This window comes from Murdochiella massiliensis, assembly GCF_900059565.1.
In the GTDB taxonomy this organism is placed as follows: Bacteria; Bacillota; Clostridia; order Tissierellales; family Peptoniphilaceae; genus Murdochiella; species Murdochiella massiliensis.
Genome location: NZ_FIZW01000002.1, coordinates 57,672 through 519,044, shown reverse-complemented (window position 1 = coordinate 519,044; position 461,373 = coordinate 57,672). Strand labels below are relative to the sequence as shown.

Genomic DNA, 461,373 nt, shown 5'->3' with positions numbered 1-461,373 from the left:
GAACATTTTTCAGGTCGATGGTCACCGAAGAAAAAACAACCTCGACATCACCGCCGGAAAACGAATCCGAACGAAATACGCGATGTGCATCGGAGAAAAGGAAGCGATCGTTAAGCATATCGCGTTCTTCATAGCCGAAACTCGCTTTTCCTCGGACGTCATCATCCGAGAAGGTATTTTCGGTGTGGACCGCCTTTTTCTGCGCGAAATGGTTGAGAATAAGACGAAGACCAAGAAGAACCAGGCCGATGCCGATCAGAATGAGTAGAATACTTCCTCGGAACAGATGCAAATGATAGGCTTGCAGGAGTGTACCGAGTATGATCAAAAATAGGGGAAAGCTACGCTGATGCTTATTGGTCAGCAGACGCAGGATTCCGTAAACGATGAGGAGAATCGGCCAGTAGAGTCCGAACAGCGCAAAAAAATTTTCACCAAGCAGTTGGGTCAAGACCATAAGTCCGCCGATACTGAACAATAAAATACCGACAATCATAATTGTCCTTTCTACGTGATGTTTCCTGAAGGAGACAAGAAACGCCTTACCACGATGTGCGATGAACATTTGCGTATTAGAATAGAGATTGGATTTGTCGGCAATGTGAAGGCATAAGAGATGTGACGCTAAAGATCGACAGGAAACGGGGAAAGCCCCGGGGGCGAGCGATAGCCGCCATGAGAGTACAGGAGGAAAGTATGTCCCAAATTAACGTACGATTTGCACCGAGCCCCACCGGCTATCTACATATCGGAGGGCTTCGCACCGCTTTGTTCAATTACCTTTACGCTCGCCATCACGGCGGCCGTTTTATTCTTCGTATCGAGGATACCGACCGCACGCGCTTCGTTCCCGATGCGTTGGAAAATTTATTGCGGGTGTTGCGCTGGGCGGGGCTGGACAATGACGAAGGTCCATTCCTTGACGGTGACCATATTTCCGAAAAAGGAGAACACGGTCCTTATATTCAATCGCATCGTCATGATCAGGGACTGTACCGTCGCTATGCGGAGCAACTGATCGCACAGGGACAGGCCTATTACTGTTTCTGCTCCAAAGAGCGTTTGGATGCGGTTCGTGACGCCATGAAGGAAAAAGGGGAAACACCGCGCTACGACGGACATTGCCGCGACCTTTCCCCGGAAGAAGTACAAAAGCACCTGGACGCGGGCGAAGAATACGTCATTCGTATGAAACTTCCGCGCAATCGGGACATCACTTTTCATGATGCCATCAAGGGGGACATCACCTTCAATACGGATGAATTGGATGATCAGGTGCTGATCAAATCCGATGGCTATCCAACCTATCATTTCGCGGTGGTATTGGATGACCATTTGATGGGGGTGACGCACATTGTTCGCGGAGAAGAATGGATTTCCTCCACGCCGAAGCATGTTCTGTTGTATCAGAATTTCGGATGGGAAGAACCAACATATGTGCATTTGCCGACGGTGCTTGGGGAAGACCACAAGAAACTCTCCAAACGAAACGGTGATGCGGCAGTCGAACAGTATATTGCAAAGGGGTATCTGCCGGAGGCGCTCATTAATTACATTGCGCTGTTGGGATGGTCGCCGAAAGGCAACGAGGAAATTCTTTCCCGTGAGGAACTCATTCAGGAATTCGACTTTGACCGCATTTCATCAACAGGTGGCATTTTCGACGTGAAAAAGCTCAACTGGATGAATAGTGAGTACATCAAGGCCATGCCTGTGGAAGAGGTGGTAGAGGCTATGCGGCCTTTCCTGGAAGAAGCGGGATTTATCGATGAGAACACGGACGCGGAAAAGCTGCGTCGGGTTGCGGCGTTGTATCAGAACCGCGTGGACTATTTCGAGCAATTTCCGGATCTGACAAAGCATCTCTTTGTGACGGCGGAGGATTTGGTTTACGAAGAGGAGGCGAAAGCCGTTCTTTCGACTCCGGAGGCGCAGAATCTGGTTACTCGTTTTGCGGAGAAGGTGCGCGCGCAATCGAGCATGACGGAAGAATTTGCGAACAGCGTGGTCAAGGCCATCCAAACCGAGACCGGAATCAAGGGGAAAAACCTGTGGTTTCCGATTCGTGCGGCGGTCGTTGGCGCCACCTCCGGACCGGATTTTGGCCAAACGCTTCTCATTTTAGGGCGTGATGAAGTGCTTGCGCGTCTGGAACGGACGCTTGCAGGAAAGGAAAACGCATGAAAATTTACAATACGCTGACGAGACGAAAAGAGGAATTCGTTCCTCTGGAAAAGGGCAAGGTGCGCATGTATGTCTGCGGGCCGACCGTCTATGATTTTATTCATATCGGAAACGCCCGACCGCTCGTTGTTTTTGATACCTTACATCGATTTTTGCGCTGGCAAGGCTTTGACGTCCGTTATGTGGTCAATTTTACGGACATCGACGACAAGATCATCAATCGGGCAAATGATGAAGGCGTGCCTTTTACGGACATTACCGCCAAATATATCGCCGCCTTTATGGATCAGGCGAAGCAACTCAATTTACTCGAGGAAGAAACCATTCATCCGCGTGCTACGGAGATGATAGAAGCCATCATTGCCTTTGTGCAGGGGCTCATCGACAAGGGAGCCGCTTATGATGCCGAGGATGCCGTATATTTCGATGTTTCCAAAGCCAAAGATTATGGTAAACTTTCCGGCAAAAAAATTGAGGACCTTGTGGCCGGGGCGCGTATTCGTGTGAATGAAGCCAAGCGGGATCCGTTGGATTTTGCTTTGTGGAAAAAACAGAAAGACAGCAATGAACCGGCATGGTCCAGCCCCTGGGGACCGGGACGTCCGGGCTGGCATATCGAGTGCTCCACGATGTCCAAGACGTTATTGGGCGAAACCATCGACATTCATGCCGGCGGTAGCGATCTGGAATTTCCGCATCATGAAAATGAAATTGCACAAACCGAAACGCTGACGGATCATCCTTTTGCACGTTATTGGATGCACAATGAGATGATTACCGTATCCGCTGCGGACGGGGCGCATGAAAAAATGTCCAAATCCAAGGGAAACTTTTTCATGCTTAAGGATATTGCCGAAACCTATGACCTCATTTTGGTGCGACTGTGGTTGCTTTCGGCACATTACCGCTCGCCCATCAACTTTTCGCGTGAAGTCATGGAAGCCACGAAAAACGGCTATGAGCGCCTGATGAACGGGAAACACAATTTAGAGCGGCTGCTTGCTCACAATGTGGAAGCAGAGCTGACAGAAGCGGAGCGAAAGCTCCTCGCAGCGGTAATTGAAGAAGAAGATGCCTTTACGAATGCCTTGGCGGATGATCTCAACACGGCGGATGCGCTAACTGCCATTTACGAGATTGTCCGGATGGCGAACAGTACGCTGAATGAAAAAAGCGCGAAGGGGACGGTGGAAAGAGTCTACCGGAAGTTGCTTGAACTATTGGACGTGCTCGGCATTGCGGATCACAGCGCAAATGATGCCTTGGACGAAGAGGTGGAACGAAAGATCGCTGAACGGGAAGAAGCGCGAAAGGCAAAAGACTTTGCCAGAGCGGATGCGATTCGCGATGAACTTGCCGCAAAAGGCATTTTATTGAAGGATACACGTACGGGCGTGACATGGACGAGGGAATAGAGGAACTATGAGCGATTATATTTTTGGCCGCAATGCGGTATTGGAACATTTAAAAAGCGGCAATGAGGCTGAAAAGCTGTACGTCCAGAAGGGAAAACTGCAGGGCGTTGTACATCGCATCATTGCCATGGCCAAGGACGCCAAACTTCCGGTTATTGAAGTGGATCAGAACAAACTGGATCGCATGACGGAAGGCGGCAATCACCAGGGGGTTGCGCTTCTGGCAACAGATTTTGCTTATGCGGATGTGGAGGAGATTTTACAGTCGGCTAAGGATGCGGGCCATGCGCCCTTTGTAATCCTGCTGGATGAACTGACCGATCCGCATAATGTGGGCGCCATCATCCGCAGTGCCGCCTGTTTCGGAGCGGACGGGGTGCTTTTGCCGAAGCGCCGTGCGGCGACGGTGACGTCCATCGTGCAGAAAGTCGCTTCCGGTGCGACCAACTATGTGAAGATTGCCAAGATCAATAACGTGAATCAAACCATTGAGGAACTCAAAAAGGCGAACCTTTGGGTATACGGTGCGGCGGCGGAAGCCAAGCAGACAATATGGCAAACCGATTTTTCCGGCGGCGTGTGTTTGGTGATCGGCAACGAAGGAAAGGGGCTCAGCGAATTGACGCGCAAAAAATGCGATGTGCTGGTATCCATTCCAATGGTCGGCCCCATGGACAGTTTGAACGCTTCCTGTGCAGCAACGGTGCTCATGGCGGAAGTGCTGCGCGGTCGTGCGCAGGACAGTTCGCAGGGTGAGCGGGCATGAGTGCGTTGCTGACGGCGGATCCTCTGGTGGAGGAGCGCCCGTTTACGATCCCATTTCATGATCCGGTGCACATCCGTCTGGCGATTCATGCTCGTGGTGAAGCTTGCACGACGCCGGATGCCTATTATTTGGTACTCATCGGCTTATTTAAGTTGCTCCGTGATCTTTCCGTACTATCGTTTCGTCACAGCCTCGAAAAGGACGGATTGGTGTTTTCGCTTTCCGTGCGCGAAAGTCGTAGTGTGGTGCGAAGCTATTTGTCGGAAACGAAAAAATTTCACGTTCTCGGCGACGCCTGGGATCTTGTGCTGATTGACGGTGCGCGAGTATCAACGGTGGCGGGGGATGGGCACCTGACGCCTCCTCTTTCGAAGGAAATGCTGAGTGCGTTGGCCTCAGCGCATCGTGGCATGGGTTCACGTCCGCTGCGCTTTTCCCGCTATTTTCTATCGTCCGCCTTGTTACCGTATACGCGTCGTCATACCTATGGCTGTGCACATATGGACGCCGAGGACAGTCGCGGAAAGGTAAACTTTTATCATGTGATCCAGGGGCTGGAATTGCTGCAGCGCAGCTTTTCGAGCCTTGACTTTTCCAACATTTCCTCTGCCCATGAACTGCATATTGTCGCCGATCCGCTGGCAAAAGCGCTACAACAAATCGGCCGGACACCCGACTTTTTTGCGGAAACGCTGTTTCCTGCGCTGCTTTTAGCTTGTCTTTATGAACAGAAGTTTCCGCTTTCCGCCATGGAAGAGGCCCTCACGCGGTTGTTACCGGTATCGGCGGATAGTGCGCATGGTCGTCGTCTGTTATTCTTGCGGGATCTTCTTGCTTCGCAACCGGATGCTCTTTCCGACCCGGATGCGTTTAGTCTCTTTTTGCTGGCACGAATAGACGATGAAAGCACAAAACGGGAGATAAGCGAGGAGCAGTATCGCGAAGTGCAGCAGTTGGCTGATTTAGCCTATCGCGAACAGGGCGTTGATGCCGACCAGCTTAATGCTCTGTTCTTCGTCAATCATCTGGTTACTGAAGGCGTTCAGGCGGCAATCGTACTCTTTTCCATATTGTCATTTATGCAGGAAGAAGAACAGGCCTGACGGTACGGCGAATTCGTGGTCTGCTCACAATAAAAATCCTCCTCCATGAGGACATGGAGGAGGATCATTTTTTACATGAGCGTTTCTACTGACGGTCATCTTCCTCGGCAAAGCGTCTTACGATCTCAATGATGAGCTTGACCGCTTTTTCCATCCATCCGACGACGGCAAACTCATACGGACCATGGAAATTCATACCGCCGACGAAGAGATTGGGTGTAGGCAGCCCCATAAACGACAGTTGCGCGCCGTCGGTTCCGCCGCGGGTCACCTCCACTTTTGCCGGAATGTCCAAGGCGTCCATAGAAGCAAGGGCAATATCGACCAGTTCCGGATGCGCATCAATCACTTCGCGCATATTGTAATAGGAATCTTCGATCGTTAACACAATGCGTTCGCCGTAACGCTCGTTCAAATAAGAAACGATTTGACGCAACAGTTCTTTTTTCTCTTCAAACTTCGTTTTATCATGATCACGAATAATGTATTCCATTTCCGCATGAGCCAAATTGCCATTCAGTGCCTCCAGCATGAAAAATCCGTCGCGACCCTCTGTGTGTTCCGGACGCATGTGGGCAGGCAGCATGGCATTCAATTCCATCGCCACCAGCAACGCATTGATCATGATGTCTTTTGCCGACCCGGGATGGATACTTTCGCCGTCAATCACAATCTTTGCGGAGGCCGCATTGAAGGTTTCCGCACTGAATTCGCCGAGCACACCGCCGTCCATGGTATAGGCGACATCCGCCCCGAAGGCTTGGACATCAAAGTGATGCGGGCCTCGACCAATTTCTTCATCCGGGGTAAATCCGATGCGAATTTTGCCATGCGGAATTTCCGGATGGGCAAGAAGATATTCCATGGCACAAAGAATTTCGGCAATACCCGCCTTATCATCCGCACCAAGAAGGGTGGAGCCGTCCGTAACGAGTAGTTCTTCTCCCGCCAGCGAAGGCAGAAGCGGACAGATCTCTTTTGTCAGTGTACGGCCATTCCCAAGCGGGATTGGGTTGCCATCCGCTTTTACGATGCGCGTATTCTTTGCACCGCCGCGGAAATCCGGCGCGGTGTCCATGTGGGAAAGAAAGCCGATCGTCGGCACGCTGTTCTCCCGTTCCGCCGGCAATGTGGACGGCAAGGTGCCGAAGAGATATCCGTTCTCGTCCAGTGTGACCTCTGTGAGCCCCATGTCTTCCATTTCCTGTTTCAGCATCCGCGCCAACACCCATTGTCCTTCCGTGCTGGGACAACTTTCCGAGTTCGCATCCGATTGGGTATCCAACGCCGCATAACGCTTTAGTTTTTCGACCACTGGTTCCATCTTATTCTCCTCTTTTTCCAAAATTGTTTTCACCCGTTTTTTTCCAACCCGCTTTCACTCGTCTATTTTTAAACTGTTCTCATTCGTTTTTTCAAACCGCTTTCACTTGTTTTTATTTAGACCGTTTCACTCGTTTTTTTCCAAATTGTTTTTACACGTTCTGGGTCTGCTGAAAAGGCCTTTTTTACATAGGAACAAACGGGACGAACCCGAATCTCCTGTTGCTTAGCCTCATCAATGAGCGCTTCCACAAGTTTTCTCGCTAATCCTTGGCCCCCATAAGCTTCGTCTACAACGGTATGCTCCGCAATCCAATCCCCATTGTCTTCGACATCGTAAGACAGGTAGCCGATTTCTTTTTCTCCATCGTAAAGAACGAAACGATGGTCATTTTCTTTTTTCCGTATTTCCATGCTTCACCTTACCTTTCTGTCGGCTTGGTTATACCCAATAAGATCCGGTTTGTGCAAGGCGCTCGGTGGTGAGGAGAGGGGGCCTGTTAATGGACAGATTATAGTCATAGCCAGGATGTGTGGGCCTGTTAAAGGACAGATTATAGCTTTTGATAGGGTTCGCATCCCTGGCAGACAGAAAACTTTGGTTACTGCCAGGGTGCTCCACCCCTGACAAATGATATATTTCGGCTTTCATCAGGGCTTGCCATCCCTGGTAAACGACAGATTTTCGCTTTAGCCAGGGGATGTCGTCCCTGGTAAACTATAGATTTTCGCTTTAGCCAGGGGATGTCGTCCCTGGTAAACGACAGATTTTCGCTTTACTCAGGGCTTGTCGTCCCTGGTAAACGACGGATTTTCGCTTTAGCCAGGGGATGTCGTCCCTGGCAAACAGCAAATTTCGTCCTCCGCCAGGGTCAGTGCTCATGATAAACGGCAAATTTTGGCTTTTGTCAGGGTTTGCGTCCCTGGCAAACAGCAAATTTCAACCTCTGTCGGGGTTAGTGCCCCTGGTATACAGCAAACTTTGGTCACCGCCAGGGTGTGCCGCCCCTGGCAAATGATAGATTTTAGCTTCAACCAGGGTTGATCGTCCCTGACAAACGACAGATTTCGGCTTCCGTCAGGGTTTGCTGACCCTGACAAACGACAGATTTCGGCTTCCGTCAGGGTTTGCTGACCCTGACAAACGACAGATTTCGGCTTCCGTCAGGGTCAGCAAATCCTGGCAAACAGCAAATTTCGCCTTCCGCCAGGGCTGTCGCCCCTGACAAACAGCAAATTTCGACCTTTATCAGGGTTCGTCGATCCTGGCAACCGATAGACTTTGCCCGTAGTCAGGACACGCCGCGCCTTCGCACACATTTTGCATCCTATCCTTGACAGTTATTAACTGTGCATATACAATATAAACACACAACGTTGTAGGAGGAAAAAGTGAATATTCAGATCAAGAATGCAAGTAATGAACCAATTTACCTGCAGATCAAAAAGCAAATAAAAGACGCCATTATCAGTGGAGAGTTGGAGGAAGATGCGCAGCTTCCTTCTATTCGCTTTCTGGCGAAGGAGCTTCGCGTGAGCGTCATTACGACTAAGCGAGCCTATGATGAACTGGAACGGGAGGGGTTTATGCACTCGGTACAGGGAAAAGGCAGTTTTGTCGCAGCGCAAAATCGGGCGTTGATGAAAGAAAAATTGTTGCGAAAAATGGAAGCTTGTTTTGAGGAAGCATTGCACTATGCGGATCTTGCCGATGTTTCCCGAGAGGAAGTCCATGAATTGTTGCGCTTAGTGGAGGAAGACCATGACGGAAGCGATTTGTCTTCAGAACGTGGAAAAGAAATTTGAAGGATTTCATTTTGGACCGATCACCTTTTCCGTACCTAAAGGATGTATCGTCGGTTATATTGGGGAAAACGGTGCGGGGAAGAGCACAACGATCAAATTGTTATTGGGGATGATCCGTCCGGATGCCGGGGAAATCCGTCTTTTGGGCCGAGAAACGGCGCAGATGCGAGAGGAAGATAAACAGAAGATCGGCTGTGTCTTTGATGATCTCTATCTTCCCGGCGAAATGACGTTAAAAAATGCGGAAGTTTTTCATCGTGCCCTGTATGGGAAGGGGTGGGAAAAAGATACGTTTTATGCGCTGGTTAAGCGGTTTCATCTGCCGGAGAATCGTACCATTCGCCAATATTCGCGCGGTATGCGTATGCAGCTCGGCATGGCGCTTGCACTTTCCCACGGGGCGGAACTGCTTCTCTTGGACGAGGCGACGAGTGGTTTGGATCCGGTGATTCGCGATGATGTCCTGGATCTATTATTGGACTTTATCCAACAGGACGACCATACGGTGCTCATTTCCTCGCACATTCTTTCGGATATTGAAAAAGTGGCGGATTACATTGCCTTCATTCACGAGGGAAAATTGTTGTTCCTGGAAGCAAAGGATGATCTGGAGGAGCGTTACGGCGTCGTAACGGTGAGCATAGATCAATTGGCTGGCCTTGATCCGGCGGCCATTGTGGGCAAGCGCGTACATGCCTTCGGTGCAGATGTGTTGATCAAGAGACAAATGGTGCCAAAGGATATGGATGTGGAAAAAGCAAGTATTGAGGACATTATGGTGTACTGGATTAAGGGGGCGAGGTCATGAAGGCGTTGCTATATAAAGATTTTCTCACGGTAAAAAGAGGGCTGCTTCTCGTATCCTTTCTTGTCGCTATCATTGGTGCCTATTCGTTCATCGAGAAGAAACTGTTGGTGTTTCCCATGGTCTTTGTGCTCCTTCCCATGATTCTCATCGGCATGCTCTTCGGCAACGACCGCCTAAATAAAATGGACGCCTATCTGGTCCCTACGCCGATTTCTCGAAAAATAGTCGTATTCAGCCGTTATGCATTCGTCTGGATCATTGCCGGCATTGGTGCCCTTGTATCGATTGTTCTCGCGTTCTTTGCGCCGGAGCAGATGTTGTCGTTGCCGTGGCATTTAATCGTATCGGCACTGCTTTTCCTAATCACGGTTATTACGGCGATTCAACTGCCCCTGATGTATCGCTTTGATGAGGACAAAGCGCGCATTGTCTTTGTGATCCTCTATTTTCTGCTCTTCGCTTTCTTTTCCTGGGCAGGCCCGAAAATCAAACCTTTTGCGTTATCGGAACGTCTGGCATCCGTTCCCATCACTTGGATCAGCCTGGGACTCTTTTTGTTGACCCTGCTATGCAATGCGCTTTCTTTCGGCCTCTCTTATCGGATTTACGATCATCAAGAATTTTAACGATTCCGTGTAGGAAAATCGCAATGAGCAGGCGGATTGCCCCCGAACAAAAAGAAAAACAAAATTCGCACTCTGAATCAATGAAAAAACAGGAGAAACGAATGAGCGCTCAACAGAACATTATTGCCTATTTGAAAGAACGTTATGATCCGCTTACCATAGCCGTATACGGGTCCTATGCAGAGGGAACAAATGATCAACACAGTGATTATGACTGCCTGTTGATTGTCAAAAGCAAAGATAGGCCGCACGATGATACGGTCGTCGACGGCGTGCTACTGGATTGCTTTCTCTACAGTGAACAAGAGGTCAGGCAAGAAAATGTCGAGACTTTTGTGCCGTTATATGAGGCGAAGTTGGTCTATGACACTGGTATTGGACAAGCACTTCAGTCCAAGGTTCGAAACTATGTACAATCCCATACCGCACATCGTCCTGAAGAAAAGCACTTTCTTGTTTCTTGGATCAAGAAAACCATGAAGCGAATGGAAAAGTCGGATGAGGAAGGTTACTTTCGAGCCATTGCGTTTCTTGCCGAGAGCATGGAAGACTATTGTTTTCTGCGCGATCGGTTCTATTTCGGCAGCAAAAAGACAATTCGTTATCTCCAAGAAGAGGATGAACAGGGGTTTCTTCTTTTTCGGAAAGCCATTACGATTCGCTCGAATGAAGCCATTAGGGGATGGGCAAAATACATTTTGAATGTATAAAAAAAGATGAGAAGGAGTCATCGTGCGGATGATGGGCAAGTAGAAAAGCTTGCACCTTTCCCTTTAATCATGGCGTTACGGTGAGCCACCTTCATCACAGCACATGGTCCTCCTTAACCATCATGCTATCGCGGATCCCTTATATCGTGGCATTATCACGGAGGGACGATAAATCATGGACGAGGTGTTGACAAGCTTGCTCTTCTTGACTAAAATAACCATGCTACGCAAATGACGCTATGGACGCAAGCGCTGTCTTAGCTCAGCAGGTAGAGCGCAGCCATGGTAAGGCTGAGGTCACCGGTTCAATCCCGGTAGACAGCTTTCTATGCACGCAAGCCCTTGCGTGCAGTGACTACCCTTAGCTCAGTTGGTAGAGCACCTGACTCTTAATCAGGGTGTCCAGGGTTCGAGTCCCTGAGGGTGGATAATGAAGAGAACCGCTTGAAATCAATGGTTTCAGGCGGTTTTTGCTTTATATCATTCGTCGCATTTTCAGATGAAGCAGGTCGAAGTGGATTTTTTATGACACCAAGAAAAAGAAAAGAATAATCCGAGATGCCATGACCGGAATCTATCGATGAAGTGGATGAAGAATTCACACATAGCTACAACAAAATGAGTCGACCTGTTGTATTGCAGTTACTGGAAAAATATTTGGACAAAAAATTTTTATCTTTTGAAATCGCCAAGAAGCAGATAAATATTTAGAAGAAGTATAGGTGTAAAACGTTGACTTCTGAGGACGCCAAAGTGGAAGCCGATTTTCGAGCCGGATGCGTCGACAATGGGGCTTGTCGGGGATGCGGTCATTAAGATCAATCAAGCGATTCCTGGACACTTCGACAAGGACAATGTGCAGGAATTGACGGGGATAAGGGGGAACAATAATGCATGACATTGTTATGGAATTAATGCAAGAGCTTTCGGAAGAGATTGAAAGAAAAAGTAAAAGTAGAAGTTCTTCCGGACGGAAAAATGTATTTCAATATTGCCGACCGCTACGACCATACCTTTCAGGACAGCGATGCGCTAGAGCCCACTTACGATGTGGACGAACGCATAAGGAACCGGAACTTGGATATAAACCGTCGATCTTGGAACAGATCTGGGTCTTCAAGGACGAGGAACAAAAGGAACCAAAGAAAAGCAAGACACAGGAACAGGAAAGGTAAACAGCGGTGCGGCCTTCGGGTCTCACCGTATTATTTTGTGGTCTTAAAACTCGCAGATAGTATGTCTAATTTGATTGCGACACTCATTTCTCGCAGGTATAATAGGAGCAGAGAGACGAGGAGGCATTATGGCTGTTTCATACGCAAAATACAGAAAGCTTCTGAAAGAAATAGATATGAGCGCATCCCGATTAGGCCGTAAGGCCGATATTGCGCCAAATACGATGACGCGCTTGCAGAAGGACGAAGTGGTTTCGTTGGACGTACTGGGAAGGCTCTGCAAGGTATTGAACTGCAACTTTGGGGATCTGGTGGACTACGTGCCGGATAAGGAGTGAAGCATCACAGATGACATCTCGTATTGATATTAACGAACAACAGATTTACGAAATGCATCCGGATTTGCTGCGGGTTTTATTAAAAGATCGCACGACTGATCGGACAATCATCTGGGGCACAGATAATTATCTTTCTTATGGCCAGGAATACGGTGAGCGTTACCCCATGCATATCGATCAGATCACAGGCGCTCATGCCGGCATTATTCGCCCCCGAGTAGAGAAAAGCCACGAGAAAAAAGGTGCAAGAACGAAAGAAATGGCCGAAGTCTTTACGCCATCTTGGATTTGTAATGCACAGAACAATCTGGTTGATCAGGCATGGTTTGGACGAGCAAATGTGTTCAACCGGGAACTTGAACATGGCTGGGAAACCGTGCAGGACAAGATCGTGTTCCCTGAGGATGACCGAAAAAAGACTTGGCAGGCGTATGTCGACGAAAGGCGTCTTGAGATTACTTGTGGCGAAGCGCCCTATCTCGTCAGTCGTTATGACACTGTGAGTGGTGAAGCCATTGCAATCGGCAATCGGATTGGCCTCTTAGATCGAAAGTTGCGAATCGTCAAAGAAAACACGAGTACGGAAAAAGATTGGATGAAGTGGGCTAAAAGAGCGATTCAGGCAACGTATGGCTTTGAATATCAGGGAGACAGCCTTCTTTTAGCACGAGAGAATGTTCTGTTCACTTACTGCGACTATATGGAAGATGCCCTCTGTCGTGCTCCCTCCGTTCATGAGCTGATGAGAATTGCGACGATCATTTCATGGAACCTTTGGCAGATGGACGGCCTGACATTGACCATACCTTACCAGGTACCCGATGAACCGCATCAGCAACTGACCATATTCGATCAGCTGAATGGTTTTCCAGAAAAGCCCAAAGCAAATTGCCGAATCAAAGATTGGCGTTCAAAAACCATCCTTGAATTCAGTGAGTTAATGGAAAAGGATAAGGCATGATAGAGAATATCGAAATTCTTGATAATCTGATCGTCGGAAGAGTAGCGCCTCATATCTACGCTTTCTCAACGAATACGGTTCCAAACTATCTAAAAGTGGGCGATACCTATCGCCCTGTTTCCACACGCCTTCATGAATGGAGACAGTATTTCCCTGACCTGACCAAGGATTTCGACGGAGAGGCCAGTGTCAGCGAGGACGTCTATTTTCGCGATTTTGCAGTGCATCAGTTTCTTGAACAGGACTTGAAAAAGGTGCGGCTTCTTCCAACAGACTTAAGTGGCGAAGTTTACTACAGCAAAGAATTCTTCAAGGAAACGAAGCCGGACGACGTCCAACAAGCGATCGATGACATTAAAGAGTCTTATGAGAACAACGACGGCAAATATGCGTTCTATGATGCCTCACGTCGCTTGCCGGAAGAGTATCACTATGTTCGCGGGCCTGTTTGGCCGTTAAGACCGAATCAGCAAGCAGCTGTAGAGGCGTTTCGTAACGCGATCAACGCTGGCCGCCGAAATCTCCTGATGTATGCCGTGATGCGGTTCGGGAAGACTTTTACCTCCCTGTGCTGTGCCGTAGAAATGGACGCACGTCTTGTGTTGGTCGTCTCTGCCAAGGCAGATGTGGCCGAGGAATGGAAAAAGACGGTAGAGACAGCGGGCAATTTTAAGGATTATGAATTTTTCGACAGCAGTTCTCTCAGCAGAGATGAGCACATTCTGGCAAAAACGCTGAGCGAAGGAAAACGGGGCGTCATCTTTCTTACTTTGCAGGATTTGCAAGGCGAGCAGGTCAAAGAAAAACACAAAGAGATATTCGAGCACAACCTGGATATGGTAATCGTTGATGAGACCCATTTCGGAGCGCGTGCCGCATCGTATGGCAAGATATTGAGCAACATTGACCCGGATCTCAATAAGGATGTAGATGATGATTCCGTCAGCCTTGATGATGCGGATGTCGTGCTCAAGCAGCTTCATGCAAATGTGCAGCTCCACCTTTCTGGAACGCCCTACAGGATTCTCATGGGCAGTGAGTTTGAGCCGGAGGACATCATCGCGTTCGTGCAGTTCACCGATATTGTGCGGGAACAAAAGGACTGGGATGAAAAGCATCTTGCTGATGATAATACGAATGAATGGGATAACCCCTATTTCGGCTTCCCAGAAATGATTCGTTTCGCTTTCCACCCAAATGCTTCTTCCATGAAGAAAATGGAGGAACTCAGCAAACAGGGTGTCAAGGCGACCATGTCGGCTTTATTCAAGCCCCTGTCTACGAAGAAAGATGCAAAAACGAACGGGCACAAAAAATTCCGTTTTGAGAAAGAAATCCTTGATCTGCTGCGCGTGATTGACGGCACGCAGGAAGACGAAAACCTCCTGGGCTTTCTGGATTATGACAAACTCAAAGAAGGCAAAATGTGTCGTCACCTGGTTATGATTCTGCCTTACCGGGCTTCTTGTGATGCCCTGGAATCATTGATTGATCGCTACCATAATGAATTTAAGAATCTCGGGAGCTACCGGATTATCAATATTTCCGGAGTGGACGGAACAAAGACCTATAAGCATCCGGCAGATGTGAAGCGGATCATCCGTGAATGTGAAGAGCAGGATCAGAAAACAATGACCTTGACGGTGAATCGTATGCTCACGGGCAGTACCGTCGAACAATGGGATACGATGCTCTACTTCAAAGACACGGCTTCACCACAGGAATACGATCAGTCTATTTTCCGTCTGCAAAATCAATACACACGGGAGCTACGCGATGCGGATGGTCATGTCATCAAAGAAAATATGAAGCCGCAGACCTTGCTGGTGGACTTTGATCCTATGCGTCTGTTCAGAATGCAAGAGCAGAAGGCTCTAATCTATAACGCTAACGTTGATAAGGGTGGTAATGCAAAGCTGAAGCAACGGATTGAGGATGAACTTCGCATATCACCCGTCGTGCTTTTGAACCACGGCAAAATTCATCAGATTGAAGCGACGGATATTATGGAGGAGATTAGTGCCTACCATAACAATCGCAGTGTGAATGATGAGGTCGTCGACATTCCAGTGGATATGGGATTGTTGGATGATCCTCATTTCAAAGCACTCATCGACCGACAAGGTGAGTTTGGCTCGAAGACGGGCATGACGCTTTCTCCAGCCAAAGGGGAAGGCGAAGATCTGGAAATCCCTGAAGATAGAAACGCTGATAAACCTGACCAGACGCTAGGCACAGGCGACGATGACGACGAACCTCCGGTCACTCCGCCAGTAGACAAGAAAGAAGAACAAAGTCTTGAGAAAAAGATTCAGACCTTCTATCAGCGCATTCTTTTCTATGCTTTCCTTACACCGGATCAGGTCAGTTCTGTGCAAGATATCGTGGATCACATGGATGAAGATCCCAATCCGCGAATTGCGAAGAATCTTTCCTTGAACCGTTCCATGCTGGAAGCTCTATTGCGTGAAATGAATCCGTTCTTCCTCAGTAAACTGGATTATAAAGTTCAGAACATTTCAACGCTCGCACACGATGTCACGTTGACGCCGCTGGTCAGAGCCAAGACCTCGCTCGCCAAGTTCAGCCGCATGTCGGAATCGGAAGTCATCACGCCGGAGAAAGTCAGTCAAGATATGGTCGCTCTGCTTCCAGAAGCGGGCATACGGGCGATTCTGGAGGAACGCCAGAATTTCTTCGATATAGGAGGAAAAGCTGGAGAGTATCCACTGGCGCTCTTTGTTCGGCTCACAGAAGAATTGGGATATTCGCCGGAGTCCATTCAAGATCGAATTTACTCGATCCCAACGTCTCCAATTGCCTATGAGTTTACGCGCAAGTTCTATGAAACACTGGGCTTGAACACGAAAAATATCGCGCGGGCGTTTAATGCGTATGACCTGTTAAACGTGAAAGACGACCATGATGATGTGGACTATGAGAAGGTCGCTTTGCTGATAACACAAAACAAGCCATTTGAGGCTATAACCATGCAAGACATTGTAGTCGAAGGAGAGAAAACAGTGGAATTTGGAGCAGTCGTTGGGAATCCGCCGTATCAAGAAAGTGATGGAGGGTATGCAGCCAGTTCCATGCCGGTGTACCAGCATTTTGTAGAAATCTCGAAAAACTGTCATCCTAACTGGATATCTTTAATCATACCTGCCCGTTGGTATATTGGAGGCCGAGGACTGGACAGCTTTAGGATATCTATGTTGGCAGACAAACATATTTCTTATCTAATAGACTATCCACACGATAAAGATGTATTCCCTTCAGTAGATGTGGCTGGTGGAGTTTGCTATTTCTTATGGGGTAAGGAGCATCAAGGAGATTGCGTAGTCATTAATAATAGTAACGGAGAAGTATCTCGTACTACCCGCTCCTTAAATGAGTTTCCGACTTTTATCAGAGACAATCGTGCTGTAGAAGTTGTCAGAAAGGTACAATTAAGGCACCGTGGTGGATATATGGATGAAGTAGTATATCCTTCTCGTCCTTTTGGCTTGCGGACTTATTATCAACCGAAATCTGACGGCATTCCATGCCAATTTATTCAACGAATTGGAAAGCGCTTTGCTGACCCTCAAGATGTCAAAGATGAGAATCATATTCTTGATAAATGGAAATTTTTGGTTCCTAAGGCACCCATAGCAGGTCAAACGGATTTTACTAAACAAATAGGGTTCTATTACAGTGGAAATACATTCATTGCAGAACCAGATTGCTGCTGTACTGAATCTTTTTTGGTCGCATTTGCGGCGGATACAGAACAAGAAGTACTAAATTTTAAGAGCTATCTCTTTACAAGAATAGTACGCTTTTTGCTATTACAAAGTGTAATCAGTCAAGATGTCGTTGCGGATAAATGGAAATTTGTTCCAAACCTGCAACAGTACAATCAGCAATATTCAGATGAGCTACTAATGAAGCTCTGGGGAATTACTGCGCCTGAAATGGCATACATTCAAGAGCGAATAAAAGAAGTGGAATAATATTATAAGACAAGCAAGGAGGACTTATGGCTGATAAGACATTCAAAATACAGATTCCATCAGATGTAGATGGGTATTGCCTATTACAATGTCCTTCCTGTGGAGAAAAGTTTATGTTGAAGGTTGAAGATAAGGCGCAGCTGGAAATATGGTGTCCCTCTTGTGGCCTTGTTCACGAGCACTATATTACCGATGAAGAAAAAGAAGTCGTCGATCGTCTGATTAACAACTTTGTAGCAGACAGCTTGAACGATTTTTCAGACCAGCTGGAGCGGATGTTTCGTAGTAACAAGGTGATCAAGTTTAAGAAAGACAAACCGATTGAAAAGGATCCAGTGGAACCGATCATGCCAGAGGTTGGAGATTTCAAAGAGCATCTTTATAAATGCTGCAATAAGAGCGCCAAAATTGACTCTGTTCGCGAAATCACTGGTGGGTATTGCCCGTTTTGCGGAGGACTTGTAGATGGAAATTAAAAAGACGGAATTGCGGAAAATTAGTCGGGAATTTAGACGATTAGCTTCGGAAGTAATCAATGCTCACTTTCGGGAGCAAAAGCAGTTCCTGATCGAATTTATGGATTTTATCAACAGGACGCCTTTGCTTAAGGAGTATATCGACAGTGTGAAGAAGCCACTAAACGATATAGCTCAAAATGTGAAAGCTGTTTCTGAATCCTATGGGCATCAGGCTTTAGATTTGGGAACAAATACACTGGATAGGATAAATATTATCTATCAGGCATTTGAGTGTATTATTCAGGAGCCATCAATCGAACCATATCAACTTGGCTGGTTTTATGCTGCCTCGAAGCACTATCAAGATATGGCTCAAGCATTCGGAGATCGTTTGGTTTATCCGTTCGTTTCCGGGATAGATAGTTACATAGCAGATATTTCTACTGACATGGGGCTCGATAATGAATCCACCTTTAACATTACAATTAATGGGGGTCAGGTTAATATTGCTAACAATAGTTCGATTATCAATGCCCGCCAAGAGGGAGCATCTTTTGATCAGGTGCGTGCCCTTATTCAAGAAATTAAGCAAGATGTAGGCCAGCTTCCTGAGAATCAAGATAAAGCAGATATGTTAGCAACGATTGATGTAATTGATGGTCAGATTCTTGAAAAGCAGCCAAACAAATCCATTTTGAAAACTATGCTTGAAAAGTTGGTTACTCTTTCAAATGGCGTCAGCGCATCAGTTACAATTATCGAAGGAATTAAAAAGATCGGTTCAATGCTCGGTATATTGCTTTGATTCAGAGAAGATTCTTTTAATACAACATACCATCGTACAGCTCTTTCACCTCTCTATCCGCTTCTCAATCCCATCCGCGTAGTTCCGGCGGTAGCGAGCCAGTTCGTCAAAATGCGCCTTGTTATCCTCATAGCGGGACATCAGGGCGCTCTTTTTTTGCGCCAGATCGTCGAGCTTTCTGAGGATTTCTTTGGTGTCCGGCAGGCCATCGTATCGTTCCAGAATGGCTTTGGCCGCAGCCGTGTAGACGGCTAGTTCGCTGCGGTATTCTTCGGCGAATTGCTGGTCTTTCGGGTTGGTCTTATGGTACTTGTAGATGGCCCTGAATTGTTGGACGGTATGGGCGTTTTCAATATCGGAAGACAAGGCAGTCATTTCCTGTTCCAGTACGCGAATCTGCTCTTGTAGGGACTGCCTTTCGGCTGCGGTTTTGTCCAGCAGGGCGTCCAGCTGGGCAAGCGAATGAATCCCCTGATCTCGCAGAGCGACCACAGATTCCGCCAGTGTTTTCAGGTTGTGTTTTGTGATCCAGTTGGCGTAGGCCGGACTGTTTTTCGCCTTCTCATTTTTGCTCACATTGATGATTCTGCCGATCGGCTTCTTCACGGCAAAGGTTGGCTTTTCGAGCTCCTTTTGAAGGCGCTCTTTGATGCGCCCCTCGGTGTAATCTTCCCCGATCGTCTTGGCACGGGTGAATCGCTCCTTGTCCTTGTGCCGAAAGGCAATGTGTTTTCCATGCTTGATTTCATATCCGGCAGATGCCTTTTTGGTGAGAAAGTCGTCCCAGCTTTTGGCTGTCTTGATCGTCCGGTCGATGTCAAATTGCAGTCGGCTTTTCCAAGATTTTCCGCGCTTGGCCTGCTCATATTCGTACCAACTCTTGCCGTTCGTCTTGTACTTCCGGCGATAGGCTTCGTAGAACTCGTCGATCACAGAGAGGTTGTTTTCTTTGCAGAGCGTGTCGCTGATCGTACGAATCCGGTGATAGCTTCGCTTATTGGACTGATAGCATTTGCCGGTCTCTTTGTTGACGTTGTTGAAGATGATGTGGTTGTGAATGTGGTCTTTGTCCACGTGTGTGGCCAGCACAAATTCGTATTCTCCTTTGAGCACCTTTTCGCAGAGTGTAAGGCCGATTTCGTGCGCTTTTTCCGGCGTGGTTTCGCCTGGCAGAAAGGACTGAATCAGATGCCTTGCAAACACATCGCCGTGAACATGGGCGTCTTCCCGTGTCTTCAAAAACTGAATCGAGGCGCACGAAGCCAGGCAGTCATGGGTGCTGATGAAGATTTTTTTCATCGGTCTTGTGACTGTCCGTAATGTAGTCGATGGCGAAGTTCAAGGTGCTCTTAATTGGATGAATTTTCGTGATGGCCATGGTCTACTTCCTCAAGGTTTACTTTCTGTTGGCGGACGAGCAGGGAATGAATATGTAACACTTCCCGGCCGATGGAATCGATCTGTGCCTGAATGGCTCGGATGGATTCCGGCGCGATTTCGTCTGCCGAATTGGCCTTCTTTGCGATCTGATTGACGTTGCTTGCGATGTTAGCCATGCGTCCTTCAATCTTCCGAAACGGCTCCAGATCGACCACATAAATGTCTTTTTCCAGCACGCACTTGCGGATAAAAAGGCTCATGTTTCTGCACCTGGCGAGCTTCCTTTTGTGCCAGAAGGCGTTTTTCTCTTCATCGGTCAGTCGGATGATCTGTTGATTGTTTCGTGTTCTGTTTTCCATTGTTCTTGTCTCCTTTCGATGTTATGTCAGGGTCTTAGGGGCGTCCCCTAACAGGTTCAAATGGATAAAAAAAGAAGCAGGACTCCAAGGAGGCTGCTTCATCCATTTGCGTCTTTGGCTATTCAAAGACTGTGCTTGCTACAAAAGTGTTCCTACAAAAGTGTTCTTTGCGCGTCAGCGTTAAGCGAGGGTTTGAGTTGTTTTTCTGTTTTTACCGCGCCTCTGGCGCATTGTCAGGGTCGTCCGAACTTAAAAAAGGAAAATCAGATGGCCGTGGTGAACCGTCGTCGTTGTAGAGCGAAGAAAGCTTCCAACCTACTGTTCGAGCCAATTTATTAAGAATTGGTTCAATGGCAGAAGGATAGACTTCGTTAACTGAGTATTTGACGAACAGACTCTTAACTATATTAGGAGAAATTGGGTTTGATAAAAAGCCAAAGTCTTTATCTATTATTGCTTTTTTCCCGTTCGTATTCAGAAGGGTACACGATATAAAATACGCGTCGCCCAATCCCAAATCGGCCAAAGTTGAACAATACGAATAAATCTTTGAGGCAATTATTTTTTCAATGTCACGCCAGAAATAGATACAACCTGTTTCCATGTTTGAAACTTTATAGTTCATTAGGTGAAAATCATACGACTCGATGCTCCCATTAGAAAATAGTTGAATATACGAAATAATTGACGGCTCATCTTGTAACCCGCGGTTGTATTTCATCACTCCGTCGGCGTTATATAGAGCCTTATCAACGGACTCTGTTCCCTCAGGTATTAGTGGCAATAGCGCAGAACTTTTTTTGGCTCTTTCCAAGTCAATGGAAGCTTCCTCCGATAAGGCATTTTCTGGAAAGATATGGATTACAAGAGCAGTCTGATCCATCATGGACTCATCAATTTCGCCCGAAAGAATCATTGCTAATCTTTCATCCCGAAAGGATAGGATTCTTTTCTGTAGACGATCAGAATCCACAAACGCTTGCTTAAGATCGTTGTACCGCATCGGAGTGATGGTATTCCCGTTTCGCTTACAGAATTCATCACGGCTACCATTGTCAAAGGCGTGTGGGCCAAGAGCGCTCCGCGGAATTTTAACCACAATACAATTCTTATCTTTAACAACAAGATGCTCTAGTTTTATTCCATAAAGCACCGGAATAGTCCGATTTGCAATTGTATTGCGGAACGACGCTTCCCATTCTTCGAACAACTCTTCTGTGACTTGCGTGTCGACGATGTCGGAGGGATTGTGATTATCATCTTCACAAATTCCCAACACAATGGTTCCACCGAAAGTGTTTGCAAAGGCACAGATTTCTTTTAAGAACTTATCAGACTCTTTTTGTGGAAGACTTGAGAATTTACCACCGTTAAAAACGTAGGCTTTGAACTCTAAGCGTTCCGACTCCCGCTCTTTTCGTTCAAGAATATCTTCAATGAAGTTTCGCATCAATTCACCTCCAATACGTGCGAATACCTGAACCGTGATCTCTTCTGAAAGTTTCGTGCCTCAACAGCCTCATGAAACAGACAAAAGATCAGCAGTCTGGCTACGGAGTTGATTTTATCGCTGTCAGTGCCTCCGCTTTTGCCATCGGACTGGACGTCGATCAAGCCGAGACCGACCATCTCAGGAATAAGCTCATCTTTGCTTTTAATCTCTTTTTCAAAGATTTCCTGCAAGGCGTCTTTCTGAATCGTAAAGATGTCGGAAAAGCTGAGTTTCGGGGCTTCTGTACGGGACTCATCCAAGTTATAGCCTGCGTACTCGTAGGTCATCTCAGCTTCGTCTTCCTGTATCATTTTTGTCTTAGCTACAAAGCCTCTCATTATGTTTTCTCATATCCGGCTTCAGCACTCGCTCCAGTCTTCTAAGGTTGGGTTCGTGGCTCTTCAGAAAATCACCTTGCGGACGTTCGACGCTGATCCGAGTGACATCCAACTTTTTCAGTTTTACCATGTCTGAGATTTTCAGATTCAGCAGATTGCCATTCACACCAGCTCTGCGGCCATCTCCATATCGCTATGTCCGAAGCGCAAGACGTGTAGTACGTCGTCATCAGAAATCAGCAGGTGGCAGGCAAAGATGTTGGCTTCCAGTTCAAGACGGTTGGTGGGATTAAAGACTTTGTTCTCCTGAAACGGGGCAGCATTTTTGTACTTCAATCGGTGTAGCTGATCATGACCTAGCTCATGAGCCAGAATCGTTTTTTTTCTGACGTCAAACGTCTTCGGACAGAAAGATAAAGCGATTGCGTTTGATCACGCTATACATGCTGAGCAGGTGTTTCGCGCCGATCAGCGGCCTGTTTCGTCTTCCAGTAGGCTTCAGTGATTGTAGCAAAGGCAGCATCACGGTCTTCATCTGACAGGGTGCCACCGGCAAACATGGCCGCGATGCCTTCGGTCAAGGCTTGAATCTTATTCATCTCCCGGTTGCCATAGCGGCCCTGTACCCGGGAAAGAAAATGATCAGTGTCTTCCAGCAAATAGTTGTAATCCACTTTCATCACGTCGGCGATCTTTTTATAGACTTTGACTGACTTGGGATAGCGCTGACCGCTTTCATACATGGAGAGTGTCCGCGTGGAAACGCCAATCTCTATAGCAAAGTTCTCTTGACGGATTTTATTGTCCTTGCGGTACTTTCGGATCTTTTCACCGAAGTTCATAGCTTCCTCCTTGTCCCAATCATTCCGATTGTAAAAACAATCGGAACATTACGTCTTAAAATGCCGTTTTCGATTCGGTATAATCTTCAAAATCGGAACTGAACTGCGTATATTTCAATATATCAGAAGCGGAGAAATCTTAATGTGCAGAAAAGGGATAATACGGATTGAGAATAAGCCGAACCATGAAAGAGATCGAGTGAATGTACGGAGAGCGGGGAATCGCATCGCCCGACGATTGAGAAGGCGCAGGCATTTCTTAGAATTTATAGACAAGTGGTGTGGGCCGACTGGACAAGATTCTCAAAAGCCCTGTTTATACAGGAAAGTTCGTGCAGGGCGTTTGCCAGAAGAACCTCGGCAAAGGCTAGAAGCAGTGCAGAATGGCTTCGGAAGATTACATCGTGACGGAAGGTGCGCAAGAAGTACTCCTCTCGCAGGAGGTTTTTGATGCCGTGCAGCGTCAGCGTAAGCAAAACCGTGCCACGAGTTCATTCGGTCGTCTCTCAAAAGGCTTCATGAAGGATCACGAAAATCGCTACGAAGGCCTGCTTTTCGATGTATGCACCGGCATAAAGATGCTCCGCTTTGTACCTTGGAGAAAAGGAGCCCATTTTCGCGATTTCCGAAATTAGGCTCCCTTTTTGCCTTTGCACGCACCGCAACTTGCCCTATATCGGCCACACAGTGAAACAAACCAACTCTTTGCATCGCCATCCGGCAAGCTTTTTTTTGTGGTCACTTTTCGCTAAAATCGGGTATAGAACGTGCAGGTTAATGTAAAGGGGAAGGAGGAAAAATGGCGAAAGAAGCGATTCAACAGATATTGGCTGCCGAAGAAGAAGCAGCGCGCCTTGTCGCGGAAGCGAAAAATCAAGCAAAAGTCATGCTTGATGAAGGACGTGGTGCGTATCGTGAGGAAGCCGAAACGATTATTGCCGAGGCCAAGGAGCAGGCCGCTTCTCTCAAAAAGAAGTATGAACAGGAGGCAAGGGCTGCTGCGGCAGAAACGGCGGAGCAGAAAAATGCACGTGTCGAAAAAATTCGCCAGCAGGATGCTGCCTGGGTTGATCGCATGGCTGACCGGATGGTAGAAGAGGTGTTGCGTTATGGCCATCGTTAAAATGTCTGCATTCCAGCTTACCTTTTTTGCTTCGGAAAGAGACGCTTTGTTGCAACGTCTGCAAACGTTTGACAAGGTACATATCGTTGAACAGGGCGATCCGACGGTTGAAGGTATTCATGCCCTGTCCTTAGCGAAAGAGCATAATACCCTGCAGAGTCAGATTTCTCGCCTTGAGGAAGCCATAGAAACTTTGCGCGCCTACGTTCCCGTACCGACACACTGGACGGAAAAGCTTGGCAATGCTCTTCCTCAAGCAACGGCAAATGTGGATTTTCCTGTCGACGATGTGATCGATGAAATTCACGACGAAAAGGAAACCATGCATCGCGCTATCGAGAAAATCAAAGCTAATGCTGAAAAGAAGCAGGAGCTTTCCCATTGGGCGGCGTTGGACGTTTCCAAAGAGGAGCTGTCTGCTATGCGCAGTATCCAAGCGATGGTAGGCACCATTCCTCAACGGTGGGCGGATGATGTGCGAAAATTTATTTCTGCCGAAGCGAAGGGAACGACCGTTGAATTTCTGGATGCGGACGCCAAGGTATACTATGTACTCGTTCTTACCAACGGAAAGGACGAGGGATTGGGCACCGTTCTGCGCGATGCGAGCTTCCAGCCGTTTCCGCTCGAAGAAGGCGGTACGATCGCAGAGCAACTGCAAGCGCTGGATAAAGATACCATGGCGCAGGAAAAGACCATCGCAGACGGCAAAGTGCATCTGAAACGCCTCTGCGAAAAATGGTTGACGTCTCTGGAAGTGGTATATGAAGAAAAAGCAGAGCAATTTGCGCTTTTGAATGCGGAAGATCGCCTGCTGTATTCCAGAAGACTCAGCTTTATGAAAGGCTATGTTCCGACAGAAGAGGTGAATTCCTTTAAGGAGGCGGTCGCCGGAGATATGGATCCGGCACGCTATTTGCTGGATATTACACCGGCGGATGTCAACGACCCGGATGTGCCCATTCTTCTAGAGAACAATGCCATTGCAAAACCATTTGAAAATATCGTCAAAACGTATTCGTTGCCGCTCTATAAAGAGATGGATCCCACCGGGCTGATCACGCCTTGGTACATTCTCTTTTTCAGTATCATGCTTGGTGACTTGGGCTATGGAGCGTTGCTTTTCCTCGGAACGACCCTCGCCTTGCACTTTTTCGATTGGAAGCCCAATACGGAGATGTCGCTGCGTTTCTTTCAGGTGTTAAGCGTACCGACGATGATCGTTGGTCTATGCTTCGGATCGCTTTTCGGCGGACTGATTCCCATTCCGGCGTTGGTGCTGGATCCGATGAAGGACTTTATGACCATGATCGTTGCATCCGTTGCGCTCGGCTTTGTCCATTTGATGGTCGGTCTCGGATTAAAAGGTGTACAGCTGATGCGAGAAGGAAATCCCAAGGGAGTCGTCTATGACGTGTTTTCATGGATGTTTATTCTCGTCGGTTTATTGATGGTCGCGCTCACGACGATTCTGAACGGGAATCCGCTCTTTAAAACGGTCGGGTTTGTCATGGCCATTGTCGGTGCTGTATTGGTGTTGCTATTTTCCGCACGAGACGAAAAAGGCGTCGGTCGCTTTACCTGGGGACTTTATAATCTCTATGGCGCAACGAGTTATATCGGTGATCTGGTCAGCTATACGCGTCTTACCGCGATTATGCTTGCAGGTGCGTACATCGGCTATGCGATGAATATGATTGGAGGAATGCTCACCGGGCTCGGCGTTCCGGGCTTTGTGCTTGCCGCCCTCATCATTGTGGGCGCCCACCTGTTCAATCTGTTCTTGAGCTCGCTGTCGTCGTATGTCCATGCGATGCGCCTGATTTATGTGGAATTTTTTGGAAAGTTTTTTGAAGGGGGAGGCAAGCCGTTCCGCGGGTTGCGTCCTGAGCCGAAATATGTTGACTTGCAGTCGCCGCGTGAGCGTTAATCCACGGCAAAGACAAAAATGGAGGAGGATGAAATGACGGAGTTTTTCTTACAAAACGGAGGAATGATTTTTAGCTTTCTGGGCATTGCCATTGCGGTGATTTTTTCCGGAGCCGGGTCGGCCAAAGGTGTCGGCCATGTCGGTGAAGCGGCGGCGGCGGTTGTTATCGACGAACCGGAGAAATTCGGTAAATCCATGGTTCTACAGCTTCTTCCGGGAACGCAGGGCCTTTATGGCTTTGTTATCGGCTTGGTGGTTTTGCTTCTGGGCGTTTCGCAGGGCATGAGCCTGGAAAAGGGATTGCATCTTCTGTTTGCGTGTATGCCGGTCGGTTTTGTTGGCTATTTTTCGGCCATTGCCCAGGGCAATGTTGCGTATGCGGGCATTGAAATTCTGGCGAAAAATGACGAACAGTTCACCAAGGGCATTGTTTACGCCGTCATGGTTGAAACTTATGCGATTTTGGCCTTTATCATCTCGCTGATTTTAGTGTTGCAGGCGTGATTTCTCCACAAAGAAAGGAGGAAGACATGGCCCAACTGGAACAATTGATCGAACAAATTCGCAGCGATGCGAACGAACAGAAAACCGAGCTGTTTGATGCGGCAAGGGAGCAGGTGCAGGAAGAAAAAGAACGTGCGTTGAAGAAGGCTCGCCTTGAGGCGGAGGATATTCTTGCCCATGCCGAACGCGAAAAAGCGGCGATTGTTGATCGCGTTCAGGCGGAAGAAGAACGTGACGAACGTAATGCGCAGCTGTGTGCCAAGCAGGAACTCGTGCAAAAAGTGTTTGCTCTTGCGGAAGAAAAGCTTCTGCATTTAGAACCTACACAGTTGCAGGAAGCACTTGATGTGTATCTTGCTGCACATCCCTTGGCCGAAGATGCGGTTTTGGAATTGCCAAAAGAAAGCACCCTTCAAGCGCCTCCGGGTGTAAAGGTGGAAAGATCCGATAGCTTCATGAGCGGCTTTCGCGTTCGTCGCGCAGGGATGCGCGAAAACTTCGATTACATCGAGATCCTGCAGTATATGCGGCATGATCTGGAGCAGGAGGTCATTCGCGCGATGGCGGAAGGAGAGGAATGATGGATAATCAAGCCTTTGCTTCCATGCGCGTTCATATGGCTGAAAAGGCGCTGATCACACCCGGGCAATGGGACCGTATGCGGGAAGCGCCGGACTACGCCGCCGCGATACAAGTATTGAAAGAAACCCGTTATGGAGCACTATTTGCGGAAGGCGAGTTTCCCGTGCTTTCCGAGGTGCTCAAAATCGAATTGCAGAAACAGGCCGACTTCATCTTTGATCTCGTGCGAGAGCCGGAACTCAGACGTTTGCTGTTTCTTCGCTACGATTACCACAATCTGAAGATTCTGGTCAAAGCGTCGACCGAACCGGATCGTTTTCTGTCGTTGTTGTTTCCCTTCGGCACCTTGTTTCTTCCGCAGATCAAGAAGCAAATTGCCGAGAAGAAAACTTTTGGCGTAGCCACTTTGGCGGAACGGACGGCGGTCGAGGCCGCTAAGGTCTGGGCGGAAACGGGAGATGCGCAGGAGGTGGATTTCCTGCTGGATCGTGCCTATTTTACGGAATTGCATGCGTTGAGTAAGAAAAGTAAAAGCCCATTCTTTATTCGTTATGCGCGGGAGATGACGGATTTTACCAATCTGCTTTCCTTTTTCCGCGCTCGTGTACAACAACAACCCAAATCGTTTCTGACGCACGTTTTTTTACCCGGAGGCACCATTCGTGTCGAAGATCTGCTGTCGCCGAAAGTATCCTCGCCCGTGGTGGAAGACGGATCCAATGCCTTAAGTGGCGTGGATCGGGAAAAACTTTGTGCCATGTTGCATCGTGCCGGTGCGTCAAATGCTACCGTAAACGCTTGGGAAGCCTTTGCGCAAACAGGAGATATGAATGAAGTGGAGAGGGTGCGCGATCACGTATCGCTCCTTTTGGCGGTCGAAGGCGGAAGAAAAGAATCCGGCTTGGCGCTACTCTTTTCCTATCTGGTGCGCGTGCGAACGGAAATACAGGATGTGAATATCGTTCTGGGCGCAAAGCGTATCGGCTTACCCGCGGACAAAATCGCGATATATATGCGTATGATAACGGCGGGAACGCAAGGGGAAAGGAGCCGTCATGCATAAAGTAGCGGTGATTGGCGATCGCCATTCGGTACTGGCCTTTGAGGCACTCGGTTTAGAGGTATTTACACCGACTGAAGATCATGAAATTCGCAATACCATTGAACGTCTTGCCCGCAACGACTACGCGGTCATCTTTATGACGGAGGAATTGGCCGAACGCGCGGAGGAGACGCTTTCGCACTATCAAAATGCGGCCGTTCCGGCCATTATTATGATTCCGAACAGCAGCGGCTCAAAGGGCATCAGCATGCGTGAAATTTCCGCTAATGTGGAAAAAGCCGTGGGCATGAATATCTTTTAGACGGGAGGGCACATTGAAAGAAGGAACAATCATTAAGGTATCCGGACCGCTGGTTGAGGCCGGCGGAATGGAAGACGCCAACATTCAGGATGTGGTGGAAGTCTCCGATAAAGGACTGATTGGCGAAATCATCGAGATGAAGGGCGATGTCGCCTTTATCCAGGTTTATGAAGAGACCACAGGCATCGGGCCGGGAGAGCCTGTTACCTCGTTGGGTGCGCCGCTTAGTGTTGAATTGGGACCGGGGCTGGTCGGTCAGATCTACGACGGTATCCAGCGTCCGCTCGATGATTTGGCAGAAAAAGCGGGCGACTTTTTGGAGCGCGGTGTTTCCGCGCCGGCTATTTCGCATGAGAAGAAATGGGATTTCGTTGCAACCGCACAAGTTGGCGATACAGTTTCGGCGGGAGATATTTTGGGCACTGTACAGGAAACGGAAGTGCTGCAACATAAAATTATGGTTTCCCCTAAACTGAAGGGAAAAATTACCTCGTTGACTTCCGGCGCCTATACGGTAAAAGACGTCATCGGCAAGCTGGAAGACGAAAACGGAGAGGTGCATGAACTGCATCTTTCCCAGACTTGGCCGGTTCGTCAGGCACGCCCGGTGTCTCGAAAGATGGATCCGACGGTACCGCTGGTCACCGGACAGCGCGTCATCGATACATTCTTTCCTGTAGCGAAAGGCGGAACGGCCGCCATTCCGGGACCGTTCGGCTCCGGCAAAACGGTTATTCAGCATCAGCTGGCCAAGTGGGCGGATGCCGAGGTTATCGTCTATGTCGGCTGCGGTGAACGTGGAAACGAAATGACCGACGTCTTGAATGAATTTCCGGAAATTATTGACCCGAACACGGGGAAGAGCCTGATGCAGAAGGTCATTCTGATTGCGAACACTTCCAATATGCCGGTTGCGGCACGCGAAGCGTCCATTTACACCGGCATGACGATTGCGGAATACTATCGCGATATGGGCTATTCTGTGGCACTGATGGCCGACTCCACGTCACGTTGGGCGGAGGCTCTTCGTGAAATGTCCGGTCGTCTGGAAGAGATGCCCGGCGATGAAGGCTATCCCGCTTATTTAGCGTCGCGCATTGCGAGTTTCTATGAGCGTACCGGGATCGTGAAATGTCTCGGCAGCGATGAACGTGAAGGATCTCTTACCGCCATCGGCGCGGTCTCTCCTCCGGGCGGCGACCTCTCCGAGCCGGTTACCCAGTCGACCTTGCGCATAGTCAAGGTGTTCTGGGGGCTGGATTACGACTTGTCCTATGCACGCCATTTCCCGGCCATCAACTGGCTGAAGAGTTATTCTCTCTATCAGGAAAAAATGGATGATTATTTCTGTGAAGCGGTGCATCCGCAATTTGCAGCACACCGCCAGCAAGCTATGGCGCTTCTCACGGAAGAACAGAGTTTGCAGGAAATCGTACGTCTGGTCGGGAAAGATGCTCTTTCACCGGTCGATCAGCTGAAACTCTTCACGGCAAAATCGCTGCGTGAAGATTTTTTGCAGCAAAATGCCTTTGATGATGTGGATACGTACTGTTCGGCGCAAAAGCAGTTTACTATGTTGACGATGATTCTTGCTTTCCATGAGAAAGCGAAGGAAGCGCTGGAACATGGCGTATATCTGCGTGAAATTGAAAGTATGCCGATTCGTCAGCGCATCGTTCGCATGCGTCAAATTCCCGAAGACAAGTTGGACGAAATGGATTCCCTCCGTCAGGAGATGACAGCGGCGTTCCAAACGCTGATGCAGGAGCAGGAGGTCGTCAATGATTAAGGATTATCAAACCGTTCGCGAAATTTCCGGCCCGATCATGCTGGTAACCGGCGTGGAGGGCGTGAAATACGAGGAACTGGTCGAAGTGCAGCTCCAGGATGGGACAAGTCGACGCGGAAAAGTACTGGAAGTCAGCGAAAAAGCGACGCTGGTGCAGCTTTTTGAAGGTTCTGCCGGCATTAACATGCGCGATACTTCGGTACGCTTTTTGGGGCATCCACAGGAAATCGGCGTATCCACCGATATGATCGGCCGTATCTTTAACGGCATGGGCGAGCCTATTGATGACGGCCCCAAGCTGCTGCCGGAAAAACGACTGGACATCAACGGCTCCGCCATCAATCCATATTCGCGCCTGTATCCGTCCGAATTCATTCAAACCGGCGTTTCGGCTATTGACGGCCTGAACACATTGGTTCGCGGACAGAAATTGCCGATTTTCTCCGGCAACGGACTTCCGCACAATCAATTGGCTGCGCAAATTGCCCGCCAGGCGACGGTGCGCGGTACGGATGAAAAATTTGCGGTCGTTTTTGCCGCCATGGGCATCACGTTTGAAGAAGCGCAGTTTTTCATTAAAGATTTTCAGAAGACGGGCGCCATTAACCGTGCGGTACTGTTCATGAATTTGGCAGACGATCCGACGATTGAGCGTATTTCGACACCGCGTATCGCGTTGACCGCAGCGGAATATCTCGCTTTTGAACAGGGAATGCACGTCTTGGTCATTATGACGGACATGACCAACTATGCCGAAGCGTTGCGTGAAGTCTCGGCTGCACGAAAAGAAGTGCCGGGACGCCGCGGCTTCCCGGGCTATCTCTACACCGACCTTTCACAGTTATATGAGCGCGCCGGAAGAATTAAAGGACGCGAAGGCTCCATCACGCAGCTTCCGATTCTGTCCATGCCGGAGGACGATATTACCCATCCGATTCCGGATTTGACGGGCTACATCACCGAAGGGCAGATCATTTTGAACCGCAGTCTCTATAACCGCGGCATCTTCCCGCCGATTGATATTCTCCCTTCGCTTTCGCGTTTGAAGGATAAGGGAATCGGCGAAGGAAAGACCCGAAAAGACCACGCGGCCACAATGAACCAGATTTACGCTGCCGTCGCGCGCGGACGCAATGCCAAGGAACTTTCCACCATCCTCGGTGAGGCGGCTTTGTCCGATGCAGATATCGCTTTTGCCCATTTCTCGGATGCCTTTGATGCGGAATATGTCAATCAGGGCTTTACCACCAACCGCACGATTGAAGAAACGCTGGACCTGGGCTGGAAATTGTTGCGCATGTTGCCGCGTGAAGAGCTCAAACGCATCAAGGATGACATGATTAACGAACACTTCGGTCCGGGGGGAACCGGTGCCGAAACGGATGCCGTTTCGCGCGTGGCGATGATGAAGCAGCAGCAATTCTATCAGGAACAGACCACACATGAAGAAAATCGCGGAAAGGGACAGGAGGAAGCGCAATGACGCGCCTGAATGTCAATCCAACGCGCATGGTGATGACAGGGCTTAAAGAGCGCCTGAAAACTGCTGAGCGCGGCCATAAATTGCTTAAAGATAAGCAAGACGAACTGATGCGACGTTTTATCGCGCTGGCGAAAGAAAACCGTACGTTGCGTGAAGAGGTGGAGAAGGAATTGCAAGAAGCGTTTCGCGCCTTCTCCATGGCCAGTGCCGTGATGTCCGATCCGATGCTGGAAAATGCACTGTTAAGCTCCAAACAGCGCATGGGGGTGGATGTGCGCGTGGAAAATATTATGAGCGTGCGTATTCCTGCGTTTTCCTTTACGCGTACCGGCGTCGAAGAGGGAAAAGAAGCAAATATCTATCCTTATGGCTTCGCACAGACTTCGGTTGAACTGGACGTGGCATTGAAAAAGCTCAACGATGTTACGGACCGCCTGTTGGAACTGGCCAAACTGGAGAAAAGCTGTCAGCTGATGGCGAAGGAGATCGAATCCACCAGGCGGCGCGTGAATGCATTGGAGTACCGGACGATTCCTGATCTGGAAGAGACCATCACTTACATTCGTATGAAATTGGAAGAAGAGGATCGTGCGACGATTACCCGCCTGTTAAAGATCAAAGATCTTATTTCTCAGGCGCGGGAAGAAGGCCGCCAGGATATCGAGGTGCTTTTGCAAACCAATCAGTAATGTGCATCGACGAGAAAAGGCAATTCCACCTTCACGCACCCTTCACAATTCCATGATATAGTATGGGCGGTTCGGCAGAGAAAGATCTGTCCGAGTCGGAAAGGACGAAAGATGAGAATTGCCTGTATCGGCGATGTGCACTATACTTCCATGTTTTTGCACGGATCGGCCAAACGAAATTTGAATCGACAATTTTATACGCGTTTTTTTCGTACATTTTTTTCCGTCGACGCGGATCGCTACGTTTGCCTTGGAGATCTTACGCACTTTGGTACAAAACGGCAATTGCGTGAAATTTTTTCGATTATCAACGAGACAAAACGGGAAGACCAGCGTTTTGAACCGGTCATCGGCAACCACGACATCCTTTTTGGCGGAAAAGAAACTTTCCGGGCCATCAGCGGTTTACGTTGGCTTTATCGTGCAGATGATCAGGAAGATGTGCGCCTGCTGTATTTGGATACCGCACGCGTTGCGGCATTTCGCAAAAATTCATCCTACATGGGCATAGAACAGTCCCGTTGGATTTGTGACCAGCTTCTCAGCGCCGGGTCAAAACCGGTCGTGGTGTTTGCCCATCATCCATGCAACCATGTTCGCATGACCGACAGCCAAGGTCGTTATCTCACGCATATGTCGCTGGATGATGTGCTTGAACTCAAGAGCGGTACGGCGATTTATATCAACGGCCACAAGCATCGTGACCACTATCATGTGGACAAGAACTGGGCATTTTTGCAATTCAGTGATATTTTGGATGAGCCTGTGATTCGCGTTTTAGAGTTGGACGAAGGAAACTTGAGCATGGAATCCGTGCCCATTACCGATCCGGAAATGCTGCATTCCGCAAAAGTGATTATTCGCTCGGTAGGTACGTTTATGCGCAAGAAGAACAATCAACAATTTGCCGAGGTGGAGGATTTAACTCTCCAACAAAACGAGGATGAAAGCAGTTTTGAACTCGACTTTTCTCCGCGTCCTGCCGCAAGAGCATAGCGCTGTGAGGAGACGAAAACAAGTCGCGCGTCGGCGCGATTTTTTTCAAGCGATGAGAAAACGTTATCCAATTGATAAAGGAGAGAGAATGAAATCGACAGAAGTTCAAGAAAGACAGCAGGGCAGAAAAATGGACCCATTGGCGGCGCAGCACAACCATCGCACGATTCGCCAGTTTACCGATGAACCCATAGACAAAATGCAAATTGAGGAAATTAAGGCGGTGGCCGATCGCACAGCGAGCTCCATGGGATTACAAATGGCCTCCGTGCTTCGGATAACCGACAAATCGATACGAACCGTTTTTGGCGAAGTCACAGGACAACCCTATGTTGCCGATGCACCGGAGCTTTGGGTCTTCGTCGCAGATCTTCATCGCAATGCGACCATTGTGGAACAAAAAACGGGAAAGAAGCCCGTCATCGGCATGGGAAAATTCATGTCGGCCTATGCGGATGCTCTGCTTATGGCACAAAATGTCATAAACGCTGTGGAAGCGCTTGGTCTTGGCGGAGCTTTTATCGGCAGTATTGCGAATGATCTTTCGCGTATTCAACAGGCGCTTCACTTGCCGGACGGCACCTATGCCGCTATTGCGGTGATTTTTGGCCATCCGGATCAGATGCCGCAGCAAAAACCGCGGATGCCGAAAAATATGCGCTTTTTCGAAAACACCTATCCGACAGATGATGCTCATCTTGGTGAGTTGGACGCCTATGATGAACAAATGCAGGCCTATACGGATCTTCGTCATCCGGAAAAGACGCTTCCCTCCTTCACGGATCAAGCCATCCGAAGTTTATCCGGTGCGGAAGACGGTCGTGACGCGCTCCTGTCGTTTTTATCCTGCTCGGGATTTCAGGTTCGTTTGGAAGACGATGAATTTTCAAAAGCATAGGGAAGGAAAGCACCGCGAATACGGAAGTGATGCGTAGAACAAAGGAGATTATCGTGAAAATACCTCTTTTTTCTTATATTGATGAAGCAATCGAACTCAAGCATTCGTTGCGTTTTGAGATTGAGGAAGCACAGCAGGCGATTGACTCATTTTTTACGCAGAGTTTCGGACACCTGGACAGCTTTGTGAATTACACCTCGCGCGTGAAGGCGGATGACAGCTTAAAAGAAAAAATTATTCGTCAGAATTTGTTATATACGGTTTCGGCGGAGCAGCTTTTCGGGCATATTTCCGATTTGATCGGCAGTCGCATCGAATGTCGCTTCATTCGAGATGAAGAGCAGATTTACCGTATGTTGTTCAAGCTTTTTCCCACAAAACGATCCGACGGATTTTATCAATGCGATCGTGATCCGCGTATTGAATTGCGTTTAGATGAACCGCAGCCAAAGAACCAAAAAAACGGCTATCGCTCCTACCGTGTCGACGGTCATTTTCTGGGCAAACATGTTCTTAATTTCGAACTGCAAATTAAGAGCATCGTCAATGTTTTTTGGAATGAAATTGATCATAAGATCTTGTACAAAAATTATAATTATGTGCTGACGGAAAAGTTTGTGCATGACATTATGGACTCGATCATGGGGGATTTGGTCATCATTGATCGGCAAATGGAGATGCTTTACGATCAGCTGGGAACGCTTGATTCGCCGGACCAGTTTCAGGCGCGCGATCAGCTGAAAACCATGATCGGTCGCCTGGTGCAGGATGCCTATCTTCTTCCCTTGCGGGAACAGTATCATGTCAGCTTTGATTTTCGCCTGGCGATTGATCTGATTACCGACTTCCTTTTTGCACGGGTGGAATACGAATCACGCGAACAGTATGCGACGGAGTTTTTGCGCATCATGGATGATGCCTTCAGCGGACAGCGCGTATTGGAGCTTTTCGGTGAACGCATTACGTTTGATCCGCCGATTCATTACCATGATCGCATGACTGCCTCGTTCGGCAAACGACTGGAGAAGATTGCAAATGAAGACATCCTTTGGAATTTGTTGGTACACATTCTTTTTGATTTAAACACCCATGTGAAACCGCGTGAGCTCTTCCGCACTTTTGTGGATTATCTTTATTTTCGTGTGATTAACGCAATTCGCGAAGCCTACCGTGAAGAGGGGAGAAATGTGGAAAAAGCGGAAGAATTGATTGATGCCATGACGGAGGGCTATTTGCAACATGCAACGATGGCTCGATTGCTTCCACAGGATTTTATTCGTGCCGGTACCGCTTCACTTAAGCGTAACGTTTCCGTCACCCTGCGTACAGAAGATCCGAACGACAAAGAGGCCATCCTGGCGCATTTTCGGCGCTTTTATCCGTTGCGTGCGTTGGAAACGAGAGAAGATGAGGAAGAACATGAGAACGGTGATTAAAAATGCAACCGTCGTCACGATGAACGATGCAGGAGATATCTTACGTGAGGCCGATGTTGTGATCGAAGACGGACGAGTTACGGCACTTTATTCGTCCATTACCGGTGACAAAGCGTATCCGTCGGTCGAGCAACGGAGAAAGGATATTTCCGCGGACATTCAGATCGATGCGGAAGGAGACGTGCTCCTTCCGGGATTGATCAATGCCCATACGCATTTGGCCATGAGCCTTTTTCGCAATTACGGCAATGATGTGGCCTTAAAAGAATGGCTTGAGGACTATATCTGGCCGCTCGAGGCGCTTATGACGCGTGACGAGATTGTTGCCGGAGCAAAGCTGAGTATTCTGGAGATGTTGCGTGGCGGAACCACGACGTTTGCGGATATGTATATGGAGGAAGATGCCATTGCCGAGGCAGTGACAGAGATGGGGATTCGCGCTTTGCTGTGTCCCGCCTTCACGGATGGCAGCATCGCTACACGGCCGGAAGAAGTGAAACGCCTTGCGGTGTACCAAAAGCCGGAAGGACGTATACAAATGCGTCTCGCTCCGCACGCGGTATACACCTGCTCACCGGAGACGTTACATAAAGTTAAAGCCTTGGGAGACGAGTGGGGCATTGGCTTTCACCTTCATCTTGCAGAGACGCGTGAAGAAGATGAACAGTGCCGAAAAACCTATGGTATGTCGCCGACGATGCTGATGGATCGTGCAGGACTTCTCGGTCCGGAGACGATGCTTGCCCATGCGATTTGGCTGGATGACGACGACATCGCCTGTATCGCAGCACGCGGAGCGTGTTGTGTGTATAATCCGGTGAGCAATATGAAATTGGCAAGCGGCTTTATGCCCTTGGAAAAACTGCAGAGAGCGGGAGTGACGGTTGCGCTTGGTACGGACGGACCCAGTTCCAATAATACGCAGGATATGTTTCGAGAAATGCTGGTCGGTTCTCTCATCCAAAAAGGCCATATGCTGGATCCAACCGCTGCGGACGCGCACAAAATGTTGTGGATGGCGACACGGGGCGGCGCACTGGCGATCGGCCAAGAGAAGGATTTAGGCAGTATTGAAGTAGGGAAGAAAGCGGATCTGATTTTGGTGGATTTCCGTCATGTGCGTCACACGCCACAGCCGGAGGATATTGAAGCGGCACTGGTCTACGCCACCGCCTCCGATGACGTTCGGATGACCATGGTCGACGGCATCATTCGGATGCAGGACGGTCATTTTCCGGGACAAGACGAGGAAGCGATTTGTCGAGAGACCGAAAAAGCCTGGCGGAAGCTGCATGAGCAGAAGGGACAACACGCATGATCGGCATCGATGTCGTAGATATTGCGCGCTTTGCCACCGGAAAACAGGGATCATCTTTTCTGCACCGTGTGTTTACGGTCGAGGAGCGTCGCTATATAGAAAACAGTCCACATCCCGTAGAAACTATGGCGGGACTGTATGCAGCAAAAGAAGCCATCGGTAAGGCTTTGGGGACGGGCATCGGAAGCATCCCGTTTCATGCCATGGAAATCATCCATGATGACACCGGTAAACCGCAGGTTCGTTTGCACGGTGAGGCGTCAAAGCAACTCAAACGATGCTGTGCGCGTCAAGCGGAGATTGCCATCACCCACGATGCCGGTGTAGCCGTGGCGGTATGCGTATTAATACCGAATCAAACCGCGGATCCGTCTTTTGCTGTGGAATCCCCTCTTTTTAGAAACCAGTTGTCGCCTTCTTCGGCATGGCCTTCTGCGAGAGCCCTCGCATTGTTGCATGCGCCGGGAGGACAACATCGTGAGCTTGCGGCCTCTCTTTTGCGCCGCGATCGGACGGGATACAAAACACAATACGGAAAAGTGGCCGTTATCGGCGGATCTCGCGGGATGGTCGGCTCGGTGTACCTTGCGGCGGAAGCGGCGCTTCGCAGTGGTGCCGGACTTGTTTATGCCGTAGTGCCGGAAAGCATCGCTTCGGCGGTGCAGAATAAATTGTTGGAAGCCATCGTTCGTCCGATTCCGGATGACGGCTGCGGTCATTTTACGGTGACCCACCTGCCGGACGTTTTGGACGCCGTCTCGGATTGTTCTTCCGTAGCCATCGGTCCGGGAATGAGCCGTTTTACGGAGGCGACCTCATTTGTGGCCGATGTATTGGAACAACTTTCCGTTCCCTGTGTCATTGATGCCGATGCCATCAACGCTCTCGCGCCCTGTCCCGAACGGCTGAAAACGCTCGAACAGGATATTGTTCTCACTCCTCATGAAATGGAAATGCGTCGTATCAGCGGCAAACCGCTGAATCTTCTGCGCGCGCATCGTAGAGAGACAGCAGAGCGATTTGCTGTGGATTTTCGTGCTTTTGTGGTATTAAAAGGAGCGGATACCGTCATTACGGATGGAAAACATACTACATTCAATCCGAGCGGCACGCCGGGCATGGCAACGGCCGGTTCGGGGGATGTGTTGACAGGTATGCTTGCCGCGTTTCTGGGTGCGGGCTATCCCACACGAACGGCGGCGCGTCTGGCCTGTGATTTACACGGCTTGGCGGGTGAGTTTGCCGCGGAAGCGGTGGGCGAAGAGTGCATGATTGCGTCCGATTTGCTAAAGTATTTACCGACGGCATTTCGGTTGTTTCATGTTTTGCGTGAACAGGAAGAACATGAGCAGGAAGGGAAAGGGGATGTGCATGCAAAAGGTGACCAGAGGTGATCTTTTTTTTGCCGATTTGGATCCCGTACAGGGCTCCGAACAGGGCGGCGTGCGTCCCGTGGTCGTTTTGCAGAACAATGTCGGGAATAAATACAGTCCGACGATTATCGTTGCGGCGATTACTTCCCAGCGCAACAAAAATCACATGCCGACGCATGTTTATGTCACGCAGCGCAGCGATCTTCCCAAAGATTCGGTGGTGCTGTTGGAGCAGTTGCGTACCATTGATAAAAAGCGCCTGCAGATGAAAATCGGCGCGTTTGACGAGAAAACCATGGCGTCTATTGACGAGGCGCTCGGCATATCCATCGGGCTTTTGCCGATGCGGAAGAGGAGAAGAGAAGACGAATGATTACCATTAAGACCGAAGAACAGATTCAGGGGATGAAGGCGGCCGGTGAAATTTTGTGCAAGACGCATCTGGCTATTCGGCGCATCCTGCGTCCCGGCTTGACGACGCTGTCCGTGGACGCCTTTGCTGAAGCATTCATGCACTATAAGGATTCCACTCCCGAACAGAAGGGCTATCAGGGCTTTCCGTTCGCCCTGTGCATGAGTGTAAACGATGAAGTTTGTCACGGCTTTCCCGGCGAGCGGCGCCTGGAAGAAGGGGATATTTTATCGATTGATAACGTTGTGCGCTATCGTGACTATTTGGCAGACTCCTGTTGGAGCTATGCCATCGGTACCCTATCGCCGGAAGATCAAAAGCTGATGGACGTGACGAAAGAAGCGCTCTATCGCGGTGTGGATGCAGTTCGCATCGGTAATCGTTTGGTTGCGATCGGACAGGCCATTCAGCCGTTCGTTGAGGAACAGGGATTTTCGGTGGTTCGCGACTTTATCGGTCACGGCATCGGCAAGGAAATGCATGAAGATCCGCAAGTTTTACACTATGTCACCAAACAACGCGGCATTCGCTTGCGCGAGAATATGGTACTTACCGTTGAGCCCATGATCAATGCGGGTGACTGGCCGGTTGTGCTGGACGCCAACGGTTGGACGGCTCGTACCAAGGATGGCCGGAAGTCCTGTCAATATGAACATACCATTGCAGTTCGCCCGGACGGTCCGGAAGTGTTGACGGAACAGGAAAATACGTCCTTGACAAACGAGGAAATCGACTGGATTGATTCATATCGGTTTTGAGAAAAAAGCCTTTTAAGAATAAAAAGCCCGTCCGCAGCGGTATGCGGATGGGCTTATTTGTTTTATGACGGTACTTTTTCTGTTGATGACGGCAAAGAAAACAACCTAAAACAGCGCTGTGTCATGTGCCTTGCAGAGGGCAATGCTCTTTTCTGCGCCTTGAAAGCTGCAAAATGTGGTCAAGAACGTCTCGATATTTACCGTTAGCTGATTTTCCTTGTCATATATCGTCTGAATCATATCCCCGATTTCAAACAGCGCATTGCTGCTCAAAAAGCTGTCGCGCACCCGAAGAACTTGTCCAACGTCATCCCCATCCAGATTCGGTTTAAGGAGATTGGTGATGAGCAGATCAATCGGCGCCATTGGCGTTTTTTCGCTCTTGCTTTTCGTATGGGAGGTAAAATCGGCAAACACCGAAAAGATAGAGGAGAGAGTGTCGGTCATAAAGGCTTCATGGGAAGGCCCGAAATGACTCTCCACTTTGATGTTCAAACGCCCATATTGACGGCGAAGATTGTTCAATAATCCTGTCCAGTACTGCAAAAGAACATAAAAGAGATGGATAGTGTTCGCGTTGGTGGCTTTTCCATGAACACGCTCCTGCAGTGCGTGCAGCTCTTTCATAGCGTCGACCGTGAATGCATGGTGATTTACATAGGCGCTCATGCAGAGAATTGCAGCCGAGTTGAAGATAATCATCGGATGAAAGCAGGATCGCTGCGCTAAGAAGAGCGCATTGTTCAAATGACAGGCAAGCATCAGGCTGTCGTCCAGCGGAATGGCGTGACGTTTTGCCAAGGCCACCAGTGATTTTTCCAGTGCGCGATCTTTTTCCGTCGCTTTTTTCGAGGAGAGGGACAAGCGATAGCCCTGTTCGGAGAGGGGATAACAGAGGTCAAACAAGGCCTCTTTATCCAGAGGGAAGCCGAATGCCTCGCTATAGTGCGCGCATTTTTCAGCAAAGTCTTTTTCCTGTATGCATTGGTCATAAAGCATGCAAAAATCGTCCGAATGCGTATAATTTTCTTTTTGATGCCCCTGGCGATAGCGTGTAGCAGCAATGGCAATCAGAAGCGAAAAGATTTCAAAGGGGAAGAGCGTCGTCATATTGCCGAAGAAAGGAGAAAAGTCGTGCACAAAGGCAGAGCAAGTCTCCATAAATTCCGCAGAAAACGGTTGATATTTGCCCGGATACAGTTCCAGGAAGAAATCACGATAAAATGCGCGAATCGCTTCTTCCGCACCGACCATACGGCAGGGGCTGCTTTCAATTTGTAGATGGTATTGCTTCTTGGCAATCGCATTAAATTCATGGACAAGCCGGTAGGCCGAAGAAACGGAGGCGTGTTCTTGTGCCGCCAGCGTTGTCAGGGACAGATTTTCTTCAAAGAAAATACGACGTACGAGACGGAAGATTAGCTTGTTATGCGTTATGGGGACATAGATTTCGGTTGGTTGAAAGGTGGGGGAAAAGATAGCATAAAGGTAGCCCTCCGAAATACGCAGGCTCAACCCCGGATACATCGCTTTCATTTTTTCTACGTCCGCAATCAGGGTGCTATCGGTCATGTCCAAAGCTCGCTTGAGGTCCTCCATGGCTATCCGAGGGTTGCCATAGATAAAATACTCCAGCATAAGCAGTCGACGGTTTTCCGCATTGGAAATCAGTTCGCGCATTCGTTTCTCCCTTCTCAATCGCTTATCCATTTTTTATATCGAATAGGCGTACTTCTTTTTGTTGGCATACGCTATTATATTACTAATTTCATAACTATGGCGAATGATTTTTTTGGTAGCTTTTTATTCATTAAGAGGAATAGCTTAAGAGGAATGGCCATAATCGTGCAGAGAAATGTCTATGCTTGCGCATGAAAACATTTCCTTGACGTGTGTGGAAGAGGTGGCTATAATGAATTAAATCGTTGTGGCGGACAATCTTTACGTAAACGTTTACGTAAAAGAAAAGCTCTTTTATCCGTCTAAAATGGAAAATGTCGGTGCAGAATCTTCCCTTCACCGACAAAAAGGAAAACGAGGCTCGACGTGCAACCAACCATAAAGGATATTGCGGACAAGGCAAACGTTTCGATCGCCACCGTTTCACGTGTGCTTAATCACAAAGGGGGCTATTCACAGGAAACGTACCGCCGCGTCCAACACGTCATTGAGGAAACGGGTTTTTCCCTTAACTCATTAGCCAGGGCGTTTCGTACCGGGCAAACTCGAACTGTCGGTTTGTTGGTTCCGGACATTTGTAACGAGTTTTTTGCTCGCATTGCACGACAAATTAGTCTGTGGTTTTTGCAACGAAACTATGTCACCTTGATCTGTGCATCGGATGAAAGCCAGAAGATCGAAGCGGAATATTTTCGCGAGCTGCAAAATCGAAGCGTGGATGGCCTCCTCTATATTCAAGGGCGGAAGCGGGCGGTCGAAACCACGGCGAAACAGAATGTGCCGATTGTCTACATTGACCGTTATTCCGATGAAAGTGGACCTTGTGTCGTTTCCGACAACCCGGCAGGAGGAAAAATAGCCGCTGAAGCGCTGTTGGAGAGGGGACGAAATCGACCGCTGCTCATTCGCGATGCTTGTGAAACAAGTGCGGTGAAAGGCAGATGTGCCGGCTTTTTGGAGACGATGCGAAAGAATGACATAGCCGTCCCCGTGTATTCGGTAGTTTCTCCTATCAGTCTAGCGGGGTTTCAATGCATGGAAGAGGTGTTAAGAAAGCAAGAAGACTTTGACAGCGTATTTTGCACCAATGATCCGTTGGCCATGGGCGTAAGTCAGGCTTTACTTTCCGCCGGAATACGCATTCCACAGGATGTCACTGTCATCGGGTTCGATGACAACGCCATTATTCGTGAAGCCTTTCCGTTTGTGCTGACGATTCGTCAGGATACTACACAATTGGTGAACAATGCCTGTTCAGCTCTTCTGAATATGATGGAAGAAAGAAGTATCGATTGGACAAGCAAAATTGTCCCGGTTCAACTGGTGGACTATGGAAAAGAGGGAGACAATGAGCGCAATTATTCAAACTAAGAATATCGTGAAAAAATTTCCCGGCGTGGTCGCATTATCCAATATCAATTTGTCGTTTTATCCCGGCGAAGTACATATTTTGCTTGGGGAAAATGGCGCAGGGAAGTCTACGCTGATGAAAATTCTCAGCGGCGTTTACCAACCGACCGAAGGAGAATTGATCATCCGCGGAAAGACCTATTCAGCAATGACCCCAAATGAGTCAAAAGAAAACGGGATCGCGATTATTTACCAGGAATTGAGCGTCATCAACGAGCTGTCCATTTTGGAAAACCTCTATCTCGGTCGATTGAAGAGTAAAAAAAGGATGGGGCTTTCCGTGGTGGATTATGCCGCGATGCGTAAAGAAGCACAGGATCTTTTGGAACGGGTCGGCGTCCATCGCTCTTTAGACACTCCGGTAGAGGATTTGAGCATTGGCGAAAAACAGTTGGTTGAAATCTCGCGTGCACTGTTAACCAATGCGGATGTGATCATCATGGACGAACCGACAACGTCGCTGACCGAAAATGAAGTAGACACACTCTTCGCCTTAGTTCACCAGCTGAAAGAAGAAGGAAAAGCGATTGTCTATATTACGCACAAAATGCGTGAAATTAAGCTGATCGGCGATCGTGTTTCTGTACTGAAGGACGGAACCTTCGTCGGAACAAAGATGATACGGGACGTAGAGGTTTCCGAACTCATTTCGATGATGGTAGGCCGCGAGCTGGATGAAACACATAGAGCAAATCGCCAACATGACTTTTCCGATGCGGAAATCATGTTGGAAGCGAAGAATCTTTCGCGCGAAGACGGAATGGTAAAGAATGTATCGTTTACGCTTCATCGTGGAGAAGTGCTCGGCTTTTCCGGACTGGTTGGCGCCGGACGTACCGAACTAATGAATCTCATTTTCGGTATTGATAAGCCAAGTGAGGGCAGCCTTTTGTATAAAGGAAAACCCATTCAAAACAGCGACAGCTATTTAGCGATCAAGAACGGCTTTGCCATGGTTACGGAAGATCGCCGAAAACTGGGCTTTTTAGACAACTTTGATTTGAAACAAAATATTTCGATTGCGTCGTTTATCAAAAATTCACGAGGCAAGGGCGTTCTGGGCAAACTGAATTTTGCTGATGAACGGAAATGGGCGGAAGAACAATTGAACGGCTTACGCGTCAAGTGCCGTTCAATGGACCAGAATATCACCGAATTATCCGGCGGAAACCAGCAAAAAGTGATTTTAGGTAAGTGGCTTGCAGCCGATTCAGAACTGATCATTTTTGATGAGCCGACCAAGGGAATTGATGTGGGGTCGAAAGCAGAGATCTACCAATTGATCTTTGATCTCGCTGACAGCGGAAAGGGCGTTCTGGTTGTTTCTTCGGAATTGCCCGAATTACTATCCGTATGTGATCGCATTATTGTTATGCATGAAGGCAAGGCGGAAGCCGAGTTCAGCATTGAAGAAGCCAGTGAAGAAAAGATTATCAAAGCCGCAACCGGGGCATAGAGGGAGGAAACTATGAAGGAACGTCGCTCGTTTCAAACGATGTGGAGCAAGTATGGAACGATAGGTATTTTCTGCATCCTATTGCTGATTCTTATGATCTTGCGTCCGAGTGCCATATTTAATCCGTCCAGTATACCGCAGATTTTAGCGCAGAGCTCCGTCAACATTCTGCTTGCTGTGGGTGAGTTTTTTGCCATCCTGATCGCGGGAATCGATTTGTCCATCGGCTCGATTGCCGCATTTACCGGATTTGTCGTGGCAAAACTCATGATTATGGAGGTTCCTATTGTTTTAGCGGTTCTCCTCGGTATTATCATTGCCACCCTGCTTGGTGCGTTGAACGGCTTCTTGGTCAATAAAACCGGTTTGCATCCGTTTATCATCACCTTGGGCACACAAACCATTTTCCGTGGCATTACCTTGATCGGTACGAATGCCCGCTCGGTGTTCGGCTTCTCCGGCGCCTTTTCGTCCTTTATGTCCGCGCGGATTTTCGTGATCCCGGTAACCGCAATCATTGCGTTACTTGTCGCCGGATTCTTCTGGTATTTCACTACACGTTTAAAAGTTGGTCGCAACATTTATGCGGTAGGTGGCAATAAAGAGGCGGCCTGGTATTCGGGCATCAACGTTTCGTTGCATACGCTCATTGTCTTTATCATCTCCGGCTTTTGTGCAGGTGTCGCCGGCATCGTTCTGCTCGGCCGCGTTGGCGCTGCGGAACCGGCAGCGGCAAGCGGGTTTGAGACCTATGCTATTGCGGCGGCCATTATCGGCGGAACCAGTTTCTTTGGCGGAAAGGGAAAGATTCCCGGCGTCGTCGTCGGTGGTTTAATTATTGGACTGATCAACTATGCGATGACCGTCATGACGGTACCCAGCAGCTATCAGCAAATTGTCATGGGCTCGCTCATTATTATCTCTGTCACGCTTGATCGTATCATTGGAACAAAAAAAGCATAGCAAAGTGCTTGATGCTTTATAGAAGAGAATATTCCGTTCCATACCGCAAATCAAAGCGGGGTGGAAAAAGTAGAAAGGAAAAACCATGAAGGTTCAAATTTCACCATCTCTCATGTGCATGGATTTTCTGCACCTGCAGGAGCAAATCACCTGTCTGAACACCCGTGCGGATTACTTTCACGTGGACATTATGGATGGCCATTTTGTCAAGAATCTTGCTTTATCAACGGATTTCGTGAAGGCTATTGCGCCTATCGCCGAGCTCCCTTTGGATTGCCATTTGATGGTCACCAATCCGGAAGACTACGTCGATCCGCTGATTGATGCGGGAGCGGAGTGGATCTGTATGCAATCTGAGACCATTGTTGCACAGGCGTTTCGTCTCATCGATCACATCCATGCCCGGGGGAAAAAAGCGGGCGTTGTGCTCAGCCCGGAAACGCCGTTTGACGCTATTCGTCATTACGTCAACAAGGTTGATAAGATCACCGTCATGACGGTTGACCCCGGCTTTGCAGGTCAAAACTTCATCGCGGAAATGCTGGATAAAATTGCCGAAATTCGCGCCTATAAAGAAAAAACAGGCGCAAAGTTCCTGATCGAAGTGGATGGATCCTGTAATAAAAATACCTATCAGCGTCTGCGTGCCGCAGGAGCGGAAATTCTCATTGTCGGCAGCAGCGGACTGTTCGGATTGGATAAGAGTTTGGAAAAAGCCTGGGAAAAGATGGCACGAATATATGAGGAAGAAACAGGTGAGTCATTATGCGCAAAGTAATTGGTGTCGACATTGGCGGCACCAACATTCGCCTTGGCGTCGTTGATGAAAGTCTTCATCTCTCGCATTTCGAAAAATCATCCAGTGCTTTTCTGCGTGAGGCGGATTCTTCACAGAAATTGGTTGAATTCCTAAAAGCCTATATCGAGCGCTATGCCCTTACCGATATTGAGGCGATACGTATCGGCGTTCCCTCTATGGTGGATCGTGATCGTGATTACGTGTATCGTGCGCCGAACTTAGGCGGTCTCGTGGAATTGAATTTGGCTACTTTGCTCAGCGAAGCCTTGCATCTGTCGGTCGCTGTCGATCGGGATGTCAACCATCTACTTCTCTATGATATTCACGAATCCGGTCTGGATCCCCGAAGAAACAAGACCATTCTCGGCTTTTATATCGGAACGGGTTTAGGAAACCCCATTTGGCTAAACGGAAGCATATATCGGGGAAAGCATGGAGTGGCCGGCGAACTCGCCCACATTCCGCTTTACGGAGAGGATATCGCCTGTCCTTGTGGCGGAAAAGGTTGCGTGGAAATGCTGGCGTCCGGTCGTGCTCTGGAGCGCATACAGCAGCGCCATTTCCCGGACACCCCTATTGGTGATATTTTTACCCGTCACAGAGAAACCGAGCCGATACGGCATTTTATTGAAACCTTGAGTTATCCCTTAGCGACGGAAATTACGATCTTGGATCCGGATTTGATCGTTCTGTCCAGTGGTGTAATAGGTATGAATGATTTTCCAAAAGATGAGCTCATTAAGGAGGTGAAAAAGCGCGTAAAGCATCCTGTTCCCGCAGAGGATCTGGAGTACATTTTCCCGGAAACAGGACACGAGAATGGCGTAATCGGTGCAGCAATCGCAAGATTCTTCTATGAAGATTAATACAAAGAAAAATAGTCGGTAGACAAAAGAAAATTGCCGGTAATGGAAAAAGGAGGAAACCATGAAAAAACGTTTAATGCTGATGTTGTTATGTCTCGTTACGGTCTTTGGCCTTGCCGCTTGTGGCAACAGTAACGAAGGAAAAGAACCCGCTTCATCCGCTGAGGCAACACAAAGCACAGCGGCTGAGGAACCGAAAGACGGCGGAAACGCGGAATATGCCGTCATTTTGAAAACCCAGGCTTCGGACTTTTGGGTCAAGATGAAGGAAGGCGTTGAAGAAGAAGCCAAGGAACTGGGGGTCAAAGTCGATATCTTCTCCGCACAGAGTGAAGAGAATACGGAAGAGCAGCTCAACATTCTGCAGAACGCAGTCAATAAAGGATATAAAGCAATCGGTATTGCACCGCTTTCGCCGGTCAACGCCGTATCAGCGGTTGCGGATGCCTATAAGAAGGGCATTTATGTCATGAATATTGATGAGAAGCTGGACATGGATCAACTGAAACAGCAGGGTGGTGCGGTTATCGGTTTTGCAACGACAGACAACGTAGCGGTCGGTAAAAAAGCGGCCGACTTTATCGTAGAAAAATTACAAAAGGGCGATAAGGTAGCGATTGTAGAAGGAAAAGCAGGCAATGTTTCCGGTGAGGATCGTAAAAACGGTGCACAGAAAGCCTTTGAAGATGCGGGCATGACGTTGGTCGGTTCGCTTCCCGCCGACTGGGATCGTCAGAAAGCTTTGGACGTCGCCAACAGCTTTATTCAACAGAACCCGGACCTGAAAGCAATCTACTGCTGCAACGACGGTATGGCTCTGGGCGCTCTGCAGGCGGTGATGAATGCCAATAAGTTAGGCGAAATTTTGGTTGTCGGTACGGACGGCGATGCGGAAGCGGTTGCTTCGATTGAAAAAGGTGAGTTGTCCGCCACGGTTGCACAGGATCCTGCAGGCATCGGTCGCACCTCACTGCGTGAAATGGTTGAAGCGGTGAAGAACAAGATCACGGTTGAACCGAATGCAGAGCCGAAGGTATTACCGGTTGAATCCAAACTCATCACGAAGTAAACTGTTTCTAAAGAACGTTTTAAGCGGAAAGAAGGAGCAGAATGAAAATTGGCTTTGGTTGCGATCATGTCGGCGTGGAATTAAAACACGCGTTGATGGCACACTTGGAAGAGAAAGGTTACACCTGTATCGACTATGGAACGGATGCGGGAGAACGTGTAGATTACCCGGATTACGGTCATCTCGTCGCCCACAAGGTGGCGGAGGGGGAAGTCGATAAAGGCGTACTCATTTGCGGCACAGGCATCGGCATTTCGCTTGCAGCCAACAAGGTGCCCGGTATTCGCGCCGCGGTATGCTCCGAGCCGTATTCAGCTGCGATGGCCGTGCGACACAATAACGCACAAATTATCGCCATGGGTGCGCGCGTCGTAGGAGATGAATTGGCCATGTGTATCGTGGACGCCTTCTTTGACGCAGAATTTGAAGGCGGAAGACATTGCCGTCGCGTAGAAAAGATTGACGAAGTATAACAAAACGAACGCGATGATTTATCGCTATGTCAGGAATAAGCCTGAGAGAAGAGGAATCTGCTCTCAGGCTTTTCCTCATGAAGAGGAGACAGGAGACACCATGTACAAATCTATCGGCGTAAAGCCCTATTTGATGCCCATGCCGGTGCTGATCATCGGAACCTACAATGAAGATGGAACGCCAAATGCGATGAATGCCGCCTATGGTTCCATGCGCGACAGTCGAACCGTATCGCTGTATGTGCAATCGAAGAGAAAGACGATAGCCAACATTTTGCGGACGAAAGCATTTACGATTCATCTGGCGGATGGAGAAAATCGACAGGAAGCGGATTTCGTCGGCTGTGTTTCCGGAAATGCCGTCCCGGATAAAGTGGAACAAACCGGCTGGTCGGTGACAAAAAGTGAGGATGTCGAAGCGCCGGTTTTTGCCTCTTTTCCTTTAGTGCTGGCGTGCTCATTACTCACCTATGACCCTGTGGATGGCCACTTGGTGGGCGAAGTGCAGAATGTAGCGGTAGAAGAAACGTTTCTGGACTCGTACGGCCAACTTCATATAGAGGAAATGAACTTGCTTACTTACAATCCGGCCGAGAAGATTTACAACATTGTAGGCGATCGTGTTGGCGAAGCTTTCGCGGCAAATGCAAGCAACGAAGAGCAGGACGAGTTGGACGACATTATGGCTTCTCAGCCGACGGAGGAGGAGAAAAGACAGGCGCTTAACAGCAACCGATCGGAGCGCATCGCTCGCGTTCAACGAATGGAAAAGGTCATGAACGAACTGGCTTCGCTGCAGGCGGAACTCAATCAGGCTCTGGATCATTTTGAATCCTTCAAAGAGCAAAGCGATGCATTTGACGCATACTACTCTTCGCGAGACTGGATGGATGATTATTATGCGTCCTCACTCGGCATCATTCCGGAAGAGATTGATCAGGGCGTACTCACCGAAGACTTGCCTTATGATGTGCTCTGCGAAAATGATGAATTGGGAAGGCGTATGCGCGCTTTGGCGATGAAATTGCTGATCCGGTGATGCGGCGGATCTTTTGCATGATCTCGAGCATAATCTCTGTTGAAAGAGAAAACGTATAGATTGCCACAGGAGGAATCGATTTGAAAGACTTTTTTGGGCATCTTCGTGTCCGTTTGCAGCGTGCTTTGATCGGGCGTAACGGCCTTGATTCTTTGGCTCGCACCATATATTTTCTTGGACTTGGCCTGCTTATCGTGCAATGGCTTATTCCTCATCGAGCCTTGTATTATCTTGGCTTGCTCTTCCTCGCTTACAGTCTGTTTCGTGTGTTTTCACGCAATATAGCCGCAAGACAGCGCGAAAATGCTGCCTTTTTGCGTGCGACGGATGGGATTCGCTCCCGCATTCGCCTCATACAGCGAAAATGGCGTGACCGCAAAACCCATCGCTATTTTACCTGCCCAAACTGTCGGCAAACGGTGCGCATTCCCAAAACTTTGGGGAAGGTAAAGATTCACTGCCCAAGTTGTGGTCATTCGTTTATTGCGCGCATGTAAGACAAGCCCCCGGCCTTCCCCGTCGCACGCTTCTCCTCGTCCCTTCGCTTCCAACTTCTTAGCAGGCGGGACTCGTCGAAGAGGCGACGGGGAAAGGCCGGGAGCTTGTGGAGAATAAAGGCGAAGAAAACGATGGAGAATAAGGTGGTGCTTAGCGCGGTGGAGTCAGGTGGTACGTTGTGGAAAATGTCATTGAGGGCCGCTGAAAATATCACTGGCAGCGCGGGTGCGAGTGGAGCGCTGCGGGAGATGCTTTTGATGGATCAGTTGTGCGTGTAGCGGCGTTGGAAATGCTGTTGATCTCTCATTTATGGCTCGAAAAATGTGTACGACCCTGGCCGTGCGTAAGATAGCGCCCTAGCCAGGGTCGATTTTTGTCGTGAAACCCTGGCTGGAAAGAGCAAGTTTTGCTAGCCAGGGTTAAATTTGCTCGAAAAACCCTGGCTGGGAGGAAAAACTCATGCGAGCCAGGGAAAATTTTTCCAGCCGAGCCCTGGCTAACGAAATGAACACGCACCAGCCAGGGTCGATCGCCTCTCTACGAACCCTGGCTGGGCAGAAAAACGAAAACCAGCCAGGGAAAATTTTTCCAGTCTAACCCTGGCTAGCGAAATTCAAACGCACCAGCCAGGGTTAGACAAGCACGAATACCTCTTAGTATTGAATGAAACATGCCTCAGCCGGGACCGAGCCACCCCTAACGATCTCCGACAAGCGAAATTAATGCGTGACAGCCGATGTCCCGGCTGGCGTTGCGAATAGTGCTCTTTAATTGCGCAGAAGGACCCTTTTTTTCTTAATACGATCAAAAATGCATATATATAAGAAGATGATACGTGTTCAATCAATATATCTTTTTTGGAAAGACAGGCATTTATAATTGTTGGACATACTCTATATATGCTATAATTTCATGCATAAATTTGCGGTATAGAATGAACAGCGACTAGAAACTGTTATAAGAAAGGAAATGATAATGAGAAATCGAGTGAATCGATGGGGCGGGAAGTTGGCAATCTTTGTGATTGCTCTTTTTGCGGTCTTTACCCTAAGCTCCCTTTCCTCCTCGGCGGCAGGAAAGGAGGTTGTCTTCCATACAACCAATGGTGAGGTAACCGTTGATTTTTCGGATGCAGTGGAATCGACCATTGGGGGAACGAACAACCGTGGTGAGGCATGGGACACGGGAGGAGGAGCCGGTAAAAAGTATTTCCTCGGCTGGAGTGATCAGCAAGATTACGCCAACACCGATGGTGCGAAGCTGTATTATTCCGGAGAAGATCCCATGGCACTGTTAGCGGACGGGGTGACGGACGTATATCCGGTGCATCTAAGTAGTCTATCTGCTCCCGGAATAATGTCGAATAACAGCTGCACCATCAACGATGGTATTGGTGATGAAGAGACCTTACCGAATAGTGCTTTACACAGAAAAGATGATGATTCTACCGATCATAATATCTTTGAAAAGTTTGATGAGACAATCAATGAATATCCGTTGCGTTTGAATGCCAGCTTTCGAATGGATAAAATAGCTGCTCATTGGCTTTATACCGGAAACGGCTTCACCATCATGACGAACACGCAAGGGGACAAGGGAAGTGCGGCAAAAAAAGCGCAATACACGCATGTCGACTTGAATGTTACGCTGGATGATGCCATTGCGATGAAAGATACGCTGACCGTATCTTTTAGCAGTTACTATTTTCAGCCGTATTTGGCCTGTGATACCGATACAAGAGAAAAATTTGAGATTGAAGGAGCATCGACGGAACCGTGGAAGATTGAATCCTTCGTCTCCGACACCGATCCGGTCACGACGTTTACCATAAAAAATCCGAATCATTCTCGTAAGATTACCATTCGCACGATTGTACGTACGAATAGCTGGTTTGGTGGAAAGCGCATCAAAAATGTCGATGCCAGAACGGTGGAAAACAGTGCAATGCTGCTTTCCGCAGAATCCTCAATTACCATCCCGAAAGCCGAGGCGAAAAAGACGGTGTTAGATACGGCAAAAACCATTACGGTTAGCGGTATGGTCGATGGCTTTGTCAAGATGCCAAAAAAGTATGTGCTTGGCGTTGGGATTGATTTGTCAAAACCCATTTCTTCCATTGAAGGAAGCCTTCCTCTGTCGATTAAGTTTGTGCCGGCAACAGTAAGGTTTGCAAGAAATAGCGACGACTTTCAGCCGAGCGAAGAACAGGTTCTCGGCACCTCCATTGTCGCCTATAACGGGACGCTTGCCGGGGACAGCTTCGATGAGGGCAAGAAACCGTCGATCGGGGTATTAGGTGATGCTATGATTGATGATCTCACGGATGTGACGGTCAATGGACAGACCTACGTTTTCCAAGGATGGAATACCAAGCAAGATGGAACCGGGGACGCTTTTGATGAGAATACGGTGGTTTCGGATGATTTAGTGGTCTATGCACAGTGGAAGAAACCCACCACGCCGACACCCAAGCCGGATCCCAAGCCCTCTACGCCGCTCCTTCGAATCGTAAAGATCGATGGTGACGGCAACCGGATTCCGCTGCCCGTAACGTTCAAAATTACGGATAAGATGATCTCTTCCATCAATCGCGTGGTTACGACGGACAAATCGGGAGAAGCCAAGGTTGACTTCCTGGCAACGGGCGACTATTCCTTACAGGAAATTAAGACCCCGGAAGGCTATATCCCGCTGGATAAGCCGCTTTCCTTCTCCGTTAAGGATGGCCGTGTCCACTATGAGAATCAGATCGTTCGTACCATCTATGTGAAGAACGACAAAAAGGCCGAAACACCGGACGTCATCAAACCCATCGATGACTCCACGCGTCAAGATATCGCCGCTTCGCTATCGAAGACCTACTTCGGCGATGCCAAGAAAGTGATTCTTGTGCAGAACATGGCCTATGCGGATTCCATGAGTGCCATGAACGTCTCCCAGGGAAACATCCCGATCCTGTATACGCAGAAGGATACGCTCTTTAACGTGACGAAACAGGAAATCCTGCGTACACCGCGTGAAGAGATTATCGTCATGGGCGGCCCGGGAACCATCTCCGAAAAGGTAATTGACGAGCTTAAGGCTATGACGAATGCAAAGATCACGCGCGTGGGCGGCATTGACCGTTTTGAGGTGAACAAGAACTCTGCGGCGTATCTGCCGGAGAGCACGAATGCGGTGATTGCAAGCGGTATGATCTATACGGATGCCCTTTCGTCGGTACCGTATGCCCATCAGTGGAAGGCGCCGATTCTTCTGGTGCGTAAGGATCGCGTCCCCGGTTATGTGGCGGATGTATTAAAGGAACGCATCACAAATGCCGTCATTAGCGGTGGGGAAGGAACGATCGCTCCCGAGACGAAACAGGCGATTGAAGCGATGATCGGTAAAACCGTATCCCGTGTGGACGGTGCCAATCGTTATGTGGTCTCGGCAAAGATGGCGGAGATGGTGGCGAACCCGACAACGGCGATTCTTACGAGCGGTGAAAAGTGGTCGGATGCGTTGGTCGCCGGCCCGGTGGCACAGAAGCTCAATGCCCCGGTACTCTTAACGCAACAGGCGAATCTGCCGATGCCGATTGATGCCTATCTCAATACGCATAAGGATCTGAAACAGATTCTCATTGTTGGCGGCCCCGCTTCGGTGGGAGAGAGTGTACGCAATGCGGTAAAGTCGATTTTCCCGGTGAAGTAGAGGGAAGAAACCGATCACGCTAGGACAAGTTTACAGTGAACAAGAATGGTGAATACGCCTTGAGATTGCCCAAAGGCAATTCGGATCAAGGGTATCCGCCAAAGGAAAGAAAAGAAAACAAAGGAATGAACAACAAAGCAGCGGCAGATGTTCTGCCGCTGCTTTGTTTATCGTTCAGATGATTCGTTTTTCTTATGGCAAGTATTTCCCCGAAGCCAAATACAGTTCATACCACTCATGATGCGTGAGACGAATGTTCATGGCTTCTGCGGATTCTTTGAGATGCTCGGGGTTCATGGTTCCGACGATGACTTGCATATTTGCGGGATGGCGAAGAATCCAGGCTAAAGCGATGGCGGCCTTGGTGACGTTATACTTTTCGGCCAGTTTGGCAAGCCCGGCGTTCAGTTCCGGATAGTCGGGATGATCCAGGAAGCAACCGTCGATCATGCCATATTGCAGAGGCGACCATGCCTGAATCGTAATGTCGTTCAGGCGGCAATAGTCCAGAAGACCGTTGTCACGATCCGTTGAGCGATCCGTCGAAAGGTTGTTGACATAGAGCGATTGGTCGAGGAGTTGAGACTGTTCCAGAGAAAGTTGCAGCTGATTGATGACCAAAGGCTGACGGACGGTTTTACGAAGTACTTCCAGCATCATCGGCGGTACGTTACTGACGCCGAAATGACGTACTTTTCCGGATTTTTCAAGAAGATCGAAGGCTTCTGCCAATTCTTCCGGGTCATAAAGCAGATCGGGACGGTGCAAAAGGAGAACGTCGAGATAGTCGAGTTGCATCCGGCGCAAACTATCATCGACGCTTTCCAGAATGTTCTTCTTCGTCCAGTCAAATTCATTGCGCTCAAAGCAGAGCCCGCATTTGGTTTGGATGATGAGATCTTCACGGCGAAGGCCGGACGCCTTTAACGCCTCGCCGAAGCGCGTTTCGGCAACACCCTGGGTATAGCAGGTGGCATTATCAAAATAATTGATGCCGAGATCAATAGCACTTTGAAGCATGGAAGCCGCTTCCTGTACGGAAAGATCCGGCATACGCATACAGCCGAGGATCATCCGCGAAACATTTTGTGGTCCATTGGTAATTGTGATGGTACTCATTCAAGCCCTCCTTTTCTGTTCTTTTCTCTCTTACCCCAATAACCGATAACATTGTAATTAACCGTCAACTTTGTGCATTCCTTTTCCGAGCTTTTGTTGTCTCCGGTTAAATGGATGCGGTAATTCAGTCACTTATAACGAAGGACGAATCCATGACGAATAGACTTGGCACATCGTGGCATATTGACATTCGAAAGGGGCTTCGTTACCCTTGTAATTGGCCTATGGAAGAAAAGGGTTTTCCCTATTGGAGAGAAACCAAAAAAGGGAAAGAACAATAAGGAGGAACTATGCGAATGAAAAAAGCGATCGCTGCTTTCGCTCTGGCCTTTGCGCTTTTGTTGACGATGCCGGAAGTGGCATTCGCCTGCACAGGCGTCATTGTCGGATCCGATCTGACAGAGGACGGAAGCACGATCTTCGGTCGCACCGAAGACTTGGAAACGAATCATAATAAGGCATATGTGATTCATGAGGCGGGGGAATACAAAAAGGACAGCACCATTAAGGACGTATCCTATGATGAGGAAAACGGATACAGCTATACTTTTACGAAGGATTCTTACCGTTTTACCGCTGTTCATGATACGACACCGGAATATGGCATCTTTGACGAAGCCGGATTTAATGAGAAGGGCTTAATGGTCGATATGACCGTTTCTGCGGATGCAAACGAGGCGGTATTGGAGAAAGATCCGCTGGAGGATCCATCCGGAATCAGCGAAGCCATTATGCCGACCGTAGTTCTTGCCCAATGCGATACGCCGGAAAATGCCATTCGTTTTATCGCTACGGAAGTAGCGAAAAAGGGCTCGGTTGAGGGCAATGGCTTTGTGGTCGCCAACAAGGATGAACTGTGGTATATGGAAATTTATACCGGTCATCAATTCCTCGCGATGCGCTATCCCAAAGATAAATTCTCGGTTTTCCCGAACACATTCTGGATTAACGAAGTGACCTTGGAAAAGGGCGAAGAAAACGAGAACTACATTGTTTCCAAGGATAACCAGTACATCTATTCAAAAGATCTGTTCAAGATTGCGAAAGAGGCCGGAACGTTTAAGGGCGACGAAGCGAAGGGAATCATTGATGCTTCTGGATCATATGCCGAAGCCGAAGCCGGCGCTCGTAACGCTTCGCGTGCCGCTTCCGGCATTAAAGTGCTCAACCCGAACGCAACGGTATCGGTTGAAGATACGCACTTCCCGTTCCTGCAAGAGGCCGAAAAAGGAAGCATTACGCTGCAGCAAGTTATTGATTTTACCCGCAATCGCTTTGAGAACATGGGCAACCTTGCGACGAACGATACCGGTGAAGAAGGATATTATCCCATCGGCAACCGTAACGTAATGGAAGCGCATATTTTCCAGGTTCCGAAGGATGCAACGGACACGTTCCCCGGTGTGCAGTACACCGCGCTGGGATCGACCCTGGTATCGCCCTTTGTACCGTATTATCTGAACCAGACCGACGGGGCAAAAGCGGCCATGAACGTCTCCAATGAATATACGCCGGATTCACTTTACTGGACGGCAATGGATGTTCTGCACATGGTAGAAACCAACCGTGCAAAATATCAGCCCATCGTTGATGCAAAACGCAGCGCACTTCAGGCGGACATTCTCAAGGACGTCACCTTGAGCGACAAGGGTGCAGCGGAAAATACCGCAATAAGCACGAAATGGGCGGAAAAGAGTCATGAGATGCTTTTGGCGGTGCAAAAAGAGCTGAAAGCCGACTTGCTGAAGAACGGCTATACCTCTGGATCGGAACGCGTACGCAAGAGCCCGGATGTCAAACTTCCGGGAAGCGATGTCTATCTGACGGTTCCTGCCAATACGACCGACGTCGTTTGGAAGGTTCGCATTGATGTGAAAAATCATGATCTTTCCATCGTCGACGCGTATGGCAATCCGGTGAAGATTCCGGAAGGCGTGAAACTCACCATTTCGATGAAGAAAGAGGCGTTTGAAGCGCTGAAACCGACCTTTAACGGAAAAACGGTCGATGCGAAGCTGAAGAATGAGAAACTCTATGTATTTGACGTGGTCGGTAGCGTTGATAACGTCGTTCGTTACGGTGGCGCAGATCGCTATGCGGTTGCCGTTGAAGCAGCCAAAGCCAACTTCGCCGAGTCCAAGACGATTCTTTTGGTCAATGGATTAGCATCCGGTGATGCCCTCAGCGCATCGAACGTATCGCAAGGCACAATGCCCATTCTGTATACGAAGGCGGATAAACTGGCCAAAGTGACGGCGGATTATCTGGCAGAGGCCAAACCGGAGAAAGTCATCATCGTCGGTGGTCCGGCTTCGGTTACTCCGGCTGTGGAACAAGAAATCAAAACCCTGTCGGCCAATACGCAGGTTGAACGCATTGGCGGTGCAAACCGTTATGCGGTCAATGCCAAAACACTTGCCGGCTATAAGGACTATACAAATGCCGTGATTACTTCCGGTGACGCGTTTGCGGATGCTTTGATGGCGGTACCGTATGCCAAGAGCGTAAACGCTCCGGTTCTCATGGTGAAGAAGGACAGCGTTCCGAACGAGACGAAAGCCTCCCTGACGGCGGCGAAGAATCTGAAAACGCTGACCATCATCGGCGGCTCCGGCACGGTGACGGATGCGACCAAACTTGCTCTGGAAGGCGTGACCCGCTTGAACGCTAAGCGCGTAAGCGGTAAAGACCGTTTTGCCCTGAGCGCGGAAGTGGCTAAGCTCTTCAACGAACCGAAACAGGTTATGGTTGCCAACGGCCTTGTTCCTTCGGACGCGTTAACGTCCGGTCCGCTTTCTCAGCGTGATCAGCTTCCGATTCTTCTGGTGCGCACGAAGGGATTTGATGCGGGCGTTCAGAGCTATCTGAAGGACACGAAGTCTCTGGAAAAGGCGATTCTCGTCGGCGGACCGGCCTCCATCAGCGAAGAAAGCGCGAAGTCGATTGCCGACTGGATCAAGTAAAAGAACGACATGATGCCCTCAAGGGCATACGACAAAAAGGAATTTGCTGATTTTATGGCACAAAAAAGGGACGCCGAAAAGGCGTCCCTTTTTTGTGGACGTCTAACTATGGTCAAAAGGTACATAATAGGGGATAATAGAAAAAACCAAGTCGGCGTAAAAAAGAGACGGAGGAAACGGTGAAACAGTACATTTTAGCGTTTGATGCCGGAACTACGAGCCAACGTTGCCTGCTTTTTGATCATAACGGAAAGATTGTCAGTGTCGCACAGAGAGAGATCAAGCAATATTATCCGCACCCCGGTTGGGTGGAGCATGATGCTGCGGAAATCTGGGCGACGCAGATTGCGGTGGCCATCGAAGCGATGCAGCGTGTCAGCGTTTCGGCGGAAGAAATCGCCGCGATCGGAATCACCAATCAGCGCGAAACGACCATTGTCTGGGATAAACATACGGGTGAGCCGGTCATGCATGCCATTGTCTGGCAGTGCCGGCGAACGGCTGAACAATGCGATGCGCTGCGCGCAGAGGGTGTTACGGAGCGCATTCGTGAAAAGACGGGATTGGAACTGGATGCGTACTTTTCAGCCTCCAAAATTAGCTGGATACTGGATCATGTTCCCGGCGCGAGGGAAAAAGCGGAGCGGGGCGACCTGCTCTTCGGAACGGTAGACTGCTGGCTCATTTGGAAACTGACGCAGGGACGTTGCCACGTGACGGATGTCTCCAATGCCTCCCGCACCATGCTGTTTAATATACATACTATGGACTGGGATGACGACCTGTTGGAGCTCTTCCATGTACCGAAAGTCATGCTCCCGCGCGTCTGCGCCTCAAGCGAGATTTATGGAGAAAGTGAATTGTCCTTCTTCGGCGCGCCCATTCCCATTGCCGGTGTGGCGGGCGATCAACAGGCAGCGTTGTTCGGTCAGACGTGCTTTTCCGCCGGTGACGTGAAGAATACCTACGGCACGGGGTGCTTTATGTTGATGAATACGGGCGACAAACCGGTGATGTCCCGTCACGGTCTGGTGACGACCGTCGCCTGGAAACGCGGAAACAAGGTATCCTATGCGCTGGAAGGCTCGATTTTTGTCGCCGGCGCGGCGGTGCAGTGGTTGCGCGACGAACTGCGCATGATTGATACCGCACCGCAGTCCGAAGAATTGGCTCTGGCCGTGCCGGATACCAACGGGTGCTATGTTGTGCCGGCCTTTACCGGCTTGGGGGCTCCGTTTTGGGATCCATATGCACGGGGAACCATAGTGGGCCTTACCCGCGGCGTGAATCGGAACCACCTGGTACGCGCAACCCTTGAATCCATGGCGTATCAGTCCTTGGATGTGCTTGAAGCCATGCAGGAAGATGCCGGGTTATCTCTTTCCGCATTGCGCGTGGATGGGGGCGCGACCGAAAATAACTTTTTAATGCAGTTTCAGGCGGATATGATCAACACGCCGGTCGTCCGTCCGAAAACCGTGGAGACGACCGCCAAAGGGGCAGCTTTCCTTGCCGGCCTTGCCGTAGGGTTCTGGAAGGATACGGATGAACTGCGTACCCTGCAGGCGGATGCGAGGATATTTATACCGACGATGACCGAAGAACAGCGTGAACAGAAGCAGCGTGGCTGGCATCATGCCGTGCGTTGCGCGATGAATTGGGCGAAGGAGGAGGAAGAATGACGCTACTCAATACTTTGGTGAAGATGCTTTCCGATAAAATCTGGTTTGTGCTGATGATCTTACTAGTCGGAAGCGGCGTTTTCTTTTCCGTTCGCACACGCTTTGTTCAGGTACGCCGGTTCAAAAAAGCCTGGAAGCGCGTCTTTGGAAATCTGACCCTGTTCGGCGATAAAGCGGAAAAAGAAGGAATAAGCTCATTTCAGGCCCTGGCGACAGCCATTGCCGCGCAGGTCGGCACCGGAAACATCGCCGGTTGTGCATCCGCCTTGGTCTCCGGCGGACCGGGAGCAATTTTCTGGATGTGGCTGGCGGCCTTCTTCGGTATGGCCACCATCTATTCCGAGGCGGTCATGGCGCAAATTACGCGCAAAAAAGATGAAGATGGACAGGTTATCGGCGGGCCGGTTTACTACATCCATGAAGCCTTTCATGGAAAATTCGGTCGCTTTTTGGCGGGATTCTTTTCCGTTTCCATCATTTTGGCTTTAGGTCTGATGGGCAACATGGTCCAATCCAACTCCATCAGTGATGCCTTTTACTCAGCATTCGGCTGGAATCGCCTTGCCGTAGGTGTGGCGGTTGCTGTCGTCGCCGGGTTTATCTTTATCGGCGGTATTTCACGTATTGCACAGGTTACGGAAAAAATTGTGCCGGTCATGGCGGTTCTTTATCTGGTGGGTGGCATAGTTTGTCTTGTCATCAATCGTGCGAATTTGCTTCCGGCTATCACTTCCATTTTTGTCGGGGCATTTGAGCCGCAAGCGGTATTCGGCGCCGGCATCGGTATTACCGTTCGTCAAGCTATGCGCTACGGCGTAGCGCGCGGTTTGTTTTCCAACGAAGCCGGTATGGGCTCTACGCCGCATGCCCATGCCATGGCTAAGGTCGATAAGCCGCAGCAACAGGGCGAAGTCGCCATGATCGGCGTTTTCTTTGACACCTTCATCGTGCTCACTATGACAGCGTTAATCGTTCTTTCTTCGGGAGAACTGGGCGAGATGATTCGTGAGGGCATGACCGGTACGCCGGTGGTTCAGCGGGCAGTAGGCATGGCTTTTGGCAAAAATTTCGGGGCGGCATTCATTGCCATTGCGCTCATGTTTTTCGCTTTTTCCACCATTATCAGCTGGTTTTTCTTTGCGAAACAAAACATGCTCTATCTCTTTGGAAAACACGCCGTAAAGCCTTTTGCAATCGTAGTTGTGTTGATGATCGTCCTTGGTGCCACGTTAAAGGTGGATCTGGTCTGGAATCTGGCGGATCTTTTTAATGCCATTATGGTCTTTCCCAACTTGATTGCCTTGTTGGCTCTTTCCGGCAAGGTCGCCAAACTCAGTAACGATGGACAATGGAAATAACGGTTTTCTCGTTCCTTTCTGTGTCGAATCGGGTATGAGTAGAATGCAAATGAATTGGCATAAGAAAGTCGCATGGCAAACGAAACCTTTTGCAGTGCGTCTTTCCGGATCCGATATCTCTTTTCCGAAAAAGGGAAGAAAGGAACAATCATGAAAGCGGAAGACTATATTATTGAACAAGTGCCTAAGCTATATACCATTATTGCTTTGAAAGATTTTCGCCATACGCCGAACGTTGTGTTTGACGTGATGCCGACAAAACTTATTCCTCGCGTAGACGGCTTGGATCGTGTCATTCACACAGGTCCGGCGATCAGTCCGGGATCAGTGGGTGAGGTTAAGCGCCCTTGGTACATGCATCCGGCGCAGTGGGACAATCTCTTCGTTCTCTATGGTGAACGTCATGTCGAACTGTATACGCCGGAACACGGAAAAGTGGAAAATTTCATCGTCACACCGGACTATATTGAGCATAACGGAAAGCGCGTATTGGACGGCGGCGGTATCCTGATTTGGCCGACCTATGTTTTTCATCGCGTCCAATCCGGTCCGGAAGGCTCACGTTCCATCAATCTCGCCACCCGTGAAGACGGTATCGATATGCGCAACAATTTCGACATCTACGATCTGAACGTCGAAACGGGCGAATACCGTGTCATTCGGGAAGGCTATAAAGATCAAAATATGGACGGCGAAAACTAAGCGGCATCCCGAGAAACGCGTGTTTTGGGCCAAAAAGAAATGTAAAGGCAGCTCCAAAGAAATGTTGTACAGGGGCTGCTTTTTTCATAGATTGTTTTATACTGTCCTCAAGGAGGATAATATCGTGAAGAAAAATTGGTTTGTTGTGTTGCTCATCGCAGGGCTATCCATGCTGTCCATTCGCATGGTCGGTGAGCCGGTAGTGTACACGGGCCTGATTGCAGTATATTTTGGCGTTCTGTTAAGCGGCGTGCTTTCTAACCGCTTTATTGGCGCAATGACCGGAGGCGCAACCATTGGTCTGGGCCTTCTCATCCGTCGGTTTTGGCAGGAAATTCCCACATTCAAGCCAAAAAAAATGGCCACTTGGGCAGCGAATAATGAGCAGTTTACTGTATTCATTGGTCGGTATTGGTGGGCGTTAATTCTTGGCGGCGTCGCCTTGGGCTTTTTGGCGGGATTGCTTGGGGAGAAACTGGAATGGCGAGGTGACGTTTCGCAACAAAAGGAAAAGGCGGAAAACGCGAAGAACCTTACCGCAGCACAGTATTTCACGCCGAAGCGTATTGCACAAATGTCCATTTTTATTGCCATCGGCGTGGTCATCAATTCCATGCGTGTCGGTTTTTTGAGTTTTGGCGGGTTGCCAATTGTACTGTCAGGCTACATTTTCGGCCCTTTCGGCGGATTTATCATTGGCGGGGTGACGGATTTGGTGGCTTTTCTGGTTCGTCCTTCTTCTAATGGCTTTAATCTGGCTTTTACGCTGACCTCAGCGCTGACGGGGGCGATTCCGGTGTTCATTACGGATATGTTAGGTGGAAAAAAGAACTTCACCTTTTGGCGTGTATTGGTTGGCGTTGCAATCGGTCAGTTCCTGACATCCGTGTTGTTGGTGCCCCTATTTATGTCCTTTTTCATCGGCGCTGCCCCGGCAAAAGCACAGTTCTTCCGTGCGCTTATTAAACAGACGCTGAGTGCTCCGGTCTATGCGTTGCTCATTCTGTCGCTGATGCAGGCGCTTGCAAAATCCGGACGAATGGGCGCAATTTCTGTGCGACTGGCTCCGCTACGGAACAAAGTATAGGAGAAGATGTTGAAAGAAAAACAGATGTCTGAATCCATGCGCACGGGAGTGTTGCTCGCTATTGCAGGCGGAGCAATGGATGCCCATTCGTATCTGTTTCGCGGCAATGTTTTTTCCAACGCACAGACGGGCAATGTCCTCCTTTTCGGTGTGCATGCGGCACAAGGAGAATTTTCACTTGCGCTCGCACATCTTTGGCCGATTTTGGCCTTTATGGTGGGCATTTTTCTGGCAGATCACATTCGCTATCGTTGGTCATTTTCCCGCCTTCATTGGCGACAGTGGGCGCTGGCGGTGGAGATGGCACTGCTTCTCCTTGTGAGCAATATGAGCAACGCTTGGGATCCGCTTGCGAATGCTTTGTTATCATTGGCCTGCGGCATTCAGGTAGAGAGTTTTCGCTCGGTTCACGGGCAGGCGGCAGCAACCACAATGCTCATCGGTAATTTACGGAGTTTCACAGCGGCAACCGAGACTTTTTTGCGTTCGCGTTCGCATGATGCTCTGCGGCATATGGCGCTTTACAGCGGTCTAATCGTCAGTTTTGTACTGGGTGCGATTGTTGAGAGTCGGCTCGTTGACTGGATCGGTGCTCCGTCCATTCTTTTCTGCGTCATCCTTCTTGGCATCGTTTTTCGCCTGTTATCGGATAAGCGTGAGCAAGCGAAACGTATAGAGATGAACCGAAAATAAGCATATGTCTGCGCAGGATAGGTAAAAATCAGCGGATAGAGAAAATAGATTGAGAAAGTAGAAAGAGGCACAATGACTGAACAGGTACTGTTAGGACTTTTGATTCCCTTTGTGGGGACGACACTGGGTTCGGCGTGCGTATTTTTTATGCGTGGCGAGATGAACCGAACGGTAGAGCGCGCATTGCAGGGCTTTGCCGCCGGCATCATGATTGCCGCTTCCGTATGGAGCTTGCTCATACCGTCGATGGAACAATCAGAGGCGATGGGAAAATGGGCGTTTGTTCCGGCTGTCGTCGGACTGATGGCGGGCGTATTGTTTCTTCTCCTATTGGATCATGTTATCCCGCATCAACACTTGAACAGCGAGAAGGCGGAAGGGCCGGATGTGCAACTGGCCAAAGCCAACAAGATGTTTTTTGCCGTAACGCTCCATAACATTCCGGAAGGGATGGCCGTGGGGGTGGTACTTGCCGGCATGATGGCGGGAGTTGATGGAATTAGCGCTCGCAGCGCATTGGCGCTTGCTCTCGGCATTGCGATCCAAAACTTTCCGGAAGGCGCCATCATTTCGATGCCGCTTCATGCGATGGGAATGAAACGACATCGAGCGTTCTGGTATGGTGCACTGTCCGGTGCTGTGGAACCGCTGGGTGCAGCGCTGACGATTTTTGCTACCGGACTGGTCGTACCCATTTTGCCTTATTTGTTAAGTTTTGCCGCCGGGGCCATGCTCTATGTGGTCGTAGAGGAGCTGATTCCGGAAATGAGTCAAGGTGAGCATTCGGATGTCGGTCCACTGGCTTTTGCTGTGGGCTTTGCCGTAATGATGGCCTTGGATGTGGCACTGGGGTAAAATTGCTTAAAATTGTTATAGAGAAAAAAGAGTTGCGATTGCAACTCTTTTTTTGTATAAGAATCATCCCCCTATGCCCATATTTATTGAAGCAACATTTTCCCGTGAAATGAACACAATAAATAATTGTGATAATACAATAAAATACGTATGAAAAGACTGTGGAGAAAGCATATGCTTAAGATAAAGATTTTTACAGAATCTTGTAATGAGTGAATGCCTAACAAATGGTTGTAAAGAAAGGATGTGGGAGAAAACGTTATCAAAGAAGGGAACATTTAGGCTGTTTAAGTTAATAAAGGGAATCGGCGGAGATTTCGAAAGGAGAAAACATGGAAACTACTAATAAGAAAAAAATAAAAGCTTTTGAACGTTTTCTCAGTAAAGTTGAAGTTGCAGGAAATAAAATACCAGACCCCATTTTAATGTTCATTGTATTAGCGGTAGCGGTAGTAATTATTTCCGGGATTTGCTCAGCCCTAGGCGTCAGTGCAATTAATCCTGCAACAAATGAAAAAGTTGAGGTAGTTAATCTTCTGAGTGTCAATGGATTAATTATGATGCTTACAAAGGCCGTTAAGAATTTTACTGGAATGAGCGCCTTGGGTTTAACTCTTACTTGCATGCTGGGCGTTGGAGTTTGTGAAAGTTCCGGTTTGTTTAACATTGCGCTTAAAAGATTAGCTACCAATTCAAAAGGTTCCGATCTGAAAGTTATTACCGTATTTACTTTTCTCTGTGTAATTGCGGACTGTACTGGTGGAGCAGGTTTTGTTGTTATGCCTCCTGTGGGAGCTTTGTTATGGGCTGCCATGGGAAGAAATCCTTTGGCTGGTATGCTTGCTGCATATGCATCTGTTTCCGGTGCCTTTGCTTCGAATCTTTTAGTAACATCTATGGACGTTGTTAATATGAGTTATACCGAAGCAGCTGCACAACTTGTTAATCCAGATATAGTACTTACTCCCGCTATGAACTGGTATTTTTCAGGAGTTTCTGTTATTTTTCTCACTTTCTTTTCTGTTCTAATCACAGTAAAAGTAATAGAGCCACGCATGGGAGTTTATCATGGATCGTATTCTCCAGTTGGTGAAAGTGCGAATGAAAAGGATCATCGTGCACTGAAAGCTGCATTGTTTTCATTCTTAGGCTATATAGCGGTAGTTGCTTTTGGTGTTTATAGTGGCATATTGAGTGATCCAAAGACGGGATCTGCTATTTCTTCGGGTGCGCCGTTGATGAAGGGCTTGACTATACTGATCGCACTCATGTTTGCAGTTCCTGGCTTAGCCTTTGGATATGTTTCAGGACGCTTCACCTCTTTTAAGGATGTTGCTAAGGCATTGAGTGATGCAATGGCTGGCATGGGAAATTACATCGCATTGTTCTTCTTTATTGCGCAATTTCTGAGCTATTTTAGCTGGTCAAATCTAGGGCTGATCTTAGCCATTGCTGGTGCGGATGCGTTAGAAGCTTCAGGTTTGCCGATTTGGGTCGTTCTTGTACTGTTTGTTATTATGTGTGCATTTCTGAATCTTTTAATTGGTTCCGCTTCGACGAAATGGTCATTATTATCTAGCGTATTTGTTCCAATGTTCATGTTGCTTGGATATCATCCGGCTTTGATTCAAATGGCGTATCGCATCGGCGACGCGATTTCCAATCCGATTTGCCCCACGTTTGCATATTTTGGGATGCTACTAGCGTTAGCACAGAAATATGATAAAAAGGCTGGTTTTGGAACACTGATGTCCAACATGCTTCCATATGTTATTTGCTACTTCCTCTTTATGGTAGTTGAGCTATTAATATGGTTCGCTTTTAACATTCCTCTTGGACCGGGTGGCCCCGTATTACTATCGTAAATTGAGACTGCGTTGTTAAAGAGATTGAAGGAGAAAATAATGAATGAACAAAAAGTAATAGATGAAAAAAAAGCGACTCCAGAGTTGCGAGGCTATGTGCAAAAACGGATTAAACTTCTGCAGGAAGCAATGATAAAAAAAGGAATTGATCTTGCTATAATCAGTAGTCCAGAAAATGTTTTTTACTTTAGCAATTTTAATCCGGTCATAATAAGCCACGCACCATATTTTGTAGTGTGCCCTAAAAAGAGCTTTTTATTGGTGCATGCTATTCGATACAACCATGCGATGAATGAGGGCGCAACAGAAGATGTATTTTGCTATGGAAAATGGGGAAAAGCCAAATCTGTTGCAAGCAGCGCTATGGAGGCTATTAAACTTTTAGTTCCTCAAGACACTCGGAGTATCGCGATCGAAGGGGAATATGCGTCATTCAATTTCATTGAGGATTTAAAATTAAATTTAGGTGTAGAAAAGTTTTTTGATATCAGCAGGATGATCTCTCATCAACGTTTAGTAAAAGATCCATATGAAATCAAGATGTGCCGAATTTCTGGAAAACTTGTTGATATTGGAGTTTCCAGAGCCATTGAAGCGCTTAAGGATGGATATAGTGAAGCTGCGGCTTGCACGGAAGGTCAATATGCAATGCGCAAAGAATGGCATAAAAACTATCAAAACTACGAGGTGAGTGGCTTCTCAAATAACCAGACAGCTCAAATTGATACGTTATGCGTTTGGTGCATGACGAATGAAAGACTCAATTATGGCTGTGATTGTCCTACAGGTTATGTCCCACAAAACGGAGATCTTACAATGCCTATGAGTTGGGCACGAGTATCTGGATATAACGTTGAAAATGAGCGCAGTATTATGGTTGGCAAAGTCAGCGATACCAGAAAAAAAGCATATGAAGCCATGTTACGGGCTCGAAAAAAGATCTTTGAACACTTAAAGCCAGGAACGATTTTCAGTGATTTGTATTTAATGGCAATGGAGGAATTTATAAAGGCAGGCTTTGAAGATATCTTGCCCGGTAGATGTGGCCATGGTATGGGGCTCTCCAGTCACGAGTTTCCCTCCGTTGCAAAAGAAAACGACACGCCTTTAGCCGCCGGCATGATTATCACCGTTGAGCCCGGATTGATGAGCCAAGAAATTGGTGCCGTCAGACATAGCGATACCGTCTTAATCACAGAGGAAGGCTTTGAGTTTTTAACAAACACACCAAGAGAAGTGATTGCGTTTACAAGATAATCACAATATCCAGCAGGTGAGGAATACAAAAAGGACACAAATCAACATACGGAGAATAGAAAAGGTGAACAAAATGAGAATGACAAAACGAGAACGCTGCTTAGCAACGATAAACGGTGAGAAGCCAGATCGCATTCCTTACTCTATGTGGAGTCACATGCCGCAATATGATCATGATGCCGAAGCAATAACGCAGAAAACAATTGCTTTTTATCATGATTATGATGTCGATTTTATTAAAACGATGAATAACGGAATGTATTCCATTGAAGATTTTGGTGCAGTTATTGACTACTCAGAAGTTCAAAAAGGAGGACGTGCTTTGCTGGTCGACTCACCCATAAAAAAGGGGGAGGACTGGGCGAAACTTTCAGAGACTTCGCTTGAGAAGGGAGCTTTGCACAGAGAGTTGCTTTACCTTCAAATGTTGCTCGAGAGCGTTAAAAGTGACGATGTCCCCGTAATATTTACTGTTTTTTCGCCGATAACGACAGCAAACAAATTGTGCGGAGGGAAACTTGCTCAATATCTTCACTCGGGATTTGGACAAGAGTTGAAAAAAGCTTTAGAAGCCATCACATTAACAACAGAACATTTAACAGCAAAAGCTATTGAATTGGGCGCTGATGGAATCTTTATGGCAAGCCAAGTGAGTAATTATATGACAAATGAAGAAGAGAAAATATCTGTAGAAGAATATCAAGAATTTGGCAAACCATATGATATTCGAGTCTTGAATGCTGCCAATCAGGCCGGCGGATGGCTAAATGCTCTTCATTGTCATGGAGAAGATATTATGTTTGATATTGTAAAGGATTATCCTGTGCAAGTGTTAAATTGGCATGTTTGGGAGACTCTTCCTACCATTGATGAGGCGTTAAGCCTAACTGACAAATGTATTATGGGTGGGTTGAAGCGATTTGACATCACCAACTGCAACTATAATGCTATTCGCCACCAGATTTATGAATGCTGTCGCGTCAGCAAGGGAAAACGTCTTTTTCTAACGCCAGGATGCGTGATTCGGTATCCTCTAAACAGTCAAATGCTTTCCTATGTCAAGAAAGTCAAGGAGGAGATTGAACAGGCGATTGTGATGTAATTATTCCTGATAGAGCTCCTGTGCTATACGGATAAACTCACTTCCAGCCTGAGTGAGCAATTTCGTGCGAAGTCGGCTTACAGCCAAAGGAGCTGTACCGATAGCACTCTCCAGTTCAAAAACCACAAGACCGGGGACAGCATCGAAATTTATGAGCACTTCCCTTGGAAAACCCGGAAGGATATTCATCTGTGTCACAAATGTGGATGGAATAGTGCAAAGTCCAAGCCCCGCAGAACATAAATTCAGTTGCGTTAAAATGTTGACCGAAGTTAAAATAACCTTTGGTGAGAATTCGGCTTCTTTGCATAGCTTCTTAAATATTTTTCCGCCCTTTGTTTCCTCGTCTTGTGCGATAAAAGGCAGGTTTGCAAATTGGGACATGGATACGGGATGATGCTGCATTTGGTCTAACTCTTGTGGAGAAAAAGAAGAGCGGAGTAAGTTGTATGGCGCTACGAGAACGTAGGTCTCTTCATAGAGTGGAACACTTATTATGTTGGTTGGATCTTGAGGAATATACCCTATCGCTAGATCGACTTTTCCGGTGGAAAGAACTTCTTCAACATCGGGAGTGGTTTGGGCTTCAAAAACCGTAAATGTGACGTTCGGATAAAGTTGATGAAAGGTCCTGAATAGACGTGGAAGCATAACTGTGCCACGAGTAACTGGGATAGCTACAGAAAGATTACCGCGGGTAAACTCTTTTATATCTTGTACCCTGCGTGTACATTCATCCATGATGTCTGTTACATCTAATGCGGCCTGGTACAGTACTTTGCCCGCGTCAGTCAGCGTCATGGGGCGACCACGGTCAAAGAGTTGAACTTGGTAGAAATCTTCCAGCTTGGCAATATTACTGCTTAGTGCCTGCTGTGAGATATATAGACGACGTGCAGCTCTTGAAAAGTTTAACTCTTCCGCTGCGACAATGAAATATGTGAGGTTCGTCAAATTCATAATAACCAATCCCTTTGATCCGATTCAATATAGTGCGAGTATAGAACAACGTTTAGCCTTTTGCAACGCGTATTGGAGGAGGTAGGACATGGATGATCATTTGTATAAAAATCACCTCTCTATATTAAAAGAGGAATTAAAGATAGCGACAGGGTGTACTGAGCCCATTGCTATCGCGCTTGCTGCAGCAAAAGCGCGAGACGTATTAGGGAGGGTGCCTGACAAGTGCATCATTGGTTGCTCTGGTAATATCATTAAAAATGTAAAATCGGTAACGGTTCCTAACTCTGGCGGTTTAAAGGGAATAGAGGTTGCCGCCATCCTTGGAATTGTAGGAGGTGATGCAAATGCGGACCTAGATGTTTTACATGCCATTACCCCTGCACAACAAGATATGACGAAAGAACTATTAGCCGAAGGGTTTTGCTCTTGTCAAGTCGTTGAAAATGAGGCCATTCTTTATGTTTCTGCTAAAGTCGTGTCTGGCAAAGATAGCGCACAAGTAGAAATTAAGGATAGGCACAATCATATTTCTCGGATTACTAAAAATGAAGAAGTGATTTATCAAGACGAAGGTGATCTATTAGAGCGTAGCCAAGCTCAAGACAAAAGGCAGTTGTTGAATCTTCGTAATATTATTGAATTTACTGAAGAGGCACAACAATCGGATTTGGCAGCGGCACTCAATAAACAAATCGATTATAATAGCAGGATTGCAGAAGAAGGTCTATCCAAAAAATGGGGCGCTAGTATAGGGAAAACATTAATGGAACGGCAAGTGCCTATTTCCGTTAATCTGCAAGCACGAGCGTATGCTGCTGCGGGGTCCGATGCTCGCATGGCAGGGTGTAGTTTGCCTGTTGTTATCAATTCAGGATCAGGAAATCAAGGAATCACAGTTTCCTTGCCTATCATTATTTATGCTAAAGAATTGGGGGCTGATGAGGAACTGCGTTTAAGAGCCTTAGCATTAGCAAACTTGATAGCGATTCATCAAAAAAAATATATAGGCAATCTTTCAGCCTTTTGCGGAGCAGTTAGCGCTGCAGCCGGTGCTGCTTGTGGCATTGCTTATATGATTTTGAAGCTATATCCAAGGAAGATGGATCTTTATCAAGTCATCTCGGATACAATTACAAACACGATATGTACCTCAGGTGGGATGATATGCGATGGTGCAAAATCATCCTGTGCAGCAAAAATAGCTACAGCGCTGGAGAGCGCTCTGACGGCGTTGGAAATGAGTTTAAAAGGCAATGCTTTTCAGCCGGGAGATGGATTGACGAAAGAGAATATTGAAGAAACGATTCTTACTATGGGAAAGGTTGCCGCAATTGGGATGCGAGAAACAGATCGTCAAGTTCTCAGCCTTATGATGGATCAAGAGTAAAAAACGTACGCCTCTTTAAGTAAGAAATAATGCGAGTCCTTACTTAAGGAGGCGTAATCTTTAAAAAAAATTACTCATCATCAATAGCGATGCATGTCCCTTGCATATGGCAAACTCTCTTTTATTTCTCCGCGTTTATATGCGCGAATGAGCTCATGCAAATGATCAATCATCTTTTGATCGGCTTTTCCTTTATCGGTGTCACCGATGAGGAAACGGCGTTCATAGCGATCCACCGTTTCGACATGGGGAGAGTATGTTTCAAGACCGTTGGTCAGCCCATCGAAATCCTGATGCTCGGCCAGAGCAATATGGTGCGAGTTGAAGATCAACGTATAGCCGGCGATGCCGGTTTTGGAATGATAGGATTTGGCAATGCCACCGTCGATGACGAAGAGTTTGTTGTTTGCTTTTTTCGGGCTTTGTCCTTCTTTGCTTTTTACCGGGACATGGCCGTTGATGATGTGGGCATGCGGCTGTTTCATATCGAACGCTTCCAACAGATAATCCGCAACGGCTTCATTATCACAGAGGGAATAATAGGGATTCATCTTTTCTTTTCCCAGTGTCTTGTCCCCGACAAAGTAATTTTCGAAAGTTGCCATTTTACTCTTACCGAACATCGGGCTTTTCGGGCCGCACCAGAGATACCAGGTGAAATCAATCGCGCTCTTTGTTTTTTTTGCGTCTTTTTCGCCATAATAGGCCGTAGTCATCATGTAATCGACGTAATCCATCAATTCTTTTCCTGCATACGGATGTTCGTCAATGACGAGCGAATCAAATGTGGCATCTTCTTTTAACGGAAGGCAGCCGTGATAGAGCAAATTGCCGTTGTAGCATCGGTAGCTGGACCCTTTTTGAAAGAGAAAACCGATATGACGCGCCAAGCGCTCGCTGTGCACGAAGGAAGCGCGCAGATTAAAGACCAGATCCTCTTCCTCTTTGGTGAGTTTGAGAGGATCTTCCGGATCTACGGTGGGGAAGTTGGTGTCGCGAAGAGGATAGCGTGTGCCATCGGTGTCGATGTATTCCATCGTCTTCCAGTCTACTTTTTTCAAAACGATGCGCTCATTCATGCCATACTCGGGATGGCGTTCAAGGAGTTGGCCTTCCAGTTTGTTCTCTAAAATAGCCACTGCCTTGTGCATTTGCGCCGCACGTTCAATGGACCAGATATTATAGACGTTTTCATCAAAAATCTTCGGTTGAAAATAGGTGCAGGGATCATCGCCGTACACATTCATCGCAAAGTCGTTTAACGCACGCAGATGGATGCCATAGCCATCCTCCAAAACATCAAAGGTGTTGTATTTGATGGCGTTGCGCAGGACAGCCATCATGCAGGTTTCATTCCCCAATTGCGCGCCCATCCAGACGACATCATGGTTGCCCCACTGAATATCGACGTTTCGAAAAGCGATGAGCTCCTCAATGATTTTATCCGGACCGGGGCCGCGGTCAAAAATATCGCCGACGATGTGGATGTGATTGACGCAGATGCGCTGAATGGTATAGGAAAGGGCACAAAGAAAATCGTAAGCGTCCTGTTCCTCAATGATCGCATCAATGAGGGAATAGTAATAGTTGCGACGGTCAATTTCACCGTCGTTAATTTCGAGAAGTTCTCCGATAAGCGTTTTATATTCCTCCGGCAGTTTCCGCCGGATTTGTTCACGCGGATATTTGGAGGCGATAAAGCGCGCCACTTCAATCAGCTCCAAAATAATTTTTCGCACCCAACGCTCATCATCCAGACGATCAATCTTTTTTTGCAAGGTCAGCTCGGGATAGTAAATCATTTCCGCAATTTCATTCTGGTCGTCTTCCGAAAGGCGTGTGCGGTAGACATCTCGTACCTTTCGGCGAATATTGCCCGATGCGGAACGCAATAGATGAATAAATGCGCGATCTTCGCCGTGTACGTCACTGAAAAAGTATTCCGTTCCTTTCGGCAACAGCATTTCCGTCTTTAACCGAATAATTTCGCCCATCGCCGCTCGACGGTTCGGAAACTGCTTGGCCAGTATGCGCATAAGCATATCCTGCTTCAACACAAGGCTCCTTTCTCATGATGATCTCTTTCCGTGCTCGCATTCCGAACAAAACCGGAAAGGAAATAACAGGAACGATTTCTTCTATTCAAAGTATAGCAAAAGCCATAACGTCCGCACAGAAAATGCCTATCGTAACTTTTGTTATACGAGAAGGAAACAAAAAGACGAATACGCAGGAACGATGAAGAGAGGAATGTCAACGGTGAATCATCGGATTATGCAACAAAAAAGCAAGTATTTGACAAACGATAAATGGACCGCTATACTGGTACGAAATTGAACTCCTTAACAAAACAAGGAGGTAGAGGCGCGGGAGCGATGAGTATTTTCCGGAGGCGGTAGCCGGGGAAGGAAGAGAAAGGCAATCTCGCCGAAATGACGAAACGGACACGTGACGTCGTTGGGGTGGCACCAAACAGGTGTCGCACTGTCACCGAAGAAACGGTGGTGCGCTATCGGATTCGAGATGTGGAGAGAAGGCGCAGCCTTCTCTTTTTTCTTTTCGGATCCTAATGGCTGTCGAGGGAGAGCAGAAAACGACAGAAGGAGGAGATCATGAAGGTAAGAAAGAAATGGGGCTTGTTGTTATTGGTGCTTTGTTTGCTTCTGCCCCTTCCGGTGAGGGCAAGCGGAGAAACCGAAACACTCATCGTGGGCATGGAAGTCAATTATGCACCGTTTAACTGGTCGCAAACGACCGATGCCGATGGGGCGGTTCCGGTGGAAAACAGTCCGGGCGAGTATGCCAACGGCTATGACGTATGGATGGCGAAACGTCTTGCGGAAGGACTTGGAAAAACGCTGGTGATTCGCAAGATTGAATGGGACGGTCTGCCACCGGCCCTAACGTCGGGAAAGATTGACGCCATCATCGCCGGCATGAGCCCGACGCCGGAACGCAAGAAAGAAGTGGACTTTACCGAACAGTACTATGCTTCGGATTTGGTGATGGTAGTGCAGAAAGATGGCAAGTTTGCGCATGCTGAGAGCTTGAGTGATTTTGCCGGCGCAAAGATTACCGGACAGCTTAACACCTTTCACTACGAGGTGATCGATCAGATCGAAGGCGTGGCCAAACAGGCACCGCTTGATACGTTTTCCACGATGATTACGGCACTGAATGCTGGATCTATTGACGGGTACGTCTCCGAACGGCCGGGCGCATTAGCGGCGGTTATGGCGAACCCGGGCTTAGCCACGGTTGTTTTTGCTCCGGAGAAGGGCTTTGTTGCGGATCCCGAAAACACCACCATTGCGGTGGGCGTGCGCAAGGGAGATCCCTTAAAAGAGCAAATCAACCATATTCTTGCGGAAATACCGGAAGAAGAACGCCAACAGGCCATGGATGCGATGGTCACCCTACAGAATCGCGGTGAAAACGACAGTACCTCTTTTCTTGATGAGGTGCGTGCCATTTGGGATACCTATTCTTCCCTTTTTCTGCGCGGTACGGGCGTGACGCTTCTGATCTCCTTCTTGGGCACGGCATTTGGCCTCGGCATCGGCTTTATCGTTCAAGTGATTCGTACCATTCCGACGAAAAAGAAAACGGGCATGAAAAAAGTGCTGATTCGCTTGTTTCAACTTTTGGGGACGGCCTATGTTGAGGTTTTTCGCTCCACGCCGATGATTGTCCAGGCCATGCTGATTTTCTACGGCAGCAAGCAGTTTTTCCACCTCGATATGGATCCGCTCTTTGCGGCATGTATCATTGTTTCGATCAACACCGGGGCCTATCTTGCTGAGACGATTCGTGGCGGTATTGATGCCGTGGATAGCGGTCAATTTGAAGCGGCGCAGGCTATCGGTCTTCGCCACGGACAGATGATGACGCATATTATTTTGCCCCAGGCGATGCGAGCAATTCTGCCGTCCATCGGCAATGAGCTGGTTGTAAACATTAAAGACACGTCGGTTTTAAATGTAATTTCCGTAACAGAGCTGTTCTTTGTGACAAAAAGCGTTGCGGGATCGACATTCCAGATTTTCCAGGCGTACTTCATTGTGGCCCTCATCTACTTTGTTCTGACACGTTTAGCCAACTTTGTGATTCGAGCGCTGAGCCGGAAGATCAGTCCGGATGTGCCGTTTACGATTAAGAGTGCAACGGAGGCATAGTATGGAAAAACAGGCGATTCTTACGATTAACCATTTGGAAAAAACATTTGGCGCCGAAACGGTGCTGAAAGATATTTCACTCACGTTGCATCCGGGAGAAGTGGTTTCCCTCATCGGACCGTCCGGTGCAGGAAAATCCACTTTCCTGCGTTGTATTAATCTGCTGGAGGAGCCGACGGCGGGGGAGATTCTGTTTCATGACCAGTCCATTTTAGCGCCCAAGTTCGATCTGCTACGCTATCATGCAAAGGTAGGCATGGTATTTCAACAGTTCAATCTCTTTCGCAATCTGAGTGTACTGGAAAATTGCACGCTCGCTCAGGTGAAGGTGTTGGGGCGTGAAAAACAGGAAGCACGCGATGTGGCAATGAACAATCTCCGACGCGTGGGCATGGCAGATTATGATCGAGCCAAACCCGCACAGCTTTCGGGCGGCCAACAACAGCGTGTAGCCATTGCCCGCGCCCTTTCCATGGATCCGGAAGTTCTGCTTTTTGATGAGCCCACCTCCGCCTTGGATCCCCAAAACGTCGGGGAAGTGCTCAGCATCATCGAAGATCTGGCGAAGGGCGGCATGACCATGATGGTTGTTTCGCATGACATTTCCTTCGCGCGTCGTATCGCGCATCGGGTAGCGTTTCTGCGTGGCGGATATATTGAAGAAATCGGCACACCGGAGGAGATCTTCTTGCATCCTAAGAGCGAAGCATTACAGCAATTTGTGCAGCAGCAGGAATAACAAGCGACTCGGTATGCGTCAAGTAGAGATCCTGTTAGCTCGTAAAAAAGTGATGACTTGGTGAGGGATATTAGTGTCGGCGCTTACTGGTTATACGCTTACTGGTTATTGCTAACTGGTAATTATAGAAAATTACTGTTTTCTCTTTAGCGCAGAAAGCTGCCGTAAAGCGGGCGGGATAATTACGGCTATAAAACGAAAAAGTGTGAAAAGCCGCCGTAAATCCAGTAGCTGGATTACGGCGGTAAAACGCAAAAGCGGGGAAAGCCGCCGTAATCTGCCCGCAGCGCTCATAAGGAGCCGGCCTACGGCCGGCGATTGGTAAAGATGGAAGGCGACCCAGCGGGGCGCTGAGCGCGCACAGGAATACTCTTTCTATTTTTTTCTTCTTGGTCTCTCATCAATTGTATTTCTACTATCTCTAAATGTTTTCCTGAGGAAAAGCGGGGGATTGTCTACAACGAGGAATTGCATTAGAATGTGCCTATTGAGCAAATGTCCCGAAAGAGAAGAAAAGAAGGGAAGAAAAGGTGCAGAAGGTATTACTGATCTGCAATGCAGATTCTATATGGACGAAAGAGTATGTGAAACATATTCACCTTCCTCTTTCAAATCAGGTTGAAATTCTTTCTTTTGAACCGGTTAATGCCGACTTTCTTCAAGAGTATGCGGACATGGGGGTAACCATTCATATTCTCAAGTATTCCGCCCATTTTTTCGATAAAGCAAAAAAAATTACATGGCTTCTTCATTTTTTCCACCAAAAAAACCGTTTTAATGCTTATGATCTGGTGGAACTGCACGGACCGAAACAGTACGGCTTATACCGGCTGCTCTACCGGCTGTTGAATAGATATAAAGGAAGGCTCATTACCCTGTTTCACGGGTCGGAAATTCTTCGCCTTTCCCCGGAAAATGCCCCTGCGTTAAAGCCGTTGTTAGCCCGTTCCACACGTATTAACCTGCAGGTGTTGCAGCTGAAAGAGGCATTTATTCAGCACTACGGGCATGTCTACGATGAAAAAATCGCGTGTGTCCGACTGGGCAGTCTGGCTTATGATGCGATTGACCGGATTACGGAAGATGAGAAAACGTTGAAAGCGCAGTTCGGTTTGGATCCGGAGAAAGTGATCGTCGCCGTGGGGCACAATGGCTATCGCGCCCAGCAACACTTGCCGGTTTTGGATGTGCTTTGTCGGTTGGACGAGGAACACAAGGAGAAGATCCAATTACTCGTGCATATCGCGTATGGCGCAAAGCCGGGCTATGATGAAGAACTGAAGAAAAAATTGGAAACCACGGGCATTTCTTATGTCCTGTCAACGCAGACTTTCGATCTGAATGAGATCGCAAGATTGCGCAAGGCGACGGATATCTTGATCCATGCCCAGCTAACGGATGCACTCTCGTCGACGATACGGGAAATGCTCTATGCCGGTAAGATATTAATTAATCCGAGCTGGATTCATTACCATGAATTCGATTCCCTCGGTGTGCAGTATGTAAAATACGATCATATTGACGAATTGCCGGAGCTTCTTACCGCACTATTGGATCATCGCCTTGTGATGGACACCGCGGGTAATCACGAAATAATGGGACGGGAATTTTCTTGGCAGGGCCTGCGCGCAGATTGGAACCGCTTGCTGCGGGGCGTGGATGAGAAAACAAAAGACGAAGCGTAAACGCTGATAACGGGAGATTTTTTTTTGAGACCTTTGATGACGACAACAAAAAACGTACTCTGTACGATAAATGAAGCGATGTCGAAGAAAATGCGCTTCGCTCTTTTGACGTTTCTTTATTTCAGCTACTATATTCTGCTTTTGTTACAGCCCCTTCTTGCGTTGCGCTATTTAGGGTATTATGCGTTGCTTGTCTTCGGCTTGACCACGGCGCTGGTAGCAAATCGAGAGATGAAAACGGATATCGAAGGGGTTCCGAAAAACCGGAAGAGAATCGCCTTTGTTTTGTTTTTTCTCGGCTTATGGATGATTGTCACGGGTTTTTTCACCCGTTCACGAGGTCAAGTGTTTCAGGGCGCATTCCTCGGGATTTTCGTTCCTGCATCATGGCTCGTGACCACCAACCGCGAGAGTAAAAAAGAACTGATTCGTGCGTCGGGGCTTGCCGCCGTCGGTGCACTTCTTTTCCTCTTGGTGATTTCCGTTTGTTTTGTTCCGATCTATCCCGGGCAGTATTCGTCCATCTTGCTTAATCCCAACGGGTTAGCCCAGGCGTTAATTCCGATGGTGGTCAGTACGGGGTGTCTGTTCGCAGAAAATCTCCTTCAACCCAAGAAAACAATGTGGGGAAAAATAGGAAAGAGCGTTCTAACGATTGTCCTATTTGGCATCAGTATCTCTTTCATGATCTTTACCAAAAGCCGAACGGGGCTGCTTTCTCTACTGGTTGTCGTCGCGCTTTGCTTTCTTTATGCCCATTTTAAAACGCACGTTTCTTTATGGAAGACGACCGTCTTGGTGGTACTTGCCTTTCTCATGCTTTATCCCACCCTGTTCATGGTCAAAGATGTGGGCTACGGCCTGCTGAAATGGGAACTGCGGACAAAAGGTTCAGCCCAGCGCCTCATCGGTGATGAGATTGAAACCTATATGGCAAGTGCGGATGAGCAAATAGAGGATATTGATTTGTCTCTGCAGACACAGAGTTTTATGGATCGCATCGGCAAAGGCATTACCGATGAAGCGGATACCAGTTCCGGGCGCTTTGCGATCTGGAGTGTAGCCATAAAAAAAATATCGTTTTTCGGTCGCCCTCAGTACAGCACTTTTGCGGTGACATACAGCAACCGTGTACACATCACCAACAACACGCACAACATTCTCCTTCAGATGGGATACTATTACGGTATTCCGGGGATGGTGTTAATGACTCTGTTTTTGATTCTGTATGTTTGGGAGATACTTCGCTACTGTGTGCGGGTGGTGATGACTGAGAAGTTGGACGGCTATACGTTATATCTGGTTTCTACCGCGGCCACGTTCTTCATTGTCGCCAACATTTCCGGAACGTATGAGCTTAACAGCACCTTTCATTCGCTCCTTTTTTGGCAAATGGCTTCCTTTCCACACAGCCTTTTTCCCGAGGAGACAAAAGAATGTCTGAGTCGATCGGAAGAGATGCTGCCTTCCTATGACAAAGAAAAGAAGATGCTTTCCTCGGTAAAAAAAAGCAACGCATAGCCTTTTGCAAAGAACGAACGAAAAAACTATAGTCACAATTGTAACGGAGGAACTATGGACGTTAGACGCTGTACGCGTTGCGTAATGGATAATACATCCGATCCCACCATTCGCTTTGACGAACTGGGACAGTGCAATTATTGTACGGATGCGCTGGCAAAAAAGGATCAAGTGTACTTTCCCAATGCGGAAGGCAAAGAAAAATTGCAAGCCATGATCCGCAAACTGAAACAAGCGGGGAAAGGCAAAAAATTTGATTGTATCATGGGCATATCCGGCGGCTTGGATTCGTCCTATTTGGCGTATCTCGGTTGCCAATGGGGACTGCGGATTTTAGCGGTTCATATCGATGATGGCTATGATACGGCGATTTCCATTCGCAATATTGAAAATCTGACGAAAGCGGCACATTTGGTGATGGAGACGGTTCGACCGGATCGCGCTCAATATGATGCGCTCATTCATGCGTATATGAAAGCCGGTGTGCCGAATCTCGCTATTCCTCAAGACAATATCCTGCTGGCATTTTTGCATGCTGAGGCAAAAAAACACGATGTCCACTATTTTCTTTCCGGTGGAAACTATGCCTTGGAGTACATTTTGCAGCAGGGCAACACATACAATTCGATGGATGTCGTGAACATTAAAGACATTCACCACCGTTTTGGAACGGAGGGGATCGATAAGCTGCGTTTTATCACCTCCATCCAAAAATGGCTATCGGACAAAACGGGAAACTTGGTGGAATATCGTCCATTAAATTATTTGGACTATAATCGCAAACGCGCATTTCAGGAACTGAAAGCATTTTGCGATTTTGAGTACTATGGTGGGAAACATCAGGAGAACCTCTTCACGACGTTTTTGCAACTATACTGGTTGCCGAAAAAATTTCATGTTGACAAACGGAAATCGCATTATTCGAGTCTGATTGTGTCAGGACAGATGACGCGAGAAGAGGCATTGCAGGCACTCGAAGAACCGATGTATGATCCGCAGCAAATGGACGCCTATATTGCGATCATTAAGGAGCGTATGGGTATCGGTGACGAAGAATTTGTGCACTTGATGCAGGCGCCGGTAAAACAGCACACGGACTATAAGACAGAAAAATTCGCAACAGCTGTTCGTAAGTTGCGCAATCGGTTCTTCGGCTAAGATTCTGTGGATATGGATAAGGGTTTCGAGGACGAAAGGAAGTCGGGGACGGGATGGGAGAGCAAAAAATTAAAATTTGTCACATGACCAGCGTTCACGATAGCCGGGATGTGCGCGTTTTCCAGAAGGAATGCGTTTCGTTGGCTGCTCATCCCGAGTTCGCAGTGACCTTGGTTGCTCCGGGCGAAAGTCGGGAAGAAAAGGGTGTACAGGTTTTAGGCGTTGGACCGCGACCGATAAACCGTATACAACGCTTCTTATTATTTACGAAGCGGGTGTACAAGGAGGCGCTTCGCGTAGACGCCGACATCTATCACTTTCATGATCCGGAACTGATGGGCAAAGCGATAAAGCTGAAGCGTCATGGAAAAATTGTCATTTTTGACAGTCATGAATTCACGGCCAGTCAAATTCTGCTGAAAAATTACATTCCCCGTTTTCTGCGTAAGGGAGTAGCCCGCTTCTATCGTTGGCGGGAAAAGAAGAACTGCCGAAAACTGGATGCGGTGATTTTCCCCTGTACGATTGAGGGGAAGCATCCCTTTGCCGAAGAGGCGAAGCGAACCGAAATCATCGGCAATTTCCCGGATTTGACTTTTTGGAAGCCGGAAGAAGGCGTACAAAAGGAATATGACGTGTGCTGCACGGGATCCCTGACGGCTGAACGCGGCATTACGGCGCTTCTGACCGCAGCGAAGAAGAAAGGATTGTGCGTAGCGCTTGCAGGGGCATTTTCTCCGGCCAACTATGCCGATGCGTTGAAGGAACAGGGACTTTTGGAAGGCGTCAACTACTTCGGTGTTTGTCCGCCGACGCAGATTCGTGACATCGTCCGGCGGAGCAAGTACTGCTTTTCCGGCATTCAAGACAAGGGACAGTACGCGAAATTGGAAAACTTTCCCACGAAAGTGTATGAAGCCATGGCGGTTGGCCTTCCGGTGATTATGTCACGCTTTGCCTATCCGGAACGCATTAACCGCGAGGCGGAATTTGCACTTTTGATTGATCCGGCGGATGCGCATGCGTTAGAGGATGCGATGGAAAAAATGCGGGATGCATCATTTCGCGAGCGTCTCGGACAGAACGGAAGGAAGCTGGTAGAAGAACGCTTTAGCTGGCAACAGGACGAAAAGCGTCTGTACCGCTTGTATTGCGCGTTGAGTGAAGGACTTGGTCATGCAAGGGAAAACTGAACGGAATTGGGCGGAACAGAGTGAGGCGGCGAACATGACAACCAAACGTAAGCCGCTGTATCTTAAAGTTTCCGTTTCCTCTTTCGGGGAAAACAGCCGTGACGAGCGTGAGCTTTCTGCCGCCGAAGAAGCCGGATGGGAGAACCTGCATGTCATTGGCCCGAAGGGACTAAAGGAGCGACATCGCAACGGCCATTCCTGGACAGTAGAGGAAATTGATCCGCATCCCTTCGGAGATCGCGGCATTCGCCGGAGGTTGGGGCGTTTATTTTCTTTCCTTCATTATGTTGTGCGCATAAGAAAACAGAAAGCGGACGTGATCTCGGGTCATGATCTGTTGGGGGTATGGCTTGCACATTTGGCAAGCATCGGTCGAAGAAAGAAGACGCGTCTCATTTATGATGCGCATGAGTATGAACTTGGCCGCTTTACCGGTAAGCGCAGAAGTCGCCTGACCTCGGCGATTATCTATCGCTTAGAAAAAAAATTTCTCAAGCGTTGCACCTTAACTATTCTTGTCAATCCGTCGATTCATGACCAGATGAAGCGCGACTATCAACTGGATTTTCCGGCGGTTATAGCGGGCAATATTCCGGTGCTTCGTGAACCGGATCCGGATAAGAGTCTGCAAATTCGAGCGCAATGGAAAGAAACGATGCGACTGAACGAATCGGAACCGATATTCATCTATCACGGCTTGGTGGGACCGGGCCGCGGCATTGAAGAAGCGGTTCAGGCGCTTTCCGCTACGAATCGTGGCGGGTTGGTGATCATGGGCTACGGGATGGATTCGTACAAAAAGACGTTGGAAGATCTTCGTCGGCAAATACCGAAACCGGAGCGTATTCTTTTTCATGAAGCGGTGCCCGGAGCGGAACTTTGCACCTATTTGGCAGCGGCCGATATCGGCATCGTGCTCATCTATCCGATATCCAAAAGTTATTATTACGCGCAGCCGAACAAACTTTTTGAATCCATTCATGCGGGCAATCCCGTGTTGGCCTCCGATTTGCCGGAAATTTCCCGCGTGGTGAACACCTATGGTATCGGCATGCTGTGCGACATCAAGAATCCGGAAGATATTCAGCAAAAATGGAAACAATTGGCGGAGGACTATGCCAAGGAGCCGTTCCCGAAGCGTCTGGTCGAGGCAAAAAAAACGCTCAATTGGGATGTGGAAAAGCGCGCGTTGGTGAATGCCCTGCGCACATTGCGCATAGAAGAAGAGAAAAAATTCTGATCTACTGGATCGGAATTTTTTCTATTTTGACTTGCCAAGACAGACAATGTTGTGTAAAATAATCGAGTGTCCAGAAATACGGGCGATGAAGCGAGAGGTTGCTCGAACGTCCAAGGACCCCTAAAGGCGTTGAAAATGCAACGCACTAGGGGAAAAGACGTAGGTCGAGGGAATTTTCGTGGAGCAGTTCGATAGCATTCGAACGACGGAAAACCGGTATTTCTTTTTTTAGGCGGGCATAGGACACGCCCGGCTCAGTGTATCGGCGAACCGGCGCAAACCTTTTGTAACCTTCCTTAGTATAAATGGGAAGGGCGGAGCAAAGACAAAACTCTCCCGAAAACGGGTGAGAGAACGGGGCTCTGCCGAAAGGAGCGCAAAACCAAGGAGGAAAAATGGCGAATCAGAAGATCAGAATCCGGCTTCGTGCATATGATCATGAAGTCATCGACGCGTCAGCGGCGAAAATTGTTGAAGCGTGCAAGCGTTCCGGAGCAGAAGTTTCCGGGCCGATTCCGCTGCCGACAGACAAAGAAGTCATCACCATCCTGCGTGCAGTCCATAAATATAAGGACTCGCGCGAGCAGTTCGAGCAGAGAACGCACAAGCGCTTAATCGACATTGTCAACCCCAATGTCAAGACGCTGGAAGCACTCAAAAAGCTGAACCTGCCGGCCGGTGTGGACATCGAGATCAAACTGTAACCCCATTAGAATGATCGCGAAAGCGATCCGCTGTAAAGGAGGAACTCGTGAAGAGTATATTAGGCAAGAAGGTCGGGATGACCCAGATCTTCGATGAAAACGGCATTGTCACGCCGGTGACTGTCGTTCAGGCCGGACCCATGGTGGTCACACAGGTCAAAACGGCCGAAAAGGACGGCTACAATGCCATCCAGGTCGGATTTGCGGAGCAAAAGGAAAAGAAGATCAACAAACCGCTGAAAGGCCATTTCAATAAAGCGAATGTTGCCTATAAAAAGACGCTGCGTGAAATTCGCGTAGACGAAGGCGAAACGTTCGAACCGGGACAGGAATTTACCGTTTCTCTGTTTGCCGCCGGGGATGTGATCGATGTGATCGGCACATCTAAAGGAAAAGGCACCCAGGGCGCTATTCGCCGCTGGAACTATGGCCGCGGACCGATGGGACACGGTTCCAAATCCCACCGTGTCGGCGGAGCGCGTGCGGCAGGATCGTATCCGGCGCGTGTTTTCCCGGGCACAAAGGGATCCGGAAAAATGGGACATGATCGGGTAACCGTACAGAACTTGACCGTAGTGCGCGTCGACGAGGAAAACAACATGATCCTCATCAAAGGTGCACTGCCCGGCCCGAAGGGCGGACTGGTGACGATTCGTGCGGCGAAGAAAGCCCGGACGAAGTAAGGAGGACGGAAATGCCAAAAGTGAATGTAGTAAAGCAGACCGGTGAAGTTGTCGGCGAACTGGAGCTGGCTCCGGAGCTGTTTGACGTCGATGTCAACGAGCATACCGTCTACACCGTAGTAAAGAACTTGCTGGCGAACAAACGCCAGGGTACCCAGTCGGCCAAGACACGTGCCGAGGTTCGTGGTGGCGGTCGCAAGCCGTATCGCCAAAAGGGAACCGGTCGTGCGCGTGCCGGCTCGAGAACGCAACCGAACTGGCGTGGCGGCGGCATGGTTTTTGCCGTAAAACCGCGCAGCTACCGTTATACGACGCCGAAGAAAATTCGTCGTACAGCGCTCAAGTCGGTATTGACGGCCAAGGTTCGTGCAGATGAACTCATCGTGTTGGATGCGCTGAACCTGGATGCGTTCAGTACAAAACAGGCCGCGGCGGTACTCAATGCGATTCATGCCGATAAAAAAGCCTACATCGTTGTTCATGAGGCGGATGAGAAGCTGATTCGTTCCTTCCGCAACATCCCGACGGTAGAAACCGTTGAGGTCGACAGCATCAACGTTTACGATCTTATGCGCTTCAATTCGCTGATCATGACGAAGGATGCGGTGAAAAAGGCAGAGGAGGTCTTTCAATAATGAAATCTCCATTTGATATCATCATTGCTCCGGTCATCACGGAGAAATCCATGGCGGATATGGGAGAGCACAAATACACCTTCCGCGTCGATGCCAAGAGCAATAAGGCGGAAATTCGCCATGCCGTTGAAGAAGCCTTTGACGGCGTCAAGGTTAAGCGTGTCAACACGATTACCATGAAAGGGAAAACCAAACGCGTGGGGAACCACAAGACGAAGAGCTCCGATTGGAAGAAAGCCATCGTCACCCTCACGGAAGACTCGAAAGAAATCGAGTTCTTCGAAGGAATGTAATCGAGGAGGGATGCAATGGGAATCAGAAGATATAAACCGACCTCGGCAGGCCGCCGCGTCATGCGCGTATTGACCTTCGAGGAAATCACCAAATCCACCCCGGAAAAATCGCTGACGGTCAGTCTGAAGCGTTCGGGCGGTCGTACGAATAACGGACGCACTACACTGCGTTTCCGTGGCGGCGGTGCGAAGCGTCGTTACCGCATCATCGACTTCAAGCGCAACAAGGACAACATTCCGGCAAAGGTCTCTTCGATCGAATACGATCCGAACCGCTCCGCGAATATCGCCCTGTTGGTCTATGCCGACGGTGAAAAGCGCTATATCCTGGCACCGCGCGGACTGCAAGTCGGTCAGCACGTAGAATCCGGTGAAAACGTCGACATTACGGTCGGCAACGCATTACCGCTTCGCTTTATTCCGGTCGGCCAGACGATTCATAACATCGAAATGAAGCCGGGAAAAGGTGCGCAGCTGGTGCGTACAGCCGGTGCTGAAGCACAGCTGATGGCGAAAGAAGGAAAATATGCGCAGCTTCGTATGCCTTCCGGCGAATATCGCTTAATTTCGCTGGATTGCAAAGCGACGATCGGCGCGGTCGGAAACCCCGATCATGGCCTGGTTCGTCTGGGCAAAGCCGGTAAGAAGCGTTATCTGGGCCGCAAGCCTCATGTACGCGGTTCAGCGATGAACCCGGTTGACCATCCGCACGGCGGTGGTGAGGGACGCGCTCCGGTAGGACGTCCGGCACCGATGACCCCGTGGGGCAAGAAGTCACGTGGCGTGAAGACCCGCACAGCGAAACAATCCGACAAGATGATTGTTCGCCGTCGCACGAAGTAACAGGAGGATGGCATGAGCAGATCTTTGAAGAAAGGGCCTTTTGTTGATGACCACCTGATGAAAAAGGTGGAGGCTCTTAATGAATCCAATAAGAAAATGGTGATCAAGACGTGGTCACGTCGCTCGACGATCTTCCCGCAGTTTGTCGGTCACACGATCGCCGTTCACGATGGAAGAAAACACGTACCCATCTATATCACGGAAGATATGGTCGGACACAAACTCGGCGAGTTTGTACCCACCCGTACATTTAGAGGCCATGCCGCGAAATCAGACAAGCAGAGTGGCGTACGCTAGGAGGTAGGACATGGAAGCAAGAGCAGAAGCAAAATATGTTCGCGTCTCTCCCCGCAAGGTGAACTACATCTGCAAAGAGATTCGTGGCAAGCAAGTGGATGAAGCGCTGACCATTCTGCATTTCACCCCGAAAAAAGGCGCGGAAGTGCTGGAAAAGGTTCTGCGTTCGGCGATTGCGAATGCGGAAAACAACCTCAGCCTGGATCGCGAAGAATTGGTCGTCAGTCAGGCATGGGCCAACGACGGACCGACCATGAAGCGCTGGCATCCGAAGGCGAAAGGTGCAGCATATCCGATTCTCAAGAGAACGTCGCACATCGGCGTTGTGGTCAGTGAAAAAGAGGAGGAAGAGCGCTAATGGGTCAAAAGGTACATCCGAAGGGAATGCGCGTCGGCGTTATTAAGGATTGGGATTCCAACTGGTTCGCCGGCAGCGCACAGTTTCCGAAGCTGATTAAAGAGGATCATGAGATCCGTCAAATGGTTAAGACAGAGTTGTTCGACGCCGGTATCTCCGATATCAAAATCGAGCGCACCATGGGACGCGTACGCGTCACCATCAATACGGCCAAGCCGGGCGTAGTCATCGGCAAGGGCGGTACAGCGGTGGAAGAGCTCAAAAAACGCATGGAAAAATTGACCAATAAGACGGTTTTGATCAATGTCGAAGAAATTCGTAATCCGGACCTGGATGCGCAGTTGCAGGCGGAACGTATTGCCGCTGACCTGGAAAACCGCGTGACTTTCCGTCGTGCGATGAAACAGGCGATTCAGCGCAGTATGCGTGCCGGCGCCAAAGGAATTAAAACGGTGGCTGCCGGTCGTTTGGGCGGTGCCGATATGGCTCGCAGCGAGCATTATTCCGAAGGAACTATTCCTCTGCAGACGCTGCGTGCCGACATTCGCTACGGCCAGGCGGTCGCCAGAACGACTGCCGGTGCGGTGGGAATCAAGGTATGGATCTATATCGGTGAAGTGCTTCCGGGAATGAAGGAAGCCGAAATGCCGAAGCCGCCGCGTCGTGAGCCGCGTCGCGGACGCCGTGATCGTCGTGATGACAATCGCCAGGATCGCCGGGATAACCGTCGAGGCGGAGAGCGTCGAGGAAACCGTCGCGAAGGATCCGGTCGCGGCGAGCGTCCCCAGCGTGAGCAATAGACCGGGTGAGGAGGTAGCACTATGTTAATGCCAAAAAGAGTAAAACGCCGTCGCGTCCACCGCGGTCGTATGAAGGGAATGGCACTGCGCGGAAACACCGTCACTTACGGTGAATACGGTCTGCAGGCTGTTGAGCCGGCATGGATGACGGCCAATCAGATTGAAGCGGCTCGACGTGCCATGACCCGTTACATCAAGCGTGGCGGAAACGTCTGGATTAAAGTTTTCCCGGATAAGCCGGTATCGAAAAAGCCCGCGGAAGTCCGCATGGGTTCCGGTAAAGGTGCTCCGGAGTATTGGGTCGCCGTCATTAAGCCGGGTCGCGTGCTGTTTGAGATGGCCGGCGTGCCCCACGATGTGGCGAAAGAAGCGATGCGTCTTGCTGCTGCGAAATTGCCGATGAAGACCAAATTCGTCGTGCGTGAACAAGCGGGACAGGAAGGTGAAGAATAATGAAAGCTACGGAAATTCGCAATCTCTCCGATCAGGATCTCAGCCAGAAGCTGCAGGATCTGAAGCAGGAATTGTTCAATCTTCGCTTCCAGATCGCAGCCGGTCAGCTGGAAAATCCCAATGCGATCGGTTCGGTAAAAAAAGACATCGCGCGTGTACGCACGATTCAACAGGAACGTGCCCTTGCGGCAAGAAAGGAGGCTTAACCGATGGAAAATCGTACATCCAAACGTCCACAGAAGATCGGTATGGTCGTCTCCAATAGTATGGACAAGACGATCGTGGTGGAAATCGCGACGTTGGTCAAGCATCCCGAATACCACAAGATGATGAAGCGCACGATTCGCATCAAGGCACATGACGAGAATAATCAGGCGAAAATCGGCGACCGTGTTCTGGTAATGCAGACGCGTCCGCTGTCGAAAACGAAACGCTATCGCCTCGTTGAAATCCTCGAAGAAGCGAAGTAAGAGAGGGGGCTTCAATGTTACAGAACGAAAGTCGTTTGAAAGTCGCCGATAACTCCGGCGCCAAGGAACTCTTAGTCATTCACGTCATCGGCAGCACCGGTCGTAAATACGCGCGTATCGGCGATCAGATTCGCTGCACGGTCAAAAATGCGACCCCGGGCGGTACGGTGAAGAAGGGCGATATCGTCACTGCCGTAGTGGTGCGCAGCAAAGATGGCATTTCTCGTCCCGACGGCAGCGTGATTCGCTTTGACGATAACGCGGCGGTCATTGTCAAGGACGATAAGAATCCGGTCGGAACACGCATTTTTGGACCGGTTACCCGCGAGCTTCGCCAGAATGGCTATATGAAGATCATTTCGCTCGCACCGGAAGTACTGTAAGGAGTGGACTATGCACATTAAAAAAGGTGATCAAGTCCAGGTGATCTCCGGCAAATATAAAGGAAAAGTCGGTGAGGTATTACAGGTTTTTCCGAAAGCGAACCGGGTCATCGTTAAGGACGTCAATATGCAGGTGAAGCATAAGAAACCGCGCAGTTTGCAGGAGCCGGGTGGACTTATCCATCGCGAAGGCCCCATTCATGCATCGAATGTTCTGCTTTATGATGAAGCGGCTAAGCGCGGTGTGCGCACACACACAGAAATCAAGGACGGGAAAAAAGTTCGTGTTTCCACCAAGAGCGACACCCGTTTTGATCAGTAAGGGGGACGACCATGGATAATACTCTATATACGCATTATAAAAACGAGGTCGTACCCGCTTTAATGAAGGAATTCTCCTACGACAACATTATGCAGGTGCCGAAGTTGGAGAAGATCGTCATCAACTGCTCCATGGGCGAAGCCAAGGACAACCCGAAGGTGTTGGAATCGGCTGCTCATGAGCTTGAGGTCATTACGGGTCAGAAACCGGTGATCGTCAAAGCGAAGCGTTCGGTGGCAAACTTCAAATTGCGTGAAGGACAGGCCATTGCGACCAAAGTCACTCTTCGCCATAAGAAGATGTATGATTTCCTCGAAAAGTTGATTGCGATCGCGCTTCCGCGTGTTCGCGACTTCCGCGGGGTTCCCGCTACGTCTTTTGACGGTCGTGGCAACTATGCCATGGGCGTGAAAGAGCAACTGATCTTCCCGGAAATCAATTATGACGATGTGGATACGATTCACGGTATGGACATTATCATTGTCACATCCGCTCAAACGGACGAGGAAGCCAAATCGTTCCTCAGCCACATGGGCATGCCGTTCGCAAAGTAAGAGGAGGAGAAATGGCAAAGAAATCATTGATTGCGAAACAGCAGAGAAAGCCGAAGTTCTCGACGCGCGCCTATAGCCGCTGCAGCATTTGCGGTCGTCCGCACGCTGTCCTCAAGAAGTACGGTATTTGCCGCATCTGCTTCCGCGAACTGGCTTATCGCGGGGAAATCCCCGGCGTAAAAAAGGCCAGCTGGTAAGCTGAGGAGGAGGTAGAAACATGATGACAGATCCGATCGCGGATATGCTCACGCGCATCCGCAATGGCAATATGAAAAAACACGAATCCGTCGAAGTGCCGGCATCCAACATGAAGAAGAGTCTTGCACAGATTCTTTTGGACGAAGGTTACATCAAAGGATTCAACGTCGTGGAAGACAATAAACAGGGCATGATCACCATCGATTTGAAATATGTGGATGATCAGCGCGTCCTCTCCGGCCTCAAACGCATTTCCAAACCCGGTCGTCGCGTCTATGTGCGCGCCAACGAGGTTCCTCGCGTATTGGATGGTCTGGGTGTGGCAATTCTGTCGACGTCCCACGGCGTATTGACCGACAAGCAGGCACGCGAACAGGGTGTCGGCGGCGAAGTGATCTGCTACATTTGGTAAGGGGAGGTAATTATGTCAAGAATTGGATTGAAGCCGATTGACATCCCCGAGAAAGTGGACGTTTCAGTCGACAACACCAACACAGTTAAGGTCAAAGGACCGAACGGCGAACTTGCACAGCAGCTTCCTGCCGCGTTCAAAGTAGAACAGGACGGGAATGTGATGCATGTGGTTCGTCCGGATGATGAGAAGAAAACCCGCTCGCTGCACGGCCTCTATCGCACGTTGATTGCGAATATGCTTGAAGGTGTAACGAACGGCTATACCAAGAAAATGCATATCGAAGGAAGCGGTTACCGTGCACAGAAACAGGGGAACACGCTGGTGCTGAACCTCGGTTTTTCGCATCCCGTACAAATGCAAGATCCGGATGGCATTACGACGGAAGTACCGGATGACCGCACCATCATCGTGAAGGGCGCGGATAAACAGCAAGTCGGAAACTATGCGGCCAACATTCGTAAATGGCGCCTGCCGGAACCGTACAAGGGCAAGGGCATTCTTTACGAAGGAGAACAGGTACGTCGCAAAGAAGGTAAAACAGGCAAGTAAGGAGGCGCTTAGATGGCACAATCTACAAAAAATGCAAATCGGTTGGCGCGTCATGCCCGTGTTCGCAAAAAGATTTCGGGCACTGCGGATCGTCCGCGCCTGAACGTCTATAAGAGCAATATGAACATGTATGCGCAGATTATCGATGATGAAGCCGGTGTAACGCTTGTTTCGGCATCGACGCTCGACAAAGATGTAGAAGTCAAAGGTTCCTCAGTAGAGTCCGCTAAAGCGGTGGGCGAAGCTGTGGCAAAGAAGGCTCTGGAAAAGGGCATCGAGACGGTCGTCTTCGACCGCTCCGGCTACATCTATCACGGCAAGGTGAAAGCGGTCGCCGAAGGCGCTCGCGAAGCCGGCCTCAAGCTGTAACCGGGGAGGAGGAATCATGTATAAAGAAGACAACAAGCAAGAGCTTGAAGAAAAAGTCGTCTCGATCAACCGCGTCTCCAAGACGGCCAAGGGTGGCCGTACGGGCCGTTTTGCCGCTATCGTTGTCGTTGGGGATAAAAAAGGCCGCGTCGGCATCGGTACGGGCAAGTCGCTGGAAGTTCCTGATGCCATTCGCAAGGGATCCGAAGAAGCGAAGCGCTCAATGGTTCGTGTGCCGCTGGTCGGAACCACGATCCCGCATACGATCATCGGTCGTGACGGTGCAGGCCGCGTTCTGCTGATGCCGGCAAAAGAAGGTACCGGAATTATCGCCGGCGGTCCGGTTCGTGCGGTCTGTGAAATGGCAGGCATCACCGACATTCGTGCAAAGTCGTTGGGATCTTCCAATGCGCGCAGCATTGTTAATGCCACCATGAACGGCCTGCTCACCATGAGAACGGCGGAACAGGTTGCTCGTCTGCGCGGCAAGAGCGTAGAAGAAATTTTGAAGTAGGAGGCCGAGCATGAGTAAGTTAAAAATTACGTTGAAGAAGAGCTTCATCGGCCGCCAAGATAAACAGATTAAAACGGCGAAAGCGTTGGGTCTGACGAAAGTCGGACACACGGTTGAGCATGAGGATACGCCGTCCATTCGCGGTGCAATCCAAAAGATTGGTTTCATGCTTGATGTCGAGGAAGTACAATAGGAGGTCGATCATGAAATTACATGAATTAAAGCCTGCACGTGGCGGTGAGACCAAAGAACGCAAACGCGTCGGCCGTGGTCATTCCTCCGGTTGGGGTAAATTCGCCGGCAGAGGCCGCGATGGCCAAAATTCGCGAAGCGGCGGCGGTGTTCGCCCGGGTTTCGAGGGTGGTCAGATGCCGTTATTCCGCACGCTTCCGAAGCGCGGATTCCACAATCCGTTTTCGAAGCAGTATGCCGTGGTCAACTTGGATGATCTGAACCGCTTTGAAGACGGTGCCGTCATCAACGCCGAAACGCTCGTGGAGGCGGGAGTGATCCGTCAGAACGAATTAGTGGACGGATTAAAGGTTCTCGGAAATGGGGAACTGGAAAAGAAGTTTACGGTTCAGGCTACGAAATTTTCCAAGTCCGCCGAAGAAAAAATTCAAGCGGCCGGTGGAAAGGCTGAGGTGGTCTGATGCTTTCCACACTCAAGAATGCATGGGCAACAGAACAGACAAGAAAGCGTATCCAGTTCACGGTATTGATGGTGATTGTTCTTCGACTCGGCAATGCACTGCCTATTCCGTTTGCCAACTTGCAGCTTATCAACCAGATTTATAATTCGATGCAGGGAAGCCTTCTCGGCATCATGAACATGATCAGCGGTGGCGGATTGGCGAACTTGAGTGTTTTGGCTTTGGGTGTGGGCCCCTACATTACGTCGTCCATTGTCATTCAGCTGTTGACGTTCGCGATTCCACAGCTGGAGGAAATTTCCAAAGAAGGAGAAGAAGGCCGAAAGAAGATCCAGCAGTATACGAAGTATTTGGGCGTCGCTCTCGCGGTGGTTCAAGCATTCGCACTGGTTCAGGGTATTTTCTCCGGCGCCTTCGGTAACGGCGGCGCGCTGGAAAAGGCGATTGCGGTTCTGGTCATGGTTGCCGGCGCATCCTTCGTGGTATGGATTGGCGATCTGATTACCGAACACGGGGTCGGAAACGGCGTATCCTTCATTATTTTCCTGGGCATTGTTGTACAGATGCCGGGAAGACTGTATGGAATGATTCAAGCAGTCATTCACGGACAAATGAATATTCTGGTCCTTCTGCTCATCATTGCGATCACGATTGCGGTTACGGTCGTTGTTGTGTTGCTCAATGAAGGTGAGCGTAAGGTGCCGGTACAATACGCCAAGCGCGTGGTCGGCCGTAAGATGTATGGCGGACAGGCGACGCACATCCCCATCAAAGTGAACATGGCGGGCGTTATGCCGATCATTTTTGCCTCGGCATTGCTGGCCATTCCGCAAACCATGGCGTTGCTCTTCGGCGGCGGGGTACAGCGTTTTGTAGCGCAGTATCTCACCCCGCAAGGATGGATCGGGTTCATCGTACAGCATACTTTTCAGGCGCTGTTGATTGTCCTGTTTGCCTATTTTTACAACTCCATTCAGTTTAACGCCTATGAGTATTCACGTAACCTGCAGCAATCCGGCGGCTTTATACCGGGCATCCGTCCGGGAAAACCGACCACAGAATACCTGCAACGCATTGTCGGACGCATCACACTGGTCGGCGCCATCGTTTTGGCGATTCTCTCGATCATTCCCGGTCTGGTGAACATGATCTTCTCAGTAAGTCTCGGCTTCGGCGGTACTTCGATCATCATTGTGGTCGGTGTCGTGCTGGAAATGGTGCGTACGTTGGAAGCACAACTGCAGATGCGTCATTATCGCGGCTTCTTAAAGCGGTAAGAAAGGAAGGCTATGATGAGGCTCGTATTACTTGGTCCTCCGGGAGCGGGAAAGGGCACCCAGGCAAAAAAACTGGAAGAGCGCTTTCACCTGTCGCACATCTCTACGGGCGACATTTTCCGTGTAAATATCAAGAACCAAACCGAATTAGGCAAGAAGGTCGAGAGCTATCTTTCCTCCGGACAACTGGTTCCGGATGAATTGACGATCGCCATGCTTTGGGATCGTCTCGACCGGGAAGAGGATCAGGGGTTTCTGCTGGACGGTTTTCCGCGTACGCTGGAACAGGCGGATGCGTTAAATGCCGGTCTTGCTGAACGCGAGCGTCCCTTAGACGCCGTCCTTTCCATCGAAGTTGAGGAGAAGGTGCTAGTCAAGCGGCTGGCGGGCCGCAGAACGTGCCCGCATTGCGGCGCCTCCTTCCATATTACTGATCAACCGCCCAAAAAAGAGGGCGTCTGTGATGAGTGCGGAACAAGTCTTGTTCAGCGTCCCGATGACAGCGAAGAAACGGTGCAAAAACGCATTGATGTCTATCGGGCACAAACGGAACCTCTTGTGGCGTATTACGAAAAAGAGGGAATCCTCGTGCACATCAATGGCGATCGTCCGGTTGATGTCGTATTTCACGCCATTGAAGCGGCGTTAAACGCATGACGTTAGAAGCGAACATGAATCAGCCGTGCCCTCTCGTTCCCGGCCAAGTGGTGCGATCCAAGGCCGGACACGATAAAGGCAAGGTCTTTCTCGTACTGGATTGTTGTGATGCGAAGCATGTTCACGTGGTGGACGGGCGGACACGAACGCTTGCCCATCCCAAGAAAAAACGCGTGATTCATTTACAGCCTTTTCGCGCTGTAGTGTCCGAATTACAGACGATGAGCGAGGATGCGGTGTTTGATGATACCGCAATCCGAAAATGGTTAGCCCCCTATGAGGAGGCACACACGAAGGAGGAAAGCTGATGTCATCAAAAGACGTGATTGAAGTCGAAGGCGTCGTCAAAGAGCGACTTCCAAACGCCATCTTCATCGTCGAGCTGGAAAACGGGCACGATGTCATGGCCCACATTTCCGGAAAGTTGCGGATGAATTACATTCGCATTCTGGAAGGAGATCGCGTGACCGTGGAGCTGTCTCCCTATGATTTAACCAAGGGACGCATCACGTGGAGAAAGAAATAGGAGGAAGCAATGAAAGTCAGACCATCAGTAAGAAAGATGTGTGATAAATGCAAGATCATCAAACGCAAAGGTCGCGTCATGGTGATCTGTGAGAACCCGAAGCACAAACAGCGTCAAGGCTAAGGAGGTGCGACTTTGGCTCGAATTTCCGGGGTGGATTTACCCAAAGAAAAGCGTGTAGAGATCGGTTTAACGTATATTTACGGCATCGGTCGTTCACGTTCCAACGAAATTTTAAAGAATGCGGATGTGAATCCGGACACGCGTGTACGCGACCTTTCCGAATCGGAAGTGCAGCGTATTCGTGAACAAATCGCGGAGTATCACGTGGAAGGCGACCTTCGTCGTGACGTTTCGATGAACATCAAACGTCTCCGTGAAATCAACAGTTATCGTGGCAACCGTCATCGTCGCAACCTTCCGGTTCGCGGGCAGAACACGAAAAACAATGCCCGCACGCGCAAGGGTCATAAGAGATAAGGGGGGATGTTATGGTAGCGCAAAAGAAAGTCACCAGACGTGGTGGAAAACGCCGCGTAAAAAAGAATATTACGAACGGTCAGGCACATATCATCTCGACCTTCAACAACACGATTGTGACGCTTTCCGATTTAAACGGAAATGTCATTTCGTGGGCTTCTTCGGGACAATTGGGATTCCGCGGATCGCGTAAATCGACGCCGTATGCCGCGCAGCAGTGTGCGGAAGAGGCGGCGCAGAAAGCAATCGAACAGGGTCTTAAGACCGTTGAAGTGTACGTCAAAGGACCGGGTTCAGGTCGTGAATCCGCCATTCGTGCATTGGAGACGGCAGGACTTAGCGTAACGTTGATTAAAGATGTTACACCGATCCCGCACAACGGCTGCAGACCGCCGAAGAGAAGAAGAGTTTAACGGAGGCAATCATGGCAAGATATACCGGACCGATTTTGAAACGTTGCCGTGCCTTGGGCATCGAGCCCCAGGTTGTCGGCATCGATAAGAAGAGCCGCCGCAATCCGAAGCGCAACACACGCAAGTTGAGCGACTACGGTATGCAGCTTCGTGAAAAACAGAAGGCGAAATTCATTTACGGCGTCTCCGAGAAGTCATTCCGCAATCTGTTCAGCCGTGCTACGCGCATGAGCGGACAGGCCGGCTGGAATCTTCTGAAACTGTTGGAACTGCGCTTTGACAACGTGGTTTATCGCATGGGCTTTGCGTCGACACGTGCGCAGGCACGTCAGCTGATCGTTCACGGCCATTTTGACCTGAACGGCCACAAAGCGACCGTGCCTTCCATGACGTTGGAGGTAGGCGACGTCATCAGCGTTCGTGAGCGTTCACGTAAGAATGCATTTTTCAAGAACACCGAAGAGAACATCTGGAACCAGATGCCTTGGGTCTCGGTGGACGCAGAAAAATTGCAGGGTCGTATTCTCTCCGAGCCGATGCGCGACAACATCGACTATCCGATTGAAGAGACACAGATTGTCGAGTTGTACTCGAAGTAATTCCCCCGTAGCGCGACGTTGGAATCGAGTTCGACAGAACAGAAGGGGAGGCTGATCCGTGGTAGATCGACTCAATACAAAAGTTGAAATCCTTGAATTGGATGAACACAAGAACTATGGACGCTTTAGTATGTCTCCGTTAGAGCGCGGATACGGGACCACAATAGGGAATTCGCTTCGCCGTGTGCTGCTTTCTTCTTTGCCGGGTACAGCGGTCTCCAACATCAAGTTTGATGAAGGTGTTCCGCACGAGTTCACCACCATTCCCGGCGTTCTCGAGGATGTACCGGAAATTGTCCTAAACATTAAGGGCCTTGCGGTGCGTCGCTTGCAGGGACACGGAGAAGAAGTGACGTTGCGCCTGGATGTGGAGGGGCCGAAGATTGTTACGGCTCGTGATATTCAGGAAAGCACAGAGGTAGAGATTGTTAATGCAAACCACTACCTTTGCACATTAAATGCGGACGGCGAAATTCACATGGAATTGACCGTCATTGATGGCGAAGGCTATGCCCTTGCTGACCAAAACAAAGATGCGGATGATCCGATTGGCACCATTGCCATTGATTCCTCCTTCACTCCGGTGAAGAAAGTCAATTTCGAGGTGCAAAATACACGCGTTCAGCAGATCACCGACTACGATAAGCTGATCTTGGAAGTATGGACGGACGGTACCGTCACACCTCAAGAAGCGACGTCACAGGGAGCAACGATTCTTATGGATCATTTGCGCCTGTTTACCGAGCTGCCCGCGTTTGTCGTAGAAGACAATGATGAGGCAAAAGAACCGGAGTCCGAAGAGAACACGCTGCTGCAGAAACCCATCGAAGATCTGGATTTAACTCTGCGCAGCTATAATTGCCTGAAGCGTTCGGATATTCACACGCTGGGCGACATTATCCGTATACCTGCGGATGAGTTGGCCAAGATTCGCAATTTTGGCAAGAAGTCCTATGCCGAGGTAGAAGAAAAAGTACAATCCTACGGTTTGGAACTGAATCATTCGCAAGAGTAACATTAAGGAGGAGACATTGGCGAACTTACGAAAGTTGGGAAGAAGAACCGATCATCGCACGGCCATGTTGCGTAATCAGGTCTCATCCCTTTTCCTGCACGGTCGTATTACGACCACCGTCACCCGCGCCAAAGAAACGCAGAAGATGGCGGAAAAGCTGATTACCGAAGCAAAAAAAGAAACCTTAGCCGGCAATCGTGCGATTTCTTCAGAACTCTACAGCAATGAGGTAGCCCGCAAAGTGGTGGAAGAAATTGCTCCGGCGATGAAAGATCGTAACGGCGGTTATACGCGTGTCCTCAAAGTGGGTCGGCGTCGCGGTGATGCAGCGGACATGGCGATTCTTGAACTGGTCATGGAACCCGCCTCGTCAAAAAAGACGGAGAAAAACGTAGAAAAACCGGCCGAGACGAAGAAGGAAGAACCGGCTGCTGAGCAGACGGAGACGGAAGAAACCGTTGAGGTGGAAGAAGCCGAAGAAACGAAGGAAGAAGATTCTTCCGAGAGCGAAAAAGAAACGGAAGAAGAACAAAAAGAAGAAACAACGGAAGCGTAATTTTCCGCTTTCTCAAAGACGGCGGCAGGAGCCTATCGTTCTCGCCACCGTCTTTTTTTGTATCTTGTTTTGTGCTTCGTTGCGGTTGTTACATCTCCTTCGCCTTGACAGTCCACATCCCCTTTTCTATCATTAAGGTGCTGAAAAAGGAGAGAAAAACGTCCATGTTTATGGAGAAATGCAGACCGAAGGGAAGAGGAGGAAAAGGGGAAAATGCTGATGGAGACGAAACCCAACAATCGCGGTGATCTTCACGTTGTTCATCTTGAAACGGATTGTTTACGCGTTACCCTGTTGCCGGAAATCGGTTGCAAAATTGCTTCCATTATTTATAAACCCAACCAATTTGAAGCGCTTGCCCGTCCGCTCGGCCATGAAACTGCGAAAGAGCAGACGAAATTGTATGCCCGCGCTTATCCCGGCGCCCCTTTTGATCAATTTGATTTATCCGGCATAGATGACTGTATTCCGACTATTGATGCGTGCAGCGTGGAGAATCTCGGTCGATTTGCCGATCATGGGGATGCCTGGAGTCGTCCTTGGAATGTGTTTGAAGAAGATCGCTCTACGCGCTCGGTAAAAGCTTTTTTTCGGCTTTCTTCGATTCCGTTGTATTTTGAGCGACACGTTCATATTGAAGACAATGTGATTCAACTGGACTATCGGCTTCTGAACGAGTCCATCGATGAACATCCCTGGCTGTGGGCACTGCACGGTCTGTGCCGCTATGAGCCGGATGCCATTCTTTCTTGGCCGGAACCATATTCTTTGATGAATGCGCATGGCGAGGAGCCGTTTGCCTTTGATATGCGCAAATTGAGGGAGATACCGGAAAAGCAGGCGTATAAATTTTATCTGACGGATCCGATTTCGGTAGGAGAGACATCGATCATTTATCCGACGCAGGGTATGCGTATTACGCAGCAATGGGATGCCACGCAGTTTCCTTATCTCGGGGGATGGATCAACACCGGAGGAAGTGCAGGTCCCCGTTGCATCGCGCTTGAGCCGACGAACGGCTATTATGACCGCTTGGATCGGGCGATTGCAAACAACAAAGTCGGACACATTGCTCCGGGAGCGGAGATTTTTTGGCGGGTACGCCTAACGATTACGGAGGAGTAATCGGCCGCTTTGACGGTTAGGATAAGAGGAAAATATGAACGATGCGCTTAAGCAGAAAAAGATAATGCAAAGACGCCAAGAAGTAGGCCGAAAGGGCAGCCTTTTGGGCATCGTTGCGAATGCAGCGCTTGCCGGAACAAAAATGATCATCGGCTTGATCAGCGGAGCCCTTTCTATTTTTGGGGACGGGGTAAATAACCTGTTTGATGCCCTGTCCTCATTTGTTTCGCTGCTGTCCTTTTACTTGGCGGAAAAGCCGGAAGATCGAGAACATCCCTTCGGGCATGCACGTGTGGAATACATGGGCTCTTTTTTTATCGCGATCATGATTCTTTATGTGGCGATCAGCTTGTTTTTGGAAGGCATCAAACGAATCGTGAACCCGGTTCCCGTACAATTTTCCACCCTACAACTCATTCTCCTTCTGCTATCTATCGGCGTAAAACTGGCAATGGCTTTTCTCTATTCACGATGGGGGAAACGCTATCACTCCAACGTGTTTCTGGCGACTGCTGCCGACGCGAAGTCAGATATTCTTGCGACATCCGCCATCCTTTTAGCTCTCATCCTATCGCCCGTGGTCGGTTTCTCTCTGGACGGTCCATTTACCGTGGTGGTAGCTGTTCTGATTGGCAAAAACGGCATCGATATTTTGCGTGCGAACTATGATGCTCTGCTCGGAAAAGCGCCCGACGCACGTTTTGTCGACGCGCTGACAAAATCCCTTCTTTCTTTTCCCGGCGTTCTGGGCATTCATGATATGATTGTCCATGATTATGGACCGGGAAACCGCTTTGTTACCGTGCATGTGGAAGTAGATGGAAGGAAAAGCGCCATCGAAAGCCATGAATTGGTGGATCGCATTGAGCGCCGTATTGCGGAAGAGTATCAGCTGGAGATCACTATTCACATGGATCCGTTGCAACCGCGTACGCATGAAGTACGGGCCATGGAAAAACGCATACGTCAGTTGGTGCAGGAGCATGATGAGCGTTTCTCCATTCACGATTTTCGTCTGGTTACGCAGGCGAAAGGGAGAAATATCCTTTTTGATGTTCTGATCCCGTGGGATAAGACGATAAACACGGAAGAGTTGAAATCTGTGCTGGAAGAGCAAATACACTCGCTTTATCCGGAAGATGAGGTGCTTATTACCATCGACCGGGATCGCGTAATGCGCCCCTAACGAAAGGATTCACTATGGACGACATGCAGAATAAGCAAACGACGGAAGCGGCCGTTTCCTCTGAAAATTCGCCGGTCGAAGTTTCCGTGCAAACCGAGGAGAACAGTGTAACGCCCTCGCCGGGAAGATGGAAACGGCGGCTGATTCTGGTATTGGTTCTTTTTCTTGCGCTCGGCTATCTGATCGGAGTCTTCTATTTTTCACGGCACAGCTATCCAAAGACGGCGATTAACGGTTATGCATTAGGCAGCAGGCCTTTGTCGGATTTTCAGGAAATTTATCCGGATGGTGAAGCGCACCGCTACATCGGGCGAAATGCGGAGATTACGCTGGATGCGCAGACGATTCGTTTACGTTATATTTTGGAAGGGGAAGCACCTAAACAGCCATCTGCTTGGAAGTGGCCCCTGGAATACTTCTTTGCCCATAATTATTCGCTTAGCGGATATAAGGTGGACTACGATGAAGAACGCCTGGCCTATCTGCTCAAAGAAGCAGGATTTGATCCGGACGGAGAACCGCCCAAAGATGCCGCTTTGGAGGCCACTGCGCAGGGTGTGCGCATAAAACCGGAAGAGCAGGGCGACCGTGTGAACATGAAGGCACTCACTTCGATTATTTTCAAGACCATCTCCAGCAAGGAGCAGACGATTCATGTAGAAGAGGCCTATGAGAAGCCGAAGGTGACCAAGGACGATCCCGGTTTGGAAGAAGATCGGAAAAAGGTCGAGAAGTTGTTGGCCTCGTCCATCACCTACGTTCTTGGCGACAAAACCTATCTTTTCGGTCCCGAAGAAATTTTCCCGTTGCTTCAGCGCAATGATTCCGGTGAATATTCTCTGCCTGATGACGGTATTACCTCCTTTGTGGTCAAGATGGCGAAAGAAACGGACACCTATGGAACATCACGTGAATTTGAAACCACGGGGGCAGGAACGGTAACCGTGCCGCCCGGAATTTATGGCTGGCAGATCAACGTAAAGAAAACCGTAGAGAGCATGAAGGAAATGCTTAAAACGGGTGGAACGTATGCGGATGCAGAGCCCGTGTACAATCATACCGGCCTGGCAAGAGGTGCATTCAATGACATCGGCAACACGTATATTGAGATTGATTTGTCCCGGCAGCACCTGTGGGCCTATCTTGATGGAAGTCTTTTGCTGGACAGCGCCATTCGCACCGGAAAAGTTAATCAATATAATGAAACCCCACGCGGAGTGCATATGATCTGGAGTCGAGAAAAAGGACGCAAACTGCAGGGACGTTACAAGGACGGTACCCCGTATGATTCCAAAGTGGAGTACTGGATGCCGATTAATTACGGCGGTGTCGGCCTGCATGATGCCCCGTGGGTAACGGCTTTTGGCGGAGACTATTATATCTATTCGGGCTCAAATGGCTGTATCAACCTGAACTTAGAGACAGCAAAAACCATCTACGAGAATTATACGAACGGTACGCCGGTGGTTATCTATGAAAGCACGACGAACTACTCGCCGGCAGACCATACCTTTTAGGAAGACAGGAGAAACGAATGACAATAGCGAACCGGTTGCTTGATGAGGCAAATGCCGAAGAGACGACCGAAGCAAAAAGACCACCGCATTGCGCACAAGACGATCCCGTGGTTGCCGTCAAGCAGGTTACTTTTCGCTATCCGCAATATGAAGAAAACGGACGGGAAGAACCTACGCTAAAAGACGTGAATCTGCACGTCAAAAAAGGCGAGTTTGTCGCGCTGCTCGGCCATAACGGGTCGGGAAAATCGACACTTGCCCGGTTATTGAATGCGCAAATGTTGCCGCAGGAAGGCGAAATCCTGATTTTGGGCATGAATACGCGCATCGAAGAGAAGATCTGGTCCATCCGCTCCCATTGCGGGATGGTCTTTCAGAATCCGGACAACCAGATTGTGGCCTCCATCGTGGAAGAGGATGTCGCTTTCGGTCCCGAGAATTTGGGCATACCCAATCCCGAGTTGCGTCAGCGCGTAGATGCGGCGTTGGCGGCAACGGGGATGACGCCTTATAAACGTCGTGAACCGTATAAGCTCTCCGGTGGACAAAAGCAGCGCGTGGCGATTGCCGGTGTATTAGCGATGCTACCCGAGTGCATTATCATGGACGAACCGACGGCCATGTTGGATCCGATCGGGCGGCGTGAAATTATGGATACGATTCATATGCTCAATCATGAGCAGAATAAGACGATTATTCTGATTACGCACAACATGGAAGAGGCGGTCGAGGCGGATCGCATTGTCGTACTTTCCGAAGGAGAGATTGTCCTGGAGGGAACGCCGAAGGAAGTCTTTTCGGACGTGGAAACGATGCGTCGTTTGGAACTCGATGTCCCGCAGGTGACCGAAGTAGGGTATCGTCTGCGTCAGGCGGGATTTGATGTACCCGGCGATTGCCTGCGCATTGAGGAATTGGTGCAGGCGCTGGTTACACTCAGCGGAAATACGTCGAAATCGGAGGAAGAGGCGAAAGCTTCTTTGTCGGAAACCTACGAGTCCACAGACCCTTCTATAAGTGAAGAGGAGGGTGTGCGATGAGCATGGTTTTTGATCACCTTTCCTTCTTCTACAATAAAGGCCAAAAAGACGAAGTGAAGGCTCTCGATGACATCACGATGACCATGGATCGACACGAATACGTCGGCATTATCGGTCATACGGGATCGGGCAAGTCCACTCTTGTGCAACATATGAACGGATTGAATCTTCCTCAGCAGGGGACGTTGACCGTGGACGGCATCACCACCAGCGATCCAAAAGCCTCGCTTATTACGCTTCGCCAGCGCGTAGGTTTGGTCTTTCAATATCCGGAAGACCAGCTTTTTGAGGAGACCATTTTCAAGGACGTCGCCTATGGCCCGAAGAACTTAAAACTTCCGCCTGAGGAGATCGATGCGCGTGTACGCTGGGCGTTGCAGGCGGTCGGCTTGGATGCCGATACAATCGGAAAAGAATCGCCGTTTGAGGTGTCCGGGGGACAGAAGCGTCGCGTCGCCATTGCCGGCGTTTTGGCTCTTCGTCCTTCCTATCTCATTCTGGATGAGCCGACGGCCGGACTGGATCCGCACGGCCGCGAAGAGATTCTCTCCACCATTCATCATCTTTACGATACGAACCCGGATATGACCATTATTTTGGTCACCCATTCCATGGAAGATATTGCAGAACATGCCAAGCGCATTATCGTTGTGGACCAGGGAAAACTGGTTATGGATGATACACCCCATGCCGTTTTTGCCCGTCGTGCGGAACTGGAGGCCATCGGCTTATCCGTACCGCAGGTAACGCTGCTCATGCAACGTCTTAAAGAAGAGGGACTTTCTGTGGATGCCTCGGCGATCACCGTAGAGGAAGCCGTTTCCGCGCTTTCCGCTTTTCTTCAGGGAAAGGAGGCGTAATATGGGCAACCAAATTACCATTGGACAATATTTGCCCGGCGATTCCTCCATTCATCGCTTGGATCCGCGCGTTAAGCTTGTTCTTGTACTCGTGTTCATGGTCACCGCCTTTTTGGTGGAGACCTTCATGGGCTATGCACTCTATTTTGCTCTGATTGTTTTGGTGACTATCCGCGCCGAAGTGCCCATGGGACGCCTGTGGAAGGGACTGAAACCGATCTTTTTGATTCTGGTTTTCACCTTTGTGATCAACGTCCTCTTTACGCCCGGAAAAGTGATCTGGACCTTCGGTCCGATATCCGTCAGCGAGGAAGGGCTCATTCGCGCCACCTTCATCGCCATCCGCCTGATGCTGTTGGTGATGGGGACAAGCCTCTTAACGCTCACGACGAGCCCACTGGAGCTTACGGATGCCATTGCTTGGCTATTGAAGCCGCTCGATTGGACAGGTTTTCCGTCACATGTCATCGCCATGATGATTTCCATCGCGCTGCGCTTTATTCCTACGCTCTTTGAGGAAACCAACAAAATCATGAAAGCACAGAAAGCGCGCGGTGCCGATTTTGAGTCAGGCAATATCTTACAGCGTGCCAAAGCGATGATTCCGCTTTTCGTCCCGCTGTTTCTCAATGCCATCAATCGCGCGGATGAGCTGGGCATTGCCATGGAGGCACGTTGCTATACGGGAAGCAATATTCGTACGCGATTGAACCCGCTGAAAATGACGACTCGGGACGGTATCGTCTTCGTCCTATGCTTTTGCGTGTTCATTGCTATCAGCGTTTTCTTTTAATGATCAGGAGACAGCATGAAGAACATCCTCTTACGCGTAGCCTATGACGGAACGGACTTTGCCGGTTATCAGGAGCAGCCCGGGAAGCGCACCGTAGCGGGGGTCTTGCGCGATGCGGTGGAGACGGTAACCGGTCGAACGACGCGTCTTATTGCCGCGGGCCGCACCGATCGCGGTGTACATGCCGAGGAGCAAGTTGTCAACTTTTTGACGTCCCGGGAACTTTCAGACGAGGCATTTTACCACGCTATTCGAAATCAGCTTCCGGAGGATGTTCTGCTCTGTTCGGCGAAAACCGTGCCGTTGTCCTTTCATGCGCGCTTTACGCCCCACATTACCACCTATCGCTATACGGTTGAAAATGGGCCGCTGGTATTGCCCACGGAACGGCGAACGGTTTTTTCCTATACGTTTCCTCTGTCCATGGAACACATGCAGGCGGCGATCAAGTGCTTTGAAGGAGACCACGATTTTTCCGCCTTTTCATCCGCCTCGCCGCATCGAAACGCTCGTCGCCGATTGCTTCATGCTGAGGTAACGAAAAACGGAAGCCGCTATTGCTTCCGTTTTTCTGCAGAAAGTTTTTTGCAATATCAGGTGCGCATGATGGTGGGCGCCGCCCTTCTTGCCGGAAGGGGAATCATGACAAGAGAGGCCATCCTTACTGCGCTCTCCACGCATCATGATCAGCCTGTCGCCTTTTCGGCCGACGCAAAAGGCTTGGTGCTGGAATCCATTGCCTATCCAACGGGGGATGCTTCGATTCCACGCTTCAGCAGGTAAGAAAAATGAACGTTTTATTCTTTGTAATTATTTTGTAACTACTATTGACAAAACGTTGCAATCCCGTTACTATAGCTGTAGTCAATGAAAAATTTACTCGCCAAAGGCAGTTTATGTATAAGGAGGACGTCGTGGATAAGAAACGAGTAGGCGCTATCGTCGGTGTGGCAGGGGTTGCCGGCGTTATCGCAGCATCGCAGTTTATCAACATTGATGCATCAAATGCAGATTACGTGACCAAGAACCTTGAAGCACAATACAAAGAGTCTCTTAAGGTCATGGAACAGGCGGGCCTTCCGAAAGCGGCAGCCCAGTCGGATCAGAAAGTAAAAGGGAATGTTGCCCAAAAAGTTTATGATCCGGTTCAAAAAGTAGAGTACCGCATTACTACCCCGAAACAAGCCGATTCGACGGCGGATAATTCCGGCGAAGAAGAGCTTCAAAAGCCGGAGGAGAAGGCGGAAAAGCCCAATCGCAATACCTTTTCTACAGCGGATGAGGCCAGGATTGACAAAAAGGACGAAGAGATCAGCGATCGTCTTTCCTTTGTCGGTGTCAATCCGGTGGTCGAATCCGAAAAAGATATGCCGAAAGACAACCGAAACAAGGGTTCACGTGTTCCGACGGAAGAAGAGATTGCCAAAACGATTCCGGACGAGCAGAATCACCAGGATCCTAAGTTTTCACAGGAAACGAGCAAGCCGTTCATCGGCGTTGTTGTTACCGATGTATTAAATGTTCGTCAGAAACCGACCCTTAACGCGGATGTCGTGACCGTTATGCTTCGTGCGGAAGTTGTTCGCGGCTCGATTGACGGCGATTGGATTTCGGTAGAAAGCTCCGGCGCACTGGTCGGTTATGTGAATCGCAATTTTGTTCAGCCGGTTACCGAAGAAGAAGCGGAAGCACAAGAAGAAGCGAATCGCATTGCGGCAGAAAAAAAGGCCGAAGAAGAGCGCTTAGCAGCAGAGAAGGCTGAGCAGGAAAAAGCGGAGCAAGCCAAGAAAGAGGCAGAGGCGAAAGCCGCCTCTGAGCAGGAAGCACAGGCACAGCGCGAAGCGGAAGAAAAAGCCCAGGATGAAAAAGCTGCTCAGGAACAGGAGAGCCAAAAACCGGCAGAAGAAAGCCAAAACAATGGTTCCGCCGTATCCGGTTATGTTAATTGCGACGTCATCAATGTGCGCGAAAAGCCCGACCTTAAATCGGCCGTTATCGGCAGTTTGTATGCCAATGCGGAAATTGAAGGTACGCGTGAAGGCGATTGGATTCGCTTTGACTTCCATGGAACAACGGGCTATGTCTATGCCAACTTAATCGGCGATGTCAAAATTGAGGTTTCGCCGGAGAATACCCCCAAGAGTGCAGAAAAAGCACGCCAAGAAGAGGAAGCCAAGAAGCCGAAGGATATCGCCGGCTACGTGAAAGTGGCTTCTAATGTCCGCAAAGGACCGGGGACAAATTATGAGATTTTAACGACCTTCGGTATCAACCGTTACGTTGAAGGGGTTGAATCCGACGGTTGGGTTAAGTTTGATTATGACGGACAGGAAGCCTACATATCGTCGGCTCTGCTTAGCAGCGAGAAAATCCCGGTACAGGAACCGGAACCGGAAAAACAGAATGCCGGTGAGAATGCGGAAAGCGGCAGCTATTCTTCTATCGCGGAATTCGCTCGCGCACAGGTCGGCAAACCGTACGTTTATGCCGCCAGCGGCCCGGATGCATTTGACTGCTCCGGTCTGGTGATGACTGCTTACAGCAATATCGGTATTTCCTTGCCGCACTCGGCGATGAGCCAGTCGGGCTATGGCTATGCTGTCTCGATGGACAATCTCCAGCCGGGCGATATGCTTTTCTACACCACCGATGGAACCGGCGAGGTCAGTCACGTCGGTCTGTACATTGGCGACGGCATGATGGTTCATGCTTCTGCGCCGGGCATCGGCGTCATTATGACCAACATCTACGATAACTGGTATCAGAGCCGCTTTATGGGCGCTCGTCGTCTGGTCAACTGATATCCGTAGATGAAGTTTCAGTATTTACAGCGCTGTACTTCGGTACAGCGCTTTTTCTTTCGGCACCGGAAAATTCCCGGATTGATCAAAGCAAGGAGGATGTGATGAACGAACAGGATACGAAAATCCCTGCGCCGCAAGGGGAACGGATGGAACGAAAAGTAGCATTCAGTCTGATTCAGCCATCCGGCGATTTAACGATCGGCAACTATTTGGGTGCCATTAAAAGCTTCGTGAAAATGCAAGATGAATATGAGTGTTTTTTTGGCGTAGCCAACTTACATGCCATTACTGTGACACAGGTAGCGGCTGATTTACGTCGCCGTTCGTTGGAAGTCATCGCCTATATCGTGGCTGCCGGCGTTAAACCGGAAAAGGCCACACTTTTCATTCAATCGCAGGTGCCGGAGCACGCGGAGCTGGCCTGGGTGCTTAATTCCATCAGTTCCATCGGTCAGCTGCAGCGCATGACCCAGTTTAAGGATAAAGCACAAAAACATGCGGACAATCTGAATGCCGCGCTATTGACGTATCCGGTGCTAATGGCGGCGGATATTCTGCTGTACCAGAGCCATGTCGTGCCGGTCGGTGCGGATCAGAAGCAGCATTTGGAGTTTACGCGCGATCTGGCGGAACGATTTAATTCCCGCTATTCTCCCACGTTTACTGTGCCGGAGCCGCTCAACGATGAAAATGCCACGCGTATCATGAGTTTAAAAGATCCCTTCTCTAAGATGAGCAAGTCCGATCCGGATGAAAATGCCTATATTTTGATTAAAGACGAACCCGCGGCCATTCGGCGAAAAATTGCACGTGCCGTTACCGACTCCGAAGCGCATTTTTGCTATCGACCGGAGCAGGCGGGATTGATGAATCTGATCAACCTTTATGCGGCCTATGCGGAATGCACGCCGAAGGATGTGGTGGAACGCTTCCACGACAGCGATTATGCCACCTTTAAGCGTGCGTTGGGCGACGTGATCGTAGAAACGATGGAACCCATTCGCCAGCGCTTTTTGACGTTGATGGCGGATAAGAAAGAGATCGAAGCGATTAGCCGTGATGGTGCGCTTGCTGCGCAACGTGCCGCACGCCGAACGCTTTCCAAGGTCTATCGAAAAGTGGGCCTTTTGCAATAACCTGAAAAGCAGCAAAAAATAAGAAAAAAGAGGCGGTGTCCGAAGAATTTCTTTTCGGACACCGCCTCTTCGCTTTGTTCAGTAGTTACTTGTATCGGCTTAGTTTTTCTTTGCCTCCACAACCGCCTGTGCAGAATGGTACTCCGGCAGGCTTTTTGGACAACTGCGCCGTATCCGTCGAACTGCATGGCATATGATCCCAATGATAATTTTCCACCGTTTCATATTACAGCCTATGCCAAGCGGCTATCTGTATATAATCTGAGAAATTATATGCAGATAAATTGAAAGACGGCGGTCTTTCTGCATATAAAACGCTATAAAATATGCAGAAAGGATGGCGCTGTATGAGAAAATTCGATTACGCCTTTTTGAATAACGGTTTTCTTCCTCTTTCATTTTACATAGTAATCGGCAAACTCAAATTGACTTCAAAGCCACCGTATTCACTATGCTTTATCAACATTTTTCCTTTGTGTGCAAATATGATTTGCTTAACAATGAGCAAGCCTAAGCCGTGACGTAGTTCAGTTGTTTTTTCATCGCATACCATATAATGCGGGGTATTATTCAGTTTTTTCATTTGTTCATCCGTTGCACCTATACCGTCATCAGCAACAACAACGGTACAAACCTTATCTTCAGATATAACACGAACGAAGATATGACAGCCTTGCTCATTATGATTTATGCTGTTCTGAATGAGATTACTTACCGCTCGTTTGATTAAGTCTTTATCAATATATACATGGCAGGAGGTTAAGGTTTCATCCGTTTCCCACTCGATCCTATACTTTTCATCAATATTCATATTGATGAAATCGACCACTACCTGACGGATAATCGCAATTAGATTTTGCTTTTTCGGGTTAATTGGTTGCATATTATATTCCAGTTTGGAGGCAAGATTCAAGTCGTTAATCAGATTCCTCATTCTCTCACTTTGTCGTACAATAACCGTGGCTTTTTTGCGGTTATCTTCTGATAGCTGCATATCGCTTTCTAACTGTCCGGCATACCCCATTACTATTGACAGCGGTGTGCGTATGTCGTGGGATACACCGGCAATCCAATTTGCTCTTGCGGTTTCTCTTTTGTGGAGCTGTCTGCTTTGCGTTTGCAAAATGTCCGAGGTTTTGTTAATGTTTACCGCAAGCTCGGATAGAAGACCTTTTTCCCTGACATGGACTTCTTCTTTTGTAGACAAAGCCTGTATACCGCTGACTATCGGTTTCACGGATTTTAACAGCTTGGAATTGGCAATCACATAGATGATAAATATCAATGCTATATTGATGGCGAAAACAGAAAGAACGGTTTTTGGCAAGTTGGCGATGAAATAATAATCCCAACTCGGCCACATATGTTTCCAAAAGCTGTCTTTCGGATAACCGAGAACTACAAGCCCGTTTTCTGCCTCTCCTGTAAATGTGGGATACCCGTCAATATAGCCACGGGTAAGGTTCGCTATATCTGAAGCGGTATATGACATGGGCACAGTTTTGGGAAGATTATCCGTCTGCCATACAACATTCATTGTTGCGTTGTCAATAAAAATTGCCCATGCATTCGTATTTTGAAGTTCACTCGCTATTTCTTCGGTCAAAACATATCCATTACTGTCCTGTGACAGATTATCCGCAACCTCTTGTGCAGTTGTCCACGGAGAGCCATTTGCCGATTGATTTAACGTATATATCGCCAATAGAGTAAAGTTCAGAATAATGAGCAGTACCGAGGACAAGAGCATAATACCGACAAAGCGCCGGATTAGTTTTGGCACGCTTTTCATACTATTTGGTCTCCACAATAAGTTTGTATCCAAGTCCTTTAACCGTCATTAAAGAAACGGGCTGGGAGGGATTCGCTTCTATTTTTTCTCTGATACGGCGGATATGTGCCATCAGCGAATTTTCATAGCCGAAAGGATTATTCCCCCAAGCTTCTTCACACAGTGCGTCGATTGTAACGATTCGTCCCGAATTTCGATATAAAGCGGCGAGAATGGCGTGTTCCTTTGCCGTAAGAGGAATATGCTCTCCGTGTTTTATAATCTCTGCTCGCTCAAAATCAATTTTGCTATTATGCAGTTTCACAAGTGGATTTTCAGCTTTATAACTCCTGCGAAGAATGGCACTCACACGGAATAAAAGCTCTTTTGGCAAAAATGGCTTTACTATATAATCATCTGCACCAAGACCGAAGCCACGAAACTTATCATCATCCTCGCCACGGGCGGTTAAAAACAACACAGGATAATCAGCCATTTTTTTTAGTTGTTCCATCAGATTAAATCCATTTCCATCGGGAAGCATTACATCAAGAATTGCGAGTTCAGGTTGGAAAGTATCAGAAACAGCAATCGCTTCACACATCGTTTTTGCCGTTTTTATATTTTGAAATCCGTGCTCATCTAAGATGGAAACGACCATATCTAAAAGCTCCTGTTCGTCATCGACAAGCAAAATGCGTTTTTGTTTTAGGTAATCAAAGTCCATAGGTTTACCTCCTTTACGATTCCTATTATTCCATAGAAATGTGTCATTTTCTAATGTGCGATGAAATGTAAGGCAAATGTAAGGTTACGAGAAGGTTAGCACAAGGTTAGGAGAATACAATGTACTTGCGATGAAAGAAAGGAGCAAACACAATGAATATCATTGAAACAAAAAACTTAACGAAATCGTATGCGAATTTTACAGCGGTTTCGGATATCGATCTGCATATTCCAAAAGGTGCTGTCTATGGCTTTCTCGGTCCGAACGGTGCCGGAAAGTCCACTACGATGAAAATGTTTTTAGGGCTTAGCAAACCGACAAGCGGCTCGTTTACGATTGACGGAAAAAAATATCCCGATAACAGGGTGCAAATTCTGAAAGAAATAGGCTCATTTATTGAAGCTCCCGCTTTTTACGGAAACCTAAGCGGTGAAGAAAATCTCGAAATTATCCGTAAAATATTGGGGCTACCCAAATCCTCCGTAACGGAAGCTCTTGAAATTGTGGGGATGACGCAGTATAAGAAACGACTTGCCAAAAAATATTCTCTCGGAATGAAACAAAGATTAGGTCTTGCAAGTGCCTTAATCGGAAAGCCGCCAATCTTGATTTTGGATGAACCGACGAACGGACTCGACCCTGTTGGTATCCACGAAATCAGGACGCTAATCCGTTCTCTGCCGGAGAAATTTAACTGTACCGTTTTTGTTTCGTCGCACTTGCTTTCCGAAATCGAACTAATGGCTGATACTGTCGGTATCCTGAATCATGGTCATTTGTTGTTTGAGGGAACACTCGACAACCTTAAATTCAGTGCAGCGTCACGGGGCTATTCTACGGATAATCTGGAAGATACATTTCTTGCCCTGATTGACGCTGACAACGAACAAAGGGGAGCGGTACGATGAGCGTTTCTTTGGAATGTAAGAAAGCGAAACGAAGCGGTTTTTTACCGGCATTTATCGGCGGTGGTATTTTAGCTGCAGTTGTTCCTGTGATCAATATGATTGTCCGTTCGGAAATGTATCTTAACTTGCCGGGAAAGCCAATACAAATATTGCTTGAAGCAAACTGGCAGATGATGGCAATGCTGAATGTGCTACTTGTAGTAGCCGGAACTTGCTTATTATATCATACTGAATACGCTGACAATGCCATGCAAAAGATGAAGTCTTTGCCTATTAGAGAAAGTTCCATCTTCTTAGGCAAAACAGCTTTGACATGTATTATGAGCCTTTTTGTGCTTGTAATAGAAGCAGGAGCCATCACATTTTGTACCTATTATTGGTTTGAAATCGGAGATAGCTTTTTCGGTGAACTGTGCAAATACTTCGGGTATTCATTTTTGATGATGTTGCCCTGCATTGTCCTTTCACTTCTTATTGCAGAAGCCTGCGAGAATATGTGGGTATCGCTTGGAATCGACGTAGTATGCGTATTTACTGCCACAATGCTGCCGACAACGAGCTATGCTCTTTCACTCTTTCCGTTTGCCCTGCCTTTTCAGATATTTGAAGGGGTGGATATAACACAGTTCATGCGCTATATCTATGCGGTAGCCGCAGAGCTTGTAGTTCTTGCCTTTGCAGAACTTATATTTATAAAGGTGAGGAGGTCGTTTGAATGAACTTTTTATCACTGGTTGGCGTGGAATTTAAGAAAATTAAACGCTCAAAGATATTACTGATTCTCTTTGTTGCGACAGTTATTTTATGGATACCGTCCATTTTGAATGCCCACTTGAATTTTGAGATGCAGACGGAGGGAATCTCGCCAGAAAACAATTTCTTTATTCAGGGCTTTATGGGGATGGCGTGGTTTATGTTCCCTGCAAGTATGGTAGTGGGGACAGTTCTCTTGAGTCAAACAGAAAGAGCAAACAAGGGCATTTTGAAAATGCTATCCTTACCGATCAGTACACCGAAGCTCTGTATGGCTAAGTTCGTCGTGCTACTTGCGATGGCAGCATTCCAAATCTGCATAACAGTCGGTATGTATTATGTATGTGCAATGATAGTTTCCGGTACGCAGAACTATAATTATATTTTGCCGCCGTTGTTTGCTTTTAAGGAAGCAGGTTTGATATTTGTTGCAGCAATTCCTATGATTGCATTTTTCTGGCTTTTGTCAGTATGTATTCAGACACCGATTTTTTCAATCGGTATTGGCTTAGCTTCGATTGTGCCCTCAGTATTGATTATTAACACAAAGGCTTGGTTTGCTTATCCCATGTCGTATCCGTTATTTGTAATTACGGCAGAGTACGGAAAACTTGCAGCAAACCTTGACACGGCACAGATTGAACTCATACCATTGTTGCCCGTTGCCCTTGTTATAACAATCTTATGTTTAGGTGTATCCTGTCTTCGCTTTGGGCAGACCGAAAGGAGATAATTATTTTGAAAAATTAAAATTAGCACCCTGATGCTTTTTGTGCCGTGGACAATCAATGATCAGCTGCGTTTGCTCCGCCGTGAGCGTCTAAAGCTGCAACACGGCGACAGGGAACTAAAAAACGCAGTAACAAACATCACCCATGACTTACGCACCCCACTGACTGCAATCTGCGGGTACCTTGATTAATTGGAACAGGAACCGCAATCGGAAAAATCAGAACGCTATCTCGCCGTAATCCGGAACGCACCGATGCCATGCGGGAACTAACCATAGTACCGGATATTGAGATATCAGAGCAGCCGATCAATCGGATACTGGACCGGAACGCCCTGCGGCGTATCTTTGACAATATTCTTTCCAATGCCGCCAAGTATTCCGACGGAGACCTATGCGTAAGACTGTCGTCCGATGGCACGCTGATGGTTAAAAACAGCGCAAAGAATCTGAATACGGTACAGGCTGCAAATCTGTTTGACCGCTTTACACGGTAAATAGTGCGCGCGGCGGAACGGGACTCGGATTATCCATCGCCAAGCTTCTGACCGGAAAGATGGGCAGCAGCATTACGACGGAATACCAAAGCGGAAAGCGGAAAGCTTTCGTTCGTTTTTCGAAGTAACATTACAAAAGGAGAATCTACGTCTAAGCGAACACGCCTTTATCCCGCCATCGGGATACTGCTGACGCAATAAAAGAATACGGTGAGGATGACGAGCATCCTCACCGTACATACGATAGGTCTATTCAGTTTTCTACTGACTGGACGATAGCCTACTTTGCTTCCACAACCGCCTGTGCAGCCGCCAAACGGGCGATGGGCACGCGGTACGGTGAGCAGGATACATAATCCAGGCCGATGCCGTCAAGGAATTTCACCGTGGCCGGATCACCGCCGTGTTCACCACAGATACCCAGATGCAAATCCGGATTCGCCGCACGGCCGTTCTTGACCGCTAATTTCACGAGCTGACCGATACCCTTCTGATCAAGGGATACGAACGGATCGCGCTCGAAGATTTTCTTGTCGGTGTAATCCGGCAGGAAGGAACCGGCATCATCACGAGAGAAGCCGAAGCTCATCTGCGTCAAGTCGTTGGTTCCGAAGGAGAAGAACTGCGCGGTTTCCGCAATTTCACCGGCTACTAAGCAAGCACGCGGCGTTTCAATCATGGTGCCGACGAGGTAATCAAGCTTGCGGCCCTGTTCTTCAAAGATCTTCTCGACTTCGTCGCGTACAACCTTTTCGACATAGCGGAATTCTTTGTCATCCACCGTAAGCGGAATCATAATTTCCGGAACGATGTTCTTAACACCGTCATCGGTTGCGCGCAGTGCAGCCTGAACAATGGCGCGGGCGATGGAGGCGTAGATGGACGGCCAGGTAATCGCTAAGCGCAGACCGCGGTGACCAAGCATCGGGTTGGCTTCTGCTAAGGCGTTCACACGCGCTTTGACTTCATCCAGCGAGATGTTCATCATGTCGGCAACGACCTGCTGTTCCGCATCCGTGTGCGGTACGAATTCATGCAGCGGCGGATCGAGCAGACGTACCGTCATCGGACGTTCGCCGACGATCTTATACATCTGATAGAAATCTTCTTCCAGCATCGGACGAATTTCATCCAGCGCTTTCTGACGAGTTTCCTCATCTTTGGCAAGAATCATCTCACGCACCACATTGATGCGGTCGCCTTCAAAGAACATATGCTCGGTACGGCAGAGACCGATGCCTTCAGCGCCGAATTCAATGGCCTGTTTGGCATCACGCGGCGTATCGGCATTGGTACGAACCTGAAGACGTTTGATCTCATTTACCCAGCCCATGAATTCACCGAAATCACCGGTGAGAGACGGCGCTTCGGTCGTCAGTTCGCCTTCATAAACTGCGCCTGTGGAGCCGTCCAGCGACAGCGTATCCTTCGTCGTAAAGACTTTACCGTTGACGGTAAGCGTCTGGGCTTCATAGTCAATGCGCAAATCGTGCGCACCGGAGACACAGCACTTGCCCATGCCGCGAGCAACGACGGCCGCATGGGAGGTCATGCCGCCGCGAGCGGTGACAATGCCCTGTGCGGAGACCATGCCGCGCAGATCTTCCGGAGAGGTTTCGTTGCGGACAAGAAGAACGGATTCGCCATTTTGTGTACGCTTTTCCGCATCATCCGCACTAAAGGAGATTTTTCCCGAAGCAGCGCCCGGAGAAGCTGCAAGGCCCTTGGTCAGCATGGTCGCATTTTTCAGAGACTCTGCTGTGAATGTGGGATGCAGCAGTTGATCCAGAGACTTGGGATCGACGCGCGTAATCGCAGTTTCCTTGTCGATTTTTCCTTCATGAACCAGGTCAACCGCAACTTTCAAGGCAGCCTGTGCGGTGCGCTTGCCGTTACGAGTCTGCAGCAGGAAGAGCTGTTCATCCTGGATGGTGAATTCCATATCCTGCATATCTGCATAGTGATCTTCCAGAAGGTGTGCCGTCTTCACAAATTCTTCATAGACATGCGGCATTTCTTCTTCCAGATGAGCGATGGTGGACGGAGTACGGATACCGGCCACGACGTCTTCACCCTGCGCGTTGATGAGGTATTCGCCGAAGATTGCATTTTCGCCGGTAGCCGGGTTACGCGTAAAGGCAACACCCGTACCGGAGGTATCGGACATATTGCCGAAGACCATCTGCTGTACGTTGACGGCGGTGCCCAGATCATCGGAAATTTCATTCATCTTACGGTACAGAATCGCGCGCTCGTTATTCCAGCTTTCGAAGACGGCCGTAATGGCTTTTTCAAGTTGTTTACGCGGATCTTGCGGGAATTCTTCGCCGGTCAGTTCCTTATAAAGGACCTTGTACTCTTCGGCGATTTCTTTTAACTGTTCAGCGCTAAGCTGGTAGTCCTGCTCCACGTTCGCTTTTTCTTTTTCTTTTTCCAGGATCGCTTCAAACTTGTTTCGATCCAGTCCGATCGCGACATCAGAGAACATGGTGATGAAGCGACGATAGGAGTCATAAGCCCAGTGCGGATTGCCGGATTTTTCGGCTACGGCTTTGACAGAGACGTCGTTTAAGCCGAGGTTAAGAATGGTATCCATCATGCCCGGCATGGAAATAGGCGCACCGGAGCGCACGGAAACAAGAAGGGGATCGGACTCATCGCCGAATTTCTTTCCCGTGGTCTCTTCGAGGTGTTTCATGTGCTCACGGATTTCTTCCTGCAATTCCGGCCAGAGTTTTTGCTCTTTCTGGAATTCGGTGCAGGCTTCTGTCGTGACGATGAAGCCTTGCGGCACACGAATGCCCAGGTTCGTCATCTCGGCAAGGTTGGCACCTTTTCCGCCGAGAAGGAGGCGCTGGTCGCGATTGCCTTCCTTAAAGTCATAAACAAATTTCTTTCCCATCGTTCGTTGTACTCCTTTCTTCGGACGTTCTTTACACTATGACGTTCTTCATAATATAAAGAGGAGGTCCGTAGCCACCGGGTCAGCCCGGAAAACAAAACCACGTTCTTACTATACCCTCGAAGAGAAGTTCTCTTCGATGTGGAATAGAGAAATGTTGTATGCGACAACCGATTCGATTCACCGATATTAGCCGGCGCATACATTAAAAATTCTATCATATTATGGGACAAAAAGGAGAAAAATCAACAAAGCCATTTCGGCAAAAGGGGAGGATCACATACAAAGAAATGGAAGGCTTACGATCCGTTTTGCAAGCACCATCGGCGGGGTAACCCTGCGCGCAGGAGTGAGGAGTATGGTAAGATAAGGAGGAAAAAAGGAGGAAAGCATGAAATCACCAACGAAGAAAAATAAAAACACGGCATCCGACAGAAATCGCAAAGGCCATGCGTTGTGGATCCGTGTTCTTGCCCTTATTTTGGCCATCACCATGGTTCTCGGCGTATTGGTTGCCGGTGCCGGAGCGCTGGGCTTCTAAGGGAGGGATCATGAAGAATTTGGAAAAAACCTATGATCCGAAGGCATTTGAGCAGCGCATTTATGCCTCCTGGCTTGCCGACGGCGATTTTACCGCCGATGCGAAAAGTAAGAAGCCGGCATACTCAATTGTCATGCCTCCTCCAAATGTTACCGGCCAGCTGCACATGGGTCATGCGCTCAACAATACGCTACAGGACATTCTGATTCGCTGGAAGCGTATGTCCGGCTATGAAGCGCTTTGGGTTCCGGGAACGGATCATGCATCCATCTCCACCGAAAGCAAGGTCGTTAAAAAGCTGGAAGCGGAAGGAAAGACCAAGCAGGATGTCGGACGCGAAAAATTCCTGGAAGAAGCATGGGCATGGTCGGAAAAGTACGGCGGACGTATTCGTGAACAGTTAAAAAAACTGGGCGTTTCCTGCGACTGGAGCCGCGAGCGTTTTACTCTTGATGAAGGGCTCTCTCATGCGGTATATCACGTTTTTGAGACGCTTTATAATGAAGGCCATATCTATCGCGGCGATCGTATTGTCAACTGGTGCCCGAGCTGCGGGACGGCGATTTCCGACGCCGAAGTGGATCATGCGGACGATGAAGGGCATCTTTGGCATATCCGCTATCCGTTTGTGGAAGGCGACGGCTATCTGACCGTGGCGACGACGCGTCCGGAAACGATGCTCGGCGATTTGGCCGTAGCGGTCAATCCGGAAGATGAACGCTATACCGCTCTTATCGGCAAAAAAGTTATTTTGCCCTTAGTGGGTCGTGAAATTCCGATTATTGCCGATGACTACGTCGATAAAGAATACGGCACCGGCTGCGTAAAAATTACGCCGAGCCATGACCCGAACGACTTTGCGGTCGGGGAGCGTCACCAACTGGGACAATGTGTGGTCATTAACACCGATGCCACCATTGCCGAAGGCTATGAACCCTATTCCGGCTTGGATCGGTTCACCGCGCGCAAGCGCATGGTGGCGGATCTCAAGGAGCAGGGCCTATTGGACCATGTTGAAGATCTCACCCATGCGGTAGGGCATTGCGAACGCTGTGGAACGGTTATCGAGCCTCTGCTTTCCAAACAGTGGTTCGTTGCCATGAAGGACTATATCCAAGGTGCGAAGAAAGCGCTGGATGACGGGGATTTGCAGCTTGTTCCCAGCCGTTTTTCGAGCATCTATAACAACTGGGTCGACAATATTCACGACTGGACCATTTCTCGTCAGCTCTGGTGGGGACATCGCCTGCCGGTCTACTATTGTGATCATTGCGGCGAAGTGGTCGTTTCCGAATCGGCGCCGGACGTTTGCCCGAAATGCGGCGAAATGGCTTTTACACAGGATCCGGACACCTTGGACACCTGGTTTTCTTCTGCCCTTTGGCCGTTCTCCACACTGGGCTGGCCGGAAAACACGGAAGATCTGCAAAAATTCTTCCCGACGGATACGCTCGTTACCGGCTATGACATTATCTTTTTCTGGGTCATCCGCATGGTCTTCAGCGCCGAGCATTTCCTCGGCAAATCGCCGTTTTCTCATGTCTATTTTAACGGCCTTGTGCGCGACGAACAGGGAAGAAAGATGTCCAAATCGCTGGGCAACGGCGTGGATCCGCTGGAAATTATTGACCAATACGGCGCGGATGCGCTGCGCTATACGCTGGTCACCGGCAATACACCAGGAAATGACACGCGTTTTTCCGAAAAGCGCGTCGAAGCCAGCCGCAACTTTGCCAACAAACTTTGGAATGCAACCCGTTTTGTGTTGATGAACGTTGAGGAAGATCACATTGACGATCTTTCGCCGGAAGAGTGGACGGTTGAGGATCGTTGGATTCTTTCTTCCCTGAACACGTTGGAAGAGACGGTCGACCAGAATCTCAGTCGCTTTGAGATCGGCTTGGCCACACAGGCAATCTATGATTTCACGTGGTTCTCCTTCTGCGACTGGTACATTGAAATGGTGAAGGAACGGCTGTATGGAGAAGATCCGAAAGCCAAACGCTGTGCATTGTCCGTTCTCCTTTATGTTCTGCGTGCGGTGGTTCGTCTGCTTCATCCGGTGATGCCCTTTATCACGGAAGAGATTTGGGCGGCGTTACCGGGAACTACGGGGAAGATTATTCATGCGCCGTATCCGACGGCGAATGATTTCTTCCGCTTTGCCCGGGAAGAAGTGGCGATTGACCGCGTATTGCGTGCGGTGACCGCCATTCGTAATGAGCGTCAGTCTCGTAATATTTCGCCGGCCAAGAAAGGTAAAGTGGTTTTTTACGCCGCAGACGACGATACGCGCAAAATTTTGGAAGAAATGAAGAGCCGTATTATGACTCTTGCCGGTGCAAACGAGGTGGAGATTCTTGCGCAGGATCCGCAGCTTGAAGGTGCAGCCACCATTGTTCAGGAACAGTTGAAAATCTACGTACCGTTAGCCGGACTCGTTGATTATGAAGCGGAGCGCGAGAAGCTCACCAAAGAAAAACAGCGAGTGGAAGGTGAAATAGCCCGCCTGACGAAAAAACTGAGCAATGCCGGATTTACCGAGAAAGCCCCTGCAGCCGTGGTCGAGAAAGAACGCGAAAAGCTGGCTTCCTACGAAGCGCTCTTGCCGGATGTGCTCCAGGCGTTGGCCGACACCGAAGCGCTGGCCAATGCGCAACATTGACGGGAAAGGGGATTCGTGTTACCATCTTACCCGGGTCATCTTGACCGAAGTAAAAATTTTGGAGGACTTAGTAACATGGTTAAAGGCACGGTTAAATGGTTTAGCGCAACAAAGGGCTACGGATTCATCTCAACGGAAGACGGCAACGATGTGTTTGTTCACTTCTCCGCTCTTCCCGACACAGGCGAATTCCGCACCTTGGATGAAGGCCAGAGCGTCGAGTTCGACATTGTCGACGGCGAAAAAGGCCCGCAAGCAGCAAACGTTCAGAAATTATAATCGGCAACGATTTTTATAGATGGATGAAATGCTACGTGAAAGAATCGGTGTCGCATGACACCGATTCTTTTTATGTCCGTTTTATGGTGAAAAAGCCGGTTGGTGGAAAGAAAGAGCCGGAAAGCGAGGGTGCGGCATGAAGAATCGAAACGGATTTCTGCGGAAGAACCGTTCTTTTCCCCGTCGAGGGATGGTGCTTGTTCTTCGCTTTTTTCTTCTTAGCCTATTCATGGTTTGCCTTACCGCCTGCGGCACAGAGGCGGATGTGGTCGCCACGCTTCATGGAAAGGTCATTTTAACGCGTGACGAACTTCTTCGACAAGCAAACGATATTGACCTTGTCTTAAACAGAGGAAAATCAACTTTGTCGAGCAAGACGGAAGAAGAGCGAGAAGAATTTCTGCTTGATGTGGCTCACCAGCTGACGATGGATAAACTGATTGAAGGGGATACGGCGCTTTCATTCGACAGTACCTCGCTATCGACGTTGGCTTGGAAGGAGGCCTTGGAACGTTTCGGCGACGAGCAGGGGCTGATGACGCAGCTGCAAAATCTGCGCTTGACCAAAGATGCCTTCCTGGACGCTTTGCGTCGTGAAGCGCAGGAACAGGCGCACCGTGCTGCTTACTTTTCTGCCCATCCTATTACAGAAGAGGAACTGCTGACTTTTTATAAGAAGAATCCGTTGCAATGCACCCTGCTCACTTATAGCCAGGTAACGGTACCTACACGAGCGGAAGCGGTGGATATGGTGGAGAAGCTGAAGGATTCCCCTCGTGAAATTGGAGAATATGAGCGTGTCGTGAACAACGATCTTTTCGAAAAGACCTCCTTCTCGCGTTTTATCGACATCGGAATAGAGGATAAGCGTGTGAGGGATTCCGCCATTTTTCAGCAGACGCTTGGCACGGTGGATTTTTACTACGATCGTGAGCAGGAACTTTATCTCGTCGTTTACGTCGAAGGACGAAAAGAGGAAATGAAGGATGTGCGAGAGGTGGTAAAGAAGCAAGTCGAGACGATGCGTTATCTCGATTACCTGAACAAATTATCGAAAGATCAGGATTTGCGCTTTTATCCGGAAGCGGTACCTTCTTCCACATGACGATAGAACAGAAAAGGGCCACAACCGTTTGCTCGAATGAAGATGATCGCTTGCCGATCTTGTATAAAATCAGTCGGAGGCGCAAAATCACGCCATTTCGGCTTGCAGTATGAATGAGTTTTGGTATAATCTAACTACAGTATTGCACTGAAATTGATTTTTAGGGAGGATAGTATGAATAAATCGGAATTAATTGCACAAATCGCAGAAAAAAGCCAGTTGACAAAAGCGGAAGCTACGCGCGCTCTGGATGCCTTCACATCGTCTGTAACCGAAGCGCTCGTTGATGGCGAAAAGATTCAATTGGTCGGCTTCGGTACATTTGAAACACGTCAGCGCAAAGCTCGTTCGGGTCGCAACCCCCGCAACCCGAAGGAAACCATCGAAATTCCGGCATCGGTCGCTCCGGTGTTCAAAGCGGGCAAGAACCTGAAAGAAGCTGTCAACAAGTAAATCATCATGGAAAGCGCATGCCGCGGCATGCGCTTTTTTTGTACCCTTTTATACCATTCCTCGTGACGGTTTCCCAAGAAGAAGGGCGTAACCGTCGGAAGAAGGGGTATAAAAAACGACAAGGAACGAGGACGACAGGTCCGTTGTTCGAAGAAAAACAACAAAAGCTATTACTTATAAGGAGGATACGATGAAAGTTGGAGTGATCGGCGCCGGAACGATGGGAAGCGGTATTGCACAAGCCTTTGCACAGGCAGGCCATGAGGTTATGCTTTCGGATATTAAAAAAGAGTTTTCCGAAGGTGGAAAAGAAAAAATCCACAAGAACTTGTCCCGCTTGGTGACGAAGGGCAAGATGGAACAGGCCGATGCCGATGCGATTCTTGCACGCATTACGCCGTGTCTCAACGATGACCTCGGCGATTGTGATCTCATTGAAGAAGCCGCTATTGAGAACATGGCCATTAAACAGGAAACCTTCAAGAAACTGGATGCCCTTTGCAAGCCGGAGACGATGTTTGCCTCCAATACCTCCTCGCTCTCCATTACGGAAGTGGGAAAAGGACTCTCTCGTCCCATTATCGGTATGCATTTTTTTAATCCCGCACCGGTTATGAAACTCATTGAGGTGATTCCCGGGTTGGATACGCCGGATGAGATGGTCGAGAAAGTGGTTGCCTTATCCCAGGAAATCGGCAAGACGCCGGTCGTCGTCAAAGAAGGTCCGGGCTTCGTCGTCAACCGTATTTTAATTCCGATGATCAACGAAGCCATTGGCATTTATGCAGAAGGCTTAGCTACAGCGGAAGGCATTGACACCGCCATGAAACTCGGCGCCAATCACCCCATGGGACCATTGGAATTGGGCGATCTGGTCGGCTTGGATATCGTTCTGGCCATTATGGAAGTGCTCTATCAGGAATTCGGCGATACGAAATATCGTCCGCATCCGCTGCTGAAGAAGATGGTTCGCGCCGGACGTCTCGGCCGCAAGACCGGTAAAGGCTTCTACGACTATACGAAGTAAACGAGGACGGTATGAAAACCAATGTGATGCGTCGCCTGGATCAGGCCAAAATTCCCTATGCGGATTTCGAATACGATACGGGGGAAGGCATTACGTACGGCGCGCATTTAATCGACAAAGAAGGGAAAGAACGGGCGCATTCTTATAAGACCCTCGTCACGAAAGGAAAGGAACCGCACGTTTTTGTCGTCCCCTCCGAGCGTCATCTGGATCTGAAGAAAGCGGCCAAGGTGGCCGGGGAAAAGAAGATCGATATGCTTCCCCAAAAAGAGTTGAAAGCGCTCACCGGTTATATTCACGGGGGATGTTCGCCCATCGGCATGAAGAAAGCGTTCAGCACTTGGATTGATGACTCGGCAAAAGAACTTTCCGTCATAGCGATCAGCGCCGGCCAGGTCGGCGTGCAGGTGGAAGTTAACCCGGAGGCACTTTCGACCATGATCGGTGCGCCCTTTGCCGATTTAACTACAGAAGAGGAAGAATAGATGGATTATCAAATCATTACGCCCGATCAATACCAGGTGTCTACTTGGGCGGGCGGGACAACCACACAGCTTTATATTGCGCCGGAAGGGGAGGACTTTAAAAAACGCACCTTTGCGATTCGCCTTTCCTCCGCGACGTTTACGGATACGCAATCGACGTTCAGTGATTTTTCCGGCTACAACCGGATGATTTTTCCGCTCGTCGGCAAACTGAGTGTCGATCATTCCTGCAACGGTAAAGCGCTCTATGAGCGTATGCTTGCTCCGTATGAGATTGAAAATTTCTCCGGATCCTGGACGACGGATTCCACGAATACGGCAGATTGTCAGGACTTCAACCTCATTACGCGCGAAGGTCTTTCTTCCCATACGGATGTTTTACATGGAGAAAAAAGCATTTCGCCCCATGAAGGAGCAACACTTTTGCTCTATTCCCGCTCCGCCTTTTCGGTCTGTGCGCAGGAAGGGAAACCGTCTAAGGAAACGAGGATTGCCGTCGACGAAGGCTGCCTGCTGGTGATTAACGCCTCGCCCGCTCTTGCTCTTTTGACCGTTAAACCCGGAAAAGAGCCCGTCGTTGTTGGAGAAGTCAGCGGACAATAGAAGGCTGGGAAAGACATGATTACGTTTAAGGAAACGATGCTAAAAAGCATTGCCGCCGGCGTGATGATCGGTATCGGCGGAGCGGTCTTTTTAGCGCAAAAGAATCCTCTGGTCGGAGCGCTCTTCTTTACCGTCGGCTTATTCACCATTGTGGAATTCGGCTTCTTCCTCTTTACCGGAAAAGCCTGCTACATTCTACAAAGCGATAAGGCGGCAGTACAGCGTCTACCGGTTATTTGGGTGGGCAACCTCCTTGGTACCGGCCTTGTCAGCCTGCTTTTGCGGACGACGCGTCTGGCTCCGGCCATGACGGAGCGTGCCGCGACAATGGTCTCCACCAAAATCGGTGATTCGCTCGGAAGTCTCTTTGTTCTGGGCTGTCTCTGTAATCTGCTCATTTATATCGCGGTGGAAGGCTACAACAAGAGTCGCTATGATCTCGGTCGCTATTTAGCCCTGTTTTTCGGCGTGGTTGTATTCATTCTTTCCGGCTATGAGCACTCTATTGCCGATATGTTTTACTTCTGGATGGGCAACGGCTGGAATGCGCAGGGAATTGCGGCGATTCTTGTGATTACGGCCGGCAATGTTGTCGGCGGGGCCTTTCTTCCGACGCTGCGCCGGTGGGCGGAAGAAGGAAAGAAAAAGTAAATGTTACTCCATAGGAACGAAATAGAACCGGCGAACGGTTTGTCGGCAAGCAATAATCGAAAAGGCGCCGGCGTAAAGAAGGGAGGCGGCTACGAAAACGTTATGGGCAAAAGAAGTCAATGCATCGATAGAAGATGAGATTTGTGCGATTTGCCACCAACTGGAAGAAAAGCACATTCTTCCGACCTTGGCCGTTGTTCGTGTCGGTGCGAAGCCGGGAGACCTGAGCTACGAAAAAGGCATTCGGAAAAAGATGAATGCCCTTTCCATTGCGGTTTGCTCGGTGACCATGGCGGAAGAGGTAAGCGAAGAGGAACTGATTCAAACCATTAATCAGCTTTCCGCCGACCGGGGAATTCACGGTATTCTGCTCATGCAGCCGCTGCCTCCGGGGATGAATGCGGATCGGGTAAAGGCGGCCATTGCACCGGAAAAAGATGTTGACGGTGCTACATTGATTAACTTGGGGCATGTTCTTGCCGGCAATGCGGAGGGCTATACCTATTGTGCGCCAAGTGCAGTCATGGCGCTTCTGGATTACTACAAGATTCCTCTTAAAGGGGCCAATGTAGTCCTCATCGGTAGTGGGTTGGTGGTCGGAAGACCTTTGGCAATGCTTCTGGCGGATCGTTTTGCCACCGTCACCATGACTAATGTCTATTCAAAAGACGTTCCCGCCATCAGCAGAGAAGCGGATATTGTTATTTCCGCCACCGGTGTGGCTGGATTGGTGGATGCCTCTTATGTGTCCGAAGGACAGATTGTGATCGACGTCGGTACCAGCCGTAAAGACGGAAAACTCTGCGGCGATGTCGACTGGGAAGCAGTTGCGCCGATCGTGAAGGCGGCTACACCGACGCCGGGCGGCATCGGCGGTATCACCACCACCGTGCTTGCCAAACACGTTGTGGATGCCTGCGCGAAGGCCAACGGAATAAAAAACTGAACAGAAAGGAAGGACGCATGGCACAGGAATTGAAATGCAGGGAACATGATGCGGTTCGCAAGGCGGTAGGAATTTATGATTTTACGCATCAATTGTTGGAAGTGACCGGAAAGGATGCAGGTGCGTTCTTAGACAAGGTTTTTGTCAACGGCTTCTCGCGTGCTAAAGTCGGTCAGGCAAAATACACCACTATGTTGGATGAAGACGGAATCATTCGCGATGACGTTATCATTTTCCGCATGGAGGAGGAATGCTATTGGATTTCGACCCTCTATATCGACAAGATGATCGCACATTTTGATCAGGTGAAACAAGACGAAGACGTTGCCTATCGCGATCGCACGAAGGAAACGTCCATGATCGCCGTGCAGGGACCGAAAGTACGACAAGTTCTCAATACCCTTCTGGGCGAGGCGGTGGACGGCATTAAGCGTTTCCACATCGTTCCCAATACGCTCGGCACACAAAAGATTTTCGTGGCACGCAGCGGATTTACCGGAGAATTAGGCTATGAGCTTTATCTTGCGCCGAATACCGTGGATGCGACGATGAAAGCACTGGAAGAAGCCGGAAAGAAATGCGGCGTCGAGGTCACTCGCATGACAACGGATGCCATTCTCACCAGCCTTCCGCGTGAAAAAGGCTATGTGCTGATGAGCGATTTGGAAGGCACCAATCCGTTGGAAGTCGGCTTTGATTGGACCGTCGATTGGAGCAAGGACTTCATCGGCAAAGAGGCATTGGACAAGGTCAAGAAAGAAGGAGCCAAACGCGCGCTTCTCGGCTTCCGTACGGAAAATGCCGAGCTATCTCTTGCTCCCGGCGCAGAAGTGCTTGCCGAGGGGAAGAGCGTCGGCAAGGTGACGATGTTCACGGAGAGTCTGACCTTGGACGGCGGTATCGGCTATGCCTTGGTGAATCTCGCGGATGTGAAAGAAGGCGACACGGTTACCGTAGCAGGCGTGAAGACGACGCTTGTGCCGCGCGTATTCTATGACGCGGACGATGAACGGATTAAAGCGTAAGACGAAGAATATCCTATAAAAAGGCCGGGACATCCAAAAAGGAGTGTCCCGGCCTTTTCGTGTCAAAAAAAGTTTAGCCGGCGTTTTACTCTCCGGAAGGAATATGCGGAAGGCTTATTCGGCTCGCACAACGCCCATCTTTACCGCGACGGCGGCGACCTCTTCGGCCACAGCGTCGGCTACACCCGCTTCAAAGGGAGCCGGAATGACGTATTCTTCCGACAGCTTTTCTTCCGGAACAAGATTAGCCAGGGCGTAGGCGGCCGCCAGCTTCATTTCTTCATTGATTTGCGTCGCATGAGCCTGTAATGCGCCCTTGAAGAGTCCCGGGAAAGCGAGCACATTGTTAACCTGGTTGGGATAATCGCTGCGTCCCGTGCCCACTACACGTGCACCGGCTTCGCGCGCATCCTCGTACGTGATTTCCGGGTCAGGATTGGCCATCGCCAACACGATCGGATCGCGGCGCATGGAGCGAACCATGTCCTTGTCGATTTTGTTCGGAACGCTGACACCGATGAAGATGTCCGCCTTTTTCATCGCTTCCGCAATGGTGAGGTCTTCCGCATCATTATTGGTGATCTGCGCTAATTCCCGATAGAGCGGATTGGTATACGTATCCGCATGCTTGCGGTTCAGAATGCCTTTGCTGTTGTAGCCATAGAAGTTTGCGATGCCGATGCGTTTGAGCATGCGGATGATGGACGAGCCTGCCGCGCCGACACCGGAAATGACCACGTTGCAGTCTTCCGCTTTCTTTCCGACCAGCTTCAGGGCATTGATGATGGCTGCCGTGGTTACGATGGCGGTGCCATGTTGATCATCATGGAAGATGGGAATATTGCATTCTTCAATCAGTCTCTGTTCAATGGTAATGCATTCCGGCGCTTTGATGTCCTCCAGGTTGATGCCGCCGTAGGTCGGGGAAATGGCTTTGACAATGCGGATGATTTCCTCCGGATCTTTGGAATCAATGAGCACCGGAACGGCGTTGACGCCGCCAAAGCGCTTAAACAGAGCACATTTGCCCTCCATGACCGGCAAAGCGGCTTCCGGACCGAGATCGCCTAAACCGAGGATGGCCGTACCGTTTGTTACCACCGCCACCGTATTGCCCTTCCAAGTATAGTTATATACGGATTTGGGATTTGCGGCGATTTCGCGACAGGGCTGTGCAACACCCGGCGAATACATCAGGGAAAGATCATCCTGATTCTCCAGGGGCGCCTTTAATTCTGTGCTCATTTTTCCTTTTAATTCGGCATGCAATGCCAAAGAACGTGCAAATACATCTTTCATGGACAACCTCCATTGCTCCGGTCGAACGCGACCGCCCTTTCTCTTCACTAATAGAGTAGCGCATTTTTCGTGGGTTGCCAAACGCATTTTGACGAGAAAAGGGTATGATAAAAGCGTAAGAAAAGGAGGAAAAATGGAGATTTCACGTGAATTATTTGACCGACTGGTCGATCTTCGCCGCACAACCAATCGGTTTATGATCGAAGCCGGTATTGAGATTATTGATGCTGATGAAGGTACAGCAACAACGAGATTGGTGACCTCGGAAGAAAAACATCAAAATCCGCAGGGCGTGGTGCAGGGCGGTGTGCTCATGACCATGGCAGACGCCGCGATGGCGACGGCGCTGGTGTCGTTTAATGATGCGGTCGCGACGGTGGATATGAATTATCATTTTTTAGGCGCGGTTCACTCCGGTGATACGGTACTTTGTCGGGCGACAATCATCAAAGCGGGACGAAAAGTCGTAGTGACCGAAGCCATGCTCTATGTGGAGGAACGGCTCATCGGTCGTGCAACGGCAACCTTTTTGCGCTCGGGTCGCAAGATGATCGAGGAATAATACCGAAGCCGAAGTGGATCGAGAAGATATTTCACGATCTCGAAAGCATTTGGTCAAAAAAGGAGCTGCACGGGACCAGTTCCCGTTCAGCTCCTTTTTTCTTCATTCGGATAAAGTAAAGCGACGAAACGACGATTACCGATCTGCACGCGCAAATGCGTTTTTCATCAAACGACTGGTCTCATTCAGCACATTGGCCAGCGCCTTATCGGTTTCTTCGCGCAGCATTTTCACGAGTTCTTCATTCGCTTCTTCCAGCAAAGCCGTCGCGGAGGAATAATCATGTTTTTCTTTGACGATTTTTTCATCCCAATGAATGAGCAGCTGATGCCCGCGCCAGGCGACGTTTTCCTGATAATGCTCGATGTGCGCGATGTTTTCTGAAAAATGCGGATCCGCCAGCGCGCCGATGAGGCGGCTCGCCCAATAGAAGCTCTCCGTTGAAACATTTTCTGGCGTGAAGGTCAGATAGGTCGGGATACGATTGACGTTCACGTAAAGCGGACAGAAGGCATTGAAGACGTTGCTTGCGAACGCAACCCATTCCACGACGCGGCAGGATTCCGGAAGATCGGGGCGAATCTGCACACAGGCCAGATGCGCATTGCGATTGATGCCGATGGGGCGGAAGAGACCGCGATTCGACGGATCACCTTTTTTCGCATACGGATCATACGGCGTGCCCTGATAATGATTGGAGAGGACTTCCTTGACGTCTTCCACGGTGATTTTGCGCTCCGGCACACGGCACCAGGGAATGTTATTCGCCATGGGGGTGTAGTCCGCATCCGGACCGTCCCATTTTGTCTCAGTGGGATTGAAGAAGCGCTGAACAATCCATGCACGCGGTGTGTTATAGACATGGTCGGCATCCGAATGACTGCCATAGGCATCGCGCGGATTAAAGGCGTCTCCGTAGGAAAGATTCAGATGATGCTTTTCGGTAAATGCCTTGAGATCCGCCGAGCAAAGAAAGTCCTTCTGTTCGCCGTAGGCATCTGCAAAATCGAACGTATCCAGTCCTAACTGATTCGGCATGACGACATAGCTGTCCTCCGGCACGCGGCGCGCCATCCAATGATGCCCGCCGATGGTTTCCAGCCACCAGATATCGTTCACATCCTGGAAGGCGATGCCGTTGTTTTCGTAGGTTCCATAGGTTTCGAGCAATTCGCCGAGGCGCAAAACCCCTTCACGCGCACTGCGAATATAGGGGAGAATGAGCGTAACGAAATCTTCTTCGCCGATGCCGCCCGGCACTTCTGCAACGTAATTGGGATCGCCTTCTTTTCCTTTTGCCGGAATGCGCTCCACCATGGGATCCGCACCCTGCACGCGAGGATTGGTCGTGAGGGTTTCCGTTGCCGACATGGAAACGTTCAAGGCATTTACGCCCGCTGCCGCCCACTGGCCGTCCCGTAAACGGGCATCCGGCATCGCCGTATAACGCAGCGGATTTTCAGGCAGAGGAATTTCCACATGGGAAATGACGGATTTGTATACCTTCGGCTGCTGTTCCGGCAGAACGACATCCAGACGCTTTTCCGTAAACCCGATACTTCCGCAATCTTCGTTGCGTGCAACCAGTGTAGAGCCGTCATAACTGGCTTTTTTTCCGACTAAAATGGTGGTACAAGCCATTTGTTTTCCTTTCTGTTTAGGTTCTTCCTGTTCTATATTTCCGTAGGGTTATCGGACAAAAAAAGAGACCGGATAACCGATCTCATTATAGCCGTCTTCTGTTTCCGTTGGCAAAGGAAGAAGGAAGCCCAGATTAACGAATTTCCTGCATGAGCGCCTGCATGACGTCATAGGAGGGCATGGGCATCACGCCGGTAATGTCCTTGGGTACGCCTTGCACCGAGAAAAGCGACGGATCCGCGGTTCCGGCGACAATGGTGCGAAAGCCGTGATTTTTCCATGCCATGGCTTGTACTTCTTTCGAAAGCAGAGCATCCAACCCCAATTTGCCGTTCTCCGTCAGGGCGATATACACGTGATCCGACCAAACCGTCGGCGTCGGGTATAGAAGCACCAGATCATCGCGCACTTGACGGAATAGATCCGGCTCCATGCGCGTCAGCTCAAGAATCTGATTTTCGTACCCGGCGACGATGGGGTAGGCGCCGACGCCCTGCTTGAGAAATTGATTAAACATATCGGCCGAAGAGGACTGCATATGCCCGATCTCCTGGTAAATTCGACGAATGGGCTCCCTTACCTGATCGAGTGTGTCCGGTGTAACCACTTTGCCGTCATTCAGGCTGTTGGCCAAAAGACCTAAAAACATATTGCCGGAATTAGAGGCGTTAGGGTCGGTGGTATCCACCAATACGTTGCCGTAAAGTTGTGGAAGACCAAGGCTTTCCCAAGAAGTGCCGTCGGCAATGAGCAAGGCCAGCTTTTTCATATTAACGTAGTAGATACCGTCACTTGTGGTCACAATGCCTTTTTTCTGCAGGGCATCGACGACCATTCTGCGCGAATAAAGTACCAGCGGGGTGTTGAATACGATGTCACTTGCAACGGATGTTCCCCCTTGTTCTTTATATATTTCAGCTGCCATTTTGCTGGCCGGAAACAGATAGTCGTACTGTTGTGCATTTTGATTTTGTGCGGTTTCGGTGACCATAGCGATGGAGCCGGCTTTGCGATAATCCACCGTAAGATGGCTCTTTTTCATCATGTCCAGAAACTCCTGACTTTGGAACAGTCCAATTTTTTCACCGCCTAAAAGGCCGTTGATCGCTACTTCTTTCGGCCGATTCGCAACGAAGAAAAGGTAAATCGCCGCAAAGACGGCAACAATACCGACTATGCCGACGCCGATCCATTTATTGCGATTCATTTTCGTCCTCCTCCCATCGTGATGGTTTTTTCCAATAACTCCGATTCTTCCGCCAGATTTTGCATGGCATCGCGATGGTAGCCATCACGTTGACTGACGAAGATGGTATGCAGATAGTCAACCGATGCTGCCGTTTGCTCTCGAATCGCGATGAACTTATCCTCGGAAAGATGTGCGTTTTGCATTTCCACATAGTTTTGAAAAATGCGGTTTGCGGTTTCCAAATAGTAGGTTAAAAATTGACGGGAAGGCAAAATCTTTTCAGGATGGCGGGTGAGATAATAAAAAATGTCCGCACCCACACGAACCAGTTCATCCGCTTGTTTAAAGAGTTTTCCGTCGGTGATGCGATATTGCCACTGTCGCATTTCATCCATGGTTTTACGCGCTTCGCGATAGAGAGCGAGCGCATCTTCACCATGTTCCAGACGATCAATCGGCGTGGTTCCTATGCGCTCTACCGACTTTGTCAGAAATTGAAGAGCGACGGTAATGCCGATTCCCGGAACAAGAGCAATTGGAAAAGGCCAATGCAAGACAAATAACAGGATCAGGAAAAGAAAGGAGCCGACAAGACCGGAAAAGACAACTTTTCCCGTGCCCCCTTTTGGCACGGCTCCGGTCGATGCTTCCTCCTCTTCCCGTCGGCGTTTTTGCTTTTCTGCAGAAAGAAACTGTTTTATGCGATCCCACAACGCCATCAGTTGTACCCCTTTACCGTACGGAAGGATTGGATCAGGTCTTCGCGTCCGTCAAACACCCGTGCTTTGGACATCTCCGCAAGGCCATTCATCTCCTCTTCACTGGCATCGCCGAACAGGATGGAGAAAATGGGAATGTCGAGGCCCCGCTTTTCATAGGAGGCGTCTAAAGCTGCAGCGGTCATGGATCCATTGGCCATGCCGTCCGACATGACCACGATGGCGGGAATGTAGTTATCGAGCTCACTGCGGCGCTCATCCAGGTAGTTCAAGGCATACTCCACCGCTTCATAGAGAGAAGTGGCTCCTCTTGGCGAAAAACTCCGAGCATAGGTGTACAGCTCGCTGGGATCCTTTCCGGTGACCTCTTTCGGTTGATAGACCTCTGAAGAAAACGGAAGGAGTACGGTTCGATCCTTACTCGTTCCCTGCAACAGGTTTTTCTTCGCATTTTCCGGCACCAAAATTTCGCTCAGTGCGTACATCATGGCGTTATATCCTGTTCCACTCATGCTTCCGGAATAGTCCAGCACATAGACGGTGTAGGCCGGTTTTTTGAAGCTGGACTGATAGAGTTCCAGTGCTTGTGTAATGACCGCGTTTTGAGGTAGACGGATGGGCGAAAGAAGACGATCCGCTTGAATGCCCCATTCCTTTTTGAAAATAGAAAGATTGGCCGGGCTGATTTTTCCAAAAGCATTGCGCTTTCCGGTGCGTTCGATCTGCTGCTGCCCTTCGTCACTCAGTAGATAGGCTTGGAAAGCGAGAAAGTCCTTTTCTTTCTCAGCATCACCTTTATCCACATAGGCAAGGGGAGAGTCGGAAAGGGAGATCCCGTCCACGGGGTAGACCGCCGTCAGCGTTTCCTGACCACGGCGTTCTAACTCCTGATTGGTTTGGATGATCAGTTGCTCATAATTGACCATGGCGTCATAACCGCCCTGCAAAAACAAATCGACAAGCCAGTTGGATGAGCCTGAAGAACGATTGACACCACTGAGAAAAGCGGTAATGCGCTCCTGCAACACGGGATCCTCCAGATCCTCTTTTGTGATGCCATCTTGCGGAGTACGGGAAAGAGCGGTTAAAAAGGCCAGATACGCGCTTGCCCCGGAATTGGATTGCGTTGCGGAAGTCATAGCGAATTTTAGTTTTCCGCTAGTGATGCTCTGTTCAATTTCGGTCATGGTAACATCATTTCGTCCGGCAAAGCCAAGCTCTTTTGCCAGTGACTGGCGAATGCCAAAAATAACGGGAGTGACGGCAATGGTTTCCATGTGCTTCAGCGTGTGGCGGGTATCTCCCATGTTCAGCCATAGAAGCGAAGCCGGCCAAACGGCATCGTACGGGTTTTCTTCTTGCTCAATCAGGCGCATGATATCCAGCGAGCCGAGGTAATCCATCTGGATGCGCTTGCCGCTCTTTTTCGTATATTCTTCAATAATCGGTTCCAACACCTTCATTTCGGAACCGGCGACAATTTTCAGAGGGTCACCGGATCCCGAATTCGTGGTGAAATCGGCCCTGCTTTTATTTCCCGTGGGGGATAATTCGTCAGGAGGGATAAGCGCATCGCAGGAAGTAAGTACCAAAAGAAAGGCCAAAAGAAGAACCAACCAGGACGATTTTTTCATGAGTTTTCCTTTCGCTTCAAGTAAATACGGAAGATGTTTCAACGTAGAAAAAGCAAGGGGTTGCTTTCATTATAACGAATAAATGGCGGAAAATAGCCATTGTAGGGGTGTGCTATGTTAAGTTCCCGTGAGCTTTTCGTTATAATGGAGTTAGACAAAGCAATGACGTTATAATGGAGTTAGAAGAAGCAATGACGGTGATAGACAAAGTGAAAAAGGAATAGGGTAAGAATGTCCGGAAGAAAAAGGCAGGGAAAACCGGGTTAGGCCAGCCTGAAACGAAAGGAGCGATCATGGATTGTCTGTTTTGTAAAATTTCCAACGGAGAAATACCGACGGAACTGGTGTATGAAAATGAGGATGTTGCTGTATTTCGTGATATTTCGCCCATGGCGCCGGTTCATCTTCTCTTTGTGCCGAAAAAGCACATCGCCTCGGCCAATGCTTTTGCCGACGGGGAAGATGCATCCATTGTCAGCCGTATTTTTGAGGCGATTGCCTACGTTGCGAAACGCGACGGCTTTGCGGAAAGCGGTTATCGCGTGATCAGCAATTGCGGAAAAGACGGGGGACAGAGTGTTGATCATCTCCACTTTCATGTTCTGGCGGGAAAACCCATCCGCTTTCCGGGCTTTGATGCGTGATGATCGTCGGCGGAGGGAATGGTCGGCGTTTAACCATTCCTTTTTTCGTCCGCTTCCGACGGCGGAAAATCGCGGTTGACTTTTCTTATGCTCATCGCTTATAATTCAAGTTACGAATTTAACCCGAGGGGGGTGAAAAAATGCCGGAGATTCGCGTCGGAGACAATGAATCCATTGAAAGTGCTCTGAAGCGGTTTAAACGTTCCATCGCTCGCGCAGGCACTTTAGCCGAGTATCGCAAGCGTGAACATTACGAAAAGCCGTCCATCAAGCGCAAAAAGAAGTCGGAAGCGGCTCGTCGTAAAAATCGTAAACGGTAAGTCTTGTAAAGGTGGCATCTGAAGGATGCCATCTTTTCCTTTTTATACCGTACCTTTTTCTCTGCCTTATGGTTTTGCCATTCTCCGCTTTGTGCTGATTGGCTTTGTTCCCAGCTGCGAAACGAAGATAATTGTCGGAAACGGGTACGAGTAAGACATCAGAATAATCTGGAAAGGACATTGACCATGGGTGACAATTTTGTTGCAATACCGGTTCTTCTCATTGCTATTTTTCTGCTGAGCATTTTCTTTGTATTTGTGCCGGTGGGATTATGGATTACAGCGCGTTTTTCCGGGGTGCCGGTAAAAATCAGCGACCTCGTTGGTATGCGTCTGCGCCGCGTAACCCCATCGCACATCGTCAACCCGTTAATTAAGGCCACAAAGGCCGGTCTCTCCCTGCAGTTGAACGAGCTGGAGGCGCACTATCTGGCCGGCGGAAATGTGAACCTTGTCGTGGATGCACTCATTGCGGCTCAGCGTGCCAACATTGATTTGAGTTTTAAAGAAGCCACGGCCATTGATTTGGCCGGACGAAACGTATTGGAAGCCGTGCAGGTTTCGGTCAACCCCAAAGTGATTGAAACGCCGGAAATCGCTGCCGTAGCCAAGAACGGCATCGAAGTACAGGTAAAGGCCAAAGTTACCGTGCGTGCGAATATTCAGCGCTTAGTCGGCGGTGCCGGCGAAGCGACCATTATTGCGCGTGTTGGCGAAGGTATCGTTACGACGGTAGGCTCCTCACAGACGCATTCCGCTGTGCTGGAAAATCCGGATTTGATTTCGCAGACGGTGTTGAACAAAGGGCTCGATTCCGGTACGGCCTTTGAGATTCTTTCGATTGACATCGCCGACGTCGACATTGGCCGCAATGTCGGAGCGAAATTGCAGATGGAACAGGCCGAGGCTGACAAGCGCATTTCTCAAGCGAAAGCCGAGGAACGCCGCGCACAGGCGGTCGCTTCCGAGCAGGAGAACCTTGCGGAGATTCGCCGTCAACGCGCCAAGGTCGTTGAGGCGGAAGCCCTTGTGCCGGAAGCACTGGCAAAAGCCCTTAGTGAAGGCCGCATGGGTGTCATGGATTACTATGAAATGCAGAATATGATTTCCGACACGCGTATGCGCCAATCCCTCGCCGGTGAAGAGCAGAAGCCGGGAGCGGATCCCACACAGAATGCCTGAGGCTGATCATGAACGGAATGAAGCAAGGAGATTTTTTGCTGGATCTTTTCGACGAGTTTTGGAACAGCCACGCCATCAAAAAGACGCCCACAGCATCTTCAAAAGTTTCCCGTGATTCTTCAAAGAAATCGCGATCTTTGCAGGAAGGCGAACGCATCGTTCCGCCGGTGATTTCGATGGAAGGGGAACGCATCGTTCCGCCGGTAATTTCCATGGAAGGGGAAGGCATTGTGCCACCAGTGATTTCCATGGAAGGGGATGGCATTGTGCCACCGGTGATTTCCATGGAAGGGGAAGGTGTCGTACCGCCGGTCATTTCTATGGAAGGGCCACCCGAAGAACCAGTGGCGGAAGATAAAGACAAACGAAAACAGAACGCGGTATCGAAAAGAACGGAAGAAGTGCCTTGTTCGCCGCCGCTTCCACGTCTTGCTCGGGAGCTGTCGACACCGAACGGAACGGAGAGAAGGGCATGGCTGACGCAGGCCGTTGTGGCAAAAGAACTGCTCAGCACACCGGCTGAGCGGCGAAAAGCACGACACGAAAGGATGATGAGGCGTTTGCACCGCCAAAGAGGGGAGTAATACGGACGCATGAAAAAATTGCTTTGGACGAACAATGAGCATTCTTCAAAGGACTGGGCGGCTCTTTTCGGTGAGCTGAATGCGCACGCGAAGGCGATAGAAAATACATTCGCCATCAAGATGAAGCTGACCGATAACGCTTTGCAGCTCAGTGGCGAAGAATATGAAATGGAAGCTGCTCAGGCCGTCATGGAACAGATGTTTGCCGTTATCGCCCGACAGGGCTACATTTCTTCCGAAGAGCTTGCCTATCTTTTGCAGATGCAGAAGGAACATGAGGATGTGCCGGTGGAAAAGCTGCTTACCGACATCATCACCACTACCGCACAGGGAAAGCCCATACGCGCAAAAACGATTGGACAGAAGCAATACGTCGACGCGATTGCCCATAACGGCTTTACGTTCGGCATCGGTCCCGCGGGTACAGGAAAAACATACCTAGCGGTGGCCATGGCGGTCAAGGCATTCAAAAACAATGATGTTCAGCGCATCATTCTCACGCGACCGGCTGTGGAAGCCGGGGAAAGTTTGGGCTTTTTGCCTGGCGATTTACAGGAAAAGATCGATCCCTATCTGCGCCCGCTCTACGATTCCCTGTATGAAATTCTGGGTGCGGATGCGTATCTGAAACTCAAGGAGCGAGGCCAGATTGAGGTGGCGCCCCTTGCCTATATGCGCGGCCGTACACTGGACAATTCCTTTATCATTCTTGACGAAGCACAGAATACCACCAGTGCCCAGATGAAGATGTTTTTAACGCGCATGGGCTACGGCTCTCAGGCCGTTATTACCGGTGATGTCACCCAGGTGGATCTTCCCCAGGGAAAAACGTCCGGATTAAAAACCATTCAGCACATTCTTCAACACGTGGATGGTGTGGCCTTCTGTACATTTCATCATGCCGACGTTGTGCGCCATCCGCTGGTACAACGCGTCATTGAAGCGTTCGAACGCTACGAAAACACACAGGAAAACGGAAAATCGCACGCATCGTCCGATCCCGGGACCAGTCGGTACAACCGCAAGGAAGCGTCTGCTGAGAAAACGGATGGGAAGAGGAAAAAAGCATGAATCTGCTCGTGGATAATCGCGATCCCGCGCTTGCTTGGGACGATACTAAGGCAAAGGCGCTTGAAAATGCGCTGCAGGTTGCTTTACAGACCCAACACGTGCAGGATGACGTTGAAATCTCGCTTTCGTTTGTGACCGGGGAAGAAATTCGCGAACTGAATGCGCAGTATCGCGGTAAAGATAGCGAAACGGATGTGCTGAGCTTTCCTGTATATGAAGCGGAACAAATTCCCATACTCCGCGAGGAAGGAAAACTCGATGTTTTAGGCGATATTGTCATCAATATGGAACGGGTTCGAGCGCAGGCGGAAGAATTCGGTCACAGCGAAGAACGGGAAACCATCTATCTGGCCGTACACTCGCTGTTGCATTTGTTAGGCTATGATCACGAAGAGGAAGACGATAAACGTCGGATGCGTCATGAAGAGAAACGAATTATGCGAACACTCGGCTTTTCTCAACCGTTTCATTCCGGTTATGTTGCGGTGATCGGGCGTCCGAATGTCGGAAAATCCACGCTGATCAATCGCCTGCTGGGGGAGAAGCTCTCCATTATCTCGAATAAGCCGCAAACCACCCGACATAAACTGCAGTTCATTTTTACCGATGAACGCATGCAGGCCATTTTTCTCGATACGCCGGGGGTGCAGATTCCGAAGAATGCCTTAGGAGAAACGATGCTCAGACTCTCGCGCGAGGCGCTTGACGGGGTGGATCTCTGCCTTTTTGTCACCGACGTTTCTTCGCGTATCGGGCCATTGGATCGCCAAATCCTGGATCGTCTAAAAACACTTGACACCATTCCTTTAGTGTTATTGCTCAATAAAACGGATCTTTCTCCGGCGGAAACGGTAGAGGCGGAAAAGCGTCGCTACGAGGAACTGGATCTTTTTCGCGCTGTTTTGCCGATTTCCGCCAAAGAGCAGGAAAATATGGATGAACTGCTTGACCTGATCTATCGCCTTCTACCCGAAGGACCACAGTATTTTCCGGACGATATGGTTACGGATCGCTCTGAACGTTTTATCATTACCGAAATTATACGTGAAAAGTGTTTGTACCATATGCAGGAAGAAATTCCGCACGGCATTCACGTCGGCATGGATGCCATGAAAAAGAGACCGGATCGTGAATTATACGATATTTTCGCTACGATTTACTGTGAGAAACCTTCTCATAAAGGCATGGTTATCGGCAAAGGCGGAACCAAACTCGGCCGCATCGGTCGTGAGGCGCGAAAAGACATTGAAGCGCTCTTGGATTGCCCGGTCAACTTGAAGCTCTGGGTGAAGGTGGATAAAAACTGGCGAAAAAACAAACAGAAAGTGAATCGTCTGGGCTTTGATTGAGTCCAATACAACGTGGTGAAAACCGCAGTTTAAGGAAGAACGGCCGGCGTATCGATAGTCGGCCTGCGGCGCGGAGGAACCTATGCAAGAGGAGAAAAGTTTACAAGGCATTGTTTTGCAGGCCTACGACGTGCGCGATTCTTCGCGTATGATCGATCTTTTCACCCTGGAACGCGGAAGAATCTCCGTTCTTGTCCGCGGCGCAAAGAGAAACAAAAGCCGTTTTTTAAATCTTTCCGCTCCGTATGTGGAAGGTCAGTTTCATCTGGTTTTCGGACGCACCACGAACTACTTGAAGGAAGGCAGCATTACCGATGCGCATCTCGGACTTCGCCGTTCACTGAAACAGCTGACGACTGCACGCTTCGGCACGGAAGCTCTCCTTGGCGTACTGATGGACGGTGAAGAACGGGATTTGTTTTTGCTTTTCCAGGCTTTTCTTCGTGCCGTTGAAGAAGGAGATCCGGCACAACTTTCTCACGGCATCGGGGCCTTTTTGCTCAAACTGTGCAGCTTTTCCGGCTTTCGACCACGTGTATCCACCTGTGTTTACGGTGGAGAACCGATCGATGGCCACGACGTCTTTTTTGATGCCGAAGCGGGAGGAATGGCCTGTTCGGCTCATGCGCCTTCCGTAGGGGCGGAGGCTCTTTCAGCTGAGGAATATGCCGCGATCGTCCGTTATCTCCGCCTTCCGCTTCGTGCTATAATGAACGCACGTGACGATTCGTCTGTGGATGCCCGGCGTTTGGCCGGGGTCTGTTTTCGTTATTATGTAACGCATACCGGCCGCCACACGTTGGGCACCTTATCGATGATGAAAGAGCTCCGTCTTCTGTAAAGAAGAACGACAGGCGACGGTCAAAAAGAACGCTGCCCGCTCGCATGGGGAGCGAAGGAGGTTGAATGAATCTACAGGAAATGTTATCAACCCTTACGGCCTACTGGTCTAAACAGGGATGTACCGTTTTGGAACCGTATGATACGGAAAAAGGTGCCGGAACGATGAACCCGAACACGTTTTTGCGTGCGCTCGGCCCCGAACCGTGGAAGGTCGTCTATGTGGAACCGTCGCGTCGCCCGGCGGACGGGCGTTACGGCGAAAATCCGAATCGCCTGTATCAGCATCATCAGCTGCAAATCATTCTCAAGCCTTCTCCGGACAATATTCAGGACCTTTATTTGGATAGCTTGAAAACCATCGGCATTGATCCGCTGGAACACGATATCCGCTTTGTTGAAGACAACTGGGAATCGCCGACCCTCGGCGCCTGGGGCGTAGGCTGGGAAGTCTGGCTTGACGGCATGGAAATCACACAGTTCACCTATTTTCAGCAGGTGGGCGGCGTGACGCTCAATCCCGAGGCGGGCGAAATTACGATGGGACTGGAACGCATCGCGATGTATATTCAGGGCGTAGACAATGTCTTCGACCTGCAATGGAATGAGCAGTTGCGTTACGGCGATATTTTCCATCAGCAGGAATACGAAAATTCAAAATATTCGTTTGAAACGGCGGATGTCGCGATGTTGCATACGCTTTTTGATCTGTACGAAAAAGAAGCTGAACGACAGATCGAAGAAAAACTGGTTTTCCCGGCCTATGATTATGCGCTCAAGTGCTCCCATACGTTCAATCTTTTGGATGCACGCGGTGCCATCGCCGTTTCGGAACGCAGCCACTACATTGCGCGCGTGCGTGATCTGGCGCGCGATGTCGCAAAATGTTACCTGGAAAAACGCGAAGAGATGGGTTTTCCGCTTTTGCCTGCCGAGGCGAAGAACGAAAATCCGAAACGCCCCTTAAAGCAAGCAAAAGAGGAAGAGGAGAAGCGGGCATGACTACGTATCTATTGGAATTAGGCGTGGAGGAATTTCCTTCCCGTTATATGGCTTCCACGAAACAACAGCTCAAGCAGAACGTTTTAGACGGCTTGGCTGACGCCGGACTTTCTGTTTCAAATGCACGCGTACAGGCTACTCCCCGTCGTTTTGCTCTCTGGCTGGAAGAGATCAACGCACAGGAAGGTGCAGGCGAGGAAGTCGTGCGCGGTCCGTCCAAACAGGCGGCCTTTGACGGCGAGGGACAACCGACAAAAGCGTTGCTGGGCTTTTTGCGCGCCAAGGGCGTGTCGCTTGAAGATACGTTTATTGAAGACAACGGAAAAAGTGAGTATGTCTTTGCCCGGCTGAAGAAGGAAGCCGTGTCCATAGAAAAAACTTTGCCGGGAATTATTGCGGAGGCAATACGAAAAATTTCCAATCCCCGTGCCATGCGTTGGGGAGGCAAAAACTTACGCTTCCTTCGCCCTATTCGCTGGATCGTATCGATCCTGGAAGATCAGGTGCTGCCCATCGATCTGGAAGGCATTCCCGTGGGCAACCGTACAAACGGCCATCGCTTTCTAGGAGAAAAGAATTTTGTCATTCGTGATGTGCATTCCTATGAAGCGCAATTGGAAGAAAATTATGTGCTCATCGACGAAAACAAGCGTCGAGATGTCATTCTGCGCGGCCTGAATCGCCTTGCCCGGGAAAAGGGCGGCGTGCCCATGCACAACGAAGAATTGCTGGAAGAAGTCGTCAATATCGTGGAATATCCGACGGTATTTTTGGGCGACGTACCGCGTGAGTATCTGACGCTTCCACCGGAAGTGATTATCACGCCGATGATGGATCACCAGCGCTATTTTCCGGTCGTGGATGACGATAATCACCTTTTGCCCTATTTTCTCTCCGTGCGAAACGGAAACGACAAAGGCCTGCAAAATGTCATCGAAGGAAATCGAAAGGTGCTCATTCCACGTCTGGAAGACGCTAAATTCTTCTATCACCAGGATCAGGCACATCCACTGGAGGAACTCGTTCCGAAATTGGATGAACTGGTATTCCATGAACAGCTGGGCACCATGCGCGAGAAAACCGAACGCCTGGAATCGCTCGGCGTTTCGCTTGCAAAACTTCTGGTTTGCGGGCCGTCCATCCAGCAAAACATTGCACGTGCAGCGCATCTGTGTAAAGCGGACTTAGTCACCAAAATGGTGGTGGAATTTACGGAACTTCAGGGAACAATGGGGCGTATCTACGCCACGGAAGATGGCGAGGTGCTGGCGGTTGCGCAGGCGATTGAAGAACATTATCTGCCGCGTCAGTCGGGCGGTGCTCTTCCGCAGACCACAGCAGGCATGGTGCTTTCGCTTGCCGATAAACTGGATACGCTGGCCGGACTCTTTGCGATAGACATCAATGTCACCGGCTCACAGGATCCATTCGGTTTGCGTCGTGCGGTGATCGGCATATTGGACATTGTGCAGAAGCATTCGTTGCACCTGCCGTTAAAGGAAGTCCTTCGTGACGCGCTTCTGCTGTACGTGGAACAGAAGGGACTGGTTTTCGATTATGACGATGTACTGTCCCGCGTGAGTGACTTTTTCCGCGGACGTTTGCGCACCAGAATGCAGGAACAAGGTATTCGCTATGATGTGGCGGACGCGGTTCTCGCCATCGAGGATGACGATTATTTACGTTTAATGCAAAAGGCGGCGGCCGTACAGGCGTTAACGGAGCAGGATACGGATAACGAGCTCATTACGGGCTTTGTTCGCATCGAAAGCATGGCGGAGCATGCCGAGTCGACCGCGGTGGATGTTGATCGTTTACAAGCGGAAGATCAGGACATGTTGGCCTCGCTTTCCCGTGCGGAAACGATTCGTGAGGAATTGCATAAAGATCATTACGAAGAGGCTTTGGCCCTTCTTCGCGACTGGATGCCTATCATTCACGAATATCTTGACCACACAATGATTCTGGTCGACGATGAGGCTCTTAAGACATCGCGTCTGGGCATGCTCGCCCAAGTAAACGCCCTGATTCGGGAGATATTGATTCCGCATCGCATTGTGCGTGAAGCGTAATCGGGAAGCGTAATCCGGAAGCGTAATTGCGGAAAATCGCCGCTTGTAAGGCAAAGCGGTGTCGCCATACCTACGGAACAAAATAGCATGCTTTTTCGTAGAGAAAGGAGGAGGCCATGCTGCGTGAACAGACGGAAAAATGGGAAAACGAGTGGCTTTCTCCCTATGCAGCACACGTGAACGCCACACGAGGAAGAGAGCGGGAGGAAGAGGAAGATCCCATTCGTACGGCGTATCAGCGTGATCGCGATCGCATATTGCATTCCAAGTGCTTTCGCCGTCTTAAACACAAAACTCAGGTGTTCATTGCGCCGGAAGGCGATCATTACCGTACACGCCTGACGCACACCTTAGAGGTCAGTCAGATTGCGCGTACGATGGCACGTGCGCTTCGCCTGAATGAAGACTTGATTGAAGCCATGGCCATGGGGCACGATGTCGGCCACACGCCGTTCGGGCATGCGGGCGAGAAGATTTTACAGATGCTGGATCCCGGCTTTCATCATGCAAAGCAATCGGTGCGCGTTTTGCGTTTATTGGAAAATCGACGCGATCATGCCGTTCCGGGTTTGAATTTGACCTGGGAAGTGCTGGACGGAATTGAACATCACAGCGGCGAGCAACAGGCAGCAACACTGGAAGGCCGACTGCTGAAATTTGCCGATCGCATCGCTTATGTCAATCACGATATTGACGACTCGTTACGCGCCGGGGTACTGACGATGGCCGACTTGCCGAAAGAGAGTATTGCCGTTTTGGGGGATACGCATTCGGGACGAATCAGCACCATGGTGAGTGCCATAATCGAAGCGAGTCTGGATCAGCCGGACATTATCATGGAACCGTCGGTTTATGAGGCTTCCAAGAATTTGCGTACCTTCATGTTCCGGGAAGTCTATACGAATGAAATGGTGAAGGGCGAGAACGCGAAACTGGAACACATCATGACGGACCTTCTGGAGTATCTGGTGGCCAATCCGGACGTTATGCCGCAGGACCATCGCGGTCTCTATGTGCACACCGAGGACGAAGGAAATATTCGTCGACAGGCCATCGATTACATCGCGGGCATGACGGATGATTTTCTCATTCGCACTTACCGCAATCTGTTTATTCCCAAGGCGTGGTCGATTCTGTAGTTGCTGGCACACGCAAGGAATGCGGTTGGAAAGCGGACAGAGAGACAGTAGAAAAAAGAAACCGATATCGGCGAGGGGGAGGGGTATGCGCATTTCCGATCAAACCATTCAGCAGGTGCGCGATGCGATCGACATCGAAGAGCTTGTCGCAAGCTATGTGACCCTGAAACCGGCCGGCAAACAGAAGAAGGCATGTTGTCCGTTCCATCAGGAAAAAACGCCTTCTTTTTTTATCCGTCCGGAACGCGGAACGTACAAGTGTTTCGGTTGCGGTGAATCCGGTGACGGGATTACCTTTTTGATGAAAATGGAGCACCTCGAGTTTCAGGAAGCCGTTTTAGCTCTGGCCGAGCGCTATCACATTCCCGTGGAAGCGGATCGTCCGGAAGACTCGCGTAAGCGCATGATGCGTGATTTGTACTATCGCATAAACGAAGATGCGGCACGCTTTTTTTATAAGAATTTGCTGACCAGTGATGCGGCGCTCAGCTATTTGGCGCGACGCGGATTTAAAGCGCAAATTATCAATGACTTTTTTCTCGGCTATGCGGAGCCGAGAGGCAATACGCTTTTACGCCATTTAACCGAGAAAGGGTATCGCGAAGAGGATTTGTTGGCACTTGGGCTCATCGCGCGATCCAATCGCGGTACCGGATATTACGACAAGTTTCGCGATCGTCTAATGTTTCCGATTGTGTCGACGAAAGACAAGATTATCGGCTTTGGAGGACGAGCGATCGGTGATGGCAAACCGAAATACCTGAATTCGCCGGATTCGGAAATTTTTCATAAAGGCGAACACCTCTATCATCTACAGCAAGTACGTAAAAAACCGAATTCGCGTGAAGTGATCGTGGTGGAAGGCTATATGGATGTGGCCGCCTTATCGTTTCACGGCGTACCCAATGCAGTGGCCTCGCTCGGCACTTCGCTTACAGAAGAGCAGGCAAAATTGGTCAAACGCTATGCAGATAAAGTCTATCTTTGCTATGATGGTGACTCCGCCGGCATTCGTGCGGCGCGCCGTGCTATTGATGTATTTCAACATGCCGACGTTTCGCCCAAGCTGGTCGTCCTTCCGGAAGGGAAGGATCCCGATGACGTGGTGCGCACGGAAGGTGCGGAGGCCTTTCAACATTACCTTTCCCTTTCTCTGGATCCGCTTGATTTTGAATTGAAGCTGCTTACGGCCGGCTATGATCTGACCGAAACCGCCGGACGTATGGATTTTCTTCCTCGTGCCGTGGATTTTTTAGCCGGGATCGAAAAACAAACACTTCGGGACGTCATGGCCCAGCAAGTAGCGGATCTTGCCGAGGTGAATGTGGACAGCGTCCAGCATGACGCGGAAAAGCGTAGGGAAGAACTCCTGGCGAAGCAAAGGGAAAGAGAACGGCACGAGGGCGAAAGAGGGCACGTTTTTACGGTGGATAATTGGGATGCGCCGGACCGCCCGTCGTATTACTACGCAGATGATGAAGATGAGCAACCGATGAGCAGCGATGCGGAATATGCGACAGAGCATGAGAGCAGAAGCGACAGTTTGGGTATGTATTCCGACAGAAGCATGGCACAGGAACGTTTTCGTCTTGAACGGGAGATGGTGCGGCTTATTCGTGGTGATCGTCAATGCGATGACGTCTTATCGGCAGAGCAGGATTTTATTGAAAATCCGGGATTGAAGCAATTGCTCATGACCGTGCGTCATCTGCGTAAGGTGGGTATTTCTCCGCAACAGGATTGGCTAACGGAGTCGGATTTAACCGACGAAGCAAGAGAGATTGCCGAATCGCTCGACCGTGAGAATTTACCGGTAACGGTTGCTATGGCCGAGGAGCTGAGAGAACGGATTGCACGTTTTCGCCTGCGAGAGCGCAAGGCACAGCTTCTTTACGCTATGCATCATCCGCAGCAGGCGGAAAATACCGTGTCGCAAAGTGCATTGTTAAAAGAACTGCAGGAGATTGAACAACGCCTGCGTGCGCCTGGGGGAGGGCTTAGATGACGGATCGAAAAGATCGACCGAAGGACGACAGTCTGGACATCGAAGAGATAAAGCAGGATATCGTGGAAGAGTTGCGCAAAATCGCTTCCGCTCAGCATGACCGCTTTCACCGGGACGATTGGGAAAATCTGGAGCATGTGGAACAGCTAAGCGATGAAGATCGCCGTGATATCTTACAGATTTTGGCCGATGACGGCATTACCATGGCGGAAACGGTTCGCACGGAGGGGATTGAAGAAGATGAAGATGAGGGTGAACTCCTTGATGATGAGGAGGAAGAATCCTCGTTAAGCGATTTAGATGCTCTCTCCGAACTCAGTGTGAATTTTGAGGAGACGAAAGAAGAACCGGAAGCGGAATTAAGCGATCAGGAAATGCTGCAGAACATCGCGGTGGATGATCCGGTCAAAATGTATTTGAAAGAGATCGGACGTGTTTCGCTTCTTACGGCGGATGAAGAGGTGCTTCTTGCCCGTCGTATGGAGTCGGCGGAAACAGCGGCAAAAGTGCTGCGTGGAGAAAAGCCGACTCTGCGTGAAGAAATTGAGATTGCAAAAGAGTCGCTTAACAATACGCAAGCGGCCATGCTTTTGGATTTAATGGCAACCAAGGATGCGAAAAAGCGTTTTTTGACCGCTCAGGCCAGAGAGTACAGTGCGTTTCGTCGTTTATTGGCGATCGTTCTTTCCCCGGAAAATGTCATGGTGACGGAAGAAGACGAGGAATATCATGCCGTTAAGATTGCCGCACACGTGGAACGCTATATTCGCCGTCGCTTGAGCCGTATGCGCCTGACTCGCGATGAAGCGTGTGAACTTTCGTTTTGCGTTGAGATTCAGCAGGCTTTGGTTGCCTCCGTTTTGACGCCGAAGGATTTGACGGTGAAGCAGAAAAATTGGAAGGCCATTGCGCTGGAGAACGAAGAGCGTATTCTGCACGCCATCGACCAACTCTATAAAAAGAACAATGAAACCGAAGAATCGTCGGAAACGCTGTTGGACTTGGCTGAAGCATATCAGATGAAACCTTTTACGACGGAAGAGACCATTCCGGGCGAACTTCGGCGTGAACTTTTTGAGCGCAACACCATCGTCGATAAGCTCAATATGACCTTGCGAAAGCGCCAGCCCAAGGATGCCTTAACCGAGAAGGAAGCCGAAAATTACGCCATTCTGCTTGAAGCGTTACAAGCCATCAATAAGCGCATGGCACATTATAAAAATGATTTTGCACCAGAGCGTGAGAAGTTGGAAGCGCTTTTGATTAAGACGGAACCGGCCGGCCGTATTTTGGTCGGGATGCCGCTCTCCGAGGAAAATGAGAAGCAACTCAAGCACGATATCCGCGTGGGGTCCATGGCGAAACAGCGCTTGGCGGAGACGAACCTTCGTCTGGTGGTTTCCATTGCCAAACGCTATGTCGGGCGCGGCATGAGCTTTTTGGATCTCATTCAGGAAGGTAATCTCGGTCTGATGAAGGCGGTGGAAAAATTCGACTACCATCGTGGCTTCAAGTTCTCCACCTATGCCACCTGGTGGATTCGTCAGGCCATCACTCGCGCGATTGCCGATCAGGCGCGCACCATCCGTATCCCCGTACACATGGTGGAAACCATTAACAAACTCTCCCGTGCACAACGCCAGCTGTTGCAGGAACTCAATCGCGATCCGACCAATGAAGAAATTGCCGCGGAGATGAACATTGATGTGGAGAAAGTGCGCATTGTTCGCAAGATTGCGCAGGAGCCCGTCTCTCTGGAGACCCCGATCGGCGAAGAAGAAGATTCGCATCTGGGCGACTTTATTGAAGACGACACGGTCATCTCGCCGGATGAGGCCGCAAACTTCATTATGCTCCGCGAGGAGCTCGCCAATATTCTCAGCACGCTCTCTACAAGAGAGCGCAAGGTGTTGGAGTTGCGCTTCGGCTTAAACGATGGTACACCGCGCACACTGGAAGAAGTGGGTAAGGAATTCAACGTCACACGCGAACGCATTCGTCAAATTGAAGCGAAGGCCATACGCAAACTCAAACATCCGACGCGAAGCCAAAAGGTGCGCGATTTTCTCGAATAACGAACAAGAGATGAAAGAAGCGCTTTTGCCCGGCAGAACAAGATTGTCCGGCGAAGGCGCTTTTTGTATAGGCCACGCGTCTTGTCGATAGGAAAGGATCGCATGGTACAGGAGGCAGTATGCATCGTCTGCAAACCCTTATTCAGCTTGTTCCGTCTTCTTCCCGTGTGATTGACGTGGGAGCGGATCATGGCTTGGTTTCGCTCGGCTTAGCCGAGCGCGAAGATATTCAATACGTATTGGCAACCGACATTTCTTCGGCCTCTCTTGCCAAACTGAAGGAAGCCCTGCAAAGTGCAGATCCGGTAACGAAGCAGAAAATCACGCTCCTGGTGACCGATGGTCTGCACGATGTGCCTTGGCCGTCGGCCGATACCATATTGATTGCCGGTATGGGCGGTCCACTGATCAAGCGCATTTTATGTGAATCCTTCTCCTTTGCCCGAAGCGCCAAGACGTGGATACTCTCACCGCAGAGTGGAATTGCCGACTTTCGGCACTTTTTACAAGCGCTCTCCTGTCGAATTGAAGAAGAATTGGTCGAAGAAGAGGGACAATTTTATCCGCTTTTTCTGGTCTATCCGGGGGAGGTCTGTCCCGAAGGAAGCGGTTATGCACATCCTTTATCGGCGTTGGAAGCGGAATATGGCCCTGAACTGCTGCAAAGCCATCATCCTCTGGTGGAAAAGCAGCTTCGACGAGATCAGGCGCATTGGCATCAGCTCCTTCTTCATCTGGAAGGAAAAACAACGCCGGGGGCTGCGAAACGCCGACAGGAAGCCGAAAGAGCGTTATCTATGCTGGACACCCTGTTGTTCGGATAATGGCTTTGAGCAAACGAGGAGAAAAAAGAAAGAAAACGTCCCGAGGAAGCGGGAGAAAGGAAATCGGATGGAAATTCAGGCATGGGTTAACGAATGGGAAAAGCGTGTACCGCTTGTTTTACAGGAACCGTGGGATCACAGTGGAAAACAGTTTGGCCGTTTCGCTCGACCGCTTAGCGGCATTCTCTTTGCATTGGATTTTTCCGCAGGTGCGCTTAATAAGGCTGTAGAAAACCGAGCGAATTTAATTGTTACGCATCATCCTGTGCTTTTTGAGGGCATTCATGCTCTGCACGAGGACGTTCCTCTACAGGATCTCGTGATGCAGGCGCTCGAGCAGAACATCGCGGTATATGCGACGCACACACCGTGGGATTGGGTGGACGGCGGTGTCAATACCGAAATGGCGGATCGTATCGCCCTTCGCCATCGCCGTCCGCTTCGCAAACGGGAAGAAGGGGATCCGCTTTGTGCCTACTCATCCGGGTTCGGCCTTTGCGGAGAAGTGAAGACCATGACGCTTGCTTCTTTTGCGCAGTCGCTATCCGCTTCCTTTGGAACATCTTCCGTCGTTTTCTACGGCGATCCCTCATGGACCGTTTCGCGTGTCGGCCTTCTTGGCGGATCCGGCATGGACTTTGCCTCGGATGCACTTAGGACGGGTTGTGACGTTTTTGTCACGGCGGACATTAAATATCATGAGGCGCAATTTGCGTTACAAAACGGCTTGGCGCTGGTTGATCTTGGCCATTATGCGGCAGAATTTCCCGCCATGGCCCGCGCTCTTCAACTTTCCCGCACGTTTGCCGCGAACATCGCACAAGAGGTATTTGATGAGCAAGAAAATAAGCGCCACTTCCTCATGGAGGAGTGACGCTTAGCGTGCGGTTTTTCGACTCATTCGATGCTGTGCTCGTCGACAACCATCGACAACCGATCGGTGAGCAGAAGGTTATTTCAGCAAGTTGGCAAAAAAGTCGATAATCCCCTGAAAAAGATTGCCGAAAAATCCGCCAAGTTCGGATTTGGTGTCCGGAGAAAGTTGCGCCCAATCGGCCTGCACTTTTTCCATCAGGTTACCGCCTTCTTTTAACAGCTTTTGTCCCAATTCCTGTAAATTGGCCCGCTGTTCATCCGTCAGTTCAATTTTGGAGAACTGTTCCATCAGGTCCTGCAACGAGGAGATATTCGCCTCGCTTAACACACCGTCCAGATGATAGTTGTTCACCACCGTATTGATAATGGTGGTGATGTCACCTACAGAAATATTTCCGCCGTTCTCTTCTTTTTGCTTGGCGATTTGCGCCTTGATCTCGGCAAGGGCGGCATTCATCAGCTCATCGGAGTAGCCATCTTTTCCACTATTTTCGGCTGTAATCTTAGAAGTTACTTCCAGTTCTTCCTGCGCCGTCTTGATGTTTTCTTCCGGCAACGTACCCGTCGTGCCGCTGAAGGCCTTGTAAACACCGGCAAGGGCGCCTGACCCGTCGACCGCTTTTACAGAAGCTACGCGAATGGTCATATTGGTCGCACCGGCCGTGATGGCCGCGTTAGCGTATTGCGTCGCGGTAATTTCCGTAATGGTTTTGGGCGTAACAATTTCGACCTGCACTCCGGTATTCTTCTTAGCCGGTTCAAGATAAACGGAAGAGTATACCTGATAATAATCATAGTCGTCATGAAGCAGGCTGTTCATCTCATCGATATTGACCTGCATTTCCAGGGCTTTATCGGAAACGCCAAGTAAACGCGCAGTTTCCTGTTTTTGTTCGGCAGTAAGGCTCTGTCCATAAGAATAAACTGACTGTTTTAAATTATCCGCTTTTGCCGGTTGAGCAAGGCTCGTCAGCGCAATGATCAAGGTCATCGCTCCGGCAGCAAGGCGTCGACATAGCGTGTTGCTTTTTTTCATCGTTTCTCCTCATTCCTTAGGCTTTCGCCGATTCTTAAGATGTTCCCATCCTATCCTGCCCTTATGTTCGGAATATGAAGAGAAAACGTACGGATAAAGCTCTTTTGTTTATGAAGACTTTACTTTTTTCATACTTTTATCTTTATGTATTACGTGTATGTTGAACAGACTCGGGTATAGTAGGAACGATGGAGAGTGCACAAAAGGAAAAGGAGGATGTATGCAAAAGAAACGGTTTGGTTTTGTCTTAGCCATGTTGCTCTCTGCAGTGTTATTTCTTCCGAATACAGCGTTAGCCGACAATCCGGAAGCGAAAGGCACGTTTTTCGTTGACGATGTTGTCGAACAGGTGATGGAAGAAGAGCAGACAGAACAGGAAAAGGTCGATGTTGTGAAAGAAGCAACAGAGACGGAAGAAAAAGAAGCCGTATTAACGAAGGAAGATGTAGCGGGAAAGACATTGACAATCCTTCACACGAACGATGTGCATGGTCATGTGGAGAATTCCAGCAAAGATGGGAAAAAAGGCAATATCGGCTACGCCAACTATGCAGGAATCATTGAAGCGAAAAAGGCGGAAGGGCCTACGCTGGTTGTAGACGGCGGCGATCTGACGCAAGGAACCAATTTTGTAACGCTTTCCAAGGGGGAATCCATCATCAATTTGGCGAACAAGATTGGCGTACAGGCTATGGTTCCCGGCAATCATGAGTTTGATTACAGTCAGGAACAGGCCAAGAAAAATGCAAGTTTGGCCAATTTCCCGTGGTTTGCCTCAAACGTGTTCGATAAAGACGGCAACCTTCTTTTCCATGGCGGAGAAGTGCTGGATGTACAGGGAATCAAAGTGGGTGTCTTCGGCTTGGCGACACCGGAAACCAAGTACAAGGCGAATCCGTTGAATACGGAAGGACTGACCTTCACCGACACCGTTGACGAGACCGTCAGAATCGCTCAGCGCGAGATCGACAAGCTGCTCAGCCGCGGCGCGAACTATACGGTTCTGCTCAGCCATCTGGGAAGCGATGAAGAGTCTGAGGTCAATACGCTTAAAGTGGTACCGAAGCTGAAAAACCTTGACCTTGTAGTCGATGGACACAGCCATACCGAATGGCAGAACGGGCACGTTTTTGAAAACGGTACAGTAGGTGCCTCGACCGGCGAATATTTGAAAAACATCGGTATCGTTCAGGTTACTTTCGATGAGGAAGGAAAAGCCGAGACCAAAGCCGAACTGATCAATTATGAGCAGGCCAAGACGTATCCGGTAAATAAAGAAGTCGAAGACGTGATTGCGGAATTCGATAAAGAAAACGAAAAAGTGCTCGGACAGGAAGTCGGAACATTAGCCGCAACCCTCGACGGAGAACGCGAACACGTGCGCGCAGGGGAAACCGCATTGGGCGATCTCATTACCGATGCCATGCGCAAAGAATCCGGCGCCGACGTCGTTATCACCAATGGCGGTGGAATCCGTGCCTCCATTGCCGCGGGGAAGGTGACCGTCGGTCATGTCTTTACCGTTTTGCCGTTTGGTAACGCCATGACGGTTATCGAAGTCAGTGGCCAGGATATCATTGATGCGATCAATTACGGGATTTCGGAATATCCCAATCCGGCAGGAAAATTCCCGCACATTTCCGGTATGCGTTTTGAAATCGCCAAGAAAGACGGAAAAGCGGCTGCTGCCAACATCATGGTGGGGAATGCACCGATTGAACCGACCAAAACGTACAAACTGGCGACCAATGACTTTATGGCAGTCGGTGGCGACGGCTACGAAATGTTCAAAGGAAAGACGCTTCTGGCTACACACGGCTCACTTGCCCAGGTTGTTCAGGACTATATGACCGAATTGACCAAAGACGGAAAGGGAACCTTCACGTATGCCACGGACGGTCGTGTGAAGGAAGCTAAGGCGGAAGAAAAACCGACGCCGAAACCGAATGAAAACAAGCCGGCAACTGAGAAACCTTCAACCAAGGTAGCCGGTACGAACAAAGTCGCGCCGAAGACCGGTGATGTGATGACCTTTGCACCGATGGTGCTGTTGCTCTCCGGTATGGCTCTGACGATGACCAAAAAGAAAGAAACAAAGTAAACGGTTCTTTCTAAAGAAAGTCCTAAGAAAAGCCCCCCTGTGATGAGCGGTTATCGCTCATCACAGGGGACTTTTGTATGTGGGACATGTTTTTCCGTGTTCCCGTATAAATTATGCTATACTGTAGTTACGGATCCCGCCACACCTCTCAATGACGTGCAAAACGGCGGGACTTTTTGCAAAGGTGGTGAGCGTGGTGACTCCACAACAATTGATGCATTCGGATGCGAAACTCTATGACATGGTGATCAAGGACAAGCTCATCATCCGGGATCTGGATTATGCAAAGAAGGTTTTTCAGCGTATCAGCCCTTTTCATCTGGAGAATTTCGGCCTGACTTGGAAAAAGGCGGACGGCACATATCAGGACGGAACAACGTTTGAAATGCTGGTTGACAGCTATCTTGCTGACCGTCGCATCAAAAACTTTTTATTCGACTATCTTTCGGATTATGAGGTGCAACTGCGACATGTCATCGGCACCGTACTGCTTGAAAGTTTCGGTGCGTACGGCTATTTGGATTCCGGCCATTTTCGTCAGGACGACTACCATAAAAATTTTATCAACGATCTGGAAAACGAGTTGACCAGAGCGAATGAGCCGTTTGTACGGCGTTTTTGTCCGGAAGAGGGGAAAACACGAGATGTTCCCGTCTATGTCGCGATGGAAGTGATTACCCTCGGAACCCTTACGAAAATTTTTAAAAATATGCGCCGCCCGGAACAAAAGCGGGTTTCCGCCTTTTACGGGGTGGCATCCGAAATTGTTTTATATTCCTTTTTCAGCTGCCTGGCCAAATTGCGTAATACGTGTGCACACCATGGTCGTTTATCCAATCGTCGCTTTACGGACGGTTGTGCGGTTCTGAAAGCGGACAGGCGCACGATGGAGCGTATAGCTCCGGAATTTCATCCGGATCCTTTCCGCTTTTTTGTCATGCTGTTGGCCCTCATGCACGTGATGGACGCGCAGAGCAATCGGGAAATTATCGTCCATTTTCGACGAACATTTGCCCTCCATCCGTATTTTCTGCCGCGCTTTCTGGATTTTCCCGAGCAATGGGAGACCATACTTTGCGAGGCGGCCGGCATTGATGTCGCCTCTCTCGATCAGGAGGATATCAGTTGGGAGCCCATCGCGTCGGATCGCTGGGTCATGCCTGCGACCGAAGTGGAGGATTTCTCCAATCAAAATGAATCGTAACGTCTGCGCTCAGGCGATCATCGGCCGTGGCTTAAACGAAAAAGTCCGATGATCCATAACAGGAGGACACCATGCGCCCGAAACAGGAATGGAATGCGTTGCAAAAGGCCACCTATCGTTGGCTGGAAGCGTTCGATCATCCCGAAAAAGACAAATGCATTATTCATCTCATCGGCACCAACGGAAAAGGATCGACGGGACGAACGATCGCTCTGGCTTTGGAAAAGCTGTTGCCCGAAAAAGTGGGCCACTTCGTCTCACCGCACGTGCATCACTATGAAGAGCGAATCATGCTGCAATCGAAGCCGATTACTCATGAACGCTCCATGGCCATTCAACAGGAAATGGAGAAAAAAGGCAAGGCGGAAAATTTGCCGTACATTCCCTATTTTGCACGCAGTATGGTGGAGGCCCTTCTTGCCTATCGGGAGGAGGCGCGCGTGCTGATCATGGAAGCCGGCATAGGCGGTCTGGATGATTGCACGAATCTGCTTTCTACGATCATGACCGTGTTTACGACCATTGATTTTGATCATCGCGATCGTCTTGGAAACACCATTGAAGAGATCGCCCGTGCAAAAGCGGGGGTACTCCAAACGGGCTCGCTTGCCGTATCGGCGAATCAGTGCCCGGAGGCGGAATCGGTGCTGCGAAAGGTTGCCGAAGAAAAGGGGGCATCATTGGTTTTCTTTTCCCCTTCAACGATGACGAACGACAAGCTTCGTTGGATGCCCAAGGAGCATCCGGCGTTGCAGTTCACCTTTACACGCGGACCATTGAGCGGAGAGTACCGGGCACGGCTCATCGGGCGCCATCAGCTGCAGAATTTCGGCACCGCCTTGACGGCGCTGGAAGAATTGCTTGCGCCCGATTCCTCGACAGCGGCGGCTCTTTTCCCGACGGGGAATTTTCCGCGTCCGGAAGAAATTTTTGATGCGGTACATGCCGCCGTGGCGGAAGCCTACCTTCCCGGAAGACTGGAAATGCTTTCTTTTGATCCGCTCGTTTTCATCGACGGTGCCCACAATCATCAGGCGGCCGAAATGCTGGTGGAAAACCTGGATGCGTTATGCGCTTGCCCTCCGGCACAAGGGAAAGAACGCATTCTTTTGTTTGGCATGCATGACGGCAAATTGAGCGGGGAAGAGCAACAAGAGTTTTTTTCGGCGTTTGATGCCGTCTATCGCATTCCCGTGCAGGACGAAGAGGACGACGCTGTGATTACCGCGATGGGAAAAGCGATGGACGAAGCCTATCTTGCGCATCCGGATGCAATGTTTGTGGCGGCAGGATCTCTCTATCTGCTGGATGGTGCGAGCCGTTGGCTAGAAAATAGATAGTCATATTGAGGACAAGAGAAATAAAAAGAAGCAAAAGGAGGGGCAGGCAGCCTCCATAACGTGAAACGTAAATCCGACGTTACGGAGCCGCGCAAAGCCCCTCCTTTTTTGAAAAGAGCTACTGTTTAATAGAGGCGATAGAGTCCGCAGACAACGCCTAAAATACGACATTCGTTTACAATAATCGGTTCAAGCGCCGCGTTTTCGGGGCGCAATTCGACATAGCCCGCGCGCTGAAAGAACGTTTTTACCGTTGCCGAATCTTCGATCAGGGCGACGACCTGTTGTCCGTTGCGGGCGGTCTGTTGGCGGCGGACGATGACGTGGTCACCGTCAAAGATACCGGCTTCGATCATGGATTCACCGTGAATCTTCAAAATAAAGTAGTCGCCTCCGTCCGGATGAAAAAACGCCGTCGGCAGGGGGATGGACTCTTCTGTATAGTCATCGGCATAGATAGGTTGTCCGGCCGCGACGGCACCGTAGACCGGAATATCAAAGACATCTTCCCGATAGGGGGTATCTTTTGTTTCCGCCACCGAAAGATCTTCCACCGGGCGAATGGAGCGGTATGAGCCTTTGGTCATCGTGATCTGTTCGGCATCGATAAGTGCATGGAGGTCCTTTGAGACGGTCGAGGTGGAACGAATGCCCAAGGCTTCCTGAATTTCACGAACAGTGGGCGCAATGCCGTTCTCCGTCCAATATGAAGAGATATAATGCAGCATCGCGGAACGCCTTTTTTGTACCGGGGATTGCATTGTCGCCTCCTTTGTCGAACAGCCCATGCCGGAAAGCCGGACGTCTTTCGCCGTCAACTTTTTCCGACCGGTTTTATCAAAACGAACAAATTTTCGCTTTTATTATACCGTGCAGAATCTCGTGTGACAAGACGGATTTAGGGTATTAAACGAAACGAAGGGCGAAAACGCTCGTCAGGACTTACGGTTTAGGAAATTCCTTCCGAAAGTTCAGGATGGTTTATCACATGAAGGAGGAGCTATGGAGTTTTATTATTGTGAACATTGTGGCGCGATGTATATCAAAGCCAATCAGGTGGGTAAAGTAACGCCGGTATGCTGTGGCGAGCCGACGAAAAAGCTGGAAGCCAACACCCAAGATGCAGCAGTAGAGAAGCACGTTCCCGCTGTTAAACGTGAGGGCAACAAGATTTCGGTTGTCGTGGGCGAAACCGTTCATCCGATGGAAGAAGATCATTTCATTACCATGATCGCCGTTGTACAGGGCGACAAATTCCAAAGCGTCGCATTAAAGCCGGGCGAAGAGCCGAAGGCGGAATTCCTGGTAGAAGACGGCCCCGCTACGGTCTATGAGCATTGCAATAAGCATGGCCTCTGGAAAGCCGAAGCCTAAATCTTCTTTCTCGGTTATCGAGAGAAAAACAAAAGACGAGCTGCGCGTTCGTGCGCGGCTCGTCTTCGCTTTTGTAACGTTGTCGTTGGCACATTTTTCCGTTGGAAAATATGCGGAAAGTCGTTTGGTTAAAAGGCGATGCGCCCTTTCTGCTCTTCGTCATTGATGCTGTAATAGGCGGCAGATTCTTCCGGCTTAACATAAATATCCAGCGTTTCCATTTCGCCCAATTTATGACCGCCCTGCTTCCAGTATTGTTTTGCCTGTTTGACCAGGTCTTCCATATCGACTTCGCGACCTTGATACTGTACAATGTATTTCGTTTTGAGCATTTTTCCCTCCTGTTTGTTCAGTGAAAATGAAAGAAATACTCTCTTTCTTTCAATTTCCGTCATAGTTTATCAAAAATGGAAATAAACAACAAGAGGAGAATAATTTTTGGAAAAATCGAGGTATTTTTTTGAAAATCATCCGTTTTTTCGGAAGGATTCCCCTTTTTGGGGTAAAAAAGCACCATAATTTGGAGATGAAGGTGGATTTTATAAAAGTGTGTTTTTGTAAAATCCGGAAAGGAAGAGGATGACATTTTTTGAACTGCTGCTGTTGGCTGTGGGGGTTTCTTTGGATGCTTTTTCGGTAGCAATATGTAAAGGACTTGCGGTAAAGGAACTGAAGGTGCATCATGGCCTTTTTGTCGGTGCGTATTTCGGCGGTTTTCAGGGGTTGATGCCGATTTTCGGGTTTTTATTGGGCTCATGGATTGCCCAGTCCATGCAGGCCATCGATCATTGGGTGATCCTTTTTATTCTCGGCTATTTGGGCGTGCAGATGATACGCGAGGCGTTGAATCCGGAAATCTGTCCTACGGGCGATTTTTCCTGGCGTACCATGTTTCCCCTTGCTGTAGCGACCAGCATTGATGCCTTTGCGGTGGGCGTTACCTTTGCTATGATGGAAGTGAATTTATGGACGGCGATTCCGCTCATCACGGTATGCACAGGGCTGTTCTCGTTTGCCGGCGTGTATATCGGACACTATTTCGGACAGCGTTATCAAAAGCCGGCGGGCTTTGTCGGCGGAGCGATTTTGTTGTTCATCGGCATTCGCGTATTCATTACGCACTGGATTCAGGGCGTGTAGTGAATCGATCCAAGGCATTACGGCGCAAGGCCTTCCAAAAGGCCATAGGAAATAAAAGGAGAAAGCATGAAAATCACGAAACAGGCGCGTCAGCGCGCAAAAGAGCTGTTGCAGTTTATTGACGGTTCCCCGACCGCCTACCAGGCGACGGAACAGGAAAAAGCGCTTCTGAACAAAGCAGGATTTACGCAGCTTACGCTGACTTCCCGCTGGAAACTGGAGCCCGAAAAAACGTACTATGTGGAAATTTCGGATGCCACAATTTTCGCCTTTTGTACAGCAAAACAGGCGGATGCCGGTTTTCACATCATCGGGGCGCACAATGACTCGCCGGGTTTCCAGCTGAAACAAAACGTGAATATGCCGCGAAGCGGATACGGCCAGCTCAATGTCGAGCCCTACGGCGGATTGATTTTGCGCACCTGGCTGGATCGTCCGCTCTCCGTGGCCGGTCGCTTGCTGGTAAAAGACGACTCGCCGCGCGGCTATGCCGTGAAGAAAATTCATCTCACCCGACCGCTGGTGATCATCCCCAGCTTGGCCATCCATATGGATCGTGAGGTGAACAAAAATGGCGAAATCAGGCCGCAGAATGGCATGGCGCCGATTTGGTGTATGGCGGATGAACCGGGTAAGAAAGGCGATTTTCTGGCGGTTGTTGCGCAGGAAGCCGGTATTTCTCGTGAAGCAATTTTGGATGCGGATCTGTTCCTTTATGATGTACAAAAGGGAATGTTCCTCGGAGAAAATGAAGAATTCCTTTCCGTCGGACGTTTGGACAACCTGGCCATGTGCCATGCCGCGACCACGGCGCTGACGCAGGCGAAGACGGCAAACGTGCATCAGGTCATCGCTTTGCACGACCATGAAGAAATCGGCTCGATGAGTCGTAAAGGGGCGGATTCGGCGACGCTTCGGGATGTCCTTTCGCGCATCGTCCGCAGTCTGGGCGGCGACGAGGAAGATTTCGCGGTTGCCTTAGCCAAGAGCTTCACGGTTTCCTGTGACATGGCGCATGCCGTGCATCCCAATCATACGGATTGCGCAGACCCGACCAATCGTCCGCTTCTCAATCACGGCCCGGTGCTGAAATATGCGGCCTCCAAGAGCTATATTACCGATGGGGAAGGCGGCGCACGCGTGCGCCTCTACGCGGAAAAGGCCGGTGTGACCTTCCAGACGTTCCACAATCATTCCGATAAGCGTGGAGGTGCCACGATCGGCGCGATGGATGAGCAATGGACAACCATCTTAAATGCCGACGTCGGAAACCCCGTCCTCGGCATGCATTCCGTGCGCGAATTAGGCGGTGTGGCCGACCACGATGCCATGATTCGCACCCTAACCGCCTTTTTGAACGATGAACAATAAGTTGGACAATCGATTTGCCGATCGAGAATATTCCGCGACCATGACCGACCTTACGGTGGATGGTCGCGGCATCGGGCACCTGACGGCGCAGGATGTGATCTTTACGCCACACGGCACAGTTCCTCTGCCTGAAGAAGACATCGGACGGACCGTCTTTGTCTACGGTGCCTTACCGGGGGATGTCGTGCGCCTTCGCGTGCACAAACGGAAAAAGAATATCCTTGAGGCGGAGGCAGTGGAACTGCTTACGCCTTCGCCACATCGGCGCCCGATTTCGTCCAATCCCTATGTCCAAAATGACGGCGCCTCTTTTTTGAGTAACAAGTCCGAGGACGATTTGCTTTCTCCGCATGACGGTTTTCCGCTTCTTGCCTGGGATCCGGCGGAACAGAAGGCGTGGAAGATGCACCGCGTGCGGGAGGCACTGGTTCGTGTCGGCGGTTTTGCCGCTTCGGATTTGCCGGAAATTGGATGGATTGCCGCCGAGGAAACGCACTACCGCAATAAGATCAATCTTCGTCTGACGCCGGACGGACGTCTGGGCGATACCGCGCGAGACGGGAAGGTGCGTCCGCTTACTTCCTATGTTATTGCCGCGCCGGTTTTGGAACAAAAACTACAGCAGTGGAATGCACTGGCCTTGCAGACGCCGAATTGGGCAAAGACCTTCTCCGCCGTGCGCATGGTCATTTTGCGTGCAAACGAGAAGGGGGAGACGCTGGCGGCTCTCATTACCGATCCGCTTTCCTCGGCACAACGCAAGGATCTCTTTGTCCTTCTGCAACCGCTGTCGTTTACGGTGCTCTGCCAAGGGCAGAACCGTCGTCCGGGCGACGTGCGTCTGCGTGAGCCACTCGTTTACGCCACGCTGCAGAAAACCCTGCAAACGACATTGAACGGCCTCTCCTTTACGGTTTCTCCACCCTCGTTTTTTCAAGTCAATCGCTTTCTCACTCCCGCGTTGTATGCGAAGGCTCTTTCTTTCTTTTCCGCTTTACCCGACGCCACCGTTCTCGACCTTTACTGCGGTACCGGCACTACCTCGCTGCTTCTTTCGCAGCAGGCAAAGCGCGTTATCGGCGTCGAAATGGTTGAAGCAGCCGTTGCGGATGCCCGTCAGAATGCTGAACGCAACGGTCTAACCAATGTTTCCTTTATCGCGGCCAAAGCCGAAGAAATTCTTCCATCCCTGACAACTGACTTCGTGAAGGAGCGCCTTTGCGTTCTCGTCGATCCCCCGCGCAAGGGCTTGGATGAAAGCGTGCGCCGTGCACTTCTTTCTACCGATCTTCGCGAACTTGTCTATATTTCCTGCTATCCCGAGACCCTTGCCCGCGACCTTCGCGATTTTCGTCAACAAGGCTGGATGCTTGATTGCCTCTGTGTGGCGGACATGTTTCCCAACACGCCGGAGATTGAGACGGTGGTGCTTTTGTCCCAATAATAATTAACGGAGTATGTTCAAATACCTTCTGAGCCAGAAGTTAAGAGAGCCCATACCTTCTGATAGGCAGCACAACTCAGATAAATTAGAATGAAAAAGGCGATGGTTTACAACAGGAAAATAGTTGTTTTTTAACCCAAAAAATAACAATAGAAAAGAGTATGAAAAATGAGAAAAAACAAGTCAGTCCGTGTTATCTTGATTTTAGTTTTTGCACTTCTTATGGCCTCTTGTGGAGATTCAAAAGTTAGGGAAGAAAAATCTATTCAAAATAGCACAAGTACAACAGAGACCATTGAGATTAATAGCACATCAGAGATGGAAAGCTCAGAAGAATCGCGCAAATACGCTGAAGATGAAGTTGTAGATACGTTTATAAAAAATTACAATTCCTTTTCTGACAGCCCTATTGAACACATTGAGAAGGGGAATATTAGAACAAAATATTTTGGAGTAACCCATGATTATTGGGTTGAGATGATAAATGCGGCGGATACGAATAAGATCGTAGTCACTATTGACAAGACGGATAAAAATAGAAATCTCGGAATGGAAGGAATGAAGGAAGTATTTCATGATGCGATACAAGCTATTATTCCAGATGCTGGTATAGAGGAAATAAATAATTATTTTGATCATCTTGTTAGTAATGAATATATGGTAACAGAAGAGGCTTTTAATCAACTTGAAATACTTTTTTGTCCGGACACAGAACGAAGTCCTGGCCATATCGAGATACGTTCTAAATAGTCTTTGTACTATTAAGTGTGTTTTCTCAAATGAGAAATTCGAGAAAGAACTACAAGCGATTATGCTAAATTCTCATGGATATCGGTCTTGCACGGGCCTGAACGGTTCATTTTCTTCAGTCATTTGTCCTAGATTCATAGAAAAGGTTGAAAACATGATGCTCATGGGTAAGAGCGATCAAAAATGTCATTCCGATAAAAAGTATTCTATCATTCCGATAGAATATATTATTCCGATAAAGTGATATAGTAAAAATAGCGAGAGGAGGTGAGAACGTATGTTTATGACCGTAAAAGAAGCCGCAGAAAAATGGGGGATTTCCGACAGACGAGTTAGAGTATTGTGTGCGGAAGGGAAAATTCCGGGTGCGTATCAGAAAGGACGCGGTTGGAAGATACCGATTGATGCCGAAAAGCCTACGGATGGTAGATTTAAGTCAAAAGAGAGCCTCCTATCCCAGATTGACCGTAAGAAACAGGAGTTGGACAGAAAACGGCCTCTGACTGCAGGAGAACTAGAGAGATTGACCGAAGAGTTTGCGGTCGAATACACGTATAATTCCAATGCCATTGAAGGAAACACGCTGACACTTCGTGAAACCGAGCTGGCTCTTCGTGGGTTGACGATCGATAAAAAGCCTTTGAAGGATCACATGGAAGCGGTAGGTCATAAGGAAGCGTTCGACCTTGTCTGTGAGCTGGTAACAGCGAAATCACCCCTCACCGAAGGCGTTATCAAGCGGATCCATTCTCTCGTGCTTTGGGATAAGAAAGATGACCGTGGCGTGTACAGACGAATTCCTGTTCGCATTTTGGGAGCACATCATGAACCTGTGCAGCCCTATCTGATCGAACCGATGATGGAACAGCTTCTTTTCGATTATGCCGCAAACCAAGAGCATATTGTGACCAAACTTGCCCGCTTTCATATCCAGTTTGAGAGCATCCATCCTTTTATCGACGGTAACGGACGTACCGGCAGACTTCTTGTGAATCTGGAGCTGATGAAGGCAGGATACCCACCGATCGACATTAAATTCACGGATAGACTTGCCTATTACAACGCTTTTGACGAATATCATATGAAGCACAATCTTTGTGCCATGGAAGACCTGTTCGCAGGGTACCTCAACACAAGGCTCGATACGTATTTAAAAATAATAAAGTAGTAAAGCAAGGTAAAACCTTAATTTCTTTTGATGGGACTGCGTAGAGGGTGAGGTGGATGGTGACAAACCGGGATGCGCTTTGGGCAAAAAAGGGAGAACGGGATGGCCAATATTACTGGTTGCCGCTTTCGCAACACTTGGAAGATACACGACAGATTTGCGGGCTTTTGTGGGAACATTGGCTTTCACCGGGTGTCCGCCGGTTTTTGTGCGAAAAGGCATTCGGCGGTGTTTCCGATGATCTTGTCAAACGCACATTGCAACTGTTAGGCGCGCTTCATGATCTCGGAAAGGCAACTCCGGTATTTCAACACCAAGAAGGCAATTATACACATACCGAAGGCGATGAGATTCTGCTGGAGCGGTTGGAACAGGCGGGATTTGTTGGCATATGCGATACGCATTTTCCTTCTCGAAGATCTTCTCCACATCCCTTAGCAGGGCAGACTCTTGCAATGCGATATGGCATGAAGGAGGACCTCGCCTCCGTCATCGGTGCCCATCACGGGACGCCGCTTCAAAATAGTGCCATGATTCGCGTACAGAGATCTTTCCTTGCCAATTATTATCAATCGGAAAAAAAGACCGATTCGATCTATAAAAAGTGGGAATGCGTTCAGGAAAGCATTTTTAACCGAGCCCTGTTATCCAACGGTTTTGCAACGGTTGGAGAGCTTCCTGCCGTGACGCAGCCAGGTCTAGTGTTGCTTTCAGGCTTACTCATTATGGCGGATTGGATCGCCAGCAATGAACAGTATTTTCCGCTTGTACCCGTTGATTCCTATCCGGCATTTGACAGCAGCTATCGCATTCAGGCTGGATGGATGAAGTGGTTTAAAACAATGCCTTGGGCGGCTGTCGGAAAAGCTGATGCCGATGAATATTACGATCAACGCTTTGCGTTTCAGAAACAGGGCTTTTCTGTTCGCAGCGCGCAGCGTCTCTTTTTTGATGCGATTCAACAGACCCAAGCACCGGGCCTTTTTATTCTGGAAGCGCCCATGGGCGTCGGTAAAACGGAAGCCGCACTCATCGGCGCGGAACAGTTGGCGTATAAAACCGGAAGGAGCGGTCTCTTTTTCGGATTGCCCACGCAGGCTACAGCGAATGGAATTTTTCCGCGTCTTCTTTCCTGGCTGCAATCTGTTGATGAAGAATTCGGCGAGGCGGTTTCCCTCCGCCTGGTTCATGGCAAAGCCATGCTGAATCCGCAGTTTGCTGAATTGCCAAAGCAAATGGATGAGGGGACAGAGAACGGCATTATTGTCAATGAATGGTTTTCGGGACGAAAAACCAAAAGTTTGGATGAATTTATTGTCGGAACAGTGGATCAATTTCTGCTGATGGCTTTACGCCAAAAGCATTTGACGCTGCGACATCTGGGCTTCAGCAATAAAGTGGTGATTATCGATGAGGTACATGCTTACGATGCCTACATGAATGAATATCTCTTGCAGGCTATTCGCTGGTTGGGTGCCTATCATGTGCCGGTCATTCTGCTTTCGGCCACCTTGCCGGCTGACCGCCGTGCAGAACTCGTCGAAAATTATCTTCGCGGAATCGGTCAACCGTTGTCAAAAAGCAACGCAAAATCCATTTCGCTGAACACGGCGGTATACCCTTTGATTACTTACACGGATGGCATGACCATTAAGCAGTGTATCGTTCCGTTGGAATCGACACAAAAGGAAATTCGGGTGGAAACCTATTCCGATGATCTATACGAAAAGGTGGCGGAACTTCTTGCGCAAGGCGGTATTGTCGGCATTATTGTGAATACCGTTAAGCGTGCGCAGACCATCGCCGAAGAATGTGTGCGCAGGTTTTCGGAACCCATGGTTGAGGTATTGCATTCCGCTTTTGAGGTCACACAACGAGCAAAGAAGGAAGAAGCCCTCCTACAAACAATTGGGAAAAACGGACAACGTCCCCAGGCAAAAATTATTATTGGCACACAGGTGCTGGAACAGTCGTTGGATATCGATTTTGACGTCCTATTAACGGATCTTGCTCCCATGGATCTTTTAATTCAGCGCATCGGGCGGTTGCATCGTCATAACCGTCCTCGTCCGGATGCCCATAAACAGCCAACGGTATATGTGTTGGAAACGAATGAAACGTTAACGTTTGATTCCGGCGCCGAGACAATTTATGGTGGTTATCTGTTGGCGAAGACACAGATCATTTTGCCGAAGGTTTTGCATTTTCCGGAAGATATTTCACCGCTGGTGCAGAAGGTGTATGGCTCCGAGGAGTGTGTACCGGATCCTTCTCTTGAAGCGCGTTACGAAGAGTTGAAAGAAGAACATGAGGCGAGACAAGGGAAAAGAGAAGAAAGAGCCAAATGCTTCCGCTTGGCGCCTCCGATCTATCGAGCGCGGATGTATCAAGGGACTACTTTAGATGGTTGGCTTCATGGTGATGAGTACGAAGGCAAAACAGAAGAGGAGGCCTACGCACAGGTTCGCGACGGAGAGGATACCATTGAAGTTGTTGCGCTAAAGAAGATTGGAAAGGGTTACGGCTTTTTAGGTTGCAATGACGACATCTCCACCTCTCTGGATGATCCAAATACCGTACAAGAAATTCTTCGTCATACGTTACGTTTACCTGCAAAATTATGCAAGGAATGGTCTATCGGTAGAACAATTCAGGAATTGGAAGAAAAGAGAAGAACGTTTTTTTATCACTGGAAAGACAATCCTTATCTAAAGGGGATGTTGGCGGTCTTATTCGACGAAAATCAAGATGCAGTTGTGAACGGATATCGTTTGCATTACAATAGGAAATACGGACTGACGGTGGAAAAAGAACAGGAGTCGCAAGGTGGGGAGATTTAATTTATTGGACGAACCATGGATCCGCGTTCTGGTTCAAGAAACCGGAGAGATGGAAGAAGTTTCGCTTCGTACTTTGTTTGCACATGCGCACGAATATAAGCGCTTGGCGGGCGAAATGGAAACGCAAAATTTTGCTATCTTACGTCTGTTGCTTGCCGTGCTGCAAACCGTATTTTCCCGTTTTGATGCGGACGGGGAGCCTTATTCGGTACTTTCCTTAGATGAGCGATATCGCCCCGTGAATGAACTGGATGAAGACGAAACGGAAATCTATTTAGATGAAATGGATGCCACGTGGCACGCACTATGGGAAAGAGAAAAATTTCCGCTCATTGTGGAGGAATATTTAGAAAAATGGCATGATCGCTTTTTTCTGTTGGATGAGAAGTATCCGTTTTATCAGGTGATAAAAGAAGATGTGGCGGCTGAAAAGTTGAATAAATCCAAGCCGACCAAGGTTTCCGGTAAAAATATTAATCGTCTTATTTCTGAAAGCGATAATAAAATTGCGATATTTTCACCAAAATATGAATCTAACGAAAATAAAGAAAAATTATCCTTCTCCGAGCTGTCGCGCTGGCTCGTTATGTTTCAGGGCTACATGGGTCTCTACGATAAAGTAACGTTTGGTCGGGAAAAATATCAATCCTCCAAAGGATGGCTGTTTGATTTGGGGGGCGTTTATTTGCAAGGGGAAACCATATGGGAGAGTTTGTTATTGAATCTTTTTCTTCTTCATCCTGAAATGCAGTATCAGGGTGCAATGCAGCACCCTTGTTGGGAAGAAACTCCTAAGGAACGATTGAAAAAACTGCTCTCCTCGGACAATGCGCCGCGCGATTTATCTTCACTCTACACGAATTGGAGTCGAGCGATTTACCTTGATCCTAAATTAAAAGAGAATGAATCGATTGCTATTGGCGTTGTGAAATTGCCTAAATTTGAAAATGAGAATGCTTTTTTGGAACCGATGACTTTGTGGCGCTGGAACAAAGAGCGGAAAAAGCAAGTAGTATTCACGCCCAAAAAGCATAGAGAGAATCAAGCGCTTTGGCGATCTTTCGGTCTCCTGACGATTCCGGGTGAAACCGCAGATTTGACAGGGGATAAGGCGCCGAATCATATGCCCGGCGTACTTATGCAGTATAGTTATATCCATCCAGATCTTCGGCAAAACGATATTTCCATTGTAGCGGTCAGTATGCAGGATGATGGCAACGCGCTCTCATGGGTACCAACTGATGAAATTGTGGACGAACTGCGTATTAATAATATGGTACTGGCGGACATTAAAGAAGAAGGCTGGATCCCTCGCATCAATGGCGCAGTTCTGGACACGCGACGAATGGTGGAACGCGCCTATTTCGGGTTTTTATCACAAATTTTAAAGATTCGTAATGACTCTTCTTCCGCTTGGCGCTCGAAACATATTGAACGGGCTTATCAACATATAGATGCTCCGTTTCGTGAATGGCTCCTCGCGATTTATCCGGATTACAGCAAGGATGAACACGTATCGTATTGGAAGGAACAGGCACAACAATTGATTCTGGATGAAGCGAAGAGTGTCATGAAGACCGCAACCATTCGAGACTATCGGGGAATTCAGGAAGACGGTAAAATCATCAACATCGCTACGGCCTATCGTGATTTGCGTTATCGCCTAAAACAGTACTTGTAAAAGAGGAGATTATGAATACAACACAAAAAAAACCAACTCCCGTTTCGATTGTGACAGCGAAAATATTATGCGAAGTAGATGCAATTCGAAACACCGGAGGTGGAAAGGCTTTGTTGGCGAATTTGCGTGCTTCAATTGGGCGGGAACTTGGCCGAACGAGTGCAGTTTGGCCGCTACTCTTTGAACATCTTCCAGATTTTTATCTGAGCCGAAATGGAGAACCGACGAAAGAAGAGCTGGCTATTCTCTATGCATTACAAAACTATGCTCTCTATCAGCAGGGGTGCGAAGCTTCGGTGTTGATAAAAGAAGAAAAGCAATTTCGTCCTAATTTTGGCGAATCATTAGCAGATTTACGTACGGAAAAAGAAAGAGAAGCGATGGATCGGCGCTTCCGTATTCTTATTACGGCCAACAATTTTTTCCAATTCGAGCATCGTACACGACAAATGATGCAAATTTTGAAAGCTCGAACAAAATCAAGTACTCCCGTGGATTTTTCGAACTTAGCTGGTGATTTCTATTGGTTTTTACGAGGGCATCAGGAGGACGTGCGTTTTCGATGGGCCGAAGCTTATTATCGAAGGAAGAAGGAAGAAAAAGGAGAAGAAAATGCGTAATACAGATCACTGGTTTTTGGATGTTCATGCAATTCAGACGCTTCCGCCATCAAATGTCAACCGAGATGATGCCGGTAGTCCGAAGACGGCTCAATACGGTGGGGTGCTCCGTGCTCGCGTCAGTTCGCAGGCGTGGAAGAGTGTGATGCGCCGATATTTTCTCGAACATGTTGATAAAGAGAAGTTAGGTGTGAGAACACTCCAGGTTATCGATGTCATAGCAAATAAAATGCGCGAGCTCAAACCGGATTTAGAAGAAGCAATTGCATCGGACAAAGCAGCTGAAGTAGTGAAAGCGGTAGGGATTCCGACTGGAAAATCGAAGGCCAAAACTTCTAAAGGGAAGTCGGAGATCGCGAAAGCTTTGTTTTTTATGGGAAATCAACAGGCGACTCGTTTAGCTCAAGCTGCACTGAGTGGAACGGCGGAAGCGGAAGATTATAAACAAATCCTGAAAGAAAACCCGTCGATTGATATCGCATTATTTGGTCGCATGTTGGCGGGAAAAGACTACTTAAAAGAGGATGCTTCAGCTCAGGTTGCTCATGCGATTTCCACCCATGCTGTGCAGACGGAATTCGATTATTATGCGGCGATAGATGATTTAACGCGGGAGCAAAACGCGGGCGCGGCTATGTTGGACACGGTGGAATTTAATGCTGCGACGTACTATCGCTATGCCAATGTTGCTGTTCATGAACTCTTAAAGCAAATGGAAAGCACTAAGGAGACCATCGACGTCCTTAAAATCTTCGTTGAAGCCTTTTCAAACAGTCTTCCGATCGGAATGGTGAATCCGTTTGCCCATCAAACCGTGCCACAAGCTTTACTTCTTATTTTGCGTTCAGATCGTCCTGTCAACCTGGTTAGTGCCTTTGAACAGCCGGTTCGTTCTGAGAATGGGTATGATTCTCTTTCCATTAAAAAAATGTTGGAAGAAAAGGATCGCGTTGAAAAATTTGTAGCACCGCCGATTTGGTCGTTGCTCCTTACAACACAGGAGGAAATAGAAAACAATCCGAAAATACAAATGATGGATTCGCTCCCTGTGATGCTGGAAACAATGGGTCAAGAGTTAAATGCAGCTTTGAAATTGAATGAGTAGCTATCATGAAAACGGTATTGCTAAAATTCTCCGGTCCGTTGCAATCCTGGGGAACAAATTCCCATTTTAATATACGGCGAACGGATCTCTATCCGTCAAAAAGCGGCGTGTTGGGATTCGTGGCGGCGGCCTTTGGATTTCGGAGAGATCAGGACAAAGAAATTTGCGCGCTGCAGGCTTTAGATTTCGCTGTGCGTGTCGACCAGCCCGGCGTTCTTCTGCATGATTATCATACGGCACATACGTATAAGAATGATTTTTCTTTTGCGAAGACATATGTGACCCAGCGCTATTATTTGCAGGATGCCGTTTTTGTTGTCGCTTTGGGTCACGAAGATGACGCATGGATCGAGACGATACACGACGCCCTTTTGCATCCCTATTTTTCGTTGAGCATGGGAAGACGATCCGCTCCTGTACCGGCGGATTTTGTCTTGGGTGTGGTAAATGGAAGCGTCATTGAAACGCTTCACCACTTGCCTTGGCAGGCGACACCCTGGTATCAACGAAGAAATACGCCGCGTCTTGACCTGTATGCTGATGCATCTTTACTGGATAATGGTACAGAAATCATTCGTCAAGACACTATTGTTTCGTTGTCTCAAAAATCGCGTCAATACAAACCGCGTTTAGAAAAAACAACTTCCATTTTTCTGCCATATGAGAAGATAGTAACGGAGCATGATGCATTTCAAGCAGTGGGAGGGCAGGATGTATTTATCCAGAGTGGAAATTGATAGCCAAAACCGCAGAAAGATTAAAGACCTGACGCATGTTGGCGCCTACCATAATTGGGTGGAACAGAGTTTCCCGGAAGAACAAGTGGAAGGTGTACGCTCACGAAAGCTTTGGCGTATCGACTCCATCCGGGGTAAGCAATATCTTCTTCTTGTCAGTACTCAAAGGCCGGATCTGACGAGTTTGGAGCGCTACGGTGTAGAAGACAGTGCGGAAACCAAGGACTACGAGCCCTTTTTAGCACATTTGCGCGAAGGTCAGCGCTTCAGCTTTCGGATCACCTTGAATCCGGTCATTGCTTTGAGTGAAGGGGAGGGAAGGCGCGGACGCGTTGTTCCGCATGTAACAGTATCGCAACAGACGCAGTTTTTTCTCGATCGAACGAAAAAAAACGGATTTCACGTTGACGAAAAAGAATGTCAGCTTGTCGAGCGCGGTTATTCCTTGCTCAAACATGGTGGAGAAAAGCCGATACGCCTCAGTCGTGCAACTTTTGAAGGACGTCTAACGATTGTTGATCTGGAGACCTTCAAAGAGACGTTAACAAAAGGCATCGGGAAGAAAAAAGCCTATGGTTTCGGCCTTTTGACCATCATTCCGGAAACTCCTTTAGCATTATGAAGGAGGGCATGAAAAAAGCGCCGCTTCCCGCGTTACCGCGCGTGGAAGATCGTGTCAGTTTTCTTTATGTGGAACATGCCAAAGTGAATCGTCAGGATGGAGCCATTACCGTTGTGGATCAACGAGGCACCGTCTGTATTCCTGTTGCGATGATTGGTGTTCTTCTGCTCGGTCCGGGAACGGACATCAGCCATCGTGCGATGGAACTGATCGGAGATACGGGAACGGCAGTTCTCTGGGTCGGCGAACAAGGCGTACGCAATTATGCGCATGGTCGTGCACTGACTCATTCCTCTCGTTTTCTGGAAAAACAGGCAAAGTTGGTTTCCAATAGTCGAACACGTCTTACCGTAGCACGCAAGATGTACCAGATGCGTTTTACCGGGGAAGATGTTTCTTCATTAACCATGCAGCAGTTGCGAGGGCGTGAGGGTGCCCGTGTCCGTCGCGTATATCGTGAGCAGGCCAAGAGAACCGGTGTTGCTTGGACAAGACGCGATTATGATCCGGAACGTTTTCTGGAGGGTACGCCGATCAATCAGGCGCTGTCTGCCTCGAATGTTGCTTTGTACGGTCTCGTTTACAGTGTGATTGTTGCCTTAGGCCTTTCACCGGGTTTAGGCTTTGTTCATACCGGTCATGACTTATCGTTTGTCTATGACGTAGCAGATTTGTACAAAGCACAGTATTCCATTCCTACAGCATTTTCGGTGGTTTCCACTGTAAAAGCGGATGAGGACATCGGCAGGCTTACGCGGTTACGCATGCGAGATGCTTTTGCGGATGGCAAACTGCTTCTGAAGGTCGTTCGTGATGTACAGTATCTTTTAGATATTGCATCGGAAGATGAAGTAATGGCAGACGTTTTGTTCTTATGGGACGATCGTAACGAATTGGAAAAACATGGTGTAAACTATAGTGAGTTTAATAATGCCGCTGACCGTGATCACACTTAAAAATGTTCCGCCCTCTCTACGGGGTGATTTGACGAAATGGATGCAGGAAATTGCTACCGGTGTCTATATCGGAAATTTCAATCCGCGTATTCGTGAAAGGCTTTGGAATCGTATCTGCGAAAACACATCTATAGGGGAAGCGACGCTTTCCTATGCCACACGAAATGAAATTGGCTACACCTTCGAAACATTGCATACGAAACGGCAAGTGATTAACAATGAGGGGGTTCCACTCGTATTGCTTCCGGCCATGCCAACGAGTGCAAGAGAATCATCTTTTGGATTCAGTGAAGCCGCCAAACATCGGATGATAAAAAAGCAGACATCTGCTCGTGAGAGAAACAAAATTGTTCATTGCTATACGGTTATTGATGTGGAAACGGATGGTGTGGAAGTCAATACCAATCATCTGATTGAACTTGGCGCTGTGCGCATGGAGGGAGAGCAACAAAAAGAGTTTCATTGTCTGATTATCCATGATTCTCCTTTGCCACCTGCTATTACGCAACTAACCGGTATTTCTGATGGATTGTTACAATCAAAAGGAAAGTCATTAGAAAATGCACTACAGGAATTTGCAGCATTTGTTGGTGATACTCCTCTTGTGGGTTACAATATCGATTTTGATATGCGCTTTTTGCAAAAAGCATTTAGTGAAAGCCATTTGCCACCTCTTACAAATCGGACGTACGATATACTTCGCTTTGTGAAAAAAGAAAACATGTTCCTTGACAATTACAAATTGCAAACGGTCTTAGCGCACTATGGTATACAGGAGAGGGTGATCCATCGGGCGCTTGATGATGCTCGGCTGACGTATGAATTGTCGACGAAAGTGAATGAATATTTGCGTCGTTTAAAATAGGACTGGCTATTTTATGGGGATCTTTTACTGTCCTTCCCGCGCGAGCGGGGGTGATCCTCATCGATGCGATAAATGGTTTTAAGATAAGCAGTCCTTCCCGCGCGAGCGGGGGTGATCCCGTATAGTACGTGGGAAAGAAATCCCGGAATGAGTCCTTCCCGCGCGAGCGGGGGTGATCCTAAGGCCATTGCGGTATATCTGGATGACGTGAAGTCCTTCCCGCGCGAGCGGGGGGTGATCCCGATGGAGAAACAAACAGCCAACATCAGTGTGAGTCCTTCCCGCGCGAGCGGGGGTGATCCTGAAAACTCCGTCCTCTATTCCCAGTACAAAGGGTCCTTCCCGCGCGAGCGGGGGTGATCCTGTCGTGTCAGAGATCGTGTTGGCAGCCATCAAGTCCTTCCCGCGCGAGCGGGGGTGATCCTGCTTCAGCTTTCTTATCTTCATTGACGGGGCGGTCCTTCCCGCGCGAGCGGGGGTGATCCTGCCCTGTACATCGTCATACGTGATGTAATTTGGTCCTTCCCGCGCGAGCGGGGGTGATCCTGCTACAGATTTTTATGGCAATGCTATGGCAATGTCCTTCCCGCGCGAGCGGGGGTGATCCTGGGAAAACGACAGATCGTCTATGTCAGCCTGGGTCCTTCCCGCGCGAGCGGGGGTGATCCTGCGGACGGGAGCAAATCCATCCGAAGGGTTAAGTCCTTCCCGCGCGAGCGGGGGTGATCCTATACAAAATGGGCTAATTTTATGCAAGTTATAGTCCTTCCCGCGCGAGCGGGGGTGATCCCAGGAACAATTTACACCGAAAAGAACGCGGACAAGTCCTTCCCGCGCGAGCGGGGGTGATCCGAATCCGCATCCGCCGTTTGTGAGTTTGTAGACGTCCTTCCCGCGCGAGCGGGGGTGATCCTGAGGCGATAAAGAGACTTGGTGAAATGATGGAGTCCTTCCCGCGCGAGCGGGGGTGATCCCATCATTGGGGCGTATGGCGTTCCCATTTCTGCGTCCTTCCCGCGCGAGCGGGGGTGATCCTGCTCTTGGTTTCGTCGTGAAAGAAGATGCGTCGTCCTTCCCGCGCGAGCGGGGGTGATCCTACAACAAAAGCCGCCCGTATCGGCACGGCGGAGTCCTTCCCGCGCGAGCGGGGGTGATCCTATCCCGTCTCCATATTTAATCTGACACGGCCGGTCCTTCCCGCGCGAGCGGGGGTGATCCTAAGTGAGTACACCCGGTCAAAGGAATATCGTGGTCCTTCCCGCGCGAGCGGGGGTGATCCTAATCATGGGTAGTTCGCCGAAACAGACGGACGGTCCTTCCCGCGCGAGCGGGGGTGATCCTAATCATGGGTAGTTCGCCGAAACAGACGGACGGTCCTTCCCGCGCGAGCGGGGGTGATCCTAAGTGAGTACACCCGGTCAAAGGAATATCGTGGTCCTTCCCGCGCGAGCGGGGGTGATCCCGTCCCTTGGAAGCAACCAGCGGTTACAACATTAGTCCTTCCCGCGCGAGCGGGGGTGATCCCAAGGTCGTGCAGATTGCCGACGTTACCGATGGGTCCTTCCCGCGCGAGCGGGGGTGATCCTAAAAAAGGAGGTGATTTCCATCGCTACTACAGAAGCACAAAAAAGAGCGACAGCAAAGTGGCGCGCAAAAGCGACAAAAGCCTACAGCTTTCGGCTACGTTTTGATCACAACGCTGATTTTATTGCCTTCCTTGATAACAAAAAAGCGAGCAGGGCGCTAATAAAGAGGCCTTACGCGACGTAATGAAAAGAGAAAAAAATAATAAATGAAGTTTTTCTTATGTCGAGCCTTCTCGCGTGCAGTTTGCTTGAATGCGGGTATATATCAAACCAAAGAAAGAGAGGTGCCATGATGAAAGAAAATAGAATCGTTGTAAAAGCACCTTTCAAGGAAAGGTGGGAAGCCTTTAAGAAGGCGTATTACGAATGGGCACTGTACAATCAATACAAAGAGGACCCATATCCGGATTGGCATACGATTGGTTTAGAAGAACAACGTCGCACAATACCGACCCCGAGAACAGCAACAGAGTATGTCTATGCCAGCGCTAAAGCAGGCGCAATTGCAGATAGACTTTACTGGGCAGAGATGAAGGCAAGAAAGAAGCGCGTAAAAGCCAAAAAGAAGCGTCTAAGGGGAAATTTGAAGCGAACGTTTTTAGATCTGTTTTGATACGTAAATAGAAAAGAGATCGGAAAGCGTCCTGATTATGCATTGACCCCCTAAAGTTGGATTTTTTGGTCCAACTTTAGGGGGTCAGTGCAATTACAGGGTGCTTTTTTAGTGGGGAGGAAGTATGGCAAGTAAAAAAATAGGGATCTCTGTTGCGTTAACTAGGACACGATAAAACGAAACAAAGTCCTTTTTGTCCTTTTTACCTTGGAGAAGTAGCGGAGACGTGGTGAAAGGATTTTGAGAGGTTGAAAGGAAATAAAAGAAAATCCCGGATCACTGCAGGCTAAAGGAATCGAAAAAATATCTCAAGAGTGAACAAACATTACTTTTAGGAGAATGTATCCTAAATTCACAAAACACAAAAAAGGGAACACGGGTTTGTATCAAATCATTACAATTTTATGTCCGAAAATCGGGAATCGACAAAAAGAGGCTACAATTTTGCATTGTAGGATGGTAATTTGTATCCGAAAATGAGGAAACGAAGAAAAAAGGACACAGATAATTCAGAGAAATGGCGGTTTTTGTGTCCGAAAATAAAGAAAAGCCAAAAAAGGGACACACTTTTCCGACATTGGCCCGACATTTTCGTGTCCGAAAAATGCAAATTCTCGAAAAAAGGACACAAAATCGCCTCGAATACCGGTATTCCTGTGTCCGAAAATAAAGAAAAGCCAAAATAAGGACACACTTTTCCGGATTCATCCGCCAGAGGTGTGTCCGAAAATACAAAATCGCAAAAAAGGGACATAAAACCCGGTCCCTGCCAACATCTTCAGCCCCCGCCAACATCTTCGGCCTCTACCCAACATCTTCAACCCCTGCCAAACATCTCCACCCCTGCCCATCAGTAGCCCACACCCCCAACTCCACCCATCGCCCGGCTATGTTAAAATAACGCCATACGGTGTCACAGCATGCTCCTAACCAACAACCAAAAGCCAACCATGACACCAACAACCGATGACGAAGAACCTGATGGCAGGCAAAACGCCATCCATCGCTTACCAACAAACAAAACAGCAAGATACGGGAACAGCAAGATACGGTATAAAGGAAAGGAGGCCACCGTGCGGAAGTGTACGATGCGGCTCTATACGGAGAAAGAGGGGAAAGAAGTCGCGGTTTCGAAAGAGACGACCTTTGCGCAGTGCGCGGAAAAAATGGAAGAGAAAGCGCTTGGACGCATTGTTTTGGCGCGGGTAGAAAATCATCTGTTTGAGCTGACGCAGCCGATTCCGGAGGAAGCGGAAGAGATCGTGTTGATGGATACGACGGATACGGACGGCTATCGGGTGTATATGCGCACGCTTTCCTTCGTTTTTTTGGAGGCCATTGATCGCCTTTTTCCGGATACACATACAGTGATTGAACATTCCATTTCCGGCGGCCTGTATTGCGTGCTGCATCGCAACGGACACGTATTCATGATGGATACGAGACAGCGCGACGAGCTGAAAGCGGAAATGCGCAAAATCATTGAGGCCGACATCCCGATTGTGCGCGAAAACATGACCTATGAAGAGGCAAAGCAGCTGTTTCGTACACTGGGACGCGCGGATAAAGTGGACCTTTATGCACAGCAGAAGGGCAAGCGTGTGGCGGTGTATCGCATGGGTAATGCGGTGGATTCCTTCTTCGGCTATATGGCACCTTCCAGCGGATATGTTTCCGTCTTTGACCTGGAACTGTTTGATCATGGCCTTGTGCTTCTCGGCGTGGATCGACACGATAAGGGACGGGTTAACAATTTCATTCCGACCTATTTGCTCTCCGACACCTATAATGAAGCGGAAGACTGGGCGGATCGGCAGGGCATCTATACCGTGGCACAGCTCAATCGCAGCATCCAAAACGGGACCATCGGCGACGTCTGTCGCATGAATGAAGCCCTTCTGGATCATAAAATCATGCATATTGCGGAAGACATTGTCTTAAAAAACAAACGCATTGTGCTCATTGCCGCACCGTCATCGTCCGGGAAGACCAGCTTCGCTTATAAGCTGATGACATCGCTTCGCGTGTTGGGCAAACGGCCGGTGGCGATTTCGCTGGATGACTATTTTGTCGATCGGGAAAATACGCCCTTGGACGAAAATGGCGAGCCGGATTTTGAAGCGCTGGAAGCCATTGACTTACGAACCTTTAACGCGGATATGCGCGCTCTGCTCACCGGTGAGGAAATTGAACGCATCCGCTTTGACTTTGTGGCCGGCAAGCGTGTGCATACCGATGAGCGGATTCGCCTCGGCGCGGATGAACCGGTTCTTCTGGAAGGCATCCACGGGCTTAACCCCAAGCTCAGTGCGGAAGTGGACAACCGATATAAATACCGCATCGCGCTAAGCGTCATTACACAGATCAATCTGGACGCACACAATCGCATTCCTACGACGGATCTGCGTCTCATGCGGCGCATGGCGCGCGATTTGCAGTTCCGTGGGCGGGACGTGCGCGAAACAATCCGCACGTGGCCGGATGTGCGCCGCGGAGAGGACCGCAACATCTTTCCGTATTCCGAGTTGGCCGATGTTATGTTCAACTCTTCCTTTGTCTATGAAATTGCGGCACTTAAGCCGATCTTGGAACAACATCTTCGGGGCATCGGCGAAGAGGAGCCTGAACGCATTGAAGCCGTGCGTATTCTATCGTTATTGCAGTATTTTCTCCCGTTAACGGATACTTCTGATGTGGTAAATACGTCGATCTTGCGCGAATTTATCGGAGGAAGCAAGTTGGTATAATCACGCTCTGTTATCCGGCGGAAACAAGACATGTTAAAAACGGGAACCGATGGAAACGAGCCTCGTCAAAAACGAGATCCGGCGGAAACGAGACAAAATAAAAACGAGCCTCGTCAAAGATGAGCCTCGCCAGAAACGAGCCCGTCGGAATTGAGAAAGGAAAACCATGAACGAAAATGCAATAAAAGAAACGGCGACAAGGACGATCAGCCCCACGCCGCGTATTTTGACTATGCAGGATATTTCCAGTGTGGGGCAGTGCTCCCTGACCGTGGCTTTGCCCATTCTTTCCGTGTGTGGAATCGAAACGTGCCCGTTGCCGTCGGCAGTTCTTTCCACGCACACGGGCTTTCCCGATTTTACCTTTCGCGATCTGACGGAAGATATTCCGTCCATGATGGTGCATTGGCAAAAGCAGGGACTTTTTTTCGATGCCCTGTATACGGGCTATCTCGGAAATATCCGGCAAATCGAGCTCGTCAAGGCGTTGGCACAAAATGTCCTTAACGCAGGAGCAAAAACGTTCATTGATCCGGCTATGGCCGATAACGGAAAGCTGTATGTCGGCTTTGATCAGACTTTCGTGGACGCTATGAAAACTCTTCCTGCGGTCAGTGACGTGCTGTTGCCCAATATCACCGAAGCATGCTTACTGACCGATACGTCGTATCGCGAAGACGGGGATGCGGCATGGATGCAGAGCTTGGCTGAAAAGCTGCTTGCTTTGGGTGCGAAAAATGTAGTGTTAACCGGCGTCACCACGGAACCGGGAAAAACCGGCGTGCTGGTCATGGGCGAAGCCGGAGAAGAGGTCTATACGCATCGCCATCTGGAACCGGGAACCCACGGGACAGGGGATATTTTTGCCTCGGTATTCGTCGGCGCATTTTTACGCGGAAAAACGCTCGGCGAAGCGGCAAAGATTGCTGCCGATTTTACCCTTCTGGCCGTGGAAGAAACGCATGAGGATTCCGATCATTGGTACGGTGCGCGTTTTGAGCCCGTTTTGGGGCGGTTAGTGCAGATGCTTGAATCGTAGGCGAATACTACGCCTGCGCTTCCAAGATCTCGCGCCACTCGCCAAGTCGGCTTTCCTCTTCCGGAGAGAGGCGGGGATATTGCGGATTCATTTGCTCCAAGGTTTCCCGCACGATTTGTGAAACGAGAAGACGGGAGAACCACTTGTGATCCGCAGGGATGACATACCAGGGACACGTTTTGGTGGATGTTTTTAGCAGTGCTCTCTCATACAGCTTTTGATATTCGTCCCAATGCTCCCGTTCGGCAATATCGCCGGCAGAAAACTTCCAGTTTTTGTCCTTTTCTTCAATGCGTGCGAGAAGACGTTGACGCTGTTCTTCCTCGGAGATATGCAGGAAAAATTTTACGATGTGGTAGCCCTGCTCGTATAGATAGCGTTCCCAATCGCCGATTTGCCGATAGCGTTCTTTCCAGATCGGCTTCTCCAATACAAAGTCGGGAAGTTGCTGGTTGTCGACCAGGTTATGCAGCTGCGCTACGACCACTTCTTCATAGTGTGATCGGTTGAATATGCCGATTTCGCCACGGCGGGGTAGAGCACGGTTGATACGCCAAAGATAATCACGATCCAACTCTTCGCTGGAGGGCTGCTTAAACGACACCACATGCGTACCCTGAGGATTCAGCCCGCGCATGACATGTTTGATGCATCCGTCTTTTCCGGCGGCATCCATGGCTTGAAAGACCAGAATGAGCGCCTGCTTGTTTTCAGCATAGAGTTTTTGCTGCCAGATGAACATTTCTTCCTGATTGGCATGCAATGCAGCTTGCCCTTCTTTTTTCTTCCATCCCTGTCGATCACAGGGATCGTGCTTGGCCAGGGAAAATGCGTCTCCTTCGACCAAATAGCGCTTCGTGTCCAATGTTTTTTGTTCACTCATCATGGTTTCCTTTTCTGTGTTCATGGTTTCTCCTTTGCGTAGTGTTCTTTTTGTGTTCATTGTATTGCTTATCCGTGCTCCTCTTCGCGTATGCGAATGGCATGAGCATTTTGCACGGCATGCCGACGTACCAGTATGCCGATGAGGAGCGTGAAGAGGAAAGCCAGCGCGTAGGATGCGCGATAATTTTCCGGATTGCCGATCAATGCGTCAATTTGCAGTCCGTCCTCCGCGTGCAAAATATAGGAGGTGGCGATAAAGCAGGTTGCCAACATGGGCAAAAAAGCCACCCAATAGTTTTTATAGTGTGCATGGAGGTAAACACTCGCCATGGCCAGACCGAACGTCGCCACCACCTGACTGAGAAAGCCGTAATAGCGCCATAACCGCGAAAAACCGTAGACATTGGTTTTGGCCAGAACGAGAAGAAAAAGAGCGGGGAGAAAAACGCAAACAGTCGTCACAAATCGCTTCCACGGGCGCCGCTGATTCACGTGAAAAATTTCGCCAAGGATCAGACGAATGGCACGAAATACGGTGTCGCCTGTTGTGATGGGCAAAATGAAAAGACAGAGGAAGGCGAAAATACTTCCCCATCCACCCAAGAATTCACGAGAAACGGCACGAACGAGCGCTACCGGCTCAAGCGTGTTTACCAGGTTCGGATGACGTACGAAGAGAATCATCGCGCCGCCCGCCCAGCACATGGATAGAAATCCTTCCGCCAACATGGTGTAAAAAAAGACGGCACGGCCGTCGGATTCCTTACAAACCGTGCGGGCAACCAGCGTACTTTGGCTCGCATGCAAACCCGAAAGAATCGCGTGTGCAAGCGTGATAAAAAGGATCGGAAGGACGGGCCCCTGCTCAGGAAGACCGAGATTCGTCCTCTCGGTGATTTCCGGAAGAGTACGGAGACCATCCCGTAAAATGCCGATAAAAAGCGCCAGAGTGGTCACAAAGAAAACGATGCTGAAGAGCGGATAAATGCGACCGATAGTGCGGTCGATAGGGAATAGCGTCGTCACGATGAAGTACACCAGAAGCATTGCATAGAGCAGAAAATATATGCCGGCGCCTTGCGACAGAGAAGCCGGAAACGATTGGCCGACGTAATCGCCGGTAGTATAGAGCAGCACCACGCCGGTCGAAAACAGCAGAGCCATCAGCAAAACGAGAAAGATGCGTGCAATGCCCAGACCAAGATACTTCTCCATCAGGCGCGGCATTTGCATTCCACGATTTCGCATAGCAATCATACCGCTAAGATAATTGTGTACGGCACCGCCGAAGATATTGGCCACAGGAATCAGCAAAAAGGCAATGGGGCCGAACAGGACGGCCTGAATGGAACCGAGGATGACCCCGGTTCCGGTGATGCTTAACAGCTCGATGAGGGCATTTTTCCACGTCGGCATACCGGTAAAATCAATGCCGTCCGCACGGGCAATCGCCGGCGTGAGGCGATCATCCGGAGAAAACAGACGTTCGATAAAAAGCGCATACACAGCACCACCGAGGACAAGAATCAATAAGCCGCAAAGGAAGGTGATCATGGGCACTCTCCTTCGTCGTTCGGATGCGCTTCGTCAAGATCATGGTGTTGTACGTTACGGGACAGCTCCAGAATGCCCTGTAAAAACGTACGATAACTTTCCCTTAACGAGATATCCGTCAACCATTGACTGTGGGAGTCCAACATTTCCGCTTCCCGTTTTTCATCGCGGACGGGCTTGCCCGTCGCCTTTTTCCACTCGCCAATGGCTCGTGAGATCTGCATACGTTCTTCAAAAAGACGTGCCATTTGCCGATCGATGGCATCGATTTGGCGACGCATCGCATTCAGCGTTTCGGGAGAAGACGGCAAATCCATAGTGTCCGCTTTATTTTCGTTCATCTTCGCGTTCTCTGTGTTTTCCGCCATGTCGTCTCCTTTTTTCTTTATGGGTTTTCGCTTATTATAGCATTGTTGGTATAGAGAAGACCGCGACAACGCGACAGGAGGGAAGGGAAAAAAGGATGATGAAAAATACCTCATTACGACGAAAGCTATGGATCGGCTTGTCCCTATTCCTTATGCTCTTTTTCCATTTTCTTCCCCCGTTTCCGGGAATGTCCGAAAGTGCGATGACGGTATTGGGGCTATTTGTCGGTGTCTTGTTGCTCTGGCTTTTTGTGGCCATTGACTGGCCGTCTCTGGTTCTGCTTGCCGGCCTGATGACTGTGCCGGAATGGAAGACGGCGGACGTCTTTGCCGCCTCCTTCGGTAGCCCGACGGTTCTCTTTTTGCTTTTTACCTTTATTCTGACGCACGCGCTGGCGGAAACCGGCATTCTTCGTCGCATTGCCGTCGCGTTTATTACTTGCCGACCCGCAAGGCGAGGACCATGGCATTTTGTGACACTGTACTTTGCCGGCATTCTCTTTCTCGGTTGTTTTATTTCGCCCACGGTGCTTTTCTTTTTGTATCTGCCCATGTTGGAAGAAATCTATGCGGTACTCGGCTGGAAGAAAGGCGATTCCGCTGCAGCAATGCTCATGATGGGAACCGTGATCATGACGGGCATCTCTTCCGGAATGACGCCCATTGCCCATGTATTCCCGCTCATTGCCATGAATGCCTATGAAGTATATGCCGGCGTGCCGGTGAACGTGGTTCATTATCTTCTGCTTGCGATTCCCGTCGGTCTCGTCACGGCGGCTGCTATACTTCTGGTTTTTCGTTTTCTTCTTCGCCCGGACATGCATGCTTTTCATCCGGACCGTGCGAAAAACTTAAAAGAACAGCTTGTCCCAGAAAAAAACGCAGCGGATGTTTCGGTGACGGCTGCATCGAGAGAACGTGCTTTGTCCACGGCGTCAATCCCCGGCGAAACGCGTCGTGCGCGCATGATCGTCGGCATCTTTCTCTTTGTGCTCTTTTTATGGATTGCTCCGGATCTTCTCGTTCGTGTTTTGCCGATGGAAGGCTTACAACGCTTCTTTGCCGCTCTTCATCGTCTCGGTCCGGCATTTCCGCCGCTTCTCGGCTGCGTGTTGCTGGCCATGCTTTCCATCGACGGCGAACCCTTGCTTTCTCTGGAAAAAGCGTTTCGTGAAGGCATCGCCTGGCCGGCGATTCTTATGTGTGCCGGAACCGGCGCGCTGGGCTGGGCATTGACACAGCCATCCATCGGGTGGAGCGAATGGCTTTCCGCACAGTTGTCGCCTTTGGCTTCATCCTTTTCCCCGGCACTGCTCTTTTTCTTTTTTGCCCTCTGGGCCTCTTTACAGACCAATATTTCCTCCAATATGGTCACCGCAACCGTCGTCAGTGCGGCTGCGATCGGCGCGTTGCCTAAACTGTCCGGCATTTCCGGCGAACTTCTTCTCGCGATGATCGGCATGCTAAGCGCCTACGCCTTTGCGACTCCACCGGCTATGCCGTGCGTTGCCATAGCGGGTTCGAGCGGATGGACCACTGCGCGCCGGATGATGCGCTACGGCTTTTTAGCCATGCTCATCGGGGTAGTTGTTGCAAGCGCATGGGCCTGCTGTCTGAATACGTTGTTTCTCGGTTAAAATGGATTATTCGTGTTCCGGACGGGCTTTTGCGGCAATCTCTTGACGTGCTTCATCCATCTCGGGCTGTATCCGTGTTCCGGACAAGCTTTCGGATGTCTCCAAAAAAAGAGGAGAAAAAAAGCAGGATAGGCTTGACAAATGATTTTCCCTCGCGTATAGTATCCACAACTTCATAACAAACCAGCAGAAGAGAAGAGTACTTTCGAAAGAAGCGTTACAGAGAAGCCCGGTAGCTGAGAAGGGCGCGTGGGAGTCGAGAGGAACATGGCCTCGGATGGGACAATTCGATCTTAGGGTTGTACGGGAACTCCCGTTATAGAGTTAGAGCATGATTGTGCTTGAAGGTGCGCATCGTTGGATGCGAAGTAAGGTGGTACCGCGGAAATTTTTTCGTCCTTTGTCGTTGACAAGGGGCGTTTTTTAATGCCATCCGCAAAGAAGAACCGGTCGTAAAGTGCAGGCCGGAAAAGAGAAAGGAGGAACGCATGATTTGTGTAGAACACGTCAGTAAACAATTTTCCGCCGACAACGGTGTACTGCACGCTGTGCGTGATGTGTCCTTTGAAGTAAATGAAGGCGAAATTTTCGGAATTATCGGCTTAAGCGGTGCCGGAAAATCCACACTGGTTCGGTTGTTAAACCGTCTTGAGGAGCCGACATCCGGCCGCATTATCATTGACGGGGTGAATGTGACCGATCTCAATCCGCAGGAACTGTTAACGGCTCGAAAAGACATCGGCATGATTTTTCAGTCGTTCAATCTTTTCCGACAGAAAAGCATACGCAAGAACATCGCCTATCCCATGCAGATTGCCGGTTGGAGTAAAGAAAAGACGAACGCCAGAACGGAAGAGTTGCTGCAGTTTATCGGCCTTGCCGATCGTGCAAACGCCTATCCGTCCGAACTCTCCGGTGGTCAACAACAGCGCGTGGCGATTGCCCGGGCGATGGCTCTGCAGCCCAAGATCCTGCTATCCGATGAAGGAACCTCGGCGCTCGATCCGAAAAACACGGCTTCCATTCTGGAACTGCTTCGTGATCTGGCACAGACTTATAAGACGACCATCATCATGATTACGCACCAGATGGAAGTCGCAAAGGAGATATGTGATCGCATCGCCGTGATGGCGGACGGGGAGATCGTCGAAATGGGCACGACACGGGATCTCTTTTTTCAGCCGAAGCATCCCGTAACCAAGTCGTTTATTTCCAAGTTGCAGGATGCCGACGAATTCGACTTTCTGCGCAATCGCGAGTTTACCGGAGACGTCGTCAAGCTCACTTATCGAAAGGAAAACATTCAGCACTCGCTGATTGCCGATGTGTTGAAACAGATTCCGGTAGGCATATCCATTTTATCGGCGAACATTGATACGTTCCGTCAGGGCGAAATCGGCTATACAATCATTGAACTGACGGGCTCGGAGGCCGACCGAATGTGCGCCTTGGATGCCTTTCGAAAACAAGTGGATGTGGAGGTGATGAAATAATGACCGAAATTCTCACGCAGGCCACGCTCGAAACATTGTACATGGTCTTTTTCGGCGCCGCCTTTGCCTTTATCCTGGGCACGCCGATCGGCATTCTGCTCTATCTGACGCAAAAGGGAGGCCTGTCGGAAAAGCCCGCTCTGTATCGCGTGGTGGACGCCATTGTTAATATTGCCCGATCCATCCCATACGTTATTTTGATGATTTTGCTCATCCCGGTGACGCGCGCGATCATCGGAACGGCCATCGGATCGACAGCGACGATTTTTTCTCTTGCCGCTTCGGCAGCACCGTTTTTTGCCCGTCTGGTAGAGACCGCATTGAATGAGGTGGATGGCGGAATTTTGGAAGCCGCGAAGGCGATGGGATCCACCAATCGCCAGATCATCTTTCAGGTGCTTCTTCCGGAGGCGCTTCCGAGCCTCATCCAAGCCATGACCACCACCATCATTAACCTCATCGGTTATACGGCCATGGCAGGCGCCCTCGGCGGCGGCGGTCTGGGCGCGGTGGCGCAACGTTACGGCTACTACCGACGTCAGGAAGATCTGCTATGGGCTTCCGTCATCGTCATCGTCGTGGTCGTGCAGCTTATTCAACTTGCGGGCAATACACTTGCCCGATCCATAGATAAACGGTAATGAAGAAGAAACAAACGAAAACGGAACGAAACGAAAGAGCACTCGGGCGGTATGGTTGCCGGAAGGGTGCTGAACAAAAAGGAGAACATCATGAAAAAAACACTTTTAGCCCTACTTTTTGCACTGACGCTTATCTTTACGGCTTGCGGAAATTCCGCTTCGAACAATGACGAATCAAAAGAAGCGCAGAATGTTGCCCCGGATTCCTCAGCTACGCAGGAAGCCTCGACCGGTACGGAACAACAGACGATTAAAATCGGCGTCAGCCCGGTTCCGCATGCGGAAATCGTGGAAGCGGTGAAAGATAATCTTGCTAAGCGCGGAATTAACCTGGAAATCGTCACGTTTGATGACTACGTCATTCCTAACCAGGCGCTTGCCAGCGGCGAGATCGACGCCAACTTCTTCCAACACCTGCCGTATCTGGATGCCTTCAAGAAAGAAAATAATCTGAAATTGGTCAGCATCGGCGCTGTCCATCTGGAACCGCTGGCTGCGTATTCCGCCAAATACAAAACGTTGGAAGAACTGCCGGAAGGTGCCAAGGTTCTCATCCCGAACGATGTTTCCAACGGTGCGCGTGCGCTGCTGTTGCTGGCAAAACACAATCTCATCAAATTGGATGATCCGACCAACATCAACGTCACCGAAGCCAATATCACGGAAAACCCCAAGAAGTTGACCTTCGTTCCCATGGAAGCGGCCGCTCTGGCGCGCACTTATCAGGATGCGGATCTCGCGTTGATCAACTCCAATTATGCGCTGGAAGAAAACCTCAATCCGATTAAAGACAATCTGGTGATCGAAGACAAAGACAGCCCCTATGCCAATATTATTGCCGTTCGTGAAGGGGAAGAGAACGAAGAGAAATTCAAGATTCTGATGGAAGAATTGCAGTCCGAGACCGTGAAGAAGTTCATCAACGACAAGTACCAGGGTGCTATCGTTCCGGCATTCTAGAGCAATCAATTTCATATCAAAACAAAAAGGCGGTCGCTCATGCGACCGCCTTTTTCTGTAAGCTCCGGAAAACACCCTTTACATTCGGCATTCTTCTCATTATGCTGAACAGTATAATACAGAATATATGCAAACGCGAAGAGAGGAGAGTGTGATGAAAGTCGTCGACACGAAAAAAGCACCGGGAGCCATCGGCCCCTATGCACAGGCACAAATTACGGGAAATCTGGTGTATACTTCGGGACAGCTTCCGGTCAATCCGGAAACCGGCGAGATGCCGAAGACGATTGAAGAGCAGACGAAACAGAGTTGCGAGAACGTAAAAGCAATTTTGGAAGCCGCGGGAACGGATCTGACGCACGTGGTGAAGACCCTTTGCTTCCTTGCTGATATCAACGATTTTGCCGCCTTTAATGCGGTGTACGCGGACTATTTCACGAATACACCGGCCAGAAGTTGCATCGCCGTGAAGGATATTCCCAAAGGAGCTCTTTGCGAGATTGAGGTTATTGCAGAGATTTAAGGATGATTGAGGTCATCGCGGAGATGGAAGCGCAATATACAAAAATGGAAAGCGGTCGAACACCTATTGGTGATCGGCCGCTTCGTCGTTTTCATCTTTCAGCTGTTCATACGGAATATGGTTGCGCTCAAGAAGTTCCAGGGCATAGTCGTCCATGCGATAGCCTTCCCGATAGTAGATTTTTCGAATCCCTGCCTGAATCAGTGATTTTGTGCAATTTAGACACGGAAAATGGGTGACATAGCAGGTGCAGCCGTTGACCGAAATGCCCGACTTGGCGCAATAGAGCAGGGCGTTCATCTCGGCATGAATGGTAGCGATGCAATGCCCGTCGCGCATCGTATGACCGATTTCATCACAATGCGGATTGCCCGCAACGGAGCCGTTGTAGCCGGTGGATACAATGCGATGCTCCTCGTTTACCAGCACACAGCCCACATAGGCGCGATCACAGGTGCCGCGTTCCGCCACTGTGAGTGCCATTTCCATAAAGTATTGGTTCCAGCTTTTGCGTGCCATATCTTCCTCCTTATTGCTTGTCTGTGCTACCATTTTAACATGAGAATTACCATATCGGAGAAAAGGAGATGCGCATGAACGATATGCATTCCGCCCCTTCCCGGGCAAAAGAAGAAAAGAAGGCCTTTCGTCAGGAAATCAAAAATCGCTGGAAGGCCTTGGAGGATACCTATCTGCAAGAAGCCAGTAAGACCATTTGCGACGCTATCCGACCACTGCCGGAATATCAAAAGGCACAGACCGTTTTTTGCTTTGTATCGATGGAACGAGAGTTGAATACGTCGACCTTGTTAAATGCCGTTCTTGCGGATGGCAAAACCCTCGTCGTACCGCGTGTTCTCTCGATGGGGAAGATGGCGCTTCATCCCATCACCTCGTTGGATACATTGAAGAAAAGCCGCTTCGGTATTCCGGAACCGGCGGAAGATACCCCCACGGTATCGCCGGAAAACGTGGATTTTACTGTTGTCCCTTGTCTCAGTGCAACACTTGCGGGCGCACGTCTGGGACGCGGCGGCGGCTTTTATGATCGCTTTTTAGCGGACTACACCGGCGATACAGCACTGGTCTGCTTTCATCAATTGCTTTCTGAGAGCGTGCCCATGGATCCCTGGGATGTACCGCTTCCCATTGTCGTGACGGAAAAGGGGATTTGGCGCGTAAAATAGTGATCGGGCGTTTGTTTACGTGGTTTCGTCGTGCCTTGCACGGTAGGAAAAGAGACATCCGCAATAGTCCTGGCGATACATGCCATATTGCGCGCTCAGCTCCGTAGAACGCTTGAAGCCGTTTTTCTTTTTGAAGTCGGAAAAGAGATACGATACCCCATATTGTTCGGCTAATGTGCCGCCGATTTCGTTCAGTAATTCTGCATTTTTATGCGGCGAGAGCGAAAGCGTCGTGGTAAAATAATCGAAACCTTGTTCTTTGGCGACCTTTGCCGTTTCTTCCAAACGCAACGTGAAGCAGACACGGCAGCGGTCGCTTTTTTCCGGCAAATCTTCCATTCCTTTAACAGCAGCGAAATAGTCCTCCGGATGATAGGCAGCCGGCAGGAAATGAAGGGGATGGGGAGATGGCATATTCGAAAGCAACCGTTTTTGTTCCTGTTCGCGAAACGCATACTCCTCCGGCGGATAGATATTCGGATTAAAATAATACACCGTGATTTCAAAATAGCGGGACAGGTACTCGAGCACATAACTGCTGCACGGTCCGCAACAGCTGTGCAAAAGGAGGCGTGGAACTTCGTGGTTGCGTTCCAGAGCTTCCAGTGTTTTCTCCAGCTTTTTTTGATAATTCACCTTTTCCATTCATTTTTCCTTATTTGAGCACACGGTTGGATGCCGGCATTGTACGCAGGAAATTTTCGGATACAAATATCGCGTACCGCACATGCATCGCTTTTCTGTTATACGATCGGCGTTATTCTGCCGTTATTCTACGGCAAGTACCGTTATTCTATCGCAAAAAACGGGTTTGCCCAATGGAAAAGAACCATTCGGTTAAAAATGCGGACAAATAGAATAAAAATCGGGGAAAGCGAATGAAAATCCATTGACGCCCCCATGAATAACCGATACACTGTAAAAAGTGAAAATCGTCCTTGTCGTGAGGCGCTTTCCTGCGCACGGAGAGGATGTCCATTATAAGCAGGTTGGTTGCCGGACGAAGCGAAACGTCGTTTGCCGGCAGTAAAGGAGGAAACATGAAGGTCGCAAAATTCGGCGGGTCGTCGTTGGCGGACATTACGCAATTTAGAAAAGTGATGGCGATTGTCCAAGAGGATGCAGAGCGCAGTGTCATTGTGGTTTCGGCTCCGGGAAAACGAACACCGAGCGGTCATAAAGTGACCGACATGCTCTATCTCACGCATCAACTGGCGACCATTGATATGGGCGGAAATGAGGTGTTTTCCTCCATAGCTGAACGCTATTTAACGATTCGCGATGCGCTGGAACTGGCCTATCCACTGGAAAGAGACCTGGAAGAAGTAAAGCGACATATCTTTGCGGGCGCTTCGGCGGATTATGCCGCCAGCCGCGGCGAATATCTTTCCGCAAAGCTGTTGGCCGCTGCGCTGAATTTTCGTTTTGTGGATGCCTCGGAAATCATTCGCTTCGAGGATTCCGGAAATTTGGATTTGCATACAAGCCTGGTGTTGAGCGCGGAGGCATTAAAAGATGGCCATTTTGTTGTTCCGGGATTCTACGGAGCGAAAGAAAACGGCGAGATTGTGACCTTTTCGCGTGGCGGCTCCGACATTACCGGATCGATTCTGTCGGCTGCCTTGCATGCGCCCGTTTATGAAAACTGGACGGATGTTTCCGGCTTTTTAGCTGCGGATCCGCGCATCGTAAACGACCCTAAGCCCATCGAGGTCATCACGTATGAAGAATTGCATGAGTTAAGTTACATGGGGGCACAGGTTTTGCATGAAGATGCCGTTTATCCGGCACATCATGCCGGAGTTCCCATTCACATTCGAAACACCAATGCCCCGAACGATCCGGGCACGCGCATCGTGCCGAAAAAAGAGGATTCGCCGCGAATTGTTACCGGTATTTCCGGGAAAAACGGCTTTATGCTCGTGCATGTGGAAAAACGCCATGCGGCCGGCGATTCGGGCTTTTTGCGTCGACTGGTTTCGGTTTTTGAAGCCAACGGCTGTGCGGTAGAACATATGCCGTCGTCGATTGATACGGTGTCCGTCATCGTTCGGGAAGATCCCTTCCGCAGCAAACAGAAAAAGATACTGGAAGAGATCTCGATTTTCTGCGAACCCGATGCCATCGCTGTGGAGGATGATATCACCTTGTTGGCGGTGGTAGGCGAAGGTATGGCGAAGCGCGCGGGTGTTGCGGCTCGGCTCTTTACCGCTCTCGGCAAGGCCGGTATTTCCGTACGTATGATTTTGCAGGGAGCAAGCGAACTCAACATCATCATCGGTGTGGCTAAAGCTGATTTTGCGAAGGCGATTACGGCCTTGTATCGCGAATTTTTCAAGGAGGAACTATGAAACGCTATAACGTAGCGGTGGTCGGTGCGACGGGCTTAGTGGGACGGACGATGCTCAAGGTGTTGGAAGAGCGCCATTTTCCTGTGCAGGAGCTATTTCCCCTGGCAACCAAAAAATCCGCCGGCAAGAAGTTGCCTTTTCAGGGAAAGGAATGGGTGGTGGAAGAGCTGACCGAATCGTCGTTTTCCCGGCCGATCGACTTCGCTTTGTTTTCCGCAGGCGCGTCGACGAGCGAAACCTTTGCGCCCATCGCGGCAAACGCAGGCGTTCTTGTCATCGACAACAGCTCACGGTGGCGACAGGTCGAAGGCGTTCCGCTGGTCGTTCCGGAAGTCAATCCCGAGGTGCTGGACGGCTACCACGGGATTATTGCCAACCCTAACTGTTCGACCATTCAATGTATGGCCATTTTGCGCGTTTTGCGTGACGCCTATGGACTTAAGCGCGTCGTCTACTCCACGTATCAGGCGGCTGCCGGTGCGGGGGTAAAGGGCTTGCAGGATTTGGAAAAGGGAACGACGACCACGTTTGACGTGCCCCTGCCCAAAAATGTGATTCCCCGCATCGATGTCTTCCTTCCGGACGGTTATACCAAAGAGGAATGGAAGATGATCCATGAAACACGAAAAATTTTAGCCCTTCCCGACCTTCCCGTGACCGCGACGTGTGTGCGTGTGCCGGTGGATTACGGCCACAGTGTGGCCATGGACGTGGAGCTGGAAAAGGACTTTTCGGTGGAGGAGATTCGTCGGGCGATCGCATCGGTTGAAGGTATGGTCGTCAAGGACGATCCTGCCAATCTCGTGTATCCGACACCGCTGGATTGCAAGCATCGCGACGACATCTTTGTCGGGCGTATTCGTCGGGACATTTCTCGACCCAATACGGTTCATCTCTGGTGTGTGGCAGATAATATTCGAAAAGGTGCGGCGACCAATACGGTGCAGATTGCGGAAGCATGGCTTTCTCGAAACGTCAAGGAGGCCTAAGATGCGTATCGGCTTGATCGGCTACGGCACGGTCGGACAGGGAGTATATGCACTCTATACGGAACGCCAAAGCGCACTTGAACGTTTCGCGGGTGAACCGATCACGTTTGGTGGCATTGCCGTGCGTTCGATTCGTCCGCGTACGATTCCCGCACCGGAAGAACTTTTTACCACGGATGCCATGCGCCTGATACAGGATGAGTCCATTGATACCATCGTCGAGGTCTCCAGTGACCCGCGACAGTCGATTCAATACATTTCGTCGGCACTATCTGCAGGAAAACGCGTGGTGACGGCCAATAAAGCGGCGCTCGCGGATTCGCTTGCCGATCTTCTTTCCACGGCGGAAAAAGGTGGCGGACGCTTGCGCTTTGAAGCGGCGGTTGCCGGCGGTATTCCGCTGTTGGATCCGCTCACCTTGCAGGTGGCGGTGAATGATGTGGTCGCATTTCGCGGCATTATTAACGGCAGTTCCAACTATGTCCTGACGGCCATGCAGAACGGAAAAACGCGCGAGGAGGCGATACGAGAAGCGCAGACTCTGGGCGTTCTGGAAGAAGATCCCCGGGATGATTTGGAAGGCATTGATGCACAACGAAAACTCGCTATTGTCGCGAGCATGTTGTTGCATCGGAGCGTTACCACCAAAAACGTGTCCTGTATCGGCATGCTTTCGCTTGATGCGGAAGATTTTGCCCTGGCCAAAAAGGCGGGACGAGTGATTAAGCTGATGGCGGTATGCGAACGAGGAAAAGAGGAAGTGGCGACCAGCTCTTCAGAACGCTCTTCGGTGCCTACACCGGCGTTGACTGCGCTTCGCGTCATGCCGGAAGCCATTTCTGTTGAGGATCCCTTTGCACAGGTTGACGGCATCTACAATATGGCGGAATGGAACGGAAACCACAGCGGTACGCTGCGTTTTTCGGGATTGGGTGGCGGACAGGAAGCGACCGCCAATGCGGTATGGACGGATCTCTTGCGCATTACGCGTGAGACGCCTGCTCTTTCTTTGGCAGGAGAAGGGGTAGCCGATCGGGAAGAATCCGCTCGATACCTGGTGCGTGCGGGATCTTCATCGGACACGGGCCTTTTACCGGAAGAAATCGATGCTATCGAGGATGCTCTTGCTCTTCCTCAGGGAGCGCAGTGGGCGCGCTTAACGGAACAACGTGCCGTGACGCTCGCAGAATCCGGAAGGACGGTGTTGCGATGGGCATGAACTATCACTCCACACGAGACGAGTCGCTTATCGTAAGCGATGCGCAGGCGATTTTGCAGGGGCTTGCACCGGATGGCGGTTTATTTGTACCGGAAACGATCCCGACATGCGATTTTTCATCATGGATGGAGCTTTCGTTTGCGGACGTAGCGGAACGCATTTTTGCGCTGTATTTTCCTTCGCTGGGAAAAGAACGGATTGCACAGATTGTAAAAAAAGCCTATAAGGATCGATTTCGCGACCCGGATGTCTGTCCTGTTCGGCTCATGTCGGATCGTCGTGCGCTATTGGAACTTTGGCACGGACCGACGCTGGCATTTAAGGATGTGGCGCTTTCCGCTCTTCCGCATCTGATGCGCGCTGCAAAGGAAGTGGTCGGTGACCATGAGCGCGTGCTCATTTTAACGGCTACGTCGGGCGATACTGGCAAGGCTGCCATGGAAGGCTTCAGTGGTGTCCCGGGTTTCGGTGTACTGGTCTTTTATCCGGCGGACGGCGTTAGTGACGCGCAGGAAAGGCAGATGTGTACGACGGAGGACGACAACGTATTCGCCTATGCCGTGGAAGGCGACTTTGACGATTGCCAGCGTGCGGTGAAGAGGATGTTTCAGGATGACGCCCTTACTAAAACGCTGAAAAGCCATGGTATTCGTCTTTCTTCCGCCAATTCGATCAATATCGGTCGGCTTGTCCCGCAGATGGTCTATTACATTACGGCTTATCATGCGCTGGTCAAAAAGGGGGAGCTGGCCTACGGGGATGAACTCGATGTTTCCGTGCCGACGGGAAACTTCGGTGATCTGTTGGCCGGCTATTATGTGAAACGCATGGGGCTGCCTTTGGGCACCCTCGTCGTTGCGTCCAACAGTAATCACGTGCTGAGCGATTTCGGACGAACAGGTGTCTATGACAGCAATCGGCCGCTCGTTTTAACCACGAGTCCGTCTATGGACATTTTGATTTCAAGCAATCTGGAACGCTTTTTGTATCATGAATTGAGCAGCACGGAGACCGTGAAGGCTTTGATGGATGTACTGCAAAAAGAACGGCGATTTGTGCTCCCATTGAAGAAGGAAGGTCAGGAAAAGCGAACGGACGATTCGTCTTTTGAAGCGATGGAGGGGCTCTACTGGGCATTTGCGGAAGAAAATGCGGTACGGCATACCATTGCCGAGACGGCCAAACGGGACCACATTGTGATCGATCCGCATACGGCCTGTGGTGTTGCCGTTTATGAAATGTATCGGAGCGAAACCGAGGGAAAAGGCACCTTACCCTACGGGCTCATTCTTTCCACAGCAAGCCCCTATAAATTTACAAACACTGTGCTTTCCGCGCTCGATCGGGATGTTCCGAAAACATTGGAAGAACAGTGGACGGCACTTTCCCACATTTCTGATACCTCTGTTCCTGCGCCGTTTTTGCGCCTTGCGGAAAGAAAAGCGAGACAACCGAAACGGATAAGTCTGCAGGAAGTGACGGATGCTGTGTTGTCCTTTGCGAAAGGAGTCTAATATGTCGTTAACGGTGCGGGTACCGGCAACGAGCGCCAATCTCGGACCGGGTTTTGATTGCCTCGGCATCGCGTGGAATATCTATGCACGCTTTACTTTTCATTTGCGCGGGGAGGGAAATCTCGATTCTCTTCCGCGTTATCACTCCGGCCAAGAGGCGGGCTATGCTTCGGGCACCAATCTCGTGCTGGATGCGTACTGGGCCTATGGCAAAGCCTTAAAGATAGCTTTGCCGGATGTGGGCGTGTATATTTCATCGGACATTCCCTCAACGCGGGGGTTGGGTTCGTCTGCGGCCTGTATCGTTGCCGGGGCGGAAGCGGCAAGATTCATTGCGCGCGCGATTACCCCAAAAGAGCAGGCCGGCGGGTTCAGTGATTCGTCAATTTTGCAGGTGTCGACAGCGGTGGAAGGACATCCCGACAACGTTGCCCCGGCGCTTTACGGCGGACTGCAAATCTCCAAATCGGAAGGCCGAACGGTTCGCGCTTGTTCCTGCCCCGTTTCGGATCGCCTTGCGTTTTATGTACTCATTCCTAATTTTTCATCCAGCACAAAAAAAGCACGCACGCTGTTGCCGGAAGAGGTCTCTCGCGCAGATGCGGTCGCGAATCTGGCGTCGCTCGGTTTTTTGCTTTCGGGCTTGCGTACGGGAGATGCTCGCGTTTTACGTGCCGGGCTTACGGATCGCCTGCATGAACCGTATCGACGCGTGCAGATTCCGGGTTTTTCCGAACTGGAAAGGATTGCTCGACATGCCGGAGCGATCGGTGTGGTGATCAGCGGAGCCGGATCGACCCTTCTCTGTTTTGCCGAGGAAAAACAGACGGAGGCTTTGGATGCGGCTTTTGCGCACAGTCTACCGCAGGGTTGGGAAGCGCATCGCGTAACGATGGACAAGATGGGGGCATATATCGAAGACGGGAACATCCTTTGATGCTCCCGTCTCTTGCGTTACAATAGAAAAAAGACTATTGCGTCAGACCGGCATAGCCCTGCTGGCGCAATACTTCGTAGAGTACGATGGCGGCTGAGTTGGAGAGATTTAGCGAGCGTTGACCGGGAAGCATGGGAATGCGCAGAAGGCGTTCCGGATGAGCGTCCATCATGGCATGGGGAAGGCCGGACGATTCGCTGCCGAAGACCATCATGACTTCATCCATAGCGGCAAGATCGCCAAGAGAACGGGGTGTGCGCGTTTCTACATAGAGAACCTGTGTACCGGTTCGCTCTTTTTCGTCCGCAAAAGCGGCAAATTCCTGCCAGCTGTTCCAAATGGTCAAGTCCACGTGGTCCCAATAGTCCATGCCGGATCGCTCGATTTGGTGACTGGTCAGACGAAAGCCGAAAGGCCGTACCAGGTGAAGCGCACTGCCCGTGACAACACAGGTACGTGCAATATTTCCCGTATTATACGGAATTTCCGGCTCGATGAGCACAAGATGATTTTTTGCCATAACATCCTCCCTGCTCGTCATGGTAACGCATTTTGTTCCGGCTATCCAGCGCCGGAAAGGAAAGATAAGGAAAATACGATGTCAACCCTACGTATCATGCACGCCGCCGACCTCCATCTCGGGGCGAAAATAACCGGGCTCGGCGCCCAAAGTACCGCGCGCAGTGCGGAGATTATGCACACGTTTTTTCGGATGCTTGCGCTGTGTCAACAGGAAAAAACGCAACTTCTGTTACTTGCCGGAGATTTTTTGGAGCTCTCTGCTATAACTTCCGAACAGGTTCAGGCGGTTATGGACGGTATCGCTTCGATGCCCGATCTTCAGGTGGTGCTTGCGCCGGGAAATCACGATTATCTGTCTCCGGACAGTCCGTATGCGCTCACGTGGCCGTCCAATATGCATATTTTTACGGGAGAAATGACACGGTTGGATTTTCCTCAGTGGAACACGGCCGTTTATGGTGCCGCTTTTACTGGAACCTATCAACCTACTTCCCTTGTTCGCGCCGATTGGGAAAAGGAACGGTTGGAAACGGCCGATCGTCTTCGTCTACTTGTGATTCATGGCGACTGGAATGTACCGAAGAGCCTTTATCACCCTCTTCTCGCCGAAGATTTTCCAGCGGATTTTTTTACCTATGTTGCGATGGGGCATGTGCACAAGCGCAGTCCGCTGATGACGCTCGGAAAAACGACACTCGCTTATAGCGGGTGTCCGGATGCGTCCGGGTTCGATGAGACTGGACTTAAAGGCGTTTATCTCGGTGAAGTTTCGCCTTTTTCGTGTGATTTGTCCTTTTATCCGCTTTCCTCGCGACTTTTTCGGCATGCTGAGGTGGATTGTACCGGCATCGTGACAACCTCCGAGGCGGAAAAACACATTTTGGAGACGCTTACCAAAACGGCGCAAGGGTTTGCTCCGTCCGATACCGCGTTGCGACTCACCCTGACGGGCGCATTGGCGGATCGGGATACCGTGGATGTGGGACTTTTGGAAGAAATGTTGCGTGAACAATTGTATGTGCTCTCTCTCCGCGATGAACGACAGGTGGCGGTAAACTGGGACGTGTTACGAAAAGAGGAAAGTCTGAAGGGCTATTATGTGGAAGCACTTTATGCGCGCCGCAAAGAGGCTTCGGAGGAGGAAAAGCGCATAATTGATCGGGCACTTCGTCTGGGACTGGATGCTTTTGACAGAAAGGAGCTTTGCGTTGCGCATTTTACAGATTGATCTTACGCGTTTCGGGCGCTTTGACCATTTCTCCTGTGCGCTTCCGGAAGGCTTTACCGTAGTGTACGGAGAAAATGAGGCGGGGAAATCCACCATCATGGATTTTCTGCAGCTTGTCTTTTATGGCACATCCAAACAGGGAAGCGATCCGCGTGAACATATCCGCAAGCGCTATGTCGGTGAACAGGACAGATCACCTGTCGGGGTGCTCCATTTTGAACAGGACGGGAAGCGCTATCGGCTTACGCGGCGCTTCGGTGCAACCAACGGAAAAGATGACATTCAATTGGCGGAAGAGGATACCGGAAAGAGTATTGCCTTGCCACGGAAACAGACCGTGGGGGAGCTGTTTTTCGGCCTGGATGCTGATGCCTTTAAGCGCAGCGTGTACATCGGTTCCACCGGTACGGTGTTACCGCCCGTTACAGGAAACAACGGTGATCAGCTGATGAATCGGCTGCTGAATCTGCAAACAACAGGAGAGGAGACGACCTCCGCTACAGCTGTCGCAAAGAGCCTGCAGGATGCCCAACATCTTTTTGTGAAGAGCCGGGGAAAGGGCGGCCTTCTTTTTGCGCAGGAAGAACGCATTCGCAACTTGCAAAATGAGCGAAACAACGCACTTTTGCAGGAAGAAGAAATGCGCCGGGAACGTCAGGCGTTGGAAGAGGAAAAGCAAACCCTTGAGACCTGTGATCGCCATCTGGAAGAACAGCGCGAGACCATTGCGCGGTTACAACAGGAATTCGAAGCGGACGATCTGCGTCGCGCCTATCAGGAACGCAAAAAACAACAGTCAATGCAGGAAGCGCTTCTTCGCGCGGAAGAAGCCTTACAACTGCAGGACGGAACCATGACTGAAGAGCGATGGGAAGAGGCGAATGCCGCCTTTTCCGCCTGGCAGGCAGCGGCATCGCTGCAAGAAAAAGACGGCGAAGAGGACGAAGCGGAAACGGAAAACCGAGAAGCCTTGACCTTACGCCGTGATGCGCTCACGCGCAAAGAACACACGTTGCAGGCAAAAAAAGCGGATGGACAGCAGAAAAAAGAACAATTCGAGCGCGAGCGGATCACCTTGGAACAGCAGCGCCTGCTGGCCGAAGAACGACTTATACAAATCCGAGCCGAACGTGCTCGGCTGGAACATGAGGAGGCGGAGGAAAAAGCGAATTTCTCGACAGAAGCTTCCTATGGTGACGGGGTAATGCGTTTTCTGCCGCTTTTTATCACGGTGCTTTTTGCTGTGCTCGGCTATACGGCCTCTTCCTTATTTTACGTTGCAGCAGCAATGGTGGGTGTTTTCGGCATCACTTGGCTTTTTCTGACTTCCCGGAAAAGAAGGGAAAAGCAGAAAAAGGAAGCGCTGTTTGCAGAAAAATCGTCACATCGAAAACAGGCAATGGCGGACTTGATGGAAAAAGAAGCGGCGTTGTCACCGGATCGTTTTCGCGAGCAGGAAAATGTTCAACAACGGCAAAACGAAGAACTGGCGAGCGAAAGAGCCAAATGGATGCGTGAGGAAGAGGAACTTATCCGCGAGAAAAAGGCGCTGGAGGAAGACGAATCCCGCTTTCGTGCGCTTGAGGCCAAGCGCGAAGAACGCAAAAAGCAGCGTGATGAGCTTAAGGCGCGTTGTGTAAAGGAACAACAGAGGCTGAGGACGCTTTTGGAAAGTAGTGCAGACGATCCGGATGCGGCAGCTTCTCAGCTTTCACTCTGGCAAGAACGCCTGAATGACCATAAGCAATTGTCGTGGACGCTATCGCGTGAAGAAAAGCGATTTACCGAAACCTTTCCGCAGTGGGTGGATTGGTCGATGGCCGATCTGGAGGCGGCGGTTGCCGAAAAGGGTCTCTCTACGGAAGCGGATCCCCTTCTGGCCGATCGCTTAAAAGAAGCACAGCGCTCGTATGCCGATCAGCAAAAGAAACGAGAAGCGATGGCCATCGCTTTGGCTGCAAAGCAGGCGAAAGCCAAGGAAAAATACAAGTCGGTACCGCTGGCGGATAGCCTTCTTCAAACGCTTCATCAGGAAGAAGAAAAAGAAAAGCAGATGAAAGAGGAATATCAGGCGGTGCAGTTGGCGCAAGAGGCGTTGCAGGAAGCAACGGAAAAAGCACGTCATCAGTTCAGTCCTTTATTGAATAGCCGCGCATCGGCAATTTTTCAGGAAGTGAGCGGAAGAGAGGGGACGTTGCGCGTCGATACGGACATGGATGTGCGCATGGAAGAAACGGATTTTTCCGGCTTTTCGGATTGGCGCGTACTGTCCACCGGAACGATTGATCAGGTGTATTTCTCTCTGCGTATTGCATTGGCGGAGGTGGCGGCAGAAAAACAAGATCTTCCTCTTTTCTTTGATGACGCCTTTGCCTATTATGATGATTGTCGTGCCGAACGAGCGATGGATTTTCTTGCTCGATACGCCAAAGAAAAACAGAAACAGATCTTGCTTTTTACTGCGCATCATCGCTTTGTTCACTGGGCAAAAGAGAAGGATATTTCCTGTCTGCTTTTGCATGAGGGAAGAGCGGAGATGATCGAAAAGAAAAACACGAACGAAGGAGGACGGAAATGACCGAAATCCACAATAAAAAATCCTATGAAAAAAAACGCCTGGTCTGGCGTTTAACTCTTTTTGGCTTATTAGTGGGACTTGCTTCGGGTGTCGTAGCGGTTTGCTATCGCATTCTGCTCACCAAAGTCGATCAGTTGCGCACGGCTTGGATTTTCGGTGCCGACTTTTCCCGCGTTCTGCTTTTTTTGGGGCTTTTTCTGGTCTGTGCGTACCTTATGCACCGACTGCTCCTATGGGCGCCGTATAGTGGCGGCAGCGGCATTCCGCAAATTCGCGCGGAACTTCTTGGAAAAATTCATATGGAGGTTGCGCCGACGGTCACTTCAAAGTTTATTGGCGGCATTTTGGGAAATGCCGGCGGATTGACGCTTGGACGAGAGGGTCCGTCCATTCAGCTCGGCGGCATGTGGGCGAAACAGATTGCAAAGACCTTTCACGCATCGGAAATGGAAGAGCGCTATCTCATTACCGCAGGCGCGGCGGCCGGTCTTGCCGCGGCCTTTAACGCGCCGCTTTCCGGCGCGCTTTTTGCGATGGAAGAAATTCATAAAAGCCTATCGCATCTCTTTCTGCTACCGTGTCTTGCGGCTTGTCTCGTGGCGAATTATTTCAGCTTCTCGGTGCTCGGATTGCAGACGGCTTTTGCTTTTAAGATTCATGAAACGCTTCCGGTGACGGCATTGTTCTTTGTGCTTCTCATCGGCGTATTGGCCGGTCTGGTCGGTGTCTTGTTTAATCGCGGTTTGCTCTATGCCTGTAAGACCATGAAAAAAGCACCGATCCCGCGCTATCTTGTCATTTTTGCCATTATGGCTTTACTGCTTCTGGTGGGGCGCGTACAACCTCTGCTCTTGGGCGGCGGTCATGCGTTGATTGAGCAACTTTCGCAACACACCATGGATGTGCTTCCGCTGGTCATCTTTTTCGGTCTTCGGTTGGTCTTCGTTTGGCTCAGCTACGGCAGCGGTGCGCAGGGAGGCATTTTTCTTCCGGTTTTGGCGGTTGGTGCGCTCGTTGGCGCGTTGTTTTTCACCGCATTTTCAGGACGTCTTGCGCCAGCCTATTATACGAATTTTCTCTATCTCGGCATGGTCGGCGTCCTGACTGCGGTGGTTCAGGCGCCGTTGATGTCCATTATGCTCGTTATGGAAATGAGCGGTTCGATCAATATCATGTTACCGATGACAACTTGTGCCATTGTAGCGTTCCTTGTGGCGAAAATTTGCCGTACCGATCCGGTATATGAGTCCTTATTTGCGCTGAGTTTTGATCGTCCGTCCCAGGCGGCCAGCGATCGCAAGAAAGAAAATATGACGATGCAATATTACCTGGTGCCCAATGAAGCGCCCTATATCGGGCGTACATTATCCGATTGGACGCTTCCGCCTTCGATGCTCATTGCTTCCATTTCGCGAGATGGGCACACCTTTACGCCGAACGGACAAACCTCGTTAAAGGGCGGGGACGAGATTCTTGTCCTTTGTCCGGAGGACGATTTAGAGACCGTGCACGAGCTGTTTACGATTGAAACATAGCCATGAGCGCTCTTTTGCGCTCCTTTACATCTTATTGAATTTATCATAAACAGGAAAAAGTCGATGTGATATGGCTGAAACTCCAAATACCGAAAGTATCTATAGCTGCTTGAATCCATTTTGAAAACGTCTGTGGAGAGAGAATCTTTCAACATAGAATCATGGTGAAATGTCTGGAAGTATGAGAAAAAGGTTCTAAAATATATTAGTTTTTACGGAATATAAGAAAAAACTATTGATTTATCATTACTTTTCATCTATTCTAATAAAAAAGAGGGGGTGTTCCCATGATTGTCAGACCCTACTATTTGGAACAGCTGCGAACCTATCGAAATGTTCCGCTGGTAAAGATTCTTGCAGGTATTCGTCGTTGCGGAAAATCGACCATTTTGGCTATGCTAAAAGAGGACTTGATCAATAGCGGCATTCCGGAAGATCATGTCCTCCAGTTGCGCTATACCTCACAAGAGATGGATGATCGTTTGACCGCTAAAAAGATGTATAGAGATATAAAAGAGAAGATAACCGATGGCGATCGCTATTATCTTTTGCTGGATGAAGTACAGGAAGTGGAAGGTTGGGAAAAAGCGGTCAATAGCTTGTTAGAGGATTTTTCCACCGACATTTATGTAACGGGTTCCAACTCCAAACTCATGTCCGGTGAGATTTCCACCTATTTGACGGGGCGCTACGTCCCTATCCCCGTTTTTCCTCTCTCATTTGAGGAGTATATGGCGTTTACAAAAGACGATACACGTTCAACGAAAGATCTGTTGAATGAATACATTCGTATGGGAGGCTTTCCCATCGTCGCATTAGGTGGCTTCGATGAGCGATCTTCATATCAAATCGTCGAGGGGATCTATAATACGGTTATTACCAGCGACATCACCAAACGGCACAATATCACTAATTTTGATTTATTTAATCGTGTGGTGAACTATATTGTGGAGAATGTCGGCAAAACTTTTTCGGCAAACGCGATCGTAAAATTCTTGAAAAATGAGAAGCGACCTCTTTCAGTGGAAGCTGTCTATAATTATTTGGACTGGCTGGAAAAGGCTTTTGTTGTCTATCGCTGTCAACGCTATGATATGCAGGGAAAGACTGTACTTAAGACGCAGGAGAAATTCTATCTTGCAGATGTTTCTCTTAAGTACTGCAAGATGGGATTTAATCCCAAATCGGTGGCGGCTACATTGGAGAACATAGTCTACTTTGAGCTTCGTCGTAAGGGGTATCACGTGTACATTGGCAAGAATGCCACAAAGGAAATCGACTTTGTCGCCGTGCGGAGAGATGAGCGGATTTATGTTCAGGTGTGTTATATGCTTCCGGAGGAGTCTGATCGGGAGATTGCAAATCTTCTTGAGATCAAAGACCATTATCCAAAGTATGTGGTGACGATGGACGAATTAGCCGAAGGGAATATTAACGGCGTCCGGATTGTATCGTTGGCTAATTTTTTATTGCATAGCGAGTACTGATGAAAAGGGACAGGGAGACGCGTGTTCTGAACCGACCCCCAAAAGTTAGACCAAAATCTAACGATTGGGGTCACATCAGACGCGTGTTCTTCCTGTCCTTTTTTACTTTTTCTACATTTCAGAAGTTTTTATTCCTCACCTGTTTCCTGTTGTTCGGAAGCGCCTGGATTCTCCCTGTCATTTGCCGTATCGTTTGAAGTATAGTAGGGTTTGCGTGCCTGTTCATCACGACTTGCATAACGCGAATCGTAGCGCACTTGTTCTTCGACTCTCTCTTCCGGACCGGACGGCCGGGAAAAGAGATCATCCGCCCGATAGGGGGCTTCTTCATTTGCCCATAGCGGCCAATCGCCATCAATGCCGCCACGTCCGCTGTCTACCCGATCGCGATTGGCAATATACTGATAGCGGTTGCTGTAGGCCATCAGCAGGGCCGTAACAAGAGGGAGAAGCAGATAAAGCAATGCAATACTGTCTTTTCCCGAATAGCGCTTGGCGAAATAAAAACCGACATAATATCGCTCGATAAGGTTCAAACCGGGAAAAAGACTAAGAATGAACCAACCGACAGAGGTTCGCCCCAGGGCAATACGTATGCGAACCCATTCGTTATAGAAGGGAATCAAACATTTCCAGCCGGATTCACCAGCTTTCTGATACAGCTTCCACTGGGCGATAATCGAAACAATCGCCAAGGCCAGGAAAAAAAGCACAAAAATGAGATAAAATGCGCCGAAAAAGGCGAGGAATCCAGCGATGGAATCTGACGTTTCTTCAAGGAAAGCATCCGTTGGAGAGGCAGCACCGAAAGATCCGTAGAAATCATTAGGCATAAAAGCTCCTTTCTGATGAGAACCGTGGCGGAAAAAGATCTCCGCAGTGTTCTGCTTGTAAAACGGCATCATTGGCTTGCCGTTTTTCACCCTTGTATCTTGATCCCACTATACCCGAAAATCGTATTTCTGTGTCTGTTTACGGTAAAATTTTTTTGCTGGCTTAAGGGTATTCATAGTGTAAAAGAAGCGAATAGAGAAGGAGAAAAAGAGGAAGGATAACCATTCTCCCGTCTCGACTCCTTTGCCAACAACAAAAGTGAGAGAAGAATAGGAGCAACATAGAATGGAAAAAAGGAAGAAAGAGCATTTTGTCGTAGAGGGAATGACCTGTGCAGCCTGTCAACATGCGGTGGAACGGGCAGTTTCCGCCATTGATGGCGTAGCGGATGTGCGAGTGAGTCTCATGACCAATGCGATGGAAGTCGAGTTTGACGATGAACCGGTCCGTGCGCAGGCCATCGAAGAGGCAGTAGATAAAGCGGGTTATCATGCCTATCGCAAACAGAGCACATCGGTCAAGCACACCGGATCCGATGATCACAGAGAGAACGATGAAAATCCTTTTGCCCAGCAGGCAAAAGATATGCGCAAGCGATTAAAAATCTCCGTTCCCTTTCTATTGTTGCTGCTTACCATTGCCATGGGGCCGATGTTCGGCTTGCCTCTTCCGGCATTTTTTCTCGGCCTGAACGGAAGCATGAATTTTGCTTTGGCGCAGTTTCTGCTCGTGTTACCCATTGTGTTTGTCAATCGCATCTATTTTATCAGCGGTTTTAAGAGTCTTCGTCGGGGACAGCCGAATATGGATTCGTTAATTGCTGTTGGTGCGGCAGCAGCCGTTTTTTATGGCATATTTGCGCTCTTTCAGATCAGCTACGGGCTGGGATTCGATGATGCCGAACGCGCAATGCACTATCGTCATGACCTCTATTTTGAAGGGGCGGGTACCATTTTGACACTGATTACGCTGGGCAAGTACGGGGAAGTTCGAAGCAAACAAAAAACCACGCATTCGCTTCGCTCGCTGATGGCTTTGCAGCCGAAGACAGCGCGCGTATGGCGTGATGGAGAAGAGGTCATCGTTCCCATAGAAGACGTGGTAAAGGGAGACATTCTTTGTGTACGGCCGGGAGAGCGTATTGCCTTGGATGGCGTAGTGGTTGAAGGGCAAAGCAGCGTCGATGAATCGGCGATTACGGGAGAGAGCATTCCGGTGGAAAAACAGGTGGGGGATCGGGTGACCGGCGCCACCATGAATACCGTCGGTGCTTTTCGCTTTCGTGCGACGGCGGTGGGCGAAGAAACCACACTCGCAAAGATTATCACCCTCGTGGAAGAGGCGCAGGCGACAAAGGCGCCGATGCAGGCGCTGGCAGATAAAATTTCTGCGATTTTTGTTCCGACGGTAATCGGTATTTCGCTTTTGACTTTTTTCGTCTGGCTGGTGGTCGGGCAGCCGTTTACCTTTGCACTACGCCTTGCTATTTCGGTATTGGTTATTTCCTGTCCCTGTGCGCTCGGCCTGGCCACGCCGGTGGTCGTAATGGTCGCCACGGGAAAAGCGGCGGAAAACGGGTTGCTGATCAAATCGGCTGAAGCATTGGAACGTCTACATGAAGTGGAGCTGCTCGCTCTGGACAAGACGGGAACAATCACCGAAGGACGCCCCCGGGTGACAGACCTGTTCCTTCGTGAGGATCTGGACAGCAAGACACTTCTTACGCTTGCGGGTTCGCTTGAGGCGCAATCGGAACAGCCCCTTGCGCTTGCCGTGGTGGAGGCGGCAAAATCGTATTCGGTTTCTTTTCAGCCGGTAGAGGCGTTTTCGGCTTATCCCGGAATGGGAGTTCGTGCCTCGTTAATCCAAGACGGAACGACGCTCTCGCTTGTCGCCGGCAATGCACGTATGATGCAGGAGGTAGGTATTTCGATTGAAGATTTTCTTTCTTTCGCGGAGGCGTTGGCCGAAGAGGGAAAGACGCCCATCTATTTTGCAGTGGACGACAAACTGGCGGCTATTTTCGGTATAGCGGACGTCATCAAACCGACCAGTCGAGTGGCCATACAGGAAATTTCGGCGCGTGGCATCACGCCGATGATGTTGACGGGGGATAATCCGCGCACGGCTGCTGCGATTGCGAAGGATCTCGGCATGGACAACTTTGTTGCCGGCCTTCTGCCACAGGACAAAGAAAAGGTTCTGCGTACCTGGCAGGAAACCCATGACGGCTTTCTGGGCATGGTGGGCGACGGCATCAATGATGCGCCTGCGCTGGTGCGAGCGGATGTCGGCATCGCCATCGGCGCCGGAACGGATGTGGCTGTGGATTCGGCGGATATGGTTCTGATTCGTTCTGATCTGCGCGATGTCGCGACGGCCATTGATCTTTCGGCCCGTACGACAACCAAAATTCGTCAGAATCTGTTCTGGGCGTTTTTCTATAACGTTCTGTGTATACCGCTCGCTGCCGGAGCGCTCTATCCTTCCTTCGGTTTGACGCTTAATCCCATGATTGCAGCCGCGGCGATGAGCCTTTCGTCCGTGTTTGTTATGGCCAACGCTCTTACGCTACAGCGCTTTCGCGTGAAACAGGACGCGGTTGTTTCTTCGTCAAAAAGTGAGGAATCAACCATCAACATTCGTTCCTTCAACAGGACGATTGGGTACAATAAAAACAGTACAGCGCAAACCGTTGATCGAAAGAGGAATGTCGTACGGCCTGAAAAAGAGACGGAAGACATGATGAATGGAAGAAGTGCCGATGCGCGTTTTGTCGGAAAGGAGAAGATCGTGAAAAAACAATTAACCATCAAGGGGATGTCGTGCGCCCATTGTCAAAAGCACGTGCAGGATGCGTTGAACGCATTGGAAGGCGTTCATGCCGAGGTGGATTTAGAAAAGGCGATTGCCGAAGTGACGTTGACAAAAGAAATTCGGGACGAGGAGTTAATTCAGGCCGTCGAGGATGCCGGCTATACGGTAAGTGGCATCGAGGAGCAAGTATGCTGAAGCTCTTCGCGTTTGATCTCGATAATACGCTATTGGTTGACGGAAGTATCAACGGAAGAAATCGGGAGAGCCTGCGCGCTTTGCAAAATGCGGGAAAGACCGTCGCGCTGGTGACGGGACGTGTTTTGCGCTCGCCGCAATTTCTGGCTGCACAGGCAGGCCTTCGCGCGTATTGCATCGGTTCAAACGGTGCGGTAGTCGCGACTCCGGACGGAAAAGTGCTTTACAAAGAGGCGATTGATACTCCGGTCGCTGTTCAGCTCATTCAGATTGGGATTCGACACCGGATTTATTTTCATTTCTATTCGCAGGAGACATTGTTTTCGCCCTATTGTTGGCCGGAACGGTTTGATCATCTGATTGCTTCGAAGACCGATTATGGTATGCGTATGCAATGCAACATCCATATTCAGGAGCGTGCCGATCTGGAAATGGGCTCTCAGGAAATGCTGAAGATACAGTATTTTCCGGGGGAGGATGTGGATCTGCAAAATGCTTTACTTCGCGAATTGCGGGGATTGTCGTCCGTTTCCATCACCATGTCCGGAAAGGGACTTGTGGAGGTGATGTCCGAGGGCGTGGACAAATGGAACGGCATACAGGTGATTGCGCAAGAGCTCGACCTTTCCTCCGAAGAGATTTGTGCCATGGGGGATTATGCTAACGACAGCCGCATGATTGCTGAGGCCGGGATGGGAATTGCCATGGGAAATGCGCTTCCTGAAGTTAAGGAAATTGCGGATCGTGTGACGTCTTCGTATTCCGAATACGGTGTTGCACAGGCATTGGAGCAACTGAAGGAAGAGGGACTCTGGTCATGAGCGAAGGACTGAATAAAGATAGAAAAAGCGTAGATATCCTCGTCATTGGCGGTGGTCCGGCAGGACTTTCTGCTGCACTCTATGCGGCACGAAGCGGAAAAAAAGTCGTCGTGCTGGAAAAGGAGACCATCGGCGGACAAATGATGGTTACGGCGGTCATTGAGAATATGCCCGGCGGGGACAGCGACCCGAGTGTGCTTGCCGATCGCATGAAAGAGCAGGCCGAACATTTCGGTGCGCAGTTTTTGCGCGGTGAGGTGACAAGTGTTGCCTTAGATTCGACACCGAAGCGCGTAGAAACCGAAGAGAACGTCTGGGAGGCGGGAGCAGTCATTCTTGCTACGGGCGCGAATCCGCGTACTCTCGGCTTGCCGGGAGAAGACGCGTATGTCGGGCGGGGTTTGGGCTATTGCGCTACTTGTGACGGCCCGTTTTTTGCCGGCCTTCCCATCTATGTGGTCGGTGGCGGTGATGCCGCATTTGATGAAGGCCTCTATCTTTCCACGCTCAGCGATAACGTGACGATCCTTTATCGCGGGCATATGCCGCGTGCAACCAAATTGCTTCAGGAACGGGCGCAGGCGTCCGGTAAAATTCACGTCGTCTTGAACACGGAAGTGGTTCGACTCGGCGGTGATCCGATGCTGAGCTCGTTTGTCATGCGCAATAATGTCACGGGAAAAGAAGAGACGGTTGAAGGAGATTTTGGCCTGTTTATTTACATCGGTATGATCCCTAACACCTCGCTTTATCAGGGGCAGGTTACCCTGGATGACGCAGGTTACATTGTGGCCGGAGAGGACACAAAAACCAATGTGGAAGGCGTATTTGCCGCGGGGGATGTACGTACAAAAACTGTGCGTCAAATTGTCGGCGCTCTTTCGGACGGTGCGACGGCAGCGATTGAGGCGGGACGTTATTTGGATCAGAAGCAGTAGAAAGAGAACGGAGCAAGCATGGCTTCGACAAGAAAACGAAAAAAGAAAAGGCCGCTGAGTGATTTGATGGGGAAGTGGCATCGTGTGATTGTGCTCGTTCTCGGTGCACTCCTGCTGTTCAGCGTACTTTTCTCCATTTATCGGAGTAATATGACATTCAAAACGACAGAATACACGGTGGAAAGTCCTTTCCTGCCGAATGCATTTAACAATTACCGCATTGCCCAGATATCGGACTTGCACGACAATGTTTTCGGACAAGACGGAAGTAAACTGCTGGAAGCGATTGACGAAGCTGAACCCAATATCGTCGTGCTCACGGGGGATATTGTTTCTCGACGCACGCAAAATACGGATGCGGTAATCGATGAACTTAAACCGATTGCGGAAAAGTATCCGACCTATTATATTCGCGGAAACCACGAACTCTATCGTGATCAAAGTATGGAAAATGCAGAGGCGTTCTATAAAGACCTCGATGCGATTGGCGTCATTCGGCTCGAAAATCGCACAGTTACACTGATGCATCGTGAAGCGACCATTCGCCTTGTCGGGCTGATGGAGCCGCTGGGCTGCTATGAGTACTCTTCACCCCCGAAGATGGACGAATTGTTGGGAGAAAAAGGTGACGGCTACACTGTTCTGTTGGCACATAATCCGTTGCCTTTCCAAACCTATGTGGATTGGGGCGCGGATCTGATCCTGTCCGGCCATGTCCATGGCGGCGTCATTCGTCTGCCGTTCATCGGCGGTCTGCTGTCGCCTGAGCGCAGCTTTTTTCCGGCGTACAGTAAAGGCGTCTATCAAAGCGGCAAACAGAGCATGGTGGTGTCCACCGGTATGGGTGGCCCCCGGTTTCCCTTTCGCCTGTTTAACGACCAGGAACTGGTCGTCGTAACGTTGACATCGCAGTCCATTCACTGATCAAGGAGGAACCATGAATATCGTCGATATCATTCTTAAGAAGCGTGACGGACAGGCTCTCACAGATGAGGAAATTCAGTATTTTGTCGATGGCGTAAAAACGAAGACGATTCCGGATTATCAGATTTCCGCTCTGCTCATGGCCATTTTCTTTTCCGGGATGGATGGGCGAGAGGTGGCCAGCCTGACGCGGGAAATGGCCTGTTCTGGGGATCGTCTTTCTTTCCCGGAGCTTCGTCATCCCATTGTGGATAAACATTCTTCCGGTGGTGTCGGCGATAAAACATCGTTGGTGATTGCACCCGTTGTAGCGGCCTGCGGCTTGCCCATTGCCAAATTGTCCGGACGGGGATTGGGCTTTACCGGCGGAACCATTGATAAATTGGAAAGCATTCCCGGTTTTCGTACAGAAATCAGCGAAGAGGAGTTTACGCAATTTGTTGCTCGCGACGGAATTGCGATTATCGGCCAAAGTGCCGACATTGCGCCGGTGGATAAGGTTCTCTATGCCTTGCGCGATGTGACGGGTACGGTGGATTCTCTTCCACTCATTGCGGCATCCATCATGTCGAAAAAATTAGCCGACGGTTCGGATGCGATTGTTCTGGATGTGAAGTACGGATCCGGAGCTTTTATGAAGACGCCTGAAGAGGCGATCCGCCTGGCAAAAGCCATGGTCGGCATTGGTGAAGATAACGGCAAGAAAACCATTGCTTTAGTTACGGATATGACACAGCCCTTAGGCTGCGCGGTGGGTAATGCCATGGAAGTCAAAGAAGCGCTGGATACGCTTAGAGGAGAAGGACCTGCGGATTTCCGTGCGGAATGCTATGCGCTGGCGGAAGCGATGCTGATTGCCGGAGAATGCGCAAAGAGCCAAGAAGAAGCGGAAAGCCTTGTTCACGAAGCGATCACCTCCGGAAAGGCGCTTTCCAAATTTAAAGCCATGGTTAAGAATCAGGGCGGCGATGTGACCTATATCGATGATCCTTCTCACTTCCCCAAAGCTGAATATTCCCTTGCCGGTCGAGCGGAACAGGACGGGATCGTCTCCGCCATCAATGCGGAAACCATCGGAAAGAGCTCGCTCCTTTTAGGTGCCGGCAGACGGCGCACAGAAGATCGGATTGATCCGGCGGTAGGTCTGTATGTGTACAAAAAAGTGGGTGATCCGGCCAAAAAAGGCGAGGTTCTGTTTACCGTCGAAGCGAATGACGAGACAAAAGGAGCCGAAGCCGTAGCGCTTGCCCAATCGGCCTATACTCTCACAACGGAGCCGGTTGAACGTGCGCATACGCCGGTGTATGCCGTGGTACGCAAAGACGGCGTGACGCTTACCGAGGCGAATGCATAAGGAGAAAACGATGAAGAAATGGACCAGGCAAAATTGTCCCCAAAAAACGCTTGTGGATGCCGCAGAGGAAGCATTGGCTAATGCGTATTCTCCATATTCCCACTTTCAGGTGGGCGCAGCCCTCTTGGATGACCACGGCGTGATTTGGAGCGGCTGCAATATTGAAAACGCCGCGTTCTCTCCGGGAACCTGTGCCGAACGAACGGCTCTTTATAAGGCTGTTTCCGAAGGAGCACGGTCGTTTCAGGCCATCGCCATTGTGGGAAGGCAGGAGGGTGAGAAGATGCTCACCGCGTCGTTTACGACGCCCTGTGGTGTCTGCCGACAGGCATTGAGTGAGTTTTGCACAAAGAAGATGCCGGTCTACTTAGCCAACGCAGAGGATGTCGTCGTGGAATATACGTTGGATGAACTGCTCCCGCATTCCTTTGGACCGGAGGATTTGTTGTAGCGAGTTAAAAAATATAAAAAAAGGACTTCTTCCGTGCGCTGAAAAGCGGGAAGAGGTCCTTTCGTTTGTCAGAGATGTAAAATCGCTAGAGATGTAAAATCGCTTTAGCCAACAGGAAGAAAACAATCAATCCGCTGGCGTCGATAATGGTGGTGATGAGCGGAGCCGCCATTAAGGCCGGATCCACGCCGAGGCGTTCAGCCAAAAGTGGAAGCATGCCGCCGAGCAACTTGGAAAAAAGCACAATCACCATGACGGCTAAGCCGACGACAATGCCGACAATCGGATCGTTCGGCGGGAAGAAGGCCACACGCAGGAAAGAAAGGAAACCCAGTACAAGACCCACACAGAGGGCGACGCAAAATTCTTTCCAGAGAACCTTGGGCGCATCTTTCATATCAATATCGCCGGTGGCCAATCCGCGAATGATGAGGGTGGAACTTTGCGCACCTGTATTACCGCCGGTGTCGGTGAGCATCGGTATAAAGGTGACAAGGATGGGTAGCGCCATAAAGGCATGTTCAAATGACCCTAAAATTAAACCGTTCAGCATTCCCGAAAGCATGAGAAACAGCAGCCAGGGCAGGCGGCTTTTGGCCATATCCAAGACACTGGTGTCAAAATATTCCTTGTCATTGGGGCTGATCGCGGCCATGATCTGAAAGTCTTCACTCGCGGCCTGTTCGGAAATATCCAACGCGTCATCCGCGGTGATAATACCGACAATGCGCGATTCCGAATCCGTCACCGGAAGAGCACTGAAATCGTAGCGGGAAATCACATCCAGCGCATCTTCCTGATCGGTATCCGTGGTAACCGAGATCACATGATCATGCATAACGTCTACAATGTTCTGGTCATCCTCAGCAGACAACAGCTCCCGAACAGATAATACGCCTAAGAGCTTGAGATCTTTGCTGGTAACGTAGACCTCCGAAAAGGAGTCCAAAAGTTGTTTCTCATTGCGAATTTTATCTATGGCTTCACGCACCGTCATGAACGGATAAATCTGAATAAATTCCGCGCTCATGACGCTTCCGGCGGATTGATCGCTGTATTTCAGAAAGCGATTAAGTTGTTCACGCTTTTTCGGCGTTGCGTTTTGCAGAACCGCTCGCACGGCATTCGCCGGCATTTCTTCTAAAAGGTCAACCGCATCGTCGACATATAGGCCTTCAAAAATAGAAGCGGTCTGCTCTGTGGTGAAAAGAGCAACCAGATCCAGCGCGCGCGGTACACTTAAATACGAAAAGACATGCGCCGCTTTATCTTTCGTCATAAAACGAAAGAACATGGCCGCTTCTTCTGCCGGTTCCTCTTCCAGAAGCGTCGCAACATCCGCAGCATGCATATCTTCAATATGCTTGCGGACGCCAACAACATCTTTTTTTTCAATTAGTTCATTGAGTTTCTCAACAAAAGTTTTATTTTCCATTTTGCACCTCCGTCATGGTACGCACGGCAATGCAAACGTCTCCTACTAAACGGAAAAATGAGCGCCTCAGCGCAGAACAACAAAAAGAGAGAACAAGCGGTTCTCAACGAAAAGGCGTTCATTCATCGAACTTCGAGGTTCAGTCGGTGGCGTTTCTGCATTGTCTGAATGGTTCACAGGTCCCATGTTGAACTCCTTTCTCCATGAAAATAGCGGGGTGTGATGCCCCGCCTTTTATTTTAGGTGCTATACGAAAAAATGGCAAGAAAAAAGCGTCTTAATTTTCTTCCTGCGCGGAGAGGGCGAGATCCGCCTGAATGGCAAGCGCGCACTCCATACGCTTACGGAAAAGGGCACAGCTAAACGGGACCGTTCCCGTCAGCGAGCCGGACGCATGAAGGGCATTGGCTGCACAGCCGCCGGAACAGTAAAGTTTTGCCCAACAGTCGGCGCATTCCGGATGCGAATAGCAGTTGCAGGCTTTGAACGGTTCCGTTACCTCCGGCTTCGTGATCCCTTCCCATACATTGCCTACAGCAAAGGCATCTTCGCCGACAAACTGATGACAGGGATAAAGCTCACCCTGTGGGGTTACGGCCAGATATTCCACGCCGCTGCCACAGCCGGCAATGCGTTTATGAATACAGGGACCGCCTTCTAAATTCATCATAAAATGATAAAACACAAAGGGGTGATCGGAAGGAGCCAGATCGTTAATACTGCCGCCTTCTCGGGTCACTTTTCGTGCCAGACGATTTCGGCGAATCATCTCTGCAGCGAGCTTGTCGTACTCGTCAAGAAGCGTCGGCAAATCTTCGGGACCGAGCATATAGGGCTCGTTGGGATCGCCGATGACCGGTTCCATCGATAGGCGATAGAAGCCGAGATTGGCCATATGCAGCACATCCTGGAAAAAGTCGACATTATTTTTTGTGAAGGTGCCGCGCATATAATATTCTTTGTCGCCGCGATCTTTTACAAAGGCGCGAAAACGGGGAACGATGCGATCGTAGCTTCCGCGCCCGTCGATGGTGTGGCGAAGGCGGTCATGCACTTCCTTTCGGCCGTCCAACGAAAGCACCACATTGTGCATTTCCCGGTTCAGAAAGGCCGTTACCTCCTCATCCAACAGCATCCCGTTTGTCGTGAAGGTAAAACGAAACTGCTTTCCTGGTTCGGCCTCTTTTTCCCGTGCATAGGCGACCGTGTCTTTTACGAGTGACCAGTTGAGCATGGGCTCGCCGCCGAAGAAATCGATATCGATCTGCCGGTGAGGACCGGAAGCGTTCAGTACAAAATCAATGGCGCGCTCGGCGACCTCTTTGGTCATCAGCACACGTTCTCCATGGTATTTGCCCTGGCTGGCAAAGCAATAGTCGCAATCCAGGTTACAGGTATGAGCGACATTTAGACACAGCGCCTTGACATAGGTTTTTCGCTCACGCAGATTAAGCACCAAATCCGCGTACGGATCTTCCGTAAACAGACGCTTTTGTGCGATGAGTGTCGCCAAATCCGCCAACGCTTCCTCCGCTTCTTCAGCGCAAAATGCAGGAGAGGACGATAGCACACGTGCTTTGGCTTCTTCTCGTGTCGCATCGTCAATGCCGTTTTGGGGAACGAACAGGCCTTCGTTCTGCAGTGTCGCCAATTGGTCCAAGAGCGCATAAGAAAGGTCGTCTAAAAGATGAACCGCGCCGGAATAAACATCCAGCGCGATTTTCTGTCCTTGCGATTGAAAATAATGAATCATCCGTATGTCGTTTCTTACTTCGACGCGTGTTCGCAGTCCTGGTTCGCAATACCGCAGGATGTTTTGCATGCCGATTGGCAGGACGTCTGGCACTCACCGCATCCGCCATCTTGCGCGCTTTTCTGGAGATCACGGGTTTGTAAACTGATAATATGTTTCATCTTGTCCTCCTCAGGATCATGACCATCGGTCATTTGGTTTTCCCCTATGGGTTTCTTTCATTTTACGTGCGAGGGGACGAAGCGTCAACCTCTTCCTGAGGAATGGATTCCGCAAGTTCCGCACCGACAACAAAAAGAGACAGGGCATCAAAAGGAACGCCTTCCGGGCGACGGTCGGTACGAAGGCGAACACCGCGCGAGGCCATTCCTTGCAAAGCGTCAAGCGTATTTTGTCGTATCTGCTCTCCGGGCATCAATAGAGGGATGCCGGGCGGATAGGTCCAAAGCGCTTCTGCAGCAACGTAACCGGCTGTATCCGACAGCAGCACATCGGACTTGGGAGCACGCCTTGCCTGTGCAATCGAAAGCACCTGTACCGGCAAGGAGGGAAGTGTGGAGACCGGACGCTTTTTCGGCGTTTTGTTCAGCTGCGCATCAATCGCGAGGATCGCCTCGACGAGCGAGGGAAAAACGGATGGATCATCGCCAATGGACAGCAACAAAAGCACGTGTTCGGCTTGTGCCATTTCCGGTTCAAAGCCTTTTTCGCGCAGGCGATTGGCCAGCTCCGGTCCGGAAATTGAGGCTTGTGCGGTTGAAAGAACGACGCGAAACGGATCGCTCGGAAGGGAAGAGGGCGCATCAAAATCCATCCATTCCAGAACGTTCAGCGCGTCAAGACCCTTTGCCGCAGAACGCCAAGCTTCCAGTACTTCTTGATGTCGACTTGCGCCTTCCTTTTCCAATACGCGAAGGCAATGATCAATGGATGCCAAAAGAAGGTGTGAAGGGGAACTGGTCTCAAAAATTGAAATGGCACGCGCAAGCTCCGTACAATCCACGGTGTCCGCTGCATGGACCAGCGCCGCCGGGGTTAGCGCCGGCAGGGTTTTGTGCAGGCTTTCCACGACAAGATCCGCGCCCTCCGCTACCGCATCCGAAAAATGCGGCAAAAAGTCGGCAAGATAGCGCAGGTGGGCGCCGTGCGCCTGATCGACCATCAGTTTCGCTCCATACGAATGGCAAAGATCGGCAATCGAACGAATATCGCAGCGCCGTCCTTCAAAGGTGGGCGAAGTCAACAATACCGTCTTTATGCCGGGAAATGCCTCCAGCGCCGCCTGCACCTGTTCCGGCCGAATCGGACCGGGTATGCCCGGCGGAACAAGATCCGGCATCAGATACACCGGCTTCAAGCGGAGCAATTCCACCGCATGATATAGGCTTTGATGGCTGGCGCGCGATAACAGGATCGTTGAACCCGGAGGACAGAGCGTATAGACGCCGGCCAGGTTTCCGCCTGTGGAGCCTTGCACGGTATAAAATGAAGCGGCCGCTCCAACCATTTTTGCTTCTTCTCGCAAACGAGCACGTAGAGCCGCATCGGGGTGATGCAGATCCCAAGTGCCTTCAATTTCCGTTACATCCAATCCATAAGGCAGTTCATTGCCGTATCGAGGATTGCGCTTGTGGCCGGGCATGTGCAGGGGATAAAGACCGTTCTCACGAACGTTCTTTAAGGTCTCCAGATAATCGTTTCCTTTCGGAAGCGAGGCATTTTGTTTCATGTGCCCTCCTGTTTGTGTCGTTCTTCTCGTTGTTTCTCGTCTCTTTAAGGATTTTTCGGTCCGTTTCCTTTATAATGAGAAAAACGTATAATGAAAAGACGGCAACCATATCCGCCGTCCGCAATATATGAAGAATTATACCGTTAATTCTCTTGATGCAGGACTTTTTTACCGAAAGGAAGCGATATGCGGGAATTCAAAACCATCCTTCCCTTTTTTAAAGAAAATCGCCGCCATTATTTTTTCGGCATTCTTATGCTTATTTTGGTGGATGCCGCCAGTTTATACACTCCACAGGTGGTTCGTCGCTTTGCCGATTTGGCACAGGCCGGTCAATTGAATGAACGGCTCATTTTTGAGTTATTGGCCTGGATTTCCGGCTTGGGTCTTTTTATGGCGGTTGGGCGATATTTCTGGCGTAATGCCATTTTTGGCGCCGCAAGACGTCTCGAATACTGGCTGCGTGATAAATTATTTCGTCATTATCTTCGGCTGGATCAGCGCTTTTTCAATATGCATTCTACAGGGGATTTGATGGCACACGCCACGAATGATGTGGTGATGGTGGGACAGTCCATGGGCTTCGGTGTCATGATGTTGGTCGACAGCTTATTCATGACTATTTTTACCGTTATTATGCTCATTTCCACCATTGGTGTAGTGAACGCTTTGGTGGCGTTGGTTTCTTTACCGCTTCTTGCGTATGTGATTGCCAAACTGATGGGGCCCATTCAAACCAGAAGCCGTGCGCTGCAGAATGCTTTCTCGGATCTGACCAGCGAAACGCAGGAAAATTTATCCGGCATGCGCGTCATAAAAGCGTGCGCTATTGAGGATAATCGCAGCGACTCGTTTCGTGCGGTCAATACCGATTATGCAAAAAAGTTCATTCGCTGGAGTCTGATGGATATGCTTTTTGATCCTACAGTCACACTCATTTCAGGGTTGAGCTTTGTCGTGTTTATTCTTTACGGAGCCTTACAGATCCGCAGCGGAGCGCTCACCATCGGCGCCTTCGTGGCGACGATGGAATATCTCAACATGATTGTCTGGCCGCTCATCGCGATGGGACTCATTGTTTCGCAATTTCAGCGCGGCGTATCGTCCATGGCGCGTTTGAATGAAATATTCCGTATGCAATCCGCTGTACAGGAAGTGGAGAATCCGGTAGATGACGGCGATCGGCAAGGTGAGGTGGAGTTCCGGCATGTTTCCTTCCGCTACGGCCCGGATCTTCCATGGGTTCTGCAGGATATCAGTTTTACCTTTCACCCGGGAAATTCCCTGGCTATCTTGGGCAAAACCGGCGTCGGTAAATCGACCATCATTCAACTTCTTCTTCGTCGTTATGACGTGACGGAAGGACAAATTCTCGTGGACGGTGTGGACATTCGCCAGTGCTCTTTTGCACGTCTCTATGACAGCTTCGGGATCGTTGCCCAGGAGAGCTTCCTGTTTTCGCGTACAATTGCCGGAAACATCGCCTTCAGCGGGGAAGAGGAAGATCGTGAGGCGGTAATCGAAGCGGCGCGCTTTGCACAGGTGGATAAGGACATTGAAGCGATGAAAGAAGGGTATGACACGGTCGTGGGAGAGCGTGGCGTAACGCTTTCCGGCGGACAGAAACAGCGCATTTCGATAGCACGTGCATATTATCGCAAGGCACCGGTGTTGTTGTTGGACGATTCGCTTTCGGCTGTGGACACGGAGACGGAGAGCCGTATCTTATCCGGCCTGAAGAAACACAAGAAGGGTCTCATCATGATCAGTCAACGCGTATCGACCGTGCAACATGCCGATGAGATTCTGGTTTTGGAAGAAGGAAGGATTACCCAGCGCGGCAATCATGAACAGCTGGTGAATGAAGAGGGCTTTTATTGCGACCTCTATCATCGTCAGTTACTGGAAAGTCAGGTCAACGCTTCCGACGATGACGTCTATAATTCGGAGGAAGTCGTTTCTTCCGCACAACCGATAGAAGGGAGGGCGTGATGCCGAAAAAACAACGTCCCCTCCGTCGTTTGGCCGCCTATGCCATGCCGTATTGGCGCTGGTATGCTTTGATTTTTTTCACGATGCTGCTGAGTACTGCGGTGGTGCTGCTTCGACCGAAAATTATTCAGGTATTGATCGACGGCCCGCTTTCGATTTTACAGAGACGGGATCTGGCTCCGGACGTGGCGAATGCACAGATGGCTTCCGCGATGCGACTGGGCTTACTCTATCTGGCAACAATCGTATTTCACTTCTTTGTGATGTATGCGGCTGGCATGTTGACGCAACGTACCGGCGTGTATATTGTGACGGATATGCGCCAACAGATTTATGATCATGTCTTACGTTTACCGATGACCTATTTTGATCATCATGCCATCGGCAGTATCGTGACGCGCGTGACCAATGATACCGAATCTGTACTGGAACTTTATACCTATGTTCTGACCAATTTATTCCGCAACTTGGTGCTGTTTTTCGGCATTTTAGCCATGATGTTTGCGCTGGATGTACGCTTGGCGGTTCTGGTAACGTTGTTGACACCCTTTGTCATGTTGATCTCCATCATCTTTCAGAAACAAATCCGTGTGGTGTACGATAAACAGCGGGCGATTCGCTCGGTAATCAATACGAAATTAGCGGAAAACATCAGCGGTATGAGCGTGATTCAGACGTTTTTCCGGGAGAAAAAGATCTACGACGAATTTGATGAAACCAATCGATCTTACTACCGCGCTTCGCGTCGTGAAGTGAAGTATTACAGCGTCTATCGTCCGGCGATTGAAATTGTGCGCACGGTCGGGCTTGCGCTTCTCTTTTGGTTTGGAGGCGGGGCGCAGATTCGGGGAGCGGTTACGTTCGGTGTGCTTTATGCCTTTATCAATTATCTGCAGCGGCTGTTCATGCCTATTCAGGAAATGGCAGAAATATTCAATGTGATGCAGTCTGCATTTTCTTCTTCCGATCGCTTGTTCAAACTTCTGGATGCGCCGGAAGAACCCTATCAAGAGGGAAAACTGGTGGACGAAAAAGGATTCATCGGCAAAATTGAGTTTCGCCATGTCTGGTTCCGTTATCCCAAACCGGAACCCAAGTCGAAAGAAGATGACGAGGACGATGTTTTGCCGGTAGTGCTTTCGGAGAACGAAGAAATGCCCTGGGTATTGAAAGACGTCTCTTTCACTATCGAGCCGGGACAGTTTGTGGCCTTTGTCGGTGCAACGGGTGCCGGAAAGAGCACGATCCTCAGTCTTCTCGCCCGTTTTTATATGGTGGAGCGTGGAGAAATCTTAATCGACGACGTGAACGTGCAGGAATATGATCTGGTTTCTCTTCGTCGGGCATTGGGTACGGTGCAGCAGGATGTCTTCCTCTTTAAAGGCGATATTCTCAGTAACATCGCTGTTGGTCGTCCCAACGTGACTCGCCGACAGGCGATGTGGGCGGCAAAACTGGTTAATGCCACCAGCTTCATCGACCGACTGCCGAAGACATTCGATGAACCGGTCGTCGAACGCGGAGCAACTCTCTCCGCAGGACAGCGCCAATTGCTTTCCTTTGCGCGTACCATCGCGGGAGATCCGTCCATTTTGATTTTGGATGAGGCCACCGCAAATATTGATACGGAAACCGAACAGCTGATTCAGGAGGCCATTCAAAACATGGCCAAGAACCGCACGATGCTGGCTGTCGCGCATCGCATTTCGACCATTGCCGGTGCCGATCACATCATCGTCATGCATCACGGACGAGTGGCGGAGCAGGGCACGAAGGACGAACTGATTGCCCAAAATGGCCTTTTCCGCGTGCTTTACGAGTTGCAATACGGACAGGAGGAATAAATGCCGATGGAAAACGAAACGGCTTCTCAGGCGGGCTTGAAATTTTTTCAGCAACATAAAAACCTGGCCTATCACATCGCCTATTCCTTTACGCAGGAGGAAGGCCGTGCAGAGGAAGTGGTGCGCCAGGTGATGAACATCCTTCACGAATGCGGCGTCCTTGATGGCGACTGGAGCAGGGAAGAGAAGAAAGCACTTCTCGTGTTGGTGACACGCCATCGCGCTTTGGTCGCCGCCAGAGCCAACCGTACACAGGCACCGATAGAAAGAAATATGGAAGTGCCCATTCCTTCGTTGATGGGCGATGCGGAGGTGAGTGTCTTCGGTGAACAGATCGCCCGCATCCCGGAACGGGATCGCATCGTGTTGCAATTGAGCGTCCTGTTCTCTCTGCCGGATGAACGCATTTCGGCTCTTTTACGCATGAAACGAAGTTCCGTCATCTCGCGTCGCACACGCGCCATGGCATTCATCGGGGAGCAAAATAATCTGTCCCCTCAGCAAATAAAGGAACTTCCGCAGTATCCTTCCTTTGTTACGGCGCTTCATCTTTGGCTTAAGAGCCACATCAATTCCGTTGAGGCCGTGTCGAACTTGGACGTACATATTTTCGCGCCGGAAATGGAAGAACAGATTCTTAACGACTTGCAGGGCAATATCCTCTATCACCGAGCCGTCAGCAAAATTTCGCACTTAAGCGAGTCACAAAATCGCATTCTTCTCCTTGTCGGCGCGCTTATGATCGGCGTAATCATCATTTTTGTTCTTCTGCAACTGCTCGGTCATCCGAATAGAGACCGCCGATTTGAAATCGAAGAATCGATACTTTCCTCGGAGGAGACGTCTTCTGCGACGTCGGAAGAAGTGACGGAAATTCGTCAAGTGAAACGTGTCCATGCGGCATATTACAAAGACCGTATCCTTTTTCTGGATGAGAAAAGCGGTATCCTCTATGAGGCTAAACTCGGCTCGCCCGTTCGCGCACTGCTTAATCTGAGCGAGGCGATTACCGAAACCTATGGCATTGAACACATCGGCTATCGTGACGACCGTATCTATCTTGCCTTTGTGGATGGACAAGGCGGCCATGTCGCCGGGAATCCCCCTCAACTGACCATGGAGGAATATTGGGTCGAAGCCTGGTTCGCCGGACAGGATAAAAATCCGGCGACGGCAAGCATTGTCGTGGATGGGATTGAGTATCAATTGCAGAGCGGTGATGCATAACTTACTCGTTTTAATCAAAAAAGGCCATCGGATCGTATTCCGGTGGCCTTTTTGGTATTCCTTTGTTCTTAATTCTCTTTGGATCCTCTTTCCGTTATTCCGGAGAAGTTTACGCCGGTATCCTGTGGCTCTTCGACCTTAAAGTCATAATCTTTGCCGGGAAGCAGCGCATTGAGAAGGATACCGAGAAGTGCAGCGATGGCAAGACCGGAAAGCGAAACGGTTAATTCGCCGATCATAAAGCTTATCCCCGGATGCTCTCCGGTAAAGCCCAGAGCCGAGACGAATATGGCCGCCGCAACAATCAGATTGCGACTGTTGGTGAAATCGACATGATTTTCCACCAGGTTTCGGACGCCGATGGCCGAAATCATGCCGTACAGAATGAGAGAGACACCGCCAATAATTGCCGTCGGAATGGAGCGGATAAAGCCGCTGACTACCGGGAAAAAGGAGAGAAGAATAGCGAAGACTGCGGTGATCTGCATCACTTTGGGATCATAGACGCGCGTTAACGCCAGCACGCCCGTATTTTCTCCATAGGTTGTGTTGGCCGGGCCGCCGAAAGCTGCTGCAAGCGAGGTGGCGAGTCCGTCGCCAAGAAGGGTGCGGTGAAGCCCTGGATCACGAATGTAGTTGTTTCCGACCGTAGCGCCGATTGCAGTGATATCACCGATGTGCTCCATCATGGTCGCAAGAGAGATCGGCATAATGGTAATAATCGCGGAGAGATCGAACTTCATAAACGCTTCAGGATGCAACGGCAGGGCAATGGGGGCGGCTTGTGTGATGGTGGAGAAATCCACACGATTTAGAATAAGAGCAAAGACATAGGAAATCAGAACGGCAAGGATTAACGGAATGATGCGCAGCATGCCTTTTCCCCAGATATTGAAAAAGATAATGACCGCGATGGCGACAATGGCTAACGTCCAGTCAGTGGATGCATTGCCGATGGCGGAAGGCGCCAACGTCAGACCGATGGAGATGATAATGGGCCCGGTGACGACGGGAGGGAAAAAGCGCATGACGCGTTCAACGCCGAAACGATAGATGAAGAAAGCTAATACAACGTAGACGAGTCCCGCGGCAAATACACCGCCTCCGGCATAGGGAAGCATTTCCGTATTCGGCTGTCCGTTAATGAGCGGAGCCACGGCCGCATATCCGCCCAAAAAGGCGAATGAAGAGCCAAGAAAAGCCGGTACGCGTCCCTTTGTGACGAAATGAAATAAAAGGGTTCCGAGTCCGGCCATAAGTAGGGTTGTTGAGATATCCAGTCCGGTGAGCAGCGGCACAAGGATGGTTGCGCCGAACATCGCGAACAGATGTTGCAAACCGAGAAGAAGTCTTGTGGGCACCGCCATGGTGCGAATGTCCCAAATCGCGTTTTCTCCCGGCGTGACGTTTTTTACGTCCGTCTTTTCCGAAGGGATCTTGCGTTCCATATTCTCTCCATTCTGTACGAACGCCCGGGTTTCCCCGAGCGCTCCTTAGCCCAAAATTGTAAGCATTATAGCAGACCTTTTTGTCCCCTGCAAGGATATTTCCGCATATAAAAAAGATCGCCTCCTCATAGAAGCGATCTTAGTGCGTATGGGAACGGCATGCATCATTTTCGTCCCGGATACGCTTGTAAGCCCTTTCTGATGATGCGCAACGCGCGAACCAACTCTTCCTCGTCCACGCAGTAGGAGATACGAATCTCATCTTCACCCAACCCAGGTGTGTAGTAAAAGTCGGCGGCCGGTGTAACCAAAACGGTTTCGCCGTCCACAGAAAAATCATTAAGCAGCCATTGGATGAATTTTTCTGCATTATCGACAGGCAATTTAACCAGCGAATAGAAGGCGCCTTCTGGCTCGGAATAGCGAATATCTTTCATTTCGGCAAAAGCATTGAGCATTGCTTCGCGGCGCGAGCGATAGATTTCGCGCACGCCTTCGTGGTAGCGTTCATCGACGCGGCTAAGAGCGGCAACTGCGCACTGTTCGGTGGATGAGACGCCAAGGTTCATCTGGCAAAGTTTCGCAAGAGCCTGTTTGAGCTCGGCATTGCTTGTGGCAGCCGTACCGATACGCGTTCCGCAGGCGGCGTATTTTTTTGAGGCGCTGTCCAACAGAATAAGCTGGTCGCGAATCTCCTCAAATTCATAAAGGGAGATGAATGGGTGAGGGGTAAAATTAAATTCACGATAGACTTCATCCGAAATGACAACCAGGTCGTGTTTCTTGGCAAAGCACACGATGGTTTCCAGCTCTTTACGACGATAGACACGTCCGTTCGGATTGCAGGGGTTGGAAAGGAGAATTGCCTTCATCTTTTCATCATATTGCGCTTCAAAAGCGGATTCATCGGGGATCGCATAATTATCCTCAGCTTGCGTCGTAACTGCGCGCACTTCGGCGCCGAAAAGATGCGTAATCATATTGTAATTGGTGTAAAACGGCTCGATCAGTAACATGATGTCGCCGGGATTGCAGGTGGCTGTTATGGCAAAACGAATGCCTTCCATTGCACCGCCGGTGACAAAAATATCGTCTGCGGCGTATTGAATCCCATATCGGGCATAGTACGCCTGCTGCGCCTTACGCATGTCATCAATCCCCGTTGCGTTTGGATAGCGTACGGTTCCCTCCGGGATTTGTTTCAGCGCTTCAAAGTATTCTCGAGGGGTGGGCAAATCCGGTTGGCCAATGCTCAGCCGAATGACGTTTATCCCCCGTTCTTCTGCCGCTTTCGCCATGCCAAGATATCGCCGAGTCGGGGATACCGGTAATTCCTTTACGCGCTTTGCTACGTTCATGGCCACCTCCTGTTTTTTTTCGTTCCTTGTAAAACAATTCATCTCTCTGTAATGATATACGAATTTATTTGATGATGCATCCTTTCTTTTCAACGGAAAACGTTTATTGTATACTCAATTTTGAAGTGGAATTGAAATGTGCTCCGCTTCACCAATCTACAGAAAGGAGGAAGGATAATGGACATTCAAAGCGCACTGCAGGAAGCCTATCATTACGGGCTGGAATATACCGATCAGGGAAAGGTGGCAGACTATATTCCGGAGCTTGCTAAGCAGAATCCGGAGTTAGTGGGAGCAACCCTTATCAGTCCCGACAATGCTGTTTATTCCGTCGGTGACGATCGTTACAAGTTCTCGGCACAGAGTATTGCGAAAATAATTATTTATCTTTGCGTGTTAGAGACGTATGATCCGGATTACGTTCGCCAGTTCATAGGCGTAACGCCTTCGTCAAAGCCGTTCAACAGCATTTTGGAGCTGGAATTAAGCCATCACAATATTCCCGTCAATCCGTTTATCAATGCCGGTGCTATTGTTGCCACTTCTCTTTTGATGCAAAAGTATCATGAGAACACGTTTGAAAAGATACGGGAACGTACCCGCGAAGTGGTTGGACGAACAGATCTCGATTATTGTCATGCTATTTATCTTTCTGAGAGCAATTCCGCGTATGCTAACCGCGCGTTGACCTACATGCTACTCAATGACGGCATTATTTCTACTACGCAGAACGTGGAAGATCTGTTAAACGCATATTTTCGCGCCTGTTCTCTCCTGGTCAATACGCTGGATCTTGCGGCGATCGGTGCTGTATTAGCGCATGACGGGAAAAATGCGAAGGGAGAACAGGTGTTATCTGCAGAAAATGCGACCATCCTGCGAACGGTGATGGCGACCTGCGGTACGTACGATTATGCCGGTGAATTTGCTCTATTGGTGGGCATGCCGGCAAAGAGCGGTGTAGGCGGGGGAATTGTAGCGACTAATCGCTCCGGTTACGGCATCGGCGTGTTCAGCCCGAAACTGGATAAACACGGAAACTCTTACGTCGGTGTTCGTATGCTGGAGAGACTCTCCACGTTGCTCAATCTGCACATTTACTAACCTTAAGGAGAAAACTATGCTTAACACTATGCTGAAAAGCGTATTTGGCGTTATCGACAAAATAAACGGCGTCATCTACTATCCGGTGCTGATTATCTTGTTGCTCGGCATCGGCCTTTATTTTACGATTCGTACGGGCTTTTTGCAGGGAAGATTATTCAAGGAATCCATTAATGTCGTTATGGAAAAACCGGCAAACAAAGAATCCGTATCCTCCTTTCAGGCATTGATGGTTTCGACAGCGTCCCGTGTCGGAACGGGTAACATCGTCGGCGTGTCCAGTGCCCTCTGTTTGGGTGGCTACGGTGCTATCTTCTGGATGTGGATTGTCGCTATTATCGGTGGCGCTTCAGCTTTCATCGAATCCACCCTGGCACAGATCTATAAGCGCAAAGATCCGGAAGGGGGAAGCTATGGTGGCCCGGCATACTACATTGAATCCGCACTCCATAGTCGTACACTCGGTGTTATTTTTGCCATTTCTCTGATTGCCACCTATGCGGTCGGCTTCAATATGCTTGCGGCGTTTAACTTGCAGACGAGCTTTTCTGCGTACAGTTTTTACAATAAAGAGGTTACTCCCTGGATTATCGGCGGTGTATTGGCACTTATCACAGCTTACTGCGTATTTGGTGGTGGCAAGCGCATCATTCAGTTTACCTCCACCTTGGTTCCGGTGATGGGCATCATCTTTGTCGTCGTTTCGCTTATCATGATCATTAAAAACATCGGCTACATGCCCACCGTTTTTGGCCGTATCTTCTCGGATGCCTTCAATTTCAAGGCCATTTTCGGCGGCATTGCCGGTTCCAGTCTTATGTACGGCGTGAAGCGCGGATTGTATTCCAATGAAGCCGGTATCGGTTCCGCGCCGAATGCTGCTGCTGCTGCCAGTGTCAGCCATCCGGTTAAGCAGGGCTTGGTTCAGATGCTTTCTGTATTTATTGATACGCTGTTAATCTGCTCGGCTACGGCATTCATGTGCTTAAGCTCCGGCGTTGAGCCCGCAGAGGCTCTTGATGGCGCTCCGTATGTACAGGAAGCCGTTGCTACTTTTCTCGGAAAATTCGGTGCTCCTTTCATTACTTTCTCGCTGGCGCTGTTTGCGTTTACGACGCTCATCGGAAACCTGTTCTATGTGGACAACAACCTGGCTTACGTCCGGGGGAAGAAACCGAGCAAAGGTTTTATGATCGTCTATCGCCTTATTGCGGTAGCAGTCATCTTCCTCGGTGCGGCGCAAAAGTCGACTTATGCCTGGAATCTTGGCGATTTGCTCATGGGGGTTATGGCGCTGATCAACTTGCCGGCTATTTTTATTCTCAGCAAAACGGCCATCGCCGCCCTGCGTGATTATGAACAACAGAAAAAAGAGGGGAAGAACCCGGTCTTCCTGGCGAAAAACATCGGCCTGGACGACAGCAAACTGGATTTTTGGAAATAAAAAATGCCTCCCCTCGTCCGCATTCTGTGGACGAGGGGAATCTTTTCTTGCAGGATACGTCCGGGCATGATACAATCTTTTCCACGTGATTCGTTAGTGGCGACATAGCCAAGTGGTAAGGCAGAGGTCTGCAACACCTTCACCCCCAGTTCAAATCTGGGTGTCGCCTTTAAACGCCGGAAGAATCCGGCAAAACAGAGCGCCGATGCCGGTGCTCTGTTTTTTTGTACCGCGTCGTTGTACAATAGGCGAAAGACGAAAAAGGAGGGACCAAAATGATTCAACCGAGTATTATGGCGGGATTTATGGAGCTTTTGCCCGAAGAACAGGTATTGTTTGAGCATGTTAAACAGGCGATTGAAAAAACATATCAGCATTACGGATATTGGCCTTTGGACACCCCGGCAATCGAAAAGAATGAAATTCTTTTTGCCAAGGGTGGTGGCGAGACAACCAAACAGATCTATCATATCGAAAAGGGAGAAAATTCGGTTGATCAGTCGTTGCGCTTTGATTTGACCGTTCCGCTGGCGCGCTACGTGGCGCAGCATTCCTCGGAGTTGTCCTTCCCGTTCCGCCGCTATCACATCGGCAAAGTCTATCGCGGGGAGCGCAACCAGAAGGGACGCTATCGTGAGTTTTATCAGGCCGACGTGGACGTCATCGGGCTTGATGAGCTCTCGGTGATCAATGACGCCGAGTGCCCGGCGGTTATCTACGAAGTTTTTCGCGCCTTGGAGATTCCGGGCGTACACATCCACATCAATCACCGCGGCATGCTCAACGGATTCTTTACGTCCATCGGCATTCGCGATGCCATGGAAGTGTTGCACGCCATCGATAAGCTGGCAAAAATCGGTCCGGATGCCGTGGGTGATCTGCTGGAGATGAGCGGAGTCAACAAACAGCAACAGGAAGAGATTTTCCGCTTTATCGGCTTAACCGACGATCGTCCGGCGGAAGAACGTCTCGAAGCCTACAATCAGACGCTTGCCCCGGATGCACCGGGCGCCGAACAGTTCAAACAGGGTTGGGCGGATCTTCAGCTCATCATGAAGGGAATGCAAGGCTTCGGCATGCCGAAAGAAGCGATTGTTCTTGATCTGTCCATCACGCGCGGCTTGGATTACTATACCGGCGTGGTGTATGAGACCTTCATTGAAGGGTATGAATCCATCGGTTCCGTCGCTTCCGGCGGCCGATACGATGACCTGGCGTCCAACTTTACCAAGCTCAAAATGCCGGGCGTCGGTATCTCCATCGGTGTGACACGACTCTTTTATCAGCTGCGTGAGGCGAATCTTATCCAGCCGAAAAAAGGGGAGTACATTCAGGCGATGGTCTTGCCGATGAGCGATGCCGAATTGGACTTCTCGCTGGAATGCGTGCATGCGCTGCGCGATGCCAATATTCGGGTGCAGCTGTATACCGAATCGGGAAGAATGAAAAAGAAATTTTCCTATGCGGATGCTATCGGCGTACGCTACGTTCTGATCATTGGAGAGAGCGAGCGGGAAGCCGGTGTCGTCAGCCTTAAGGATATGCAAAGCGGTGAACAATCAACAATGATGCTTGCGGAAGCAATTGGTATCATGCGCGATGCGAGTGGAAGGGGGAACGAATGAAAGTTTACACGAAGGACGGCAGCGCCCTGGAATTACAGGAGGGTGCAAACGCATTAGATGCCGCCAAGGCCATCAGCCAGGGCTTGGCCCGCAATGCACTGGCAGCAGAGATTAACGGAGAGGGTGCGGATCTGCGCACCGTTTTGCACGACGGCGATAAAATAGCCATTTGCACCTTTGATGACGAATATGGCCGTCTGGCCTTCCGTCATTCCACTTCGCATTTGATGGCACAAGCCGTGCAGCGCCTTTACCCCGAGGCACATTTAGCCATCGGACCCGCTATTAAAGAAGGATTCTACTACGATATCGATTTTGGCGATACAGTGCTTACCGATGAAGATCTGCCGAAAATCGAAGCGGAAATGAAAAAAATCGTGAAGGAAAATCCGGACATCACGCGCTTTACGAAATCGCGTGAAGACGCTATTGCTTTCTTCAAGGAAAAACAGGAACCGTACAAAGTGGAGCTGATCGAAGATCTGCCCGAGGATGCGGTCATCAGCTTTTATCAGCAGGGCGATTGGGTAGACCTGTGTGCCGGCCCGCATCTGATGAATTTCCACGGCATTAAGGCGATTAAGCTGACCAGCCTTGCTGGCGCGTATTGGCGTGGCGATGAGCATAATAAGATGCTCACCCGCATTTACGGTACCAGTTTTCCAAAGCAATCCATGCTGGATGACTATCTGGCACGCATTGAAGAGGCTAAAAAACGTGATCACCGTAAGATCGGTAAAGACATGGAGCTCTTTGCCTTCATGGAAGAAGGTCCCGGTTTCCCGTTCTTCCTGCCTAACGGCATGCGCCTGAAGAATGCCTTGCTGGATTACTGGCGTGAATTGCACAAAGAGGCAGGGTATCTGGAAATCTCTACACCGACGATTTTGAATCGCCAGCTGTGGGAAACCTCGGGTCACTGGGATCACTATCGTGAAAATATGTATACCACGAAGATCGATGGGGAAGATTATGCGATTAAACCGATGAACTGCCCGGGCGCTATGCTCGTATACAATTCGAAGCCGCATTCCTATCGTGATCTGCCGCTGCGTTTGGCGGAACTGGGCAATGTCCATCGCCATGAGCTTTCCGGTGCGCTTCACGGCCTTTTCCGTGTGCGCAACTTTACGCAAGACGATGCGCATATTTTCTTAACGCCGGAAATGATCGAGGACGAGATTCGTAAAATTGTGGCATTGATCGACCGTGTCTATTCGAAATTTGGCTTTACGTATTCGATGGAAATCTCGACGCGCCCGGAGGATTCCATGGGCTCGGATGAGGATTGGGAAGTAGCTACTGCCGGTCTTAAGAATGCCTTGGATTCCTTGGGCAAACCCTATGAAATCAACGAAGGCGACGGCGCCTTCTATGGCCCGAAGATTGACTTTCAGATTGAAGACGTGCTGGGTCGTACCCGGCAATGCGCGACCATTCAGCTGGACTTCCAGCTGCCGCAGCGATTCGGCGCGGAATACATTGGTAAGGACGGTGAAAAGCACCAGCCGGTTCTGATTCACCGCGTGATTTACGGATCCATTGAGCGCTTCATCGGTTATCTTATCGAACAGTTTGCGGGCAACTTCCCCCTGTGGTTGGCCCCGGTACAGGTCGAACTCATACCGGTGAACAATGCGGCGCATGGTGAATTTGCAAAACAGATGGCAAAGGAACTCGAAGATCTCGGTGTCCACGTCGATGTGGATCTGCGCGAAGAAACACTGGGCAAAAAGATCCGTGATGCCCAGATTAAAAAATCCTTCTTGCAAATCGTGGTTGGCGACAACGAAATGTCCGAGCATACCGTCAGCGTCCGCATCCATGGCGAAAAAGAAGCCAAGAGTTACTCTTGGGAAGACTTCAAGAACTGGATTACGGAGCAGATTAAGACGCGTGCTTAACAAAGGTTACGCCACAGATTTTCTAAAGTGTGAGAAAACAGGGATTTCTTATACAATAACGATGCAACCTCTTAGGGGGTTGCATCGTTTTGTATACTGGAAATGAGCCGTTGTTTTTTTGAAGGCGGTGAAACCAAAATACAGCCGGTTGATCGCAATCGGTTATCGGATAAGGAGAAGATATGAACAGAAACCATGAAAAACAGAAGCATCGTACCTTGCGTATTGCGGCACTCTCTTTAGGCTTGCTGGTGGCACTCTCAGCCTGCAACAACACGCCGACGGAGGAAAAGGAAATGAACGCCACGAGTGAGGGGGTTGTCTCCGAAACGATGGCGAACAGTAAGGAAAACACGGCGGTAGCGCTTCGCGTGATCGCGTCGACAGATGCCATTTATGACTTTACGAAGCTGATCGGTCAAGATCGGGTGGAGGTCGTGGATCTCATTGAAGGCGATGCGGATGCGCACCATTGGGAGCCAACGCCGAAATTACTCATGCAAATCAATGAAGCGGATCTTTTTCTGCTCAACGGAGCCGGGCTGGAAAGCTGGTTGCCCGATGTGCAGGCATCCCTCACGGGAAAGGTCAAAAGCGTGGATCTTTCCGACGGGGTAACCTTGCGTAAAGGGGAAGAGGACCATGATCACGAGGAGGACCATGATCACGAGGAAGACCATGATCACGAGGAAGATCATGATGATCATGAGGAAGACCATGATGACGCCGATCACGATGACAAAGAGCAACATGAACATCATCATGGTGAATTTGACCCGCACTATTGGCTGAGCCCGAAAGCGGCAGCGATTCAGGCAAAAAATATTTATGAAGCATTAGTGGCATCCGACCCGCAGGGAAAAGAAGTCTATGATGCCAATTATAAAGCACTGCAGGAAAAATTTGAGGCGCTTGAGCGCGACTATGCGGAAAAGCTTAAACCGTATAGCGGGCGTAGCGTTATCGTTCCGCACGAGGCTTTCGGTTATCTCTTTGATGCGTATGGGCTCAAGCAAATCGGCCTTGAAGGCATGCTTGCCGACGGACAACCGAGTGCGAAAAAAATTGCAGAAATTGTTGATCTGGCAAAGAAGGAAGGCATCAAGACCGTATTCTATGAAGCATACGGTGATGACAAAGAAGCAGAATCCGTAGCCGCTGAAATCGGCGCAAAGACCGCACCGCTTTATACGCTGGAAGCCGAATCAAAAGAAGATCGTGCAAAAGGCGAAAATTACTTCACCTTCATGCAAAAGAACCTGGAGGCCCTTGTCGATTCATTCGGAGGAAAATAATGCAGGAAGTCTATCGACTGGAACACGTACAATTTCGCTATGCGCAGGAGAGAATTCTGGAAGATGTTACCTTTCGTGTGCATTCTGGCGATTTTGTCGGCATTGTCGGCGCAAATGGAGAAGGGAAAAGCACCCTTCTCCGGCTATTGACAGGAGAGCTTTCTCCCGATGCGGGGGATTTGTTCTTTTTTGGCGAAAAAGGCATACAGAGAAAAGCGATGCACCGCATCGCTTACGTGCCGCAGATGAACTCGGCCAGCGGAATGACCTTTCCGATCAGCTGTCAGGAGATGGTTTCGCTGGGTTTGACGCGCTCCATCGTGCCGCGCTTTTTTTTGAACGCTTCCGAACGAAAAAAAGTAGCCGCCTCTCTCCGTCATCTGGGGATGCTGGCGTTCGCCGATCGCAATTATCATGATCTATCGGGAGGACAAAAACAGAGGGTGCTGATCGCTAAAGCGCTGGTGGGGGAGCCGGATGTACTGCTTTTTGATGAACCGACAGCAGCGCTGGATCAAGAGAGCAAGGAACAGCTTTATCAAACGCTGGATCACATGAATCATGTCCATGGCATTACGATTCTCCTGGTTACCCATGAGATGGATATCGGCAAGGGCCATTGGAATCGACTGGCGCGCGTTTCGCATCATCGACTGGAGGAGGTGCCTTTATGCTGAACTATGCCTTCATGCAGCGCGCCATGATCATCGGTGTTTTGCTCGGCTTTATCATTCCACTCATGGGCGTGATTGTCGTGAATCGACGCACCTCTACGATAGGCGATGCCTTATCTCATTCGTCGTTAGCCGGCATCGGTTTCGGCCTGTTATTGGGGTTGTCTCCTTTAGTAGGGTCGATTGTGGTGACGATTCTTGGCGCGTTCGCGATTGAGCTCGTGCGCTATCGTTTCCCGAAAAGCGGCGATCTGGCGACGGCCATGGTGATGTCCATCGGCGTCGGGCTTGCTTCGGTATTATCGGATGTGGTGCCTACGACAATGAAATTTGAGACGTATCTGTTCGGTTCGATTGTCACCATTCGCCCGGAAGAAATGTGGATCAGCATCGCGATCAGCTTCGTGGTGTTAGTTTTGTTTTTTACGCTGTACTATCCGTTGCTTTATGTGAGTGTGGATTCGCACGGCGCGCGACTGACGGGTCTACCCATACGTCGAATGGACAACCTTTTTACGGCTATCTTAGCCATAGCGATTGCGATGGCGGCGCGCACCATAGGCGCGTTAATGGTTTCTTCGCTCATGATTTTACCGGTGGCGACGGCGCTTCTTTTCGCCAAAAGCTATCGTCAGGCCGTGTTTTCCGCCATGTTAAGTGGCGTTGTCATGGTAACGTGTGGCTTGACCGCATCCTACTATTTGGGATGGAAACCGGGCGGAACCATTGTCCTTCTCGGCATCGCCGGATTTCTTATTGCGCTCCTAATACAAAAATTACTTCGCCTGCGAGGTCATGGAAAGATTGAAACGGTAAAGAACGAACCACTTGACGAAGATCAAACGTTTTCTTGCAAAGAGAACGCTTGATTTATTATATTTTTAATTGATTATGAATTCGAATAAAAATATACTATTAGTGGGTTGAATCGCTTCTGTAGAGGAGGTAACAATGAAAGCTTATCGAATAAAAAAGACCTTTACGTTGTTAACCCTTGTCTTAGTGATGACGGTGTTTGGGGCATCTACCATTTTTGCAGACACACCTGATAAAGTGTTACGAGGCCCCGTGGATCCAACATGGTATGTCGAGGAAGAGAGAGTTTATTACAACAGTTATCCGATGAAGATATGGGTCGTAAAAGTATCACCTGGCGGCCAGAATTATGAAGGATACTTGCATGTAAAGAAGGCTTATCCAAGATCCAATACGGGAAGATATCGCGTAATTTATGGCGGCATGCTGTTGATATCCGGCAAATAGCAAAGGGAATTCATTCTTTCACAGATGAATGAGAAGGAAGCGATTCGACCCTTTGGTATTTATCACGATAACGATTGGAGAATGGTTATGGTGTTTTTTGAAGTAAAAAAGTTCGTCGAGAAGAAAATCGTTTTCCTCATACTCTTTTTTGCGTTTTTGTCTTCCTTTGTAGGCATTCTTCTGCAGAAAGAACAGACGTTGTCGCAACGTCAGTTCCTCGTTGCATCCGATCAATTTGTTCCTTTTCCGATGTTTTTAGCGATGAACCAAAATGAGGTGACAGAAGAAGAGAAAACTAAATATGAAGCGGCCATCTATAACGCTCCTAATGCGGATATCTCCTATGCCTTAGAAGCGGAAGTAAAAAATGTTCCGTTATCGGATCCTACTTATTATGAACGATATCATCGTTTGCTACAGTACAAGTTAGACGAGTATACACACTATATAGAACTTTATGATGAAATGACAGCAAAAAACCCAAGGCTGAAAACGGAACAGAGCGAAAAAATAGCCGAAATCGGGCGATGGGAAAACTATAAAAATCAAAAAATCGTGTCCGAAGGCCTTCAAGATCCCTATTATCCCATGCATTCGGGTGGGGATGATTTGGTACAAGCGTTCTTATTACAGCAGGAGCATATTTTCGGGGTTTGGCAACTCTTGTTTTTCCTCGTATTATTCTCCACCTTTTACTCCAGAGAACGAGAGCAGGGAACCTTATCACTCCTGCATACCCAAGCCTATTCGCGACGCAATATTCTGAGCGCTAAGGCAGTTGTGATAGCCTTCGGGGTTTTGCTGTACACGATAGCTGCATTTTTGTTCTTTACAGCAATCAGTGCCTTCTGCGGTATGCCCTTCACCGGCTTTCAAGATATATATCGCCTCATCACCGGCGAAAAGGCGTACACGATAATCCGCGGATGGCTTCTGATTCTCCAAGTCATGGGCGCCTTTTTTGTCACTGCGTTTATGGTTTCCTTGTTTGCTTTGTTTTTAAGCACGCGCTTATCGGGTGAACAGGCATTGGCTGTGAGCTTAGCCTCGTTTGCTATTCTTTATGTATTCACCAACAACACAACGTGGTTGCGACACATTGCTAACCCGATGTATGGTGTACAGTCTTTTAACGTGCTCTTAGGATATTTTGCTCTTGAGACAGATGCGGCGGGTATTACCACACTTAAAAGAGTCCTTACCGTTCCATGGTATAAGTACGGGCTGTACGTTTTTATGGCCCTATTTTTCTTCCTTTTGAGTTGCTTTCCTAAAGAGCAGGTGACCACTTCGCGTTTTACGCGGCATACGTGGCGTATTTCTTCTCTGCCTGCTTTTGAACAAAAGAAAAGTCTGTTGTCGCAAGGCACCTTCATTTATTTGTTGGCTTTTGTGATTTTGGTCGTTTCCAATTTTTTCATTTTGTCAAAAATCGATCATAATACCGAACTCGAAAATTTGGGGGAACACAATAGTCAATTTGAGGCGCTTCAAGATGGAATAAAAGGTCAGCAACAAGCTTTAGATGAATTTGATGCCCGTATTGCGGCGATGGATTCGTCAAAATGGTCCGACGAGGACAAAGAAGAGGTGAAGCGGGATCGCGACAATTATGTGGCAGAGCTTGACAATGCAAAAGAACAACTGGCTCTTTATCAGTCAATGATCAATGCCTACAAAAATAAAGATGGTAAAGAATTCTACAATCTTGCGGCACGGATGCAACAGACGGAGGGCAACATCGATTATACGCCCGGTTTAGCCAATGATTTCCCCGGTGATCTGACATCAGCGATGAAACAAGAATTCCTGCAAAAAGCATCGGAACAGAATTGTCCGCCGATGTTTTCCTTTGCACCGCATGTTTCTGCCTTAGAGACACATAAGGATCCTTCCTTTATCGAAAAGAATTCCGAAAATGCCGGCTATGCCTCCCATAGCGCAAGTTACTTACCGTTTCGATTGATTCGAAGCCATCAATTGACGCTTTGGGTCGACGCTCTTGTGCTCCTGATTGCAGGCGTCGGTTACGCCATCGACCGGGAACATGGATCGCAATGCGCTTTTCTTTTCACCAACGGACTCTCGCGCAGACGGTATACGTTGATCAAGTTTTTTGCACAATGGGGACTTGGAATTGTCATTTTACTGATTGCTTTTCTTTTTGTCACGCTCATCGGCCTTGTGTCGGGCGGCATCGGCGACTATAACTTTCCGGTAACGGTTTATCAAGAGATGGCAACGAAAACCATTCCCATGTGGCATTACTACCTACGCTGGTTTATCGCGATGATCGGCAGCGTTACGTTTATCGTTTCTTTGCAGATGGCGTTATCGCTTGTTATTGACAATAAAGCAAAGCTTCTGGGCGCCTTTGGCTTACTCACGGTGATCGGCCTATTGTTCACAAAAGCTTTCGGTCCGCTCAAGAACCTGAATCCCTTTATCTACTTGAAATCCAATGTCGTTGCGGATCAATCCATCGCCATTATTGCGCATACGAATCTGTTTTCCTATCCGATCGCCCTGGCTGTTCTTTTCGGCTGGTCGCTTCTTTGGTTACTCTTGTCATACAGGTTCGTGAATCGTTTGAAAGTGAAATAGGAGGGAATTATGTCCATTTTAAAAATCGAAAACGTGACGAAAAAGTACGGGCGTCATGAAGTATTAAAGGGCGTCAACCTTCTTTTAGATAAACCCGGTATTGTGGCGCTTGTCGGGCCGAACGGGGCAGGGAAGTCCACCCTCTTCAATATCATTTCTAATCTGTTAAAGCCCACTGCCGGCACGATCGAAGTGATGGGGAAAAAGAATACAGACCCATCGATCTTTTTCGAGGTGTCTTTTCTGAAGGATAATCGTGTGCTCTACGACTATCTGACCGGATTCGATCATTTGGATTTCATTCGTCTTGCACAGAAACTTCCGAAAAGCCGAGTGGATGAGGTCATTGAGGAAATGAACATCGCCGGCTATGTAAAGAAAAAAATTGGCACGTATTCTTTGGGAATGAAGCAACATCTGCTTATTGCGATGGCACTTCTCAACAAACCAAAACTTTTGATTTTGGATGAGCCGTTAAATGGTCTGGATCCGACGTCGGTCATTTTGGTTCGACGTTTGCTCAAAGCCCTCGCTGAGGAAGGCTCCGTTGTTCTCATTTCTTCGCATACCCTCAGCGAGATTGACCAGCTTACGGACAATATTCTATTTCTTAAAGACGGACGCCTTGTCGAAAGCGCCTTCGACGTCACGCAGACGGCGGAAGAGAGGTATTTGAGCGTGTTTCCGGAAGAAGTGGAAAAACTTGCTCATTGAGCTCATAGACATAATGCGGATACCCAATCAAAAAGGCCTCCCCGAATTGGGGAGGCCTATTACATCGGAAAGGAAAAAACTTATTTCACTTGGCTGATCAACGCCTTGAAGTCTTCCGGTTGATGGATGGCCATCTCGGAGAGCATCTTGCGGTTGATGTTGATGTTCTGTTTTTTCAGACCATTCATAAAGGTTGAATAGTTGGTGCCGTTTTCGCGGCAGGCCGCGTTAATGCGGGCAATCCACAATTGACGGAACTGGCGCTTGCGCTGTTTACGTCCAATGTAGGAATATTGCAGCGATTTGATGACCGCCTGTTTCGACACGCGATAGAGCTTGGATTTTGCACCGTAATAGCCCTTCGCCTGTTTTAAGACTTTCTTATGTGTTTTCTTGGCGTTGACGCCACCTTTTACACGTGCCATGGTTCGTGCCTCCTTTAACGCGGCAGCATCTTGTCGATGCGCTTCATATCACTTTTGCTGACGACGGTCGACTGACGCAGATGACGGATGCGCTTGCCGGTGTACTTTCCGGTCATATGGCTTTTTCCGGAGAAAAAGCGTTTCAGTTGACCTGATCCGGTGCGTTTGAAACGCTTGGCCGAACCGCGATGGGTTTTCATTTTTGCTTTCATGATCGCTCCTTAACTTTCTGTTTTCGGCTCCACCAGCATGACCATGCTGCGGCCTTCCATTCTCGGATTTTGATCCATCTGTCCAACATCCTGCACCAAAGCGAACAGACGTTCGAGTACTTCGCGTCCCTGTTCCGTATGACCCAATTCGCGGCCGCGGAAGCGAACGCTTACTTTGACCTTATCTCCGGCATCCAGGATTTCATAGATCTTCTTTGACTTGGTTTCCAGATCATGATCATCAATGCGCGGACTCAGGCGAATTTCTCTGGTTTCGCTGTTCTTCTGGTTTTTGCGCTGTTCTTTTTGCTTTTTGAGCGTGTCGTAGCGATATTTGCCATAGTCCATCAGACGACAGACGGGCGGATTCGCATTCGGCGAAATCAGCACCAAGTCCAAATGTTCGTCTTCCGCCTTAGCGTTGGCATCCTGAATGGACATGATGCCCAGTTGCTCGCCGTCGGCGTCGATCAAACGGACTTCTTTTGCGCGGATTTGCTCGTTGATAGCCAGTTCCTTAATAGTGCACCTCCTGTTGAACATAAAAAAAGCGGGCAAAGCCCACTCTAACACGCAAATTCTACGGAATTTGTCTTCAGAAATAACCGAACAACCGTTGGCGGTCGGTGAGAGTGGGAGCTCTTCTTGATCCGTTGGTAGTATAGCGCACTATCTTCCATTGGTCAAGCGCTGAAACCAAGAGTGCGTTATAATAAGAAACATATGTCGGCAGGCGGCAAGAAAAGCGTCGGCGACCAAGAAGGAGCTATTGTGGATCATTTACGACAACCGAAAAAGACGGTGCTGGATAAGTTGAAAAGGAATACACCGTTATACTTTCTATTGGGCTATTTAGGCGTCATCGTGCTGGGAATGCTTTTGCTGATGTTGCCGATTTCGGCGCAGGATGGACAGATCACCGCATTACCGGACGCCTTGTTTACAGCCACTTCCGCCGTTTGTGTGACGGGACTTTCTCCCGTCGTTACGGCTGAGCATTGGACTCTGTTCGGTCAAATCGTCCTCATTCTGCTCATTCAGATCGGCGGATTGGGCATCATGACCTTCGTGGCCTTATTCGGCCTGCTCACCAATCAGCATTTTTCCATCGCGGACCGTAAGCTGTTCATGGAAGAAAAAAACCAAAATGAATTAACCGGCATGGTTCGCCTTATTAAATTCATCATTCTTGCCACCTTTGCCATTGAAGGCGCAGGGGCGATTTTGCTCGCGATACGCTTTGTTCCGCAATTTGGCATGGTGAAGGGCCTGTGGTTTTCCGTATTTCATGCGATTTCCGCTTTCTGCAATGCAGGTTTTGATCTCATCGGTTCGGAGAGCCTCATGCCGTACCAACAGGATCCGCTGGTTCTGTTAACGATCGCTACACTCATCATCCTTGCCGGCATCGGTTATACCGTTTATCTGGATCTATGGCATGCACGAAAGGGGGAACGGCTGCACCTGCATTCCAAAATCGTTTTATCTTCCACGGCAATCTTATTGGTTGCCGGAACAGTTTTGATTTTTCTGATGGAAGCGAATAACCCGCAAACGATGGGAGCTCTTTCCCTGCCGGAAAAGGGACTGAATGCTTTTTTTCAATCGGTGACGACCCGTACGGCGGGCTTTTATACCTTTGCCCAGGAAAAAATGACACAGGCCGCCGGACTGAGCAGTATGTTTCTCATGTTTGTCGGCGGATCGCCGGCCGGAACAGCGGGCGGCCTTAAAACGACGACCATGGTCGCTTTGCTTTTGGGCTTAGTCAGTGCACTGCGCTCGTCGCGTGATGTATCGGTCTTTCGTCGCACCATTGCACAGGAGGTCGTACACAGCGCGTTCGTGCTCTTTGCCTTGGCAACGCTTTGGAACATCCTGGCTCTGTTTTTCCTCAGTATTACCGAGCAAGCGATTCCGCTGGCCAACTTGCTGTTTGAAACCGTCTCCGCCTTCGGCACGGTCGGCTTGACGCAAAATGTCACGCCGCAGCTGAGCGTTGCCGGTAAGATGATCATCGCGCTTACGATGCTGTATGGAAAACTGGGTCCGTTAACCCTTTTACATGCCTTGATTCCTAAAGCGCGGCAACAGAACAATCGTTTGGCGGAAGAACACCTTTTGGTGGGATAGGAGAAAATATGGAAACAAAGAAAAAATCCTATGCGGTAATCGGCTGCGGACGCTTCGGCCGAAGTTTAGCACTGGAGTTAACAAAACAGGGGATGGAGGTACTGGCGGTGGATGCGTCGGCGGAAGTGGTCAATGATCTTGCCCAAGACGTGACCGTCGCCGTACAGGCGGATGTCACGCAGGACGGAGCCTTGGACGGCATCGGCCTGAAAGACGTGGACGTCGCCATTGTCGCTATGAGCGGTGATTTTGAATCCTCTATTATGGCGGCCACCATCTGTCGGGAAAAGAATATTCCCATGGTGATCGCCAAAGCCAAGGACTCGCGGCACGGTCGCATTTTGCACCGCATGGGCGTAATGAAGGTCATCCTTCCGGAACGTGAAGAAGGCATTCGACTTGCCCATTTGTTGACGGAGAACTCCATTTATGAGCATCTGCGCATGTCGGAAGAATATTCCATTGAGGAGTTTCCGGTTCCGGAAACGTGGATCGGTTCTAATTTGAATGAGTTGAACATTCGCCAGTTGCTGAATATCAGCATTATCGCTATCAAGCGCAAGGGTGAAGTGCAAATCAACCCCGGTCCGGAGGACGTCTTTCAACAGAATGATGTATTGTATGGGCTGGGCTCAAACGAAGATTTTCAAGGATTGGATCAATGGGTTGCACAACGTCGAAGCTGAATCGTCTGGAAAGTCCACAAAATGCACGTTATAAGTGCTGGCGATCGCTTCTTTCCCCGAAGGGCCGAAAAAAAGAACGGTGTTGTCTGGTGGAAAGTCGAAAGCTCGTCGCCGATGTCTTTGATGCGGAAGGAGAAGTGCTCACGGTCTTGCTTTCTGAGGAGCATAGGGATGCTTGGAAGGCGATGCTCTCCTATCGACGAAAAGCGGGGGAAACACAGCCGGCGGAGATTGTTGAGCTGCCCGTTTCCCTTTTTCGGAAGCTCTCCACCATGGAGCATCCCGACGGCATCATTGCGGTGGTTCGCCTTCCCGAGGAACGTCCGGTGAGCCATGCGGCCTTTCGCTGGCTGTTGTTGGATCATCTGCAGGATCCGGGAAATGTGGGCACCCTTTTGCGCAGCGCGGAAGCCTTCGGCTTTACACATGTCGCAACGCTTGCCTCAGCAGACGTTTTTAGTCCAAAGTGTCTTCGTGCCGCCATGGGATCCACCTTTCGTTTGACCATAACCAACCTGAAAGAAGGTTCATTTTCGACGTGGAAAAAGCAATTGGACCTGCCACTTTATGGAGCGGAGTTGCAAGGCGAACCTGTCCAAAGATGCGATTGGCCGGCATACTTTATCTTAGCGGTGGGCAATGAAGGAAACGGCATCTCTACGGAAGTGCGTGCGGAACTCGATTATCCGGTCACAATTCCCATGCAGGGAGAAGGGGAATCGCTGAATGCGGCCATTTCGGGGTCAGTGATCATGGCGATGGCACAACGGTGATGAGTAGGAAAAGCAAAAAAGACACGCCGCAACGGTGTAATGTGTATAGACGTTCAATAGAGCGCGGAATTAGGAAGTGAGGAAATGATGTTGGAAAAACTGGAGGCCCTTCGTGAAGAGGCGCTCAAGCGCATTCGGCAGGCTTCTTCTGCAGAAGAACTGGAGCAACAACGTGTAGCGTATCTGGGCAAGAAAAGTCCGTTGATGGAGTTGTTGAAGAACCTGCGCACCTTGGAACCGGAAGAACGTCGCGCTGTAGGCCAGCGCGCAAACGAGGTTAAACAGGAGTTTCATGAAGCGATCCGCGAGCGCAAAGAGGAGTTGATGGATGAAGCGAGTGTGGTGGACCATCCTCTGGACCTCACCAGACCGGGGACGATTCCTTCTCTTGGCGGATTGCATCCGAGCATTCAGATGTTGTACGACCTTAACGATGCCTTCCAGTCCATGGGCTTTGTATTATTCAGCGAAGACGAGATATCCAGCGAAAAATATATCTTTGATAATTTGAATTTTCCGCCGAATCATCCGGCGCGTGAATCGATGGATACCTATTGGATTGCCGGAACGGAACAGAAGCACGGTGCGGAAAGACTGGCTTTGCGTCCGCATTTAACCGGTGCCTCCGTGCGCTATTTGCTCAAACACGGTGCGCCGGCACGTTTCATTTATCCCGGAAGCGTATTTCGTAACGAAACGACCGATGCCCGTCATGAACGCGCGTTCATGCAATACGAGGCGCTCATTGTGGAGAAGGACTTTTCCTTTGCGTCCGGAAAATTGCTCATTGATACCATTCTGGAAAAGGTCTTCGGCCATCCCGTGCGCACCAGAATGCGCGCCGGCTTTTTTCCTTTCGTGGAGCCGGGCTTTGAAATCGATATGGAGTGCCAGGTTTGTCATGGGGAAGGTTGCCGGACGTGTCACCATTCGGGCTGGATTGAGGTCATGCCCGGCGGATCGCCGCATCCGAACGTGTTGAAGGCTGCCGGATTGGATCCCGCCGTCTGGTCGGGATTCTACATCAATATCGGCCTGGATCGTCTCGTGATGATGCGCTACGCGGTGGATGATGTGCGCTTATTCCACAGCAATGATTTGCGTTTTCTGAAGCAGTTCCATTAAGGAGAAGGACATGAAACTTTCCTATAATTTATTAAAACAATACGTCGCGCTTCCGGAAGATCTCACCATGGAGCAGCTGGCCTATGACTTGACCATGCGCACCGTGGAGGTGGAAGGAACGACGGACTTGGCGAAGCGATATGAACGCATCGTCGTCGGTAACATCAAGACCGTGTCGCCGCATCCGGATGCGGATCGTCTGCGCGTGGTGCAGGTCGATTTAGGCGATGAAGGGGTACGACAGATCGTTTGTGGCGGAAGCAATCTCGTCGAAGGACATAACGTGATCGTTACGCTTCCCGGCTCCTTCGCCGTGTGGCATGGAGAAGGCGAACCGGTACAAATCAAAGAGGCCAAATTGCGCGGCGTAGATTCCTACGGGATGATCGCCGGTGCGGCGGAAGTCGGCTTGGAGACGCTTTTCCCCACGAGTGAATCGCATCATATCGTGGATTTAACCGAAGAAGGCATCGATCAGGAAGTTGAGCTTACGCCGGGCATGCCGATTGCGGAAGCTCTTGGTCTTAACGATCAGATTTTGGAGATTGAGAATAAATCCATCACCAATCGTCCCGATTTATGGGGGCATTACGGCATTGCACGTGAACTTTCCGCCATCTATCATGCCGAGCTGAAGCCGATGGATGCGGTGCAGAATATTGATGTGCCGGCCTATCCGCTCAAATTGGTACATCCCGAACTTTGCGGACGCATGCTCGCCGCACAATATACCGGGGTGGACAGCAGAAAAGCTCCTTTGTGGATGCGCGTGTTACTGATGAAATGCGAGATTCGTCCCATCAACGCACTGGTCGATATGACCAATTATGTCATGATGGTCTATGGTCAGCCGACGCATGCGTATGACGCCGATCATATTGAGGGCGGATTGCTTGCGCGTCGTGCGGAAGAGGGGGAAGCGTTGGAGCTTCTGGACGGTAAACAGCTGACCCTGAGCAAGGAAGATCTGGTCATTGCCGATCACCAAAAAGCATTGGGATTGGCGGGTGCCATGGGCGGAAAGCACGATTCCATTTCTGCGCAAACGCGTGAAACGGTATTGGAAATCGCAAATTTTAAGCCGGAAACCATTCGCAAGACCGCGCAGAAGTTCGGCATTCGCACGGAGGCTTCTTCTCGCAATGAAAAAGGCATTGATGCCCAACGTATGGATCCCACCTTCGGCCTTTGGCAGAAACTCATACATGACATTTTCCCGGAAGCGCGTCTTGTCGCTTTTGCGGAGGAACAGAAACGCGTGACAGAAAAAGCCGAAGTACGCGTTAGTCGCGAATGGCTTTCCCGACGGCTGGGTCGGTCGCTTTCCGTTGAAGAGATCACGGAAATGTTGGAACCGCTCGGCTTTACGGTTTCCTGTGCCGACACGGAAAACAAACATGAACAAGGGCTTATCGTGACCGCTCCAACGTGGCGTTCGACAGGCGACATCTCTCTTCCGGATGACATTCTGGAAGAAGTCGCACGCATGATCGGCTATGAAAACTTTACGCTCATTCCGCCACAGGTGACGCTGACGGGGGCACTGCATCAGCCGCAGATGGATTTGGAACGCAGGATCCGTGAAACGCTCGCACATTCTTTCGGCTTTCAGGAAATTCTTTCGTATCCCTGGGTAAAAGAGGAATACGCCGAGCTTTGCGGGGCAAATCCGGAGGAAATGCTTCGTCTGGAACAGCCGCCGGCACCGAATCAGGCGACATTGCGTACGTCGCATGTGCCCAATATCATCGAGGCGATTGTGAAGAATGTGCGCTTCTATGATGCGTTCCGCCTGTTTGAGCTGGGTCAGGTCTATTGCGTCGGTGCGCAAAGTCCCTCCACGCCGGATGAAGTGTTGCCGGCAATGCATCGTGAATTGGCCGGTGCCGTGGTGGGCAATAATCCGCAGGAACTGTTTTATACGGTAAAAGGGGTTCTGGAAGCACTGGGGCAGGCGGTACAGACCGACACCTTTTCCTTTGCACGTGAAGAGCGCCCTTACTGGGCGGATCGCGAGGCTTGGTTGACGATCATGGTTCGCGGAGAAGCCGTCGGCGTGATGGGACTTCTTTCCACACGTACCAAGGCTCGTGCCGATATCAAATATCAGGATGCCTGCCTCTTTGTTGTGAACATGGAGAAACTGAAGGCTTTTGATTCGCGCACCAATACCTTTACCGCACTTCCGCAATATCCTCATGTTTTCCAGGATCTGTCGCTTCTGGTTCGTGAAGAGACCACATGGAAACAAATGGAAGAAGCCATCGGCGATCGTGCCGTATCCATCGCCTTTGTCGATGAATACCGCGGAAAGCAGATTCCTGAAGGACACAAATCGGTCACTTTGCGTGTCGAATTAGCCTCCGATGAGGGTACGCTTACGGCAGAAGAGATACATGCGCACATGAAGGAAATCCGTGATGCGCTGGCGGATGCGGGTGCCACGTTGCGGGCACAATAATGAGATGATAGGACAATAGGGAAAAGAGAAGGAGGTTGTCATGGCATCACGCAATCGAATGGAAGTCAAGATTTTCGGACAGAGTTATGTGTTACACAGTGCGCGCGACGAGGCGGAAATGCGTAAAGTGGTCTCTCTGGCAACCAAAGCGATCCAAGATTCCGCTTCTCCACAGACGCGTTACAACAATACCATGCAAGCAACCTTGGCCTGCATGAATTTAGCCGACGCCTGCCTTCAAGCGCAAGCGGAAGCAGAAGCGGCGCATGCTGAGGTGAAGCAGGCGCAGGAGCAAGCGAAAAAGGCACAAGCGGAAGCGAAACAATGTCTCGAAAAGAATCGTGCCTTAACGGAACAGATACAGCAGCTCAAAAAGTCGATTGGCGCACGTTCGACGCAATCCAAGGCAAAGGGAAGCTCCGGGATGAACCAATGAGCCGACCGGAAATTCTTGCCCCTGCAGGCAACATGGAGATGGTTCGCGCCGCCTTTGCTGCAGGGTGCGATGCGATCTATGTGGGCGCAAAACGCTTCGGCGCACGCGCTTATTCGGAAAACTTTGAAGTGGCGGAACTGATTGCGCTCATCGAGGAAGCGCATCGCCGTGGTGTTCGTGTTTTTCTTACGGCCAATACGCTCATCCGGGAAGACGAGATGGATGCTGTGCTCGCGTTATTGCGTCCGCTTGCCGATGTCGGTTTGGATGCGGTCATTTTGCAGGACCTCGGCTTGATGGCCCGACTGAAACGGGAGTTGCCGAAGTTGGAACGTCATGCTTCGACGCAGATGTCCGTTACGTCACTGGACGGTGCATTGGCATTGCAGGGTCTTGGCTATACTCGCGTGGTACTTGGCCGGGAGACCAGTATAGAAGAAGCGGAACGCATCGTGAACGAAACCGATCTCGAGGTGGAAGTGTTTGCGCACGGCTCTCTCTGCATCTCGGTTTCGGGACAGTGCTACCTGAGCGTTTTTTCCGGAGGACGAAGCGGAAATCGGGGAAGCTGCGCACAGCCATGTCGAAAGACGTACACGATTGAACGCTCGGATGGTGAAATCCTCGGTGCGGAAAATACCTATCTCAGTCCACGCGATCTGATGACGCTTGATCGTGTAGCGGAATTTGCACGCCTCGGCGTACAGGCGTTAAAAATCGAAGGGCGTATGAAAAAGCCGGAGTACGTCTTTGCCGCCGTATCGGCCTATCGAAATGCTCTTCTTCAGCAACCCTATGATGCGAAAGGACTGCAACGGATGACCAATCGTCCGTTTACCAAGGGCTTTTTCTTTCATGCCTTTGGAACGGATGTAGCTTTTGACCGAAAACAATCCGGAGGCGAATGCATCGGAACCATTGGCGTGCAGGCGGACGGCCGGCGCTTTGTGGTTACGCAAACGTCGCTTGCCGCAGGAGATATGCTCATGCTGCAGGGAAAACGCGGCGCCTTTCCGTACACGGTATCCGACGATCAGCCGAAAGGAAGTAAATTGCTGTTTCCGATGCGCGACATCCCCAAGGATTCGCCGGTTCTTCTGGTGTATACCGAGACGGTGCGAAAAAAATTGCAGGAAGCGTTAGAAGCGGAGACGAAAAAGGAAGACCGACTGCCGCTTCAGCTCTCGGTCTCGATTGCGCCGGAAAAGCCTCTTCGTGTGACGGCAAGAAGCGGTCGGCAGGAAACGGTGTGGGAAGGGAAAATGGTCTCGACAGCGCGTTCTCATGCGCTTGATCGCGAAACGGTGGAGCGTGCATTTCGCAAAGTGGGAAATACGCCTTTTGCACTGGAGGAACTCACTCTTTCTTTGGCGGAGGGGACGTTTGTTCCGGTCAGCAAATTAAATGCGGCAAGACGCGATGCATTGGCTGCCTTGTCTCGCACGTTAAGCCGTTCGGTTTTACGCGATAAGCCGTCGCTTCCGAACGGGACACCGGCAAGCGCCTTTTTCTTGGAAGACACCCCTAAATGGAGAAAAGGGGAAAATAGCGTCGTCGGTGCATACTGCATACATAACAAGGAGAAACAGGCGCCCAACACACCGCGTATTCTTCTCGAAACGGATCGCGATCCTACCGCGTTCTCCGGCGTACTTGAGACCGCTGATCGCGTGTTGCTGTCGGATTTGACCCATGCCAAAGCTTGGCAAAACGCGGGAATTCCGGTCGACTGGGCGTTTCCGCTCCTGCAGGAGAGCGATGCCGCACGTATCTGCTGGGATGAAGCACGCGAGTTATCCTTTCCTTTTGATGGCATTACCGTTCGCACATTCAACGAATTGGGGCACGTGCTGCGGGGAATGGAGCAACTCCCGCAGCCGATATCGATCGCCTTAGGCTTCGGCTTCAATTTACGTAACAGCGATGCGTTTTTGGAAGTCGCCCGTTGGGCAAAAGAAATGCCGATCGTTCGCACGGCGATTTCCGTAGAATGCGAAGAGGAAGAAGATTTTGTCTTCCCGTCCTCTGCTCTGGAAGCGGAAATGCTCTATTTCGGTCCTGCACCGGGTATGCTTTTGCGTCATTGTCCTTGTGCCTTATTAAAATGTTGCCGTGATGAGCGGCATTGTGCAACCTGTGCGTTTCGGCGAGATGTGCTTCTTGTCGATCGTTACGGGAAACGACCGATGGTGCGGAAGAAAGGCTATACGGAGCTGCTCTCACCGACCAGAATTGATTTGCGAAAAGGCTCGGCGCTGTTTTCCCGGCTTAAGCCTTCCTGGCTTCGCGTGGTGGATGTCGGGTCAGAGACCTACGAAGTACTGAAAACGGTAAGGAGAAGTCATGCAGGATAGCGTATTAAAAACGCTGGAATACGATAAGATATTGGCGCTTGTCGCAGATCATGCCCAATCTGCCATCGGGCGTGATCGCATATTGGCCCTGCGCCCTTCAACAGAGCGCGAAACGGTTCTGCAAACGCAGGAGGAGACGGCGGATGCCGTGCGCCTTCTGTTGGCTTTCGGAAATCCGCCGCTCTTCGGCATTTATCCCATTCGCGCCGCACTGAAACGCGCAGCGCTCGGGGGTGTGTTATCCATGCGGGATCTTCTACATATTGCCGATACGCTTCGTGTTTCGCGCGAATTACAGCGTTATGTGGCGGAAGCGGAAGATGGCGTTATGGTGCGCGCTATCCACAGTCTCTTTTTGCAGGATGGGCTGGAACGGGCGATTTCGGATTCCATTTTAACGGAGGACACGATGGCCGATACGGCTTCACGTGCGTTATATACCATCCGACAGAAACTGCGAACCAAAAATGACCAAATTAAGATCCGTCTCAATGAAATTTTGGCGCATGCCGCGCAGGCGGGATACCTCAATGAAAATTTAATTACGATGCGAGACGGAAGATATGTCTTGCCGGTAAAGGCGGCTAATCGCAACCAGGTGAAGGGTGTTGTACACGATTCTTCCGGAAGCGGACAGACAGCTTTTGTCGAACCGCTGGCCATTGTCGAGCTGAACAATGAAATTCGCTCGCTTGAGGGGGAAGAAGAAGAGGAAATTCAGCGCATTTTAGCTGATCTTTCGCAGGAAGTCGCCGAATTTGAAGAGGAATTAGGCGGAAATGAACAGGTGCTGATCCATCTGGATTTCACCTTTGCCAAGGCGCAATATGCGCTGGCCACCGGTTGTTCACAACCGACATTTTCGATGGATCGTTCCATCGCCTTGCAACAGGCGCGACATCCTTTGCTGGGAAAAAATGTCGTGCCCATCGATATTCGTCTCGGCAAGGACTATACGACGCTCATCATTACCGGTCCCAATACGGGCGGAAAGACCGTAACGCTGAAGACGCTTGGTCTTTTACAGGCCATGGCACAGTCCGGCCTGCAAATTCCGGCACGAACACCGTCGGTTGTGGGAATCTTTTCGTTCATTTATGCCGATATCGGCGATAAGCAGTCGATTGAGCAGAGTCTCTCGACCTTTTCAGCATCGATGACCAATATTGTCCATATTTTAGCGTCGGCGGATCGTGATGCTCTGTTGTTGTTTGACGAACTCGGATCGGGAACGGATCCCACGGAAGGCGCGGCCATGGCCATGGCGATTCTCAAGCAGCTGCGTGATCAGGATATTCGGACCGTAGCTACAACACATTATGCAGAGCTGAAACTTTTCGCCATTCAGGAGGAGGGCGTACAGAACGCCTCGGTGGAATTTGATGTGGAGACCCTTTCGCCGACCTATCGTCTTGTCATCGGCTTGCCCGGACGATCCAATGCCTTTGAGATTTCCAAGCGGCTCGGACTGTCGGAGGATATTCTCCGGGAAGCGGAGAGCTATTTGGATCACGGCACCATTCGCTTCGAGAACGTATTGGCCGACATTGAAAAAAGCCGACAGGCTTCCGAGGAGGAACGCCTGCAGATTCGCCGTGAACGCGAAGCCTATCAGCAAAAACTGATCCATATGAAGCAAGAGCTGGAACAGGCGCAGCAAGCCTATGAAAGACGCATGCAAAATGCGGAACAGCAGGCTCGCGATATTATCAAAGAAGCGCGTGAGACTGCGCAGGATATGCTTCGCGATGCGAAAGATGCGTTAAAAGGAGAGCGTCCGGCGCTGGATCGTGCCTATAATAAAGTGCATGAATCGGCTAAAGACTTTGAGAAAAAACATCAAAAGGTCAAGGCGGATACGAATCGTCCGGGTCCTCAAAATCTGCAGATGGGCGAGAGTGTAAAAATTCTTTCGCTCAATCAAACAGGTGTTCTGGTCGAAGGGCCGGATCGCAATGGGGATGTCAAGGTGCAAATGGGCATCTTGTCGGTGAGTTCCAATGTGCGCGACTTGGCTCGTGTGGCCGAGCCCGATCGCATTGTAACCCCTAAAGCATCCTCTTCTTTCGTATCGGTTAATACTGCACAGAATTCCTTGCCGTATTTGGATTTGCGCGGGGAACGGTTTGATGATGCCATGCGCACGGTGGATAAATATTTAGATGATTGTGTGTTGGCAGGGTACAATAAAGTACGTATCATTCATGGTAAGGGAACCGGAGCCCTTCGTAAGGGCATTCATGAACGGTTAAAACATGATCGCCGTGTCGTCTCCTTCGCCTTTGCCGATGTACGAGAAGGCGGAACAGGCGCTACGGATGTGGTGTTGAAATAGGAGGAACGATGGAAGACATCAAAAACGTCTATACAACCTTTTGGGAAGATTTGAAGGTGTTGAGCAAAGCGTTTCCGACACTTCTTTTGGCAGCGTTGGGCTATGCTCTTGCGCAGAAGCTGCTTTCGCCGGTGACGGCCGCTGCCGGCTTTTTGGCCGGGGGCTTTCTTGCGTGGCTCATTGAGATGGCCATCAAGACCCATTTTGCGACGATCATGACCGCGCTTTTTGCCCGGGAAAAATTAATGCCCAAAGACCTCGCTCAGTTTGATGGGAACTTTTTTCCGCCTTTGACCCAGGCCTTCTTTTTGCTCTTTGTCGTCGAGTTCTTTGCTTCCCGCGTGCTTTCGCCACTTCTTCCCGCACAGCTGCTCTTATTTATCGGCCTCGCCTGGAAAGTGTTTACCGCACCGCTTTTTGAAGTGGTCTACCTTGCGCATGAACCATCTGCACATCTCTTTTCTGCGATGATCGAATTTTGGCGCGATAACTGGCAGCCCATGCTTCTATACAGTGCGGTATGTATCGCTGTGGCATTGCTGTTTTATCCCGTTGTTTTTTCGACGGCGGTCTTTTCCATATACGGTGCCGGCGCTATCGCCTTACAAGCCGTTCTCTATGCGGCTTATGGCCTGACGAAAGGGATTCTTTTCCGCATATTATACTTTTCGACGCCACGTTCACGCGCCTATCATCATCAATTTGACCGAAAGCGCAGATAATATCTACAACAAAGACGTTGACGAAAACGAGAGGAAAAACAATGACGCATCACGATTGCCAATGCACACACGATCACCATGGATGTGATGATCATGACCATAACGGCAGTGAAGACTGTTGTTGTCATGATCATGATCACCAAACAGAACATCACCACGGCCCGAATGGGGAATGCTGCGGACAGCATATCCACGAGGATTCGGAGAACGTCGAGAGCTATTTTCGATCCAAAAATACAAGAGTTGCCTTTATTGAATTAAAAGAACAGGCGCAATCGGCGCCATCATCGCTTCTGGGTGTTCCGTTGCCCATTCGTATGCGCGATTTTTTGGAAGGCATGGAAGAAACATTTGATCGGGAAATTCCCATGCGTGCCATTCTGAATGGCATGGTATGGATGATCGCCATTGATCCTACGTTTCGCTATACCTCCGTATATCGTGAATTTCTAAATACGTCCGTAAAGGATCCCGTCGGCTACGCGCTTCACTTGGGTATGGGACATGTCAACCAGGCCTATGCCCTGAAGGAGGAGAGGGAACAGCAGACGCTCACCGAGGAAAGCACTGTGCAATCGGATGAATGGGATAAAAAAGAAAGCGAAGAATGGGAAGCCGCGCTTCTCTCGTTTCGCGGTGCCCATCTGCTGAATCCTAACGAGCCGGTTGCTGCCGTGCAGTATGCCCGATTGCTTTGGCAGAGTGAGCCCAAACCAGCCTTTCTTGCCGAGGCCAATCATCTGTTGGAACAGGTGCTTGCCTACGATGAAGAACATGTCGGTGTCAATACGGCATTGGGCGAATTGCAGGAACATATGGGAAACTTTTTGAAGGCGACGGCCTATTATTCTCATGCGCTGGCACATTGCGAGCGCGAAACGATGAAAGAAGTATTGCGGCAAAGCATCACGCGCATTGCTCCTGATGCGGCGATGGAAAATGCTATCTACTATCTGCGCCGTGCCGACTATGATCGGGCAAGGGAAGCCTTGATGAAGGCAAAGGCAGAAAGCAAACGCTATGATGCGGACTATTACCTTGGTGTGGTGTATCAAAATACAGGAAATTTTGCGGCGGCCGAAGAAGCTTTCCGCACATCGATCGAAGAGGGAGGAAATTTGGAAGATATTTATAACGGCCTCGTTTATGCGTTGAATGCACAAAATAAAGTAGGCGAAGCGATTGCCGCCGCAACAGAAGGTTTGTCGTTGCATCCGGATGCACTTCGCCTGTTATTTAATCGTGCGGTACTCTATGCGGGTCAGAAGGAGATAGAGAAGGCACAGGAGGACATCGCAGAGATTCTTTCGTATGACGATCTCTCGGATGAATTGTTCAATGAAGTCATGCGCCTTCGTGAACAGCTTGCGGATTAATAACGAACCAACATTTCCGCCAACTCGTCGACATTTCCACATCCCGTCGTCAAGATGATGTCGCCTTCCGCAACCCGATCTTTCAGGTATGCACACACGTCGGCAAAGGTCTCCTGAAATACGGCGTTATCTCCATTTTCACAAATACGTTTCACCAGATGGTCGCCGGTTACTTCGCCGGTGTCAATTTCGCGTGCCACCTGAATGGCGGTGATGACCGATTCATCCGCATCACTGAAGGCTTTGGCAAAATCATTCATCAGCGTCTTGGTGCGGGAAATGGTATAGGGCTGGAAAACACACCAGAGTTTTTTCGTTTTATGTTCGGCAAGAGCATGTAGGGTTGCACGAATTTCCACCGGATGATGACCGTAATCGGTGAGTACACGCGCACCGCAGAAGTCGCCGACGTATTCCATGCGGCGATGCAGCGGACGGTATTCTTCAATTCCCTGCTTAATGATTTTCCGATCAACGTGTGTAACATCACACGCGATAATGGATGCGACGGCGTTATAAATGTTGAAGCGCCCGATAATCCCCAACTGATAGTGTTCGCTGGTGCCGTCCGGGAAATGCAGTGTGAACGCCGGATGTCCGACGGAATCGAACGTGACGTCAGTAACGTAGTAATCGGCTTCCGTATTGTTTATGCCATAGGTAATTGCGCGTCCCGTTACATGGGCGGGAAGGGTTTTTGAATGCGGATCATCCGCATTGATAATGGCGACACCGTCAGGCTGAATATTTTCCATATAACCTTCAAATGCATTAACTATATCATCCATGTCCTTGTAATAGTCGAGATGATCTTCGTCTAAATTGAGGACGATGGCAATCTGCGGATAATAATAGCGGATGTTGCCTTTGTATTCACAGGCTTCCGCCAGGAAAAACGGGCCGTCTCCGGAAAGTACATTTCCGCCGATGTCATCCAACGTTCCGCCCAACAGAATTGTGGGAGATTCATCCGTACGAATGAGAATATCCGAAATCATGGATGTGGTCGTAGATTTCCCGTGTGACCCGGAAACGGCGATGGAAGCGGGGAAATTTTGCATCAGGGCGCCCAAGAATTGTCCTCGTGTTACGCAGGGCTTGCGCGTAGCTATAGCCGCCTGTAGCTCCGGATTGGTCGGGAGAATGGCGTCGGTATAGACGAAAAATTCCTGATCGGTAATATTTTCCGCTTTTTGACCGATCGTTACGGGGATGCCAACAGATTGCAGATGGCGCACATATTTGTTATCGCGAATATCCGATCCGGTGACCGTGAACCCTTTATCATGAAGCAGCTCGGCAATGCCCGACATACTGACGCCGCCGATGCCAATGAAATGGACTTTTTTTATTTTTGTAGGCTGTAAAGTAAATTGAAACATTTCTCCTCCTCGCGCTTATTCAAGTCGGTATTATACCATAGAAGAGAGCGTTCGTCGGTTGGTTTCCGCGTCTGGTTTGTGTATAATAACTTTGATTTTACGATAATCCATAAGGAGAGAGTATGCCTTCACTTTTTATTCTGTCTTCCTCCTTTCTTAACGCGCATCGCGCGGAGGAAGAAGCACAAATGCGGATATTGGGTCATCCGATTCGCGAATTGATTATGCAAGCCGCTACAGGTCCGTCCTGGACGATTCTTCAGGACGGACTTGACACGTGTCGGGGAGATCTGCTTGTCGTTCATGAAGCCGCAGCGGGACTGGATGAGGAGATGTTGTATCGCTTCTACAGTGACGAACAACGTGTGTTGACAGATTATGACGGCCATCCGGCGGCGGTCAAGGTGAGCGAACAGGAACGGAAGCTGCTGCAGGATGCCTTTGCCGACGATTTTGATACCTTTTTTGAGGCTTGGATGGATGTCGCTAAGCCAGACGATGCGGATCCTGTTATCGATGAACTTTTCCTTGATATTCCGGTGGTCAATTCCTTTTTGACGTTGCAATTGGCGGAAAAACATTTGGCGCAGAAGATCTGTTATTGCTGGATGGAAAAAGGCGTGCGCATTGATGAACCCACTTTAACGCGCATTGCCCCTGAGGTCATTATCGGCAAAGGAACCTGGATTCGCGGTGCCGTACGCATCATGGGAAAAACCACAGTCGGTGAACATTGTCTGATCACGGAAGGATCGGAAATTACGGATTCGGCCATTGCCGATAATGTCACCATCCGTTCTTCCATAATTGAAGAATCCGTGATGGCTAAAGCTTCAAATATCGGTCCGTTCTCCCATTTACGTCCGCATGCCATCATCGGCGAGAATGTGCACATCGGTAATTTTGTCGAGGTTAAGAAAGCAAGCCTTGGCGAAGGAACAAAGGCGGGACATCTTGCCTATATCGGTGATGCGGAAGTGGGAAAGGACGTTAACATTTCCTGCGGGGTCATCTTCTGTAACTATGATGGAAAGAACAAGCACAAGGCCATCGTCGGTGACCACGTATTTATTGGTTCCAATGCCAATCTGGTTGCCCCGGTTGAGGTGGAAGACGAGAGCTTTATCGCCGCAGGCTCAACGATTACCAAAGCGGTCGATAAAGGGGCGTTAGCCGTGGAACGTGCGGAACAGCGAAATATTCCGGGCTATGTGGCTCGACGTAAAGAGAAGGGGTTGTTGTAAGGCTTTTTGCACGACATACCGTAACGAAAAAGATTCCGGACTTGCCGTGCAGACGATGCTCGTGGAAACGCGAAAAGGACAAAGGGGGATGTATGGAACGCGTGGGAATGAAGATTTTTTCGGGAAATGCCAATCTTCCGTTGGCGCAGGCGATTTGTCGGGAACTGGACATGCCGCTTGGCGACATGAAGGTAGGCCATTTTGCTGACGGCGAGATTAACGTCAAAATCAATGAGACGGTCCGTGGCTATGATGTTTTTCTGATTCAGCCGACGTCCGAGCCGGTGAATGACCATCTGATGGAAGCCCTCATTTGTGCTGATGCCTTTAAGCGCGCATCCGTCAGCCACATTAACCTTGTCCTGCCATATTACGGTTATGCCCGTCAGGACCGTAAAACCAGCGGCCGTGAGCCGATTACGGCGAAACTCGTAGCGGACCTGCTTGAGACGGCAGGCGTGGATCGTGTCATCACGGTTGATCTTCATGCCGGACAAATTCAGGGCTATTTCGATATTCCGGTAGATCATTTCCAGGGCGGTCGTCTTTTAGCCGATTATTTCCGTCCGCTGGTCAAGGATTCGCCGGACGACTGGATGGTGGTTTCTCCGGATCTGGGCGGTGTCACACGCGCACGCGCTTTTTCGCATCTGCTCGGCCTGCCCATCGCCATCATTGAAAAACACCGTCCTGAAGCTAACGTTTCGGAAGTAGTGGATATCATTGGCGATGTGGAAAACAAGAATTGCATCATCATTGACGACATCATTGATACCGCCGGAACGATTACCAATGCGGCCGACTTCCTGACCAAACGGGGAGCGAAGGATGTCTACATTACCGCTTCCCATGCTCTATTGTCCGGCAATGCTTCGGAAAAGATCCTGCGTTCCTCTGTAAAGAAATGTGTCGTCACCGATACGGTTAAGCTGGATGAAGAAAAGATGAACGAGAAGATTGAAATTGTTTCGATCGCGCCCTTGCTGGCGGAAGCCATTCGACGCGTCTACTCGTTTAAGTCCGTCAGCGGGTTGTTCAGCCGATGAGTACGAAGATTATTGTCGGCCTGGGAAATCCGGGTGCGCGTTATGAGGGGACACGCCATAACATCGGTTTTGCCGTGTTGGATCGTGTAGCACAAAAACTGGGGATTGCCGTGGACCGTTCGAAGTGGGATGCGTTAATCGGCGAAGGACGCTATGCCGGACAAAAACTGGTTTTGGTCAAACCGCAGACCTATATGAATCTTTCCGGAAAAGCGGTCAGACAGGTTGTCGACTTTTATCATGTCGAACCGGCAGATGTGCTGGTGCTCGTCGATGACATCGATATTCATCTGGGGACGGTGCGCATACGTGAAAAAGGATCGGCCGGAACACATAACGGGCTGCGATCTCTTGTTCAGGAACTGGGCAGCGATGCCTTTGCCCGAGTGAAGATTGCGACCGGTCATCGGCCGGCCTCGTGGGACCTTGCGGACTTTGTTCTGGCCCGCTTTGCGGAAGAAGATCAGAAGACGATTGACGAAGAAACCGAGGCGGCGGCACAGGCGGTTCTCGATATTCTGGATCATGACCTTCCCACCGCGATGAACACCTGGAACGGATGGCTTGCTCCTTCGATAAAAGAGCAAAGCGAAGAGAAGAAAGCACTTGAAGCGAAGCGGGATCAGGAACGCGAACGTCAAGATGCGTTTCGTAAAGGCGCCAAGCGTTGCGGAGATTGATGAGTAAGGTAGAAGATTTATTTTTAGCGGAGCCCCGTTTTTCCCGCCTTCTGCAGACGTTGCAGGCGGGAAAACGGCGTATCCATCTTCACGGTTTAGTGGGGGAAAGCACAGGACCCTTTGTCGCCTCCTTGGCGGAAAAACGAAGTTGTCCTGTTTTTGTCGTGTTTGAATCGGCGGTGAAGGCTCGTGCATTCACCGATGCACTGGTTTTATCCGGTGCGGATAATGCCGTGACGTATCCCGAAGAAGAGTGGCAATTTTTCAAGACGGATACCGTTGTTTCACCCGTTTCTCGTCAGCGCTTAGCCGTTTTACAGCGGCTGTATAACGGCGGAAATCTGATTGTTTCTACGACATTGACCGCCCTCAAGCGACGCGTCGTACCGCCGAGACGTTATGCACAGAGTGTTGTTTCGCTTACCGTGGAAAAGGAAGCGGAGCTTGATACGGTTGCGCAAAAACTTGTGTCTATGCGCTATGTGCGGACGACCTCTGTCGAACACGCCGGCGAGTTTTCCGTGCGCGGGGATATTCTGGATGTTTTCCCACCCTCGGCGAAGCAGCCATATCGCGTTGAATTTTTTGACACCACCATTGATCGTATTCATACGTTTTCCGTTGAAACACAACGAAGTGATGAAGCGGTGGAGAGCATTCTGCTCACGCCGGCTGAAAACCTGCTCTTTACCGATGCGGATTGTCAGGATGTGATCCAGCGGTTGAAGAAAGATATTTCCGAAGCGGAGCGCTTGGCTAAAAAAGAACGTCGTCAAGGGCATCTGGATAAATTTTACCGTCTTCTGGATACGCTTGAAACAGATAATCATGTTGACAATCCCGATCTGGCCGAAGCTTATCTTAACGACGATGCGCTGGCCGGATTAATGGATTATTTACCGGACAATGCGGTGGTGGTCTTTGATGATTTTTCGCGCATTATGGAGACCGAAAAACGCCGGGATGCGCTGGTGCTGGAGACGGTTACGACCTTAGCCGAACAGTCTGAATTGCTGCGTGAACATCTGCATCATCTCTTGCCTGCGGAGGAGATTGCAGAAAGTCTTTCGGCGTATGTCATGATCAATCTCACACAAATTTTGAAAAAATCGCGGTTTTTCACACCCGATGCTCTGTTGCAGATACGCACGAGAGAGTTGGAGAACTTTCATCATCGTTGGACGGACTTTGTGGCGTATTTACATTGGACGCAGAAACAGAAGAAAAAGGTCTTTCTTGCCTGCGGTGCGGCGGATAATGCCTTGGCTGAACGTTTAACCGCTTCTGATGTACAGTTTTCGCGCGAAACCGAAAAAAGTGATTCCCTGTCTCTCAAGGAGGGACAAATTCTTCTCAGCCGTCTGTCTTTACCGCACGGTTTTCAATTGGTGGACAGCAATGTACTGATTTTTTCGCGTACGGAAATCTTCGGTCAGGAAAAGAAACGGAAACCGGTTCATCGTCCGCGTCGAAAAAGCGATTTGCTCAACTACCAGGATTTAACACCAGGAGACTATGTCGTGCACGAACTCTATGGCATCGGAGAGTTTTTGGGTACGGAAACCATCGCGTATGACGGACTGGTCAAGGATTTTATTAAAATCAGCTACAAAGGTGCCGATGCGCTCTACGTACCTACCGACGAAATGGACCTGGTCACCAAATATATCGGAAGTGGCGGTCCAAAGCCGCGTATCTCTTCTTTGGGAGGCGGCGAATGGAAGCGCTCCAAAGAAAAAGCGAAAAAAGCGGTGGATGCGATCGCGGAAGATCTGTTGGCTCTCTATGCAAAACGAGCGAAAGTAAAGGGGCATGCCTTTGCACCGGATTCGCCTTGGCAACAGGAATTTGAAGAGTCGTTTTCTTATGAAGAGACGCCCTCTCAGCTTCGGGCAACCGAGGAAATCAAACAGGATATGGAACGGGACAAGCCCATGGATCGTCTGCTCTGCGGAGACGTCGGCTATGGCAAAACTGAGGTGGCATTGCGCGCAGCATTCAAGGCCGTTATGGATGGAAAACAGGTTGCCTTCCTGGCTCCTACCACGATTCTTGTGCAACAGCATTATCAGACCATGATGGATCGCTTTCTTTCTTTTCCGTTGCGCATTGAATTTCTTTCCCGCTTTAAAAGCGCGGAGAAGCAAAAAGAAGTCGTAAAAAGTCTCGGTCAGGGGAGTGTCGACATTGTTGTGGGAACGCATCGCCTGCTGTCCAAAGATGTGCATTTCAAGGATTTAGGCCTGCTGATCGTCGATGAAGAGCAACGTTTCGGCGTAAAGGACAAAGAGAAAATGAAGAAAATGAAGGAAAACGTGGATGTGTTGACGCTTTCCGCAACGCCCATTCCGCGAACTCTTCAACTTTCTTTGACGGGAATTCGCGATATGAGTCTTCTGGAGGAGCCGCCGGAAGAGCGCTATCCGACGATATCTTATGTGCTTGAGGCAGATCCTCTCGTTATTCGCGACGCCATTCGGCGTGAATTGGACCGCCATGGCCAGGTTTATGTTGTTCATAATCGCGTTCATGATATTCATTATGCCTATGAGCGTCTTCAGGCTCTTGTGCCGGAGGCACGTATTGCGGTGGCCCATGGCCAGATGAGCATACGTGAACTGGAAAATGTAATGGAGGGCTTTGTATCGGGGGAAGCCGATATTTTGCTTTCGACCACCATCATTGAAACGGGAATGGACATCGCCAACGTCAATACGCTCATCGTTGAGCGAGCCGATCGCATGGGCCTGTCCCAGCTCTATCAGTTGAAGGGACGCATCGGGCGCTCAGATAGACAAAGTTATGCCTATTTTACGTATGAACGCGATCACATGCTGTCGGAAATTTCGGAAAAACGCTTAAAAGCTATACGCGATTTCAGTGAGTTCGGTTCCGGTTATAAAATTGCCATGCGTGATCTGGAACTTCGCGGAGCGGGAAATCTTCTGGGAGAGAGCCAATCCGGCCATATCGAGTCCATCGGCTATGAGCTGTATGTGCGCATGTTGGAAGAAGCGGTAGCCCGCGTCAAAGGAGAAACGAAAAAGGTGCATTTGGATGACATTAACGTCGATGTTAAGGTCAGTGCCTACATTCCTGACAGCTACATCCCTCAAAGTTCCGACAAAATCATGATGTATCGTCAGATCGCTGCGATTGAAAATGAAGAAGATTACGGTAAAATTGTAGAGGAACTCATTGATCGCTTCGGTGACCCTCCGGAAAGCGTTGAAAATCTGCTCAACATCGCCCTGATTAAACGATGGGCGAGCGACTTGGGCTTTTCTCGTATTAAGGAGACGGAAGAAGCGGTCGAATTGCGTTATGAGCGTTTTGAACAATTTTCCGTGGAACAGCTCAAGGCGATTTCTGAAGGGTATAGCGGTCCGCTGACCTTCGACTTTCAGAAAGTGCCGCGTTTTAAGATCGCGGCAACGCCGAGAAAACTAAATGATACGAAACGACTACTGTCACTCATGACGCAGTTAAAAAACAAGGAGGAAAGTATTAATGAAAAGCAGTAAAAAAGTAGTGGCTCTGGCATTGGCAGGTATGTTGGCGTTGGCCGGCTGTGGTGCATCACAGGAGACCTTTGCCACCGTCAATGGAGAGAAAATCTCCAAGGCGAAGTACGATTCCCAGCTGGATCTCTATAAAAGCATGATCGCCGCGCAGTATCGTTTACCCATGACGATCCGCGAATCACTTATTTCTGAGCAGGTTATGTTGCAGGAACTGAAAAAGAACAAAATCGAATTGACCGACAAGGATTATGCCGTGGAGTACGATAAGGCCATTCAGGCATATGGTGGTGCGGCCAATTATAGCAACACCATTAAATCGCTCGGTATTACGGATGATCAGCTTAAGGACAGCCTCCGTTATGAGACCATTTCGCGTAAGCATAGAGAGTGGTTCAATCAGAATCACCAGCCTGCCGACGATGAGATCAAAACGTATTTTGAAAAGAATAAGGACGCGCTGATTACCGTAGAAGCTCGCCATATTTTGGTTAAGACGGAAGATGAAGCGAACAAGGTGAAAGAACGTCTGGATAAAGGCGAGAAATTTGAAGATGTCGCCAAAGAGGTCTCTCTGGATGCGCAATCCGCACAAAATGGCGGAAGTTTAGGATTGACCTCGCCCGACAAGTTTGTTCCCGAATTCAAGAAGGCTATTCTTGAACAGAAGGTGGGCGAAATCGGCGCTCCGGTAAAGAGCCAGTTCGGATTCCACATCATTCAGGTGAACAAGCGTAACGATACCGTTGAAGCGCTTCATGATCAGATTGTGGAAAAGATTAATGGAGATAAATACACGCAATATCTGCAGGAACAGATTGCGGCCGCCGATGTCAAAATTGAAGGCGAAAGCGAGTCATCCGCAGTGTCGGAAGCCGAATCGAAGAAAGGCTCGGAAGCAGATGCTTCCGCAGCGCCTGCAGAGAGCAGTGAAGCGACAAAAAATTAAGTTTGTTTCCGTTCCTATGGTAAGGAACAATCAAAATAGGGTATAAACCCATAACGTAGGCACGACAGAATACCCATCGGGAAGAAATAGGAGGAAACATGGCTACAAAAGTTGCGATTAACGGTTTTGGGCGTATCGGTCGTCTGGCGCTGCGCGAAATGCTGCGCAATGCACCGGAGTTGGAAGTGGTGGCAATTAACGATTTAACAGACAATGAAGATCTGCTTTATCTATTAAAGTATGACACGGCGCAAGGCGCTTTTCCGTACCACGTTGAGTTAAAGGGTGACAGCCTCATCGTTGAAGGACATGAGATTCGCTGCTATGCCGAAAAGAACGCAGCCGACTTGCCATGGAAAGAACTGGGTGTGGATTTTGTTCTTGAATGCACCGGCTTTTATACGTCAAAAGAAAAATCGCAAGCACACATTGACGCCGGTGCAAAGCGCGTTCTCATCTCCGCTCCGGCGAAGGGCGAAGGCGTTAAGATGATTGTCTACGGGGTTAACCACAAGAGCCTCGATGATGATGATCTCATTGTATCTGCGGCGTCCTGTACGACAAACTGCCTGGCACCGATGGTCAACGCATTAAACGAAGCCTTCGGGGTGGATCATTCCATTATGTCTACGATTCATGGTTACACCTCAACGCAGCGCTTACAGGATGCACCGGGCGGAAGAAAGAGTCGCGCAGGTGCCGCCAACACCATTCCGGCGACCACGGGCGCGGCGAAAGCCATCGGAAAAGTTATTCCGGAATTAAGCGGTCGTATCGACGGTAGTGCATTGCGCGTTCCGGTCATTACCGGTTCCATCGTTGAGCTCTACTCAGTATTAAATAAGAAGGTCACCGTTGAGGAAGTGAATGCAGCGATGAAAGAGCGTGATGCAGAATGGTTCCGCTACAATGAAGATGAGATTGTAAGCTCCGATATCATCGGCGTTCCGTGCCCCTCGATTTTCGATGCGACATTAACCAATGTTGTGGAAGGACCGGACGGAAAGCAGATCGTTAAGACCTGCTCGTGGTATGACAATGAAATGGGCTTTACCAGCAACATGGTGCGCACCCTCAAATACTTCGCGGAAGTCGCGAAATAACACAAAAAAGGCGAGGAGGGAACTCCTCGCCTTTTTTTTCGGCCAAATGGACTTTCCTTTCAACGAGAAGACGAAAGATAGAGAGGAAAGCGGAAGAAAGGACGTACAAGTATGCCCAAAAAGACAATTGACGATTATGATCTGAACGGAAAAAAAGTATTGGTGCGCGTAGATTTTAATGTTCCCCAAGCCAAAGACGGTTCCGGACGCATTACGGATGACAGCCGGATCGTTGCCGCACTGCCAACGATTGAGGCTTTGCTGAAAAAGAATGCAGCCGTTATTTTAATGAGTCATCTGGGACGCCCGAAGGGTGCAGACCCGGCGCTAACATTAAAGCCGGTAGCGAATCGCTTGGAAGAACTGTTGAACCAACCCGTATCGTTCTTCTCCTCGCCTGTTGTTGTTGATGACGAGGTGAAGAAAAATGTCTCCGAAATGAAAAGCGGAGAAGTCTGTTTATTGGAAAACACGCGTTACGTTGCAGGCGAATCCAAGAATGATCCGACGTTCGCCGCTGAGCTGGCCTCGTTAGCCGATGTATTCGTCAATGACGCATTTGCCACGTGCCACCGCGCACACAGCTCCAATGTCGGTGTTGCATCCCTGTTACCTTCCGCACTCGGCCTTCTTGTTCAAAAAGAAGTCGAGATCATGGGCGAAGCGCTCAGTGAGCCGGAACGTCCTTTTGTTGCGATTTTAGGTGGTGCGAAAGTATCCGATAAAATCGGTGTCATCGAAAATTTACTCAATAAGGTGGACACCATTCTCATCGGTGGCGGCATGGCCTATACCTTCCTCAAAGCGCTCGGCAAAGAGATTGGTACATCATTGTTGGAAGAGGATAAGATCGATTTAGCGAAAGAACTGCTTCGTCGTGCAGAAGAAAAGGGTGTACATGTCGAATTACCTGTGGATGGTGTGATCGCAGACGAAGTGAAATCCGGACAGACAACGGAAGTTGTTTCCGTCGATGCCATTCCGAAGGATAAAATGTCTCTGGACATCGGCCCGAAAACGACGCAGAACTATGTCAATATTATTGAAGCGGCAAAAACAGTCGTTTGGAACGGTCCGATGGGGGTCTTTGAACTTCCCGAATTTGCAGAAGGGACATTTGCTTTGGCTAAAGCGATGGCGAATTGTTCCGGTGTGACCATTATTGGTGGCGGAGACAGTGCTGCAGCAGTGGAACAGGCGGGACTAAAAGACAAGATGACGCATGTTTCTACCGGTGGCGGAGCCTCTCTTGAATTTTTAGAAGGCAAGACCCTTCCCGGGATTGCTGCCATTTCGGATCGGTAATAGGTTCGCAAAAGAAAAAAAGGAGGAGATTATGCGTAAGCCGCTCATTGCCGGCAACTGGAAGATGAACAAAACGCCGTATCAGGCGCAGATGCTGGTGCGCCAAATTGATTCCATCGAATTGGATGACGAAGTTGAAGCGTTGGTTTGTGTACCGGCAGTTGATCTTCAGGCAGTCAACGAAGTTATGGACGATACGCAACTGCACCTCGGTGCGCAGAATATGCACTATGAGGATCACGGTGCCTATACCGGTGAAATTTCCGCCGCCATGCTCAAAGATTTACAGGTGGAGTACGTCATTCTCGGTCATTCCGAGCGTCGTGAACTCTTTGGTGAATCGGATGCGTTGATTCAGAAAAAAGTCGACGCCGCCTTAGCGAAGGGACTTCTTCCCATTCTTTGCGTGGGGGAGACTCTGGAAGAGAGGGAAGCCGGAAAACAAGAGGAGAAGGTACAGGGACAATTGATGTCGGCCCTGCAGAATGTAAAACCGGATGACTTTAAAAAATTGGTGATTGCCTATGAACCGATTTGGGCGATCGGCACCGGGAAAACTGCATCCGATGCCGATGCGGAAGAAATGGCCGCCTTTATTCGTCGACAGATTGCGACAATGATTTCTCCCGCTGCAGCGGAGAATGTTCGCATTCTTTATGGCGGTTCAGTTAAGCCGGAGAACATTAAGAAGATTATGGAACAGGAAAACATCGACGGCGCACTTGTTGGCGGTGCAAGTTTGGAAGCACCAAGCTTCATCAGTTTAGTCAACTATCGCCTCGATTAACGAGTAACAACCAATAGAAAAGGAGAAGGTTATGTCACAAATCATTGATCTCTATGCCCGTCAGGTTTTGGATTCCCGCGGCAATCCGACAGTGGAAGTGGAAGTTACGACGGAACTTGGAGGTTTTGGTCGCGCGATTGTTCCGTCGGGAGCATCTACCGGTGCATTTGAAGCCGTAGAGCTTCGTGACGGGGAGAAGGCGTTCGGCGGCAAGGGCGTATTGAAAGCCGTTGATCATGTGAACAATGAGCTGGCGACTCTTCTTGAGGGATGGGAAGTCAGCGATCAGGTGGGCATTGATCACGCCATGATTGAAGCGGACGGCACGCCCAATAAGGCAAACTTCGGTGCGAATGCAATTCTGGGTGTTTCGCTGGCCTGCGCTCGTGCGGCGGCTGATGAATACGGGATGCCTCTTTACAATTATATCGGCGGTGTAAACGCCAAAACCTTGCCTGTACCGATGATGAATGTCATCAACGGCGGAAAACATGCGGATAACTCGGTTAACTTCCAGGAATTCATGATTATGCCGGTGGGTGCCGGTTCCTGGTCGGAAGCGCTGGAACAGTGTGCGGAAGTGTTCCACACGCTTAAAAGTGTGTTGACCAAAGACGGCCATCCGACCGCTGTAGGGGATGAGGGCGGCTTTGCGCCGAACTTCAAGAACGACGAAGAACCGTTGCAGTATTTGGTAAAAGCCATTGAAGCGGCAGGGTTCACGCCGGGAACAGACTTCATGATCGCGATGGATCCGGCTACGACTGAACTTTTTGAAGAAGCCAAAAAAATCGGTAAAGAAGGCTATTATTTCTGGAAAACCGATGAATTCAAAACAACCGATGAAATGATCGATCTCTGGGAAGAATGGATCGCGAAATATCCCATCATCTCTATCGAAGACGGCCTGGCGGAAGAAGATTGGGCGGGCTGGCAAAAGATGACCGAACGTATTGGGAATAAAGTCCAGTTGGTTGGCGATGACCTGTTCGTTACCAATACGGAGCGCTTGGCGAAAGGCATTTCCATGAACGTGGCCAATGCCATTCTAATTAAGGTCAATCAGATCGGTACGCTCACGGAAACGCTGGATGCCATCGAAATGGCAAAGCGCGCCGGTTATACGGCCATCGTCTCACATCGCTCCGGCGAAAGTGAAGATACGACGATCGCGGATCTGGTCGTGGCGACAAATGCCGGTCAGATTAAGACGGGAGCGCCAAGCCGCACGGATCGTGTCGCAAAGTACAATCAGCTTCTACGCATTGAGGATATGTTTGCCGATGAAGCTGTGTATCCGGGAATGGATGCCTTCTATAATCTTCCGGAACAGGAATAAGCGACGTTCTGCGATTTCCAATACGAAAGAATAATAAAACGAAGGACGGTGTCGAGATTTCGACACCGTCCTTCGTTTAGGCATTCGTTTTCATTCCATCTTCCTGCAGGAAATGGTAAAATAAGACAAGAAGGATAACGTTTTGCCGTAAGATAACGATAAAGGAATGCATATAAAGGAGGGAGCACGAATGAGAAATCAAAGCGGCATGGTTTGCATGCTTTTGGCAGGCGGACAAGGCTCGCGCTTAAAAGCACTGACGCGAGAGACTGCTAAGCCCGCAGTCCCCTTTGGCGGGAAATACCGTATTATCGACTTTGCTCTGAGTAATGCCACCAATTCGGATATTCATGATATCGGCGTGTTGACACAGTACAAGCCGTTTCGACTCAATGAACATATCGGCATCGGTACCGCATGGGATTATGACCGCACTTATGGCGGCTTGCGTTTGCTTTCTCCATTCTATTCGGAAGAGGGGGGACGTTGGTATGATGGGACCGCCAATGCAATTTATGAAAACATCGCTTATTTGGATAATCTTAACCCCAAATATGTCTTGATTCTATCGGGTGATCATATTTATAAAATGAACTACAATCGTCTTTTGGATGTTCATGTCCAAAAAGGCGCAGAAGCTACGATTGCGGTTATGGAAGTGCCTTGGGATGAAGCCTCCCGTTTTGGCATCATGAATACGGATGAGGACGATCGCATCATAGAATTTGAGGAAAAACCGAAAGAGCCGAAAAGCAATCTGGCCTCGATGGGTATTTACGTTTTCAACTGGCCAACCCTGCGCAAGGCATTGGTCGAGGACTATAACGACAAGGATTCCACCTACGACTTTGGCCACGACATCATCCCAAAAATGCTGAAGGCGAAAATGCCGCTTTATGTCTATCGGTTTAAGGGCTATTGGAAAGACGTAGGAACCATCAAAAGCTACTGGGAAGCCAATCTAGACATGATTGATCCTCACAATGGCTTGGATATTTATGAGAAAAACTGGCGTATTTACACCTCGGCGAAAAATCTTCCGCCGCATTATATCGGCGAAAAAGCGGAAGTGACCAATTCGCTGGTCAATGAAGCGTGTCGCATTTACGGCAAAGTGGATCACTGCGTTTTGTTTACGAATGTTACCGTGGAAGAGGGGGCGGAAGTCAAGGACAGTGTGGTGCTTTCGGGCACGGTCATTAAAAAAGGAGCGAAAGTCTCTCACGCGGTCATCGGCGAAAATGAGGTCATTGAAGCGGATCAGCAGATCGGACAGGATCAATCCGAAGCCATCTATTTGATTGCCGATGGAAAAATTACAAAGGAGTAGGCGATGAAAGATTGTCTTGGCATTATTTATTCTCGTTATGACGGTGAGCACGGTCACCGCGACTTCGGCCGACTTTCCGAGAATCGTCCGGAGTATATGATTCCCTTCGGCGGGCGTTATCGCATCATTGACTTTGCTCTCTCCAGCCTTTCCAATTACAGCCTGTCTCGTGTCATCCTTTATGGCGGAAACAATATTCGTTCCACGCTGGATCATGTGGGTGACGGGAAGAACTGGGAACTGAATCGGCGAAACAACGGCTTATTTATCAATCCGCCCAGTCGCAATTGGGATCAACATCCGAGTATCATTCAGACGTACTATGACTCGATTACCTTTTTTGAGGAATCCACGGCGTCCAATATCCATGTCATGAATCCGATGATGATTACCAAAGCGGATCTGGATGAAGCGTATGATCGCTTTTTAGAAAGCGGAAACGATGTCCTGCTCTTCTATAAAAACATTGAGGATCGCGGCGGCGTCTATACCAATATGAGTAAGCTGATTTTGGATGAACAGGGCAATTTTGTGAACATGGGCATCAATCTGGGAACAAATGAGGCGTTTCCGCTTTATCTGGAGCGTATGTTCATAAAGCGCACCGTTTTTGTGAACCTGGTCAAGCATGCTCTGGAACGCGGTTCGGCCACGACGCTTATTGAAGCGATTAACAAGGAGAGAAAGCGGTTGAAAATCGGTGTGTATGAGGTTTCCGCTCCCGTTTTGGTCATCCATGACATCTACTCTTATTTTCAGGCCAGCATGAGTCTTTTGGATCAGAACCTATATCAGGAAATCTTCTTCCGTGACAACATGATTTACACCAAGTCCAAAGATGAACCGTCGACCATGTATGCACCCAGCGCCAATGTACGCAACAGTCTTGTGGCGAATGGCTGTATTGTTGAAGGACAGGTGGAAAACTCCATTCTTTCCCGCGGCGTGCATGTGCATAAAGACGCCATAGTACGCAACAGCATTTTGAACGAAAAAACCGTTGTCGGTCCTAACGCCGTTGTCGTCAACACCATCACCGATAAGCGTGCGATGATAGAAGAAGGCGTTACCCTTGCCGGCGCGTACTCTCATCCGTTTGTGGTGGGAAAGAAAGAAGTGATTTCGAGGTAAGAAATGAATATTCTGTATGTAGCGGCGGAGGCGGCGCCATTCATTAAAACGGGCGGTTTGGCAGATGTAGCGGCTTCTTTACCGAAAGCGCTGAATCTAATCGGCTGTGATTGTCGCGTTGTGCTTCCGCTTTATTCGCAAATTGATGAGAGGTATCGTCGTGAGATGCGTCTCGTTACCCAATTCGCAGTGAGCGTGGGATGGAAAAATGAGTATTGCGGCGTCTATGAACTGACGTACAATGGCGCCACATATTATTTTTTGGACAATGAATACTATTTTAAACGGCCGACTATCTACGGCCAGTTTGATGATGGCGAACGCTTCATCTTTTTCGCTAAGGCCGCCGTGCGCCTGCCGCGCATTTTGGACTGGAATGTGGACGTTATTCATGCCAATGATTGGCATGCCGGCTTAGTTCCCGTATATCTCAATGATTTTCGCCGCGGCGATGACTTTTATCGGGAAACACGTTCGCTCTATACGATTCATAATCTCAAGTATCAGGGACAGTTTTCACCGGATCTTTTCTTCTGGACCAATCTCAATCCGGCCTACTATTCCGACTATGATCTGAAATTTTATGAATCGATCAATTTCATGAAAGCGGCGATTGTACACGCGACGAAAGTGAACACGGTTTCAGAAACGTATGCCGAAGAAATTCATTATCCCTTCTTTGCCGAAGGACTGCAAAATGTCATCAATGCGTATTCCTGGAAGATTTCCGGCATTTTAAACGGCATTGATGAAGACGTCTGGAATCCGCAAACGGACGACGTGATCGCGCAGCAATATGACGTGCGTACACTTTCCCTGCGCAAGAAAAATAAACAGGCTCTACAGAAGGAAGTGGGGCTGCCCGTGCGTGATGATGTCCCGCTCTTTGGGATGGTGACGAGATTAAATGCGATGAAGGGACTGGATCTTGTCCGCTATATTCTGGAAGAATTTCTCCAGGAAGATGTGCAGTTTGTCGTCGTCGGCACGGGAGATGCGACCTATGAAGAAATGTTCCATTATTTTGCGGACACATATCCGGAAAAAATAGCCGCGCGAATTCATTTTTCGACGCGCGAATCGCACGAAGTCTACGCCGGTGCAGATCTCTTATTAATGCCGTCCATGATTGAACCATGCGGGCTCTCCCAAATGATTGCAATGCGCTACGGATGCGTGCCGTTGGTGCGCGAGGCCGGCGGCCTTCGCGATTCGGTGCTGCCGTACAATCAATATGAAAAGACAGGCGAAGGATTTACCTTCGCCAACGTGAATGCGCATGACCTGCTGTATACTATGCAACGGGCCTGTGAAGTTTATCGCAGGCACCCCCAGGATTTTTCCCTTTTACAGAAAAATGGGATGACTAAGGACCTCAGCTGGCAGGTATCCAGTCGGAAATATCTGGCGCTTTATCAATCGTTGAATCCTTTTGGACAAGGAACGGATACACGATGATCTTAGAAAGAGAACAACCGGGACAAACAACCTCTGTGTGTGTGGAAAGACCGATTCTTCCGGTCGCATCCGCCCATGCGCTTGCAAGCACGCTCGGCGTAACCTATACCAAAAGTCGAAGTGTTTTTCGTGTCTGGGCGCCCACGAAGCGTCATATTTCGCTTCGCCTTTTTGCATCGGCGGAAGGCGGAATATGCCAAACGGTGGATATGCAGAATCAGGATGGCGTTTATTCAGCTTGCGTAGAAGGGGATTGGGACGGCTATTTTTATACCTATTTTGTTGATGGTGTGGAGGTGCCGGATCCGTATTGCGTTTCCGCTTCGCTTAACGGACGGCGGAGTGCCGTTGTGGATCTTTTGTCGACGGATCCGGACGGATTTCGCCAAAATACCTATGTGCAGACAAAAGAGGAGGACGCGATCCTGTATGAGCTTCACGTCGGCGATTATTCCTTTCATGAACACAGTGGAGCAAAGTTTTCGGGTAAATATTTGGGTCTTGTCGAAGACAGTGCCTATAATGGGGTAAAAACGGGACTGGCGCATCTTAAAGAGTTGGGGATTACTCATGTACACTTGATGCCCATTGCTGAAAATGCAACGGTGGATGAACACCCTTCGCGTTTCGGTGCGGAAGACAACTACAACTGGGGTTATGACCCGCATCTCTACAACGTGCCGGAGGGAGCGTATGCTACAGATCCCTTTGATCCGAAAGCGCGTATTCGTGAGCTGAAAACGGCCATACAGAAGCTGCATGAAGCCGGAATCGGCGTGATTTTGGACGTTGTATATAATCACACTTTTCGTACAAAAGATTCGGTTTTCAATCTCCTTGTTCCCGATTATTATTATCGCAAGGAGAACGACAGCTTTTCAGACGGCTCCGGGGTAGGAAATGAAATTGCTTCGGAAGCGCCTATGATGCGCAAGTTTATTCTGGAGTCGTTATTGTATTGGCAAAAAGAATATCTTGTCGATGGTTTTCGCTTTGATTTGATGGCTTTAACGGATCAGGAGACCGTTCGTATGGCCATTAAAGAATTGCGGCGAGTTAACCCCAATACGATCGTCTATGGAGAGCCTTGGGTCGGAGCGTATTCCGCCTTGCCGGAAAAACAACAAACGCGGTGGGGGGCTCAAAACGGACAAAGCTTTTCTCTATTTAATGCATCGTTTCGCGATGCGCTCTGCGGAGGCGTGGAAGGAAGCGGTCGGGGATTTGTTCAAGGCAATCCACTTGGGAAACGGTGGACGGAAATTGGGCTTTTAGGATCCATCAACTACGGCACAGGGCACAATGGAGGATTGGATGATCCGTTAAACTCGATCAACTATTTTTGCGCACACGATAATCTCATTCTGGAGGATAAGTTGACCTTATCGCTGAACGGCGCTGAGCATCGCGAGGCCATGACCAAGTTGGCTTTCAGTATTCTGTTTACAGCGCAGGGCATTCCCTTTTTCCATGCCGGAAATGCATTTCGCCGTTCAAAAAAGATGAATAGCAATTCCTATTGTGCACCGTATGCGATTAACGCCATCGATTGGTGCAAGAAAGAAGAGAATCGAACCTTATTTCGATATGTGCAGGACCTGATCACGTTACGAAAGACCTATCCGGTTTTTCGATTAAAGACCGGTGCAGAAGTGCGTGAACGGGTAAACATTTTGCCCATTGAAGAACCGTCGGTTATTGGCGTGAGCTATCGTTTAGGCGATCGCTGCAATGGAGATTATCTCGTTTCTCTGTTTCATGACGGCTGGTGGGATTTTTCGGCAGACATCACGGTTCTCTTCGATGCGCTTCATGCGGAACGCATTGAAGCACAACGCATTTTTGATCGTTGGGGATTCGTTTCGGGCAATCGTGTAGAGGTCAGTCGTACCGATCGCCTGCATTTACCGTTAGCACCGATTTCCATGACGCTTTTTCGCGTTCATGTACTGTATTGAGGAAGAAAGGATTACGAATGATCCCGAATTGGGACACATCGTCGAGACAAAACCGTAAGGAGGGTATTGTGGAGTATCATTCTGTTTATGAACAATGGCTGTCAGATGAGAGCCTGGATGTAAACTTGAAGGACGAATTGGTTGCGATTCGGGGCAATGAAGAAGAAATCAAAGATCGCTTTTATCAATCGTTGAGCTTCGGTACGGCAGGCCTTCGCGGAAAACTGGGCGCAGGAACCAATCGTATGAACGTGGTAACCGTCGGTCGTGCTACGGAAGGCTTTGCACGCATGATTGCGGATTGTGGGGAAGAAGCCAAGAAAAAAGGCGTCGCCATCGGTTATGATGTACGCCATATGTCACGTGAATTTGCGCATCTCTCGGCGCAGATTTTTGCTGCGCACGGCATTCGCGTATACCTGCATCGGGATATTGTGCCGACACCGGTTTTGTCGTATACCATTCGGGATCTTGGTGCCTTTGCCGGCGTGATGGTGACCGCGTCACACAATCCGCGAGAGTATAATGGCTATAAAGCATACGGCACAGCCGGCTCACAGATTCTGGATGACTGGGCGGAAAAAATCGAAAAAAACATTCATGCGTGTGAGAAGGATGGGTGTATTGAACGCATCGCTTTCGATCAGGGGGTATCCGAAGGGAAAATTGTTCTCATCGACGACAGTCTGATGGAACGTTACCTGGACAAGGTGCTTGCGCTGGCTATTCATGAGGATGTCGACAAATCTGTGCCGTTTGTGTATTCACCACTTAACGGATGCGGAAACATTCCTATCCGTACGGTGTTGACACGCAGAGGGTTTACCGGCATTACACTTGTTGAGGAAGAAATTGAACCGGATCCGGATTTCACTACGACCGGCTATCCCAATCCGGAACGTCCGGAGTGCTTCCGCCTGGCAGAAAAAAAAGGACAGGAAGTGAGCGCGGAACTGCTGATCGCCTCCGATCCGGATTCCGACCGTTTGGCTCTGGAAGTGCGCAAGCCCGACGGCACGTATCAATTTTTCAATGGAAACCATATCGGCGCTTTGCTTACACATTATATTGTTTCGGAGATGGCTGCTACGGGGAAATTGCCAAAAGACGGTGCTGTTATTAAATCCATCGTGACCGGCGATATTGCGCGAAAGATTACAAAAAAGTACGGGCTGGCCCTTTTTGATGTTCTCACCGGTTTTAAGAACATTGCCGCTCCGGTTAACGAATGGGATACCACAAAAGAACATACCTTTGTGTTCGGCTACGAGGAAAGCATCGGGTACAATCACGGTGAATTTGTGCGGGATAAGGATGCTGTTTCTTCGGCAATGCTGCTTGTTGAAGCAGCGGCCTTTTACAAGAAAACGCAGAAAAAAACACTTCTGGATATTTTGCACGATATCTACGAGGAGTATGGCTATTATGGGAATAAGTTGATTTCCATTGTGAAGGAGGGAGCGGACGGACAGGCGCTCATCGGGCGCATTATGGACACTTTCCGCGAGAAGGGAATTAAGGATGCCGGAGAGCGCAAGGTCATTAAGGTATTGGATTATCTTAATGATGACACCGGACTGCCTAAATCCAATGTCTTAAAATACGAGTTTGATGACGAGAGTTGGTGTGCGATTCGTCCCTCAGGAACGGAACCCAAAATTAAGCTCTATGTCTATTCGGTAGGGGAACAGGAACAAGAGGCCAATGCCATTTGTGACGAATTGACGGAGAAGATTACCGCGCAGATGCACAGCGTGAAATAAGCATCGCCCTCCTGCTTCTTCCGCAGGAGGGCTTTTTTTGCATGAAGGAGCAAAAACATCATGCGCATATACAAAAAATCGTCACAGAAGACTCGTAAGATGAGGACGTTAATTACCCATAGAATTGAGGCGAAGCGATGAATGAATTTTTTAACGCTATGGAAGCATTGTTTTTTACGGAATTGTTTGGAAAGATTACGCTCTACATGATTCTTTCCACCGTGCTTAAATTTGTATTTGTCCTCATCGTCCTGTCTTTTGTGAGTCGTATTGTGCGCATGATCACGATGGACATTCAGCAAACGGCTACGCATCGACCTGTACAGGCGGCGTCCTTACGACTGTTGAGCAATCCGCAAGACTATGATTTTCCTTTGCGGGATGAATATTATCTTTCGGACAACACCTCAATTGGACGTGCGGATGATAACACGATTGTCATCAAGGATCGCCAGATGAGCAAACATCAAGCCGTTATCGTGCAGAACGGACGTCATTTTTTTATTGACGATTTACAATCCACCAATCCGACAACGGTGAATGACGGCACCGTCCTTCAACCGACAGAACTGCATTCTCGAGATATCGTCTCCCTTGGCGGTCTCCATTTTGTGTTTTTGAACGAGGAAGAACATGAAGACTGATTTACTCCATCGACAGGAACCGACGGCACAGCGTGCGAAAGCAGCTTTTGCACAGACGAAGTGGTTGCTGTTTCTGTTTCAGTTCCTGGCTATTTTTCTGGTATATCTTTTTCAGATCAAAGAGCTCAATGAACAATCCCTTCTGTTTGGAGGCGGGCTTTTGCTCGTGTCCTTACTTTCATTGACGATTTTACATGTAGTGACAAAGGGGGACAGCTATCTCCTGCTTATCGCCAACATGATTTTCACCATCGGCATCATTATGATCTATCGCCTTGATCCCGGTCGGGGAGAACGACAGCTGATGATTTATCTTGCAAGCCTCGTCGCTTTTTTCGTGGTGACTTTTGTTCTGCGCAATACGCCTCAGCTTTGGGAGGGGCACACGATATTTTATTTCGTCGTTACGATCCTTCTTTTTCTCATCACCCTGGCTTTCGGCATAACCTTCGGTGGAGCGCGTAACTGGATTTCGATTGCCGGCGTTCGCGTGCAGCCTTCTGAATTTGCGAAGGTGCCGTTTGTGCTGTTTCTTGCCTCGTGGTACAAGAATTATGAACAGCATGAGAAGACATTTTTAGGGCGTATTTCCTTGACTGTTTTAGTCTATGTGTTGCTTGGCCTATTTCTGTTGCAGCGTGAACTGGGTACGGCGGCCGTGTTTTTTGCAACGCTGTTAACCACGCAAATCGCCTTTGAACGGCGGCGTTGGATACCGGTGGTGAACTTCCTTCTGGCGTTGGTCGGTTTATATATGGCGTATCATCTTTTCAGCCATGTGCGCGTCCGTTTTGCCATGTGGTGGGATCCCTGGCAGGACTTTAACGATAAAGGCTACCAAATCATACAGGCTCTTTTTGCCGTTGCGGAAGGCAGCTTTTTCGGTACCGGAATCGGGATGGGCCATCCAGAAAGCGTGCCTCTCGGTCATTCGGATTTTATCTATGCTTCGGTTATTGAGGAGATGGGCTCATTTATGGGTATCTGTCTGATTCTGCTTTTTGTGCTGCTCCTCTATCGCGGCATCAAAATTGCAATGCAGCAAGAGCGTGATTTTTATGCGGCGGCGGCAGTTGCAGTGAGCGCTATTTTCGCTTCTCAGGCGATCATTATGTTTGCCGGCGTGTTGAAGGTAATTCCCTTGACGGGTATTACTGTGCCGTTTTTAACCTATGGCGGGTCATCTCTTCTCTCCAGTTTTCTTTTACTTGCCATTCTGCAGACCTGCTCGGAGCATATGCCGTATAAAGGAGGTCTTCATGGAACGAAGTAAACGTCGATTGGCGATTGTTGTCGGCCTGTTTTTAGTGCTTTTTCTCGGTCTGGTGTTGTACTTGGTGTTTTTTCAATTGGTCAAAGCGCCGGACTTGCGTGCCAATTCGATGAATATGCGAAATTGGGTAGATGAAACGCATTTTGGTCGCGGGCGTTTTTATGATCGGAACGGACAGGAACTTGTCGGACGGGAGAAAGATGAAGACGGCGAATATTATCGTTATTCCAATCACCCGAATATGTATTCTCATCTGATCGGATATCATTCCGGCTTATATGGTAAAACCGGTTTGGAAAAAGCGCTCAATAGCGAATTGCTTAACTTATCGAGCGATAACCCCATTGCGGCTCTGCGCGGAACGGTACTGAACGAAGGAACGGGAAACGACGCTGTTCTTACGATTGACAATGATTTGCAATATTGTGCCTATAGCGCGATGGAAGGCCATAAGGGTGCGGCGATCGCTATGGATGTGAAAACGGGGGAAATCCTGGCGATGGTTTCACTTCCCTCGTTCAATGTGAATGATGTGGACGAACGTTGGAACGAGCTGATTGAAGATGAAGGCGATGTGCTCTTTCCACGCACCACCCTCGGACGATATACGCCGGGTTCCGTCATTAAGCCGATCACAGCTCTGGCGTTATTAAGCCAAGGCTTGGATTTGAATTATGAGGACAAGGGAGAAACGACGGTAGACGGCAAGCGTTATACCAATGCCGGCGAAGCGGCGTATGGAGAAATCGGCTTAAAAGAAGCGCTTATGCACTCATCGAATGTGTACTTTATCGATAAGACAAAAAATATGGATCCTTCCGTGCTCAGACAGGCAATGGAGTCGGTGGGATTTAATAAGGAATTGCCGTTCCTGTTGCCGACGGCAAAGTCCACTGCCGATTACAAGGAAGGCATGGACGTTAATTTGAAAGTTTCCGACAGTTTCGGACAAGGCGATGTTCTGGTCACGCCGTTACAGATGACCGTAGCCTATGCCGCTTTTGCAAATGGGGGAAAAGTGTTGGAACCGCATATCGTGAAGAACTTTCTCACGCCTGCCGGAGAAGAAATCAAACCGACAAAGCCGAATGTTCTGAACCGGATTTCCGCTTCCCATGCAGCAATTCTTCGCGAAGATCTGGTCGCAACCGGTGATACGATCGGCCTTTCCGACGCACTGGGACAAAGTGCCGGAGGAAAGACCGGAACGGCGGAAACCGCAAATAACTCCACCAACGCGTGGACAATCGGCTTTGCTCCTGCGGAAGACCCTCGTGTGGTGGTTTGCGTTGTCCTGGAAGACGATGGACGTTCCGGCGGCGAAGCGGCGCTGCCGGTTGTGGCTGAAATTCTTTCGCAAGCCCTGGCAACGCAGGAATAGTGGTAAGACGAACACAAGGGATGTTGGAACGGATTCGCCTTTGCTATCGCGGTTAGTGTGCTGCTTTTTCTCAGTGCTTTTTCCATGTACGTGGCGCAAACAGAATAAGTACGGGCCAAATTTCGAGTCGTCCGGCAATCATACCCACTGTCAACATGAATTTGGTAAAGGTGCGATATCCTGCATAATTTCCGGTGGGACCGACCACTTTTCCCAGACCGGGTCCAACATTATTAAAGGTTGCGAATACGGTGGATACTGCCGTCTCTAAAGTATCCGTAAGGGGATCCAGACAAACGATCAAAAGTAGAACAATAATGCAAAGTAAGTAAATGGCAAGATAACCATAGAGCTTGCGCAGCGAAGGACCGTCCATAGCCTCTCCGTCAAAGTGCAACGGTACAACGCGACGCGGATGGCGTGTTTGTGTCAGCGTGCGAAATGCGGATTTGACGGTAATCGCTACGCGTGAAACTTTAAATCCTCCTGCTGTGGATCCGCCGCATCCGCCAATGACCATGGCGATGAGCAAAATGACGCGCGAAAAGAGTGGCCAGCGCGCAAAGTCCGCCGTGCAGAAACCGGTAGTCGAAAGTACGGACGAAAGGGAGAAAAAGGAATCCCGTACGGTGGTGGCCGGTGTCGTAGCGCCGTAATTCAGCTGGCATAGTGTCAATGCGGAAAAAAGAACACCGAATATGCCCAAAAACCAACGAAATTCTTCGTTGTTGATCATCTTTTTCGCGTGACCGATCAGTACAAAGTAGTAGAGATTGATGTTTACCGTAAAGACCAGCATGCCGATGCCGAGAACCCATTCAATATACGAGGATTGATAATAACCGATAGAAGCGGATTTTACGCTGAATCCACCTGTTCCTGCCGTACCGAAAGCATGGCAGACGGCGTCAAAAAGTGGCATATTCCCCAACAGGAGAAATACAATTAAAATCACCGTGAGTGATAGATATATGCCATACAAAATGCGCGCCGTGTCGGAAAGCTTGGCCACCAACTTACCGAAGGCAGGTCCCGGCATCTCCGCTTTAGCAATCTGCACCGAACTGGAGGAAGCATGGGGTGTCAAAGCGAGTACAAAGACCAGCACGCCCATTCCTCCGATGAAGTGGGTAAAGGAACGCCAGAAGAGAACCGAATGGCTGAGGAGTTCAACGTTAAGGGAAACGGATGCACCTGTTGTCGTTAAGCCCGAAGCAATCTCAAAAAAAGCATCGATGATGCTGGGGAATTCGCCTGTAAGATAGAGGGGGAGTCCTCCGATAAGGGACAGAGTCAGCCAGAGCAGGGCGCACATCACCAAGCCTTCCCGCGCATAGAATTCGGCATCGGAAGGCTGCTTACGTCCAAACAAAAAAAACAGTATCAACGACAGCGCAATAGCGATAAGCCATGCGATCTGATGATTCCAACTTTCCTGATAAAGAAGAGAAATAACGAGGGGCAGAGTGAGTAGCATGGAAAATACGCCATACACTCTTCCCATGATGTAGCGCGTAATGGAATGGTTCATCCTTCACCTCGTAAAAAGCCGTTTAATTCATTGGCCTCACCTTGATTGGATACGACAAGAACGTGATCCCCCACCTGAATCGTATCATGTCCGGAGGGGATGATAATCTCATGATCACGTACGATCAAGGCAACGAGCACACCCTCACGGAACTTAACCTGCGACAGAGGCACATCAATCGCATGGAAGGTTGGACGAGCAAAGCACTGCATAATTTCAACCGAACTGCTGCGCACGCGATAGAGCGCTTCAATGTTGGAACTCTGTGAAGCGTTGTCAATGGAACGCACGTAGCGGATAATGGCCGTCGCGCCCAAATTGACGGGGGTGATCATGGATTGTACGCCGACGCTGAAGGCAATGGGCAATAGAGCCAGACGGTTAACCTTTGTAATCGTGCGCGGAACACCTTCTGAGGCGGCAAACATGGAGAGGATGATATTTTCTTCATCAATGCCGGTCATGGCGACCAGACAGTCATATTGATGGATGTTTTCTTCTTTAAGCAACGCCTGATCGGTACCGTCACCTAAAATGATCTCAAAATTGGGAAATTCCTCCGCCAGATCATTGGCAATGAGTTCATTGGCTTCAATCAGCTTGATGTGTTTCGAGGTTTTGCGGTGCATATCCAGGACATAGCGCGCGATACGGCCACCACCTACGATGAGCACCGATTTAATGCGCGAGAGGCCGCCAAATTCCGCATAGAGGTTGCGCAAATCCTTATGTTCTCCGAGAACATAGAAATGCTGCCCTGCCTGAAATGTCGTTTCGCCGGTGGGAATGACCGAACGATCATTCTCCTGAATAATCGCGGTGATAAGGCCAGGGAAACGCTTGCGAAACGCGATCATGTTCATGCCGATCATGGGGCTGTCCTCTTTAACAAGGAGCTCGACCATATTCACTTGTCCGTGCGCGAAGGATTCGACGCTTAATGCCGTAGGAAATTGCAACGTACGGAAAATCTCGCGGGCAGCTTCGCGTTCCGGATTAACCATCAGTGATATGCCTAAATTTTTGGAGGTGAAATCCAAATGTTCGGCGTATTCCGGCGTACGGATTCGCGCTACAGTGTATTTTGCACCGATACGGTTGGCAATAACACAGGAAATGATGTTCATTTCATCCTGTTCGGTGACGGCGATGAAAATATCGCATTTGTTGACATTCGCGCGGGATTGAATTTCATAAAAGGACCCGTTTCCTAATACACCGGTGATGTCATAGGTCTCGAGAACTAACTGCAAGCGATCCGGATTTTTTTCAATTAACGTGATGTTGTGCCCTTCGGCGGAAAGACTTCGACAGAGCTCTTCGCCCATCTTTCCCGCACCGACGATAACAATGTCCATCTTATCTCCTTTTATTTTTTATCATCAAAAACCATGTGAAGGTCGACGATATTTCTCTCATTCGATCGCTTATGCGCATCGGTCAGAAAAGTTTATCACGTAAATTTTTCCAATACCAGTTTGTACGAAAGATCACGCGATGAATAGTTTCGTCCGGAACGAAAAAAGTGAACCGTTTGACGTGGCGAAATCGATGCGAGACACCATCTCCGACAAGTGCAATACGATCGCAATCGCTTTTGTCTATGGCGAGCACCGTTTTGGATTCGGAAGGCAGAACCAAAGAAGTGGGTAAAGAATCAAAACTTTTGGAACGTACGGGATGTAGGGCGGTGATCTGATAGCCGTTGAGCGTTTGATGCAGAATAGATCCGCCGGCCGAAAGGTTATAGGCGGTTGAACCGGCCGGAGTCGAGAACATGAGACCGTCCCCGGAGGTGTTGATAAAATCGACATCATCAATATTCACGCCCAGATGAAGGATGTGTTCATCATTGCTTTGTACTAAAAATTCATTTACCGCAAGCAAAGTATAAGGCCAAGCGGATGTCTCCACGTGAACGCCCAATAATCCCTGAGGATGAATCTCATACTGTTTATGAAGCAATTGGGTGAGATGTTCTTCTAAATCGGTGGTATTGACTTCCTGAAAAAAACCCAAGTGGCCTGTATTGATGCCAAAGAAGGGAATGGAAGAAAAGTTTGTGGAATGTACAGCACGAAGAAACGTTCCGTCCCCACCGATAACGACATTATATTCCGCGCGTTCGTCATAAACTCGGGAGATCCCATAGCCGTGATCTTGAAAAAAATGCTGCACTTGCTGATGAACAACAGCAGAAGCCTTATCCGGTTTGCAAAAAAGATTGATCGTTTTCATCTGGAATTCCTTCCCAACCGTACTGCAGTTATGGTATCACATCTTGCAAAGAGGAAAATGAGAATTGGTGAAAAATAGCCGATCAGATAACGGAGAGGAGGGGCTATCACGATGACGCTACATAGGACAACTCTTGTACAAGAGGAAAAGGTATGCTACACTCAAGTTGTCCTTGGATACGCCTGAAAATTAAACCTACGCATCTTATAAGGAACGGCGGAGTCCTACAACCGAAGACAAGCCCCCTCGGAGGGGAAGTCGGAAGAGCAAGGCAGCTGTCCCACCTTCACATACAGAAGGTATTAAACGAGTAAGGCCCAAGGATTTGTCTATTCCTCCCGCCTGAACGGCGGGAGTTTTTATGTTAACGAGTTGGGTATAATTAAGAACGTAAGGTAAGGTGTCAGGCTTTAGCAAGCGAACACCGTAAGGACGTGAGATGCCGGATATGCACGAAGATTACGGGCATCATGCAAACAGGAATAGTAAAGAAATGGAGTTGTTATGGGGATTATCGATTATATTGAAGCGAAAAACAGAGAACGCGTCAATCGCGCACGTCGCGAAGATAGCAAGAAGGTGGGCCTCGGTTTGCTTATCGGTGCCGCCATCGGCGCCGGAATCGGCATTTTGACTGCACCGCAGTCCGGTGAAGAGACGCGTCAGGATATCGCAAAGAAGGCCAAAGAAGCGGGTGACATTGTTCGCGATAAAGCGGATGAATACGTCAATCTTGCACGTGATTTCGGCAATGATGTCGGAGAAAAATTAAGCCAGATTCGTCCTGCTATTCAGGAGAAAATGGAAGACTTGGGTGAGCAGTACGAAGAATCCGTTCATGGCGTGAAAGTTGAGATTGCTAAGGCAAAAGAAGAGGCGAGCGATAAAGCGGAAGTTGTAAAAGAAGGCGCGAAGGAAGTTGCCGACGATGCCGGAAAAGGCGCTAAAAAGGCGGCGGAAGATCTGAAAGAAGGCGCAAAGAAAGCCGCTGACGATGTGAAGGATGCGGCCAAGGACGTTAAAAAAGACGTCAAAGAGACGGCGAAAAAGGCGGATAAATAACGGCGAACAGTCAGGAGGTTTGCGATGAACAACTTGACCTTAACCGTATCTTTGCAGGATGTCTTGCTATTCGCCTTGCTCGTTCTGCTGATTGTTGCGGTTGTTGTACTCATTCAGGTGTTGAAAAATCTGAAAACGATGACATGCGCATTACAGGAGGTCATAGAAAAAAACGGTGAGGAACTGGATGCGACGATAAAATCCTTACCCGTGCTGACGGAGCGGGTGGATCATACCTTGGATAAAGTGAATACCATTCTTGACAATTCTTCCGATTCCATTGTCGAGTCACTTGCCCAGGCAAAAACAACATTGGAAAATGCCAATCGACTAAGCAGCGATGTCGCAGACACGGTGCAGTATGTAGCCACGACAGCAGTGGATACGGCCGATCTCATCTCGACTAACGTCAATCGAGGAAGTTCCACATTAAACTATGCGAAAGAAATATTACGCATCATACGCGATGTCCTACACAAGTAAGGCGAACGGCTAAGCGTATCAAAAAATAAAATATGTTTCGGAAGAAGCGCCCGTATGGACGCTTCTTTTCTTGTGAAAAGGTTAATCCCTTTTTTCCATAACGCTTCATCTATAAAAATGAAAACGTGGGAAAACGCCTCACTAAGCAAAAAGGAAAGCGGTGTAGAAAATTCATTCACATGGAATCGTTTTTATGGTATTCTGAAATCAGGTCGAAGCACAGGGAATAGAGGTGAGCTATGACACAACCGACAATAAAGGATGTAGCAAAGCTGGCAGGGGTATCGATCTCCACCGTTTCGCGCGTAATGAATAAGTCGAAACCGGTCAGCCCTGAAGCGCAACGAAAAGTCATCGATGCCATTAATAAGCTTGGGTTCAAGCCCAATGAGCTGGCTCGCAGTCTGGTGATGAAGAAGTCGAACTCCATCGGCATTCTTGTAAAAGACATCGGCATTCATTACATGGCGGAAATGATTCGCGGCGCTGAAGAAATCGGGCGTATGTACAATTACGATATTTTACTTTCCAGCACTTATGGAGAGAGGGAATTGGAACAGCGCGCGATAGATTTTCTCTACCGAAAACAAGTGGAAGGGATCATCATTATTTCCGAGAGCATTGAACCGGAAACGATGGTGAAGATTAAGGAATATCGTTTGCCCTATGTACTGCTTGACCGCTTTTATAAGTCGGCAGATCTACATACGGTGACGATTCATCATCGCGAGGCGATGAAAGAGCTGACGGAATATATCCTTTCCCTGGGAAATCGCTCGGTACGTTATCTGCGAAGCAGTCTGAATTTTGACTTTTCCAAAGAGCGTTCCGGTGGCTATGATGATGCGATGCGTGAGGAAGGACTTGTTCCGATGAAGTTTGATGCCGATGGTGCAGATATTGAGGCGGGTTATCACGCCGCAGAAGAAATCACACAGCTTAGCAAAAAGGAACCGTTTGATGCGTTAATCTGTGAGAATGATGAACTGGCGATTGGTGTGATGACCTATTGCTATGATCATGATCTGGCCATCCCCAAAGCGTTTCAGATTGCCGGATTTGGCGGATCTCCTGATGTTCAGATCTTCCGTCCGCGCTTGACGACGATGGAAGAACCCTATTATGACATTGGCGCGGTGGCTATGCGTGCGCTGACGAAAACTTTGCAAGCAAAAGCAACCTTGGACGAAACCTTGTATTTACCAACGCAAATCCTTATTGGAGAGTCGACAGAACAACGAAAGTAATGTATAACGTTTATAGCCCTTATTATACTGAAGGAGGTTTACATGGCAGAAAAAACGGTAACGGTGGTTAATGAGACCGGCTTACATGCACGCCCGGCAGCAGCGCTGGTGCAATTTGTAAAAAATATTCCCGGCGACGTCGAATTGGTAAAAAATGGAAAAGTAGCCAATGCGAAGAGCATCTTCAATGTGATGAGTCTGGGGATTTCCAAAGGTATGGATATCACGGTTCGCGTGAATGGCGATGACGCGGAGGCACATGTCGATCAAATTGTCGAGTTCATTTCGCAGCTGACCGATTAACGATAGAAGGGAGCACCGATTGATGCTCCCTCTCTTTTTTTGTCTAACCCAAAAAAGGACGTATTTCCTTGCGCGACGGAGGAGGCGAAGATGACAAAGCGAATATCGGGAATCATCGCCTCATACGGCTTGGCGGTGGGAAGAGTCAAACGCTGGGTTCCGGAGGAAATTCCGATTCGCAACGATTGGATCAGGGAGTCGGAAGTGGAAGGTGAAGTATTAGCGATAAAAAATGCTTTTTCCGCTTTCCGTAAGAAATTGGTACAGGAGGAAGCACCGTCCCCTTTGCTTTGCTCATTGCGAGAGGCGCATATTGCTTTGCTGGATGATCCGTATTTGTTCGAGACGGTGGAACAATACATTCGGGAAAAGCATATGTCCGCAGATCGTGCACTGGATTCCACGATACGGATGATGGCGGCTCAGTTGGAAGCTCTTGAAGACCCTTATCTGCGTGAACGGGGAAGTGATTATCGTGATATGGGCAGAAGTTTGCTTTATGAGCTTAAGGGCCTTCCCGTGCCTCGCCTAAGCCATCTTACCGCACCCTGCATTCTTCTTACCGAAGAGCTTGCCCCATCTGATGCGCTTCTTCTGGATAAAACGAATGTGTTAGGATTCACCAGTGATCGCGGAGGTGCGACATCCCATACGGCGATGATTGCACAGACCATGGGTATTCCTGCATTGGTCGGATTGACCAATCTCATCTCCACGGTGAAAGATGGAGAATTGATTATCCTGGACGCGGAAAACGGTGAAGTGATTTTGGATCCGGATGAGGACACCCTTGCACTGGTTCAGGCAAAAATGGATGTGGGGAAACGTTATAATCTTCGTCTGGAGATGAATCCTGAGGAGAAGGCGGTAACGCAAGACGGTCGAGCTCTTGATACCTTTGTCAACATTGGAGGTCTGGATGATCTATCGGTCGGATTGCTTGCCGGCGCGGAAGGTGTAGGATTATTCCGTACGGAACTGCTTTACATGGAACAGGATCATTTTCCTACGGAAGAAGAGCAATATCGTGTCTATCATCAGGCGGCGGTTCTTTTAGCCAATCGGCCGCTCATCATTCGCACCTTGGATATAGGCGGTGATAAGCGATTGCCCTATTATGCTTTTCCTCGTGAAGCCAATCCGTTTCTCGGGTGGCGTGCGCTTCGCTTCTGCTTTGACCGGGAGAATATTTTTCGCGCTCAACTTCGTGCGATTTTACGCGCCTCTTCTGTAGGAAACATACAGCTCATGCTTCCCATGGTTATCAGTCCTTCTGAAGTTTATCGCGTTCGGGAAATGCTCGAAGAAGAGAAATGCCGCCTTATAGAGCAAAAGCAGTCCTTTGATCCTGATCTGCCTGTGGGGATTACCGTCGAGACGCCGGCAGCCATTTTCTTGGCTCGAGATTTGGCCGAATGTTGCGATTTTTTCAGCATCGGAACCAATGATCTTACGCAATACATCCTGGCTACCGATCGAGGGAACAACAATGTGGCCAAGCTGCATTCTCCCTTTCATCCGGCGGTCGTGCGCGCTATTAAACAGGCGGTGGAAGCTGCCCATGATGCGGGTATTTCCTGTGGATTATGCGGAAGTTTTGCGGGGAATTTACGCGCTACTCCCTTGTTGCTGGGTTTGGGACTGGATTCGCTTTCCGCTCCGGCTTCCATCCTTCCCCGGTTGAAAGAACGCGTAAGAGGAATTACACTGAAAGAAGCAAAAAAGTTGGCGGATGAGGTGTGTATAATGCATGCCACGGAAGAGATCGTGCAAGCGGTTTCTGCGTTTACAGCGGAAAAGACGGAAGGGGAGAAAGAATGAAAGAAAACGGGAAGAAGATGCTCTGGATTTTCGTGGGCTGTTTCATTCTTGCCTTAGCGATGAATTACTTTTTCATCCCCAACCATATCGCCGCAGGCGGAATCAGCGGACTGGCGATCGTTATTAACTACGTCTTTCCTTTTTTGGGCATCGGCTCACTGATTTTGGTCGGCAACGTTTTGCTCTTTGTCATGGCCTTTCTCATTCTGGGCAAGCAATTCGGCCTGATGACTTTAGTCGGTTCCATCTCCTATTCTGTATGGATTATTTTTTTTGAGCACGTTGCGCCCGTCACCGAGCCCATTGTTGCGGACCAACTGTTGGTGATTTTAATTGGTTCCGCGATCAGCGGCATCGGCTTAAGTTTCGTTTTTACGCAGAATGCTTCCACCGGAGGCACAGATATTTTGGGCGCCATTTTGAACAACATTACGCATATCGGCATGGCCAAGAGCTTGTTACTTGTGGATGCCATCGTCGTGATGTTGGGCGGGATGTTCATTTCTCTGGAGAATGCCCTTTACGCCATTGTGGCCATTTATTTACAGGCGATGATGCTTGATAAGATGATTGCCGGTTTCGGTCGACGCATGGTAATGAATATTACGACGTCCAAAGTAGATGAAGTGAACGACTACATTATTCAGAAGATGCATCGCGGAACAACGATCTATACTACACAGGGTGGATTTTCCCATCGGCCACATTATGCGATTCTCTCGGTGGTTCATAATAACGAGTACATTCGGATTAAGGACTATGTGGAGAAAATTGATCCCAGCGCTTTTGTTTTTGTCTATTCGGCAAATGAGGTATTGGGTGAAGGCTTTACCTATGCGCCGGGTCAACGTCTGCCTAACCGCTTTATAGATCCGGAGGAAGAAAAGACAGTGCAGACGAATACTTTGTCAATTGAAGGTCATAGCGAAATGAACGAGGAAAACTATGCAGCTGGGCAAAATACAAACGCTTAAAATAAAATCCTTAACGCCTCCGGGAGCCATATTGCAGGGCAATGTTCTTTTGCCGAAACGCTTTGTTCCCGAAGGAGCGAAGGTGAACGACGAAGTGGAAATTTTCCTTTTGCGTGATTCCGAAGATCGTCTCATCGCCACAACACGTCGTCCTAAGGTTCAGGTGGGTGAACTGGCGCTTCTTACCGTTAAAGATGTATCCCGCCAGGGCGCTTTTTTAGACTGGGGCTTGGACAAGGATTTATTTTTGCCTTTCCAGGAGCAGATGCATCATGTAAGGGTGGGAGAAATACTGCTCATCTATTGCTATGTGGATAAGTCGGATCGTCTTTGTTCAACGATGCGCGTTAAAAATCATTTCGCCGTTCCCGAAAAATTGCATGAAAACGACTGGGTGGACGGTGTGGTCTATGCCAATAATCCGGAAATCGGCGCCTTTATCCTTGTTGAACAGCGTTACAACGGGTTAATCCCTGCTGACGGTATGCGCGGTGCGTTGCGTATTGGAGAATCTGTACGTGCTCGCGTGGAGCAGATTAAGCCGGATGGAAAAATAGATCTCAGCTTGCAATCGCGTGCCCACGAAAAGATGGATGCGGATGCGATCGCTATTTTACGGATGGTTCAGGCAAATCAGGGCTTTTTACGTGTTAACGATAAGAGTGATCCGGAAACGATACGACTGCTTTTCGGCATGAGCAAAGCACAATTCAAACGCTGCATTGGGCGACTGTTAAAGCAGGGACGCATCACATTTTGTGAAGACGGCATCGCGCTTAAAAAATAAAATAGGCAAAAAAAAGAAGTTTTTTACGTCTGTACCCGAAGGGATATAACAAATGCGGAGAGGAGAAAATATGGACGATACGATTTTAGCCCGTGTCGGAGAAAGAACGATTACAAAACAGGAAGTAGAAGAACTGCGTAAATTGTTGGGCGAACAGGCAGAGCATTTTCAGGGAGAAGAAGGGGATTCCCGTCTGCTTGAGGAAATTATTCATCAGGAACTTCTCTATCGCGATGCGATGGACAAAAAAATGGATGAAGAGGAGGAGTTCCAAAAGCAACTCGATGCGCAGATTGCCATGATAAAAAAACAGCTTTTGCAACAATATGCGCTGCAAAAATTGCTTTCCGCCGTACAGGTGTTGCCGCAGGAGGTGGAAGAGTATTATCGTGCGAACGAAGAGCATTTTAGCGAGGAAGAAAAAAAGAATCCCGATAGACAGAAATCACAGATATATATGCAGCTGTTGTTGCTTCGTCAACAGGCTACCTATGTAAATTACACCGGCACATTAGAGAAAACCTATCCGGTTACGCGCATGAGCATATCCGAAGAAAAGGAGGAAAACCATGAGTGAACAAACTATCTTTGAGAGTCATCCTATTTTCACGTATTTCTATCGCATGAACCAAATTCCCCGCGGTTCCGGGAATGAACAGGCGATAAGCGATGCGCTGACAGCGTGGGGAAGAGAAAAGGGTTGGAAAACGGAACAGGATGAGGCCGGAAATGTCCGCATGACCAAACCCGCTTCACCGGGGCTTGAGTCGGCGCCGCGCATTATTATGCAGGGACACATGGACATGGTCTGTGTGAAGGGTAAAGGTGTGGAACACGATTTTACTCGTGACCCGATTGCGATGGAAGAAAAAGACGGCTGGCTTCATGGCATCGGAACAACGCTTGGCGCAGATGATGGTATCGGTGTAGCCATGGGACTGGCGATTCTTGACGAACAAATGGATATGCCGGAAACTTCCCTTGTCATTACCACCGATGAGGAAGAGGGGATGAATGGTGTTCTCTCGCTTTCGCCCTCTTGGCTGGATGCGGAAATGCTCATTAACATTGATTCCGAAGAAGAAGGATTTGTCACCTGTGGATGTGCTGGTGGCGCTACGGGAGAATTCACTATGCCGCTTACGCGTGAAACAATTTCGGGACAAAGCGGGCTGTATATCACCATTACCGGTATGAATGGCGGTCATTCAGGACAGAATATCCTGGCGGAACCGAATAACGCTTGTAAAGTCATGGCGCAGTTTTTACATGCCCTTATGCAGATTGCGCCTATTCGTATTGTGCGCTACCATAGCGGCGAAAAGCACAACGCCATTCCCAATGAAGCACAGGTCTGGATTAGTCTTTCGCCTGATGACGAAGAAACTATAAAACAGGGAATCCGGCAGATTTGGACAGCTACACAGGAGCGCCTGTTAAAACAGGAACCGGACATCGCGATTCATGTGGATGGGTTTAACGTAGAAGAAGCGCCGCTTACGGCAGAATCGACAAAGCAACTATTGAATTTAATTGATGTTTTGCCGCACGGTGTTTATCGCATGCGCGAAGATGGAAAAAATGTTCTGGCGTCCGATAACTTAGCCATTGTGGATACCAAAGAGAATCATGCGGATGTCATGGTTTCCGTTCGTTCCAGTTCGGAAGAAGTGCTTGCCGAATTGAAGGAAAAGATTGATCAGGCCGTGCATACCTTTGAAGGAAAAGGAAGCTATGGCGATGTTTATCCGGCATGGGAATTAGCGAAAGAGTCTGCACTGCGTGAACTCTTTTTGGAAACGTATCGTGAAGAAACCGGAAAAGAAGCGGAAGTTCTGGATATTCACGCGGGATTGGAATGCGGGTTATTTGCCCAATATAATCCGGAGTTGGACATGATTTCTATCGGTCCGGATATTGAGGGAGCGCATACGACGAGCGAACGCCTGAGCATCTCTTCGACACGAAGCACGTACGCGATGCTCAAAAAACTGATTGCGCGCATCGCCACGATGCGATGAAATGTGTATAATGAAGAAGGCAGAGCATTTCCCACATCAAGCATAAGGAGGATCCGCCATGACGGATGAAAAAAACAAGGATTTAGAACCTCAAGTAGACGAATTGGACGAGGAAGAATGGGATCTGGACGAGGAAGATCACATCGTTCTTACCTTGGATGACGACACGGAATTGGAATGTGTCGTACTGGACATTTTCCCGTTCCATGATAAAGAATATATTGCTCTCTTTCCCATAACGGAAGATGAGGAAGAGGAAGGTATCCTTCTCTACGAATATGCCGAAAGCGAAGATGGTGAAGAAATTGAGTTGTCACAGATTGATTCGGAAGAAGAGTACAATGCCGTGGCGGATGAATTCGATCGCCTCTTAGCAGAAGAAGATGACGATTGCGATTGCGAATGTGGACATGATCATTCGCAAGAAGAACGTTGAGAGGAGGATGCGGTGATTCAGTTAGTATTGGGCCCAAGCGGAAGTGGAAAAACAACACGCATGATTGATCAGGCCAATGAGGAGCATAAATCGCACAGCGGTCATCTTGTTTTTGTGGACACCGATGATTCGCAGATGTTTCGTCTTGATCATTCGGTTCGTCTGATCAATATGAAGCAGTATCACATTCATACCATGGATCGTCTTTATGGTCTCCTTGCCGGTATGTTAGCGAGAGATTTTGACATTGAGCGTGTTTTTATTGACGGCTTACATGCCGATCTGTTACAGGCGGGCGATTTTCAGAAAAATCTGGAAGCGCTAATTACCCTTTCGTCTGAGAATAATGCCGATTTCATCATCGGCCTGAACCTCAAGCCGGGGGATATTCCTAAGGTGGATGGCGTCGAAATTGTGGATATTTCCGAAGCTTGATCAACCGAAGCGCATTCCTCGAGGAATGCGCTTTTTCCTTTTTAGAAAGGATGTTCGATGCGTGAACTGACCGTGGGTAAGAATGATGCCGATCAGCGTTTGGATCGATTTCTGATCAAAGTGTTTCCCCGGGCAACGACCTCATTTTTACAAAAGAAGATTCGTCAGAAAAAAATTAAAGTCAATCACTTGCGTGCAGAAGCCGGAACGTTTCTGCGCGAAGGGGATAGCGTACAGATTTATCTTTATGAAGAGACGCTTCTTCCGCTGGAAGAGCGTCGCAGCTTTCCCACTTCTTCTCTTCGGCTTTCGTATGCATATGATGGGCCACAGTTCAGCGTGATCGATAAGCCGGCGGGAATGCTTTCTCACCCTGCAAATGCGCGCGATTACGGAAAAACGGCTGTCGATGCCTTTGTGCGTGATCTCTTGCAATCCGGAGAGTTTGTACCGCGCAGAGAAAAGAGTTTTGTGCCGGCTCTGGTCAATCGTCTGGATATGCAGACGGCCGGCTTGCTTATCGGGGCAAAGAATCATTCCGCCATGCTTCTTCTTCAACAAGGACTTAAGGATGGAAGTATTGAGAAGCACTATTTAGCCTATGTGGAAGGGGCGATTGAGCGGGAAGAGACCATTAGGTTTCCTCTGCGCACAGAAAACGGTCGAAGTGTCGTCGATCCGAACGGAAAAGTCTGCATCACGCATGTTTCTCCGCTGGTTTCTCGTTCTTCGTTTTCCCTCGTCGCTGTTCGTCTTGAAACGGGCCGAACACATCAGATTCGTGCCCATCTTGCGGCAACCGGCCACCCACTAATAGGGGATCGCCCTTACGGAGCACGATATCGAACAAATGTTTTTTCGCATCATCTTTTGCTTTCATCCCGTTTGCTGTTTCACAACGGCGAAGCGCTTGCACTTTCCACACCATTCAACGTATACTCGGGACAGACAGAACAATTCAAGGCAATGATGGCGATAATAGCGCCGAAATAAGCCGTCTACAGGAGAGAGAAAATGACCATTAAGATTCTTCTGGTGGAGGACGAAGCACCCATCAGAATGTTTACAAAGATTAATTTAGAGAATGAAGGCTTTCAAATTGTGGAGGCGGAAAGTGGCGAACAGGGTGTGGAACTGGCTCGAAGTGAACATCCGGACATTGTCGTTCTTGACCTGATGCTTCCGGGGATCAGCGGCTATGAGGTTTGCAGCATATTACGCACGGAAATGCCGCATATCGGCATTATTATGTTAACCGCGAAATCACAGGAAATAGACCGTATTCTCGGCCTGGAGAAGGGAACTGACGATTATATGGTCAAACCCTTTAATCCGCATGAACTGGTTTTGCGTGTCCGCTCGCTTATCCGGCGTCTAAAACTGGAGGAGGAGTCGGGTGCGCAAAGAGATTCTTCACCAATTATAGCCGACGGCCCGTTTACGCTTGATCTTTATGCGCGCACCTTTACAAAAAACGGGTCACTCATCGATCTGACGCCGACCGAACTGGCCATCATCAAAATGTTTATGACGCATCCGGGTAAGGCACTTAGTCGTGAAGAGATTTTGCATCATGCCTGGGGCGAGGATTATCAGGGGGAGAGTAAAATCGTCGACGTCAATGTGCGCCGCATTCGTGCTAAAATTGAGGACAATGCAGCAAAACCGGCGTATCTGGAAACGGTATGGGGGGTCGGATACCGGTGGAAAAAGAGCGAATAAACAATATCACCGACCTGATCGGCGTGCGCATTATGGGGTTGTTCATGACCGCCATTTTGCTTGTTGCCGTTGTTTTTGAGGTATTCTATATTCAATCGCTCTACAGCTATTATTACGACAACGTCAGTGGCGTGTTGGAATCACAGGCGCGCTACAGTGCAGAGCTTTTTTTGAGTTACGTGTCGGATGATGACCTGCATACCATTGTTCTGGAAAACAAGAACCAGTTTTATCGTGCCAATACGATGCAGGTACAAATTCTCAACAACGACGGCACAGTTCTCTTTGACAATCGCGGTACCGCTCTTCCCGGCACAAAGGTAAACGCCCAGGATGTTCAGCAGGCCCAGAAGAATGCGACCGGGATCATGGTGGGCAGAGTATCTTATTCGGATGAGCCCGTCATGTGTCTCTCCTATCCTCTTCGCAATCAGACGGATCAGGTCGGCATGATTCGGCTGACGACGTCATTGACCGGTGTGAACGATTTAATTCTTCAACGAATTTGGCCCTCGGTCTTATTTGCTATTTTGATGATTGCTCTGGTTGGCTTGCTTTCTTTTTTAATGTCCCGTTCGATTGTGCGTCCGATACACAATTTAACGGCTGTTGCCTTAAAACTCTCGGATGGTCAGTATGAGGAGCGTGCAGATGAGACACCGCGCGGAGAAATCGGCGAACTGGCACGCACCATGAATCGGATGAGCGACAATATTCGTGAGAAAGAAGAGCTGAAAAATGAATTCATTTCCTCTGTTTCCCATGAGTTACGCACGCCGCTGACCTCGATAAAAGGCTGGGCGATCACCTTGCAAACGGAAGGCATTAAACCGGAAATTGTGGGAGAAGGTCTCAAGATTATTGAAAAGGAATCGGAACGTCTTGGCGCGATGGTTGAGGATCTGTTGGATTTCTCCCGCTTCTCTTCCGGTCGTATCAAATTAAGCAAGAGCCGCTTTAATCTCGTCGAGGTAGCTAATCATATTCTGTTACAGATGCGTCCGCGCATTGAAGAAAAGCACATCAATATGAACTACAGCTATGCCCAAAACAACGTAGAAATATTAGGTGACGAAGGACGCATTAAACAGGTTCTTCTCAATCTTTTGGATAATGCCATTAAATTCACCGACGAGGAAGGTACCATCTATCTTACGATGGACACGGATCCGCAGCAGGTAATTCTCAGTGTGACCGACACGGGCATCGGCATTTCGGAAGAAGAGATCGGTTTTGTGACCGAAAAATTCTGGAAGGGAAAAACTTCCCGCTCCCATACCGGCCTGGGTCTTTCCATTTGCGAAGAGATTGTCAAAGCGCATGGCGGAGAACTAACGATCAAGAGTAAGCTGGGGATGGGCACCAGTGTCACCGTCATCTTGCCTCGCGAAGAAAATGACGAAAAAAAGGAGGGAAAAGCATGAAGCGTGCATATAGAGTTCTTGTTTTGTTGCTGCTCCTTCTTCTGGCGGGGTGCACTTCTTCAAACGAACGGGCGGTCAACGATCTTACTTCGGTACTGCGCTCACCGGAGCTTCGTTCTCTTCCGCTGGAAGGCATTTGGCAGGTCACGCGCATTATTACGCGTGATGAAAGCGATAAAACCGAATCTACCTATCGGGTCGGGGATAAATTATACATTGATCCGGACGTAGTTGCCTTCGGCGAGGTGACTACCGTTTCGCCGACCTTTTCTTCCAAGTCGGTAAAATTGCAGGATTATCTTTCCATGCGCTACAGCCAGGAAGACTTTGGTGTTGATCCGACATCCAATGTCTTTATTGCGATGATTCGCGATGCCGATCTCTTTTCGATGGACTTGATTTTGCTTCCGGACCATCAGCTGGCGTATATCAGCGGTTCGCATATTTATGTTTTGGAACAGAAGAACGGCGTGGTTCCTGTACGAGAAAAGGAAGATATTCTTGCGAAAGTCAAAAACACTTCCTCGTCGAGCAAAGGAGCAACCTACGCGAGCCACATCACCACGGTTTTAAGTTTGCGAACAAAAAAAATCAGCGATTCCGGCATTGCTTATTATGATTATGCTTCTTATCTTGTCGCGGATCATCCCGATATGGATCGCCCTCTTGTCTATAAAATGGATCAACTTTTTATTTTTAATGCGGATAATGTCGCATGGCTTCTGGATTATACGCCGGAAGAGCCGGACGTCAACAACGGCGTAATGAACGGAACGTTTACGTATCACTCCACACGTGATACCGATCGCGATAATCAGCAAGTGCTTTTTGATCAACTCGGTCGCGGCATCACCTTTCTGGAAGGGAATACGGTATCGTTTGATAAACCCGGTCAATATCCGGCACAAAAGGATACACCGAAGAAATATGAGATTCAACGCCTGGATAAACTCTCGGATGATCGTCCGCTTACGGTCACCGAAATTGGCGGGGAGAAGGAGACGGAAAGCATGAAGGAACAGGTGAATGCGCAGCTGGAATTTCTGGATCCGGAAGGTGAAGTCGATCCCAAGCGCTTCCCTGTGGATGAAAGCAATATCGGGATCGTGCGTCGTAATTTGAATTGGGGTTTTGTTACCAGCATGAACTGGCGTGCAGGGGATAGACTATTTCCCGCGCCGATTAATATTGATCTTGTTCCCCTCGTGAAGATGTTTACCGCGCCGACAGAATCGCTGTCGTGGACGAGGGTGACAAATAAGGCACCCTTGGCGACTACGGCATCGATATCTCCGGCATCCGATCGCCTATGGATTAAAACGGAAGATGAGCTGCTCTATTTTCGGTCAACGGCGAATCATATTGAAGATCGTTCACTTCTTTCGATTCAACTCGGAAAAGAGGCTGATCTCATCGGCGTGCGCTACTTTTACGATGAACAGGGAAAACAGGTGCAGGAGCAATTTACGAAACAGGAGCTCACGCAGCCACAGGTTCTTTATACTGAAACCAATCCTAATTATCACGACAATCCTGGGGCAAGAATTGAGTAATCGATAGTGGAGCGCCGCTTTTAAAATGGGATAATAGCGCTTCTTTCTTTTCACGGGGGAGTCTTTTAATAGCAGCTTCAATCTGCAAGGCTTCGCGTTTGCTTGAACAGGGCCAATATCCCGCAAGTTTGACGGGAAGGTGTGAACGAGTATATTTTGCTCCGAGGCCTTGAGCGTGAGCGCGTAGACGTTTTTCAACATCGTTGGTGTAACCGGTATAAAGACTGTCGTCTCCGCAACGCAACATATAGACAAAGAAGCACGTTTCGCTCATTCGTCCGCTCCTTCGCGCAGTGTACGCAACACATCTTGAAGAAGAAATCCGCGACGACAAAGCGCCTGCACGGTGCGTTGAAACTCCTTTTCGTCGGATAAATTACGACGAGCATATTTCTTTTGGATGAGCTGACGTAAAACATCCTGTTCTGCTGTTGCCGGTATGTTTTCGATGACGTCACGAATGAGCCCATAATCGACCCCTTTTTCACGCAACGCGGCGGAAATATGGCGAAGACTCCAGCCTTTGCGCTGTTTATCCTGTACATAGCGGCGAGCATACTCCGCATCATCCAGCCATCCGTTTTTTACCAGCTTTTCAACGACTTCCTCTTGTACGGAAGACGGAATTTTTTCTCGACTTAATCGCCGCTTCACCTCGCTTGTTGTACGAGGCTGATAGCTCGCATACCGTAAACCGACGGTAAACGCGCGAAAGCGGGCATCTTCCGCAAGAAGAAGCTCTTCCTGTTCTACCGACGGCTCCGCCGGAGCATGAAGACGAAGCTTCTGGTAAATATCATAGGATATAAGCAGTTCACGGCCATCATCGCAGGTAAAGACGAAGCCGTTTTTTTGGTCATCATAGAGAATCTGAACAATAATCATAATTTCTCCTTTTCCTGATTATAGCATGCGATCGAATGACATTGGGACACCGTGACGTTCCATTTGTGGTAGACTGCTCAAGGATGTGAAGATTGGCGGCTCTTATAGGGGGCGTTGACAACGATCCAAGCAATAGATCGGATGTGGGAAATCAAATAAGAAAGGATTCAAAATGGCAGAATTAAAATATGAGGTTGTTGAACGTTTGGGCGTGCTTAGTGAAGATGCGAAGGGATGGAAAAAAGAGCTGAATTTAGTTTCCTGGAATGAACGCGACCCAAAATACGATTTGCGCAGCTGGAATGCGGATCACACACGCATGAGCAAGGGCATTACGCTTACGAAAGAAGAAGTGGAAATCTTGGCTTCGCTTTTGCAGGAAGAAGTCGCGCATGACTGAGCCGGAAAGAGAAGTCGAGGTCAAGCTCATCGGTATGGATGCGGAAGCGTTTGAACAGGAAATTCTTGCTCGAGGGGCGGTCTTTGATGTCGAGGAAAACCAGACCAATATTCATCTCGATTCGTCAGCGCATCCGTTGCCGGCTTCTGCGCATATGCGCATTCGTCTCATTGAGGTGGAGGGGAAAATCGTGGCGCGGGAATGGACATATAAGAAGCGTCTGGCCACGGAAGATTGTCGGGTAAACGAGGAGTATACCGTTCACATTGAGGATGAACAGGCACTTCGTCTTTTGCTTCTGCAGCTCGGCTACGATCAACAGATTCCCATGCATAAAATTCGACGCCGCTATCTCTTTGAAGACTATCGTATTGAATTCGATCAGTGGGATGAGCAAAGTTTTCCCTTTCCCTACATTGAGGTCGAGGCGCCGAGCCCTGCGCGACTTCACGCGTTTTACGCGGCTTTTTCCATTCCGGAGGAGAAGGTATCGACGTTATCGATTTCGGAATTGAAAGAAGCCTGGCATCGGGGAACACTTACTCTGCCCCTGGACGACAACAAAGATCTAAAGGCGAGCGGAAAAACAAATCGATAGAAGAGAATTGCGATTTTTGACACGCCCTCTTTACGCCGCTATAATAGGAAAAGGCAGGTTTCCACCTGCTTATTTTTATAATTGATAAGGGAGTGACAAAGAGCATGACGGAACAAACAATCTTAACCCAGGAAGGATATACCAAGCTTCAGGAAGAACTGGAATATCTTAAATCTACACGGCGTGCGGAAGTTTCCGAACACTTAAAAGTAGCACGCGGATTTGGCGACTTGTCGGAAAATGCCGAGTATGATGCAGCAAAAGAAGAACAACGCCAGTTGGAAGAACGCATTCTCGTAATTGAGCAGCAGCTGAAAAATGCCCAGGTGATTAAGGAAGATGACTCCACGCAGCAGGACGTGGTTCATCTCGGCTCCACCGTAAAGGTGTTGGATACGGAATACAACGAAGAGATGACCTTTACCATTGTCGGGACGGTGGAGGCAAATCCGAAAAAAAACAAGATTTCCAATGAATCGCCCTTGGGCGCCATGTTGTTGGGCAAAAAAGCAGGCGATGAGCTTGTCGTGGAAACACCGGGCGAGAGTGTGAAATACCGCGTTGTGGAAATTGTACGGTAGAGGAGGACACATGGCGAAGCAGAGATCCGATAATGAAATGATTGCCAATCGTCGGCAAAAGCTTGAGGCGTTACGCAACGCCGGTAACGATCCGCACACCATTACAAAAGTGGACGTTACGGCACATGCCGCTGATGTGCACAACCATTTTGAAGACTGGGACGGAAAATCCGTCCGCATGGCCGGACGTCTCATGGCAAAGCGTGGACACGGCAAAATGAGCTTTTTGGATTTGCAGGATTCAACGGGAAAAATTCAGTTGATCTGCCGTGAAAACATCATGGGTGAAGATGTCTTTGCCGTCATTCGCGATTTGGATCTTGGTGATATTCTCAGCGTGGAAGGTCAAATCATGCGTTCCGAGCGCGGCGAGATTTCCGTTTCCGCAGAAAAAGTGACCTTGCTCACCAAGTCCTTAGCGTTGTTGCCGGAAAAGTTTCATGGTTTAAAGGATCAGGATCTGCGCTATCGGGAACGCTATGTCGATTTAATCGTCAATCCTGAGGTTAAGGACGTTTTTGTCAAGCGCAGCAAAATCCTTTCTGGTATTTCCCGTTATCTGGATGACCACGGCTATTTGGCGGTGGAAACACCTATTTTAAACACCATTTCCGGTGGCGCCAATGCTCGTCCCTTCATCACCCATCACAATACGCTTGATCTGGATATGTATTTGCGCATTGCCAATGAACTCTACCTCAAACGCCTCATTGTCGGCGGGTTCGACGGCGTCTATGAGATGGGACGGATGTTTCGCAACGAAGGGATGGACGCCAAACACAATCCCGAGTATACCGCCATTGAACTGTATAAGGCATATACCGACTATGAAGGCATGATGCAGCTTTGCGAGGAGATGCTCTCGACTGTGGCTGAAGAAGTTTGCGGCAGCACGACCGTGGAATATCAGGGACAGAGCCTCGAATTTCGACCGCCTTGGAAGCGCATGACCATGACGGAAGCGGTTCGTGAATATGCCGATGTGGACTTCGATACGATTCATTCCGATGAGGAAGCTAAGGAGCTGGCGAAGAAACACAACATTGAGACCAAGCCGACCGACGGAAAAGGAAAAATTCTGCAATATTTCTTTGATGCGTATGCCGAGGAGCATCTGATTCAGCCGACGTTCATCTACGAATATCCGGTGGAAATCAGTCCGCTGGCCAAACGCATGCCGAATAAACCGGATATGACGGAGCGCTTCGAGGCGTTTATTTGCGGAAGCGAAATTGGCAACGCGTTCTCGGAGCTAAACGATGCCGAAGATCAGCGCGGCCGTTTTGAACACCAGGTCGCTTTGCGCGAGGCGGGTGATGAAGAAGCGGGCATGATGGATGAAGACTTCCTGCATGCTCTCGAAGTCGGTCTGCCACCGACGGGCGGCATGGGTCTGGGCATCGACCGCATTGTCATGTTCCTGACCAATCAGACGTCCATCCGCGACGTATTGCTATTCCCAACCATGAAGCCGCTGGGCATGGAAAAGACGGAGTCTGCAGCAGAATCGGTGACCGCTTCGAGCGAGTCGGCTGCTTCGCCTACGCCGATTGACTTTTCCAAGGTGGAGATTGAGCCGCTCTTTACGGATTATGTGGATTTTGACACGTTCAGCGAGTCGGATTTTCGTGCGGTCAAGGTGCTTTCGTGTGAAGCCGTGCCCAAGTCAAAAAAATTGTTACGCTTCGAATTGGATGACGGCACAGAGGAACCACGCACTATTTTAAGCGGTATTCATGCCTACTATGAACCGGAGGAACTTGTCGGGAAAACCTGTATCGCCATTACTAATCTTCCGCCGCGCAAGATGATGGGCATCGACTCTTGCGGTATGCTGATCAGCGCCATTCATGAGGAAGAAGGGGAAGAGAAGCTGCACCTGCTGATGGTGGATGAACACATTCCGGCAGGAGCCAAACTGTATTAAGATACGAGCTGTTTTTATATGGCGAATTTAAAAAAGCGACCGGAAGGTCGCTTTTTTGTGTTTAATGGGACGATATAAGGCATGGAAAAGATCGCAGTGGATACTTTTGCTGTTCTGCATCTATCCGATGGGGAGTATGATCCGTTTCATCGATAAGCGTAAAAGATCGTGTGCAAGAACGATGGTTGTTTGATGCCATTATTTTCCACAACACTTTTTATCTGCCACAACAAGTTTTATCTGATAGAATAGAAGAAAGCAAATTGCTTTTTTTGACAAAAGAAAAACGTTTACAGGAGGGATTTATGAATTGGAAAAAGGCATTATCTTTACTGCTGGCAGGCTCTATGTCCCTGTCCCTTGTTGCATGTGGAGGAGGGGGCAAACAGACAGAAGAGAAACCAGAAACCGGTGGGCTTAAAGGCTCTATTACTGTTCAGGCGGAAGAGGGATGGAAACCTTATTACGAAGCAGCGATTGAACGTGTTAAAAAAGCCAATCCTGATGTAGAGATTTCCATTATTGAAAAGGGCGCATTTGATCACATTGAAGTGATTGATAAGACCGGTCCGAAGAATGAAGACGTCGCTGACGTATTTTCGATTCCGGCGGATCGCCTTTACGGCATGGTAGAAGGCGAAAACCTGGCAGCGATTGATGCCGAAGGGCTGTGCAAAACTGTAGGCGGATGGAAAGATTTTGCCGAATTCAATCAAGGCTTGGGCGGAAACTTTAAGATTGATGACGAGTATTTTGCTTTCCCGATGAATATTGAGTGCTTACTTGCTTTCAAACAAAAGGCAAATGCAAAAGCGCAAAATATCGATTTGACAAAGCCTATAGAAATTGGAGAAGCGACTTGGGCACAAGTACAGGTTCCCGCATTTGATGCTTGGTATGGTGTCGCGCTTTTGAACTCAGCAGGAATTGAATTGCTGGAGAAGAAAGAAGATGGAACTTTTGCTTCAGATTTAACGATGGAATGGGCGAAACTTCCGAAAGAAAAACAGGCGGTAATCGAAGCGTTATATGGCTATTGGAAAGGCAATGCCGATAATAATACGAGTCTGTTTGATGATAAAGCTGGGTATGCGTATACCGATACACAGTTTGAAACGGGAAAGAATGGCGTCATCCGTCTCGGCGGTCCGTGGGATTACAACACCATTGCAAAAGCAGCCGGTGAAGAGAATTTGGAATTGGGCGCGCTGGATAATTTAACCATTGCCGGAAAGCCGCTGGCACATTGGAAAGGCGGCTGGGGATATGCGATTAACGTTCGCAATGAAGAAGATGCGAACAAAATGGCAATCTGCAATGCTTTAATTGCGGAGTTGGCGAATCCGGAATTCTTTGAGGACTATTTCAAGGCAACCGGAAAAGTCATGGAACAGGTTTCTGCAGAAAAATATGAGGCGTCGGGACTGACCGATGCGGAGAAGGCGACGGTGGTTAACATGATTAATTCCTATCAGAACGCCGTTTCTCGTCCACTTTTCCAGGAGTATGGTCAGGTTTGGGATACATGGAAGAATGCAGTCCTTTCCTGGAATGCTGAAAAGCCCTCGTCCGCCGAAGAGGCTTATAAACAGTTAAAGGCTTCCTTTGACGCGATGATGACCAACTTGCAGAAATAATTGTTCGGGGTGCAACCCGTTCATGTACCGTAGCGAAAGCGGAGGTTTCTGCAAGAAATCTCCGCTTTTTCTCAAAGCTATCGTTCGAATGAGAGGGACACATGTTTCAACTGAAGCATCCTTCAAAACAAAAGACGCTTGCCATCTATATTGCCGTAGCATGCTATGTTTTATTCATATGTCTTTATGCGTTGCTTACGGCGAAAGACCGTGCGCTGTTTGAAGTGTGGCGGGACAGCATCTCTTCGCAGCTGACGTTGCGAGATTATACCGCCATGCGCACGGGAGAGATGTTTTCTTCCCTTTTGATCCCTGCAGGGTATGCCGTTTATCTCTATTTTGCCGTACACAAGATGGGACTGACGAAATTAGCCTATTGGGTATGGGGACTGCTTTTGTTTTATACGCTGGTGATGCGTATTCTGCTTTTTCAGTGGAACAATGTGTTTTGGTGGGTTGAACTGTTCTGTTTATCGGTAATTTTTATTCTTCATGCCGATATAGAAGAAAAGGCACGGCGTAAGAGTCGGCGATAAAGATAGCGCATTCACTGATTTCTGTTCGAATAGAAGGGAAACGATATGAATTATCCCGTGATGCTGACGGATCGAATCGGGAGAGAATATCCGCGGAAAAATGAATATCTGCGGGAACTCGCTGTTGCACAAAATGCGGGGGATACCGATACCGTTCGTCGTCTGAAAGCACAAAAAGATACTCATCCTTATCTTATCGCATTACGCGAATATGAACAGGCGGAAAAGACATTTCTCGCAACGCTCAAGGCAGAAGAACCGCAAGCCCAAGCGCAGATTGATGATAAGGATCCTAAAGTAAGACAATATCTGATCACCCTTTTCCGCGCGGAAAAAATGGCGGAATTCTATGCTCCATACGTGGATTTGTGCTACGATGCGGAACTTGCTTACCGCACGGCAGAAAAGAAAGTGGAGCTGTTGCCGGCGATGATTACCTCGTATCGTCTTCTTTTGCTGGATTTGGAATATGCCAATCAGCAAAAGGTCGATACCGAAAAAGCAGCTGCGTATCAAACGGAAGAAGCGCAGTATAAAGAAGAAAGAAAGAAGCAGTTTGATGCGCGTGTGCAGGAGTTAAAAAATTCTCTGCATGAAGGGTTAATTTCCCGAAAAGCATACGACAATGCGGTAAAAATTGCTAAAAATGAATATCAACAAGATATTGCCCTTAAGCAATATTATGCGCCGCAAAAATATCATGATGATTTGATTCACAACATCAAACATCATTTACGCAATGACAACCGTCAACAGGAAGCCACATTAAATGAGGAAATCTCTGCCATTCGTCGCAGTGTACCGGCGGAGACAATGAAAAATTCGTTGTGGCGTTGCTTGTTTTCTTTGCCCGTTCCGGGCCTTGGCCAAATTCTCAACGGACAAAAAAAGAAAGGCGCGTATTGTCTTCTTATCGTACTCTTTATCTATCTGATTGCTGTCCCGTATGCGTTGGGCTTTGGCAATTATCAGGGAGAAGGGCTGATGGGACTGTTTACGCTTGCGAAAAATGGTGCTCGTGTAGACCGATCGCTTATCTTTATGATAGAAGGCATCGTCTCCCTTGTTCTCGTTTTTTTATCCCTCATTTTGATAGGCGTTGCTTTTGTGGATGCACGAAAAGTGGAAAAAGACGAGATGCTGGGCATACGTCCGAATCAGTGGTTTGAAACGAAGCGGGAAATCAATGAAAAGGGATTTCCGTATTTCGTCAATATTCCCGCTGTATTGTTGATCTTATTTATCACACTCATCCCCATAATTACGGCAGTGCTTCTCTCCTTCACAGGCATGGACCCCGACCATCAGTCCAAATTCAGCTGGATCGGTTTGGATAATTATATGACGATCCTCCGTGCGCAAGGCTTGCAGGGTTCGCTCTTCTGGCGAATCTTAGGCTGGACAGTAATATGGACGCTTGGTGCAACTACCTTGGCGATTGCGATCGGTATGGGATTAGCTATTTTGGTTAACGGAAAACATATTCGCGGTAAACGCTTCTTCCGTACGGTTTATATTTTGCCTTGGGCAGTTCCTGCGTTCATCACCATTATGTTCTTTTCCATTATGTTGGCGCCGGATGGCTATTTGACGGAGGTATTGTCTTCTGTGGCAGGACATACGGTAAACGTCAAGAACGATGCAAATTTGACGCGTGCCGCCTTGATTTTCATTCAGGGATGGTGCGGAAACGCTTATATCTTTTTGCTGGCTACCGGTGTTTTACAATCTATTCCGGCTGATTTATATGAGGCAGCAGAAATGGACGGTGCAAATGCCTGGCAGCAGTTTCATCGCATCACCCTGCCGATGCTGTTGTTTCAGACCGCACCGATCCTTGTTGGACAATACACGTTTAACTTTAATAACTACACCATTATCCAGCTCTTTAACGGAGGGGGACCGTTCAATCCGACCAAGTACGGAAATCTTGCCGGAACCAGTGATCTTCTCATCTCCTACATTTTCAAGCTGACCATGGAAAATGAGTATCAAGCCTTTGGCGCTGCCATTTCCATTCTCATTTCCATCGTACTCATTGTGGTGGCTTTTATCGGATATCGCCGTACTTCGGCTTTCCGGGAGGGATAACGTTATGCGTAAGAAAAAAGGACAGAATTTTTATTTGAAGGACCAGCAGCCATTAACGCCGATTGGTCGTGTCGGTGTGGGTGTCACATACGTCGTATTAGCGCTATGGACATTTATCGTGCTTTGGCCGATCTTGCAGATCATCGTTTCTTCGTTTAATGGCGCGCAGGGGAAATACCTTATCTTAAACGGAAGATATGAGTTTTCGCTGAATAATTTCCGCGACCTGTTTCAGGATACGCAGTATCTTTCCTGGTTAAAAAATACGGTTTTTATCGGCGTAGCATCCGCCATCATTCAAACGCTGGTAGTCGCTTTTACCGGATATGCCTATTCTCGTTTTCGCTTTAAGTTTAAGAGGGGGTCGCTTTTGACCATTCTACTTATCCAGGTGATTCCGACGTTTGCAGGAATTACAGCCTACTTTACCATGCATCAGATTATTTCCGGTGTCATTCCGCCGTTTACCAGACAGATGATGTTGGTGCTCATTTATTCAGCAGGCGGCATCGCAAACAATACGCTGATCATGAAGGGCTATATCGATTCCATTTCCACGGAGTTGGATGAGGCTGCCCGTATGGACGGATGCTCCAATTTCCAGGTATTCCGCATGATTATCACACCGATTGTCCGTCCGATGCTTGCCATTATCGCCTTGTGGGCGTTTATCGCACCATTTACGGACTACATGTTGCCTAAGGTGTTGTTGACAAGCCCATCAGAATACACCCTGGCTACGGGCTTACAGACTTTGATTGACGATACACGGACAATGCGCCAGCCCCTTTTTGCTGCCGGCGGACTGCTGACGGCACTGCCCATTGTCACGTTATTTATCATGCTTCAAAAACAATTGGTATCCGGACTTTCTTCCGGTTCGGTGAAAGGATAATGCGATGCAGGTATTAATGAAGAACATCGGTAAAAAGTATGAAGGACGAGAAGAATTTACACTTCGTCACATCAATCTGGAAATTAAGAGCCGCGATTTCTGTGTCATTTTAGGACCGTCCGGATGCGGAAAAAGTACACTGCTGCGCATGATTGCCGGGTTAAACTCCATAACCGAGGGAGAATTGATTTTCGGTGATCGTGTGGTCAATCAAGTACCTCCTAAGGATCGCGACATTGCCATGGTTTTCCAAAGTTATGCGCTTTATCCGCACATGACGGTGTACGATAACATGGCGTTTTCGCTAAAAATGCGCAAAGAGCGAAAGGGGATCATTGATAAGCGCGTAAAAGATGCGGCAAAGCTTTTACAGATTGAGGATTACCTCTATTCACGTCCATCGGATATTTCCGGCGGTCAGCGTCAGCGCGTAGCCCTCGGACGCGCCATTGTCCGTAATCCTGGAATTTTCTTGATGGATGAACCACTATCCAACTTAGATGCAAAGCTTCGTGAACATATGCGCATCGAGCTGGTGCGCATTCACCAACAGATGAAAACCACAACCATCTACGTTACGCATGATCAGACGGAAGCGATGACGATGGCGACCAAGATCATTCTTCTGGATAAAGGGCAGATTCAACAGGACGGTTCTCCGGATGAGTTTTACAATACGCCGGCCAATACGTTCGTGGCGCAATTTATCGGTTCACCAACGATGAACCTTCTGGAAGGGAAAATGGTTAATGGCGTGTTCTGTACGGAAAATGATGAAGTACGCATTGAACCTTCCGCTGCAGATGCATCCCGTCTCAAAATGTACGAGGGAAAAAAGGTCATTGCCGGTATTCGTTCCGAGCGCTTCCTGAACAAAGAAACATCCGAAAAAAATCGCGTGGCCTTCCATGTGGACGTCATTGAAAACTTAGGCAAAGAACAGTCTCTGTTCGTTAAGCTGCCCAGTGGAAAAGACCTTGTGATGACTATGCCCGGTCATTACCATTTTGTGCAAGGGCAGGCGGAGGAGTTTGCCTTTGATAATGAAGCTATGCATTATTTTGATGGCGAAACGAAGAAACGTATATGACAGGAAGAAGAGAGGAAAAAATGGACTATACCAACGATTCAACGTTGTCCATGTCGCAGACGCCGCATAGCGGCGTCTCTTCTTTGACGGAGTGGGGAAGCGACAAGGAAGCCTATGCCCATTGGACAGCAAGTCGAAATGATAAGGAAGAGCATATCGCCGCCCATCCTGAACTATCCGTGGTTTCCTTTCCGCGTGGAACGGGAATTATCCTGCCTATTTTTTCACTCCCCTCGAAATATGGTATCGGGACCTTCGGCGCTGAAGCGTATCGCTTTTGTGATTTTTTGCACGAGGCGGGAATGCGTTACTGGCAAATCCTTCCGCTTGGACCGACAAGCTACGGGGATTCTCCCTATCAAAGTTTTTCGACGGTAGCGGGAAATCCGTATTTTATTGACCTCGAATATCTTTGTGCCGACGGCTTGCTGGAGAGTGAGGAACTGGAAGCGATTCCCTTCGGTGAGGAGGAAGAATACGTCAATTATTCGCTGCTCTACAATCAGCGTTATCGTCTTCTTCGCCGAGCCTTCGAGCGTGCTGTCGGGAAACAGCCTCTTGCCACCGATGAAACAACGACAATATTCGGGTATTCTTTTCTTGAAGGAGATCGGGGAACGTGCGAAACCCTTGCGCATTTTCGCGCAGAAAATGCGGATTGGATTGAAGAATACGCTCTGTTTCAGGCGTTAAAAGCGGAGCACTTTGATGTGCAATGGACGGAGTGGGCTCCGGAATATCGTGATCGGGATACCGCTGCGCTTGCTGCTTTTCGCGCAGAGCATGAGGAAGATTTGCTGTTTCAGATATTTTTACAGTATCATTTTTTCCGGCAGTGGCGCGCCCTTAAGGACTATGCTCATGAAAAGGGATTGCTTTTTATCGGCGATATGCCGATCTATATCGCTCATGATTCCGCCGATGTCTGGGCAAAACGTGACGAATTCTATCTGGACGAATCCGGAAACCCGACGATGGTGGCCGGTGCGCCACCGGATGCCTTTACGGCGGACGGACAGCGCTGGGGAAATCCCTTGTATCGTTGGAATGTGATAGCGGAGCGCAACTATGCCTTCTGGGTGCGGCGCTTCCGTGCCAATCTCAACCTGTATGATGTTCTCCGTCTGGATCATTTTATCGGCTTTGCGCATTATTGGACTGTCCCGGCGGAGGATGAGACAGCCCGATATGGCCATTGGGAACCGGGGCCGGGCCTTTCGCTTTTCCTTACGTTACAGCGTGAACTGGGGCCTTTGCCCATTTTAGTGGAGGATTTGGGCGTGCTTTCTCCCGAAGTCATCACATTAAGAGAAAAGACAGGCTTTCCCGGTATGAAGCCTTTGCAATTCGCTTTTGGAGGAGGAAGCGATTCGGATTATTTACCGCATCGCTTTGATCGTCACACCAGTATTTATTCGGGTACACATGATACAGAACCGCTTAGAACTTGGTGGGAGCATTTGGATCCGCATATTCGATGTTTGGTGGGAGACTATTTTGCTCTTCATGACTCGGAAGGTGTGCGTTGGGGGCTACTTCGCGGGGCCATTTCAACCGTAGCGGATTTGTGCGTTTTGCAAATGCAGGATATTCTGTGGACGGATGAACGCACGCGCACGAATCTTCCCGGAACGCTTGGCGGAAACTGGAAGTGGCGTCTTTTGCGCGACTATGCCGATCCGGAAATAACGAAGAGACTGCGCGCACTCAATGTGCTTTATGGTCGCTAAAGAGGAATCGGCAACGAATAGGAGAAGAGGGAAGGAGAAGCGATGAAAGAAAAAATCGGCATTATCGATGTGGGTGGAGGAATGCGCGATATTTATGGTGCCGGCATCTTTGATTATTGCTTACAGGAAGGGATTACGTTTGATCTGGGGATCGGCGTTTCTGCCGGAAGCGCTAATTTGGCCTCCTTTCTCGCTCAACAGCCAAAACGCAATCTGCGTTTTTATGCGGACTATTCGTTCCGAAAAGAATATATGAGTATTTGGCAATTTCTTCGTCATCGTAATGCGGTGGATTTGGATTATGTCTATGGGACACTGAGCAACAGTAACGGAGAAGATCCGCTGGATTATAAAACGATGAAAAAAAACCCCATGGATCTGATCGTTGTAGCGACCGAAGCGGAGACGGGGCGTCCGCGTTATTTTGACAAAAACGACATCCATCAGGATCATTATGGTGTCTTTAAAGCCTCTTCGGCGCTTCCGTATTTTTGTCGTCCTGTGACGCTCGACGGCACAGCCTATTATGATGGCGCCCTTGCGGATTGTATTCCTCTGAAAAAAGCCTTTGCGGAAGGCTGCGATCGCGTGATTCTGATCCTGACCAAACCCGAAGATACGGTGCGAAAGGCGGATCGGGACCGACGCATTGCCCGCCATATTGAACAGGAATTTCCTAAAGCGGCAGAAGCGTTTAAAGCTCGTGCCGAACAGTACAATAAGGGAGTGGAACGAGCCAAAGCATATCGGCAACAGGGAAAGGTACTGATTTTAGCGCCAAAAGATACGTTCGGGGTGGATACGTTGCGCCGTGATAAGAATGCACTGCTGAAATTATACGAAGCGGGATATCATGACGGCGAGAAAATTTCCGCTTTTCTGCATCTTCGGGAGCAAAAGAAATGAAAAAAATGATTACGTATCAGCGCATGGATCCCGCCGGAAACATTACGGCGTTTGTATTTACCCCGACTCCAGAGTACGAGCGTGTAGTGATCGGGCGAGCCCTGATGGACCAGGTTGATCAAAGTGTGGAACAGGTTGGTTTTATCACCATGAATGACCGGGGAGAACCGCTGCGCCTTGATATGATGGGCGGGGAATTTTGCGGCAATGCTTCCAGGGCGCTCGGCTTATTGCAGGCGATTGCTAAAAACCGAGAAGGAAAAGTAATCGAGAAAGTGCACGTGAGCGGTGTTTCCCATCCGCTTACCGTGCACGTGGATACGAGAAGTTCTTATGCCAAAATTGCGCTGCCGAAGCCGGACGCATTGTTTTCTGTTCTTCTTGAGGGAAGATCGTATACGGCGGTGCAGCTTCCGGGAATTCTTCATGTTCTCGTTCCGGATCGTGAAGAGGACGAAGCCTTTGTGCATCGCGCGCTTTGCTCCCTCGAAGAGCAATATCCTGCGGAGGCCTATGGTCTTCTCTTTTTGCAGGAAAGCAGGAAAAGCATGATTCCCTACGTTTATGTCACCGAAGCGAAAACGCTGTATCGGGAAGGTTCCTGCGGTTCAGGAAGCTATGCTGTAGGGGTAGCCAGAAAAGACGCATGGCATCTGCGTGAAAAACCGGTGCTCTTGCAACAACCGCGCGGCGTAATTGAATTGTCACTGGAGAAGGTTGGCGCAGAGGAAGAAGTGATGATTGGCGGAAAAGTAGGAATGGAAGCGCCAAGAAGAGTAGAGATCGATTTGCCTTTGTGATAACAAAAAAAATATGCTTCGGTTCTTGCATTCCTATTGGAACGTTGCTATAATGTACAAGTCGCTACCGAAATCGATCGACCATCGGTCGAAGGGAGCGTAAAAAATAAGTAGCGGCGATGATTTTCATCGCTATGCCTTGTTAGCTCAGCTGGTAGAGCGCGCGGCTGTTAACCGCGTTGTCGTAGGTTCGAGTCCTACACAAGGCGTTTGTGCCGGGGTGGCGGAATTGGCAGACGCAAGGGACTTAAAATCCCTCGATCCTTACCGATCGTACCGGTTCGATTCCGGTCCTCGGCATTATCCGGAAGCAACTTTCGGCAATACGGCGGAGTAGCTCAGCTGGCTAGAGCACTCGGTTCATACCCGGGGTGTCATGGGTTCAAATCCCTTCTCCGCTACTTTAAGGCCCTATGGTCAAGCGGTTAAGACATCGCCCTCTCACGGCGGTATCCCCGGTTCGAATCCGGGTAGGGTCAGTTACCGGTTAGTGTGGTGAGGCCCGGTAGTTCAGATGGTTAGAATGCCAGCCTGTCACGCTGGAGGTCGTGGGTTCGAAGCCCATCCGGGTCGTTTTTAATAGGGGCGAGTACCCAAGTGGCTAAAGGGGACGGACTGTAAATCCGTTAGCTATGCTTTCAGTGGTTCGAATCCGCTCTCGCCCATTTTTATCCGCCTTGATCGTTTTCGGTTGACGGGTAAGCCCGAAATATGGTAATATCTTCGGGTACACAAGTAACGCTTTTTCAAAGCAATGTGCGGCAGTGGCTCAGGGGTAGAGCATCGCCTTGCCAAGGCGAGGGTCGCGAGTTCGAATCTCGTCTGCCGCTTTTCTTGCGGGTGTAGCTCAGTGGTAGAGCTCCAGCCTTCCAAGCTGGCTACGAGGGTTCGATTCCCTTCACCCGCTCTTCGACGATATGTGCCATTAGCTCAGCTGGATAGAGCGTCTGGCTACGGACCAGAAGGCCTGGGGTTCGAATCCTCAATGGCACGTGCGCGCCGCTTGAAGCAATTCAAGCGGCTTTTTTTTGCCCTGTTTGCCCCGGAAAGTTTCTCGAGGCGAGGGAAATAGTGTATACTGAAAGACATCAACGAAAGGAGGGAAGAACATGGATGATCGACTGCTTCAAGTCGAAGAAGGTCTGGAAAATCGTTTTTTATATCAGAATGACCCGGACTCGATGCATATTCTTCTTTCTATGATTGATCATCGCCAAAAATTGGCGAATCTTCAGCCCGGCTATCGTTTGATGAAGCAGATGAACAAGTCGCTGAATCGTTCTTTGCGCTATCGTAAAGATCGCGATTATATCGTTTCGGCGATTAAAAAACTGATCAATGATGACGTCAACCGCTTTGAATTGGCGGTGTTTTTGAAAGGCTATGTTGCAGGAAGTCAGGACGCTTTTTTTGTGGATCGCCTCGAGCGCCTTGCACTTCAGGAATATGAACCGGAACAGCTGGCGACATTGCCGATTCTCTATCACGATTGCAAGCAGGGAAAAGTAATGGGTTTGCAATCTATGGTTTTTCATCATATTAAAACCTCTACAGATGGCAATAAAGAAGTGCGTCGCTATGCCAATCTCTATTGTCGTCGTGTTCTACGCAAAAAGATTTTGCAACTGAACGGTTCTTTAGATACGCAGATTGTTCTTGACTTTGATCACCTCTCCCGTCTTACCGTGGAGGAAAGCGGGTTGGAACTGCGCGAACTCAATATGATTTACGGCAAGATCAATCATTATCTTTACAATACGATTTCCAAGGTCTATCAAACCGCATTCTGGGTCGGCTTAAATGACGCCGTTCTGGAAAGGTATGCGCGATGAGAATTGTAGGAATCGATCCCGGCTTGGCCCGAATGGGCTATGGCATTATTGATTTTGATGGAAATTTTCTTCGTCCGGTGACCTATGGCTGTATAGAAACTCCGGCGCATATGCCGCTTCCGGCAAGATTACGACAATTGGATGAGCAATTGGATCAGCTGCTCAAGGACGCCGCGCCGGATGAGGCAGCCTTTGAGGAGCTTTTTTTCTATCAAAATAAGACGACCGGTATTACCGTCGCACAGGCGCGCGGTGTAGAGGTTAATGCCGTTGAGCGTCTGCACATTCCACTTTATGAATATACGCCGGGCCAGATCAAACAAGCAATGACCGGCTATGGTCGAGCCAATAAAACACAGATTCAGAATGCGGTAAAAATGCTCCTTCGTTTGGATCGCATTCCCAAGCCGGACGATGCGGCGGACGGCCTGGCTGTAGCGATTACGCATGCTTTTGGGCAGCGATTCAAAGAACAGCAACGAATGAGGTAGCCATGTACGCTTATATTATCGGCCAAGTGACCGCCATGGAAGCCGAAAAACTGATTTTGGAAAACAACGGTATCGGCTATGAATTAGCGACCTCTACGAAGGCGATGTCGCGCTTTCAGGTCGGTGAAGAAGTAAAGGTATATACACGCTACATCGTACGGGATGACGGCGTTTTTCTCTATGGCTTTTATGATGAACAGGAACGGGAAATGTTCGATCGATTGACCAAAGTGTCCGCCGTCGGCCCGAAGGTAGCGATTTCCATTTTGTCCGCGGTCGGCGTGGAAGGGATTGTCCACGCCGTGCAACATCAGGAACTTTCTGTTCTGACCAAAGCACCCGGTGTCGGCAAAAAAACGGCCGGTCGCATATTGTTGGAACTGGTGGATCAGATTAAGAGTTTTTCAGCGGCGGAGAATCCCCTTCCTCTGCAGGACAGCGAGGATCTTGCGGAGTTTGACGTTGCGCTTCAAGGGCTCATCAACCTCGGCTATCAGCGTAACGAAGCCATGCGTGCGCTTAACGGATTGGATACCTCGCTTCCGCTTTCCGCGCTCATGCGCATGGCACTGCAGAGGCTCGGCTAAGAAAGGAAGATGAAAGGGGAACGCTTTGGAGCAGGATCGCATTATTGACATTCAGGCCAATTCCGACGATACATTTACCGAAGGCAATCTTCGTCCGCGTTGGTTGAGTGACTATATTGGGCAGGAAAAGACAAAAGAAAAATTGAAGATTTTCATGGATGCCGCAAAAACGCGTGGTGAAGCGCTGGATCATGTGCTGCTTTCCGGACCGCCGGGCTTGGGCAAAACGACATTGGCGGGCATAATCGCCAATGAAATGGGATCGCGATTAAAGATTACCTCCGGGCCGGCCATCGAACGACAAGGGGATTTGGCGAGCATTTTAACCAATTTACATCGCGGTGACGTCCTTTTCATTGATGAAATTCATCGAATCAATCGCAATATCGAAGAAGTGCTGTATTCTTCTATGGAAGACTTCGCGCTGGATATCATGGTAGGCAAGGGAACGACTGCACAGAGCCTTCGTCTTGAACTGGAGCCCTTTACGCTTATCGGTGCAACGACAAGAAGCGGTATGCTTTCGTCGCCTCTTCGTGATCGTTTCGGCGTATTGATTACTTTTGAGCCGTATCAGCCGGAGGAGTTGGCGCGTGTTGTCACTCGTTCAGCCGGTATTCTCGACATAGCCATTGACGCGGATTCCGGCATGGAGATCGGCCGTCGTTCTCGCGGAACGCCTCGCGTAGCCAATCGTCTGCTTCGGCGCGTGCGCGATTTTGCTGAGGTTTGCGGTGAGGGAAAGATTACACCGCAGATAACACAGGAAGCCCTCCGTCTTTTAGAAGTCGATGAGTTAGGCTTGGATCGTGATGACCGTCGATTCTTAACGGTTATTGCAGATTTGTTTTCCGGCGGACCGGTTGGCCTTGATACGGTTGCCGCCTCTATGGGGGAAGAAAGTCGCACGATTGAAGATGTCATTGAACCGTTCTTAATGCAGATCGGCTTTTTGGCACGCACGCCGCGCGGACGTATTCTCACTCCAAGCGCATACCGTTATATGGGAAAAGCGCTTCCTCCGCGCGATACGATTGAATAGCACCTGTTCGGTTCGCAAAATCTATCGGAAAGCGTGAATATGAATTGTTGCGCAAGATAGCGATGACAGAGAAAGAAAAGGAGAAACGATGAAAACATCGGATTTTCGCTATACCCTTGATCGGAAGCTGATAGCACAGCATCCGACGAAAAAAAGAGAGGACTGCCGGTTAATGGTCCTGGATCGGAACACGGGGGAGATGACGCATGATCATTTCTCCTTTCTTCTTGATTATCTGGAGCCGGGAGACGCCCTCATCATGAACGATACCAAGGTAATTCCGGCACGACTCTTCGGCCATCGCGAAGGCAAAGAGGAGCGTGTTGAAGTCCTGCTTCTGCGTCGAGAGAAAGGTGATGTCTGGGAATGTCTGGTAAAGCCGGGAAAGAAAATGCGCGAAGGAGCAGTCCTTTTTTTTGCCGCAGGAAATGAAGAGATTATGACAGGCACAGTTGAAGCGATCAAAGATGAGGGACAGCGCCTGATTCGCTTTTCCTATGATGGTGTCTGGGAAGAAGTGTTGGATCGTGTAGGTACAATGCCCACACCGCCATATATTACGGAAAAACTGAAAAATAAAGACGATTATCAAACGGTTTATGCCAAAGTGGACGGTTCTGCCGCCGCACCGACGGCCGGCCTTCACTTTTCGAAGGAAATGTTGGCGGATTTGGAAAAGCACGGTATTCGCTTGGGGTATTTAACGTTGCACGTCGGGTTGGGAACATTCCGTCCGGTCTCGGAAGAGAACATTGAAGATCATCCCATGCATTCCGAGTTTTATGTTCTGCCGCAGGAAACGGTAGACCTCATTGTGCAAACGAAGAAAGAGGGACATCGTGTGATCTCTGTCGGCACGACCTCAACGCGCACGCTGGAAAGCGTCGCACAAAAATATGGCACGCTGCAGGGCGATACCGGCTGGACGGATATCTTCATCTATCCCGGTTATACCTATCGCGTGATCGACGGCATCATCACGAATTTTCATCTTCCCGAATCAACGCTTATTATGATGATTTCGGCTTTGGTTGGAAGGGAACGCATTTTGCATGCTTATGAAGTGGCGAATGCTTTGCGCTATCGCTTCTTCAGCTTTGGTGATGCGATGCTGATTTTACCGCGTTACGATCATCAGCCGGCGAATGCGTTTCGCGGCGTCGCGGTACACCACGATGCGTTTTGTGCGGAAACGGAACATGACGGACCGGATATGCAAGATGAAATTTTCAAGGAGCTTCCATGCGTGCAGTAACCTATGAATTGGTTCATCAATCGAAGGACTGTGGCGCACGTGCCGGTATTTTGCACACGCCGCACGGCGATATTTTAACGCCGGTCTTTATGCCGGTGGGAACACAAGCCACCGTAAAGGCAATGACAACGCCGGAATTAAAAGCGATCGGTGCACAGATTCTCTTGTCCAACACCTATCATCTGTTTCTTCGTCCCGGCGCGGAGGTCGTAAAAAAAGCGGGCGGCCTGCACCGTTTTATGAATTGGGACGGTGTAATGTTGACGGATTCCGGCGGTTATCAGGTGTTCAGCTTTGCCGATCGTAAGTCCATCACGGAGGAAGGCGTTACGTTTCAGTCGCATTTGGACGGTTCGGCGAAATTCATTTCGCCGGAAGTTTCGATCGGTGTACAGGAAGCACTGGGCGCGGACATCATGATGGCTTTTGATGAATGTGTACCGTATGAAGCGGACGAAGCGTATACCGAGGCATCCATGCACCGAACATTGCGTTGGCTGGATCGCTGTATCGCGAAGAAAAGTCGGACGGATCAAGCTCTTTTCGGCATTGTTCAAGGTGGCTTCAGTGAGCGCCTGCGCAAAGAATCCGCTATCGAGACCACATCCAGAGATTTGGACGGCTATGCCGTCGGTGGAATCAGCGTTGGTGAGCCACATGAAGAATTTCTTCGTATATTGCGTTTAACCACACCGTATCTACCGGCGGATAAGCCTCGCTACAACATGGGCATCGGCACGCCGGATTATCTTTTTGATTCGGTCGAAGCCGGAATTGATATGTGCGACTGTGTTTTACCCACGCGCGTAGCACGAAACGGCCAGGCTCTGGTGCATGATGGCAAGCGAAATATGCGTAATGCACGTTATAAAGAGGACTTTTCGCCGCTGGATGGGGATTGCGACTGTCCAACGTGCACCAACTACACGCGCGCATATCTGCGTCATCTGGTGACAGCGGGAGAGATCTTGGGATCGCGCTTGCTCAGCTTGCATAATCTGTATTTTCTTTTGCATATGATGCAGGAAATGCGCGAAGCCATTCTCTGTGATGCTTTTCTGGATTTTAAAGTGTCTTTTTTACAGCGCTATTTAAGTTGCTAAGGCGTATTTTTGAATTAGGTGCGCACTATGGCTCTTTTGATCTGTGGTACAATATAACGGATGTCATGAATACTATGCGGCGTTGCCGCAAACAAAAAGGAGTGAAAAATGCCCAATAATTGGTATGCTTTTGCTATGTTGGCGGTAATGTTCGGTGCGATGTATTTTCTGATGATTCGTCCGCAAAAAAAACGCCAGGAAGAGATGGCGAAGGTGCGTGACAACCTGAAGATTGGCGATACGGTTGTCACCATTGGCGGAATCCGCGGAAATGTGGTCGCGCTTTCTGAGGACGCTTTTGAAATTGAAACCGGCCGTGATCATCACCGCATGGAGTTTTTGCGCAATGCACTTTCCTATGTTGTACAGCCGGTAGATGGCTACGAAAAACAAGATGATACGATGAAATGGGAAGGCGAAGAAAGCACAGATGCAGAAGTGCCGCAAGAAGCAGAAAGCGAAGAACACATCGAACAAGAGTAATTTTGCGAGCCGATAAGGAGTTTTCATGCGCTGGTTCCTGAAAAATAATCGAGCCGCCTATGAAGAACTGGGAAAGAGGACGGCGTTGCCGCCGCTCACTCGTTTATTGTTGGCCAATCGCGGCATTGACTCGCAAGAAGCGGAGACGTTTCTGCATCCGCGGGAGGATGCATTTCATGATCCTTTTCTCTTTTCGGAAATGGAGATTGCGGTCTCCTATATTATGGAAAGCCTCGCTTCCGACACCCCTATACGAATCATCGGCGATTATGATCAGGACGGCGTTGCTGCAACCGCGATTTTAGTCAAAGGGCTTCGCTTTCTTGCTGAGCAGGAAGGAAAGGATCCATTAACTGCGGTAAGCTACGCTATTCCGGATCGTATTGAGGATGGCTACGGTATCAATCCCTCCCTGGTTGAGCAGGCCGATGAAGAAGGAATCGGTCTTATTATCACCGTGGATAACGGCGTTGCTGCATTTGCCGGGCTGGAAGAAGCCTATAGACGACAAATTCCCGTCATTGTAACGGATCATCATGAACCGACCATGGTGGACGGAGAAGCAAAACGACCGCTCTGTGAGGCGCTCATTAACCCGAAATTTCCGGGAGAGACCTATCCGTTCGATGCACTTTGCGGTGCGGGTATCGCCTTCAAGCTGATGCAGGCTTTAATGCGCTATGCAAATATCGCGTTGCCTATTCTGGATGAACTGCTTTGTTTTGCTACGCTCGGAACCATCTGTGACATGATGGATCTCCAAGGAGAAAATCGGGTGATCGTGACGCTGGGGCTGAAGGCGCTCAATGCGACAACGAATCCTGGCCTTCGTGCACTTTTGGCGGCGAACGCCTGGAATCGACCGATCACCACGTATACAGTGGGGTTCGTTATCGGACCCTGCATCAATTCTTCTGGACGATTGCTTACTGCGCGGCTCGGTGTGGAACTGCTTTTGGAAAATGATCCGCAGACGGTCACGGCTTATGCACGCGAACTATATTCCCTGAATGAAGAACGAAAGGCCATGACACGCGAAGGGGTCGAGGAGGCGCTTTCAACGTTGGAAAATCGCCCTCTGCCGAAGGTGATTGTAGAAGTCTTACCCAATGTACATGAAAGTTTATGCGGACTTATTGCCGGCCGCGTAAAGGATCGGTTCTATCGGCCGACACTCATTTTTGCGCCGGGACAGGCCGGGGAGCATCTGTTGAAGGGCTCGGGAAGAAGCGTAGAGGCCTATGATATGTTTTCTTCTCTTAATCGTCATCGTGAGCAATATGTCGCTTTTGGCGGGCATCGTATGGCCTGTGGTATTACAATCGAAGAAGAAAAGTTAGATACCTTGCGCACCATATGGAACAGGGAAGTATCGCTTTCAGCTTCTGATTTGGAGCCGTCCATAGAAGCGGATGGGAAGCTCTCGTTTTCCGGATTACACGCGGAGACGATGGAACAGATTACGGCTCTGGAACCATTCGGAAAAGGCAATTCCACTCCCGTTTTTGCTGCAATGGGCGTCAATGTTCTTGGTTTCCGATTAGTAGGAAAAAAGCAAAATGTACTGCAGGCTCGTCTGGAATCACAAGGGGTGGTTATGCAGGCGGTGGCATTTTCCGGGGATGTGCTCTTAGAGACGCTCAAAAACACGTGTCCGGAAAAGAATAAAAATGATCTTTTTGCGGCGCTGCGCGGTCAGCCGTCAGGCTTACGTGTAGATATTCTCTATCGTCCCGAATGGAATGAATACAACGGACGAAAATCGATCCAACTAAAATTAGCCGATATGCGCATCAGTGCGCTATAATAATATAATTCGATCGTTTCGACAGACGAATTTCCTATGGCAAGGGGGATGGCATGACGATTGACCAATTGATCAATGCGGTAAAAGCCTATCATCCATCTACGGATGAAGCGCTGATTCGTCGTGCCTATGATTTAGCGGCTTCGGCGCATGAAGGCCAGAAGCGCAACTCCGGTGAACCGTATATTATTCATCCTCTACACGTGGCAATGATTTTGGCTGAGTTGCAAATGGATGATCAGACCATTTGTGCGGGCCTTCTTCATGATGTTTTAGAGGATACGTCCGTCACCGAAGCCGATATGACGCAGGAATTCGGTGCAGAAATCACCAATCTTGTCGACGGCGTAACCAAACTTAAACAACTGCAATCCAAATCTAAAGTCGAAAATCAGGTGGAGAATTACCGTAAGATGGTTATGGCGATGGCGAACGACATTCGCGTGATCATCGTCAAGTTGGCGGATCGCCTGCATAATTTGCGCACGCTGGACTATAAAGATCGAGCGAAGCAGATCGAAAAATCTACGGAAACCATTGAAATCTATGTGCCGATTGCCCATCGTCTCGGTATTTCCACGATTAAATCCGAATTGGAAGATCTGTGCTTAAAATATCTCGATCCGGATGCGTATTTTGAAATTTCCGCGCTCGTGCATAAGCGATTGGAAGAGAGACAGGAATACATTCGCCATATCATGGATCAGCTCAGCGATGAGCTCAATGCCATCGGTATTCATTTTGAAATTTCCGGCCGTCCGAAAACGCTCTATTCCATTTATAAAAAAATGTATCAACAGAATAAGACCTTTGACCAGATTTTTGATGTGTCCGCCATCCGGGTCATCGTGGATACGGTAAAGGACTGCTATTCCGTTTTGGGCATAGTGCATACCTTATGGAAGCCGATTCCGAAGCGATTCAAAGATTACATTGCCATGCCGAAACAGAACATGTATCAATCGTTACATACGACGCTGATCGGTCCGGGCGGCGAAACTTTTGAAGTGCAGATTCGTACATTTGAAATGCACCAAACGGCGGAATACGGTATTGCCGCACATTGGCAATACAAGGAAGGACGTCGCAAGAAGACGGCTTTTGATAAGAAGTTGACCTGGGTGCGTCAATTGATGGAATGGCAGAAAACAGCCACCGATTCTACGGAGTATATGGAAACACTGAAAGGCGATTTCTTTTCGGATGAAGTGTATGTCTTTTCTCCGCGCGGGGATGTGGTGGAACTTACACGCGGATCGACTCCCGTAGATTTTGCCTATCGCATTCACTCCGATATCGGAAATCATTGCGTGGGCGCCAAAGTGGACGGAAGATTGGTTCCGTTGGATCATGTTTTGGAGAATGGCAATATTGTCGAAGTCCTTACGTCAAAAAATACTGCCGGCCCTTCAAGAGATTGGCTTAAATTTGTTGCAAATCCATCGACAAAACAAAAAATTCGTCAGTTTTTCAAGCATGCTAATCGTGAAGACAACATTGCCATTGGGCGCGATATGCTCATTCAGGATCTTAAGAAAGATGGCTATCATGCAAATGAACTGATGACCGATGCCCTCATGGGTATGATAATTGCCCGCACGAGCTATTCTTCTCCGGACGATCTTTATGCCGCTATCGGCTTTGGCTCTCAATCTTTAGCAAGTATCACAGGACGCCTGAAGAATGCCTATGAAGAGCAGAAGAGCAGGGAAGAAGAGGAAAAACGCCTTAATGAAATGCAGCAGGCTTCGGAACAGACTGCGCCGCCAAAAGTGGAGCTTCACGGCTCCAAAATGACCGATGAAGCGGTTCGCATTCGCGGAGAAGGCGTTTCTAACCTGCAAATCAAGCTGGCGCAGTGCTGTTCGCCGGTTCCGGGAGATGACATTATCGGCTATATCACCATGGGGCGGGGAATTTCCGTGCATCGTTGTGACTGTGCCAACATTGTCAACACAAAACAACCGGAACGCCTGATTCAGGTGGAATGGGCAAAGACCGAAAAGGCAAAATTCTATTCAACGTTGCGCATTTTGGCGCGCAATAAAACGGGGTACATGGCCAATATCGTCGAATTGCTCAATAAGATGGATATCAATATGTCCGGCTTACAGGTGCATACGGATAACGACAATATGTCGCACATTCTCATGACCATGGAGATTGATGATGCCGACGAAGTATATGAAGTCATGCGAAAAATACGCGCTGTGCCCAACACAATCAGCGTTTTCCGCATGAACGGTTAGGAGAAAGAATGCAAATTCGTACTGCTTTAGGTGCTTATTTCGGTGAAAACAGCTATCTTGTGAGCGACGAAGTCAAAAAACTGGCCATCCTGATTGATCCGGGCGCCAGGATCGCCTCATTTGATCGCTATCTTAAAGACGAAAAGCTCACGTTGACGGATATTTTATTGACCCATGCTCACGTGGACCACATTGCCGGAGCCGGTTATTATCACCGGGAATATGATGCGCCGATTTGGTTGCATAAAAATGAAAAAGATGTTTTGACCAATACGCTTCGTCAGTATGCCGATCTTTTAGGTGATCAGGCAAAGGATATTACACCGGGCCGTTGGTTCGTAGAAGGAGACGACATTTCCTCGCTTTCGTTATCGGCTATTGAAACGCCGGGACACACGCAGGGAAGTGTGGTCTTTCAGTTAGGCGAGGCATTGTTTACCGGCGATACGCTTTTTTGCGGTTCCATCGGACGAATGGATTTATTTACCGGGGATGAAGGGCAAATGTGTGCATCGCTGAAAAAACTGTTTTCTATATCCGAAAATCGGGTGATTTATCCCGGTCACGGGGAAACCACGACAATGGAAAACGAGAGGCGTTGGAATCCCTATGTCCGCGCTGTGCTGGAACAGGAATAAAAGGAGAAAGTATGGAATCGCTTAACGGATTGACGCGCTCGCATGATTGCGGCGTGCTACGTAAAGAAGACATTGGAAAAACCGTCGTGCTGATGGGCTGGGCGCAAAAAGTACGCGATCTGGGCGCATTAGCCTTTATCGACCTGAGGGATCGTACGGGCATTGTACAGTTGACTTTTAACCGTGAAGAGGATGAAGCGCTGTACGATAAAGCTAAGACCGTTCACCAGGAATATGTTCTGGCGGCAGTCGGCCATGTGGTCGAACGTTCCGCGAAGAATCCGGATCTTTCCACCGGTGATATTGAAGTGATTTGCGATACTTTGCGCATATTGGATGTGGCGAAAACACCGCCCATCTATATTCGTGACGATGATGACGTCAAAGAAGAAATGCGCTTAAAATACCGTTATCTTGATTTACGAAAACCAAGAATGCAGGAAATGCTGACCAAACGTGCCGAAATTACACGCGCGTTTCGTGAATTTTTGTATCATGAAGGCTTTATTGAAGTGGAGACACCGTATTTGGGAAAACCCACCCCGGAAGGTGCACGCGATTATCTGGTCCCTTCACGCGTTTCCGAAGGCAAGTTTTATGCTCTTCCACAGAGTCCCCAGCTTTATAAACAGCTGCTCATGATCGGAGGAACCGATCGGTATTATCAGGTAGCGCGGTGCTTCCGTGATGAAGATCTTCGCGCTAATCGCCAGCCCGATTTTACGCAGGTAGATATTGAAATGTCGTTTGTGACGATGGAAGATGTCCTGGAAATCAATGAGCGTTTAATGGCGTCCGTTTTTCATGATATTCTAGGTCTGGATTTGCCTCGCCCGTTCCGTCGCATTCGCTATGAAGAAGCCATGAATCGTTTCGGAACGGATAAACCCGATCTTCGTTACGGCTTTGAAATTGTAAAGCTGAACGGAATCGAGGAAACTACCGATTTCGGTCTTTTCCAACAGGCTAAAGTCGATGGCTCACTTATTGCCGGGATCAATTTTGACGGACAGGCGGAGAACTATACCCGGAAAAAATTGGATGCTCTTGCGACATTTGCTAAAGGCATCGGCGCAAATGGTATGCTGTGGGTAAAGAAAACGACAGAAGGCATTCAGTCCAGTTTCAATAAATTTTTGACGGAAGAAACGAAGCATTTCCTGGAGGAGCGTCTGGCGCTTAATGAGGGGGATGTCGCTGTTCTTCTGATCGGGCCGGAAATGAAGACACTGGAACGCCTGGGAACGCTTCGTACAACGGTGGCAAACGAACAGCTGACCTTTGCTCCGGATGATTTTGCGCTTTGCTGGGTCGTTGATTTTCCGATGTTTGAATATGATGAAGATGAACAACGCTATGTCGCGATGCATCATCCGTTCACCAAGCCTTTGGAAGAAGATCTTCCGCTTTTAGATACCGATCCGCTTCGTGTTCGTGCGCAGGCGTATGATATCGTTATTAACGGAGATGAGCGAGGCGGCGGATCCATCCGTATTAACAATGCCGAATTGCAGGATAAGATCTTTCGACTGCTGAAACTGAGCGAAGAAGAGATTGCATCACGTTTCGGCTTCTTTGTGGATGCGTTAAAGTACGGCACACCGCCGCATGGCGGCATTGCCTATGGGCTTGATCGATTTATTATGATGATGATTAACCGCAGCAATATTCGTGACGTTATTGCTTTCCCGAAGACGCAGACCGCGCAGGATCTCATGATGGATGCACCCACCGTCATTTCCGAAAAACAATATCAAGAGCTCCATATTGCACCGAATAAGGAATAAGAGATACGCGTAAGAAATGTGTCATCAATCGGAATTTTAACCGGAGCTGTTGGAAAGGAGGCAGGTATGAAAAACAAAGCATTGGTGACGAAATGCGAAGGAAACCTATGTGAGATTATGGTTATGCGCGCAGAAGCGTGCGGTTCCTGTCAAGCCTGCAACGCTTGTCATGCCAAGCCCAGCAGTTATCGCATTGAAAATACGTTAGGTGTTGCCGAGGGCGAATGGGTGATGGTCGAAATGGAAAACAAACAGTTTTTCCGTCGCGTCGGGTTGCTCTACGTATTGCCGCTTGTGTTTTTTCTCGGCGGTCTTCTTTTGAGCCTTTTTATCCAGCAACGGATGGGCAAAGGGAATGAAGTGTTGAGTGTGCTTGCCGGTTTCTTGGGACTGGTTCTCTATTCGTTCATCATTCGACCAGTGGATAAAAAAGAAGGCAACATTCCGGCAGTGCATATGCTGTATCGCACGAGCGTTTTGGAACAAACGGACGATTGTTGTACGAAAAAACAATCGGGAATGGAGGCGTAATGCGACCTATTGTATCGATTGTCGGACGTCCGAATGTCGGAAAATCCACTCTTTTTAATAAGCTCGTCGGTCAGCGTGCCGCCATAACGGAAGATACCCCCGGCGTTACGCGTGATCGCCTTTATCGTGAAGTAGAATGGCAGAATCGTTATTTTTTGCTCATGGATACCGGCGGATTGGAAGTGAATTCCGACGATGTGATGGCAACGCAGATTGCTTTTCAGGTGGAACTGGCCTTGGCGGACAGTCAGTTGGTGCTTTTTTTGGTGGATGGCCGTACCGGTATCACCGCCATGGATCAAATGGTGGCGGAAAAAATACGTCGCAGCGGTAAGCCCTGTATGGTGGTTGTCAACAAAATTGACACGCACGATACGCCTCATGAGGTGTATGAATTTTATGAACTGGGTTTTCCTGAACTCTTTGTGATTTCCGCGGAGCAGCAATACGGGCTCGGCGATTTACTGGATGCGATTTTTGCCCATTTGCCGAAAGGTGTAGAGACGGAAGAGGAAGATGATTCGCTGAAGATCGCCCTTATCGGCAAACCGAATGTCGGCAAAAGCTCCATGGTCAATTCGCTTTTAGGCGAAGACCGTATGATTGTCACGGATATTCCCGGAACGACGCGCGACGCCATTGACTCCTATTATGAGCGCAACGGTAGAAGTTATACTCTGATTGATACCGCAGGTCTTCGTCGACAGCGATCGGTGGATACCCGCATTGAAAAATATTCCGTTCTGCGTACGTTATCCTCCGTAGATCGTGCAGATCTCTGTCTCTTTTTGATTGATGCAAAAGAAGGCCCGTCGGAGCAGGATGCAAAGATTGCCGGTTATGCGCATGATCAGCGCAAGGCCTCTATTATTGTGTTAAACAAATGGGATCTCGTTGAAAAAGAAACCAACACCTTGCGCAATATGGAAGAACGCATTCGCCAAGTGCTGACGTTCAATCATTACGCACCGATTCTTTCTGTTTCCGTTAAAACGGGCCAACGTATGGATCGCTTGTTTTCTCTGATCGAAGCGGTCGATGAACATTACAGTTTTCGCATTTCCACGGGACTTCTGAATAATTTAGTTCGTGATGCGGTTGTAATGAATCCACCGCCGACGGACAAAGGCAATCGGTTAAAAATTTTCTATGCTTCACAGGTTTCTACGCGTCCGCCCAAGTTTTTGTTTTACGTGAATGACGCGGAGCTGATGCATTTTTCGTATCTCCGCTATCTGGAAAATCAGTTGCGCAAAAATTTTGATTTTACCGGTGTGGCGCTGCAGCTTGAAGTGCGGGAAAGAAAGGAGTAACCATGCACCTGCTTGCGGTTCTTCTTTTCAGTTATTTCCTTGGTGGACTGCCGACAGGTCTGTTGCTCGGAAAAACCCTTGCGCACACCGATATTCGTCAGAGCGGAAGCGGCAACATCGGTTCGACCAATGTGCTTCGTACGCTTGGTGTAAAGATCGGCCTTCTGACGTTTGCCGGTGATTTCGGAAAAGGCGCGTTGTCCATTTGGTTTGCTCGTCTTCTCGTTCCTTATGATCCGCTGGCTACAGCGCTTGCTTTGTTTTTCTCCGTCTTTGGGCACTGCTACTCACCATTTCTGCATTTTTACGGTGGAAAAGGCGTTGCGACGATTTGTGGTGCGATGATGGTGGTCGATACACCATTAACCCTTTTTTGGCTTGCTATATTCTTTGTTATTGTGATCGGAACGCGCTTTGTTTCGCTGGGGTCGCTTCTTGCAGTGAGCGGTTCAACAATTTACACGCTGTTCTTTACTGCGCACCCACCGGTGATCCGCGTGGCTTTGCTTTTTTGTGCCTTGGTTTGCGTTTATCGTCACAAGGATAATATTCAACGTCTTATTCAGGGCAAGGAAGCACGCATAGGAGGCGACCATGCCGATTGAAGTGAAGAAAAAAGTAAAACGTCGTTTTTCCATTTGGAAATTGCTGATCTTTGTGCTGCTGATAATCCTCTTGGCTTTTTTCTTTCGGAGGGTTATTCATCCAAAGACCATTACCCTTGTGCAGTCGGAACGCGTGGAGCAATCTCGAGAGGGGAGAGGTGCTTTCATTTTTCATGAATATGCGCCGGATGTTTTTCAGCACCTGGATTGGCCAAAGGACGCGTTACATGGTGTTAACACGGAGATTCGCTATCGTGTAGATACGCCGCTCATTAAATTGGATGAATCCGTTCGTCGACGTCTGGAATCTGCGGCTACGCGGCTTGCCGGAACGGCGGAGGAAGAGTATCTGAAAAATATGCTTCAACAAGATGCCGTATTGACGCCATTTTCCGGAATAGTCTATCCGTTTTCGGACGGATATGAATCGCTTTTTACGCCGGAATCGCTTAATTTGCTTTCTCCCGGCGATCTTGGTTCAGAGAATGCTTCGCATCAGGAGTTCTCGGGCCTTAAATTTATCGATAATCGTCTGTTTTATCTGGCCTTGGATTTACCGCAGTCAGTTCTCCCTCTGGATGTCCGTTTGAATGAAGAATATACGCTGAAAACGGATAAGAATGTCATTCTTCATGGAAAATTGGTGCGTCGCAGTGACGATGAGCTCGGTCGTAGCTTGTTGATTTTTTCGCTTCGCGACGGAGTTTTGCGCATTCGCGGGGAACGCTTTGCCCAAATTCGTTTAGTGCTGTCCGAAGCCGAATGCTATCGCATTCCCGGAACCGCCATTGTTCGTGAAGGTGCTGAAACGTTCTGCTATGTTTTGGACAAAAATCATGTTGCAAAAAAGATACCGGTTCACCTCATGGGTGCGGAGAAAAAAAACGATGAATTTTTTGTTGCTGGAGGGGATGATAACGATGACGAGGCGGCTCTTCGTCGATTTGATCGTGTTATCCTTCGTCCACAGAACGTAAAGGAGGGAGGACTGTACCGATGGGATTAAAAGAAAATTGGGAAGATATTCGCGAACGGATGGATGCTGCAGCAGCTCGTTTCGGTCATCGTCCGGACGAAATTACGCTCATCGCCGTGACAAAAACCGTCGAAGAAGAACGGATTCACGAAGCCGTTTCACTCGGCTTGTTGGATTTGGGCGAAAATCGCGTGCAGGAAATGTTGCGCAAGCAAGCGGCTTTTGCAGGCAGTCGTTTACACATGATCGGCCAGTTGCAGAGAAATAAAGTGCGTCAACTTCCAACAAATGTCGTCCTGGTCCAAAGTGTTGATCGTCTGTCGCTTCTTCAGGAGATGGAACGCATCGGCATTCGTGATGATCGCCATTTTGATGCATTGATTGAGGTCAATATCGGAGAAGAAGCACAAAAAGGAGGATGTCCGGTTGAGGAGGTTTTACCCTTATTCGATGCAGCAGAAGAGATGCGTCGTGTTCGCCTTCGGGGATTGATGACGGTCGCACCGGCAGCATCGGATCCCGAGGATGTCCGACCGATGTTCAAAAAGATGCGCACTTTGTTCGAAAAGTGCCGTTCCATCGGTTATAATAGAAACCAGCCGGACATTTTGTCCATGGGAATGTCGCATGATTTTGAAGTGGCATTAGAAGAAGGGGCGACGATGGTTCGCATCGGAACCTCTTTATTCGGAAAACGAAGCTGATGAGGAGGATAGAATGGGTTTTTTTGAAAAGATGAAAAACATGATCGGCATTGAAGATCAGTATGAGGACGAAGACTACAACGACGAATACGATTATGCCGATCGCGGCTCCTATGATAATTCCTATGATGCCCACCCGGAACAGGAAAAAGCGTCGAATTATTCTTCCGATTATGCCTCTGCAGGATATGAAGAGTCTTCTTCTTCCGCTTCCCGTTTGGGCAAAGTCATCGATATGGCTTCCGGTTCCGCTCGTATGCGCATCAGCATTCAGGAACCGCTGGAGTATGATGACGGACCGAAGGTATTGGACAACATCGCTCAGGCACGTACGGTTGTCTTAAATCTTGAGATGTTGGAGGTCGATAAGAAACGTCAGATTTTCGACTTTGTCAGTGGCGGCGTATATGCCTTGAATGGCGATATTCAAAAAGTGACCAAGGACATTTACGTTATCGTTCCGAAGGGCGTGGATGTCGATGCCGCGGTTAAACAGTCGGTGACCGACCAGTCGATGTATCAGCTGTAAGAACTACACTCCCTCGGCGTTCCGGGGGAGTTTTTATTTGGATGGGAGAATTATGGTAACGGGAATTGTCATTGCCTTGATGTGGATCGTCGCGGATCAATTTTCCAAGGCGTGGGCGTCTTCGGTATTAGCAGGTCAGGGTTCGATCCATGTACTCGGTCAGTGGTTGCGTTTTACGTATGTGCAAAATGAAGGCGCAGCATTCGGCATTCTGGCCGGACAAAAATGGTTCTTCGTCGTGTTGAGTGTTGCCGCCGTAGGTTTTCTTTTCGTTATGCTTTCACGTCACCATCGTGTACATCCGCTTTATCGGATCGCTATGGGGCTCATTATCGGCGGGGCGGTGGGAAATCTCATCGACCGCGTGCGCTTTGGATCTGTTGTGGATTTTATTCAAGTGGATTTTATTGATGCGCTTCATTTTCCCGTTTTTAATGTTGCGGATATCGGGGTAACCGTAGGAATTTTTACGCTTGCTCTGCTGTTGCTGCTCTTACCGGAAAAGGTATGGAGGAACGCGTCATGAGCGTACATATCGGAAATGATTGGGATGAACTTTTAGCCGATGAATGGCAAAAGCCCTATTATCAAACGCTTCGTCGTCTTTTGCTTAACGAATATCAAAACTACACGGTTTATCCGCCGGCAGAAGATATTTTTTCCGCCCTTCGATATGTGTCCTTTGAACACTGTCGTGTGGTGATTTTGGGCCAGGATCCTTATCATGAGCCGCGCCAGGCGAACGGTCTGGCTTTTTCGGTACATAGGGGTGTACCGATACCGCCGTCATTACGTAATATCTATCAGGAATTGGAGAGCGACTTAGGAATTCCTCCAGCAAGTCACGGCGATTTAACGGCTTGGGCAAAACGCGGTGTTCTGTTGCTTAACGCCACCCTCACCGTACGTGCGCATCAGGCGAATTCGCATGAAGCCATCGGTTGGCGTGTGTTGACCGACCGGATCATCTCCTTGTTGGGTAAACGTGAAAATCCTCTCGCCTTTGTTCTCTGGGGACGTTATGCACAATCCAAGCGACCATTTATTACGAATCCGAAGGATCTTGTGATTGCTTCTCCTCATCCTTCTCCACTTTCCGCACATCGCGGCTTTTTTGGTTCTCGCCCCTTTTCGCGTATCAACTGTTTCTATACCGAACGTGGGGAAGAACCCATTGATTGGCGATTGCCGACAATTCCGGAGGAACAGCGTGACTTATGATTTGCACTTTCTGATTGAAGATGAAGACGATGTTAACGGCATTCGTCTGGATTCTGCTCTACATTCGCTTTGGGACGGCGCTTCGCGCACACAGATCGCCAAGGCTATTGCCGCCGGCTGTGTTCTTTTGAATGAAAAACGTGCAAAACCGCGTACCATTGTGTACACCGGCGATACGATACGACTGGATCCGACGTTTTTCTCGGTTCCTCCCATATTGCCGGAGGACATTGCCCTTCCGGTGCTCTATGAAGATGAAGAATTCTGGATTATCAATAAGCCGGCGGGCTTAATTACGCATCCCACTGCCGGTGTACGAACGAATACCGTCGTGAATGCCTTGCTTGCCTCCGGACGTCCCTATTCCACTCTTTTGGGGGAGGAACGGCCCGGCATTGTGCATCGTCTTGATGCACAAACGTCCGGTACGCTGCTTTTAGCTAAGACCGATCGTGCGGCTCTGGCTTTGCATGATCTGTTTCGTGAACACGCTGTTCGTAAGCATTATCTTGCGATTGTGGAAGAACGCTGGGAAACGGTCGGAAAGTCTGTGGATGAACCCATCGGTCGTCACCCGGTGAAACCGCAAAAACAGGCGGTTTTACCCAATGGACGCGAAGCATATAGCTTTTTTGTTACGCGTGAAGCATGTGATGAGGCAAGCCTGATGGATGTCTGGATCACAACGGGAAGAACGCATCAAATTCGTGTCCACGCAGCCTATTGTAAGCATCCGGTTGTAGGAGATACGATCTACGGATTTCGTCGCCAGCGTCATCGCTTTTCGCATCATCTTTTGCATGCTTGGAAATTGTCTTTTCTTCATCCTTTTTCGCATCAAAGGATATCCGTTACCGCATCCTTTGATGATGAATTTCAACGCGCTTTTGCTCTTTACGGCTTTGCGGAACCTTCGCAAGACGAAATTGAAACGGAAGATACGAAGTAAGGAACACGAAGAGACCTTCCTTTTTGTACACTGAACAAAAAGGGGGTTGGCATGTTTGCACGTACATCGTCTTGTCATTTTGAAGGGCTTGCCACAGAGGTGGTAAGCGTGGAAGCGGAAATTCTCAAAGGTTTTTCGCAATTTACCATCGTCGGCTTGGCCGGGACATCCATCCAGGAGGCCAAGGAGCGGATACGATCAGCAATTTATGCGATGGATGTCCGTCTTCCGCTCGGTCGCATTGTGATCAATTTGTATCCGGGGGATGTGCATAAGGCGGGAACACAATGGGATTTACCCATGGCCGTCACGCTTCTTTCCGCCATGGGACGAATTCCCACCTCCGCCATCGCATCCGCCGCCTTTCTTGGAGAGCTTTCTTTGGATGGCCATCTGCGCAGCGTTCCGGGAGCGCTCGCTATGGTCCTGGCGCTGAAAAGATCAGGGAAAACCATGATTTATTTGCCTGCAGAAAATGCGCTCGCCTGTAGTGTGGTTGAGGGAGTAACGCTCTATCCCGTACAACATCTGCGCCAAGTGGAAGCAATTTTACAGAAGAAAGTGACCATACAGCCCATTCAAGGAGGAAAAAAAGCGACATCCGAAGAACCATTACCGACGTTTTCGATGGATTTTGCAGATCTGCGGGGTCAGGAGCCGCTCAAGAGGCTTTTGGAAATTGCGGTAGCAGGACGTCACTCCTTGCTTCTTGTAGGGCCTCCCGGCGTGGGAAAAACGATGGCCATGTCCCGTCTTCCCGGGATATTACCGCGTCTGCATCATGAAGAAGAGATGGACGTTCTTCGCATACAGTCCATGAGCGGACAGTCCTGTACGGCGCATCCTTTCCCTCCGTTTCGCGCGCCACACCATACTGTCACACGTGCTGCCTTTTTGGGTGGCGGTAATCCGCCCGTTCCGGGGGAGATATCTCTTGCGCACAAAGGCATTCTATTTCTGGATGAAATGCCGCAATTTTCGCGTGAGATCATTAACGGTTTGCGCACGCCGATGGAGGAACAGCGCATCGTACTGATTCGTTCGCGGCGACGTCTGGAGGCGCCGGCGGACTTTCAGCTTATGGCCACGGCAAATCCCTGTCCATGCGGATATTATGGCGATCCGGATCATGCCTGCTCCTGTACGGCACCGGAAATTCGCCGATACCGTTCGCGTCTTCCCGGACCGCTTATCGACCGAATGGATATGCTTTATCGGGTTACACGCCCTTCTATGGAAGAGCAGAAAAAGACGTTATCGGGGGAGGGAGATTTCGATATAAAAATTCCTGTTTTAGATAGCCTTACTATGCGCAACAACATTGAACGGGCAAGAAGTCGACAACTTGACCGTTATCAACATGAGTCCTTTTCCGTCAATGCACGTTTTATGAATCAGCGTGATATTTCTCCGCTGCATACGACAAAAGAAGCGTTAATCCTGCTGGATAGGCTATGTACACACGAGCATCTTTCTCTTCGCGTGCGACGTCGGCTTCTTCTTGTTGCACGATCGATAGCCGATATTGACGACAAGGAGGAAGTGGATGAAGGTGCTGTCGGCGAAGCCTTCCAATACCGACGGGCAACAGATGGATGGAGATAGGATTCGTTTTGTATGATCATGCGTTAGCAATGTAATTCCATTCAATTTTCAGAATAGAAGAATTGTATCGTTTCGAGGGGACTGGTATAATTATCACATCAATATTTGAGGAGGGTCTATGCTTTCAGCTAATGATTTACGAAAAGGAACGACGTTTGTTTACGAAAACGATGTGTATGAAATTATTGACTTTCAACATGTCAAACCAGGGAAGGGTGCAGCCTTTGTGCGTGCGAAAATTCGCTCGGTCATGAGTGGCGGATCCAAGGATGTTACCTTCAATCCGAACGATAAATTTGAAGAAGCGCGCATTGAAACGAAAGAGATGCAGTATCTGTATTCGGACGGTGCTCTGTATTATTTTATGGATCCGGAATCCTACGAGCAGTTCGCTTTGGAGGGCGATGTCGCTTCGGACGCAATGAAGTTTATCCGCGAAAGCGATACGGCCATCATGAAGTTCTATCAAGGAAAAGCCTTCAGTGTGCAGGCGCAGAACTTTGTGGAATTGGAAGTAACCCAGACGGAACCTGGCGTTCGCGGAGATACCGCTTCAAACACAACCAAACCGGCCACCGTGGAAACAGGCGCAACCATCAATGTTCCGCTCTTTGTCAATATTGGCGATACGATCAAGATTGATACCCGAACGGGCGATTATCTTTCCCGCGTATAACATGAGACGACAGGAGCAACGTGAGTGGCTTGTGCGTCTTGTTTATGCGCAGGACATGAATAGCAACAACGAATTTGACGCCAAACGTCTGCTGCGGGAACATGAATTGCCGGAGGATAATTCCTATCTGTACGAATCGCTTACGCAGATCCATGCCCACCAGAAAAAGGTGGATCAGATTATTGAAACGTACCTTCATGACTGGACGACAGAGCGTTTGCATGCCATTGATCGCGCCGTATTGCGTGTAGCGGTAAATGAGATTCTTTTTACCGATTTTGCGCCCATCGTAGTGACCATTCACGAAAGTGTGGGCATCGCAAAGCGCTATTCCGACGCGGAGGCCTATAAATTTGTCAATGGCGTGCTTTCTTCCTTATTGAAAGATATGCGCCAAGGCACTTTAACGGAGCGTTTCGGTATTTCGGTGGATCCAAAAAAGATTGCGGACATTCCTCCTTTGGACGGTCAACAATGAAGCCTCTTCGTATTTCGGAATTGCTTCGTTACGTCGATCGCATTGTACGGGATGATCCCATTCTCAAGCGTGTTCAGGTCGAAGGCGAAGTGGTGAATCTTTCACGTAAGCGCTATACCTATTTCGATTTAAAGGACGATCGCGCCCTCGTTCATTGCGTTGACTTTGATGGCGTAGTTCCTGAAACGGTCAAAGACGGGGCGCAAGTCATCCTTCTCGCTTCGGCGATGGTCTATCCGCAACAGGGAAAGTTTGAACTTCGCGCCGTTGCGTTTGAAGAAAAGGGGCGAGGACAGGCGCTACTGGCCTTGGAGGAGCGTAAACGAAGATTAGAAAAGGAGGGGCTGTTTCGTCCGGAACGAAAACGTCCTCTTCCGCTATTTCCCCAGGTTATCGGTCTGATCACTTCTGTAGAAGGTGCTGTTCTTCATGATTTCGCCAATGAAGTAAAATATCGCTATCCCTTAGCCAAAATTGTTGTTTCCCCGGCTTCGGTGCAGGGAAAAAATGCTGCTGAGGAAATGCGGAGCGCGCTTCGCACCCTGTTTCAACGATCGGCGGATGTGACTCCGGATTTGGTTGTTTTGGCTCGAGGAGGTGGATCGACAGAAGATCTGGGCGCTTTTCAAGATGAACAGTTGGTGCGTGACTTGGCGGCATGCCCAGTTCCGGTTGTTTCGGCCGTCGGGCATCAAGTGGACATCACTCTATGTGATCTGGTTGCGGATGCCCGCGCATCGACGCCCACCGAGGCCGCTATATTGGCCACGCCGGATGCGCATACGCTTCACCAATCCATCGATGAACGAATGCATCGTCTTTCGTTACACCTTCAACGCTTGATGGACAGAAGTGCGCTTTATCTAGAGACCCTTCAGCGGCGTTTGGAAGCAAGACGCCCATCTCGTCGCATTGAGGAAAGAAGACGAAGATTACAGGAGCAGCAGTATCGCCTGCAGACGACTTTTCAGAAGCGGATACAGCGTTTACGCTTTTCTCTTGATGAAACGATTAAAATGGCGGCATCGATACGTGAAAAACGTTTGGCGCAGACCTCCTGGACAGTGAGCGATTTGAAAAGCCTTCCGGTGTTAGCCGGTGAATTGCGCGTCGGATCGTCATATCTATTGCAATCCGGTGCATACCGTTACCGTATCGCAGTGGAGAAAAAGGAGAAAAAAGATGCCCTTTAACGGCACATTTGAGGAAGGGGTTAAGCGTTTGGATGACTTGACCAAAGAGCTTAACCGCGATGACCTGACCTTGGAAGAATCCACATCTCTCTATCGAGAAGCCAGAGAGCTGGGTGAGCAATTGCATCGTATGCTGGATGAGGCGGAGCTTGTTGTGCGTGATGTGGAAAACGCCAGCATCCCCGTGATTGTAGAGCAGAAAGCAAACGACCATGCACAGAAATGAGTGGATTTCCGACTTTTTTTTGCCTCGCCTGAAGGAAAATCTTGCGCAACTGGGCGGACGGGAAAGTTTACTTTATGCGACCGACGGCGGCAAACGCATTCGTCCGCAGATGGCCTTCTGCGGCGCCTCAGCGTTGATGGGGGAGGAGATCGACTCTTCCGTGTTGTCGGCCTTGACGGACTGTGCCTGCGCGGTGGAACTCGTGCACGCCCATTCTCTCGTTCATGATGACCTTCCCTGTATGGACAATGATCGTTATCGGCGAGGAAAGTTGAGTGTCCATGCCGCCTTCGGTGAAGCCGAAGCCCTTCTTTGCGGCGATGCGCTTCTTAACGGCGCCTATACGGTGATTTTTTCCGCCTTCCTTAATGCAGATGCTCCTCTTCGGGAACGAATAGCGGCTTCCGGCGCATTATTGAGTCAAATGACCGGACTTCACGGCATGATCGGTGGGCAGATTTTGGATATGCAACCTCACTTTGCTGATGATCATACTCTTCGTCAGATGGTGGAAAAGAAAACGGGAGCTCTTTTTGCCGCATCGTGCGGAATGGGAGCAATTCTTGCCGGGGCGGATGATGAGGAAACGACGTGTGCCGTTCGCTTCGGCCGTCTTTATGGTCTCGCTTTTCAACTGAAGGACGATGAAGGCGATCGGGAACAGGATGTGCAGAATCATAAACAAACATACTACGCGGCGCTGGGTTCTAACGTACAACAGCAGAGGGATGACCTCTTTTCCTCCGCGGTTTCACTGGTGAAAGACTTTGCGTACGGCGAAAAGTTGATCGCTCTCTTTTCGGAACTGATGGCGGAAGATCAGGTTGAAGGAGGAAGGGAAAGAAATGAAAAAATATAATCGGCAACGTCTGATCCTCGATCTGATTGAGCAACAGGAGGTGCAGACACAGGAAGGATTGGCGGAACTCTTGCGTGAACACGGCGTTCATGCCACACAGGCAACGATTTCTCGTGATATCAAAGAGCTACGTATTTCCAAGGTGCAAACCGTTAAAGGCGATTATAAGTATACGGTGTTGGATTCCGTACACGATTCGCTAAATGAGCGTCTGCACAAAATTCTTCGCTCGGCAATCCTCAGCGTTTATCACAACGGCAATATGGTGATCATTGAAACCGTCATCTACTGTGCTCCCGTCGTGTCTATGACCATCACCAACGCAAAATTGGATCACGTCGCAGGTATTGTGGCCGGCGTTGATACGCTCTTTATTGCTCCAACCGACATAAAACAGCTGGATCAGCTTGTAAAAGACATTGAGGAGTTCATTCAATAATGCTTACCGAACTGCGGATTCAACATTTTGCGCTGCTGGATACCGTAGAGGTTTCTTTTCCTTCCGGGGAATCCGCAGTAACCGGAGAAACCGGATCCGGAAAGAGCCTATTTGTGGACGCGCTCGATTTTCTCCGCGGTGCACGTGCCGATAAACGAATTTTGCATGGCGACGAAACTGCCGTTGTAGAGGCCTGTTTTACTTGGACAGCGGAGGAAATGCGCACCGATTCGATGCTTAAAAAAGAAATGTCGGAGTTGGGCATTCCGTTGGAGGAGCGCCTGATCATTGTACGTCGCGAGTTTTCATCCAAAGGTTCTCGTCAACGTCTAAATGATGTTACGGTAACGCTTCAATCGCATCGTCGGATCATGGAGCTTCTCCTGGACATTCATGCCCAAAATGCACAGAGCCTGCTCAAGACGCCTCGTACCTATCTTCCGCTTCTGGACAGCTTTATCGGAGTGCCTGCCGAAAAAGAGAAAAAGGCCTTGCGCGATGTACTCGCTCAATTACAGAAAGTACAAAATGAACTGGATCGACTTGCTCTTTCTCCGGATGAAGTGCTGCGCGAAAAAGATCTCCTTCGCTATCAAATTGGAGAAATTGATGAGGCGGACCTTCCGCACCTGGATGAAGAGGAGCTGGAACGGGAGTACCGTGCGCTTATATCGGCGACAGAGCGTTTGCAATTGGCCAATCGTCTTTACGGCGCCCTGAGCGGTGATCGTGGATTGCGCGACGGACTGATGAGCTGCGCGCAGACCTTTGATCAGCTTGCGCACAAAGATAATGACGCCTCTTCGCTTCGTGACCGGATGTGGCAGATGGAAGCGGAAGCGGAAGCGATGCAGGAAGATTTGGAGAATTACCGAAACACCATCGTCATTGATCCGCAGCGCATTGAGGAAGTGGATGCCATTTTCCAGCTTTTACAGACTTTACGAAGAAAATACGGACAAACAAATGACGAAATTCTTGCGTTTCGGGAGCAGGCGGATATTCGTTTTCAACAGCTCGAGCATATTGAGCAGGAGCGAAAAACGCTTCAGGAAAAACTGGATTCGCTTCGTCTAATCCTTAATGAAAAAACGGATAACCTTCATGCGCTTCGTGTTTCCGCTGCGGTAAAACTGGAAAAGCGGGTAAAAGAAGAACTGTTGGAAATGGCTATCGCGCAAATTGCCTTTGCCATCCCGCTGACGAAGGCGGATGTCATCGGACCTAACGGACAAGATATCGTTGATTTTCAGCTTTCCACGAATCCCGGAGAACCTATGCAGTCGCTTTCGGAGGTTGCCAGCGGCGGGGAGATGTCCCGTTTCATGTTGGCACTGAAGATCATCGCTTCGGAAATTACCGCTATGCCGACGCTCATCTTTGATGAAATTGACACCGGTATAAGCGGTCGTACCGCGCAAGTTGTAGCGGAGAAATTGTTCCGTCTCACGGACAAACACCAGATCATTGTTATCACCCATCTTCCGCAGATTGCCGCTTTGGCGGATGCGCATTATGCGATGACAAAAGATACCGAAAAAACGGAGACGGTATCTTCTTTGAAAGAACTGGATGACCGGGCTCGAATAGACGAACAGGCACGGCTTCTCGGAGGTGTGCATATTACAGACGTTACCCGTAAGGGGGCAAGAGAAATGATTGAGCAGGCAAAACAGTGGAAGCGTGAACGAAAGGGCAGATCATGAGTGACGAGAACAATAGTATCGAACGCACGATCAAAACGGAAGAAATCTATGACGGACGAATCGTGCATCTTCGTGTCGAAACGGTTGAGTTACCCAATATGGTCTATGCCAAACGGGAGATCGTTTCGCATCAGCGTGGCGTGGGCATGATTGTGTTAAAAGATGAAAATACCATGCTCATGGTTCGCCAGTATCGTATTGCGGTACGTCAGGCTTTGCTGGAAATTCCGGCCGGACTGGTCGAGCCGGGTGAATCCCCGCAGGACGCAGCACAGCGTGAATTACAGGAAGAAGTGGGAGTAAAGGCTAAGCGACTTGACTACCTTATGGATGCCTATGCATCGCCCGGATTTACCGATGAAAAACTGAGTCTTTTTCTTGCCCAAGATCTGGAAGAATCCAAGCTACCGTTAGATTCTACTGAGTTTTTGACGGTTGAGGAACATAATCTGGATGATCTTTATCGCATGGTGCTGAATTTTGAAGTTGTGGATGCGAAGACGATTATTGCTATCCTTTACGCCCGTCAGCTGCGTATGACGGGATCGAAATAGAACGGAACGCTTATGTTTGGGGAAAACATCTCCTTGATGCAAACAATTACATCGGTTATCGCTATTACCTATACCATCATTTCTCATGAGTGCGCTCATGGTCTTGTGGCGTACTGGAATGGAGATTCGACGGCAAAAGAGGCCGGAAGGATTACGCTAAACCCGTTGCCGCACATTGATCCCATCGGGTTGATTTCCCTATTTGTTTTTCGTTTCGGCTGGGCAAAACCTGTTCCCATCAATCCGAATCGATTTCATCATGAGCGATTGGGGATGCTTTCCACCTCGTTGGCCGGTGTAACGGTTAATTTTTTAAGTGCTGTCCTGGCCGCCATTTTTTTGCCACGTGTAAGCAATACACTCCTACAACTCCTGCTCATGCAGATCATGACCTATGGCGTGTTTTTCTGCGTATTTAATCTTGTGCCCATTCCGCCTCTGGACGGATCAAAGGTAATTATTACGTTTTTACCGAAAAAATGGCAATATGAGCTCTACCGTTTTGAGCACTATTCGCAGTGGATCCTTCCCATCCTGGTGTTCAGCGGCCTGTTCAGTCGTATTGCACAGCCCATGACTGAAGCGCTTCTGCGCGGAATGCTGGATCTGTCTTTTCGATTATTGTAAGACCGGAAAGGGGGAACTGTGATTCAAGTTGACGTTCAGCCGTTTTCCGGCCCGATGGATCTCTTGCTTGAGCTCCTGAAGCAGGCGAAAATTGACATTTATGATATTGAAATTTCACTGATTACGGAACGTTTCTTAGCGGTCATGCAAAACAGCGCAATTCCTCCGGATGAACTCAGCGATTTTATTCGCATGGCTTCGTTGCTGGTTCAAATGAAAGTACGTATGCTCATTCAGGATCAGGAGGAAGACGATGAAGCGGTTTCTCGTGAGGAAATGATTCGTCGTTTGCTTGAATATCGTACGTTTAAAGAACTGTCGGTACGCCTGGCCATACTTGAGGAAGAAGGATTCGGCATTTTCGTTAAGCTTGGGGAAGATCCTGCGCGATATCAAGCCAAACCGAAAGAAGTACTGCACGGAACGAAGGAAGATCTTTTGGATGTGCTTCGCGAACTGGGTGAACGGCGAAATGCACAACATATCCCTTTTTCTCCGCAGGCGGTCATGGTACGGGAGGAATATCGTGAAGATGTTGTTGCCCGAAGGATTCGTAAAAAATTGGCAAAGGGCGAACGCTTTACTTTTTTTGATCTCTTTGATCCGACAGACGTCAAGAAAGGAAATGTGATTGTCACTTTTTTATTGATGCTTGAACTTACTCGTCGTCATGCCCTGCAACTGGTGCAGGACCCGGAGAGCAAGGTGATTGCCATTCAGATGCAGAATCGTGAGACCTTAAATCGCATTCTCGATGACGTTGATTCCTCTTCTCTTGACGATGGACAGGATTCCTTAACCGAAACGGAGGCATAATGACTACGGATCGTGAATACAAGTCCATTCTCGAAGGGCTGCTCTATGTATGGGGTGACCCGCTTCCGCTTGCCGATATCGCGAAACTGCTTTCGCTTTCGGTAAAAGATGTTCGACGTTTGTCGGAGGAACTGCAGGCGGAGATGGAACACGAACGTCGCGGGCTGGTTCTTCGCTTTCTGGACGATGCTGTGCAACTGACCACGCGAAAGGAACATGCCGCATATTTTGAACAGCTCTTTGGAGAAACGAAAAATCGACGTTTATCCAATTCTGCACGGGAGACGCTGGCGATTATCGCTTATAAACAGCCGGTAACGCGTGTAGAAATTGATGCCATTCGCGGCGTTCGCAGTGAAAGTGCGCTGGATACTCTTCTGGAACGAGATTTGATTGAAGAAGCGGGGCGTCTTGAACAAATCGGACGTCCGATTCTTTATCGCACCACAAAAGCATTTTTACGTGCGTTTTCGCTCTCTTCTCTTGACGAATTGCCCTCTCGCGCTGAGGTTGAGGCGATGTGGGAGAAGTCGGATGCGGATTAATCGATTTTTGGCACAATGCGGTGTCGCTTCCAGACGAAAAGCGGAAGCGCTGGTGCTCGACGGACGCGTCACAAAAAACGGGGAAACGATTCATGATCTGGCGACGGACATTCTGGAGACCGATCAGGTCTGCGTGGATGGAAAGGTTGTGTACCCGTTGTCGGAACGCTTGGTATTGGCTTATCATAAGCCTCGAGGGTTTATCTGCAGTCATCATGATCCCTTCGGTGCTGCGCTGATATACGACCAGTTGCCGAAAAATAAAGGCTTGTTCAGTATCGGTCGCCTCGATCGCGACTCGGAGGGACTGCTTCTGGTGACTAATGACGGTAAACTTGCACAACGCATTGCCCATCCTTCCGGTGAGACGGAGAAAGAATATGTCGTTGTGTTGCACCGCCCGTTCGTAGCTTCTGATGCCGATGCGCTTGTCCGCGGAATAAATGTGGACGGCACGCGCATGCGTATGGATGCTGTGCAAAGGTATGTGGGCGGAAAGAAAGACGCCTTATGGGAGAGTGTGCTTTCGGCGTGGCCACCTTCCTGTGCGTCTTCCTGTATCATTCGTGTTACGCTGCATGAAGGGCATAAACGTGAAATTCGCCGTCTGTTTGCTACGCTTCATTATCAGGTACTTCGTTTGATTCGTGTACGGATTGATAACATTTTTCTGGAAGATATTCCTGTTGGAGAGTATCGTTTGATTGACGGAAAGGGGAAAGGATGAATCGCTTTGCGGACATTGCCATCCTCGGTATGGGAGCAGCCGGATGTATGGCCGGCATCGCTGCCGCTTCCGTCGGAAAGCGCGTTGCGCTTTTTGATCGCAACGAGAAAGTGGGGAAAAAAATATATATCACAGGCAAGGGACGCTGCAATTTAACGAATGCAACACCCTTTCCGGAATTTTTTAACGGCATTATTCGAAATCCTCGTTTTCTCCATTCCGCTTTTAATCGCTTGAATAATCAGGACACCATGAATTTCTTTACCGCAAATGGTCAGCCATTGAAAGTAGAACGGGGAGATCGTGTTTTTCCGGTTTCGGATCATGCAAGCGACATCAACCGGATACTGGAGAAGGTTTTAAGAGAGAATGGAGCGGAACTCTATTTCCATCACTGTGTAAAGGGCATTTCCTTCGATGTGGAGAAACGTTTATTTTGCTTGTCTTTTTCCGATAAAGCGCCTTTTTATGCCTCTCGCCTGATTCTTGCCTGCGGAGGAAAATCCTATCCGTCAACAGGTTCGACGGGTGACGGGTATCGCTTTGCGCAAGCGTTCGGTCATACCATTGTGCCCCCATCACCGTCATTGGTGCCGATCAACGTGAAAGATGACTTTATCTCTTCGTGGGAAGGTTTGTCGCTCAAAAACATCACCCTCACAGCAAAATGGGGAAAGAAGAAGGAGCGCTTTTTCGGCGAGATGCTCTTTACGCATGACGGAATTTCCGGGCCGGTAGTATTGACGCTTTCTTCGTTTCTTAGCGGGCAAACGAAAGATGAGGTCTCTCTCTTGCTGGATTGGAAGCCGGCTATGGAGGATGAGATGCTGCGACGTCGATTGCTTCGTGAACGTCAAGCCGGTTCGAATCGTTCGCTGAAAAATCTGTTTGCAGCATTTCTGCCTAAACGTTGTGTGGACGTTTTTCTTCAGAAGGGGGAATGGGACGGCAATTCGCCTTTTCACAGCTGGACCAGAGCCGAAGAGGAACGCTTTATCCGAATGCTGAAGGCGTTTCCGCTTTCCTACGCCGGCCTGTCATCTTTTTCACAGGCTGTGGTCACACGAGGCGGTGTGGAGGTAAAAGAAATCTGGCCCGCTACGATGGCTTCCCGAAAACAGAACGGTTTATTTCTGGCCGGTGAGATGATCGATGTCGACGGATTAACGGGTGGCTATAATTTGCAAATTGCCTTTTCCACGGGCTATACTGCCGGTTTAGGCGCTGCCACTTCATTAGAAGAAGACAATCTGAAAAAGGAGGAAGAGAGATGACGAGAACCATTGCCATTGACGGCCCATCGGGCTCGGGCAAAAGCTCCGTAGCCGATCGCTTAGCGGATGCGCTGCACATGGCTCATCTGGATACGGGAGCAATGTATCGGGCGATTACGTTGGATCTTTTGGAGCAGGGGATTGATGTCAACGATGAACAGGCCGTCGACGATAGACTGAATCAATTGAATTTGAAAATGGAAGATAATCGTGTATTTTTGGACAATCGCGATGTAACCGCTCGTGTTCGCGCGGATGACGTGACGCGAAACGTATCCGTGGTTTCCGGATATCGTGCCGTGCGCGAAAAAATGGTGGCTATGCAGCAGGCTATTGCCTCTTCTGCGGATGTGATTCTTGATGGACGGGACATTGGCACTGTCGTTTTGCCGAATGCGGACTTGAAGATCTTTCTTGATGCCACTCCTGAAGAACGGGCAAGACGCCGCCTACAGGATAAAAAATCGATGTCTACGATGGCTTATGAGGAAGTGTTGGCAGACATTCGCCGTCGCGATCAATACGATTCTACGCGCCTGATTTCTCCTCTACACCCGGCGGAAGACGCCGTGCATATTGATTCCAGCAACATGGCTCTTGAAGAAGTAGTCGAACGAATTATTGAGGAATGGTATCATGCTCATCCGATGGACTAAACATCTCGCTCGCTTCATCCTTCGTCTGGTTTTCCGCTTTGAAACTGATGGGGATCTGCGTCATACCGAGGGACCATACATACTTTGCGCGAATCATCGTTCCAACTGGGATGCGCTTGCGATGTATGCTGTTGCACCGGACGATACCTATATTGTTGGAAAAAAAGAGTTATCCGACCTTCCCGTCATTGGCGCATTTCTTCGTCGGATTCAGTTGATTCCGATTGATCGGGAGGCCAACGATATTGGCGCATTGCGTCATATGCTTTCCGTACTGAAAGAGGGAAGTGTATTGGGCATTTTTCCTGAAGGACATCGCTATCAAGAAGCGGATCTTTCGCATATGAAGGATGGCATTGCCTATTTGGTTCAAAAAGCGAAGGTGCCGGTATATTGTCTATATCTTGATTCCGATTATCGTTTTCGCCATACTTTTCGGGTAACGGTTCGTCCCGAGCTTGCTCTGGAAGACCTTTCCGTCTATTCCTCACGTACGCAGCGAAAAGATATGCTTCGCCTGATTTTTGAAACGATTTACGGTATTTCGGTAGAGGAGAAAGAGGAAGATGAACATTCAGGTTGCTGATCACGCCGGATTTTGCTTCGGCGTGCGTGAAATAGATCATAAGGCAAGCGACGCGCTTGCCCGTGCGAACGGCAGAAGCGTCTATTCCTATGGCCCTCTGGTGCACAATGCGCAATACGTCGATCGACGTGAGAAAGAAGGAATTCACGTTCTGCATTCACTTAATGAGGCAAAACAGCTTGATGAACAGTCCATCCTGCTATTGCGCGCACATGGCGTGACCGTGGAGGAGCGCAAACAGCTTGAAGCGACAGGAGCGGAGATTGTTGACGGTACTTGTCCCGTCCTGTTAAACATTTATCTTTTGCTACAGAAAAAACAGGAGGAAGGTTATCGCTGTGTGATCGTCGGCGATCCAAATCACCCTGAGGTGATTGCCATGCGAAGCAGGCTTGATGAAGACGCGCTGGTTCTATCGTCGCCACAAGAAGCGGCATCCATGCGGTCAAAAAAACCGTTGTTTGTGGTTTCACAAACCACAAATCGCGAGGATTACTTTGAGGATGTCATCGCGGCCATACCGAAAGAGGTAAAGATAACGGTACAAAAAACGATCTGTCGCGCAACAGAGGAACGCCAAAAAGCCTGTGCAAAACTGGCACGAGAAGTGGATCTCATGATCGTCATCGGAGGGAAACACTCTTCCAACACCGATAAATTGCGTCAGGTGGCCGAAAAGGAGACGAAAAACGTCCAACAAATAGAAGTTTTCAACGATTTCGCTTTACAAAACCACCCGATATTGAATAGAATAGGCATAACCGCCGGTGCGAGCACACCGGACTGGATTATTGAGGAGGTCGTCAGAGGGATGGAGAATTTTACGAAAGAAGATTTCATGGAACAAATCGAAGACAGTATGGTGAAGATTTATCCTCGCGATATTGTCAAAGGCACCGTTATCAGCGTGAAAGACGATGAAGTATATGTCGATATTCGCTATCGCGCAGATGGAATCATCAAGACCGATGAAATGACGGATGAGGAGCGTGGTAACACGCACGAGCACTTCCATGAAGGGGAAGAGATCGATGTCTATGTGATTAAGCTGGATGATGGCGAAGGGAACGTTATGCTGTCTACGCGTCGTGTAGAGGGTCTCAAGAACTGGACGAAATTAATGGAGAAGTACGAAGCCGGTGAGACCGTGGAAGCTTTAATCACCGGAGACAACAATGGCGGTTTGGTTGCCAATGTTATGGGCATCAACGGATTCATTCCCGCATCTCAGATTGCCACGTACTTTGTGAAAAATTTCAAACAATACATCGGCCAGACACTGGAATGCAAGTTCCTGTCGGTTGATGAACGCAAACGCCGTGTGGTTCTTTCCGCTCGTGCCGTTTTAGAGGAACAATTAGACAGCGTTTGGGAAAAAATCGTTGTGGGCGAGACCATTAAGGGAAAAGTCGTTCGCATGACCGATTTTGGCGCATTTATCGATTTGGGCGGTGTAGACGGATTGATTCATGTTTCCGACATTTCCTGGCAGCGCATTGAGAAGCCCTCCGATGTTCTGGAGATCGGTCAGGAAGTCGAGCCGATTGTCTTGAAGGCCAATCGCGATCGCAATCGTATTTCGCTCGGCTTAAAACAACTTATGCCCAAACCGTTCGAGATTTTCAAGCAGAATCATAAGCCGGGTGACGTACTCAAGGGTACGGTTGTCAACTTGCTTGATTTCGGCGCGTTTGTTCGTCTGGACGATGGTGTGGAGGGACTTATCCACGTTTCACAGATTGCTCATCATCATGTGGAAAAACCTTCTGACGAATACAATATTGGCCAAGAGCTCGATGTGAAGATTCTGGAAATCGATGAAGAACGTCAGCGCATCGCTCTTTCGACTCGCGCGCTTGAAGAGCCGACGGTAGAAGCGAAACAGGACGGTGAAGGCGAAGAAAAGAAAGCTGAACCGCGTCATATTGATGCGTCCAAGTTTGAGCGTCGTGAAGCCGCACCGAAGGCAAAACAGCCGAAACAGCCGCGTGAGCGCCGTAAACCGCAGGCTACGCTTGATTTCGATCAGAGTGATGATATCGGAACCAACTTGGGCGATCTGATTGCCGCACAGATGAATTTGGTCGACGAATCGCCGATTGCCGACGAGGAAGAACCGAAAGAAAAAGCGCCGGAAAAGGCACAAATCGGTGATTTACTCCATGAATCGGTGGAAGAAAAGCCGGAAGAGCAACCGGAAGAATAAGTTTTCGATTCAATTTCAAAAAGAGGCCTTTCGCAGAAAGGCCTCTTTTTTATGCGCACTCTTTGATACAATAGCAGAGAACGCAGAGGAGAAGTATGAAGTATAAAATTATTACACACGGCTGCCAAATGAATGAACATGACTCCGAGCGCATGGCTTATCTTTTAGAGAGCATGGGCTATCAGGCGACGGAGGATACAAACGAGGCGGATTTCATTGCCATGAATACCTGTCTTGTTCGTGAAAACGCCGAACAGAAAGTTTTCGGCCAAATTGGCGCCCTGAAAAAGTGGAAAGCCGATCGACCAGGAAGAATGTTGGCCTTATGCGGTTGCATGATGCAGACAGGCGGCGCAAAGGATGTGATTTTAAAATCCTATCCGCAGGTGGATCTGATCTTCGGAACGCACAATATCGGTCGTTTGCCTCAGCTGATCGACCAAGTGCAACAAACGGGAGAGCGAATTGTCGATATTTCTTCCGATGAAGAAGATCGGGATGCGCTTTATGTGCGTAACGATTCCGCTTTTGCCTATGTCAACATCATGACGGGATGCAATAACTTTTGTTCTTATTGCATCGTTCCTTACGCGCGTGGACGAGAAATAAGTCGTCCTGCTGAGGAAGTGCTTAACGAAGTACGTGCCCTGGCCGCAAGAGGATACCGAGAAATTATGCTGTTGGGACAAAATGTCAATTCCTATGCAGATTGCGTGATGGATTTTCCCGTTTTGTTGGGAGAAGTGGCGGAGGTCCCGGGAATTTTGCGCGTTCGCTTTATGTCCTCGCATCCGAAGGATCTTTCAGATCGTCTGATCGCCGTCATGGCGCAGCATCCGACCATTGAACGCCATTTTCATCTTCCTTTGCAATCCGGCTCTAACAAGGTTCTTAAGGAGATGAACCGTCATTACACGCGTGAGCATTATATGGATCTGGTTACGCGTTTGCGTGAGGCCATGCCGGATATTGCCTTGTCGACGGACATTATTGTCGGCTTTCCGGGGGAGACGGAAGAAGATCACAAACAGACCCTTGCGCTTTGTCGAGAAGTGGAGTTTACGACCGCCTTTACGTTCCTTTATTCCCCTCGTCCGGGAACCCGGGCTTTTGAACGTCAGGATCACGTGGATGAAGAAACGAAGAGCCGACGATTTCGGGAGTTGTTGGATGTCCTTTATCCGATATTCCTGCGCAAGAACCGTGAAGCGATCGGAGATACCGTTCAGGTATTGGTGGAAAGCGTCAGCAAGACGGATGCAACACGCCTTTCCGGGCGCGATGCACAGGGAAGGTTGATCCATTTTCAAGGCGAACGTTCCCTAATTGGAAAAATGATTGCGATTCGTATTCAGGAAGCAAATTCGTTTGCTCTTTTCGGAGAGCAGGTGGAATAAGATATCGAACGCGAACGATGCGGTGTGAAAAAATTCCGCCGGGTAGAAGTGAGGAACCATGGTTTGGGAGTACATTGATCGGTCAAAACTTTCACCGATGATGCAACATTATGTGCAAATCAAAGAACAGCATTCGGATTGTCTCATTCTGTATCGCTTAGGCGATTTTTATGAGCTGTTTTTTGATGATGCATTGGTCGGTTCACGCGTACTTGAACTCACCCTAACCGGTCGGGATTGCGGTCTTGATGAGCGTTGTCCCATGGCCGGGGTTCCCCATCATGTGGTGGACAGCTACACAGCAAAACTCGTTCATGCCGGTTATAAAGTTTGTCTGGTCGAGCAGATGGAAGACCCCAAAAAAGCAGTGGGACTTGTTAAACGTGGTATCACGCGCATTGTGACGCCGGGTACGGTAACCGATGCGGAAAATCTTGATCGTTCCGAACATAATTACCTTCTGCTCGTCTATGCCTATCGTCAAACGCTGGGCTTATGCTACGTCGATCTTTCTACCGGACGGTTGGAAGCGACGGAGATCTCTCCCGTAAAACGCTGGGGAATGACCGTTTTGGACTGGGTGGAATCGCTTCAACCTTCGGAAGTGATACTTTTGGATGACGAAGAAAATCATGAGACGAATGATGCCGTTCAGAATTTTTTATCCGGTCGAAAACTGTTCCTTTCACGTAAGCAGCGCGGGACGATTCATATTCGCGATTTACATCAAGGGCTGAGCGAACGACTTCCCGGTGGTGTACCATCGGTGTTTCGTCGCCATTTGGTAGCGCAGATTGCTCTCTATAGTCTTTTAGAAACAGTATATGCCTATCAGGATAGCCCCTTGGAGCATCTTTCCAGTGTGAACTGGGTGACGCCCCATCGCTATCTTCGGTTGAATGCCGCTACGCGTGAGAATCTGGAACTAACGCGTAATTTGGAAGATGCCACAAGACGCCATACGCTTTTTTCGGTTTTAGATCGCACAAAAACCGCAATGGGGTCACGAAAATTAGCGGATTGGCTTGCATTTCCTCTTCTCGATCCACATACCATTCAGGCACGTTTAGACGTTGTTGAATGCTTTGTTCACGATCTTTCTTCGCGTTTACTGCTTCGTGAGGCTTTGAATAATGTTTACGATTTGGAACGCCTGCTCAGCAAACTGAGCTTTCGTCGTGGCAATGCTCGCGATTTGCTACGTTTTGCCCAATCGCTTTCGACACTTCCGCAGGTGATTTCCACCCTTTCCTCCCTGCATGAACCGTGTGTAGCGCTTTTGCTGGAAGGATTGGACCCGCTGACTGCGCTTCGTGAGCATATTCTTTCCGCCATCGTGGATGAACCGCCCATTGCCGTTAACGAAGGGGGCATGATTCGCGACGGATACAGTAAAGAACTCGATGCCCTGAAATGCGGGGGAGACGAAGCGCGTTCAGCGCTTGTCGCCTATGAAGAGCAGGAAAGACAGCGCAGCGGGATTCGTAATCTGCGCATCATTTTCCGGAAGAATCAGGGCTACTTTATAGAAGTTACACGATCGAATCTGGATAAAATTCCTGACGATTACCAGCGCCGACAAACGTTGAAAAATGCCGAACGCTATAGTACACCGTACCTCGAAATGCAGGCGAACCGTATTATTGGTTCCTCTGCACAGGTGGAGGCGATGGAATTTGCCTTATTCGAAGCTCTACGCGACGAAGTGGCGACCGAAGCGGTGCGTATTCAACGTGTGGCGGATACGCTTGCCGATTTGGATGCCTTGCTTTCACTCGCTCAGGTGGCGGATGATTACGACTATGTCCGGCCTGAGTTTGTTTCAGAGGTGGACCCGATACAGATTGTGGAAGGACGCCATCCGGTGGTTTCCGCACAACCGAATGTCGACTTTATTCCCAATGATCTTGACATCGGTGAAGACAATAATCGCATACAGGTCATTACCGGTCCGAACATGGCCGGAAAGTCTACGTACATTCGACAAAATGCTCTATTAATTGTCATGGCGCAAATGGGGTCTTTTGTACCGGCAAAATCGTGTCGCTTGCCCATTGTCGATCAACTTTTCACACGCATTGGTGCCAGAGATCACCTCGCAAAGGGGGAATCCACCTTTATGGTGGAAATGAAAGAAATGGCGGATATTCTTCATGAAGCGACGGAGAACAGCTTTTTGGTTTTAGATGAAGTCGGCCGGGGGACAAGCACCAATGACGGTCTTTCCATCGCCTGTGCCATTTTGGAATATTTATCGCACACGCTTCCGGCAAAGACACTTTTTGCCACACATTACCACGAACTGACGGAATTGGCCGATGTTTTGCCCAATTTATCCAACCGTCGTGTCCAGATTGAAGAAGAAGCGGGAGAGTTGGTCTTTCTTCATCGTGTGGAAGAAGGAGCGGCAGATCGAAGCTACGGCATTGAGGTGGCTCGGCTTTCGGGCATGCCGGAGACGATTCTTACCCGTGCGAACGCGCTTCTGCTTCATTTGGATCAACAAAAAATTGAGTCAACGTCACAAGAAGGGGTGGTTCTTCGTTCTTCGTTGTCCTTTGTCGGGAAAGACGCGGTCTTGCCTAGCGCCGGAGAAGAGAAGAACGCGATGAATCAGGAGAATCCGGTGGTGAAAAAACTGAGAACACTGGACATCAATACGCTTTCTCCACTGGAAGCATTTATGGAATTGGATGCTTTAATTCGAGAAGCGAAACAGGAAGGGGATAACGCGTGATTCGCCAATTGGACGAAGAAACCATCAAGCGCATTGCTGCAGGCGAAGTCATTGAACGCCCTGTATCTGTGGTAAAAGAACTGGTCGAAAATGCTGTCGATGCCGGCGCGGATGAGATTCAGGTGCAAATTCGTGACGGAGGAAAGTCGCTCATTTCCGTTACGGATAACGGATCCGGAATTGCAAAGGAAGAGATAGAAACCGCTTTTTTACCGCATGCGACATCAAAAATTTCTTCCTTTTCCGATCTCTATCGTCTGCATTCGCTGGGCTTTCGCGGTGAGGCGTTGGCCTCCATCGTAGCGGTTGCGGATGTGGAAGCACAGTCGAAAACGGCGGAGGAGACGACAGGAATCGCACTTCGCTATGCGGAGGGAAAACTTGTAGAACGCAAAACCGTCGCCATGGGTACGGGAACGCGCATTGTTGTATCCAATCTTTTTTCACACATTCCTGTTCGCCGCACATTTCTGAAAAGCGACGTGGCTGAAAGTAACGCTATCTCGCGCTTTCTTTATACGATGGCGATCGGTCATCCGGAGATTGCCTTTCGCTTTTATCGCGATGAAAAACGTATTTTGCAGACGGGAAAACAGCAGACGCTGGAGGAAACGCTGCTCGTCCTCTATGGACGAAGCTATCAGGATGCCATTGTTCCTGTTCAAGGGGAAGGAAAGTATCGCCTTTCCGGTGTGATCGGCAATAATACCTATTATCGTGCAAATCGACAAATGCAGTTTTTATTTGTGAACGGACGCGCCATCATGGCGGATGTGATTCGTGAAAGTGTGGAATCCTGCTATCGTTCGCTCATTCCCAACGGACGCTATCCGGCCTTTCAACTTTTTCTGGAGACGAATCCGGAGAATATCGATGTGAACATACATCCCAACAAGATGACCATTCAGTTTACGGAGTCGGATAAGCTGCAGGAAATGATTCGTCAAACCGTTCAGGAAGCACTTCATCGTAAGCCGTCTATCCCCGGAGAGGAAGAAAAGGACCTCTTCTCGACGCCGGAGGAGAGTTATCGACGCATTATCGAACAGTATGCTTGGCCGACGAAATCGGTCGATTCGGCGGAAATGCTTTCGAAGAAGGAACCGCTTTTTCCTCAACAAGAGGAACGAATGGAGAAAAAGCATACTGATAGTACGGTAGACGAGAATAAAGATTCACGAAAAGAAACGCAGGAATTTACGCTATCTTCGGACGAGTCCGCCTTCCTCGTACAGGAGAAAAAGAGATCTCTATTCTCCTCCGATGAAGAAGATCAGCGTGAGCAGTCCAGTTTCCTTTCTTCTCATGAGGAAGACGGACTACTTCCCGCTTTTTCTGCTTTGCGCTATCTTGGCAGCCTGTTTCGAGTTTACCTGCTCTTTGAAGAACGGGGAAGAGACGCTCTACTCATTGTGGATCAACATGCGGCGCATGAACGGGTGAATTATGAGCGATTCCTCAAACAGGCGACTGCCGGCACCATCGTTCAACAACGTCTTTTAAAGCCGATTATCCTTTCACTAACCGATGAACAGGAAGCGGCCTATTCATCGCGTCACGAGGCGCTTATCGGACTTGGCTTTGATTTGGCGTCGTTCGGAGAGGGGAGAGTTGTGCTTCGCGCCGTGCCGACGCTATTTCGTTCGGCAAACGATGCACAGTTGCTTTTGGATTTGCTGGATATGCCGGTAGATCATGCGGACGAATACGATCTTCTCCTCGATCAGATGGCCATGAAGGCCTGCAAGGCCTCCGTAAAGCAGGGTGATCGTTTAAGCGATGCCGAAGTCGCTTCGCTCTATGATCAGCTTAGTTCCTGTCGCTACCCTTTAACCTGTCCGCATGGACGACCCACCGTCATTCGACGGGAAAAGAAGGATTTTGAAAAATGGTTTATGCGGGTGAAATAGAGAATCCGGAAAAGGAAAAAAAGCGCATTTTTATCGTGGGACCGACCGGCGTCGGCAAAAGTGCCTTAGCTATTCGTTTGGCAAAAGACTTTCACGGCGAAATTCTTTCCATGGATTCCATGCAGATCTATCGCGGTATGGACATCGGAACGGCCAAGGCGACACCGGAGGAACAGCGGGTGATGCCGCATCATCTCTTGGATCTGACGGATCCGGGAACGCGCTATACGGTGGCCGATTACCAGCGCGATGCACAAAAAAAACAGGAAGATGTTCTTGCGCGAAGGAAACTTCCCTTTTTTGTCGGAGGAACCGGGCTTTATCTGAATGCGCTTCTGATGAATTATCAATTCAGCGGCATGGACACAACCTCGGAATGGCGAAAGACATTGGAGGAAGAGTATCAAATCGATCAGGGTGTTCGGCTTTATCAGGAGCTTTGTCAACGTGATATGGAAACCGCAAGTCGCCTTACTCCGCAAGATAAGCCCCGCATTCTTCGTGCTATTGAGATTTTACGCCGAACCGATCGGCCACCTTCCGCACTTCGACAGGATGAGAAAAACCGTTTGTGGAAGAGTCTGGTTCTTATGCTTTCTCTTCCTCGCGAGCAACTCTATAAAAAAATCAACGAACGCGTTATACGGATGGTTGATGCCGGTCTCGAGGAGGAAGTGCACAGACTTTTAACTTGCGGTGTTTCGCCGGATTCCCAAGCCATGCACGCGATCGGCTATCGCGAATTTCTTTGGTATTTTCGAGGTTTGACTACAAAAGAAGAGACCATTCGCCTCATTCAGCGCGCTTCGCGCCAATATGCAAAGCGGCAATATACGTGGTATCGAAAAACAAACGATGCCGTTTGGATAGAGGAAGAAATGGCGGAAAAACGCTACGAACGCGCAAAAGAGGAGATTCAAACCTTTCTTCGTGCGTGATCTCCGCCGACGATGAATAAACAAAAAAGGAAAACCATGAACAATCAAATTTACCAACGTTATTACGCACTGCGTCCGGAAACGCTGATGCGCATCACGCGCGCTGAAAATATGCTGGCTGAACGTTTTTCCGCTCTGGATGAATTGCGCAGTGCCAATCAGCTAAAAGTTCTGCATGCCATGCAACAAAATGGGCTCAGTCAGTCCGATTTTTATTCTCCGACCGGTTACGGTTATGGCGATACCGGACGTGAAAAGACGGAGCATATTTTCCGTGACGTCTTTCATGCCGAGGACGCTCTGGTGCGTGCCGGTATTACCTCCGGAACACACGCCATTGCGACCGCACTGTATGCTTTGACCAACAGCGGACATACGCTGCTGGCGGTTACCGGACATCCCTATGATACCTTGCAGTTGGTAATCGGCATTAAAGGGGAGGAGAAAGGCACGCTTAAAGAGCGCGGTGTGCACTATGCGATGCTTCCACTAATGGATGGAAAAATTGACTTGCAGGCTTTACCGGAGGCGCTTTCCTGCCATCCGCGCCTGGTTTTGTTGCAACGCTCCACCGGCTATACCGATCGTCGCGCCTTTACGGTAGAAGAGCTAGAAGAAGCGATTACGATCATTAAAGCGAATTCACCGGATTCTGTTATCTTTGTCGATAACTGTTATGGCGAATTCACCGGTGAACGGGAACCTCTGGAAGTCGGTGCGGATGTTATCGCCGGATCCCTCATCAAAAATCCAGGCGGCGGCATTGCGGTTAGCGGCGGATATCTTGCCGGGAAAAAAGAGTGGATTGAACGTTGTCGAAATCAGCTCATCGCACCAGGACTGGGCGAGGATACAGGGCTTAGTTTCGGAACGACCCGTCTCACCTTGCAGGGCCTTTTCTTTGCGCCGCATGTCACCGTTGAGGCACTTAAAGGAGCGATCCTTTTTGCCAAGGTATTTGAAGATTTGGGCTATCACTGTTCACCGTCCTCCGAAGATCCGCGAAGCGATATTATCGAAGCGATTACTCTCGGTGAAGGCAAAAAAGTAGAGGCATTTTGCCATGCCGTTCAGCAGGCTGCAAGCGTTGGCGCTGATGTGGTTCCTCTTCCTTGGGACATGCCCGGATACAGTGACCCGGTTGTCATGGCATCCGGCGGGTTTATTGACGGATCGTCCATAGAAGTCAGTGCGGATGGCCCGATGCGCGAACCATTCATTGTTTATTATCAGGGGGGTGTAGTTTATGAACAGGCGAAGTTGGCGTGTCTTTTGTGTACGGAAGCCTTGACGCAACCGGAAGAAGATAAGAAATAATGAGCGAAAAGAGGGGAGAGACATCCCCTCTTTTTTAAATAAAAGCTTGACAGCGAACAAATGTTCGCCTATACTGAACACAGAAAGAACAAATGTTCGTTATAGGAGGGCTTATGAAACGCACCGTTATTATTCAACCAAAACGATTTTATGCCTTTGTCACGATCTGTATTCTTATACTTGCTCTGGCATTAACCTTCTTTTTCAGTTTTTTCTCCAAAGAATCGTCCTCTGCCGCCTCTTTTGTTGAAGAAGAAACCATCCTTGTTCGATCCGGGGATACTGTGTGGCACATGGCGGAACCGATTGCGAAACGAAACGGTCGAGACACACGTGACGTTGTTCGTGATATTTATCGCATCAATAATCTTTCGTCTTCCGGTATTCATCCGGGACAAAAGTTGCGTATTCCACTGAACTAACAGCGAATAGCGGATCTGATTACCTTCACCATTGACGAGGAGCGAGTTGTTCCTCGTTTTTTTTTCTTCCCTTAGTTTTTACGGTTTTGCCAAGAATGTCTGGTATAATAAATAAAGATAACGTTATCATGTGGTGAGGAGGAGTCCATGGCGCAAACAGTGATCGAAATGAGCCATATTACCAAAACCTTCCCGGGTGTCGTAGCCAACAGCGACGTGTCCATTGCCCTGCATAAAGGCGAAATTCTTGCTCTTCTCGGCGAAAATGGAGCGGGAAAATCTACGTTGATGTCCATTCTTTTTGGACTCTATGAGGCCGACAGCGGAGAAATTTTGGTCAACGGCGAGCCGACCAGGATCAAGGATCCGAACGATGCTACGCGCTACGGCATCGGCATGGTCCATCAACATTTTAAGCTGGTACCGAACTTCACGGTTCTTGAAAATGTTGTATTGGGCGTGGAAACAACCAAGATGGGCTTTTTGCAAATGGACGAAGCGCGTAAACGAGTGATGGCTCTTTCAGAGCAATACCACTTTCAGATTGATCCGGACGATAAGATCGAGGATATTTCCGTCGGTCAGCAACAGCGTGTCGAGATCATCAAGATGCTTTATCGCGATAACGACATTTTGATTTTTGACGAACCTACGGCGGTGTTGACTCCACAGGAAATTGATGAGCTTCTGGACATCATGAAAATGCTTGTTCAGGAAGGAAAGTCGATCATTTTCATTACGCATAAATTAAATGAAATCAAGGCGGTAGCCGATACGGTAACGGTTCTACGAAAAGGAAAAGTGGTGGATACGGTACCGGCAAATGCGGTGAGCATCGAAGAGATGAGCCGAATGATGGTTGGACGCAAAGTCAATCTTTCTTTCACTCTTGAGCCACGGCCCCTGGGCGAAACGGTTCTTAGCGTGCGTGACTTAACTCTTGATCAACCGCGTGATGGCCAAAAGACCCTTTCCCACATCAATCTCGATGTGCGGAAGGGAGAGATTGTCTGCATTGCCGGCGTGGACGGCAATGGCCAATCCGAGTTTGTCTATGCTTTAACAGGACTTATCGATAATGTGAACGGCTCCATTATGCTCAATGGCGAGGAGGTGCTCAACCGTTCTATTCGCTATCGTAATACGCATGGCATGGCGCATGTACCGGAAGATCGTCATCGGTATGGGCTGGTTCTGGATTATGACCTTGGCCAAAATCTGGTACTACAGAATTATTTTGAAGAACCGTTTCAAAAAAAGGGTTGGATTCAATTTGACGAAGCGGATAAGTATGCCAATTCTTTAATCGCCATGTATGATGTGCGTGCCGGTCGCGGACCGCGTACCATTGCACGATCCATGTCCGGCGGAAATCAACAAAAAGCCATAGTCGCCCGTGAAATGGAACGGGAACATGATCTCTTAATCGCCGTCCAGCCGACACGCGGTCTGGACGTCGGTGCGATATCGTATATTCATCAACAGCTCATCGCGGAGCGCGATGAAGGGAAGGGCGTATTGCTTATTTCCTTTGAATTGAGTGAGGTTTTGGGCATTTCCGATCGTATTTTAGTTATTCACCATGGCGAAATCGTAGCGGAATTAAAACCGAAGGAGACAACGGAAGAAGAGCTTGGTCTCTATATGTCCGGAGCAAAGCGCATGGAGGTGAACCATGAAAACTAAGCGTTTAGGTTTCCAAAAAGCACTGCCATCTCTTATTGCGATACTCATCGGGCTAGTGGTCGGCATTGCCATTATTTTTTTCACCAACCCCTCCGCTGCGGGGGAGGCCATTCCGAATTTCTTCCGCGGTCCGTTTTTGAACGGCATGGCCGGCGTCGGTAACCTGTTTTATTATGCCACGCCCTTGCTGATGACGGGTCTGGCGGTTGGATTTGCCTTTCAAACCGGTCTCTTTAACATCGGCGCTTCGGGACAGTTTCTATTCGGCGGCTTCATGGTGATCCTGCTCTGCAATCGCCTGGAACGCTTTATTCCGGCTTTTGTAATGTGGCCGGTGGCGCTTCTCGTCTCGGCTCTTGCCGGTGCATTTCTGGGCGCCATCGTGGGAATGCTGAAGGCTTATCGCAATGTCAACGAGGTCATCACGTGCATTATGCTCAATTACACGACGATGTATTTGGTAAATGACCTCATTAAACGGCTGAATATCTATAATCTCTTCCGCAACACGACTATGGCAATCAACACTGCCGTACCGCGTTTTGGCTTTGATGTTCTTTTTCCTGGTACTTTTGCCGGCGGCGGATTTCTCATCGGACTGGCAATGGTCGTGGTATTGCATTTGATTCTTAAAAAGACGACCTTCGGCTTTGAAATGCAGGCCGTGGGCTTAAATCGTCATGCGGCTAAATATGCCGGCATCAATGAAAATGCCAGCATTATTAAATCCATGGCGATTTCCGGCGCTATGGCCGGTCTCGGCGGTGGGCTCTTTTACCTTTCCGGTGCAGGAACCGCTATTGCCGTAGTAGATGTTCTTCCTCAGCAAGGCTTTGACGGCATCGCTGTGGCTTTACTGGGTCTTAGTGAACCGATCGGTATTTTATTTTCGGCTCTGTTCTTTTCGTACCTCAATATGGGCGGACAGGCGATTCAAACGCTTGGCTACGCACCGGAACTGATCACGATTATCATTTCCTTTATTCTTTATGTTTCCGCCCTTTCTGTTCTTTTCCGTCGTTTGTTGAACCGTAGAGAAAAAGAGGAGGGCAAATAATGGATATTGTAATTTTTATCTTTCAACAGATGCTGAATTTTGCAATTCCTCTTCTGGTCGTCGCCCTTGCCGCCATGTTTTCCGAGCGAAGTGGGGTCATTAATATCGGGTTGGAAGGAATTATGGTCATCGGCGCATTTGCCGGCACGCTTTACCTGCACGTTGTAAACGATGCCGGTCAGGAAGTAACCATGGCTCACCTCTGGGTAGCGATTGCTCTGTCCATTCTTGCCGGGACAGTGTATTCCGCCTTCCACGCCTTCGCGTCTATCAATATGTTTGCGGATCAGACCATCTCCGGTACGGCAATTAATATGTTTGCCGGGGCCTTTGCTATCTTTGTCGCCCGTTCGTTAATCGGCATTCAACAGATTTCCTTTACGGGGCATTTTACGATCACGGAAGTGCCTGTATTGAGCAAGATCCCGCTCATCGGTCCTATACTTTTTCAAAATGTTTATGTGACGACCTATCTTGTTCTTATCCTCTGGCTGGTTTCAACCATCGTTTTGTATAAGACATCATTTGGTCTTCGTCTGCGTTCTGCCGGTGAATATCCGCAGGCAACCGATGCGGCCGGCGTGTCCGTCGCACGTATTCGCTGGGCGGGCGTACTGATTTCGGGCGCTCTCGGTGGACTCGGCGGTTTAGCCTATATTTTGCCGGTATCAACGGAGTTTAACGGTACCGTAGCCGGCTACGGATTTTTAGCCATCGCAGTTCTCATCTTCGGACAATGGAATCCGATTTCAATCGGGCTCGCCGCTTTTTTCTTCGGCCTGCTGAAAGCACTATCGTCGATCTATTCGGGAATTCCTTTCCTCTACAACCTCGGTATTCCGCAATTTGTTTATCAGATATTACCCTATGTCATTACGATACTTTTGCTGGCCTTTACCAGCAAGAAAACTCGCGCGCCGGCGGCGGAAGGGAGGCCGTTTGACAAAGGACAACGCTAGCGCGACAAACTTTTCAGTTGTGTTAAGCGCAGGTATCGTTTACACTGAAGTTGCGTAAAGTTCGAACCAAGTAACCCATCGAACGAGGAGAAAGAAAGAAGGAGACGATGAAAAAGTTATTTACATTTTTAAGTACGCTTTTCGTGTTGACGCTCGTTCTCACCGCTTGTGGCGGCGGGGACACGAAGTCTTCGGAAACCCCGGCAGCATCCGAATCAGCCTCGGAAGCGGCAAGCGAACAAGCATCGGAAACGGCCGGAGAGGTCAAGTATGATGACAATTCCCTCTACCTGATTACGGACTTGGGTACGATTGATGACAAATCGTTTAACCAGGGATCGTTTGAAGGATTAAAGCAGTTTGCGGATGAACTCGGTGTGAAAGCCAACTATCTGCGTCCGCAGGATCAAGGCGATCAGGTCTATTTACAGGCCATTGAGCAGGCCATTCAAAAGGGTGCCAAAATTGTCGTAACGCCGGGATTCCTTTTTGAAACCGCTGTTGGTGTTGCTCAAAAAGAGCATCCGGATGTCAAGTTTATTGCCGTTGACTTTGAACCGCAACGCGTAGTGGAAGGCAAAACCAACCCGGACGGTTCTCCGGTCACCGAAACCTATTTTGAAAAGAATACCGCTTCTATCCTCTTCCGTGAGCAGGAATCAGGTTTCTTAGCCGGCTATGCGGCAGTTAAAGACGGCTATACCAAACTCGGCTTTGCGGGCGGCGTTGCCGTTCCGGCCGTTGTACGCTATGGCTTCGGCTTTATCGCCGGTGCGGATTATGCAGCAAAAGAAATGAACCTCCCCAAAGTGGAAATGATGTACAACTATACGGGTTCTTTTACACCGAAGCCGGAAATTCAGACTATGGCAGCCACCTGGTATAAGAACGGCACCGAGATCATTTTCTCCTGCGGCGGCGGCATCGCCTCTTCCGTGTTGAAGGCGGCACAGGATAACAACGGAAAGATGATCGGCGTTGATGTAGATCAAAAAGACATGGGCGAAGAAGTAATCACCTCGGCAATGAAAAACCTGCAAAGCGCGGTTTATCAGACATGCAAAACCATCTTAGCCGACGAGTTCAAGGGCGGCGAGGTCACTCGTCTCTCCGCTGCGGAGAACGGCGTGCAGATCTCCGAAGACTTCTCCCGCTTCAAGCAGTTCAAAGAAGAGGATTATAAAGCCATTTTCGAGAAGATTCAAAAGGATGAAGACGGCATCGCAAAGAATATGCCGGAAATTGATCCGAGCCTGAGCTTCACGGAAATGGGTGATCCGACGCTTATCATGGAACCGTTCACGAACATTACGCTGAATTACGTCAAATAGTTCCTTGCGTTGAATAAATAGCGAAAAAGGAAGGATACCGTCATGGTATCCTTCTTTTTTCTTCACACAAAGACATAAAAAAACGACCTCTAACGAGGCCGCTTCCAATGCAGGTGAAGGGATTTGAACCCCCACGAGATTGCTCCCACTAGTCCCTGAAACTAGCGCGTCTGCCGTTCCGCCACACCTGCGAACAACAAAAATATTATACGTGAATTTTACCTTACTCGCAAGTTTTTCGATCGAAAATTCCTGTTTTTCTTTTGCCAGACTAAAATGCCCCTATGCTATAATAGCAAAAGGATTAAGGAGGAGGGGGCATGGAAAGCATTACCGCTCAGGCAACAAGCAATGCAACAGGAATCGCTTTACAAGCTGACGAGTCCGCACATACCCGAATGATTTTCGATCTTGCTTTGTATGCCGGCGTGATTTTGATGGAGAATGGAGCGGAGACCTATCGCGTAGAAGATACGATGGAGCGCATTTTAAGTTTGAGCGAGCATCGATCGATGGACGTGATTGCCCTGCTTACCGGACTTTATGTCACCTTGACGCTAAAGGACAATACCTGTCTTACGGCTGTTCGGCGCATTAAAAATCGCACGTTTCGTCTGGATCGTATTCGTGAGGTAAATACCATTTCACGTCGCCTTGCCAATGGTGATCTTGCCGTCGAGGAAGCATACCAAACGGTAAAAGATTTAGCGGACAACCATGATCCCATTCGCTTTTCCAAAGGTTATCATGCCATCGCTGCCGCCGGTTTTGCGTTGATGTCCGGGGCAAATCTGATGGAAAGTATTTTTGCCGGCTTGGCAGCGAGCAGCATTATTCTCACGAATAAATTGGTGCGCAACCGTCTGGGCGGAAGTTTTATCCCTTCGTTTTTACAATCCTTTGTCATGATCTTTGTTTTGGGGGTAACGGTGCGCTTTTTTCCGATTCTTCGCATTGATCGTATGGCAATCGGTGCGCTAATCAGCCTTTTCCCGGGAACTACACTAACCAATGGAATTCGGGATACGATGCGCGCGGATTATTTAACAGGCGTAGGAAATCTTCTTGCAGCAATCATTGCCAGTATGGCGCTTGCTGTCGGTACGTTCTTCGCCTTGACGCTCACGGGAGGTTTCTTTCTATGAGTTCGACGACAACCATGCTTTCCTCCGTGTTGTTTAATCCGCTGAATGATCCGCTATGGTTGAAATATGTTATGCAGGGGGCGGGGGCTTTTCTTGCTGTGTTCGCCTTTACCATCATGCTCGGCGCCGGCAAAAAAATCGCTCTGTTCAATTCGGTTATCTCCTTTATCAGTTGGGACACGTACGCTCTCCTTTTGGATTTCGAATGGACGAATTTTGCGGCCACCTTTTTGGCGACGCTTGTCGTTGCCGTTGCGGCACAAATCGGCGCACGATGGTTTCGCACACCGGTTACTATGGTGATCATCCCATCACTCTATCCTTTGGTTCCCGGTGCGCTCATCTATCGCTGTGTGCATGCCTTTTTCTACGAGCGCATGGATCAGGCCAGTGTCTACGCCATACAGACCTTCATCATGGCCGCATCCATTGCACTCGGTGTTTTCCTGATCGAAACCGTCGTGACGTTATTAAAACAGATGAAACGAAACAAATACAGTAAATGAAAAGAAAGAAGGAATTTATGGAACAGTCCATCACGTATCGCTATGACACACAGCTGCTCATTGAAGGGGAAAACCTGGATGAAGATCGAATCAACGACTATTTTGTGGAGCATTTTGACGGCGATTGCCTACTGGCGGTAGGGGATGAGAACCTGATTAAAATCCACTACCATACCAATGAACCGTGGAAAGTATTGGAATACTGCCGCACTTTAGGAGAGATTTTCGACATTGTCGTTGAGGACATGGATCGTCAGGCACGGGGATTAAAGGGATAACGAGAGATCGTATACAACATACGTATCAAAAAAAAGCGCACGGAAGAAGTTATTCTTTCGGTGCGCTTTTTTCATCGGAGAAGTGAAGACGGGCAAGGGGATTGCGAGATACCGCATCACGTGCCATTTCGTCTTCCACATGGGTATAGATTTGCGTCGTCTGCAAAGATTCATGACCGAGGATGCGCTGTAAGGTACGAATATCCACGCCTTCTCGATACATTAATGTCGCCGCCGTATGACGAAGCTTGTGCGTAGAGTAGACGGATGTGTCAAAACCGGCTTCACGCAATAAGGCATCTATGCGATGCTGAACCGCGCGCGGTGAGATGCGTTGTTGATGGGTCGAAAGGAAAAGCGCTTCTTCTCCGGGGACAATGGGGCGTCGAGACAGATAGGCGCGAATTGCAGCCTCGCAGGATTCCGTCAAATAAATGACGCGCTCTTTGTTGCCCTTGCCGACGACATGAAAACGTCCTTCTCGAAGCGACGTGATATTGAGTCCGCATAATTCGCTCAAACGCATTCCGGTGGTTAAAAACGTGACGACCATTGCGACATCGCGAGAGCGAAAGAAGGGATTTTCCTCTTTTGCCGCCACTTCAATGAGACGCAACGCTTCATCCAGCGTCAGGTAGACGGGATGGCGCTTCTTCCGTTTGGGTGTCGTCAGCTTTTCTGCCGGATTTTTTTCAAAGTATTCTTGTATGTTCACCAGATATTTAAAAAAAGAACGTATTGCGGACGACATGCGAGCGCGGCGACTGCCCGAGAGGCCTTCTTCCTGTTCCGAGTAGGCGAGAAAAGCCAATAAATCGTTGATATCCACTGCTTTTAACGTGGCAACATCCACGGAGGAGATATCGATGGTCTCTAAAGGGGCTTTGCGTGAGGCCCCCTGACCGTGTCGACGAAGATGAAAGCGCAGAAAGCGCACCAGATCGTATTCATATTCTCGAATGGTGCGAGGAGAAAGTCCGCGTACCGTTTTTATATAGTTGATATAGTCCTCAAGTATGATCGGTAATTCCACGTCTTCCTCCTCAGGAAAATTGCAAAGCCATCTCCTACATAATATAATACAAAAAGGTTACATTTGCTTCAATGCAACACGATTCCTATTGGTGCGCGTGTTTAAAGCACCTACAGAAGGAGAATAAAATGAGTTTACACCAAGAGGCGGCGTCCATTTGCCGCAAACTCGGGGATGATGTATTAGCCAGTATCGGCCGTGTCGTGATCGGCAAAGAGATACCGGCAAAAAAAATGCTGATCTGCCTTTTAGCCGGTGGACACGTTCTTCTGGAGGATGTGCCCGGTATTGGAAAAACAACGCTGGTTCATGCCTTAGCGAAATCCGTTCGCCTTGATTTTCAGCGCATTCAGTTTACGCCAGATCTGATGCCATCCGACGTCACCGGTTTTAATATGTACAATCCGAAAACGGCCGAATTTGAATTTCGCGAAGGTGCGGTGAATACGCAAATTCTATTGGCGGATGAAATCAACCGTTCGTCACCGCGTACGCAATCCGCTCTTCTGGAAGCTATGCAGGAAGGGCAGGTAACCGTTGAAGGTGTAACGTATGCGTTGCCGAAGCCGTTCATGGTAATGGCCACACAAAACCCTGTAGAAAACGTCGGTACCTATCCATTGCCGGAAGCGCAAATGGACCGTTTTATGATGCGCATTTCCATCGGCTATCCGTCCATGGAAGAAGAAATGGAAATTATTTCCACCAATGCCATGCGCCGCATTCAAAAAGACGTCAATGTTGTCGCGGAGAAAGAAGTCATCAGCTGGCTTCGTGAACAGATTCCGCAAGTGGACGTTACAGATGAAGTGAAGCGTTACATGCTTGCGATTACGCGAAAAACGCGTGAAGAAGATCTCATCGAATTGGGCGTAAGCCCACGTGCGGGACAAATGCTGTTTTCCGCTGCACAAACGCTCGCACTGCTTAACGGGAGAACCTATGTCATTCCGGAAGATGTGCAGGCGCTCGTTCATGATGTTCTGGATCATCGCATCATCTTAAAGCCACAAAGTCGCGGTCGCGGTATTACTACGCATGAAGTCATTGCCGATATCATGAACAATACGGTGGTTCCGCGATGAAAGGCGTTCGCCCGCGCTTTTTCTTTTGGCTCATCGGTGCAGTGGCTCTTTTTTTACTGGCCAATACAAAATTGCGCCCCTTTCCGCATATTCTGTTTCTCTTCTGGTTGCTGTTGCCCATTCTTTCTGTGACATTCAGTTTTTTTTCGGGACGACATATTTCGCGTAAGGAAGAGTTGAATCCGCTTCGTCTGCAGTATGGGGAAGAGGGAGAATGGATTTTGGAATTGCGCAATGATTCTTCTCTGCTGCCCTTTTTTCTACATTTTCCTTTTCCTTCTCCGCAGGGAAAAGCAACAACGGAAGTCATCATTGCTCCGGGCGAGGATAAGCGTTTATCTTTTCCGTTCTATGCGCCGTACATCGGAACTTATACCTTCTCTTCCGGCGAGCCCATTTTTGAGGATCTGCTCGGCTTCTTCAAGTTGCAATTTTCAGGACGCGGCATTCGCACAGCGGAATGCTTTGCGCTTCCGAAAAGAGTGGAAGATCTCCCTTTTCTCCGTTCATCCGAAGAGGAAGAGGGCAATGTGGTTGAGCGCCGGTCGTTAACATTGGTGACGGACGAGCTTTTTTCCGTCGATCCGCTTCAAGAAGGGGAACCGCTTTCGCATACCCACTGGAAATTGAGCAGCCGTTTGCAAAAATGGATGATCAAGCACTATTCGGATGTGGAGCAACAACCGATTCGTCTGTTAGTGGATGTTCAGCCCGTTGCCTATGACGGTTCCGCGCGCTTTATCGGCATGAAGAGCAAGAGCGATTCAAAGGTTGAAGAGGCTCTTGCCTTACGCACCGCTTTTTTAGACCGCTTTTATACCACGGCGATTACCTTTTTGGAAAAAGGGATTTACATCGATGCCGGCGACCGATACTCCCAACTCATTCATTTGCAGTCTCCAGCTGAGGCGGAAGCGTTAGGTGTATGGATTGCGCATCTTCCTTTTTCCGGAAGTTCACGTCCGTGGCGATTGAGTCAAACACCGGATCGTCGTCAATTGATCTGGATACAAGTAATCGATGAATCCACATTAGGAAGCCTTTTACAGTATGAAAGCCTAGGCATTGATTTTCTCGTTCTGAGTGAACGCGCACAACAGACGGAAGAAATTCTTTCCGCTTTGTCCCGTTCCAGTCTGGATGTATATTGGCTGGATGAGGAAGTCTGAGGAGTGCTATGAAACAAATAAATCGACAAGAGATCATACAGCGTTTGCAATCCTGGTTGACGACGAGTCTGTTTGCTGTCGTGGTCAGCCATTTTACGTTGCTACTGCTTGGACAACAGGATAGTGCCTTACTGACGAAAAGTCTTCTTTATCTCGGCCTGGTTTTGGTGATGATTCTCGCTCTGCATTTCTGGAAGATCACGCTGGGAACGGTGGGCGTGCTGGCGGTCATTATTGTCGGGCAAGTGCTTTTTCATCAGTCGCTATCGCTTCCCGTATTGAGCGCAGAGTGGTGGATGGACTTCTGGCACGGAGGAAAAGAGGCGATTCGTTGGGCGGTTACACTGAATGCCGAAAAAGGCCCCATGCCCGCTCTTTTTCCATCGGTGTTCGCCATCCTGGTTGCATTTATATCCGTACTGTCCAATTGGGCACTCCCGATTCCGATTCTGAATATGTTTTTCCTGATAGCGCCCCTTTTTTACCTCGATGATCTCACAAATGACCCGTTTTGGCTCTTGTGGTTGATGGCTGGTTTATTTTGTGTATATGCGTCTTATGCGTTTCGTCAGGACCCGCAACGTCGCGATCAACGGCCTCCGTTACTCTTTGCTGCCGTATTGCTCGGCGCTACTATGGCCTTGCAGCTTATTTTTCCACCGGAGTTGTTTTTTCATGAGTCCATTTCGCAACGCCTTCGTCAAATGATGCCTGCGCAAACTGGAACGGAAATATCCACGTTCTCTTTGGCGGATCTCGGTTTTTATCCACAAGGAAAATTGCGTATTGGCGGACCTGTTGTGCTGAAGGATGCGCCCTACATGACTATCCATGCGGAAGCGCCCGCTTTTTACCTGCGCGGTTCCTCTTTTGACGCTTTTGACGGAAAGAGCTGGTCGCTATCTGCGCCGCAGACTCTATTGCCGCTGCATTTTTCCGAACACTACTATGATGAATTTGATACCCAACAGGCAAAAACCTTTTGGTTTGCAGATGTCGCATCAAGGGATACCGCCATTCAAACGGGACTATTTCGTCCCACCTTATACTATTTGAGGACCGAAAATCCCACGCGCATCGTTTTTCATGGGGGAAAGCCGGCATCGGTTGTCCATCTAAAAGCTGAGCCGCCCGTCGGAACCGATACACAAGAACTATTAAAGAAGTACAATGCGGGCACAGCATTTTTTTACAGTCCTTCCGGAATGATTGCCAGTGCTACCGACTATAATGACCACGGTATTGTCAATCTCGACTTTGTGCCGTTAGTGGCTAATTATTGGAAAGGACAGATCCAGGAGAGTATCAACCCTGCAAAAGGGAAGGGAAAAGAAAAGTACCGTGAGCTTGTGCGTTCACGTGATCCGGAATTAGCAACAATACTATACGACAACCAGCAAAAAGATTTTCCTACGCTTATCCAGCAAATGCGCGCACACTTTGACGCAAATTATCGATATCGCTTGGATGTAGACGAAATCGATGATCAAACCGGATTCCTTGACTATTTTTTAACAAATAAAGAAGGTTACTGTGTATACTTTGCAACGGCGTACAGTGTATTGCTTCGTGATATCGGATACAGCACGCGCTATGCGGAAGGTTTCATCATTCCACAAGCGAAAGAAACTACCACAAAAATTACCGCACGCCAAATCACAGCAAAACAAGCCCATGCTTGGACGGAAATCTATTTGAATTCCATGGGCTGGGTTCCGGTTGAAGCCACACCTTCGTCTCATGTGGCAGAAATCAGCGGTTTGGATAAAAATTCCGCTCAACAGGCGCCGCCTGAATTCGTTCCGCCGACCGAATTGGATGTCATGCAACCGCAGAATTCTTCATCGGAAAATACGGAGGAAAGCTCCTCTGTGGAATCTTCTTCCGAAGCGTCTTCTTCGGAAAATGCCGCAATGTCGTCTTCATCGGCTGAAGAGAAAGAGAAATCCGAGGAACAGGAGATGTCATCCGTTGGATCGGACAATGGCAAGGCCACAGAATCGTCTACAAGCGATGAAAAAAGCAAAACAGGTATCATTCTATCTGTTTTAGCCATAATCGCCGTATTCGCGCTTCTCGTCGCAATACGAGCGTTTCGTCGATATGAGGCTTGGAAAAAGCGTTTGAATGATCATGAATTGGCCTTAGCCGGCCAAAATCCGTCAGAACGCTTTGCCATCGTCTGGTGGCACATTCATCGTCTGGCAAAACAAAATGGTATTCTTCTTGCGCCAAACGATACCTTGCGTGATCTGGTATTCGCACTGGCCAATATTCAGGATATGACGACCATAAACGAAAAGGAATGGATAGCAGCTCTTGAAGCGATTCGCTTTGGACATCAGGAGCCCGATGAAGAGATCTTGCGAACGTTGCATCAGGCATACGTGGTGTTAACAAAGAACTATAAAGTAAATTGTTCCGGATGGAAATGGTTCGTCAATGATGTCTGGTCGATAAAAGGGAAACCGTGGAAATAAACAGAGAAATCAATGTAGGTCAACATCGCGACAGGCTGTTACGAGCGCAATAAAAAATAAAGAATAGGATGGAGGCGCAAAAGAAGGCGTCTCCATTATTTATTTGTTTTTGATCGCAACCTATTCGCGTTTTTTAATTCGCCCTCGTTTGTCACAAAATATTGATTTTGTGACATAAAATACATTTCAGAAAACGGACTGTATAAGAAAAAGAGGAACCCGGCAACTTTCGTTACCGGGCTCCCCCTTTCAGCGCATAGTAAAGCGCTTCGTTTGTTTCATTTATACCATTAGAACTAACGCGCGTTTTCTTCTTTGCGCGTACGTTTGATGGTTACCACGTATAACATTCCCGCAACCATACCGATGAATACGGTCGTCTGGATACCGATATCCGACGTCTTCGGTGCAACGGTCGCTTTCGGCGTTGTTGCCACCTTATCCGTCTTACCGGCTTGTCCGTTCGACGCGATCTTCAGATTGGTATTGAGCAGGTGCTGCGCATAAATGGAGGTCGACAGATAGCGATAATCATCCTGCTGATGCGCTTTATTCGTCAACGTATTAGCAAAGAGACGCATCATTTTTCCGTCTTTTTCCAGCACAACGGCTTGAATGCTGCCTTTGTAATCTTTCATGTACTCTTCGGTCATGAAGCCTTCCAGCGGCATCTCCTCTTTCATGGTGCGAACAATGATGCGCGATCCGTCCGGTGCTTCCAGGAAATAATCGCCGCCGAAACCATACATGATATGGTCGCCTTCCTGTACGTAGGTTGCCGTTGCCAGATCTTCTGTCGGGAATTCGACTTTGCTCAGTGCGTCAAAGCCCTTCCAATCTTCATCAAGACGGAACTTAAGGTCCGCCAATCCGGAATCTTTTACAAACTGCAACGCATCCGACGAGTAACCGATGTACGGTGTACCCTTTTTAATCTGTGCGGCAACATCGTCGCTGTTATACGGATACTGTCCACCGACAATGCCGGTAGCCTTATCCAGGGTATCGGTCAGACCGAATCCCATCTGTTTCGCGAGCGCGAAGAAATCCCAGTTTCCGCTGGTATTGAGGCGGTTTCTGTACCCTACCATACCTACCGGATTACCTTGTTGATCCAAGGTCTGCACGTTATCATAGGCCTTTGGAACAAAGAGACGGATATCCGTATTGATAAGACGACCTTGTGGAACATCTCCTTGGCGGACAACATCCAATACGAAGCGATCTTTTACGCTGTCAAGCGTCTTTGATGTGGTGGCAAAGCTGCCCTTCCACTTACCATCCGTAATGAGGGCAATGTCGCCCTTGCTCGCCAATATCGCATTGACGGCGCGAACCGCTTCCAGCGAGTTGTTCTTGATGATGCTGACATCACCTTTTCCTTCAATGACGGTACGCGGCATCGGTGCAGTAGTGATCGGTGCCATCGCTCCCTTGAAGACGTCGGCTTTGCGAATCGTATCCATCGAGAATCCGCGCAAAGCGGAGAAGTTTGTTACCGGCTCGGAATAAAGTGAGCCTTCCGTCCAGTCCGAAATCACCATGTTGGGATAAAGAACCTGGTTAGCCATATTGCGTTTTACCTGACGCATAGCGACGATGACCGAGCCTTGTTTGTAGACTTTGTCCCCCACCTTTACGTCTTTGGTTAACTGATTTACCTGAACATCGTTGTGAAGCAGAAGCGAGATGGTTTCCTGCGCTGCTTTACGATCCTGTTGATTCTTCGCATCCATCGGAATGACATAATATTCCGGGAAGAAGTTCTTGTTCTCGTTGTTATTCGGACGGAAGACATCGGCATTCGCGCCCAAATTATCATGCTGATCGACATAATACGGACGAATGGTATCCGCATCAATGTTTTCCACACCGCGCACATAACGGAGAAGCTGATTGCCGAACATGCGGTCACGGTTCTTCAGAACAAAGTCAGCATTACCGATGCAACCGTATTGTAATGCGCGTACGCCATCCGCATGACCATAAGCGGATTCAACCGTAAAGGCGTTGGTGCCGTGCATCATGGCATACTGCGGAGTGTAGCTGGACGACATATCATCAAACGGATATTGCCAGAAGGTTGTTCCGTCTTCCTGTTTAAGTAGATAGTCTCTTAGCGGAATCTTGGCACTATTCATGGTCTTGTTGTTCGACACGGAAGCGGCCGCAAAGGCCTCGCCCTGTTCCATAGCGGTATCGATAAAGAGATCATACTCATTGTTCGGATCATGGGTCGGGCTGCACGGTTCAATCTGATAGTACTGATAGTAACCGTGGAATTCATGCAGCGTCAGCGGGTTCCACTGGCTGATGAGTCTTGCCATCGCCTTCGTCTCCGGCTGTGTCTGATACGTATTATCGCGGTTCAGATCGAAGCCGTTGCCGTTGGTACGGGAGTTGACCGTACGGGCATCCACGTTTTCCGACGGAACAAGGATGAAAAACATTTTCTTCAGGATCTGACGCGGATCGAATTGGCGAATTTCGCTGTTATAGTAGCGTTCGAAATCTTCCTCGCTCAAATCGGCAGAAGCATCAATGCCGCCATCGTAATTGCTTCCATTGCTCATGCCGCCGTTTCCGCGGATATAGCCGATGCCGCTGACCTTATCTTCGATCAGCTTCGACCATACCGCTCCGTCCTTCTCCATTTCAATGGCAAGTTCTTTCTTGCCTTCTTCCGTGAGGCCGGTAATGGTACGGTAGTCAACCACTTTATTGCGTGTCAGGTTGCGCATAAATTCCATGACGGCGTCCACACCGACGATTTCATCGGCATGAATATTGGAGTACATGACCGGCACCTTATATTCCAAGGTCCCGTCGCGCAATTCCTTTAATACCGCTTGCGGATCTTCCTGAATGCGCTTCTTCAACTTCTGATAGTTCACCAGATCGTCTTCCGATTCGGAAACAAAAACGGCACGCATCGGGCGATCTTGGGCTGATTTGCCCATATCCACGACTTTGGCGAAAATGCCGTTTTCTTTTGCTTCTTCTACGGCTTTGGGCAGCTCTTCATTCACTTCTTCTTGTGAACGAAAAACGTCATAGGGACGAAAATCAAGTTCCTGGCTGGTCACGGCTTTGTCATCCATGATCAGGGACAGGTGATATTTTCCCCAATAGTCCATCATCGCGGAACGCACAACAGCACGGTCGCGAATATCGATACCATCGAAACCGAAGAGCTTTTCGTTTTTAAAGGTCAGTACGATGCTCGGCTTGCCGTCAATAGTCTTCACTTCCGTCGTGACGTCCTTAAATAGAGGAACCGACGGAAATTCTTCATTTGTGCGCTTATGTTTGGTATGTACGGTTTTCCAGTCTTCGAGGCGTGCGCCCAAATACTGGTTCGGGAAAAGTGCCCAGTCATTCGGTGCTTCTTCTTTGGCGCGTGCCAACGTCCACTGAATCTTTGCCTGTTTCAGCTCGTCTTCCGTCAGGTTATCAAAGGAAACGACGGCTTGAAACGCGCGTTCTTCAGTCATGGAGATCTTTACATCCGTTGCACCGTCCGCATCCTCATCCGTCCGAACAATGGACATGTGTGTCCCCTGCGTGTTTTGGGGGGCAATGAGAGGCGGTTCAACCTCATCGGACTTGGTCACCGCCGGTGCGGTATCGGTTGCAGGCGCTGTGGCGCTATTACCGCCACGTTGTTGTACATTTCCCTCCCCCACGTCTTCGGCTTCGCCTGGCAACTGAACGGAAAGAGATCCGTTCCGGCGTTGGGCGGCTTCGTCTTGCGCGTCATTCATCGGTTCTTCGACAACATCCAGGATGCCGTCCGCAAAATGTTTGTTTCCTTGTTCTGCTTCCGTCAACTGGATCGACGTCGAGTCGTTTTCCGCAGCCATAGCCGGCGGCGAAAATACGCTTAGACTGAGCGCCAGACTTAGACTGAGCATCATCGGAATGCGCTTACGTAAAGCCATCTTTCACTCCTTTCTTCTGTTCGGGAAAAAGATTTCCTTTTCTTCTTTCTTCCCAGGGCAACAATGAACACAGAAACCTTGCGGCGTCTGCTTTTACTCTACCCAAAAAAACAGCAGGAAAACGGTAATTTCCCTGCTGTTTATTTATAGATTTTTTATTTTTATCGAAATCCCCGACACAAACGGTCGAGGTGATTTCTGTGTTACTTCAAGGTGGCGAACATCACCGCTTTAATGGTGTGCATACGGTTTTCAGCCTGATCAAATACCTTCGAATGTTTGCCCAAGAACACCTCGTCGTTCACTTCCATACCGTCAAGATCAAAGTCTTTGCCGAACTTTTCATTTACATCTACACCAATGGTGGTCTTCAGGTCATGGAAGGACGGCAGGCAGTGTAGGAAGATGACATCTTCGGAAGCGTTGTCGATGACTTTCTGGTTGACCTTGTAGGGATAGAGCTGATGAATACGAGATTCCCAAACTTCATCCGGTTCGCCCATGGAGACCCAGATGTCCGTATAGATGACATCGGCATCCTTCGTTCCTTCTTCAACGTCTTCCGTGAAACGGATCGTCGCACCGGATTCTTCCGCGAAACCTTCTGCCTTTTTAATGAGCTCTTTCGTCGGCATGAGTTCTTTCGGACCGCAACCGGTGAAGTTTACGCCCAATTTCGCGCAGGTAATCAACAGCGAATTGGAAACGTTGTTGCGGCAGTCGCCCATGAAGACGAAATTAATACCCTTCAAATAGCCGAAGTTTTCCTGAATGGTCAACATATCCGCAATCATTTGAGTCGGGTGGAACTCGTCGGTTAAACCGTTCCATACCGGAACACCAGAATCTTCAGCAAGGGTTTCCACCATTTTCTGATCAAAACCGCGATATTCAATACCGTCATAGAAACGGCCCAAGACCTTAGCGGTATCCGAAATGGATTCCTTCTTGCCCATTTGGCTCGAACCCGGATCCAGATAGGTTACGCCCATACCCAGGTCACGACCGGCAACTTCAAACGAGCAGCGAGTACGAGTGGAGGTTTTTTCGAACAGAAGAACGATGTTCTTTCCTTCGAGGTAGCGATGCGGTGTATGAGTCATCTTCAGATCTTTGAATTTCTGACCCAAGTCGATTAAATACTGAATTTCCGCCGGCGTATAGTCCGATAACGTGAGAAAACTTCTTCCTTGCAGATTGATTGGCATACATAACTCCTTTTATCGTTGTAATGTTAGAACCGTCATGCGTTTATAGTAGAAAAACGCATCAATCCTTTTATATCACATCTTGTCCGGTGAAGATACACCGATCAGGTCTAAAGCGTTGTGTAATACGTTTTTTACCGCTAAAACCAGTCCGACACGCTCATTCGTTGCTTCCGGATCGTTTTCATCGACGACTTTTGTTTCCCCATAGAAGCTATGGAAAGCCGATGCGAATTGCATCAGGAAATTCGTCATCTTGTTCGGTTGACGTAATTTTGCCGCTTCCGCTACAACATCCGGGAAGGAGTCCATGAGTTTAAGCAAGACAACTTCTTTGTCACTTGTTAAATGACTGTACGTATCCTGTTCATGGAATTCGGGAGCACGCTCTAACAGGGCTGTTGCACGAGCATGGGCATACTGGATGTAATACACCGGATTCTCATTGGACGCTTTTTTCGCAAGTCCGATATCGAAATCCATTTGCGCTTCCACAGCTCGGCTAATGAAGAAATAACGAGCAGCATCGACGCCGACTTCATCAATCAATTCACGAATCGTTACGGCGTTGCCGGAACGCTTCGACATCTTGACTTCTTCCCCATTTTCGACCAGATGGACCATCTGGATGATGTCCACTTCCAAATCGTCGCGCTCATAGCCGAAGGCCATCAATGCAGCCTTCATGCGATTAATATAACCATGATGATCCGCACCCCACAAGTTGACCAATTTGGTATATCCACGATCAAACTTGTACAGATGGTTTGCAATATCCGGGGTCATATACGTCAAAAGTCCGTTCGCTTTGCGTAGGACGCGATCTTTATCATCGCCCCAGCGCGTGGTTTCAAGCCACAATGCGCCGTCTTCTTCATAGACAATGCCAAGCGCCTTCATCTTTTCAATGGCCTCATCGACTTTTCCGGTGTCATAGAGCCACTGTTCACTCACCCAAGAGTCAAATTCGCAGCGGAAGTCACGCAATACATCCTCAATTTTCGCAAGCTCTTCTTTATAGCCTTTTTGTTTGAAAAACTCGGTACGACCTTCTTCTTTATCCAGCCATACATCACCATATTCTTTGGCCAAATTTTCACCGATTTGCTTCACATCATCGGCGTTATATCCATCTTCCGGAATGGCCACGTCACGCCCGAAATACTGTGCATAGCGCGCATATACCGACAAACCGAGATTGGTCATCTGGGCGCCGGCATCGTTAATATAGTATTCTCGAAGCACGTCATACCCACTGGCTTTCAGCAAACGACAGATGACATCGCCCCAGACTGCACCACGCGCATGGCCAAGGTGCAAATCTCCCGTCGGGTTGGCGCTAACGTATTCCACCAAAATCGATAGACGTTTCCCACTGTAGTTTTGACCGTATTTTTCCCCTTGTTCCAAAACCTTATTAACAACCTGAGCCAAAGAATCTTTCTTTAAACGGAAATTTAAATAGCCGGGTCCGGCAACTTCTGCTGTTTCCAGTAAATCTGATTTCTTGAGGAGCAGCTCGGCCAGCTCTTCAGCGATCTGACGCGGAGCACGTCGTAATTGCTTGGCTAACTGCATGCAAACGGTGGTTGCATAATCACCAAAGTCCGTGTTGCGCGGTACTTCAATCGGAATCAAATCCAGCTTCAACGAATAGTGTTCTTCCAGAACGTCGCTGATCAGTTTACTCAGTTTTTCTTCATTCGTCATATTTTTCCGCCTTTTCCTTTGCTTTTCTCTTTCCTTGTGAAGAGAATGAAACACTACCACTAACGTACCTATTGTACCACACCGGAACGATGGCTTTTCATTTGCTTCATCGAGAATTTTTCAGCCAACACCAATTTTGCGCGTTGACAGAAACGTTCTACGGTACTCTTTTTTGTTCCTTTATGATACACAGCAAGAATCGAAGTTACATTTTCTAATTGTCCCGCGGAAAAATACCGTAAGTTGGAAGAGGGTTGCAAAGACATCAGAGAAGAAAAGGTTTGAAAGGTTATACCTTTTCCACTCTCCACAAGACCTAATGCTGATGCCAAACTTGGTGCTTCAATCAATTCCTTCGGTTTCAGTCCATAATAGGAAAAAAACTGATTGGCAAAAAGACGAATGTTCTGCCATGGGCGTAATACGATGAAGGGCTCATCTATTAATTGTGAATAATCGATTTTTTCTGGATTAAAAGGAGAAAATTCCGTGGCTTCATTATCAATGAATCCTTCTTTTTGTCTCGCAACGAGCATAATCGGATCTGCTGCCAATACCATGTGTTCCAAATCCGGATCTTCCGGGATCATATTCGTCAGTAGAATATCCGCTTTTCTCTTTCGGATCATGTCGAGACATTCAAAAATCGGTCCCTCAGAAACTTCAAGATTAACCGTTGGATACTGATTGGCAAAGGAAGGGATGACCTTAGGCAAGACGTATACACCCAATAATGGAATAGTAGCGATCGAAAGAACATCCGTTTCATTTTGCTCGTGGCCGATCAGCCTGCTTTTCATTTCTTTTTCCATGGCTAAAAATTTTTCCATGTATGATAGATAAATTTTCCCCTGCTCCGTCAATTTTGTGGGCATAGCATCCCGATCAAAGAGAATAATGCCCAATTCATTTTCAACGCGCTTGATAAATCGACTCAGTGCGGGTTGAGAAATATAAAGTTGTTCTGCTGCACGGGTAAAATTTTGTGATTTTTCCACAGCTTTTACGTACGTATAGTAGCGACGATCAAACACCTGTGGCTACCTCCTTCTGTGTGGGATCCGATGTGCGTTTAGACCACACATTCATTGTAATGGATGTAAGGATAATGGCAGAACCTATTATTGCGCTAATTCCCGGTTTTTCTCCAATGAGCAACAAAACCCATACCGGCGTTAAAATCGGATCCAGTATCGGAATCAATACAGCTTCAAGCGCACTCAAACCTTTACTTGCATAGGCATATAAACCATAAGATAAAGCAATAAAAATACCGTTGAGCAGAACAAGCATCCAGTCGAGTCCAAACGTAAAAGGTACTTGTACAAGAAAAGGCAAGCCTACTATAGCGGTTAACATGTTGCCCATAAAAACGCAGACAATAGGATCATTGTTTTTCTGTTGACGCAAAAAAAGAGAAATGCCGGCAAAAAATATTCCATTGCCAACCGCGATCAGATTGCCCAGTACGCTTCCTCCGCCGAACTGGTCAAGAAAAAAGAGAGCCATCCCGATGATCACGCCAAATAAGCAAAGAAAATCAGCACGACTCAATTTTTCTTTCCACCAGAAAAACGAAAAGAGGGCAACATAGATTGGTGCACAATATTGCATTATAATCGCCATTGCAGCGGTCGTCAGCTTGTTAGAACCGATAAAACTATAGGTGAAAAGGCAGTAACATATGGCATAGCCCAAAATAGCTCTGTCCAATTGTATTTTGTTTTTTCGTACAAATGGCCAGAGTAATAGCCCTGCCACAGCGCTGCGTCCACAGGCAATCGCCATGGCATTCCACGAGATCACTTTGACAAACAATCCGGAAAGACTCCAGATGAACGCAACGAGGATAGTCAGAAGAATAGATTTTTGACGCTGCATGATACCCTTCCTAAAAGGGAAAGGCTTAAGCCTTTCCCTTTACGCTTTACTCCTAAGCACGCTTTAATGTATAAATATCCGGTCGACGATTCTGAAGGCTGAAAAGTTGATTTCTAACCTTATCCATATAGTCGAGGTCAATTTCTGCGGTAATCACGCCAGGCTTATTAGAGGCCCTTGCAATTACATTCCCCCATGGATCTACAATCAAGGTATTTCCATATGCGGCAAATTTCGGTTTCTGGCCGATTTGAGCCGGTGCGATAACATAGCAGCCATTTTCAATCGCTCTTGTACGCAAAATGCACTCCCAATGATCCTTACCGGTCGGCATGGTGAAATCAGCAGGCATCATCAGAATCTGCGCTCCCTCAAGAGCCATAATACGATATAACTCAGAAAAACGCATATCGTAGCAAATCGATAAACCTAAAATACCACAGTCCTTGGTATCAACGGTAACAATGTGATTGCCCGGTGAAATGCGATCCGACTCCCTGTTCTCTACTCCACCAGGGATGACAATATCAAAGGGATGAATCTTATGGTATTTTGCCACAAACTCACCATCCGGATTAATGACCATAGTTGAATTATACGGACGATCATCTTCTTTGTTGATTTCATAGATGCTTCCACAATGTAACCAGACGGAAAGTTCTTTTGCTAAAGAAGACATCAACTGAAATGTCCGTCCCCCCGGCACCTCTTCTGCATGTCCGACACTGTCCGGGCCACAATAATTCATATTTTCCGGCATAGTAATCAGCTTTGCTCCGCGTCCAGCTGCTTCACGTATAAAGGCTTCCGCTACATGCAGATTTTCGTCAACATTTTTCTGGGAGTCCATTTGAATTGCTGCGGCAATAAATTTATTTGTCATCGTTTACTCCTTTTGATTGTTTACTCACGCTTTTTTCTTCTTGCGCCCAAACAGCAAATGGCCGCCAATAAGGAAAAAGAGGAATAATAATACCGAAACTACCGTGGTAATCATCGGCGCTGTAAAGATTGCCAAGGATCCAACAACCATATAAGGAATTTGCCATGCATAGCCCAATGTGCTGGAGGTGGAAATACAGGAAGAAGCTGCTGTATCCGAATCAGGATCCATTACCTTGATCAGCATAAGACCTGTCGCTAAAACACCGCAAGCCATACCGAAAAGTCCTACGCCGGTTTCAAACTGGTCATGTTGTAGCCAACGACGACCGAGTTTGACACAGATCAGATAATTTCCCAGCCCCATAGCCAAAGATACGACCAGAAGCGGTATGCCGTAGGCAATGAATATATGCATGGAGGTTGTGGCAATAGCTGCAGTAATCATATACTCCAACGCCGTCCCTGTAATACGACTCATTGTCTTACGATCAATGTAATCATTAAATTTCGTTTTACTGATCACACCGCCAATAATCATACTGGAAAGAAGTACAGCCCCAACCAGTGGGAAGCGTTTCATGATTGGATGAATCTGGATAAGAAGTTCACGAATTATGACTCCGACGACAACGACGGCACCTACAATTGCTAAAGAAAAAGCTAAAGGATCAAGAGAAGAAGCATTCGTTACACCGTTCCCTAGTGAACGCCGATCTGCAGGTTCCACATAACCGGTTTTTTGTTCTTTCGGCATCTCATCAAAAGACATTTTTACATGCGTAAGGCCTTTTTTTGCACCAAGGTTGATCAGAATCATTCCTGCAATGACACCGGTTAAGATGCCGATGGTGGCAAACGTTACGCCAACACCTAAAGCATCATCCCAGAATCCTGCTTCTTGAATAATCGTTCCGACGGTTGTTGCATTACCATGCCCAGCATAGAATCCCCATACTCCCATGTAGCCGAACTGATAAGGCAGATCTTTCATAAATAAACAGAAAATAGCGGTAATGCCCAAGCCAAGAATCATCTGCGCTTGGTGTGCAGCACCGGCGAGGAACGTCGTCGCCATTCCGTCACGTCCTATGGAGTCCAGCTTAATTCCTAAGAACATAGTCGCGCAGATAAATACAACCAAAGCACCCGCCCATTGTCCAATTCCCTCACTGAAAGGAATATAGACCGGAGCAACCTGTCCAAGCCAGCTCTTGCTCAGTAACATGCCTAAAAATCCTGCAATCAATGAAGTAGGAATAAAGAAACGTTGCAGAAAAGTTATTCGCCTGCGCATCTCAAAGCCGATCAACAGCAACACGCTTAAATAGGCAAAATCCTTCAGCACTTGTGTCATTGTCATAATACTGTCCCTTCTATTTCATAATAGAGCACCGGAGATAAATTACTTATTGGTAGTACGGTGCAAATTCCTCTACCAAAGAAAACTGTCCCATCATCGCATGCACCTTTGTAGGCGGATCGGTCATTCGATTGCGCACAGCCAATGTCGATCCGGATTGAGCCAGCTCGCCTAAAACTTCAAACATCGCTTCAGAAGCCGCCAACATAGAAGAAATGGGAAATAAACCGATGCTGAACCCAAGCGCCGCAACATCTTTTGGCGGAATATTTCCTCCTACATAGCCTTTTTCGTTTAAGTTGACCATCAACGGAATCTTTGATTCCTTTGCTACACGTTGCAACTCTTCCATGGACTTAATACCATCTACGTAGGCATAATCTGCTCCCGCTTCTTTTGCCGCATTAATACGAGAAATGGATTCATCGATCCCATATCCATAAAGATTTGCGCATGTACGATAAATCAAAACGAATTCTTCACTAACTGCTGCGCGAATGGCTTTGATTTTCGGTGAAACCAAATTCCAATCTAAGATTTCATCCCTATCCGGACGAAGCGCAGGCAGAACCTTATCGTCAATTTGCAAACCGGCGCAACCGAGCTGTTCATACATTTTTCCTGTGTTGGCTGCATGAATCGCGTTACCGAATCCGGCATCCGCATCGGCGACAAGTGGAGTTGTAACGGTGCTCGTAATATGCGTAATTGTGTCGGCAAAGTCGGCTAAACTTAAAAAGCCAATATCAGGTCTGCCGATACGGCTGTAAGCCAATGCTCCACCGGAAAGAAAAAGTGCAGGAAACTGCGACTCTTCTGCTATCTTTGCCGACAAGCAATCATAAACACCTGGAAGCGTCAGGAATTCGTTTTCCGAAAGCAGCTTCCGAAGTTTTTTCGCTTGACTATTTACCATATTTTTTCCTCCTTCTTTAATACCTATTGTTTATCATTATTTATTATTTCTATAGGCTTATTTTCTGTCAATTCGAATCATGATATCTCGTCATAACCAATCTGCTATCGCTATCCGTTTTCACAAACTGAAATAAATGATGGTTTACTCTTCAATCTAAGGAAAACGATTCGTCTTTAAGAGGAGTGAAAAATATTGAACAATAAAAAAGAGCCGCAACACTCGTTGCGACTCATGACGTGCCATTGAGGATTCGAACCCCAGGCCTTCTGGTCCGTAGCCAGACGCTCTATCCAGCTGAGCTAATGGCACCCGTCTATTGCATAGTAGCATACTTCACGTGAAAAAACAAATTTTTGAACGAAGAAGACAAAACACGTATACTGTAAAAAGAAATAATCGGTAAAATACCATAAACAGGAGATACTATGAGTATCAGTCTCATTCAATCGAAATTTACGTCTTTGCTCAATCCCGATCGTATCGCGAGCTACGATCAGGAAACCAATCGCGAAGCGACAATGATGCTCATTCACAGCATGAGTCGTTTTCTATACGTAACGGAAGGAAAAGCAACCATTCGCATCAACGGAATTGATTACTCCATGTCGCCTGGCACGATGATCGCGATTCTCCCCTGGGATGTGACACAAATTATTTTCATTGAAAAGCCTATCACCTATGAACGCATCATTTACAATTTGAACTTTATCAATCTTTATTTGCGCTCGGACTACAACCCGAATAAACAATTTTTTGCGCTGTGGCATCGTATACGACAAAACCCGGTTATTCACGCCAATAAAGAAGAGGCGCGACGCATTCAGTGTGCCATTGAACGAGTGCGAAATGAAGTCGGTGTAGAAAGTGTGTTTTCGGATCAGCAGAAGGAAACTCCAAAAGAGACATTCAGTGAAATGTATACCGTGTCACTGATTATTGAACTGCTTGTGCTTTTTGTTCGTGCGCTGGATGATACCGACGAGGAAAAGAGTGAATCCGAAATGACGCAACTCGCCGACGCAAGCGGTTCTTCCTTCTTTATCGGCGATCTGCTCAACTTCCTTTACAGCCATTTACAGGAAAAAATTACGCTGGATCGGCTCAATAAGATTTTCTTTGTCAGTCAATCCACCATTTCCAAACGCTTGAAAGAAACCTTGGGCTATACCTTTCAGGAGTTGATTACATCCATGCGCATCTATAAAGCGATGGACTTATTGACCTATACCGATTTCAGCCTTCAGGAGATTGCCAAACTCGTGGGCATGAATGATGCGGCGCATCTTGTTCATTCCTTTGAAGCCATGGAGGACATGACGCCCAACGAATTTCGTACCAATTTTACGTCATCCATTGAGCGCAAGACGCATCTGAAGGCCTCGGAGTCCTCCTCTGCGCTGGAAGTGATCAATGACATTCTGAACAACTATCAAAATCCCATGCTTACACCGCAATCCGTTGCTGAAAAGCATCAGCTTTCGCTGGTGGAGCTTAATCGCATCACCCTTTATTATGTCGAGCGATCCGCTACGGAATTCATCGCTTCGTTGCGTATTAATCGCGCCTCTGAACTGCTTTTACGTTCCGAACTGCCCGTAACGGAGATCGCTATGATCGTCGGGTTTAAAACGCTTAAAACTTTCTATCGCTACTTCCGCAAGACCTTCGGCACCTCCCCCACTGAATTTCGTCAGCAGGTTCATTTTCAACAGGAGGACGGAAGTGTGGAAGAAGAGGACAAACAATAAGAAGAATCTGCTTCTTCCTGTAATACAAGAGTATGAAAATACGGTGCAACCAAAGGATGCACCGTATTTTTATTACGAATCTCTTCGTTCTGAAAATGATACCTAATGGAAGATCTCGAGGTCTACGACAGCGCCTTTCTTACGATCTCCGCCAGTTCTTTCATAGGCAAAGAGGACTGACCGTTAACAAGTTGCGGCGAACCACCGCCACGCACCTGTCCCGCGTCCTTAACGGAAGCGAGCCAATCGCGCGCTTTTCCTTCAACGGATGCAAACACCAAGGCGCAGCCTCCCTGCTTTTCCGCTAATAAAATTTTGGAACAATTCTCCTCCGATAGCAGCTTTTGTCCAATGTTGCGCAGCATAGAGGCATCGGATGCAGAGAGGCAAATCACTAAATCGGAAGACACTGCCAGCGTTCTAGCCTTCGCCTCTGCAAGGGCTTCTTCCAGTTCCTTTATATGCTCTTTTTGTTGCTGTTCGTTGTCGATCATGGCTGTAACACGTTCTACCAGCTCCTTTTCGCTGACCTTAAGTTTGCGTTCTAATATACGCAACAGATCGTACTTTTCTTTTAAGGCGCGGCCAACAGCCGGACCGATGACCACATGTACGCGTACGCCGCGCGTGGTTTTTTCCTGTTCCAAAAGGACGAAACTACCGATCTCTACCGTATTGTGAAGGTGCGGTGTTCCGCAGGGTTGCTCATCCAAATCACCGTAGCGGACGACGCGAACCGTATCAAACTGCTGATAGTCCGGATCCGGATAATCTTCCCCTTTTACATACTCCAGTGAAAGAGGAACGGCATCACGAATGGCCTGGTTGATATACGCTTGCATATCGGCCATTTCCTCCTCCGTAAATTCTCCGCGATCCACTTCAAACCATTGATTGCCTTCATGTACCCCCACGGCAATCATAATGTGTCCCAAGCGGCGAAAATATCCGTCAAAGAGATGCAGGGCGCTTTGTGCAGCGGTGTTGGTAAGGCGAGTGTCTTCGTCCACTTCCATATGAATGGGGTCCGTTAGTTTTCCGTCTACACGATGCCAAAGCTCGCCGTTTTCCCAGAAAAGATCGGTCACCAAAAAGCCGTTGATGGTTCCCGAATCGCCCGGCATTCCACCCTTTTCACCCCAAAAAACGGTATCTTCAAAGGTATACGCACCGTCTTTTTCTTTCATAATTTTGGTGTCCGTTTTTAATCGCCAAAAATCGTCATAGTGTCCGGTCATCTCAACCCCCTATCATTTCCCCACAATTTTCGTTAATTAGATACCCCTTTTCGTACAAAAGAAAAGAGGGAGACAGAAGTCTCCCCCTTCGCTGAGAAATGGCAAGGTTTCCTCAGCACAATATTCACTTTACACCAATTAGAAAATCATTTCCGCAACGGTCAAGATAATCGCGCAGGCAATCGCAATGATGATGAGCAGCTTGAATACCCACTTAAGGTAGGTGGCGTACTCAACACGTGCCGCGGCGACACCGCCCATAACAACACCGGAGGTCGGCGTTGCCATGTTGACGACACCGGAACCGGCGGTGAAAACATTGACCATGATGTTCGGGTTAAAGCCAAGCTGAGCAGCGAGTCCGCCCATAACCGGGATGGACAAACCGGCAAGGCCGGAAGTCGACGGAACCAGGAAGCTCAACAGGATGTAAACAACGAGGGACAGCGGAATAAAGACTGCGCCCGGAACACCCTGAAGCATGCGTGTGCACTGATCCAGAATCCAGAAGTCCATGTGCGTCTGACCCATGACCACAGTGATACCACGGGAAACCGCGATAATGATACCGACGGAAAGAAGGTCTTTTGAACCATCAATGAATGTCTCGATATAGCTGTGTTCGCTGTAGCCGCCGATAAGGGCGATTACAATGGATCCGATGATGAACCAGGCAGCCAGTTCCAAGAAGTACCACAAGCCGAGCGGTTGGCCCGTAAGGAAATCAGACCATCCAAAAGCAGCCAGATAAGCAGCTTCGTCACCACCGAAGTTGAGGTCCTGATACGAAATCAGGGACGCAATCATCACGACGAACATTAATGCAAAGACGCAAAGGATAGCCTTATGACGTCCCGTGAATTCAATCTTCGCATTCGGATCTTCTTCGCCGAAATGTTCACGCATCGTTTCCTGCTCCTGAAGGGAAAGAATCGTCGATCCTTTATCTCTTTTTACCTTCTTGGCATAACGCAAGGTGAACGCGATAGCAATTGCTACAACAGCAAGCCAGAGAATCGCACCGATGAGATAAATCTGACCACTGTTCGGTTCAATACCGATGGCATTCAGACCGCCGATGGCAACGCCCGTAGCAAATGGATTAATCGTCGAACCAAGGCAACCGGATGCCGAACCGACAAGAACCGTGGCTAACGCAACGATGGAGTCAAATCCGGCGATAACCATAGCCGAGGTGATAAAGGCATAGAAACCGATGGTCTCTTCCGCCATACCGTATGTCGTTCCACCTAAGGAGAACAGGAACATCAGAACAACAATCAATACTTCTTCTTTTCCGTGCATCTTATGCACTAAAGCATTGATTCCGGCTTCCAATGCCCCAGTCTTCATCACGACGTTCAGGAAGCCACCGAGAGCAATGATGAACATCAAGAGGTCGGAAGCATCCGTAAAGCCGTTTGGAATCGCCATAACGAAGTCCTGTAATTTTGCGGCAACCACGGATACATGTTCGCCGCCTTCCACCGTTTCCAATAAGTCCCCATATGTTTCCGGATCAAGCGATTGGATGATCGAATCACTGATCTCTGCGCCGTTCAAGAAAACCGAAATCAAACAAAGAACGGCAAGAATAATGACAAGGATGGTGAAAGCCGATAGAGAATGACGTTTCTTTTTCGCCGGCATTGTTTCGGCATTCGGCTGTTTATTCGTTTCAGCCATAATAAACTCCTTTCAATTCTTTCTTTCGAACCGAGGTTCGGTTGCTGACGGACTATCGCGTAATAACCGTGCCCGTCTTTCCTTCCAATGCATCTTTTGCTTTCGCGAGAGACGTGATCAGCGCCTTGCCGCCTTCACGTTGTTGAACATAATCTAAGCATGCTTCAATCTTCGGCAACATTGAGCCGGGTGCAAACTGTCCCTGCGAAATGTACTCTTTAGCTTGCTCGACATTCATCGTGTCGATCGCCTTTTGATCCGGCTTATTAAAGTTTACCGCAACTTGGTCAACCGCGGTAAGAATAACGAGCATATCCGCATCAATATCCAGCGCTAAGCGGGAAGAGGAACGATCTTTATCAATAACCGCCGGAACGCCGCGATAGGCTCCCTGCTCTTCCACCACCGGAATACCGCCGCCGCCAACCGTGATGACGATATCGCCGAGCTCAACAAGCTGTTTGACAACGTCCAACTCGACAATCTTCTTCGGAAGAGGACTGGCTACGACACGACGATAACCGCGTCCGGCGTCTTCAACAAACGTATAGCCGGTTTCCGCAGCCAGTTTATCGGCTGTTTCTTTATCCATAAAGCTGCCGATCGGCTTGCTCGGTTTCTGGAACGCCGGATCTTTTTCATCGACGACAACTTGAGTGACGACACAAGCAACCTTTCGCTCGTTCATCTTACGAGCAGCCAATTCCGCCTGAATGGATTGCATAAGATGATAGCCGATATAACCCTGGCTCATCGCACCGCATTCCGGGAAAGGCATCGCCGGTGTTTTTCCGCCGTTTTCCGCTGAAAACGACATTGCATTGTTGATCATGCCCACTTGAGGACCATTGCCATGTCCGATAATGACATCGCAGCTTTCAGCCAGATCGACAATGGTCTTTGCTGTTTGTTTCACCAGTTCAAGCTGTTCGCCCGGCGTGTTGCCGAGAGCGTTGCCGCCCAAAGCAACCACAATCCGTTTTTTAGTCATACATTCTCCTTCGTTGAATAAGCAAATGCATCAAGCCGTAAACCGGTACGCCACAGGTGTACCGGTCTACGGAATGGATTACTGTTCTATTCTCTTAGTTTTCACGGACAAGCGGCATGGACATGCAGCGCGGGCCGCCACGACCGACCGTCAGGTTGTCGGAATCCAGTTCAAGAACCTCAAATCCGGCTTCTTTCAGCATCTTGTTGGTTTCAAAATTGCGCTTATACACCACGATTTTTCCCGGAGCAAGCGTCAAGGTATTGGAGCCGTCCGTCCATTGTTCACGTTCAGCAGCCATTTCATCACCACCACCGCAGGGGAACAGACGAACTTTTTCAATGCCGAGAATGCCGGCAAGGATCTCACCCAAGGAGCCTTTATGCTCTTCGATTTTGACGTCGTGTTTAGCTTCGTCTTTCGTCAGCTCGAATACACGAAGCGTAGCCGTGATGCCCGGATGATAGGTGAAAGCGTCTTTATCAATCATGGTGAAGACGGTGTCAAGGTGCATGAATGCACGGGATACCGGAATATTAAACGCAAAAATACGTTCAATCTTGTTGTCTTCCGTCTCAAAGAAGAGATTCATCGCCAACTGCTGGATGGCGTCGGCCGTCGTGCGCTGAGAAATACCGACAAACAGCGTTTTTTCGTCTACGTTAAAGACGTCTCCACCTTCAATGTGGAAGTGATTGTGACGTCCGTAGAGGTCTTTGACCTGTCCCTTATATTCCGGATGATATTTGAAGATGTAATCCGCATAGATGGTCTCACGGTTGCGGGTTACGGAGAACATTTTGTTGATGACTGCCCCATTGCCGACCGATGCGAACGGATCGCGCGTGAAATAGAGGTTCGGCATCGGATTCACGAGCAGATACGGATGCTCTAATTCGTCAATCAAGAAATTCGTTTCAATGTCGCCTAATTCCTGGAAGGAAACACCAGCCATGGTCTTCATGACAAATTCTTTGGTGTCTTTAATACCGGCAAAGAAATCCTTCAAAATCTTATGATACGTTTCGGTATAAATACCGGCATCGTTCAAATATTCGTCGATAAATTTCTCGCGAAGTCCCTCATTTGCATCAAGGGTTTCCGCCATTAAATCTTCAAGGTATACCACTTCCACGCCTTCGTTGCGAAGGATATCGGTGAATGCATCATGCTCTTTTTGCGCTTTAACTAAATCCGGAATATCGTCAAAAAGCAATTCCGCGAGCGTATCCGGTGTAAGGTATTTCAGTTCTTCGCCCGGACGATGGACCAGAACCTTCCTAAGAGGCTGAATCTCACTAGTAACTTGAATGGGTTTCATAGCATTCCTTTCTTCTCCATGCTGATCTAAATAAAGATCTTTGTGGACAACTTGTAAAAACGATTTTCCGCTTTACAGAATTACCCGTAAAGCCATATTTAGTATAGGACCCGAAACGGAAAAAGTAAAGACAAGTTGCCTTTGATTCATTGTAAAAACAGAGAAAAACACGTTATATTGCCAATATCCTATGTTTTGCCTGCCAGAAATCGCAATTCTAACAGGGTACGAGATATGGTAGTTCTTTACTCCTCTATTCCTGAAGAGGAAAATCCGTTTTCCTATGTGGAACCGATTTCCTTACATAAATGCCTTTTTCATCGGCCATTTGGCTGAAGATGAGGAACTGACTAAAGAAAAAGAATTTAATGCTATAATAAGGACATCGCATCTATAAGGAGGACAACATGGACTGGGAAACAACAAATTTTATCCACCAGATTATCGAAGAAGAATCCGCGCCCGGCGGACGCGTTCACGGCCAACAGATCGTCACCCGCTTTCCTCCGGAACCGAACGGTTTTTTGCACATTGGTCATGCCAAGGCAATCAACATGGATTTCGGCACAGCAGAAAAGTATGACGGAATCTGCAATTTGCGCATGGATGATACCAATCCGGTGAAAGAAGATACGCTCTTTGTTGAATCCATCCAGGAAGATATCCACTGGTTGGGCTTTGACTGGGGCAACCGCTTCTATTTTGCCTCTGATTATTTCGAGCAGATGTATAAAGCTGCGATCGTGCTGATAAAAAAAGGGTTAGCCTACGTCGATGACCTATCTGCAGAAGATATGAGAGCCTATCGCGGCACGCTAACGGAGCCCGGTAAACCGAGCCCATGGCGCGATCGCAGCGTGGAAGAAAATCTTGATCTTTTTCAGCGCATGCGTAACGGTGAATTTGCTGATGGCGAAAAGACCCTGCGTGCAAAAATTGATTTGACCTCCGGAAACATTAATATGCGTGACCCGGTCATTTACCGTATAGCCCATCAGCAGCATCATCGTCAGGGTGATAAGTGGTGCATTTATCCAATGTACGATTTTGCACATCCCCTTGAAGATGCAATTGAGGGAATTACGCATTCCCTTTGTTCGTTAGAATTTGAAAATCATCGTCCTTTATATGATTGGGTTGTGGACAATACCGACATGCCCCATAAACCGCGTCAAATCGAATTTGCACGGTTAAATCTCTCCCACACGGTCATGTCCAAACGCAAGTTACGCACATTGGTGGAAGACGGACTTGTCGACGGCTGGGATGATCCGCGCCTGCCGACCATTCAGGGCCTACGACGTCGCGGTTTTACGCCGCAGAGCATTCGCAATTTTTGTGAACGCATCGGCATGACGAAAACCGACAGCATGGTCGATGCCCGTTTTCTTGATTACTGCGTGCGTGAGGACTTAAATGACCATGCTCCTCGAGCCATGGCAGTTTTGGACCCCATCCTACTCGTAATCGACAACTATCCCGAAGACAAAACGGAAATTTGTACGATCGCAAACCATCCGAAGGATCCGTCCATGGGAACACATACCATCCCCTTCGGTAAGGAAGTATGGATTGAACGCGAAGATTTTATGATTGATCCGCCGAAAAAGTACTATCGTCTGTTCCCCGGAAATGAAGTACGCCTGCAAAATGCATATATCGTAAAAGCCACCGACTATGAGCTGGATGAAGGCGGAAACGTTAAGGTCGTCCATGCCACATATGATCCGGACTCGTTCGGCGGAACGGCAGCGGATGGACGTAAAATTCGAGGAACGATTCATTGGGTCCCCGTGCGTAACGGTGTAACGGCAGAGGTTCGCCTTTACGATCGCCTCTTTACGGTGGAAAATCCGGATGGAGAGGAAGCGGATTACCATGAATTGTTGAATCCGGACTCGCTCACCATTATTCCGAACGCGGTTGTCGAACCGTGGCTTGCGGAAAAACATGACGACGCAATACGATATCAATTTATGCGCAAAGGCTACTTCTGTGAAGATCGCCATTATTCAACTCCGGAAAAGCATATTTACAATCGCGTCGTCACGCTGCGTGACAGCTATAAACCGGACAGTGAACCGACACAACATTGAACGGAGGAGCCATGTCGTCCTATCGAGTGTTAATTCAACGGGATAAACGAGATGTTCTGTTTGCGTACCGTAAATCGTCCGTGCCCAGACAAAACACGTTTTTTCTCCTCCTGATGAGTTTTCTTATTCCTATCCTTTTGCTGATGCCGGCATTTATCTATTCCGGCATCTTCCCCTTTGGGGACCATACTACGCTTGCCGTAGATCTACGCAATCAATATGTTGGCTTTTTTGAAGCGTTTCGACGTGTGACAGCGGATCCGGGAAGCCTACTCTATAATTTCACCAAAGGGCCGGGCGGACTGATGAGCGCAACAGACGCCTATTATTTGTTGAGTCCGTTAAATTTGCTCTTTTTTCTTTTCCCTGCTCAACATCTCCCTCTGGCCGTGGAACTTATTCAGCTCATCAAGATCGGTCTTTCCGGCCTCTTGTTTGCGCTCTTGCTCAACAAACGTGAGCATGGTTATGATTGGCGAACGTTGCTTTTTTCCTCCAGCTATGCCTTAATGTCTTTTACCATGGCCAACATGCTCAATGTCATGTGGTTGGATGTGTTGTATTTGGCCCCGCTGGTGGTGTTGTTTCTGGAACGTATGATGGACGGGAAAAGTCCTCTTCCCTATGTTCTTACGCTTACCCTCTCTATTATCGTCAATTTCTACATGGCCTATATGCTTTGTCTCTTCTTGGTGCTTTATGCCATCTGGGCCATTGTTCGTCGCTCAGCTTCGATGCGCGGACCGTCGAAAGAAAGACTGAAGCACTGCATCGGCCTTTTTTTCCGCTTTGCATTGTATTCCTTTATCGCCGGCACACTGACCGCGTGGCTCATTTTCCCGAATATGTATTCACTCCTGCTCAGCAAAGGACCTTATCAGGAGAGCGTGGTTGCGGACAGCGCCTTTAACTATCCGCTTGCAGATCCGTTTTCACGGCTCATTCCTGTGGCATTTGACTATGATCAGGTCTCCAACGGCTATGCCAACATCTATGCCGGTATGGTTCCTGCCCTATTAGGTCTGTTTTACTTTTTCAACCCGCGAATCAGCGTCCGTGAACGACTGTGCTCGCTTGGCATAATTGTATTTTTACTGCTCTCTATGAACATTAAAAAACTCAATGTGCTGTGGCACGGCTTGCAGTACCCGATATGGTATAACTACCGCTTTTCCTGGGTGTTCAGTTTCTTCACCCTTCTCATTGCCTTTCGCGGCTTTTTACGCATGAAACGCATTACGGTTGTCCAAATCGGCGTCGTTGTCCTTTTTTACGCTGCGTTGGTGATCTATCTCGCTCTGCGAAAACATCAGGACAGCAAACTCTTTCCCTTCGTTACCTATGCACACTTGATCGGCACATCTTTAGCTGTTGTTCTATTTCTTGTTTTATTGGTACAGTGGAGCAAAAACAGAAAAGGCATGCCCATCTCGGCTTTTCTTCTTCTCCTTTTCGCTCTGCTTGATCTGTCTGCCAATGCAGCAGTTTATACGGCCTGTTTTTCGTATGAAACACGAACGGAGTTCGCCTTCTTTCATCAACAGATGTGTGAAGCGTTGGAGCCGATTCGACCGAAAAATGGCGATTTTTATCGCATCGAAAAGACCTTTATGCATGACAGCAATGACGGTATGCGTTTTAACTACAGCGGATTGACACACTTCAACTCCACCTATGAATACAACACCATTGAATTGCTGTCCAGTCTTGGCTTTTCACGCGGAAGAGCCTCGACGGCAGGAGGCAATGCGACGAAACTGACGGATGCGCTTTTTGGTATCCGCTACTATTTGGAAGGAAAATACGACAAGAACAATGAAGATCTCATCGAAGGAATGAGCGCATTAAAATCCAAGTCGCATCGACCGGATGTGCAGGATATGCCACTCGTTTCTGACGGTTCGTATATACGTGTGTATGAAAATCCCTGGTGTATGCCGCTGGGGATGTTGGCGGAAGACAGTCTTTCCACCTTTTCCGCCGGTCGCATGAATCCTTTGGATTTTCAGGATCATCTTGCAAACATGATAGATGGAAAACCGGGAAGCGAAATCAACTACTTCGAGCATTTTGCCTTGGATGCACCGAAACTTCAAAATCTCACGCAAGAAGACGGAGAGGGCGCCCCGAAAGTCTATCGTCGTGTCGCTGAGGACAAGGACACAACGGCACGTTTGAATTACCAAGTGCACACTACAGGAAAGCGCTCCGCCTACGTCACGATCTCCGAGACATTTAACACGTATAACTCGAATATTTACCTGGATGACCAACCCGTTAGCAACAAGCGTTCCGGTAACGTCACCACCTCGCAGGTTCTCAATGTCTCCGGAGCGAATGAGGGCGAAAAAACGCAAAAACTTTCGATTCAAATGCACCGTAATAAAGACAGCTTTACCCTTAATAACGTCGCGCTTTTCACTTTAGATGAAGATGCGCTTCTACAGGCGGTCGATTTTCAACGGGAAAACGGATTGAAGCTGACACAGTTCTCTTCTACCTTCTTTTCCGGAACGTTTAACGCCAAACAGGAAACGCCTTATCTCTTGCTATCTCTTCCCTACGATGAAGGATGGAGTGCAAAACTGGACGGAAAAGATGTCTCTACGATTTCTGTCCTAGACTCCCTTACGGCAATTCCCGTAACGCCCGGTGAGCACACCCTGGAGATGACATTCCGCACACCCTTGCTGATGCCGGGCATCAGTCTGACGATTGCCGGTTTTATTTTGCTCATTATCCTCATACAAGGCGAGAAAAAAGCGAAAAAGCGAACGCATCCGCTTCTTTCCGAAAAAGAACAATGATGACGTACTCCGCTCTTCGCTTACTGAATCTGGTCACAAGATGCGCAGGTGGAGCACTGTTCGTGCTTGCCTGCGTTCCCATTCCGGGTTTACACCCTTGGATACCTTTGTTCTTCTCTCTCTTTCTTCTTGGTGTATCTGCACGTCTGGATTATCGCTATTGGCGTTGTCCGCATTGCCACCGTCATTTGGGAAAACGCATGTTTCCTTTCCCTTCGACCTGTCCGCACTGTCAATTTAGGTTAGGTAAAACGGATAAGGTGCCGAACAAAAAAGCATTCTATGCGTACCAGGAAGTGCAAAAATCTGCCAATTTTCCCGAGAATGAAGAGAAGAAAGATAATATATTCAATGAATAACCTGTTGGGCAATTCCTAACATAACGGGAATGGTCAAAGCACAGCCAAGACAGGTAACAACAATAATTTGTGAGGCATAGTACGGATCATAATCGTATATCTTTGCCTGCAATGCCAGATTGATGGCTGTAGGACAACTCCAAGCCACAATCGTAACCATACGCAATTCTACAGATCCGAAAGGAAAAAGAACCAGCAGGACAATCGGAATGAGTGGAAAAAGAACAAGGCGAACAAAAGATACCCACCAGACGCGCTTCGTATTGAACAATCCAGTGAGCGGCTTTTGTGCAATAAAAGCGCCAAGGATAATCATCGCAAGGGTTGAATTGATGCCGGCAAGCGCCGATAAAAGAGAAGTAAGAAAGGGTGGAATAGGAATCTGCAACAGATAGACAACCCAGCCGAAAAAAAAGGCAAGAAAAATGGGTTGTTTATAGAGGGTTGTAATGGCTTTCCAGGATAGTTTTTCTTTCTTGTTCAAAAGTGGAGAACCATAAAGAATAATAAGAAGGGTCGACATGACAACAGAAGGCGATATATAGAAAGTGCATGACGGACCAAATAAAGATGTCGCGATCGGAATCCCAACAAAAGCCTTATTATTAAAAATCACAGCATAGCGATCGATCGGATGGTCTTTGCCGAAAAGGACACGGGAAAGTATAATATAAATAACCTGAACAACTGCCGTAAAAAGCATGATTCCTGCAAGCCAAAGCGCTTCCTGTGCATCGAACGGACGTAGAAACGACTGAAAGAGCGTAAGAGGAAGAATATAACGAATGAGGATATGACTCATTTCATTGGTCGTCTCTTCGGAGAGTGTCCCTTTACGGGCAAGCATAAAGCCGAATCCGGCTAAGAAGGTGAACACTAGAAATTGTTGAAAAAAAGCACCCATTTCTTTTCCTGCCCGCTCTTTCATTCGAAATGTGCATGCGTCGGTATTTAAGACACGTACTTCGTCCATTTTAACAACTTTTAGGCAAAAAGCAAAACCCCATTAAGACCATGTCCTGATGGGGTTTCGCTTCTCGTTCGTATTCTTGGTTATTTTGCTACATCACTCGCACGCGTTTCACGCACGATATTGATTTTGATTTGACCAGGATATTCGAGTTCACTCTCAATTTTTTTGGCGATGTCATGTGCGAGCACCACCATCTTGTCTTCCGAAACTTCTTCCGGCTTAACCGCAATACGAACCTCGCGGCCTGCTTGAATCGCATAGCACTGCTCAATTCCCGGGAAGGACTTGGCAATTGCTTCAAGATCTTCCAGGCGTTTGATGTAGTTTTCGGTAGATTCTCTTCTGGCTCCCGGTCGTGCAGCAGACAGCGCATCTGAAGCTTTGACAATAAACGCTTCTAAAGTTGTCGGCTCCACATCGTTATGATGCGCCTCAATACAGTGAATGACCTCTTTGCTCTCGTTGTATTTCTTAGCCAAACGAACACCGAGTTCAACGTGTGGCAATTCAATCTCATGATCAATCGCCTTGCCCAGATCATGCAATAATGCACCGCGCTTGGCAATCTTCACATTTGCGCCCAGCTCTAAAGCCAGCATACCGGCGAGCTGTGCGACTTCAATAGTGTGTCCGAGAGCATTCTGTCCGTAAGACGTTCGATATTTCAGCTTACCCAGTGTTCGAACGATTTCGGGATGAATATTTCGAATCCCTACCTCGTCTACAGCAAGTTCACCTGCCTCACGAATCGTGTGCTCTACTTCCTGCTCCGCTTTTTGGTACAGTTCTTCAATGCGTGTCGGATGAATACGCCCATCAACAATTAGCTTTTCGAGGGCAACGCGCGCTTTTTCTCTGCGCACCGGATCAAAGCAGGAGAGAACAACGGCCTGCGGTGTATCATCGATGATCAGGTCAACGCCCGTCAGCTGTTCAAAGGCACGAATATTACGCCCTTCGCGGCCGATAATGCGTCCTTTCATCTCATCGTTCGGCAAAGAGACAACCGTCACGGTGCTTTCCGCGACGAAGTCGGATGCATAACGTTGAACCGTACGAGTAATGATTTCCCGCGCGCGGCTTTCCGCTTCATCCCTCGTTTTGGCTTCTTCTTCGCGAAGAATCTGTGCACGTTCATGCACGACGTCTTCACGTGCTTTAGCCAATACCATCTCCCGCGCCTGTTCAGGTTTAAGATCCGCAATACGCTCTAACTCTTTTTGACGCTGCGTCATCAATTGATCGGCACGCTGTTCTTTGCTTTTTACACGATCCTGATCCTTAGCAACCTTTTTTTCCTGGTTTTCCAGCTGCAAAGATTTTTCATCCAACAGGTCTTCACGTTTATTTAAGCGACGTTCTGTGTCCTGTAATTCATTTTGACGACGCGCATATTGTGCTTCCTGCTCGTCGCGTAAACGATGAATTTCGTCCTTTGCTTCAAGTAGAGCTTCTTTTTTGGCTGTTTCGGCATCGCGGTTGGCATCATCCAAGATCTTATCTGCCAGTGTTTTGGCAGAACCGATCTTTTCTCGATTTTGCTTCGCGCGATACGCATTACCGACGAAGAAGAAAATCAGTCCGCCGATAAGAAACGCAATAATTGGAAATAATGTGTTATCCATGGTACCTCCTTTCCTTAAAATTTTCCTTACTCATTCTTAATCAGTCCAACGTGAATGTCTCACTACCCATTTGAGGAGCGTTTTTACCGGCATTGCTCTGTGTGTCGCTCGCATTGCCTTCGCTTTCCTCTTCCCGTTGAGCTTTTTCCCGGAGAGTATCCCGTAGTTCTTTCTCCAGTTTTTTGTGCAGGTCAAGATTTTCCGCAATAAAGTTCTTCGCGTTTTCTCTTCCCTGCCCGAGGCGTTCCCCATCATAGCTATACCATGCGCCGGCGCGTTCCACGATACCCAAATCCAAAGCGGTATCAAGGAGCGTTCCGATCTTGGAAATGCCTGTACCGTACATAATATCAAACTCCACTCGTTTGAATGGAGGAGCGACCTTGTTTTTAACTACTTTTACACGTGTACGATTGCCGATGACGTCTTCGCCATCTTTAATCTGATCTCCTCGACGAATATCCAGGCGAATAGTGGAATAAAATTTTAAAGCCACACCGCCTGTCGTCACTTCGGGATTGCCGTACATAACGCCGATTTTCTGGCGAATCTGATTCAAGAAGACCACCGTAGTGTTCGACTTTGCAACGATCGGTGTCAATTTTCGCAAAGCCTGACTCATCAGGCGCGCAAGTAGACCGACATGCGTGTCCCCCATCTCTCCCTCAATCTCTGCACGCGGTACCAGAGCGGCAACGGAGTCCAACACCACAATATCGACAGCATTTGAACGCACCAGACTCTCCAGGATTTCCAATGCGGACTCCCCGTCATCCGGTTGAGAGAGAACCAAATTATCCGTATCAACACCCAAACGACGAGCGTAACCGACGTCCAGGGCATGCTCCGCGTCAATAAATGCCGCAATGCCTCCCAGTTTCTGCGCTTCAGCAATGGTTTCCAACGCGAGCGTCGTCTTCCCGGAACTTTCCGGACCGTAGATCTCCACGACGCGTCCGCGCGGTAATCCGCCAACGCCCAACGCTAAGTCCAGATTGATTGCCCCCGTCGGAATAGCATCAATTTCCTGCACCGGCTGTTCACCCAATTTCATAATGGCGCCTTTACCAAATTGCTTTTCAATCTTGTTGAACGCCATTCTCAGGGCTTTTTCTTTGTCTTCCTGTTTCATATTTGCAATGGCCATAATGTCTCCTCTATGTTAAATATTATTCAGGTCCAATACCTGGTGATTTTTCAACAGATAGTCCGCCGCAGAAATGATCGTAAAGATCAGGGCAAGCCATACGAAAAGATCCGCAATGAACGTTTGACGAATCATCGATAACCAACTATGTTCCAATAACAGAACGATGATGGCGATCATCTGAAACGTTGTCTTATATTTTCCCCATTTTGAAGCGGCAATGGTTACCCCATTGGATGCCGCTACTGTGCGAAATCCGGTAATCATGAGCTCACGTGCGACTATAATTACCACTATCCAGGAAGCAATCTGTCCCTTCCCGATCAAAAGAATAAAAGCGGTCAGTGTCAGCACCTTGTCCACTAAAGGATCCATGAATTTCCCGAATGTTGTCACAAGATGGTCTCGACGCGCAATATAGCCATCCAAAAAATCCGTGGCGGAGGCTACGATAAACAACAACGCCGGAATGGGACTTGTCTCGTCCAGCAATAAATAAGTCAACACAAAAAACGGAATCAATCCCACACGAAGCATGGTTAACTTATTGGGCAGATTCATCGTCATCCTCCTCGTCATGAATATAGACTTCACGCGGTTTCGAGCCGTCCTGCGGCGAAATCGCTCCCATTGCCTCCAGATCATCAATAATACGCCCGGCGCGCGCATAGCCTATACGGAAGCGCCGCTGTAAGCCACTGATGGACGTTGTTTCCTCATGGCTGATAAATTCCAGCACTTCCTCCATCAAAGCATCTTTTGGAGATTCTTCATCCTCCTGCACCACATCGGCAGTCTTTTCCAACGAAGCAATTAACGCCTTGTCATAGCAAACTTCATGCTGATCCGTCAGAAAATGCGTAACTTGTGAGACCTCCGCATCCGATACAAAGGCTCCCTGCACACGCTTCGGCTTCGGAAAATGAGCGGGATAATAAAGCATGTCGCCCTTTCCTAATAGCTTTTCCGCCCCGCTCTGATCCAGAATGGTACGGGAATCAACCGAAGAGGAAACCGCAAAGGAGATGCGCGAAGGAATATTGGCCTTTATCGTTCCGGTAATCACGTCCACGGACGGCCGCTGCGTGGCGATGATCAGATGAATACCGCAAGCACGCGCCATCTGCGCCAGGCGTGTAATATGTGCCTCAACATCTTTGGACGCCACCATCATGAGATCGGATAATTCGTCAATGATGAGCACAATGTAGGGCAAATTCTCCATGGAATCATCCACCTTCTGCTGCTCGCGGTATCCGCCAATATCACGAACGGAAAATTGCGAGAAGAGTTTAAAGCGTCGTTCCATTTCTTTGACCAGTGTGTATAATGCTTTCGCCGCTTTTTTCGGATCCGTAACCACCGGAATCATCAAATGCGGAATTTCATTGTAGACCGAAAGCTCCACCACTTTTGGGTCAATGAGGATTAGACGCACTTCGGATGGCGAATACTTATACAAAATGCTCATGATGATAGTGTTGATGCATACCGATTTACCCGATCCTGTGGCGCCGGCAATGAGCAAATGCGGCATCTTGGTGATTTTGGCAATCACCGGATGGCCATCAATGCTCTTCCCAAGGGCAATGGGTATTCCGTCTTTTTCCTGCAGAAAAGCATCACTTTGAAACAGATCGCGAAGGGATACCGTATCGGAAATGCGATTAGGAACCTCGATCCCGACATAGGGCTTCCCGGGGATGGGCGCTTCAATTCGAATATCTTGTGCAGCCAGAGCAAGAGCCAGATCATCGGCAAGATTCGTGATGCGACTGACCTTAATTCCTGCCTGTGGCTGGAGTTCAAACTGCGTTACCGTCGGCCCACGTTGGATGGAAACCACACGTGCTTCAATACCGAAAGAACCCAACGTCGATTCTATTTTCTGTGCACGCTGACTTAGATCCGTTTCACGGGCTGTGCCATTCTTTTTACCCGATTTCAGTAATTCAATAGGTGGCGTAATATACGTGTGCTCCCCATCTTCTTCCATGGAGAGCCCAAAATTTTCCATGCTGAACTGTTCCTGTTCTGACGCTGCAGGGGACTTTTCATGCGGAGAGATCGACAGGTTCTTCTTCCCCATTTGTGCCTCTTGTGGTGATGAAGGAGAAAAAGAAACCGTATCCTCCTCGGAAGACAATCTTTTGTCATGCGAGGACGAAAAAGACAAGACTTCGGTCGGCTCTTCGTCATCATAGGGTTTCGGTACATATGGTCTGGAAAAGGTCTCATCGGACACAGGATCCAACGGTTCTTCTTCGTTTATGTCATACGACGCATTTTTTGCGTACGCCTGCTCTTCCTCCTGCTGTTGTTCACGAACTGCTCGCTTCTCTTTGCGACGATTTTCTGCTTTTTCCTGCAGCGCTTTTCCGGTCACTTTTGTTTTATCCCAGCCGGAACGAATCCATTCACTGAGAATCGTGAAAAATTCCACCATCTTGACGTCAAATAGATGCAAGATAAAGAAGAACAGGACAAAAACAAATAGCAGCCAAATGCCGATTTCGCCGATAATACGCCGAAACAGTAAGCTGAATATTCCTCCTACAATTCCTGCTCCGCGAAGGTTTTCGCCGCGCTCCGCCGAAAGGGAGACGGTTGTTTCAACCGTTGCCGTTGGAAGATCTCGAACCGCGATAATCATCGCGATACAGAGCAACAATGCGGAAAGAAATAACAGTGTTTTAAGCAATTTTCCATGCAAATTTCCCGATACGGCGGCAAGGAGAAACAGAAAAATCAGCGGCGGAACCGTATACGTCATGACACCGAAAAGTTTAAAGAAGCCACCGCCGATGACTTTTCCCATCCAGCCCGTTTGCGCACGAAAATAAATCGTCGCCGCACAAACAATGAGAGCAATGAAGCACGCAACGAGAATATATTGTTTTTTTTGGTCTTTTATTACCGTTCTTCTCCGTCTTGTTGTCTTCGCCATGCTGCCTCCTCACCATCAATCAGTATACCATATCGACAGGTACAAAAAGCGACGCCAACGACAGATTGTGTTCCAATCTTCGTCAGCGCCGTCTCTATTTTTGAACCTATCGTTTACTTTTCGTTCCGCATCAACGCAATCTCATCAGCGACGAGGAAGCAGTGCCTTACGGGAAAGATTGATGCGACCTTTATCATCAATTTCAATGACTTTGACTTTGACCTTATCGCCAATTTCAACGACATCTTCCACCTTCTCCACGCGCTCATTGGCCAGCTTGGAAATATGGATCATGCCCTCTTTATTGCCGCCCAAATCGACAAAGGCACCAAACTTCATAATGCGTGCTACCGTTCCTTCGTACACATCGCCCACTTCAACGTCGCGAATAATATCCAAAATCATCTGTTTGGCTTTTTCGCCACTTTCTCCATCAGGTGAGGTGATGGTAATGTGACCGTCGTCTTCGGTATCAATCACTGCGCCGGTAGCCTCTACAATACCGTTAATGGTCTTTCCGCCTTTTCCAATGACTTCCCGAATCTTCTCGGGATCAATGTCCAAAGCCAGAATACGCGGAGCATATTTTGAAAGCTCTTTGCGCGGTTCAGCGATGCAGTCGGTGAGAACCGTCAAAATTTCCGCACGTGCTTTTTTCGCCTGCGCAAGCGCAATTTCCATAACTTGTTTATCGATTCCCTCGATTTTGATATCCATCTGCAAGGCGGTGATGCCGTCCTTGGTACCGGCTACCTTAAAGTCCATGTCGCCCAAATGATCCTCAAGTCCTTGAATATCGGTGAGGATGGACATATGTTCGCCCTCTTTAATCAGGCCCATGGCAATGCCGGCTACCGGCTTTTTGATGGGTACGCCCGCGTCCATCAAAGAAAGCGTGGAGCCGCAGATCGATGCTTGGGAACTGGATCCGTTGGAGCTGAGAACCTCGGAGACCACACGGATGGTATACGGAAAGGTTGTGGAATCGGGAAGAACCGGCAAAAGTGCGCGCTCCGCCAAATAGCCATGACCGATCTCACGGCGTCCGGGCGAACGCAACGGTTTTGTGTCCCCTACGCTGAACGGCGGGAAATTGTATTGATGGAAATAGCTCTTCACCACTTCCTCCTGATGGAGGCCGTCAATGTAGAGCACATCACGCGGACCGCCAAGGGTAACCACGGAAAGTACCTGCGTCTGGCCGCGCTTGAAGAGACCCGATCCATGGGCACGCGGAAGCAGACCGCATTCGGCGCTCAACGGACGAATTTCATCCATGGCGCGTCCATCCGCACGCACCTTATCTTCGGTGATGAGACGGCGCACTTCATTGCGCACGATTTCTTCCATAATCGCATCAATATCGTTGCGAATGCTCGGGAAGATGTCCGCATCGGCGGCTTCAAAAAGCTCAAAGGTTTCTTTTTTGATGTCCGCAATGCCGTCTTCGCGAATGGTCTTGTTGTCGGAACGCAGTGCTTGAATCAGACGCTCTTTGGAAAACGCCTCAACACGTTCACGCAGCTGCGCATCCGGTTCATGTTTGACAAATTCAAATTTAGACTTGCCTTCTTCCGCCGCGATTTTCTTGAAAAAGCGGCAGATCGACTGAATTTCTTTATGTCCGAACAGAATAGCTTCGAGCATCTGCTCTTCGGAAAGCTCATTGGCCCCGGCCTCCACCATCATAATGGCTTCTTCCGTTCCCGAAACGGTCAAATTCAGCTCGGAATGTTCCATTTGCTCTTCGGAAGGGTTGATGACATATTCTCCGTTCACATAGCCGACAATAACCGCACCGGTCGGTCCGTCGAAGGGAATATCCGAAAGGGACAAAGCTAAGGAAGAACCGTTCATGGCTAAAATTTCCGGCGGATCATCCGGAGATACCGAAAGGACGGTCGCAATCACCTGCACATCGTTCTTAAATCCTTCCGGGAACAGCGGGCGAATGGGACGATCCATTTGACGTGCATTCAGCGTTGCCTCCATGGAGCCGCGCCCTTCGCGTTTAATGTAGCCGCCGGGAATGCGACCCACCGCATAGAGTTTTTCCTGATACTCACATGTCAGCGGAAAAAAATCCTGTCCTTCGCGAACATTGCGATTCATGACCGCCGTCGTTAAAACGATGCTGTCTCCTGCGCGTAAAATACATTCTCCATTTGCCTGTTCCGCCACTTTTCCGATCGTGACATGAAAGGCATTGTTCGTTACCTCTGAACGGTAATCGAATTCTCTCATTCTTTCCTCCTCTTAATTTAGATGAACACTCACCCTTCGTCTGCGACGAGGTTGTTCGGGCTTTTCATACACCTATCCAGTATATCAAATTGCACGCAGGGACGCGAATTTTCGGTTAAATTTTTTCCTCATCTTTCACTGGACTAATCACTTTTTGAAATCAAAATACGTGAAAAATATAAAAAGCCTCGCCCACCGAAAAGGTGGGCGAGGACATTCGCGAAAAGATTCCGTCTCATTAACCGCGCAAGTTCAAGCGAGCAATAAGATCACGATAGCGCTCAATGTCGAGCTTATAAAGATAGTTCAACAGACCACGGCGCTGACCGATGAGCATATAAAGTCCGCGACGGGAATGGTTATCGTTCGCATGACTTTTAAGGTGCTCCGTCAATTCCGCAATGCGATAGCTCAACAGAGCAATCTGCACTTCCGGTGAACCGGTGTCCTTTTCATTTTTGCCGTATTCTTTGATGATTTCCGCTTTTTTTTCTTTTGTTAGCATCTCCTCTTCCTTTCTTTCGCTGCTTTCTAAGAGAAGGTCGGAGTACCGTTCTCCGAGAAAGAGTACCCGTACAATATACTCGTTTTGCATGGAAAATGCAACATTTACTTCGTAGTCAACTTGCAGGATGCGTCCTCTCCCATTCTTTTACCCAGGCACGCAACAAATCTTCGTCTTTCTGCATCTGCTTTGTAAGCTGCGAAGGATTATCAAAACGAATATTCTTTCGCTCAAAACGCAGAAACGACAAACGCATGGGCTTTTCATAGATGTCTTCTGAAAAATCAAAAAAATAGGTTTCGATGCGAATCTCCGTTCCCTCTTGAAATGTGGGGTTTGTGCCGACCGACGTCATACCGAAGCATTCGTGCCCGGGAAATACGCCTTTCGTCAGGTAAACCCCTTCGTGTGGAATGAGATACGGAAAAAAAATGCCCAAATTTGCGGTTGCAAAGCCAAGGCCATGGCCGCGCTTTTCTCCATGCACCACTTTTCCGGAAAGCGTGTATGGCGTGCCGAGCATGGCATTCGCTCGCTCGATTTCTCCCTGCAGAATCGCATCTCGAATGCGTGTGGAGCTGATGCGCTGTCCTTCGTATTGCACATCCTTTACCACTGTGACGTGAAACAGTCCTTCCTTCTCTGCTGCCAAAAGATCGGCAACGGCCCCCGCCGCGTGAGCACCGAAGCGATAGTCCTCCCCCACAACGACATGACGCACCTGAAAGTCGCGATGCAGGATATCGTGCATAAAAACATCCTTCGTTTGCGCAGCAAACGCCGCATCAAAGGAGCAAAGAATAATCGTCTCGATACCGCATTCGCGCAGACGTTGCTTTTTATCCTCCACACGCATGAGATAGCGTTTGGTATCCTGATCCAAAAGAGACGAGGTATGATTCTTAAAAAGCAAAACCGCCGCGGATAATCCGCTTTGCTCCGCAACAACCTTTGCTGTAGAGAGTAATTTTTGATGTCCTAAATGGACGCCGTCGAAATTGCCGAGTGCAATCACTGTCGGTTGCTCTTGACGAAATCCACTTTGATCGTAATCCAACTCTTTCATGATGTCCTATCCGTTTCGCGCGCTATTCGGCGAGCATCTTCTTCATTTTCAACCGTTCTTGACAACAGAGTCCGATGCCAAGAAACTGAGACGCTTCATATACACGCACCAGCTTTTTCTCTCCCGGCGGAAGGAGGAATCGTTCCTTATCTGCGAGATGTTCGCCGTTTTGAGAAAGGGCAACCACCTGTCCCTGCGAAGCGCGCCGGGCCTGCTTTGCATCCAGAATGATTTCCGGGATATGCAGGAGAGCGACATCTGCAGGCTCAATATATTTTGCCGCTTCCGCACTCGACAGACCTTTTAGTTTGGAGATGGGAACGGCCTTCGCGACAGTGAATTCCCCGACCATGGTTCTTTCAAGCGCTGTCATGGTGGCATACGTACCAAGCGCTCTCCCCATGTCTGCAATCAGTTGACGGATATAGGTTCCTTTGGAACAGCGGCAACGGAAAACCGCTCCTTGGTCCGCCATTTTTTCTAAGGTTAAGGCGGATACGGTAATGGTGCGCATGGGACGCTCTACCGATATGCCCTTGCGCGCATAGTCATAAAGCTTTCTGCCTTTTACCTTAACAGCACTATAAAGCGGCGTTTGTTGCTGAAACGTTCCGACAAAGCGTTTCGCTTGCAAAAGCAGTTCTTCTTGATTGACATTTGTCCTTTCACTTCGAAAAACAACGGAGCCCGTAGAATCTAAGGTATCCGTCTCTTCCCCGAAGCGCATCGTAAAGACATATTCTTTTTCACCTTCGTCAAAATATTCGCTTAGACGCGTCGCTTTTCCGATTAGCACGGGCAAAACGCCTGTGGCCATCGGGTCCAACGTGCCAATGTGTCCCACACGTCGCGTGCCCAGTACACGACGAACGATGGCCACCACGTCAAACGAAGTCATATCGGCTTCTTTGTATACATTGAGGATGCCGATCATGGACGCTCAATTCCTTCCAAGAGAGTACGCAACATGACGAAAACTTCCTGGTTCGTTCCTTCTACGGTGGCGCCTGCGGCTTTTGTGTGTCCGCCTCCGCCCATGGTTTTTGCAATCTCCGCAACGTTCACATATTCTTTGGACCGCAGACTGACTTTTTGGATGTCATGCGTCTGCTCTTTCAGGATGACAGCCACCTCTACTCCCTGAAGATTACGAAGCGTATCCACGACGCCTTCCGCTTCCGGCATCGTGAGGCCGTAGTGTTGAATCCATTCTTGCGTAATATTTGCGAGCATCACACGACCGCCGTGAAGGCTGAGCGCCTTTTCCACCACAGATCCTTCAAATGCGATGCGATTCCGATTCTCATTTTGATACTCTTGTAGATAGATGGCCTTGGCATCTGCACCGCAGTCGAGCAAATCCGCCGCCAAGCGGTGCGTACGTGCACCGGACGTATCATACAAGAAGCGGTTGGAATCCGTGATAATCCCTGCATAAAGGGCCGTAGCGGCCTCCGGCGATACCTTCCAGCCGTTTGTAAGCAGAAAGGATGCAATGATTTCACAGGTAGAAGAGGCGAGCGGATCCAGGACAGCGTAGTCACAGGAACCATCGTTGGATAAATGATGGTCAAAATTAATACTGTGTCGACTATTCTTCATCGCTATTAGCGGACGCCCTATCCTGGACGTATCGCCAAGATCGACGCTAATAAAAAGGTCGTATTTTCGCGTATCTTCCACCGGACGAAGACAGGAAAATGCCGGCAAATACGAAAAATGAGGAATCTTTTCTTCTGCCAACATGTCCACTTGTTTACCGGCGTCTTGTAGAGCCAGCCCAAGACCTATGACGGAGGCATAGCTGTCCCCGTCCGGATTGACATGCCCGGCAATAGCCACTGTATGTGCTTCACGCAGCAGGCGGTTAACGATGGCAGAATCGCTCATGCTCCTTCCTCCGTCTCTGTGTCTACATCTCCTCTGGCTGCCCGGTTTTCGTCGTCTTGACGTAAGGTATCCGCAATAAGCTTATCCATGTACATGCCATGTTCGATGGAGTCATCCAAATGGAATCGAAGTTCCGGAATTTGGCGCAGTTTGACATGATGTGCCAGATAATTCTTCAAAAACCCTTCCGCATTTCGGAGTCCTTCAATCGTCTGGCGCTTATCCCAATCGGAGCCCATCACGCTGACATAAATATCCGCATAGGACAGATCATTCGATACACGAACCTCCGACAGGGTGAGCACCGAAGCGATTTTCGGATCCTTCAGTGCAAAGAAGATCGCCTCCGACAGCGCTTTCTTGACTTCCTGAGAGATACGCCCCAAGCGTTTTTCATTCATGGCGCCCTCACTTTCTTTTTCCTTGATATCGACGCTTATTCCGCCGGCACTTCTACCTCATGGAAGCATTCCACCATGTCGCCGACTTTCACATCGTTATAGCGGTCAATTCCGAGTCCGCCCTCAAATCCGGTCGCAATTTCCTTCACGTCATCCTTAAAGCGGCGTAAGGAGGAGATGGTCCCTTCATGAATAACAACGTCATTGCGCAACAGGCGAACCCCGGCGTTACGAACAATCTTGCCTGAGGTGACATAGATGCCGGCAACGGTTCCGATGTTCGGCACCTTGAAGGTTTCACGAACCTCACAACGTCCAAGCACCTCTTCCTTGATTGTCGGCGAGAGCATGCCCTTGATGGCCTGTTCAATGTCTTCAATCGCGTCGTAAATTACACGATAGGTGCGAATATCAATTTCATCGCGCTCCGCCTGACGAATAGCACCTTGGTTCGGACGGACATTAAAACCGATGATAATGGCATTGGAAGCCACCGCCAGCATAACGTCGCTTTCGCTGATGCCGCCGACCGCGCCGTGAATGATATTGACCTTGACTTCCTGATTGCCCAACTTAGCAAGCGATCCGGCAAGCGCGTCAATTGTTCCCTTCACGTCCGTTTTGACGATGAGATTGAGTTCCTTTAATCCTTCTTCCGAAATCTGCATATGCAGATCGTCCAGCGAAATATGGGTGGTTTTGTTTAGACGTTCATCCCGATTACGCTGGGCAACCTTTTCGGCAAAGCTTCTGGCCACCTTTTCGTCGGCCACCGCATAAATAGCATCCCCGGCCTCCGGAAGATCCGAAAGTCCGGTAATTTTTACCGGCATGGACGGGCCGGCCTTATGCACTTTTTTGCCGTGCGAGTCAAACATCGAACGAATATGTCCGCTTACCTGTCCCGATACGACATAATCTTTGTCAAAAAGTGTACCGTTTTGCACAAGAACCGATGCCGTCGCTCCGCGTCCACGTTCGATTTGTGACTCCAACACGACGCCAACTGCTGCACGATGCGGATTTGCCTTTAGTTCTTCCATCTCGGCCACCATGACGACCATCTGCAACAAATCTTCTATTCCGTCGCCCGTTTTTGCGGAGAGCGGGATCATGATGATATCTCCGCCCCATTCTTCCGCGACGAGACCTTGTTCCGCCAACTCGGTCATCACGCGATTAGGATCCGCTCCCGGACGATCCATTTTATTAATCGCAACAACGATGGGCACTTTCGCCGCTTTGGAGTGATTAATTGCTTCAATCGTTTGCGGCATGACACCGTCATCCGCCGCAACGACAAGAATAACGATATCTGTCGTCTGCGCTCCGCGACTGCGCATCTGCGTAAACGCTTCATGGCCCGGCGTGTCAATGAACGTGATGGGCTTTCCGTCCACCATAGCTACCGACGCACCGATATGCTGAGTGATGCCGCCCGCTTCACCACGCGTAACGGCGGTTTTTCGGATCGCATCCAGAAGAGACGTCTTACCGTGGTCAACGTGACCCATCACGGTAACAACCGGCGGACGCGGTTTTAATTCGGACGGATCATCCTGGACATTAAGAGGCTCAAAGATTTCATCCACATCCGATTCTTCGGGCTCGGTAATAAGCACGTCAAATTTTTCCGCCACTTTAGATGCCGTCTCAAAGGTGATGGATTCATTGAGACCGGCCATGATGCCCATTTTGATGAGCTCGGTTATGATCTCCATTGAATTTTTACGTATCGCCTTAGCAAAATCGCCTACCGTAATTTCGGCGGGAATTTCAATAATGCTGTCCACATCATCGGTCTCGATGGGACGCTGTTCAACATTCTTCTCTTTTTTTACCGCTTTTTTGCGTCTACGGCGTGATGAAGCCGTTTCCTCTTTTTTTACTTCCGCCTCCATGACACGTGCCGGGACATGCTGCTTATCCTTTTTCTTTTTTTCCACGTGTGGTTTGCGGACATGAACATCATCTTCCTCGTTTTGAGAACGACGCTTGTCTTTTTTTGTTTCTTTTTTGGTTTCCTTCTTCGTTTCTTTCCTGGTATCCTTCTTTTCTTCTGTTTTTGTTGCCTTCACCGATTTCTCGCTCGGAACGGCGCTCTTCTTATCGGCAAAGAAAGCGCGAATTCTCTCCACATCACTGTCTTGAATGGCAGACATATGGGAAGGAAACTCCAGAGAAAATTCTTTTTTCAAAAATTCCCGAAAGGGACCAGTCGGTTTTCCCAGTTCTTTTGCTAACTCGTATACTCTCATCTTTACCTCGATTCCTCAATCGATCGTTTCAGCTCTTCATAAAAGGACTCTCCTATTTTCGTCTTTAACGCAGCTTTTAAACGATTCTTTTTCTCCGCTTTTTCGATGCAGACGAGCGAGCGACAGATATAGGCGCCTCGTCCGTCCAATTTACCTGTTTTATCCACACATACTTCCCCGGAAGGCAGACGAACCGCGCGGAGAAGATCAGATTTCGGTTTTCGTTCTCCGCAGACCACGCATTTGCGAAGCGGTTCTTTTTTAGGCATCCTCGCCGCCTTCTGTCGAAAGAACATCCTCTTGCACTCTCGACTCGGACTCTTTTTCTGTGGGAAGCGCAAACAGATCGAGTGGTTCTTCTCGACTATCCTCTTCCTCAAAAGCTAAGGGATCGGCATCGTACTGCGACTGCCCTTTAATATCGATCTTCCAACCGGTCAAACGCGCAGCCAGGCGTACATTTTGCCCCTCTTTTCCAATGGCAAGCGAAAGCTGATCATCCGGCACAATGACTACCACAGAATTCTCCTCTTCATGGAGAATCACCTTGTTTACCGCCGATGGACTCAACGCGTTAGCAATAAACTGCTTGGGATCTTCGCTATAAATAATGATGTCCATTTTTTCGCCGATTAACTCATCTACGATAAGATTTACGCGATTTCCTTTATACCCGACACAAGCGCCGATCGGGTCAATGTTCGGATCATGCGACCAAACGGCGAGTTTCGTTCGTGACCCGGCTTCGCGGGATACCGAATAAATATCCACTACACCATCGCTAATTTCCGGCACCTCCTGTTCAAAAAGGCGCGCGACCAGATTCGGATGGGCGCGAGAAAGAAGAATTTGCGGTCCTCGAGAAGAGATGCGGACATCACAAACATAGAGCTTCACCCGATCGCCGACATGCAGGTGTTCGCCGGGAATCTGCTCTCTTTTTGTAATCACGCCTTCGGTCTTTCCCAGGTTGATATAGACATTATTGTTGTCAATGCGTTGTACCGTTCCGACAATCATTTCCTTCATGCGGTCAATATAGGCATCATATACGGCTTCGCGTTCAGCATCGCGAAGTTTCTGAATAATGATGTTTCGTGCCGTCTGGGCGGCAATGCGACCGAAGTTATCGGGTTGTACCTCGATGCGAATACTGTCCCCCACCTGCACCTTGGGATAGCGCACAACCGCTTCTTCCAGGCGAATCTGTCGAATGGGATCTTCGACCTTTTCTACGACTTCCCGCAGCTGATAGACATGAAAATCTCCAGTCATCGCATCGGCAACGACTTCCACATTGGTCTCATCTTGGAAATTTTTCTCGTAGCTTTTCTCCAACGCTTTCGCCATCGCCTCTAATATGACCTCTTTTGAGATGCCCTTCGTATTCTGTAATTCATCCAGGGCTTGCAGTAACTCTTTGTTCATGTACCTTCTCTTTCCTCCTTACTATTCTTTAATTGAATGCGATATACGGACGAATTTGGGAAATGTCCGCACGCAGCAAGCGGCGTTCATTCTCCTTGTCGTTCACCACAATGGCCTCATCATCAAAGTTGATCAACGTGGCAACCAATTGCTTTGATCCGTTTTCTTTTTTGTAAAAGCCGATCTCCACTTTTTTGCCGAAATTAATCTCCAACTGGCGATCCGTTTTTAACGGCCGCGAAAGATCGGGCGAACTGACTTCAAGCAGATAATGTTGATCGATGGGATCCCATTCATCCAATTTCGAGCTGAGCACATTGCTGACCGCTTCACAGTCATCTACGGTAATGCCGTCGGGATGGTAGATGAAAAAACGCAGAATATTGTCTCCCTGTTCATGCACAAACTCGACATCCAACAACTCATAGCCGACCTCTTTCACCACTTCGTCAAAACGCGGCCGCCAGGTCTTTACCAAACTCTGCTTCATCAGGCCTCCTTCCGGTCTGAAAAAAACAAGAGCGGGGATCCGCTCTTGTTCCAAGACAACATCAATCATGTATATTTTACCATATTTTCATTCAGATAACAAGCACACGCTACTCCCATGCATCGACTAAGGGATAATATACCTTATCCTCTTTTGCCGGATGATATTGCACCCCGTTCAAGGAAGTGCTGTTCGTAATTTCCAGTGCACCGGTCGGTGACGAATACCCAACAGAATCGAATTCATCCTTCGTGATGGTCTTCATTTGTTTGGTTTCCCAGTCAAGACAATCGCCATGTGCCGGCACCGAGTCCACCAACTCCGGACGATCGCTAAAGAAGAACAGGCGCTTGTTTTTCTCGTCATAACGAACATCAACGGCACCATCTCCTTGCGTATAGCGATAGCCGATTGAACGCTGGTCAATGGTAAAGAGCATTTTTTCCTGTTTCAGGGAATAGACGAAGGTTCCATAATAGTCATGAAAGACAATCGACTCATCCGAATCATAGTCCAAAACCGGAGAGAGCATGGTTGTCTTTGGATAGGGCTTTTCTGCGGACAGAAAGAAACGATTCATTTCCGACTTTTCTTCCTTTGGCGTAGGGGACTGACAACCGACGGAAAAGAGACAACACAGGGCGAAAAAGCTTAACAGTAACTTTCTTGACCACTTCGGTTTCATAAATCGATCCCTCCTTATTGGTACGAAATATACATTGCCAACTTATTGTACATAGCGCTAGAATAACGGGATATCGGTCTATCAAGACAATCTACTGTATGTGCAGTAACCAAAAAATTATCTGCACCACTATCCGGACTACTGGTGGTTAATGTGTGACAAGGCTGACTTTTATTGCCTGAAGATGTTCTTCTATAAAGAAATACGATGTCCCCAACTTTTAACCACTGTCCATATAGATGAATCCAATATCGAGAACCTTTCATGCCGCCGGACGAATTTGTCTTCAAGTATTCATGCAACGAACTCGCACTAGTCCATGAGTATGAACGTCCCGTCTCAGGTGTTGAATTATAGTAGAACCAATTTTGTGACATATTACCTGATGTATCAAATCTAGCTCCACCGGCTCGTTGTATTTGTGAAGCATAATTGGCACAATCACCACCATATGGTGACACATCTAAATAGGCCGGATTTCGATCATACGCCCATCTCTCCATATAGCTTCTCATTGCATTACGTTGAGCATCGGTAGGAGCTGAACTAACCTGAGTTTTCATTCTATTGCTGACCATTTCAAATGCAGGATAATTTGAAGATGTTGTTTCGTTCAATAAAACTTTCAAATCATCTAAGCTTGCCTCAACCATATCGTTATAATCATAATTGATTTCATCCAACACATTCTCTTTTTCTTTTTCAAAGGCAGAAAGAATTTCATTTGATTCTAACTTTTCCCAACATACTTTTTGTTTGAATGTATTAACCTCTTCAGGGTAATCGGCTTCGACATATGCCATTATTTCATTCTCAAAGACTCCTCCATCAAACGCTTTAACAATTTTGTATTCATTATTAACGCGTGTGAATCGGATATAATAATTGCAACCTAAAATGCTAGTCTTCTCATAACCACTGTATTGAATATACTCTGTAGCCCTAAACATAACATCAACATATGGATCATTGATGATAATTTTCTTGACTTCTAAGTTCATTTTTCTAGAGTCAATAGGAATTTGACCAAGTTTGTTATGTTCAAGTCTTAAATAACAATATGTAAGAAAATTATCTGCATTCTTATCGACTTGCTCTTCATTCACGCTTCCCGTCGCTTCTTGACTAAAAGTATTAAAGATAAAAGAATAAGCCAACGAATATAATTGTTCTTCATCTGGAATAGCATTCTCCTGAACTGCAAATACATGACTAGGAATCAACATGAGTGTGAAAAATACAACTAATACGATATACCATTTAGATAAACGATTCTGCATTTCTGACTCCTTTCTGCAAATGATCAACGTTCTGGAAATTTTTCAATGCTAATTCATGTATTCCTATTCCCCTCCTTTCTTACTAAATTATATATCATTTTGCGAAAATGTAAAATTATTTATATTTTTTATTATTATGGTTTATGTAGAGATACAATTGTTTTGGGATAAGAATCTAGAAGGTTTATGCCAACGTCAACAATATAGAGTACAATAGAAGCACTTTGCAGGAAGCCGATTTTTGGCTTCTCTCGACAACAGAAAGGATATCCTATGGACACCCAAAAGATTGAACAAGGCGTTCGCCTGCTTTTAGAGGGTATCGGTGAAAATCCCGATCGCGAGGGCCTTCTGGAAACACCGGCACGCGTAGCGCGCGCCTGTGAAGAACTCTTTGGCGGGTTGGAATTGACGGCCGAAAACCATCTCTCCAAAACCTTCGAATTTGTCAATGACAACATCATCATTGAAAAAAATATTCCGTTCTATTCCCTATGCGAACATCACCTCCTTCCGTTTTACGGAGAGGTACACATTGCGTATATTCCCAACGGAAAAGTCGCCGGCCTGTCAAAGCTCGCCCGTACGGTGGAAGTGTATGCCAAGCGGCCGCAGATTCAGGAGCGCATGACACAGCAAATTGCGGAAGCGCTTCGCGACTATTTGGGTGCGAAGGGCGTTTTGGTTGTAGCAAAAGCGGAACATCTTTGCATGACGATGCGCGGCATTAAAAAGCCGGGCACCAAAACGGTCACGGCCTGCGCATTGGGCAGCATCGAAGAGGATGAGGCCCTGAAAAATGAAGTCTATCGCTTAATGGATTTCTGATGAATACCCTAAAACGAGCGGAAGAACCGATGGAAAATACGAATCGGATTTATCAAGACCCATATTATGCGACGCTTCTATCCCGTCTGGAGGAGCTGGAAAAAGAGCGCGTATTTTGTAAGCATGACCTGAACCATTTTTTAAGCGTGGCACGTATCGCGTATATTCTCACTCTTGAAGAAGGGCTTTCCGTTTCCAAGGACGTACTCTATACCGCCGCGTTATTGCATGATATCGGGCGTGTAGAGGAAATGACCTCCGGCCTTGCACACGATGAGGCTTCTGCAAATATCGCCGAGAAATTTTTAGTACATTCTACTTTTACGGATGAAGAAAAGGAAACGGTGCTTTCTCTCATTCGTAGCCATCGAAGTTTCGGCGAGAATCCGCTGACGGAACTATTTTATCGCGCCGATAAACTATCACGACCGTGTGCGCACTGTCCGGCCATCGATCTTTGTTATTGGCCGGAGGAACGAAAAAATCGAACGCTACGTTATTAGGAGGCATCATGGATCATTTGCGCATAAAAGATCTGGAAATTATTGCCCATCACGGACTTTTTCCGGAGGAAAAAAAATTGGGACAGAAATTTCTGATTTCTGTGGATTGCGCCTACAATATGAAACAAGCCGCCGTAGAAAATGATTTAGAGCAATCCATCCATTACGGCCTGCTTTGTCAGGATATTTCCCGTCTCCTAACGGAAAACACATATGATCTTCTCGAGACATGTGCTTATCATATTATTCAGCACATTTTTTCTCTCTTTCCCTTTGTTCGTAAAGCGACCGTTTCTATAAAAAAGCCTTTCGCCCCCATCGGTCTTCCTCTGGATTATCCGGAGGTCTCAATCACTCGTAAAATGCGCACCTACTGGATTGCGCTTGGTACCAACATGGGCGATCGTAAAGCGAATCTGGAGCAAGCCCTCAAGGCCATGAAGGAATCAAGCCTGGTAGTGACAGAATTGTCTTCCATTTTCGAGACGAAGGCATGGGGTAAAACCGATCAACCCGATTTTCTGAACCAAGTCGTAGAGGTCCAAAGTTTTGAAGAGCCGGAAGATATGCTGACAATTTTGCAACAGATTGAAGCCGATCTGGGACGGATTCGTCAGGAACATTGGGGACCGCGCCCCATCGATTTGGATATCCTTTTGATTGATCGCGAAATTATTCAGTCGGAGCGATTGACTGTTCCGCATCCGTACATGACCGAACGCGCCTTTGTGCTGGATCCGTTGAATGAAATTGCACCCTTCGTACTTCATCCGGTGCGCAATAAAGCCATACGAGAGCTCTATGAGGAATTGCATCAACAGGAATAAAATACAAAAGACAAAAAAGACGGCGAATCGATTCACCGTCTTTTTTATTCCCTATCGCATTTTTATTGGGCGTAGCCCCCGAAATTGATGTCTTCCTGTTGGTCCGCCAGACGAACCGCATCCGCAACCATGGCCGCCATACGATGCTCCGCCACCGTGTGCACACGAACGACCTCTACGCCTTCCCGAGCAGCCAAGGCCGTAAGTATGGCGGAAGCGACGTCGCGATGACGGAATCCTTCCTCGGTATCCGGATCTACGCAATAACCTGCCTCCTGCAACATATTGACAATGAAGCGTTTCCGCGAAACACCAAGGAAAATACCGTACCCCATGGCATGAAGATCCGGTACATGCTGGATCAGACGCAAATTGTCGCGTTTGGAAAGACCGAAGCCGATGCCCGGATCGAGAAGGATATGTTCCTTTGGAATGCCGGCTTCTCTCGCAATCGCCAGGCTTCGCTCGAGATAACGATGCAGTAGCACAAGAATGTCTTCTTCCGTCGCCGCCTCTCGTTTTTCTTCGTCTGTGAACGCTTTTCCTTCTCCGAAGGTCGGGAACTTTTTGCTGTTGGGATGGTCGGGACGGATAACAACCGGATTAAACATCGCGATGAGTCCCGCCTGCTTTTCAGCAATGACCTTCGCCATGTTCTCATCGCCAATAAGACCGGTAATATCGTTTATGATATCGCATCCTGCTTCCAGAGCAGCTTTTGCCACCGGCGCCTTCCAGGTGTCCACCGAAATCAACGCATCCGTCTTCTCACGCAGCGCTTTAATCACCGGTACTACGCGACCGATTTCTTCCTCGATCGCAATGTAATGCGAGCCCGGGCGAGTGGATTCCCCGCCGATATCCAGCATATCCGCACCTTCGTCTAAAAGTACAAGCGCATGATTCACCGCTTTTTCCGTCGTGTCCCATTTTCCGCCATCCGAAAAGGAATCCGGCGTAACATTGACGATGGCACAGATTCGACAAGCACCGTCAGCCTTAAATTGATGATGACCGACCTGAAAAATTGGATTCTGTTGCATGCTATTCTCCTTCATGTTTGAGATAGGTGCGCACGTGTCCGATCATATAGAGCGATCCGACGAAGACCACGGCACTATTTTGGGTCGTGCAATACTTTTTTGCTGCATTCCAGGCTTCTTCCAAACGATCGCATGGTGTAGCCTCACACCCGCGTTGACGAATCTCTTCAGCCAGTTCTTTTGCCGGCATGGCACGCGGATTATCCGGTGTTAAGGTGATCACATGCTTGGCCAGAGGCAGAAAAAGATCCAGCATTTTGTCAATTTCTTTATCGGCCAAAATACCCAACACCATGACAAGTTGTCGATCTCCCAAAAAATCCTTAACGGATTGCGCGAACAGACGCGCTCCGCCGGGATTATGCGCACCGTCTAAGATCGTGAGCGGAGAATCCAGTACCTTTTCAAAACGTCCCTTCCAGGCGGTCTTCTGCAAGCCGCGAAGAATCGCGTCGTCATCAAGAGCAATCCTACCGTTTTTACGCAATAAGGAAATTGCGCTGAGCGCCATGATCGCATTGGGCATCTGATAGTCCCCCATCATGGATAATGAAATTGGCCAGACTTTTCCTTCAGCATCCGTCCAAGTGAAACGCTGACCGTCAAGGGATGCGCTTTCAACCACAAGGGAGCTAAAGTCAGGCTTAAGTATTGGCGCATCCTGCCGTTTAGCAACCGCTTCAACGGTTTCTTCCACTTCCTTTTCTTGCGGATAGAGTACCACCGGGCAACCGGGTTTAATAATGCCCGCTTTCTCACCGGCAATGGCGGATAAGGTGTTGCCGAGATATTTGGTATGGTCCAGTGAAATAGAACAGATGAGACTCACCCACGGTTTTTCGATAATGTTGGTGGCATCGAGACGACCTCCCATGCCGACTTCCAGGACAACCATATCCACCTCGGCTTCCTGAAAGCAGAGAAACGCAAGAGCCGTTTCCAGCTCGAACTGACTGGGTAAATTCACTCCGCCCTTTTTCATTTCGTCCACCGCCTGCTGAACGCGTGCAGTGTTACGAATAATGGCATCATCCGAAATAGGCACGTTATTTACTTGAATGCGCTCATTAAAACGTTCCAATGCAGGCGACGTATAGAGTCCCACGTGATAGCCGGCTTCGACCAGGATGGTCGACAGAAAGGCTGCCGTGGATCCCTTCCCGTTCGTTCCGGCGATATGAAGATACGGCATATCCTTCTGCGGATCGCCCAGACGGTGCAGGAGATCGCGTACCGTATCCAGTCCCAATTTCACGCCGAATTTGGCCTGTTGTTCATAAAACGCAATGCTTTGTTCAATCGTCATGTCCAGCTCCTTTCGCTGTCATTCCTCATTATAAGCACCGCCGCACAAAATGAAAGGGGCGATTAAAATCCCGGTAGAAAACTCATCTGATTGCTTTCAGGAAGGTCATTAAGGAGGCCATGGTCCACCAGCGATTGAAACGCGCTGCGCGGAATTCTTGTGCGCTGCTTAAAGTCCGAGCGGGAAAGGAATTCGCCATCCTGCATCGCCGATTTGATGGATTCGGCGTTGCTCTCAGACACATCATCCAGTGCAGCTAACGGCGGAAGCACCGCATCTGATCCTGCCGTACGAAAGACAGTGGCATCGGAAGTTTCCCGACTTGGTACAGCAAAGGTCAGGCCACGAGCGAACATTTCTTCAATGATTTCCCACAAAGCCCATTTTCCGCCGTCAATCGCTTCCCCCGCCTCTTTTGCACTTTGCAATTCTTTCATGCGTGTTTGGGCTTCTTCCAGCGATGACACGAGAAACGATGAAGAAAACAGACTCAGGTGTTGCGTAAAATAGGTGGCATAGAACGCCGCCGGCTGATGCACCTTAAACCAGGCAATGCGATAGCTCATCATGACATAAGCGGTAGCATGCGATTTCGGAAACATGTATTTAATGCGTTGACAGGAATCAATGTACCAGTCCGGAATATTGTGTTGCTTCATGTGCTCCGTGACGCCTTCCGGAATTCCCTTGCCTTTGCGAACGGACTCCATGGTCTTAAAGCTTTCCAACTTGTCCATCCCCATGTGAATCAAGTAATTCATGATATCGTCACGCGTACAAATGGCGTTTCTAAGCGTGGTCTTGCCGTTTCGAATGAGTTCTTCCGCGTTATTGAGCCATACATCGGTTCCGTGCGAAAGGCCGGAAATGCGACATAATTCACCAAAAGTCGTCGGCATGGTCTGTTTCAGCATTCCACGCACGAAGGTGGTCCCAAATTCCGGAATGCCCAACGTACCATCCGAACTGTTGGAATAGGGATGCATCGCCTTTAAGGATTCCGTGGAACGAAAAAGCGACATCGTATCGGCATCATCAAAGCGAATGGTAAGCGGATTGATGCCGGTCATCTCTTCCAACTGGCGAATGATCGTAGGGCTCGTGTGCCCCAGCTCATCCAGTTTCAACAGGCAATGATCCAGATTGTTGTAGCTGAAATGTGTTGTGCGCACATCGCTTTTCACATCATCCGCCGGATATTGGATCGGTGTAACATCGGTAATATCCATCTGTTTTGGCACAATCATGAGTCCCCCGGCATGCTGGCCGGTCGTGCGTTTTGTGCCTTCCATCGTATGCTGCAGTGCCCGAATACGCGCCGCCGACAAGTTTTTTTCCTCCTCAGGAACATACGGCTGTTCTACATATTTTCGAATAAAACCGTAAGCGGTTTTTTCCTGGATACCGGAAATCGTACCGGCACGAAAAACCTTGCCTTCTCCAAAAAGCTCTTCGGTATATTTATGAATGGTGGGCATATAGACACCAGCAAAGTTCAAATCAATATCCGGCTCCTTATCACCGTTAAAGCCTAAGAAAACTTCAAACGGGATGGTATGTCCGTCACGCTCCATCGGCGTATTACACTGGGGACAATTCTTTGGAGGCAAGTCATAACCGGATTCCACCGATCCGTCCTCGATGAATTCGCTGTGACGACAGTGTGGACAAACATAATGCGGCACCAGCGGATTTACCTCAGTGATATCCGCCATGGTGGCGACAAAAGAGCTGCCGACCGATCCGCGCGAACCGACCAAATAGCCGTCACGATTAGATTTCTGCACAAGTCGTCTTGCGATAACGTAAAGTGACGAGTAACCGTTAGATATGATCGAGTCCAACTCTTTTTCCAGTCTGGCGCTAACCAACTTGGGAAGCGGAGAACCATAGCGTTTTTCTGCGTTGGCATAAGAGGACGTGCGCAACTCTTCGGCCGCACCCTCCAATTCCGGCGAATAGGTTTCCGAAGGAATCGGTGCGATGAATTCAAACGAATCGGCAAAACGCGCAGGCGCCTTCACAACGATTTCCTCTACCGTCTCCTGCGGAAGAAACGAAAAGGCATTCTTCATCTCGACCGTATTGAGAAGACGAAAACGTCCGTTTTCATCAAAGTCTACATTTCGCTGGTAATTGACCAGAATATTGCGTGCCAGGCGATCGCCCGGATCCAGATAACTCGGCGTGCCGATGGCGATGACCGGTTTTTGTTCGCTCTTACCCAGAGCGAGGAGACGACGGATAATGCGCTGCATATGGGCTTCATTCGCAACCAGTTCATGGCGCATGGCCGTTGGCGTGAACGAAGGCGGTTGCACCACAAACACATCCACATCCTTAGCTAAGGATCGAATGTAGTCCTCCGGCATATCTTCCGCAATCGCTTCAAACAGTTTCGAGCCGATAAGTCCGGAAGCGATGAGAAGACCTTCTTTCTTTTCCCGCAATAGTTTTTCGGGAAGACCGGGACGTCCATAGTCAAAGTAATCAATATTGGCGAAAGAGATGAGCTCATACAAGTTTTTGATGCCGCTATGCTTTGGACAATACACCAAAAGTTCCGATTCACGATGTCGGGAAAGCGGAAAAGAAGAAGGTGTACGATTGATTTCCGAAAGCGGAATGCAAAGCTCCTTCCATTCTTCCCACAGGCGAAGAAAAGCCGCGCCGGTTGCGGTCGCGTCGTCAATGGCGCGATGATGATGAAATTGCGGCACGTGCAATTCTTTTGTTATGGTGTCCAATTTGTGATTTTTAAATTCCGGATGCAAACCGCGCGCAAGCCATAACGTGTCCATCCAAACAGGCTCTACGGAAAGGCCTAATCGTTTGGCATTTTCCCGGATGAATCCCACATCAAAACGGGCATTGTGCGCTACCCAAATACTGTCTTTCGCAAATTCCAAAAAGCGTGGAAGGACATCTTCAATCGTCGGCGCACCTGCCACCATCGCATCCGTGATGGAAGTCAGCTCGGTAATGCGCTCCGGAATGGATCGCTGGGGATTTACAAAAGCGGAAAACTCGTCTACCTTTTGTCCTTCCTCATAGCGAACAGCACCGATTTCGATAATGGCTTCGCTATAACGCGAAAAGCCGGTCGTTTCAAGGTCGAAGACGGTAAAGGCTTTCGGTTCATCCGGAAGTGAAACATGATAGGGATTGGAAAGAATTTCCAAATCATCATCCAGAAGCTTGGTCTGCACGCCATAGAGAACTTTGATATCTGTCCCTTTAACCGCTTTAGCGATCAGCGGATACGCTTGAAGAGAGCCCACATCCGTAATGCCTACCGCGGTGTGTCCCCAGGCCTTAAGCCTTTTCACCAAATTCTCCGCGTCGATGGTTCCTTCCATCATGCTCATTTGGGTATGCACTGCGCACTCTACGCGCTTCTCCGCCGCCGGATCCGTCATCGGCTCTTCCGGGGCCGGGCGACCGCCGTTGGTCATAAACAGAAGCTGGTTCGCATAGCTGTCAAACTGCAGCTGTCCACGAACACAGACGAAATTGCCCTTAGAGAACACAGCACGAACGCTGTCCGCTTCTTTTTCCTTCGAGAAATATTTTCCGCTGAGTGCACCGCCATCTCGGGAAAACAGATCATAGCGAAAAATGATGCTGCCGGATTTTGTGGGAATTTCTTCCACATTTTGCACCGTTCCCTGCGTCATAATTTTTTTTGCACTCTGGGTAACATTCGCTAAAGGGATTAGATCTTCCTTTTTGGCAAAGCGACCGAATTGCAATGCAGGCGTATCTTTCTTCTCCTGCATATTTCTTCTTCCGGACATGCGAACCGGTTCATCGTAAAGGAGATGTATGGATGGTGACGGTTGTTCTTCCTTTTTCCAGCTCACTTCAACTCTTGTCCGATAACGTTTTGACAAGGCAAGAGAAATGGCTTCTACCTCATCTGCGGAAGGCGTTTCACCGAGAAAAAGAAAACGCGCCAGAGAAGTATTCGGATCATACCGCACTTCGTGCAGCGAATAATCCGCAAAACGCTCCTCCGGCCCGTCCGAACAATTCAATAGAGCATATAATTGCATTTCAATTCTCCATCTGTTCTATTTCATCCAGCAAGGCTTTTAAAAGGTGCTCTTCCGGCACCTGGCGTATCACCTTTCCTTTTTTAAAAATTACGCCGCTTCCGTTGTTCCCTGCAATCCCGATATCCGCTTCTCTTGCCTCTCCGGGGCCATTTACCGGACAACCCATAATGGCGACGCGTAAATTTTTATGTTGCGCGGCCAACGCTTTTTCCGCCTGCGACACCAGCGAAAGCAAGTCGATCTTCGTTCGTGCGCAGGTCGGACAGGAGATAAGCTCCACCCCTTCCTGTCGCAGACCGAGAACCTTCAAGATCTCGATCCCCAATCGTACTTCCTCCACAGGATCACCGGTGAGCGAAACGCGAATCGTATCGCCGATGCCGCGCAGCAGAAGCGCACCGATTCCCATGGCAGACTTGACCGTTCCGGTATAGAGCGGGCCGGCTTCCGTGACGCCAATGTGTAAAGGATAGTCGGAAAGCGTGGCGAACAGTGCATTAGCATCAGTCATCGTCCGTACATCGCTCGATTTGATGGAAACTTTTATTTGATCGTAACCGAATTGCTCCACACGGCGAACTTCTTCCAGTGCGCTATAAACCAAGGATTCGACATTCACCCCGTGATATTTTTCAATCATGGCCTGGTGGACTGATCCTGAGTTAACGCCGATACGAATCGGGATATTTTTTACTTTACAGGCCTTTACCACTTTCTCTACCTTGTCATCGTCCCCGATATTTCCCGGGTTGATGCGAAGGCAATCACAGCCGTATTCGACGGCATAAAGTGCTAAACGATAATCAAATTGAATGTCGGCAACAAAAGGTATATGCGTGTGTTCTTTTATTTCCGGGATTGCCTTTGCATCCGCCAGTGAATTGACGGCACTGCGCGAAATGGCGCATCCGGCTTCTTCAAAGGCCAAAATTTGCGCAACAGTAGCCTCAACATCCTTGGTGTCGGTATTGGTCATCGATTGCACGCTTATCGGCGCATCTCCGCCAACAGGCACATTCCCCACAAAAATCTGTTTTGTTTTTACACGCATGTGATTTCCCTTCTGTTTATAATCGATTCCACGAATAATTTCGGCGTCTCATCACTGTTTACAACGATTATCTTTGAGACAGCGATCACAACAGACGAAGAATATCCTTAAACGAAACAAATAGAATCAAGCCGATCAAGAGCGCAAATCCGGCAATCTTAATGCCGTTTTCCACCTTCATACTGAGCGGCTTCCCCCGCAGTTTTTCCAGAACGATCAGCCAAAGCGTAAACCCGTCCAGAGCCGGAATCGGCAACAGATTAAAAAGGGCCAAGTTCAAAGAAATATAGCCGGTGAAAAACAGAAGCTGAGAAAAGCCCTCCTGCGCCGCCTGACCGATCATACTGACTACGCCGATGGGGCCGGAAAGTGTATTGATCGAAAGTGCACCGGTAAAGAGGCGATGAAGAATGGAAAACAGAGAGAAAAACGTGTCCCATAACATGGACCAGGCCGCACCGAACGCCCTAAGAAAATCACTCTTGCGCTGCATGGTAATACCAAGCACTACTTTTCCCTGTTCTGTCTCCGGTTGCACAGCGATGGTCTTGGAAACATTGTCACGCAATACACTCACCTGTACCGTCTTGGCGTATTCTCCGTGACGTTGTAGCAAATCAACCAAATCATTCGACGTTTGCACGTTATCACCATTAACGGCCGTAATGCGATCGCCTATCATCATACCGGCCTGTTCGGCGGGAGAATGTGGCGGAAAACTCTCCACTACGGGAATAGCAATGCCTTGAACGCCCAAAAAAAGCATGAAGCAAAGATAGGCGATAACCAAATTCATCAGCGGACCGGCCAAGATGGTCAAAAAGCGCTGACCCGGCTTTGCATGAGTAAAGCTCGCCTCGTCATCCGATGCTTCGTCTTCCCCCTCCATGGCGCAGTATCCGCCAAGAGGAAGGGCACGAAGAGAATAGGTCGTCTCTCCTTTCTCTTTTTGCCAAAGTGCCGGCCCCATGCCGACGGAAAACTCTTGCACGTGAATGCCAACCCATTTGGCAACAGAAAAATGGCCCAATTCATGAAAAACGATCACGATTAAAAATACCAATAAGGCAAGGATAATCGTCATAGAAACTCCTCAATATTTCGTAACAAAGCGCACCATCAACCAAACAATCGGTAAAGCGAACTGCACCGAATCAAAGCGATCCATGATGCCGCCATGCGCCTTAAGCAACGTTCCAAAATCTTTGATATTCATTTTACGCTTCAATCGTGAAGCGAATAAGTCGCCCAACTGCGATGCGATCGAACCAACTGCAGCGATAATAACCAGTTGTCGCGCCGTGAGCGCTGTAAAAAACAGCGGACGAAAGATGAGCGCCAGCAAAACAGCACCCAATAAGCCTCCGATAGCGCCTTCCCTCGTTTTCTTCGGACTGATCGTCGTCAGAGGCGTTTTTCCGAAGCAATAGCCACTCAAATAGGCCATGGTATCCGTTCCCCAGGAAACACAGATCACTAAGAGCAGACCATTGGGCATATTGGCCGGAAAAAGCAGAGCGAACGCACTGAAAAACGAGATGTAGATTACGACGAACAGCGTCAAAAACAGGTCTTCAAACTCGCGATAAGGGTGAACCACCGAAAGAATAAAAAGGAACATAAAAAAGCAGACGGACCCGGCTACTAAAAGTTCCTGCAAGCGCAAAAAAGCAAAGAGCTGAAAAAACGCATTGCCGACGAGGGTGATTACACGGTTTCGTCCTTTGTTTTCCGGATCCAGACAGGAAAACAACTCTAAAATTTCCAAAGAACTTAGCAACAGCACAAAGAAAAAAAGTAATCCTGTCGAGCGCGACAGAATGACTCCCAGCGTGACCAATAAGAGAATCGCGCCAATTAAGAATCGTTCCCTAAAGCTCTTCATCAGACACCTCCGAACCGTCTGTTGCGGGCATTGAACCAGCGAATCGCTTCATCCAAATCAGCCGGATGGAAGTCCGGCCAAAGCGTATCCGTAAAGTAAAATTCCGTATAGGCAAGCTGCCATAGCATAAAATTGGACAGGCGTTTCTCCCCACCTGTACGAATGAGCAGATCTACCGGCGGAAGATCGGCGGTATCCAGGTGTCTATCAATAGTCTCCGTATCAAATTCTTCCATCGAAATGCCTTCATCCATCGCTCGACGTACGGCACGGACAATTTCATCACGACCGCCATAATTCAAACCGATATTTAAAATGACCCCGTCATTATTCTCCGTGCGTTTTAACGCCATCTGAACGCTCTGACGCGTAGCAAAGGGCAACCGACGTATGTCCCCCATGATCCGAAGACGAACATGACGCTGCATAAATTCGTCAATATATACCTGAAAAAAGCGCACCAAAAGACGCATCAATGCGCCGACCTCTTGATCTGAACGCTTCCAGTTCTCCGTCGAGAAGACATAGAGACTTAACACCTCGACGCCCACCTCTTGCGCATAGCGTGCGATCGAGACCATGTTTTCCGCGCCTGCCTCATGGCCTGCGGTTCGTTCCCATCCGCGAGCAGTTGCCCACCTTCCGTTGCCATCCAGAATAATGGCAACATGTTTTGGCGTTTCCGTCATGCCGTTTCCCTTCTCTTCGGCGTCTGAGTCGCCATAGGAAAATTAGATTTCCATTAATTCTTTTTCTTTTTCTTTTCCGATCTCGTCCAGTTCCTTGATGAACTGATCCGTCAGTTTTTGCAGATCCTGTTCTTCGGTATGACGTTCGTCTTCCGAAAATTCTTTTTCCTTCTCTGCCTTGGCAATGGCATCCATACCTTCACGACGAACGTTGCGAACCGACACGCGCGCCTGCTCCAAACGCTTGTTCATTTCCTTGACAAGGTCTTTACGACGTTCTTCCGTCAACGGTGGAAATGGAAGGCGGATCATCTTGCCGTCATTGCTCGGTGTAATTCCGATATCCGATGCCAAAATCGCCTTTTCAATAAGCGGAATATTTTTGCTGTCCCAAGGCTGAATCGTAATCATACGCGCTTCAGGAACGGCGATGGTAGCTGCGTGCGCAAGCGGTGTCGGTGCACCGTAGCATTCAAACGTGATGTCATCTAAAATTCGCGGATTTGCTCGGCCGGCTCGAATCTTGGATAAGTCTTCACGAAACGCAACGACCGCTTTTTCCATATCTTTTTTATATTCGCTCTGCTGATACATGCTCTTCTCCTTTTTTAACCGGCGATAATCGTTCCAATTGATTCGCCCTTAGCCACGCGCACCATATTTTCCGGTTCGTCAATACCAAACACGATAATGGGCATTTCATTTTCCATAGCCAAGGATGTTGCCGTAGAATCCATAACCGCAAGACGTCTTTGCAAAACTTCATCATAGGTCAGATGGTCGAATTTGACGGCATCGTCATAACGGTTGGGGTCTTTGTCGTAGACACCGTCCGTTCCCTTTTTTCCGATCAGAATACAGTCCGCGTCAATTTCACAAGCGCGAAGCGCTGCCGTCGTATCGGTGGAAAAGTACGGAAGACCGGTACCTGCCGCAAATATAACGATGCGTCCCTTTTCAATATGACGCATCGCACGCCGCCGAATATACGGCTCGGCGACTTCCTGCATTTGGATCGCCGTCTGGACACGCGTTTCAACACCGATAGCCTCAAGCGCCGCCTGGACACGCAAGGCGTTGATTACCGTGCCAAGCATACCCATGTGATCAGACTGTGCACGCTCGATGGACCCGGAACTGCGCCCGCGCCAGAAGTTTCCGCCTCCAACCACGATGGCGATTTCAAAGCCGAGATCGTGTACGCCCTTAACCGCAGCGCAGATACGATCGACTGTAGCGTCATCGAGGCCATTGTGCGCTTCTCCGGCGAGCGCCTCGCCGCTCAGCTTTAATACGATCCTCTTGTAGTTCAGCATAGTCACCTCCGTCTGTTATCAATTCTACATGGGATGAGAACGTTTTTCAAATGCTCCTGTGCATAAAAAAAGAGCGAAGAGAAAGCTCCCTTCGCTCTTTCGTGTTTCTCTTACATTCCGGCTTGTTTCGCGACTTCTTCCGCGAAATTGTCCTGTCTCTTTTCCAGGCCTTCACCGACTTCATAACGAACGAAACGACGTACAACAATGTTCTCGCCAATCTTGCTGACCAGTTCCTGACGAACCTGTTCCACCGTTTTATCTGTATGAAGAATGTGTTTCATGTCCATGAGGCAGATCTCTTCAAAGAATTTGTTCATGCGACCTTCGACTTTTTTCTCGGCGACGAACTTTTTCTTGTCTTCCGGCATATTCGCAGGACTTTCATTCATTGCCTGCTGAACCAAAATTTCGCGCTCGTGTGCCACTTCTTCTTCAGGCACATCTTCACGACGAACATATTTCGGGTTCATCGACGCCACCTGCATGCAGACGTATTTGACGAATTCCTGGAAATCCGCATTCTTGGCGGCAAAATCCGTTTCGGTATTGACTTCCGTCAACACGCCGATTCGCCCCTGATGCACATAGGAGCCGATCATGCCTTCCGCCGCAATACGGCTGCTCTTCTTCAGCGACTTAGCTTCTCCCTTTTCGCGAAGGATGGTGATGGCTTTTTCTTTATCGCCCTGTGCTTCCTGCAAAGCCTTCTTGGCTTCCATCATGCCCACGCCGGTTAAGTCGCGCAATTCTTTCACTTGTGCTGCTTTAATTTCCATTGTGTCCCCCTTATTCCTCGTCTGCGGCTTCTTCTTCAACGGCCTCCGACTCATCTTCGGTTGCTTCGTCTTTTTCCGTCGCTTCTTCCGTCACCGCTGTCTCGCTCTTTTCGCTGTCGTCTTCCATCTGCTCGCCCTGGCGACCTTCAATAACGGCTTCGGCCATGATCGATGTGATCAGTTTGACCGAACGAATCGCATCGTCGTTTCCGGGAATGGGATAATCCACTTCATCCGGATCTGCATTAGTATCCAGAATCGCGACGACAGGAATGTGCAGTTTTTTCGCTTCATTAATGGCGATGGCTTCCTTTTTGGGATCCACAACGTACATAAGATCCGGAAGGCCGTTCATATCTTTAATGCCGCCGAGGAAGCGATCTAATCGCTCAGCCTCATGCTGCAGTTCCGCCACTTCTTTTTTCGGCAAAAGATCAAAGGTACCGTCTTCCGCCATGGCATTGAGCTTTTCCAGGCGCTCGATACTCTTTTTAATGGTCTGATAGTTGGTGAGCATGCCGCCCAGCCAGCGCTGGTTCACATAATACATATTGGCGCGTTTTGCCTGCTCTTCAACCGTGTCTTGCGCTTGCTTCTTCGTACCGACAAAGAGGATTTTTCCGCCATCGGCAGCGACTTCACGCACCTTATTGTAGGCTTCTTCAATGAGACCCACGGTCTTGGACAAATCAATAATGTGAATTCCGTTGCGTTCCGTAAAAATATACGGTTTCATTTTCGGGTTCCAACGGCGCGTTTGGTGGCCAAAATGAACACCCGCCTCCAACAAGCTTTTCATACTTACTACAGACATACATTCCTCCTGTGTTTTTTCCTCCGCCGACCTCAAATCCTGCGCAACCAAAAATTGGCACACTGCTCAAGGATATTCAATCCGCGTGTGACATTCCGATCAAGTATACAATACCGACGCGTTCTTCGCAATGCCGAAGCGCTGAAAAATCACGTTTTCTTCTGCTTATCCGTGATTGGGGCACTCTTCGTTATGACAATATATGTGATCTTCATGTCGATTTTTGCGATGCAAAAGAAGGTCGCCACAAAGAGGACATTTTTCACCGGTCGGCGGATCCCACGTCGCAAAGTCGCAAGCGGGATACTGATTACAGCTATAAAATACCTTTCCGCGTTTGGAGATCTTTTCCACCAGCTCTCCTTTACCACATTTCGGACAGGTGACGCCCGTGGTTTTCACAATACTTTTGGTGTATGTGCAGTTTGGAAAATTCGCACAGCCGATAAAATCTCCGTTTCGTCCGTGTTTAATGATCAACTTTCCGCCGCATTGCGGACAAGTCTCTCCGGTTTCTTCCACCGGCAATTTATAGCCCGTATCGTCTTCCTTTGCTTTTTGCAGATCCTCGGAAAAGACGGCATAGAACTCACTCATCAATGCTCGCCAATCGACGTTTCCGCCCGCAATATCATCTAGGCGTTCCTCCATCATCGAGGTAAAGCCTTCGTTGATAATCTCATTAAAATTGGCTTCCAAAAAGGCATTGACCTTTTCGCCCAACGGTGTAGGAAGAAACTGTTTTTTCTCAATCGATACATAGCCGCGGGAAAGGATGGATTTTATGATGGCCGAATACGTGCTCGGCCGACCGATCCCGTTCTTCTCCAGCGTCTGCACTAAGGAAGCCTCGGTATACCGTGCAGGTGGTTGCGTAAAGTGCTGCTGTTTTTCTATGCGCCTGACCTCCACGCTCTGTCCTTCCGTCAGTTCCGGAAGCTGCACTTCCTTCGTATTCACCGGCCAAACTGCCTGGAACCCGTCAAATTTCGGCTCTACTCCATTCACACGGAAAAGATAGTCACCGGAGGCCAAGTCCACCGTCGTCGAAAGAAACCGCGCGGATGCCATTTGCGAAGCAACCGCACGACGCCAGATGAGATCATATAAACGAAACTGATCATTGGAAAGATCATCATGAATGGCTTGCGGCACAAGATTGACCGAGGCGGGACGAATGCCTTCATGCGCATCCTGCGCCTTGCGATTTCCGCCATAAGAGATTCCCTTAGTGGTATATTGTTCGCCATACGTATTCGCGATATATTCTTTTGCCTGTTGGAGAAAACTGTCCGCCAAACGTGTCGAATCCGTACGCATATAGGTAATTAATCCGACCTGTCCCTTGCCGTGCAGGGAAATGCCTTCATAGAGCTGTTGCGCAACCATCATGGTCTTGGACGTGGAAAAGCCCAAGCGACGATTCGCTTCCTGCTGAAGTGTGGACGTGGTAAAAGGTGCATACGGCTTTTTGTTCCGCTTACGCTTGCCGACTTTTTCTACCGTAAAAGGCGAGGTCAGAGAAGAGACCAGAGCATCGGCCGCCGCCTCATCCGGTAAAGAAATCTTGTGCGTCTTTTCGCCTTGCCGGCGACCGACCAATTCTGAGGAAAACGAAATGCGATCCTCACGATGATGCGCATGAATGCTCCAGTATTCTTTTGGAACAAAAGCCTGAATTTCCCTTTCCCGTTCAACGATGAGCTTCAGTGCAACCGATTGTACACGTCCCGCAGAAAGACCACCCTGCACTTTTTTCCACAGTATCGGCGAGATCTGATAGCCTACAATGCGGTCCATGATACGACGTGCCTGTTGCGAATTAACCAAATCCATATCGATTGTGCGTGGATGCGCCATTCCCTCTTTTACTCCCTGTGGAGTAATTTCATGAAAACTTACCCGATTGGCTTTTTCCGGATCCAAGCCCAACAGTTGTGCTAAATGCCAGGAAATGGCTTCCCCCTCGCGATCGGGGTCAGTGGCAAGATAGATGTTGTCGGCTTTTTTGCTCTCGCGTTTCAATTCATTGATCGTGGAAGCTTTACCGCGTACATTAATGTATTTCGGCTCAAATTGATTTTCAATATCGACGCCGAACTGACTTTTCGGCAGATCGCGAAGATGACCTTTGGAAGCCATCACTTTATAATTTTTGCCGAGAATTTTAGAGATCGTCTTTGTTTTGGTCGGCGACTCGACGATAATTAAATTTTTGGTCATGTAAACCCTTCCCGCTACTGTGTTGCAAATTTCCCATCGCTGCGGCGCTGAATTTTCCCCTTCATCTCCAGAGACGTCAAACAAATCCAGAGATCGGAAACGGTGAGCGGAACAAGGTGCGAAAGTTCATCCGCTCCGCGAGGCGCCAATCGAAGGATATCATATATAGCCTTTTCCATCGCTGTCAATGCCTCTTTCGCTTTTTTCGCTTCCGTAAGTGAACGCGGTTTCCATTCATAGGCACTTAAAATATCGTCGATACCCGTCACCAGCGTTGCTCCGCGTCGAATCTGCTCATTGGTTCCCTCACTCCGTTTTTGGTGTATATTTCCGGGAACGCAGAAGACATTTTTTCCCTGCTCGCAAGCACAATTGACGGTAATCATCGTGCCGGAACGACGATTGGCCTCAATCACCAGCACGCCGTCGGAAATCCCGGAGATTAGGCGATTGCGGTGTACAAAATGATACGGAAGCGCTCTTTCACCGGGAGGATATTCCGACAGCACGCATCCTTTGCGAACAATCTCTTCGGCAAGAGAACGATGGGAAGGCGGATAAATACGATCGATACCGCTTCCCAATATTGCCACGGTCGGACAGGAAGCACGCAATGCCGCACGATGGGCTAAGCTGTCAATACCATAGGCTAGCCCAGAAAGGATGACCACACCTTCTCGAGCCAATCCTTCCGCGAAGAGCTCCGTGCAGGAAACGCCATATGCACTCGGCTTTCGACTGCCGATCACCGCAATGCTGAAGCCCGTGAGAACGGAAGAATCGCCTCTACCGAAGAGCACATACGGTACCGGCTCAATTTCACGGAGTTTATCGGGATACGCGTCATCAAAAAGTGTAAGCGCCCAATAGCCTTTCTTTTCATACTCGTACCAGCGCTTCATCCTCGGCGTTTCCTCGGGATGCGGCAAAAGAATATCGTTGCGATACACTGTGCCGCTTTTTCGTTCCAGTGATTCTGCGCCGCAAAGAAGAGCGCTGATCTGGGACGACGATAGACCGGATAACGCCATGTACAGTAATTGATTCCGCCCCATGCATGAAGGGGATTTCTTCATTGCTTCCATAGCCGCTATTCCGTCCATGATTCCTCCTCCGCCGGAAAGGCATTGCGCAAGAGGTGAATGGTTCCGCGATGGAGATGGACTTCTGCGATATCAAAAACATAATACAAATCGGAAAAATGGGGATGACGAAACAAATACGACAAGGCAGTTAAGCGAAGTCGACGTCGCTTCCAGGCGGAAACCGCTTCTTGCGGAGCCGCATAACGCACGTCGCTTCGCGCTTTCACCTCAATAAAGTGCAGTTCGCTTCCTTTGGTGGCGATCAGATCAATCTCTCCATGACGGCCGCGAAAGTTGTGCTGTAGAATCCGGTATCCAAGAGAAACATATAAACGAGCCACCGCGTCTTCCGCCTCTCGTCCACTGCGATACGCCGCTTGTTTCTTTTCGCAACGCACGGACGCCGCGGGACGCTTAGTTGTCATCCTTTCCGTTCGACGTTGACTCGTAGGCTTCGTTCGAGGACGACATGGGGAAGTTGACGTTTTTTTCATACCGATCCTTTCCATGTAGAAAGCTTCGGCGATGAATGGGCAACAGACCGAATTGGCGAATGGCGTCATAATGCGCTTTCGTGCCGTATCCCTTATGTGAAGCAAAACCGTATTCGGGATATTGGACACCGTAGGCGCGCATCATGCGGTCACGACTCACCTTGGCCACAATGGAGGCACAGCTGATGGCATAAATACGATCATCACCATGGATAACGCTGATCTGCTCCACATCGGTTTCAATGTGTTCCGCGTCGACGAGAACCAGATCAGGCACCACGTGTTCTCCTTCTTTCGTTTTTAATGAAAGAAGTGCCTCACGCATCGCTTTTAGGGTAGCTTGACGAATGTTGATCGTATCAATCACTCGTTCATCGCTTTGTCCGATTCCCCAAGCAATGCAACGGTCAAGAATTTCGTCATAAAGCTGTTCTCTCTTTTTTTCGGACAGCTTTTTGGAGTCTCTAACGCCGTTGATTTTTTCCCCGTGCGGCATGATTATAGCACAGGCAACCACCGGTCCCGCCAGTGGCCCACGTCCCACTTCATCGATTCCACATACCAGAGGTGTTTCCTCTATTCGCATGTGAAGCGCATTTAGTTCCTCTTCGGTCCAAGTGTCTCTCATCGGCTACTCCTCATTTATGAGCTCGACAGGCGCCTTCTCCAGCGTAAGTTTTCCGAAACGAAGTTTTCGAAAATCATCCAGAAGAATAGCGGCCGTTCGCGTATAGTCCACTTCTCCTCCGCGCAAAAGCGAGCCGGTATAGCGTGCAATTTTTTCCATCGTATCAATTGTTTTTCGTCCGGACTCTTCCGACAAAGAATAACGAGAAATCACCGCTTCCGGAGCGCGTTTCATGAGCAAATCCAAAAGCGCATAGCCGACATCCTGTAAGGGAAGAATATCGTCTCGAATCGCTCCGGTGAAGGCAAGATGAAGCGCCTGACGTTCCGTCAGCTTTTTCGGCAAAATGCCCGGCGTATCCAACAACAGAAGGTCGGCATCCGTTTTTATCCATTGCTGATTTTTGGTAAAACCCGGACGATCACCTACCGCCGCAGAACGCTTCCCGCTCATCGCGTTGATAAATGTGGATTTTCCGGAATTGGGAATGCCATAAACCAACAAACGAATTTCCCGATTGATGCGCAATTGTTCTTTTCTCTTGTTCTGTTCTTCTGCAAGCAAATCGGCTGCGCAATCATATAACGCTTTTGCGGGACGATCATGCACAGCGTTAATGGCCATGGCGGTCTGCCCTTTTTGACGCAATGCCTGAATCCATTTTTCTGTCTCTTTGGCATCAGCCATGTCTTTTTTATTCAATAAAATGATGTGCTTCTTCTTTGCCGTGATGCGGTATAACGCTTCGTTCGCACTGGAAAACGGAATGCGAGCGTCACGAATTTCACAGCACAGATCGACCAGAGAAAGCTTGTCACGAATCTCATCCGTGGCTTTTTTCATGTGGCCGGGATACCAGTTGATACTCATCGTACCTCCAAAAAAAGCTCGCTGAACCGTAGCGGCCAGCGAGCTCGTAAACAATTAATAGTTGGTCTTTTCTTTGACCTTGGCCGCCTTGCCCACGCGTGTGCGCAGGTAATTGAGTTTCGCGCGGCGAACCTTACCTTTACGGGTAACTTCAATTTTTTCCACTCGCGGAGAATGGACTAGGAACACACGCTCTACGCCTACGCCATAACTCAGACGACGTACGGTAAAGGTTTCATTCGTGCTTCCGCCTTCACGCTGAATCACCGTTCCTTCAAAAACCTGAATACGCTCGCGGCTGCCTTCCGTGATACGATAGTGTACGCGTACGGTATCGCCGACGCGAAACGCGGGCAGATCCGTCTTCGCTTGTGCCTGTTCCAGTTGTTTAATGTAATCCATCGATTCCTCCTTCATCCCCGGATTCCCGAAGATAGCGTTCGTAAAGATCCGGTCGTTTTCGTTTCGTGTTGTACAACGCATTTTCGTTTCGCCATGCAGCGATCGCCTGATGATTCCCGTTGAGCAACACGTCGGGTACTTCGTGACCGCGAAAATTGCGCGGTTTGGTGTATTCATCATATTGAAGCAAAAGATTGGCGTGGGAGTCGCTTGCTGCACTCTCGGGATTTCCGAGAACGTCATCCACCCAGCGCACCACTGTATCCACCAGCACCATGGCCGGCAGTTCTCCCCCGGTTAAGACATAATCACCGATGGAGATTTCCTCGTCCACATAATAGTTCGTAATGCGGGCGTCGATGCCTTCATAGTGACCGCAAAGCAGCACAAGATGATCATATTGCGCAAGGGCACGTGCTTTATCTTGATTGAGTACGCTTCCCTGCGGACTCAAAAACACCACGTGTGATGCAGGCGTTCGCACGGCATCAAGTGCATCGTAAAGAACATCCGGTTTCATCAACATACCCGCGGCTCCGCCAAAAACGGTGTCATCTACGCTTTTATGCCGATCTTTGGCATAATCGCGAATCTGATGCGTCTTTAAGGTGAGAATCCCGCTTTCCAATGCTCGGCCGATTACCCCGTATGCACGGAGAAGGTCGAAGAGTTCCGGAAAAAGGGTCAAGATATCGATCTTCATTCCATTCCCTCGATCAGTGCAACACGCATACAGTGATGCTTCACATCCACCTCGCGGATGAACGACTTTACTGCGGGAAGAAGAATATCTTTTCCTTCTTCCGTCCGAATCCGGTAAAGATCCTGTGCGGGATTTTCAATCACTTCTTGTAAAACGCCCAGAAGTGATCCGTCCTCACGAGAAACCTGCATACCGAGAAGATCCTTGACGTAATAATGATCTTTCGCCGGCTCGGGAAGACTTTCTTCCGTAACGAGCAGGGTTTCCCCAACCAGCTCCTGCGCTTCCTGCGCTGAGGTGATTTCTGCAAACTGCAGATAGCCGAATTGACCTTGCGCGCGATAGCGCGTAACGGTAAGCGTTCTTCCGGATGCGCTCATCAGCGTGCTTCCCTCCGGAAATCGATCCTTGCGATCATCCGCCATCCGAACTTTAATTTCTCCGGATAGACCTCGTATGCGCAGCACTTCGGCGAGAACGATCAGGCCGCTCTTCATGAATCAATATCCAAATTGACTTTGACGTTTTCTTTGATGGCACAGGCTTTTAGCACCTGACGCATGGAATTGGCGATGCGCCCCTGCTTGCCGATCACCTTGCCCATATCATCGGGATGAACATGAAGCGAAAGCGTAACTACGCCGTCATTTGCATCCTCACGAATCGTGAGCTCTTCGGGGTGATCCACCAGCCCCTTTGCCATGGTATATAGCAGTTCTTTCATCTCAGGCCTCGGCAGTTTCGTCTTCGGCCTTCACTTCTTCCTCTTCGGAAGCCGGTTCGTTCACCGCTTCTTGCTTTTCCTCCGCCGTTTCCTTCTTGGTGTCGGCAAAATCAACCACTTTCGCCTTTGGCTTGCGCTCCGTCGAAAGTCCTGAAGCGACAACGCCTTCCGCCTCCATTACGCCGTATTCACGGAACAGGCGTTTAATGGTGTCCGACGGCTGTGCGCCATTGGCAATCCAAGCTTTTACTTTGTCGGCATCCACCCGAAACATGCGCGGTTCCGAGACGGGGTTGTAGAAACCGATCTCTTCGATAAAGCGGCCGTTCCGTGCGCGACGGGAATCCGCCACGACGATACGATAAAACGGTGCCTTTTTCGCGCCTAAACGTTTCATTCTGATTTTAACTGCCATTCTTTCCTCCTCATGTGTTCAATATTCAACTCGCTATTACTGAAACGGATTTTTGAATAGGGAATTGAAGCGTTTTTTGCCCTTCTTAACCTGTTCCATTTTCTTCATCAGCTTCTTGGAATCCTTAAACTGTTTAAGAAGGCGGTTGACCATGACCGGGTCCGTACCCGATCCTTTTGCGATGCGTGCACGGCGGGAATTGGAGATGATGTCCGGTTTGCGTCTTTCCTCGTCGGTCATCGAGGAAAGAATTGCTTCCAGACGCTTAATCTGCTTATCATCAATATTTACGCCGGCCATCTGTTGGGCATTCATGCCCGGGATGAGCTTGAGCAGATCCTCAAGCGGACCCATGTTCTGCATCTGTCGGAGTTGTTCGCGAAAATCGTTCAGATCATATTTCTGAGAACGCATTTTCTCTTCCAACTCTTTGGCTTTTTCCCGGTCCAACGCCGATTCGGCTTTTTCGATGAGCGTGAGCACATCGCCCATACCGAGAATGCGGCTGACCAGGCGATCGGGATGAAATTCCTCAATCTGATCCAGTTTTTCTCCCGTGCCGATGAGTTTAATCGGCTTATGGGTTACCGCGCGTACCGAAAGCGCTGCGCCTCCGCGCGCGTCACCGTCCAATTTGGAAAGTACCACACCGGTAATGTCCACGGCTTCGTTGAATGTCTTGGCGACATTTACGGCCTCTTGACCGGTCATGGCATCGACGACGAGCAAGGTTTCCGTGACAGGCACTGTCTCTTTGATGCGTTGTAATTCCCGCATCAGCTCTTCGTCAATCTGTAAGCGTCCGGCGGTATCGATGATCAGCGGATCATGCCCTGTGCGCACCGCTTCGTCGTAGGCGCGTTTTGCAATCTCTACCGGATCCGCGTCCGCGCCTAAGGAAAATACCGGTGTTTTAACCTGTTCTCCCACCACCTGCAACTGTTTAATGGCTGCCGGACGATAGACATCGCAGGCGACGAGCATCGGTCGACGCTGTTTTTTCTGATACCAGTTGGCCAGTTTGGCTGCATGCGTCGTTTTTCCGGAGCCCTGGAGACCGCACATCATGATAACGGTCGGTGCCTTTGGCGCACTGCGCAAGGCCATATCATCATCGGACATCAGCGCAACCAGCTCTTCGCGGACAATCTTGATCACCATCTGTCCCGGTGTAAGTGATTTCATCACATTTTCGCCGACAGCACGCTCTTTGACCTGCGCAACGAACTCTTTCACGACTTTGTAGTTGACATCCGCTTCCAGAAGCGCCAGACGTATTTCGCGCATAGCCTGATCAACATCTTTTTGATCCAGTTTTCCTTTTCTCGTCAGGCGAGAAAACGTCGCTTGGAGGCGTTCGGCTAAATTGTCAAACATGGTCTCCTCCTCTCTGCGGAAGGATCGGTTTTCTCATCGCTCCCGCTCTGGTGTGTGCGGCAAGTGGGTATCCTTCACATCACGTGTTCTTGAAAGCGAAGCCGACAGGCGTTTTAGCGCCCGACGGGCGGGAAGAGCTTCCTCTTCCGGTAAGGACTCTACGGCATGTGCTAATAGCGGCAGTGTTTCTTTTGCGCACTGTTCGGTCTCTAAAAGGCCAAGGTGGGACTCGAAAAGGTTCATCTTCTCTACTGCCCTTGATAACTGTATCGATACCGCCTGTTTTGAAATCTTTCGCCATTCGGCAATCTCCGAAAGGGAAAGATCATCATAATAATAGGCTTCACACAGCGCACGCTGCGTTTCGGTCAGCATAAAACCGTACACTTCATACAACAAGCCGATCTGTACCGTTTCTTCCATGACATCCTCACAAAAATAGCACCGCTCCACAGGAACAGTGCTATTCTATGCGTATTCCCTTCCTCTGTCAAGCTTTTTTGTTTGACAGAGGAAGGGAATGCCGTTTCTTTTTTGAAATATTCCGAGTGGAAAAAGCGATCACAGAAGCTTTGCCATCATGCTCAGGAAAAAATAGCATCAACAAAGGCTTCCGCATCAAAGGGTCGAAGATCCTCCATCTGTTCCCCCACACCAATGAACTTAACCGGCACCTTAACCTCAAGCTGCAGAGGAAAAACTACTCCGCCTTTCGCCGTCCCGTCCAATTTCGTCAGCACCAAACCGGTAATGTTCGTCACTTCGTTAAAGGCACGCGCCTGCTGAATCGCATTTTGTCCCGTCGTCGCATCAAGAACCAGCAACGTTTCCAATGTCGCCTGCTCGTATTCGCGAGAGAGAATGCGATAGATTTTTTCCAGTTCCTGCATGAGGTTCTTTTTATTGTGCAGACGGCCTGCTGTATCACAGATGAGCACATCCACGCCGCGCGCCTTTGCTGCATGAATACCGTCAAACACCACGGAGGCCGGATCCGCGCCTTCTTCCCTACGCACGATGCCCACTCCTGCACGATTCGACCATTCTTCCAGCTGATCGATCGCTGCGGCACGGAATGTGTCGGCTGCGGCCAGCAGAACGGATTTTCCCTGTCCCTTGAGATAGGCGGCGAGTTTGCCGATCGTGGTCGTCTTGCCCACACCGTTGACGCCGATAACGAGAATGACCATGGGACGTCCAGCTTCTTCCTGCAGTGCGGTGTGCAAATTGGAGGCCAACAGTTTTTCCTTCAGTATTTCCACGAGACGAAGGCGGACTTGTTGGGGATCGCGAATATGCTCCTCCGCTACCACCTCGCGTAAGGTATCAATGACGTTCATCGACGTCTCAAAACCCATATCTGCGGATACCAGTGCCTCTTCAATTTCATCAAAAAGTTCATCATCAATGGTGGCACGGCCGTTAAACAGATTGTCCAGCGCACCGCCAAGGCTGTCTCGCGTTTTTTTTAAGCCTTCTTTCAAAAAATCGAAAAATCCCATGTTCCCTCCGCTTTATCTGTACTTTCACAACAGCTATTCGCTGTCCTGTCGTTCTTCCGCTTCCTCTTCAAAATCCGTAAAACGGAGAGAAACGATCCGGGAAAGTCCATCCTGCATGGTCACCCCATAGAGTGTTTCCGCCAACTGCATCGTCGACTTGCGATGCGTAATAACAATAAACTGCGTTTCGTGACAAATGCTTTGCAGATATTCGACATAACGTCCGATATTCGCCTCATCCAACGATGCATCGATTTCATCCAATATACAAAACGGCGTCGGATGAATGGAGAAAATAGCAAATAGCAGGGCGAGCGCCGTCATCGAACGTTCTCCGCCGGATAACAGATTTAGACTCTGCAGTTTCTTTCCCGGCGGCTGTGCTTCAATTTCCACGCCGCAAGTGAGCACATCATCCCCATCCAAACGAAGATGCGCTTGGCCACCATGAAAGAGCAGTTGAAAAATACGGTTGTATTCTTCGTTCATTCGTCGGAAGCTGTCTGTAAACAGGTTCTCCATGGTTTCATCCAGTTCGCGGATGAGTTCCAGGATATCTTTTCGCGATTTGCTCAAATCCGTCATCTGCTGCTTCAGAAAATCCAGTTCTTCCTTCATTTCCTGATATTGTTCAATGGATTCCACATTGAAATAGCCGATTTTGGAGAGCTTTTCCCGAATTTCGCGAACCTGCTGGCGAGATGTTTCCACCGGCACCAAATTTTTCAGGCGCTCTTGCACCATTTCTTCGCTGAGATCGTATTGAATACGATAATCCTCAAGCCATTGTTTACGCTGCGCTTCTTTTTGTTCTTTTTCCATCTCCAGACGGAAAAGCTGATTCTTCTCTTCCTGCAGACGATCGGAGGTCACTTGTCGCTGTTGCATGCGTTTTTCCGCCTGCTCATGCTGCAACTGATATTCTCTTTCCAGTGCTTCCCATTGCTGTTGATCGGCTTCACTCGCTTCCCTGTCGCGCTTTTGCTTCGCTTCGCCTTCTTCAATCTGCTTTCGGCTGCTTTCCAATATGCGTCGCGCTTCTTCTTTCTGTTCTTCTCGGATGGCATTTTCTTGGGCAAGCGCCTTGGCCTTTTCTCGGTTTTCTTTAATCCTTATCTGCAGTGCAGAAAGATCCTTTGTGAAGTAATCGCGTTGATTACGAAGTACCGCTTCCTCTTTTTCTTTTCCCTGGATTGACTTTCGCTCTTCTTCTTCTCGCTTCTGCAACGATTGAAGAAGCGACAGTGCTTTTTCTTCCTCTGCTTTCAGCGTAGTTTCTTCTTCGTCAAACTCTTCCGGAAGTGTAGTCGGGCTTTGCGCAAAGAGCCGCTTTGCCTCCTGCTGTTCACGTTGTTTCGCAGCAAGGCTCATGCGCAAGTCTTCCAGGGCATCGCGCAGAGTGCGCTCCTCTTCCTGTTCTTCCTGCAGACGATGAAGAAGAGCTTCTCGTTTTGCCATGGCCGCTTCCCGTTTCGACTGTGTCGTTTTCCAGGATTCTTCCACTTCCTGAAGACGTTTTTCCTCCTCCACAAGGCGTTCCTGCAGAGTGTGCAATTCTTTGTCGCGGTTGATCAATGACGCGGCATTGCGGTGATGCATAATGCCGCCCACCATAGATCCCCAAGTATTAACCACATCACCTTCCAATGAAATAACGCGATTTCGCTCCTTATCGCGATGGGAAACACGAATTGCATCGTCGATCGTCTCCACGAAAGTGGTTCGTCCCAAGAAATGGGAAACAATCTCTTCCAGACGTGCATCATAATGCACCGCCTGCGTTCCGTTACAAAGTGCCTCTTTTGCTTTGGAAATCACCGGATCGGATCCTTCAATACGATCCAGCGGAAGAAACGTCACGCGCCCGAGTTTACGCTCTTTTAGTAGCGCAATCAGGGCTTTGGCATCCTGTTCGCTTTCCACGACCACATTTTGTAACGCACCGCCGAGAGCCACCTCCACTGCGGTCTCATAGCCCTTTTCGACCTGAATGAGATCCGCTAAGGGGCCGATGAGATGTGCCTTTACGTTCTCTTCCCGATCAGCAATCTTCAGCAGATTCTGCACGGAGCGCTGATAACCTTCGTATTGTTGCATGAGCGCACGAAGCATTTTTTCTTGTGAAGCGATGCCTGCGCGTTCCGCTTCTCCCGTTCGCTTGCTTTCGGCAAGGCGGTCGGCATCGCTTAGCAGTTGCCTTACATCTTCTTCACAGGCGCTTAGGGTTTGTCGCGTCTCTGTTTGTGCCTGCAGTCGTTCCTGCAGAAGCGCTTCTTGTTCGCTTTTTTCTTTGGTTAACGTCGCCACTGCCGTATCCAGCGCTTCGGTAACGGCCGTTTGTTCCTTTTGCTTTTTCTGCAGCTCTTCTCGCGCTTTTTCCGCTTCTTCTCGCCGATAGCGTAAAACCGAAAGCGCTTCCTGCAGACGACGTACCTCTTCTTCCGCACGCAGACGCTCCTGCGACAGCTCATCACTCGTTGTTTTCCGATCGCCGGAAAGTGCATCGATAGCCTGTTCCACTTCGGCAAGCGCCTTTGTTAATCGCGCTTCTTCTTTTTCTTCATCCCGGATTTTTTCCTGCAACACCTGTGCATTGGCCGTTGCCGCATTTCCTTCACTATCCAGGCGTGCAAGATCCTGACGATAAAACTGGATTTTTTCCTGCGCAACACTTCTCCGGGTCTCTTCCTGCTGAATATCGCGTTCCCGTCGTTCTTTTTCCGCAAGCAGGGCACTGCGCTTGGTTTCCCACTCCTGAAGAAAAGCTTCATAGGGATGAAGCTGCTCGTCAAGTTGTTCATTTTGTTTTTGCAACGCATCGAGCTCATCGGTATGAAGGACGATGTCCGCATCGATCTGCGCAATGCGCACATCCGCCGCATCCTGCTGTGCTTTTAGCAGGGAAAGCTCATGCTGATCCAATTCCTGCATCAGACGTCGACCGGCTTTAGCATTTTCCGCCTGCCGTTTCATCAGACGTGCTTCCTGCTCTTTGATATGAATATCCTGATGCACGGTTTCAAGCTGCTGTTCCGTGCGATCCAAGCGTTGCTGCGATTCCGTTTTTTTGTATTTGTATCCGGCAATGCCGGCGGCTTCTTCGAAGACACTGCGCCGATCTTCGCTTCGTGTGCTGAGAATCTCGTCAATGCGCCCCTGGCCGATAATGGAATAGCCTTCTTTTCCCACGCCGGTGTTCAGAAACAGTTCGTGAACATCTTTGCGGCGCACCTGTTGAGAGTTGATAAAATACTGACCTTCGCCATTGCGATAGACTTTTCGGGCGACGCTGACTTCATCATACGGAAGAGGAATTTCGCCATCGGTGTTGTCAAAAACCAGCACCACCTGCGCCAGGTTCATGGGCGCTTTTTTATCCGTGCCGTTAAAAATGACATCTTCCATGCGACTTCCGCGAAGCGCCTTGGCGGATTGCTCACCCAGCACCCACCGTACCGCATCCGACAGATTGGATTTTCCGGATCCGTTCGGGCCGACAACGGCAACGAAATCATCATGAAATTGTAATGTCGTTTTTTCGGCAAAGGATTTGAATCCATAAAGTTCCAAACTTTTCAGTCGCACTGTGCCAACCTCGTCTTCATCGTTTCTCTCGTGTTTCTCTTATCGCGTGATCGTTCTGCATCACAATGTCGTTCCGTTAGGAACGGTTATTCTTGGTTAAACGTAAAAGTGCTTCATGTGCCGCTTGTGCCTCAGCACGCTTCTTGCTCTTTCCCGATCCTTCCGCAATGCGTTTTCCATCGATTTCCACCGCAACACGAAATGTGCGCTGATGTGAAGGGCCGCTTTCTTCCAGCAATACGTAGTTTTGGGAAAGGCCTTGACGTAAAACATAGCGATGAAGAGCCGATTTTGCATCCGTATCGACGCTGGACGCTTCCAGCTTTTCGTGCATAGCTTCCAACTTTCCGACAAACCACGGCGTTAAAAAATCCATTCCGCCATCAAGATAAATGGCGCCACAAAGGGCTTCAAATGCATCGGCCAGAAGCGACGGCTTTTGCCTGCCGCCCTGCATTTCCTCTCCGTGACCGAGCTGTAAGAGGGAGTCCAATCCAATCTCGCGACCAATTTTGGCAAAAGAGGCCTCACAGACCGCCAATGCCCGTTTACGCGAGAGTTCCCCCTCCGGATCATGAGGAAAACGACGGAAAAAATGATCCGTCGTAATGAGTTCCAACACAGCATCGCCCAAAAATTCCAGCCGCTCATTGCTTTCCAAGGTTTCGTCCGGCTGTTCATTGAGCAGAGAACGATGAATCATCGCCTTTCGCAATAAAGCGGGTTGCGTAAAGCGATATCCTAAGCGCTCCTGAAATTCTTCCCAATCAGCCTTCGGCATGGCTTTCCTCCTCAGCAGGATGACTTCCGCCAAACCGATGGGCTACATCCTCAATGACGCCGCTTTCTGCAAAGTCCAGTGCTTCCTCAATAGCGAGCGCAAAGGTTGATGCGTTTGAATTTCCATGCGCCTTATAAATCGGTTTGCGCGCGCCAAGCAGCGGTGCTCCGCCGTGCGCACGATAGTCCATGGAGCCGAATGCCTGTTTCAAGTCCTTTTTAATTAGCAGCGCGCCAAGTTTTGTTTTTGTATTGGTATAAAGCACATCTTTCAACGTCTGCAGGGCGAATTTTGCCATGCCTTCCATTGATTTTAAGGCGATATTGCCAGCAAATCCGTCCGCAACCAGCACATCACAATCCGCAAAAAGGATATCCCGCGCTTCCACATTACCTATAAATGTAAGCTCACTCTCCTCAAGCAGACGATGCGTTTCAATCGCGCGTTTATCGCCCTTTTCCGCCTCCTGCCCGACGTTAAGCAGTCCCACTTTGACCTCGCTTTTTCCGAGCGCCCGTTTCGCATAGGCCGCGCTGATCTCCGCAAACTGCAAGAGCATCGCCGGAGTCGTGTCCATGGTGGCGCCTGCATCGGCAAGCAAAATTCCACCGTTCATATGCGGAATCGTTGGCACCAGACACATCCGCTCCATGCCTTCAATACGCTTGGTTAAGAAATAGCCGCCGGCCAGAAGTGCCCCGGTACTGCCGGCGGAAAGTAACACATCGCCGTCAGCATTGAGACGAGAAAAGGCAAGCACCAAACTGGACTGTTTTTTCCGACGAATAGCAAAAACAGGGGATTCGTCATTGGAAATGAACGTGTTGGTGTCGACAATTTCCGCCTGTTTAAGCTCACCTATTGCCGGAGAGAGAACGGAAGACGGGCCGACAACTACGCATGAAAACGCACGTTTGCTTAGTGCCAACTTAATGGCCGAAGCCACCATTTTGGGGCCGGCATCCGCACCCAGCGCATCGATAATGATTTTTGTCATACACGCCTCCATTCCGAATAATCGAATATCTTCCCGCAATCGTTTTGCCGGATCAACACGCCAACAACAAAAAAAGGTGCGGAACATCTCCCGCACCTTCGGTTATTCACCGATTTGAATCACTTCTTTTCCGTCATAGTATCCGCAGTGCGGACAAATGTGATGCGGTAATTTTGCTTCGCCGCAATTCGGGCACTTTACCGTCGCATAAGTCGTTAAACGATAGGAAGAAGCTCTTCTTTTGTCTCTTCTTTGCTTTGACGTCTTTCTCTTTGGTACGGCCATGAAAACACCTCCTTCTTCCTAAATTAGATTAGATGAACACATGAATTATAAACGCGCAACAGAGGCTTGTCAAGATTTTTCCCCAAGCGATACCAGCATGATTGTAGAGATACAATTGATGTGAGACCAAAAAGAAAAAAACATAGAGAGAAGTCCTGTACAATGAAAGTGTCCACCAAACAAAGAAAGGATTCTCTCTATGTCAACCAGTATAGCAAAAACGCAGCGGTATCTGCCACATACTTTGGAAACAAGATTTCATGCCGTTAACACGTATCGCTTGGGATGGTCAGTGAGATTTGTTGTTCGCCGCTACAAGATCTCAAAGGCCTCCCTCATGCGCTGGAATCGTCGTTTTGACGGAACGATCGATTCCCTAAGAGACCGCTCGCATCGTCCAAAAACGCAGCATCCGAGTGCCCATACACCACAGGAAAAGACGTGGATAAAAAATCTCATTCGGCGAAATCCAACCATCTCCCTCATTGAACTGTACGCGAAACTCAAATTTCAACACGGCTATCAACGTCATCCCTGCTCCCTTTTTCGTTTTCTTTGAAAGCAAGGCTTCTACAAGGAAAAACCGGCAAAGAAGAAGGCCTACGTGCCAAAGCCTTACGATACACCAAAAAATCTGGGCATAAAATGGCAACTCGACGTGAAATATGTTCCCAAAGCCTGCTATGTAGGGAGAATGCCTGACAAGTTCTATCAGTACACGGTCATTGACGAAGCCAGTAGGGAGCGATTTATCTACGCCTTCCGCGAGCAATCTTCCTACTCCAGTGTGGAATTTATCAAAATGGCCATCAAACATTTTGGCTATCAACCAAAAATCATACAGACAGATAATGGCTTTGAATTTACTCACTTCCAGAAAACACGCCGAACGCATCCATTTGACCTGTTTTGCCAAAAAAAGGGATTACGCACCAGCTCATTCACCCAAGGACGCCGAGACACAATGGTAAAGTAGAACGGAGTCATCGTAATGACAACGAACGCTTCTATTCGCGCTTGTCTTTCTACAGCTACGAGGATTTGCCGGTACAGATGAAGCGCTATTTAGATAAATCGAATCGGCTTCCTATGCAGACCTTGGGGTGGTTAACGCCCATGGAAAAACGCGCCCTATTGCTGGCGGGTTAACCCGCCAGCAATAGGGTAGCATACAAGAAATTCTCTCTCCTGTTTTTAGTCTCACATCATTTACAAATGTACACGTTTTGGGGCAGATTCCTTTTTTTGTAGATGTACAACGGATTATAGAACAGGAAGAAAAGATGCAACAAATCACAGCTCAATAAGAGCATCGTAAGCATCTTTTTCAATCCGATAGTGTTCAATAAAAATAACAATCTTATCCATAAATAATGGCTCAATTGCCCTCAGTATCTTTTGATAAGTTTGATGATCTAAAGAGCTAGAAAGCTCGTCAAAAATCAGAACATCACTGTCCTCTTTTGCAAGACAGATTGCCAAGAGAAGCCGTTTTCTCTCGCCACCAGATAGCTTATTACCATTATCGCCAATAGTGTCCTGAATTCGGTTGCACACCTCGGTTAGGCTACAAATTTCCTTCAGATGCGCAAGTTGGGTCTCTGCCATCTTTGGATTTGCAAAACGAATATTTTCGTCAATCGTTGCGTTGAACAGGAAGCCATCCTGCGCCAAAAAAGAAACACGAGTGGGAATACAACCTCTTACTTCCCGTTTGTTTGGTGAAACATAGATGATACTCCCTATCTGCGGTGACAAGTAACCAGCAAGAAGATTAACCAATGTACTCTTTCCGCTTCCCGTTTCGCCAACAATGCAATACGTTTTTCCACGAATAAATTCATAGTTGAAATCCGATAGGATCCATTTTCCTTCGTAACCAAAGGTGATGTGTTCTGCCCGAATTGCACAAATGCTCGTACTCTCTCTGTTTCGTTCATATCCTTTTAAGTTCAATATCTTTTGGATGCGTTGATTAGATATGTTTAATTTGACCATCATCTGTTGCGTTTCTATCAATTGTAACAGCGGATCGACCAACATGTGATTATACATTACCAGTGCTAATAACCCACCAAACGTAATATAACCATAGAGAACAAAAATCGCAGACACTAACATAATAATTCCTATCGTAACCATATAAAGCGTACCAACGACAAAATTACCGAAGTTCTCAATCTTGCTCTGTTTGATGTTCACTAAGCAAAGGCGATTTGAGATAGATTTTATCTTTTGAAAGTAGCTCCCATTCCTATCAAAGAGTTTGATGTGCTTGATACCTCGAATACCTTCCCCGAATAGTTTCCAACTCTGCTCTGTAATCTCCCTTTGCATATCAAGATTCTTCTCCGTCATTTTTACCATTCGGTTGGAACAAAAGGATGATACAAGCCCCAAAGGAATTATAATAAGCGATAAATAGAGGCTGATCGTAGACATGAACCAAAAACCAATGAAGAAGTTGATAATCGAGACAACTCCCATTACAGTGGTAGAATAATAGTTTTCAGATATAAAATGTGTGTCCTCAATAATTTTACTGGACAACTGCCCAAAATCTTCTTTTTTATAGCTAATCTCATCCGCTTCCAGAATAGCACAGAAAATCTGTTGCCTCGTTTTCTCAGCATACTGGTTCTGATACTTATCACAAATATAGTTATAAAGTGCGTAAAAAAGCTGATTCAGCAGCTGCATCAACATATATAGGGTTCCATAGATGATAATGTGGAATATCGCATCATTCGTTGCGACAGAATCTATGGAGTCTATCAGCTTTTGAATAAAAAAGACGGGAATAAAAGCTGAAAAACTGTAAGCAAGAATAAAAATCAATAAAAACAAAAATCGCTTTGCGCCCATTGTTTTTAGTATAGTTTTCATAATCCTTCCTCCCGATAATAAGATGCCAAAGAATAAACTAAAGATCACTTTGAATACTTTTCACAAAGATAGAATTGACCACTTGCATATAATCCAGCCATGATCAGCTTATACTGCAATTTCTCTCGAGCCGAACATTGTTGATAAGTCTCCAATGGATTATAATTATTCACATTATGATCAGAGCAAAGACGATACCTCGCTCCTGTACCATGGTTCACAAAATAGCTAAAACCTTGGTGACTGAAAAATGCATAATCATTAGACTTCTTTACCAAACACTTAAGAAGAACTGAAAAACACTGTTCAGCTTGATGCAACACGAAATTGCAAATATGGAATTGTTCCATGTTACAGTTAATTTCACAGAGTATACAACGATCATTGAAAATACAATCCCTTGTGCAAAGCTTTCTATTCACATGTGGAAATACGGCGTTTCTTATTTGATACTTGTCCATAAAAAAAGAACTAGGGCTGCATAAATACAGTTTATTAGTAGCGGAGTAGTATAATTTACTCTCACTACAATCCCATTTTGGTATTACTACATCTGATAGATTTTCACCCAATAAAAATTGTAACCACCATAAACCAATCGGGGGCAAGTCTAGTTGAATCGCTTTCCCGACCATATTGGCGTTTTGAACAAGAATCTTCAATTTTTCAAATAGAAAATTACCATCCATATCCTTCCGAATGAAGTTCTTCTCCGCATTCCCTTTATAAAACAACGAGGAAATCAAAAGACAATCACAGTCTTCTACAAGAAAGGGCAGAAGTTCAATATGACATAAATTTTTTTGTGTCATTACGCAGGCAAGATTAAGCTCAATATTCGTAGCTTTGGTCTTAAACTTCCGAAGGTTAGACACCACCTTCGCAAACGTCCCTCTCCCACGTATAGCATCATTGTCCTCTTCATTCCCCCCATCTACACTCACGGTAATTTGATCGAGATTTGGATACATGCGCAGTTTATCAATCATTCCTTCATCTAGGTAAACACCATTGGTATTGATAGATACCAAAATCGCTTTTTTTAACGCATAATTTAATACCTCAAATAGATGTAAGGACATGAGAGGTTCGCCCCCCAACAAATGAAATCTATTAAACTCATAACCAGATATCTGCTTGCAAAAAGTTTCAAACGAAAATGCATCTTCCTGATTCGAGAAATAGCGACTATTATAACAATGACAACATCTAAGATTACACTGAGTTGAGAGATCTAAATAAAGCACTCTCTTATTCATAAAGCGTCTCCTCAAAAAAAGCCTGCATATTTTGAATATCACTTATCAGCATAGAATCGGAGCGAATATAGTATTCTTTATGAAACAAATCTACAATTTCATCAATAGGTTTCTCTCCGTTTAGAAGTATGAGAGAAGCCTGTTCGTTTAAAAGCATCTCTGTATCTGATTCCATATCGTAAATTATTATATTTTGAGGATTCTGATCATTAACAGCAAACTTCAGCTTTAGTTTTTTCATGATTAATCCTTTCGATCTTCAGCAGTCCTTTTTTTTCAAAAGAAATCACGCGATAAAGAAAATCCTTGTAATCAGTAAAATCAGAAGCGACACTAAAACTACTCAAAATAGAAGGTGCTTTTTCCACAGAGAATAAGCGGTCTACTATTTCATTATGAAAAACTTGCCTCAAAGTCCAAGCCTTAGAAATTTCAATGATTTGTTGATACTGTGGAATAATTGAAACACAATCTTCAAGTACTTCACCATTTTTATTTTGATAGGGACATGGTAGGCAATCCAATTCATATCGACAACCTCTACAAATAGTATTTAGTTGTTTCTGTCGTAATTTTTCAAACGATGCCAAAAAGTCAACATAAAGTGTACTCTGATAGATGTCACTAATGCGTATGTTATTTTGAACAGACGGAGCGTCCACCTCGTTGAACAGGCCGTTCCCCTGCTCCTTGAGTCCGTCAGCAAAATCTACAAAACCACAGGGTAGGATAGTTCCATCAGCCTTAATATAGATATATTCTTTCATGACCCCACAACCAGTTTGTCTTTCTGGGCAGACAGATATGTTCGGATATTTAATATTAAAATAGTCGGCTACTAATGGGCGTTCTTCGATAGAAAAGATTAATTTAGGATAAACTCTAGATGCATATCCAATAATATCGTCAAGAAAACCATGCGTTACTTTTGGGTTGTGCTTTCGAAAGATCTGATTTTTCGTTGCTGCTCCTGCATCCAATACAGGAAAAAAGGAAATAGCGTCTATGCCTTTGCTTTTACAGATATCTATAATCCCACACCCACCGCTTTTGATTATTTGCTCAAATAGGCAAAACGAAATACTTATCGTCATTTGTGCGTGATGGATTTCTCTCCACTCTTTCACGCGTTCAAGACTACGCATAACCTTATTAAATACACCTTTTCCTCGTATTTTGTCATCTTCTTTAACTGTTTGACCATTTAAACTGATAATCAAATTATCTACAAGATTTTCTTTGAAAATTGGCTCAAATCTATTTTCTCCTAAGAGAGTTCCATTAGTAGTCAGGCTATTCTGCATCTTTAAAACATGGGTTAGCCTCAAAAAATTTATAATCTCACTTCTCAGTAAAGGTTCTCCGCCAAGAAAATTGATTTCGTCACAACCTTGTTCAGCTAATTGATAAAAGAGCCTTGTAACTGTTTTTCGATCCATTTCCTTTATCGTTCTATTAAAGTACTTATCACTGTTATAACAATGCTTGCACCGCAAATTGCAATGAGAAGTAATATCAATTGTCGCTTTCATAACCACTTTTCCCCTTCAGAGAAGGCAGGGTTGAAAAATCAACCCTGCCTTCTTATAGCTATTTCTCGACAAAAGTATTTTTACACATGCCCATTCCAGATTTTGTGCAAACAATTGCCATGGTACAACGTCTAAATTCTACCTCTGGTGCCTGATATGTTTTTTTCATACTAAGAGTCTCCTTTCATTCAATACATTAAGTCGACAGCCCTTTCTATTATTATATCCTAGATTATCAGAATCAACAAGATTAGCTTTTAAAAACACCCTTTGAATCTGTAGAGATACAATTGATGTGAGACCAAGAAAAGAAAACATAAAGAGAATTCCTGTACAATGAAAGTGTCCACCAACAATGAAAGGAAGCGCTATTTAAATAAGTCAAATCGGTTGCCTATGCAGACCTTGAGATGGCTAACGCTCATGGAACATGGGTGCGCCGCAGGCAGATTACGGCGGCTTTTCACACTTTTGCGTTTTGCCGCCGTAAATATTCCGCCCACTTTACGGCGGCTTTCCGCTCTTTTTCGTTTTACAGCCGTAATGCAGCCTCTGGATTTACGGCTGCTTTCCGCATTTTCTTATTGTACAGCCGTAATTATCTCGCCATCAAAGGAGCATGTTTTTCGTCTCACATCATTTACAAATGTAAATTTCCCAAATTGCAAAGCTACCAGCTTGAAGAGCCAAAGCGACAGGACACCCTTTCGCCGCGCTTTTTCTACTCGTCAGAAGAAATGCGAAAAAGTCTCGCTTCGGTATAATAGGATACAGGTTCATCCTAAAAGATTTACAAAAAAGGAAACTGGCGATTTTCCGGAAAGGATATAAAGCGTGCGCACTTCCCCACACAACGCCTGCGGCATCATTTGCGAAGCCAATCCGCTGCATGCCGGCCATGTCCGACTGATTCAGCAGGCAAAAAAACAATATGGCACGGTTGTCGCCGCGATGTCGGGCGCATTCATGCAACGAGGAACGCCCGGATTTGTGGATAAATGGTCACGTGCACAATTTCTTCTTCGCCACGGCGTGGACCTCGTGATCGAGATTCCGCAAGCTTATGTGTTGCAAAGTGCGGATCTGTTTGCACGCGGCGGAGTAGAAGCTCTTTCCTGTATTCCCGCTGTGAGCGCGCTTGCATTCGGTGTTGAAGAACAGGCCAACACTTCCGTTCGTCCCTTGCACAGCGCGGAAGTTCAACAGGAGATTCGTCGTCTTCTCAAAAATGGATTCGCATATCGCCGCGCGGTGGAAACGGCATCCGACGGACTTTCCCTTCCCAATCAGATTTTAGCGGTCCAGTATGAAAAAGCCATGCGCGATTTGCATCTTTCCTGGCAAACACTTCGTCTTTCGCGACCTACGCTTGATGCGGAAAAATCTCCGTCCGCCACTACCCTACGCCAAGATCTGCAAGAGGCGATGGAGAAAATGAATAGCAACGCCTCGCCCGAACATCTGCTTACGATTTTACTAAAAGATCCCCGCTTTGCCGGCCTGGAAGAAAAGGAAGATCTCGTTCATTGTGCCCTCGGTGAATCTCTGGAGCCTTTTCTACCGCTTTGTCGCGCGGTGCTTGTCCTGGATAAACTTCCTCTCTCCCATTCTCCGCATTATGAAGAAGGCATGGATCGTCGTTTCATCAAGGCTCTGCAGGAAGCCTCAACGATGGAAGAAGCTTTCTCTCTGGCCTCAAACAAGAGGCAATCCATAGCGCGATATCGCCGTCTGGTTCTTACGGCTTTGTTAGACATTGAAAAAGCTTCGCTCATTCCCATCGACTACGTTCGTCCCTTGGCGTTCAATAAAATCGGTGCGTCTCTTCTTCGGAAGGTAACCCTTCCCGTCTATCAAAAAACGCCCGCATCGAAAGAGCGGACGTTTTCTTCCTTATTTTTGATTGACCAGAAGGCCCAGCGCCTATATGAATGGCTTAAAGGGCTGGAAAATTTGGATCTTCTGCAGACGTTTTATCATACGCGCTAAGAAGCGGTCGAACGAGCGAGAGGTCACCTTCAAAAGGATACGCCACACCTTCGATACGCATTTCGGGTTCATTTCCCTTGCCGAGAAGAAGCAGTACACATTTTCCACCTTCCCGAACGTGCTCGTTGGCATAGGTCATCGCCCTTGCGATGGCTTGGCCGCGATCATCCACCGTTTCCAACGGCGTATGGACAATCGCCTCCTGTATATCGTGATAAATAGCCGACAACGGTTCAAAATTCGGATCCTCCATGGTGAGCAGAATGCGATCGGCATAGCGGTCGGCAATACGCCCCAGGTCTTGACGGCGGTTAAGCCCCTTTCCTCCGGCAGACCCGAAAACGGCGATCACTTCATGCTTGGGATATTGCTTTTTCACCGCAGAAAAAATCGCTTCAAAACTGGCCCCGTTATGCGCCAGGTCAACAATAACCGTAATGCGCCCATCTGCTGAGCGAAGGACATCCATTCTGCCCGGCACATGTGTTCCGTCTAAGGCGGACGGAACTTCGGACAGATCCACGCCCGCTACCTGTGCCATGGCCGCCGCCACTAAGGCATTCTGCATGGCATACGGGCCGATCTCCGGAAGAGAAAGCATTACGCTCTTCCCGTTTGCATGGAGCGTAAATGCAATTCCTTCATTTTCGGGAAGAGCCGTTGCTGTCATATCCGCATGGTCTTGGTTCTTAATTCCCACATGGTATATTTTTCGGCATGAAGACGCTGCGCGTTCAATTTCATCCAGATGATCGCTTTCCAGGTTGATGAGCGCCTCATCCGCCTGCGAAAACAAAGAAAGCTTGGATTGAAAATAATCGGCAAAACTGGGATGCTCAATAGGGGAAACGTGATCCGGCGAGATGTTGAGGAACGCGGCAAGCGCAAAATGAAGGCCTGCTGTGCGCTCATATTTTAAGGCCTGAGAAGAAACCTCCATGACCACATCCTGAATACCGTTCGCTACACAGCGCGCCAACAGGGCGTACAGTTCAAAGGGCTCCGGTGTGGTCAACGTGCTGGGTTCTTCTTCTTTTCCGTCAAACATCGAGATGGAAGACAGAAAGCCGACAGGAGGAAGGTTTCGTTTTTCATAATACGCATTCAAAATTGTGCGCAGATACCATGCTGTAGAGGTCTTTCCCTTTGTTCCGGTAATGGCGAAGAGACGGAGGGAATCCTGCGGGTTGCCGTAGAAGAGACGCGCACAGGGATCAAGGACATGACGCATATTATCCACCAGAATGCGATCGGCATTTACGCGGAAATCCTCTTCCGCTACATAGGCGACTGCGCCGCGCTGCAATGCTTCTTCCAAATACGCCTTTTTAAAATTCTTTCCTTTGCAAAAAAAGAGTGTTCCCGCCGTTACCTTTTTAGAATCGTAAGCAATTGCCTGAATCGGTCTGTCTTGTTTTGCGCCGTCAAGCACATGCTGTCCCATAGCTTGCTGCAATGAAAATAAGGTAGCCGTCATTGTTCCTCCTCAACCGAAACCTCAAACAGAAAAAAGGACGGCACGCGCCGTCCTTTGTCCCCCTGTTTCTCCGGTTTACTTCAATTCGTCGCGATTATGCCCCAGCTCCGTAATGACGGAATTGAGATTGTCCTGGGTGTTGGCCAACAGTTCGTCCACATAGGCAAAAACACTTTGACGGATCTGCTGGGACTGCACCTTGGCCTGTTCCATAATCGCTTCTCCGCGTTTGGTCGCCTCTTGCGTAATACGATGTTCGTTGACAAGCTCATTAAAGCGTTTTTGCGTATCCTGATCCGACTCGGCCGCGCGCTGTTTCGCCTGATCAATGAGCTGCTGTGCCTGATCATTGGCTTCCTGCAAAATGCGATCCCGCTCTTCATTCACCCATTTTGCCTGACGAATTTCTTCCGGCAGACTGGCGCGAATCTCCTTAATGATCTCGAAAACCGTATCGGGATCAATGGCTACTTTTTTCGAAAGAGGGATGCTCGACGCATCATCCATCTCGTCTTCGAGCTCTTCAATCAATTGCAAAATATCCATGGCTTCCTCCTGACGAATACGCCTTACTGAAATTTTTCTCGCAGTCTACGCGCAACATTTTCGGTGACCATGCCTGAAACGTCTCCGCCATAGCTGGCAACCTCACGCGCAAAACTGGAACTGACGTAAGAGTAATTTTTGTCCGTAAAGAGGAAAATCTCTTCCATTTCCGGATATAACGAGTGATTCAGCAAGGACAATTGCCGCTCGTAAAGAAAATCCTCCGCGTTGCGAATCCCGCGAATAACAGCATTCGCCTTCTCTTCCCGGATAAAGTCCACTAAAAGTCCGGAAAACAATTTAACGGTTACATTGCTGTAATCATACATCAGTTCTTCAATCATTTCAATTTTTTCCTGTGGGGTGAACAGCGCCGGTTTCACCTGATTGATCAGCACACCCACGACAACCGTATCAAAGAGATTGGCCGCGCGATAGATGACGTTCAAATGTCCCTTGGTAACCGGATCAAAACTGCCCGGAAAAATGACCTTCATGATTCCTCCTTGAAGACGCGAATGCGCTTGCGTCCATATGTGCGGTCAAAAATCAGCTCAAAACCGCAATACGTGCTTGCTGACTCTTCCTCTCCTTTCGCGGGAGCAGCCGATTCCAGAATAACCAGTCCGTTCGGTTTCACGCGATGCAGACGACGAAGCATCGCCATGGCTTCCTTCTCCATATCATAACCGAAAGGCGGATCAAGATAAACATAATCAAAGGCACCTGTCCAGCCCGCAATAACCTCGCGATAATCCCGTACAAAGACAACGCTTTGCTCTTCTTGCCCCGTTTTTCGAATGTTTTCACGCAAAATCTTCGCCATGCTGCGCGATTTCTCACCGAAAACAACGTATCCGGCGCCGCGAGAAAGAAACTCGATCCCGATCTGTCCGGTTCCGGCAAAGAGATCCAATACATCCGCATCAGCCTTCAGCGGCTGCAGGACGTTAAACACCGCTTCTTTAATTTTGTCTTCGGTCGGTCGCGTTCGATCGCCTTTTCCCGGAGACAACAATTTCATGCCTCTGTTTTTTCCTGTGATCACATGTGGCATATCATGTTCCTATCCTGTTCGACTACACAGTTTCCTCTCCGTCAGAGCATCATGCTATCCTACAAGAGGCTTACAAAGATTAATCCATTGGGTGTTCTTTTCAAATGAAACGCTAATTGAGCGTAACCTCCCGAATACGGTTCATCCGCTCCCACAAACGCTCTTTTAACAACGTGGGCAAGGTATCCGGTGTATCCAGGGGAATCTTCTGTTCTTGAAGCCACCGACGACTCCAATCCAACGCTTCCTGCCAATCCTGCTGCTCCTCCTCGGAGAAGGAAAGGCCATGCTGTCGTGTACCCAGGCGATCGCCGCTTCCACGCAAACGCAAATCGGCACGCGCGATTTCCCAGCCGTCCGTGGTGTCTTCCAGAACTCGCAGGCGCTCCCGATTTGTCATGCTTGGTGAATGCAGCATCAAAATGCAATAGGCGTTTTCACTTCCTCTGCCCACGCGACCGCGCAACTGATGAAGTTGCGCTAAACCGAAGCGTTCCGCCTCGGCAATCATCATGACACTGGCATTGGCAACATCAATACCGACTTCAATTACGGTCGTCGCCAGAAGGAGATCGCTCTTTCCGCAATAAAAGCGATCCATAACCTCATTCTTTTTGTCCGTCGGTTGTCTTCCCGTGAGCGTGTCGATGATGATCGGTCTGCCCACCATGTTCTCTTCCTCTTTCATCGCCGAACGAAGACGTTTCTCCGTTTGTTCTATCGACCAATATTGCCCATCCTCTTCCCCGCTGTCAATGACGGGGCAAACAAGATAAGCCTGTCGCCCTTTCGCTATTTGACGGGCAATGGCGTGATAACAGGCTTTTTCTGATCGTCGATCTACAACACGGGTGGTTATTGTCCCTCTACCCGGCGGTTTTTCATTCAGACGCAAAAGCTCCAAATCTCCCCATTCAACCAAAGCCAGCGTACGCGGTATTGGTGTCGCACTGAGCACCAGGGTATTCGGTTCTTCCGATTTCTCCTGCAAAAGTGCTCTCTGGCGCACACCAAAGCGATGCTGTTCGTCCGTAATGACTAAGCCGAGATGGGAAAAGTGCACGCGATCCTGAAACAACGCGTGTGTGCCGAAAAAAATACCCGGTTCTTTCCCTTCCGCCGCACGAGCTATGCGATTGCGCTCTTCTTCCGATGTCGAACCCGTTAGAAGATAAACGGGATGCGTAAAAAAAGAACGCGCTTTATCGGCATGTTGGCGCGCCAACACTTCACTCGGCGCCATAAAGGCTACGCTATAGCCGTTTTCCAGAGCACAGACCGCCGCCAGAAACGCAACGATGGTCTTTCCGGAACCGACATCTCCCTGCAAAAGGACATTCATCGGCGAGGGAGCACATAGACGATCCTGTAAGCGCATCACAGCATTTTTTTGCGCAGCGGTGAGCATAAATGGAAGACGGGAAAGCGATTTGTCCAATGTACAGGGATGCATGACCACACTTTTTCGCTTGTACTTAGATTGCGTCCAATAATGGCGCAACAGCGTTGTTTCCAGCGCCTCTCTACGTTGCCACTCCTGAAGCGCCGCGTGTAAATCCTGTATTGACGAAGGAAAATGGAGCGCTTGCAGAAGGGCATATAATGGACGCCAGCCGGCCGCTTCCCGCCAAGCTGTCGGATAAGGATCCTCCACATTCGACAGCAAAGAAAAACCCTGTTTTACCGCATTACGCCGTGCATTTTGCGTCAGTCCCTCTGTTAACGGATACAGCGGGAAAAGTCCGAGAAAGCCCTCTTTTTCCGCTTCCTTTTCCACTTTTCCGATGACGGGATCAAACAGAACATGATCTTTTTCCCTATAGGTGCCGTAAAAATAAAAGGAATCCCCGACGCGAAGATTCCTTGCCACATAAGGTTGATTGTGCCACACGACATCCACGCTTTCAGAAGCATCCGCAATTGTTGCGCGAACGAGCGTGCGGCGACCGCCGAGGCGAATGGGGCGATAAAGACGCGTAAGACGAGCATGAACAACCTGCTTCCGATCCTCCGACAGAGCGGATATCGGGCAGGTGTTCTGTCGATCTTCGTATCGTACGGGAAGCGCAAACAACAGGTCTTCGACGGTAGTAATGTCCAAACGGGCAAAACATTCCGCTTTTTTTGGCCCAACGCCTTTTATAGCTGTAATCTGTTTACTCATTCCATAGAGAAAATATACGTATAGACCGGTTGATCGCCGTGAATAAATTCCACTTCACATTCCGGCCAGCGCGATGCAAGTTTTTCATTTAATTTCTGCGCTTTATCCGCATCCGCATCGTGTCCGACATAAACGGTAATGAGCGTGTGCTCCGGTTTTCGATAGGCTTCCACAAGGCGCTCAACCAATGTTTCGTCCTGATCATCGGTTAAGACAATTTCGCCGTTAATAAGGCCGATGCGATCGCCCGTTTTCATCGTTAATCCGTTGACTTCGGTATCGCGCACGGCATACGTCACCTGTCCGGTCGTAATATCCTGAAGACTTTGCGTCATCTGTTCGGCATTGCTCTGTGCATCGGCGGTATCGTCAAAATTAAAGAGAGCCATTACGCCTTCCGGCATGGTTCGTGTCGGAATAACTACGACCTTCTTTTCCGTCAGCTCATGTACCTGTTCAGCCGCCAAAATAATATTTTTATTGTTCGGCAAAATAAAGACGGTTTCCGCCGGAACCCGCTCAACGGCATCCAGCAAGTCTTTTGTGGAAGGATTCATGGTCTGTCCGCCGGAAACAACTTCATTCACCATCATGTCGCGGAATAATGAGCAGAACCCATCGCCCATGCAAACCGATACAAAGCCGTAACGCGATAATGCTTCACTCTTCGGTTCCGGTTTTGTCGGCAGGACAGTTGTTTCCTTTTCTTCACTTTGACGAAGCGTATGCTCTCGTGTGGAAAGCACATGAATTTCCGTTAGATCGCCTCGCTTATCCTGGCTCACGATGAGTTTAACGGGAGTGTCGGTATAGGCCTCGACAAAGAAGCCGTTCTTCGTCTCGTTTATCTTTTCCGCTACACCATAGTGTTCCAAATGACGAATCATGCGCTCTCGTTCGATGTTCTCGATCGTAAAAGAAACAAAGAAGGCTTTCTCGGTTTTTAACGCATGCTCGCGTCCCTGCACGCTCGCTTCCACCTGCGGAGAGTGTGTTTTGGACTGCTCCAAAAGTGCTTGCAGATTTTCACCCGAAAGGCATTCCACAAATCCGCAAAGGAGATAAACCAACCCCTGACCACCGGCGTCTACCACTCCGGCTTCTTTCAACTCGACAAGCATTTCCGGTGTCTGTTGCAGCACATGATTGGCATGGCGCAGAATGTCTTTCAAAAAAGCGACAATATCGCTGTATTCATGCTGATTTTCCAACGCAAATTCGCTCATTGCCCGCGCGATAGTAAGAATTGTACCTTCTGTAGGTTGCATGACCGCCTTGTAGGCTTTTGCACGCGCCGATTCCAACGCATCGGCAATGTCCGAAAGAAGAATGACCTCTTTTCCTTTCAGCGACTGTGCCAATCCGCGGCAAAGCTGGGACAGAATAACGCCGGAATTACCGCGTGCACCCATGAGTGAACCATTGCCGAGGGCTTTGGCCATTGCCTCGATGCTCTTGGGCGCTTTACTCACCGCATCCGCAGCCGATTTCATGGTCAGGCTCATATTCGTTCCGGTATCGCCGTCCGGTACGGGGAAAACATTGAGCGCATTCACTTCCTCTTTGTGCTCATCAAGAAGACGACAGGCTTGCAGTAAGCCGTCCCGAAAAGTTTTTGCATCAACTCGTTCCACATCATCCCCCTTAAACACGCAATCCCTGCACCAAAACATCTACAGAGTGCACGGTAAGGTGTGTTTTAGACTCCACGTTGTAACGCACCGTGTCGATAATATTTTCAGCCACCATCGAAAGACGAATACCCGCTTCTAAAATCACATGCAGCTGAATAGAAATTCCTTGCTGCGCATCACTGCTGACACGCACCCCGCGGCTCATGTTTTCTAAACGGAGCAGGTGGTAAATATCATCCTTCGGGCCGCGTGCAGCAAGGCCGACCACTCCATAACACTCCATTGCAGCCTGCACTGCAATGCGCTCCACCACACCCTCTTCTATGGTTACGTTGCCGTATTCATTACCAATTGTTAAAGACATAGCTCCTCCTTTATCGGCAAAGTACTTTATTACGTTTTTTTGATTATAACATAACCCCCGCAACCATTGGCATGTCCCTCTTGATAGAGGTCAACACAGGAGACGAAAAATGCGGGAATCATTTGCGACACACATCGTATTTTGTTATAATACCGATGTTCACTCAATGGAAGGGCAGGAGGAAAGTCATGGCGAGAGTTTGTGAAATTTGTGGAAAATCTAAATCAGCCGGTAATAAGGTTACCTTTTCGCATAGAGGTATTCGCCGTACGTGGACGCCGAATTTGCGTCGCGTGCGTGTTTACGAGGAAAACGGCACACCGAAGCGGATCTATGTCTGCACCCGTTGCCTGCGTTCCGGTTTAGCGAATCGCAACCGGCCGAATGCCGCTTACCTGGAAGAGACTCCGGTAGAAGAGACGGTGGTTGTAGAAGAGGAAGTCGTTGAAGAAGCGGTGGAAGCATAACTTGCTTTAACCAACCGTATTTACTAAACACATCCCCACAAAACAGTATCCCCCTGTGCATCAGATAGCACAGGGGAATTTTTTCTCGTTACTATTCGTAATCATGACGAAATGCCGGAATCTTGTCTTCTTGCTTTCCGTATAAAATCACTTCTTTGCATCGCAGGATTGAATGCAGAATACGCCGCATCCCTTCTCGCTTTCAATCTGCACTTCATTGTCGACGGAAAAAACATGATTCGAAATACCAAGCGAAGAGCCTGCAGTAAGCGTGGCACGTTCAAGCGGATAGTCAAATCCCCTCAGGGTCAGCTTCACTTCACCGGAAAACAGCATAAAAGAGGTGTACCATTCCGGCGTGAGCTTAGGCAGACAATAGTTTCCCGGAACAAGATAGCGCACGATATTATGCTGCATATACTGCACAATGCACATGCCGTCTTCCGCAAAACGTTTCATCATCGCCAAATTCACCATGGTATGATCCAGGCGCGACCCCGCCCCACCAAAAAGCAGAACGTACGCCGCCCCATGTTCGGCGCAATAGGATAAAGCCAATTCGGTATCGGTTGCATCTTTTCGCACCGGAAAACGCAAAACCTTTTTTTCGTGCACATAGGTCTGTAAAAGAGGATCTGAAAAGGAAAACCGGGACGAATCAAAATCACCGACAAGCAGATCCGCTTTTATTCCCAGACGAACCAGAACGTCCAATCCGCCATCGGCGGAAAGAATCGTATCGACTTCGGCCAGCTTTTCACGCAGCAACTCGTCCGACGGAAGGCTCTCTCCGGCCGCAATGATCGCCACAGACTTCATTTTTTCATGTGCTCCATAAAGGCTTTTGCCGAACCGTACGTATCGCTGCCGAAAACGGCGGAGCCGGCAACAACCCAATCACAGCCCGCCTCAAGTACCTCATCCACGTTATCCAAACGGATACCGCCGTCCACTTCCAGAATAATTTCTCTTCCGGAAGCCTCAATCATGCGTTTCGCTTTACGAATTTTGTCAAGCATGGAAGGAATAAAGTATTGGCCGCCAAAGCCGGGATTGACACTCATGATAAGCAATAGATCGGCTTCCGGTAACAACTCTTCGACCGCGCAAACCGGCGTTCCGGGATTAATCGCGACACCCGCTTTCATTCCCAAATCATGAATTTCCTGTAAAGCACGATAGCTGTGTGTAACACCTTCCGTATGAATCGTGAGCAACTCACACCCGGCTTTTTGAAAAGCGGGAAACAGACAGGAGGGCTCTTTTACCATCAGATGGGTATCGAAAAATAGCGAAGTATGTTTTCTTAACCGGGCAATGACATTTGGACCGAACGTAATGTTCTGAACATATTGCCCATCCATGACATCGAGATGAAGATGCGTAACGCCTGCTTTCTCCAGAGCGGTAATTTCCTTCTCAAGGTTGAAAAAATCCGCAGATAACAGTGACGGAGCCAATTGACGATCCATTCTCTTCCCTTTCTTTTTTCTTTGTGTAATATACCGAGAAGCACAACATGGGTGTTAATATACTGTTCTCTTCTCTATTTCGTCATATAAGGTAAGATACGAGGCGTATCGTTCCTCGGCAATCTCGCCGTGTGCAACCGCTTCTTTTACCGCGCAATGCGGCTCTTTGCGATGAGAGCAGTTGCGAAAGCGACAGTATTCTTTGAAGCGGGCAATTTCCGGAAAAGCCGAGGCGAGTTCAACTGTCGCCGTAAAATCGCGCAAATCCAAAGTGGAAAAGCCCGGCGTATCGAAGATGAACGTATCTCCCCCCAGAGAAAACAGCCGACTCGTTCGTGTCGTCTGTTTACCGCGTGCGGTTTTTTCACTGAGTTCGCCGATCACAATGGATTCTTCTCCGCTCAGACGCTGAATTAATGTGGATTTTCCTGCACCCGACGGACCGGCAATAGCGGTCATGCGACCGGCTAAGGCCTTCTCTAAAGCGGGAAATCCGTCTCCGTGCAGTGCATCGACAAAAAACGTACAATACCCCGCCAAACGATAGCGTTTTGCCCACATTTCACGTAAGTCATCCGCTGTACGATCCATTTTGTTAAAGCAGAGCAGGATGGGAAAGTGTCGTTTTTCCAACACCGCCAGCAATTTGTCCAACTGTAACGCGTTGACCATGGGTTCCACCAGTGTTTCCACCACCAGCACCTGATCCACATTGGCTACGGGAGGACGAAGAAGTCGATTCTTTCGCGGAAGAACCTCTGTAATGGTAGCTTCCTCATCCTGTTCGGCCTTTGTCCAGAACACATAGTCACCGATCATGGGACGCAAATCACTTTCCCGTAATACACCACGCCCTTTGGCAAAAATTGTCCCTGTCCATTCCGCATCTCGCGTTGGCGCCAGTTCATAGCGATCTTTTTCGGCTGAAATGATATGTCCTTTCGGCACGCTTCCTCCTCTTTATTGCCCTGCATTAGCGCTGAGGACCTTTATTCTGTCCGTTTGCCTCCGCGAGTATGCCGTCAATATAGATGGAGAACTGAGCCCCCTCCATCGCTTCAACCGTGGCGGAAATATAACCCTCACTGTTGGCATCCGAGGCATTGAAGGTTTTCTTAAACACCGGTTCCTCGCGGGATTCATTTAAGTCAAATATGGTGACTTCAAAGGTCTCTTTCCCTGCGGGCGGATAAATTCGTGTTTTATAGATCATCTTCTTTGAAGCATTATCCTCGGAAGAAGAGGTTTGTTCGCCCATAGAGACCGTAATGGTAATGGCACTGTTTTGTTCCACTTGTGTACCGGCAGCAATGGATTGCGAAATTACCGTTCCCGAAGGGTAGCTGCTGAAAGCCGTATTCACCTTCTCCAATTTGAGGCCGGCTTCGTTGAGTTCCGCAAGAGCCTGATTCTGTGTTTTATTGATCAACACCGGAACCATCGTCATCACCGCTTCTTTCCCCTTGCTGACGACAAGAACAATGCGACTTCCGCTTTCCGCTTCCGTTCCGGCGGACGGTTCCGTACGAACGACCTGGTTTTTTGCCGTATGCTCGTCAAAGATCATCTTGGTCTGTCCGACGCGAAAACCGGCTTCCTGCAATATTTTGGTCGCTTCTTCTATGCCTTTTTCCGCCACATCCGGCACTGTTTTTTGTTTCTTTCCTGAGCTGACCACCAGATTTATCGTCGTTCCTTTTTCCACTGTCGTTCCGCTCATAATGCTCTGGTCGATGACGATGCCCTGTTCGACTTCCTCATCCGGACGGCGTTCCGTGACCGCCCCCTTCAAATTGTTTTTCTCCAGCTGATTCAGGGCGTTTTCTTCCTCCAAATTGATCACGGCGGGTACCATAGCGTATCGTTCTTTCTCACTCTTCTGTTTCTGATAGAAGAAAAAGAACACCAGAAGAAGAACGGCAACGACCGAAACGGCAAGCAGAGAAATCGTGCGCAAATTTGCCTTTTTTTCCTTCAATTCTTTTTTCGCCTGCGCACTTCGGCTTTGATAAACGGCTTCCTGTACAGGGGCGACAGGAGTGTTTCGCGTATCCTCATGCGAATTGGCGGTGGGAAGAAAAAGCGTATCGTCAAAATTATTGTAATTGTCCAGGGCATCCGCCAATTCCTCTGCAGACGTATAGCGATCATCCGGATTTTTTTCGAGACAACGCAGGATAATGCGGTTTAAGCCGGGGTGAAGAGAAGGATTGCGATCAATGGGTGCAACAGGCTGCTCCTGAATCTGCTTCATCGCAATACCCACAGACGTTTCCGCGTCAAAAGGCACTTTACCTGTCGCCATTTCATACATGACAACGCCAAGAGAATAGATATCGGACTGGGCATCCACGGGCTGTCCCTTTGCCTGCTCAGGAGAAATGTAATGCACCGTACCCAAAATATTATTCGTAAACGTCACTGTGGATGAGGAAGTAATGCGGGCGATGCCGAAATCCGCAACTTTGATATCTCCCGTTTTCGTGATAAGAATATTGGCCGGTTTGATATCCCGATGTACAAGGTGTGACTCATGTGCACGCGCAAGAGCCAGCGCAATCTGCTGACCGGTTTTGGCGACTACGGCGCTACTCATGGTTCCATGCGTTTGAATCGCTTCCTTCAACGTCGTTCCTTCAATGAGCTCCATTACAATATAATGAAGCACGCGGTCATCAAACTGCTCACGTCCGACATCATACACATTGACCACGTTGGGGTGATTGAGCGAAGCGGCGGCCAATGCTTCATTCTCAAATTTCTGAACAAATTCATCATCTTCGAGATATTGCTCTTTTAAGATTTTGACGGCAACTTTACGCTTCAACACGAGATCTTCCGCCTCGTACACATAGGCCATTCCGCCCTGTCCGATGCGTTGCGCCAAGCGATAACGATTATTGAGCAGAATCGGCTTCATCATCGCCTCCTATATCGTACAGCGTAAGGGTAATATTGTCGGCTCCTCCATTGTCATTTGCCTGTTTCACGAGCATTTCAGCCGCTTCACGTGCGACCGGCTCAGCGGCAAGAATTGCTTCAATCGCCTCGGTGTCCATCATCTTTGTTAGACCGTCGCTGCAAAGAAGAAGACGATCTCCTGCGGAGAGAGAAAGGGTGCGAGTGTCCACCGCGATGGTTTCATTCGTACCGACAGCACGAGTCAGGGTGTTTCGGTCCGGATGTACGAGCGCTTGTTCCGGGGTGAGCAGACCCTGACGAACCATGTCGGCGACCAAAGAATGATCCTGCGTCAGCTGTAGAAGTTTTCCGTCGCGGAAAAGATAAATGCGACTGTCGCCGACGTGAGCGATCGTCAACTGACGATCGGCAATCACCGCCGCACAGATCGTTGTTCCCATACGGCGATATTCCGAAATGCTTTCTCCTTTTTCATAAACGGCAAGATTGGCCGCCTCCACCGCTTCGGTCAACAGCGCTTCATAGTCGCTTCGTTCCTTGTCTTTCATGAAGTATTCCCGGCAGGCATCAATCGCCATGGCTGCCGCCACTTCTCCGGCGTTGTGTCCACCCATACCGTCCGCCAACAAAAGCAGCGAAAAGCGGGGATGAAAGTAGTTGGAATAGCGATCCTGATTCATGGAACGCACGCGTCCCACGTCGGTTATGGAATAGGTGTTCATCAATTCCTCTCTCCTTCTTCATACAGGACGCGCAACTGACCACAGGCAGCGTCGATATCTGCTCCGCGTTTCTGTCTAATGCTGACATGCACGCCGTTTTTCTCCAACCGTTCTGCAAAGCGGGCAATCGCCTGTTCCTTTGCGGAACGCCCCTGAAACTCCTCGATCGTGTTCAAGGGAATCAGATTGACATGATATTGCGGACCGACAAGATGGGTGCTCATCCACTGTACATCTTCTTCCCGGTCATTTTCGCCTTGAATAAGAGCATACTCAAAGCTGATGCGCCTTCCCGTCTCTGCAAAATAGGCATCACAGGCGTCTAACACTTCAGCAATGGTATAGCGTCGGGCAATGGGCATGGTTCGCCTTCGTCGTTCATCCGACGTGGCATGAAGGGAAATGGCCAAATTAATGGCTAATTTTTCCTGCATCAGCCGATGAATGCCCGGAACAATTCCGCAGGTGGAAAGCGTGATATGCCTTTCGCTCAGATTCTTTCCTTCAGGAGAAGTGACGAGATGAATGAAACGAAGCACTTCCTCCAAATTATCCATCGGTTCGCCGATGCCCATTAAAACGATACGGGTAATGGGCGTTTTTTCCCATTCTTCTACGCGATAGACCTGCGCTAAGATTTCTTCCGCCTGTAAATTACGACCGAAATCCGCTTTGGTGGAAGCGCAAAACGTGCAACCCATACGACATCCCACCTGTGTAGAGACACACAGTGTCGTACGATCGGCATACGGCATAAATACCGTTTCTATAGCCATGCCGTCTTCCAGCGCCAGCAGATACTTTGCGCTGCCGTCACGAGAAACGAGACGCTTAATCTTCTGCACTGTGCGTACAGGAAGGCTTGCCGCTCGTTCCCGAAACGCCTTGGGCAGGACATGAGCCTCAAGAATATCCCGTTTACGCTCGATATGGAAATAATGAAAAAGTTGATTTCCGCGAAAAGCGGGAAAGCCCTGTCTCGATGCCCACTCCCGACATTCCGCAAGCGTAAGCGCATTACCTGCACGTTGCATACTTCCTCCTGCTTTTGGTTATTATATCATCCCTATCGTTTACGCGTCAGCGTCCGGACGACGAAAGCGTGCCACAAAAAAGCCGTCCGACCAGTCCTCAAGGGGGGAATAATAAAGTACCGGTTTTCCCTCCATCGGCTCGGAAATCCACGTCTTAGGGATGGTCGCAATGACCTCTTCGTTTTCTTTTCTTCCGTAAGTGCACGTACTATACACCAGTCGTCCACCGGGTTTCACATAACGTAATGCCGTTTGAACAATTTCCTTTTGCAAAATAGCCAGTTCGTCAATATCCTCTCTTTGGCGATGCCAACGAATGTCCGGCTTTCGTCCTAAGAGTCCAAGACCCGAGCAGGGCGCATCTACGAGCACGGCATCAAACCGGTTTTCCCACTCCGGTCGAAATAAGCGTGCATCGCCGATGTTGATATCCAACGGAGTATGCATGCGCTGTGCATTTTCTTCCAGATAGCGCCGTTTTTCTTCCACTACGTCATTGGCGACCACCCGACACGACGGAGAAAGAAGCTTCATCGCTACCGCTTTTCCTCCTGGTGCCGCACAGAGATCGAGAATTTCCCCTTTTTCGATTCCTTCTGCCGCTACTTCCGCCGCACGCACGCCGGCTTGGGATTGAATCGTAATTTTTCCTTCCCGAAACGCGGAGGTCTCGGTAATCGGACCCCCTGTACACAAGAGGCAGTGTGGAGAAATCGCGCCGAAACGCAAATCGGTAAGAGTGGGCAAGAGTTCTTCAAAGAGCGCCTCACGGGAGTATTTAGGCGCAACGAAAAGGCTTATCGGTGCCGATTCATTCTGTCTGGACAGCAAGGTTTCCCAATCTTCCTCGGAAAAACAATCCGCGAGGTATTCCGCCATCCAATCCGGAAGCGAATAGCGCACGGCAAGACGTTTCCTATGATCCGCAATCGAAAGTTCGGCTGCACTTTCTCCCGCACGCAGGAATGAGCGTAACACGGCGTTCACGTAGCGTCTGGCCGGCTGCTCTTTTTTCGGTACCAACGAAACGGCCTCATTCACCGCCGCATGCGGCGGGGTCTCTAAAAAACGAAGTTCATAGACAGCGAGACGAAGAATATTGCGCACCGTGACCTTTTGCTTTGCCATGGGACGGGCAGAAAAGGCATCCAACATGGCATCCAGATAGCGGCGATTTTCCAAAACACCGTAAACCAGCCTACGCATTGCCGCCCGATCACGCGCATCCGCTACCTTTTCTGCATGACGGTTAAGCGATCTTTCCACCGCTTCGCCTTTTCGCTCCCCTTGCACAAGTACGTCAAGTGCAGCTTCTCTGGCTTCGTCCGTTTTTCCCATCATACATTCTCCCACGAGGTAATTTTGGTTCCCGGCGTGACCGGATGACCGTTCAGAAATGCGCCGACCGGCATAGATTTCTTATTGGCCGGTTGCAACACGTCTACCACGAACACATCTTCTCCCGCCCGAATGGCGATGCCGTTCCTATCAGCGCGAAGAATTTCCCCTACTTCACCCTCACCGGCATCTTTCTCCGCATGGGCGTCATGTACTTTATACTCCTCGCCCATCCAGCAAATCTTCGCCCCCGGCCAATCTTTCAATGTTAAGACTCGACGAACCAGCATTTCTGCTGATTGATGCATATCGAGCAAGCCGTCTTCACGTTGAATCTTTGCGGCATAGGTTGCTTTTTCCTCATCTTGCGGAACACGAGCCGCGTAATATGCCTCGTAATGGCGAAGGGTATCTAACAGTACCTCCGCACCGAGCACACTCAGTTTTTTCGATACGATGTTTAAGTCCTCAGCCTTCAATGCAAAGGAGGCTTGTTTAAGCATATCCCCGGCATCGAGTTCCTTTTCCACAAGCATTGCGGTTACGCCCACTTCGCTCTCTCCGGCAAGCATTGCCCGCTGAATGGGTGCGGCGCCGCGATAGTGCGGAAGCAGGCTCGCATGGATGTTGAGAATCTTCCCGGCATAGCGGGAAAGCAATGCGTCGCCGAGGAGCTGGCCGAAAGCGATGACCACAAGAACATCCGGCTGTGTCTCGTCAAGTCGGGACAGAAACGCGGCATCGTTTACCGAATCCGGCGTTTCCACCGGAAGAGAAAGCGAAAGCGCGGCTTCCTTCACCGGCGTCGGGCTCCACTTTCCGCGAGATCTTCGACGATCCGGTTGGGAAACGACTAAAACGATGTCCATATCTTCCGCTGCATGAAGCGCATGAAGCGAAGGAAGAGCAAAGTCCGGCGTACCGAAAAAGGCAATGCGCATCACTTCTCCCCTTTCGCTTCAGATTCGGACACCTGCATTTCCTCCTGCTCCGGTACGGGCTCTTCTTCTTCATTCAGGAGATGATGCGCACGCAAATACGCTTTCTGTTCATCCGTCGGATGGGCAAGGTCGATTTCTTCGTCTACCAGATCCCGAAAAAGCACACCATTCAAATGATCAATTTCATGACAGAGACACCGAGCAAAAAGGCCCTCCGCTTCGACCGTTTTCGCCTCACCCTCTTCGTCCAGATACGATACCACCACCCGTTGCGGGCGATAGACCGTACCGTTATAGTGCGGGACGGATAAGCATCCTTCAATATCCAACTGCTGTTCTTCAGAATATTCGATGATCTCGGGGTTGACCATTTTATACACGCCTTGTCCGACATCCACCGTAATCAGACGGCGCAGTCTGCCCACCTGCGGTGCGGCAAGACCGACACCCTCATTTTCTTTCATGGTTGCCACCATGGCATCAAGAAGCGTGCGAATTTTGTCATTGATCTCGTTGACCGGTTTCGCTTTTTTGCGAAGGATGGGATCTCCTTCCACGCGCAAGGTTAGTAAAGCCATGATTGTCCTTTCTTTTTCGCCGCTTAAAGAAGTGTCCCTCCTTTTTTCATGCGGCAAGTTTTAC

At 48.9% G+C, this 461,373-nt stretch carries 418 protein-coding genes, 14 tRNA genes, 6 pseudogenes, 1 CRISPR repeat array, 1 riboswitch and 1 other annotated feature (1 of these 441 cut by a window edge); of the genes and pseudogenes, 312 read left to right on the top strand and 126 right to left on the bottom strand.

The annotated features are described in order from the left end of the window. Window positions 1–496 carry the 5' portion of a LiaF transmembrane domain-containing protein gene (locus BN3910_RS04060; protein ID WP_066924603.1) on the bottom strand. The gene continues 197 nt to the left of window position 1, outside the view, so the window shows 496 of its 693 coding nt (coding positions 1–496); its start codon is at window positions 494–496; the stop codon falls past the left edge of the window. A 200-nt stretch (window positions 497–696) separates the two neighbouring features. Between BN3910_RS04060 and gltX the strand changes: the two genes are divergently transcribed. From gltX to BN3910_RS04040, 4 genes are read left to right on the top strand one after another with little or no spacing between them, the layout of a single operon-like run. Next, complete coding sequence (gene gltX / locus BN3910_RS04055; protein WP_066924601.1) at window positions 697–2,184, top strand: glutamate--tRNA ligase; 1,488 nt, start codon at window positions 697–699, stop codon at window positions 2,182–2,184. Further along, a complete protein-coding gene (gene cysS, locus BN3910_RS04050) occupies window positions 2,181–3,599 on the top strand; it encodes a cysteine--tRNA ligase (protein ID WP_066924598.1) in 1,419 nt (472 codons plus the stop codon). Before gltX ends, cysS begins: the two co-directional genes overlap by 4 nt. Before the next feature lie 7 nt (window positions 3,600–3,606). Continuing rightward, complete coding sequence (rlmB, locus tag BN3910_RS04045; RefSeq protein ID WP_066924597.1) at window positions 3,607–4,365, top strand: 23S rRNA (guanosine(2251)-2'-O)-methyltransferase RlmB; 759 nt, start codon at window positions 3,607–3,609, stop codon at window positions 4,363–4,365. Further along, window positions 4,362–5,468: a hypothetical protein gene (locus tag BN3910_RS04040; protein ID WP_066924596.1), complete on the top strand. Its 1,107-nt coding sequence runs from the start codon at window positions 4,362–4,364 to the stop codon at window positions 5,466–5,468. Before rlmB ends, BN3910_RS04040 begins: the two co-directional genes overlap by 4 nt. Window positions 5,469–5,553: 85 nt before the next feature. Here BN3910_RS04040 and pepT read toward each other — a convergent pair whose 3' ends face one another. Together pepT and BN3910_RS04030 are read right to left on the bottom strand one after the other, a co-directional pair. After that, window positions 5,554–6,792, bottom strand: a complete 1,239-nt coding sequence (gene pepT, locus BN3910_RS04035; RefSeq protein WP_066924595.1) for a peptidase T — start codon at window positions 6,790–6,792, stop codon at window positions 5,554–5,556. Window positions 6,793–6,908: 116 nt separating this feature from the next. Beyond that, window positions 6,909–7,205 carry a GNAT family N-acetyltransferase gene (locus BN3910_RS04030; RefSeq protein WP_075967987.1) on the bottom strand — a complete coding sequence of 99 codons (297 nt, stop codon included), beginning with the start codon at window positions 7,203–7,205 and terminating at the stop codon, window positions 6,909–6,911. 978 nt (window positions 7,206–8,183) lie between these two features. Here BN3910_RS04030 and BN3910_RS04020 point away from each other — a divergent pair. The 11 genes from BN3910_RS04020 (at window position 8,184) to BN3910_RS03965 (ending at window position 18,473) form a co-directional block, all read left to right on the top strand. Continuing rightward, window positions 8,184–8,597, top strand: a complete 414-nt coding sequence (locus BN3910_RS04020) for a GntR family transcriptional regulator (protein WP_066924593.1) — start codon at window positions 8,184–8,186, stop codon at window positions 8,595–8,597. Further along, window positions 8,554–9,405, top strand: coding sequence for an ABC transporter ATP-binding protein (locus tag BN3910_RS04015; RefSeq protein ID WP_066924591.1), 852 nt, complete (start codon window positions 8,554–8,556; stop codon window positions 9,403–9,405). The genes BN3910_RS04020 and BN3910_RS04015 overlap by 44 nt, the downstream gene beginning before the upstream one ends. After that, window positions 9,402–10,031 (top strand): ABC-2 transporter permease, encoded by a 630-nt coding sequence (locus tag BN3910_RS04010; RefSeq protein ID WP_066924590.1) that lies wholly within the window; start codon window positions 9,402–9,404, stop codon window positions 10,029–10,031. Before BN3910_RS04015 ends, BN3910_RS04010 begins: the two co-directional genes overlap by 4 nt. Window positions 10,032–10,132: 101 nt before the next feature. Next, window positions 10,133–10,741: a nucleotidyltransferase domain-containing protein gene (locus BN3910_RS04005; RefSeq protein WP_066926175.1), complete on the top strand. Its 609-nt coding sequence runs from the start codon at window positions 10,133–10,135 to the stop codon at window positions 10,739–10,741. A 251-nt stretch (window positions 10,742–10,992) separates the two neighbouring features. Further along, window positions 10,993–11,065, top strand: a tRNA-Thr gene (locus BN3910_RS04000). A gap of 31 nt (window positions 11,066–11,096) precedes the next feature. Further along, a tRNA-Lys gene (locus tag BN3910_RS03995) sits at window positions 11,097–11,169 on the top strand. An 875-nt stretch (window positions 11,170–12,044) separates the two neighbouring features. Beyond that, window positions 12,045–12,254 (top strand): helix-turn-helix domain-containing protein, encoded by a 210-nt coding sequence (locus BN3910_RS03985; RefSeq protein WP_066924584.1) that lies wholly within the window; start codon window positions 12,045–12,047, stop codon window positions 12,252–12,254. A gap of 10 nt (window positions 12,255–12,264) precedes the next feature. Beyond that, complete coding sequence (locus BN3910_RS03980) at window positions 12,265–13,215, top strand: restriction endonuclease subunit M (protein ID WP_066924578.1); 951 nt, start codon at window positions 12,265–12,267, stop codon at window positions 13,213–13,215. After that, window positions 13,212–17,210, top strand: a complete 3,999-nt coding sequence (locus BN3910_RS03975) for an Eco57I restriction-modification methylase domain-containing protein (protein ID WP_066924576.1) — start codon at window positions 13,212–13,214, stop codon at window positions 17,208–17,210. Before BN3910_RS03980 ends, BN3910_RS03975 begins: the two co-directional genes overlap by 4 nt. Window positions 17,211–17,236: 26 nt before the next feature. Next, window positions 17,237–17,686, top strand: a complete 450-nt coding sequence (locus BN3910_RS03970; protein WP_066924574.1) for a TFIIB-type zinc ribbon-containing protein — start codon at window positions 17,237–17,239, stop codon at window positions 17,684–17,686. Continuing rightward, a complete protein-coding gene (locus BN3910_RS03965) occupies window positions 17,676–18,473 on the top strand; it encodes a hypothetical protein (protein ID WP_066924572.1) in 798 nt (265 codons plus the stop codon). The genes BN3910_RS03970 and BN3910_RS03965 overlap by 11 nt, the downstream gene beginning before the upstream one ends. Before the next feature lie 45 nt (window positions 18,474–18,518). On the opposite strand, the pseudogene BN3910_RS03960 reads toward BN3910_RS03965, so the two are convergent. The 6 genes and pseudogenes from BN3910_RS03960 to BN3910_RS03940 all read right to left on the bottom strand — a co-directional run bounded on the left by BN3910_RS03960 (window position 18,519) and on the right by BN3910_RS03940 (window position 22,884). Continuing rightward, a pseudogene (locus tag BN3910_RS03960) lies at window positions 18,519–19,851 on the bottom strand (relaxase/mobilization nuclease domain-containing protein). After that, on the bottom strand, window positions 19,823–20,212 hold the full coding sequence (locus BN3910_RS03955; RefSeq protein WP_066924567.1) for a plasmid mobilization protein: 390 nt from the start codon (window positions 20,210–20,212) through the stop codon (window positions 19,823–19,825). The pseudogene BN3910_RS03960 and the gene BN3910_RS03955 overlap by 29 nt, the downstream one beginning before the upstream one ends. Before the next feature lie 211 nt (window positions 20,213–20,423). Continuing rightward, entirely contained in the window at window positions 20,424–21,662 is a 1,239-nt protein-coding gene (locus tag BN3910_RS03950; protein WP_066924566.1) for an AlbA family DNA-binding domain-containing protein, read from the bottom strand. Beyond that, a complete protein-coding gene (locus BN3910_RS03945; RefSeq protein ID WP_066924565.1) occupies window positions 21,662–22,042 on the bottom strand; it encodes a hypothetical protein in 381 nt (126 codons plus the stop codon). Before BN3910_RS03945 ends, BN3910_RS03950 begins: the two co-directional genes overlap by 1 nt. Window positions 22,043–22,204: 162 nt before the next feature. Beyond that, complete coding sequence (locus BN3910_RS07515) at window positions 22,205–22,417, bottom strand: ImmA/IrrE family metallo-endopeptidase (RefSeq protein WP_262361712.1); 213 nt, start codon at window positions 22,415–22,417, stop codon at window positions 22,205–22,207. 62 nt (window positions 22,418–22,479) lie between these two features. Further along, window positions 22,480–22,884: a helix-turn-helix domain-containing protein gene (locus BN3910_RS03940; protein ID WP_066924564.1), complete on the bottom strand. Its 405-nt coding sequence runs from the start codon at window positions 22,882–22,884 to the stop codon at window positions 22,480–22,482. Between the two features lie 383 nt (window positions 22,885–23,267). Here BN3910_RS03940 and BN3910_RS03935 point away from each other — a divergent pair, with 383 nt between their 5' ends. The 17 genes from BN3910_RS03935 (at window position 23,268) to map (ending at window position 39,539) form a co-directional block, all read left to right on the top strand. Then, window positions 23,268–23,519 (top strand): hypothetical protein, encoded by a 252-nt coding sequence (locus tag BN3910_RS03935; RefSeq protein ID WP_066924562.1) that lies wholly within the window; start codon window positions 23,268–23,270, stop codon window positions 23,517–23,519. A 164-nt stretch (window positions 23,520–23,683) separates the two neighbouring features. Next, window positions 23,684–24,007, top strand: a complete 324-nt coding sequence (locus BN3910_RS03930; RefSeq protein WP_066924560.1) for a hypothetical protein — start codon at window positions 23,684–23,686, stop codon at window positions 24,005–24,007. Further along, window positions 23,994–25,937, top strand: a complete 1,944-nt coding sequence (locus BN3910_RS03925) for a V-type ATP synthase subunit I (protein ID WP_066924558.1) — start codon at window positions 23,994–23,996, stop codon at window positions 25,935–25,937. The genes BN3910_RS03930 and BN3910_RS03925 overlap by 14 nt, the downstream gene beginning before the upstream one ends. A 33-nt stretch (window positions 25,938–25,970) precedes the next feature. Further along, window positions 25,971–26,441 (top strand): V-type ATP synthase subunit K, encoded by a 471-nt coding sequence (locus BN3910_RS03920; RefSeq protein ID WP_066924556.1) that lies wholly within the window; start codon window positions 25,971–25,973, stop codon window positions 26,439–26,441. Between the two features lie 26 nt (window positions 26,442–26,467). Further along, entirely contained in the window at window positions 26,468–27,022 is a 555-nt protein-coding gene (locus tag BN3910_RS03915) for a V-type ATP synthase subunit E (protein WP_066924554.1), read from the top strand. Further along, on the top strand, window positions 27,019–28,086 hold the full coding sequence (locus tag BN3910_RS03910) for a V-type ATPase subunit (protein ID WP_066924552.1): 1,068 nt from the start codon (window positions 27,019–27,021) through the stop codon (window positions 28,084–28,086). The genes BN3910_RS03915 and BN3910_RS03910 overlap by 4 nt, the downstream gene beginning before the upstream one ends. Further along, complete coding sequence (locus tag BN3910_RS03905; protein ID WP_066924549.1) at window positions 28,079–28,387, top strand: V-type ATP synthase subunit F; 309 nt, start codon at window positions 28,079–28,081, stop codon at window positions 28,385–28,387. Before BN3910_RS03910 ends, BN3910_RS03905 begins: the two co-directional genes overlap by 8 nt. A gap of 13 nt (window positions 28,388–28,400) precedes the next feature. Then, the gene (locus BN3910_RS03900) at window positions 28,401–30,176 is read left to right on the top strand and encodes a V-type ATP synthase subunit A (protein ID WP_066924546.1); all 1,776 of its coding nucleotides are present in this window, start codon (window positions 28,401–28,403) and stop codon (window positions 30,174–30,176) included. Continuing rightward, entirely contained in the window at window positions 30,169–31,659 is a 1,491-nt protein-coding gene (locus tag BN3910_RS03895; protein ID WP_197457225.1) for a V-type ATP synthase subunit B, read from the top strand. Before BN3910_RS03900 ends, BN3910_RS03895 begins: the two co-directional genes overlap by 8 nt. Next, window positions 31,656–32,348 carry a V-type ATP synthase subunit D gene (locus BN3910_RS03890; protein WP_066924544.1) on the top strand — a complete coding sequence of 231 codons (693 nt, stop codon included), beginning with the start codon at window positions 31,656–31,658 and terminating at the stop codon, window positions 32,346–32,348. Before BN3910_RS03895 ends, BN3910_RS03890 begins: the two co-directional genes overlap by 4 nt. Before the next feature lie 111 nt (window positions 32,349–32,459). Then, a complete protein-coding gene (locus BN3910_RS03885) occupies window positions 32,460–33,344 on the top strand; it encodes a metallophosphoesterase family protein (RefSeq protein WP_066924542.1) in 885 nt (294 codons plus the stop codon). An 88-nt stretch (window positions 33,345–33,432) separates the two neighbouring features. Continuing rightward, window positions 33,433–34,242, top strand: coding sequence for a nitroreductase family protein (locus BN3910_RS03880; protein WP_066924540.1), 810 nt, complete (start codon window positions 33,433–33,435; stop codon window positions 34,240–34,242). A gap of 53 nt (window positions 34,243–34,295) precedes the next feature. Next, the gene (locus BN3910_RS03875; RefSeq protein ID WP_066924538.1) at window positions 34,296–35,678 is read left to right on the top strand and encodes a GTP pyrophosphokinase; all 1,383 of its coding nucleotides are present in this window, start codon (window positions 34,296–34,298) and stop codon (window positions 35,676–35,678) included. Then, window positions 35,662–36,996 carry an amidohydrolase family protein gene (locus BN3910_RS03870; RefSeq protein ID WP_066924535.1) on the top strand — a complete coding sequence of 445 codons (1,335 nt, stop codon included), beginning with the start codon at window positions 35,662–35,664 and terminating at the stop codon, window positions 36,994–36,996. Before BN3910_RS03875 ends, BN3910_RS03870 begins: the two co-directional genes overlap by 17 nt. Further along, window positions 36,993–38,390 carry an NAD(P)H-hydrate dehydratase gene (locus tag BN3910_RS03865; protein ID WP_066924534.1) on the top strand — a complete coding sequence of 466 codons (1,398 nt, stop codon included), beginning with the start codon at window positions 36,993–36,995 and terminating at the stop codon, window positions 38,388–38,390. Before BN3910_RS03870 ends, BN3910_RS03865 begins: the two co-directional genes overlap by 4 nt. Beyond that, window positions 38,368–38,742: a type II toxin-antitoxin system PemK/MazF family toxin gene (locus tag BN3910_RS03860; protein ID WP_066924532.1), complete on the top strand. Its 375-nt coding sequence runs from the start codon at window positions 38,368–38,370 to the stop codon at window positions 38,740–38,742. Before BN3910_RS03865 ends, BN3910_RS03860 begins: the two co-directional genes overlap by 23 nt. Beyond that, window positions 38,739–39,539, top strand: coding sequence for a type I methionyl aminopeptidase (map, locus tag BN3910_RS03855; RefSeq protein WP_066924530.1), 801 nt, complete (start codon window positions 38,739–38,741; stop codon window positions 39,537–39,539). Before BN3910_RS03860 ends, map begins: the two co-directional genes overlap by 4 nt. A gap of 105 nt (window positions 39,540–39,644) precedes the next feature. On the opposite strand, the gene BN3910_RS03850 is transcribed toward map, so the two are convergent. Beyond that, the gene (locus BN3910_RS03850) at window positions 39,645–41,219 is read right to left on the bottom strand and encodes a helix-turn-helix domain-containing protein (RefSeq protein ID WP_066924528.1); all 1,575 of its coding nucleotides are present in this window, start codon (window positions 41,217–41,219) and stop codon (window positions 39,645–39,647) included. 366 nt (window positions 41,220–41,585) lie between these two features. Between BN3910_RS03850 and BN3910_RS03845 the strand changes: the two genes are divergently transcribed. The 10 genes from BN3910_RS03845 (at window position 41,586) to BN3910_RS03800 (ending at window position 53,488) form a co-directional block, all read left to right on the top strand. After that, on the top strand, window positions 41,586–42,590 hold the full coding sequence (locus BN3910_RS03845; protein ID WP_066924525.1) for a LacI family DNA-binding transcriptional regulator: 1,005 nt from the start codon (window positions 41,586–41,588) through the stop codon (window positions 42,588–42,590). Beyond that, a complete protein-coding gene (locus BN3910_RS03840; RefSeq protein WP_066924523.1) occupies window positions 42,568–44,085 on the top strand; it encodes a sugar ABC transporter ATP-binding protein in 1,518 nt (505 codons plus the stop codon). Before BN3910_RS03845 ends, BN3910_RS03840 begins: the two co-directional genes overlap by 23 nt. 12 nt (window positions 44,086–44,097) lie before the next feature. Further along, window positions 44,098–45,048: a D-allose ABC transporter permease gene (alsC, locus tag BN3910_RS03835; protein ID WP_066924522.1), complete on the top strand. Its 951-nt coding sequence runs from the start codon at window positions 44,098–44,100 to the stop codon at window positions 45,046–45,048. A gap of 85 nt (window positions 45,049–45,133) precedes the next feature. Next, window positions 45,134–45,826: a D-allulose 6-phosphate 3-epimerase gene (alsE, locus tag BN3910_RS03830; RefSeq protein ID WP_066924519.1), complete on the top strand. Its 693-nt coding sequence runs from the start codon at window positions 45,134–45,136 to the stop codon at window positions 45,824–45,826. Beyond that, on the top strand, window positions 45,814–46,713 hold the full coding sequence (alsK, locus tag BN3910_RS03825) for an allose kinase (RefSeq protein ID WP_066924517.1): 900 nt from the start codon (window positions 45,814–45,816) through the stop codon (window positions 46,711–46,713). Before alsE ends, alsK begins: the two co-directional genes overlap by 13 nt. A 61-nt stretch (window positions 46,714–46,774) precedes the next feature. Further along, complete coding sequence (gene alsB / locus BN3910_RS03820; RefSeq protein WP_066924515.1) at window positions 46,775–47,782, top strand: D-allose transporter substrate-binding protein; 1,008 nt, start codon at window positions 46,775–46,777, stop codon at window positions 47,780–47,782. Window positions 47,783–47,823: 41 nt separating this feature from the next. Continuing rightward, entirely contained in the window at window positions 47,824–48,255 is a 432-nt protein-coding gene (gene rpiB, locus BN3910_RS03815; protein WP_066924509.1) for a ribose 5-phosphate isomerase B, read from the top strand. 100 nt (window positions 48,256–48,355) lie between these two features. After that, the gene (locus BN3910_RS03810; protein ID WP_066924507.1) at window positions 48,356–49,294 is read left to right on the top strand and encodes a DUF4298 domain-containing protein; all 939 of its coding nucleotides are present in this window, start codon (window positions 48,356–48,358) and stop codon (window positions 49,292–49,294) included. Between the two features lie 80 nt (window positions 49,295–49,374). Continuing rightward, window positions 49,375–49,791, top strand: coding sequence for a hypothetical protein (locus BN3910_RS03805; RefSeq protein ID WP_066924505.1), 417 nt, complete (start codon window positions 49,375–49,377; stop codon window positions 49,789–49,791). Window positions 49,792–50,767: 976 nt separating this feature from the next. After that, window positions 50,768–53,488, top strand: coding sequence for a cell wall-binding repeat-containing protein (locus BN3910_RS03800; RefSeq protein WP_066924503.1), 2,721 nt, complete (start codon window positions 50,768–50,770; stop codon window positions 53,486–53,488). A 192-nt stretch (window positions 53,489–53,680) separates the two neighbouring features. On the opposite strand, the gene BN3910_RS03795 is transcribed toward BN3910_RS03800, so the two are convergent. After that, the gene (locus tag BN3910_RS03795) at window positions 53,681–54,607 is read right to left on the bottom strand and encodes an aldo/keto reductase (protein WP_066924501.1); all 927 of its coding nucleotides are present in this window, start codon (window positions 54,605–54,607) and stop codon (window positions 53,681–53,683) included. A 290-nt stretch (window positions 54,608–54,897) separates the two neighbouring features. Here BN3910_RS03795 and BN3910_RS03790 point away from each other — a divergent pair, with 290 nt between their 5' ends. The 10 genes from BN3910_RS03790 (at window position 54,898) to BN3910_RS03745 (ending at window position 68,171) form a co-directional block, all read left to right on the top strand. Beyond that, window positions 54,898–57,570, top strand: a complete 2,673-nt coding sequence (locus BN3910_RS03790) for a C69 family dipeptidase (RefSeq protein WP_066924499.1) — start codon at window positions 54,898–54,900, stop codon at window positions 57,568–57,570. Window positions 57,571–57,749: 179 nt separating this feature from the next. Next, window positions 57,750–59,252, top strand: coding sequence for a glycerol kinase GlpK (gene glpK, locus BN3910_RS03785; RefSeq protein WP_066924493.1), 1,503 nt, complete (start codon window positions 57,750–57,752; stop codon window positions 59,250–59,252). Beyond that, entirely contained in the window at window positions 59,249–60,610 is a 1,362-nt protein-coding gene (locus tag BN3910_RS03780; protein WP_066924491.1) for an alanine/glycine:cation symporter family protein, read from the top strand. Before glpK ends, BN3910_RS03780 begins: the two co-directional genes overlap by 4 nt. A 150-nt stretch (window positions 60,611–60,760) precedes the next feature. Further along, the gene (locus BN3910_RS03775) at window positions 60,761–61,312 is read left to right on the top strand and encodes a hypothetical protein (protein ID WP_066924489.1); all 552 of its coding nucleotides are present in this window, start codon (window positions 60,761–60,763) and stop codon (window positions 61,310–61,312) included. A gap of 124 nt (window positions 61,313–61,436) precedes the next feature. Next, window positions 61,437–62,399 carry a folate family ECF transporter S component gene (locus BN3910_RS03770; RefSeq protein WP_066924487.1) on the top strand — a complete coding sequence of 321 codons (963 nt, stop codon included), beginning with the start codon at window positions 61,437–61,439 and terminating at the stop codon, window positions 62,397–62,399. Between the two features lie 9 nt (window positions 62,400–62,408). Then, window positions 62,409–63,092 (top strand): YoaK family protein, encoded by a 684-nt coding sequence (locus tag BN3910_RS03765; RefSeq protein ID WP_197457224.1) that lies wholly within the window; start codon window positions 62,409–62,411, stop codon window positions 63,090–63,092. Between the two features lie 72 nt (window positions 63,093–63,164). Beyond that, window positions 63,165–63,947: a ZIP family metal transporter gene (locus BN3910_RS03760; RefSeq protein ID WP_066924480.1), complete on the top strand. Its 783-nt coding sequence runs from the start codon at window positions 63,165–63,167 to the stop codon at window positions 63,945–63,947. A 332-nt stretch (window positions 63,948–64,279) separates the two neighbouring features. Next, on the top strand, window positions 64,280–65,812 hold the full coding sequence (locus tag BN3910_RS03755) for an AbgT family transporter (RefSeq protein WP_066924478.1): 1,533 nt from the start codon (window positions 64,280–64,282) through the stop codon (window positions 65,810–65,812). 39 nt (window positions 65,813–65,851) lie between these two features. After that, window positions 65,852–67,069, top strand: coding sequence for a M24 family metallopeptidase (locus tag BN3910_RS03750; protein ID WP_066924476.1), 1,218 nt, complete (start codon window positions 65,852–65,854; stop codon window positions 67,067–67,069). After that, window positions 67,053–68,171, top strand: a complete 1,119-nt coding sequence (locus BN3910_RS03745; protein ID WP_197457223.1) for a uroporphyrinogen decarboxylase family protein — start codon at window positions 67,053–67,055, stop codon at window positions 68,169–68,171. Before BN3910_RS03750 ends, BN3910_RS03745 begins: the two co-directional genes overlap by 17 nt. Here the strand turns inward: BN3910_RS03745 and BN3910_RS03740 are convergent, their stop codons facing one another. Next, window positions 68,172–69,131, bottom strand: a complete 960-nt coding sequence (locus tag BN3910_RS03740; protein ID WP_066924473.1) for a LysR family transcriptional regulator — start codon at window positions 69,129–69,131, stop codon at window positions 68,172–68,174. It lies immediately after the preceding gene. A gap of 88 nt (window positions 69,132–69,219) precedes the next feature. Between BN3910_RS03740 and BN3910_RS03735 the strand changes: the two genes are divergently transcribed. Then, window positions 69,220–70,521: an L-cysteine desulfidase family protein gene (locus BN3910_RS03735; protein WP_066924471.1), complete on the top strand. Its 1,302-nt coding sequence runs from the start codon at window positions 69,220–69,222 to the stop codon at window positions 70,519–70,521. Between the two features lie 80 nt (window positions 70,522–70,601). Here BN3910_RS03735 and BN3910_RS03730 read toward each other — a convergent pair whose 3' ends face one another. Continuing rightward, entirely contained in the window at window positions 70,602–72,557 is a 1,956-nt protein-coding gene (locus BN3910_RS03730) for a fructose-1,6-bisphosphatase (RefSeq protein WP_197457222.1), read from the bottom strand. A 315-nt stretch (window positions 72,558–72,872) separates the two neighbouring features. Continuing rightward, window positions 72,873–73,041, top strand: a riboswitch (Lysine riboswitch). Window positions 73,042–73,133: 92 nt separating this feature from the next. Between BN3910_RS03730 and BN3910_RS03725 the strand changes: the two genes are divergently transcribed. The 47 genes and pseudogenes from BN3910_RS03725 (at window position 73,134) to trpS (ending at window position 107,709) form a co-directional block, all read left to right on the top strand. Continuing rightward, window positions 73,134–74,696 carry an ABC transporter permease subunit gene (locus BN3910_RS03725; RefSeq protein ID WP_066924464.1) on the top strand — a complete coding sequence of 521 codons (1,563 nt, stop codon included), beginning with the start codon at window positions 73,134–73,136 and terminating at the stop codon, window positions 74,694–74,696. 1 nt (window position 74,697) lies between these two features. Then, the gene (locus BN3910_RS03720; protein ID WP_066924462.1) at window positions 74,698–75,435 is read left to right on the top strand and encodes an amino acid ABC transporter ATP-binding protein; all 738 of its coding nucleotides are present in this window, start codon (window positions 74,698–74,700) and stop codon (window positions 75,433–75,435) included. A 530-nt stretch (window positions 75,436–75,965) separates the two neighbouring features. Beyond that, window positions 75,966–77,120, top strand: a complete 1,155-nt coding sequence (locus BN3910_RS03715) for a glycosyltransferase (protein ID WP_066924460.1) — start codon at window positions 75,966–75,968, stop codon at window positions 77,118–77,120. 36 nt (window positions 77,121–77,156) lie between these two features. After that, on the top strand, window positions 77,157–78,641 hold the full coding sequence (locus tag BN3910_RS03710) for an O-antigen ligase family protein (RefSeq protein WP_066924458.1): 1,485 nt from the start codon (window positions 77,157–77,159) through the stop codon (window positions 78,639–78,641). 54 nt (window positions 78,642–78,695) lie between these two features. Then, the gene (locus BN3910_RS03705; RefSeq protein ID WP_082790287.1) at window positions 78,696–79,799 is read left to right on the top strand and encodes an N-acetyl sugar amidotransferase; all 1,104 of its coding nucleotides are present in this window, start codon (window positions 78,696–78,698) and stop codon (window positions 79,797–79,799) included. Between the two features lie 53 nt (window positions 79,800–79,852). Further along, window positions 79,853–80,992, top strand: coding sequence for a glycosyltransferase family 4 protein (locus BN3910_RS03700; protein WP_066924455.1), 1,140 nt, complete (start codon window positions 79,853–79,855; stop codon window positions 80,990–80,992). 34 nt (window positions 80,993–81,026) lie between these two features. After that, entirely contained in the window at window positions 81,027–82,232 is a 1,206-nt protein-coding gene (locus BN3910_RS03695) for a glycosyltransferase (protein WP_187367684.1), read from the top strand. 395 nt (window positions 82,233–82,627) lie between these two features. Beyond that, window positions 82,628–82,936, top strand: coding sequence for a 30S ribosomal protein S10 (gene rpsJ, locus BN3910_RS03690; RefSeq protein ID WP_066924452.1), 309 nt, complete (start codon window positions 82,628–82,630; stop codon window positions 82,934–82,936). Window positions 82,937–82,983: 47 nt separating this feature from the next. After that, window positions 82,984–83,619, top strand: coding sequence for a 50S ribosomal protein L3 (gene rplC / locus BN3910_RS03685; RefSeq protein WP_075967984.1), 636 nt, complete (start codon window positions 82,984–82,986; stop codon window positions 83,617–83,619). Window positions 83,620–83,630: 11 nt separating this feature from the next. Next, on the top strand, window positions 83,631–84,254 hold the full coding sequence (gene rplD, locus BN3910_RS03680) for a 50S ribosomal protein L4 (RefSeq protein WP_066924451.1): 624 nt from the start codon (window positions 83,631–83,633) through the stop codon (window positions 84,252–84,254). Continuing rightward, on the top strand, window positions 84,254–84,547 hold the full coding sequence (gene rplW / locus BN3910_RS03675) for a 50S ribosomal protein L23 (protein WP_066924446.1): 294 nt from the start codon (window positions 84,254–84,256) through the stop codon (window positions 84,545–84,547). Before rplD ends, rplW begins: the two co-directional genes overlap by 1 nt. A gap of 15 nt (window positions 84,548–84,562) precedes the next feature. Further along, window positions 84,563–85,390 (top strand): 50S ribosomal protein L2, encoded by an 828-nt coding sequence (gene rplB / locus BN3910_RS03670; protein WP_066924444.1) that lies wholly within the window; start codon window positions 84,563–84,565, stop codon window positions 85,388–85,390. A gap of 12 nt (window positions 85,391–85,402) precedes the next feature. After that, window positions 85,403–85,687, top strand: coding sequence for a 30S ribosomal protein S19 (gene rpsS / locus BN3910_RS03665; RefSeq protein ID WP_066924442.1), 285 nt, complete (start codon window positions 85,403–85,405; stop codon window positions 85,685–85,687). Window positions 85,688–85,697: 10 nt separating this feature from the next. Then, window positions 85,698–86,045, top strand: coding sequence for a 50S ribosomal protein L22 (rplV, locus tag BN3910_RS03660; RefSeq protein WP_066924440.1), 348 nt, complete (start codon window positions 85,698–85,700; stop codon window positions 86,043–86,045). Further along, window positions 86,045–86,845 carry a 30S ribosomal protein S3 gene (gene rpsC, locus BN3910_RS03655; RefSeq protein WP_066924438.1) on the top strand — a complete coding sequence of 267 codons (801 nt, stop codon included), beginning with the start codon at window positions 86,045–86,047 and terminating at the stop codon, window positions 86,843–86,845. Before rplV ends, rpsC begins: the two co-directional genes overlap by 1 nt. 21 nt (window positions 86,846–86,866) lie before the next feature. After that, window positions 86,867–87,298, top strand: a complete 432-nt coding sequence (rplP, locus tag BN3910_RS03650; RefSeq protein WP_066924436.1) for a 50S ribosomal protein L16 — start codon at window positions 86,867–86,869, stop codon at window positions 87,296–87,298. Then, window positions 87,298–87,504: a 50S ribosomal protein L29 gene (rpmC, locus tag BN3910_RS03645; RefSeq protein ID WP_066924434.1), complete on the top strand. Its 207-nt coding sequence runs from the start codon at window positions 87,298–87,300 to the stop codon at window positions 87,502–87,504. The genes rplP and rpmC overlap by 1 nt, the downstream gene beginning before the upstream one ends. A gap of 3 nt (window positions 87,505–87,507) precedes the next feature. Next, a complete protein-coding gene (gene rpsQ, locus BN3910_RS03640; RefSeq protein WP_066924429.1) occupies window positions 87,508–87,768 on the top strand; it encodes a 30S ribosomal protein S17 in 261 nt (86 codons plus the stop codon). 14 nt (window positions 87,769–87,782) lie between these two features. Beyond that, window positions 87,783–88,151: a 50S ribosomal protein L14 gene (gene rplN / locus BN3910_RS03635; protein ID WP_066924427.1), complete on the top strand. Its 369-nt coding sequence runs from the start codon at window positions 87,783–87,785 to the stop codon at window positions 88,149–88,151. Between the two features lie 10 nt (window positions 88,152–88,161). Continuing rightward, the gene (rplX, locus tag BN3910_RS03630) at window positions 88,162–88,473 is read left to right on the top strand and encodes a 50S ribosomal protein L24 (protein ID WP_066924425.1); all 312 of its coding nucleotides are present in this window, start codon (window positions 88,162–88,164) and stop codon (window positions 88,471–88,473) included. Between the two features lie 11 nt (window positions 88,474–88,484). Further along, window positions 88,485–89,027: a 50S ribosomal protein L5 gene (gene rplE, locus BN3910_RS03625; RefSeq protein ID WP_066924423.1), complete on the top strand. Its 543-nt coding sequence runs from the start codon at window positions 88,485–88,487 to the stop codon at window positions 89,025–89,027. Between the two features lie 11 nt (window positions 89,028–89,038). Continuing rightward, complete coding sequence (locus BN3910_RS03620; RefSeq protein ID WP_066924421.1) at window positions 89,039–89,224, top strand: type Z 30S ribosomal protein S14; 186 nt, start codon at window positions 89,039–89,041, stop codon at window positions 89,222–89,224. Between the two features lie 20 nt (window positions 89,225–89,244). Next, window positions 89,245–89,637: a 30S ribosomal protein S8 gene (gene rpsH, locus BN3910_RS03615; protein WP_066924419.1), complete on the top strand. Its 393-nt coding sequence runs from the start codon at window positions 89,245–89,247 to the stop codon at window positions 89,635–89,637. 12 nt (window positions 89,638–89,649) lie between these two features. Then, a complete protein-coding gene (gene rplF / locus BN3910_RS03610; protein WP_066924412.1) occupies window positions 89,650–90,189 on the top strand; it encodes a 50S ribosomal protein L6 in 540 nt (179 codons plus the stop codon). 12 nt (window positions 90,190–90,201) lie between these two features. Beyond that, complete coding sequence (rplR, locus tag BN3910_RS03605; RefSeq protein WP_066924410.1) at window positions 90,202–90,558, top strand: 50S ribosomal protein L18; 357 nt, start codon at window positions 90,202–90,204, stop codon at window positions 90,556–90,558. A 16-nt stretch (window positions 90,559–90,574) separates the two neighbouring features. Continuing rightward, window positions 90,575–91,072 carry a 30S ribosomal protein S5 gene (rpsE, locus tag BN3910_RS03600; protein WP_066924409.1) on the top strand — a complete coding sequence of 166 codons (498 nt, stop codon included), beginning with the start codon at window positions 90,575–90,577 and terminating at the stop codon, window positions 91,070–91,072. A 10-nt stretch (window positions 91,073–91,082) separates the two neighbouring features. After that, the gene (gene rpmD / locus BN3910_RS03595) at window positions 91,083–91,265 is read left to right on the top strand and encodes a 50S ribosomal protein L30 (RefSeq protein ID WP_066924408.1); all 183 of its coding nucleotides are present in this window, start codon (window positions 91,083–91,085) and stop codon (window positions 91,263–91,265) included. 10 nt (window positions 91,266–91,275) lie between these two features. Next, complete coding sequence (gene rplO / locus BN3910_RS03590; RefSeq protein WP_066924407.1) at window positions 91,276–91,725, top strand: 50S ribosomal protein L15; 450 nt, start codon at window positions 91,276–91,278, stop codon at window positions 91,723–91,725. Then, window positions 91,725–93,002 (top strand): preprotein translocase subunit SecY, encoded by a 1,278-nt coding sequence (gene secY / locus BN3910_RS03585; protein WP_066924406.1) that lies wholly within the window; start codon window positions 91,725–91,727, stop codon window positions 93,000–93,002. Before rplO ends, secY begins: the two co-directional genes overlap by 1 nt. Window positions 93,003–93,017: 15 nt before the next feature. Beyond that, window positions 93,018–93,659, top strand: a complete 642-nt coding sequence (locus BN3910_RS03580) for an adenylate kinase (protein ID WP_066926166.1) — start codon at window positions 93,018–93,020, stop codon at window positions 93,657–93,659. A gap of 14 nt (window positions 93,660–93,673) precedes the next feature. Beyond that, the gene (locus BN3910_RS03575) at window positions 93,674–93,967 is read left to right on the top strand and encodes a KOW domain-containing RNA-binding protein (RefSeq protein WP_075968034.1); all 294 of its coding nucleotides are present in this window, start codon (window positions 93,674–93,676) and stop codon (window positions 93,965–93,967) included. Further along, entirely contained in the window at window positions 93,967–94,185 is a 219-nt protein-coding gene (gene infA / locus BN3910_RS07890; protein ID WP_019190257.1) for a translation initiation factor IF-1, read from the top strand. Before BN3910_RS03575 ends, infA begins: the two co-directional genes overlap by 1 nt. 9 nt (window positions 94,186–94,194) lie before the next feature. Further along, window positions 94,195–94,308: a 50S ribosomal protein L36 gene (rpmJ, locus tag BN3910_RS07885; protein WP_019190256.1), complete on the top strand. Its 114-nt coding sequence runs from the start codon at window positions 94,195–94,197 to the stop codon at window positions 94,306–94,308. A gap of 12 nt (window positions 94,309–94,320) precedes the next feature. Beyond that, window positions 94,321–94,665, top strand: coding sequence for a 30S ribosomal protein S13 (gene rpsM / locus BN3910_RS03565; protein WP_066924404.1), 345 nt, complete (start codon window positions 94,321–94,323; stop codon window positions 94,663–94,665). A gap of 11 nt (window positions 94,666–94,676) precedes the next feature. Next, window positions 94,677–95,078, top strand: a complete 402-nt coding sequence (gene rpsK / locus BN3910_RS03560; protein ID WP_066924403.1) for a 30S ribosomal protein S11 — start codon at window positions 94,677–94,679, stop codon at window positions 95,076–95,078. 11 nt (window positions 95,079–95,089) lie between these two features. Beyond that, on the top strand, window positions 95,090–95,677 hold the full coding sequence (gene rpsD, locus BN3910_RS03555; protein ID WP_066924402.1) for a 30S ribosomal protein S4: 588 nt from the start codon (window positions 95,090–95,092) through the stop codon (window positions 95,675–95,677). A gap of 58 nt (window positions 95,678–95,735) precedes the next feature. Beyond that, window positions 95,736–96,692: a DNA-directed RNA polymerase subunit alpha gene (locus tag BN3910_RS03550; RefSeq protein ID WP_066924393.1), complete on the top strand. Its 957-nt coding sequence runs from the start codon at window positions 95,736–95,738 to the stop codon at window positions 96,690–96,692. A 16-nt stretch (window positions 96,693–96,708) separates the two neighbouring features. Beyond that, window positions 96,709–97,047: pseudogene (rplQ, locus tag BN3910_RS07970) on the top strand (50S ribosomal protein L17); the annotation flags it as partial. Between the two features lie 414 nt (window positions 97,048–97,461). Beyond that, entirely contained in the window at window positions 97,462–98,373 is a 912-nt protein-coding gene (locus BN3910_RS03540; protein WP_066924391.1) for an aldose epimerase family protein, read from the top strand. 34 nt (window positions 98,374–98,407) lie between these two features. Continuing rightward, window positions 98,408–99,559, top strand: coding sequence for a cation diffusion facilitator family transporter (locus BN3910_RS03535; protein WP_066924385.1), 1,152 nt, complete (start codon window positions 98,408–98,410; stop codon window positions 99,557–99,559). A gap of 14 nt (window positions 99,560–99,573) precedes the next feature. After that, window positions 99,574–101,076: a L,D-transpeptidase family protein gene (locus BN3910_RS03530; protein ID WP_066924384.1), complete on the top strand. Its 1,503-nt coding sequence runs from the start codon at window positions 99,574–99,576 to the stop codon at window positions 101,074–101,076. Between the two features lie 107 nt (window positions 101,077–101,183). Then, entirely contained in the window at window positions 101,184–102,116 is a 933-nt protein-coding gene (locus BN3910_RS03525; protein WP_231862194.1) for an energy-coupling factor transporter ATPase, read from the top strand. Next, entirely contained in the window at window positions 102,113–102,976 is an 864-nt protein-coding gene (locus BN3910_RS03520) for an energy-coupling factor transporter ATPase (RefSeq protein ID WP_066924383.1), read from the top strand. The genes BN3910_RS03525 and BN3910_RS03520 overlap by 4 nt, the downstream gene beginning before the upstream one ends. Before the next feature lies 1 nt (window position 102,977). Beyond that, window positions 102,978–103,769: an energy-coupling factor transporter transmembrane component T family protein gene (locus BN3910_RS03515; RefSeq protein ID WP_066924382.1), complete on the top strand. Its 792-nt coding sequence runs from the start codon at window positions 102,978–102,980 to the stop codon at window positions 103,767–103,769. Window positions 103,770–103,784: 15 nt separating this feature from the next. Then, window positions 103,785–104,552 (top strand): tRNA pseudouridine(38-40) synthase TruA, encoded by a 768-nt coding sequence (truA, locus tag BN3910_RS03510; protein ID WP_066924380.1) that lies wholly within the window; start codon window positions 103,785–103,787, stop codon window positions 104,550–104,552. A gap of 131 nt (window positions 104,553–104,683) precedes the next feature. Beyond that, window positions 104,684–106,570 carry an SH3 domain-containing C40 family peptidase gene (locus BN3910_RS03505; protein ID WP_066924377.1) on the top strand — a complete coding sequence of 629 codons (1,887 nt, stop codon included), beginning with the start codon at window positions 104,684–104,686 and terminating at the stop codon, window positions 106,568–106,570. Window positions 106,571–106,674: 104 nt separating this feature from the next. Then, entirely contained in the window at window positions 106,675–107,709 is a 1,035-nt protein-coding gene (gene trpS / locus BN3910_RS03500; RefSeq protein WP_082790283.1) for a tryptophan--tRNA ligase, read from the top strand. A gap of 400 nt (window positions 107,710–108,109) precedes the next feature. Here the strand turns inward: trpS and BN3910_RS03495 are convergent, their stop codons facing one another. Both BN3910_RS03495 and BN3910_RS03490 read right to left on the bottom strand, forming a co-directional pair. Further along, window positions 108,110–109,501, bottom strand: coding sequence for a sensor histidine kinase (locus BN3910_RS03495; RefSeq protein ID WP_066924375.1), 1,392 nt, complete (start codon window positions 109,499–109,501; stop codon window positions 108,110–108,112). A gap of 1 nt (window position 109,502) precedes the next feature. Beyond that, window positions 109,503–110,207, bottom strand: a complete 705-nt coding sequence (locus tag BN3910_RS03490) for a response regulator transcription factor (protein WP_066924373.1) — start codon at window positions 110,205–110,207, stop codon at window positions 109,503–109,505. A 152-nt stretch (window positions 110,208–110,359) separates the two neighbouring features. On the opposite strand from BN3910_RS03490, the gene BN3910_RS03485 reads away from it, so the two are divergent. The 4 genes from BN3910_RS03485 to BN3910_RS03470 all read left to right on the top strand — a co-directional run bounded on the left by BN3910_RS03485 (window position 110,360) and on the right by BN3910_RS03470 (window position 113,095). After that, window positions 110,360–111,115 carry an ABC transporter ATP-binding protein gene (locus BN3910_RS03485; protein WP_066924371.1) on the top strand — a complete coding sequence of 252 codons (756 nt, stop codon included), beginning with the start codon at window positions 110,360–110,362 and terminating at the stop codon, window positions 111,113–111,115. Further along, complete coding sequence (locus BN3910_RS03480; protein ID WP_066924369.1) at window positions 111,112–111,834, top strand: ABC transporter permease; 723 nt, start codon at window positions 111,112–111,114, stop codon at window positions 111,832–111,834. Before BN3910_RS03485 ends, BN3910_RS03480 begins: the two co-directional genes overlap by 4 nt. Further along, window positions 111,831–112,601 carry an ABC transporter permease gene (locus BN3910_RS03475; protein WP_066924367.1) on the top strand — a complete coding sequence of 257 codons (771 nt, stop codon included), beginning with the start codon at window positions 111,831–111,833 and terminating at the stop codon, window positions 112,599–112,601. Before BN3910_RS03480 ends, BN3910_RS03475 begins: the two co-directional genes overlap by 4 nt. 257 nt (window positions 112,602–112,858) lie before the next feature. Continuing rightward, window positions 112,859–113,095: an ATP-binding protein gene (locus BN3910_RS03470; RefSeq protein WP_066924365.1), complete on the top strand. Its 237-nt coding sequence runs from the start codon at window positions 112,859–112,861 to the stop codon at window positions 113,093–113,095. Between the two features lie 280 nt (window positions 113,096–113,375). Here the strand turns inward: BN3910_RS03470 and ppdK are convergent, their stop codons facing one another. Continuing rightward, window positions 113,376–115,997: a pyruvate, phosphate dikinase gene (ppdK, locus tag BN3910_RS03465; protein ID WP_066924363.1), complete on the bottom strand. Its 2,622-nt coding sequence runs from the start codon at window positions 115,995–115,997 to the stop codon at window positions 113,376–113,378. Between the two features lie 391 nt (window positions 115,998–116,388). Here ppdK and BN3910_RS07740 point away from each other — a divergent pair, with 391 nt between their 5' ends. The 12 genes and pseudogenes from BN3910_RS07740 to BN3910_RS03415 all read left to right on the top strand — a co-directional run bounded on the left by BN3910_RS07740 (window position 116,389) and on the right by BN3910_RS03415 (window position 125,777). Then, entirely contained in the window at window positions 116,389–116,538 is a 150-nt protein-coding gene (locus tag BN3910_RS07740; protein ID WP_156469872.1) for a hypothetical protein, read from the top strand. A gap of 10 nt (window positions 116,539–116,548) precedes the next feature. After that, window positions 116,549–119,203, top strand: a complete 2,655-nt coding sequence (locus tag BN3910_RS03460) for a valine--tRNA ligase (protein WP_066924362.1) — start codon at window positions 116,549–116,551, stop codon at window positions 119,201–119,203. A gap of 75 nt (window positions 119,204–119,278) precedes the next feature. Further along, complete coding sequence (locus BN3910_RS03455) at window positions 119,279–119,482, top strand: cold-shock protein (RefSeq protein ID WP_066924359.1); 204 nt, start codon at window positions 119,279–119,281, stop codon at window positions 119,480–119,482. A 136-nt stretch (window positions 119,483–119,618) separates the two neighbouring features. After that, the gene (locus tag BN3910_RS03450) at window positions 119,619–120,587 is read left to right on the top strand and encodes a hypothetical protein (RefSeq protein ID WP_066924351.1); all 969 of its coding nucleotides are present in this window, start codon (window positions 119,619–119,621) and stop codon (window positions 120,585–120,587) included. A 156-nt stretch (window positions 120,588–120,743) separates the two neighbouring features. Next, a complete protein-coding gene (locus tag BN3910_RS03445; protein WP_262361710.1) occupies window positions 120,744–121,040 on the top strand; it encodes an HU family DNA-binding protein in 297 nt (98 codons plus the stop codon). Window positions 121,041–121,230: 190 nt separating this feature from the next. Next, entirely contained in the window at window positions 121,231–122,067 is an 837-nt protein-coding gene (locus tag BN3910_RS03440) for a 3-hydroxybutyryl-CoA dehydrogenase (protein WP_066924347.1), read from the top strand. An 11-nt stretch (window positions 122,068–122,078) separates the two neighbouring features. Beyond that, window positions 122,079–122,552 (top strand): Cys-tRNA(Pro) deacylase, encoded by a 474-nt coding sequence (gene ybaK / locus BN3910_RS03435; RefSeq protein ID WP_066924345.1) that lies wholly within the window; start codon window positions 122,079–122,081, stop codon window positions 122,550–122,552. Continuing rightward, window positions 122,553–123,155 (top strand): HutD/Ves family protein, encoded by a 603-nt coding sequence (locus BN3910_RS03430; RefSeq protein WP_066924343.1) that lies wholly within the window; start codon window positions 122,553–122,555, stop codon window positions 123,153–123,155. A gap of 15 nt (window positions 123,156–123,170) precedes the next feature. Then, complete coding sequence (locus BN3910_RS03425) at window positions 123,171–123,806, top strand: formate/nitrite transporter family protein (RefSeq protein ID WP_066924341.1); 636 nt, start codon at window positions 123,171–123,173, stop codon at window positions 123,804–123,806. A 118-nt stretch (window positions 123,807–123,924) separates the two neighbouring features. Next, window positions 123,925–124,239 (top strand): annotated as a pseudogene (locus BN3910_RS08005) (tetrahydrofolate dehydrogenase/cyclohydrolase catalytic domain-containing protein); the annotation flags it as partial. A 21-nt stretch (window positions 124,240–124,260) separates the two neighbouring features. After that, window positions 124,261–124,752 carry a bifunctional 5,10-methylenetetrahydrofolate dehydrogenase/5,10-methenyltetrahydrofolate cyclohydrolase gene (locus BN3910_RS08000; RefSeq protein WP_262361709.1) on the top strand — a complete coding sequence of 164 codons (492 nt, stop codon included), beginning with the start codon at window positions 124,261–124,263 and terminating at the stop codon, window positions 124,750–124,752. Window positions 124,753–124,769: 17 nt separating this feature from the next. Beyond that, window positions 124,770–125,777, top strand: coding sequence for an aminomethyltransferase family protein (locus tag BN3910_RS03415; RefSeq protein WP_066924337.1), 1,008 nt, complete (start codon window positions 124,770–124,772; stop codon window positions 125,775–125,777). A 114-nt stretch (window positions 125,778–125,891) separates the two neighbouring features. Here BN3910_RS03415 and BN3910_RS03410 read toward each other — a convergent pair whose 3' ends face one another. Further along, complete coding sequence (locus BN3910_RS03410; protein ID WP_066924335.1) at window positions 125,892–127,076, bottom strand: NAD(P)-dependent malic enzyme; 1,185 nt, start codon at window positions 127,074–127,076, stop codon at window positions 125,892–125,894. A gap of 133 nt (window positions 127,077–127,209) precedes the next feature. On the opposite strand from BN3910_RS03410, the gene BN3910_RS03405 reads away from it, so the two are divergent. Further along, window positions 127,210–127,638, top strand: a complete 429-nt coding sequence (locus tag BN3910_RS03405; RefSeq protein ID WP_066924333.1) for a PaaI family thioesterase — start codon at window positions 127,210–127,212, stop codon at window positions 127,636–127,638. Between the two features lie 135 nt (window positions 127,639–127,773). On the opposite strand, the gene BN3910_RS03400 is transcribed toward BN3910_RS03405, so the two are convergent. The 4 genes from BN3910_RS03400 to BN3910_RS03385 all read right to left on the bottom strand — a co-directional run bounded on the left by BN3910_RS03400 (window position 127,774) and on the right by BN3910_RS03385 (window position 132,821). Further along, window positions 127,774–129,279 carry a C69 family dipeptidase gene (locus BN3910_RS03400; RefSeq protein WP_066924331.1) on the bottom strand — a complete coding sequence of 502 codons (1,506 nt, stop codon included), beginning with the start codon at window positions 129,277–129,279 and terminating at the stop codon, window positions 127,774–127,776. Window positions 129,280–129,412: 133 nt separating this feature from the next. Further along, the gene (locus tag BN3910_RS03395) at window positions 129,413–130,486 is read right to left on the bottom strand and encodes a type 2 periplasmic-binding domain-containing protein (protein WP_066924328.1); all 1,074 of its coding nucleotides are present in this window, start codon (window positions 130,484–130,486) and stop codon (window positions 129,413–129,415) included. Then, entirely contained in the window at window positions 130,483–131,187 is a 705-nt protein-coding gene (locus tag BN3910_RS03390; protein ID WP_066924325.1) for a 5-bromo-4-chloroindolyl phosphate hydrolysis family protein, read from the bottom strand. Before BN3910_RS03390 ends, BN3910_RS03395 begins: the two co-directional genes overlap by 4 nt. Continuing rightward, entirely contained in the window at window positions 131,187–132,821 is a 1,635-nt protein-coding gene (locus tag BN3910_RS03385) for a substrate-binding and vWA domain-containing protein (protein WP_066924323.1), read from the bottom strand. Before BN3910_RS03385 ends, BN3910_RS03390 begins: the two co-directional genes overlap by 1 nt. Window positions 132,822–133,114: 293 nt before the next feature. Between BN3910_RS03385 and BN3910_RS03380 the strand changes: the two genes are divergently transcribed. The 14 genes from BN3910_RS03380 to BN3910_RS03315 all read left to right on the top strand — a co-directional run bounded on the left by BN3910_RS03380 (window position 133,115) and on the right by BN3910_RS03315 (window position 148,802). Next, on the top strand, window positions 133,115–133,465 hold the full coding sequence (locus BN3910_RS03380) for a histidine triad nucleotide-binding protein (RefSeq protein ID WP_066924321.1): 351 nt from the start codon (window positions 133,115–133,117) through the stop codon (window positions 133,463–133,465). 140 nt (window positions 133,466–133,605) lie between these two features. Continuing rightward, the gene (gene rpsU, locus BN3910_RS03375) at window positions 133,606–133,785 is read left to right on the top strand and encodes a 30S ribosomal protein S21 (RefSeq protein ID WP_066924319.1); all 180 of its coding nucleotides are present in this window, start codon (window positions 133,606–133,608) and stop codon (window positions 133,783–133,785) included. 186 nt (window positions 133,786–133,971) lie between these two features. Then, a complete protein-coding gene (gene floA / locus BN3910_RS03370) occupies window positions 133,972–134,967 on the top strand; it encodes a flotillin-like protein FloA (RefSeq protein ID WP_066924317.1) in 996 nt (331 codons plus the stop codon). Window positions 134,968–134,975: 8 nt separating this feature from the next. Then, window positions 134,976–135,551, top strand: coding sequence for a hypothetical protein (locus BN3910_RS03365; RefSeq protein ID WP_148417320.1), 576 nt, complete (start codon window positions 134,976–134,978; stop codon window positions 135,549–135,551). 9 nt (window positions 135,552–135,560) lie between these two features. Then, on the top strand, window positions 135,561–136,622 hold the full coding sequence (locus BN3910_RS03360) for a PhoH family protein (RefSeq protein ID WP_066924312.1): 1,062 nt from the start codon (window positions 135,561–135,563) through the stop codon (window positions 136,620–136,622). Then, complete coding sequence (gene era / locus BN3910_RS03355; protein WP_075967982.1) at window positions 136,619–137,971, top strand: GTPase Era; 1,353 nt, start codon at window positions 136,619–136,621, stop codon at window positions 137,969–137,971. Before BN3910_RS03360 ends, era begins: the two co-directional genes overlap by 4 nt. Before the next feature lie 82 nt (window positions 137,972–138,053). Further along, window positions 138,054–138,812, top strand: a complete 759-nt coding sequence (recO, locus tag BN3910_RS03350; RefSeq protein WP_066924310.1) for a DNA repair protein RecO — start codon at window positions 138,054–138,056, stop codon at window positions 138,810–138,812. Between the two features lie 65 nt (window positions 138,813–138,877). Next, complete coding sequence (gene glyQ, locus BN3910_RS03345; protein WP_066924308.1) at window positions 138,878–139,813, top strand: glycine--tRNA ligase subunit alpha; 936 nt, start codon at window positions 138,878–138,880, stop codon at window positions 139,811–139,813. Next, on the top strand, window positions 139,810–141,885 hold the full coding sequence (gene glyS, locus BN3910_RS03340) for a glycine--tRNA ligase subunit beta (protein ID WP_066924306.1): 2,076 nt from the start codon (window positions 139,810–139,812) through the stop codon (window positions 141,883–141,885). Before glyQ ends, glyS begins: the two co-directional genes overlap by 4 nt. A gap of 116 nt (window positions 141,886–142,001) precedes the next feature. Further along, window positions 142,002–143,024 (top strand): deoxyguanosinetriphosphate triphosphohydrolase, encoded by a 1,023-nt coding sequence (locus BN3910_RS03335; RefSeq protein WP_066924304.1) that lies wholly within the window; start codon window positions 142,002–142,004, stop codon window positions 143,022–143,024. A gap of 85 nt (window positions 143,025–143,109) precedes the next feature. Then, window positions 143,110–145,029, top strand: coding sequence for a DNA primase (dnaG, locus tag BN3910_RS03330; RefSeq protein WP_066924302.1), 1,920 nt, complete (start codon window positions 143,110–143,112; stop codon window positions 145,027–145,029). Continuing rightward, window positions 145,026–147,104, top strand: coding sequence for an RNA polymerase sigma factor RpoD (rpoD, locus tag BN3910_RS07965; RefSeq protein ID WP_082790280.1), 2,079 nt, complete (start codon window positions 145,026–145,028; stop codon window positions 147,102–147,104). The genes dnaG and rpoD overlap by 4 nt, the downstream gene beginning before the upstream one ends. Window positions 147,105–147,223: 119 nt before the next feature. After that, on the top strand, window positions 147,224–147,928 hold the full coding sequence (locus BN3910_RS03320; RefSeq protein ID WP_066924300.1) for a tRNA (adenine(22)-N(1))-methyltransferase: 705 nt from the start codon (window positions 147,224–147,226) through the stop codon (window positions 147,926–147,928). A 67-nt stretch (window positions 147,929–147,995) separates the two neighbouring features. Beyond that, complete coding sequence (locus BN3910_RS03315; RefSeq protein ID WP_066924298.1) at window positions 147,996–148,802, top strand: Nif3-like dinuclear metal center hexameric protein; 807 nt, start codon at window positions 147,996–147,998, stop codon at window positions 148,800–148,802. 78 nt (window positions 148,803–148,880) lie between these two features. On the opposite strand, the gene BN3910_RS03310 is transcribed toward BN3910_RS03315, so the two are convergent. Then, the gene (locus BN3910_RS03310) at window positions 148,881–149,840 is read right to left on the bottom strand and encodes a DUF1002 domain-containing protein (protein WP_066924296.1); all 960 of its coding nucleotides are present in this window, start codon (window positions 149,838–149,840) and stop codon (window positions 148,881–148,883) included. A gap of 220 nt (window positions 149,841–150,060) precedes the next feature. Here BN3910_RS03310 and BN3910_RS03305 point away from each other — a divergent pair, with 220 nt between their 5' ends. From BN3910_RS03305 to BN3910_RS03295, 3 genes are all read left to right on the top strand, one after another. Then, window positions 150,061–151,941 (top strand): bifunctional metallophosphatase/5'-nucleotidase, encoded by a 1,881-nt coding sequence (locus tag BN3910_RS03305; protein ID WP_066924294.1) that lies wholly within the window; start codon window positions 150,061–150,063, stop codon window positions 151,939–151,941. Between the two features lie 193 nt (window positions 151,942–152,134). Then, window positions 152,135–153,145, top strand: coding sequence for an Abi family protein (locus BN3910_RS03300; protein WP_187367683.1), 1,011 nt, complete (start codon window positions 152,135–152,137; stop codon window positions 153,143–153,145). A gap of 71 nt (window positions 153,146–153,216) precedes the next feature. After that, entirely contained in the window at window positions 153,217–154,485 is a 1,269-nt protein-coding gene (locus BN3910_RS03295; RefSeq protein WP_066924290.1) for a bifunctional folylpolyglutamate synthase/dihydrofolate synthase, read from the top strand. A 125-nt stretch (window positions 154,486–154,610) separates the two neighbouring features. Here BN3910_RS03295 and lexA read toward each other — a convergent pair whose 3' ends face one another. Further along, window positions 154,611–155,246, bottom strand: a complete 636-nt coding sequence (gene lexA / locus BN3910_RS03290; RefSeq protein ID WP_075967981.1) for a transcriptional repressor LexA — start codon at window positions 155,244–155,246, stop codon at window positions 154,611–154,613. 241 nt (window positions 155,247–155,487) lie between these two features. Here lexA and BN3910_RS03280 point away from each other — a divergent pair, with 241 nt between their 5' ends. Beyond that, window positions 155,488–155,859 carry a desulfoferrodoxin family protein gene (locus BN3910_RS03280; RefSeq protein ID WP_066924283.1) on the top strand — a complete coding sequence of 124 codons (372 nt, stop codon included), beginning with the start codon at window positions 155,488–155,490 and terminating at the stop codon, window positions 155,857–155,859. 128 nt (window positions 155,860–155,987) lie between these two features. On the opposite strand, the gene BN3910_RS03275 is transcribed toward BN3910_RS03280, so the two are convergent. After that, a complete protein-coding gene (locus BN3910_RS03275) occupies window positions 155,988–156,254 on the bottom strand; it encodes a DUF6465 family protein (RefSeq protein ID WP_262361703.1) in 267 nt (88 codons plus the stop codon). Window positions 156,255–156,438: 184 nt separating this feature from the next. Between BN3910_RS03275 and BN3910_RS03265 the strand changes: the two genes are divergently transcribed. The 16 genes from BN3910_RS03265 to BN3910_RS03185 all read left to right on the top strand — a co-directional run bounded on the left by BN3910_RS03265 (window position 156,439) and on the right by BN3910_RS03185 (window position 177,143). Then, window positions 156,439–156,999, top strand: a complete 561-nt coding sequence (locus tag BN3910_RS03265) for a manganese efflux pump MntP (protein WP_066924277.1) — start codon at window positions 156,439–156,441, stop codon at window positions 156,997–156,999. Between the two features lie 66 nt (window positions 157,000–157,065). Then, window positions 157,066–158,370: a M18 family aminopeptidase gene (locus tag BN3910_RS03260; protein WP_066924275.1), complete on the top strand. Its 1,305-nt coding sequence runs from the start codon at window positions 157,066–157,068 to the stop codon at window positions 158,368–158,370. A 1-nt stretch (window position 158,371) separates the two neighbouring features. Then, window positions 158,372–159,814 carry a class I SAM-dependent RNA methyltransferase gene (locus BN3910_RS03255; RefSeq protein WP_066924273.1) on the top strand — a complete coding sequence of 481 codons (1,443 nt, stop codon included), beginning with the start codon at window positions 158,372–158,374 and terminating at the stop codon, window positions 159,812–159,814. 168 nt (window positions 159,815–159,982) lie between these two features. Next, window positions 159,983–160,564 (top strand): hypothetical protein, encoded by a 582-nt coding sequence (locus tag BN3910_RS03250; protein ID WP_066924272.1) that lies wholly within the window; start codon window positions 159,983–159,985, stop codon window positions 160,562–160,564. Window positions 160,565–160,841: 277 nt separating this feature from the next. Next, window positions 160,842–161,732, top strand: a complete 891-nt coding sequence (locus BN3910_RS03245) for a Fic family protein (RefSeq protein ID WP_066924270.1) — start codon at window positions 160,842–160,844, stop codon at window positions 161,730–161,732. Between the two features lie 56 nt (window positions 161,733–161,788). Next, the gene (locus BN3910_RS03240) at window positions 161,789–164,572 is read left to right on the top strand and encodes a CRISPR-associated helicase/endonuclease Cas3 (protein ID WP_066924268.1); all 2,784 of its coding nucleotides are present in this window, start codon (window positions 161,789–161,791) and stop codon (window positions 164,570–164,572) included. Beyond that, window positions 164,559–166,253, top strand: a complete 1,695-nt coding sequence (locus tag BN3910_RS03235) for a type I-E CRISPR-associated protein Cse1/CasA (protein ID WP_066924266.1) — start codon at window positions 164,559–164,561, stop codon at window positions 166,251–166,253. The genes BN3910_RS03240 and BN3910_RS03235 overlap by 14 nt, the downstream gene beginning before the upstream one ends. Window positions 166,254–166,264: 11 nt before the next feature. Beyond that, window positions 166,265–166,873 carry a type I-E CRISPR-associated protein Cse2/CasB gene (casB, locus tag BN3910_RS03230; protein ID WP_066924264.1) on the top strand — a complete coding sequence of 203 codons (609 nt, stop codon included), beginning with the start codon at window positions 166,265–166,267 and terminating at the stop codon, window positions 166,871–166,873. Next, window positions 166,866–167,978 (top strand): type I-E CRISPR-associated protein Cas7/Cse4/CasC, encoded by a 1,113-nt coding sequence (gene cas7e / locus BN3910_RS03225; RefSeq protein WP_066924262.1) that lies wholly within the window; start codon window positions 166,866–166,868, stop codon window positions 167,976–167,978. The genes casB and cas7e overlap by 8 nt, the downstream gene beginning before the upstream one ends. 5 nt (window positions 167,979–167,983) lie before the next feature. Then, window positions 167,984–168,715 carry a type I-E CRISPR-associated protein Cas5/CasD gene (gene cas5e / locus BN3910_RS03220; protein WP_066924260.1) on the top strand — a complete coding sequence of 244 codons (732 nt, stop codon included), beginning with the start codon at window positions 167,984–167,986 and terminating at the stop codon, window positions 168,713–168,715. Next, window positions 168,690–169,337, top strand: coding sequence for a type I-E CRISPR-associated protein Cas6/Cse3/CasE (gene cas6e / locus BN3910_RS03215; protein ID WP_066924258.1), 648 nt, complete (start codon window positions 168,690–168,692; stop codon window positions 169,335–169,337). The genes cas5e and cas6e overlap by 26 nt, the downstream gene beginning before the upstream one ends. Before the next feature lie 8 nt (window positions 169,338–169,345). Next, window positions 169,346–170,293, top strand: coding sequence for a type I-E CRISPR-associated endonuclease Cas1e (cas1e, locus tag BN3910_RS03210; protein ID WP_231862181.1), 948 nt, complete (start codon window positions 169,346–169,348; stop codon window positions 170,291–170,293). Window positions 170,294–170,321: 28 nt separating this feature from the next. Beyond that, window positions 170,322–171,158: a type I-E CRISPR-associated endoribonuclease Cas2e gene (gene cas2e, locus BN3910_RS03205; RefSeq protein ID WP_231862180.1), complete on the top strand. Its 837-nt coding sequence runs from the start codon at window positions 170,322–170,324 to the stop codon at window positions 171,156–171,158. Window positions 171,159–171,187: 29 nt separating this feature from the next. Beyond that, window positions 171,188–172,743: direct repeats of the CRISPR family, unit length 28 nt; unit sequence GTCCTTCCCGCGCGAGCGGGGGTGATCC. A gap of 290 nt (window positions 172,744–173,033) precedes the next feature. After that, window positions 173,034–173,357 (top strand): hypothetical protein, encoded by a 324-nt coding sequence (locus BN3910_RS03200; protein ID WP_066924252.1) that lies wholly within the window; start codon window positions 173,034–173,036, stop codon window positions 173,355–173,357. Window positions 173,358–174,430: 1,073 nt separating this feature from the next. Beyond that, the gene (locus tag BN3910_RS03190; RefSeq protein WP_187367682.1) at window positions 174,431–176,104 is read left to right on the top strand and encodes a nucleoside kinase; all 1,674 of its coding nucleotides are present in this window, start codon (window positions 174,431–174,433) and stop codon (window positions 176,102–176,104) included. 166 nt (window positions 176,105–176,270) lie between these two features. Further along, window positions 176,271–177,143, top strand: a complete 873-nt coding sequence (locus tag BN3910_RS03185) for a pyridoxamine kinase (RefSeq protein ID WP_066924246.1) — start codon at window positions 176,271–176,273, stop codon at window positions 177,141–177,143. A 7-nt stretch (window positions 177,144–177,150) separates the two neighbouring features. Here BN3910_RS03185 and BN3910_RS03180 read toward each other — a convergent pair whose 3' ends face one another. From BN3910_RS03180 to BN3910_RS03170, 3 genes are read right to left on the bottom strand one after another with little or no spacing between them, the layout of a single operon-like run. Further along, window positions 177,151–178,050, bottom strand: coding sequence for a polyphosphate kinase 2 family protein (locus BN3910_RS03180; RefSeq protein WP_197457221.1), 900 nt, complete (start codon window positions 178,048–178,050; stop codon window positions 177,151–177,153). A 44-nt stretch (window positions 178,051–178,094) separates the two neighbouring features. Continuing rightward, window positions 178,095–179,582 (bottom strand): carbon starvation CstA family protein, encoded by a 1,488-nt coding sequence (locus BN3910_RS03175; protein ID WP_066924244.1) that lies wholly within the window; start codon window positions 179,580–179,582, stop codon window positions 178,095–178,097. Beyond that, window positions 179,579–179,950 carry a chorismate mutase gene (locus BN3910_RS03170; protein ID WP_066924242.1) on the bottom strand — a complete coding sequence of 124 codons (372 nt, stop codon included), beginning with the start codon at window positions 179,948–179,950 and terminating at the stop codon, window positions 179,579–179,581. The genes BN3910_RS03175 and BN3910_RS03170 overlap by 4 nt, the downstream gene beginning before the upstream one ends. Before the next feature lie 95 nt (window positions 179,951–180,045). Between BN3910_RS03170 and BN3910_RS03165 the strand changes: the two genes are divergently transcribed. From BN3910_RS03165 to BN3910_RS03145, 5 genes are all read left to right on the top strand, one after another. Further along, entirely contained in the window at window positions 180,046–181,587 is a 1,542-nt protein-coding gene (locus BN3910_RS03165) for an SLC13 family permease (RefSeq protein ID WP_066924240.1), read from the top strand. A gap of 178 nt (window positions 181,588–181,765) precedes the next feature. Then, window positions 181,766–181,991 (top strand) — a binding site (T-box leader). Window positions 181,992–182,075: 84 nt separating this feature from the next. Next, on the top strand, window positions 182,076–183,080 hold the full coding sequence (locus tag BN3910_RS03160) for a methionine ABC transporter ATP-binding protein (protein WP_066924238.1): 1,005 nt from the start codon (window positions 182,076–182,078) through the stop codon (window positions 183,078–183,080). After that, window positions 183,080–183,721 carry a methionine ABC transporter permease gene (locus BN3910_RS03155; RefSeq protein WP_066924236.1) on the top strand — a complete coding sequence of 214 codons (642 nt, stop codon included), beginning with the start codon at window positions 183,080–183,082 and terminating at the stop codon, window positions 183,719–183,721. Before BN3910_RS03160 ends, BN3910_RS03155 begins: the two co-directional genes overlap by 1 nt. A 90-nt stretch (window positions 183,722–183,811) precedes the next feature. After that, window positions 183,812–184,681, top strand: a complete 870-nt coding sequence (locus tag BN3910_RS03150; protein ID WP_066926154.1) for a MetQ/NlpA family ABC transporter substrate-binding protein — start codon at window positions 183,812–183,814, stop codon at window positions 184,679–184,681. Window positions 184,682–184,835: 154 nt separating this feature from the next. After that, entirely contained in the window at window positions 184,836–185,204 is a 369-nt protein-coding gene (locus tag BN3910_RS03145) for a RidA family protein (RefSeq protein ID WP_066924234.1), read from the top strand. Between the two features lie 63 nt (window positions 185,205–185,267). Here the strand turns inward: BN3910_RS03145 and BN3910_RS03140 are convergent, their stop codons facing one another. After that, on the bottom strand, window positions 185,268–185,723 hold the full coding sequence (locus BN3910_RS03140; RefSeq protein WP_066924232.1) for a deoxycytidylate deaminase: 456 nt from the start codon (window positions 185,721–185,723) through the stop codon (window positions 185,268–185,270). Window positions 185,724–185,797: 74 nt separating this feature from the next. Here BN3910_RS03140 and BN3910_RS03135 point away from each other — a divergent pair, with 74 nt between their 5' ends. Continuing rightward, window positions 185,798–186,391, top strand: coding sequence for a 5-formyltetrahydrofolate cyclo-ligase (locus BN3910_RS03135; protein WP_066924230.1), 594 nt, complete (start codon window positions 185,798–185,800; stop codon window positions 186,389–186,391). Between the two features lie 15 nt (window positions 186,392–186,406). Here the strand turns inward: BN3910_RS03135 and BN3910_RS03130 are convergent, their stop codons facing one another. Beyond that, a complete protein-coding gene (locus BN3910_RS03130) occupies window positions 186,407–187,036 on the bottom strand; it encodes an epoxyqueuosine reductase QueH (RefSeq protein ID WP_066924228.1) in 630 nt (209 codons plus the stop codon). 395 nt (window positions 187,037–187,431) lie between these two features. Here BN3910_RS03130 and BN3910_RS03125 point away from each other — a divergent pair, with 395 nt between their 5' ends. From BN3910_RS03125 to thrB, 5 genes are read left to right on the top strand one after another with little or no spacing between them, the layout of a single operon-like run. Beyond that, window positions 187,432–188,742: an aspartate kinase gene (locus BN3910_RS03125; RefSeq protein ID WP_066924226.1), complete on the top strand. Its 1,311-nt coding sequence runs from the start codon at window positions 187,432–187,434 to the stop codon at window positions 188,740–188,742. Continuing rightward, window positions 188,739–189,731: an aspartate-semialdehyde dehydrogenase gene (locus tag BN3910_RS03120; protein ID WP_066924224.1), complete on the top strand. Its 993-nt coding sequence runs from the start codon at window positions 188,739–188,741 to the stop codon at window positions 189,729–189,731. The genes BN3910_RS03125 and BN3910_RS03120 overlap by 4 nt, the downstream gene beginning before the upstream one ends. A 1-nt stretch (window position 189,732) precedes the next feature. After that, entirely contained in the window at window positions 189,733–190,950 is a 1,218-nt protein-coding gene (locus BN3910_RS03115) for a homoserine dehydrogenase (protein WP_066924223.1), read from the top strand. Next, on the top strand, window positions 190,941–192,464 hold the full coding sequence (thrC, locus tag BN3910_RS03110; protein ID WP_066924221.1) for a threonine synthase: 1,524 nt from the start codon (window positions 190,941–190,943) through the stop codon (window positions 192,462–192,464). The genes BN3910_RS03115 and thrC overlap by 10 nt, the downstream gene beginning before the upstream one ends. Before the next feature lies 1 nt (window position 192,465). Next, window positions 192,466–193,401 (top strand): homoserine kinase, encoded by a 936-nt coding sequence (gene thrB, locus BN3910_RS03105; protein WP_066924219.1) that lies wholly within the window; start codon window positions 192,466–192,468, stop codon window positions 193,399–193,401. Between the two features lie 34 nt (window positions 193,402–193,435). Here thrB and BN3910_RS03100 read toward each other — a convergent pair whose 3' ends face one another. After that, entirely contained in the window at window positions 193,436–193,921 is a 486-nt protein-coding gene (locus BN3910_RS03100; protein WP_066924217.1) for a tRNA (cytidine(34)-2'-O)-methyltransferase, read from the bottom strand. Between the two features lie 78 nt (window positions 193,922–193,999). Between BN3910_RS03100 and BN3910_RS03095 the strand changes: the two genes are divergently transcribed. The 4 genes from BN3910_RS03095 (at window position 194,000) to BN3910_RS03080 (ending at window position 200,751) form a co-directional block, all read left to right on the top strand. Continuing rightward, window positions 194,000–195,151, top strand: coding sequence for a metallophosphoesterase family protein (locus tag BN3910_RS03095; protein WP_066924215.1), 1,152 nt, complete (start codon window positions 194,000–194,002; stop codon window positions 195,149–195,151). Then, window positions 195,132–197,729 (top strand): AAA family ATPase, encoded by a 2,598-nt coding sequence (locus BN3910_RS03090; protein ID WP_066924214.1) that lies wholly within the window; start codon window positions 195,132–195,134, stop codon window positions 197,727–197,729. The genes BN3910_RS03095 and BN3910_RS03090 overlap by 20 nt, the downstream gene beginning before the upstream one ends. Then, the gene (locus tag BN3910_RS03085) at window positions 197,726–199,264 is read left to right on the top strand and encodes a ClC family H(+)/Cl(-) exchange transporter (protein ID WP_066924212.1); all 1,539 of its coding nucleotides are present in this window, start codon (window positions 197,726–197,728) and stop codon (window positions 199,262–199,264) included. The genes BN3910_RS03090 and BN3910_RS03085 overlap by 4 nt, the downstream gene beginning before the upstream one ends. Window positions 199,265–199,551: 287 nt before the next feature. Then, the gene (locus BN3910_RS03080; protein ID WP_066924209.1) at window positions 199,552–200,751 is read left to right on the top strand and encodes an ATP-binding protein; all 1,200 of its coding nucleotides are present in this window, start codon (window positions 199,552–199,554) and stop codon (window positions 200,749–200,751) included. A gap of 128 nt (window positions 200,752–200,879) precedes the next feature. Here BN3910_RS03080 and BN3910_RS03075 read toward each other — a convergent pair whose 3' ends face one another. Beyond that, window positions 200,880–201,584, bottom strand: a complete 705-nt coding sequence (locus BN3910_RS03075; protein ID WP_066924207.1) for a DUF5684 domain-containing protein — start codon at window positions 201,582–201,584, stop codon at window positions 200,880–200,882. Between the two features lie 286 nt (window positions 201,585–201,870). Between BN3910_RS03075 and BN3910_RS03070 the strand changes: the two genes are divergently transcribed. The 6 genes from BN3910_RS03070 to cdd are packed head-to-tail and all read left to right on the top strand — an operon-like array spanning window position 201,871 to window position 209,085. After that, the gene (locus tag BN3910_RS03070) at window positions 201,871–204,597 is read left to right on the top strand and encodes a heavy metal translocating P-type ATPase (protein ID WP_066924205.1); all 2,727 of its coding nucleotides are present in this window, start codon (window positions 201,871–201,873) and stop codon (window positions 204,595–204,597) included. After that, window positions 204,591–205,418, top strand: a complete 828-nt coding sequence (locus tag BN3910_RS03065) for a Cof-type HAD-IIB family hydrolase (protein WP_066924204.1) — start codon at window positions 204,591–204,593, stop codon at window positions 205,416–205,418. Before BN3910_RS03070 ends, BN3910_RS03065 begins: the two co-directional genes overlap by 7 nt. Beyond that, on the top strand, window positions 205,415–206,356 hold the full coding sequence (locus BN3910_RS03060) for an NAD(P)/FAD-dependent oxidoreductase (RefSeq protein WP_066924202.1): 942 nt from the start codon (window positions 205,415–205,417) through the stop codon (window positions 206,354–206,356). Before BN3910_RS03065 ends, BN3910_RS03060 begins: the two co-directional genes overlap by 4 nt. Window positions 206,357–206,374: 18 nt before the next feature. After that, a complete protein-coding gene (locus BN3910_RS03055; protein ID WP_066924200.1) occupies window positions 206,375–207,280 on the top strand; it encodes a metallophosphoesterase in 906 nt (301 codons plus the stop codon). Between the two features lie 13 nt (window positions 207,281–207,293). Next, window positions 207,294–208,634 carry a thymidine phosphorylase gene (locus BN3910_RS03050; protein WP_066924198.1) on the top strand — a complete coding sequence of 447 codons (1,341 nt, stop codon included), beginning with the start codon at window positions 207,294–207,296 and terminating at the stop codon, window positions 208,632–208,634. A 10-nt stretch (window positions 208,635–208,644) separates the two neighbouring features. Beyond that, window positions 208,645–209,085: a cytidine deaminase gene (gene cdd / locus BN3910_RS03045; protein WP_066924196.1), complete on the top strand. Its 441-nt coding sequence runs from the start codon at window positions 208,645–208,647 to the stop codon at window positions 209,083–209,085. A gap of 85 nt (window positions 209,086–209,170) precedes the next feature. On the opposite strand, the gene mgtE is transcribed toward cdd, so the two are convergent. The 4 genes from mgtE to BN3910_RS03030 all read right to left on the bottom strand — a co-directional run bounded on the left by mgtE (window position 209,171) and on the right by BN3910_RS03030 (window position 214,002). After that, the gene (gene mgtE, locus BN3910_RS03040) at window positions 209,171–210,520 is read right to left on the bottom strand and encodes a magnesium transporter (RefSeq protein ID WP_066924194.1); all 1,350 of its coding nucleotides are present in this window, start codon (window positions 210,518–210,520) and stop codon (window positions 209,171–209,173) included. Window positions 210,521–210,797: 277 nt separating this feature from the next. Beyond that, window positions 210,798–212,273, bottom strand: a complete 1,476-nt coding sequence (gene scfB / locus BN3910_RS03035; RefSeq protein ID WP_066924192.1) for a thioether cross-link-forming SCIFF peptide maturase — start codon at window positions 212,271–212,273, stop codon at window positions 210,798–210,800. A gap of 14 nt (window positions 212,274–212,287) precedes the next feature. Continuing rightward, window positions 212,288–212,434 (bottom strand): six-cysteine ranthipeptide SCIFF, encoded by a 147-nt coding sequence (scfA, locus tag BN3910_RS07495; RefSeq protein ID WP_075967980.1) that lies wholly within the window; start codon window positions 212,432–212,434, stop codon window positions 212,288–212,290. Between the two features lie 62 nt (window positions 212,435–212,496). Then, on the bottom strand, window positions 212,497–214,002 hold the full coding sequence (locus BN3910_RS03030) for an aminotransferase class I/II-fold pyridoxal phosphate-dependent enzyme (protein ID WP_066924190.1): 1,506 nt from the start codon (window positions 214,000–214,002) through the stop codon (window positions 212,497–212,499). 186 nt (window positions 214,003–214,188) lie between these two features. On the opposite strand from BN3910_RS03030, the gene BN3910_RS03025 reads away from it, so the two are divergent. The 3 genes from BN3910_RS03025 to BN3910_RS03015 are packed head-to-tail and all read left to right on the top strand — an operon-like array spanning window position 214,189 to window position 219,065. Further along, window positions 214,189–215,994, top strand: a complete 1,806-nt coding sequence (locus tag BN3910_RS03025; RefSeq protein WP_066924188.1) for an ABC transporter ATP-binding protein — start codon at window positions 214,189–214,191, stop codon at window positions 215,992–215,994. Next, a complete protein-coding gene (locus tag BN3910_RS03020; protein WP_066924186.1) occupies window positions 215,994–217,838 on the top strand; it encodes an ABC transporter ATP-binding protein in 1,845 nt (614 codons plus the stop codon). Before BN3910_RS03025 ends, BN3910_RS03020 begins: the two co-directional genes overlap by 1 nt. Next, on the top strand, window positions 217,839–219,065 hold the full coding sequence (locus tag BN3910_RS03015; protein ID WP_066924184.1) for an RNA polymerase sigma factor: 1,227 nt from the start codon (window positions 217,839–217,841) through the stop codon (window positions 219,063–219,065). A 68-nt stretch (window positions 219,066–219,133) separates the two neighbouring features. Here the strand turns inward: BN3910_RS03015 and BN3910_RS03010 are convergent, their stop codons facing one another. Together BN3910_RS03010 and BN3910_RS03005 are read right to left on the bottom strand one after the other, a co-directional pair. After that, window positions 219,134–220,513: a uracil-xanthine permease family protein gene (locus tag BN3910_RS03010; protein ID WP_066924182.1), complete on the bottom strand. Its 1,380-nt coding sequence runs from the start codon at window positions 220,511–220,513 to the stop codon at window positions 219,134–219,136. A gap of 164 nt (window positions 220,514–220,677) precedes the next feature. Beyond that, entirely contained in the window at window positions 220,678–221,871 is a 1,194-nt protein-coding gene (locus BN3910_RS03005) for a pyridoxal phosphate-dependent aminotransferase (RefSeq protein WP_066924180.1), read from the bottom strand. Between the two features lie 177 nt (window positions 221,872–222,048). Between BN3910_RS03005 and glsA the strand changes: the two genes are divergently transcribed. The 11 genes from glsA (at window position 222,049) to BN3910_RS02950 (ending at window position 234,498) form a co-directional block, all read left to right on the top strand. After that, window positions 222,049–222,975, top strand: a complete 927-nt coding sequence (gene glsA / locus BN3910_RS03000) for a glutaminase A (RefSeq protein ID WP_066924178.1) — start codon at window positions 222,049–222,051, stop codon at window positions 222,973–222,975. Between the two features lie 28 nt (window positions 222,976–223,003). Further along, window positions 223,004–224,419, top strand: coding sequence for an alanine/glycine:cation symporter family protein (locus BN3910_RS02995; RefSeq protein ID WP_066926151.1), 1,416 nt, complete (start codon window positions 223,004–223,006; stop codon window positions 224,417–224,419). 98 nt (window positions 224,420–224,517) lie between these two features. Further along, a tRNA-Cys gene (locus tag BN3910_RS02990) sits at window positions 224,518–224,588 on the top strand. Window positions 224,589–224,694: 106 nt separating this feature from the next. Continuing rightward, entirely contained in the window at window positions 224,695–226,044 is a 1,350-nt protein-coding gene (gene hisS, locus BN3910_RS02985; protein WP_066924176.1) for a histidine--tRNA ligase, read from the top strand. Further along, complete coding sequence (gene thrS, locus BN3910_RS02980; RefSeq protein WP_066924174.1) at window positions 226,041–227,948, top strand: threonine--tRNA ligase; 1,908 nt, start codon at window positions 226,041–226,043, stop codon at window positions 227,946–227,948. Before hisS ends, thrS begins: the two co-directional genes overlap by 4 nt. 182 nt (window positions 227,949–228,130) lie before the next feature. After that, window positions 228,131–229,243, top strand: coding sequence for a metal ABC transporter substrate-binding protein (locus BN3910_RS02975; protein ID WP_066924172.1), 1,113 nt, complete (start codon window positions 228,131–228,133; stop codon window positions 229,241–229,243). Further along, window positions 229,243–229,920, top strand: coding sequence for a metal ABC transporter ATP-binding protein (locus BN3910_RS02970; RefSeq protein WP_066924170.1), 678 nt, complete (start codon window positions 229,243–229,245; stop codon window positions 229,918–229,920). The genes BN3910_RS02975 and BN3910_RS02970 overlap by 1 nt, the downstream gene beginning before the upstream one ends. Then, window positions 229,914–230,786, top strand: coding sequence for a metal ABC transporter permease (locus BN3910_RS02965; protein WP_066924168.1), 873 nt, complete (start codon window positions 229,914–229,916; stop codon window positions 230,784–230,786). The genes BN3910_RS02970 and BN3910_RS02965 overlap by 7 nt, the downstream gene beginning before the upstream one ends. A gap of 82 nt (window positions 230,787–230,868) precedes the next feature. Next, window positions 230,869–231,180, top strand: a complete 312-nt coding sequence (locus BN3910_RS02960) for a hypothetical protein (RefSeq protein WP_066924166.1) — start codon at window positions 230,869–230,871, stop codon at window positions 231,178–231,180. 24 nt (window positions 231,181–231,204) lie between these two features. Next, a complete protein-coding gene (locus BN3910_RS08065) occupies window positions 231,205–233,784 on the top strand; it encodes an ABC transporter permease subunit (protein WP_066924164.1) in 2,580 nt (859 codons plus the stop codon). A 9-nt stretch (window positions 233,785–233,793) separates the two neighbouring features. Further along, window positions 233,794–234,498 carry an ABC transporter ATP-binding protein gene (locus tag BN3910_RS02950; protein WP_066924162.1) on the top strand — a complete coding sequence of 235 codons (705 nt, stop codon included), beginning with the start codon at window positions 233,794–233,796 and terminating at the stop codon, window positions 234,496–234,498. Between the two features lie 80 nt (window positions 234,499–234,578). Here the strand turns inward: BN3910_RS02950 and rplT are convergent, their stop codons facing one another. Genes rplT through infC form a run of 3 tightly spaced genes read right to left on the bottom strand, consistent with a single transcriptional unit; the run spans window position 234,579 to window position 235,678 of the window. Next, window positions 234,579–234,923, bottom strand: a complete 345-nt coding sequence (rplT, locus tag BN3910_RS02945; RefSeq protein ID WP_066924160.1) for a 50S ribosomal protein L20 — start codon at window positions 234,921–234,923, stop codon at window positions 234,579–234,581. A 14-nt stretch (window positions 234,924–234,937) separates the two neighbouring features. Then, the gene (gene rpmI, locus BN3910_RS02940) at window positions 234,938–235,135 is read right to left on the bottom strand and encodes a 50S ribosomal protein L35 (protein WP_019189787.1); all 198 of its coding nucleotides are present in this window, start codon (window positions 235,133–235,135) and stop codon (window positions 234,938–234,940) included. Window positions 235,136–235,144: 9 nt separating this feature from the next. Continuing rightward, window positions 235,145–235,678: a translation initiation factor IF-3 gene (infC, locus tag BN3910_RS02935; RefSeq protein WP_066926149.1), complete on the bottom strand. Its 534-nt coding sequence runs from the start codon at window positions 235,676–235,678 to the stop codon at window positions 235,145–235,147. A 228-nt stretch (window positions 235,679–235,906) separates the two neighbouring features. On the opposite strand from infC, the gene BN3910_RS02930 reads away from it, so the two are divergent. The 10 genes from BN3910_RS02930 to BN3910_RS02885 all read left to right on the top strand — a co-directional run bounded on the left by BN3910_RS02930 (window position 235,907) and on the right by BN3910_RS02885 (window position 249,536). Next, window positions 235,907–237,268, top strand: a complete 1,362-nt coding sequence (locus tag BN3910_RS02930) for a TrkH family potassium uptake protein (RefSeq protein WP_187367681.1) — start codon at window positions 235,907–235,909, stop codon at window positions 237,266–237,268. 8 nt (window positions 237,269–237,276) lie between these two features. Then, window positions 237,277–237,954, top strand: coding sequence for a potassium channel family protein (locus BN3910_RS02925; protein WP_066924156.1), 678 nt, complete (start codon window positions 237,277–237,279; stop codon window positions 237,952–237,954). Continuing rightward, window positions 237,930–238,727: a TrmH family RNA methyltransferase gene (locus tag BN3910_RS02920; protein ID WP_066924154.1), complete on the top strand. Its 798-nt coding sequence runs from the start codon at window positions 237,930–237,932 to the stop codon at window positions 238,725–238,727. The genes BN3910_RS02925 and BN3910_RS02920 overlap by 25 nt, the downstream gene beginning before the upstream one ends. 84 nt (window positions 238,728–238,811) lie before the next feature. Next, entirely contained in the window at window positions 238,812–239,852 is a 1,041-nt protein-coding gene (locus tag BN3910_RS02915; protein WP_197457219.1) for a phenylalanine--tRNA ligase subunit alpha, read from the top strand. Between the two features lie 10 nt (window positions 239,853–239,862). Beyond that, the gene (gene pheT / locus BN3910_RS02910) at window positions 239,863–242,313 is read left to right on the top strand and encodes a phenylalanine--tRNA ligase subunit beta (RefSeq protein ID WP_066924150.1); all 2,451 of its coding nucleotides are present in this window, start codon (window positions 239,863–239,865) and stop codon (window positions 242,311–242,313) included. A gap of 40 nt (window positions 242,314–242,353) precedes the next feature. Continuing rightward, a complete protein-coding gene (zapA, locus tag BN3910_RS02905) occupies window positions 242,354–242,749 on the top strand; it encodes a cell division protein ZapA (RefSeq protein WP_066924148.1) in 396 nt (131 codons plus the stop codon). Then, window positions 242,746–245,103: a peptidase U32 family protein gene (locus tag BN3910_RS02900; RefSeq protein WP_066924147.1), complete on the top strand. Its 2,358-nt coding sequence runs from the start codon at window positions 242,746–242,748 to the stop codon at window positions 245,101–245,103. Before zapA ends, BN3910_RS02900 begins: the two co-directional genes overlap by 4 nt. Further along, window positions 245,093–247,438, top strand: a complete 2,346-nt coding sequence (locus BN3910_RS02895) for an endonuclease MutS2 (protein ID WP_066924145.1) — start codon at window positions 245,093–245,095, stop codon at window positions 247,436–247,438. The genes BN3910_RS02900 and BN3910_RS02895 overlap by 11 nt, the downstream gene beginning before the upstream one ends. Before the next feature lie 8 nt (window positions 247,439–247,446). Further along, window positions 247,447–248,160 (top strand): hypothetical protein, encoded by a 714-nt coding sequence (locus BN3910_RS02890; protein WP_066924143.1) that lies wholly within the window; start codon window positions 247,447–247,449, stop codon window positions 248,158–248,160. 41 nt (window positions 248,161–248,201) lie between these two features. After that, entirely contained in the window at window positions 248,202–249,536 is a 1,335-nt protein-coding gene (locus BN3910_RS02885; protein ID WP_066924141.1) for a tetratricopeptide repeat protein, read from the top strand. Here BN3910_RS02885 and murC read toward each other — a convergent pair. Continuing rightward, window positions 249,533–250,918: a UDP-N-acetylmuramate--L-alanine ligase gene (murC, locus tag BN3910_RS02880; protein WP_066924139.1), complete on the bottom strand. Its 1,386-nt coding sequence runs from the start codon at window positions 250,916–250,918 to the stop codon at window positions 249,533–249,535. The genes BN3910_RS02885 and murC overlap by 4 nt on opposite strands. 122 nt (window positions 250,919–251,040) lie before the next feature. Here murC and BN3910_RS02875 point away from each other — a divergent pair, with 122 nt between their 5' ends. The 17 genes from BN3910_RS02875 (at window position 251,041) to BN3910_RS02795 (ending at window position 273,830) form a co-directional block, all read left to right on the top strand. Further along, window positions 251,041–252,162, top strand: a complete 1,122-nt coding sequence (locus BN3910_RS02875; protein WP_066924136.1) for a DapH/DapD/GlmU-related protein — start codon at window positions 251,041–251,043, stop codon at window positions 252,160–252,162. Window positions 252,163–252,254: 92 nt separating this feature from the next. Beyond that, window positions 252,255–253,208 carry a ribose-phosphate diphosphokinase gene (locus tag BN3910_RS02870; RefSeq protein WP_066924135.1) on the top strand — a complete coding sequence of 318 codons (954 nt, stop codon included), beginning with the start codon at window positions 252,255–252,257 and terminating at the stop codon, window positions 253,206–253,208. Further along, the gene (gene pth, locus BN3910_RS02865; protein WP_075967979.1) at window positions 253,205–253,888 is read left to right on the top strand and encodes an aminoacyl-tRNA hydrolase; all 684 of its coding nucleotides are present in this window, start codon (window positions 253,205–253,207) and stop codon (window positions 253,886–253,888) included. Before BN3910_RS02870 ends, pth begins: the two co-directional genes overlap by 4 nt. Next, entirely contained in the window at window positions 253,888–257,412 is a 3,525-nt protein-coding gene (gene mfd, locus BN3910_RS02860; RefSeq protein ID WP_066924132.1) for a transcription-repair coupling factor, read from the top strand. The genes pth and mfd overlap by 1 nt, the downstream gene beginning before the upstream one ends. After that, entirely contained in the window at window positions 257,399–258,358 is a 960-nt protein-coding gene (locus BN3910_RS02855; RefSeq protein WP_066924131.1) for a peptidylprolyl isomerase, read from the top strand. Before mfd ends, BN3910_RS02855 begins: the two co-directional genes overlap by 14 nt. A gap of 98 nt (window positions 258,359–258,456) precedes the next feature. Then, window positions 258,457–259,461, top strand: coding sequence for a type I glyceraldehyde-3-phosphate dehydrogenase (gene gap / locus BN3910_RS02850; protein WP_066924128.1), 1,005 nt, complete (start codon window positions 258,457–258,459; stop codon window positions 259,459–259,461). 111 nt (window positions 259,462–259,572) lie between these two features. Then, complete coding sequence (locus BN3910_RS02845; RefSeq protein WP_066924126.1) at window positions 259,573–260,766, top strand: phosphoglycerate kinase; 1,194 nt, start codon at window positions 259,573–259,575, stop codon at window positions 260,764–260,766. Between the two features lie 31 nt (window positions 260,767–260,797). Beyond that, window positions 260,798–261,553, top strand: coding sequence for a triose-phosphate isomerase (gene tpiA, locus BN3910_RS02840; RefSeq protein WP_066924124.1), 756 nt, complete (start codon window positions 260,798–260,800; stop codon window positions 261,551–261,553). Window positions 261,554–261,584: 31 nt separating this feature from the next. Further along, on the top strand, window positions 261,585–262,892 hold the full coding sequence (eno, locus tag BN3910_RS02835; protein ID WP_066924122.1) for a phosphopyruvate hydratase: 1,308 nt from the start codon (window positions 261,585–261,587) through the stop codon (window positions 262,890–262,892). A gap of 190 nt (window positions 262,893–263,082) precedes the next feature. After that, on the top strand, window positions 263,083–264,222 hold the full coding sequence (locus tag BN3910_RS02830) for a glucose-1-phosphate adenylyltransferase (RefSeq protein ID WP_066924120.1): 1,140 nt from the start codon (window positions 263,083–263,085) through the stop codon (window positions 264,220–264,222). A 3-nt stretch (window positions 264,223–264,225) separates the two neighbouring features. Further along, window positions 264,226–265,353 carry a glucose-1-phosphate adenylyltransferase subunit GlgD gene (gene glgD / locus BN3910_RS02825; protein ID WP_066924118.1) on the top strand — a complete coding sequence of 376 codons (1,128 nt, stop codon included), beginning with the start codon at window positions 264,226–264,228 and terminating at the stop codon, window positions 265,351–265,353. 3 nt (window positions 265,354–265,356) lie between these two features. Further along, on the top strand, window positions 265,357–266,811 hold the full coding sequence (glgA, locus tag BN3910_RS02820) for a glycogen synthase GlgA (protein ID WP_066924116.1): 1,455 nt from the start codon (window positions 265,357–265,359) through the stop codon (window positions 266,809–266,811). After that, the gene (gene pulA / locus BN3910_RS02815) at window positions 266,808–268,769 is read left to right on the top strand and encodes a type I pullulanase (protein WP_066924114.1); all 1,962 of its coding nucleotides are present in this window, start codon (window positions 266,808–266,810) and stop codon (window positions 268,767–268,769) included. The genes glgA and pulA overlap by 4 nt, the downstream gene beginning before the upstream one ends. Window positions 268,770–268,837: 68 nt before the next feature. Then, window positions 268,838–270,532: a phospho-sugar mutase gene (locus BN3910_RS02810; RefSeq protein WP_066924112.1), complete on the top strand. Its 1,695-nt coding sequence runs from the start codon at window positions 268,838–268,840 to the stop codon at window positions 270,530–270,532. Window positions 270,533–270,669: 137 nt separating this feature from the next. Continuing rightward, entirely contained in the window at window positions 270,670–271,176 is a 507-nt protein-coding gene (locus BN3910_RS02805; protein WP_066924110.1) for an FHA domain-containing protein, read from the top strand. Further along, window positions 271,166–272,449: an FtsW/RodA/SpoVE family cell cycle protein gene (locus BN3910_RS02800; RefSeq protein WP_066924108.1), complete on the top strand. Its 1,284-nt coding sequence runs from the start codon at window positions 271,166–271,168 to the stop codon at window positions 272,447–272,449. Before BN3910_RS02805 ends, BN3910_RS02800 begins: the two co-directional genes overlap by 11 nt. Then, window positions 272,436–273,830 (top strand): peptidoglycan D,D-transpeptidase FtsI family protein, encoded by a 1,395-nt coding sequence (locus BN3910_RS02795; RefSeq protein WP_066924106.1) that lies wholly within the window; start codon window positions 272,436–272,438, stop codon window positions 273,828–273,830. Before BN3910_RS02800 ends, BN3910_RS02795 begins: the two co-directional genes overlap by 14 nt. Before the next feature lie 70 nt (window positions 273,831–273,900). Here BN3910_RS02795 and BN3910_RS02790 read toward each other — a convergent pair whose 3' ends face one another. From BN3910_RS02790 to BN3910_RS02780, 3 genes are all read right to left on the bottom strand, one after another. Further along, the gene (locus BN3910_RS02790; protein WP_066924104.1) at window positions 273,901–275,361 is read right to left on the bottom strand and encodes a TrkH family potassium uptake protein; all 1,461 of its coding nucleotides are present in this window, start codon (window positions 275,359–275,361) and stop codon (window positions 273,901–273,903) included. Then, window positions 275,358–276,719, bottom strand: coding sequence for a Trk system potassium transporter TrkA (gene trkA, locus BN3910_RS02785; protein WP_066924102.1), 1,362 nt, complete (start codon window positions 276,717–276,719; stop codon window positions 275,358–275,360). The genes BN3910_RS02790 and trkA overlap by 4 nt, the downstream gene beginning before the upstream one ends. Window positions 276,720–276,801: 82 nt before the next feature. After that, entirely contained in the window at window positions 276,802–277,599 is a 798-nt protein-coding gene (locus BN3910_RS02780) for an NAD(+)/NADH kinase (RefSeq protein WP_066924100.1), read from the bottom strand. A gap of 504 nt (window positions 277,600–278,103) precedes the next feature. On the opposite strand from BN3910_RS02780, the gene BN3910_RS02775 reads away from it, so the two are divergent. The 15 genes from BN3910_RS02775 (at window position 278,104) to BN3910_RS02705 (ending at window position 291,867) form a co-directional block, all read left to right on the top strand. Further along, window positions 278,104–278,661 (top strand): YtxH domain-containing protein, encoded by a 558-nt coding sequence (locus BN3910_RS02775; RefSeq protein WP_066924097.1) that lies wholly within the window; start codon window positions 278,104–278,106, stop codon window positions 278,659–278,661. A gap of 24 nt (window positions 278,662–278,685) precedes the next feature. Next, window positions 278,686–279,144, top strand: a complete 459-nt coding sequence (locus BN3910_RS02770; RefSeq protein ID WP_066924095.1) for a hypothetical protein — start codon at window positions 278,686–278,688, stop codon at window positions 279,142–279,144. 239 nt (window positions 279,145–279,383) lie between these two features. Next, entirely contained in the window at window positions 279,384–280,391 is a 1,008-nt protein-coding gene (locus tag BN3910_RS02765) for a LacI family DNA-binding transcriptional regulator (RefSeq protein WP_066924092.1), read from the top strand. Between the two features lie 42 nt (window positions 280,392–280,433). Continuing rightward, window positions 280,434–280,694 (top strand): HPr family phosphocarrier protein, encoded by a 261-nt coding sequence (locus tag BN3910_RS02760; protein ID WP_066924091.1) that lies wholly within the window; start codon window positions 280,434–280,436, stop codon window positions 280,692–280,694. A 90-nt stretch (window positions 280,695–280,784) separates the two neighbouring features. Next, entirely contained in the window at window positions 280,785–282,515 is a 1,731-nt protein-coding gene (gene ptsP, locus BN3910_RS02755; RefSeq protein ID WP_066924089.1) for a phosphoenolpyruvate--protein phosphotransferase, read from the top strand. Next, on the top strand, window positions 282,512–283,489 hold the full coding sequence (locus BN3910_RS02750) for a YitT family protein (protein ID WP_066924087.1): 978 nt from the start codon (window positions 282,512–282,514) through the stop codon (window positions 283,487–283,489). The genes ptsP and BN3910_RS02750 overlap by 4 nt, the downstream gene beginning before the upstream one ends. Further along, window positions 283,461–284,276 (top strand): CvfB family protein, encoded by an 816-nt coding sequence (locus BN3910_RS02745; protein WP_066924086.1) that lies wholly within the window; start codon window positions 283,461–283,463, stop codon window positions 284,274–284,276. The genes BN3910_RS02750 and BN3910_RS02745 overlap by 29 nt, the downstream gene beginning before the upstream one ends. Before the next feature lie 70 nt (window positions 284,277–284,346). Further along, window positions 284,347–284,853, top strand: coding sequence for a hypothetical protein (locus tag BN3910_RS02740; RefSeq protein ID WP_066924084.1), 507 nt, complete (start codon window positions 284,347–284,349; stop codon window positions 284,851–284,853). Beyond that, window positions 284,846–286,297, top strand: coding sequence for a beta-Ala-His dipeptidase (pepD, locus tag BN3910_RS02735; RefSeq protein WP_066924082.1), 1,452 nt, complete (start codon window positions 284,846–284,848; stop codon window positions 286,295–286,297). The genes BN3910_RS02740 and pepD overlap by 8 nt, the downstream gene beginning before the upstream one ends. A 58-nt stretch (window positions 286,298–286,355) precedes the next feature. Next, window positions 286,356–286,733 (top strand): DUF1292 domain-containing protein, encoded by a 378-nt coding sequence (locus BN3910_RS02730; RefSeq protein ID WP_075967978.1) that lies wholly within the window; start codon window positions 286,356–286,358, stop codon window positions 286,731–286,733. 12 nt (window positions 286,734–286,745) lie between these two features. Continuing rightward, entirely contained in the window at window positions 286,746–287,168 is a 423-nt protein-coding gene (locus BN3910_RS02725; RefSeq protein WP_066924080.1) for an ATP-binding protein, read from the top strand. 57 nt (window positions 287,169–287,225) lie between these two features. Further along, window positions 287,226–288,161, top strand: coding sequence for an RluA family pseudouridine synthase (locus BN3910_RS02720; protein WP_066924078.1), 936 nt, complete (start codon window positions 287,226–287,228; stop codon window positions 288,159–288,161). 21 nt (window positions 288,162–288,182) lie between these two features. Further along, the gene (locus BN3910_RS02715) at window positions 288,183–288,890 is read left to right on the top strand and encodes a response regulator transcription factor (protein WP_066924076.1); all 708 of its coding nucleotides are present in this window, start codon (window positions 288,183–288,185) and stop codon (window positions 288,888–288,890) included. Further along, complete coding sequence (locus BN3910_RS02710) at window positions 288,854–290,314, top strand: sensor histidine kinase (RefSeq protein ID WP_082790268.1); 1,461 nt, start codon at window positions 288,854–288,856, stop codon at window positions 290,312–290,314. Before BN3910_RS02715 ends, BN3910_RS02710 begins: the two co-directional genes overlap by 37 nt. After that, entirely contained in the window at window positions 290,311–291,867 is a 1,557-nt protein-coding gene (locus BN3910_RS02705; protein WP_066924072.1) for a hypothetical protein, read from the top strand. The genes BN3910_RS02710 and BN3910_RS02705 overlap by 4 nt, the downstream gene beginning before the upstream one ends. Here BN3910_RS02705 and BN3910_RS07490 read toward each other — a convergent pair. Together BN3910_RS07490 and BN3910_RS02700 are read right to left on the bottom strand one after the other, a co-directional pair. Then, window positions 291,830–292,141: a GIY-YIG nuclease family protein gene (locus BN3910_RS07490; protein WP_075967977.1), complete on the bottom strand. Its 312-nt coding sequence runs from the start codon at window positions 292,139–292,141 to the stop codon at window positions 291,830–291,832. The two genes, BN3910_RS02705 and BN3910_RS07490, sit on opposite strands and share 38 nt — an antisense overlap. Next, window positions 292,138–292,752 (bottom strand): regulatory protein RecX, encoded by a 615-nt coding sequence (locus BN3910_RS02700; protein WP_066924070.1) that lies wholly within the window; start codon window positions 292,750–292,752, stop codon window positions 292,138–292,140. The genes BN3910_RS07490 and BN3910_RS02700 overlap by 4 nt, the downstream gene beginning before the upstream one ends. Window positions 292,753–292,924: 172 nt before the next feature. Between BN3910_RS02700 and BN3910_RS02695 the strand changes: the two genes are divergently transcribed. From BN3910_RS02695 to BN3910_RS02360, 68 genes are all read left to right on the top strand, one after another. Continuing rightward, a complete protein-coding gene (locus BN3910_RS02695; RefSeq protein WP_066924068.1) occupies window positions 292,925–293,152 on the top strand; it encodes a YdbC family protein in 228 nt (75 codons plus the stop codon). Further along, window positions 293,145–293,750 carry a class IV adenylate cyclase gene (locus tag BN3910_RS02690; RefSeq protein WP_066924066.1) on the top strand — a complete coding sequence of 202 codons (606 nt, stop codon included), beginning with the start codon at window positions 293,145–293,147 and terminating at the stop codon, window positions 293,748–293,750. The genes BN3910_RS02695 and BN3910_RS02690 overlap by 8 nt, the downstream gene beginning before the upstream one ends. Before the next feature lie 104 nt (window positions 293,751–293,854). Further along, a complete protein-coding gene (gene greA / locus BN3910_RS02685) occupies window positions 293,855–294,331 on the top strand; it encodes a transcription elongation factor GreA (protein WP_066924064.1) in 477 nt (158 codons plus the stop codon). A 10-nt stretch (window positions 294,332–294,341) separates the two neighbouring features. Then, window positions 294,342–296,258, top strand: coding sequence for a lysine--tRNA ligase (gene lysS, locus BN3910_RS02680; RefSeq protein WP_066924062.1), 1,917 nt, complete (start codon window positions 294,342–294,344; stop codon window positions 296,256–296,258). A 305-nt stretch (window positions 296,259–296,563) separates the two neighbouring features. Next, on the top strand, window positions 296,564–297,895 hold the full coding sequence (locus tag BN3910_RS02675; RefSeq protein WP_066926144.1) for a sugar ABC transporter substrate-binding protein: 1,332 nt from the start codon (window positions 296,564–296,566) through the stop codon (window positions 297,893–297,895). 101 nt (window positions 297,896–297,996) lie between these two features. Continuing rightward, window positions 297,997–298,431, top strand: a complete 435-nt coding sequence (locus tag BN3910_RS02670; RefSeq protein ID WP_066924060.1) for a hypothetical protein — start codon at window positions 297,997–297,999, stop codon at window positions 298,429–298,431. A gap of 45 nt (window positions 298,432–298,476) precedes the next feature. Next, window positions 298,477–300,522 (top strand): carbohydrate ABC transporter permease, encoded by a 2,046-nt coding sequence (locus BN3910_RS02665; RefSeq protein WP_066924058.1) that lies wholly within the window; start codon window positions 298,477–298,479, stop codon window positions 300,520–300,522. A gap of 4 nt (window positions 300,523–300,526) precedes the next feature. After that, window positions 300,527–301,417: a sugar ABC transporter permease gene (locus BN3910_RS02660; protein ID WP_066924056.1), complete on the top strand. Its 891-nt coding sequence runs from the start codon at window positions 300,527–300,529 to the stop codon at window positions 301,415–301,417. A gap of 4 nt (window positions 301,418–301,421) precedes the next feature. Then, entirely contained in the window at window positions 301,422–302,507 is a 1,086-nt protein-coding gene (locus BN3910_RS02655; protein ID WP_066924054.1) for an ABC transporter ATP-binding protein, read from the top strand. Continuing rightward, entirely contained in the window at window positions 302,504–304,237 is a 1,734-nt protein-coding gene (malQ, locus tag BN3910_RS02650) for a 4-alpha-glucanotransferase (RefSeq protein ID WP_148417317.1), read from the top strand. Before BN3910_RS02655 ends, malQ begins: the two co-directional genes overlap by 4 nt. Window positions 304,238–304,279: 42 nt before the next feature. Next, on the top strand, window positions 304,280–305,143 hold the full coding sequence (locus BN3910_RS02645) for a patatin-like phospholipase family protein (RefSeq protein WP_066924052.1): 864 nt from the start codon (window positions 304,280–304,282) through the stop codon (window positions 305,141–305,143). Beyond that, window positions 305,140–305,943 (top strand): hypothetical protein, encoded by an 804-nt coding sequence (locus BN3910_RS02640; RefSeq protein WP_066924050.1) that lies wholly within the window; start codon window positions 305,140–305,142, stop codon window positions 305,941–305,943. Before BN3910_RS02645 ends, BN3910_RS02640 begins: the two co-directional genes overlap by 4 nt. 136 nt (window positions 305,944–306,079) lie before the next feature. Continuing rightward, window positions 306,080–306,152: transfer RNA gene (locus tag BN3910_RS02635), tRNA-Asn, on the top strand. 5 nt (window positions 306,153–306,157) lie between these two features. Continuing rightward, window positions 306,158–306,243: transfer RNA gene (locus tag BN3910_RS02630), tRNA-Leu, on the top strand. A gap of 27 nt (window positions 306,244–306,270) precedes the next feature. Then, window positions 306,271–306,344: transfer RNA gene (locus BN3910_RS02625), tRNA-Met, on the top strand. Window positions 306,345–306,350: 6 nt separating this feature from the next. Next, window positions 306,351–306,422: transfer RNA gene (locus BN3910_RS02620), tRNA-Glu, on the top strand. Between the two features lie 20 nt (window positions 306,423–306,442). Beyond that, window positions 306,443–306,516 (top strand) — tRNA-Asp (locus tag BN3910_RS02615). 10 nt (window positions 306,517–306,526) lie between these two features. Beyond that, window positions 306,527–306,608 (top strand) — tRNA-Tyr (locus tag BN3910_RS02610). Window positions 306,609–306,701: 93 nt separating this feature from the next. Beyond that, window positions 306,702–306,773: transfer RNA gene (locus BN3910_RS02605), tRNA-Gly, on the top strand. A gap of 6 nt (window positions 306,774–306,779) precedes the next feature. Continuing rightward, window positions 306,780–306,850: transfer RNA gene (locus tag BN3910_RS02600), tRNA-Gly, on the top strand. A 12-nt stretch (window positions 306,851–306,862) separates the two neighbouring features. Next, a tRNA-Arg gene (locus tag BN3910_RS02595) sits at window positions 306,863–306,936 on the top strand. 116 nt (window positions 306,937–307,052) lie between these two features. Further along, window positions 307,053–307,775: a hypothetical protein gene (locus BN3910_RS02590; RefSeq protein ID WP_066924048.1), complete on the top strand. Its 723-nt coding sequence runs from the start codon at window positions 307,053–307,055 to the stop codon at window positions 307,773–307,775. Next, window positions 307,772–308,266: a crossover junction endodeoxyribonuclease RuvC gene (ruvC, locus tag BN3910_RS02585; protein ID WP_066924046.1), complete on the top strand. Its 495-nt coding sequence runs from the start codon at window positions 307,772–307,774 to the stop codon at window positions 308,264–308,266. The genes BN3910_RS02590 and ruvC overlap by 4 nt, the downstream gene beginning before the upstream one ends. Before the next feature lie 2 nt (window positions 308,267–308,268). After that, a complete protein-coding gene (gene ruvA, locus BN3910_RS02580; protein ID WP_066924044.1) occupies window positions 308,269–308,853 on the top strand; it encodes a Holliday junction branch migration protein RuvA in 585 nt (194 codons plus the stop codon). Window positions 308,854–308,878: 25 nt separating this feature from the next. Beyond that, a complete protein-coding gene (ruvB, locus tag BN3910_RS02575) occupies window positions 308,879–309,895 on the top strand; it encodes a Holliday junction branch migration DNA helicase RuvB (protein WP_066924042.1) in 1,017 nt (338 codons plus the stop codon). An 88-nt stretch (window positions 309,896–309,983) separates the two neighbouring features. Then, complete coding sequence (gene queA, locus BN3910_RS02570) at window positions 309,984–311,150, top strand: tRNA preQ1(34) S-adenosylmethionine ribosyltransferase-isomerase QueA (protein ID WP_075967976.1); 1,167 nt, start codon at window positions 309,984–309,986, stop codon at window positions 311,148–311,150. Continuing rightward, window positions 311,138–312,253 carry a tRNA guanosine(34) transglycosylase Tgt gene (tgt, locus tag BN3910_RS02565; RefSeq protein ID WP_066924040.1) on the top strand — a complete coding sequence of 372 codons (1,116 nt, stop codon included), beginning with the start codon at window positions 311,138–311,140 and terminating at the stop codon, window positions 312,251–312,253. The genes queA and tgt overlap by 13 nt, the downstream gene beginning before the upstream one ends. Before the next feature lie 108 nt (window positions 312,254–312,361). After that, window positions 312,362–312,736 carry a preprotein translocase subunit YajC gene (gene yajC, locus BN3910_RS07485; RefSeq protein ID WP_075967975.1) on the top strand — a complete coding sequence of 125 codons (375 nt, stop codon included), beginning with the start codon at window positions 312,362–312,364 and terminating at the stop codon, window positions 312,734–312,736. Between the two features lie 25 nt (window positions 312,737–312,761). Continuing rightward, window positions 312,762–314,543 (top strand): single-stranded-DNA-specific exonuclease RecJ, encoded by a 1,782-nt coding sequence (gene recJ, locus BN3910_RS02555; RefSeq protein WP_066924039.1) that lies wholly within the window; start codon window positions 312,762–312,764, stop codon window positions 314,541–314,543. Between the two features lie 53 nt (window positions 314,544–314,596). Continuing rightward, window positions 314,597–316,792 (top strand): RelA/SpoT family protein, encoded by a 2,196-nt coding sequence (locus BN3910_RS02550; protein ID WP_066924037.1) that lies wholly within the window; start codon window positions 314,597–314,599, stop codon window positions 316,790–316,792. An 8-nt stretch (window positions 316,793–316,800) separates the two neighbouring features. Beyond that, entirely contained in the window at window positions 316,801–317,430 is a 630-nt protein-coding gene (locus tag BN3910_RS02545) for an MBL fold metallo-hydrolase (protein WP_066924035.1), read from the top strand. 11 nt (window positions 317,431–317,441) lie between these two features. After that, complete coding sequence (gene aspS / locus BN3910_RS02540) at window positions 317,442–319,217, top strand: aspartate--tRNA ligase (RefSeq protein ID WP_066924033.1); 1,776 nt, start codon at window positions 317,442–317,444, stop codon at window positions 319,215–319,217. Between the two features lie 66 nt (window positions 319,218–319,283). After that, a complete protein-coding gene (locus BN3910_RS02535) occupies window positions 319,284–319,748 on the top strand; it encodes a SoxR reducing system RseC family protein (protein WP_066924031.1) in 465 nt (154 codons plus the stop codon). After that, window positions 319,748–321,061: a ribosome biogenesis GTPase Der gene (gene der, locus BN3910_RS02530; protein WP_066924029.1), complete on the top strand. Its 1,314-nt coding sequence runs from the start codon at window positions 319,748–319,750 to the stop codon at window positions 321,059–321,061. The genes BN3910_RS02535 and der overlap by 1 nt, the downstream gene beginning before the upstream one ends. Window positions 321,062–321,063: 2 nt before the next feature. Then, on the top strand, window positions 321,064–321,666 hold the full coding sequence (plsY, locus tag BN3910_RS02525; protein ID WP_066924027.1) for a glycerol-3-phosphate 1-O-acyltransferase PlsY: 603 nt from the start codon (window positions 321,064–321,066) through the stop codon (window positions 321,664–321,666). Next, window positions 321,656–322,672, top strand: coding sequence for an HlyD family efflux transporter periplasmic adaptor subunit (locus BN3910_RS02520; protein WP_066924025.1), 1,017 nt, complete (start codon window positions 321,656–321,658; stop codon window positions 322,670–322,672). The genes plsY and BN3910_RS02520 overlap by 11 nt, the downstream gene beginning before the upstream one ends. Next, complete coding sequence (locus tag BN3910_RS02515) at window positions 322,663–323,346, top strand: YggS family pyridoxal phosphate-dependent enzyme (protein ID WP_066924023.1); 684 nt, start codon at window positions 322,663–322,665, stop codon at window positions 323,344–323,346. Before BN3910_RS02520 ends, BN3910_RS02515 begins: the two co-directional genes overlap by 10 nt. A 13-nt stretch (window positions 323,347–323,359) precedes the next feature. Next, the gene (locus BN3910_RS02510) at window positions 323,360–323,875 is read left to right on the top strand and encodes a cell division protein SepF (RefSeq protein ID WP_066924021.1); all 516 of its coding nucleotides are present in this window, start codon (window positions 323,360–323,362) and stop codon (window positions 323,873–323,875) included. A gap of 52 nt (window positions 323,876–323,927) precedes the next feature. Beyond that, window positions 323,928–324,401 (top strand): signal peptidase II, encoded by a 474-nt coding sequence (lspA, locus tag BN3910_RS02505; protein WP_066924019.1) that lies wholly within the window; start codon window positions 323,928–323,930, stop codon window positions 324,399–324,401. Continuing rightward, on the top strand, window positions 324,398–325,096 hold the full coding sequence (locus BN3910_RS02500; RefSeq protein ID WP_066924017.1) for a uracil-DNA glycosylase: 699 nt from the start codon (window positions 324,398–324,400) through the stop codon (window positions 325,094–325,096). The genes lspA and BN3910_RS02500 overlap by 4 nt, the downstream gene beginning before the upstream one ends. Continuing rightward, on the top strand, window positions 325,086–326,045 hold the full coding sequence (locus tag BN3910_RS02495) for an RluA family pseudouridine synthase (protein ID WP_066924015.1): 960 nt from the start codon (window positions 325,086–325,088) through the stop codon (window positions 326,043–326,045). The genes BN3910_RS02500 and BN3910_RS02495 overlap by 11 nt, the downstream gene beginning before the upstream one ends. Before the next feature lie 51 nt (window positions 326,046–326,096). Further along, on the top strand, window positions 326,097–327,650 hold the full coding sequence (locus BN3910_RS02490; protein ID WP_066924013.1) for a YifB family Mg chelatase-like AAA ATPase: 1,554 nt from the start codon (window positions 326,097–326,099) through the stop codon (window positions 327,648–327,650). A 118-nt stretch (window positions 327,651–327,768) separates the two neighbouring features. Then, a complete protein-coding gene (gene efp / locus BN3910_RS02485; RefSeq protein ID WP_066924011.1) occupies window positions 327,769–328,326 on the top strand; it encodes an elongation factor P in 558 nt (185 codons plus the stop codon). A gap of 1 nt (window position 328,327) precedes the next feature. Further along, window positions 328,328–328,804 carry a transcription antitermination factor NusB gene (nusB, locus tag BN3910_RS02480; RefSeq protein ID WP_066924009.1) on the top strand — a complete coding sequence of 159 codons (477 nt, stop codon included), beginning with the start codon at window positions 328,328–328,330 and terminating at the stop codon, window positions 328,802–328,804. Then, a complete protein-coding gene (gene xseA, locus BN3910_RS02475; protein WP_066924007.1) occupies window positions 328,801–329,997 on the top strand; it encodes an exodeoxyribonuclease VII large subunit in 1,197 nt (398 codons plus the stop codon). The genes nusB and xseA overlap by 4 nt, the downstream gene beginning before the upstream one ends. Next, the gene (xseB, locus tag BN3910_RS02470) at window positions 329,987–330,223 is read left to right on the top strand and encodes an exodeoxyribonuclease VII small subunit (protein ID WP_066924005.1); all 237 of its coding nucleotides are present in this window, start codon (window positions 329,987–329,989) and stop codon (window positions 330,221–330,223) included. Before xseA ends, xseB begins: the two co-directional genes overlap by 11 nt. Next, on the top strand, window positions 330,210–331,082 hold the full coding sequence (locus BN3910_RS02465; protein ID WP_066924003.1) for a polyprenyl synthetase family protein: 873 nt from the start codon (window positions 330,210–330,212) through the stop codon (window positions 331,080–331,082). The genes xseB and BN3910_RS02465 overlap by 14 nt, the downstream gene beginning before the upstream one ends. Continuing rightward, window positions 331,069–331,521 carry an arginine repressor gene (locus BN3910_RS02460; protein WP_066924001.1) on the top strand — a complete coding sequence of 151 codons (453 nt, stop codon included), beginning with the start codon at window positions 331,069–331,071 and terminating at the stop codon, window positions 331,519–331,521. Before BN3910_RS02465 ends, BN3910_RS02460 begins: the two co-directional genes overlap by 14 nt. Further along, a complete protein-coding gene (recN, locus tag BN3910_RS02455) occupies window positions 331,521–333,227 on the top strand; it encodes a DNA repair protein RecN (RefSeq protein WP_066923999.1) in 1,707 nt (568 codons plus the stop codon). The genes BN3910_RS02460 and recN overlap by 1 nt, the downstream gene beginning before the upstream one ends. Continuing rightward, entirely contained in the window at window positions 333,224–333,781 is a 558-nt protein-coding gene (locus BN3910_RS02450) for an NUDIX hydrolase (RefSeq protein WP_066923997.1), read from the top strand. Before recN ends, BN3910_RS02450 begins: the two co-directional genes overlap by 4 nt. A gap of 36 nt (window positions 333,782–333,817) precedes the next feature. Next, complete coding sequence (locus BN3910_RS02445; RefSeq protein ID WP_148417316.1) at window positions 333,818–334,408, top strand: site-2 protease family protein; 591 nt, start codon at window positions 333,818–333,820, stop codon at window positions 334,406–334,408. 18 nt (window positions 334,409–334,426) lie between these two features. Further along, window positions 334,427–335,224 carry a segregation and condensation protein A gene (locus BN3910_RS02440; RefSeq protein ID WP_066923995.1) on the top strand — a complete coding sequence of 266 codons (798 nt, stop codon included), beginning with the start codon at window positions 334,427–334,429 and terminating at the stop codon, window positions 335,222–335,224. Continuing rightward, window positions 335,224–335,769 carry an SMC-Scp complex subunit ScpB gene (gene scpB, locus BN3910_RS02435; protein WP_066923993.1) on the top strand — a complete coding sequence of 182 codons (546 nt, stop codon included), beginning with the start codon at window positions 335,224–335,226 and terminating at the stop codon, window positions 335,767–335,769. Before BN3910_RS02440 ends, scpB begins: the two co-directional genes overlap by 1 nt. Then, a complete protein-coding gene (locus tag BN3910_RS02430; RefSeq protein WP_066923991.1) occupies window positions 335,759–336,496 on the top strand; it encodes a pseudouridine synthase in 738 nt (245 codons plus the stop codon). Before scpB ends, BN3910_RS02430 begins: the two co-directional genes overlap by 11 nt. Continuing rightward, complete coding sequence (locus BN3910_RS02425; RefSeq protein ID WP_066923989.1) at window positions 336,493–337,770, top strand: BaiN/RdsA family NAD(P)/FAD-dependent oxidoreductase; 1,278 nt, start codon at window positions 336,493–336,495, stop codon at window positions 337,768–337,770. Before BN3910_RS02430 ends, BN3910_RS02425 begins: the two co-directional genes overlap by 4 nt. After that, window positions 337,767–338,426 (top strand): (d)CMP kinase, encoded by a 660-nt coding sequence (gene cmk, locus BN3910_RS02420; protein WP_066923987.1) that lies wholly within the window; start codon window positions 337,767–337,769, stop codon window positions 338,424–338,426. Before BN3910_RS02425 ends, cmk begins: the two co-directional genes overlap by 4 nt. Beyond that, window positions 338,407–339,012 (top strand): lysophospholipid acyltransferase family protein, encoded by a 606-nt coding sequence (locus BN3910_RS02415; RefSeq protein ID WP_066923986.1) that lies wholly within the window; start codon window positions 338,407–338,409, stop codon window positions 339,010–339,012. Before cmk ends, BN3910_RS02415 begins: the two co-directional genes overlap by 20 nt. Then, complete coding sequence (locus BN3910_RS02410) at window positions 338,993–341,218, top strand: bifunctional 4-hydroxy-3-methylbut-2-enyl diphosphate reductase/30S ribosomal protein S1 (RefSeq protein ID WP_075967974.1); 2,226 nt, start codon at window positions 338,993–338,995, stop codon at window positions 341,216–341,218. Before BN3910_RS02415 ends, BN3910_RS02410 begins: the two co-directional genes overlap by 20 nt. Window positions 341,219–341,313: 95 nt before the next feature. Beyond that, window positions 341,314–342,615, top strand: a complete 1,302-nt coding sequence (miaB, locus tag BN3910_RS02405) for a tRNA (N6-isopentenyl adenosine(37)-C2)-methylthiotransferase MiaB (protein WP_066923983.1) — start codon at window positions 341,314–341,316, stop codon at window positions 342,613–342,615. A 58-nt stretch (window positions 342,616–342,673) separates the two neighbouring features. Beyond that, window positions 342,674–345,352: a DNA mismatch repair protein MutS gene (mutS, locus tag BN3910_RS02400; protein WP_066923981.1), complete on the top strand. Its 2,679-nt coding sequence runs from the start codon at window positions 342,674–342,676 to the stop codon at window positions 345,350–345,352. Further along, complete coding sequence (gene mutL, locus BN3910_RS02395) at window positions 345,349–347,262, top strand: DNA mismatch repair endonuclease MutL (protein WP_066923979.1); 1,914 nt, start codon at window positions 345,349–345,351, stop codon at window positions 347,260–347,262. Before mutS ends, mutL begins: the two co-directional genes overlap by 4 nt. Then, entirely contained in the window at window positions 347,241–348,200 is a 960-nt protein-coding gene (miaA, locus tag BN3910_RS02390) for a tRNA (adenosine(37)-N6)-dimethylallyltransferase MiaA (protein ID WP_066923977.1), read from the top strand. The genes mutL and miaA overlap by 22 nt, the downstream gene beginning before the upstream one ends. Window positions 348,201–348,236: 36 nt before the next feature. Further along, window positions 348,237–349,517, top strand: a complete 1,281-nt coding sequence (locus BN3910_RS02385; RefSeq protein WP_066923975.1) for a methionine gamma-lyase family protein — start codon at window positions 348,237–348,239, stop codon at window positions 349,515–349,517. A 113-nt stretch (window positions 349,518–349,630) separates the two neighbouring features. Beyond that, window positions 349,631–349,939, top strand: a complete 309-nt coding sequence (locus tag BN3910_RS02380; RefSeq protein ID WP_066923973.1) for a LysM peptidoglycan-binding domain-containing protein — start codon at window positions 349,631–349,633, stop codon at window positions 349,937–349,939. 147 nt (window positions 349,940–350,086) lie between these two features. Further along, a complete protein-coding gene (locus BN3910_RS02375; RefSeq protein ID WP_066923971.1) occupies window positions 350,087–351,625 on the top strand; it encodes an ABC transporter ATP-binding protein in 1,539 nt (512 codons plus the stop codon). Then, window positions 351,615–352,682, top strand: coding sequence for an ABC transporter permease (locus tag BN3910_RS02370; protein WP_066923969.1), 1,068 nt, complete (start codon window positions 351,615–351,617; stop codon window positions 352,680–352,682). Before BN3910_RS02375 ends, BN3910_RS02370 begins: the two co-directional genes overlap by 11 nt. Then, window positions 352,682–353,641, top strand: coding sequence for an ABC transporter permease (locus BN3910_RS02365; RefSeq protein ID WP_066923967.1), 960 nt, complete (start codon window positions 352,682–352,684; stop codon window positions 353,639–353,641). Before BN3910_RS02370 ends, BN3910_RS02365 begins: the two co-directional genes overlap by 1 nt. A 107-nt stretch (window positions 353,642–353,748) precedes the next feature. Beyond that, window positions 353,749–354,972: a BMP family lipoprotein gene (locus BN3910_RS02360; protein ID WP_066923965.1), complete on the top strand. Its 1,224-nt coding sequence runs from the start codon at window positions 353,749–353,751 to the stop codon at window positions 354,970–354,972. Window positions 354,973–355,080: 108 nt separating this feature from the next. Here the strand turns inward: BN3910_RS02360 and BN3910_RS02355 are convergent. Continuing rightward, window positions 355,081–355,163: transfer RNA gene (locus BN3910_RS02355), tRNA-Leu, on the bottom strand. A gap of 129 nt (window positions 355,164–355,292) precedes the next feature. Here BN3910_RS02355 and BN3910_RS02350 point away from each other — a divergent pair. From BN3910_RS02350 to BN3910_RS02340, 3 genes are read left to right on the top strand one after another with little or no spacing between them, the layout of a single operon-like run. Next, on the top strand, window positions 355,293–356,117 hold the full coding sequence (locus tag BN3910_RS02350; RefSeq protein WP_066923963.1) for a threonine/serine exporter family protein: 825 nt from the start codon (window positions 355,293–355,295) through the stop codon (window positions 356,115–356,117). Further along, window positions 356,114–356,623 carry a threonine/serine exporter family protein gene (locus BN3910_RS02345; protein WP_066923961.1) on the top strand — a complete coding sequence of 170 codons (510 nt, stop codon included), beginning with the start codon at window positions 356,114–356,116 and terminating at the stop codon, window positions 356,621–356,623. Before BN3910_RS02350 ends, BN3910_RS02345 begins: the two co-directional genes overlap by 4 nt. A 17-nt stretch (window positions 356,624–356,640) precedes the next feature. Then, window positions 356,641–356,901, top strand: coding sequence for a kinase to dihydroxyacetone kinase (locus BN3910_RS02340; protein ID WP_066923959.1), 261 nt, complete (start codon window positions 356,641–356,643; stop codon window positions 356,899–356,901). A 49-nt stretch (window positions 356,902–356,950) separates the two neighbouring features. Here the strand turns inward: BN3910_RS02340 and BN3910_RS02335 are convergent, their stop codons facing one another. Further along, on the bottom strand, window positions 356,951–357,934 hold the full coding sequence (locus BN3910_RS02335) for a tyrosine recombinase XerC (protein ID WP_231862179.1): 984 nt from the start codon (window positions 357,932–357,934) through the stop codon (window positions 356,951–356,953). Window positions 357,935–358,062: 128 nt separating this feature from the next. Here BN3910_RS02335 and BN3910_RS02330 point away from each other — a divergent pair, with 128 nt between their 5' ends. From BN3910_RS02330 to BN3910_RS02320, 3 genes are read left to right on the top strand one after another with little or no spacing between them, the layout of a single operon-like run. Beyond that, entirely contained in the window at window positions 358,063–359,019 is a 957-nt protein-coding gene (locus BN3910_RS02330; RefSeq protein WP_066923955.1) for an AAA family ATPase, read from the top strand. Next, entirely contained in the window at window positions 359,016–360,188 is a 1,173-nt protein-coding gene (locus BN3910_RS02325) for a DUF58 domain-containing protein (protein WP_066923953.1), read from the top strand. Before BN3910_RS02330 ends, BN3910_RS02325 begins: the two co-directional genes overlap by 4 nt. An 8-nt stretch (window positions 360,189–360,196) precedes the next feature. Beyond that, the gene (locus BN3910_RS02320) at window positions 360,197–362,668 is read left to right on the top strand and encodes a transglutaminase family protein (protein WP_066923951.1); all 2,472 of its coding nucleotides are present in this window, start codon (window positions 360,197–360,199) and stop codon (window positions 362,666–362,668) included. A 296-nt stretch (window positions 362,669–362,964) separates the two neighbouring features. Here the strand turns inward: BN3910_RS02320 and BN3910_RS02315 are convergent, their stop codons facing one another. From BN3910_RS02315 to BN3910_RS02275, 9 genes are all read right to left on the bottom strand, one after another. Continuing rightward, window positions 362,965–366,609 (bottom strand): M14 family metallopeptidase, encoded by a 3,645-nt coding sequence (locus BN3910_RS02315; RefSeq protein ID WP_066923950.1) that lies wholly within the window; start codon window positions 366,607–366,609, stop codon window positions 362,965–362,967. 203 nt (window positions 366,610–366,812) lie between these two features. Beyond that, window positions 366,813–367,817: an ornithine carbamoyltransferase gene (argF, locus tag BN3910_RS02310; RefSeq protein WP_066923949.1), complete on the bottom strand. Its 1,005-nt coding sequence runs from the start codon at window positions 367,815–367,817 to the stop codon at window positions 366,813–366,815. Window positions 367,818–367,892: 75 nt separating this feature from the next. After that, on the bottom strand, window positions 367,893–369,527 hold the full coding sequence (gene argS, locus BN3910_RS02305; RefSeq protein WP_066923947.1) for an arginine--tRNA ligase: 1,635 nt from the start codon (window positions 369,525–369,527) through the stop codon (window positions 367,893–367,895). A 68-nt stretch (window positions 369,528–369,595) separates the two neighbouring features. Further along, window positions 369,596–370,561 (bottom strand): LysR family transcriptional regulator, encoded by a 966-nt coding sequence (locus tag BN3910_RS02300; RefSeq protein ID WP_066923945.1) that lies wholly within the window; start codon window positions 370,559–370,561, stop codon window positions 369,596–369,598. Then, window positions 370,554–371,408 carry a DMT family transporter gene (locus tag BN3910_RS02295; RefSeq protein WP_066923943.1) on the bottom strand — a complete coding sequence of 285 codons (855 nt, stop codon included), beginning with the start codon at window positions 371,406–371,408 and terminating at the stop codon, window positions 370,554–370,556. The genes BN3910_RS02300 and BN3910_RS02295 overlap by 8 nt, the downstream gene beginning before the upstream one ends. A 52-nt stretch (window positions 371,409–371,460) precedes the next feature. Continuing rightward, window positions 371,461–372,291, bottom strand: coding sequence for a carbon-nitrogen hydrolase family protein (locus BN3910_RS02290; protein ID WP_066923941.1), 831 nt, complete (start codon window positions 372,289–372,291; stop codon window positions 371,461–371,463). Window positions 372,292–372,315: 24 nt separating this feature from the next. Then, entirely contained in the window at window positions 372,316–373,653 is a 1,338-nt protein-coding gene (locus BN3910_RS02285; RefSeq protein WP_066923939.1) for a sodium/glutamate symporter, read from the bottom strand. A gap of 46 nt (window positions 373,654–373,699) precedes the next feature. Next, window positions 373,700–374,569, bottom strand: coding sequence for an isocitrate lyase/PEP mutase family protein (locus BN3910_RS02280; RefSeq protein WP_066923937.1), 870 nt, complete (start codon window positions 374,567–374,569; stop codon window positions 373,700–373,702). 238 nt (window positions 374,570–374,807) lie between these two features. Next, window positions 374,808–374,881: transfer RNA gene (locus BN3910_RS02275), tRNA-Arg, on the bottom strand. Between the two features lie 116 nt (window positions 374,882–374,997). Here BN3910_RS02275 and BN3910_RS02270 point away from each other — a divergent pair. Next, on the top strand, window positions 374,998–376,320 hold the full coding sequence (locus BN3910_RS02270) for a helix-turn-helix domain-containing protein (protein WP_066923935.1): 1,323 nt from the start codon (window positions 374,998–375,000) through the stop codon (window positions 376,318–376,320). Between the two features lie 122 nt (window positions 376,321–376,442). On the opposite strand, the gene BN3910_RS02265 is transcribed toward BN3910_RS02270, so the two are convergent. The 4 genes from BN3910_RS02265 to arcA form a co-directional block, all read right to left on the bottom strand. Continuing rightward, window positions 376,443–377,558: an alanine--tRNA ligase gene (locus BN3910_RS02265; protein ID WP_066923933.1), complete on the bottom strand. Its 1,116-nt coding sequence runs from the start codon at window positions 377,556–377,558 to the stop codon at window positions 376,443–376,445. Between the two features lie 138 nt (window positions 377,559–377,696). Continuing rightward, on the bottom strand, window positions 377,697–379,244 hold the full coding sequence (locus tag BN3910_RS02260; protein ID WP_082790264.1) for a YfcC family protein: 1,548 nt from the start codon (window positions 379,242–379,244) through the stop codon (window positions 377,697–377,699). A gap of 52 nt (window positions 379,245–379,296) precedes the next feature. Beyond that, a complete protein-coding gene (arcC, locus tag BN3910_RS02255; RefSeq protein WP_066923931.1) occupies window positions 379,297–380,235 on the bottom strand; it encodes a carbamate kinase in 939 nt (312 codons plus the stop codon). 94 nt (window positions 380,236–380,329) lie between these two features. Next, the gene (arcA, locus tag BN3910_RS02250) at window positions 380,330–381,556 is read right to left on the bottom strand and encodes an arginine deiminase (protein ID WP_066923929.1); all 1,227 of its coding nucleotides are present in this window, start codon (window positions 381,554–381,556) and stop codon (window positions 380,330–380,332) included. Between the two features lie 407 nt (window positions 381,557–381,963). Between arcA and BN3910_RS02245 the strand changes: the two genes are divergently transcribed. From BN3910_RS02245 to BN3910_RS02235, 3 genes are read left to right on the top strand one after another with little or no spacing between them, the layout of a single operon-like run. Continuing rightward, a complete protein-coding gene (locus BN3910_RS02245) occupies window positions 381,964–383,652 on the top strand; it encodes a glutamine--tRNA ligase/YqeY domain fusion protein (RefSeq protein WP_066923927.1) in 1,689 nt (562 codons plus the stop codon). An 11-nt stretch (window positions 383,653–383,663) separates the two neighbouring features. After that, entirely contained in the window at window positions 383,664–386,459 is a 2,796-nt protein-coding gene (locus tag BN3910_RS02240) for a YfhO family protein (RefSeq protein WP_066923925.1), read from the top strand. Beyond that, window positions 386,456–386,818 carry a hypothetical protein gene (locus BN3910_RS02235; protein WP_148417315.1) on the top strand — a complete coding sequence of 121 codons (363 nt, stop codon included), beginning with the start codon at window positions 386,456–386,458 and terminating at the stop codon, window positions 386,816–386,818. The genes BN3910_RS02240 and BN3910_RS02235 overlap by 4 nt, the downstream gene beginning before the upstream one ends. Here the strand turns inward: BN3910_RS02235 and BN3910_RS02230 are convergent. The 17 genes from BN3910_RS02230 to BN3910_RS02150 all read right to left on the bottom strand — a co-directional run bounded on the left by BN3910_RS02230 (window position 386,808) and on the right by BN3910_RS02150 (window position 405,757). After that, entirely contained in the window at window positions 386,808–387,722 is a 915-nt protein-coding gene (locus BN3910_RS02230) for an AEC family transporter (protein WP_066923922.1), read from the bottom strand. The genes BN3910_RS02235 and BN3910_RS02230 overlap by 11 nt on opposite strands. Window positions 387,723–387,871: 149 nt before the next feature. Then, window positions 387,872–389,416, bottom strand: a complete 1,545-nt coding sequence (gene rny, locus BN3910_RS02225; protein WP_066923920.1) for a ribonuclease Y — start codon at window positions 389,414–389,416, stop codon at window positions 387,872–387,874. 40 nt (window positions 389,417–389,456) lie between these two features. Further along, window positions 389,457–390,563, bottom strand: coding sequence for a recombinase RecA (recA, locus tag BN3910_RS02220; RefSeq protein ID WP_075967973.1), 1,107 nt, complete (start codon window positions 390,561–390,563; stop codon window positions 389,457–389,459). Window positions 390,564–390,578: 15 nt separating this feature from the next. Further along, entirely contained in the window at window positions 390,579–391,124 is a 546-nt protein-coding gene (gene pgsA, locus BN3910_RS02215) for a CDP-diacylglycerol--glycerol-3-phosphate 3-phosphatidyltransferase (protein ID WP_066923918.1), read from the bottom strand. Next, the gene (locus BN3910_RS02210; protein ID WP_066923916.1) at window positions 391,108–393,510 is read right to left on the bottom strand and encodes a DNA translocase FtsK; all 2,403 of its coding nucleotides are present in this window, start codon (window positions 393,508–393,510) and stop codon (window positions 391,108–391,110) included. Before BN3910_RS02210 ends, pgsA begins: the two co-directional genes overlap by 17 nt. A 144-nt stretch (window positions 393,511–393,654) precedes the next feature. Next, window positions 393,655–395,754, bottom strand: a complete 2,100-nt coding sequence (gene pnp / locus BN3910_RS02205) for a polyribonucleotide nucleotidyltransferase (RefSeq protein WP_066923914.1) — start codon at window positions 395,752–395,754, stop codon at window positions 393,655–393,657. 238 nt (window positions 395,755–395,992) lie between these two features. Then, entirely contained in the window at window positions 395,993–396,259 is a 267-nt protein-coding gene (gene rpsO, locus BN3910_RS02200; protein WP_066923912.1) for a 30S ribosomal protein S15, read from the bottom strand. Between the two features lie 115 nt (window positions 396,260–396,374). Continuing rightward, entirely contained in the window at window positions 396,375–397,325 is a 951-nt protein-coding gene (gene ribF, locus BN3910_RS02195; RefSeq protein WP_066923910.1) for a riboflavin biosynthesis protein RibF, read from the bottom strand. Window positions 397,326–397,347: 22 nt separating this feature from the next. After that, window positions 397,348–398,259, bottom strand: coding sequence for a tRNA pseudouridine(55) synthase TruB (truB, locus tag BN3910_RS02190; protein ID WP_066923908.1), 912 nt, complete (start codon window positions 398,257–398,259; stop codon window positions 397,348–397,350). Beyond that, window positions 398,256–399,215 carry a DHH family phosphoesterase gene (locus tag BN3910_RS02185; protein WP_066923906.1) on the bottom strand — a complete coding sequence of 320 codons (960 nt, stop codon included), beginning with the start codon at window positions 399,213–399,215 and terminating at the stop codon, window positions 398,256–398,258. The genes truB and BN3910_RS02185 overlap by 4 nt, the downstream gene beginning before the upstream one ends. Further along, on the bottom strand, window positions 399,212–399,616 hold the full coding sequence (gene rbfA, locus BN3910_RS02180; RefSeq protein WP_066923904.1) for a 30S ribosome-binding factor RbfA: 405 nt from the start codon (window positions 399,614–399,616) through the stop codon (window positions 399,212–399,214). Before rbfA ends, BN3910_RS02185 begins: the two co-directional genes overlap by 4 nt. A 35-nt stretch (window positions 399,617–399,651) precedes the next feature. Then, the gene (infB, locus tag BN3910_RS02175; protein WP_066923902.1) at window positions 399,652–401,874 is read right to left on the bottom strand and encodes a translation initiation factor IF-2; all 2,223 of its coding nucleotides are present in this window, start codon (window positions 401,872–401,874) and stop codon (window positions 399,652–399,654) included. Window positions 401,875–401,876: 2 nt separating this feature from the next. After that, entirely contained in the window at window positions 401,877–402,143 is a 267-nt protein-coding gene (rnpM, locus tag BN3910_RS02170; RefSeq protein ID WP_066923901.1) for an RNase P modulator RnpM, read from the bottom strand. Further along, a complete protein-coding gene (gene nusA, locus BN3910_RS02165) occupies window positions 402,136–403,302 on the bottom strand; it encodes a transcription termination factor NusA (RefSeq protein ID WP_066923899.1) in 1,167 nt (388 codons plus the stop codon). Before nusA ends, rnpM begins: the two co-directional genes overlap by 8 nt. 28 nt (window positions 403,303–403,330) lie before the next feature. Beyond that, window positions 403,331–403,792 (bottom strand): ribosome maturation factor RimP, encoded by a 462-nt coding sequence (locus BN3910_RS02160; RefSeq protein WP_066923897.1) that lies wholly within the window; start codon window positions 403,790–403,792, stop codon window positions 403,331–403,333. 109 nt (window positions 403,793–403,901) lie between these two features. Continuing rightward, a complete protein-coding gene (locus BN3910_RS02155) occupies window positions 403,902–404,477 on the bottom strand; it encodes a hypothetical protein (RefSeq protein WP_066923895.1) in 576 nt (191 codons plus the stop codon). A gap of 14 nt (window positions 404,478–404,491) precedes the next feature. Further along, window positions 404,492–405,757, bottom strand: a complete 1,266-nt coding sequence (locus tag BN3910_RS02150; protein WP_066923893.1) for an amidase domain-containing protein — start codon at window positions 405,755–405,757, stop codon at window positions 404,492–404,494. 273 nt (window positions 405,758–406,030) lie between these two features. On the opposite strand from BN3910_RS02150, the gene folE reads away from it, so the two are divergent. Genes folE through folK form a run of 3 tightly spaced genes read left to right on the top strand, consistent with a single transcriptional unit; the run spans window position 406,031 to window position 407,915 of the window. Continuing rightward, window positions 406,031–406,585 (top strand): GTP cyclohydrolase I FolE, encoded by a 555-nt coding sequence (gene folE / locus BN3910_RS02145; RefSeq protein ID WP_066923891.1) that lies wholly within the window; start codon window positions 406,031–406,033, stop codon window positions 406,583–406,585. A 29-nt stretch (window positions 406,586–406,614) separates the two neighbouring features. Further along, the gene (locus BN3910_RS02140) at window positions 406,615–407,088 is read left to right on the top strand and encodes an HD domain-containing protein (RefSeq protein WP_066926132.1); all 474 of its coding nucleotides are present in this window, start codon (window positions 406,615–406,617) and stop codon (window positions 407,086–407,088) included. A gap of 8 nt (window positions 407,089–407,096) precedes the next feature. Next, a complete protein-coding gene (gene folK, locus BN3910_RS02135; RefSeq protein WP_066923889.1) occupies window positions 407,097–407,915 on the top strand; it encodes a 2-amino-4-hydroxy-6-hydroxymethyldihydropteridine diphosphokinase in 819 nt (272 codons plus the stop codon). Between the two features lie 62 nt (window positions 407,916–407,977). Here the strand turns inward: folK and folP are convergent, their stop codons facing one another. From folP to rpmF, 28 genes and pseudogenes are all read right to left on the bottom strand, one after another. Next, window positions 407,978–408,958, bottom strand: a complete 981-nt coding sequence (folP, locus tag BN3910_RS02130; RefSeq protein WP_066923887.1) for a dihydropteroate synthase — start codon at window positions 408,956–408,958, stop codon at window positions 407,978–407,980. Between the two features lies 1 nt (window position 408,959). After that, window positions 408,960–410,264 (bottom strand): bifunctional folylpolyglutamate synthase/dihydrofolate synthase, encoded by a 1,305-nt coding sequence (locus BN3910_RS02125; RefSeq protein ID WP_066923885.1) that lies wholly within the window; start codon window positions 410,262–410,264, stop codon window positions 408,960–408,962. 62 nt (window positions 410,265–410,326) lie between these two features. Further along, a complete protein-coding gene (locus tag BN3910_RS02120) occupies window positions 410,327–414,319 on the bottom strand; it encodes a PolC-type DNA polymerase III (protein WP_066923883.1) in 3,993 nt (1,330 codons plus the stop codon). Window position 414,320: 1 nt separating this feature from the next. Beyond that, the gene (gene ispG / locus BN3910_RS02115; RefSeq protein WP_262361708.1) at window positions 414,321–415,400 is read right to left on the bottom strand and encodes a flavodoxin-dependent (E)-4-hydroxy-3-methylbut-2-enyl-diphosphate synthase; all 1,080 of its coding nucleotides are present in this window, start codon (window positions 415,398–415,400) and stop codon (window positions 414,321–414,323) included. Between the two features lie 58 nt (window positions 415,401–415,458). After that, a complete protein-coding gene (rseP, locus tag BN3910_RS02110; protein ID WP_066923879.1) occupies window positions 415,459–416,457 on the bottom strand; it encodes an RIP metalloprotease RseP in 999 nt (332 codons plus the stop codon). 9 nt (window positions 416,458–416,466) lie between these two features. Next, window positions 416,467–417,258 carry a phosphatidate cytidylyltransferase gene (locus tag BN3910_RS02105; RefSeq protein ID WP_066923877.1) on the bottom strand — a complete coding sequence of 264 codons (792 nt, stop codon included), beginning with the start codon at window positions 417,256–417,258 and terminating at the stop codon, window positions 416,467–416,469. Continuing rightward, window positions 417,258–417,947 (bottom strand): polyprenyl diphosphate synthase, encoded by a 690-nt coding sequence (uppS, locus tag BN3910_RS02100; RefSeq protein WP_066923875.1) that lies wholly within the window; start codon window positions 417,945–417,947, stop codon window positions 417,258–417,260. Before uppS ends, BN3910_RS02105 begins: the two co-directional genes overlap by 1 nt. Window positions 417,948–417,989: 42 nt before the next feature. Beyond that, window positions 417,990–418,541, bottom strand: coding sequence for a ribosome recycling factor (gene frr / locus BN3910_RS02095; RefSeq protein ID WP_066923873.1), 552 nt, complete (start codon window positions 418,539–418,541; stop codon window positions 417,990–417,992). Between the two features lie 14 nt (window positions 418,542–418,555). After that, window positions 418,556–419,263 (bottom strand): UMP kinase, encoded by a 708-nt coding sequence (gene pyrH, locus BN3910_RS02090; RefSeq protein ID WP_066923871.1) that lies wholly within the window; start codon window positions 419,261–419,263, stop codon window positions 418,556–418,558. Window positions 419,264–419,373: 110 nt separating this feature from the next. Further along, complete coding sequence (gene tsf, locus BN3910_RS02085) at window positions 419,374–420,042, bottom strand: translation elongation factor Ts (protein ID WP_066923869.1); 669 nt, start codon at window positions 420,040–420,042, stop codon at window positions 419,374–419,376. 10 nt (window positions 420,043–420,052) lie between these two features. Further along, window positions 420,053–420,856 (bottom strand): 30S ribosomal protein S2, encoded by an 804-nt coding sequence (gene rpsB, locus BN3910_RS02080; protein ID WP_066923867.1) that lies wholly within the window; start codon window positions 420,854–420,856, stop codon window positions 420,053–420,055. Between the two features lie 165 nt (window positions 420,857–421,021). Continuing rightward, a complete protein-coding gene (gene topA / locus BN3910_RS02075) occupies window positions 421,022–423,079 on the bottom strand; it encodes a type I DNA topoisomerase (protein WP_066923865.1) in 2,058 nt (685 codons plus the stop codon). A 14-nt stretch (window positions 423,080–423,093) separates the two neighbouring features. Further along, window positions 423,094–424,182, bottom strand: a complete 1,089-nt coding sequence (dprA, locus tag BN3910_RS02070; RefSeq protein ID WP_066923863.1) for a DNA-processing protein DprA — start codon at window positions 424,180–424,182, stop codon at window positions 423,094–423,096. Beyond that, a complete protein-coding gene (locus BN3910_RS02065) occupies window positions 424,170–424,589 on the bottom strand; it encodes a YraN family protein (RefSeq protein WP_066923861.1) in 420 nt (139 codons plus the stop codon). The genes dprA and BN3910_RS02065 overlap by 13 nt, the downstream gene beginning before the upstream one ends. Next, entirely contained in the window at window positions 424,579–425,286 is a 708-nt protein-coding gene (locus tag BN3910_RS02060) for a ribonuclease HII (RefSeq protein WP_075967972.1), read from the bottom strand. Before BN3910_RS02060 ends, BN3910_RS02065 begins: the two co-directional genes overlap by 11 nt. A 3-nt stretch (window positions 425,287–425,289) precedes the next feature. After that, on the bottom strand, window positions 425,290–426,156 hold the full coding sequence (ylqF, locus tag BN3910_RS02055) for a ribosome biogenesis GTPase YlqF (protein WP_066923859.1): 867 nt from the start codon (window positions 426,154–426,156) through the stop codon (window positions 425,290–425,292). Window positions 426,157–426,210: 54 nt separating this feature from the next. Beyond that, window positions 426,211–426,558: a 50S ribosomal protein L19 gene (gene rplS / locus BN3910_RS02050; protein WP_066923857.1), complete on the bottom strand. Its 348-nt coding sequence runs from the start codon at window positions 426,556–426,558 to the stop codon at window positions 426,211–426,213. After that, entirely contained in the window at window positions 426,545–427,261 is a 717-nt protein-coding gene (gene trmD / locus BN3910_RS02045; RefSeq protein ID WP_066923855.1) for a tRNA (guanosine(37)-N1)-methyltransferase TrmD, read from the bottom strand. The genes rplS and trmD overlap by 14 nt, the downstream gene beginning before the upstream one ends. Continuing rightward, on the bottom strand, window positions 427,258–427,758 hold the full coding sequence (rimM, locus tag BN3910_RS02040; RefSeq protein WP_066923853.1) for a ribosome maturation factor RimM: 501 nt from the start codon (window positions 427,756–427,758) through the stop codon (window positions 427,258–427,260). Before rimM ends, trmD begins: the two co-directional genes overlap by 4 nt. Continuing rightward, complete coding sequence (locus BN3910_RS02035; RefSeq protein WP_066923851.1) at window positions 427,755–427,985, bottom strand: KH domain-containing protein; 231 nt, start codon at window positions 427,983–427,985, stop codon at window positions 427,755–427,757. Before BN3910_RS02035 ends, rimM begins: the two co-directional genes overlap by 4 nt. Window positions 427,986–428,151: 166 nt before the next feature. Continuing rightward, window positions 428,152–428,400 (bottom strand): annotated as a pseudogene (rpsP, locus tag BN3910_RS07960) (30S ribosomal protein S16); the annotation flags it as partial. 36 nt (window positions 428,401–428,436) lie between these two features. Then, on the bottom strand, window positions 428,437–429,777 hold the full coding sequence (gene ffh, locus BN3910_RS02025) for a signal recognition particle protein (RefSeq protein ID WP_066923849.1): 1,341 nt from the start codon (window positions 429,775–429,777) through the stop codon (window positions 428,437–428,439). Window positions 429,778–429,810: 33 nt separating this feature from the next. Then, complete coding sequence (locus BN3910_RS02020) at window positions 429,811–430,200, bottom strand: sigma factor-like helix-turn-helix DNA-binding protein (RefSeq protein ID WP_066923847.1); 390 nt, start codon at window positions 430,198–430,200, stop codon at window positions 429,811–429,813. A 161-nt stretch (window positions 430,201–430,361) separates the two neighbouring features. Further along, window positions 430,362–431,279, bottom strand: coding sequence for a signal recognition particle-docking protein FtsY (ftsY, locus tag BN3910_RS02015; protein WP_066923846.1), 918 nt, complete (start codon window positions 431,277–431,279; stop codon window positions 430,362–430,364). Between the two features lie 33 nt (window positions 431,280–431,312). After that, window positions 431,313–434,864, bottom strand: a complete 3,552-nt coding sequence (gene smc, locus BN3910_RS02010; protein WP_066923844.1) for a chromosome segregation protein SMC — start codon at window positions 434,862–434,864, stop codon at window positions 431,313–431,315. A gap of 76 nt (window positions 434,865–434,940) precedes the next feature. After that, the gene (rnc, locus tag BN3910_RS02005) at window positions 434,941–435,645 is read right to left on the bottom strand and encodes a ribonuclease III (protein WP_066923842.1); all 705 of its coding nucleotides are present in this window, start codon (window positions 435,643–435,645) and stop codon (window positions 434,941–434,943) included. Continuing rightward, a complete protein-coding gene (plsX, locus tag BN3910_RS02000; RefSeq protein WP_075968021.1) occupies window positions 435,632–436,642 on the bottom strand; it encodes a phosphate acyltransferase PlsX in 1,011 nt (336 codons plus the stop codon). The genes rnc and plsX overlap by 14 nt, the downstream gene beginning before the upstream one ends. 102 nt (window positions 436,643–436,744) lie before the next feature. Then, entirely contained in the window at window positions 436,745–436,927 is a 183-nt protein-coding gene (gene rpmF / locus BN3910_RS01995) for a 50S ribosomal protein L32 (RefSeq protein WP_066923837.1), read from the bottom strand. Between the two features lie 199 nt (window positions 436,928–437,126). Here rpmF and BN3910_RS07725 point away from each other — a divergent pair. Beyond that, window positions 437,127–438,076 (top strand): annotated as a pseudogene (locus tag BN3910_RS07725) (DDE-type integrase/transposase/recombinase). A gap of 144 nt (window positions 438,077–438,220) precedes the next feature. Here BN3910_RS07725 and BN3910_RS01980 read toward each other — a convergent pair. From BN3910_RS01980 to BN3910_RS01965, 4 genes are read right to left on the bottom strand one after another with little or no spacing between them, the layout of a single operon-like run. Further along, a complete protein-coding gene (locus BN3910_RS01980; protein ID WP_066923833.1) occupies window positions 438,221–439,813 on the bottom strand; it encodes an ABC transporter transmembrane domain-containing protein in 1,593 nt (530 codons plus the stop codon). Window positions 439,814–439,857: 44 nt separating this feature from the next. Next, window positions 439,858–441,072, bottom strand: coding sequence for a radical SAM protein (locus BN3910_RS01975; protein ID WP_066923831.1), 1,215 nt, complete (start codon window positions 441,070–441,072; stop codon window positions 439,858–439,860). Next, window positions 441,065–441,313 carry a hypothetical protein gene (locus BN3910_RS01970; protein WP_066923829.1) on the bottom strand — a complete coding sequence of 83 codons (249 nt, stop codon included), beginning with the start codon at window positions 441,311–441,313 and terminating at the stop codon, window positions 441,065–441,067. Before BN3910_RS01970 ends, BN3910_RS01975 begins: the two co-directional genes overlap by 8 nt. After that, window positions 441,282–442,604 carry a radical SAM protein gene (locus BN3910_RS01965; RefSeq protein WP_066923827.1) on the bottom strand — a complete coding sequence of 441 codons (1,323 nt, stop codon included), beginning with the start codon at window positions 442,602–442,604 and terminating at the stop codon, window positions 441,282–441,284. Before BN3910_RS01965 ends, BN3910_RS01970 begins: the two co-directional genes overlap by 32 nt. A gap of 834 nt (window positions 442,605–443,438) precedes the next feature. On the opposite strand from BN3910_RS01965, the gene BN3910_RS01955 reads away from it, so the two are divergent. Further along, window positions 443,439–444,593 (top strand): nucleotidyltransferase family protein, encoded by a 1,155-nt coding sequence (locus BN3910_RS01955; protein WP_066923824.1) that lies wholly within the window; start codon window positions 443,439–443,441, stop codon window positions 444,591–444,593. Here BN3910_RS01955 and BN3910_RS01950 read toward each other — a convergent pair. The 7 genes from BN3910_RS01950 to BN3910_RS01920 all read right to left on the bottom strand — a co-directional run bounded on the left by BN3910_RS01950 (window position 444,541) and on the right by BN3910_RS01920 (window position 451,835). Continuing rightward, window positions 444,541–446,070 (bottom strand): Mur ligase family protein, encoded by a 1,530-nt coding sequence (locus BN3910_RS01950; protein ID WP_066923822.1) that lies wholly within the window; start codon window positions 446,068–446,070, stop codon window positions 444,541–444,543. The genes BN3910_RS01955 and BN3910_RS01950 overlap by 53 nt on opposite strands. A 75-nt stretch (window positions 446,071–446,145) precedes the next feature. Beyond that, window positions 446,146–446,616 (bottom strand): hypothetical protein, encoded by a 471-nt coding sequence (locus BN3910_RS01945; protein WP_066923820.1) that lies wholly within the window; start codon window positions 446,614–446,616, stop codon window positions 446,146–446,148. A gap of 23 nt (window positions 446,617–446,639) precedes the next feature. Further along, the gene (gene coaD / locus BN3910_RS01940; RefSeq protein ID WP_075967971.1) at window positions 446,640–447,113 is read right to left on the bottom strand and encodes a pantetheine-phosphate adenylyltransferase; all 474 of its coding nucleotides are present in this window, start codon (window positions 447,111–447,113) and stop codon (window positions 446,640–446,642) included. Then, window positions 447,110–447,673, bottom strand: coding sequence for a 16S rRNA (guanine(966)-N(2))-methyltransferase RsmD (gene rsmD / locus BN3910_RS01935; protein ID WP_066923816.1), 564 nt, complete (start codon window positions 447,671–447,673; stop codon window positions 447,110–447,112). Before rsmD ends, coaD begins: the two co-directional genes overlap by 4 nt. A 112-nt stretch (window positions 447,674–447,785) precedes the next feature. Further along, window positions 447,786–449,837: a DEAD/DEAH box helicase gene (locus BN3910_RS01930; RefSeq protein ID WP_066923814.1), complete on the bottom strand. Its 2,052-nt coding sequence runs from the start codon at window positions 449,835–449,837 to the stop codon at window positions 447,786–447,788. Then, window positions 449,834–451,471, bottom strand: coding sequence for a DAK2 domain-containing protein (locus BN3910_RS01925; RefSeq protein ID WP_066923812.1), 1,638 nt, complete (start codon window positions 451,469–451,471; stop codon window positions 449,834–449,836). The genes BN3910_RS01930 and BN3910_RS01925 overlap by 4 nt, the downstream gene beginning before the upstream one ends. Window positions 451,472–451,481: 10 nt before the next feature. Further along, a complete protein-coding gene (locus BN3910_RS01920) occupies window positions 451,482–451,835 on the bottom strand; it encodes an Asp23/Gls24 family envelope stress response protein (RefSeq protein ID WP_066923810.1) in 354 nt (117 codons plus the stop codon). Window positions 451,836–452,023: 188 nt separating this feature from the next. Here BN3910_RS01920 and rpmB point away from each other — a divergent pair. Beyond that, window positions 452,024–452,209 (top strand): annotated as a pseudogene (gene rpmB / locus BN3910_RS07955) (50S ribosomal protein L28); the annotation flags it as partial. Window positions 452,210–452,449: 240 nt separating this feature from the next. Here rpmB and BN3910_RS01910 read toward each other — a convergent pair. From BN3910_RS01910 to def, 9 genes are read right to left on the bottom strand one after another with little or no spacing between them, the layout of a single operon-like run. Continuing rightward, window positions 452,450–453,121, bottom strand: a complete 672-nt coding sequence (locus BN3910_RS01910; protein ID WP_066923809.1) for a thiamine diphosphokinase — start codon at window positions 453,119–453,121, stop codon at window positions 452,450–452,452. Further along, the gene (gene rpe, locus BN3910_RS01905) at window positions 453,118–453,774 is read right to left on the bottom strand and encodes a ribulose-phosphate 3-epimerase (RefSeq protein ID WP_066923807.1); all 657 of its coding nucleotides are present in this window, start codon (window positions 453,772–453,774) and stop codon (window positions 453,118–453,120) included. Before rpe ends, BN3910_RS01910 begins: the two co-directional genes overlap by 4 nt. A 54-nt stretch (window positions 453,775–453,828) precedes the next feature. After that, the gene (rsgA, locus tag BN3910_RS01900) at window positions 453,829–454,722 is read right to left on the bottom strand and encodes a ribosome small subunit-dependent GTPase A (RefSeq protein WP_066923805.1); all 894 of its coding nucleotides are present in this window, start codon (window positions 454,720–454,722) and stop codon (window positions 453,829–453,831) included. Window positions 454,723–454,747: 25 nt separating this feature from the next. After that, complete coding sequence (gene pknB / locus BN3910_RS01895; RefSeq protein WP_082790258.1) at window positions 454,748–456,697, bottom strand: Stk1 family PASTA domain-containing Ser/Thr kinase; 1,950 nt, start codon at window positions 456,695–456,697, stop codon at window positions 454,748–454,750. Then, window positions 456,672–457,418 carry a Stp1/IreP family PP2C-type Ser/Thr phosphatase gene (locus BN3910_RS01890; protein ID WP_066923802.1) on the bottom strand — a complete coding sequence of 249 codons (747 nt, stop codon included), beginning with the start codon at window positions 457,416–457,418 and terminating at the stop codon, window positions 456,672–456,674. Before BN3910_RS01890 ends, pknB begins: the two co-directional genes overlap by 26 nt. Beyond that, the gene (gene rlmN / locus BN3910_RS01885; protein WP_066923800.1) at window positions 457,418–458,452 is read right to left on the bottom strand and encodes a 23S rRNA (adenine(2503)-C(2))-methyltransferase RlmN; all 1,035 of its coding nucleotides are present in this window, start codon (window positions 458,450–458,452) and stop codon (window positions 457,418–457,420) included. The genes BN3910_RS01890 and rlmN overlap by 1 nt, the downstream gene beginning before the upstream one ends. Window positions 458,453–458,491: 39 nt before the next feature. After that, complete coding sequence (gene rsmB / locus BN3910_RS01880) at window positions 458,492–459,793, bottom strand: 16S rRNA (cytosine(967)-C(5))-methyltransferase RsmB (RefSeq protein ID WP_066923798.1); 1,302 nt, start codon at window positions 459,791–459,793, stop codon at window positions 458,492–458,494. Next, on the bottom strand, window positions 459,790–460,731 hold the full coding sequence (gene fmt, locus BN3910_RS01875) for a methionyl-tRNA formyltransferase (protein WP_066923796.1): 942 nt from the start codon (window positions 460,729–460,731) through the stop codon (window positions 459,790–459,792). Before fmt ends, rsmB begins: the two co-directional genes overlap by 4 nt. Beyond that, complete coding sequence (gene def / locus BN3910_RS01870; protein ID WP_075967970.1) at window positions 460,731–461,309, bottom strand: peptide deformylase; 579 nt, start codon at window positions 461,307–461,309, stop codon at window positions 460,731–460,733. Before def ends, fmt begins: the two co-directional genes overlap by 1 nt. Window positions 461,310–461,373 lie beyond the last annotated feature (64 nt).

Excerpts from the sequence above, each read along its gene's own strand:
- BN3910_RS03385 (WP_066924323.1), bottom strand. The coding sequence starts at position 132,821 with ATGAAAAAATCGTCCTGGTTGGTTCTTCTTTTGGCCTTTCTTTTGGTA.
- pyrH (WP_066923871.1), bottom strand. The coding sequence starts at position 419,263 with ATGCTGAACTACAAGAGGATCGTATTAAAGCTGAGCGGCGAGGCGCTC.
- rpsJ (WP_066924452.1), top strand. The coding sequence starts at position 82,628 with ATGGCGAATCAGAAGATCAGAATCCGGCTTCGTGCATATGATCATGAA.
- BN3910_RS02380 (WP_066923973.1), top strand. The coding sequence starts at position 349,631 with ATGAAACGCACCGTTATTATTCAACCAAAACGATTTTATGCCTTTGTC.
- BN3910_RS03775 (WP_066924489.1), top strand. The coding sequence starts at position 60,761 with ATGAAAGCGGAAGACTATATTATTGAACAAGTGCCTAAGCTATATACC.
- cas6e (WP_066924258.1), top strand. The coding sequence starts at position 168,690 with ATGTATTTATCCAGAGTGGAAATTGATAGCCAAAACCGCAGAAAGATT.
- BN3910_RS03025 (WP_066924188.1), top strand. The coding sequence starts at position 214,189 with ATGCGGGAATTCAAAACCATCCTTCCCTTTTTTAAAGAAAATCGCCGC.
- BN3910_RS02780 (WP_066924100.1), bottom strand. The coding sequence starts at position 277,599 with ATGAAAACGATCAATCTTTTTTGCAAACCGGATAAGGCTTCTGCTGTT.
- BN3910_RS03155 (WP_066924236.1), top strand. The coding sequence starts at position 183,080 with ATGACCGAAATTCTCACGCAGGCCACGCTCGAAACATTGTACATGGTC.
- glgA (WP_066924116.1), top strand. The coding sequence starts at position 265,357 with ATGAATATTCTGTATGTAGCGGCGGAGGCGGCGCCATTCATTAAAACG.
- frr (WP_066923873.1), bottom strand. The coding sequence starts at position 418,541 with ATGTATCAGCAGAGCGAATATAAAAAAGATATGGAAAAAGCGGTCGTT.
- BN3910_RS03015 (WP_066924184.1), top strand. The coding sequence starts at position 217,839 with ATGCCGATGGAAAACGAAACGGCTTCTCAGGCGGGCTTGAAATTTTTT.
- BN3910_RS02345 (WP_066923961.1), top strand. The coding sequence starts at position 356,114 with ATGAGTTCGACGACAACCATGCTTTCCTCCGTGTTGTTTAATCCGCTG.
- BN3910_RS03720 (WP_066924462.1), top strand. The coding sequence starts at position 74,698 with ATGGAAAAACAGGCGATTCTTACGATTAACCATTTGGAAAAAACATTT.
- BN3910_RS03265 (WP_066924277.1), top strand. The coding sequence starts at position 156,439 with ATGACATTTTTTGAACTGCTGCTGTTGGCTGTGGGGGTTTCTTTGGAT.
- pgsA (WP_066923918.1), bottom strand. The coding sequence starts at position 391,124 with ATGAATCTGCCCAATAAGTTAACCATGCTTCGTGTGGGATTGATTCCG.
- rpsC (WP_066924438.1), top strand. The coding sequence starts at position 86,045 with ATGGGTCAAAAGGTACATCCGAAGGGAATGCGCGTCGGCGTTATTAAG.
- BN3910_RS03250 (WP_066924272.1), top strand. The coding sequence starts at position 159,983 with ATGAGAAAAAACAAGTCAGTCCGTGTTATCTTGATTTTAGTTTTTGCA.
- coaD (WP_075967971.1), bottom strand. The coding sequence starts at position 447,113 with ATGAAGGTCATTTTTCCGGGCAGTTTTGATCCGGTTACCAAGGGACAT.
- BN3910_RS01910 (WP_066923809.1), bottom strand. The coding sequence starts at position 453,121 with ATGAAGTCTGTGGCGATCATTGCGGCCGGAGAGAGCCTTCCGTCGGAC.
- BN3910_RS03945 (WP_066924565.1), bottom strand. The coding sequence starts at position 22,042 with ATGAGAGGCTTTGTAGCTAAGACAAAAATGATACAGGAAGACGAAGCT.
- BN3910_RS02715 (WP_066924076.1), top strand. The coding sequence starts at position 288,183 with ATGACCATTAAGATTCTTCTGGTGGAGGACGAAGCACCCATCAGAATG.
- BN3910_RS03395 (WP_066924328.1), bottom strand. The coding sequence starts at position 130,486 with ATGAATCGCAATAAATGGATCGGCGTCGGCATAGTCGGTATTGTTGCC.
- BN3910_RS03940 (WP_066924564.1), bottom strand. The coding sequence starts at position 22,884 with ATGAACTTCGGTGAAAAGATCCGAAAGTACCGCAAGGACAATAAAATC.
- floA (WP_066924317.1), top strand. The coding sequence starts at position 133,972 with ATGGGTGACAATTTTGTTGCAATACCGGTTCTTCTCATTGCTATTTTT.
- BN3910_RS03280 (WP_066924283.1), top strand. The coding sequence starts at position 155,488 with ATGGAGTTTTATTATTGTGAACATTGTGGCGCGATGTATATCAAAGCC.
- BN3910_RS02035 (WP_066923851.1), bottom strand. The coding sequence starts at position 427,985 with ATGAAAGAACTGCTATATACCATGGCAAAGGGGCTGGTGGATCACCCC.
- BN3910_RS03390 (WP_066924325.1), bottom strand. The coding sequence starts at position 131,187 with ATGGCGTTGTGGGATCGCATAAAACAGTTTCTTTCTGCAGAAAAGCAA.
- BN3910_RS03430 (WP_066924343.1), top strand. The coding sequence starts at position 122,553 with ATGGATTATCAAATCATTACGCCCGATCAATACCAGGTGTCTACTTGG.
- BN3910_RS02830 (WP_066924120.1), top strand. The coding sequence starts at position 263,083 with ATGAGAAATCAAAGCGGCATGGTTTGCATGCTTTTGGCAGGCGGACAA.
- rpsU (WP_066924319.1), top strand. The coding sequence starts at position 133,606 with ATGCCGGAGATTCGCGTCGGAGACAATGAATCCATTGAAAGTGCTCTG.
- infA (WP_019190257.1), top strand. The coding sequence starts at position 93,967 with ATGTCATCAAAAGACGTGATTGAAGTCGAAGGCGTCGTCAAAGAGCGA.
- BN3910_RS03310 (WP_066924296.1), bottom strand. The coding sequence starts at position 149,840 with ATGAAAAAAAGCAACACGCTATGTCGACGCCTTGCTGCCGGAGCGATG.
- BN3910_RS03580 (WP_066926166.1), top strand. The coding sequence starts at position 93,018 with ATGAGGCTCGTATTACTTGGTCCTCCGGGAGCGGGAAAGGGCACCCAG.
- alsK (WP_066924517.1), top strand. The coding sequence starts at position 45,814 with ATGCGCAAAGTAATTGGTGTCGACATTGGCGGCACCAACATTCGCCTT.
- rpsO (WP_066923912.1), bottom strand. The coding sequence starts at position 396,259 with ATGCTAACAAAAGAAAAAAAAGCGGAAATCATCAAAGAATACGGCAAA.
- BN3910_RS02670 (WP_066924060.1), top strand. The coding sequence starts at position 297,997 with ATGTTTCAACTGAAGCATCCTTCAAAACAAAAGACGCTTGCCATCTAT.
- rpsD (WP_066924402.1), top strand. The coding sequence starts at position 95,090 with ATGGCAAGATATACCGGACCGATTTTGAAACGTTGCCGTGCCTTGGGC.
- rplP (WP_066924436.1), top strand. The coding sequence starts at position 86,867 with ATGTTAATGCCAAAAAGAGTAAAACGCCGTCGCGTCCACCGCGGTCGT.
- BN3910_RS03145 (WP_066924234.1), top strand. The coding sequence starts at position 184,836 with ATGAAAGTCGTCGACACGAAAAAAGCACCGGGAGCCATCGGCCCCTAT.
- BN3910_RS03475 (WP_066924367.1), top strand. The coding sequence starts at position 111,831 with ATGAACTTTTTATCACTGGTTGGCGTGGAATTTAAGAAAATTAAACGC.
- BN3910_RS03915 (WP_066924554.1), top strand. The coding sequence starts at position 26,468 with ATGGCCCAACTGGAACAATTGATCGAACAAATTCGCAGCGATGCGAAC.
- BN3910_RS03935 (WP_066924562.1), top strand. The coding sequence starts at position 23,268 with ATGGCTTCGGAAGATTACATCGTGACGGAAGGTGCGCAAGAAGTACTC.
- trpS (WP_082790283.1), top strand. The coding sequence starts at position 106,675 with ATGAACGAACAGGATACGAAAATCCCTGCGCCGCAAGGGGAACGGATG.
- BN3910_RS02770 (WP_066924095.1), top strand. The coding sequence starts at position 278,686 with ATGAACAACTTGACCTTAACCGTATCTTTGCAGGATGTCTTGCTATTC.
- pknB (WP_082790258.1), bottom strand. The coding sequence starts at position 456,697 with ATGATGAAGCCGATTCTGCTCAATAATCGTTATCGCTTGGCGCAACGC.
- BN3910_RS03080 (WP_066924209.1), top strand. The coding sequence starts at position 199,552 with ATGATTGTCAGACCCTACTATTTGGAACAGCTGCGAACCTATCGAAAT.
- BN3910_RS02710 (WP_082790268.1), top strand. The coding sequence starts at position 288,854 with ATGGGGGGTCGGATACCGGTGGAAAAAGAGCGAATAAACAATATCACC.
- rpe (WP_066923807.1), bottom strand. The coding sequence starts at position 453,774 with ATGGATCGTCAATTGGCTCCGTCACTGTTATCTGCGGATTTTTTCAAC.
- BN3910_RS03895 (WP_197457225.1), top strand. The coding sequence starts at position 30,169 with ATGATTAAGGATTATCAAACCGTTCGCGAAATTTCCGGCCCGATCATG.
- ppdK (WP_066924363.1), bottom strand. The coding sequence starts at position 115,997 with ATGGGAAAGAAATTTGTTTATGACTTTAAGGAAGGCAATCGCGACCAG.
- BN3910_RS03980 (WP_066924578.1), top strand. The coding sequence starts at position 12,265 with ATGACATCTCGTATTGATATTAACGAACAACAGATTTACGAAATGCAT.
- BN3910_RS03450 (WP_066924351.1), top strand. The coding sequence starts at position 119,619 with ATGAAGAATCGAAACGGATTTCTGCGGAAGAACCGTTCTTTTCCCCGT.
- plsX (WP_075968021.1), bottom strand. The coding sequence starts at position 436,642 with ATGACAAAAATCATTATCGATGCGCTGGGTGCGGATGCCGGCCCCAAA.
- era (WP_075967982.1), top strand. The coding sequence starts at position 136,619 with ATGAATCTGCTCGTGGATAATCGCGATCCCGCGCTTGCTTGGGACGAT.
- thrS (WP_066924174.1), top strand. The coding sequence starts at position 226,041 with ATGAAAGTTTACACGAAGGACGGCAGCGCCCTGGAATTACAGGAGGGT.
- rlmB (WP_066924597.1), top strand. The coding sequence starts at position 3,607 with ATGAGCGATTATATTTTTGGCCGCAATGCGGTATTGGAACATTTAAAA.
- BN3910_RS02290 (WP_066923941.1), bottom strand. The coding sequence starts at position 372,291 with ATGACAAATAAATTTATTGCCGCAGCAATTCAAATGGACTCCCAGAAA.
- BN3910_RS04010 (WP_066924590.1), top strand. The coding sequence starts at position 9,402 with ATGAAGGCGTTGCTATATAAAGATTTTCTCACGGTAAAAAGAGGGCTG.
- BN3910_RS03425 (WP_066924341.1), top strand. The coding sequence starts at position 123,171 with ATGATTACGTTTAAGGAAACGATGCTAAAAAGCATTGCCGCCGGCGTG.
- BN3910_RS03780 (WP_066924491.1), top strand. The coding sequence starts at position 59,249 with ATGACGCTACTCAATACTTTGGTGAAGATGCTTTCCGATAAAATCTGG.
- BN3910_RS03725 (WP_066924464.1), top strand. The coding sequence starts at position 73,134 with ATGAAGGTAAGAAAGAAATGGGGCTTGTTGTTATTGGTGCTTTGTTTG.
- BN3910_RS03695 (WP_187367684.1), top strand. The coding sequence starts at position 81,027 with ATGACAACCAAACGTAAGCCGCTGTATCTTAAAGTTTCCGTTTCCTCT.
- BN3910_RS03520 (WP_066924383.1), top strand. The coding sequence starts at position 102,113 with ATGAGCATGGTTTTTGATCACCTTTCCTTCTTCTACAATAAAGGCCAA.
- BN3910_RS02295 (WP_066923943.1), bottom strand. The coding sequence starts at position 371,408 with ATGCAGCGTCAAAAATCTATTCTTCTGACTATCCTCGTTGCGTTCATC.
- nusA (WP_066923899.1), bottom strand. The coding sequence starts at position 403,302 with ATGAACAAAGAGTTACTGCAAGCCCTGGATGAATTACAGAATACGAAG.
- BN3910_RS01970 (WP_066923829.1), bottom strand. The coding sequence starts at position 441,313 with ATGAAAAAACTAAAGCTGAAGTTTGCTGTTAATGATCAGAATCCTCAA.
- BN3910_RS03535 (WP_066924385.1), top strand. The coding sequence starts at position 98,408 with ATGAACGATGCGCTTAAGCAGAAAAAGATAATGCAAAGACGCCAAGAA.
- BN3910_RS02280 (WP_066923937.1), bottom strand. The coding sequence starts at position 374,569 with ATGGTAAATAGTCAAGCGAAAAAACTTCGGAAGCTGCTTTCGGAAAAC.
- BN3910_RS03245 (WP_066924270.1), top strand. The coding sequence starts at position 160,842 with ATGTTTATGACCGTAAAAGAAGCCGCAGAAAAATGGGGGATTTCCGAC.
- BN3910_RS02315 (WP_066923950.1), bottom strand. The coding sequence starts at position 366,609 with ATGGCTTTACGTAAGCGCATTCCGATGATGCTCAGTCTAAGTCTGGCG.
- BN3910_RS03400 (WP_066924331.1), bottom strand. The coding sequence starts at position 129,279 with ATGGCTTGTACCACCATTTTAGTCGGAAAAAAAGCCAGTTATGACGGC.
- xseA (WP_066924007.1), top strand. The coding sequence starts at position 328,801 with ATGAAGCCTCTTCGTATTTCGGAATTGCTTCGTTACGTCGATCGCATT.
- BN3910_RS03095 (WP_066924215.1), top strand. The coding sequence starts at position 194,000 with ATGTCAACCCTACGTATCATGCACGCCGCCGACCTCCATCTCGGGGCG.
- BN3910_RS02550 (WP_066924037.1), top strand. The coding sequence starts at position 314,597 with ATGACGATTGACCAATTGATCAATGCGGTAAAAGCCTATCATCCATCT.
- BN3910_RS03975 (WP_066924576.1), top strand. The coding sequence starts at position 13,212 with ATGATAGAGAATATCGAAATTCTTGATAATCTGATCGTCGGAAGAGTA.
- BN3910_RS03130 (WP_066924228.1), bottom strand. The coding sequence starts at position 187,036 with ATGGAAAAGGTGAATTATCAAAAAAAGCTGGAGAAAACACTGGAAGCT.
- BN3910_RS03100 (WP_066924217.1), bottom strand. The coding sequence starts at position 193,921 with ATGGCAAAAAATCATCTTGTGCTCATCGAGCCGGAAATTCCGTATAAT.
- BN3910_RS03890 (WP_066924544.1), top strand. The coding sequence starts at position 31,656 with ATGACGCGCCTGAATGTCAATCCAACGCGCATGGTGATGACAGGGCTT.
- greA (WP_066924064.1), top strand. The coding sequence starts at position 293,855 with ATGACGGAACAAACAATCTTAACCCAGGAAGGATATACCAAGCTTCAG.
- BN3910_RS03950 (WP_066924566.1), bottom strand. The coding sequence starts at position 21,662 with ATGCGAAACTTCATTGAAGATATTCTTGAACGAAAAGAGCGGGAGTCG.
- BN3910_RS02705 (WP_066924072.1), top strand. The coding sequence starts at position 290,311 with ATGAAGCGTGCATATAGAGTTCTTGTTTTGTTGCTGCTCCTTCTTCTG.
- BN3910_RS02845 (WP_066924126.1), top strand. The coding sequence starts at position 259,573 with ATGCCCAAAAAGACAATTGACGATTATGATCTGAACGGAAAAAAAGTA.
- BN3910_RS03455 (WP_066924359.1), top strand. The coding sequence starts at position 119,279 with ATGGTTAAAGGCACGGTTAAATGGTTTAGCGCAACAAAGGGCTACGGA.
- BN3910_RS02155 (WP_066923895.1), bottom strand. The coding sequence starts at position 404,477 with ATGAAACCGAAGTGGTCAAGAAAGTTACTGTTAAGCTTTTTCGCCCTG.
- BN3910_RS02590 (WP_066924048.1), top strand. The coding sequence starts at position 307,053 with ATGGATGATCGACTGCTTCAAGTCGAAGAAGGTCTGGAAAATCGTTTT.
- eno (WP_066924122.1), top strand. The coding sequence starts at position 261,585 with ATGTCACAAATCATTGATCTCTATGCCCGTCAGGTTTTGGATTCCCGC.
- BN3910_RS02515 (WP_066924023.1), top strand. The coding sequence starts at position 322,663 with ATGGGATTAAAAGAAAATTGGGAAGATATTCGCGAACGGATGGATGCT.
- xseB (WP_066924005.1), top strand. The coding sequence starts at position 329,987 with ATGCCCTTTAACGGCACATTTGAGGAAGGGGTTAAGCGTTTGGATGAC.
- BN3910_RS02510 (WP_066924021.1), top strand. The coding sequence starts at position 323,360 with ATGGGTTTTTTTGAAAAGATGAAAAACATGATCGGCATTGAAGATCAG.
- alsB (WP_066924515.1), top strand. The coding sequence starts at position 46,775 with ATGAAAAAACGTTTAATGCTGATGTTGTTATGTCTCGTTACGGTCTTT.
- BN3910_RS03800 (WP_066924503.1), top strand. The coding sequence starts at position 50,768 with ATGAGAAATCGAGTGAATCGATGGGGCGGGAAGTTGGCAATCTTTGTG.
- cas5e (WP_066924260.1), top strand. The coding sequence starts at position 167,984 with ATGAAAACGGTATTGCTAAAATTCTCCGGTCCGTTGCAATCCTGGGGA.
- BN3910_RS03470 (WP_066924365.1), top strand. The coding sequence starts at position 112,859 with ATGCGGGAACTAACCATAGTACCGGATATTGAGATATCAGAGCAGCCG.
- casB (WP_066924264.1), top strand. The coding sequence starts at position 166,265 with ATGAATACAACACAAAAAAAACCAACTCCCGTTTCGATTGTGACAGCG.
- BN3910_RS02895 (WP_066924145.1), top strand. The coding sequence starts at position 245,093 with ATGCAGGATAGCGTATTAAAAACGCTGGAATACGATAAGATATTGGCG.
- thrB (WP_066924219.1), top strand. The coding sequence starts at position 192,466 with ATGTCGTTAACGGTGCGGGTACCGGCAACGAGCGCCAATCTCGGACCG.
- BN3910_RS02425 (WP_066923989.1), top strand. The coding sequence starts at position 336,493 with ATGAATCGCTTTGCGGACATTGCCATCCTCGGTATGGGAGCAGCCGGA.
- BN3910_RS03840 (WP_066924523.1), top strand. The coding sequence starts at position 42,568 with ATGAGCGCAATTATTCAAACTAAGAATATCGTGAAAAAATTTCCCGGC.
- glsA (WP_066924178.1), top strand. The coding sequence starts at position 222,049 with ATGGACATTCAAAGCGCACTGCAGGAAGCCTATCATTACGGGCTGGAA.
- rplO (WP_066924407.1), top strand. The coding sequence starts at position 91,276 with ATGAAATTACATGAATTAAAGCCTGCACGTGGCGGTGAGACCAAAGAA.
- BN3910_RS03515 (WP_066924382.1), top strand. The coding sequence starts at position 102,978 with ATGGGCAACCAAATTACCATTGGACAATATTTGCCCGGCGATTCCTCC.
- BN3910_RS03085 (WP_066924212.1), top strand. The coding sequence starts at position 197,726 with ATGACCGAAATCCACAATAAAAAATCCTATGAAAAAAAACGCCTGGTC.
- scfB (WP_066924192.1), bottom strand. The coding sequence starts at position 212,273 with ATGATTCATTATTTTCAATCGCAAGGACAGAAAATCGCGCTGGATGTT.
- BN3910_RS04015 (WP_066924591.1), top strand. The coding sequence starts at position 8,554 with ATGACGGAAGCGATTTGTCTTCAGAACGTGGAAAAGAAATTTGAAGGA.
- lexA (WP_075967981.1), bottom strand. The coding sequence starts at position 155,246 with ATGCAATCCCCGGTACAAAAAAGGCGTTCCGCGATGCTGCATTATATC.
- mgtE (WP_066924194.1), bottom strand. The coding sequence starts at position 210,520 with ATGGAAAATAAAACTTTTGTTGAGAAACTCAATGAACTAATTGAAAAA.
- BN3910_RS02150 (WP_066923893.1), bottom strand. The coding sequence starts at position 405,757 with ATGCAGAATCGTTTATCTAAATGGTATATCGTATTAGTTGTATTTTTC.
- rpmJ (WP_019190256.1), top strand. The coding sequence starts at position 94,195 with ATGAAAGTCAGACCATCAGTAAGAAAGATGTGTGATAAATGCAAGATC.
- BN3910_RS02870 (WP_066924135.1), top strand. The coding sequence starts at position 252,255 with ATGGAACGCGTGGGAATGAAGATTTTTTCGGGAAATGCCAATCTTCCG.
- efp (WP_066924011.1), top strand. The coding sequence starts at position 327,769 with ATGCTTTCAGCTAATGATTTACGAAAAGGAACGACGTTTGTTTACGAA.
- BN3910_RS03495 (WP_066924375.1), bottom strand. The coding sequence starts at position 109,501 with ATGAAAAGCGTGCCAAAACTAATCCGGCGCTTTGTCGGTATTATGCTC.
- BN3910_RS03125 (WP_066924226.1), top strand. The coding sequence starts at position 187,432 with ATGAAGGTCGCAAAATTCGGCGGGTCGTCGTTGGCGGACATTACGCAA.
- BN3910_RS03260 (WP_066924275.1), top strand. The coding sequence starts at position 157,066 with ATGAAAATCACGAAACAGGCGCGTCAGCGCGCAAAAGAGCTGTTGCAG.
- pepD (WP_066924082.1), top strand. The coding sequence starts at position 284,846 with ATGAGTGAACAAACTATCTTTGAGAGTCATCCTATTTTCACGTATTTC.
- BN3910_RS02460 (WP_066924001.1), top strand. The coding sequence starts at position 331,069 with ATGAAAAAATATAATCGGCAACGTCTGATCCTCGATCTGATTGAGCAA.
- BN3910_RS02230 (WP_066923922.1), bottom strand. The coding sequence starts at position 387,722 with ATGGGTGCTTTTTTTCAACAATTTCTAGTGTTCACCTTCTTAGCCGGA.
- recN (WP_066923999.1), top strand. The coding sequence starts at position 331,521 with ATGCTTACCGAACTGCGGATTCAACATTTTGCGCTGCTGGATACCGTA.
- BN3910_RS03700 (WP_066924455.1), top strand. The coding sequence starts at position 79,853 with ATGGGAGAGCAAAAAATTAAAATTTGTCACATGACCAGCGTTCACGAT.
- mfd (WP_066924132.1), top strand. The coding sequence starts at position 253,888 with ATGAGTAAGGTAGAAGATTTATTTTTAGCGGAGCCCCGTTTTTCCCGC.
- BN3910_RS03305 (WP_066924294.1), top strand. The coding sequence starts at position 150,061 with ATGCAAAAGAAACGGTTTGGTTTTGTCTTAGCCATGTTGCTCTCTGCA.
- BN3910_RS02490 (WP_066924013.1), top strand. The coding sequence starts at position 326,097 with ATGTTTGCACGTACATCGTCTTGTCATTTTGAAGGGCTTGCCACAGAG.
- nusB (WP_066924009.1), top strand. The coding sequence starts at position 328,328 with ATGAGACGACAGGAGCAACGTGAGTGGCTTGTGCGTCTTGTTTATGCG.
- BN3910_RS02140 (WP_066926132.1), top strand. The coding sequence starts at position 406,615 with ATGGAAAATACGAATCGGATTTATCAAGACCCATATTATGCGACGCTT.
- BN3910_RS03740 (WP_066924473.1), bottom strand. The coding sequence starts at position 69,131 with ATGAATTTGACGAACCTCACATATTTCATTGTCGCAGCGGAAGAGTTA.
- mutS (WP_066923981.1), top strand. The coding sequence starts at position 342,674 with ATGGTTTGGGAGTACATTGATCGGTCAAAACTTTCACCGATGATGCAA.
- scpB (WP_066923993.1), top strand. The coding sequence starts at position 335,224 with ATGACTACGGATCGTGAATACAAGTCCATTCTCGAAGGGCTGCTCTAT.
- BN3910_RS07490 (WP_075967977.1), bottom strand. The coding sequence starts at position 292,141 with ATGAGCGAAACGTGCTTCTTTGTCTATATGTTGCGTTGCGGAGACGAC.
- BN3910_RS03530 (WP_066924384.1), top strand. The coding sequence starts at position 99,574 with ATGGACGACATGCAGAATAAGCAAACGACGGAAGCGGCCGTTTCCTCT.
- BN3910_RS02790 (WP_066924104.1), bottom strand. The coding sequence starts at position 275,361 with ATGAACCATTCCATTACGCGCTACATCATGGGAAGAGTGTATGGCGTA.
- BN3910_RS02270 (WP_066923935.1), top strand. The coding sequence starts at position 374,998 with ATGAGTATCAGTCTCATTCAATCGAAATTTACGTCTTTGCTCAATCCC.
- BN3910_RS03160 (WP_066924238.1), top strand. The coding sequence starts at position 182,076 with ATGATTTGTGTAGAACACGTCAGTAAACAATTTTCCGCCGACAACGGT.
- BN3910_RS01975 (WP_066923831.1), bottom strand. The coding sequence starts at position 441,072 with ATGAATAAGAGAGTGCTTTATTTAGATCTCTCAACTCAGTGTAATCTT.
- BN3910_RS02545 (WP_066924035.1), top strand. The coding sequence starts at position 316,801 with ATGCAAATTCGTACTGCTTTAGGTGCTTATTTCGGTGAAAACAGCTAT.
- rnpM (WP_066923901.1), bottom strand. The coding sequence starts at position 402,143 with ATGCCTAAAAAAGAACCGCTTCGCAAATGCGTGGTCTGCGGAGAACGA.
- BN3910_RS03315 (WP_066924298.1), top strand. The coding sequence starts at position 147,996 with ATGGAAATTCAGGCATGGGTTAACGAATGGGAAAAGCGTGTACCGCTT.
- BN3910_RS03810 (WP_066924507.1), top strand. The coding sequence starts at position 48,356 with ATGTACAAATCTATCGGCGTAAAGCCCTATTTGATGCCCATGCCGGTG.
- gap (WP_066924128.1), top strand. The coding sequence starts at position 258,457 with ATGGCTACAAAAGTTGCGATTAACGGTTTTGGGCGTATCGGTCGTCTG.
- pepT (WP_066924595.1), bottom strand. The coding sequence starts at position 6,792 with ATGGAACCAGTGGTCGAAAAACTAAAGCGTTATGCGGCGTTGGATACC.
- BN3910_RS02995 (WP_066926151.1), top strand. The coding sequence starts at position 223,004 with ATGCTGAAAAGCGTATTTGGCGTTATCGACAAAATAAACGGCGTCATC.
- BN3910_RS03320 (WP_066924300.1), top strand. The coding sequence starts at position 147,224 with ATGCATCGTCTGCAAACCCTTATTCAGCTTGTTCCGTCTTCTTCCCGT.
- cysS (WP_066924598.1), top strand. The coding sequence starts at position 2,181 with ATGAAAATTTACAATACGCTGACGAGACGAAAAGAGGAATTCGTTCCT.
- BN3910_RS03795 (WP_066924501.1), bottom strand. The coding sequence starts at position 54,607 with ATGAGTACCATCACAATTACCAATGGACCACAAAATGTTTCGCGGATG.
- BN3910_RS03185 (WP_066924246.1), top strand. The coding sequence starts at position 176,271 with ATGAACGAAAATGCAATAAAAGAAACGGCGACAAGGACGATCAGCCCC.
- BN3910_RS04040 (WP_066924596.1), top strand. The coding sequence starts at position 4,362 with ATGAGTGCGTTGCTGACGGCGGATCCTCTGGTGGAGGAGCGCCCGTTT.
- BN3910_RS02765 (WP_066924092.1), top strand. The coding sequence starts at position 279,384 with ATGACACAACCGACAATAAAGGATGTAGCAAAGCTGGCAGGGGTATCG.
- BN3910_RS03885 (WP_066924542.1), top strand. The coding sequence starts at position 32,460 with ATGAGAATTGCCTGTATCGGCGATGTGCACTATACTTCCATGTTTTTG.
- BN3910_RS02900 (WP_066924147.1), top strand. The coding sequence starts at position 242,746 with ATGAGCCGACCGGAAATTCTTGCCCCTGCAGGCAACATGGAGATGGTT.
- BN3910_RS02745 (WP_066924086.1), top strand. The coding sequence starts at position 283,461 with ATGCAGCTGGGCAAAATACAAACGCTTAAAATAAAATCCTTAACGCCT.
- BN3910_RS02350 (WP_066923963.1), top strand. The coding sequence starts at position 355,293 with ATGGAAAGCATTACCGCTCAGGCAACAAGCAATGCAACAGGAATCGCT.
- BN3910_RS03415 (WP_066924337.1), top strand. The coding sequence starts at position 124,770 with ATGGCACAGGAATTGAAATGCAGGGAACATGATGCGGTTCGCAAGGCG.
- BN3910_RS02375 (WP_066923971.1), top strand. The coding sequence starts at position 350,087 with ATGGCGCAAACAGTGATCGAAATGAGCCATATTACCAAAACCTTCCCG.
- BN3910_RS03485 (WP_066924371.1), top strand. The coding sequence starts at position 110,360 with ATGAATATCATTGAAACAAAAAACTTAACGAAATCGTATGCGAATTTT.
- arcC (WP_066923931.1), bottom strand. The coding sequence starts at position 380,235 with ATGACTAAAAAACGGATTGTGGTTGCTTTGGGCGGCAACGCTCTCGGC.
- BN3910_RS02500 (WP_066924017.1), top strand. The coding sequence starts at position 324,398 with ATGAGCGTACATATCGGAAATGATTGGGATGAACTTTTAGCCGATGAA.
- trkA (WP_066924102.1), bottom strand. The coding sequence starts at position 276,719 with ATGGACATTGTTATCGTCGGTGCGGGAAAGATGGGCGAAGAGCTCTGT.
- BN3910_RS03970 (WP_066924574.1), top strand. The coding sequence starts at position 17,237 with ATGGCTGATAAGACATTCAAAATACAGATTCCATCAGATGTAGATGGG.
- BN3910_RS02465 (WP_066924003.1), top strand. The coding sequence starts at position 330,210 with ATGCACAGAAATGAGTGGATTTCCGACTTTTTTTTGCCTCGCCTGAAG.
- BN3910_RS02760 (WP_066924091.1), top strand. The coding sequence starts at position 280,434 with ATGGCAGAAAAAACGGTAACGGTGGTTAATGAGACCGGCTTACATGCA.
- BN3910_RS03540 (WP_066924391.1), top strand. The coding sequence starts at position 97,462 with ATGCTGATGGAGACGAAACCCAACAATCGCGGTGATCTTCACGTTGTT.
- rpmI (WP_019189787.1), bottom strand. The coding sequence starts at position 235,135 with ATGAAAGCAAAAATGAAAACCCATCGCGGTTCGGCCAAGCGTTTCAAA.
- BN3910_RS03440 (WP_066924347.1), top strand. The coding sequence starts at position 121,231 with ATGAAAGTTGGAGTGATCGGCGCCGGAACGATGGGAAGCGGTATTGCA.
- BN3910_RS02370 (WP_066923969.1), top strand. The coding sequence starts at position 351,615 with ATGAAAACTAAGCGTTTAGGTTTCCAAAAAGCACTGCCATCTCTTATT.
- BN3910_RS03010 (WP_066924182.1), bottom strand. The coding sequence starts at position 220,513 with ATGGAACGCAAGATCCCTTCGGAAAAGACGGACGTAAAAAACGTCACG.
- rplN (WP_066924427.1), top strand. The coding sequence starts at position 87,783 with ATGTTACAGAACGAAAGTCGTTTGAAAGTCGCCGATAACTCCGGCGCC.
- BN3910_RS03955 (WP_066924567.1), bottom strand. The coding sequence starts at position 20,212 with ATGGAAAACAGAACACGAAACAATCAACAGATCATCCGACTGACCGAT.
- rplV (WP_066924440.1), top strand. The coding sequence starts at position 85,698 with ATGGAAGCAAGAGCAGAAGCAAAATATGTTCGCGTCTCTCCCCGCAAG.
- BN3910_RS03030 (WP_066924190.1), bottom strand. The coding sequence starts at position 214,002 with ATGAAACAAAATGCCTCGCTTCCGAAAGGAAACGATTATCTGGAGACC.
- tgt (WP_066924040.1), top strand. The coding sequence starts at position 311,138 with ATGCGTGCAGTAACCTATGAATTGGTTCATCAATCGAAGGACTGTGGC.
- BN3910_RS02885 (WP_066924141.1), top strand. The coding sequence starts at position 248,202 with ATGACGCATCACGATTGCCAATGCACACACGATCACCATGGATGTGAT.
- rpsE (WP_066924409.1), top strand. The coding sequence starts at position 90,575 with ATGTATAAAGAAGACAACAAGCAAGAGCTTGAAGAAAAAGTCGTCTCG.
- BN3910_RS02960 (WP_066924166.1), top strand. The coding sequence starts at position 230,869 with ATGAAAGCTTATCGAATAAAAAAGACCTTTACGTTGTTAACCCTTGTC.
- BN3910_RS02325 (WP_066923953.1), top strand. The coding sequence starts at position 359,016 with ATGAAAGGCGTTCGCCCGCGCTTTTTCTTTTGGCTCATCGGTGCAGTG.
- folE (WP_066923891.1), top strand. The coding sequence starts at position 406,031 with ATGGACACCCAAAAGATTGAACAAGGCGTTCGCCTGCTTTTAGAGGGT.
- ylqF (WP_066923859.1), bottom strand. The coding sequence starts at position 426,156 with ATGAGTATCAACTGGTATCCCGGCCACATGAAAAAAGCCACGGATGAG.
- BN3910_RS02890 (WP_066924143.1), top strand. The coding sequence starts at position 247,447 with ATGGAAGACATCAAAAACGTCTATACAACCTTTTGGGAAGATTTGAAG.
- miaA (WP_066923977.1), top strand. The coding sequence starts at position 347,241 with ATGGTTTATGCGGGTGAAATAGAGAATCCGGAAAAGGAAAAAAAGCGC.
- BN3910_RS03985 (WP_066924584.1), top strand. The coding sequence starts at position 12,045 with ATGGCTGTTTCATACGCAAAATACAGAAAGCTTCTGAAAGAAATAGAT.
- BN3910_RS02360 (WP_066923965.1), top strand. The coding sequence starts at position 353,749 with ATGAAAAAGTTATTTACATTTTTAAGTACGCTTTTCGTGTTGACGCTC.
- glgD (WP_066924118.1), top strand. The coding sequence starts at position 264,226 with ATGAAAGATTGTCTTGGCATTATTTATTCTCGTTATGACGGTGAGCAC.
- secY (WP_066924406.1), top strand. The coding sequence starts at position 91,725 with ATGCTTTCCACACTCAAGAATGCATGGGCAACAGAACAGACAAGAAAG.
- BN3910_RS02800 (WP_066924108.1), top strand. The coding sequence starts at position 271,166 with ATGAAGACTGATTTACTCCATCGACAGGAACCGACGGCACAGCGTGCG.
- rpsK (WP_066924403.1), top strand. The coding sequence starts at position 94,677 with ATGGTAGCGCAAAAGAAAGTCACCAGACGTGGTGGAAAACGCCGCGTA.
- BN3910_RS01890 (WP_066923802.1), bottom strand. The coding sequence starts at position 457,418 with ATGAACACCTATTCCATAACCGACGTGGGACGCGTGCGTTCCATGAAT.
- cas1e (WP_231862181.1), top strand. The coding sequence starts at position 169,346 with ATGAAAAAAGCGCCGCTTCCCGCGTTACCGCGCGTGGAAGATCGTGTC.
- BN3910_RS03790 (WP_066924499.1), top strand. The coding sequence starts at position 54,898 with ATGCGAATGAAAAAAGCGATCGCTGCTTTCGCTCTGGCCTTTGCGCTT.
- BN3910_RS03880 (WP_066924540.1), top strand. The coding sequence starts at position 33,433 with ATGAAATCGACAGAAGTTCAAGAAAGACAGCAGGGCAGAAAAATGGAC.
- BN3910_RS02105 (WP_066923877.1), bottom strand. The coding sequence starts at position 417,258 with ATGAAGAGCTTTAGGGAACGATTCTTAATTGGCGCGATTCTCTTATTG.
- BN3910_RS03620 (WP_066924421.1), top strand. The coding sequence starts at position 89,039 with ATGGCAAAGAAATCATTGATTGCGAAACAGCAGAGAAAGCCGAAGTTC.
- BN3910_RS02720 (WP_066924078.1), top strand. The coding sequence starts at position 287,226 with ATGCGTGAACTGACCGTGGGTAAGAATGATGCCGATCAGCGTTTGGAT.
- BN3910_RS02950 (WP_066924162.1), top strand. The coding sequence starts at position 233,794 with ATGTCCATTTTAAAAATCGAAAACGTGACGAAAAAGTACGGGCGTCAT.
- BN3910_RS03050 (WP_066924198.1), top strand. The coding sequence starts at position 207,294 with ATGAATATCGTCGATATCATTCTTAAGAAGCGTGACGGACAGGCTCTC.
- BN3910_RS03575 (WP_075968034.1), top strand. The coding sequence starts at position 93,674 with ATGAATCAGCCGTGCCCTCTCGTTCCCGGCCAAGTGGTGCGATCCAAG.
- BN3910_RS01920 (WP_066923810.1), bottom strand. The coding sequence starts at position 451,835 with ATGTCTTTAACAATTGGTAATGAATACGGCAACGTAACCATAGAAGAG.
- tpiA (WP_066924124.1), top strand. The coding sequence starts at position 260,798 with ATGCGTAAGCCGCTCATTGCCGGCAACTGGAAGATGAACAAAACGCCG.
- tsf (WP_066923869.1), bottom strand. The coding sequence starts at position 420,042 with ATGGAAATTAAAGCAGCACAAGTGAAAGAATTGCGCGACTTAACCGGC.
- ribF (WP_066923910.1), bottom strand. The coding sequence starts at position 397,325 with ATGAAAGAGTTGGATTACGATCAAAGTGGATTTCGTCAAGAGCAACCG.
- BN3910_RS02320 (WP_066923951.1), top strand. The coding sequence starts at position 360,197 with ATGAAACAAATAAATCGACAAGAGATCATACAGCGTTTGCAATCCTGG.
- BN3910_RS03930 (WP_066924560.1), top strand. The coding sequence starts at position 23,684 with ATGGCGAAAGAAGCGATTCAACAGATATTGGCTGCCGAAGAAGAAGCA.
- BN3910_RS02160 (WP_066923897.1), bottom strand. The coding sequence starts at position 403,792 with ATGAAGCAGAGTTTGGTAAAGACCTGGCGGCCGCGTTTTGACGAAGTG.
- BN3910_RS04005 (WP_066926175.1), top strand. The coding sequence starts at position 10,133 with ATGAGCGCTCAACAGAACATTATTGCCTATTTGAAAGAACGTTATGAT.
- cas7e (WP_066924262.1), top strand. The coding sequence starts at position 166,866 with ATGCGTAATACAGATCACTGGTTTTTGGATGTTCATGCAATTCAGACG.
- uppS (WP_066923875.1), bottom strand. The coding sequence starts at position 417,947 with ATGACGGAAACGCCAAAACATGTTGCCATTATTCTGGATGGCAACGGA.
- rplW (WP_066924446.1), top strand. The coding sequence starts at position 84,254 with ATGAAATCTCCATTTGATATCATCATTGCTCCGGTCATCACGGAGAAA.
- folK (WP_066923889.1), top strand. The coding sequence starts at position 407,097 with ATGGATCATTTGCGCATAAAAGATCTGGAAATTATTGCCCATCACGGA.
- pheT (WP_066924150.1), top strand. The coding sequence starts at position 239,863 with ATGAAACTTTCCTATAATTTATTAAAACAATACGTCGCGCTTCCGGAA.
- BN3910_RS07740 (WP_156469872.1), top strand. The coding sequence starts at position 116,389 with ATGAAATCACCAACGAAGAAAAATAAAAACACGGCATCCGACAGAAAT.
- BN3910_RS03460 (WP_066924362.1), top strand. The coding sequence starts at position 116,549 with ATGAAGAATTTGGAAAAAACCTATGATCCGAAGGCATTTGAGCAGCGC.
- argS (WP_066923947.1), bottom strand. The coding sequence starts at position 369,527 with ATGACGAATGAAGAAAAACTGAGTAAACTGATCAGCGACGTTCTGGAA.
- BN3910_RS02920 (WP_066924154.1), top strand. The coding sequence starts at position 237,930 with ATGGGTTGCACAACGTCGAAGCTGAATCGTCTGGAAAGTCCACAAAAT.
- BN3910_RS02060 (WP_075967972.1), bottom strand. The coding sequence starts at position 425,286 with ATGAGAGACACTTGGACCGAAGAGGAACTAAATGCGCTTCACATGCGA.
- BN3910_RS02775 (WP_066924097.1), top strand. The coding sequence starts at position 278,104 with ATGGGGATTATCGATTATATTGAAGCGAAAAACAGAGAACGCGTCAAT.
- alsE (WP_066924519.1), top strand. The coding sequence starts at position 45,134 with ATGAAGGTTCAAATTTCACCATCTCTCATGTGCATGGATTTTCTGCAC.
- rplD (WP_066924451.1), top strand. The coding sequence starts at position 83,631 with ATGCCAAAAGTGAATGTAGTAAAGCAGACCGGTGAAGTTGTCGGCGAA.
- BN3910_RS02795 (WP_066924106.1), top strand. The coding sequence starts at position 272,436 with ATGGAACGAAGTAAACGTCGATTGGCGATTGTTGTCGGCCTGTTTTTA.
- alsC (WP_066924522.1), top strand. The coding sequence starts at position 44,098 with ATGAAGGAACGTCGCTCGTTTCAAACGATGTGGAGCAAGTATGGAACG.
- rseP (WP_066923879.1), bottom strand. The coding sequence starts at position 416,457 with ATGACGATTATCCTTGCCTTATTGGTATTTTTAATCGTGATCGTTTTT.
- miaB (WP_066923983.1), top strand. The coding sequence starts at position 341,314 with ATGAAGTATAAAATTATTACACACGGCTGCCAAATGAATGAACATGAC.
- rpmD (WP_066924408.1), top strand. The coding sequence starts at position 91,083 with ATGAGTAAGTTAAAAATTACGTTGAAGAAGAGCTTCATCGGCCGCCAA.
- BN3910_RS03755 (WP_066924478.1), top strand. The coding sequence starts at position 64,280 with ATGGAAACTACTAATAAGAAAAAAATAAAAGCTTTTGAACGTTTTCTC.
- arcA (WP_066923929.1), bottom strand. The coding sequence starts at position 381,556 with ATGAAACCCATTCAAGTTACTAGTGAGATTCAGCCTCTTAGGAAGGTT.
- topA (WP_066923865.1), bottom strand. The coding sequence starts at position 423,079 with ATGACCAAAAATTTAATTATCGTCGAGTCGCCGACCAAAACAAAGACG.
- BN3910_RS01965 (WP_066923827.1), bottom strand. The coding sequence starts at position 442,604 with ATGAAAGCGACAATTGATATTACTTCTCATTGCAATTTGCGGTGCAAG.
- rpsB (WP_066923867.1), bottom strand. The coding sequence starts at position 420,856 with ATGTCTGTAGTAAGTATGAAAAGCTTGTTGGAGGCGGGTGTTCATTTT.
- BN3910_RS02730 (WP_075967978.1), top strand. The coding sequence starts at position 286,356 with ATGACGGATGAAAAAAACAAGGATTTAGAACCTCAAGTAGACGAATTG.
- BN3910_RS03180 (WP_197457221.1), bottom strand. The coding sequence starts at position 178,050 with ATGAACACAGAAAAGGAAACCATGATGAGTGAACAAAAAACATTGGAC.
- BN3910_RS02185 (WP_066923906.1), bottom strand. The coding sequence starts at position 399,215 with ATGAGCGATTCTGCCATCGTTAACCGCCTGCTGCGTGAAGCACATACA.
- BN3910_RS03295 (WP_066924290.1), top strand. The coding sequence starts at position 153,217 with ATGCGCCCGAAACAGGAATGGAATGCGTTGCAAAAGGCCACCTATCGT.
- BN3910_RS03860 (WP_066924532.1), top strand. The coding sequence starts at position 38,368 with ATGCAAAAGGTGACCAGAGGTGATCTTTTTTTTGCCGATTTGGATCCC.
- recJ (WP_066924039.1), top strand. The coding sequence starts at position 312,762 with ATGCGCTGGTTCCTGAAAAATAATCGAGCCGCCTATGAAGAACTGGGA.
- aspS (WP_066924033.1), top strand. The coding sequence starts at position 317,442 with ATGGAATCGCTTAACGGATTGACGCGCTCGCATGATTGCGGCGTGCTA.
- BN3910_RS02260 (WP_082790264.1), bottom strand. The coding sequence starts at position 379,244 with ATGGCTGAAACGAATAAACAGCCGAATGCCGAAACAATGCCGGCGAAA.
- BN3910_RS02655 (WP_066924054.1), top strand. The coding sequence starts at position 301,422 with ATGCAGGTATTAATGAAGAACATCGGTAAAAAGTATGAAGGACGAGAA.
- BN3910_RS02125 (WP_066923885.1), bottom strand. The coding sequence starts at position 410,264 with ATGACGATTGAACAAAGCATTGCGTTTTATGAACAACAGGCCAAATTC.
- BN3910_RS02385 (WP_066923975.1), top strand. The coding sequence starts at position 348,237 with ATGAACAATCAAATTTACCAACGTTATTACGCACTGCGTCCGGAAACG.
- glyQ (WP_066924308.1), top strand. The coding sequence starts at position 138,878 with ATGAATCTACAGGAAATGTTATCAACCCTTACGGCCTACTGGTCTAAA.
- map (WP_066924530.1), top strand. The coding sequence starts at position 38,739 with ATGATTACCATTAAGACCGAAGAACAGATTCAGGGGATGAAGGCGGCC.
- BN3910_RS04030 (WP_075967987.1), bottom strand. The coding sequence starts at position 7,205 with ATGGAAATACGGAAAAAAGAAAATGACCATCGTTTCGTTCTTTACGAT.
- truA (WP_066924380.1), top strand. The coding sequence starts at position 103,785 with ATGAAGAACATCCTCTTACGCGTAGCCTATGACGGAACGGACTTTGCC.
- lspA (WP_066924019.1), top strand. The coding sequence starts at position 323,928 with ATGGTAACGGGAATTGTCATTGCCTTGATGTGGATCGTCGCGGATCAA.
- BN3910_RS03710 (WP_066924458.1), top strand. The coding sequence starts at position 77,157 with ATGACGACAACAAAAAACGTACTCTGTACGATAAATGAAGCGATGTCG.
- BN3910_RS03140 (WP_066924232.1), bottom strand. The coding sequence starts at position 185,723 with ATGGCACGCAAAAGCTGGAACCAATACTTTATGGAAATGGCACTCACA.
- BN3910_RS03735 (WP_066924471.1), top strand. The coding sequence starts at position 69,220 with ATGGATGATCATTTGTATAAAAATCACCTCTCTATATTAAAAGAGGAA.
- BN3910_RS03070 (WP_066924205.1), top strand. The coding sequence starts at position 201,871 with ATGGAAAAAAGGAAGAAAGAGCATTTTGTCGTAGAGGGAATGACCTGT.
- BN3910_RS03480 (WP_066924369.1), top strand. The coding sequence starts at position 111,112 with ATGAGCGTTTCTTTGGAATGTAAGAAAGCGAAACGAAGCGGTTTTTTA.
- BN3910_RS02065 (WP_066923861.1), bottom strand. The coding sequence starts at position 424,589 with ATGACAACTAAGCGTCCCGCGGCGTCCGTGCGTTGCGAAAAGAAACAA.
- rplS (WP_066923857.1), bottom strand. The coding sequence starts at position 426,558 with ATGGATTACATTAAACAACTGGAACAGGCACAAGCGAAGACGGATCTG.
- BN3910_RS03335 (WP_066924304.1), top strand. The coding sequence starts at position 142,002 with ATGCTGCGTGAACAGACGGAAAAATGGGAAAACGAGTGGCTTTCTCCC.
- glyS (WP_066924306.1), top strand. The coding sequence starts at position 139,810 with ATGACTACGTATCTATTGGAATTAGGCGTGGAGGAATTTCCTTCCCGT.
- BN3910_RS03760 (WP_066924480.1), top strand. The coding sequence starts at position 63,165 with ATGACTGAACAGGTACTGTTAGGACTTTTGATTCCCTTTGTGGGGACG.
- def (WP_075967970.1), bottom strand. The coding sequence starts at position 461,309 with ATGGCTTTACTAACCTTGCGCGTGGAAGGAGATCCCATCCTTCGCAAA.
- infC (WP_066926149.1), bottom strand. The coding sequence starts at position 235,678 with ATGTTCAACAGGAGGTGCACTATTAAGGAACTGGCTATCAACGAGCAA.
- BN3910_RS02665 (WP_066924058.1), top strand. The coding sequence starts at position 298,477 with ATGAATTATCCCGTGATGCTGACGGATCGAATCGGGAGAGAATATCCG.
- rpmC (WP_066924434.1), top strand. The coding sequence starts at position 87,298 with ATGAAAGCTACGGAAATTCGCAATCTCTCCGATCAGGATCTCAGCCAG.
- BN3910_RS02965 (WP_066924168.1), top strand. The coding sequence starts at position 229,914 with ATGCTGAACTATGCCTTCATGCAGCGCGCCATGATCATCGGTGTTTTG.
- BN3910_RS01950 (WP_066923822.1), bottom strand. The coding sequence starts at position 446,070 with ATGACGGCTACCTTATTTTCATTGCAGCAAGCTATGGGACAGCATGTG.
- BN3910_RS02855 (WP_066924131.1), top strand. The coding sequence starts at position 257,399 with ATGAAAAGCAGTAAAAAAGTAGTGGCTCTGGCATTGGCAGGTATGTTG.
- scfA (WP_075967980.1), bottom strand. The coding sequence starts at position 212,434 with ATGAAACATATTATCAGTTTACAAACCCGTGATCTCCAGAAAAGCGCG.
- BN3910_RS03055 (WP_066924200.1), top strand. The coding sequence starts at position 206,375 with ATGGCTTCGACAAGAAAACGAAAAAAGAAAAGGCCGCTGAGTGATTTG.
- BN3910_RS02520 (WP_066924025.1), top strand. The coding sequence starts at position 321,656 with ATGCCGATTGAAGTGAAGAAAAAAGTAAAACGTCGTTTTTCCATTTGG.
- rplT (WP_066924160.1), bottom strand. The coding sequence starts at position 234,923 with ATGGCACGTGTAAAAGGTGGCGTCAACGCCAAGAAAACACATAAGAAA.
- BN3910_RS02020 (WP_066923847.1), bottom strand. The coding sequence starts at position 430,200 with ATGGAAGAAACGGTACAGATCGGCTTGTTGTATGAAGTGTACGGTTTT.
- BN3910_RS02875 (WP_066924136.1), top strand. The coding sequence starts at position 251,041 with ATGCCTTCACTTTTTATTCTGTCTTCCTCCTTTCTTAACGCGCATCGC.
- BN3910_RS03850 (WP_066924528.1), bottom strand. The coding sequence starts at position 41,219 with ATGCGCGAACTGATTTCCAATGCGGAAAACCGTCGACTGCTTATGCTG.
- BN3910_RS03150 (WP_066926154.1), top strand. The coding sequence starts at position 183,812 with ATGAAAAAAACACTTTTAGCCCTACTTTTTGCACTGACGCTTATCTTT.
- BN3910_RS03905 (WP_066924549.1), top strand. The coding sequence starts at position 28,079 with ATGCATAAAGTAGCGGTGATTGGCGATCGCCATTCGGTACTGGCCTTT.
- hisS (WP_066924176.1), top strand. The coding sequence starts at position 224,695 with ATGATTCAACCGAGTATTATGGCGGGATTTATGGAGCTTTTGCCCGAA.
- BN3910_RS03380 (WP_066924321.1), top strand. The coding sequence starts at position 133,115 with ATGGATTGTCTGTTTTGTAAAATTTCCAACGGAGAAATACCGACGGAA.
- BN3910_RS02120 (WP_066923883.1), bottom strand. The coding sequence starts at position 414,319 with ATGCAATTATATGCTCTATTGAATTGTTCGGACGGGCCGGAGGAGCGT.
- BN3910_RS03965 (WP_066924572.1), top strand. The coding sequence starts at position 17,676 with ATGGAAATTAAAAAGACGGAATTGCGGAAAATTAGTCGGGAATTTAGA.
- BN3910_RS02445 (WP_148417316.1), top strand. The coding sequence starts at position 333,818 with ATGCAAACAATTACATCGGTTATCGCTATTACCTATACCATCATTTCT.
- ybaK (WP_066924345.1), top strand. The coding sequence starts at position 122,079 with ATGAAAACCAATGTGATGCGTCGCCTGGATCAGGCCAAAATTCCCTAT.
- cdd (WP_066924196.1), top strand. The coding sequence starts at position 208,645 with ATGAAGAAATGGACCAGGCAAAATTGTCCCCAAAAAACGCTTGTGGAT.
- plsY (WP_066924027.1), top strand. The coding sequence starts at position 321,064 with ATGCACCTGCTTGCGGTTCTTCTTTTCAGTTATTTCCTTGGTGGACTG.
- BN3910_RS02975 (WP_066924172.1), top strand. The coding sequence starts at position 228,131 with ATGAACAGAAACCATGAAAAACAGAAGCATCGTACCTTGCGTATTGCG.
- BN3910_RS01980 (WP_066923833.1), bottom strand. The coding sequence starts at position 439,813 with ATGAAAACTATACTAAAAACAATGGGCGCAAAGCGATTTTTGTTTTTA.
- yajC (WP_075967975.1), top strand. The coding sequence starts at position 312,362 with ATGCCCAATAATTGGTATGCTTTTGCTATGTTGGCGGTAATGTTCGGT.
- ffh (WP_066923849.1), bottom strand. The coding sequence starts at position 429,777 with ATGTTTGACAATTTAGCCGAACGCCTCCAAGCGACGTTTTCTCGCCTG.
- BN3910_RS02640 (WP_066924050.1), top strand. The coding sequence starts at position 305,140 with ATGAAAAAAATGATTACGTATCAGCGCATGGATCCCGCCGGAAACATT.
- BN3910_RS03060 (WP_066924202.1), top strand. The coding sequence starts at position 205,415 with ATGAGCGAAGGACTGAATAAAGATAGAAAAAGCGTAGATATCCTCGTC.
- rny (WP_066923920.1), bottom strand. The coding sequence starts at position 389,416 with ATGGATAACACATTATTTCCAATTATTGCGTTTCTTATCGGCGGACTG.
- BN3910_RS02695 (WP_066924068.1), top strand. The coding sequence starts at position 292,925 with ATGGCAGAATTAAAATATGAGGTTGTTGAACGTTTGGGCGTGCTTAGT.
- BN3910_RS03925 (WP_066924558.1), top strand. The coding sequence starts at position 23,994 with ATGGCCATCGTTAAAATGTCTGCATTCCAGCTTACCTTTTTTGCTTCG.
- truB (WP_066923908.1), bottom strand. The coding sequence starts at position 398,259 with ATGATCGGCATCCTCAATGTATACAAAGAAGCCGATATGACTTCGTTT.
- BN3910_RS02415 (WP_066923986.1), top strand. The coding sequence starts at position 338,407 with ATGCTCATCCGATGGACTAAACATCTCGCTCGCTTCATCCTTCGTCTG.
- dnaG (WP_066924302.1), top strand. The coding sequence starts at position 143,110 with ATGCGCATTTCCGATCAAACCATTCAGCAGGTGCGCGATGCGATCGAC.
- rpsH (WP_066924419.1), top strand. The coding sequence starts at position 89,245 with ATGATGACAGATCCGATCGCGGATATGCTCACGCGCATCCGCAATGGC.
- BN3910_RS03705 (WP_082790287.1), top strand. The coding sequence starts at position 78,696 with ATGGACGTTAGACGCTGTACGCGTTGCGTAATGGATAATACATCCGAT.
- ftsY (WP_066923846.1), bottom strand. The coding sequence starts at position 431,279 with ATGGGATTTTTCGATTTTTTGAAAGAAGGCTTAAAAAAAACGCGAGAC.
- BN3910_RS02915 (WP_197457219.1), top strand. The coding sequence starts at position 238,812 with ATGATGTTGGAAAAACTGGAGGCCCTTCGTGAAGAGGCGCTCAAGCGC.
- recA (WP_075967973.1), bottom strand. The coding sequence starts at position 390,563 with ATGGCCATTGCAAATATGAAACAGGAAGACAAAGAAAAAGCCCTGAGA.
- gltX (WP_066924601.1), top strand. The coding sequence starts at position 697 with ATGTCCCAAATTAACGTACGATTTGCACCGAGCCCCACCGGCTATCTA.
- BN3910_RS03135 (WP_066924230.1), top strand. The coding sequence starts at position 185,798 with ATGAACGATATGCATTCCGCCCCTTCCCGGGCAAAAGAAGAAAAGAAG.
- rimM (WP_066923853.1), bottom strand. The coding sequence starts at position 427,758 with ATGAAGAGCGGCCTGATCGTTCTCGCCGAAGTGCTGCGCATACGAGGT.
- BN3910_RS03750 (WP_066924476.1), top strand. The coding sequence starts at position 65,852 with ATGAATGAACAAAAAGTAATAGATGAAAAAAAAGCGACTCCAGAGTTG.
- BN3910_RS02970 (WP_066924170.1), top strand. The coding sequence starts at position 229,243 with ATGCAGGAAGTCTATCGACTGGAACACGTACAATTTCGCTATGCGCAG.
- infB (WP_066923902.1), bottom strand. The coding sequence starts at position 401,874 with ATGAGAGTATACGAGTTAGCAAAAGAACTGGGAAAACCGACTGGTCCC.
- BN3910_RS02210 (WP_066923916.1), bottom strand. The coding sequence starts at position 393,510 with ATGGCGAAGACAACAAGACGGAGAAGAACGGTAATAAAAGACCAAAAA.
- BN3910_RS03165 (WP_066924240.1), top strand. The coding sequence starts at position 180,046 with ATGATGAAAAATACCTCATTACGACGAAAGCTATGGATCGGCTTGTCC.
- BN3910_RS03200 (WP_066924252.1), top strand. The coding sequence starts at position 173,034 with ATGATGAAAGAAAATAGAATCGTTGTAAAAGCACCTTTCAAGGAAAGG.
- rbfA (WP_066923904.1), bottom strand. The coding sequence starts at position 399,616 with ATGAATGAAAAACGCTTGGGGCGTATCTCTCAGGAAGTCAAGAAAGCG.
- rpsS (WP_066924442.1), top strand. The coding sequence starts at position 85,403 with ATGAGCAGATCTTTGAAGAAAGGGCCTTTTGTTGATGACCACCTGATG.
- rplB (WP_066924444.1), top strand. The coding sequence starts at position 84,563 with ATGGGAATCAGAAGATATAAACCGACCTCGGCAGGCCGCCGCGTCATG.
- rpoD (WP_082790280.1), top strand. The coding sequence starts at position 145,026 with ATGACGGATCGAAAAGATCGACCGAAGGACGACAGTCTGGACATCGAA.
- BN3910_RS02740 (WP_066924084.1), top strand. The coding sequence starts at position 284,347 with ATGGACGATACGATTTTAGCCCGTGTCGGAGAAAGAACGATTACAAAA.
- pulA (WP_066924114.1), top strand. The coding sequence starts at position 266,808 with ATGATCTTAGAAAGAGAACAACCGGGACAAACAACCTCTGTGTGTGTG.
- ptsP (WP_066924089.1), top strand. The coding sequence starts at position 280,785 with ATGACAAAGCGAATATCGGGAATCATCGCCTCATACGGCTTGGCGGTG.
- BN3910_RS02660 (WP_066924056.1), top strand. The coding sequence starts at position 300,527 with ATGCGTAAGAAAAAAGGACAGAATTTTTATTTGAAGGACCAGCAGCCA.
- malQ (WP_148417317.1), top strand. The coding sequence starts at position 302,504 with ATGACAGGAAGAAGAGAGGAAAAAATGGACTATACCAACGATTCAACG.
- argF (WP_066923949.1), bottom strand. The coding sequence starts at position 367,817 with ATGCCAATCAATCTGCAAGGAAGAAGTTTTCTCACGTTATCGGACTAT.
- BN3910_RS02285 (WP_066923939.1), bottom strand. The coding sequence starts at position 373,653 with ATGACAATGACACAAGTGCTGAAGGATTTTGCCTATTTAAGCGTGTTG.
- BN3910_RS02450 (WP_066923997.1), top strand. The coding sequence starts at position 333,224 with ATGAGTGACGAGAACAATAGTATCGAACGCACGATCAAAACGGAAGAA.
- BN3910_RS08065 (WP_066924164.1), top strand. The coding sequence starts at position 231,205 with ATGAATGAGAAGGAAGCGATTCGACCCTTTGGTATTTATCACGATAAC.
- rpmF (WP_066923837.1), bottom strand. The coding sequence starts at position 436,927 with ATGGCCGTACCAAAGAGAAAGACGTCAAAGCAAAGAAGAGACAAAAGA.
- dprA (WP_066923863.1), bottom strand. The coding sequence starts at position 424,182 with ATGGACGGAATAGCGGCTATGGAAGCAATGAAGAAATCCCCTTCATGC.
- BN3910_RS03360 (WP_066924312.1), top strand. The coding sequence starts at position 135,561 with ATGAAAAAATTGCTTTGGACGAACAATGAGCATTCTTCAAAGGACTGG.
- BN3910_RS02410 (WP_075967974.1), top strand. The coding sequence starts at position 338,993 with ATGAACATTCAGGTTGCTGATCACGCCGGATTTTGCTTCGGCGTGCGT.
- folP (WP_066923887.1), bottom strand. The coding sequence starts at position 408,958 with ATGCAACAGAATCCAATTTTTCAGGTCGGTCATCATCAATTTAAGGCT.
- BN3910_RS03115 (WP_066924223.1), top strand. The coding sequence starts at position 189,733 with ATGCGTATCGGCTTGATCGGCTACGGCACGGTCGGACAGGGAGTATAT.
- BN3910_RS02700 (WP_066924070.1), bottom strand. The coding sequence starts at position 292,752 with ATGATTATTGTTCAGATTCTCTATGATGACCAAAAAAACGGCTTCGTC.
- BN3910_RS02340 (WP_066923959.1), top strand. The coding sequence starts at position 356,641 with ATGGAACAGTCCATCACGTATCGCTATGACACACAGCTGCTCATTGAA.
- der (WP_066924029.1), top strand. The coding sequence starts at position 319,748 with ATGCGACCTATTGTATCGATTGTCGGACGTCCGAATGTCGGAAAATCC.
- BN3910_RS03490 (WP_066924373.1), bottom strand. The coding sequence starts at position 110,207 with ATGGACTTTGATTACCTAAAACAAAAACGCATTTTGCTTGTCGATGAC.
- BN3910_RS03865 (WP_066924534.1), top strand. The coding sequence starts at position 36,993 with ATGATCGGCATCGATGTCGTAGATATTGCGCGCTTTGCCACCGGAAAA.
- BN3910_RS03365 (WP_148417320.1), top strand. The coding sequence starts at position 134,976 with ATGAACGGAATGAAGCAAGGAGATTTTTTGCTGGATCTTTTCGACGAG.
- queA (WP_075967976.1), top strand. The coding sequence starts at position 309,984 with ATGAAAACATCGGATTTTCGCTATACCCTTGATCGGAAGCTGATAGCA.
- BN3910_RS03075 (WP_066924207.1), bottom strand. The coding sequence starts at position 201,584 with ATGCCTAATGATTTCTACGGATCTTTCGGTGCTGCCTCTCCAACGGAT.
- BN3910_RS02535 (WP_066924031.1), top strand. The coding sequence starts at position 319,284 with ATGAAAAACAAAGCATTGGTGACGAAATGCGAAGGAAACCTATGTGAG.
- pnp (WP_066923914.1), bottom strand. The coding sequence starts at position 395,754 with ATGAGAGAATTCGATTACCGTTCAGAGGTAACGAACAATGCCTTTCAT.
- BN3910_RS02750 (WP_066924087.1), top strand. The coding sequence starts at position 282,512 with ATGAAAGAAAACGGGAAGAAGATGCTCTGGATTTTCGTGGGCTGTTTC.
- fmt (WP_066923796.1), bottom strand. The coding sequence starts at position 460,731 with ATGCGCATTGCCTTTTTCGGTACGCCGGACTTTGCTCTTCCTTCGCTT.
- BN3910_RS03405 (WP_066924333.1), top strand. The coding sequence starts at position 127,210 with ATGGAGATTTCACGTGAATTATTTGACCGACTGGTCGATCTTCGCCGC.
- BN3910_RS03020 (WP_066924186.1), top strand. The coding sequence starts at position 215,994 with ATGCCGAAAAAACAACGTCCCCTCCGTCGTTTGGCCGCCTATGCCATG.
- BN3910_RS03275 (WP_262361703.1), bottom strand. The coding sequence starts at position 156,254 with ATGACGGAAATTGAAAGAAAGAGAGTATTTCTTTCATTTTCACTGAAC.
- BN3910_RS01945 (WP_066923820.1), bottom strand. The coding sequence starts at position 446,616 with ATGGATATTTTGCAATTGATTGAAGAGCTCGAAGACGAGATGGATGAT.
- BN3910_RS03910 (WP_066924552.1), top strand. The coding sequence starts at position 27,019 with ATGATGGATAATCAAGCCTTTGCTTCCATGCGCGTTCATATGGCTGAA.
- BN3910_RS03920 (WP_066924556.1), top strand. The coding sequence starts at position 25,971 with ATGACGGAGTTTTTCTTACAAAACGGAGGAATGATTTTTAGCTTTCTG.
- BN3910_RS02265 (WP_066923933.1), bottom strand. The coding sequence starts at position 377,558 with ATGACCGGACACTATGACGATTTTTGGCGATTAAAAACGGACACCAAA.
- BN3910_RS03170 (WP_066924242.1), bottom strand. The coding sequence starts at position 179,950 with ATGGCGGAAAACACAGAGAACGCGAAGATGAACGAAAATAAAGCGGAC.
- BN3910_RS02430 (WP_066923991.1), top strand. The coding sequence starts at position 335,759 with ATGCGGATTAATCGATTTTTGGCACAATGCGGTGTCGCTTCCAGACGA.
- BN3910_RS03175 (WP_066924244.1), bottom strand. The coding sequence starts at position 179,582 with ATGATCACCTTCCTTTGCGGCTTATTGATTCTTGTCCTCGGTGGTGCT.
- BN3910_RS03730 (WP_197457222.1), bottom strand. The coding sequence starts at position 72,557 with ATGCGCATACTGGCCAAGCAGTTTCCGAACCGTCGAGCGGCGATGGGC.
- rplX (WP_066924425.1), top strand. The coding sequence starts at position 88,162 with ATGCACATTAAAAAAGGTGATCAAGTCCAGGTGATCTCCGGCAAATAT.
- trmD (WP_066923855.1), bottom strand. The coding sequence starts at position 427,261 with ATGAAGATCGATATCTTGACCCTTTTTCCGGAACTCTTCGACCTTCTC.
- BN3910_RS02645 (WP_066924052.1), top strand. The coding sequence starts at position 304,280 with ATGAAAGAAAAAATCGGCATTATCGATGTGGGTGGAGGAATGCGCGAT.
- BN3910_RS03120 (WP_066924224.1), top strand. The coding sequence starts at position 188,739 with ATGAAACGCTATAACGTAGCGGTGGTCGGTGCGACGGGCTTAGTGGGA.
- BN3910_RS02235 (WP_148417315.1), top strand. The coding sequence starts at position 386,456 with ATGATGACGTACTCCGCTCTTCGCTTACTGAATCTGGTCACAAGATGC.
- rplF (WP_066924412.1), top strand. The coding sequence starts at position 89,650 with ATGTCAAGAATTGGATTGAAGCCGATTGACATCCCCGAGAAAGTGGAC.
- pth (WP_075967979.1), top strand. The coding sequence starts at position 253,205 with ATGAGTACGAAGATTATTGTCGGCCTGGGAAATCCGGGTGCGCGTTAT.
- rsmD (WP_066923816.1), bottom strand. The coding sequence starts at position 447,673 with ATGCCACATGTGATCACAGGAAAAAACAGAGGCATGAAATTGTTGTCT.
- BN3910_RS03870 (WP_066924535.1), top strand. The coding sequence starts at position 35,662 with ATGAGAACGGTGATTAAAAATGCAACCGTCGTCACGATGAACGATGCA.
- cmk (WP_066923987.1), top strand. The coding sequence starts at position 337,767 with ATGACGAGAACCATTGCCATTGACGGCCCATCGGGCTCGGGCAAAAGC.
- BN3910_RS02690 (WP_066924066.1), top strand. The coding sequence starts at position 293,145 with ATGACTGAGCCGGAAAGAGAAGTCGAGGTCAAGCTCATCGGTATGGAT.
- BN3910_RS02925 (WP_066924156.1), top strand. The coding sequence starts at position 237,277 with ATGGAAACAAAGAAAAAATCCTATGCGGTAATCGGCTGCGGACGCTTC.
- rplR (WP_066924410.1), top strand. The coding sequence starts at position 90,202 with ATGGCACAATCTACAAAAAATGCAAATCGGTTGGCGCGTCATGCCCGT.
- BN3910_RS03240 (WP_066924268.1), top strand. The coding sequence starts at position 161,789 with ATGGTGACAAACCGGGATGCGCTTTGGGCAAAAAAGGGAGAACGGGAT.
- lysS (WP_066924062.1), top strand. The coding sequence starts at position 294,342 with ATGGCGAAGCAGAGATCCGATAATGAAATGATTGCCAATCGTCGGCAA.
- BN3910_RS02675 (WP_066926144.1), top strand. The coding sequence starts at position 296,564 with ATGAATTGGAAAAAGGCATTATCTTTACTGCTGGCAGGCTCTATGTCC.
- zapA (WP_066924148.1), top strand. The coding sequence starts at position 242,354 with ATGGCATCACGCAATCGAATGGAAGTCAAGATTTTCGGACAGAGTTAT.
- BN3910_RS02240 (WP_066923925.1), top strand. The coding sequence starts at position 383,664 with ATGTCGTCCTATCGAGTGTTAATTCAACGGGATAAACGAGATGTTCTG.
- rplE (WP_066924423.1), top strand. The coding sequence starts at position 88,485 with ATGGATAATACTCTATATACGCATTATAAAAACGAGGTCGTACCCGCT.
- BN3910_RS03005 (WP_066924180.1), bottom strand. The coding sequence starts at position 221,871 with ATGAACGTAGCAAAGCGCGTAAAGGAATTACCGGTATCCCCGACTCGG.
- rpiB (WP_066924509.1), top strand. The coding sequence starts at position 47,824 with ATGAAAATTGGCTTTGGTTGCGATCATGTCGGCGTGGAATTAAAACAC.
- rnc (WP_066923842.1), bottom strand. The coding sequence starts at position 435,645 with ATGCCGAAGGCTGATTGGGAAGAATTTCAGGAGCGCTTAGGATATCGC.
- murC (WP_066924139.1), bottom strand. The coding sequence starts at position 250,918 with ATGTTTCAATTTACTTTACAGCCTACAAAAATAAAAAAAGTCCATTTC.
- BN3910_RS03410 (WP_066924335.1), bottom strand. The coding sequence starts at position 127,076 with ATGAAAGATGTATTTGCACGTTCTTTGGCATTGCATGCCGAATTAAAA.
- BN3910_RS02805 (WP_066924110.1), top strand. The coding sequence starts at position 270,670 with ATGAATGAATTTTTTAACGCTATGGAAGCATTGTTTTTTACGGAATTG.
- ruvC (WP_066924046.1), top strand. The coding sequence starts at position 307,772 with ATGAGAATTGTAGGAATCGATCCCGGCTTGGCCCGAATGGGCTATGGC.
- rpsQ (WP_066924429.1), top strand. The coding sequence starts at position 87,508 with ATGGAAAATCGTACATCCAAACGTCCACAGAAGATCGGTATGGTCGTC.
- BN3910_RS03065 (WP_066924204.1), top strand. The coding sequence starts at position 204,591 with ATGCTGAAGCTCTTCGCGTTTGATCTCGATAATACGCTATTGGTTGAC.
- ruvA (WP_066924044.1), top strand. The coding sequence starts at position 308,269 with ATGTACGCTTATATTATCGGCCAAGTGACCGCCATGGAAGCCGAAAAA.
- BN3910_RS02245 (WP_066923927.1), top strand. The coding sequence starts at position 381,964 with ATGGACTGGGAAACAACAAATTTTATCCACCAGATTATCGAAGAAGAA.
- BN3910_RS01930 (WP_066923814.1), bottom strand. The coding sequence starts at position 449,837 with ATGAGTAAACAGATTACAGCTATAAAAGGCGTTGGGCCAAAAAAAGCG.
- BN3910_RS02330 (WP_066923955.1), top strand. The coding sequence starts at position 358,063 with ATGAGTTTACACCAAGAGGCGGCGTCCATTTGCCGCAAACTCGGGGAT.
- BN3910_RS02365 (WP_066923967.1), top strand. The coding sequence starts at position 352,682 with ATGGATATTGTAATTTTTATCTTTCAACAGATGCTGAATTTTGCAATT.
- thrC (WP_066924221.1), top strand. The coding sequence starts at position 190,941 with ATGGGCATGAACTATCACTCCACACGAGACGAGTCGCTTATCGTAAGC.
- rlmN (WP_066923800.1), bottom strand. The coding sequence starts at position 458,452 with ATGCAACGTGCAGGTAATGCGCTTACGCTTGCGGAATGTCGGGAGTGG.
- rsmB (WP_066923798.1), bottom strand. The coding sequence starts at position 459,793 with ATGATGGGAAAAACGGACGAAGCCAGAGAAGCTGCACTTGACGTACTT.
- recO (WP_066924310.1), top strand. The coding sequence starts at position 138,054 with ATGCAAGAGGAGAAAAGTTTACAAGGCATTGTTTTGCAGGCCTACGAC.